Consider the following 446,361-nt stretch of genomic DNA (forward strand, 5'->3'; position numbering starts at 1 on the left):
CGGCGATGGCGGCGAAATAGCCTTTCTGCGCGTTGACCGACTCGGCACCGCGCGCGCGATCCAGCGAGAACGTGACGTCCGCCGAATCGGCGTCGCTGCCGTCGTGGAACTTCGCCCCCTTGCGCAGATGGAAGGTGTAGGTCAGCCCGTCCGCCGACACCTCCCACTTCTCGGCGAGGCCCGGCACCACCTTGCCTTCGGCGTCGATGCGGGTCAGCGGCTCGTACAGGTTGGCGTAGGTCACCTCGTCGATGGCCGCGGCCGCACCCGCAGTGGGGTCGAGGTGCGGCGGCTCCAGCCGCATCCCGACCACCAGATCCGTGCGGGGGGCCGTCTGCGCGAGGACCGGACCGGCGACCAGCGCGCCGGCCAGCCCGAGGACCGCTCCCATGGTGATGGCGAGCGCGGTGCGCCTCTGGCGGTTCGGCATGACGGCTGTTTCCCCCAATCGTTGTCTCGGCGCGGGATGATGCGGTGAAGCCCCGCCCGAGTTCAAGACCGCAGGCAGGCTTTTCCGCTCACGCCTCCGCCAGGAAGGCGCCGTACTGGCGGGAAATCGCCTCCACCGCCGTGTCGAACAGCCGCTTGCCGTGCTCCGGCGAGGCGAGGCCGGGGGCGGAGCCGATGCGCCCGTCCGGGTGGCGCCGCCGGAAGTCGCGGGCGTCGTAGAAGCCGCCGGGCGACGCGGTCTCCGGGTCCATCGCCGCCGTCTTGATCGACTCGGGATAGGCGTACTGGGTCAGCGACACCTCGCTGGGCGTGGCGTGCGAGCCTTCCTTGCCGCCGAACAGCTCCCGCGACAGGCGGCCGATCTCCTGGTTCTCCCACCAGTTGACCAGGGTGCAGCGCAGCTCCGGCGCCTGCCGGCCGCGCAGGGCGCGGTTCTCCGCGTAGATCTCGTAGAAGGCGGCGCGGACCGACGCGACGTTGCCGCCATGGCCGTTGACGAAGAAGAAGCGCTCGAACCCATGCTCGGCCAGCGACATCACATAGTCGCGCAGCAGAGCGATCAGGGTGGAGGGCTTCAGCGTCATCGAGCCGGCGAAGTCCATGTGGTGCACGGCCATGCCCACCGGGATGGTCGGCCCGACCATGGCCCCGGTGGCGTCGCCGACGCCGCGGGCCACCACCTCGGCGCAGATGGCGTCGGTGCCGATCAGGCCGTTCGGCCCATGCTGCTCGGTGGAGCCGATGGGCAGGATGATGCCTTTGGAGGTCTTCAGGTAAGCCTCGGCCTCGGCCCAGGTGCTGAGAAGAAGCTGCACGGTCTCTGACCCTTGCTGTGTGTTTTGCTCTGGGAAGAAGTGTAGGGCAGCACCGCCCGCCGCCCAAGGCCGCTTGGCCGCAGAACGGCCCTGCGCCGCCCGGCGCGCTGGCAATTCCCTTCGCCCGACCATACACTCGCGTGCATTTCCCAAAGCATGGCGTCTGGCATGGTTGCGCGGATCAACACGGTTGCGTTCCAGGGCATCGAGGTTCTGGACATCGACGTTCAGGTGCAGATGTCCGGCGGCATCGTCGCCTTCACCGTGGTCGGCCTGCCCGACAAGGCGGTGGGCGAAAGCCGAGAGCGGGTGCGGGCGGCGCTGCACGCGCTCGGTCTCGCCCTGCCGGCCAAGCGGATCACCGTCAACCTCGCCCCGGCGGACGTGCTGAAGGAGGGCAGCCATTTCGACCTGCCCATCGCGCTGGCCCTGCTGACCGTCATGGGCGTGCTGCCCGACCTGGAGATGAGCCGCTATTGCGCGCTGGGCGAGTTGGCGCTGGACGGGGCGCTGACTCCGGTGGCCGGGGTGCTGCCGGCGGCGATCAACGCGCTGGCCCACGACCGCGGGCTGATCTGCCCGGAGGCCTGCGGCGGGGAGGCCGCCTGGGCGGGCGAGGGGCTGGACGTGCTGGCACCCGCGACGCTGCTCGCGCTCATCAACCATTTCCGCGGCCAGCAGGTGCTGACCCGCCCCCGTCCGCGCATCCAGGAGAGCGCCGGGGCGCCGCTCGACCTGCGCGACGTCAAGGGCAACGAGACGGCCAAACGTGCGCTGGAGGTTGCCGCCGCCGGATCGCACAATCTGCTGATGATCGGGCCGCCCGGCTCCGGCAAGTCGATGCTGGCCGCAAGGCTGCCGGGCCTGCTGCCGCCGCTCGACCCGGCGGAAGCGCTGGAGGTGTCGATGATCCACAGCGTCGCCGGGCTGCTGGAGGGCGGCAAACTGCTGCGCCAGCGCCCCTATCGGTCGCCGCACCAGTCGGCCAGTCTGCCCGCCCTGGTCGGCGGCGGGTCGCGCGCCAAGCCGGGGGAAATCTCGCTCGCCCACAAGGGCGTGCTGTTCCTGGACGAATTGCCTGAATTCCCGCGCGGCACGCTGGAGGCTCTGCGCCAGCCGCTGGAGACCGGCAAGGCCGTGGTCAGCCGCGTGAACCACCATGTGACCTACCCGGCGCGGGTGCAGTTGATCGCCGCCATGAACCCCTGCCGTTGCGGCCATCTCGATGACCCGTCGCTGGCCTGCGCCCGCGCGCCGAAATGCGCGGCCGACTATCAGTCGAAGATCAGCGGGCCGCTGTTCGACCGCATCGACCTGCACATCGACGTGCCCGCCGTCAGCCCCGCCGACCTCAGCCTGCCGCCACCCGCCGAGGGCAGCGCCGACGTGGCCGCCCGCGTGGCGGTGGCCCGCGCCGTCCAGGCGGAGCGCTACGCCGGTTTCGGCCCCTTTCCCGAGGGCCGGGCGGTGCGCACCAACGCCGAGGCGGATGGCGAACTGCTGGAGAAGGCCGCCGCCCCCGACCAGCCGGGCCGAGCCCTGCTGACCGAAGCGGCGGAGCGGCTGAAGCTCTCGGCCCGCGGCTATCACCGGGTCATGCGCGTCGCCCGCACGCTGGCCGACTTGGATGGCGGGGGCGGCGTGCGCCGCCCGCACATCGCGGAGGCGCTCGGCTACCGCCGCATCGCCCCCGGACGATAAGCTTTTACTCCGCCGCCACGGCGTTGCCGTGGTTGGAATGATGGTTCCGGTCGTGCAGGCAGCGGCGCAGGCGGACGGCGGTGATGATGGCCAGCGCGCCATAGGCGATCAGATAGCTGCCCACACCCAGCGCCACGGCCAGCAAGCCCAGCGACGGCAGGACCCACATGCCGAAACCGAACAGCACCGACAGGGCGCCGGCCACGCCCCAGGCCCATTTGCCATGGGTGCGGTGCATGCGCCACGCCGTCATGATCTTGGCGAATCCGGTGATGACCGACCAGGCGGCGATCACGAAGATCAGCGCGAACAGGCTCGCCTCCGGCCACAGCAGGGCCACGGCGCCCGCCACCAGACTGACCACGCCGTCGAGAATGAAGGGCAGGCTGCGCTCCTGCGCCTGGGCGGCGCGGACGCCGCCGACGATGGCGAACAGCCCGTCCATCAGCAGGTAGGCCGCGAGCAGAACCGCCAGAGTGGCGACCGTCGCCCCTGGCAGAAGGAAAGCCAGCAGGCCGAGCATCACCGCCCCGGCACCGCGCAACGCCAGCGCCCACCAGTTGCGCGCCAGCAGATCGTTCATGCCCTGGACCCGCCGGGCTTCGTAGATCGCCTCCGTAGCCATGTCTCGTCTCCCCTCATCCGTTCGAGTGCACCGGGGGCGGGTGAGCGCGCCCGATACATCACGGCAACAGGATCAGGAGGACTTCGTTGCGGCGGCGGGTTGTCGCAGCGGCGGGATTCGCGCGACTTCCGTGCAAACCCGCCGGGGCGGATCAGTTGCTGCGGCCGTAGTCGCCCTTGCTGGGTTCAATGAAGTAGAAGAGCTTCGAGTCGAACTGCATGCCCTCGCGCGGGTTCATCAGCGCCACCTCGGTCGTCAGCCCCTGGGCGTCCAGCACCCGCCATTTGCGGAGTTGGAAGGGCCGATCCTCGAAGACCAGCGTCAGGGTGCCCTTGCCGGGGTCCTTGGTCTCGGTCAGGCTGATCTCCACCAGCCCCGGCGCCTGATAGACGCCGGTTACCGTCACGTCGCCGGACAGCCGGATGTTCTTGCGCAGGATGAAGTCGGCCAGCGTGCTGCCGATGGGGGCGCTGGACTGCTGCCGCATCTCCCCGTCCCAATAGAAGATGAAGGCGCCGTCGGCGACGACGAAGTCCTTCACCGGCGGGTCGTACTCCAGCCGCATCCGGCCAGGGCGCGCGAGGTAGAAGGTGCCGGCGGTCTGGTGCCCGTTCGGGGCGACCTGCACGAACTTCGATTGCAGCGTGCCGATGCCGTTCAGATAGCTTTCCGCCTGGGCCACCAGCGCCTGGTCCTGGGCGGACAGGGCGGCGGCGCGCGGCGCGGCCTGCGCGGGGTCGAGGACCGCTCCCGCCGTGGTGACGGACAGAGCGACGGCAGCGGCAGCCAGAATGCGGCGGAACGGGATCTTCATGATGCCTGCTAGGTAACCGGACGTTCCGGGCGGAAATGGGGCGCGGCGGTGGTGGTTCCAAGGATTAAAGCGAACTCTCGATGCCCCCACCCTAACCCTCCCCCGCTAACGCAGGGGAGGGGACTGCCGCCGCTTTGCGCTAAACTCCCTCCCCTGCGTTAGCGGGGGAGGACCGGGGTGGGGGCAAGCACCCGCTCACTCCTCGATGTTGCGGGCCAGGACCTCGCGCTTGCCGGCGTGGTTGGGCTTGCTGACCACGCCTTCGGTCTCCATCCGCTCGATCAGACGGGCGGCGGAGTTGTAGCCGATGCGGAGCTGGCGCTGGATGAAGCTGGTCGACGCCTTGCGCTCGCGGCAGACCACCGCCACCGCCTTGTCGTAGAGGTCGTCGCCCGATCCGCCGCCGGCACCCGACCCGTCGTCGAAGGAGCCGCCGTCCTCGTCGTCCTCCTCGGTGATGGCGTCGACGTAGCTCGGCTCGCCCTGGGTTTTCAGGAACTTCACCACCTGCTCGACCTCGCCGTCGGCGACGAAGGGGCCGTGGACGCGGGTGATGCGGCCGCCGCCGGCCATATAGAGCATGTCGCCCTGGCCGAGGAGCTGCTCCGCCCCCTGCTCGCCGAGGATGGTGCGGCTGTCGATCTTGGAGGTGACCTGGAAGCTGATGCGGGTCGGGAAGTTGGCTTTGATGGTGCCGGTGATGACGTCCACCGACGGGCGCTGCGTCGCCATGATCAGGTGGATGCCGGCGGCGCGGGCCATCTGGGCCAGCCGCTGGATCGCCGCCTCGATGTCCTTGCCGGCCACCAGCATCAGGTCGGCCATCTCGTCCACGATGACCACGATGTAGGGCAGTTCCTTCAGGTCGAGCGGCTGCTCCTCGAAGATCGGCTTGCCGGTGTCGGGATCGAAGCCGGTCTGGACGCGGCGGGTCAGCAGTTCGCCGTCGGCGCGGGCCTCGCGCAGGCGGGCGTTGTAGCCCTCGATGTTGCGCACGCCCAGCTTGGACATGTTGCGGTAGCGGTCCTCCATCTCCCGCACCGTCCATTTCAGGGCGACCACCGCCTTCTTGGGATCGGTGACGACCGGCGTCAGCAGATGGGGAATGCCCTCATAGACCGACAGCTCCAGCATCTTGGGGTCGATCATGATGAAGCGGCAGCGGTCGGGCGGCAGCCGGTAGAGCAGCGACAGGATCATCGTGTTGATCGCCACCGACTTGCCCGAGCCCGTCGTGCCGGCGACCAGCAGGTGCGGGAAGCGGGCGAGGTCGGCCACCACCGACTGGCCGCCGATGTCCTTGCCGAGCGCCAGCAACAGCTTGCCCGCCGTCTTGTCGAAGACGTCGCCGGCCAGCAATTCGCGCAGCAGCACCGTCTCGCGCTTGGCGTTGGGCAGCTCGATGCCGATGACGTTGCGGCCCGGCACCACGGCGACACGCACGGACACCGCGCTCATCGAGCGGGCGATGTCGTCGGCCAGACCGATGACGCGGGACGACTTGGTGCCGGGGGCCGGCTCCAGCTCATAGAGGGTGACGACCGGGCCGGGATGGACCTTCTGCACCTCGCCGCGCACACCGAAGTCGGACAGCACGCCTTCCAGCTTCACCGCGTTCTCGCGCAGCGCCGCCTCGTCCACCTTCTCGCCGCGCACGCTGGTCGGGACGATCTGGAGCAGGTCGAGCGGCGGCAGCTCGTAGCCGTCCGCCTCCTCCAGATTGAGGGCGGCCTGCTTGGACGGGCGTCCCTGGTCGGCGGCCTTCTTGCCGCCGGCGGGCGGGGTGACCACCGGAACGGCGCGGGTCTTGGCCTCCACGCGCGGCTCGACGCTGATGGAGTCGGACAGCCGGCCGCGCGGCGCGGCGCGCAGGGTGATGGCGCCGCCGTCCTCGTCCGGTGTGTCGTCGAGAGTCGGGGCAACCGCCTTCTTGTCCGCGGTGGCGAGGCTGGGCTCCCGCCGCAGCAGGCCACCGGTCTGGTGAACCGCATTGCGCACGGCCTCCGCGCCCTTGTCGCGCACGAAGGACACGCCGGCCCGCGCGCCCCGCCCGAGGCGGGCGAGGCCGGCGGCGGTCTCGCGCAGGCTGGCCGCCCATTCGCGGATCGACAGGCCCATGGCGACGAACAGGATCAACCCGCCGGCCACGCCGGCCACGGTGCCGACCAGCGGATTGCCGGGGCCGCCGAACAGCAGCTTGCTGACCCCGTCCAGCAGGACGATGCCGAAGCTGCCGCCGGGATGGCCGTTCAGCGGGTCCTCGCCCCCGCCGCCCATCCCGGCCAGGAACATGGCGACCAGAAGCACGCCCCACACCGCCAGCACGCTGCGGAACAGCGGGTGGCGGATGCTCTTCTGCAGGCTGAGCCGCCAGCCCCACATCATCGGGACCAGCGCCAGCAGATAGGCCGCCCAGCCCAGCGACTGGATCAGGACGTCCGCCAGATGGGCGCCGAAACGGCCGAACAGGTTGTGGATGTGGGTGTTCGCCGCCGGAACCGCGTTCCACGAGGGGTCGGCCGGGTTGTAGCTGCCCAGGATGACCATCAGCACCAGACCGACCACACCCAGCGCGAAGCCCGCCAGTTCGCGCGCCCGCGCCACCACGAAGGCGCGCGTGGCGGGCGAGAAGAAGGGCGGCTTCTCCGGCCGCGCACCGGCGGGCCGTGCTCCGGCGCTTTTGCCGCTTCCGCTGCGGGGGCCTGCGGGTCGTGCCATGGGCAGAAGGTCCTCAAGAACGTGCTGAACCGGACCCGTCCTTCGGGGGCGAAAGACCGGGGTGACGTGAGCCGAACCGGGCGGCTCTTATCCCAGGATACGGGCGATGGTGCTGCAGGCGTGGGCGACCGTCTCGGCGTCGTTCACCAGCGCGATGCGGATGAAGGGCGCGCCGGGGTTGGCCTCGCCGGGGTTGCAGCGGGTCAGGTAGGCGCCGGGCAGCACGCGGATGCCGCCCTCCGCCCACAGGCGGCGCGTCGCCTCCTCGCCGTCGCCGACCTCCAGCCACAGGAAGAAGCCGCCGTCAGGCCGGTAGTAGCCGTAACGCCCCTTCAGCGAAGCCTCCGCCGCGTCGAACTTGGCGCGGTAGAGCGCGCGGTTCTCCTCGACATGGGCCTCGTCCCGCCACAGGGCGGCGCTGGCGGCCAGCACCGGCAGCGGCATCCCGGCGTTGGAGTAGCTGCGCAAGCGGGTGAAGCGGGACATCAGTTCCGGATCGCCGGCCACGAAGCCCGAGCGCAGCCCGGCGGCGCTCGACCGCTTGGACAGGGAATGGAAGACCAGGATGTTCGCCCAAGGCTTCCCGCCGTGATCGAGACCCGACGCGACCTGGAGCGCGCCGACCGGCGGCTTGTCCAGGTAGATCTCGGCGTAGCACTCGTCCACCGCCAGGATGAAGCCGTAGCGCCGCGCCAGCCCGATCGCCCGCTCCAGATAGGCCGCGTCGGCGGCCGCCCCCTGCGGGTTGGCCGGGGTGCAGAGGTAGAACAGCGCCGTGCGCTCCAGCAGCTCCGGCGTCAGCGCGTCGAGGTCGGGCAGGAAGCCGGTCTCGCGGGTGGAGGGCAGGAACACCGGCTCGGCCCCGGCGAGCAGCGCCGCCCCCTCGTAGGGCGCGTAGAAGGGGTTGGGCATCAGCACCGCCGGCTGGCGGCCCGCCTTGCTCGGCGGCACGGCCAGCAGGGCGAGGAGGAACAGCGCCTCGCGCGTGCCGGACACCGGCAGGACCGACTTCTCGGCGTCGAACAGCCCGTCGGGCAGGGCGTAGCGGCGGGCCAGCCAAGCGCCCACCGCCTCGCGGAACTCCGGCGTGCCGCCGACCGGCGGGTATTTGCCCCACAGATGGGCGTTGGCGCGCAGCGTCTCGTCGATGATGGCCGGCGGCTGGTGCTGCGGCTCACCCACCGACATCATGATCGGTTCTGCGTTGGCGCGCGGCGTCACCCCGGACAGCAGGGCCGCCAGCCGGGTGAAGGGGTAGTCCGACAGCCGGTCGAGCCGGTCGTTGACGAGAGCGAAGGTGCCGAGGTCCGGGAGCGACATGCCGCCGAGAATCCTTTCCATGAGGACGGCCCGAGAAGGCCGGGCCGGCCCCGAGGGGCACGGCCCGTCAGGGGCCTCCGGGGGCCTCTGCCCGATACGAAACGGAAACGATCCTACCGGCGGTGGAGTCCCGGCACAAGGGCACAAAACCGGACGAAGCCCGGTCAAGGGAAAGCATACGCCGCCCGTTCCGGCGGCCTTGGCGCCACGGTGGAAAGACTGGCGTTCCCGGCCTCAAGTCACCGGGCAGATCATCGATGCCCCGCGGCAAGAAAAAGCGGACGCGCCTTCCCCCCTCGCGGGAGGGGCCGGGCCATGACGCCCCGCCCTGTCCGCTTCCTCCAGGACGCCTCAGAGAGCTTCGCTGTTGGTCTCGCCGGTGCGGATGCGCACGGCCTGGGCGATGTCCAGCACGAAGATCTTGCCGTCGCCGATGCGGCCGGTGTTGGCGGCCTTCTGGATCGCCTCGACCACCTGCTCGTACTGGTCGTCGGACACCGCGACCTCGACCTTCACCTTGGGCAGGAAGCTCACGGAATACTCGGCGCCGCGGTAGATCTCGGTCTGACCCTTCTGGCGTCCGAAGCCCTTGACCTCGCTCACCGTCAGGCCCTGGATCCCGAGCGACGTCAGCGCCTCGCGCACTTCGTCGAGCTTGAACGGCTTGATGATGGCCATAACCAGTTTCATGTGGCTTCCCCTTGGTATGCGTGTTTGCGGGCCCCTGCGGTCGCCCGGTCCCCCCTCGGCCGATCCCGCCGTGGCGGCGGGTTTTCCGAACGTGACTCGAGCGTGTTCGCCTCGACCATAAAAAGCAATGTCTTCAAAAATCGTGCCGGTTGCAGAATCGGCCCTTTTCAGCGGTTTTTGGCTGTTTCGCCGATCGATTGGGCAGGTCATGCCCAATAATTACGCAATTCGGGGGCCGCGACGCAGCGCCGCTGGACATCCGGACCAAGCGGAACGATTGTTCGTACCCGTCTACACTGATCGAAGGGCAGCGCCATCATGACCGAATCGGGCACCACCGCAGCGCAGGAGATCACGACCGACGTCGTCGTGTTGGGCGGCGGACTGGCCGGACTCAGCATGGCGGCGGCCCTGGCCACCGCGGGTGTTCCGGTCGTCTGCATCGACCGCGACAGCCCGGACCGGCAGGCGGGGGACGACTTCGACATCCGCACCACGGCGGTCGCCTACGCCTCGATGAAGGTGCTGGAGGGGGCGGGCGTGTGGAAGCACATGGAGCCCTACGCCGGCCCGATCCTGGACATCCGGGTTGCCGACCAGTTCTCGCCCCTGTTCGTCCATTACGACCACACGGAGCTGACCTGGGACGGCAAGAATCAGCCCTTCGGCTGGATTCTCGACAACAAGGACATGCGCCGCGCCCTGTTCGCCCGCGCCAAGGAACTGCCCGGCCTGCGCCATCTGGCCCCGGCCCAGGCGGTGTCGATCGAGCGCACCCGCGCCGGCGCCACGGTGACGCTGGCCGATGGCCGGGTGGTCAAGGCGCGGCTGGTGGTCGGAGCGGACGGGCGCCGCTCGCTGGCGCGGGAGAGCGCCGGGATCAAGCTGCGCACCTGGGCCTACGACCAGACCGCGATCATTTGCACGATCCGCCATTCGGAGCCGCACAACGGCGTGGCGGTGGAGCATTTTCTGCCCAACGGCCCCTTCGCCGTGCTGCCGATGACCGAAAACCGCTCCTCCATCGTGTGGAGCGAGAAGCGGTCGCTGGTCGACATGTATCTGAAGCTGCCCGAGGACCAGTTCATCGACGAGCTGACCCGCCGGTCGGGCGGCTATCTGGGCGACATCGAGCTGGTGACCCGGCGCGACGCCTGGCCGCTGTCGGTCCTGCTGGCCGAGCGCTTCATCGCGGAGCGCGTCGCCCTGATCGGCGAGGCGGCCCACGCCATCCACCCCATCGCCGGGCAGGGGCTGAACCTGGGCCTGCGCGACGTGGCCGCTCTGGCCGAGGTGATCGTGGACGCCCACCGGCTGGGGCTGGACGTCGGTTCGCCGGAGGTGCTGGCGCGCTTCCAGCGCTGGCGCCGCTTCGACACGGTGCTGCTGGCCGTGGTCTGCGACGGTCTGGTGCACCTGTTCTCGAACAACATCCCGCCGATCAAGCTGGCCCGCGACGTCGGCATGGCCGTCGTCAACCGCCTGCCGCCGCTGAAGCGCTTCTTCATGCGGCACGCGATGGGCGTGGTCGGCGAGCTGCCGCGGATGATCAAGGGCGTGCCGCTGTAAGGCGCCGCCCACCCGTCATCCCAACCCGTATTCCGACAGCGCCTCGTACACCGCGGCCCCCTTGCCCAGGTGGCTGCGGTAGAGCGTGAAGTGCTCCACCCGGATCGGACCGGCGCGGAACATACCGCGCTCCTCGACGAAGCGCCCGATCCGGTCCTTCGGCGCGTCCTTCAGCCGGGCGAGCGTGACGTGGGGCGAGAATTTGCGCTCCTCCGCCGGCAAGCCGCAGCGGACCAGAGCCGACTCGACCTTGGACTGGAGGTGCGACAAGGCGTCGCTGCGCTCCACCCCGGCCCAGAGGACGCGGGCGTTGCGGCCACTGCCGTAGACGCCCACGCCGTCCAGAACCAGATCGAAGGCCGGCGCCGCGATCTGCGCCAGCGACTCGTCGATCTCCGCCGCCTGATCCTCCGGCACCTCCCCGATGAAGCGGAGCGTCAGGTGCAGGTTGTCCGCGTCGGTCCAGCGGGCGCCGGGCACGCCGCCGCCCAGCCCCGCCAGACGCCGGCGCACATCCTCCGGAAAATCGAGGGCGACGAAGAGACGGATCATTGGCTTTCCGGAACGGTTACGGGCAGGGGTCGGGATAGCGGGCGTTGACCGCCTCGATGTCCTTCATCACCTCGTCCGACAGCGTGACGTCCACCGCCGCGATGTTGGACTTCAGGTCCTCCATGGTCGTCGCGCCGATCAGCGAGGACGCCACGAAGGGCTGCTGCAGGGTGAAGGCGATGGCCATCTGGGTCGGCGACAGGCCGTGGCGCCGGGCGACGTCCAGATACTCGCGGGTCGCCACGTCGGCGTTGACGGTGGCGTAGCGCGACTTGCGGTGATCCAGCGCGCGGCGGGTGCCGGCGGGAACGGCGCCGTCCAGATACTTGCCGGTCAGCGTGCCGGCGGCCAGCGGCGAGTAAGCCAGAAGCCCGACATCCTCGCGCAGCGACACCTCGGCCAGACCCTGCTCGAAGGTCCGGTTCAGCAGGTTGTAGGCGTTCTGGATCGAGGCGATGCGCGGCAGGCCCTTGTCCTCCGCCAGCTTGAGGAACTGCATCACCCCCCAGGGCGACTCGTTCGACACGCCGATGTGGCGGACCTTGCCGGACGTCACCAGCTCGTCGAGCGCCGACAGAGTCTCCTCGATGGGCGTGCCGTCCTTCTCCGGCCGGTGGACGTAGTTGCGCGCGCCGAAGCGGTTGGTCGCACGGTCGGGCCAATGGAGCTGGTACAGGTCGATGTAGTCGGTCTGGAGCCGGCGCAGGCTGGCCTCGACCGCCGCGAAGATGTTGGCGCGGTCCAGCTTCGCCTCGCCGTTGCGCACCCAGGCGAAGCCGCCGTCGCTGGCGCCGACGACCTTGCTCGCCAGGATCACCTGATCGCGCTTGCCGGTCGCCTTGAACCAGGTGCCGATCACCTCCTCCGTACGTCCGTACGTGTCGGCGGTCGGGGGGATGGCGTACATCTCCGCCGTGTCCCAGAAATTCACGCCCTCGCCGAGCGCGTAGTCCATCTGGGCGTGGCCCTCGGCCTCGCTGTTCTGGCGGCCCCAGGTCATGGTGCCCAGGCCGATGGCGCTGACCGACAGGCCGGTGCGGCCGAGCGGACGGTATTGCATTTGTCTATGATCCTTAAAGGAACAGGGTGAGCACGCCCGTGTATCCGTACAGGCGGGCGTTGGAGATCTCGCCGCTGGCGAAGAATCCGGCCAGCGGGATGTCGCCGAAGGTTTCGCGGATCAGCGCCAGCTCCTGGCTGCCCTCGCCGAACAGGCTGGGGCCGCGGGCGATGCAGCTGACGTAGAGGGCGCCCTTCGGGGTGGTCTTTACGCGCTTCTTCAGATTGGCCAGCATGCGGCGCATGTCGGCTTCGGCGCTCTGCTGGTCGCGGCGGGTGAACAGGATGGGCTGGCCGCTCTGCACATGGTGGGCGACGGCGATCCAGCCGGCGCGCGGGTCGATGGCGATCAGGTCGCGGACCAGATAGTCCGCCGTGTCGCTGCCGGCGATCGGCAGGCCGGCGAAGATGTAGCCGGACACCCGCTTGAGGTCGCGGGCCAGCAGTTCGCCGATGTCCTCCTTGAAGACCTCCAGCGCCGGGCGCCCGTCGATTTCCAGAACGACGTTGTCCTCCGCCGCGGTGATGGTGCGCACCGGCCCGATGGGCGTGCAGCCCTGGCTGAGCCCGGTGGCGACCGGCACCTGCGGCGCGAACAGCACGCCCGACACGCCGCCGTCGGCCACCGGCCCGCCGACCATCGTGGCGGTGTTGCCGGGGATGGTGAATTGCGGGAACTCCGACCGCGAGGCCGACAGGCCGCCGACCAGGAAGGCCCCGGTTGATTCCGCCAGCGAAACGACCAGCCCGGCCAGATCCTGGTGGCGCGGGTCGGCGTGGGCGAGCGCCAGCATGGCGCCGTGCTTGTCCAGCCAGCCGCCGGCCATGCGGCGCAACGGCTCCATGTCGCCCGACACCACCGGGAACAGGCGGAAGCCCTCCGGCGGCAGGCGGGCCACCATCACGGCGATGCCCGGCTTGTCGAAGATCTCCTCGTCGTTGGCGCAGACGCCGATGCCGACCGTGCCCACCCAGTCACGGATGCCGGTGACACCGCGCAGCAGGGTGACCATGCTCGTCGCGTGCTCGGCCAGCGCGTCGGTGATGTAGAGGAAGCCGAGGTTGCAGCCCTCCACCGCGCCGAGTTCGTCCAGGCACGCCTTGACGACGGCGCCCCATTCGGTGCCGGTGGCCGATGCGGCCTTGAAGCAGGTTTCGGTGGTGGCGGTGTCGCCGGCCAGGGTCGCCATGGGTCTCAGTCTCCGCTTTTGGCGATGCCGTCCAGAAGGCGGGCGACGTGGGGCGTGATGCGCTCCACGATCACCTTCACGCCGGCCGCGTTGGGATGGATGCCGTCGGGCTGGTTCAGCGCGGCGTCGGCCGCCACGCCGTCCAGGAAGAACGGGTAGAGCTGTACGTCGTACGCCTTCGCCAGATCCGGGTAGATGGCGTTGAAGCGCTCCATGTACGCGCGGCCCAGGCTGGGCGACGCGTACATGCCGGCCAGCAGCACGGGCAGCTTCTCGCCGGTCAGCCGCTTCAGGATGGCGTCGAGGTTGGCGCGCGCAGCGGTGGGGTCGAGCCCGCGCAGCATGTCGTTCGCCCCCAGTTCCACCAGCACGGCGTCCGGCTTGTCGGCCAGCGCCCAATCGAGCCGCGACAGACCGCCAGCCGTGGTGTCGCCCGACACGCCGGCGTTGACGACGGTGACGTCGTAGCCTTTCTCCCTCAGCGCCGCCTGCAACTGGGGAGTGAAGGACTGCGCTTCGGGAAGGCCGTAGCCGGCGGTCAGGCTGTCGCCGAGCGCCAGAAGGGTGTAGGGGCCTTTCCCCGCACCCGTCTGGGCGGACGCGGGCGCGGTCATGCCGATTCCCGCGCCGATTGCCGCAACGACGGCGAGAGCGGCCAGCCCCGACCGAAGGAGGGCCATGTTGAAATGGCGGCGCACCATGCCATATGGCGTGAGGTTTTCCCGCCCATTTCCCCGCCCGTTCCAGAGACGCATGCCAATGTCCCGACCCGATTCCGTTGAGTCCACCATCGTCGATCTCGACGAGGTGCATCTGAGATTGGACAGCGCGGCCGGACCCGTCAACATCCTGAGAGGCTTGAATCTCCGCATCCAGCCCGGTGAACGGGTCGGCGTGGTCGGCCCGTCGGGCTCCGGCAAATCGACCATGATGATGGTCATGGCCGGGCTGGAACGCCCCACGGGCGGGACCGTGCGCGTCGCCGGACAGGATCTGGGCCGGCTGGACGAGGACGGGCTTGCGCGCTTCCGCCGCGACCATGTGGGGATCGTCTTCCAGGCTTTCCACCTCGTGCCGACGATGACCGCGCTGGAGAACGTCGCCATCCCCCTGGAATTCGCCGGGGCCGCCGACGCCTTCGACCGCGCGCGCTCCGGGCTGGAGGCGGTCGGGCTGGGCCACCGGCTGAGCCACTATCCGGGCCAGCTGTCCGGCGGCGAGCAGCAGCGCGTCGCCCTGGCCCGCGCCTTCGTCGCCGAGCCGTCGCTGCTGCTGGCCGACGAGCCGACCGGCAACCTCGACATCGGCACCGGCGCCACCATCGTGGAACTGCTGTTCGACCTTGCCGAGCGGCGGGGCACGACGCTGGTGCTGATCACCCATGACCCGTCCCTGGCCGACCGCTGCGACCGGACCGTGCGTCTGATGGACGGGCGCATCGTCGACGACGGCACGGCCGCCCGCGCCGAGCGCGAGCGCGTGGCGGGGGACTGAGATGTCCGGGGACGTGGCTGAGCCGGGCCCCCACCCAACCCTCCCCCGCTGCGCAGGGGAGGGCTTTTTCCACCGCCCACACATCGTCATACCCCGCTGGACGCCCCCATGACCAACCTCGCCCTCGCCTTCCGTCTGGCCCGCCGCGAGCTGCGCGGGGGACTGAAGGGGTTCCGCATCTTCCTGGCCTGCCTGACGCTCGGCGTCGCGGCCATCGCCGCGGTCAATTCCGTGTCCGGCGGCGTGCTGTCGGGCCTGCAGGCGGACGGGCGGGCCATCCTGGGCGGCGACGTCGCGCTGCGGCAGATCTACGCACCGCCGACCGACGAGCAGCGCTCCTGGCTGGAACAGGCCGGGCGCCTGTCGCAGTCGGTGGAGATGCGCGCCATGGCCCGCTCCGCCGACGACCAGCGGTCCACGCTGGTCGAACTGAAGGCGGTGGACAGCGTCTACCCGCTCTACGGCTCCGTGGCCCTGGTGCCGGAGGGTGACCTGCGCACGGCGCTGGCCAACCGCGACGGGCGCTGGGGCGCGCTGGTCGAGGACGGGCTGCTCGACCGGCTGGGGCTGAAGACCGGCGACACGCTGCGCCTGGGCGAGGGCGAGTTCGCCGTGCGCGGTGTCCTGACGCGGGAGCCGGACCGGGCGTCCAACGGCGCCTTCTCGCTGGGGCCGCGGGTGATGATCGGGCTGCCGTCGCTGGAGGGCACCGGCCTGCTCCAGCCCGGCAGCATCGTCTATTGGACCGCCAAGCTGGCCCTGCCGCCGGGCACCGACGTGGCGGCGTGGCAGACGGCGCTGACGGCGCGCTTCCCCGACGCCGGCTGGCGGGTCCGCGACTTCACCAACGCCTCCCCGCAGATCGAGCGCTTCATCGACCGCATGACGCTGTTCCTGACGCTGGTCGGGCTGACCGCCCTGCTGGTCGGCGGGGTCGGGGTGGGCAACGCGGTGCGCAGCCATCTCGATTCGCGCGCCCGCACCATCGCCACGCTGAAATGCCTGGGCGCGCCGGGCGATCTGGTCTTCCAGGTCTATCTGCTGCAGATCCTCGCCTTGTCGGGCCTCGGCATCCTGCTGGGGCTGCTGCTCGGCGCGGTGGCGCCGCTGGGGCTGGGGTCGCTGCTCGACTCGGTGTTGCCGGTGCCCACCCGGATCGGCGTCTACCCGAGCGCCCTGGCGCTGGCCGCGCTCTATGGCCTGCTGACCGCGCTGACCTTCTCGCTGTGGCCGCTGGGCCGCGCGCGGGAGGTGCCGGCGGCAGCGCAGTTCCGCGACGTGGTCGCCCCCGCCGGGGGCCGCCCGCGCGCGGTCTATCTGGCGGCGATGGCGCTGACCGTGGCGGCTCTGGCCGGGCTGGCCGTCGCCACCGCGCACAACAAAATGTTCGCCGCCTGGTTCGTCGGCGGCTCCATCGCCACCTTCATCGCCTTCCGCGTGGCCGCCTGGCTGGTGGTGCGCGGGGCCGCGGCGGCGGGGCGCCCGCGCCGTCCGGGGCTGCGGCTGGCGCTCGCCAACCTGCACCGGCCGGGCAACCCGACCGGGGCGGTGGTGCTGTCGCTCGGCCTCGGCCTGACGGTTCTCGTCGCCATCGCGCTGATCGAGGGCAACTTCTCCCGCCGGGTCAACGAGACGATCCCGAAGGACGCGCCCAGCTTCTTCTTCGTGGACATCCAGCCCGACCAGTTCGAGCCGCTGAAACAGATGGTCAGCGCCCTGCCCGGCACCAGCGGGTTCGAGGCGGTGCCGTCCTTGCGCGGACGGATCGAGACGGTGAATGGCCAGCCGGCGGAAAGGGCGCTGGTCAACCCCGAGCAGTCCTGGGTGCTGTCCGGCGACCGCGGCATCACCTATTCCGCCAAGCTGCCCGAGCATTCGGAGATCGTCGCCGGCTCCTGGTGGCCGGAGGACTACAAGGGGGCGCCACTGATCTCCATCCACCAGAATGTGGCGAGCGCCTTCGGCATCGGTCCTGGTGCCACCATGGGGATCAACGTCCTGGGCCGCACCATCGAGGCGACGGTGGGCAACGTGCGCGCCGCCGACTTCTCGACGCTGGCCATCAACTTCGCCCTGGTCTTCGCGCCGGGCACGCTGGAGCGGGCGCCGCAAACCTGGATCGCCACCGTCCGCAGCACCCCGGCGGCGGAGCCGGAGGTCCAGCGCTCCGTCCTGCAGCGCTTCCCCAACGTGACGCTGGTGCGGGTGAAGGACGCGCTGGACACGGTGGGCACCATGCTGGGCCACATCGGCACGGCGGTGCGCATCACCGCGGGCATCACGCTGGCCGCCGGCACGCTGGTGCTGGCCGGCGCGGTCGCCGCCGGGCACCGCCGCCGGGTCTACGACGCGGTGGTGCTGAAGGTGCTGGGCGCCACGCGGGCCGACGTGCTGAAGGCGTTCCTGCTGGAATACGGGCTGCTCGGCATCCTGACCGCGGCCATCGCCGGGGTCATCGGCACCATCACGGCCTGGGCGGTGATGACCTTCCTGATGCGCTGGGACTGGACGTTCCTGCCGTCGGCGGTGCTGACCACGGCGCTGCTGAGCACCGCCATCACGCTGGCCTTCGGCTTCCTCGGGACGTGGCGGGCGCTCGGCCAGCCCTCCGCCCCGCTGCTGCGCAACGACTGACGGGAGCGGTCAGGCCGGTTCGGGGACGCAGTCGTCGGCGACGATGCGGTTCTTGCCGGACTGCTTGGCCGCGTACATGCGCTGGTCGGCCAGATCGACCAGCCTTTCCCAGTCCACCGGGCGGTCGTGGAGGTATTCGGCGACGCCGATGCTGGCGGTCTGCAGGGTGCCGTCCGGGCGCTTGCCCAGGCCCCGCTCGTGCAGCCGCTCCACCGCGGTCAGGGCGCCCTGACGGCCGGTGTTGGGCATGATGACCACGAACTCCTCCCCGCCCCAGCGGACCAGCACGTCGGACTGGCGCAGCATGGCGCGTATCGCCTCCGCCGACCGTCCGAGCTGCTTGTCGCCCTGGTCGTGGCCGAAGCGGTCGTTGATCGACTTGAAATTGTCCAGGTCGAAGAAGATCACCGACAGCGGATGGTCCGAGCGCTGGGCGTGGGCGAACTGCAGCCGCAGAAGCTCCTCCCCAATGCGGCGGGAGAAGGCGCCGGTCAACCCGTCGTGCGACGCCTGATCGACCAGGGCCATCATGAAGTGCAGCTGGCTCATCGCCGCCAGCGTCGCCACCACCATGATGAGCACCAGCAGCCACAGGGCGCCCAGATAGGAGGGGAAGGGGAAGACCAGCGAGCCGTAAACCCCGGCCAGCATGTGCGCCGCCAGCATCGGCGTCGCGAAGGCCAGCCCCTCCAGCGCGGTCAGCGGGAAGACGCTGAGCCCCGCCACCATCACGAAGGGCAGGAAGGCGTAACCGGCGGCCACCGCCAGCGCGCTTCCCGCGATCATGTCCTCGTTCAGCATGGGGTGCGAGGCGAGGAAGAAGATCGTCGGTACCGCCAGCAGCAGGGCCAGCCCCCGCCACGCGCTGCCCATGTCGTCGCAGATCCGGTAGCCGAGCGCCAGCGCGCCGAAGGCGAAGCTGGACACCAGCCGCAGGCCGGCCAGATAGCCCCACAGCGGCCATGGGAAGATGAAGACGTCGATGACGATCCACAGCGGCGTCAGCACCGCGAACACGGCCGCGACCATGCGGACGCGGGAATGAATCAGCACGGCCCGGCGACGCTGGATGATCGGGGTGTGTCCGCCCGGATGCATCAGGTCGCGCAACTGCTCGAAGGAGAGATCGCCGCTCACCGCCTGGAATGCCCTCTCCGCGAACCGTCTGAGGAGATTAAGCGCTTGTTGATACACGCGATGCCCCCCATCGGCAACGGCAATTGCTGTGATTTCCAGGGATACGTGCGTATGCGGCGCGGCCTGTGGCATCAACGCATTTGTACGTGATTTGCCGGGACAGTCTTCCCGCCGCCCGCCGCTGTCAACGCCGGAGTGGTCATACCACTGGGGCAAAAGAACGCGGCGCGCATAAAAAAGGCCCGGCTGGAGGCCGGGCCTTTTTCACAGGTCGGAACGAAGGGACGGCGCTCAGTCCTTCAGGTCTTCCCAAAGCTCCTTCACCTTGGCGAAGAAGCCTTCGGACTGCGGATGGGAGCCTTCCTTGCCGGCGGTGTCGAACTCGCGCAGAAGCTCCTGCTGCTTCTTGGTCAGGTTGACCGGAGTCTCGACGACGGCCTGGATGTACATGTCGCCGCGCTGCTGGCTGCGCAGCACCGACATGCCCTTGCCCTTGATGCGGAACTGATGGCCGGACTGGGTGCCCGGCGGGACCGTCACCTTGGTGCGGCTGCCCTCGATGGTCGGCACCTCCACCGTGCCGCCCAGCGCCGCGGTGGTCATCGGGATCGGCACCCGGCAGTGGATGTTGGCGCCGTCGCGCTGAAAGATCGGGTGCGGCGCGATGGCCAGGAAGATGTAGAGGTCGCCCGGCGGCGCGCCGCGCAACCCCGCCTCGCCCTCGCCGGCCAGACGGATGCGCGTGCCGTCCTCCACGCCCGCGGGGATGTTGACCTGGAGGGTCTTCTCCTTGCGCAGACGCCCGGCACCGCCGCAGCTCTTGCAGGGGTCCTTGATGACGCGGCCCTGGCCGTGGCAGGCCGGGCAGGTGCGCTCGATGGTGAAGAAGCCCTGCTGGGCGCGCACCTTGCCGTGCCCCTGGCAGGTCGGGCAGGTGACCGGCTGGGTCCCCGCCGCCGCGCCGGAGCCGCTGCAGGAATCGCAGGCAACGGTGGAGGGGACGCGGACGTTGGCCGTGGTGCCCTTGAAGGCCTCCTCAAGCCCGATCTCCAGATTGTAGCGCAGGTCCTGGCCGCGGCCCGACGCGCCGCCGCCGCCGCGGCGCCCACCCATGAACTCCCCGAACATCTCGTCGAAGATGTCGGCGAAGCCGCCGCCACCGCCGCCGAAATCGAAGCCGCCGAAGCCGCCGCCGCCACCGCGCCCGTTCTCGAAGGCGCCGTGGCCGAAGCGGTCGTAGGCCGCGCGCTTCTGCTCGTCCTTCAGGACGTCGTAGGCTTCGCTGATTTCCTTGAACTTGTGCTCGGCGTCCTTGTCACCCTGGTTGCGGTCCGGGTGATACTGCATCGCCATCTTGCGGTACGCTTTTTTGATCTCGTCCGCGCTGGCGCCCTTCGCCACCCCGAGCAGCTCGTAATAGTCCTGTTTCGCCATGGGCCCCGACCGCCTTCACATACAATAGACCAATCATATCTCCGGCCCGCCACCGCAGGACGGATGACGGGCCGGACGATACTGCATGGCGCCGGGTTCTCCCGGCTGTGACACCGGAGGCAACGGGCGGCTGCCCAACGATTGCCTCCGGTTCCGAACGCTTAGGCCGACTTCTTCTTGTCGTCGTCCACTTCCTCGAAGTCGGCGTCGACCACGCCCGGCTCGTTCGGGGCGGCGCCCGCCGCACCGGCGGCACCGGCGCCCGGGGCCTCGCCCTGGCCGGCCTTGTACATGGCCTCGCCCAGCTTCATCGACACCTGGGCCAGCGCCTCGGTCTTCGCCTTCACGGCCTCCAGATCCTCGCCGTCCAGCACCGACTTCAGCTCGGCCACGGCGGCCTCGGCGGCGGTCTTGTCGGCGGCGGGGATCTTGTCGCCGTTCTCCTTGATCGTCCGCTCGGTCGTGTGGATCAGCGCGTCCGCGTGGTTGCGGGCGTCCACCAGCTCACGCCGCTTCTTGTCGTCGGCGGCGTGGGCCTCGGCGTCCTTCACCATCTTGTTGATGTCGGCGTCCGACAGGCCGCCCGACGCCTGGATGCGGATCTGCTGCTCCTTGCCGGTGGCCTTGTCCTTCGCCGTGACGCTGACGATGCCGTTGGCGTCGATGTCGAAGGTCACTTCGACCTGCGGCACGCCGCGCGGGGCCGGCGGGATGCCGACGAGGTCGAACTGGCCGAGCAGCTTGTTGTCCGCGGCCATCTCGCGCTCGCCCTGGAAGACGCGGATGGTCACCGCGTTCTGGTTGTCCTCGGCGGTCGAGAAGGTCTGGGACTTCTTGGTCGGGATCGTCGTGTTGCGGTCGATCAGGCGGGTGAACACGCCGCCCAGCGTCTCGATGCCCAGCGACAGCGGGGTGACGTCGAGCAGCAGGACGTCCTTGACCTCGCCCTTCAGCACGCCGCCCTGGATGGCGGCGCCGATGGCGACCACCTCGTCCGGGTTCACGCCGCGGTGCGGCTCACGGCCGAAGAACTGCTTCACCGCCTCGATGACCTTGGGCATGCGGGTCATGCCGCCGACCAGGATCACCTCGTCGATCTCGTTGGCCTTCAGGCCGGCGTCGCGCAGAGCGGCCTTGCAGGGCTCGATCGTGCGGGCGACCAGCTCGTCCACCAGGGCTTCCAGCTTGGCGCGGGTCAGCTTGACGTTCAGGTGCTTCGGGCCGGACTGGTCGGCGGTGATGAAGGGCAGATTGACTTCGGTCTGCATGGCCGAGGACAGCTCGATCTTCGCCTTCTCGGCGGCTTCCTTCAGGCGCTGCAGGGCCAGACGGTCCTTGCGCAGGTCGATGCCCTGCTCCTTCTGGAACTCGTCGGCGAGATAGTCGATGATGCGGGCGTCGAAGTCCTCACCGCCGAGGAAGGTGTCGCCGTTGGTCGACTTCACCTCGAACACGCCGTCGCCGATCTCCAGCACGGAGACGTCGAAGGTGCCGCCGCCGAGGTCGTACACGGCGATGGTGCCGGCGCCCTTCTTCTCCATGCCGTAGGCCAGGGCGGCCGCCGTCGGCTCGTTGATGATGCGCAGCACTTCCAGGCCGGCGATCTTGCCGGCGTCCTTGGTCGCCTGGCGCTGGCTGTCGTTGAAGTAGGCCGGGACGGTGATGACCGCCTGGGTCACCTTCTCGCCCAGATAGTTCTCAGCCGTCTCCTTCATCTTCTGCAGGATGAAGGCGCTGATCTGCGACGGGCTGTACTTCTTGCCGACGGCTTCCACCCAGGCGTCGCCGTTGTCGCCGGGAATGATCTTGTAGGGGACGAGGCCCTGGTCCTTCTTGGTCAGCGGATCGTCGTAGCGGCGGCCGATCAGACGCTTGATCGCGAAGAGGGTGTTCTCGGGGTTCGTCACCGCCTGACGCTTGGCCGGCTGGCCGACCAGACGCTCCGCGTTCTGCGCGAAGGCGACCATGGACGGCGTGGTGCGCGTGCCTTCGGCGTTCTCGATCACCTTGGCGCTGGAGCCTTCCATGACGGCCACGCAGGAGTTCGTGGTGCCGAGGTCGATGCCAATGACTTTGCTCATGTTCAGCCTCTGTTGTTCGGCAGATGCGTGGCGGCCCGTTTGGTCCGGCACCGCCGCGATCCCCTTGGGGTCGGTGGAACGGTTGGGTGGATTCACGTCTGTCGCCGGAGATATAGGCAGGTGCGTTTCGGGCTGCAACGTCCTGGTCAATCCGCCAACCGTCAAAAGACCAAAAGGTGACGCGCACGCCGGGGCATATCGTCGCGCCTGCGGCTTCGCGCCGCAAGTGAATACTGGGGTATTCAGAAGCATAAGGCGTGCAGCCGCCTTCCTTTATCCCCTGACCGTGCCGGAAGCGGTCTGTTACAGGGCTTTAACACAAGCAAAACGGTCGCAACCCAGCCATGTTAACTTTTCATTAACAAGTAATGGTGTGCGTTACAGTGCACAATCAATTGCCGGTTGCCTTGTTTCTTTGTTGTCCGAAGATTCTAATAGTGGAGAATCGAAGGAAATATGATATATCCCTCACTGGTCAGGGGGCCGCTCTTGCCAGCAGATATGGCTTTCCGAAGCGGGACCGTGTGCAGCATTCCATAGGGGGATCAAGATGATGGACGAACGGCGCGACATGGCTCTGGCCATCAAGTCCTGCCTCGACAGCCTTATGGACGACGCGACGAAGTGCGACCTGGACGATCTGGCGCGCTTCATCAGCCTGGCCGCCCTGGCGGCGGAGGAGGCGGCCATGGCCTTCGATCCGAAGGCGGCGCAGTTGAAGGCCCTGATGTCCGGCGGCGCCGGCCACTGCTGACCGCCGGAATCTTGATTGCCGGAATCTTGACCGCCTGAGCGCTGAACGCCTGAATGCCTGAATGCCTGAACCGGCGCGGGAACGCCGGGATTTCGGGCTCGCACGACATCAGGCCGCAAAAGAACCGGAAAAGAAAAAGCCGCCCTCGACGGGGCGGCTTTCCTGCTTGCGGAGGCAATCCCTCAGCCTTTTACAGAATCTCCGCCGCGCGGATCGCCCCGTCGAGCAGGGCCAGCGTGCCGGCGCAGGACTCGTCCCCGTCCATGACCATGGGCAGGCGGTAGCTGAACATGGCCGCCGCCGCCTTGCCGTCCCGCTCCGCCCCGACCAGCCAGAGGTAATGGGCGTCGGTGCCGCCGTCCTCCTCCGTCATCATCACCGCCTGGGCCAAGACGCCGTCGTCCCCCCACGGCTCGACAATCCGGTCGCTGGCGCGCTGGTCGTCGGGGCGCACGAAGCGCAGCGCCATCTCGCGCAGCACCGCCACCGCACCGTCCGGCCCGTCCTTGGGCGCCACCCGGTCGGTGACCAGCCGCAGCACGCCCCCCGCCGGGGCCGGCGGGTGGAAGGCGGCCACGGCGTGGCCCTCATGCTCCTCCACCTCCGGGCGCCAGCCGTCCGGCAACCGGAACCGCACCACCCCTTCCCACTCCACGCTGTGGCCCGCACCGTTGCCGATGCTCTGACCGTCCTGTCCGCCCGTCACGGCATCCTCCCCTGATCCTGTGCCCCTGATCCTGTGCCGGCACTTTAGGCCGAAGCGCCGGCGAATCCAGCCTTGATCGCGGCCCGCCGAGCCACCATGGTCCGGCGATGATCATTTCCGCCAGCTACAAGACGGACATCCCCGCCTTCTACGGGCGCTGGTTCCTGAACCGGCTGGAGGCCGGGCACTGCCGCATGGTCAACCCCTACGGCGGCCAGACCTACCGCATCGGGCTGAGCCGCGCGGAGGTCGACGGCTTCGTCTTCTGGACCAAGAATCTCGGCCCCTTCCTGCCGGCGCTGGAGGAGGTGTCGGAGCGCGGCTTTGCCTTCGTCGTCCAGTACAGCATCACCGGCCTGCCCACTGCGCTGGAGCGCTCCGTCCCCGACGCGGAGCGTGCGGTGGAGCATATGGCCCGGCTGCGCGACCGCTGGGGGCCGCGCGCCGCCGTCTGGCGCTACGACCCCATCGTCACAGCAGACGCCATACCGCCGTCCTGGCACCGCGAGACCTTCGCCCGGCTGGCCGGCCGGATGCGCGGCCTGACCGACGAGGCGGTGGTGTCCTTCCTCCAGCCCTACCGCAAGACGGCGCGCAATCTGGACGCCGCCGGTGTGCCCTGGCGCGACCCGGACCCTGAGGAGAAGCGCGCCCTGCTGGCCGATCTGGCCGGCATCGCCGCGGATCACGGCATGACGCTGACGCTGTGCACCCAGCCGGAACTGGCCGGTGTTCCCGGCACGGCGCCGGCCCGCTGCGTCGACGCGCAACGGCTGTCCGACGTCGCCGGGCGGCCCGTCGCGGCCAGGGAGAAAGGCAACCGCCCCGGCTGCCTGTGCGCGGAAAGCCGCGACATCGGGGATTACGACACCTGCCCGCACGGCTGCGTCTACTGCTACGCCGTCGCCAACCGCGCCACGGCGCAACGGCGCTTTGCCGCCCACGACCCGACGGGGGAGTTTCTGTTCACGCGGGAACGGGCGGGGTAAGGCCCCCAGCCCGCCGTCTCGGCGCCCTCCGGGTTACGGGCAGACCTTCTTCACGGTCTCGACCAGCTTGTCCGGGTTGAAGGGCTTGACCAGCCAGCCGGTGGCCCCGGCCTCGCGGCCGGCGGTCTTCTTGGCGGGGTCGGCCTCGGTGGTCAGCAGCAGGACGGGGGTCGCGCGGTTGAGCGCGCTGCCGCGGATGGCCCGGGTCAGGGCCAGACCGTCCATGCCCGGCATGTTCAGGTCGGTGATGATGCAGTCGAACTTCTGACGGTTGACCTCCGCCAGACCGGCGGTGCCGTCCGCCGCCTCGGTGACGCCATAGCCGGCGTTGCGCAGCGTGAAGGCGACCATGTCGCGGATGGTCTTGGAATCGTCGACGGTCAGAATGGTCTTGGCCACGGGTCCGGTTCCCTGAATGAGCGGCCGCCCGGAACGGGCAATTCACGGGGCGCCGCGAGACTCCCCGACGCGGATCGGGGTTCCGATGCGAATAGGCGAAGGACCAGCCCGGCGCAAGCCCTTCGGTACGCAAAGGATCGCGGGTGGACACTCATTCGGAAACCGCCGGACGAAAAAAAAGCGGCGCGGCGGACCATGCCGCCGCGCCGCCGCAAGAGACGTGCCGCCTGCCATCCGGAGAGCGGCCGTTCCATCCCTCCAGAGGAGGGTCGGGCTATTCGTCCAAAGGACGGTCAGGCTTTCGTATCGACGTGCTGGCCGCCCATTTCGTGAGGACCGGCCTTGGCGACGCCCACCATGGCCTCGCGCAGCAGGCGGCCGTGGATGGTGTAGCCGGGCTGGAGCACCTGCACGACGGTCCCGGCGGGCTTGCCGGTGTTCTCGATCTCGAACATCACCTGATGGAAGTTCGGGTCGAACAGCTCGCCGGTCGGGTCGATCTTCTTGATGCCCGCACGCTCGAAGGCGGAGATGAGCTGGCGCTCCGTCGCCTCCACGCCCACGGAGAGGCCCTTCAGCACGTCGTCGTTCTCGCGGCCCTCGGCGGGGACGGCCTCCAGCGCGCGGCGGAGGTTGTCGGCCACCGTCACCAGCTCCTTGGCGAAGCTGGACACGGCGAACTTGCTGGCGTCCTCGCGGTCGCGCTGGGCGCGGCGGCGGGTGTTCTCCACCTCGGCCATCTGGCGCAGGAGCTGGTCCTTCAGGCCGGCAACCTCGGCCTCAAGCTGGGCCACGCGATCCCCGGCACCGGCGTCCGCAGCCTTGTCCTGGGCGGCCTTGTCCTGGGCAGCCTTGTCCTGGACGGCTTCGGTCTGCTCCACCTCGGCTTCGGCGGGCTTGTTCTGCTCTTCGCTCATGGCTCTCTCGTTGTCGTCTTGGGTCGTCGTCTGATGGGGGATGGGTGAAGCATTGCCAAGGTCGTCACACGACAGGTCGTCACCCGACAAGGCGGCTGATGACCTTGGCTGTATAATCCACAAGCGGGATGATCCGGGCATAATTGATGCGGGTCGGGCCGATCACGCCGATGGCGCCGATCACCTGCTCGCGGCTGTTCTGGAAGGGCGAGATGATCAGCGAACAGCCGGAATGGCCGAACAGCACATTCTCCGCGCCGATGAAGATCTGCACCCCGTCGCCCTTGCCGGTGGCGTCGAGCAGGCGCAGCATGGTCTCCTTGGTCTCCAGCGCCTCGAACAGGGCGCGCACGCGCTCCAGGTCCGACAGGGCAGTGACGTCCTCCAGCAGCTTCGCCTGGCCGCGCACGATGAGCTGGCCGCTGCTCTGCCCGCCGCTGCCCGCCCAGGTGGCAAGACCGGCGGAGACCACACGCTGCGACAATTCGTCCAGCTCGGTCTTCTGGTCCTCGATCTCGCGCAGCACGGCCTGCCGCGCCTCGTCCAGCGTGCGACCGACCAGCTTCGCGCTGAGGAAGTTCGACACCATCTGCAGCGTCGCGGCGGGCACGCCGACCGGAACTTCGATGACGCGGTTTTCGACCAGCCCGTCCTCGTTGACCAGCACGACCAGCGCCCGGCCGGGGGCCAGCGAGACAAACTCGATGTGCTTCAGCGGCCGGTCGGTCTTCGGCGCCACCACCAGCCCGGCGCAGTGCGACAGGCCGGACAGCAGGGTGGAGGCCTCGCCCAGCACGTCCTGCAGCGACCGCCCGGAGGAGGCGCATTTGGCCTCGATGGAGCCGCGCTCGTCCTCGCTCAGGCTGCCGATCTCCAGCAGGCCGTTGACGAACAGGCGCAGCCCGGCCTCGGTCGGAATGCGGCCGGCGGAGGTGTGGGGGGCGTAGAGCAGCCCCTGCTCCTCCAGGTCGGCCATGACGTTGCGGATGGTCGCGGGCGACAGGGCCATGCCGAGCCTCCGCGAGATCGTGCGCGAGCCCACCGGCTCGCCGGTCGCCACATAGGCGTCGACGATCAGCCGGAAGATCTCGCGGGACCGTTGGTTCAGCTCGGTGATCATGGCGGGGCGGGGACCGGACGATGCTGTTGGGGCACGGATAAGGGGCGTCCCGAATTTAGGCAGGTGTCCGCGCCGAATCAACGTGCGCCCCGGTTGCGCGCTGGACGGCGGGGGCGGCGGACGCTAGCTTGCCGCCGATTTCAACAGATTCGCGGATCATGCCCGATGCGTCCCTCCGGCCGCGCCCACGACCAGTTGCGCACCATTTCCCTTGAGCCCCATTTCAGCAAGCACGCCGAGGGGTCCTGCCTGGTGCGGTTCGGCGACACGCACGTCCTGTGCACCGCCAGCGTGGACGAGGGCGTTCCCCGCTTCCTGAAGAACACCGGCCTCGGCTGGGTCACCGCCGAATACGGCATGCTGCCGCGCTCCACCCACAGCCGCACCGACCGCGAGGCCGCCAAGGGCAAGCAGTCGGGTCGCACCCAGGAGATCCAGCGCCTGATCGGCCGCGCGCTGCGCGCCGTCACCGACCGCGCCGCCATGGGCGAGAAGCAGATCAAGATCGACTGCGACGTCATCCAGGCCGACGGCGGCACCCGCACCGCCGCCATCACCGGCAGCTTCGTCGCCCTGCATCTGGCCTTCCAGCATCTGATGCAGATCGGCGCGCTCAAGACCATGCCGCTGACCGACCATGTGGCCGCCGTCTCCTGCGGCATCTACAAGAACACCAGCGTCCTCGATCTCGACTACGCCGAGGATTCGACGGCCCAGGCCGACGCCAACTTCGTGCTGACCGGCAACGGCGGCATCGTCGAGGTGCAGGGCACCGCCGAGGAGCGCCCTTTCGCCGAGCCGCAGTTCATGGAGTTGCTGGCGCTGGCCCGCAAGGGCATCAACGAGCTGGTGGCCTTGCAGAAGGCGGCGATCGCGGTGAAGTAAAGGCGCGGTTGCGCTTGCCCCCACCCTGACCCTCCCCCGCTTTCGCAGGGGAGGGGAAATCGGCCCTCCCCTGCGAAGCGGGGGAGGGAGGGACCCGCGAAGCGGGAGGGTGGGCGCAACGGTTTGTGACAGAAGGAGCTCCCCATGACCACGCCTCCCCGCCGCTTCACGGGCGGCACGCTGGTGATCGCCAGCCACAACAAGGGCAAGGTCCGCGAGATCGCGGCGCTGCTCGGCCCCTACGCCGCCTCCTTCGTGTCCGCGGGCGAGCTTGGCCTGCCCGAGCCGGAGGAGACGGGGACCAGCTTCGTCGCGAACGCCGAGCTGAAGGCCCTGGCCGCCGCCAAGGCCGGCCATGTCGCCCTGGCCGACGACAGCGGGATGGTGGTGCCGGCGCTGAACGGCGACCCCGGCATCTACTCCGCCCGCTGGGCCGGTCCGGAAAAGGACTTCCAGATGGCCATGGGCAAGGTCGAGGACGGGTTGAAGGGCCAGACCGACCGCAGCGCCTGGTTCGTCTGCGCCCTGTCGCTCGCCTGGCCGGATGGCCATGTCGAGACGGTCGAGGGCCGCTGCCCCGGCACCCTGGTCTGGCCGCCGCGCGGCGAGCATGGTTTCGGTTACGATCCGATGTTCAGGCCGGACGGCTACGACATCACCTTCGGCGAGATGGACCCGGCCAGGAAGCATGAGATGAGCCACCGGGCCGACGCCTTCCGCCAGCTTGTGGAGCGATGCTTCAAGTGACTCCTGATCCTGGCTTCGGGATCTACATCCACTGGCCCTTCTGCAAGGCGAAGTGCCCGTACTGCGACTTCAACAGCCACGTCCGCGACCGGGTCGAGCATGACCGCTGGCGCGCCGCGCTGGTGCGGGAGCTGGATCATTACGCGGACGCAACGACCGGCCGCCGGGTCACCTCCGTCTTCTTCGGGGGCGGCACGCCGTCGCTGATGGAACCGGCGACGGTCGGCGCCGTGCTGGAGCGCATCGCCGCCCGCTGGACGGTGGGCAGCGATTTGGAAGTGTCGCTGGAGGCCAACCCGACCTCGGTCGAGGCCGACAAGTTCCGCGCCTTCCGCGCCGCCGGGGTCAACCGCCTGTCGATGGGCATCCAGGCGCTGGACGACACCGCGCTGAAGTTCCTCGGCCGCCAGCACAGCGCGGCCGAGGCGACCGGAGCCATCGCGCTGGCCGCCCGGACCTTCCCCCGCTTCAGCTTCGACCTGATCTACGCCCGCCCCGGCCAATCCGTCGCGGCCTGGGAGGCGGAGCTGACCCAAGCGCTCGACCACGCGGTCGGCCATCTGTCGGTCTACCAGCTGACCATCGAGGAGGGCACGGCCTTCTTCCCCCTGCACGCGCGGGGCGATCTGGTGCTGCCCGACGAGGATCTGGCCGGCGACCTCTACGAGGCGACGCAGAGCCTGCTCGACCGCGCCGGGCTGCCCGCCTACGAGATTTCCAACCACGCCCGCCCCGGCGAGGAGAGCCGCCACAACCTGACCTACTGGCGCTACGGCGATTACGTCGGCGTCGGTCCCGGCGCCCACGGCCGGCTGACGCTGGACGGCGAGAAATTCGCCACCCGCGCCCACCGCGCCCCGGAGATCTGGCTGGAGCGGGTCGAGCGCGACGGCCACGGCGCCGCCGCCCCCGAGCCGGTCGCCCGCGAGTCGCGCGGGTCGGAGCTGCTGATGATGGGACTGCGCCTGCGCGAGGGGGTGGCCCGCGCCCGGCTGGTCGAGGAGACCGGCCGCGACCTCGACGGGCTGGTCGATCCCGCCGCGCTGGAGCGTCTGGTGGCCGGCGGCTTCCTGGAGGTCGGCAAGGACACGTTGCGCGCCACCCATGAGGGGCGACAGCGGTTGAACGCCGTGCTGGGGGCCCTTCTGGCCTGACCGCAGGAATACCCGGAAACGTGGTGTGACAAAGGCGCCCAGTGCCCGGTGCGCCCCGCATTCTTATACATCCGTTTATAAGTTTCCTGTGACTGTCGGTCATCCTTGAAGTCCTGGCGAAGGACAAGGGCAAACAATCGCCGCTTGCCGGGACACAGGGCAGGGCAGACAGTTGCAGGCAGACATCCCATGACCCTCACGAAGCTTTCCATTCGGGCCAAGCTGTGGGCGCTCGTCGTCGCGGCTTCGGTCGCATCCTTCACCATCGCCGGTGCCGGCCTTTATCTCAATTACAGCCGAATGCACGCCGACCGTCTGGACACGCTGCACAGCATCGTGGAGACCGGGGTCACCCTGGCCACCACGCTGGAGGCGGACGCCGCCGCCGGCAAGATCACCCGCGACGAGGCGCAGGCGCGCTTCAAGGCGGCGGTGGCCGGCATCCGCTACGCCGGCGGCAAGGAGTATCTCTTCGCCCACACCATGGACGGCTACGGCTTCGCCCACGTCAACGCCAAGTTGATCGGCGCCGACGTCAAGCCGCTGAAGTCGGCCAACGGCGTCCACATGATCGTGGAGTTCATCCGCATGGTCCGCGCCACCGGCGACGGCCTGCTGGAATACGACTGGCCGCGCACGGTCGGCGGCAGCGACTTGGCGGTGAAGCTGGGCTATGTCCGCGGCTTCGAGCCGTGGAACATCTTCATCGGCACCGGCATCTTCATCGACGACATCCGGGCCGCCTTCCTGGACCAGCTCCGGACGCTGGCCTTCGTCATCCTGGCGCTGGCGGTGCCGGCCGTCGGCCTGATCGCCTGGGTCGGCACCGACATCAGCCGGGTGCTGCGCGGGCTGGGCGCCAAGATGCGCTCGCTGGCCGACGGCGACCTGAACACCCGCTTCCCCGAGGCGGAGCGCGGCGACGAGATCGGCGCCATGGCCAAGGCCGTGCTGGTCTTCCAGACCAACGCCCGCGACAAGCAGCGGCTGGAGGCCGAGCAGGCCGCGTCGGCCCAGCGCGCCGGGGAGGACAAGCGCCGCGCCATGCTGGCGCTGGCCGCCAGTTTCGAGCAGAGTATCGGCGCCGTCGTCCGCACCGTGTCCGACGCGGCGGCGACGATGGAGGAGCGCGCGGCCGAGATGAGCCGCGCCGCCGCCCAGACCGACGAGCTGGCGACCTCGGTCGCCGCGGCGACGGAGCAGACCTCCGCCAACGTGCAGACCGTGGCCGCGGCGTCGGAGGAGCTGGCCGGCTCGATCCAGGAGATCAGCCGTCAGGTCGCCGAGTCGTCGCGCATCGCCGGCGAGGCGGTGACCCTCAGCGGGCGGGCCAACGACAAGGTCGGCGGATTGGCCGAGGCGGTGCAGAAGATCGGCGCGGTGGTGCAGCTCATCAACGACATCGCCAGCCAGACCAACCTGCTGGCGCTCAACGCCACCATCGAGGCGGCGCGGGCGGGCGAGGCCGGCAAGGGCTTCGCCGTGGTGGCGAGCGAGGTCAAGGCGCTGGCCAACCAGACCGCCAAGGCGACCGAGGAGATCGCCGCCCAGGTTGCCAACATCCAGTCCGTGACTGGTGACGCGGTCGGCGAGATCCAGGGCGTGACCCAGGTCATCCTGCGGGTGAACGAGATCGCCACCTCCATCGCCTCCGCGGTCGAGGAGCAGGGGGCGGCGACCCGCGAGATCAGCCGCAACGTCCAGGAAGCGGCGGGCGGCACGCAGGAGGTGTCGGCCAACATCACCGGCGTCACCGATGCCGCGACCCGGAGCGGCGCCACCGCCCGCGACGTGCTAGAGATGTCGCGCCAGCTCGGCCACCAGCTCGACACGCTGCACCGCGAGGTCGGGGGCTTCCTTCAGCAACTCCGCGCGGCGTAAGGTGGGGTGAACGGTCCGGAAAAGGGGTTGGGATGCGCATCAGTCTGGTGGTGGCCGCGGCGCGCAACGGCGTGATCGGCCGCGACGGCACCCTGCCCTGGTCCCTGCCCGGCGACCTCAAGCGCTTCCGGGAGCTGACGATGGGCAAGCCGGTCCTGATGGGCCGGCGCACCTGGGAGTCGCTGCCCTGCAAGCCCCTACCCGGCCGCGACAACCTTGTGGTCAGCCGCAGCGTCCCGCCGGGCGAGCGGGACGGGGCGCGCTGGTTCGCCGGCCTCAACGCGGCGCTGGACTGGTGCCGCGGCCACGGCGTCCCGGACGTCGCCGTGATCGGCGGCGCCGAACTGTTCCGCGAAACCCTGCCGCTCGCCGACATCGTCCACCTGACCCGCGTCGAGCGGGATGTGGAGGGCGACACCGTCATGCCGCCGCTGGGGCCGGAGTGGGTGGAGGCGGAGCGCGGCCCGCTGCTGACCGAAAACGGGCTGGATTACCGGTACGTGGACCTCGTGCGGCGCCCCGTCAGCGCTGGGGCGTGAGCGCAACGATCGACAGCCCGCCCCACAGCAGCGCCAGTCCCATGCTCACAATGGCGTCGAATCGCAAATCCACCACCTCCAGATACAAGTGCATCTGGTTCATGCTCCCAAGCACCCCGAGCGAGGGCTGGTAGCCGTTCATCATCGGGAACGCCATGACCGGCATCATCACGCCCCACACGACCATCAGCCGGCCCAGCAGATAGAATGGATCGAATGGCAGCATGTCTGTCTCCTATGAAGTAAACTCTGCATTTCGATGATTAAAACGAATTCTCTTGCATGGTCAACCGTTCATACCCGGAGGAAAGTCCGGTTATGGATCGGAAACACGCATTTGGGCTGCGGCTTCGGGCAATCCGTAAGGCGCGCGCTTTGACCCAAGAACAATTTGCCGAATTGCTCGACCGCACGACCGAGGCCGTGTCCAACATGGAACGCGGCGTCAGCCTGCCGAGCGTGGAGACACTGATCCGGCTGAGTGAGAACCTCGGCATTCCATTGCGCGAATTGGCCGACGCGCTCGATCCAGCGGTCAATGCCAACAGCAAGCGTGTGGCTTTGGAATCGGCGCTTTCAGAGCGGGCACGCCAGCTTACGACCCGCGATCTGGAAATCGCTCTGAAACAGATCGAGGCGTTTCCGAAGGGCGATTAGCTTTTCGTCTGGAACCACCGTCAGGCCATTGCAACGGCCTTGATAACCCTCGCCCCTCTGGGGAGAGGGTGGCCCGCAGGGCCGGTGAGGGGGATGTGCGTGGTGGTGCGTCCGGCAGAAGCGCAACCCCCTCACCCTAACCCTCTCCCCAGAGGGGAGAGGGGATTTCCATTTTAAATGGAATAGCTTAAGCCCCCTTGTTCTCGCGGTGGCGGCGCTCGATGGCGTCCCACAGGGTGGCCTCCAGCGCCGAGCCGTCGAGCCGGTTGATCTCCTGGATGCCGGTGGGCGAGGTCACGTTGATCTCGGTCATATAGTCGCCGATCACGTCGATCCCGACGAAGACCAGACCCTTCGCGCGCAGCACCGGGCCGATGGCCTTGCAGATCTCCTGCTCACGCGGGGTCAGCTCGGTCTTCTTGGCGCTGCCGCCGGCGTGGAAGTTGGCGCGGGCCTCGCCCTCCTGGGGCATGCGGCTGACGGCGCCGGCGGGCTCGCCGTCGATCAGGATGATGCGCTTGTCGCCCTGGCGGATCTCCGGCAGGTACTTCTGCACGATCACCGGCTCGCGGTAGAGCTGGGTGAACAGCTCCAGCAGCGAGCCCAGATTCTCGTCGTCCGGCTTCAGGTGGAAGACGCCGGCCCCGCCGTTGCCGAACAGCGGCTTGACGATGATGTCCTTGTGCTGCGCCCGGAAGTCCAGGACGGCCTGCTTGTCGCTGGTGATCAGCGTCGGCGGCATCAGGTCGGGGAAATGGGTGACGAACAGCTTTTCCGGCGCGTTGCGCACCTCCGCCGGGTCGTTCAGCACCAGCACCTTGGGCTGGATGTGCTCCAGCATGTGGGTGGCGGTGATGTAGGCCATGTCGAAGGGCGGGTCCTGGCGCATCAGCACCACGTCCATGGTCGACAGGTCGACGATCCGCGGCTCGCCCAGCGTGTAGTGGGCGCCCTTCTGGCGGACCACGGTCATCTCGCGCACACGGGCGGTCAGGACGTTGCCGGTCAGGCTGAGGTCGCGCGGGTGGTAGTGGTAGAGCGTGTGCCCGCGCTTCTGCGCCTCAAGCGCCATCATGAAGCTCGAGTCGGTGTCGATGTTGATGGACTCGATGGGGTCCATCTGGAAGGCGACGGCGAGGCTCATCCTGCGGGTCTCCGGAACGGGCTTTTGAAATGGGGTCAGTTCAGTTGGTTCTTGAGCTGCTGGATCAGCGCGGCGACCTGATGGCGGTGCCGTTCGCTGGCGGTCAGCTCCAGGAAGGTTTCCAGCGCGGCGATGGCGGCGGCGAGGTTGCCGTTGTGGGCCTCCAGCAGGCCGGTCTCCCGCCACAGCGACGCCTCGGCCGGGGCGAACAGCCGCATCGCCTCCAGCACCTCCAGCGCGCGCGGCACGTCACGGGCGGAGAGGTGGCGCAGCTTGATGTTGTTCTGGAGCCTCAACAAAATCTCGCGGTTGGACACCGTCTGGTAATGGCCGGGCTCCAGCTCCGCGGCGCTGCCGGCGGTGGCCTTCAGCAGGTCGCGCAGGTCCACGGCGGTGCGCACCTGCCCCTCGTTGAAGGGGTCGAGGATGGCGCGGGCGCCGTCGGCCTCCAGCCGCACCAGGAAATGGCCGGGGAAGTTCAGCCCCAGCATCGTCCAGCCCTGCGAACGGGCGGCGTGCAGGTACAGGATGCCCAGTGCCACCGGCAGGCCGCGGCGGCGGTCGATGACGCGCAGCAGGTTGGCGTTCTGCAGGTCGTCGTAGGTGTCCTGGTCGCCGGCGTAGCCGTGCCGCTCCACGATGACCTCGTGCAGCCAGGAGATGCGGGCCTCCAGCCCGTCGAGGGTGGGCGAGACGCGCTCCGCCAGATCGTGGGCGATGTCGGCGAGGTGGCGGCGGTAGTCGGCCAGCGCGGCGCCCGGCACCTCCAGCGCGCCCAGCGCGAGGGCGGCTTCGGCCAGATCGATCTGCTCGTCCGGCTGCTGCCCCACGCGGCGCAGGATGTCACGGGCCTCGGCGCGGCTGGTCACGGGCGGCGTCCTTCCTCTTCTTCAGCCTTCGCGTCAGGCCCGCCACGCGTCCGGGACGTGGCGCGGCCACGACCAAGGGGTAACGAGCATGACGTCGAAGCGCAAGACATAGCCGGCATAGCGGGGGTTGGCCCCCAGATAGGCGTGGGCGGCGCGGGCGAGGCGGCCCCGCTGGCGGGCGTTGACCGCCTCGTTCGCGGTGTCCCAGTCGCCGCGGGCCTTGACTTCGACGATCGCCAGAGTGTCGCCCCGCCGGGCCACGATGTCGATCTCTCCCATGGGTGTGCGCAGGCGGCTTTCCAGGATGCGGTAACCCTTCAGCCGCAGCGCCAGCCGGCAGAGCTGCTCGGCGTAGCGGCCGTAATTCTCGGCCCGGCGGCGCAGGGCGCCCGGCGCGCTCATGGTTTCCCCTCCCGCGACAGCTCCAACGCGCGGGCGTAGACGGCGCGCTTGTTCTGGCCGGTGCGGGCGGCCACGTCGGCGGCGGCGTCGCGAACCGACAGGCGGGTCAGCGCCTCGCGCAGCAGGGCATCCACGTCGGCCTCGGACGGGGTGGCCTCCTCGCCGGGCGGGCCGATGACCAGCACGACCTCGCCCCTCGGCGGGCCGGCCTCGGCGTAGTGGGCGGCCAGCTCCGGCAGGGTGCCGCGCCGCACCTCCTCGTAGAGCTTGGTCAGCTCCCGCGCCACCGCGGCCTCCCGCGCGCCGAGGATGTCGGCGAGGTCGGCCAGCGACTCGGGCAGGCGCTGCGGCGACTCGAAGAAGACGAGCGTGGCGGGAACGGTCTTCAGTTCCCCGGCGGTGGCGCGCCGCGCGCTGCTCTTGTTGGGCAGGAAACCGGCGAACAGGAAGCGGTCGGTCGGCAGGCCGGACAGCACCAGCGCCACCAGCGGGGCGGAGGCGCCGGGCAGCGTGGTGACCGCCACTCCCTCCGCCACGCACTCGCGCACCAGCTTGTAGCCGGGGTCGGAGACCAGCGGCGTGCCGGCGTCGGTGACCAGCGCGATGGACTCGCCCGCTTTCATGCGGCCGATGAGGACCGGACGCATCTTTGCCGCGTTGTGTTCATGATAGGAGACGAAGGGCGTGTGGATGCCATGGATGCCCATCAGCTTCGCCGTCACCCGCGTGTCCTCGCAGGCGATGGCATCGGCGCGGCGCAGCGTGTCGAGCGCGCGCAGCGTGATGTCGGCGGCGTTGCCGATGGGTGTGGCGACCACATAAAGGCCGGCGCCGAGTTTACTTGCGGCCCTCGGCTCGCTACCTTCAGCGTCACCAGAGACGCCGGGCCCGGAAACGGGTTCGGGCGCCGGACCGGATGTGGAGATCGTTGGTGGCACGCTTGACGACACCTTTCTCGCGCGCTTGGGGGCAGCAGGCTGCCGCCGCCCTGTTGGTCGTTGGCACGCTTTCGGCCTGCTCGACTGTAAAGGCCCCGGCGCCGCCGACTCAAGCGCCGCAAGCGCCCGTCGCCGCCGTTCCGGCCGCCCCGCAGACCTTGAAGGTGGCGATCCTGCTGCCGCTGTCCGGGTCCAGCGCCGCCATCGGGCAGGCCATGCTGGAGTCGGCGCAGATGGCCCTGTTCGATCTGGCCGGCGACCGGTTCGAGCTGCTGCCCCGCGACACCAAGGGCACGCCCACCGGTGCCGCCGACGCGGCGCGGCAGGCCATCGCCGAGGGGGCGAGCCTGATCCTCGGCCCGCTGTTCGCCGCCGACGTGGCGGCGGTGAAGCCGGTCGCCCAGTCCGCGGGCGTGGACGTGCTGGCCTTCACCAACGACTGGACCCAGGCCGGCAACGGCACCTATGTGCTGGGCTTCGTGCCCGCCGATCAGGTGACCCGCGTGGTCGGCTTCGCCCGCTCGCGCGGTGTCACGCGCTACGTCGCGCTGGCCCCGCGCAACGCCTATGGCGACGCCGTGGTCAACGCCGTGCAGGCCGCCTCGCGCCAGTTCGGCGGGCAGGTGGCGCAGGTCGAGCGCTACGATCCGGCGGTGACCGACCTCGCCCAGCCGGCCCGGCAGGTGACCCAGGCCGGCGTGCAGCCGCAGGCGGTCATGCTGGCAGAAGGCGGGCCGCGCGCCCAGGGTCTGGCGTCCGCGCTGTCCGCCAACGGGCTGAACACCCAGCAGGTCAAGCTGCTCGGCACCGGCCTGTGGGACGAGCCCGGCCTGGGCCAGGAACCCGCCCTGGCCGGCGCCTGGTTCGCCGCCCCGTCCCCGCAGAGCCGCGCCGACTTCGAGGCGCGCTTCGAGAGGACTTACGGGCGCAAGCCGCCGCGCATCGCCACCCTGTCCTACGACGCCACGGCCATCGCCGCGGTGCTGGCCAAGATGCCCGACGCGTCGGGCCGCTTCGACCGCGCGGCGCTGAACAACCCCAACGGCTTCGAAGGCATGGACGGCGTCTTCCGCCTGCGCGCGGACGGCGTCGTGGAACGCGGTCTGGCCGTTCTGGAGGTCACCCCGAGCGGTCCCCGCGTGATCGATCCCGCCCCGTCCAGCTTCGAAGTGCTGGGGCAGTGACCGCAAGGCGCTGAAAAGAGTGTTCGACCGCGGCGGCGCAATGCACGAAAGAGATTGTGTCTTGGGCCGTCGCGGTGAACCGCGAACTTAACCGTGCTGCTTCGCCAGACGGCGGGCGTTGGCGCGGACGGTGCGGTAGGCGGGGGTCATGCCGGCCTGGGTCAGAGCCGTGGCCGACTCGACCATGTAGAGCGCGGCGTGGATGCCGGCCTCGACCGTCTCGGTGACGGTGCGGCGTTGCAGTTCCATCAGGTCGACGGGGTTGCGGCACTGGCCGAGGCCGGTCACCATCACCATGGCCGCCTGAAGCTGGCCCTGCATCAGGGTCATCCAGGCCTGCTGCATTTCTCCGATGCCCTTGGCGACGGCGTGGGTGGCCTCCACCATCGCCTCCACCTTCTCGGAGCCCATCCGGACGAACTCCGGGTTGGCGAGGTCGATGGGGTTGTTCATCGCCGCCGCCATCATCGCGGTTCGGTAGCCGATCGTCTGGGCCGCCGCCACCCCCATCTCGCCCGTCTTGACGCCGGTCCGGGTCAGATCGCCCGCCACCGTCAGAAAGCGCTGCGTCGGTTCGCCGTTGCCGGCCTTGCGTCTCGCCATTCGCTCCACCTCACCAAAGGACCCGACCGGACCGGAAGGCCCGGCCGGGCCGAAAAAACCGTGACCCGGACGCCAACGCTGCACTGCAGCATTTGGTTCCGGGTCCAGTCTTTACAGGGAAGCGAGCGCGCGGTCGAGGTCTTCGACGATGTCCTGGGCGTCCTCCAGCCCGACGGACAGGCGGAGCAGGTTCGGACGGATGTTCGCCGCCGCCTTCTCCTCGACCGTCAGCTTGGAGTGGGTGGTGGTGTCGGGGTGGGTGATCAGGCTCTTGGAGTCGCCCAGGTTGTTGGAGATCATCACCATCCGCAGGTCGTTCAGGGCGCGGAAGGCCTCTTCCTTGCCGCCCTTCAGGAAGATCGACAGCATGGTGCCGCCGCCGGTCATCTGGCTGCGGACGAGGTCGTGCTGCGGGTGGCTGGCCAGACCCGGATAGAGCACCCGCTCCACCTTCGCGTGGCCTTCCAGGAACTCCGCCACCGTCAGGGCCGCCGCGCTCTGCGCCGACACACGCAGCTCCAGCGTCTCCAGCCCCTTCAGCAGCAGCCAGGCGTTGAAGGGCGAAATGGTCGGGCCGGTGTGGCGCAGGTAGGGGTGGATCACGTCCGACCCGTACTGCTTGTCGTTGGTCAGGATGATGCCGCCCAGACAGCGGCCCTGGCCATCGATGTGCTTGGTCGCCGAATAGATGACGACGTCGGCGCCCATCTCGAACGGGCGCTGCAGCACCGGCGTGGCGAAGGCGTTGTCGACCACCACCTTGGCCCCGGCCTTGTGGGCGAGAGCGCTGACCGCGCGCAGGTCGACGACCTCAAGCCCCGGGTTGCTGGGCGTCTCCAGGAAGACGACCTTGGTCGGCTTGGCCAGCGCCTCTTCCCACTGGGACAGGTCGGTGCCGTCGACGAAGACCGCCTCGACCCCGAAGCGGGCCGACAGCTCCTTGATCACCCAATAGCAGGAGATGAACAGCGAGCGCGGCGCCACGATGCGGTCGCCGGTGCGCAGGTTCGACCACAGGGCGCCGTGCACCGCGGCCATGCCGCTGGTCGTGGCGTAGGCCCAGGCCGCCCCCTCATACTCGCACAGCCGGTCCTCGAACATCGCCGTGGTCGGGTTGCGGAAGCGGGAATAGACGTGGCGGGAGCCGTCGTTGACGAAGGCGCTCTCCGCCTCCTCCGCCGAGCCGTAGACGAAGCCGGAGGTCTGGTAGAGCGCCTCGCAGGTCTCGTCGAAGGACGAGCGGCGGACGCCGCCATGGACCAGACGGGAACGCGGGCGAAGCCCCGCGACGTTGGGATTGCGATGATCGGTGCGCGCCATGGCCGCTGTGTCTCCTCTGTCCGCCGGCGGGGCAGACCGGCACAACAAAAAACGCCCCGACCGATCGGGTCGAGGCGCGGACGCGGCTCGGACCTTTTTAGCGGGTTGTTTTACGTGGCCCGCAAGCCGGTCGACCAAATCACCACGTGTCTCCGCTTGTAGGACCGCGGCGGCGCGCCGTCAAGGGACAAGGACGCCGTGACAAAAAGGGGCTGCCCTGCGTCAACATCGCGCAGGACCGCAGGCCGCCGCCCGCTTGCCCGGCGAAGGCCCGGACCGGATCATGGCCGCGCGACGTCAGGAGGGGGTGCGGGCCGTGCAGTATCGCAAGGAGCAGGAGCGGCATTTCGCCCGTCTGGTGCTCACCGGGCGCTTCACCAGCCAGGACGCCGGCCCGGTGCGGCAGGCCATCGCCGACGTGAAGGACGGACCGGAGCGCCGCCACCTCCTCGACCTGACCGGGCTGGAGTTCGTCGACAGCGCCGGCATCGGCCTGCTGCTGGTGATGAACGGCGAGGCCCTGTCGGCGGGCAAGGCCCTGTCCCTGCTCTGCGCGTCCGGGCAGGTGCGCAAGGTGGTGGACCTGACCCGCATCGCCATGATCATCCCGGTGCACGAGACGGTGGCCGACTACATCGCCGCCAGCGTGCCCGAGGCCCTGCTGGCCGCCACCCATCCCTGCGCGCCGGGCGAGGACCCGATGGCTGTCGCCGCCCGCGCGCTGCACGCAAAGCCGCTCCTGCCACCCGCGAGCGCCCCGCCGGACGCTTCCGATCGGGACGGCACTTCCGGGTAAGGCGGCTCGCAGCGCGGGCGCGGGCTTCCCATCTGAAGCATCGGACAGAGTCCGTTCCGCGTTGGGGGAGGCACCGAATGGTTCATCTGCACAAGTCGCTGGAATCCGAAGCGTCGAAGGCCGCCGAGCGGGAGGGCCGCTCGCTCGACCAGTTCGTGAACGAGGCGGTGGAGGAGAAGCTGCGCCACGCGCAACGCCCCGCCACCCAACGCCACGTTACCCCCATCCATGACCGCGGCGCCCCGATGGACGAGGACGCCGTGGAACGGGCGTAGCACCCATGGGATGGGATTGCGGCGGCTGTGGTTCAGCGCTATATTTCCTGTACCAGTGGTCAATAGACGACACCTCCGGTACCGCGCGCTTCGGACGGTTTGGATGGCCGGACGGGCGTGCACACGAAAAGAGGGGCGGCGTTGCAGCGCCGCCCCTCCGTCGTCTGGGTTACAGCACGGCGACGAGCAGCGCGAGGATCGCGACGACCGTCTGAATGACCGTGCAGATCACCAGCACCTTACCAGGGGTCAATAAACACACCCCCTTCCCGCCGCTTGGATGACAGCACCCCTTGCCCATGGCACGGGACGCTGCGGCGGCGGATTTTCATACAATGGCGTGCATCCATTCGCAAATATTCCCGTTTAGGAGAGCAATCCCCGCAGACGGTACAACTCGTCGAGCGCCTGACGCGGCGTCAGGCTGTCCGGGTCGATGGACTTCAGCGCCTCCTCCACCCGCGACGGTTCCGGCGGGGCGGCGGGCGCCGACACCGCGGGAGCCGGCGGCGGGCGCTTCAGGGCGGCGCTGAACAGCGGCAGATCCTCGGCCAGACGGTGGATGGCCGCGTTCTGGTCGCCCGATTCCAGGATGGTCAGCACCTCCTCGGCGCGGCCCACCACGGCGCCGGGCAGGCCGGCCAGCTTCGCCACATGGATGCCGTAGCTGCGGTCCGCCGCCCCCGCCGTCACCTCGTGCAGGAACACCACGTCGCCCTGCCATTCCTTGATGCGCATGGTGTGGCAGGACAGGCCCGGCAGCTTGCCGGCCAGCATGGTCAGCTCGTGGTAATGGGTGGCGAACAGCGCGCGGCAGCGGTTGACGTCGTGCAGATGCTCCACGCAGGCCCAGGCGATCGACAGGCCGTCGAAGGTCGCGGTGCCGCGCCCGATCTCGTCCAGGATGACCAGCGCGCGGTCGCCGGACTGGTTCAGGATGGCCGCCGTCTCCACCATCTCCACCATGAAGGTCGAGCGGCCACGCGCCAGATCGTCGGCCGCACCCACGCGGCTGTAGAGCCGGTCCACCACCCCGATGTGCGCGCTCTCCGCCGGCACGAAGCCGCCCATCTGGGCGAGCACGGCGATCAGCGCGTTCTGGCGCAGAAAGGTCGATTTACCCGCCATGTTCGGACCGGTCAGCAGCCACAGCCGGTTGTCCGGGGCGAGGTCGCAGTCGTTGGCGACGAACGGCCCGGCGTTGCCGGCGTCGAGCACCGCCTCCACCACCGGGTGACGCCCGCCCTTGATCGAGAAGGCGAGGCTGCCGTCCACCACCGGCCGGCGGTAGCGCCGCTCCGCCGCCAGCTCGGCCAGCGAGGCGGCGACGTCCAGCGCGGCCAGCGCGTGGGCCGCCTGGGCGATGGCCTCGGCGCGGCTGGTCACCTCCTCCACGAGGTCGTTGAACAGCTCCAGCTCCACGGCCAGCGCCTTGTCGGCGGCCTCGGAGATGCGGCGCTCCAGGTCCGACAGCTCGACCGTGCCGAAGCGCACGGCGTTCGCCATGGTCTGGCGGTGCATGAAGACCTCGCGCCCCTTCTCGGACATCAGCTTGTCCGCGTGGGTCGCCGTCACCTCGATGTGATAGCCCAGCACATTGTTGTGCTTGATCTTCAGCGCCGGCACCCCGGCGATGCCGGCGTATTTGACCTGAAGCCCGGCGATCAGCCGCCGGCTTTCGTCGCGCAGGGTCACCAGCTCGTCCAGCGCGTAGGAATAGTCGCGCGCGATGAAACCGCCGTCGCGGGCGAGCAGCGGCAGCTCCGGCGCCAGCGCCTGGGTCAACTGATTGACCAGCTCGCTGTGCTCGCCCAGCCCCTTGGCCACGGCGCCCAGCCCGTCGGGCAGCGGTCCGCCGGGATGGCCGTTGAGCAGCAGGCGGATGGCCGAGGCCTGGGCGAGACCGTCGCGCACCGCGGCGAGGTCGCGCGGGCCGCCGCGCCCCAGGGTCAGGCGGGACAGCGCGCGCTCCAGGTCCGGGCAGCGGCGCAGCGCCTCGCGCAGGTCGCCGCGCAGCCGTTCCTCGTTCAGCGCGAATTCGACCATGTCCAGCCGCTTGGCGATGGCCGCGGGGTTGGTCAGCGGCGCCGAGAGCTGGGCGGCGAGCAGACGCGCCCCCGCCCCGGTCACCGTGCGGTCGATGGTGGCGAGCAGGCTGCCGCGCCGGTCGCCGGTCAGGGTGCGGGTCAGCTCCAGGTTGCGGCGGGTCGCCGCGTCGATCTCCATGACGGCGCCGGGGCCGAGCCGGCGCGGCGGCGACAGGCGCGGCACGCGGCCCTTCTGCGTCAGCTCCACATAGGCGACCAGCGCGCCGGCCGCCGCCACCTCGGCGCGGGAGAACTGGCCGTAGGCGTCCAGCGTGCCGACGCCGTAGAGGGTGAGCAGCCGCTGCCGCCCGTTCTCGCTGTCGAAGCGCGGGGTCGGCTGCACGGTCAGGCGGGACTTCCATTCGCCCCACAGCTCGTAGAGGTCCGGGCTCTGGCACAGCTTCTCGGAGACCAGAACCTCCTGCGGGTCGAGGCGGCCGAGCGCGGCGCCCAGCCCGGCGCGCTCCACCGGCTGCACGACCAGTTCGCCGGTGGACAGCTCCAGCCAGGCCAGCCCGAGGCCGCCCGCCGCCTCCGCCACCGCGGCCAGCCAGTTGGAGGCGCGGGAGTCGAGCAGGCTGTCCTCGGTCAGCGTGCCGGGGGTGACGATGCGGATGACCCCGCGCTTCACCACCGACTTGGAACCGCGCTTCTTGGCCTCCGCCGGGTCCTCCATCTGCTCGCAGATGGCGACGCGGAAGCCCTGACGGATCAGGCGCTGCAGGTAGGATTCGTGGCTGTGGACCGGGACACCGCACATCGGGATGTCCTCGCCCAGATGCTGGCCGCGCTTGGTCAGCGCGATGTCCAGCGTCCGGGCGGCGTTCACCGCGTCCTCGAAGAACATCTCGTAGAAATCGCCCATCCGGTAGAACAGCAGGCAGTCGGGATGGGCCTGCTTGATCTCCAGATACTGCGCCATCATCGGAGTGGCGTCGGGGGGAATGGTGATGGGCGACATGGTGGCGGGCGCGTCGGACACGGGTCTTCAACCGGTTGCGTTGTGTCGGGCAAGGTCGGGCCGGCACCCTAGCACGCCCGCGCTGGTGCCGCGATGACCGCTTCGTTAGACTGTTCGATGCCCGTAGAACGAGCAAGCAGAACGAGCAAGCCGAAGCTGAAGGAGACCGCCGTGACGCAAGCGCCCGACAACACTGATGGCCGGACCACGGACGGCCAGGACACCGTCCGGGAGGTGCGCGAGGTCGTCGCCCTGTTCAAGACCCGGGAGGCCTTCGACAAGGCCGTGGCCGCCCTTCTGGACGCCGGCTTCGACCGCGACGACCTGTCGGTGCTGGCCAGCCACACCTCGCTGGAGGCCGCCGACCAGCGCCCGCAGGCCCCGTCGGACGAGGCCCTGACCGGCTTGGTGGGCGAGCTGAAATACGCCTTCCCGCTGACCACCGCCGGGCTTCTCGCCATCGTCGGCGGACCGATCGCAGCACCGCTGGCGGCCATCGTCGCCGCCGGCCTGGGCGGCGTCGCCATCAAGGATTACCTGGACGAGCTGACCAGCCACCCCGACACCGACGAGTTCAGCCGCGCGCTGGAGGCCGGCGGCGTCATCCTGTGGGTGCGCACCGCCGAGGTGGAGGACGAGGTCGAGGCCGCCGAGATTCTCGAAGGCAACGGCGGCGCCAACATCCACCTGTCGGTGCGCGCGGAGTAGGCGGAGAAGGAAACGCCGTCCGTCAGGCGGCGCAGGCGCGCCAGTCGCCTCCGCCGCCGACCACGGTCAGCCCGCGCAGGCGGAACTGCGCCCGCACCACCGCGGCCCAGCCCTTGCGGATCTGGGCGACCTTGACGGCGTCGGACGCCCTGGCGTCGGTGGCGGTGCCGCAGATCTCGAACAGAAGCGCGTCGCCGATGGAGCCGGGGCACAGCGCCAGGGCGTGCACCAGCCAGGCCATCAGTTCGGCCGGGGTGTGGCGCGGCAGGCCGCGCTCCGCCAGGGTCAGGGCGTTCCCGAGGTTCGCCAGCTCCCGCCGAGCCGTTCCGGGGTTCGGGATCATCAATGGCCTCCCTCGCGCGTGTCTCACGGACGACTCCTTACCTCTTTGGAATGGAGCGCGTCAGTGACGGCCGTCACAGCACGGCCGTTCCAGCACAGCCGTCACAGCATTGCCGTCACAGCACTGCCGTCACAGCACTGCCGTCCCTGGGGCGCTCCGAATGGGATCATGCAGGAAACAGACGGCAGCCTCTTTTGGTGTGCCGCGTGCGAATTATCCTCTTTCCCGTTATAGTCGGGACGCCGCACGGTTCGTCGCACCCCTCGCATCCCTGGGAAGGCTCACGTTTTGTCGATGCTCTCCACCCGCGCCGCCTCCGCCGACGCGTCCGACGCCAAGGACGCCGGCACCGCCAACATCCCCAACAAGCGCGCGATCCTGTCCCGGCGCAAGCTGGCGGAGGACCTGGAGAAGCTGGTGGCGGAGCATGGGACCGGCGACAAGCTGCGCCCCGCCCTGATCGCCCGGCTGCGCGGCGCGCTGAACGACGGACGGGCGGAGGTGCGCGCCCGCTTCGAGGCCAAGGGGTCGGGCGAGGACTGCGTGCGGCAGAACTGCTACCTCGCCGACGGGGTGGTGCGTTCGCTGGCCGACCTGACGGTCACCCACATCTTCCCTTCGCCCAACCCGACCTCCGGCGAGGTGTTCGACATCGTCGCCACCGGCGGCTACGGCCGGGGCGAGTTGGCGCCCTTCTCCGACATCGACCTGCTGTTCCTGCTGCCCTACAAGCGCACCCCGCGGGTGGAGCAGGTGGTCGAGTACATGCTCTACATCCTGTGGGATCTCGGGCTGAAGGTCGGCCACGCGGTGCGCAGCGTCGACGACTGCATCCGCCAGTCCAAGGCCGACGTGACCATCCGCACCGCCATCCTGGAGTCCCGCTACCTCTGGGGTCCGCGCAAGCTGTTCACCGAGCTGCGCCGCCGCTTCGACCGCGAGGTGGTGGCCGGCACCGGGCCGGAGTTCGTCGAGGCCAAGCTGGCCGAGCGCGACAACCGCCACCTGAAGCTGGGCGACAGCCGCTACGTGCTGGAGCCCAACCTGAAGGACGGCAAGGGAGGCCTGCGCGACCTGCAGACCCTGTTCTGGATCGCCAAGTACCTGTACCGGGTCGAGGACGTCGACGATCTGGTCGGCAAGAAGGTGCTGCTGCCGGAGGAGGCGCAGCGCTTCGCCAAGGCGCAGAACTTCCTGTGGACCGCGCGCTGCCACCTGCACTACCTGACCGGGCGCATGGAGGACCGGCTGACCTTCGACGTGCAGACGTCGATCGGCAACCGCATGGGCTACACCGACCACGCCGGGACCAAGGGCGTGGAACGCTTCATGAAGCATTACTTCCTGGTCGCCAAGGACGTGGGCGACCTGACCCGCATCTTCTGCGCGGCGCTGGAGGCGGAATCGAAGCGCCCGCCGAAGTTCAACATCCTGCGGCTGGCCGCACTCTCCCGCCGCAAGGACGTGGACGGCTTCGTGGTGGACGGCGAGCGGCTGAACGTCCGCAGCGACCGCCAGTTCAAGGACGAGCCGCTGGACATGATCCGGCTGTTCCACACCGCCCAGCAGAACGACATCGACATCCACCCCAACGCGCTACGCGCCATCACGCGCTCGCTGTCGGTGGTCGGGCCGAAGCTGCGCGCCGACCTGGAGGCCAACCGGCTGTTCCTGGAGATCCTGACCGGCCGCAAGGACCCGGAGATCACGCTGCGCCGCATGAACGAGGCCGGGGTGCTGGCCCGCTTCATCCCCGACTTCGGCCGGGTCGTCGCGCAGATGCAGTACGACATGTACCACGTCTACACGGTGGACGAGCACACGCTGTTCGCGCTGGGCATCCTGCACAAGATCGAGATGGGCGAGCTGACCGACGAGCTGCCGCTGTCGTCGGAGGTGATCCACAAGGTGGTGTCGCGGCGCGCGCTCTACGTCGCGGTGCTGCTGCACGACATCGCCAAGGGCCGCGGCGGCGACCATTCCATCCTCGGCGCGCGGGTGGCGGAGAAGCTGTGCCCGCGGCTCGGCCTGACGGCGGAGGAGACGGAGACGGTCGCCTGGCTGGTGCGCTGGCACCTCGCCATGTCCTACACCGCCTTCAAGCGCGATCTGGAGGACGACAAGACGGTGCGCGACTTCGTCTCGCTCGTTCAGTCGCCGGAGCGGCTGCGCCTGCTTCTGGTGCTGACGGTGGCGGACATCCGGGCGGTCGGGCCGCAGCGCTGGAACAATTGGAAGGCCACGCTTCTGCGCGAGCTGTACAACCGCTCGGAGGAGGTGATGTCCGGCGGCCTGTCGGTCGAAGGGCGCGGGCGCCGCATCCAGGCCGCCCAGGCGGCGCTGCGGGCCGAACTGACGGACTTCGACGACGCCGATTTCGACCGGCATCTCGCGCTCGGCTACCCCGCCTACTGGCTGGCCTTCGACGCGGAGACGCTGGGCCGGCAGGCGCGGCTGGTCCGCGAGGCGCTGCGCGACGAGCGGCCGCTGACCGTCAACACGCGCATCGACCGCGGCCGGGCGATCACCGAGGTGACGATCTTTGCCACCGACCACCACGGCCTGTTCTCCCGCCTCGCCGGGGCGCTGGCGGCGGCGGGAGCGGATATCGTCGACGCCCGCATCTTCACCATGACCAACGGCATGGCGCTGGACGTCTTCACCGTGCAGGACGCGGCGGGCGGCGGCGCCTTCGAGAGCGGCGACAAGCTCGCCAAGCTGTCGGTGATGATCGAGAAGGTGCTGTCCGGCCAGTTGAAGCCGCTGCACGACCTGACCAAGCGCAAGGCCCCGCACGCCAGCCGCACCCGCGTCTTCCACGTCCCGCCGCGCGTGCTGATCGACAACAACGCCTCGACCACCCACACGGTGATCGAGGTCAACGGGCGCGACCGCCCCGGCCTGCTCTACGACCTGACCCGCGCGCTGACCAACCTGACGCTGCAGATCTCGTCGGCGAAGATCTCGACCTACGGGGAGAAGGCCATCGACGTCTTCTATGTGAAGGACGTCTTCGGCCTGAAGGTCACCCACGAGAGCAAGCTGGCCCAGATCCGCGAGCGGCTGCTGCACGCGCTCGCCGATCCGGCGGGCTGAGGACGGGGGCGACGCCCGCTTATCAGGACAGTTGGTCCTCCGCCCAGCCGTCCAGCGCCTTGGCGGCCAGACCGGCCAGAACGCCGGTCGCCATGCCGGCGGCGTAGTCGGACGCCCAATGCCGTTCGGTGGCGAGGCTCGACCAACCCACCGCCGCGGCGAAGCCCAGGCTGACCATGGTCGCCGGGGACAGGCCGCGGTTCAGCCCGACCGCCGTGGTCAGCGCCGACACGTTGATGGCGTGGCCGGAGGGGAAGGAGGCGTGCTTGCCGTCCGCCTTGCCCCAGCGGCTGGGGTCGCGGCCCTCGTTCGGGCGGGCGCGGCAGACGACGCGCTTGATCCCCTTGCCGGCCACCGTCCCCAGCGCGATGGCGAGCAGCCCCTGCCGGGCAAGGCGCGACCAGCCCGGCTTCTCCATGCCCAGCCCGGCCGCCCACAGCGCGCCCAGCGCCGGCATCAGCACCATGCGGGAGCTGGGCACCTGGAGCCCGTCGCGCAGGGCCGGCACCTCCGCGCCCAGGGCGACGGCCTTGCGGCGGGCGGTGCCGTCCAGCCCGTTCACGCCGTCCAGAACGCGGTCCGTGAAACCCTCGTCGCTCATCTCGCGGATCTCCCAAAGCACGCCCCCATCACCGCGGAGGCCAAGCGTAAACAGCCGCGCTGGCGTTTCGTGCCCGCATGGCCCCGCAAGGCAGGGGTGCCCGGCATGGGGGGCGCCATCCTGGGGGCACCGTCTTGGCAATCGCCGACCGTGCGGTGATGTCCCCTCTCCCCTCCGGGGAGAGGGTTAGGGTGAGGGGGTTGCGCATTGCGGTGTGTCCGGCAAAAGCGCATCCCCCTCACCGGCCCTTTGGGCCACCCTCTCCCCAGAGGGGAGAGGGTTTTAGATAAGGTTCTGGAGTCGGCGATTGCCAAGCCGGTTCGCCGCCACACCTTGGCAATCGCCGACCACCGGCCCGGACATCGGCCAGACATCACCAAGACCAGCCCATGACATCCCGAGTCGCGACTCGCCCGCTCCACCCCGCCTTGGCAATCGCCGACCAATGCCCGAGTCGCCTTAAGTCTGGGCCGAGTCATCGATGATTCCCACATGGTCCCTTGGCGAACGCCGACGAGTCTTCTGGCAATCGCCGACGCACCCCCGAGTCGTCCCCAGGCAATCGCCGACCTAGCAAATAGACTCCAGCAATTAGGTCTCAATTAGCCTCGTCGGTGATCGCCAAATGGACTCTCCCGGCGGTGCATGATCGACTGCAGGCAGAATGGACGGGGGGACCTATGGGCGACGTGCACCAACTCATCATGACGCATGGCCGGCGCGAGGCGCGGAACCTCGTGGACCCGAAGCGGGCCAGCGTCGTCGATGTCGCGGCGGCGGTGCTGGAGGACGAGTCCAACGCGCTGGGCATCACCTATTCCGGATTCTGCCTGACCAGCCTGCCCCACCGGAAGCTGGCGCCGGACGCCGAATGGCGCCGCGACCAGGGCCGCGTCACCCTGCTGGTCGAGCCGGGCAAGGAGCGCAAGCGCGACGGCAGCCTCATGCCGGTCGGTGTCCCCTACGGCGCCAAGGCGCGGCTGATCCTGCTCTATCTCCAGACCCGCGCCATCCAGGACAACAGCCGCGAGATCGAGCTTGGCCGCTCGATGAACGACTGGCTCGACCGCATGGGCGTGTCGGCCGGCGGCTCCACCTACAAGGCGGTGCAGGAGCAGGCAACCCGCATCAACCTGTGCCGGCTGACCTTCTTCTGGGACAAGGACGGGGCCGAGGGCTTCGCCAAGGAGAACATCGTCAACGGCGGCATCCGCCTGCGCGACGACGACGGCCAGGGCACGCTGTGGCGCGAGACGGTGCAGCTGTCGGAAACCTTCTTCGCCGCGCTGAAGCGCTCTCCCGTCCCGATCTGGGAGCCGGCGATCCGCCACATCGGCGGCTGTTCGATGGCGATCGACGTCTATGTCTGGCTGGCCTACCGGCTGCACGTGCTGCGCGACCCGATTCCGGTGACCTGGAAGGCGCTCTTCACCCAGTTCGGCGGCGGCTACAAGGAGCTGAAGCACTTCAAGCCGGAGTTCCGGGTGGCGCTCGACCTCGCGCTGGCCGTCTACGAGGCGGCGCGGGTGGAGTTCTCCGACACCGGCGTCCTGCTCTACCCGTCGCCCCCGCCGATTCCGGAGCGCAAGATTCTCCCCGCCGCGCGCGGGTGAGTCGGCGGCGGGTCAGTCGGCGATTGCCAAGCCACCCGGCCCCGGAATCGGAGTCGGCGATTGCCAGAGGATGGAGCGGCATCCTCCCAAGACGGACGAGCGGAGCTTCACCTATCCCGCCTTGAAGGCTTGCAGACTGCCGCCTTCCCGCGTGTAGATCTGCATCGGACGGCACGTCTCGTCCGTATTGACGATGAGAACACCGGGTTTGTCCTGCGCATACAGCCAGATTTCGTATTGCGACACCCGCCCACCCGGTCCGGTGCGCAATTCGCTGTAGACCGCGGCCCGGAACTGCCCCACCGGAATCCCCTCACCCGCCAGGACGGACGCGACCTGACGATTGCAGGTTCTCTGCACCAAGCCGTTCAGCGTCTCCACCGCTCCGGGGGCGGGCTCCGCGGTGCGCGGCGGAGCGAGACCGGCGCAGGCACCGAGGCCGAGAAGGCCGGCGCACAGGATGATCCCGGCGGTCCTGCGATTGCGCGAACGGCGTCCGGCGTGGCGATGCATCGCGGCCTCCCTGCCCAATGGCGGTGTTGGTTGGCGGTGTTTGGTTACCTCTGCCCAAACACAGGAACGGGGAAAAGGTTCTCACCCAGCCCTTGGCAATCGCCGACCATCCCGAATCCGCCAAGCAGAAGGGGCCGGGCAGAAGGGCTGGGCAGAAGGAAGGCGGACAGAAAAAAGGCGGGGCACGGCGGCCCCGCCTTCCTTCCTTTTCGAATCGGCCGGATGGCCTCAGTCCACCTGGACCTTCTCGCCGTTCCTCCAGGCCCAGAACACGTAGCCCGGCTGCTTCAGGTCGCCCTTGTCGTCGAAGGACAGCGAGCCGACCACCGTGTCGAAGGACGGGCCGGCGCGCAGGGCCTTCGCCACGGCGTCGGGCTTGGCGCTGTTGGCCTTCTGCACGGCTTCCGCGTAGGTCTGCACCGCGGCGTAGGCGAACAGGGTGAAGCCGTCGGTGCGGATGTTCTTGGCCTGCAGGGCCTCCACCACCGGCTTGGCGGCGGGGTTGCGCTGCGGATCGGGCGAGAAGGTGAACAGCGTGCCTTCCGCCGTGTCGCCGGCGATGTTCCAGTAGGACTGAGGCTGGATGCCGTCGGCGCCGATGATCTGCGGGCGGAACTGCTGGTCGGCCGCCTGGCGGGCGATCAGGCCCAGCTCCTGGTCGTAGCCGCCGTAGTAGAGCACGTCCACGCCGTCCGACTTCAGCCGGGTGATGAGCGCGGAATAGTCCTTCTCGCCGGCGGTGATGCTGGTGAAGGCGGCCTCGGTGATGCCGGCGGCGTTCAGGCGGCGCTTCACGTCGTCGGCGAGGCCCTGGCCGTAGGCCTGCTTGTCGTGGACGATGGCGACCTTCTTGCCCTTGTAGCGGTCGGCGATCAGCTTGGCCGCCACCTCGCCCTGCTGGTCGTCGCGGCCGCAGACGCGGAAGACGTTCTTCAGGCCGCGGTCGGTGAGCTGCGGGCTGGTCGCGGTGGGGGAGATCATCACGATCCCCTCCTCGCCGTAGACGTTGGAAGCGGCGATGGAGGCGCCGGAGCAGACATGGCCGATCACCGCGGCGACGTTCTGGCTCACCAGCTTGTTGGCGGCGGCGACCGCCTGCTTGGCGTCGCAGGCGTCGTCGGCGATGGTCAGGACCAGCTTCTGGCCGAGCAGCCCGCCCTTGGCGTTGATGTCGGCCACGGCGGCCTCGACGCCGGCGCGGGTCTGTTCGCCATAGGCGGCGGCGGCGCCGGTCATCGGGCCGGCCAGCGCGATGGTGATGTCGGCCTGGGCGGCCCCGGCCCACAGGCCGGCCCCCAGGGCGACGACGGCGGCGGTCACAGCCAGCTTCGCACGGATCATGGGTGGATTCCTCTCTCCGGGAACAGGTTCTTTTTATCGAACGCTTTCGGGTCGGAGACCGCGGACGCCGCCTCCGAAACAGGCAAACAAGCAAAGGGACGGGTTCGACGCAATGGGCAAACAGGCACGGGCTGCCGCACGTCCGGCGCATGACACGGCTTTCAGGATGGCGAAGGGCTGATTCAGTCGACCAATTCGCGCGGCGCCGCGCCGGACGGCGCGGACGGCGCCGGTGGGGCCAACGCGGCCGGGGCCAGGGCCAGCGCGATGGCCCGGCGCAGGTCGTCGGCCAGGACGGGCTTGTGCAGGATGCTGAACTTGCCGGCCTCGGCCTCGGCCAGACGCTCCGGGGCGGTGTCGCCGGTCACCAGGATGCCGGGGATCGGGCGCTTCGACCGCCGCCGCACCTCGCGGATGGTTTCGGTGCCAGAGTGCCCCTCGCCCAGCCGGTAGTCGGCGACGATCACGTCGGGATCGGGGTGGCGGCGCAACGCCTCAACCGCCTCGCCGAAGCTGGCGGCGGGAAACACCTCGTGTCCCCATTGCCGGATCATCGCGCACAGCCCCTCGCGCACGATGGGATCGTCCTCGACCACCAGCACGCGGGCGCCGGCCCGCATGCGCGCGGTCACGGGGAAGTCCTCCGCCAGCGTCTCGGCCGGGGCGGGGGGATCGGCGAGCGGCACCTCCACCCGGAAGACCGACCCCCGCCCCGGTTCGGAGCGCAGGGTGACCGGGTGGTTCAGCATGCCGGCCAGCCGGCGCACCACGGCGAGGCCGAGGCCGAGCCCCTGATCGCGGTCGCGGCTGGCGTTCCCGACCTGGACGAACTCCTGGAAGATGTCCTCCTGCCGGTCGGTGGGGATGCCGATGCCGGTGTCCCACACCTCGATCCGCAGCACCGCGCCGCGCCGTCGGCAGCCGACCAGGATGCGCCCGCGGTTGGTGTAGCGCAGAGCGTTCTCGACGAGGTTCTGCAGGATGCGGCCGAGCAGCATCGGGTCGCTGTCCACATGGGCGTCGCAGGGCATGATGTGCAGCAGCAACCCCTTGCGCACCGCCACCGGGCGGCTGTTGGCGGCGATGCGGTCCAGCAGCTCGGTCACCGGGAAGACCGCGCGCTTGGGCTCCACCGCTCCGGCCTCCAGCCGCGACACGTCGAGCAGCCCGTCGAGCAGCATCTTCAGGGCGCCCAGCGCGCGGTCCATGGTGGTCAGGATCTTGCGCATGGCGGGATCGGTGGCGCGGGCGGACAGCGCCTCCATCAGCAGCATCAGCGACTGCACGGGCTGGCGCAGGTCGTGGCTGGCCGCCGCCAGGAACTTCGACTTGCCGATGTTGGCGCGGTCGGCCTCCCGCCGCGCCTCGGCCAGCGCGGCCTGGGCGGTCTTGTGCTCGGTGATGTCGCGGACGGTGGCGATCACGCTGACCAGCCTCCCCCCGGCGCCGCGCACCGGCGAGGCGCGCAGCTCCAGCCAGACCTCCGACGCACCGCGTCCCGCGGCGCCCGGACGGGCGAACTCCGCGCGCGTGTCCCCGGCGTCCTCCGCGCCGTCGCACAGCGGACACAAGCCCTCCTCGTCCTCCATCGAACTGCCCAGCACGTCCCGCGTGGCACGCCCGTCGGCGGCGCCGGGAGCGATCCCCATCAGCCGGGAAAAGGCGGGGTTGGTGTAGACCACCGGCACACCCGGCCGGGTGGCGTCGGCGATCAGGATGCCGTCGCCGCTCCATTCCATCGCCCGGTTGCGGATGCGCAGCGCCCGGTCGCCGTGGCGCCGCCGCTGAAGCTCCACCAGGAAGGCGGTGGTGAACAGCAGGATCACCGCGGTGGTGGCGGCGGCCCAGATGATGGAATAGAAGCGGTTCTGCCGCCACGCGCCGAACACCGTCTCCACCGACTCACCGACCACCGTCATCAGCGGGTAGTCGGCGGAGGCGCGGAAGGCGTAGATGCGCTCCACCCCGTCCACCGGGCTGACGACGCGATGGTGCCGGACGGTTCCGCTGCCGGCCTCCGGCCACAGACCGGAGCCGCGGAAGCTGCGCCCGAACACCTGGTCCTGAAGGGCTTGGCGGGCCAGCAGGGGGCCGTCCGCGCGGGCGATGGCGACCGAGCTGTCGCGCGGCAGGTCCAGCCGCCCGTAGAAGCGGGAGAAGATCTCCGCCGGGACGTCGATCACGGCGACGCCGCGGAACGTCCCGTCCGTCCCCTCCAGCCGGCGCGACACCGGGATGAACACGTCCGACGTGCCAGGGCTGACGAAGGGCAGACCGATGACGAACCCCTTCTGGTTCCCCTTCCGGTGGGCGCCGGACTTGTGCCGGGCGAACTCCTCCCACTCCAGCACCGGGTTGCGGGTGGTGGTCCGCCCCAAGCCCATGGACAGCCAGCTGTTCGCGTCGTAAATCCGGATGGAGGCGGCCAATCCTTCCTCGAACGACCGGCGGGTGGGAATCAGGAGCGGAATGTCCTTTTCGACATGGGAGGCGACGTCGATCAGAAGATCGTCCAGCCGGCGGAAGGTGGCGATGGCCTGTTCCTCGACCAGCTGCGCCATCGCCGCCGTGTGCTGGCGGGTCGTCTGGTCGAGGAAGCGCTCCTCGCGGTCGATGCGGGTCAGCAGCGTCCACCACAGCGCCGCGATGGCGACGGCGACCGCAACGGCGGGAAGAACGAGACGAGCTTCCATCCCCCGCGGAAAAGCGATCCATCGTCGCACTGCCGACCTCAAACACTGCCCAACACGCATTATGCGCCAGCCGACTTCCCTCTTCAATGGACAACCCGGCGACCAATGATACAAAAAGTAGAGAATAATCAAACTTTTGCGGGTTGTTTGGCGACGCTGCCGCGGGGACTGGCCGCGAACCGGGCGACCGGCGGATGAGTTTCGCCCGCGCCATCGCCACCGTCGGCAGCCTGACGCTGCTGAGCCGGCTGGCCGGCTTCGCCCGCGACATCCTGACCGCGGCGGTGCTCGGCGCCGGGCCGGTGGCCGACGCCTTCTTCGTGGCGCTGAAACTGCCCAACTTCTTCCGCCGCCTGTTCGCGGAGGGGGCCTTCAGCGTCGCCTTCGTGCCGCTGTTCGCGGCGGAGCTTCAGCGCAACGGCCGCGCCGCCGCGGTGGCCTTCGCCGAGCAGGCGTTGGCGATCCTGCTGTCCGTTCTGCTGCCCTTCACCGCCCTGGCCATCCTGGCGATGCCCGCGCTGATGCACATCCTGGCGCCGGGCTTCGTGGACGAGCCGGCGAAGTTCGCGCTGGCCGTCGACATGGCACGGCTGACCTTCCCCTATCTGACGCTGATTTCCCTGGTGGCGCTGCTGGGCGGGATTCTGAACGCGCTGGACCGCTTCGGCCCCTTCGCCGCCGCCCCGATCGCCTTCAACCTGACGCTGATCGCCGCCTTGCTGACCGCGCCGCGGCTGGGGCTGGAGCCGGGGCGGGCGATGGCCGCGGCGGTGACCCTGTCGGGCGTCGTGCAACTCGTCTGGATGGGCTGGGCCTGCCGGGCGGCGGGGGTGACGCTGCGCCTGACCGCGCCGCGGCTGACCGAGGGGATGCGCCGCCTGTTCCGGCTGGTCGGACCCGGGGCCATCGGCGCCGGGGTCATGCAGATCAACCTGTTCCTGAACGTCGTCCTGGCCTCGCTGCTGCCGTCGGGCGCGGTGTCCTTCCTCTATTACGCCGACCGGCTGAACCAGATGCCGCTGGGCGTCATCGGCATCGCCATCGGAACCGCGCTGCTGCCCGTGCTCGCCCGCCACGCCGCGGCGGGGGACGAGCGGATGGTCCGCCACTATCTCAGCCGCGCCTTGGAGTTCAGCCTGCTGCTCGGCCTGCCGGCGGCGGTGGCGCTGGGGGTGGCCGGGGCGCCCATCGTCTCGGTGCTGTTCGAGCGCGGCGCCTTCGGCCCGGCGGAGGCGCAGGCGACCGCCTGGGCGCTGGCCGCCTACGCCATCGGCATCCCCGCCCATGTGATCGTCAAGGCGCTGAACGCCGCCTTCTTCGCCCGCCAGGACACGGCGACCCCGGTGCGCGTCGCCGTGGTGGTGACCCTGGCCAACCTGGCGCTGGGCATCGCGCTGATGCCGGTGCTGGGGCATGTCGGGATCGCGCTGGCCACCGGGCTGACCGCTTGGGCAAACCTCGCTTTGCTGGCCCACGCGCTGCGCCGCCGCGGCTTCCTGCAGCTCGACGGGCGCTTCCTCGGCCGCGCGCCGCGCATCGCCGCGGCGGCGCTGGGCATGGGGGCGGCGCTTCTGGTCGGCGCGTCGCTCCTGGCGCCGGGGCTGGAGGCGTCGTCCACCCTGGTCCGCTTCGGCGCGCTGGCGCTGCTGGTCGGCGGCGGCGTGGCGGTGTTCGGGGCGCTGGCGCAGCTGACCGGCGCCACCGATCTGGCCGACCTGAAGGGCTTCCTGCGCAAGGACACTCCGGAATTGGAGCCGCCCGTGTCTTGACCCCGCCCGGTTCCGGCGCGATAACAGCCGCCTTCCAGAAGTTTCGAGCGAGAGTCCTCCCGTGAACCGCATCTTCTCCGGCATGCAGCCGACCCGGCAGCTTCACCTCGGCAACTATCTGGGGGCGCTGCGCAACTGGGTCGAGCTGCAGAACAGCTACGAGTGCATCTTCTGCGTCGTCGACCTGCACGCGCTGACCATCGACCAGGACGCGGAGGTCCTGCGCAACAACATCCGCGAGGTCACCGCGGCCTACATCGCCGCCGGCATCGACCCGGAGAAGAACATCCTCTTCAACCAGTCCTTCGTCCCGGCCCATTCGGAACTGGCCTGGATCCTCTCCTGCCACACGCCGCTCGGCTGGCTGAACCGCATGACGCAGTTCAAGGAGAAGGCCGGCAAGCAGAAGGACATGGCGAACCTCGGCCTCTACTCCTACCCGGTGCTGATGGCCGCCGACATCCTGCTCTACAAGGCCACCCACGTCCCGGTGGGCGAGGACCAGAAGCAGCATCTGGAGCTGGCCCGCGACATCGCCGGCGCCTTCAACCGCCGCTACGACACCGAGTTCTTCCCGCTGCCCGAGCCGCAGATCCTGGGTGAGGCGACGCGCGTGATGTCCCTGCGCGACGGCACCAAGAAGATGAGCAAGTCGGACGAGTCCGAATATTCGCGCATCAACATGACCGACGACGCCGACACCATCGCGACGAAGGTCCGCAAGGCCAAGACCGATCCGGAGCCGCTGCCGGACAATCTGGCCGACTTGGAGAAGCGTCCGGAGGCCGACAACCTCGTGACCATCTACGCCGCCCTGTCCGGCCAGACGCGCGAGCAGACGGTGCAGCAGTTCGCGGGCGCCCAGTTCTCCGGCTTCAAGGCGGCGCTGGTCGACCTGTCGGTCGCCAAGCTGGCCCCGATGACCACCCGCATGAAGGAGCTGCTGGACGACAAGGCGGAAATCGACCGCCTGCTGCGCCGCGGCGGCGAGCGCGCGGCGGCCATCGCCGAGACGAACCTGAACGGCGTGAAGGACATCATCGGCCTTCTGCGTCCCTGAGCCAAAGTGATCGGGTTCAGCCTCCTTAGCCCTCTCCCCTCTGCTCACGCGCAAACGAAGTTTGCGCTGACGCGACAGGCGGACCTTCGGTCCGCCGAAAGCGGGGAGAGGGTGGCCCGAAGGGCCGGTGAGGGGGTTGCGCTTTTGCCGGACATATCGACACGCGCACCCCCCTCACCCTAACCCTCTCCCCAGAGGGGAGAGGGGACTTGGAATGCCATAGCCGCAGTTCTTGACCATCCCGACCGAAAGGCGTCCGCCGTGACAGCTCCCATTCTGCTCACCGGGTTCCAGCCCTTCGGGGATCACGCCGTCAACCCGACGGCGCTCCTCATGGAGCGGCTGACCGGCGAGCCGGGGATCGTCACCGCGGTCCTTCCCGTGGAATACGACGCCTGCGGCGCGGCCTTCGCCGCGCTGCTGGAGGAACACCGGCCCGCCGCCGCCCTGTGCTTCGGGCTGGCCGCCGGGTCCGAATACATCAAGATCGAGCGGCTGGCCTGGAATCGCGACGAGAGCGAGCAGGCCGACAACGCCGGGATGGTGCGCACCGACGACGCCATCGAACCGGACGGGCCGACCGCCTACGGCTCCACCCTGCCCGTCCCCACGCTGGTCCGCGAGCTGGCCATCGCCGGCCTGCCGGTGACCTTCAGCGACCATGCCGGCGGCTTCGTCTGCAACCACCTGTTCTACCGCGCCCGCCACCTGATCGAGACGGCGGACCTCGACGTTCCCATGGGCTTCGTCCACCTGCCGCCGCTGCCCGAGCAGGTCGCCGACCAGCCGGGCCGCTCCGGCCTGACGCTGGACCAGCAGGAACGGGCGCTGCGCGTGCTGGTCGGGCTGCTGCGCCAGGGGCTGGGGATCGCCGCCTGACCCGGCGGCGCCGCTGCGATCAGGGGGCCGCGATCAGGGGCGCTGCGCCAGCCGCTCCATCTCTTTCGCCCAGCCCGCGTAGTTCTTGTGGAAATCGGCCAGCGCCGGGTCGTTCCGGGTGCGCTCGGCCAGCGCCTGCATCAGCGGCGCCTGGGCCGCCGCCAGCTCCCGCGCGTCGGTCCGCCGGGTCGCCGTGAGGAAGGAGGACAGGCTGGTCACCAGCTTTCCCCCCGCCGGGGCCGCGGCCATCTTCGCCAGATCGTTGACGATCCACGGCATGTATTTCAGCACATAGTCGGCGTAGGTGCGCATGACCGGCGCCTGCTCCAGCAGCTCGGCGCGCTCCCGGTCGAAGTCCGCACGGTCGAGGATGGCGTGGTTGCGGTAGACGACCGGCGCCTCCGCCGAGACGTCGCACTCCCAGCCCTTGCGCGGAACCAGCAGATCGGCCTGATCCTTTTCCTCGCGGTAGGGGTAGAAGGGCATGGTCCGGCAGCGCGACGGCTTGTCGGCGTGGATGCCGCAAAGGTTGTCCGGCTGGAGCGCCGGGCAGGGAAAGTGGTTCGGCAGATAGGCACTGGGCTGGATCAGCACCGCCACTGTCTTGCGGTTGGGCAGGCGCACGGTGGTGCCCAGCCGGGTGGCGAGGTCGTAGGATTTGGCGTTCGACCGCATCACCGTCCAAACCAGCGCCAGCGGGAAGCGGACGGCGTGGGCCACCGCATCCGTGAGCGTCAGCGGCAGCAGCCCGTGGCAGCATTTTCCGCAGGCGGTGCAGGCGAAGCGCGGTTCCATGATCCGGGTCCGCCCTCAGCGGCCGCAGCAGGCCTTGAACTTCTTCCCCGACCCGCAGGGGCAGGGCTCGTTGCGGCCGACCTTGACGACCCGGCGTGGCTCGCCCTTCGGGTTCACTTCGCCGGCGCTGTAGAACCACTGGCCGTCGATGCGGCGGAAGGAGGCGCGCTCGTGGTGGCGCATGTCCTGGCCGTCGCGACGGAACTGGATGAGGAATTCGACGGTGCCCTCGTCACCCTCCTCCGTCGCGCGCAGCACGTCGAGCCGCTGCCAGTCGCACTCGTCGGCCACCCGCTCCGCCTCGGCGCGGTTGAAGTCCTCGCGGATCTCCGGCGCGTGGGTGCGCTCGACATGGTCGAGGTCGTGGCGCACGAAGGCGGTGTAGCGCGACCGCATCAGCGCCTCCGCCGTCGCGGCGGGCGCGCCGGCCAGGATCGGGCCGCAGCAGGTCTCGAAGGAAAGGCCCGAACAGCAGGGGCAGGCGGAGGAGGTCATGGCGCGCGGGTCCGTCGGTGGGTCCGGGGCTGGTGTGGCAGGATGGGCCCCCCCGGTCAAGCGCTGCTGACCGAACACAACGGATGGGCAGGGTAGTTCAGGCCGAACGGGCGCGGCGCGGTTCGGACGGGGTGTGGACCGCCGGCTTCACGATGGCGCGCAGCTCCTCGAGGAAGGCGCGGCCGGTGTCGGTGAGCGTGACGATCTTGCGGCGGCGTTCGCGCGGGTCTTCCTGGGCCTGGACGAGATCGAGCCCGGCCTTCCCGAAGCTGTGCCAGCGGCTGAGCGCGGCGACGTTGCGCGACGCGGAGGATTGGGCGATGCCCAGGCGTTCCGCAAGCTCGCCGATGGAAATCCCTTCGTTCTGCGCGATCGTCATGAAGGACAGCGCGTACTGGATCGGCAGGTCGGGATCGAGCTTGCGAAACGCCTCGAGCACATGGACGACGGTGGTCACCTCGTCAGGGCGAACGTGGGCCGGCATCAGCGACCCTCCCCGAGCGAGGACCCCATCGGGCCGGTGTGTAGATGATGTTCAGGCGTCCAAGCCATATCACGAATTCCCCGTTATCCCGCCGGGCGTCGAAAAAACGATCCGGAGAGGCCCAGTGGGCGTGCTCAACGAAGACCGAACGACCGCAAAACCCCAAAAAGACACACATGGCTTCCTCTCGATATCCGGAATTCGCGTTCCAATGCGCTGGGTTGAAGAAGGGAGCCGTTAGCTCGCTGGGTGGTATGGGCGGACCAATCGCCCTGTCGGCGATTCGGGGTGGTGGGTACGATGGCTTTCATCGTGGTCTCCGTGGGTTGAAGAAAGGCAGGGGTTGAAGGAAGGCGCGGCCCCGAAGGGAAACCGCAGGATCGGGTATCGCCTGTCAGCGATACGCTTGCAACGTCAAAAATGACCGGGCATCCGAAAGGTTCCGTTCCCGGATATGTTGGGCCGGGATATAGCCCGCTTCGGTTCCGTCCAGCCCGATGTCGCGCCGCAGATGGGCGCTCAGCGTCTCCACGCCGGCATCATCGCCGTCGCGGTCCAGCCACTGCCGCAGCAGGGCGTTCCACAAGGTCTGCATGACTCCTCTCCTTGGTGCAGAGGAGCAATTAATCCGCTATCGGATGATTTCCGTCAAGCCCGATTTCCGCGTGCCGGACCAAGCGGTTCGGCTGCTCCGCCTTCGCCCTTGGCGATCCGCTTTTTCCACGGTATGGATTCCCGTCATGAAGGCGACCCCAAGTACCACCGGCATCGTGCTCTGACGCGTCCGACGCGCGGAGCCTGAACGCGTGCGCCCCGGAAGGGGAGCCCGCGGTGTGTCCCTGCGCCCGCGCGCAGGCAAAAAGCCGCCGGATCGGCGGCTCACGAGCCATGAGTGGTTTGATGGAAAACGTCTTCGAAAGCCCGTTCAAGGGCATGGTTCTGGACAAGCAGGTCACCAACCCGAACATCGTCGTTGGCCGCTACAGCTATTATTCCGGCTATTATCATGGCCACAGCTTCGACGACTGCGCCCGGTTTCTTCTCCCGGACGAGGGCGTCGACCGGTTGGTGATCGGCAGCTTCTGCTCGATCGGGTCCGGTGCGGCCTTCATCATGGCGGGCAACCAAGGCCACCGGAACGACTGGATCAGCACCTTTCCCTTCTTCTGGATGCCCGAGGTGCCGTCGTTCGTCGGCGCGCGGAACGGCTATCGACCGGCCGGCGATACGGTGATCGGCAACGACGTCTGGATCGGGTCGGAAGCCATCGTCATGCCCGGCGTCACCATCGGTGACGGCGCTGTGATCGGCACGAGGGCGCTGGTGACGCGGGATGTCGAGCCCTACGCGATCGTGGGCGGCAACCCCGCCCGGGTGATCCGCAAGCGCTTCGACGATGATCTCATCGCGTTGCTGCTCGAGATGAGGTGGTGGGATTGGTCCGATGACCAGTTGCAGGGCGCCATGCCGATCCTGACCAGCGGCGACGTCGCGCTCCTGCACCGCCACTGGCAGGACGTGATTAAGCACACCTGACGGCAACCATGTCGGCTTCGCCTGTTCGCTTGCAGGCGAAGCCGACCCCCGTGAGCGACGCCGGACGCGTCCGGAACGCTCAGGGGGCCGGGCGGCGGCCGACGCGGGCGTCCCAGCCCAGCATGGCGACCTCGGCCACGGCCTCCAGTTCGGCGCGCTCCGCGCCGTCGCGGGCGAGGATCGACATGCCGGCCTGCACCGTCTGCACGAAGCGGGCGAGCGCGTGGAGATCGACCGAGGCCGGGATCTCGCCCTCGGCCACGGCGCGCGTCAGACGCTCCGTCAGGATGCCGACCGCCGAGGCGCGCGCCGACCGCACCACCTCGCCCAGCTCGGCGTGCCCCTCGCTGCCGACCGCGGAGAGCGTCACCATGCAGCCGCGCGGGATGTCGCCGCGACAGCCGGTGAGCGCCGCGGCCGAGTCCATCAGCAGCCCCATGGCCGCCTCGCGGGCGGTGCCGGCGGTGAAGAAGCGCCCCCAGACCAGCCCCTCGTAGCTTTTGCGGTAATGGTTCACCGCCTCGACGTAGAGCGCCTCCTTGGAGCCGAAGGCGGCGTAGAGGCTGGGCGAGCCGATCCCCATGGCCTCCGTCAGGTCGGCGATGGAGGTCGCCTCGTAGCCCTTGGTCCAGAACAGGCGGGTCGCCTGGGTCAGGGCGGCCTCGCGGTCGAAGGCGCGCGGCCGTCCGCGCCCGCGGACGGGCGGCGTGCCGGCCGTCTGAGCGGTCCTGTCGTCGGTGGGCGGGGTCGGGCGTGATTTCTGCATCGATCACTATTTAATCCCGCCGCCGCGTGTGGGCAATGGCCTCGGACAGCGGCGTTCTATTTTTGTGTCGATCAGTACAAAAACCATTGACCGATGCGCCGAGCGCCTCTAGCTATTTTTGTATCGAACGACACAGAAAGGCTGGATCATGGTTGAGCCGAGTGGTGAGTTGGTTGGCAAGCGCGCCCTGGTGACAGGCGGTTCGCGGGGCATCGGCGCCGCCATCGCGCTGGCGCTCGCCGACAAGGGTGCGGATGTGGCGATCTCCTACGAGCGGTCGGCCGAGCGCGCCGCCGAGGTCGTCCGGGCGATCGAGGCAAAGGGCCGGCGCGCGGTCGCCATCCAGGCCGACAGCGCCGATCCGTCGGCCATGGCGGCCCTGGTCGGCCGGACGGTGGAAGCGCTCGGCGGCCTCGACATCCTGGTCAACAACGCCGGCATCGCCCGCCAGGGCATGGTCGCAGAGATGAGCCTCGCCGACATCGACGCGCTTCTGAACGTCAACGTGCGCGCGGCGGTACTGGTGGCGCAGGCGGCCATCCCGCATCTCAAGGACGGGGGGCGCATCGTCTTCATCGGGTCGTGCCTCGCCGACCGCATCACCGCCCCGGGCGTCACCATCTATTCGATGACCAAGTCGGCGCAGACCGCCCTGACACACGGCCTTGCCCGCGAACTCGGCCCGCGCGACATCACGGTCAATCTGGTCCAGCCGGGAGCGACCAACACCGACATGAATCCCGCCGACGGCGCCCACGCCGAAATCCTGCGCTCGCAGACGCCGCTCGGCCGTTACGGCCAGCCGGAGGACGTGGCGGCGGCGGTGGCCTTCCTGGCCAGCCCGGCGGCCCGCCAGATCTCCGGGGCCACCCTGACGGTGGACGGCGGCCTGAACGCCTGAAGCCTGAATCCGGAACCGGTCCGGGGAAGCCTTTGTTCGAAAAGGCTCTCCCGGACGGCTTCGGCCAAGGATTAACGATCCGTTAACGACGAATATGGGGCGACCCGAGGAGCGCCAACACCAGCGACGGAGACGCGACAGATGCGCCACGCACCGATGAAAACGGCCGTTTCCCCCGCAACCCGGCCGCCGCGGCGGAGCGTCGCCCGATGAGCCGCTCCGCGACGCTCGACGGGCTGCGGGGCTATTTCCTCGTCTTCATGATGGTGAACCACGTGGTGCTGGCCGGCGGCGTGCTTCTGGCCAAGGTCAACCACGCCGAACTCGGCTATGTGCAGGACGCCCAGGGTTTCGTTCTGCTGTCGGGCATCGTCGCCGGGATGTACTACACCCGCGTCTGGACCCAGCGGTCGCCCGAGGCGGCCCGGCGGCGCCTGTTCGCCCGCGCCCGCGAGCTGTACGTCTCGACCATGCTGGTGATCGCGCTGGTCACCGCCATGGTGGTGTTGGTCCCCGGCGCGCGGGAGCCGCTGGGCGGCTTCCTCGGGCATCTGGCCTGGCTGGAGCCCGGCACCCTGCTGGCGAGCGCACTCCTTCTGCATTCCCCGACCTTCACGGATCTGCTGATCCAGTACATCCTCTACCTCGCGGCGACGCCGCTGCTGCTCCGCCTGATCCTCGACGGCCACGCCCGCAAGGTCGCGCTGGGCAGCGCCGCGCTGTGGGCCGCCGTGCAGATGGGCCTGCATGTGCCGGTGCTGAGCGCGCTCGACGACGGGCTGGGGCGGCTCAGCGACGGGCTGGCGGTGCGCGGGCCGTTCAACCCGCTCGCCTGGCAGGTGCTCTACGTCGCCGGGCTGCTGATCGGCAGCGCCGTGCAGCGGGGCCGCTTCGACACCGACCGCTGGTTCCCGGTCGAGCGGCCGCCCTGGCTGGTTCCGGCGCTGGTCACTGTGGTGGTCTGCGCGGCTTGGCACCTGTCCTTCGTCCATGAGCTGGTCAGCCCGATCGTCGGCGAGCGTTTCCTGCGCTACGTCGACCGCACGGAGTTCAGCCTCGTCTACCTCGCGAACTTCGCGGCGCTGGCCTATGCCGTGTCCTGGCTGCTCATCGCCGGGCCGCGGTCGTCCCACCCGGTCGCCGCCGGCACCGCCCGGCTGCTCACCGCGCTGTTCAACCTGCCCTTCCTCCGGCTGCTGGGGCGGCACTCGCTGCAGGTCTACCTGTTCCACGTCCTGGTCGCCTACGCGATCCTGCTGATCGACCTGTTCGGCGGCCCCTTCAACCAGCTCACCAAGGCGGTCCTGCTGCTCGCCAGCGTCGCCAGCCTCGCCATCCCCGCCCTGTGGCGGGAGCGGAGCCGCGCCAAGCCGGTGGAGCGGAGCGCCGTCCGGATGGGCTCGTCCCGAGGCTGAGGGTGCGAGGGCCTGGACGGACGGAATTCCTCTTGTCCTGGACAAGCCCGCCCCGCTGGGTCAAAGAGAAAGCATCAAAAGTGGTGGGACCGGTGGATGGACCATCGCCCGGCCGATCCCCGCCCGCCCTTTCGCTGCTGAGGACGATCGACCCGCGTGACGAGACGCGCCCATCATCGGTGGTTGGGGACTCTGGCCGCCGCCCTGCTGGCGGTGACGCTGGCGCCCGCGCTGGCCCCGGCGCCGGCCAAGGCCGACCCCCGCTTCGTGCCCGGCCCTTGCTGGTTCTCCGTGCCGGAGGGCGAGGCCGCGCTGTGCGGGACCGTCGGTGTGCCCGACCGGCGCGACCGGCCGGCGACGCGGGCCTTCCGCCTGCCGGTCGTCGTCCTGCTCTCCACCGCCAAGCAGCCGTCCCCCGACCCGGTCCTGTTCCTGGAGGGCGGCCCCGGCGCCTCCCCCTTCGGCAGCGGCGAGGCGGTGGAGGAGCGGATGGAGGTGTGGTGGTCGCTGACCGCCGGGTTCCGCCGGTCGCGCCACGTCGTGCTGTTCGACCCGCGCGGCGTCGGGCGGGCCGAGCCGGACACCGACTGCCCGGAGCTGGACGTGCTGGGCGCCTCGCCCCGCCTGCGTCCGGTGTCGCGGGACCGCCGCGCCACGCTGGAGCGGACGGCCATCGCCGCCTGCCGCGACCGCTTCACCGCCGCCGGGCTCGACGGCGCGATGTTCACCACCCCCATCGCCGCCGACGACGCCATGGACGTCGCCGCGGCGCTGGGGGCGCAGCGGGTCAACCTGTTCGCCGTGTCCTACGGCACGCGGGTGGGGCTGGAGATTTTACGGCGCCACGGCGGGCGGGTGCGCACAGCGGTGCTCGACTCCATCTACCCGCCCGACGTCAACGCGACGGAGGAGGCGCCCTGGCTGGCGCACCGCGCGTTCAAGCGGCTGTTCGACGATTGCGCGGCCAACCGCGTGTGCCGCGCCGCCTATCCGGACCTGGAACGCCATCTGCTGGAGCTGGTGGAGCGGCTGGGCAAGGCCCCGGTGGACGTGCCGGTGGGCGATCCGGAGATTCCGCGCTGGGCGCGGCTGGACAGCGGCGCCGCCCTGTCGGCCCTGCTGGAGGCGATGGCCGAGGGCGAGAGCGTGCCCCGCCTGCCCGCCCTGATCGAACGGGCGTGGCGTGGGCGGTACGACCGCCTGTCCGACTGGGTGCCCGCCCCCTGGCTGGGCGACCCCGACTCGGCGGAAGGCATGGCCTTCTCCATCGAATGCCGCGAGACGGTGAACCCCGCCGACCCGCTGCGGCTGGCCGACGCCGCGCGCCGCTTCGCTCCCTACGGCGCCGTCACCGCCGACGATCCCGGCCGGCGCGTCTGCGCCCAATGGCCCGCCGCCGCGCAGGAGGCGTCGGAGCGGCTGCCGGTGGCCAGCCCGGTGCCGGTGCTCCTGCTGTCCGGCGCCTACGACCCGCTGACCCCGCCGGAGTGGGCGGAGCGCGCCGCGACGACCCTGCCGAAAAGCCGGCATCTGGTCTTCCGCAGCGCCGGGCATCTGGTCACCGCGTCGGAGGACTGCGCCGTGGCTGTCGCCGCCCAGTTCGTGGATTCGGAAACCCTGCCCGCCAACGCCTGCCCGGCGGCGGCCAAGCCGCCGGGGTTCCAGCCGCCATAAACCCTACTTCAGCGCGTCCAGCATGAAGGCCGGCAGGGCGAAGCTGGCGACGTGGATGTCGGGCGTGTAGTAGCGGGTGGTCAGCCCCGCCGCCGCGAAGCGCGGGCGGATCGCCTCCGCCGTCTGGCGGCGCAGCGCCGCGTCGTCGGTGGCCCAGCCGAAGGCCATGAAGCCACCGTAATAGCTGGGCACCGGCGCCACGAAGAAGCCGGCGTCGCCGAACAGCCGGCCCAGCCGCCGGTGACTGTCCTTCAACTCGCCCGGCTGGAGGAACGGCACGCCGTTCTGGGTGACCAGCACGCCGCCGGGGGTCAGCCGCGCCTTGCAGTCGGCGTAGAAGTCCTCGGTGAAGAGGACGGCGCCCGGTCCGTGGGGGTCGGTGGAATCGACGATGACGACGTCGAACCGCTCCGTGGTCTCCTTGACGAAGGCGCAGCCGTCGGCGATCACCAGATCGGCGCGCGGGTTGTCGAAGGCGCCGGCGCTGATCGACGGCAGATGGGCGATGGACAGGTCGACCACGGAGCGGTCGATCTCCACCATCGTCACCCGTTCCACCGCCTTGTGCTCCAGGCAGCGGCGCAGCATGCCGCCGTCGCCGCCGCCGACGATCAGGACGCGGCGGACGCGCCCATGCGCCAGGATCGGCACATGGGTCAGCATCTCGTGGTAGACGAATTCGTCGCCTTCGGTGGTCTGGACGACGCCGTCGAGCGCCATCACGCGGCCCAGCACCGGGTTCTCGAAGATCACCAGGTCCTGGAGGCCGGTGCGGTCGCGGTGCAGGACGCGGCCCATGCGCAGGCGCTGGGCCACGTCCGTATGCAACGTCTCGTCGTACCAGCCGGAGCCGGAGTCGCTCATGACCCGGTTTCGCCGCGCAGCAGCTCGTCGCACTTCACGCCCGTGGGCTTGAAGGCGCGCTCCAGCACCGGGATGGCCTTCATGGGCTGGGCGTCGCCGCACATGAAGATGTCCAGCGCGGCGTAGCCGCGTTCCGGCCAGGTGTGGATGCTGATGTGCGACTCGGCGAGCACCGCCACGCCGGAGATGCCGCCGTTCGGCGTGAAATGGTGCAGGTGGATGTGCAGGAGCGTCGCCCCCGCCACCTCCACAGACTCGATCAGCGTGGAACGGACATGGTCCAGCTCGTCCAGACGTTCGGCACCCCACAGATCGACGATCAGATGGGTGCCGGCGCAGACCTTGCCATCGCGGACGATGAAATGGTCCTTGCGGTCGTCTTGAGATTCCCTCCAGGGACCAGAAGTCACGTTGGTCCGGTTGGAGATTTGACCTTCCGTTTGGGCTTTCCTTGGATCGCTTCCCAAGTCCATCCCCAATTGGAAGAGAGAAGCGGTCTTCGCCATCGTTCTCCCCCATCAGCAGATGTTCCGCGCAGGTGGCGCGGAGGAGGGGGGCATATGGGACAAATTCGCATGCGAATCAACACAATTCTGTCCCCGCATCCCCTTTGTGCTTGGCGGCGGGCCTCTGGCGCGGCGCGCGGCGGCGGCGCATAATCGCCTGTCCGCCGCCTTCCGGAGCGGTCCGGAATCCTGTCTGGAGGTCCTTCCCACCATGAACCGCAAGCCGCTGATCGGCGTTCCCGCCTGCGCCCGCATGATGGGCGAGCATCCCTTCCACGTCGTCGGCGACAAGTATGTGCGCGCGGTGTCGGACGGGGCCGGCGGCATGCCGCTGCTGATCCCGGCGCTGGGGACGGCGCTGGACATGGACGACGTGGCCGGACGGCTCGACGGGCTGCTGGTCACCGGAAGCCCGTCGAACGTCGAGCCGCACCGCTACGGCGGGTCACCCAGCGAGCCGGGCACCCTGCACGACCCGGAGCGCGACGACACCACCCTGCCGCTGATCCGCGCCGCGCTGGAGATGGGCGTGCCGCTGCTGGGCATCTGCCGCGGCTTCCAGGAGTTGAACGTGGCGCTGGGCGGCACGTTGCACCAGCGGGTGCACGAGGTGCCGGGCTACGCCAACCACCGCGAGGACAAGGAGGCGCCGCTGGCCGTGCAGTACGGGCCGTCGCACAGCGTGCGGCTGACCCCCGGCGGCGTGCTGGAAAGGCTGGCCGGCGGTGCCGCGGCGGTGACCGTCAACTCTCTGCACGGGCAGGGCGTCGACCGGCTGGCCGACGGGCTGATCGTGGAGGCGATGGCCGAGGACGGGCTGGTCGAGGCGGTGCGGGTGGCGGGGGCTCCGGCCTTCGCGCTGGCCGTGCAATGGCACCCGGAATGGCGGTTCTGGGAGAACCCGCTGTCAGCGGCGATCCTGCGCGCCTTCGGAAGCGCCGCCGCCGACCGGGCGCGACGGCGCCTTTCCTGAAAGATGGTTTCAGGACAATAGATTAGGTCAACAATTGGCGAGTGCCGCGTGCCCAGGATTTGGGCACGCCGCCCTTACCCCAACGGCTTCAGCCGGCCCGCGAGATGCGGCGGAGGAAGTCGATGAGCTGCGCCTGCTCCTCGGCCGAGAGATCCTTCACCATGGCCTTGTCATGGGCCTGGATGCGCGGAATCAGCTCGTCCAGCAGCTTCTCCCCTTCCGGGGACAGGCGGAGCGCGTAGGAGCGGCGGTCGTTGGGCGAGGGCGCCCGGATGACGAGGCCGCGCGACTCGAGCCGGTCGATGACCGCGACCATGGTCGAACGGTCGATGCCCACCGCCGAGCCCAGGTCGGACTGCGACAAGCCCTCGTTCTCCTTGATCATGATCAGGACGCCGAATTGCCCCGGCGTCATGTCGTGGGGCGCCACGGCGTTCTGGAAGCTCTGGAACACGGCCACCTGCGCCTTGCGCAGATTGTAGCCGACGAGCTCCGGCAGAGGGCCGAGGGCCATCTTTCCGGTCTTGCTCGGACGCTGGCGGGTGCGCCGGTCCGAGGGGGTGGGGCGGTCGATGTCGGTCAACGTGAAAGCCGTCGTTTATTGACTAGTCTATTGGTCGTGTAAAATGCAGGCAGGTGCCGATTTTGTCAGCAAGAACCACACAATCCGCCTCGTATGCATAGCACCCATTCCCGTTACGCATTGGTTCCGCCCGGAAGCGGCTCCACCTCTAGCCCTATGAAGTGATCGCGCTCCTGACCCCGGACCCCCCGGAAACAGGCATGCCGGCGCGGTTGCCCGCCGACGGTTCATTCCCCTGCCGCAGACGGGTTCCGAAAACGGAGCTTCCGACGCCCGGTCCCCCCCAGACCGGGCGTCTTCGCGCCAAAGCCCCGGCCCAACGGCTGGGGCTTTTTTCTGGTGCTCTTTCCGGTAGGGTGGTTGCCCGAACCGCACCCCTCCGAAAGAAAGGCGCGCCATGGCCTACGCCGTTCCCCTGTGGCCCCAGCCCACCGTTCCGGTCGCCGGCGGCGATCCGTTCCCGGTCCGCCGCATCTACTGCGTCGGCCGCAACTACGCCGCCCACGCGCGCGAGATGGGCGCCGATCCGGACCGCGAGCCGCCGTTCTTCTTCATGAAGCCCGCCGACGCCATCGTCGCCGACGGCACGGCCATCCTCTACCCGCCCCGGACCGCCAACCTGCACCATGAGATCGAGCTGGTCGTGGCCATCGGCACCGGCGGGCGCGACATCCCGGTGGAGCGCGCGCTGGACCATGTCTACGGTTATGGCGTGGGGCTGGACATGACCCGTCGCGACCTGCAGAACGCGGCGAAGAAGGAAGGCAAGCCCTGGGACATGGGCAAGGGCTTCGACCAGTCCGCCCCCTGCGGCACGCTGCGCCGCGCCGCCGACATCGGCCACCCCGACAAGGGCTCGGTGACGCTGTCGGTCAACGGGGAGCTGCGCCAGAAGGGCGATCTGGCCGACCTGATCTGGTCGGTGTCCGAAACGATTTCCTACCTGTCGGGTCTGGTCGAGCTTCAGCCGGGCGACCTGATCTACACCGGCACGCCGGAGGGCGTCGGCCCGGTGGTCGCCGGCGACCGGCTGGAAGGCGCGGTCGAGGGCGTCGGCTCCATCGCCGTCACCATCGCCTGACATCGGGAATACGGACAACCGGACGATGCGCATCGCCACCTGGAACATCAACTCCGTCCGCATGCGGATGGACCTGCTGCTGCGCCTCATCGACGAGGCGCAGCCGGACGTCATCTGCCTGCAGGAGACCAAGGTCGTCGACACCGACTTCCCGATGGCCCCCCTGGCCGAGAAGGGCTACGTCCACGCCCACATCCACGGGATGAAGAGCTACAACGGCGTCGCCATCCTGTCGAAGCTGCCCTTCGCGTCGCGCGACGTGCAGCACTGGTGCGGCAAGCAGGACTGCCGCCACGTCTTCGCCGAACTGCCCGGCGGGATCGAGCTGCACAGCGTCTACATCCCGGCGGGCGGGGACATTCCGGATCCGGAACAGAACGACAAGTTCGCCCACAAGCTTCAATTCGTGGACGAAATGACCGAGTGGTGGACGACCCGGCGCAGCCCGGACCGCCGCATGGTCATGGTCGGCGACCTGAACATCGCGCCGCTGGAGAACGACGTCTGGAGCCACAAGGAGCTTCTGAAGATCGTCTCCCACACCCCGGTGGAGGTGGCGAAGCTGACGGCGATGCAGGCGTCCATCGGCTGGGTCGACGCACTGCGCCATTTCGTTCCGCCCACGGAAAAGCTTTACACGTGGTGGAGCTACCGCGCGAAGGACTGGGCGGCCTCCGACCGCGGCCGGCGGCTGGACCACATCTGGGTCACCCCGCCGCTGAAGGACGCGCTGACCGGCCACCGCGTCCTGCGCGAGGCCCGCGGCTGGGAGCCCAAGCCCTCCGACCATGTTCCGGTGATGGTCGATCTCGCCGTGTGATTTCGCCGTGTGATCTCGCCATGTGATCTCAACGCGTGATCCGCTGACTCACCGCTCGGTCAGCGGCACGTTCATCGCCACGACCGACGGCGCCCCGTCCTCCGCCACCCGGAAGCGGTGGGCGCAGCCGTCGGTCAGGCGGTGGGCCGGCTTGCCCACCATGTCCCAGCCGGTGGCCAGCGCGTAGAGCGCCCGCATCACCCCGTTGTGGGCCACCGCCCCGGTCGGCACGCCCCCGGCGCCCACCTCGGCCAGCCAGGGGATCAGCCGGCTCTGCACGTCGCGCGGGCTTTCGCCACCCGGCGCCCGGAAGTCGAGGCCCATCCGCTCGCGGTCCGCGGTCAGGGCGCCGCTCGACCGCAGCTCCTCCAGCAGGCGGCCTTCCCATTCCCCCCAGCCCATCTCGACGAGGCGCGGTTCCGGCGCCGGGTCGAGGCCGAGCAGTCGCGCCGTCTCCCAGGCCCGCCGCTTCGGGCTGGCGACCCAGCGGTAGTCCAGGACGTCCGGCGGCAGCCTCCAGGTGGCGACTCGGGCGCGGCCTTCGTCGGACAGCGGCTCGTCGATGCCGCCCTGGAGACGGTGCGCGGCGTTCCAGGCGGTCGGCCCGTGGCGCAGGATGATGAGGTCGGTCATGGGCTCCCTTTCCGAGCGGCGCGCCGGACGACTCCGTCCAGAACCGCCACCGCGTTGCGCAGATCGTGCTCCGCTTCGGCGATGCGGCGCGCGGCCTCGCCGAAGCGGCGTCGCCTCCCAGGGTCGTCGAGCAGCGCCCGGATGGCGGCGGCGAAGGCCTCGGCGTCGCCCACCGGCGGCAACAGCCCGGTCACCCCGTCGCGCACCACGTCCGGCACCCCCCCGGTCCGCCCCGCCACCACCGGCAGACCGGCGGCCTGGGCCTCCAGCAGGGCCATGCCGTAAGCCTCGTTCACCGCCGGCCAGACCATCAGGTCGGCCGCGGCGTAGAGGGCGGTGAGGGCGTCCGAATCCTGCTGGCCGAGGATCAAGACTCCCTCCCCCGCCCAGCTCTCGCGCAAACCAAAGGTTTGCGCTGACGCGGCAGGCGGACCTTCGGTCCGCCGAGAGCGGGGGAGGGTTGGGGTGGGGGCAAGTGTGCCTCCCTCGAACAGTGCTTCGATCCGAGCGCGGGCGGGGCCGTCGCCGACGATGAGAAGGTGGTGGGGAGGCAAGGCACTTGCCCCCACCCCGCCCCTCCCCCGCTGGGCGGGGGAGGGAGAGAGGGCTTCCGCCAAAATCTCGTAGGAACGTTCCTTGTCGCCGCCGCGCATCATGCCGACCGTCAGCAGCCACGGAACGTCCGGGTTCAGACCGTAACGCTCGGCCAGCGCCGCCCGGTGCCGGTCGCGCTCCGCGGCGGCCGCGGCGAAGGGGCACGTGTCGAGGAAGGGGCGCAGCCGCACCAGCCGGTCGGGCGATTGCAGAAGCGGCAGCACCCCCTCGGCGTCGTGGCCGGCGAGGTTGACGACCGCGGCGGCCTGCCGGATCGCCGCCTCGGCGGCGCGGTGGCCAGCAGCGAAGGGACCGGCGGCCCGCTTGGCCGCGAAGGACGCCTCAGCCACCACATAGGGGATGCCGAAACGGCGGCAGACCGCCGGACCGATCCAGTCCGGCGCCTTGTGGTAGAGATGATAGGTGAACCAAAGGTCCGGCGGGTCGTCCCGCCAGCGCGCCGTCAGGCGGTCGGCGCAACGCGCGCCCAGCGCCGCCAGACGCTCCGCCCGGCCCGGACGGCGCCCGTCGTCCCAGCTGCGCAAGGTGCAGGCCAGCGTCACCCGATGCCCGGCCCCCTCCAAGGCGGCCATCAGCAGCCGAGCCATGCGCCGGTCGCCCGAGGGCACCGGGTGGGTCGGGGATTTCAGCGGGGCGTAGAAGGCGATGCGCATCGCGGCCCCGGCGTCAGGGTGGAAAAAACGCTCAGAACGGGGTCGGTTCCCGCGCGCAGACGACCCGGTTCCGTCCGGCGGCCTTGGCACGGTACAGCGCCTCGTCCGCGCTGGACAGCATGGCGTCCACGTCGCGCGTCCCGGCCGCGCAGCAGGCGACGCCGATCGACACGGTGAAGCGCACCGTCTCGTCCCCCGCCGGAACGGCGAGTTCGGCCGTGCGGCGGCGGATGCGCTCCGCCACCATGCGCGCCCCGGCGATGTCGGTCTCCGGCAGCAGGATGGCGAACTCCTCGCCGCCGGTGCGGCCCAGCAGGTCGTTCTCCCGCAGCAGGGCGCGGCAGGCGGCGGTGAAGGTCCGCAGCGCCTCGTCCCCCACGGCGTGGCCGTGGGTGTCGTTGATGCTCTTGAAATGGTCGAGGTCGAGCATCAGCAGGGTGACCGGCCGGCCATAGCGGCGGGCGCGGGCCAGTTCCTGCTCCGCCGCTTCGACGAAATGGCGGCGGTTGGACACGCCGGTCAGCGAGTCGGTGATCGAGAGCCGGCGCAGCCGCTCCTCCGACTCCTTCAGCGCCGTCACGTCGTTGATCAGCACGTAGATGACCGGCAAGCCGTCCCAGGGCAGGGGCGACATGCTGACCTGGACGCAGGTGCGCTGCCCGTCGGTGGACACCATCACCCCATCCTGGCACCGCACCAGCTCCCGCTGGCGCAGGCAGCGCAGGAAAGCGTCCCGCTGGTCGTCGATGCCCGACTCCTCGACGAAATCCAGGAAATGGCGCCCGACCAGGGCGTCGCCGCTCTGACCCAGGATGCGCGCCGCCTCCTGGTTGGCGAAGACGATGCCCATTTCCTGATGGATCAACAGCCCGGCGGGCAGCAGGTCGAGCATGTCGCCCAGCTTGCTGCGCGTCAGCGACAGCTCGTGGCTGGTGGCCACGGCATCGCTGTCGTCGTCGAAGTCGATAAAGGAAAGGATTTCCGGTTCGGGAAAGGCGGACAGAGTCGACATGACGTCGCAAAGGTGGAGCAAAGCCGCACTCTATCCCGTCATCAGCCGCCGTGCAATGCACAGCATCCCCCAAACGGCATAAAGGACGGTCGGCTGTTTCCGGTTGTGAAACGTTCGTGAAGCCGGTCGATGCCCGAGTCGCTGCCGAAGTCGCGGCGCACCCGCGCGGCACCCGCCGCACCCAGCGCCGCGCGGCGGGCCGGGCCGCGGAGCAGCGACTCGAGAGCGCCGGCCAGCGCGGCGGGGTCTTCGGGGTCCACCAGCGTGCCGGTGACCCCATCCTCGATCAGTTCGGCCACCGCGGCGGCGCGGGTGGACAGGCAGGCCAGCCCCTGGCTCTGCGCCTCCATCAGCACGTTGGGCAGGCCGTCGCGGTCGCCGTCGCGCGCGGTGCGGCAGGGCAGGACGAACAGGTCGGCGCGGCGGTACTGGGCGATCACCGCATCCTGGGCCTTCGCCCCCTGCCAGTCGATCCGCCCCTCCAGCCCCAGCGCCGCCGCCTGCGCCTTCAGCGCGGACAGCCGGTCGCCGCCGCCGATGTGGGTCCAGCGCCAGTGCAGCCCGGCGGGCAGGCGGGCCAGCGCGTCGAGCAGCAGGTCGAAGCCCTTCTTCTCCACCGCCCGCCCGACCGACAGCAGCCGCACCGGGTCGGCGGGGTCGGACCCGTCGCGCACCGGGCGCGCGTCCGGCGGGGCGGGGAAACGGCTGAAGTCCAGGCCGTGGTAGAGCAGGTCCACCCGCTCCGGCTCCGGCGCAAGTTCACGCAGGCGGGCGAGGCCGAGCGCGGTGCAGGTGACACCCCAGCGGGCCTCGGCCAGCTTGTCCCGCAGGTCCCAGTCCGGCGAGGTCCAGATGTCCTTGGCGTGGGCGGAAAAGCTCCAGGGCAGACCGGTCAGCAGCGCTGCGTAGCGCGCGACGCTGGCCGGGGTGTGCAGGAAATGGGTGTGCAGCCAGGTGACGTCCGCCGGCAGTTCCGCCGCCAGAACGCAGGCCTGGCCGAAGCGGCGCGCGCGGTTGCGGCTGGGGTCGCGCCGCAGGTCGGCCAGCCAGGCGGCCCGCGCCGCCGGCCAGCCGGGGCGCCGCCGCGCCGCGCCCAGCGCGCGCAGCACGCGGGCGGGCGCGTCGTGCAGATATTCGGGCAGATAGGTCACCGGGGCGGTGACGCGGCGGTTCAACTCGTGCACCGCCTTGTCGGTCGGTTGACGCAGGCTGACGATCAGTTGACGCAACCCCCGCCGTTCCAGCCCCAAAATCTCCTGCGCAATGAAGGTTTCCGACAGGCGGGGCCAGCCCTTCACGATGACGGCAACGGTCACGCGGCGTCCCCGGCGGCCAATTGGCGCTCCGAAACGCTGGGTCCGGAGGACGGTTCCGGCAGGTAGCGGGCCGACAGGCGGTTGACGCTCTCCAGCCCGCCGAGCAAGCCCGGCACCACGACCGAGGAGGGCGGCGCCTGCCAGGGCAGCCGGCGCAGCGCCGCCGCCATCGCCGCGGCGTCGCGCACCCCGTCGTCCATCAGGACGGAGACCAGGCCCAGTTCCTGCGCGCGGGCGGCGCGGATGGTCTGCTCGCGCCGCGGCACCTCGCGCGGGACGATCAGGGCTTTCTTGTCGAAGGACAGGATCTCGCAGAAGGTGTTGTAGCCGCCCATGGCGACCACCCCCACCGCCCCCTGCATCAGCCGCTCGATCCGCGCCTCGAAGGCGGTGGCCTCGACGTTGGGCAGGGCCTCGGCACGGGCCAGGAATTCGGCCTGGAGGTCCGGCTGCATGAAGGGGCCGAACACCAGCACCGCGCGGTAGGGGATGCCGGGATCGCTCTCGTAGGCGCGCAGCACCCAGTCGACGAGCGCCTCGCCGTCGCCGCCGCCGCCGGGGGTGACCAGGATGTAGGGCTCGTCCGGCAAGCCGGGTCCGTGCGGGACCGCCGGAGGCACGGTGCGGTGCAGGTAGCCGGTGTAGACCATCTTGTCGCGCACCGACTGCGGGACTTCGATCCCCTCCAGCGGGTCGCAGATCTGCGGCAGGCCGTAGGCCCAGATCTCGTCGTACAGGTTCTCCAGCGCCGGCAGGACCTTCTTGCGCTCCCACTCCGGGGCGAGCAGGGCCGGCTCGTCCATCACGTCGCGCAGACCGAGCACCAGCGGCACGCCGCGGCCCTTCAGAAGCTCCAGCGTCTCCCGCACCTCGCCGCGCAGTCCGAGCGGTTCCTTGTCCACGATGAACAGGTCGGGCTGATAGATCTCCGCCGTGTGGCGGATCAGCGAGGCCCGCATGGACAGGATCTCGTCGATGTCCAGATGCAGGTTCAGCGCCGTGTATTCCCCGTTGCGCAGCTTGATGACGCCGGGGATGCGCACGAAGTCCACCCGGGTGCGGAAGTCGAAGCTGCCGACGATGGGCGAGCCGGACAGGATCAGCACGGACAGGTTGCTGTAGCGTTCCACCAGCGCATGGGCGATGGCCCGGCAGCGGCGCAGATGGCCGAGGCCGAACGTGTCATGGCTGTAGATGAGCACGCGGCCCGAGGTCGGACGTTCGCTCATGAAGTTCCTACCTCTCCCGATTGGCCTCTTGTGTCCGGCCGCGGCTTGGTCGATGAACGGGTGTGCGTCATGCCGCCGTCACAATGGCGGCAGACCGCGTGCGGGCGAACCATATTCCCAACGGCCGAGCGGCAGAGGGAGTAAGGTTTCTGCCTGCTCCCGGCACCGGCGTCCCCTTGCGTAGAATGGCGCTATGGAATCCAGCATTTTCCGATTCATCCTTCGGCACAGCGTCCGTCAGCAGATCGTGCTGACCCTGATGACCCTGGCGTCCTTTCCCTTCCTCTACGCCTCGCTCGACCTTCCGAAGAGGATCGTCAACGAGGCGATCGCCGGAAAAAAGCTGCCTGAATCCTTCCTCGGCTTCCATCTCGATCAGGTGAGTTACCTGTTCGTCCTATGCGGGCTGTTCCTGACTTTGGTGCTGGTCAACGGCGCGTTCAAGTACGTCATCAACACCTACAAGGGCCGGCTGGGCGAACGGATGCTGCGCCGCCTGCGCTACGAGCTGTACGTGCGCGTCCTGCGCTTCCCCCTGCCCCGCTTCCGCAAGATGTCGTCCGGGGAGATCATCCCCATGATCACGGCGGAGGTGGAACCGCTGGGCGGCTTCATCGGGGACGCCATCGCGATCCCGGTGTTCCAGGGCGGCACCCTGCTGGTCTACATCGCCTTCATCTTCATCCAGGACCCGGTTCTGGGGGCAGCGGCGGTTTCGCTGTACCCGTTCCAAGGCTGGCTCATCCCACGGCTTCAGCGCAAGGTCAATCAACTTGGCAAACAGCGCGTACGTGCCATGCGCCAGATCGCCGACCGCATCGGCGAGACGGTGTCCGGCATCCAGGAGGTGCACACCCACAACACGGCGTCCTGGCATCTCGCCGATCTCAGCCACCGCTTGGGCGACGTGTACCGCATCCGTTTCGAGATTTACCAAAGAAAGTTTTTTGTCAAATTCCTGAACAATTTCATCAACCAGTTGACCCCGTTCTTTTTCTATTCGATCGGCGGTTATCTGGTGATCCACGGCCAGCTGTCCTTCGGCGCGCTGGTCGCGGTGCTGGCCGCCTACAAGGACTTGGCGGCTCCTTGGAAGGAACTCCTCGACTGGTACCAGCAGAAGGAGGACAACCGGATCAAGTACGAGCAGGTGGTGGAGCAGTTCCACGTCCCCGACCTGCTGGCCGAACGCCTGCTGCGCGAGGAGGAGGACGTCCCCTTCAAGGGCAGCCTGTCCTTCCGCAACGTGGGGTTCGGTGAGGACGGCGGGTCGCCCATCCTGGAGGGGGTGAGCTGCGACATCCCGCTGGACGGCCACACCGCGCTGATCGGCGTCGGTTCCGGGCGGGACGAGCTGGCGCAGCTCGCCGCCCGCGTGCTGCTGCCCTCGTCCGGCCAGATCCGGCTGGGCGAGCATGATTATGCGGAGCTGCCGGAGAGCGTGACGGGGCGGCGCGCCGCCTATGTCGGCGCCACCCCCTACCTGTTCTCGGCCTCGCTCTATGACAACCTCGTCTACGGGCTGCGCCACCGGCCGCTGCGTGAGAACGGCGATGATGATGGCGAGGGGGCCGAGGGGGCCGAGGAGCGGCGCAAGAGTCGGATGACCGAGTCGGTGCTGTCCGGCAACGCCACCGACGACATCCAAGCCGACTGGATCGACTACGCCGCCGCCGGCTGCGACGGGCCGGAGGATCTGAAGGCCCGCATCCTGCGCGTGGTGACGATGGTCTCGCTTCAGGACGATGTGTACGGCATGGGACTCAACCGCACCGTCGATCCGGAGCGGCGCCCCGAAGTCGCCGCCCGCGTGCTGGAAGCGCGCGACGCCATGCGCGCCATGATGCTGAACAACCCGGACCTGGGGCGGCTGGTCGAGCGCTTCGACCCCGACCGCTACACCGTGAACGCCACGCTGGCGGAGAATCTGCTGTTCGGCACGCCGGTCGGCCCGATCTTCCAGACCGACGCGCTGGCCTCCAACCCCTACATGCTGCATGTGCTGGACAAGGTGGGGCTGACCGACACCATCCTGGAAACCGGCCACAAGGTGGCGGAGACCATGGTCGAGCTGTTCGCCGGCCTGCCGCCCGGCCACGAGTTCTTCGAGCGCTTCTCCTTCATCGGCTTCGCCGAGCTGCCGGAGTATCAGGCCATCCTGGCGCGCACCGCGAAGGAAGGGCTGGGGGCGCTGCGGCCCGAGGAGCGGACGCGGCTGATGACCCTGCCCTTCAAGCTGATCGGCGCCCGCCACCGTCTGGGTCTGATGACCCCGGACCTGGAGAAGAAGCTCCTGCAGGCGCGGCACCTCTTCGCCAGCGACCTCCCGGCCGACCTGAAGCACGCCGTCGCCTTCTTCGATCCGGACGCCTACAACGCCGCGGCCAGCATCCAGGACAACATCCTGTTCGGCAAGATGGTCTATGGGCAGGCGCAGGTGCAATCCAAGGTGGGCCGCATCGTGGCGGATCTGGTGGACCAGCTTCACCTGCGCGACACCATCGTGGAGGTCGGGCTGGACCATCCCGTGGGGGTGGCCGGGTCGCGCCTGTCGGCGGCTCAGCGCCAGAAGGCGGCACTGGCCCGCGCCCTGCTGAAGCGACCGGACCTGCTGGTGCTGAGCGAGGCGACGAGCGGCCTGGACACCAGCAGCCAGACCAAGGTGCATTCGGCGATCCTGGGGGAACGCAAGGGATGTGGCCTTGTGTGGGTTCTGCACCGCGCCGGCTTGGCACGGGCGTTCGAGCGAGTCATTGTAATGAAGGACGGGCGAATCGCCGAACATGGGCGCTTCGACGAGTTGAACAGGCCCGGTACGTTGTTGCATGAATTGGTGTCCGCCGAATGAAGCCGGCGACGTTGAGGAGGCAGACGGCATGAGCATCGCCGAAGAAGTCAATTGCCTGCGCAGGATTCCCCTGTTCGCCAACATCGACACTTCCAAGCTCAAGCTTCTCGCCTTCACCAGCGAACGGCTGAGCTTCCGGTCGGGCGACATCCTGTTCGAGCAGGACGAGATGGGCACCTGCGCCTACATCCTGCTGCGCGGGGAAGCCGAGGTGATCGTGACCGGCCCCGGCGGGCCGCTGACCGTCGCGACGCTGGGGTCCAACGAAATCGTCGGCGAGATCGCCATCCTGTGCGACGTGCCGCGCACCGCCACCGTGCGCGCCAGCTCCGACCTGGAGGCGCTGTGCGTGCCGAAGGACCATTTCCTTCAGATGATCGCCGATTTTCCGCAGATGGGCCTGGAGATCATGCGTTCCCTGGCCCACCGCCTGGAGCAGACGACCACGCGCCTGCGCGAGGTGCTGGCCGCCCAGGCGATCTGACGCCTTCCGGCCGCCCCCCCATGCGTGTTCTTTTCCACGTCCAGCATCTGCTGGGCATCGGCCACGACCGGCGCGCCGCGCTGATCACGCGCGGACTGGCCGAGGCCGGGGTCGCCGTCACGGTGCTGCGCGGCGGGCATCCGGTGCCGGGGATCGATTACGGCCCGGCGGCGGAGATCGTCCAGCTCCCCCCCGCCCGCGCCGCCGACAGCAGCTTCAAGACCCTGTTGGACGAACACGACCGGCCCATCGACGACGCGTGGCGCGCCCGGCGCCGCGCCGCGGTTCTGGAAACCCATGACCGGGTGCGGCCCGACGCGCTGCTGGTCGAGTCCTTCCCCTTCGGGCGCCGCGCCTTCCGGTTCGAGCTTCTGCCGCTGCTGGAGACCGCCAAGGCCGGCGGGGCGGTCACCGCCGCGTCGGTGCGCGACATCCTGGTGACCAAGGCCAAGCCGGAGCGGCTGGAGGAAACCGTTTCGACGGTGGAACGGCTCTTCGACCATGTGCTGGTCCATGGCGACCCCGAGTTGATCCCCTTCGCGGCGACCTTCCCCGCCGCCGCGCGGATCGCCGACCGCATCCGCTACACCGGCTATGTCGCGGCCCCGCAGGGCGGCGACGGCAAGGGCGCCGATGGGAAAAACGCCGACGGCGACGGCGAGGTGATCGTGTCGGTGGGCGGCGGAGCGGTCGGCCTGCCGCTGCTGCGGGCGGCGCTGGCGGTGCGTGCGTCAACTCCCGCCGGACTTGACGCACCGTGGCGCCTGCTGGCCGGGCCGGACGTGCCGGAGGCGGATGTCCGCGCGCTCGCCGCCGCGGCCCCGCCGGGCACCGTCGTGGAACGGGCGCGGCCCGACTTCCCCGCCTTGCTCCGCCGCTGCCGCCTGTCGATCAGCCAGGCCGGCTACAACACCGTGCTCGACGTGCTCCAGGCCGGTTGCCGGGCGGTCGTCGTCCCCTTCGCCGCGGGCAGCGAGACGGAGCAGGCCACCCGCGCCCGCCTGCTGGAGAAGCGGGGCCGGCTGGCCGTGGTCGACGAAGCCACCCTGACCGCGGACACCCTGGCCGCAGGCGTTGCCAGGGCGCTCGCCCTGCCCCCGCCGCCGCCCATCCCGCTGCGCCTGGACGGCGCCGCCGCCACCGCCCGGCTGCTGTTGGACGCGGTGGCCTACCGCCAAGGCAACAGCCGCTAAACCAATCAAGACGCTTGGATTTTTCCGGGGCGGGGGCCATGCTGGGGCTGATCCCCTGCCTTGGCCCTGCCTTGCGATGACCATGACCGCCCCTTCCGACAGCCCGCCGCGCGCCGGTTGGGACGCGCTGACCGCCGAGTTGGACGCCTGGGCCGCCGCCGGGCGCACCGCCACCCTCTGGTGGCGCGACGACGACGCCGTCGAGCCGACGCCAGCGCTCGACCGGATGATCGCCCTGTCCGTCGAGACCGGCGCGCCGCTGGCCCTGGCGGTCATCCCGGCGGGCGTCACCGACTCCCTCGCCCCCGTGGTGGACGCGGCCCCCACCCTCACGGTGCTTCAGCACGGCTGGTCGCACACCAACCACGCCGCTCCCCCCGCGAAGAAGGCGGAGCTTGGCGCGGACCGGCCCGCCGCCGCCGTGCTGGCGGAACTGGCCGAGGGGCGGAGCGTGCTGGACCGCCGGTTCGGACCGCGCGCCCTGCCCGTTCTGGTACCGCCCTGGAACCGCATCGCGCCCGGCGTGACGGCGGGCCTGCCCGGCATGGGCTTCACTGGCCTGTCGGTTTTCGGGCCGCGACGTGTGTCAACCGTCAACATGAAGTGTGTCAATACACACATCGATCCGGTGGCCTGGAAGGACGGCAAGCGCTTCCTGGGCGACGCGGAGTCGCTGGGCATGGCCGTCGCCCATCTGCGCGCCCGGCGGCTGGGCGCGGTGGACGCGGCGGAGGCGACCGGCCTGCTGACGCATCATTTGGCGATGGACGGTGAAACCTGGGCCTTCACCGCGCGTTTCCTGACCGTGACGCGACGCCATCCGGCGGCCCGCTGGCTGTCCGCTGATACCCTGTTTGCCGCAGAAGGACTTCGCTGAGACATGGCCGAGCTGCCCATGGCCCGACCCTCGACCGGAGAGACGCCGACCGTCGCGGAGATGCGCTACCCCGCCGGGGCGCTCGCCGGCGACTACGCGCGGGCCGGGGCGGGGCTGGCGCTGACGGTGCTGCCGCTGGCCTTCCTGCCCGTCACCCCCTGGATCGCCGTGCCGCTGGCCGCCTGCGCGCTGCTGTTCGCCGTCTTCGCGGCGCGCACCCTGCAACGCCAGCTGACCCGCCTGACCATGGACGATGAGGGCCTGCGGGCCGACGGGCCGCTGGGCGGCGCCATCCGCTGGGACGCGCTGTCCGGGCTGAAGCTGCGCTACTACGCGACCAAGCGGGGGCGCGACGACGGCTGGATGCAGGCGGCGCTGAGCGGCGGCGGCACGACCCTGCGCTTCGACAGCAACCTGGAGGGCTTCGACGCGGTGATCGAACAGGCCGCCCTCGCCGCCGGGCGCAACGGCGTGGCGCTGACCCCGGTGACGGTGGACAACCTGATCGCCCTCGGCATCGAGCCGCCGGAGGACCCCAACGAAAAAAGCACCAACGAAACGAGGCCGGCGCCATGAGCCGCACGCTGCTCCGGGTGGAGGACCTGAAGGTCGATTTCCAGGTGCCGGGCGGCGTGGTCCATGCGGTGCGCGGCGTGTCCTTCCGGGTGCGGGCGGGGTCCACCGTCGCCCTGGTCGGCGAATCCGGCTCGGGCAAGTCGGTGGCGGCGCAGTCGATCCTGCGCATCCTGCCCCGCAACGCCACCATCGCGGACGGGCAAATCCTGTTCGACGATGGGATCATCAACGAAGGCGTCGGCCCCGTCGACATCGCCGGGCTGAAGGCCGACGGCACGGCGATGCGGGCGCTGCGCGGCGGCCGCATCTCGATCATCTTCCAGGAGCCGATGACCTCGCTGTCGCCCCTGCACACGGTGGGCGACCAGGTGGGCGAGGCGGTGCGGCTGCACCAGCGGGTGACCGCCCGGCAGGCCCGCGCCCAGGCCGAGGACATGCTGCGCCGGGTGCGCTTCCCCGACCCGAAGCGGGCGCTGGACACCTACCCGTTCGAACTGTCGGGCGGCCTGCGCCAGCGCGCGATGATCGCCATGGCGCTGGTCTGCCGCCCCGCCCTGCTGATCGCCGACGAGCCGACAACCGCGCTGGACGTCACCATCCAGGCGCAGATCCTGAAGCTGATCAAGGACCTCCAGGCCGATCTCGGGATGGCCGTCCTGCTCATCACCCACGACCTGGGGGTGGTCGCCAACCTCGCCGACGAGGTGGTGGTGATGCACCGCGGGCGGATCATGGAATCCGGCACCCGCGAGGACATCTTCGCCGATCCGCGCCACCCCTATCTGAAGGCGCTGCTGCGCGCCGTTCCGCGCTTCCACATGGCGCCGGGGGAACGGCTGGTGCCGATCCGCTCCATCTCAATCGGGGGCACGTCGCAGGGCGGCAGCCTGCTGGAGAAGGACCACCAGCCCTGGCCGCCCGGCGCCGATACGGCGGGACCGCTGCTGGCGGTGGAGGGGGTGCGCAAGCGCTACGGCGCGCGCAAGGCCGGCTGGTTCGGCGCCAAGGCCGGGGCGGGCACGCTGGCGGTGGACGATGTCAGCTTCGCCATCGCGCGCGGCGAATGCGTCGGGCTGGTCGGCGAGTCGGGCTGCGGCAAGACCACCCTGTCGAAGATCCTGATGCGCGCCCTGACTCCGGACGCCGGAGACGTGCGCTTCAACGACCATGGCCGGGTCGTCGACGTGCTGGGGCTGGAGGGTGCGGCCTTGACCGCCTTCCGCCGCAAGGTGCAGTTCGTCTTTCAGGACCCCTTCGGTTCCCTGAACCCGCGTATGACCGTCTTCGACATCATTGAAGAACCGCTGGTCATCCACGGCATCGGCGACGAGGCGGAGCGCGCCGCGCGGGTGAAGGAGCTGATGGGGCTGGTCGGGCTGGACGCGCGGCATCTGCGCCGCTACCCGCACAGCTTCTCCGGCGGCCAGCGCCAGCGCATCGGCATCGCCCGCGCGCTGGCCCTGCGGCCCGAGCTTCTGCTGCTCGACGAGCCGGTGTCGGCGCTCGACGTGTCGATCCAGGCGCAGGTGCTGAACCTGCTGAAGGACCTGAAGGAACGGCTCGGCCTGACTTATCTGTTCGTCAGCCACAATCTGGCCGTGGTGGACTACATGGCCGACCGCATCCTGGTGATGTGCCGCGGCCGGATCGTCGAGTCGGCCCCGCGCGAGGCGCTGTTCCGCAACCCGGTCCACCCCTACACCCGCGCCCTGCTGGCCGCCGTGCCGGAGCCGGACCCCAGCCGCCCGCTGTCGCTGACCGACCTGGAGGAAGGCCGTGCCTCCGACCCCGCGCGCTGGCCCGCCCCCTTCACCATCGACGACGACCACCAGCCCCATCTGGTCGATCTCGGCGGCGGCCATTGCGTGCGCGCCGACGCCGCCATCCGCGTGCGGGAGGTGGCGTGATGAGGCTGGCCCGCCCTGCCCTTCTGCTGCTCGCCTTCCTCGGGCTCAGCGCCTTCGACGCGGTCGAGACGCCGATGCTGGAGAACGCGGTCGGCGCCGGGTCGCTGCCGCCGGTGGAGAAGCGGCTGCCGCTCACCCCGCTGGTCGAGCCGATGGACCGGCCCTGGCAGTCGCCGGGGCGCCATGGCGGCGACCTGCGCCTGCTGATGGCGCGGACCAAGGACACGCGGCTGATCTACGTCTACAGCTACGCCCGGCTGGTCGCGCTGACCCCGAGCCTGCGCATCGTCCCCGACATCCTGGAGCGGGTGGATGTGGAGGAAGGGCGGATCTTCACCTTCACGCTGCGCCGCGGCCATCGCTGGTCGGACGGCCATCCCTTCACGGCGGAGGACTTCCGCTACTGGTGGGAGGACATGGCCAACAACGCCAAGCGCTCCCCCGGCGGGCCGCCGCCGGAGATGATGGTGGCCGGGGAAGCGCCCAGGTTCGAGGTGCTGGACGCCGCCGCGGTGCGCTACACATGGAACCGCCCCAACCCCTTCTTCCTGCCCATGCTGGCCGGGGCCAAGCCGGTGGAGATCTACGCCCCGGCCCATTACCTGCGGCGCTTCCACCCCCGCTTCACCGAGCCGCTGGAGCTGAAGCAGCGGGTGGAGGCGGAGCGGCAGAAAAGCTGGCAACAGCTTCACAACCGCAAGGACAATCTCACCGAGTTCGACAACCCGGACCTGCCGACCCTGCAGCCCTGGGTGCCGACGACCGCTCCGCCGGCGGACCGTTTCATCTTCGTAAGGAACCCCTATTTCCATCGGGTCGACCCGGCAGGGCGGCAGTTGCCCTACATCGACCGGGTCATCATGACGGTGGCCGACGCCAAGATCATCCCGGCCAAGACGGGGGCGGGCGAGAGCGACCTCCAGGCGCGCTACCTGCGGTTCGACAACTACACCTTCCTGAAGCAGGGGGCGAAGCGCAACGACTACCGGGTGACGCTGTGGCGCACCGGCATCGGGGCGCAGATGGCGCTGTTCCCCAACCTGAACTGCAACGACCCGGTGTGGCGCGCGCTGAACCGCGACGTGCGCTACCGCCGCGCCCTGTCGCTGGCCATCGACCGCGAGGAGATGAACCAGGTCATCTATTACGGCCTCGCCACCCCGACCAACAACACGCTGCTGGAGGTCTCGCCCCTGTGGGTGCCGGCCTACCGCGACCGCTGGGCGCAGTTCGACGTCCGGCAGGCCAACCGGCTGCTCGACGAGATCGGCCTGACCAAGCGCGACGTCAACGGTGTCCGCCTGCTGCCCGATGGCCGTCCGCTGGAGATCGTGGTGGAGACCGCCGGGGAGAGCACGGAGGAGACCGACGCGCTGGAGCTGATCGCCGACGGCTGGCGGCGCGTCGGGGCGCGGCTCTACATCCGCTCCTCCCAGCTCGACGTGTTCCGCAACCGCATCTTCGCCGGCGACACCTGCATGTCGATTTCGCGCGGGCTGGACAACGCCATCGCCACCGCCGACATGAGCCCCGCCGAGCTGGTGCCGGTCGATCAGGCCAAGTACCAGTGGCCGAAATGGGGCCAGTTCTTCCAGACCATGGGCAAGGACGGCGAACGCCCCGACATGCCCGAGGCGCGCGACCTGCTGGAGGCCTTCCGCGTTTGGCGCGACGCCCCGGACGAGGCGGGTCGGGCGGCGGCCTGGACGCGCATCCTGACGCTCAACGCCGAGCAGGTCTTCACCATCGGCACGGTGGCCGGGGTGCCGCAGCCGGTGGTGGCGCGCCGCACCCTGCGCAACGTGCCGGAGGAAGGTCTGTTCAACTACGACCCCGGCGCGCATTTCGGGCTGTACCGGCCCGACGGCTTCTGGTTCGACGAGAAGGGGTGAGGCCATGCTGGGCTACGTGATCCGCCGCATCCTCATCATGATCCCGACGCTGCTGGCGATCAGCGTCATCACCTTCGTCATCATCCAGCTTCCGCCCGGCGACTATCTGACCACGCTGGTCAACGAGATGCAGAGCCGGGGCGAGAGCATGGACCAGGGCCGGCTGGCCATGCTGCGCGAGACCTACGGGCTCGACCGGCCGATGTACGAACAGTACGCGCTGTGGCTGGCCGGGATGCTGCGCGGCGACTTCGGCTATTCCTTCGAATACAATCTGCCGGTGGCCGACGTGGTGGGCGACCGGCTGTCGCTGACCGCCATCGTGTCCTTCGCGACCATCCTGTTCATCTGGGTGGTCTCCTTCCCCATCGGCATCTATTCGGCGACACGGCAGTACAGCCTGGGCGACTACGTCCTGACCTTCCTCGGCTTCCTGGGGCTGGCGACGCCGAGCTTCCTGCTGGCGCTGGTGATGCTGTACTTCGCCAACGTGTGGTTCGGCACCTCCATCGGCGGGCTGATGGACCCGCGCTACATCGGCCAACCGTGGAGCTGGGGCAAGGCGATGAGCGTGTTCGAGCATATGTGGATTCCGGTGATCGTCATCGGCACCGCCGGCACCGCCGCGATGATCCGCCGCCTGCGAGCCAACCTGCTGGACGAGCTGCACAAGCCCTACGTCGTCACCGCGCGGGCCAAGGGCCTGCCGCCGGGCCGGGCGCTGGTGAAATACCCGCTGCGGGTGGCGCTGAACCCCTTCGTGTCCGACATCGGCAACCTGCTGCCACAGGTCGTCTCCGGCGCCGCCATCGTGTCGGTGGTGATGTCGCTGCCGACGACGGGGCCGATGCTGCTGCAGGCGCTGCGCAGCCAGGACATGTATCTGGCCGGCTCCTTCCTGATGTTCCTGGCGGTGCTGACGGTGATCGGGGTCTTCCTGTCCGATCTGGCGCTGGCCGCGCTCGACCCGCGCATCCGCCTGAGCGGGGGAGCCAGCCGATGAGCGCCTCCCTTCCGACCCAGACGCCCCTGCCCCACACCCCCCTGCCCCACAGCGTCGACACCGCCCCCTGGGACCCCGACGAGGTCGAGCGGCTGTCGCCGGAGCAGGAGCGCTTCACCACCGCCTCGCAATGGCGGATGGTCTGGTGGAAGCTGCGGCGGCACAAGCTGGCGGTGGCCTCGGGCGTCGTGCTGCTGCTGCTCTACGCCTCGACCCTGGTCAGCGAGGTCCTGGCCCCCTACGCGGTGGACAGCCGCAACTCCCACTTCATCCACGCCCCGCCGCAGACCGTGCATCTGTTCCACGAGGGTCGGTTCGTCGGCCCCTTCGTCTACGGCTACACCTACCGCCTGGACATGGAGATCCTGAAGCGCGACTACACGCCCGACCCGACGAAGGTGCAGCCGATCCGCTTTTTCTGCCGCGGCGACCGCTACGCGTTCTGGGGGCTGGTGGAGAGCGACTGGCACCTCGCCTGCCCGGCCGACGGCGGGACGCTCTTCCTCATGGGCACCGACCGGCTGGGGCGGGACCTGCTGTCGCGGATGATCTATGGGACGCGCATCTCGCTGACCATCGGGCTGATCGGCGTCGCGGTCAGCTTCGTGCTGGGCATCGTGATCGGCGGCATCGCCGGCTATTACGGCGGCTGGGTGGACAACCTGATCCAGCGGCTGATCGAGATCATCCGCTCCTTCCCCGAGCTGCCGCTGTGGATGGCCCTGTCCGCCGCCCTGCCCGTCACCTGGAACCCGATCTTCATCTATTTCGGGATCACGGTGATCCTCGGCCTTCTGGAATGGACGGGCCTCGCCCGCGCCGTGCGGTCCAAGCTGCTGGCCCTGCGCGAGGAGGACTTCACCACCGCCGCCCAGCTGATGGGGGCCAGCCCGGCCCGCATCATCGGCCGGCACCTGCTGCCCAGCTTCATGAGCCACCTGATCGCCTCGGCGACGCTGGCCATCCCCGGCATGATCCTGGGCGAGACGGCGCTGAGCTTCCTCGGCCTCGGTCTGCGCCCGCCGATCACCAGCTGGGGGGTGCTGCTGACCGAGGCGCAGAACATCAACGTGGTGGCGCTGTACCCCTGGCTGATGCTGCCGGTGCTGCCGGTGATCGTGACCGTGCTGAGCTTCAACTTCCTCGGCGACGGCCTGCGGGACGCCGCGGACCCGTATCGGTAACCCTCAGGGCTTCTTCTTCGCCGCAGGCTCCGGCTGCTCCTTGAGGGAGGCCAGCACCATGCGGACGCGGGCGAGGTCGGCGTCGTTGCCCTTCGCGGGGGTGGAGGCGGCCTTGGCCGGGGGACGTTTCGGCGGGGCGGGCTCGGCCGCCGCGACCTGAGTCCGGGGAGCGGGTGATGCCTTGGCGGCGACCGCCTTGCCCGACGCGGCCTTCGCGGGAGTCGCCCTGGCCTCCAGGATGCGGGGATCGCCGCCCTTCGGGCTCCAGGTGCGGACCGGGCCGGTGTCGACGTGGACGTGGCCGGTGTGGGGGTAGAGCGCGTAGCCGCCACGCTGGAGGGCCGCGGCCTCGTCGGCGAGGCGGCGGGGCGGGACGCCGGGGATGGAGATGTCGGCGGCCTGCCCGCGCAGGTGATAGCTGTTTTCCGCCACGTTCGGGTTGCTGCGCGCCAGCGTGACGTTGGTCAGCGGCGAGCGGTAGCCCGAGGTGATGTGGACCGGCGTGTCGGGGCCGGCGCCGCAACGGTCCCGCAGGTCGGCGAGAAGCTCCACCAGCGTGGGATCGACGGGCACCGTCTCGCCGGTGCGGCGGTCGCGGAACAGGGTGGCGATGCGGTCCAGGGCCTGCGGGTCATAGCCGTCGGCGCGGCGGTAGGTGACGCTGACCGTCTCGCCGCTGGCGGGATGGTGCAGGACGATCGAGCGGGGGCCGCCATCGAACGAGGCCTGGGGACCCGGAGTGGAGGCGCAGCCGGCGAGCGTTCCGCCGGCGAGCAGGCCCAGCAACGATAAGCGCAGAAGATGCCGCATGCGTCTCCCCAGAGTTCTCTCTGCGGTTGCAGGCGGTTTTCATACCATAATTGTCACACGATCCGGCAGTGACAACGGGCCACGGGGCGCGAACGGAGGCTTGGCCGTGTCATCGGCGCATCACTGTCCAAGGGGATAGTTGCCGATCAGAGGGGAAGCGCCATGCCCTCGCGGGCGACCAGCGTGCCGGGGCGCCGCGCCTCGGCGGCGGTGGCGATGACGTCCAGCTCGGCATCGCTGCGACGGGGATCGTGGTGGAAGATGACCGCGCGCTTCACATCGGCCTCGTCGGCGATGCGCAGGCACTCCTCCCAAGTCGAATGGCCCCAGCCGACGCGGGCGGCGTATTCGGCGTCGGTGTAGGTGCAGTCGTAGATCAGCAGGTCGCTGCCGCGCACCAGTTCCATCACGGCGGGGTCGCGGCCGGCTGCGGGGTGCTCGGTGTCGGTGACGTAGCACAGGCTGCGCCCGGCGAACTCCACGCGGTAGCCGGTGGCCCCGTCCGGGTGGTTCAGCGCGGTGGTGCGCACGATGACGCCCGGCTTGACCGTCAGCGTCTCGCCGCTGACGAAATCATGGAAGGTGCAGTCGGCCCGGAAGATCTCCACCGGGACCGGGAACAGCGGCGCCGACATCATGCATTCCAGGACGGAGCGCATTGTCCGCTCCCGCTCCAGATGGCCGGCTCTGATCCGCACGCGGCTGGCCGCGTCGAAGGCAGGCGCGAAGAAGGGCAGGCCGCAGATGTGGTCGAGATGGCTGTGGGTCAGCAGCAGGTCGACGTCCACCGGCTCCCCCTGGCGCATCAGCGCCTCGCCCAGCGGGCGCAGGCCGGTGCCGGCGTCGAGGACCAGGAGAGCGTCCCCGCAGCGCAGCTCGACGCAGGGGGTGTTGCCGCCGTAGCGGACCGTGTCCGGCCCCGGGGAGGCGATGCTGCCACGCACGCCCCAGAAGCGAACGGTGAAGTCCGGCGGGGTGTCAGGCGCACCGGAACAGGCGTCGGAAACGGTTCGTGCCGTCATGGTACCGACAATTTGGCGGTAGGACCCTCGCGAGTCGAGTGAAAAGGTTGCTTCACGAAACGACCCTCCGGCCCGTCCATAAGCCGGTCCGCCTCGATGGAAGGGGGGACGGCGCGAGACGGGGGTAGGAGGAAAAGGCGTGCCGCACCGCCGAGATGTGGAGATGCCCAATCCAATAAGATGTGGTAGTTTGCGCCCGTTCGCCCATCGACGCGAATAATCGCCTCCGGACCCCGACCCCTCGGATGGACCCAGACAAACTCGCCAAAGTCCTCGCCATGGCCGAGTCGGAGCATCAGGGCGAGGCCCAGTCCGCTCTGCGCGCCGCGCGAATCATGCTGTCGAGGGCCGGCCTGTCGTTCCGCGATCTTGCCCGCGGTGCCCGTCCGGTCTCCACCACCCCGGAACCGCCGCCCGCCGCCAGCGCCCCGCCGCCCGACCGTCCGCCGCCGCCCGACCAGCTCGTCCAGGGCTTGCGCCGTCAGGTGCGCGACCTGGAACTGGAGGTGGCCGGGCTGAAGCGGCAGCTTGAAAAAAGCAACGGCGACATGGAGCGCCAGCGCGAGGAGGCCGACCGCTGGCGCGGCCTCGCCCGCGAAACCGCCGAGAAGCTCTGGGACCTCGGCAAGGCGCTGGAGCGCAAGCACAGCCGCCACACCAGCCTGGACAAGCGCCGCGCCATCCTCGACCTGTTGCAGGACCCCAACAGCGCCCTGCTGGCCGACCACGAGATCGCGCGGCGGGTCGGCACCTCGCCCAAGCTGGTCGCCCATTGGCGCCGCCGGCTGGCCATCGTCGGGCGCAAGATCCGCCTGCTGCCCGTGGTGCCGCGCGGCCGCGGCCTGTGGGGCGGCGGGCGTCCGGCCGGTCCGGCGCGCGGCGGCGCGGCCCTGGAGAACAAGCGCCAGCGCTGGATGGGCTATCCGGTCGCCGTCACCATCTCGGACCGGTCAGGACCGCTCGGCAAGCGGTCCTGACACGGCGTTCCCGTTTCAGTTGGCCCGTTTCAGTTGGCCCGTTTCAGTTGGCCCGTTTCAGTTGGACGATCTGTTCCCATCGGTCGTTGCGCTGCCCAGATCCGCCGGCCCTTCCGCGCTGGGCGAGCGATCGGTCACCGCGACGCGCCAGACCGTGTTCGACAGGTCGTCGGCGACGATCAGCGCGCCTTTGGGGTCCACCGTGACGCCGACCGGCCGGCCGTAGGTGTGGCCGTCCTCGCCCATGAAGCCGGTCACCACCTCGATCGGATCGCCGGAGGGGGCGCCGTCGCGGAAGGGGACGAAGATCACCTTGTAGCCGCTGGGCACGCTACGGTTCCAACTGCCATGCTCGCCGACGAACACGCCGTCGGCGAAGCGCTCGCCCATCACCGGCGAGGAGAAGGCCACGCCGAGAGCGGCGACGTGCGAGCCCAGGCTGTAGTCCGGCTTGATCGCCGCGGCGACCATCTCGGGCTTCTGCGGCTGGGCGCGCGGGTCGACGTTCTGGCCCCAATAGCTGTAGGGCCAGCCGTAGAAGCCGCCCTCGCGGACCGAGGTCAGGTAATCGGGGACGAGGTTGGGGCCAAGCTCGTCGCGCTCGTTGACCACCGCCCACAGCGTGCCCGTTCCCGGCTGGATGGCCAGCGCGGTGGGGTTGCGCAAGCCTGTGGCGTAGGGCCGGCGCGCGCCCGTCTGCGCGTCGATCTCCCAGACCATCGCGCGGTCGGCCTCGGCGGGCATCCCACGTTCGGTGATGTTGCTGTTGGAGCCGATGCCGACGTAGAGGAACCGCCCGTCCGGGCTGGCGGCCAGCGACTTGGTCCAGTGATGGTTGATGTAGGAGGGCAGGTCGGCGACCTTCTCCGGTGGCCCCTCGGCGCGGGTCTGGCCCTCGCGGTAGGGGAAGCGCACCAGCGCGTCCTGGTTCGCGACGTAGATCTGGCCGTTCACGAAGGCCAGCCCGTAGGGCGCGTTCAGATGGTCGGCGAAGACCGTGCGCTCCTCGTACCGGCCGTCGCCGTCGGCGTCGCGCAGCAGGGTGATGCGGTTGCCGCTGGGGACCGAGGTGGTGCCCTTGGCCTTGATGATGCCCGCGATGAAGTCCTTGGGCCGCAGCGGCGGGGCCGAGCCGCCCCGGCCTTCGGCGACCAGGATGTCGCCGTTGGGAAGGACCAGGGTCTGGCGCGGGATGCCAAGGTCGGTGGCGATCGCCGTGACGGTGAAGCCCTCCGGCACGGTCGGTTTCCGGTCTCCCCAGGAGGCGGGGTTGGCGATCTTCATGCTGGGCAGCAGACCGTGCTGCTGCTCCGGCAGAGGCGGGTTGGCGCCGTACACGGGCTGCGACGGGTTGTCATTGTTGTCGCAGGCGGCCAGCAGGGCGACAAGCGCAACGGCGGCCAGCAGGCTGGAGCGTGTCATCGCGTCTCTCCCATCCGGCTCATGCCGAAGCTGGAGAAGCCGAACCAGGTCGCCAGGAGGGCGGTCACGGCGACGGCCGCCGACAGGATCAGGCCCTCCGGCATGATTCCCCACGCATCCCGCGCATGCACGAAGGCGTTGACAAGGCCAAGCGCGAAGGTGACGAGCAGCAGGACAAAGTAGACGAGTCCGCGACCGCGGCGCCGGCCGGCGCGGAACAGGTCGATGAAGGCCCAGAGGAGCGAGAAGCCGGCGAAGACCATGCCGCCGGCGATCAGCCAGGCGGCGAAGTTGCTCCACTGGATTTCGAAGCTCCTGGAATAGGCGATGTCGCAGAGCAGGCCCCCCAGGAACAGCGGAAGAGAGGCCGCGAGCAGCACCGCGTGCAAGGGATGGATGGCCCTTGCCGGTCTGCCGTGATCGACGATGGCTACCAAGACGTCATCTCCTTGCCCGACGGGGGTCCGTGCCGCGGCGGCCCGGAATTCAATCTTTTCAATGGGCAGGGATGAGGATGGTTCCGCGCTGCGGCGGGCCGGCGGCCGCCTGACCGGGGATCAGGGCACCAGCCGGTAGCCGCCGGGCTCCGTCACCAGGATTTCGGCGTTGGACGGGTCGCGCTCGATCTTCTGGCGCAGGCGGTAGACGTGGGTTTCCAGCGTGTGGGTGGTGACCCCGGCGTTGTAGCCCCACACCTCGCCCAGCAAGGTCTCGCGCCCGATCACCGCGCCGCCGGCCCGGTACAGGTATTTCAGGATCGCCGTTTCCTTCTCGGTCAGGCGGATCTTGCGGGCGCCGCCGTCGGCGAGGAGCAGCTTGCCCGCCGGGCGGAAGCTGTAGGGGCCGATGGCGAAGACGGCGTCCTCGCTCTGCTCGTGCACGCGGAGCTGGGCGCGCAGCCGGGCCAGCAGGACCCCCATGCGGAAGGGCTTGGTGACATAGTCGCTGGCCCCGGAATCGAGCCCCAGGATGGTGTCGGCGTCGGACGCCGCCGCGGTCAGCATGATGATCGGGCAGCGCACCCCCTCGCGCCGCAGCAGACGGCAGAGGTCGCGCCCGTCCATGTCCGGCAGCCCGACGTCGAGCAGGATGGCGGCGAAACCGCCCTCCCGCGCCACGGCCAGGGCCGAGGCGCCGTCCCCGGCCTCCACCGTCTCGAATTCCTCCAGAAGCTGGAGCTGCTCGGCGAGAGACTGCCGGAGGGCGGTGTCGTCGTCGATCAGAAGGATGCGTTTCGCAAGCGTCATGCAGGGGCGTTCACCGGTGGCTCCGGGCGCGGAACTTATCATGGCCCGCGCGGGATTGCCCTAGACTTATCGGAAGGTCTGAAGACAAGCGTCAGGCGCCAAACAGGTCATCCAGCCGATCCGCCGCGGCGGTGTCCGGAGCAAGGACGACCGCAGCCTCCGGGGCGAGGCCGAGGTCCGTCACCGCCTGCGCCGTTTCGGCGTCCGGCACGGCGACGGCGCGCATCAGCGCCAGCGCGCCCTGCTCCAGATGGCGGCGGGCGGCGGCGGCCTCCTCGGTCAGGCCGGGCTCCAACCAGAGAAGACGGTCCACCAGCGCAACAAACCTCAGGCGCCGGCTGTCCATCGCCAGGGCGGCGGCGAGGCCGGGCAGGGCGCCGCCATCCGCCAACACCCGCGCGCCGTCCGGCAGCCGCGACAGCGCGATGTCCGCCGCCAGCACCGCCGAGGGGTCGAGCCGCGGGTGGTCGCCGGGCAGGGCGTGCCGCGCCAGGCTGTGCCCCTGCGCCTCCAGCGCCAGCGCCACGCGGTCCGCGTAGCCGTCCGGCGCCCGGTTCGCGGGGAAGAGGACGTGCAGGGCCGGCTGGTCCGCCATGGCGATGGGTCTCGCGTGCAGGGGAGGGAAGGAGCAGGGCGGCGAGCATAGCGCAAGCCGGATTCGCCCGCACCGGCGGCGGTTTGCGCCATCGTTGCACCGCCGGCAACGGTGTGGCGCGCGGGATTTGCTGGACAGGGGGGCGCCACCTGCGCTTTGCTTCCCGCGCTCTCCGACCCATGTCGGGATCTTTCGCCCTTCGGGGCGCAGCACGCGAAGCCTCCGTTATGTACGCCGACGCCCCTTCCGACTCCGCCCCGCCCGAAGCCGTCCTGCCCATGGACGAAGCCGCCATGCGCGCGGTGGACCGGGCCACGGCCGCCCTGCGCCGGGGCGAGGCCGTCGCCATCGAGACCGCCGACGGCAGCGTCGGCGCCGCGGTGTCGGTGGAATCCGTGGCGATCGACGCCGTGCAGCGGCTGGTGCAGCTGACCGGCGCCGCGCCGGTCCTGGCCGTCACCCGCCGCCGCGCCACGGTGCTGAAGCTGATGGGCGAGGGGACGGGCGTCGTCGCCCTGTCGCTTCCCCGCTGCCTGACCGCGGACGAGGCCCACGCTCTGGCCGATCCCGAACACCGCCCGGACGGAGCGATGCCGGACGGCCTGACCGCCACGGCCATGGACCCCGGGTCGCGCGAGACCGCGGCGGTGGACCTCGCCCGGCTGGCGCGGCTGCTGCCGGCGGCCATCGTCGCCCCCGCTGCTGAACACACGGACACCGGCAGCGCCGCGGAATGGGCGGCGAAGCACGACCTTCTTCTGGTCCGCGCCCGCGACATCGCCGACTACCGCGTCCATGTGGTGCGCACGCTGCGCCGGGTGGCCGAGGCCCGCGTCCCGCTGTCCGGCGCCGAGAACACCAGCATCGCCGCCTTCCGCCCCATCGACGGCGGGCCGGAGCATCTGGCGATCATCGTCGGCAACCCGGTGGCGGGCGAGCCGGTGCTGGCCCGCCTGCATTCGGAATGCTTCACCGGCGACCTGCTGGGGTCTTTGCGCTGCGACTGCGGCCAGCAGCTGCGCGGCGCCATCGCCGAGATCGCCCGGCAGGGCAGCGGCGTCCTGCTCTATCTGGCGCAGGAGGGGCGGGGGATCGGCCTCGTCAACAAGCTGCGCGCCTACCGCATCCAGGACCGCGGCTTCGACACGGTGGACGCCAACGAGATCCTGGGATTCGAGGCGGACGAGCGGGTCTATCTACCAGCGGCGGAGATGCTGCGGCAGTTGGGCTTCACCGCCGTGCGGCTGATGACCAACAACCCGGAAAAGCTGCGCCAGCTCGCCCGCTGCGGGATCGAGGTGGTCGAGCGCGTTCCCCACATCTTCCCGTCCAACGGCCACAACGAAGGCTATCTGCGCACCAAGGCGGAGCGCAGCGGTCACATGTTCTGACACCGCATCTTCCGAGAATCGATTCTTCAGGGGGCAGGAAACGCCCCTTGCCCGGCAGCTCTTGCCGGGTCGCGGTCCGGTCTCCTGCCGAAAGCGCCCGAGACGACGGGATTCCAGCCCAGGGAACTGGCACACCGGTTGCTTAGGACAGGGCTGGACACCGCGACGGGAGACCGCCCATGGCCATCGACGCCACCACCATCGACGCAGCCGCCGCTTCGCGGCCGGTGCAGCGCGAGCGGTCGCCGGCCCAAGCGACGCCCGCCCTGACGGTCATGGAAAGCCGGGACAGCCCCGACCGGTACGAGGCCGAGGCCGAGATGTCCTTCGGCGACTTCCTGGACATCATCAACCCGCTCCAGCACATCCCCATCGTCAACACCGTTTACCGGGAGATCACCGGCGACACGATCAAGCCGTCGTCCAAGGTCATCGGCGGCATTCTGTTCGGCGGCCCGTTGGGCGGCATGGCGTCCATCGCCAACGCCGTGGTGGAGCAGGCCCAGGGCAAGGACATCGGCGGGCAGATCATGGCCTCGCTCGGCTTCGACGGGGACGCCGCCGCCGGCCATCCGCCCGCCGGCACATCCGGGGCCACAGCGGTCGCCGCCCTGCCGGACTCCGCCGCCGGCACCTCGGCACCGGCCATGGCCGCTGCGGCGCCGGCCGCCCAGCCGGCCCGCACCGTCACGGCGGAGTTGCCCGACGCCAAGCGGCCCGCAGCACCGCCCCATGGGGTGGGGGCGGCGGTAAGCGGGTCCGGGCGCGATGGCCTGACGGACACGCCGCATCCCTCGCGCATGCCGGCGCGCGACACCCCGCTGGCGAACAGCCTGATGGCCAAATACGCCGCCGCCAAGCCGCACCCCTCCACCGTCGGCTTCGCCGCCACCGCGGTTCCCTCCGGCGTCCGCAAACCCGCGGAGGCCCAGGCACCGGCGGCCCAACCGGACGCCGCGGCCGGAACCGGGGCGGCGAACGCGTCGGCGAATGTGCCAACGAACGCGCCGGCGCAGGCGAACGCCGCCCCGGCCGCCGCCAACAGCAACGCCTTTGCACCCGTGACACCCGACATGCTGTCTGAGACGATGATGCGCAATCTGGCCAAGTACGAGCAGGGCCGGCGGGCCGCACAGACCCAGGCGCCCAGCCTGCGGGTGTCCGGCTGAGCGCGGTGACCCCGGAAACGGGTGAGGGAAGGGCGATGGAGATCACGGTTCGTCTTGAGGACCCGCCATCCGACGGCCGTCTCGATTGGCCCGGCGGCTCGTTCCGCTGCGTGCTGGGCCGCGGCGGCATCCGCTCCGACAAGCGGGAGGGCGACGGCGCCACCCCGGTCGGCCGCTTCGCGCTGCGCCGCGTGCTGTGGCGCCCCGACCGTCTGGAGCGTCCCGGGACGGGCCTGCCGGCGTCGCCCATCGCGCCCGACGACGGCTGGTGCGACGACCCTGCGGATCCCGCCTACAACCGCCCGGTCAAGCGCCCCTACGCCGCCAGCCACGAGGAGCTGTGGCGCGACGACCATGTCTACGACGTCATCGTGGTGATGGGACACAACGACGACCCGGTGGTGCCGGGTCTGGGCAGCGCCGTGTTCATGCATGTGGCACGGCCCGACCGGGCGCCGACGGCGGGCTGCGTTGCGCTGCCCCTGCCGGACCTGCTGCGGCTTCTCAAGGATTGCGCGCCGGGCACCGCGCTGACCGTGGCGGGCCCGGCGGAATAGGCGGCGCTATCCGGCGGCGGGATAGGGGCGGGCGCCGAAGATCGCGGTGCCGACGCGCACATGGGTGGCGCCGAAGCGGATCGCCGTCTCGTAATCGCCGCTCATCCCCATGCTGACCTCGGGCAGGCCGGCGCGGCGCGCCATGTCGGCGAGCAGGGCGAAATGCATCGCCGGCTCCTCGTCCACCGGCGGGATGCACATCAGGCCGGTCACCGGCAGGTTCCAGCTGTCGCGGCAGGCGGCCAGGAAGGCGGCCAGCTCAGCCGGGGGAATGCCGGCCTTCTGCGGCTCCTCGCCGGTGTTGACCTCGATCAGGCAGCGCGGGCGGCGCCCGCTGCGCGCCATCTCCTCCGCAAGGGCCTCGGCCAGCTTGGGCCGGTCCACCGTCTGGATCACGTCGAACAGGGCCACCGCGTCCTTGACCTTGTTGGTCTGGAGCGGGCCGATCAGGTGCAGTTCCAGGTCCGGGAAGCGCTCGCGCAGCGCGGGGAACTTCGCCTTGGCCTCCTGCACGCGGTTCTCGCCGAAGACGCGCTGGCCGGCGGCCAGGGCCTCCTCGACCGCCTCCACCGGGTGGGTCTTGGAGACGGCGACCAGCGTCACCGCGCCGGGAGCGCGCCCGCCGGCGGCGCAGCCGTCCTGGATGGAGCGGCGGACGGCCTCGAGCCGGGCCGTGACGGTGGCGTCTGGTGTGTCGGTGTGCGAAGCGGACATGCCGGTCCTCCCCCTTTTATGGCGCCTGCCTGTACAGGAACCGGAGGGCGTGGTAACGGACGGACCGACGAAACGCAAGCACCCCGAGGAGAACACGGCATGCGTGGTTGGATGCGTCCCCTGATCCTGTCGGCGCTGATTCTGGGGGCCGCGCCGTTCACGGCCGGCAGCGCCCTTGCCCAAGGCACCGGGAACCCGAACGCCGGGAGTCAGAATGGCGGCAAGCCCGCCGCCGGCAAGGAAGCCCCGAAGGAGGCGCCCAAGGAAGCTCCCAAAACGGCGGCGGGATCGGCCATCGCCCAGGCGCCCTTCGCCGTGCAACCGTTCCCGCTGCAGGACGACGGCACCTACAAGGAATTCTTGGGCGCCGCCGCCGCTGACCTCAACCGGCGCTGCACCAAGCAGGAAAATTATGGTTGGGAGTTCAAGAAGGACGACGACGCCCGCCGTGACCAGATCCTTGAATCCACGCTGGGCGGCTTCCGCAAGGCTGGCTGGAAGCTGGGCGAGGTGAAGGTCCGTTCCATCCGCGATCCGGGAACCACCGCCTACACGGCGGAGAAGGCCAAGCAGCGCCTGCTGGCCGTCTGGACCCCGATGGAGAACGCGGCGATCCTGCTGCTCTGCGAGACCGAAGCGGCGCCAGCGACCAAAAAGTAAGAACCAGCGACAAAAGGAAAACGGCGGCGGATGGATATCCGCCGCCGTTTTTGTCAGACCTGCCGCAAGGCCGATCAGAAGGCCAGACGGGTGTCGATCATGATGATGTGCGCGCGGTCGTCGGGGCTGATGCCCCCGTTGTCGATCGTCGTCATCTTCGAGTCGAGGTCGAGGTAGCTGTACTCCAGGCCCGTGGTCAGGCCGGGCGCGATGGTGTAGGTCACGCCGGCCTGATACAGCTCGGCCTTGACCGGGGCCACGAAGCCGGTGTTCGGGCTGGTGCCGTTCGAACGCGACTGCGAGTAGTTGGCGGCCAGGATGAGCGGGCCGGTGGCGTACTGGGCGCCAACGATCCAGATGTCCTGCTTCTCCTTCACGGTCAGCGACTTGTCGTAGCCGCTGTCGCCGCTGTAGGCGTAGCTGCCGCCGATCTTGAAGTCGCCGTAGCCGACGTTCAGGCCGGCGTGGACCGAGCTGAGCTTCTCGAAGCGGGTGGCGCCGACGCCGACGCCGTCATCGACCGCATCGCCGAACTGGTAGAAGGCGCTGGCCGCGACGCTGAAGCCGCCGAACTCGTTGGTGTAGGTGCCGCCGGCCTCGACGACATCCTGGAACCCGCCGTTGTCCTGGCGACGGTTGATCGAGGTGTGCGAGTCGCCGGTGCGCGGCGTGTAGGAGACGCCGCCCTGGAAGCCGGCGATGGTCGGGGTCAGGTAGATGACCTTGGTACCGACGTCACCCGACGCGAAGGCGCGGAAGTTGTTGGTGGTGGTCGGCAGCAGCGAGTAGGTCTGCGAACCGCCCAGGAATTCCACCGTGTTGTTGTCCGGACCGCCGGCGATGCCCTCGACGTTCGGGCCGATGATGCCGAACTCGTCCGACAGGCCGTTGATCGTGCCGGCCTGCAGGGTGCCGAAGCCGCTGTTCACGAAGATGAACGCGCGATCGGCGTCCATCGTGCGGACGTTGCTGGCGCCGTTGGCGGCGCGCATGCGGACGCGGCCGCCGTACTCCAGACCGTTGTCGGCCGTGGCGACCGGCGTGACGGTCACGCGGAAGCGGTTGGCGAACTCCGTCGAGCGGGTGCCTTCATCACGGTCCTGTTCGACATAGGCGCCCTGGAAGAAAGCGTCGCCGCCGATCTTGACCTCGAACTTGGTCTGGGCGGAAGCCACGCCGCTGCAGGCGATGATCGCGATGGCTGCGCAGCCCGTAACAAGAGAACGCTTCATTGATGGTCCATCCTTCTAGCAGGCCCCCAAGGAGACTGGAGCCGTGCGGTTGTGCTTCCCATCAATGACTAAGCCACCCGTTCGCTCACCCGACAAGAGCGATTCGACAGGGGTAACGGTGCAACTGTAACACAGTTGCCATTCCGACACAGTCATAAGTGTTTGGAGTCTAATGGTTTTTCCCGTATGCCGTAAATATAGCACATTTCTTGTCCAGATTTTGGGCGTGATGAACAAACTTTACGCACCAAAAAACGCCATGGCGGACGGCGAACCGGAAGGTAAAGGCGCACGGAAAAGGCGCAGCGCGAACGGCAAAGAACGCGAACGGCAAGGAAGATGGACAAAGAAAAAGGGCGGTGGCCGAAGCCACCGCCCTTCTCCATCCACGGATGACCGCAGATTAGAACGCCAGGACCGTGCGGAGCAGGACGACGTGACCGTCGTTGTCCAGGTCCACAGCGGCCGTGCTCAGGTCGCTGTCGGCCTTGAAGTAGTCGTACTGAGCCTGCAGGGTCAGGCCCGGAGCGACGGTGTAGCCCGCGCCGAACTCGTAGACTTCCAGCTTGCGGCTGCCGGCGGTGTAGAGGCTGCCAGCGTCCTTGCCGTTCTTGTAGTTGGCGCCGACGACGATCGGGCCGGCGGTGTACTGAGCGCCGACAACCCAGAGGCGGCTCTTCTCGTTGTCCGAGGTCGCGGTCTGGATCTGGCCCGACTCACCGAAGTCGGTGTACGAACCGCCGAGCGAGAAGCCGGCGTAGCCAACCTGGGCGCCAACCTGCCAGGCGTTCAGGTCCTCGACGCTGGCGCCGACCGTGGTCGTGCCGGCGGCGTTGCCCCAGTAGTAACCGGCGCTCGCCTTCAGAGCGACACCACCGAAGGTGTTGCTGTAGTTGGCGCCGACTTCGACCAGATCCTCGAACGTGGTCGAGAAGCCACGGCCGGTGGCGGTGACCGGGGTCAGGTCAGCGCGGTTGACCGAGGCGTGCGAGTCGTCGTTGCGCGGGGTGTAGCTGGCGCCCACCTGCAGGCCGGCGAAGCGCGGCGAGAAGTACACGATCTTGGTCGCGTTGTTCTCGACGACCAGCGACTGGTTCAGGATCGAGCCGTTCAGACCGGCGAGGCCGCCGCCGATGTCCGAGGTCTGGCCGATCCAGGCGGTGACGCCGTCATAGATGGCCAGCGGCAGGTAATCCTGCGGGGCCGTGACGTAGGTGGCGTCGTTGAAGGAGTTGGTCACGCCCATCTGGACCTGACCGAACGCGCCCTGCGCGAAGATGTAGCCGCGGTCGGCGTCCATCGTGCGGGCGTTGTTGGCGCCCGAGTTGGCGCGCATACGGATGCGGCCGCCGTACTCCAGGCCGTTGTCGGCCTTGGCGGTCGGGGTCACGATGACGCGGAAGCGGTTGCGGAAGTCAACCGAACGGGCACCCTCGTCGCGGTCTTCGTTGACGTAGCCGCCTTCGAAGTAGGCGTCGCCGCCGACCTTGACTTCAAACTTGGCCTGAGCGTTGGCGGCGCCGGCACCCAGAGCCAGAGCGGCAGCGGCGCAGCCCGCGAGCAGATAACGGTTCATGATTGTTGCCTCCATCCTGGCAGCAGAATTTTCAGCCCGGTTAACGTCCTGGCTGGCTCTGTGGTACGCAGATGCGGGGACGCCAGCAAGCCGGAAATCGCAAAGTTGCAGCAATGAAGGAACAGTGTGTCCGACGGAACACACCTTCATTGTGCGCCGCCGTTGGAATTCCGCCGCCCGCGCCGTCCCGTCCGCAGGGCTCCGGCATCGCCCCGGACACAGCAAAGGCACAGGCTGCGCCCCGCATCGGCTGTTGCCGCGGGCGGGCTTTTATGGTCTTTTCACCGGCATCCGCCGCGGTATCGTGCGCGGTACCCCGAATTTATTGATCCAGGTTCCGACCATGCGCCGTTCCCGTGTCCTTCGCCTTGCCCCCGTCGTGCTCGCGGCGTCGCTCGCCGTGGCCGGTTGCTCCAGCTGGGGCGGCCAGACGGAAACCGTCGATGAGCAGATCAAGAAGGAATACAAGTTCGGCAGCCTTCTCGGCACCGACGGCGGCTTCAGCCTGTTCGGCAAGAACAAGCGCAACGGCGCCGAGCAGGGCGATCCCAACGGCATCGGCGTCAACAGCTTCCTGTGGCGCGCCTCGCTGGACACGCTGTCCTTCATGCCGATCGTCTCCGCCGACCCGTTCGGCGGAGTCATCCTGACCGACTGGTACACCCCGCCGGACACCCCGAACGAGCGCTTCAAGGTCAACCTGTACATCATGGACCGTCAGCTCCGCGCCGACGGCGTGCGGGTGTCGGTGTTCAAGCAGCAGCGCGCCGGGTCGGACTGGCGCGACAGCGCGGTCGGGCCGGAGACGGCGACGACGCTGGAGGACGCGGTGCTGACCCGCGCCCGCCAGATCCGCGTCGCCCAGCAGGCCGCGGCGCGCTGAACGGGGGCGCCGGGCGGGGTGGGGCGGCGGGCATCGGTCCGCCGCCTGTTGCCCCGCCATCGGCGCCTTATTTGTCTAGATCCACGAAATTCACGGAACGGCGTCTGCGGTCATGTCGCGTTACAATGTCAAGGAAACCGAAGCGAAGTGGCAGGGCGAGTGGGAGCGGCAGGGCTGCTTCACCGCGCGCGAGGACGCTTCCCGTGAGAAGTATTACGTGCTGGAGATGTTCCCCTACCCGTCGGGGCGCATCCACATGGGGCATGTCCGCAACTACACCATCGGCGATGTGATCGCGCGTTACAAGCGCGCCCGCGGCTTCAACGTGCTGCACCCGATGGGCTGGGACGCCTTCGGCCTGCCGGCGGAGAACGCCGCGCTGGAGAAGAAGACCCATCCGGCCAAATGGACGCGCGAGAACATCGCCGCCATGCGCGCCCAGCTGAAGACGATGGGTCTGTCCATCGATTGGGACCGCGAGATCGCCACCTGCGACGTGGAGTATTACCGCCACGAGCAGAAGATGTTCCTGGATTTCCTTAAGGAAGGCCTGGCCTACCGCAAGGAGTCCTGGGTCAACTGGGACCCGGTCGACAACACGGTCCTCGCCAACGAGCAGGTGATCGACGGCCGCGGCTGGCGCACCGGCGCGCTGGTCGAGAAGCGCAAGCTGTCGCAGTGGTTCCTCAAGATCACCGCCTACGCCGACGAGCTGCTGAAGGGGCTGGACACGCTGGACCGCTGGCCGGAACGCGTGCGCCTGATGCAGGAGAACTGGATCGGCAAGTCCACCGGCGTGCGCTTCCGCTTCGACCTCGTCGGACGGGCGGACAAGCTGGAGGTCTTCACGACCCGGCCCGACACGCTGTTCGGCGCCTCCTTTGCGGCGATCTCCGCCAACCACCCGCTGGCCGCCGAACTGGCCGCCGGCAACCCCGCGCTGGCCGAGTTCATCGCCGAGTGCAACCGTCTGGGCACCAGCGAGGAGGCGATCGAAACCGCCGAGAAGCGCGGCTTCGACACCGGGCTGCGGGTGGTGCATCCCTTCGACTCGTCCTGGGAACTGCCGGTCTACGTCGCCAACTTCGTGCTGATGGAATACGGCACGGGCGCCATCTTCGGCTGCCCGGCCCATGACCAGCGCGACCTGGACTTCGCCCGCAAGTACGGCCTGCCGGTCACGCCGGTGGTCGTTCCGGCGGACGCCGATCCCGCCACCTTCACGGTCGGCGACGAGGCCTACACCGGTCCCGGCCTGCTGCGCAATTCGCGCTTCCTCGACGGGCTGGAGGTCGAGCAGGCCAAGCAGGAGGTCGGCAAGCGGCTGGAAGAGCAGGGGCAGGGCGAGCGCACCACCCAGTACCGCCTGCGCGACTGGGGCGTTTCCCGCCAGCGTTACTGGGGCTGCCCGATCCCGGTCATCCACTGCGAGAGCTGCGGCATCGTCCCGGTTCCGCAGCAGGATCTGCCGGTCGTTCTGCCGGACGATGTGACCTTCGACAAGCCCGGCAACCCGCTGGACCACCACCCGACCTGGAAGCACACGAGCTGCCCGAGCTGCGGCAAGCCGGCGGTGCGCGAGACAGACACCTTCGACACCTTCATCGAGTCGAGCTGGTACTTCGCCCGCTTCTGCTCGCCCAAGGCCGAGGACGTCGCCTTCACGCGCGAGGCGGTGGACTACTGGCTGTCCGTGGACCAGTACATCGGCGGCATCGAGCATGCCGTGCTGCACCTGCTCTATTCCCGCTTCTGGACGCGGGCGATGAAGCAGTGCGGCTACCTGAACGTGGAGGAGCCCTTCGCCGGCCTCTTCACCCAGGGCATGGTGAACCACGAGACCTACAAGGACTCCGGCACCGGCGCCTGGCTGGCCCCGACCGACATCCGCAAGAATGATCTCGGCGACTACATCCGCAACGACAACGACGGTCCGGTGACGGTCGGCCGCGTCGAGAAGATGTCGAAGTCCAAGAAGAACGTGGTGGACCCGGCGCACATCATCGGCACCTACGGCGCCGACGCCGCCCGCCTGTTCATGCTGTCCGACAGCCCGCCGGAACGCGACCTGGAATGGACGGAAGCCGGCATTGACGGCGCCTGGCGCTACATCAACCGCCTGTGGCGGATGGTGACGGAATCGCCGGTCGCTCTGCCGCCCGCCGGAACGCCGAAGCCGGAGGCGTTCGGCGCCAAGGCCGAAGCCACCCGCCGTCTGGTCCACAAGGCCATCGCCGGCATCTCGGAAGACCTGGAGAAGTTCCGCTTCAACAAGGCGGTGGCCCGCGTGCGCGAGCTGTCCAATGCCCTGGCCGAGCTGGACGGCGCGGGCGAGGGCGAAGCCTGGGTCCTGCGCGAAGGCTTCGAGGCCACCGTCCGGCTGATCGGCCCGATGATGCCGCATCTGGCCGAGGAGCTGTGGGCGCAGCTCGGCCATGCCACGCTGCTGGTCAACCAGCCCTGGCCGCAGGCCGACGCCGCCCTGGTGGTCGAGGACTCGGTCACCATGGCGGTGCAGGTCAACGGCAAGCTGCGCGCCACGCTGGAGCTGCCGCGCGACATGGCGAAGGACGCCGCGGAGCAGGCCGCCCTGGCCGATCCGAACGTCCAGCGCGCCTTGGAGGGCAAGCCGGTGCGCAAGGTCATCGTCGTCCCGAACCGGGTGATCAATGTCGTCGTCTGACCTCCATAACGACAATAGCCGCAACGGCAAAGCCGGCGTCCGGCGGCGGGGACTTCTGACCCTCGCCCTGCTCGCGCCGGCGGTGCTTGCCACGGCGGCCTGCGGTTTCCAGCCCATGTATGGAAACCTCGGGGCGAACAGCATCGGCACCGCCGAGCTCCAGCAGGTCGAGATCGGCGGCATCAAGGACCGTTATGGCCAGAAGCTGCGCAACCTCCTGATCGACCGCTTCTACGCCGATGGCCGCCCCGCCGCCCCGCGCTACCGGCTGGAAACCGCGCTGACCGCGTCGGAGCAGAAGCTGTCCCTTCAAAAGGATGCGACCGCCACCCGCGCCCAGCTCGTCGTGAACGCCCCCTACCAGCTCATCGACGCGGCGACGGGCGCGATCCTGTTCCAGGCCAACGCGCGCTCCTACATCAGTTACAACGTGCTGGAGCAGCAGTACGGCGCCTTGGCCACGGTCGAGAACGCCTACGACCGCGCGATTCTGGAAATCTCCAACGAGATCACCACCCGCGTGGCCGCCCAGCTCGGCCGCAAGCTCTGATCCACACTGGACAACCGGAGGCCGGTCCTCCGCCACCGACGGTGCCTTCGTGAAGCTGCAAGCCCGGGCGATCGACGGCTTCCTGCGCAACCCCGATCCCAAGATCCGCGCGGTCCTGCTCTACGGCCCGGACACCGGCTTGGTGCGCGACCGCGCCATGGGGCTGGGCCGCACCGTGGCCGCCGACCTGTCCGACCCCTTCCGCGTGACCGAGATGCTGGGCCGCGCCGTCGCCGACGATCCGGCCCGCTTGGCCGACGAGGCCGCCGCCCTGTCCTTCACCGGGGGCCGCCGCCTGATCCGTGTGCGCGAGGCGGAGGACAACGTCACCCTCGCCTTCACCGCCTTCCTGGGCAACCTGCCGCCCGGCGACAGCCTCGTCCTCGTCGAAGCCGGCGATCTCGGCAACCGGTCGAAGCTGCGCACCCTGTTCGAAGGAGCCGACGGCGCCGTCGCCATTCCCTGCTATGTGGAGGAGGAGGCGGCGCTTGGCCGGGTCATCGCCGACATCCTGCATGGCCATGGCCTGACCGCCGATCCCGACGCCCTGACCTTCCTCGCCGGCAACCTGGTCGGCGATCGCATGGTGGCGCGCGGCGAGATGGAGAAGCTGGCGCTCTACATGGGCACGGAAACGCGCGTCCGGCTGGAGGACGCCCAGGCCTGCGTCGGCGACAGCGCGGCCCTGTCGCTCGACGAACCGATCTGGGCGGCGGCGGAGGGCGACTTCGCGACGCTCGACCGCTCGCTGGCCCGGCTGTTCGCCGAGGGCATGTCCCCGGTGCCGATCCTGCGCGCCGCCCAGCGCCATTTCCAGCGGCTGCAGCTGGTCGCCGGGCAGGTGGCGGCGGGCAAATCGGCGGACGCCGCGGTGGAAGCGCTGCGCCCGCCGGTGTTCTTTAAGATGAAGCCGCGGCTGACCGGTCAGGCCCGCCGCTGGCCGGCGCCGCTGGTCCGTCAGGCGCTGGAGCGGCTGGTCGAGGCCGAGGCGGACTGCAAGCGCACCAACATGCCCGACCAGACGCTCTGCGCCCGCGTCCTCTTCCAGCTCGCCTCGCTGGCGCGGCGCTGAACCTCCTTCTTACTTCGCGGCCAGGAACTGCGGCACGCGGAGCAGGATCAGCTCGTTGTGGTCCTGCTTGCCCAGCGCGCGGCCCGACGAGTAGGGCAGGTTGTTGTCGTTGCCGACGACGATGTGTTCGGCGTCCACCACATCGACATTCTCGATGGTGACAAAGGGGAAGGTGAACGTGCCCTTGTCGCCGCCGAGCCGGGCAACGCCCTTCGGATCGTCGATGTCCATCAAGTCGACATAGCCCACCTTCTTCACGAAGCCCTCCGCGTCGGCCTGGGCGAGGTCGATCTTGTAGACGCGCTTGAACTGGGCCGGGACGTTGAAGCAATCCGGGGTGGGTTGACCGGTGCAGCCCTGGGCCGGGTTGCCCTCGCCGTTGTCGCGCTCGATGATCAGGCCGGTGGCGGCGTCGATCATGTTGAAGTCGCCGATGTTGTTGCCGTTGGCCTCCAGAAGGTACTTGAAGCTGCGGCCCGTGAAGTCGCCCTTGGCGACGTCGAACTCGGCGATGCGCAGATACTCCCGCCCGTCCTTGGTCTCCCAGGCACCACCCGTCCCAAGCTGGGCGTTGAACAACGGCCCCTCGAACAGCGGGTAGAGGAACCGGCCGTCCTTCGACGCGGCCATCCCCTCGAAACCCCGCGAGCGGCGCACCTCGAAGCCGACGGCGCCCGGCACCGCCGGGGTGGACACTGCGTAATGGTCGGGGGAGCGCACGGGCTTGCCGTCCACCGTGCTCTCATGGAGGGACAGCAGCTTGCCGGTGCGATCGGTCACCAAGATGTAGGGGCCGAACTCGTCGCCGAAATACATCCGGTCGCCGATGATCTGCACGCTCTCGACGTCGAAGTCGGCACCCGTCAGGTAGCGTTCCGTGGTCGCCTCGGTGACGATGGGGAAGGGCACCTTGCGGTCGGGATCGCGCAGGAACAGCGTCTCGGCCACCGCCGCGGCACCGGTCTTCCAATCGATGGTCAGCCGGTGCACCGTCAGCATCGCGTCGGCGGAGTTGCCCTTGCTGCCGAAGCCATTGTCGGTCAGCACCAGGAAGCTGCCGTCGCCCAACGCCTTGATGCCGGAGAAGCCCTGGACCGGCTGGCCCTCGAAGGGCAGCGCCATGCCGGTGGCGCGCGGGGCGTTGGGGGCCGACAGGAAGGACGTGCCGTCGATGCTGCGGGGCTGGTCGACGCGCTTGCGGTCGGCGGCGGTGAATTTGCCGGAGGTGCGGAACAGGTCCGGCGCGTCGGCGGGCGGCGCCACGAAGGTCGCCGCGTCAATGACGCCGTGCCCGGCCAGCTCCGCCGGGAATTTCTGGTCCGCAAGAGCCGGCCCCGCAATCAGGGCCGCGGTAAGGCCGGCAAGGCACAGGCCGTGGATGGGCTTCATGAATTTCCCCCTCTGTGTCGGCTCCGGCCGCGTCGCTGCGGCCGGACGACCCTGTTTAGGGGGAGATCATGTTAGTGCCGTTTCACTAAAGTGACAGTTTGGTTCCGCGACTTCCTACGCCCGCATTCACTCTCCACCAAGGCGCCGCAGCACGTCGTCGAGCTGGTCGAGCGTCTGGTAATGGATGGTGATGGAGCCGCCCTTGCCCTGCGGCGTGATGGCGACCTTCAACCCGATGCGGGCCGAAATCTCTTCCTCCAGATTCACCAGATCAACGTCCTTGAGCGTCGGGTCGGTGGCGGCACCGCCACGTCCGCCAGCCTTCTTGGTCTTGACCGGCGCACTGCCACGCATCAGGTCTTCGGTCTGGCGGACGTTCAGCCCACGCTTGACCACCTCACGCGCCACCGACACCGGATCGGAGGAGGTGAGCAGCGCGCGGGCATGGCCGGCGCTGAGCGCCCCCTCCTGCACCATGCCCTTGACCGGGTCGGGCAGGGCGAGCAGGCGCATCATGTTGGCGACGTGGCTGCGGCTCTTGCCGACCGAGCGCGCCAGATCCTCCTGCGTGTGCTCGAACTCCTCCATCAGGCGCTTGTAGCCTTCTGCCTCTTCGAGCGGCGTCAGGTCCTGGCGCTGGATGTTCTCGATCAGCGCGATTTCCAGCGCCTCACGGTCCGACAGCTCGCGGATGACGACCGGCACTTCGTGCAGGCCGGCAATCTGCGCAGCGCGCCAGCGGCGTTCGCCGGCGATCAACTCATAGGAGTTGGTCGTCTCCGGATCCCGGCGGACGAGCAGGGGCTGGAGGATGCCCTTGTCGCGGATCGACTCGACCAACCCCTGCAGCGCCTCGTCGTCGAAAGTGCGGCGCGGCTGGTACTTGCCGGGATGGATGAACTCGATGGGCACCTGCTTGGACTGACGCACCTTGTCGAGCGCCGAATAGTCCTCCGCCGCCTCGCCGAACAGGGCGGAGAGGCCCCGGCCCAGGCTGGCGCGGCGGGCACCGCCGTCCGAACGTTTGGTATCCTCCATCACGCGCTCAGCCTCTTCTCACGGCGCAGCACCTCGCCCGCCAGATGGATGTATGCCTGCGACCCGGGGCAGCGCATGTCGTAGATCAGCACCGGCTTGCCGTGGGACGGTGCCTCCGACACCTTCACGTTCCGCGGAATGACGGTGTCGTAGACCTTCTCCCCAAAGAAGCCGCGCACGTCGGCGGCCACCATGTCGGACAGGTTGTTGCGCTTGTCGAACATGGTCAGCACGACGCCGTGGATGTCCAGCTCGGGGTTGAAGGCGCGCTTCACCCGCTCAATGGTGCGGACGAGGTGGCTGAGGCCCTCCAGCGCGTAGAATTCGCACTGCAGCGGCACCATCACGGCGTGGGAGGCGACCAGCGCGTTCAGAGTCAGCAGGCCGAGCGCCGGCGGGCAGTCGATCAGCACGTAGTCGTATTCCAGCGCGCTCTTGTCGACTGCCTCGCGCAGCCGGAACTCGCGCCGCTCGGAGGTGACCAGCTCGACCTCGGCGCCGGACAGATCGACGGAGGAGGTGATGATCGACAGGTTCGGCACCGTCGACACCGTCGCGGCGTCCTCCAACGGCATGCCGTCGAACAGCACGTCGTAGATGCCGACACGACGCTCGGCACGCGGGATGCCGAGACCGGTGGAGGCGTTGCCCTGGGGATCAAGATCGATCACCAGGACGCGCTTGCCGATGGCGGCCAGAGCGGTTGCCAGATTGATGGTGGTCGTGGTCTTGCCCACGCCGCCTTTCTGATTGGCAATCGATATGACGCGGGCGGAGGGAAGGGCGGAGGGCATGTCAGCCTCTCGGGAAGCCTCGGAGCGGGAATGCATCAGGGTCGCGGTCTTAGACACGGGCGATACCACTCACACGCAGGATGGTTCCGGTGGGGTCGGTGCGGCTGTCGAAGCGCTCGATCCGCATCTTCCAATATTTGGTGGTATCGGTCAATTCGTCCGCCACATTTTGCCCCTTGGGAAACAGTGCCGCACCCCGGTCTTGGAGGAAGGGGTGGGCCCAATTCAGCAGATCGTTCAGCGGCGCCAGGGCGCGGGCCGTCACCACGTCGGCGGCAATCGGCGGCACCGCCTCGATCCGCTTGTTGTGCACGGTGACCGACGCTCCGGCCACCCGCGCCGCCTCCCGCAGGAAGGCGCATTTGCGGGAGTCGCTCTCCACCAGATGCACCTCCGGCACGCCCATGATGGCGAGGACCAAGCCGGGAAAGCCGGCGCCGCTGCCCAGATCGACCAGGACCCGAGCGCCTTCGGGCAGCAACGGGAAAAGCTGGGCAGAGTCGAGGAAGTGCCGGCGCCAGGCGTCGGGCAGGGTAGAGGGGCCGACGAGGTTGATCTTCGGCTGCCACTTGCGCAGCGTCGCCTCGTAAGCGGCAAGGCGGTCCAGCGTTTCACGTGAAACACCGGTTTCCGCCTGGAAGGCCGCGGCATCGAACAGGCTCATCAGACGGCCACCTTCACGTCGCGCCGTTTCACGTGGCGGAGCAGGGCGACCAGCGCCGCCGGGGTCATGCCGGGAATGCGGGCCGCCGCCCCCAAGGTCGCCGGACGAGCCTGCCGCAGCTTCTGCCGGATCTCCGCCGACAGGCTGCCGATGCTGTCGGGATCGAGATCATCGGGAAGCTCCAACGCCTCGTCCTTGCGGAAGGCGCGGATGTCGGCCTCCTGCCGGTCGAGATAGCCAGCGTATTTCCCGTCGATCTCCAGCTGCTCGACAACATCGGAAGGTATTGCCGACAGCTCCGGCCACAGTCGGGTGAGGGTGGCAAGGTCGAGGTCCGGATAGCGCAGCAAATCGGCAGCAGTCCGCCGCACGCCGTCCTGGTTGACCGCGATGCCCTGCCGCTGCAGCTCCGCGGGGGTGGCCTGGAGCGCGCGCACCAGAGTGCGACCGGCGGACAGCGCCTCGGCCTTCGCCGTGAAGGCATCGCGCCGCGCCGACCCGACGCAGCCGATGGCCAACCCTTTGGGCGTCAGCCGCTGGTCGGCGTTGTCGGCGCGCAGGATCAACCGATACTCGGCGCGCGAGGTGAACATCCGGTAGGGCTCGTTGGTGCCCCGGGTGATCAGGTCATCGACCAAAACCCCGATGTAGGCGTCGGCGCGGTCGAGCACGAAGCCCTCCGCCGAGCCGCCGGCCAGCAATGCGGCGTTGATGCCGGCCATCAGGCCCTGCGCCGCCGCTTCCTCGTAGCCGGTGGTGCCGTTGATCTGGCCGGCGAAGAACAGGCCGGGGGTCCGGCGGGTTTCCAGCGTCGGCTTCAGCTCACGCGGGTCCACGAAGTCGTATTCGATGGCATAGCCGGGTCGGATCATCACCGCGCGCTCCAGCCCCGGCATCGTCTTCAGGAAGCCGAGCTGGACGTCACGGGGCAGGGAGGTCGAGATGCCGTTCGGGTAGACCGTGTCGTCGTCCAACCCTTCCGGCTCCAGGAAGATCTGGTGGCGCTCCTTGTCGGCAAAGCGGACCACCTTGTCCTCGATGGACGGGCAGTAGCGCGGGCCGGTGCTCTGGATCTGGCCGGAATACATCGGCGCGCGGTGGAGGTTGCCGCGGATCAGCGCGTGCATCTCCGGCGTCGTCCAGGTGATCGCGCAGTCGATCTGCGGCGTGTCGATGCGGTCGGTCAGGTAGGAGAAGGGCGGGGGCGGGGTGTCGCCGGGCTGCTTCTCCAGCGCATCCCAATCGATGGTCTTGCCGTCGAGCCGCGGCGGCGTGCCGGTCTTCAAGCGCCCGAGCGGAAAGCCCAAACGCGCCAGCGTGTCGGACAGGCCGATGGACGGCGCTTCGCCGACGCGGCCCGCCGGGGTGGTTTCCTCGCCAATGTGGATCAGGCCGCGCAGGAAGGTGCCAGTGGTCAGCACCACGCTTCTCGCTGCGAGGGTCTCGCCGGAACCGGTCACCACGCCCGTCACCCGCCCATCCTCGCCAATGGTCAGGTCCTCGGCGCCACCGGCCTCGATGGACAGATTCGGCTGCTCCGCGAGGATCGCCTGCACCGCCTGCCGGTACAGCTTGCGGTCGGCCTGGGCGCGCGGGCCGCGGACAGCCGGTCCCTTGCTGCGGTTGAGGATGCGGAACTGGATGCCGCCTCGGTCGATGGCGCGGGCCATGACACCGTCGAGCGCGTCGATCTCGCGCACCAGATGACCTTTCGCCAACCCGCCGATGGCCGGGTTGCAGGACATCTCGCCGATGGTGTCCAGCTTGTGGGTGAGCAGCAGGGTGCGCGCACCCATGCGCGCCGCAGCGGCGGCAGCCTCGCAACCGGCGTGGCCTCCGCCGACAACAATGACGTCGAACGTTCGCATGGTCGGACCATAGCCGAGTCAGTGCCGGACGCCAAGCGCGGCGACGCAGCAAAGCCCGTGTTTCACGTGAAACAGAGCGACGTGTCGCCTTTGTCACGCCCCACGCGGCTCACTTGCCGATGCAGAAATCCCGGAAGATCACGTCCAGCAGCTCTTCGACATCGACACGCCCGGTGATGCGGCCAAGGGCGCGGCTCGCCAGACGCACATCCTCGGCCATCAGCTCCGGCAGGGGAGCGGTCAAGGCACGGCGCAGGGCATCCCGGCACTCTTCCAAGGCGGAGCGGTGGCGGGCACGGGTGAGGGCTGGCGCACCGCTGCCGGCCAGCCGGTCGGCGGTAAACGCCGTCAAACGCCGCTCCAACTCCGGCAGGCCGGCACCGGTCCGGGCCGAGACCGCGACCGCCTCCCAGCCGCCGACCGTCGGCACAGCGGCATCGACGACGTCCGTCTTGTTCAGGACCACCACCGTGTCCCTGTCGAGCAGGGCAACCGTCGCCGGGTCGAGCGCGGGCAGGGCGGTGGCGTCGAACACGGCGACCTTCACGTCGGCGCGGGCCGCGCGGTCGAGCGCGCGGCGGATGCCTTCCTCCTCGACCTCGTCGGCGGCCGCCTCGCGCAGGCCCGCCGTGTCGGCCAGCACCACCGGGTAGCCGCCGAGGTCGAGATGGACTTCGATCACGTCGCGGGTGGTGCCGGCGCGGGCCGAGACGATGGCGGCCTCGCGGCGGGCGAGGGCGTTCAGCAGGCTCGACTTGCCGGCGTTGGGCGCGCCGACGATGGCGATGTGCAGACCCTCGCGCAGCCGTTCCCCACGGCCGCGGTCGTCGAGATGGGCGTCGATCTCGGCGGCCAGGGCGTCCAGCACGGGACGCGCAGCGTCCGACACGCCGGAGGGCAGGTCCTCGTCGGGGAAGTCGATGTCGGCCTCGATGTGGGCGAGCGACCGGGTCAGCCGCTCGCGCCAGCCGTCGTAGAGTGTGCCGAGCGCGCCTTCCATCTGGCGCAGGGCCTGACGGCGTTGGGCGGAGGTCTCAGCATCCACGAGGTCGGCGACCGCCTCGGCCTCGGTCAGGTCAAGTTTACCGTTCTCGAAGGCGCGGCGGGTGAACTCGCCAGGCTCGGCAACCCGTAGGCCGGGCAGAGTGGCCAACGCTTCCACCACGCCGGCCACCACGGCGCGCCCGCCATGCAGGTGCAGCTCGACCACGTCCTCGCCGGTAAAACTGCGGGGGGCGGTGAAGCGCAGGACCAGGGCGCCGTCCAGCGCCTCCCCGGTCTTGGGATCGCGCAACCGGACGAGGGTGGCCATGCGGGGTTCGGGAAGCGGCTTGCCAGTCAGGGCGGCGAGCGCGTCGCCGGAAGCCGGGCCCGAAACGCGAACCACCGCCACACCGGCGCGGCCGGGGGCGGTGGCGAGGGCGAAGATGGTCGGGATCATCGTGCCAACATTATCGTGCCGGTTCCGGAACGATCAGCCGACCTGTTCCGGCAGCAATTCCTTTTGTTCCGGCTTCAGCATGAGCCGCTCCACACGGCCACCACCGATCACATGCGTTTCCAGGATCGCGTCGACGTCGGCGAAAGAGCGGTAGGTGTACCAGACGCCCTCCGGATAGACGACCAGCACCGGACCCAGCTCGCAGCGGTCCAGGCAACCGGCGGCGTTGATCCGCACCCGGCCGTCCAGACCCAGCTCGCGGGCGCGGGCCTTCATGTAGTCGCGGAGCTTTTCGGAACCCCGGGCGGCGCAGGAGCCGCGCTTGTGTCCGTCGGGGCGGCGGTTGGTGCAGGAGAAAACATGGGCTTCGAAGTAGGGCTTCGGATCGGTCACTTGCGTCCATCCTGTCCCATGGCGGCGGCCATCTGGGACCAAAACATTTTCTGAAGCTGCTCCATGCCCTGAATTCCCGCCGGCAGCCACGTCTTCATCATCGTCTCGGGGTCCATGGCGAGCAGGGAGGCCTGCATCCGGTCCTGGATCTCCTGCATCATGGCGTCCTGCATGGGCTTCACGTCGGGAAGGCCCAGGAAGTGGCGCGCCTCCTCGGGTGTGCAGTCGATGTCGATGGTGATCTTCATGGCCCCATTTCCTTGGAAGGCGCGCGGTGCGCGGGAAATTAAGGGTTGAGCGCCGCTTCGGCTCATGCCCCACTATACAGATAGGAAGCCCTGGCGCAACGGCACCGCCGCGCCAGTTTATTCCCAACCACGCCACAGACCGGAAACGCCTGCGATGCCCGCGAACCTGCTTGGCCGGGAGACCAGCCCCTACCTGCTTCAGCACAAGGACAACCCCGTCCATTGGATGGCCTGGGGCCGCGACGCCTTCGAACGGGCCAAGCGCGAGAACAAGCCGGTGCTGCTGTCGGTCGGCTACGCCGCCTGCCACTGGTGCCACGTGATGGCGCACGAGAGCTTCGAGAACCCGGAGATCGCCGGGCTGATGAACGAGCTGTTCGTCAACATCAAGGTGGACCGGGAGGAGCGGCCCGACGTCGACCAGATCTACCAGTCGGCCCTGGCGATGCTGGGGCAGCAGGGCGGCTGGCCGCTGACCATGTTCCTGACGCCGGAGGCCGAGCCCTTCTGGGGCGGCACCTACTTCCCGCCGGCCTCGCGCTACGGGCGGCCCGGCTTTCCCGACGTGCTGCGCGGCGTGGCGGAGACCTACCGCAACAAGCCGGAGAACGTGACCCGCAACGTTGCCGCGCTGAAGGACGCGCTGGGCAAGCTGGCCGAGAACCGGGCGGCGGGGGAGGTCGACCTCGCCATGCTCGACCAGATCGCCGACCGGCTGGTCCGCGAGGTCGATCCCTTCCACGGCGGCATCGGCCACGCCCCGAAATTCCCCCAGGTGCCGATCTTCACCTTGCTGTGGCGGGCCTGGCTGCGGACCGGCAAGGAGCCCTACCGCGAGGCGGTCACCAACACGCTGGCCCATATGAGCCAGGGCGGCATCTACGACCATCTGGGCGGCGGCTTCGCCCGCTACTCGGTGGACGAGATGTGGCTGGTGCCGCATTTCGAGAAGATGCTCTACGACAACGCCCAGCTTCTCGACCTGATGACGCTGGTCTGGCAGGCGGAGCGGGAGCCGCTGTTCGAGACGCGCATCCGTGAAACGGTGGGCTGGGTGCTGCGCGAGATGATCGCCGAGGGCGGCGGCTTCGCCGCGACCCAGGACGCCGACAGCGAGGGCGAGGAGGGCCTCTTCTACATCTGGAACGAAGAGGAGATCGACCGTCTCCTCGGCCCCGGCGCGGAGGTCTTCAAGCGCGCCTACGGCGTCACGCCTCAGGGCAACTGGGAGGGAGCGACCATTCTCAACCGGCTGCACCGCATCGAGGCCCTGGACGCCGAGACCGAGGCGACGCTGGCCGAACAGCGGGCGATCCTCTGGCGGGAGCGCGAAAAGCGGATCAAGCCAGGCTGGGACGACAAGGTGCTGGCCGACTGGAACGGCCTGATGATCGCGGCCCTCGCCCAGGCCGGGATGGTCTTCGACGAGCCGGCGTGGATCGCCGCCGCGCAGAGCGCCTACGCCTTCGTCCGCGACCGCATGACCGAGGACGGGCGCCTGCTGCACAGCTGGCGGGCCGGGCAGCTCAAGCACCGGGCGACGCTGGATGACTACGCCCACATGGCGCGCGCGGCACTCGCCCTGCACGAGGCGACCGGCGACGCCGGAGCGCTGGAGCAGGCGCGGGCCTGGGTGCGGGTGCTCGACGCGCATTTCTGGGACGCCCAGGCCGGCGGGTATTTCTACACGGCGGACGACGCCGACGACCTGATCGTCCGCACCAAGTCGGCCGGCGACGCGGCGACGCCCAGCGGCAACGGCACCATGCTGGCCGTGCTGGCGACCCTGCACCACCGCACCGGCGAGGCCGCCTACCGGGAGCGGGCGGACGCATTGGCCGCCGCCTTCTCCGGCGAGCTGAGCCGCAATTTCTTCCCGCTGCCGACCTACCTGAACGCGGCGGAGCTTCTCCAGAAGGCCCTGCAGATCGTCATTGTCGGCGACCCGCAGGCGTCGGACACCGCGGCGCTGCGCCGGGCGGTGCTCGATCGTCCGCTTCCCGACCGCATCCTCAGCGTCCTGCCGCCGGGGACGGATCTGCCCGCCGGGCACCCGGCGCACGGCAAGGGCATGCAGGGCGGAGTGGCGACCGCCTATGTCTGCACCGGCATGACCTGCTCCCCCCCGGTGACCACGCCCGACGCGCTGGCCGCCGCTCTGACCCGGAGATGACCTCATGACGCAGACCCTCAAAAACCCGGCCACCGGCAGCCTGACCGTCGACAGCCCGCTGGGTCTGCTGACCCTGACCAGCGCCGCCGGCGCCATCGTCGCGCTCGACTGGGGCAGGCTGGGCGAGGACCGGCCGGACCCCGTGCTGGAGGAGGCCGCGCGCCAGCTCCGCGACTATTTCGCCGGGACGCGGTTGGATTTCGACCTGCCGCTGTCCCCCCGCGGGACGGCCTTCCGGCAGAAGGTCTGGGCGGCGATGCAGGCCATTCCCTACGGCGGCGTCCTGACCTACGGCGACGTCGCGCGGCGGCTGGACACGGCGCCGCGGGCCGTCGGCGGGGCGTGCGGCGCCAACCCGATCCCGGTGATCATCCCCTGCCACCGCATCGTCGGGGGCGGCGGGGCGCCCGGCGGCTATTCCGGCATGGGCGGCCTGCGGACCAAGGACTGGCTGCTCCGCCACGAGCGGCGGTACCGGGTGACAGCGGAACAGGCCGGCGATACGCTGGAGCTTCAGCTTCTATAAAAAGGGAAGGGACCAACCACCATGGTTCACGCGATCCGCATCCACGACTACGGCGGACCCGAAGCGCTGCGCTGGGACGAGATCGAGGTGGGCGACCCCGGCCCCGGTCAGGTGCGGCTGCGCCAGACCGCCGTCGGGCTGAACTACATCGACACCTACCACCGCTCCGGCGCCTACAAGCTGCCGCAGCTTCCCGCGATCATCGGGACCGAGGGCGCCGGCGTGGTCGAGGCCGTGGGGCCGGACGTGACGACGCTGAAGCCCGGCGACCGGGTGGGCTACGCGCCGCTGATCGGCGCCTACGCCGAATCCCGCCTCGCCCCCGCCGACCGGCTGATTCCGCTGCCGAGCTGGATCGAGGACCGGCAGGCCGCCGCCATGCTGCTCCAGGGCATGACCGCGCAGTTCCTCCTGCGCTCCACCTACACGGTGCAGCCGGGCGACACCATCCTGGTCCAGGCCGCCGCGGGCGGCGTCGGCCAGATCCTTTGCCAGTGGGCGAAGCATCTGGGCGCCACCGTGATCGGCACGGTCAGCAGCGACGAGAAGGCGGAGCTGGCCCGCGCCGCCGGCTGCGACCATCCCATCGTCTACACGCGCGAGAACTTCGTGAACCGCGTGAAGGACCTGACGGACGGGCAGGGCGTGCCGGTGGTCTATGACGGCGTCGGCAAGACGACCTTCATGGACAGCCTGGACTGCCTGCGGCCCCGTGGCTTTATGGTGCTGTTCGGTGCGGCGTCCGGGCCGGTCCCGCCACTGGACCTCCAGGTCCTGGCGGCCAAGGGCTCGCTCTACGTCACGCGCCCGACCCTGTTCAGCTACGTTTCCAAGCGCGACGACCTGATGGCCAGCGCCGCCGACCTGTTCGAGGTGGTGCATACCGGCGGGGTGACCATCAACGTCGGCCAGACCTTCGCGCTGCGCGACGCGGCGGAGGCCCACCGGGCGCTGGAGTCCCGCGCCACGACCGGGTCCACGGTGCTGCTGCCGTAAGGTTCAAAGCCCTCTCCCGGGACGGGAGAGGGAATGACAGCTCACTCGGCGGCCCAGAGCGGGTTCTTCAGTTTCTTGAGAAGCTCCGCATGGGCCGCCAACTCCTCCTCGCTCGGCGCGTGGGCGCGCGGGGCGCGGTAGGGGCGGTCGATGCGGATCGCCGCCGGGCCGCCCGTTGCCGGGCCGGAGGCCAGCGCCAGACCGGCCTGACGCCCGCCGCGCAGCTCCAGATACACCTCGGCCAGAAGCTGGGCGTCGAGAAGCGCGCCGTGGTAGGTGCGGCTGGAGTTGTCGACGCCGAAGCGCTTGCAGAGCGCGTCCAAGGTGGCCGGCGCGCCGGGGAACTTCTGCCGCGCCATCAGCAGCGTGTCGATGGCCCGGTCCTTCGGCATCACCGGATAGCCGGCGATCCGCAGCTCCCAGTTCAGGAAGTGCATGTCGAAGGCCGCGTTGTGGATCACCAGCGGCGCGTCGCCGATGAAGGCCACGAACTCCGCCACCACGTCGTTGAACAGTGGCTTGTCCGACAGGAACTCCGTCGTCAGCCCGTGCACCGCCACGGCGTCCGGCGGCACGTCGCGCTCCGGGTTGACGTAGCAATGGAAGGTCTTGCCGGTGGCGACGTGGTTGTGCAGCTCGACGCAGCCGATTTCGATCAGCCGGTGCCCTTCCTCGGGCTTGAAGCCGGTCGTTTCCGTATCGAGGACGATCTCACGCATGAACCACCTGTCCGGGCTGGTATCCCCGCGGCGGCCATTGCCGTCCGCGGCGCCGCTTCACGTCGGCGAGGATGTTGCGCAGCGCCCGCCGGGTGGCCCGCCGCCCGTCGCCGGTGTTGACGACGTGGTCGGCGCGCCGCCGCTTCTCCGCGTCGGGCATCTGCCGGGCCAGAATAGCGGCGAACTTGTCCGGCGTCATGCCCGGCCGCGCCAGCACCCGTGACTTCTGCACCAGGAAGGGGGCGGTGACCACCACGCTGCGGTCCACCTTGCGCTCCCCGCCGGTTTCGAACAGCAGGGGAATGTCCAGCACCGCCACGTGCACACGGCGGCGCGCCGCCTGCTTCAGGAAGCGCCTCTGTGCAGCCTGCACCGCCGGGTGGAGGATCGCCTCCAGCCGCTTCAGCGCCGCCGGGTTGCCGAAGACCGCGGCGCCCAGCGCCCGCCGGTCCACCGCACCATCCACCACGACGCCGGGAAAGGCCGCCGCGATGGCCGGCACCGCCGCGCCATGACGCCCCAGTAGGCCATGCACCACGGCGTCGCTGTCGCAGACCAGCGCGCCCATACGCTTCAGCATGCGCGCCGCCGTGCTCTTGCCCATGCCGATGGAGCCGGTCAGTCCCAAAACGATCATCGCGCGACCTCAGCCCTGGAGAACGGCGGCCTTCAGCCCCTCGGTCACCTCCGGTTCGCGGCCGAACCAAGCGGCGAAGCCAGGGCGGGCCTGGTGGAGCAGCATGCCGACGCCGTCCACCACGCGGTTGCCGCGGGCCTGCGCCGCGGTCAGCAGCGGGGTCATCAGGGGCGTGTAGACGATGTCGGTGACGACGGCCGAACCGGGCAGGGCGCGCAGGTTCAGCTCCAACGGCGGCTGGCCCGCCATGCCCTGGGTCGTCGTGTTCACCACCAGCGCCGCCCCTTCGAGAAGCGTTTCACGTGAAACCCAATCGGCGGTCTCGATGGCGCCTCCGATGTCGGCGGCCAGCTCGTCCGCCCGCGCCCGCGTGCGGTTGACCAGCCAGACGCGCGGCGCCCCTTCGTCGAGGAGGGAGGCGACGACGGCCCGCGCCGCGCCACCGGCCCCGATGACCAGCGCCGGCCCGTCCGCAGCCTTCCAGCCCGGTGCGCCGCTTCTCAGGTTCTCGATGAAACCGAAGCCGTCGGTGTTGCGGCCTTCGAGCGACCCGTTCTCGCCCACCACAATGGTGTTGACGGCGCCCATCCGCTTGGCGGTGGCGTCCAGCCGATCGACCGTGCGGCAAGCGGCTTCCTTGTGCGGCACCGTGACGTTGCAGCCACGGAAGCCGAGAGCGGGCAGGGCGCGGATGGCCTGCTCGATCCGGTCAGGCGGAACGGCCAGCGGCACATAGGCGCCGTCGATTCCGTATTGCTCCAGCCAATAGCCGTGCAGCCGGGGCGAACGCGAATGGCCGATCGGCCAGCCCATCACCCCGGCCAGCGTCGCCTTGCCGCTGATCGTCATTCCGCAATAACCCCATGCACCCGCAGGAACCCGAGCAGCGGCAGCAGCGGCAGCCCGAGGATCGTGAAGAAATCACCGTCCACCCGGTGGAAGAGCTGCGCGCCCAAGCCTTCGAGGTGATAGGCGCCGACCGACCCCAGCACGTCGTCGCCCGCCGCGTTCAGGTAGGAGTCCAGGAAGGCGTCGCTGAAGGGGCGCATGGTCAGGCGGGCGCGGTCCACATGGTGCCACAGCCGCTCGCCGTCGCGGATCACCACGGCGCAGCTCACCAGCCGGTGCGTCTTGCCGCGCAGATCCTGCAGCTGGGCCCGGGCGGCGTCACGGTCGGCCGGCTTGTCGAACCAGCGGCCCTCGCACTCCAGCATCTGGTCGGCGCCGATCACCAGGGCGCCGGGGTGCTTGCGGGTGACGCGCTGCGCCTTCAGCTCGGCCAGCGCCTCGGCCACATCCTCGACCGGGGCGCCCTCGGCGCGGGCGGCGAGCTTGATCTCCTCCTCGTCCACCGCGGCGGGGGCGAGCGTGACGCGCACCCCGGCGCGCTCCAGCATCTCCGCCCGCGTGCGGGAGCCCGAGGCGAGGACGACCGTGGGAACCGTTGCGCTCACGTGATCGATCCTTCGGACGGAAGGCCGGGCAGGCCGCCGGTCTGACGGCGGGCGAGCAGCATCATGATCTCCGCCGCCGTCTCCTCGATGGAGCGGCGCGACACGTCGATCACCGGCCAGCCGCGGCGGGTGAACATACGCCGGGCGTCAGTAACCTCGGCGCGCACCACCTCGGGGTCGACGTAGGTCGAGGACTCGTTCTGGTTCAGAAGCTTCAGCCGGTTGCGGCGGATCTGCACCAGACGGTCCGGGTCCTTGGTCAGGCCGACGACCAGCGGCCGGGTCAGCTTCTCGATCTCCGGGGGCATCGGGCATCCCGGGACGATCGGGATGTTCGCCGCCTTGATGCCGCGGTTCGCCAGATAGATGCAGGTCGGCGTCTTCGACGTGCGCGACACGCCCATCAGGATCACGTCGGCCTCGTGCAGGTCCCAGCTCGACTGGCCGTCGTCGTGCGCCAGCGCGAAGTCCATCGCGTCCATGCGCCCGAAATACTCGGCGTCCAAGGCGTGCTGACGGCCGGGCTGACGCTGCGATTCCACGCCGAGGAAGGCGGCCAGCGCGTTGATCAGCGGGTCGAGCACCGGGATGCAGGGGACCTGCACCTCGCGGCAGAAGTCCTGGAGGCGGCGGCGCAGCTTCTCGTCGACCAGCGTGAACATGACGAGGCCGCGATTCTCCTGGACGCCCTCCAGAACCATGTCGAGCTGACGCTCGGTCCGCACGAGATTCCAGAAATGCTCGACCGGGCGAACATCGTCGAACTGGATGACGCAGGCGCGGGCGACGCTGTTGATCGTCTCGCCGGTCGCGTCCGACACAAGATGCAGGTGGAACTGTCTCATCCGTCCCCAACGTGTTGTGGAGAACCCGTCCGAATCTGTGGACAACGGGGATCTCCTGGATTCTGTCCCTCCGGGCGGGACTCGTCGCCCCCGCTGGCGCCCCCTTCGGGACAATCCGCGCGCCCTCTCCGGAACATGGGTACAATGACTCCCGCGGACCATGTTATCCACGGGATTCCCAGGCTTCCCGGTATAGCATTTCCGCCGTTTCCGGCGAAAGCGTCCGGAGTCGTCCACAGAATCCGATTTTCGTCCACAGCGCGCCGTCCGGCCTGTGGACGATTCCGCGCAAAGCGGGGATTCCCGTTTTCCACAGGCACCCACCACCCCTTCTTCCTTTCTCTCTTTAAAAAGAATACTGAGTAGAGGGGAGACAACCCGCAGACCCGATTCACTCATAGGGGAACGATCCGCCGTGTCCGAGGCCGTGTCCAAGATTGCCAAGCCGATGCTCGCCGCCCTCGCCGGCGAGGTGCGTCCGCGCCCGCCCTTCTGGCTGATGCGCCAGGCCGGCCGTTACCTGCCGGAATATCGGGAATTGCGCGCCAAGGCCGGCAGCTTCCTGGACATGTGCTACAACCCCGACCATGCGGTGGAGGTGACCCTGCAGCCGCTGCGCCGCTACGACATGGACGCGGCGATTCTGTTCTCCGACATCCTGGTGGTGCCGCACGCCCTGGGCCAGCCCCTGGCCTTCCTGGAGGGCGAGGGGCCGAAGCTTGACCCTGTGAGAAGCGTGGAAGACCTGAAGCGCCTGTCGCGCGACCGCTTCCACGAGCGGCTGGAGCCGGTCTACGAGACCGTCCGTCGTCTCTCCAGCGCGATTCCGGCGCACACCACTCTGATCGGCTTTGCCGGGGCGCCCTGGACGATCGCCTGCTACATGGTCGAAGGGGCGGGGTCCAAGGAGTACGCGCACGTCAAGCGCTGGGCCTACGGCGATCCCGCCGGGTTCGGCGCGCTGATGGATCTGCTGGTCGAGGTGACCGCCGATTACCTGTGCACCCAGATCGAGGCCGGGGCCGAGGTCGTGCAGCTTTTCGACAGCTGGGCGGGCGTGCTGCCGGCCGGCGAATTCCGCCGTTGGGTGATCGAGCCGACGCGGCGGATCGTGGATCTGATCAAGGCGCGCCACCCCGCGATTCCGGTCATCGGTTTCCCGCGCGGTGCGGGCCTCTCCTATGAGGCCTACGTGTCGGACAGTGGGGTGGATGCCGTCGGGCTCGACACCACCGTCCCGGTGGCTTGGGCGGCCGGGAATCTGCAATCCAGAGTGCCGGTGCAGGGCAACCTCGACCCGATCATGCTCGCCGCCGGTGGCGATGCCCTGCGCACCGCCGCGTCGGAGATTCTGGAGACGCTCGCCGGCAAGCCCTTCGTCTTCAACCTGGGCCATGGGGTGATCCAGACCACGCCGCCGGACCACGTCGCCGAGCTGGCCCGTCTGATCAAGGACTGGCCGAACCGCGGCTGAGACACCGGACGGTAAAAAAACGCGCAACGGGAAGGGAAGGGGATTCCAGTGCTCTATCTCTGGGTCAAGGCTCTGCACGTCATCAGCATCATCGCCTGGATGGCTGGGCTGCTCTATCTGCCACGGCTGTTCGTCTACCACTGCGAGACGGTGCCGGGCTCCGAATCCTCGGAGCGGTTCAAGGTGATGGAGCGCCGCCTGCTGCGCGCCATCATGAATCCGGCGATGGGCGCCGCCTACCTGTTCGGAATCACGATGATCGTGATGGAGCCGGCCTGGATGAAGCAGGGCTGGCTGCACGCCAAGTTGCTGTTCGTGCTGGCGCTCACCGGCACGCACATGATGATGGCGCGCTGGCGCAAGGACTTCGAGGCGGACCGCAACACCCGCCCGCAGCGCTTCTTCCGCATGTGGAACGAGGCGCCGACCCTGCTGATGATCGGCATCGTCATCTTCGTGATCGTGAAGCCGTTCTGACGGAATAGGGCCGGGCGATGGTCGGCACGGGCCAGCCATCGCCCTTGACGTAATAACAAGCGTAATTACATTCTGTGCCGATCCCGCGCGGAGGTCGCCATGCACACCACCAAACTGACCAAGGTCGGCAATTCCACTGGGCTCACCCTGCCGCGCGACGTGCTGGCGGCGGCGGACCTTCAGCGGGGCGACGCGGTGTCCGTCGAGGTGCGCGACGGCCGGATCGAAATCTCCAAGACCGACGACAGCTACAACCGCGCCATGGACATCGGCCGCCGCTTCTCCGCGCGCTACCGCCGGACCATGGACATCCTGTCCAAGTAAGCCGGCGTGGACCAGCCGTCGATCCAGGGGCGCCCCTACGTCAACCCGCCGCTCCAGGCGGTGCTCGACCTGCACGGCGAGTTGCTGCTGGAGCATGGCGGCGCGCCCGGCATGCGCGATTTCGGGGCCTTGGAAGCGTCGCTGGCCCGTCCCTACCAGCTCATCGCGTACGGTGACGACCGGTTGACCATTTTCGATCTGGCCGCCGCGGTGTGCGTCAGTGTCTGCCGCAATCACCCCTTCGTGGATGGAAACAAGCGCGCGGCATTCGTGGCGCTGGGCCTGTGCCTAGGCCTGAACGGCTTCGAATTGGATGCGGCGGAGCGGGATGCGGCGGACACCATTCTGGCGCTCGCCGCCGGCACGCTGAGCGAAGAGGCGTTCCGCGACTGGGTCGCCGACCATTGCTACGACATCGGCTTCTGCGACATGGGCGACCCGGAATCGTAAAGGCGGTCAGCCCCGCCGCCCCATCACCCGGCGGGTGACCGCCTTCTCCGCCTCCACGGCCAGGAAGATCGCCAGACCGGCCGCCGTCATGGCCACCCACTGGGTCCAATGCACCGCCGCCGTGCCGAACAGGCTCTGCAGGGGCGGGGCGTAGGTGAAGGCGAGCTGGAAGACCAGCATCAGCCCGATGGAGATCCACACCGGGCGGCTGCCGAACAGCCCCCGCCGGTTCATCACCGAGGCGGTGATCGCCCGGGCGTTCAGCAGGAAGAAGATCTCCCCCATCACCAGCGCGTTGACGGCCATGGTGCGGGCGACCGGCGTCGGGTCGCCGTGGCCCTCGTGCAGCAGGAAGAATCCAAAGCTGGTGGCGACCAGGAGCGCCATCACCAGCACCATGCGCCCGATCAGGAAGCCGGGCAGGATCGGCTCGTCCTTCGGGCGGGGCGGGCGCGTCATCACCGCGGCCTCCGGCGGCTCGAAGGCCAGCGCCAGACCCAGCGTCACCGCCGTCACCATGTTGACCCAGAGAATCTGGACCGGGGTGATCGGCAGCGTGTAGCCGGCCAGCACCGCGACCAGGATCACCAGCGCCTGGGCGCCGTTGGTCGGCAGCATGAACAGGATCGTCTTGCGCAGATTGTCGTAGACGGTGCGCCCTTCCTCCACGGCGTGGGCGATGGAGGCGAAGTTGTCGTCGGCCAACACCATGCTGGCGGCTTCCTTCGCGGCCTCCGTCCCCTTGCAGCCCATGGCGACGCCGACGTCGGCGCGCTTCAGGGCAGGGGCGTCGTTCACCCCGTCGCCGGTCATGGCGACCGTGTGGCCCGCCGTCTGGAGCGCGCGGACGAGGCGCAGCTTGTGCTCCGGCGTGGTGCGGGCGAAGACGTCGGCGTCGCGCGCCACGGCGACCAGCGCCGCGTCGTCCAGCCGGTCCAGCTCGGTTCCCGACACCGCGTCGCCCGACAGGTTGAATTGCCGCCCGATGGCCTGAGCGGTGCCGGCGTGGTCGCCGGTGATCATCTTCACCCGGATTCCCGCCGCTTGGCACTCGGCCACCGCCGCCACCGCCTCCTCGCGGGCCGGGTCGATGAAGCCGCACAGGCCGAGCAGGGTAAGCCCCTCCCGCAGGTCGTCCATGTCGAGCACGGTCTGGGTGGGCAAAGCGGGGCGGGCGGCGAGCGCCAGGACGCGCTGGCCGCCCGCCGCCAGTTCCTCCACCCGCGCCAGCCAGTGGGCGGCGTCGAGCGGCGCGCTGCCGCCATCCGCGGCCCGTACGTGCGCGCACATGGACAGCACACGCTCCGGCGCGCCCTTGACGTACAGCAGCCCGTGCCCCTCATGGTCGTGGTGCAGGGTGGCCATGTACTTGTGTTCGGATTCGAAGGGGATGACGTCCGTACGTGGGCGACGGGCGGCCTCCTCCCGCGCGTCCAGCCCGGCCTTCATGCCGAGCGCCAGCAGGGCGCCGTCGGTCGGGTCGCCGGCCACCGTCCAGCCCTCCTCACCGCGCTGAAGCTCGGCGTCGTTGCACAGCAGGGCGGCGCGGGCCAGCTCGGTCAGCACGGGATCGGCGGCGGGGTCCAGGGCCTTGCCGTCGCGGCGGAACTCGCCCTCGGGGCGGTAGCCGGTGCCGGTCACCGCGCAATCGCCCGCCGTGGTCACCACGGTCTGCACGACCAGTTCGTTGCGGGTCAGCGTGCCGGTCTTGTCGGAGCAGATGATCCCGACCGAACCCAGCGTCTCCACCGCCGGCAGGCGGCGGATGATGGCGTTGCGCCGGGCCATGCGGGTGACGCCGATGGCCAGCGTGATCGTCATCACCGCCGGCAGCCCTTCCGGAATCGCCGCCACCGCCAGACCGACCGCGGCCATGACCATCTCCGGCCAGGGCTCCCCCTGGACCAGCGAACCGTAGAGGAAGGTCAGCGCGGTCAGCGCCAGGATGCCGATGGTCAGCCACCGCCCGAAGACCGCCATCTGGGCGAGCAGCGGCGTGGTCAGCTCCTCCACGCCCGCCAGGAGCGTGCCGATGCGGCCCAGTTCCGTCCGGTCCCCCGTGGCCACCACGACACCGTTGGCCTGTCCCTGGGCCACCAGCGTGCCGGAATAGGCCATGCCGCCGCGCTCCGCCAGGGGAGCGTCCACGGCCACCGCGTCGGCGCTCTTGGCGACCGGCACGGATTCCCCGGTCAGCGCCGCCTCCTGTATGCGCAAGCCCTTGACGCGGACCAACCGCAGGTCCGCTGGCACCTTGTCGCCCGAGGCCAGCAGCACCCGGTCGCCGGGCACCAGATCCTCCGCCGGGACGGCAACCTGATGGCCGCCGCGCAGAACCACTGCCTGCGGCGACAGCATGCTGCGGATGGCGTCCAGCGCCTGCTCCGCCTTGCCTTCCTGGACATAGCCGATGGCGGCGTTGATCAGCACGACGCCGGCGATCACCGCGGCGTCCACGAACTCGCCCAGCAGGACCGTGACGACCCCCGCGCCGATCAGCACATAGATCAGCAGGTTGTCGAACTGCGCCAGGAAGCGCATCAGCGCCGACCGGCGGGGCGGTGGGGTCAGCCGGTTGGGGCCGTACCGCCGCCGGCGCTCCGCCGCCTCGTCGGGCGTCAGCCCGTCGTCGGGGCTGTCCAGCGCGGCCACGGCCTGGTCCGGGGGCTGGGCGTGCCAGGGCAGGGGGGCGGTGGAGGCTTCGGGAGCAACGATGGTTCCGGGTCCGGAACGGTCATGCGGGCTCATGATGTCAACCAAACCGTTTCTGTCCTGAACGTCCAGGTCGTGGCCCGGTGGCCTGGATAACAGGGGATGCGGCATCGTGACCCGGACGAAGACGCGCAAGATTCCGCACCGTTTCCAAGAATTCGCTTTCATTTGACTTGCAGACGGCGTTCCGCTAACCATCTTTCCCACCACGGGGCGGCAAGCCTCGCGGGCACCCATCCCACATCCGCCGTTCCGTCCCTCCCCAACGATCTGGGCGCGACGTCCGACAGGCATTCCCAGCCTTCAGCGCCGTTCGACGCTCAACCGACGCACCCTGCGCCGGCCCGGGACCTCTGGCACTCCCCCTCGCATGACCGATTCCCTTAAGGCACCCCCATGCATCTCCAAGAGCTGAAGTGCAAGAGCCCCGCCGAACTGCTGGCGTTCGCGGAGGAACTGCAGATCGAGAACGCCAGCACGCTGCGCAAGCAGGACATGATGTTCGCCATCCTCAAGCAGCTGGCGGAAAACGATGTTCCGATCTACGGCGACGGCGTGCTCGAGGTTCTTCAGGACGGCTTCGGATTCCTGCGCTCGCCGGAGGCCAACTATCTTCCCGGCCCCGACGACATCTACGTCAGCCCCAGCCAAGTGCGCCGCTTCAGCCTGCGCACCGGCGATACGGTCGAGGGGCAGATCCGCGCGCCCAAGGACGGCGAGCGCTACTTCGCTCTTCTCAAGGTCAACACGATCAACTTCGATGCGCCGGACAAGGTCCGCCACCGCATCAACTTCGACAACCTGACCCCGCTCTATCCGGAAGAGCGGCTGCGCATGGAAGTCGACGACCCGACCAAGAAGAACTACACGGGCCGCATCATCGACCTCGTGGCGCCCCTGGGCAAGGGCCAGCGCGGGCTGATCGTCGCCCCGCCGCGCACGGGCAAGACCGTGATGCTGCAGAACATCGCCCATTCCATCGCGACCAACCATCCGGAAGCCTATCTGATCGTCCTGCTGATCGATGAGCGCCCGGAAGAGGTGACCGACATGGCCCGCTCCGTGCGGGGCGAGGTCATCAGCTCCACCTTCGACGAGCCGGCGACGCGCCACGTCCAGGTCGCCGAGATGGTCATCGAGAAGGCCAAGCGGCTGGTCGAGCACAAGCGCGACGTGGTCATCCTGCTGGACTCGATCACCCGTCTGGCCCGCGCCTACAACACCGTCGTTCCCTCCTCGGGCAAGGTGCTGACCGGCGGCGTGGACGCCAACGCGCTGCAGCGCCCGAAGCGCTTCTTCGGTGCGGCCCGCAACATCGAGGAGGGCGGCTCGCTGACCATCATCGCGACCGCGCTGATCGACACCGGCAGCCGCATGGACGAGGTGATCTTCGAAGAGTTCAAGGGCACCGGCAACTCGGAGATCGTGCTGGACCGCAAGCTCTCCGACAAGCGCACCTTCCCGGCCATCGACATCTCCAAGTCGGGCACCCGCAAGGAGGAGCTGCTGGTCGACAAGGGCACCATCTCCAAGATGTGGATCCTGCGCCGCATCCTGATGCCGATGGGCGTGACCGATGCGGTGGACTTCCTGGTCGACAAGCTGAAGCACACCAAGTCGAACTCGGAATTCTTCGAGTCCATGAACCAATAGTTCGGAACCGCGCCTCCCCCGTCCGGTCGAAGGGCGGGGGAGGGCACAAAAAAGGCGGGAGGCCCCAGTGGAGCCTCCCGCCTTTTTGTTTGTCCGAAACCGATGGCCCGGATCAGAACGCTGCCGTCACAACCGCCGTATCAGAACGGCGACTGCGGCGTCTCTTCGGCCTGGGTCTGCTGGCCGGCGGTCTGGCGGCGGTACAGGTCGACGAAGTCGATCGGATTGATCATCAGCGGCGGGAAGCCGCCGTCCTGGGTGCAGCCGGCCACGATGGCGCGGGCGAACGGGAACAGCATCCGCGGCGCCTCGATCAGCAGCACCGGGCGGTGATGCTCCTGCGGCAGGCCCGGAAGCTGGAACAGGCCGCCATAGGCGACCTCGACCAGGAAGGCGGTCGCCTCGGCCTGCTTGGCCTCGCAATGCAGCTTCAGCACGACCTCGTAGACGTCCTCGCCCATCGGCTGAACCTGCACGTCCACGCCGATGTTGACCTGCGGCTGCGGCTGGCCGGGCAGCAGGCTCTGCGGCGCGTTGGGGTTCTCGAAGGACAGGTCCTTCACATACTGCGCCAGCACATGCATCGGCAGCGACGAGGCGGCTTCCTGATCTTGACCGTTGATCTGCTGATCGGACATGGACAACTCCTGGCCGCGGGGCGGCATCACGATGGAAAGGTCTTCAAGACCCGCTGGCTAGCACGGAACCGCGGGCTCCACAAAGTGAAACCGGTGCGTTTCACCCGCGGTCGTTGCGGTGGGGCGAACCGGGCGGCGCCCAGCGGGAGTCACCGAGCTTCGGCATGTCGTCCGGACCGTCGCGGTCCGACGGACCGGCGCTTCCCGGGCGGCCGCCGTCGGGGTCGACCTCCTGGTATTCGACGTCGATCACGCCCGGCGGCGGGCGGTTGCGCGGCCCGCCGTGGGGGCCGTTCGGATTGCCGGCGTTCCAGCCTTGGCCGCCCGCCTGACCGCCCATGCGGCCATGCATCTGGAAGGAGGTAGCGCCTTTCATACGGTCGAACAGCCAGCGGCCCAGGGCGTTGCGGATCGGGCGCACGAACAGCAGGATTCCGACGATGTCGGTCAGGAAGCCGGGGATGATCAGCAGCAGACCGGCGACGACGACGCAGAATCCCTCGAACACGGCGCCGACCGGGCTTTCGCCGCGCTCCGCCGCCTGCTGCGCGCGCTTCAGCACGGACAGGCCCTGCCAGCGGATCAACACGGACCCGAGGATGGCGGACAGGATGACCAGCCCGACCGTCGGACCGGCGCCGATCCAGTCGCCGACCTCGATGAAGGTCGCGATTTCCGCAATCGGCAGCAGAAGGAACAACAGCAACAGTGGATTCATGGCCGTCCTTGCTCTTTCAACCCCAAGGGCCTATCTACACCAGGGTACGCACCCGATCTTTGGTTGGAAGAACAGCTCCGGCACGGGTCATCGGGTGGAATCCTCGGCGGAGAGAGCGAGCAGGGACTTGGTCCCGGCACCGTTCCGGTACACTTAATGCTCACCCGCCGGAGGGTCCAGTAGTGGATCAAGCGGGGCCGGTGATTTCGGGGCCGGCCTTCAGTCACCCGGAAGGATGGATGATGGGAGATGGGTTTGTGTTCGTCGAGATCCTGATCTTCGCGATGATCGCGGCGTTTCTCGTGTACCGGCTGCGCAGCGTGCTCGGCCGCCGCACCGGTGAGGAACGCCAGCGGCCGAACCCCTTCACGGCCCGCCCCAACAACCAGCCCGACAACGTGGTGGCGATGCCCAACCGCGAGCGGCCCGTGCCGAACGCCGCCCCGTCGCCCGACGAGCCGGTGTCGCTGGCCACCGCGCTGGAGCAGATCAAGGCCGCCGACCCCAGCTTCGACGAGAAGTATTTCCTGCAGGGCGCCCGCGGCGCCTTCCAGATGATCGTGGAGGCCTTCGCCAAGGGCGACACGGCCACCCTGCGCCCGCTGCTCTCGGACGAGGTCTACGACAACTTCGCCCGTGCGGTGCGCGAGCGCCAGTCGGCCGGCGAGACTCTGGAAACCCGCATCGAGACGATCACCGACGCCGACGTGGTGGAGGCCCGCATGGACGGCCGCACCGCCCTGGTCACCGTGAAGTTCGTGTCGGAGCAGATGAACGTCGTGCGCAACAGCGCCGGCGCCGTGGTGGACGGCGATCCGAACAGCGTGGTCGAGGCCGTGGACGTCTGGACCTTCGCCCGCAACACCCGCGCCGGCGATCCGAACTGGGCGCTCGTCGAGACCCGCACCCCTCAATGACCGATCGGTTCTGATGTTCTCTCTTCCGGTTGTTCGTCTCAGCGCCGCGGCAGTCCTTGCCGCGGCGTTTCTCATTGGCTGCGAGCGGAAGGAGGAGGAGGCCAAGGCGCCGCCGCCCCCGCCGCCCGAGAAGCTGGTCCTCACCCCGGTCGCCTTCACGGCGCTGCCCGGCTGGAGCGCCGACCGCGTGGCGGAGGCCGTCCCGGCTTTCCAGCGCTCCTGCGCGAAGGTCAGGGCGCTGGCCGCCGACCGCTCCATCGGCCCGGACGGTGTCGGTGGCAAGGCGGCCGACTGGCAGGCGCCTTGCGCCGAGCTGGCCAAGCTGCCGCCCGGCGACGACGCGGCGGCCCGCGCCTATTTCGAGACGTGGTTCACCCCCTATGTCGCGGCCAACAACGCGGAGCGGCGCGGCCTTTTCACCGGTTATTACGAGGTCGAGCTGAAGGGCAGCCGGACGCCGGACCCGGCCTTTCCGGTGCCGCTCTACAAGCGTCCCGCCGATCTGGTGATGGTCGATCTCGGTGAGTTCGCCGACCGCTGGAAGGGCGAGCGCATCGCCGGGCGCGTCACCGCCGGGCGGCTGAAGCCCTTCGAGGACCGCGCGGCCATCGAGGCCGGGGCGCTCAGCGGCAAGGGGCTGGAGCTGGTCTGGCTGCAGGACCCCATCGCCACCTTCTTCCTGCACATCCAGGGGTCGGGTCGGGTCAGCTTCCCCGACGGGACGGAGACGCGCGTCGGCTACGCCGCCCAGAACGGCCACAAATACGTCGCCATCGGGCGGGAGCTGATCGACCGCGGCGCCCTGAAGCGCGAGGAGGTGTCGCTCCAGACCATCCGCGCCTGGCTGCAGGCCAACCCCGGCGAGGCGGCGGCGCTGATGAACAAGAACCCCTCCTACGTCTTCTTCCAGGAGCTGAAGGGGGAGGGGCCGAACGGCGCCCAGAACGTCGCGCTGACGCCGGGGCGCAGCCTCGCCGTCGATTCCAAGTTCCTGCCCTACGGCGTGCCGGTCTGGCTGGACGCCGAGGACCCGCTGGACGCCCAGACGCGGCTGCGCCGCCTGCTGATCGCCCAGGACACCGGCGGGGCCATCCGCGGCCCGGTCCGCGGCGACGTCTTCTGGGGCCACGGTCCGGAGGCGGAGGCGAAGGCCGGCGTGATGAAGAGCGCCGGAGAGTATTACGTCCTGCTGCCGAAGACCGTCGCCCCGGCAAGCTGACCACCGCCTCTTTCCCCCGCCGAGGAACCGAAGCGCAGCGGCTTCGGTTGTGTCAACCATCGCCGATCCTGGTCGTTCTGGCCAACGGCGGCTCTGGTTGACACACGGGGGGAGGGGGCCATGACCCCGCTGCAACGGCAAATCGACAGGCTCAACGAAATCGAAGGGCTGGCGCGGCTCGGCTACGCCGCGCGCGGCCTCGTTTATCTGATCGTCGGCTGGTTCGCCGTCACGGCGGCCTATGGCAGCAACCGGCCGACCGACACCAAGGGCGCGCTGGTCGAGCTGTTCCAGAACCCCTTTGGTTCGGTCCTGCTCGCGCTGACCGCGCTCGGTCTGGCCGGCTACGCGCTGTGGCGGGTCATGCAGGCGGTGCTGGACGTCGACCATGTCGGGACCTCGCCCAAGGGGCTGGTGGTGCGCGCCGGTTTCGTCGTCGCCGGGGTGATCCACGCGGGTCTGGCGGTCTTCGCCATCAAGCTGCTGGCCGGGCAGGGCGGTGGGCGCGGCGACGGCGAAGCGGCCGCCCATGACTGGACGGCGTGGCTGCTCGCCCAGCCGATGGGGCGCGTCCTGGTCGCCGCGGTCGGGGCCGCCATCATCGGCACGGCCGTCGCCCACGCCATCAAGGCCTACAAGGCCAGCTTCCGCCGTGAGCTGGACGCCGACCCGGACACCATGAAGGTGATCTGCCCGATCGGCCGTTTCGGCTTCGCCGCCAAGGGCTTGGTCTTCGCGGTGGTCGGCAGCTTCTTCCTGGTGGCGGCGTGGCAGTCGGACTCGTCGGAGTCCGGCGGGCTGCTCAAGGCGCTGCAGTTCCTCCAGCAGCAGCCCTACGGCCCCTGGCTGCTCGGGGTGGTGGCCGCCGGGCTGTTCGCCTTCGGCGCCTTCAGCGTCGTCCAGGCCGTCTACTGCCGCATTGACGGCGAAGCGGCGGAGCGGCAGATCCGCGCCATGGTGTGAGCGCGGCACCGGAATCAAAAAAGAACCGGACCGAAAGAAAAGGGCGCCGAGGGTTTCCCCGGCGCCCTTTCCATTCGAGACGATGTTTCACGTGGATCGCCACGCCGAGGCCTTACCCTTTGGTGATCACCCCTTGGTAATCATCGGGCCCAGGCGGCGGCCGGCGAAGACGTGAATGTGCAGGTGCGGAACCTCCTGGTTCGCATCCTCGCCGCAGTTGGACAGGATGCGGTAACCGGGCTCGGCGGCGCCGGCGCCGCGCGCCACCTCGCCGACCGCGCGGAACAGGCCGGCGATCTCCGCCTCCGTCGCGCGGGCGCTGAAATCGTCCATGTCGACGTAGGCGCCCTTCGGGATCACCAGGATGTGCGTCGGGGCCTGCGGGTTGATGTCGTGGAAGGCCAGCGCGTGCTCGGTCTCCAGAACCTTCTTGCACGGGATTTCGCCGCGCAGGATGCGGGCGAAGACGTTGTTCGGATCGTAGGTCTTGGCCATCGCGTCGTTTCCCCTTCCGCCTTTATCGATTCAAGCCTTGCGCGCGTTCTTCTCAGCGATGCCGCTGGTGCCCTCGCGCTGGGCCAGCTTCTCCCACACCGCGGCGGGCTCCAGCCCGGCGTCGGCCCACAGCACCATCAGGTGATAGAGCAGGTCCGCCGATTCCGAGGCCACCGCCGCCTTGTCGCCACGCACCGCCTCGATGACCGTCTCCACCGCCTCCTCGCCGACCTTCTGGGCGATCTTGGCGGTGCCGCGGTGGAACAGCTTGGCGGTATAGGAGGTCTCCGGATCGGCGCCCTTGCGCGCCTGGACGGTGGCGTAGAGCCGGTCCAGTACCTCGGCGGTGGCGGCTGCCTTATCGTCAGACATGAGCGGCCTCCGCCGTGGAAGACACTGGCCGCGCCGGGCGCACCGGGATGCCGGCGTCGGCGAGCGCCGCCTTGGCCTGCCCGATGGTGTAGGTGCCGAAATGGAAGATGGAGGCCGCCAGCACCGCCGTGGCGTGGCCCTCGCGGATGCCCTCCACCAGATGGTCCAGCGTGCCGACGCCGCCCGACGCGATCACCGGAATGCGCAGCCCGTCGGCGACCTTGCGGGTCAGGGCGAGGTCAAAGCCGCTCTTGGTGCCGTCGCGGTCCATCGAGGTCAGCAGGATCTCGCCGGCCCCGTAGGACTCCATGCGCTTAGCCCACTCGATGGCGTCGATGCCCGTCGCCTTGCGCCCGCCATGGGTGAAGATCTCCCAGCGGCCCGGCTCGACCTGCTTGGCGTCGATGGCGACGACGATGCACTGGGCGCCGAACTTTTCCGCCGCCTCTTGCACGAACTCCGGACGGTGGATGGCCGCGGTGTTGATCGACACCTTGTCGGCGCCGGCCAGCAGCAGCTTGCGGATGTCCTCGACCGTGCGCACGCCGCCGCCGACGGTCAGCGGCATGAACACCTGCTCGGCGGTGCGGCGCACCACGTCGTAGATGGTGTCGCGGTTCTCGTGGCTGGCCGTGATGTCGAGGAAGGTCAGCTCGTCCGCCCCTTCCCGGTCATAGACGCGGGCCTGCTCCACGGGGTCGCCGGCGTCGATCAGATCGACGAAGTTGACCCCCTTGACGACCCGCCCGTCCTTGACGTCCAGGCAGGGGATGACGCGCATCTTGAGCATCAGCCGGCCTTTCCGGTGACGGGAGCGGGGGAGAGCAGGTCGAGCGCCGTCTTCGGATCGATGCGCCCGTCGTAGAGCGCGCGGCCGCAGATGACGCCCTCGATGCCGGTATCCTCCTCTTTCTTCAGCGCGATCAGATCGTCGATGGAGGAGACGCCGCCCGACGCGATCACCGGCGTGGTCAGGTGGAAGGCGAGGTCGGAGGTCGCCTCGACGTTCACGCCGCCCATGGCGCCGTCGCGGTTGATGTCGGTGTAGATGATTGCGGCCACACCGCTGTCCTCGAACTTCAGCGCCAGATCCAGCGCCTTGATGGTCGAGGTCTCGGCCCAGCCGGCGACGGCCACGTAACCCTCGCGCGCGTCGATGCCGACGGCGACCTTGCCGGGGAACTCGCGGCAGGCCTCGCGGACCAGCTCCGGCTCGCGCAGGGCGACGGTGCCGAGGATGACGCGGCTGACGCCCTTCTCAAGCCAGTGGGCGATGGTCTTCAAGTCGCGGATGCCGCCGCCCAGCTGCACCGGAATGGCCACGGCGCCCAGGATGCTCTCGACCGCCTTGCCGTTGACCGGCTTGCCCTCGAAGGCGCCGTTCAGATCGACCAGATGCAGCCATTCGAAGCCCTGGCTTTCAAACAGGCGGGCCTGGTCGGCGGGTTCGGTGTTGAAGACGGTCGCCTGGCTCATCTCGCCGCGCAGCAGCCGAACGCAGGCACCGTCTTTGAGGTCGATGGCGGGATAGATGATCATCGCGGTGTCTCGTCCTATGGCGTGTCGTTGAGCGTGTCGGGGGTGAGGTCTTTCACATAGAAATGTCCGGCCAGCCTTTTGCCGTCCACCAGCGCATAGAAGGGATGCGTGCCCCAGCGGCGGAAGCCCAGATCCTCGTACAGCGCGATGGCCGCGGTCTGGGTCTCGCGCACGTCGAGGTTCAGCACGCGGAAGCCGGACGCCCGCGCCTCCTCCTCGACCGCCACGGTCAGGCGGCGGGCGAGGCCATGGCCGCGCGCCCAGGGGGCGACGAAGCTGGTGGTCAGGGTGGCGGCGTGGGCCTGCGCCTCGTTGTTGCGGGCGGGCTTCACCAACTGGGCGGAGCCGGCGATGACGCCGTCCAGCCGGCCGACGAACAGGATGCGCTCCGGAACCACCAGAACGCCCTTCCAGTAGCGTTCCATGATCTCGCGGGCGGGCGGGGCGACCCAGCCGAAGCCGCCCCCGGCCTTGACGGCGTCGTCGGCGGCGTCGCACAGGTCGTGCAGGTCGCCCGTCTTCAGCGTGTCGATGCGTTCGACCGTGACGTCGGTCATGCTCAGACCCGCCAGGTCAGGAAGTTGGCGACCAGGGCGAGCCCGGTCTCCTGGCTCTTTTCCGGGTGGAACTGGGTGCCGACCAGATTGTCGCGCCCGACCACCGCGGCGAAGGGCCCGCCGTAATCGGCGCTGGCGATCACGTCCTCCGGCCGCTCCACGGCGAAGCGGTAGGAGTGGACGAAGTAGGCGTGCGCCCGCTCCGGCAGGCCGGCCAGCAGCGGGTGCTCCCGGCGGATGTCCAGCTCGTTCCAGCCCATGTGCGGGATCTTCAGCGTCGGGTCGGCCGGCTCCAGCTTCACCACCTCGCCCTTGATCCAGCCCAGCCCCTCGGTCACGCCGTATTCGCGCCCGCGCTCCGCCATCAGCTGCATGCCGACGCAAATGCCCAGGAAGGGGCGGCCCTTGCCGTGCACCACCTCGTCCAGCGCGTCGAGCATGCCGGGAACCTCCGACAGGCCGCGCTTGCAGTCGGCGAAGGCACCGACGCCCGGCAGGACGACGCGGTCGGCCTTGCGCACGGCGTCGGCGTCGGAGGTCACCAGGACCTGGAAGGAGGCGTGGCACCCCGCCGCCGCGCGCTCCAGTGCCTTGGCGGCGGAACGCAGGTTGCCGGAGCCGTAATCGATCAGCGCAACGGTTTCCATGAAACGAGGACCTTGTGACAGAGCGCCGGCCTTGTCGAAGCCGCCGGTTTTTTTAGAGGGAGCCGCCCAGCGTCCCCTTGGTGGAGGGCACGGCGTCGCGCTTGCGCGGGTCGATTTCGATCCCGGCCCGCAGCGCGCGGGCAAGCGCCTTGTAGCAGCTTTCCACGATGTGGTGGTTGTTCTCGCCATAGAGGCATTCGACGTGCAGCGTCACGCCCGCGGCCATGGCGAAGGCCTGGAACCACTCGCGGAACAGCTCGGTGTCCATGTCGCCGATCTTGTCGCGGCTGAAGGACACCTTCCAGATCAGGTAGGGCCGGTTGGAGAAGTCCAGCGCGACGCGGGTCAGCGTCTCGTCCATCGGGATGTAGGCGTGGCCGTAGCGCTGGATGCCCTTGCGGTCGCCCAGCGCCTTCGCCACGGCCTGACCGATGGCGATGCCGCTGTCCTCGGTCGTGTGGTGGGCGTCGATGTGCAGATCGCCCTCCGCCGCCACCGTCAGGTCCATCAGGCTGTGGCGCGACAGCTGCTCCAGCATGTGGTCGAGGAAACCGACGCCGGTCTTCACGTCATAGACGCCGGTGCCGTCCAGATTCACGGCGACCCGGATCCGGGTTTCGGTGGTGTTCCGCTCGATCGAGGCGCGGCGGACGCCATTGGCAAGGCTCTGGTCCATGAGTCCGGGTTTTATCAGGAAGCGCGCGGGCGCGCCAGAGGCGCAGCCTCCGAAAACGCCTATGACCGTCGGTCGGGATGCCGCATAATGCGTGTGTGTTCATGGCCGTGTACACGCCCAACGCGCATAATGGGATATGCCACCGGACATGCCGAAGCCCGGACGCCTCTTCTTGCCCCTCGCGGCCCTGCTGGCGCTGGCCGCCTGCATGGGCGGGGACCTGCCGCAGACCCGCAAATCCCCGCCTGTCGCCCGCGGTTCGACGGAGCCGATCCGCTTCGACGGCCTGTCACTCGGCTCGATGCGGCGGGGCATGGTGACGGGACGCTATGTCTGGGCGCTGGAGTGCTGGCCGCCCTACGAGGATGTCTATTGGACCAGCGGGCGCAGCCTGCACGAGAACTCCACCTTCCAGGAACGCTTCGCCGAGGTTCTGGCCGACGCCGGCTACGACGTGGCGGGTGTCCAGGGCAGCGACTACGAGGCGGAGTTCGACCGCAAGCGCGCCCGCTACATCCTGCGCGGCGACCTGCGCGCGGTGAACAGCGACCTGTGCCGACGCCGAAGCTGGCTGACCGGCCGCAGCGAGGGGGTGTCCGGCATCGGCAGCCTGCGGGTCGACTGGGCGGTCTACGACGCCGTGACGGGGCGGCTCGTCCACCGCGTCACCACCACGGGGGTGGCCCGCAAGGACAGCGGCGTGCCGCAGGGCGACGTTCTGCTGATCGAGGAGGCCTTCGCCACGGCGGTGGAGGCGCTGGGCGCCGACCCCGGCTTCCGCGCCGCGGTGTCGCGGGGCGGGGCGATAGCGTCAAGTGGTCCCGCCATAGTGTCAAGTGGCCGGGGAGGAGTGTCAACCGCTCCGCTGGGAGCGTCAAGTGCGTCCCCGGTAGTGTCAAGTGGGGTGGCAGGAGTGTCAAGTGTGCCCCCGGGTGCCTCAAGCGGCCCGGCCGGGGTGTCAACCGCGGCAGTCGAAACGGTGGTGGTCGATCCCGGCGGTGCCTCCGCCGGACCGGCTCCCTTCCTGGAGGAGGCCCGCTCCCCGACCCTGATTCTGCGCATCACCGACCCGCTCCAGGGCTACGCCGACGATCCCACCGCCCGCGTGTCCGCCGCGACCGTTCACGTCGGGCCGGCGGAGCGCAAGGGCCGAGGGATCGTGCTGGGAGAACTGGATGGCCAGTCGCTTCTGCTGACGCTCGACGCCGGGCTGGACGCGACCGTCACCGTCGCGCCGTCCCGTGGGGTGTCGCTGGACGGAACGGTGATGGCGCGCGACATTCCGGGCGGCATCGCCCTGGTCCGCGTGCCGGCCCGGCTGCGCGCGGCGCCGCTGCGTCTGGACGTTCCGGCGGTCAGCGAGCCGGTGATGGCGGTTCTGGAGCGGGGCGACGACACGGCGCCGGGAATCCTGGCGGCCCGGCGCGCCGATCCGCAAGCCGCGCCGGAGGTGGAGGCAACGCTGCTTCAGGCCGATTTGGCCGGGCCGGACCCGGCGCCGGGCGACCCGCTGGTGGACGAGGCGGGCAACCTGCTGGGCATCGCCCGTTCCGGTCCGCTGCCGGGTGGCGCGCATGGCCTGTCCGCTTTCGTCCCGGTGATGGAGGCGCTGGCCCGCCTGGGGGTGGAGGTGACGCAGCTCTCTCCCCGGTCAAATCCGTTCCGTGGGATACCGGCCCGTGACGGCAGACTTGACGGGACCCGCCGTCCCCCCACATAGACCCGTGTTCCGATGTGCCTATGTCGGCCGGCGTCGCGCCGGGCCGTTCGGGCACGGGCGCCTCTTCCTTAGACCACGGTCCCGATGACTTCCCACGATCCCATCCAGTGGCACGGCACCACCATCCTCTCGGTCCGCAAGAACGGGCAGGTGGTCATTGCCGGCGACGGCCAGGTGTCCGTCGGCCAGACGGTCATGAAATCGAACGCCCGCAAGGTGCGCTGGCTCGCCGGCGGCACGGTGATGGGCGGCTTCGCCGGCGCCACCGCCGACGCGCTGACCCTGTTCGAGCGGCTGGAGACCAAGCTGGAGAAGCACCCCGGCCAGCTGCTGCGCGCCTGCGTGGAGATGGCCAAGGACTGGCGCACCGACCGCTACCTGCGCCGGCTGGAGGCCATGATGGCCGTGGCCGACCGCAACGTCAGCCTGATCCTGACCGGCAACGGCGACGTGCTGGAGCCGGAGGACGGCCTCATCGGCATCGGCTCCGGCGGCGCCTACGCCCTGTCGGCGGCGCGCGCGCTGGTCGACGTCGATGGTCTGGACGCGGAGGCCGTGGCCCGCAAGGCGATGAAGATCGCCGCCGGCATCTGCGTCTACACCAACGAGAACGTCACGCTCGAAAAGCTCTAACCCTCAGACCGGGTCCGCCACCATGACTGCCCCCAGCATCGCCGCCGCCACCGCCGCCTTCAGTCCGCGCGAGATCGTCTCGGAACTCGACCGCTACATCGTCGGCCAGCACGAGGCCAAGCGCGCGGTCGCCATCGCGCTGCGCAACCGCTGGCGCCGCCAGCAGCTCCCCGAGGGGCTGCGCGAGGAGGTTCTGCCCAAGAACATCCTGATGATCGGCCCGACCGGTGTCGGCAAGACGGAGATCGCCCGCCGTCTGGCGAAGCTGGCCCAGGCGCCCTTCCTGAAGGTCGAGGCGACCAAGTTCACCGAGGTCGGCTATGTCGGCCGCGACGTCGAGCAGATCGTCCGCGATCTGGTGGAGGCCGCCATCGGCCTGACCAAGGAGCGGCTGCGCAAGGAGGTCGCCGCCAAGGCCGAGCTGCGCGCCGAGGAGCGCGTGGTCGACGCGCTGTGCGGCGAGAACGCCAGCCCGGAGACGCGGCAGAAGTTCCGCAAGATGCTGCGCGAGGGCACGCTGAACGACCGCGAGATCGAGATCCAGGTGGCCGACACCGCCGGCGGCCTGCCGACCTTCGACATTCCCGGCATGCCGGGCGCCCAGATGGGCATGCTCAACCTGAACGACATCTTCGGCAAGGCGATGGGCGGGCGCACCAAGTCCCGGCGCATGTCCGTCGCCGAGAGCTACACCGTTCTGATGGCGGAAGAGTCGGACAAGCTGCTCGACCAGGAAAAGGTCGTTTCGGAAGCGATCCAGGCGGTCGAGCAGAACGGCATCGTCTTCCTCGACGAGATCGACAAGATCTCCGCCCGTTCCGACTACAAGGGCGGCGCCGACGTCAGCCGCGAGGGCGTGCAGCGCGACCTGCTGCCGCTGATCGAGGGCACGACGGTCAGCACCAAGCATGGTGCTGTGAAGACCGACCACATCCTGTTCATCGCGTCGGGCGCCTTCCACCTGTCCAAGCCGTCGGACCTGCTGCCGGAGCTGCAGGGCCGCCTGCCGATCCGCGTCGAGCTGAAGGCGCTGGAGCAGGAGGATTTCCGCCGCATCCTGACCGAGCCGGAAGCCAGCCTGATCAAGCAGTACAAGGCGCTGCTGAAGACCGAGGAGGTCGATCTCGTCTTCACCGACGACGCCATCGACGAGCTGGCCCGCCTCGCCACCGAGATCAACGCCACGGTGGAGAACATCGGGGCACGGCGCCTGCACACCGTGCTGGAGCGGCTGCTGGAGGACATCAGCTTCACCGCCAGCGACAAGGCCGGCCAGACCGTCACCATCGACGCGGAGACCGTCCGCGCCCAGGTCGGCGGCCTCGCCAAGAACGCCGACCTGTCGAAGTTCATTCTGTAAGGCAACGCGCGGCTATTTCATCTGTGATTCCCTCTCCCTTCCGCTCACGCGCAAACGAAGTTTGCGCTGACGCGGCAGGCGGACCATTGGTCCGCCGAAAGCGGGGAGAGGGTTATGGGAGTCCACCCGCCTTGATCGGCTTTCTTGATCGGCGGCCCGGCTGGCCTTAGGATGGCCGGCGTCTCACCACGGCAGGATGCGCAGAACGATGGATTTCAACCCGACCGCAACGTCCGTTCGTTTCGTCTTCGGGGAAATCCGCGTCCATGCCTGCTTCCATCACACCGCCCGCCATCACCCTGGCGAACCTGTCCTGGTCCACGCCTGACGGGCGTTCCGTCCTTTCCGACATCAGCCTCGGGTTCGGCCTTGAACGGACCGGGCTCGTCGGACGCAACGGCACCGGGAAATCGACCCTTCTCAAGCTGATGACGGGCGCGCTGCGCCCGCAATCCGGGACGGTGTCCGTCCGCGGCAGCCTGGGAATCCTGAATCAGAACCTGTCGGTGAGACCGGACGACACGGTCGCCGGCCTGTTCGGCGCGACCGCCATGCTGGACCTGCTGCGCCGCGCCGAACAGGGCGACGCGGACGCCGACGCGCTGGCCGAGGTGGATTGGACGCTGGAAGGCCGCATCCGGTCGGCGCTCGGCCGGGTGGGTCTGGAGGCGGAGCCGGAGACGCCGCTGACATGCCTGTCGGGCGGGCAGCGCACGCGCGCCGCCCTGGCCGCGGCGATCTTTCCGGAGCCCGATGTCCTGCTGCTGGACGAGCCGACCAACGATCTCGACCGCGAGGGGCGGGAGGCGGTCGTCGGGTTGCTGGCCTCCTGGCGGGCCGGGGCGGTGGTGGTCAGCCACGACCGCGACCTGCTCGACCGCATGGACGCCATCGTCGAGCTGACCACCCTCGGCGCCACCCGCTACGGCGGAAACTGGAGCCATTACCGCGCCGCCCGGGCGCTGGCCCTCGACGCCGCCCGCCACGATCTGGCGGATGCCGAGAAACGCGTGGCGGAGGCGGCCCGGACGGCGCAGGCCACCGCCGAACGGAAGGCGCGCAAGGACCGGGCGGGGCAGCGGAAGGCGGCGAAAGGCGATCTGCCGCGCATCCTCCTCGGCGGACGGAAGGAGCGCAGCGAGGCCACCGGCGGCGACAACGCCCGCCGCGCCGCCCAGCAGAAGGCCGACGCGCTCGACGCCGTGGCCGGCGCCCGCGCGCGCATCGAAGTCCTTCAGCCGCTGTCGGTCGTGCTGCCGCCCACCGGTCTTCCGCCCGGCCGGACCGTGCTGACGCTCGACACCGTCACCGCTGGCTACGAAGCGGGAAGCCCGGTCGTCCACGACCTGTCCTTCACCATCACCGGGCCGGAGCGCGTCGCCGTCACCGGACCCAACGGGTCGGGCAAGACGACCCTGCTGGCGCTCGTCGCCGGCCATCGCGCCCCCTGGTCCGGAACGGTCCGCGTCGTTGCCGGCGCCGTCATGCTCGACCAGCGGGTGAGCCTGCTCGATCCGTCGGCAACGATCCTGGACAATTTCCGGCGCCTCAACCCGCGGGAAGGGGAGAACGCCTGCCGGGCGTCGCTGGCCCGCTTCATGTTCCGCGCCGACGCCGCGTTGCAGCGCGTGTCGAGCCTCAGCGGTGGGCAGACGCTGCGCGCCGGCCTCGCCTGCGTCCTCGGCGGCGCCGTCCCTCCGCCCCTGCTGATCCTGGACGAGCCGACCAACCACCTGGACATCGAGTCCATCGAAGCGGTGGAAGCCGGGCTGCGCGCCTATGACGGGGCGCTGCTGGTGGTCAGCCACGACGAGGCCTTCCTCGACGCCATCGGGATCACGCGCCGGCTGGACCTCACCAGTCCGTCAGGAAGCGCTCCTTAGGCAGGTGGATGACCACCGACGTGCCGGTCCCCTCCAGCGAGCGGATCTCCAGCCGGCCGCCGTGCCGTTCCACCAGGGACTTGGCGATGGACAGGCCGAGCCCGATCCCCTCGAACCGGCGAGCCAGCGAGGAATCGCCCTGGAAGAAGGGTTGGAAAACGGTTTCCAAGCGGTCCTCCGGGATGCCGACGCCGCTGTCGAACACCTCGGCCACCAGGGCGCCCGCGGAATCGACGCGGGCCGACACGCCGATGCGCCCGCCTTCCGGCGTGAACTTGATGGCGTTGGACAGGAGGTGCAGCAACACCTGCTTCAGCGCCCGCGGGTCGGCCAGCAGGGGCGGCAGCTCGCTGGCGATGTCGGCTTCGACGTGCAGCTTGCCGCGCTCCGCCCGCTTGGCGACCAGACGGACGCAGGACACCACCACGTCGCGGAAGTCGCAGAGCGCCTCCTCCAGGCCGACCTGACCGGCCTCGATGGTGGCCATCTCCAGCAGGTCGTTGATGTTGGCGAGCAGCAGCTCGCCCGACCGTTTGATCTCCGCCGCGAAGTTGACGTACATGGGGTTTTCCAGCGACCCCAGCATCTGCTGGTGGATCACGTCGGCGAAGCCCAGGATGCCGTTCAGCGGCGTGCGCAGCTCGTGGCTCATGTTGGCGAGGAAGGCGGTCTTGGCGCGGTTGGCCAGCTCCGCCGCCTCCTTGGCCTCGATCAGCGCCTGCTCGGCGGCCTTGAAGGCGCTGAGGTCGCGCAGCATCGCGACGAAGACGTGGAATCCCGGAAGATCGATCTCCGACAGGGACAGCCAGACGACCATGGCGGTGCCGTCGCGCCTGAGGGCGGTCACTTCCCGCCCGACGCCGATGACCTGCCGCACCCCCGTCTCGTTGTAACGGCGCATGTAGGCGCCGTGCTTCGCGGCTTCCTCCGGCGGCATCAGGATGGTGATGTGCCGGCCGGCCAGCTCATCCGGATCGTAGCCGAGAAGCTGTTCCGCCGCTTGGTTGGCGGCCAGGATGACGCCGCGGGCGTCCACGGTCAGGATGGTTTCGACCGCCTGTTCCACGATGGCGCGGTTGCGCGCCTCGCTGCGCTGAAGCTCCTCGTCGGCGGCGCGGACGGTCGTCACGTCCTCGATCACCATGGCCAGCGCCTGCGGCCGGCCGTCGGGGCCGTGCAGGCAGGACGGGCGCATGGCGGCGCGCATCACCCCGCCGTCGGCGCGCAGGAACCGCTTCTCGAAGGGGTCCGGCGCCGCTTCGCCCCCCATCACCCGGCCGAAGCGCAGGCTTTCCCAGGCCCAGTCCTCCGGGTGGGTGACGTCGGCCAGATGCCGGCCGGTCATGTCCTGCGGGCTGTATCCCAGGCTGTGGGCGAAGGCGGGGTTGGCGGCCAGAATGCGTCCGTCCGGCGCGGCCACGACCATGCCGACCGACGCGCTGTCGAAGATGGTGCGGAACAGGGCGTCCGTCACGCCATGCTGGGGCATCACGGACCCGACCTCGGCGGTCATACGATAATCCCGTCTGGTCAAGCCTGGCTTCGGGGCAACCCGGACGGGATGGTAAGGGATTCAGCGCGGCGAAAGCGAACGCGAAACGTCCGGTTGCCGACGCCGAAGGTGCGACCGATTAACCCACAAGGCAAATCAGGACGTTGCGACGCTTCCACCGACCATTCTACCGCCGCCGTGGAACCGCCCGCCGCCGCACCGCCGCACCGCCGCGGGCCGGCGCCTCGTCCAGCAGAAGGAGCAGCCGGTCCAGCGTTCCATCGTCCAGATCGTGGATGCGTTCGGCCAGCCGGTTCGCCAGTTTGGTCGCCTTCGGGTTGAGCCCGGCGGTGTCCACCGTCACCCGCGGGTGCGACAGGTCGGCCAGCCGCTCCAGCTCCTCCGCCTCGTCCCAGATGATGCCGAAATAGGCGCAGATCTGCCGGACGAGCTGGGCGGAGGGCTGGCCGCGCTTGCCATGCTCCAGCGCCGACAGATAGGCCGAGGAGATGTGCAGGTCGGCCGCCATCTGCTTGAGCGTCACGCTCTTGCCCTCGCGCAAGGCGCGGACCCGTTCGCCGAAGGGTGTCATGGCGGCCCCGTCCTACCGATGATGGTCGCGCCGCCGCTTGACGAGGACGTACAGCGCCCCGTCGCCGCCGTGCCGGGGCTGCGCTGGGCGCACCGCCAGCACCATCGGGCGCAGGGAGGTGTCGGCCAGCCAGCGCGGCACCGACTGGCGCAGCACGCCGACCCCGCCGGTGTAGGTCCCCTTGCCGGTGATGACCAGCACGCAGCGCCGCCCCTCGTGCCAGGCGCGGCGGACGAAGCCGGACAGCGCGCCGTGGGCCTGGTCCTGGCTCATCCCGTGCAGGTCGATCCGCCCGTCGATCTCCATCTCGCCGCGCGCGAAGCGGTCGGCGGTGCGGCGGTCGATGTTGTCGAAATTGCCGACCTTCAGCGGCGGCTGCGACGGGCGCCCGCCCTTCGGCACACCGCCGCGTGGCGGCAGGGTGGGGGGTGGGGAGGCGGTGGTGGCGACCGGTTCCGGCTCGCCCGCGGGGGCGGCGGGAGGATCGGGGTCCTCGACGGTCCGGCCCGGCATCGGCTCCGCGTCGCGCATGGCGATCCGCCACAACCGCCGTTCCTCGGTGGAGACCGAGCGGCGGCGGCTCATGACGGGGACCTCGGCGCGGCCCGTCCGGGCGCGCGGGTCGAAGGGCGAGGCAGATCAAACACGGTGAAACACGGGTTCCGGCGCGGACAACGCTCCGATAAACCCTTGAACGCTCAGCCGTGTCAATCCTCCACCAGCAGAATGTGAAGACGCCGCGGCCCGTGGGCGCCCAGCTCGATCCGCATCTCGATGTCGCCGGTCCGCGACGGCCCGGTGATGAAGTTGACGGTGCGGGGCAGGGCGCCCTTTCCGCCATCCGTCGCCCCGGCGGCGCGCAGCCGGTCCCAGGCGTCCTCCATGGTGCCGACGATCTGGCCGCGCCGCAGCACGACGATGTGGGTGTCGGGCAGGAAGTTCAGCGTGGTCGGCCGCTCGGCCCCGGACAGCAGCATCAGCGTGCCGGTTTCCGCCACCCCGGCGAAGGCGCCGGTCAGCGACGCGCCGTCGCTGTCGCGGGCGCGACCCTTGGTCACCGTCAGGGTCGCGCGCTGGTCCCAGGGGATGGGGTCCAGGGCGGCGTCCGGGGCGACGCGGACCTCGGCGGGCAGGTTCAGCCCGGCCAGATAGTCGGCCACCGCCCCCGGCACCTCGGCCATCCCGCCCAGAAGTTCGACGGTGGCGGACACCTCCGTCGCCATGGCGGCGAACAGCTCGACCTGCTCGTCGTGGGGACGCTGGGCGCGGGCCGGGATCAGGTTGCGCGGGTGGGTGGCGAGACGGCGGCGGGCCTCCTCCGACCCCTCGGCGGAGTTCAGCGCCTTGCGGATGCCGCCCAGGATCTGGGCGCGGGCGGAGCTGGTGTCGGCCATGGTCAGCGCGTCCCCTTCTTTTCGGCCGCTTTCCGTTCGGCCCACATCTGCTGGAAGGTCTTGCCCTCCGGCGCCGGCATGTCGCGGTGCCGGGTCCAGCCCTGGGCCAGCGGCAGGCTGGCGAAGCGTCCCTTGCCGCGGCCCAGCGCCCCCAGCGCCCGCACCGCCATGCGGGTGGCGGCGTGGTACAGCGCCGGGCGCCGGGCGAACCAGCCCCACAGGGCCAGCCCCCGGCGCATCGCGGCGGGCTGGAGATTCTGCTCGAACTCCTTCTCCCGCCAGTGGCGCATCATCTTGGGCAGGGGGATGCGCATCGGACAGACCGCCTCGCACCGCCCGCAGAAGGTCGAGGCGTTGGGCAGGTGCCCGGCCTCCTTCACCCCCAGCAGGGCGGGCTGCATCACCGACCCGATCGGCCCTGGATAGACCCAGCCGTAGGCGTGGCCGCCGACCGATCCGTAGACCGGGCAGTGGTTCATGCAGGCGCCGCAGCGGATGCAGCGCAGCACGTCCTGGAACTCGGTGCCCAGAAGCGCCGACCGCCCGTTGTCGAGCAGCACGACGTGGAACTCCTCCGGCCCGTCGAGGTCGCCGGGGCGGCGCGGCCCGGTGGAGAAGGTGGTGTAGGCCGACGCCTCTTGGCCCGTCGCGGAGCGCGCCAGCAGGCGCAGCACCAGCGCCGCGTCCTCCAGCGTCGGCACCACCTTGTCGATGGTGGCGATCACCACATGGACGCGCGGCAGGATCTGGGTCAGGTCGCCGTTGCCCTCGTTGGTGACGATGACGGTGGAGCCGGTCTCCGCCACCATGATGTTGGCGCCGGTGATGCCGACGTCGGCCTGCTGGAACTTGCGGCGCAGCACCTGCCGGGCCTCGGCGATCAGCACCTTGGGCTCGTCCAGAACGCGGTCCGCCGGCAGGTCGGTGTGGGCCTGGCGGAAGGTGCCCTCCACGTCCGCCTTGGACAGGTGGAAGGCCGGGGCGATGATGTGGCTGGGCGGCTCGCGGCGGAGCTGGATGATGTATTCGCCGAGATCCGTCTCGATGGGGGTCAGGCCGTTTGCCTCAAGGTAGTCGTTGATCCCGATCTCCTCGGAGATCATCGACTTGCCCTTGGTGACGGTCTTCGCCCCGACCTTGCGGCAGATGCCCAGGATGGCGTCGCGCGCCTCCTGGTCGGTGCGACACCAGTGCACATGGCCGCCCTGCTCGATGACCTTGCCCTCGAAGGCCTCCAGATAGGTGTCGAGGTTGGCCAGGACGTGGTTCTTCAGGTCGCGGCCCTGGTCGCGGAGATCCTCGAACTCCGGCAGCCGGTCGGCGGCCTGTTTGCGGCGGTTGACGAAACCGGCCGGCGCGATGGCCAGGACCTTCTGAAGCCGCTCGTCGCTCAGCGCCTTGCGGGCGTTCTCGGGGAAGGCGTGGGTGGTCGGTTGCATCCTCTTCACGCCCTCCCACTTTTTATGGGCTCGCCGATGGGAGGGGTGTCGGTGACGCCGGCCAGCACCTCCGCGACGTGGCGGACGCGGACGGCGGAGCCCTCGCGCTTCAGCTTGCCGGCCATGTTCAGCAGGCAGCCCATGTCGCCGGCCAGCAGCGTGTCGGCCTTGGTGCCCGCGATGTCGGCGGTCTTGGCCTCGACCATGCGGTTGGAGATGTCGGGGTACTTGACGCAGAAGGTGCCGCCGAAGCCGCAGCAGACCTCCGCCCCCGGAAGCTCGTTCAGCGTCAGCCCCTCGACCTTGGCCAGCAGGCGGCGCGGCTGCTCCTTGACGCCCAGCTCGCGCAGGCCGGAGCAGCTGTCGTGGTAGGTGATCGTACCGTCGTAGCGCGCGCCGGTGTCCGTCACCCCCAGCACGTCGGTCAGGAAGGACACCAGCTCGTGCGTGCGCGCCGACAGGTGCCGGGCGCGCGCCGCCCAGGCCGGATCGTCGGCCAGAAGCTCCGGGTAATGCTTGCGGATCTGCCCGGCGCAGGAGCCGGAGGGGACGACCACATGGTCGAACCCCTCGAAGGCGGCGATGGTGCTGCGGGCGAGATCGCGGGCGGTGGCGCGGTCGCCGGCGTTGAAGGCGGGCTGGCCGCAGCAGGTCTGGGAGGCCGGCACCTCGACCGTGCAGCCGGCGTCCTCCAGCAGCTTCACCGCGGCGAAGCCGACCGTCGGGCGGTAGACATCGACGAGGCAGGTGACGAACAGCCCCACTCGGGGGGCGGGGCGGGTGTCGGCCATGGTGTCCTGTTCTTCTTGTGTGCTTATCCCCTCACGCTGGCGACTGTAGGTCGTCCTGTTGGGGATGGCAACGGGCCGGCGGCGTCCGGTCGCGGTTGCGCCGCTGGTCGAAGGGTCTCCGCACAACCAAAAGTAAAAAGGTCGAACATACAGAAAGCGAAACAAACAATGGGGCAGGCACGCTTTCTGTTTCAAAAAGATGGAAAACCTTTTTACCAAAATGAAATCTAAATTCACATATCATCCGTATACGAAAACAGACCGGCCGATCAATTCGGTCATGGGGATCGTCTGGAAGTTGTAGCGATTATCGTGTGAGGGGAGGGGGCAAGTCGATGAGTCTGATGGGATTTTTCCGGGGTGGGTCCAATAGTGGCAACGGGCGCGGCGCTGAACTGGCCGAGCTGACCGAAGCGCTCGACCTCTACGGCAACCACGCCGGCGTCGGCCTGTGGGACGCGGTGTTCCACAACGGCGACCCGGCGCATCCGCAGAGCCGCTGGACCTGGTCCGGGCAGTTCCGCCGCCTGCTCGGCTTCGAGGGCGAACAGGATTTCCCGAACCTGATGACCTCCTGGTCGGACCGCCTGCACCCGGACGACAGCGCCCGCACCTTCGCCTCCTTCGGCGCCTTCCTGGCCGACGCCAGCGGCCGCACGCCCTTCAACGTGCGCTACCGCGTCAAGATGCGCGACGGCTCTTACCGCTGGTTCCGCGCCATCGGCGGCTGCCGGCGCAACGCGGCCGGCGTGGCGCTGCGCGCCTGCGGCTCGCTGATCGACGTCCAGGAGGAGGAGGAGATGCGCCAGCGCGCCGGCTCCCTCGCCGCCGACTTCGACGTGAAGGTCAAGAGCGTGGTGCAGGCGGTGTCCGGCAGCTCGGCCGACATGCAGGGCGTGTCCCGCCAGCTCGGTGCCCTGTCGGAACGGTCGACCCGCCAGAGCGCGGAAGCCGCGGCCGCCACCGCCCAAGCGGCGTCCAACGTCCAGGCGGTCGCCGCCGCCGCGGAGCAGCTTTCCGCCTCCATCGGGGAAATCGGCCAGCAGGTCGAGCGGTCGGTCGCCATCGCCCGCGAGGCGGTATCGCGCACCGAGCAGATCGGCGGCACCGCCGACAGCCTCGCCCAGTCGGCGCAGCTCATCGGCGACGTGGTGAAGCTGATCCAGGGCATCGCCGGCCAGACCAACCTGCTGGCGCTCAACGCCACCATCGAGGCGGCGCGGGCGGGCGAGGCGGGCAAGGGCTTCGCCGTGGTGGCGAGCGAGGTGAAGAGCCTCGCCAACCAGACCGCCAAGGCGACCGAGGACATCTCCGCCCAGATCGCCGGCATCCAGGCGGCGACCAACCAGACGATCGGGGCCATCCAGGGCATCGGCGAGACGATCCGGTCGATCAACGAGATCTCCACCACCATCGCCTCGGCCGTGCAGGAGCAGGCGGCGGCGACCCAGGAGATTTCCAACAACGTCGCCCAGGCCGCCCGCGGCACCGACGAGATCGCCCGCAGCATCGAGGCGGTGAGCGTGGCGGCGAACGAGACGGCGCAGGCCTCCACCCTCGTCATCCGCTCCTCCTCCGACCTCTCAGGCCAGTCCGACAGCCTGAAGCATCAGGTCGAGACCTTCCTGCAGGCGCTGAAGGCGTCCTGACGGCAAGACCGGCGCGGGGAAGGGGGATCTCCGCGCTGGTCCCCTACCGGCGTCCCGTCGCTCAGGCCACCAGACCCACCGCGATCGTGCACATGACGACGCCGATGCCGGTGTCGAGCGCCCGCCACGCGCCGGGCCGGGCGAAGACGGGCCGCAGCAGGCGCGCACCAAAACCAAGCGCGAAGAAGAACAGGAGGGACGCGGTCATCGCCCCCAGCGCGAAGGCGTTCTTGCCCTCGGCGAACTGGGTGGACACCGACCCGACCAGCACCACCGTGTCGAGATAGACGTGCGGGTTCAGCCAGGTCAGCGCCAGACAGGTCGCCAGTGTCGCGCCGAGCCCCGCCGGAACCGCCGCCGCCGGGTCCAGCGCGCCGCCCGCCCGCCAGGCCGAGTGGAAACTGCGCAGCCCGTAAACCAGCAGGAAGGCCGCCCCGGCGTAGCGGGTCGCCGTCTCCAGCCAGGGCAGCCATTGGGCGGCCTGGGCGAAGCCGCCGACCCCGGCCAGGATCAGCAGGGCGTCCGACACCGCGCAGGTCGCGCAGACGGCCAGAACATGCTCCCCGCGCAGGCCCTGGCGCAGCACGAAGGCGTTCTGCGCGCCGATGGCGACGATCAGGCTGAGACCCAGCAGAAGGCCGGGAAGAAAGGCGGAGAGCATGGCGGCCCCATTCGTTGGCGATATCGGTGGCGGAGGCCGTTCCCCTACCATCGCCGTCCGGATTAGAATAACTAAAGTCCCTTATCCTGATTAAGGAACGCTAATCCCATGCTGGACTACGCCCTGCTTGCCGCGCTGGCCGCGGTCGTCCGCACCGGCAGTTTCGAGCGGGCGGCGGCGCAGCTCCACGTCACCCCCTCCGCCGTGTCGCAGCGGGTGAAGCTGCTGGAGGAGCGGATGGGGACGATCCTGGTGGTGCGCGGATCGCCCTGCACCGGCACCCCCGCCGGCCTGCGGCTGAGCCAGCACGCGGAGCGGGTGGCCTTGTTGGAGAGCGAGTTGCGCGACGGGCTTCCCGGCGTGCCGCAGGACGGGCCGGCGGTCACCGTGCGGATGGCGGTCAACGCCGACAGCCTCGCCACATGGTTCGTCGCCGCGATGGCCGGGACGCCGGACGTGCTGTTCGACCTCGTCCTCGACGACCAGGAGCACAGCGCCGACTGGCTGCGCCGGGGGGAGGTGCTGGCGGCGGTGACGTCCGGTGCCCAGCCGGTGCAGGGCTGCGACAGCACCCCGCTGGGTGCCTTGCGCTACGTGGCGACGGCCAGCCCGGACTTCCTGCGCCGGCATTTCCCGGACGGGGTGGCGGCGGCGGCGCTGGCCCGCGCGCCGCGCCTGACCTACAACAGCAAGGACCGGCTTCAGACGCAGTGGACCCGGCAGGCCTTCGGGGTGGAGATCGCCTCGCCGACCCACTGGATGCCCTCCACCCACGCCTTCGTGGACGCGGCGCTGGCCGGTCTCGGCTGGGGCATGAATCCGGAGCCGCTGGTCGCCGACGCTTTGCGCGGCGGGCGGCTGGTGGCGCTGGTGCCGGACCAGCCGCTCGACGTGCCGCTGTTCTGGCAGCGCAGCCGCATTGCCAGCCGCACCCTGGCCGACATCACGCGCTCGGTGTTGACGACGGCGCGCGCCCAGTTGACGCAAGTCTGACGCTCACCGGTTCGCCGCCGGCACCATCAGGCTCGCCAGGAAGAGGGCGGCGGCGGCGACCACGATGCTCGGCCCGCCCGGCAGGTCCCAGTTCAGCGAGGAGAGCAGACCGCCCAGCACCGCGGCGATGCCGAAGACCGAGGCCAAGGCGGCCATCGCCTCCGGCGTGCGGGAGAAGCGGCGGGCCGCCGCCGCCGGGATGATGAGGAGCGAGGTGATCAGCAGGATGCCGACGATCTTCATCGCCGCCGCGATGACCAGAGCGATCAGCAGCATGAAGGCCAGCCGCAGCGCCTCCACCGGCATGCCCTCCACCCGCGCCAGATCCTCGTCCACCGTCACCGCCAGCAGCCGCCGCCACAGCAGCAGCAGCCCGCCCAGCGCCGCCGCCCCGCCGGTGTAGATCCAGGCCAGATCGGCCGTGGTGACGCTCAGGATATCGCCGAACAGGTAGGCGACCAGATCGACGCGCAGCGTCTCCAGGAAGGCGATGGCGACGAGGCCCAGCGACAGCGACGAATGCGACAGGATGCCCAGCACGGTGTCCGTGGCCAGCGCGCGGCGCCGCTGCAGCCCGACCAGCGCCAGCGCCAGCGCGACGCAGACCCCGACCACGCCGATCAGCGGGTTGACGCCCAGCAGGAAGCCCAGCGCCACCCCCAGCAGGGCGGAATGGGCCAGCGTGTCGCCGAAATAGGCCATGCGCCGCCACACCACGAACGACCCCAGCGGGCCGGCGACCAGCGCGATACCGCAGCCGGCGGCGAGCGCGCGCAGAACGAAATCATCCATGGCAGCAGTCCCCGTCATGGCCGGGCACCACGGCGCCGTCGCTGGCGTGCGCGTGGTCGTGATGGTGGACATAGACGGCCAGCGCGTCGGCGTGGCCGCCGAACAGGGCGCGGTATTCCGGGTGGCGCCGCACGTCCTCCGGCGCGCCCTGGCAGCAGACATGGCCGTTGAGGCAGAGCACGCGGTCGGTGCGGGCCATCACCGTGTGCAGGTCGTGGCTGACCAGCAGCACGCCGCAGCCGCGGGTGCGGCGCAGCGTCTCGATGCGGCCGAACAGCTCGGCCTGCCCATGGACGTCCACCGCTTGGTCGGGCTCGTCGAGCACGAGAAGCTCGGGATCGCCGAGCAGGGCGCGGGCCAGCAGCACCCGCTGCATCTCGCCGCCGGAGACGGTCTGGACCGGGCTGGCGGCGAGGTGGGAGACGCCGGCCTCCTCCAGCGCCGCGGTGATGCGGGCGTCGGTCACCGGGCGCCACAGCGCCAGGAAGCGGCGGACGGTCAGCGGCAGGGTCGCGTCGACGGTCAGGCGCTGCGGCATGTAGCCGATGCGCAGGCCCCGGCGGCGCTCCACCACCCCGGACGAGGCGCGGACGAGGCCCAGCACGGCGCGCACCAGCGTCGTCTTGCCCGCACCGTTGGGGCCGATCAGCGTGACGATCTCGCCGGGCCGCACCTCCAGATCCACGCGGTCGAGGATCGTCCGCCCGCCCAGCCGCACCGTCAGGCCCTTGGTGTCGACCAGGGGAGGGGCCAGGGCCGGGGACGAGACTGACGAACGCGCCGCGTGGGGGGCCGCGTGATGGGCCCCATGATGGATTGACATGTTATGTTATAACGTGACATTGCTGGAAACGAAGACAGCTATGCGCCGGAAAGACCCGGCTGTCCAGTCAGACGATGAGGAACCCACCCATGCGTGCCGCGATGCGCCCCCTGCCGCTCCTTGCCCTTGCTGCAACCCTCGCCGCCGCCCTTTCCGCCAGCCCGGCGCTGGCCGAAACGCCGAAGGTCGTCGCCTCGATCAAGCCGGTCCATTCCCTGGTCGCCGCGGTGATGGAGGGGGTGGCGGAGCCGACGCTGATCGTGCGTGGCGCGGCGTCCCCCCACACCTACGCCATGAAGCCGTCGGACGCGAAGGCGCTGGCCGCCGCCGACCTCGTCTTCTGGATCGGGCCGGAGCTGGAGGGCTTCCTTGACAAGCCGGTGACGGCGACCGCGAAGAAGGCCACGTCCGTCACGCTTCTGGAGGCGCCGGGCGTCACCCTGCTCGATGCCCGCGAGGGCGGCGCCTGGGAGGCCCACGACCACGGGCATGAGCACAAGCACGATCACGACCATAAGCATGAGGACAAGCACGCGCACGAGGACGGGCACGACCATGACGAGGTGAACACCCACATCTGGCTCTCTCCGGCCAACGCCCGCGCCATGGTCGCGGCCATCGCCGAGGCTCTGGCGGCCAAGGATCCGGCCAACGCCGCCGCCTACACCGCTAACGCCGAGCGCACCGCCCGCTCCATCGACGCGCTCGACGCGGAGCTGAAGGCGGCGCTGGCCCCGGTGGCCGGCAAGCCCTTCGTCGTCTTCCACGACGCCTACCAGTATTTCGAGGCCCACTACGGCCTGAACGGCGTCGGCGCCATCACCGTCAACCCGGAACGTCGCCCCTCGGCCAAGCGGCTGTCGGAGATCCGCGCCAAGATCGGCGGCCTCGGCGCCGCCTGCGTCTTCGCCGAACCGCAGTTCGAGCCGGCGCTGGTCAACACCATCGTCGAGGGCACTCCGGCGAAGAAGGGCGTGCTCGACCCCGAAGGGGCGGACCTGAAGGACGGTCCCGGCCTCTACCCCGCGCTGATGCGCAACATCGCCGCCTCGCTGAAGGATTGCCTGGGGTCCTGACCCTTCTCGGCGCTTAAGCCCGGCTCCCGGCTGTGCTAGACCCGTGTCGGAATTCTCCCAGGGAGGCAGGCATGAAGATCGGGGTCGTCGGGTGCGCGGGGCGCATGGGGCAGATGCTGGTGCGCGAGATCGCCGCCACGCCGGGCTGCACGCTGGCCGGCGGCACGGAGCGGGTGGGCGGCCCCGCGCTCGGCAAGGACATCGGCGTCCTCGCCGGCCTCGAACCGCTGGGCGTCGTCGCCATCGAGGACACGGCGGCGCTGTTCGCCGAGGCGGACGCGGTCATCGACTTCACCAGCCCCGACGCCAGCGTCCGGCACGCGGCGCTGGCCGCCCAGTCGGAAACGGTGCTGGTCATCGGCACGACCGGCATCGGCCCGGCCCAGCAGGAGGCCATCGCCCAGGCCGCCACCCACACTCCCATCGTCCAGTCGCCGAACATGTCGCTGGGCGTCAACCTGTTGCTGGCGCTGGTCGAGCAGGTCGGCCGGGCGCTGGGCGACGACTACGACATCGACATCCTGGAAATGCACCACCGCAACAAGGTGGACGCGCCCTCGGGCACCGCGCTCGGCCTCGGCCGGGCGGCGGCGGCGGGGCGCGGGGTGGCGCTGGAGGATGTCTGGCAGAAGGTCCGCGACGGCCACACCGGTGTCCGCCCGCGCGGCGAGATCGGCTTCGCCACGTTGCGCGGCGGCGACGTCATCGGCGACCACACCGTGGTCTTCGCCGCCGAGGGCGAGCGGGTCGAGCTGACCCACAAGGCGTCGGGCCGCCAGATCTACGCCAAGGGCGCGGTTCGCGCGGCGCTGTGGGCCAACGACAAGCAGCCGGGCCTCTACAGCATGAAGGACGTGCTGGGCCTCTGACCGGTCAGGCCGCGTTTCTCTACGCCGCGGCCTCGTCCTCCGGCATGGCGTGCCCCTGCTCCCAGGCGAGCAGGGCGCGCTTGCGAGGGACGCCGTAGCGGTAGTTGTGGATGATCCCCGACTTCTGAATCACCCGGTGGCAGGGGATCAGAACGCAGACCGGGTTGCGCCCCACCGCGGCCCCCACCGCCCGCATGGCGGTCGGCCGACCGATGGCGCGGGCCACGTCCTCGTAGGACACGACGGCGCCGGAGGGGATGCGCAGCAGCGCCTCCCACACCTTGATCTGGAAATTGGTGCCCTTCATCAGCAGGCGCAGCGGTTCACCCCCTGCCTCGCCTCCTGCGGAACCGTCCCAGCGGAAGGCGCGGGCGGCGACCGGGCGGGTGGCGTCGGCGTCCTCGACCAGACGGGCGGCCGGCCAAGCGGCGGCCATCTCGGCCAGCGCGTCGCGCCCGTCCTCCTCCTCGGCGAAGCTCAGCCAGCAGACGCCGCGCTCGGTGGCGGCGACCAGCGACGGGCCGAAGGGGGTGGGGTGCAGGCCCCAGCGGATGGTCAGCCCGCCGCCGAGCGCCTTGTACTCGCCCGGCGTCATCGCCTCGCAGGCGACGAACAGATCGTGCAGCCGCGACGGGCCGGACAGGCCGACGTCCAACGCCACGTCCAGCACGCTCTGGTTCGCGGCGAGCAGCCGCTTGGCGTTGTCCAGCGTCAGGAACTGCAGAAAGCGCTTCGGGCTGATCCCCGCCCATTGGGTGAACAGCCGCTGGAAATGGAAGGGGCTCATGCCGGCGACCGCGGCCAGCTCGTCCAGCCCCGGTTGGTCCTGCCAGTGGTCCACGAGATGGCGGATGGCGGAGGCGATGGCGCGATGGCGCCGCGCATCAACTGGGTCTTCGGCGGGGTTCAGGCACGGCATGGCGGTTCTCTCCCAGGCTCCACGTCCGGCGCAGGATGCGCCGCCGGAGCGGGCCGACCAACCCGTTTCTTGCGCAACGCGCCTCGCGGTCAGGGCACCGGTTCGGGGTGGCAGGGGGCACGGCGCCACAGGGCCAGCGCGCCGCGCAGCGCCTTGGCGAAGTCTGCCCGCTCGTCCGGCGTCAGGAAGGCGCCGACGGCCACCGACTGCCCATGCGAGGAGAGAGTGACTTGACCGCCGTGCCGGGGCGGGCCGTCCAGGGTGACACGCAGCCAGTTGGGCTGAAGGCTCCAGCGCCGCTCCGGCTTGTTCCAGGCGACGCGCTGGACGGTCAGGTCGGTGTCGGTCAGGCGCACCCGCTCGTACAGCCGGGCGGCGCGGTTGTTGACGCGGAAGGCCAGCCAGAGGATCAACACGTCCAGCCCGCAGAAGGGCACCACCGGCCACGCCCCGTTGGCGGCGAAGATGCCGGCGATCAGCAGGTTGGCGAGGATCACCACGCCCATCAGAACACGGAATCCGTGCCGCCCCAGGCTGCGGTGCGGGTGCAGGATCGCGTCGAAGAAGACGCGGGAAGCCGGGGGCAGATTATGACGGGCCATGGTCATGCACACAAACTGGTGTGGCTTGGGCGCGGGTTCCAGCCGTCCTGTTTGCATGGACGGCCAGGGTCCCGCTATGCTGCGCGCCATGAAGCCCGCCGCCGTCCAGGAATTCTTCCGCCGCCTCAGCGCCGCCAACCCGGAGCCGAAGAGCGAGCTGGAATACATCAATCCCTACACCCTGCTCGTCGCCGTCGTGCTGTCGGCGCAGGCCACCGATGTCGGTGTCAACAAGGCCACCGGCCCGCTGTTCCAAATCGTCACCACGCCGCAGCAGATGGTCGATCTGGGGGAGGAGCGGCTGCGCGGCTACATCAAGACCATCGGCCTGTTCAACACCAAGGCCAAGAACGTCATCCGGCTGTCGGAAATCCTGGTCGCCCAGTACGGCGGCGAGGTGCCGCGCGACCGCGAGGCGCTGGAAACCCTGCCCGGGGTCGGGCGCAAGACCGCCAACGTGGTGCTGAACGTCGCGTTCGGCGAGGAGACCATCGCGGTGGACACCCACATCTTCCGCGTCGGCAACCGCACCGGCCTCGCCCCCGGCAAGACGCCCGACGCGGTGGAGGCGAAGCTGCTGAAGGTGGTCCCCAAGGCCTACCGCCGGCACGCCCACCACTGGCTGATCCTGCATGGCCGCTACGTCTGCAAGGCCCGCAAGCCCGACTGCCTCGTCTGCCCGGTCAGCGACCTGTGCGGCTTCAAGGACAAGATCCTGCCGGCCGCCGTGGTGTGATGTTTCCCGTGAAACGCTGGAAACCCCTGGAAAAAGAAAAAGCCCGGCGAGGGGTCGATCCCCGCCGGGCTTGTTCGTGAAAGCGCGTTTAACGGCGTTTAGCCATCGACCACGATGGGATCGAGCGCAGCCGGCGCCGGCGCCGCTTCCGCCGGGACGGCGGGGGCCGCGGCCGGCTTGGCCGCCGGGGTGTATTTGCCGATCTCGCCGTTCAGCAGGGCGCCGGCCTCGACCGCCAGTTCGCCGTACTTGATCGAGCCGTTGATCTTGCCGGTGGAGCGCACGGTCAGGCGGCCGCGCACGATGATGTCGCCCTCGAAGCGGCCGCCGATGTCGGCCTCGTCGATCTCCACGGCGCCCTTGAACAGGCCGGTCTCGGCGATCTCGATGGACCGGCCGTCGCGCAGCTTGGCCTCCACCGTGCCTTCCACGACCAGCACGTCGCAGGACCCGATCTCACCGTTCAGGGAGATGTCGCGGCCGACGATCAGGCGGCGCTGGTCGCTGGCCAGTGGAGCGGCGGGCGCCGGGGCCGGCGCGACCGGCGCGGGGGTGGGGGCGGCCGAAGCCGGGGCGCCGTACCCATCGGGACGGCGCGGCGCGGCACCCGGCAGATCGACGGTGCGGCGCGGAATGTCCGTCGGCTTGTAGCTCGAACCGGGGATCGGGGCGCCGGCCGGCGGCTTCGGGGTGCTCGTGTTCATCTCGGGTCCCTTGGAGGAAATCGGCTCGGGTTGCGGCGTGCGGGCGGCCGGGGCGAGGGCGGCCGGCGGATTCGCCGCGGACGGGTTGCTCAGGGAGGCGAGCGGCGACACCGCCGCGGGTTCGGCGGCGCCCGCCTGCGGTGCGGCCGGGGTGGCCGGGTCGGCGCTTTGGGTCTTCGGCGCACCGACGGGCGGATTCTTTCGTCCGAACAGCATGAACGTTGATCCCCAGGTCAGTCAGGTCGTGAAGGTTGGCAGGTCGTCGAGGTCGGGTCATCGGAGGCGTCGTCGCATGACCGGGCCCGACCGACAGCAGCCAAAAGACCACCCCGCCGGGGTAACACGGTCATCCGGCCGGCCGCAAGTGGGCTTTGGTGCACGGTCGGGGCCGCGCCGCACCGCGGTCCGTCACGGCCCTTCCCGGCGGGAAAGGCCGGTCACGGACCCCGTCATGGAATGGTAGACATGGACCATGAAGGCGCTCGCGATCACCGGCACCAGCAGGTTGACGAAAGGAATTGTCGAAAGAAAGGCAATTACCGCGCCAGCCAAAAATGGTTTCAACGGATTGGAACGCCGCAGAAACCCCGCCTCCTTCCGTCCCATCCGCCGGATCGCCACCATCTCGAAGTATTCGCGGCCGAGAAGATAGCCGTTGGCGGTGTAGAAAATCAGCAGGTTCAACCCCGGCACCATCAGATACAGGGGCAGTGCGAACAGATTGACCAGCAGGACGATGGCGAAAAAGCGCAGCGCGGTCAGCAATTCTTCCCCAAGGCCGGTCTGGCGGGGCGGCGGCAACTGTGGATAGTGGCGCCGTTCCACCGCCTGCACCACCTCGTCGAGGAAGAAGCTGGACACCATGCCGACCGTGGCGGGAAACAGCACCCAGGCCAGCAGCAGGACGGCCAGCCCGCCCAGCACGTCCAGCACCCCGTCCACCCAGGCGTAGCCGGTCAGCGCCGTGTGGAACAGCGCCCACCACACGGCCCCGGCCAACAGGGCGAAGGCCGCGATGGCGGACAGCACGCCGATCCACACGACGCGGCGGGACGCCGGGTCGGAAAGCTGTCCGATGGCGAGAAGCAGGGCGCGGATCATACGGATTCTTTCTATGGGGCCGTTGCGGTCGGGCGACGCTTATCTACGACGGCGGGCCGTTCCATTCCAGGGGGCCTTGCGCCGCGCTTGAGAAGTGAAGGCGGGCCGCTATACTCGCGCCCGGTTTTGTTCAGCGGTCCAGACACCGCACTTCCCCAGCCTTTCCAAGGAGCGCCCATGGCCACGGCCGAATTCGACGTCACCGGCATCGGCAACGCCATCGTCGACGTGATCGCCCATGCCGACGACGCCTTCCTCACGGCCAACGGCATCGAGAAGGGCGCGATGACGCTGATCGACGCCGCCCGCGCCGAGGAGCTGTATGGTCGCATGGGTCCGGGCATCGAGGTTTCGGGCGGTTCCGCCGGCAACACCATGGCCGGCATCGCCTCGCTGGGCGGCCGGGGGGCCTACATCGGCAAGGTCCACGGCGACCAGCTCGGCCAGGTCTTCCGCCACGACATCCGCGCCGCCGGCGTGCATTTCGAGACGGCGGCCGGACACGGCGGCGCCCCGACCGCGCGCTGCCTGATCCTGGTGACGCCGGACGCCCAGCGCTCCATGAACACCTTCCTCGGCGCCTGCGTGGAGCTGGGGCCGGAGGACATCGACGAGGCGCTGATCGCCAACTCGCAGGTCACCTACCTGGAAGGCTATCTGTGGGACCCGCCCCGCGCCAAGGAGGCCTTCCGCAAGGCGGCGTCCACCGCCCACGGCGCCGGGCGCAAGGTCTCGCTCTCGCTGTCCGACAGCTTCTGCGTCCACCGCCATCACGCGGAGTTCCTGGATCTCGTCGAGGGCCATGTCGACATCCTGTTCGCCAACGAGCATGAGATCACCGCCCTCTACAAGACCGACCGCTTCGAGGATGCGCTGGAGGCGGTGAAGCGTCTCGGCAAGACCGCCGCCCTGACGCGCAGCGAGAAGGGCGCCGTCATCGTCTCCGGTGGCGAGGTGGTTGAGGTTCCCGCATCCCCGGTCGCCCGCGTGGTCGACACCACGGGGGCCGGCGACCTCTACGCCGCCGGCTTCCTCTACGGCTTCACCCGTGGCATGGCCCCGGCGGTGTGCGGCCGCATCGGCGCGCTGGCCGCGGCGGAGATCATCAGCCATGTCGGCGCCCGTCCGGACGTCGTGCTGGCCGATCTGCTTAAAGACGCGGGCGTTCCGGCCTAATTGCCGTAACAGCGCCTGTACGGTATAAGCTGGCGGACCTTCCTGTCCGCCGGCTCCGCCCCCATGCAAGTCTATCTGCCGATCGCCGAGATGTCGGTCAACGCCCTGCTCGTGCTCGGCATGGGGGGGCTCGTCGGCTTTCTGTCCGGCATGTTCGGGGTGGGCGGCGGCTTCCTGATGACGCCGCTGCTGATCTTCATCGGCGTTCCGCCCGCCATCGCGGTGGGCACCCAGGCCAACCAGCTCGTCGCCGCCAGCGTCTCGGGCGTGCTCGCCCACTGGCGGCGCGGCAACGTGGACGTCAAGCTCGGCGTCGTCATGCTGCTGGGCGGCATGGTGGGCACGGTGGTCGGCGTCTGGATCTTCTCCATATTGCAGCGGATCGGCCAGATCGACGCGGCGATCACGCTGTCCTACGTCTTCTTCCTCGGCACCATCGGCACGATGATGATGGTGGAGGCCAGCCGCGCGCTGATCCGCCGCCGCGCCCCCACCGCCAAGCGGGGAAAGCTGCACCGCCACATGTGGCTGCACGGCCTGCCGCTGAAGATGCGGTTCCAGCGCTCCAAGCTGTACATTTCCGCCCTGCTGCCGGCCGGGATCGGGGCGGTCGGCGGGATGCTGGTGGCGATCATGGGCATCGGCGGCGGCTTCATGCTGGTGCCGGCGATGATCTATCTGCTGAACATGCCGACCGGGCTGGTGGCCGGCACCTCGCTGTTCCAGATCATCTTCACCACGGCCATGGCGACGCTGCTCCAGGCGGCGACCAACCAGACGGTGGACGTGATGCTGGCGCTGCTGCTGCTGATCGGCGGGGTGGTCGGCGCGCAGTTCGGCACCAAGGCCGGCGGCCGGCTGCGCGGCGAGCAGGCGCGCCTTCTGCTGGCCTCGCTGGTCGTCGCGGTGGCGCTGAAGCTCGCCTTCGATCTGGTGGTTGAACCGAACGACGTCTTCACCATCTCGACGAGGATGTCGTGAGCGCTGTCCGCAGGGGCACCGGGCGGCTGTGGTCCGTCCGGGTCGCCGGCGGGGTGGTGGGGCTTCTGGCGGGGGTGTTCCTCGCCGCCACGGTGTGGGCGCAGCAGCTCGTCGCCGACCTGTCGAGCCACCTGATCGCCATCACCACCGGCTTCACCGGGACGGAGGTCGTGCTGTTCGGCACCACCGACGGGGCGGGCGACGTCGCCATCGTGGTGACCGGCCCGCGCACCCCGGTCACGGTGCGCCGCAAGGAGCGGATCGCCGGCATCTGGATCAACGCGCGCAGCGTGCGGTTCGAGCAGGTGCCCGGCTACTACATGGTCGCGACGAACCGCCCGCTGGACCAGTTCGTCGGCCGCCCGGTGCTGGAACGCCACCAGATCGGCCTGCCGAACCTCCAGCTCGGCCCGCGCGAGCAGCTGGCCCCGGACCAGCTCGCCCTGTTCCGCTCCGCCCTGATCCGCAACAAGCAGCGGGCCGGGCTCTACGGCATCACGCTGGGGCAGGTGGCCTTTCTCGGCGAGCGGCTGTTCCGGACCAACATCTATTTCCCGGCCAACGTGCCGACGGGGCTGTACAATGTGGAAGCGCTGCTGATCCGCGACGGCGAGGTGGTCAGCGCCCAGACCACGCCGCTGGTGGTGTCCAAGGTTGGCTTCAGCGCGGAAATCTACGACTTTGCGCGCAACCAGCCGATGATTTACGGTGTTGCCGCGGTGATTGGCGCCATCGCCGCCGGCTGGCTGGCCGGCGCCATCTTCCGGAGGGTGTGACCCATGTCCGATCCGATTGCGACCGATCCGATTGCGACCGATCCGAACGCCGGGGCGGACGTCACCCCGGAAGCCACGGCCAAGCCGCCGGTCCGCATCTTCCTGGTCGTGGTGGACGAGAGCCCGGAGCTTCAGCTTGCCCTTCGCTACGCCTGCCTGCGCGCCCGAAAGTCGGGGGGCAAGGTGGCGCTGCTTTACGTCATCGAGCCGGGCGAGGTGCAGCAGTGGCTGGCCCTGGAGAACCTGATGCGCGAGGAGCAGCGCGCGGAGGCGGAGCAGAAGCTGCAGAAGCTGGCCCGCGACGTCAACCGCCTGACCGGCACCCTGCCGGCCCTGTACGTCCGCGAAGGCAACCGCCGCGACGAGGTGCTGGCCCTGATCGACGAGGAGCCGAGCATCTCCATCCTCGTGCTGGCCGCCGGCGTCGAACCGGAGGGGCCGGGACCGCTGATCTCCTACTTCACCAACCGTGGTCTTGCGAAGATGCGCATTCCGCTGACCATCGTGCCGGGCGGCATCGGCATCGACGCGCTGGACGCCATCACCTAAGGCGTCTCAACCTGAGGCATCTCACCGGCCGTAGAGGGCGGTGAGGCTGCGCTGGTCGATGTCGGACCGGTCATCGGTCAGCACCGGGTGCCCGGCCAGTTCGGCGGGGGCCAGCGTCTCCAGGATGCGCGAGGCGGCGTACGCCGCACCCGGCGGAGCGGCGCGCAGGCGTACGCTCAGATCCTCGAGCGTACGCGCCTCCTTCGTGGCGATCAGCAGATAGTTCCCGCGCCCGGCGTCGGCGACGTACACCGATGGGAAGACCGCCCCCTGCGTCGCCGCCAGCGGCCCGACCAGAGCGTCGCGGTCCATGGAGGAGGCGACGTTCATGACCAGCACGCCGCCCGGCGCCACCCGCCGCTCCACCGCCGCGAAGAACTCCCTGGTCGCCGTGAAGAAGGGGATCAGCGCGGTCGAGTAGAGGTCGACGATCACCACGTCGTGCTGCTCCGGCGACCGCTCGACGTGGCGGCGGGCGTCCTCCACGGCGACGCGCACCTCGGGCCGCAGGCCGAACCTCTCGCGCGCCACCTCGACCACCGCGGGGTCCAGCTCCACCCCCAGGATGTCGGCGCCAGGCCAGCTGTCGAGGATCTCCTTGGCGGCGGCCCCGCCGGCCAGCCCCAGCACCAGGACGCGCGTGCCGTTTCCCAGGGCCGGGACGGCGGCGAACAGGTCGTAATAGAGGCCGGTCGGGCCGCCGTCCTTGCGCAGCCGCGACTGGGTGGCCCAGGCCACGTTCAGGTGCAGGCGGATTTGCTCGGCGTCCTCCTGCACCATGATGGTGTTGTGCGGCGTCTCGCGGTAGAGAGCGAAGCCCTGCCCCTCGCCGTGGCCGGCGGCCCAGGCCAGGGGAACCGCCAGGGCCGCGGCGGCGGCCACCCGTTTCCCACCTGGAACGAACAGGCAGGCGAGCGCCGGCAGCACCGCCGCCAGGGCGTAGCCCGCCGACACCCCGACCTGCGGGATCGCGTAGAAGGAGGCGAAGAAGGTGCCGCCGATGCTGCCCAGCGTGCCGACCGCGTAGATCCGTCCCGCCGCCGCAGCACCCGTCAGGCTGCTCAGCCCCGCGCAGATCGGTGACACCATGGCCAGCGCGAAGGACGGCAGGCCGAGGATCAGCGCCGCCCCGACGACCGACCCCTCCACCGCGTTGAAGCGGCCCGCGGCGTCGGCCAGCATCGGCTTGCCCAGCCAGGGCGTCAGCGCCGCCGCGGCGACCCCGGCCAGCAGGGCGGCGCGCAGCGCCGGCACCGCCTTCGGCCCGTCGCCGAGCTGCCCGCCGGTCCAGTAGCCGGCGGCCATGAAGGTCATCACCACGCCGATGACGGCGCCCCACTGATAGACCGAATAGCCGAAATGCGGCGCCATCAGCCGCCCGCCGAGGATTTCCATCATCATCAGCGACCAGCCCGCCGAGAAGGCGGCGGCGGCCAGCGCGAAGGAGCGGAGGGACGGGCGGGCGGGGGAGGGATCGCGACCGCTCAAGGCCGGCGACCGCGGGTTCGTGGCAGCGCCCTATTCATCGGTCCCTTCATTGGTCCCTGTCTTCTCCTTCAGCCCATAGACCTCGATCGGGTCGTTCAGCCCCTTCACCGGGTGCCAGCCGACCGAGACGAGACGGCTGGCGCAGGCCTCGGCCACCTCGGCGGAGGTCAGGACGTTGCGCTCCAGGCGGCTGCACAGCCCCTCGATCCGGCTGACCAGATTGACCGCCGGGCCGATGACGGTGAAGTCCAGCCGGTTGGCGGAGCCGATGTTGCCGTACATGACCTCGCCCATGTGGAGCGCGATGCCGCAGCGCAGGGTCGGCTGGCCCCAGGCGGCGCGCTCGGCGTTGCGGGCGGCCATGTCGGTCAGCGCCTCCTGCGCGGCGTCCAGCGCCTTGGTGCAGGCGGCGGCCCCGGTCGGGTCGCTCTCCTCCAGCGGGAAGATGGCCAGCATGGCGTCGCCGATGAACTTCATGATCTCGCCGCCGCGGCTTTCCACGGCGCCGCCCATGATCTCGAAATAGCCGTTCAGCAGGGCGATCAGCTCCTCGCGCGGCAGCCGGTCGGCCAGCGAGGTGAAGCCGCGCAGGTCGCAGTACCACAGCACGGCGCGGACGTTGGCGCCGGTGCCGCGGCGGATGTCGCCGGACAGGATGCGCGCGCCGGTGCGGTGGCCGACATAGGTGTCCAGCACCGTCGTCGCCAGCCGCCGCAGCGCCAGCGTCTCCAGCACCGCGCCCAGCGCCGGCAGCACCGCGTCGACCAGCGCCAGATCGGCGGTGGAGAAGCCGCCGGGCCGGTCGGTGGTGAAGCTCAGCACGTTGCGCCGCCCTCCGGCGAACAGCACGGTCATGGCGACATAGTCCGTCGCCCCCTGCGCCCGCAGCTCGGCGAAGACCGGATAGGGCCAGGGCGGCTCCATCTGCTCCAGCCGGTAGCGCAGGCCGTCGGCGCCGTCCTCGATCAGGGTGGCGAAGGGGCTGGTCAGATATTCGTCGCTGGTCTCGGTGCCGTGGGCGCGGGTGGCGATCTCCACCTGCTCGGCGTTGCGGCGCCAGAAGAAGGCGATTGTGCGGATCTGTGGGTGCAGCAGGGGCAGGGCGCAGACCGCGCGCAGCAGCGGGACGCCGGACGCCATCAGGCGCCGGCAGAAGCGGTCCATCATCTGCTCGAAGCCGGGCGCGTGCCGGCCTTCCAGAAGCAGCCATTCGACGACCTCCCGCGCGGCGTCGTCGACGGATGGGGCCGGTGCGGTGGCCGCGGGCGGTGCCATGCTCACGGATCGATAACCATAAAGATGCGATGCTTGATCTGTCGGTGGATTCTGCCCAAGTTTCGCCTACGCCGCCAGTGTTGTTCGGCGCCGATGGAGGATATCACCATGTTCATTCAGACCGAGCAGACGCCCAACCCGGCGACTCTCAAGTTCCTGCCGGGGCGTGACGTGCTCGGACGCGGCACCGCGGACTTCCCGTCCCGCGATGGTGCCGCCGCTTCGCCGCTGGCCCAGCGGCTGTTCGAGATCGATGGGGTCCAGGGGGTGTTCCTGGGCGCCGACTTCGTGACCATCACCAAGGCCGGCGACAAGGAGTGGTTCCTGCTGAAGCCGTCGATCCTCGGCGTCATCATGGAGCATTTCACCGCCAACCGCCCGGTGCTTCTGGAAGAGGCGGCCGGCGACGGCCACGCCGCCAGCGCGGACGACGACGAGATCGTCACCCAGATCAAGGAGCTGCTGGACACCCGCGTCCGCCCGGCGGTGGCCCAGGATGGCGGCGACATCACCTTCTACGGCTTCGAGGAAGGCGTGGTGTATCTGGAGATGAAGGGGGCCTGCTCCGGCTGCCCCAGCTCCACCGCCACGCTGAAGGCCGGCATCGAGAACATGCTGCGCCACTACATCCCCGAGGTGGTCGAGGTCCGCGCCGTCCGCTGACGGCATCCACCGGACGGGCGTGGCCGGCACAGGCCGCGCCCGCCGGTGTTTCTCCGCTTATTCCGGCTGTTTTATTCCGGAACGACGAACTGCATGCCCAGCCAGCGCCACCGTCCCTCGGGGGCGGGCAGGGTGCAGTTCACGCGCGTGCGGCCCGGCGGGAAGGGGTCGCGGATGCGCACCTCCACCCGGTCCTCCGTCACGCGCTCCAGCGCCGTCCGGCCCTGGCCGGCGGCGAAGCAGGCCAGCCGCGCGATGTCGCCGATCTCGTCCGACACGGTGAAGCCGATCGACGGCGGGTTGACGGTCAGCAGCGGATCGTCGGGCGTCAGGTCGGTCACCGGCAGCGGCAGCGCGTTGGCGGCCAGCCGAAAACGGTCGACGCTGCCGAAGCTCTCGTTCATCACGAAGCGGGGGAGGGTCGCCCGGTCGGCCTGCGGGTGCAGGACGCCCGACTGCTGGCCGAAGGCGGCGGCGAAGCCTTGCTCCGTCACGATGGTCCGCAGCGCCGACGACACCTCGCCCTGCGGGTAGGCGAACAGGGTGGGGCGCTGGCCGGTCTCCGCCTGCAGCCGGTCGGCCATGCGGCGCAGCTCCGCCTTCACCTCCTCGGCGGGGCGGGACACCAGCGACTGGGTGGAGGCGCCGAGCCCGCCGAGCGTGACCCCGGCGGCGGCGAGCTGCCGCACCTCCGCCCAGGTCATGTGGGCGGGCGACCCGCGGTCGATGGCGTCGGTCGCCACGAACAGGGTGAAGGGAAGACCCGCCGCCTTCAGCCGCGGCCACGCCTCGCGGTAGGCGGAGCGGCTGGCCTCGTCGATGGTGATCGCCACCGTCCGGTCGGGCAGCGGCGCGCCGCTGCGCAGCGCCTCCAGGATGCGGGGCAGGGGCAGGACCTGATAGTCGCCGTCCTGAAGCTCGTCCAGATGGGCTTCGAACTGGTCGATCCGGATGCTGATGGACGGGGTCTGGTCCTCGCCGAAGCGGTCGTAGGCGAAGACGACGGCGGTGTTCGTGGCTCCGTCTGCCGCAACGCCGGGGCTCCCCGCCAAGGCCTGGAAGGCCCAGGCGGCGGCCACGGCGAAGAGGGTGGCGGCGCGGCGGAACGGCATGGCGGCCTGTCGTGGGTCCGGAACGGTCGCGCGGCCGGACGAGGGTCCGGGCTGCGCCACGGCTGGTGTGGCACAGGCACGCCGCCGGGAACAAGTCCGCAACACATACTCTGTGCTTCGCGTGGTTTCGTGATGCAGCCTTGCAACAACCCCTCGGACATGAGGCCTTTTGATCAGCCCATCATCAGCCCGCCCAGGGCCGCGTCGGTCAGCAGGGGGTAGCGCTGCTCGTCCGGCAGTTGATAGTGCCACCACTCGCAGCTGTAATGCCGCCAGCCCGCCGCCGTCATGACGCCGAGAAGGGCGGCGCGGTTGCGCTGCTGCTCGATGGTCAGGTCGGTGCGGCCGTGGTGGGACTGTTCGGTCATGTCGTCGAAGCCGGTGCCCATGTCCAGCGGGCGCCCGGACCCGTCGGTCAGCGTCAGGTCCACCGCGACGCCGCGGGAATGGGTGGAGCCGCCCGACGGATCGGCGATGTAGGACGGATCGGGCAGCGCCCGCCACAAGGCCCATTGCGCCTCGACCGGGCGGAAGGCATCGTACAGCCGCAACCGGCAGCCGATGCCGCGGGCCAGCCGGATCGCCGCGCGCAGCGCCGCCGCCGCGTCGGGGTGCAGCAGGCAATGCGGGTGCCGGTAGATGGGGACCCCGGTCAGGTTGTCCGGCGTGGCGTACAGCAGCTCGATGTCGACGTCGAAGTCCGGTGGTGCGATGGGTGTGAGCATGATCCATGCCGTCAGGGAAGGTCGGGGCTGTCTATCACGCTCTTGACCCAGGCTTGAAGTGGGGCTTTGAAGATGGCGGATCTGACGACGCGTGTGAGGCGATGAGAGTTCTGGGACTGGACACGGCGACCTCCGGCTGTTCCGCCGCGCTGTGGGACGACGGCGCCGTCACCGTGCGGCGGCGCGAGCCGATGGCGCGTGGGCAGGCGGAAGCGCTGGTGCCTCTGGCGCAAGCGGTGATGACGGAGGCCGGCTGCGCCTTCGACGCGCTGGACCGCATCGCCGTGACCGTCGGGCCGGGCGCCTTCACCGGCCTGCGCATCGCGCTGGCGGCGGCGCGCGGCTTCGCCCTGGCCGCCGGGCTGCCGGTGGTCGGAATCACCAGCTTCGACGCGGTCGTTCATGGGTTGCCGGATGCCGAGCGGGACGGCCGCGCCGTGCTGGTCGCCGTGGACTCCCGCCGCACCGAGCCGTTCCTGCAACTCTTCCACCCGGACCTGACGCCGTTCGGCGAACCGGCGATGCTGGAGCCCGCCGCGGTGCCGGGCTGGCTGGACGGGCTGCTTGCCGGTGAAGCCGGTGCCGCGCCGTTGCTGATCGCCGGGGATGGCGCGGCCGCGCTGCGCCCGCTTCTGGAAGGGCGTGCCGACACCGCTTTCGCCGCCGGGCCGGGCACCCCCGACGCCGCCGTGGTCGCCGCCCTGGGCGCCCGGCGGGAGGTCGGTCTGCCGGCCCAGCCCTACTACCTGCGTCCGCCCGACGTCTCCCTGCCGCGGAAGACGGCATGACGGCGGCCCCGCCCGAGGTGTCCAGCCCCCGGACGTCCCATCCGGTGCGGCTTCAGGCCGCCGGCCTTGCCGACGCCGCGGTGATCGCGGCCTTGCAGCAGGTCTGCTTTCCCGACGATCCCTGGAGCGGCGAGGCGGTCGCCAGCCTGATCGGCCAGCCCGGCTTCTTCGCCGCGCTGGCCTTGCGGGAGGGCGCGGAGGGCGACGATCCGGTCGGCTTCCTGCTGGCGCGGGTGGCCGCGGAGGATGGCGAGATCATCGCCGTCGGCGTCCGGGCCGACGCGCGGGGGCAGGGCACCGGGCGGCGGCTGGTCGCGGCGGCGCTGGACGGCGCCCGGGCGCTGGGCGCCACGGCGCTGTTCCTTGAAGTCGCCGAAGACAATGGTATGGCGCAATCCCTGTATAAATCTTGTGGTTTCTTTGCCGTTGGCCGTCGTCCCGGCTATTACCGCAGGGCGGACGGAAGGGTTGCCGCCCTGGTGTTGCGGTATTCGTACACCGACAAATAAACCTTAACCTTTCTGAATCCACAAACGGTGCACCCCGTCCGGCTCATCCGGATTTTCGGGCGTTACGGCGAGAATGGAGTGACCCAGTTCGGCTAAGGATCGGGGTACATTCTCCAAGGGTTCGCCAGCGTTCAGCCGGACTTCAAGCGTCTGCCCGGCCGCCATGCGCTCCACCGACAACTTGGTCTTGACGAAGGTTAACGGGCACACCTCGCTGGTGATGTCCAAAAACAAATCCGGAGATTTTTTTTCGTACACTGCTTCCTCTTTAAGAGCAAAGGATGGATATTGCACGCGGCCACAAACCTCTTTATATGGAGAGGAACGCCAAGCTGCGGAGCAAGCTTACATGAGCAATGGTAACCCTTCCAACGCGCTGTTGTCTCTGACCACGGAGATCGTGGCGGCGCATGTCTCGAACAATACAGTCGCTCTCGGCGATCTTCCGACGCTGATTGAGCAGGTGTACAAGTCACTCGCGAATGTCGGGACCGAGCCGGTTGCGACTGAGGAGCGTCCGCAGCCCGCGGTGCCCATCAAGAAGTCCGTCACTCCCGACTACATTGTATGCCTGGAGGATGGCAAGAAGCTGAAGATGCTGAAGCGCCATCTGAAGACGGCCTACGACATGTCGCCGGAGGAATACCGCGACCGCTGGGGCCTGCCGGCCGACTATCCGATGGTCGCCCCGAACTACGCCCGCCAGCGCAGCTCGCTGGCCAAGCAGATCGGTCTCGGCACCCGCGCCCGCCGCGGCGCGGCCTAAGATCCATCGGGCTTGCGCGTTGGTGTCCGGCGGACCGCCGCTGTTCGGTCCGCCCCGGAACCCCATCGCCCGGATGTGATCTTTTCTTCCTTCCCGCGTGATCATTGCCGTCCCGCCTTGCCGCCGTCCCCGTTCGCCGGGGCCGGACCTTGTGGCTTGCCCGGAGTCCGGGCTTGCCGGGGACGGGTTCGTCACGTCGCGGTTGACCGGCAACCGGCCATTCGTGTTATCCCTGTTCCGTGCCCGACCGGGCTCCGGAAGGAGAACCGGCGGTTGCCGCGACCCGAACAACGCCAGCGAAGCGTCGAGTATGGCTGATACAGGCACGGACCAGGGCAGCTCTTCGGATCTGCGCATGGGCTCCCTCGAAGTGCGGCTGGCCGAAAGCGCCGCCGAGATCGATTGGGCGCAGGCGCTGCGCTACCGCGTCTTCTATGAGGAGATGTCGGCGGTGCCGTCGCCGGACATGGCCGCGCGCCATCGCGACTTCGACGATTTCGACACCATTTGCGACCATCTGCTGGTCATCGACCACGCCCGCGGCGACGGTCCGGACTCCGTGGTCGGCACCTACCGGCTGATCCGCCGCCCGGCGGCGGCGAAGGCCGGGCGCTTCTATTCCAGCGACGAATACGACATCGGGCGCCTGCTCAGCTATCCGGGGGAAATCCTGGAGCTGGGGCGGTCCTGCGTCGACGCGGCCTACCGCACGCGCGGCAGCAGCATGCAGCTGCTGTGGCGCGGCATCGCCGCCTACGTCTTCCACCACGACATCGCGGTGATGTTCGGCTGCGCCAGCCTGCCGGGCACCGACCCGGTGGCGATGGCCGAACCGCTCGCCTACCTGCATCACTTCCATCTGGCCCCGGAGGAGCTGCGCCCGGTGGCGCTGCCGGAACGCTATATCGGCATGGATCTGATGCCCCGCGAGCAGATCGACCCGAAGCGCGCGCTGACCGTTCTGCCGCCGCTGATCAAGGGCTATCTGCGGCTGGGCGGCTTCATCGGCGACGGCGCGGTGATCGATCATCAGTTCAACACCACCGACGTGTCGATCGTGGTGAAGACCGACCTGATCACCAACAAGTATTCCAAGCATTACGAGCGGCGCAGCCGCGACGCCCAGATCGCGTGATCCGCGATTGCATCAGGAGACGGGTGGCATGACGGCGGTGGATGCAACCGGTGCGCGCGCCCTGGGATCGCCGGTGCGCGGCGGCCTGCGTCTGGCGGTCTATCTGCTGTGGACACTCCTGCTGGTTCCGGTGCAGGCGCTGGCCGTCGCTGTGCGCTCGCCGCTGCGCTTCCGGATACCGCGCTTCTACCACCGGGTCTGCGCCGCCATCCTGGGCATCGGCGTCGTGGTGCGCGGCGAGCGCGCCACGGACGGGCCGGTGCTGTTCGTTTCCAACCATTCCTCCTACCTCGACATCACGGTGCTGGGGTCGGTCATTCCAGGCTCCTTCGTGGCGAAGAGCGAGGTCGCCGGCTGGCCCTTCTTCGGGGCGCTGGCGAAGCTGCAGCAGACCGTCTTCGTGGAGCGCAAGGCCCGCTCCGGGGTGGAGAAGCAGCGGGACGAATTGGGCGCCCGCCTGGACGCCGGCGACAGCCTGATCCTGTTCCCCGAGGGCACCTCCAGCGACGGCAACCGCACGCTCCCCTTCAAGACGGCGCTGTTCGCGGTGGCCGCCCGGCGCATCGGGGACCGGCCGCTGACCGTGCAGCCGGTCAGCATCGCGCCGACGCGGCTGGACGGCATCCCGATGGGGATCGCCTTCCGTCCCTGTTACGCGTGGTATGGCGACATGGATCTCGCCCCCCATCTGTGGACGGTCTTCACGCTGGGCCGCATGACGGTGGAGGTGGAGTTCCATCCCCCGGTGACCATCGACGGCTTCTCCAGCCGCAAGGCCCTGGCCGATCATTGCCAGCGCGCCGTGGCGCGGGGCGTGGAGCGCGCGGTGTCCGGAAAGCCGCCGCCCCCCGCCGCAGCGTGACGGAAACGTTCCACACCGCGAAATGGGCCGCGAAATGAATGATCGGCCTGCGGGCACGATTGACTCGTTTTCCCGCAGTCGTGCTACCATATCGGCAGGGTGCGATGCCGCGATGCGGCGGGTCGCGCGCCGGATTGCGCCGCTTGGCCGGCGCCGTCCAGGCGCGCGTTTTTGCATTGGTCGAGATCGCGGCTGGCCAAGACACACTTGGCCGCATTCGCGTTTGGTCCGGATCGTTCAGCGCTGTGGAAGGGATCGTTGAGTAAGAAGCTCTTCATCAAGACCTGGGGTTGCCAGATGAATGTCTACGACTCCGCCCGCATGGCGGATGTCCTGGCACCCCTGGGATACCGGCCGGTGGACGAGCCGGACGGCGCCGACATGGTGATCCTCAACACCTGCCACATCCGCGAAAAGGCCTCCGAGAAGGTGTTCTCGGAACTGGGCCGCCTGCGCCAGCTCAAGGACGTCAAGGCCGAGGTCGGCGACGGCCGGATGATCCTCGCCGTGGCCGGCTGCGTCGCCCAGGCCGAGGGCGAGGAGATCGTCGCCCGCGCGCCCTTCGTGGACATGGTGTTCGGGCCGCAGACCTATCACACCCTGCCGGAAATGGTGGCCAAGGCCAGCCGCAAGGCGGGCAGTGTGCTGAACACCGACTTCCCCGTGGAGTCCAAGTTCGACTTCCTGCCGGACGAGAGCGCCAGCCAGGGCGTCTCCGCCTTCCTGGCGGTGCAGGAGGGTTGCGACAAGTTCTGCACCTTCTGCGTGGTGCCCTACACCCGCGGCGCCGAGTTCTCGCGGCCCGGCGCCCAGATCGTGGCGGAGGCCCGGCGCCTCGTCGCCGGCGGCACGCGCGAGATCAACCTGCTCGGCCAGAACGTCAACGCCTGGCACGGGGAGGGGCCGGACGGCACCAGCTGGGGCCTCGGGCGGCTCGTCCGCGAACTGGCGGAGATCGACGGGCTGGAGCGCATCCGCTACACCACCTCGCACCCGCGCGACATGGAGGACGACCTCATCCGCGCCCACGCCGAGGTGCCGCAGCTCATGCCCTACCTGCATCTTCCGGTGCAGGCCGGGTCGGACCGCGTGCTGGCGGCGATGAACCGCAAGCACACGGCGGACGACTACCGCCGCATCGTCGACCGGCTGCGCGCCGCCAAGCCGGACCTGGCGCTGTCGGGCGACTTCATCGTCGGCTTCCCCGGCGAGAGCGACGCCGACTTCGCGGCGACCCTGCGCCTCGTCACCGACGTCGGCTACGCCCAGGCCTATTCCTTCAAGTACAGCGCGCGTCCCGGCACCCCGGCGGCGCTGGAGCACGGCCAGCTGCCGGAGGACGTCAAGGACGCCCGTCTCGCCGCGCTCCAGCAGTTGCTGAACGCGCAGCAGCAGGCCTTCAACCAGAGCTTTGTCGGACGCACCGTGCCGGTCCTGTTCGACCGCGTCGGCAAGCGCGCCGGCCAGCTCCTGGGCAAGAGCCCCTATCTGCAGTCGGTGCACGCCGACGCCAACGAGCGGCTGCTCGGCCGCATCGTCGAGGTGCGCGTCGACGCCGCCCATCCGAACAGCCTTGCCGGCAGCGTGGCGACCGGTGAATACCGCAGCTCCGCCACCGGCACGCAACCCGTGGAGGCGACCGTTTGAACGGCTTGCCCGATCAGCGCCCTGACCCGCGCTCCGATCAACGTCCCGATCAACGCATTGATCTGAACTTCGACGACAACCGGCTGCTGCCGATGCTGTACGGGGAGCATGACCGCCACCTCGCCCGCATCGAGAACCAGCTGGGCGTCTCCCTGATTTCCCGCGGCAACACGCTGACCATCGCCGGTCCGGCGGAATCGTCGGAAGCCGCCCGCTCGGCCATCGACGCCCTCTATGAGCGCCTCAAGCGCGGCATGACCGTCGGCACCGGCGAGGTGGACGCCGCCGTCCGCATGGCGACCGGCGTGGGCGGCGCGGTGCGCGACCAGAATCTGGCGACGCTCAGCCGTGGCGAGGTCGCGGTGCGCACCCGCCGCAAGGGCGCCATCACTCCGCGTTCCCCCATGCAGGCGGCCTATCTGCAGGCGCTGGCGGAAAGCGAGATGGTTTTCGGGCTCGGCCCGGCCGGCACCGGCAAGACCTACCTCGCCGTCGCGCAGGCGGTGGCGCTGCTGACCACCGGCCAGGTGGACCGCATCATCCTGTCGCGCCCCGCCGTCGAGGCGGGGGAGCGGCTGGGCTTCCTACCCGGCGACCTCAAGGAGAAGGTGGATCCTTATCTGCGCCCGCTCTACGACGCGCTGCACGACATGCTGCCGGCGGAGCAGGTGAAGAAGCGGCTGGAGTCCGGCGAGATCGAGATCGCTCCGCTCGCCTTCATGCGCGGCCGCACGCTCGCCAACGCCTTCGTCATCCTGGACGAGGCGCAGAACACCACGCCCATGCAGATGAAGATGTTCCTCACCCGCTTGGGCGAGGGGGGCCGCATGGCGGTCACCGGCGACATCTCCCAGACCGACCTGCCGGCCGGCACCAAGTCCGGCCTGCGCGAGGCGTTGGACATTCTGGAGGGGGTGGAAGGCATCCGCTTCGTCCATTTCACCGCCGCCGACGTGGTGCGCCACCCGCTGGTCGCCCGCATCATCCGCGCCTATGACCGTGCCGAGGGCGCCCGCGCCGAAAGCGACCGCACCGATGGCCGGCGCAAGCCCGCCCCCCGGCGGCCCGCCGTCGCGGACGACGAGCCGGACGCGGAGGGAACACCGTGATGGCCGTCGATGTCGTCGTTTCACGTGAAGCGGGCGATTGGGCGGACAATGCCGAATGGCTGTGCGAACGGGCGGCGCTCGCCGCGCTCTCCGTCACCTACGACGAGGACGAGGGGCCGGCGGAGCTGTCCGTCGTGCTGGCCGACGACGCGCTGGTGCACCGCCTGAACCGCGAATACCGTGGCAAGGACAAGCCGACCAACGTGCTGTCCTTCGCCCTGACCGAAGCGGAGGAGCCCGAACTGGGCGAGGACGCGCCAGTCATGCTGGGCGACGTGATCCTGGCCTGGGAGACCGTCGCCCGTGAAGCCGCCGAGCAGGGTAAAACACCTTCGGACCATATGACCCACCTTGTGGTGCATGGCGTTCTTCATTTGCTCGGGTATGATCACGAGACGGATGACGAGGCCGAGGAGATGGAGCAGCTCGAAACCGACGTGCTCGCGACCCTTGGCATCGCCGACCCGTACGCCGCCACGCGCTCTCCGCCCGGGGAGCCGAATTTGGACGAACAACCACCGGACCGATGAGCGAGATTTCCGACAGTCGAACGCCCCGTGAAGACGGGGCCGAAGATCAGCAATCCTTGGGCCACCTGTTTCGCGGGTGGATGAGGACCGTCCTGGGGGGGCGCGACGACGCCACCCTGCGCGCCACGATCGAAGACCTGATCGAGGATCAGGACAGCGGCGAGGGATCGCTGGGGGCGGGCGAGCGCGCTTTGCTCGCCAACATCCTGAAGCTGCGCGACCGCACCGTCGACGACGTGATGGTGCCCCGCGCGGACATCGTGGCGGTCGATGTGGACACCCCGTTCCCCGCCCTGGTCCAGCGCATGGCGGAGGAAGCCCATTCCCGCCTGCCGGTGTTCCGTGAAACGCTCGACGACGTCGTCGGCATGGTCCACATCAAGGACGTGCTCGTGGCGATGGCCAGCCGGACGCCGGTCGAGCTGAAGGACATCGTGCGCGATCTCAGCATCGTCGCGCCCAGCATGCCGGTGGTCGATCTGCTGGTGCAGATGCGCCAGAAGCGCCAGCACATGGCGCTGGTGGTCGACGAGTTCGGCGGCATCGACGGCCTCGTCACCATCGAGGATCTGGTCGAGGAGATCGTCGGCGAGATCGAGGACGAGCACGACGAGGAGGCGACCCCCCATTTCGTCGAACGTCCCGACGGCACGATCCTCGCCGACGCCCGTGTCTCCATCGAGGATTTCGAGGACCGCGTCGGCGCCTTCCTGACCGAGGAGGAGCGCGAGGAGGTCGACACGCTCGGCGGTCTCGTCGTCTCGCTGGCCGGACGCGTGCCCGGTCGCGGGGAAATGCTGACCCATCCCTCCGGCCTGGAGTTCGAGATCGTCGAGGCCGACCCCCGCCGCATCAAGCGGCTGCGCGTCCGCACCGCCCCCGCCGAGAACTCCGCCCTGGCCGAGGTCGGGTAAGCCCCGCGGGGTTTTTCACCACGAAGGCGCGAAGGACACAAAGACGGCACAAAGAGGCTCTACCGCATCCCCGGACCCACCGGCGAAGCGGGAGCCTCTCTGTGCCCCTCTTCGTGTCTTCGCGCCTTCGTGGTGACGTCGTTCCCAGCTTGGCACAATCCTCTCTCCAGCCCATCCGCATCCGGAGTGTCACCCCTTGACCGCCACCGACATGACGACCCCCCCGGCCCGGCTGGGCCGCCTGTCCGCGGGTCTGGCCGGGCTGACCGGTTGGCGCCGGCTGCTGGCGGCGGCGGGATTCGGCGGGCTGGCGACGCTGGCCCTGCCGCCGGCCGGCGCGGTGCCACTGCTGCTGATCGCCTTTCCCGGGCTGCTCTGGCTGCTCGACGGGGCCAGGACCAAGCGGCAGGCCTTCGCGGTGGGCTGGTTCTTCGGCTTCGGCCATCACCTGCTCGGCCTCTACTGGATCAGCGCGGCTCTGTTCACCGACATCGAGCGCTTCTGGTGGGCGCTGCCGCTGTCGGCGGCGGGGCTGCCCATCCTGCTGGCGATGTTCACCGGCTTCGCCACGCTGCTGGTCTGGGTGCTGCGGGGCAGGGGGATGGGGCAGGGGCTGGGGAAGGTGGTCCTGTTCGCCGCCTCCTGGGCGCTGTTCGAATGGCTGCGCGGCCACGTCTTCACCGGCTTCCCGTGGAACCTCGTCGGCTATGGCTGGACGGGCTTTCTGCCGGTTTTGCAAGGCGTCTCGCTGATCGGCATCTACGGCCTCAGCCTGCTGACCGTGCTGGTGGCGTCGCTGCCGGCGGGCTTGGCCGACGCCGCGGTGCCGCGCCGCCGCGCCTGGGGGGCGCTGGCCGCCGGGCTGGCGCTGTTCACGGCGCTTGGCGCCTGGGGCGGGCTGCGGCTGGCCGGCGCGTCGGACGCGGCGGTGCCCGGCGTGCGGTTGCGGCTCGTTCAGCCGGCCATCGACCAGCGGCTGAAATGGGCGGCGGGCGAGCGGGTGCGCAACGTCCAGCAGCAGATGGAACTCTCCGTGTCCTCATCCGGTGAGCCGGTCACCCATGTGATCTGGGCGGAGACCGCGGTGCCGCTGTTCCTCGACCAGGACGCCCGCCTGCGCCAGGCCCTGGGGTCGGTCACGCCGCCCGGCGGGCTGCTCATCACCGGGGTGCCGCGCATGGAGGCGGGACCGGAGGGCGAGCCGCTTTATTACAACAGTCTGGCGGCGGTCGACGGCAGCGGCGCGGTGACGGGGCGCTTCGACAAGTTCCACCTTGTGCCGTTCGGCGAGTACATGCCCCTGCGCCGCTGGCTGCCGGTCGGGGCGATCGCCGGCAACGGGGCGGAGTTCTCCGCCGGGCCGGGGCCGGTGTCGCTCGATCTCAAGGGCCTGCCGCCGGTCAGCCCGCTGATCTGCTACGAGGTGATCTTCCCCGGCGCCGTGCTGCCCGCCGCGCAGGATGGCGCCGGACGGCCGCGCTGGATGCTGAACCTGACCAACGACGCCTGGTACGGCAACACCGCCGGCCCGTACCAGCATTTCGCCATCGCCCGGACCCGCGCGGTGGAGGAGGGGATGCCGTTGGTCCGCGTTGCCAACACCGGCATCTCCGGCGTGGTGGACGCACACGGCCGCATCACAGCCATGCTGCCGCTTGGTCACAGGGGTGTGGTCGATGCGGCCTTGCCGGAAGCCCTGCCCGCCCCCACTCTCTACGGGCGTGTGGGCGACGGCGCGTTTGGGTTGCTTCTTTTGACCTGTTTCGCGGTGGGCCTGCGCGCACGACATCGCAGTTAGCGCAACCGAGACTCTTTTTTCAATCACGCGCATCGGGAGCGCTCGGGCGCGCTTGACTGCATACATGGATATGTCGTATCAAGGTTGCACAACTGTTTCAGGGAATTAGAGCAATGCAAGCAACGCCAGCGCGGGGCCGCCGGGCCACTGCCGGCCGTCCCAAGACGGGAAAGCCGAACCCGATCGACGTTCACGTCGGTTCCCGCGTCCGGTTGCGCCGGACCCTTCTGGGCATGAGCCAGGAAAAGCTGGGCGAGGCCATCGGCCTGACCTTCCAGCAGGTGCAGAAGTACGAGCGCGGCGCCAACCGCATCGGCGCGTCGCGTCTGTTCGACCTCAGCCGCGTCCTGGACGTGCCGGTGTCCTTCTTCTTCGACGACATGCCGGCGGAAGCCGCCGCGGCTCCGGTTGACGACGAGGAAGGCGGCGCGGCCGGCTTCGAGGAGCGTTCGGGCGGCTACGAGCCGGATCCGATGGCCAAGCGCGAGACGCTGGAACTGGTGCGCGCCTACTACCGCATCAACGACCCGTCGGTGCGCAAGCGCCTGTTCGAGCTGACCAAGGCCGTTGCCAATTCCGGCATGGTCGAAGCGGCCGAATAACACGGTTTAGAGACCTGAGCCGAACAACCGGAAGCAATCCGGACGGCAGGAAGATTGGGGAACGCGGCCCTCCGGCCCGTTCCCCGATGTCGTTTTAAAGCGAATTTCCGGCGGTCTCCCCCAACCCCGGGGAGATTGCTTGACCTGGAACGCAAACCTTGCCACATACGGAAAATGACTGGCTTTCCGTGGGTGCTGCGCCGGTCTCCCAATTTACTTTTGTTGAATAGCCCCCGCCCATTGCCGAGGTTCGTCGTGGCCAAGCTCAACTACGTGTTCACCAGCGAGTCCGTGTCCGAAGGCCATCCGGACAAGGTGTGCGACCGCATCTCCGACGCCATCGTCGATCTGTACCTGTCGCACGATCCCTACGCCCGCGTGGCGGTGGAAACGCTGGCGACCACCAACCAGATCGTGCTGGCTGGTGAGGTGCGCGGGCCGGAGAGCATCACCCCCGACATGCTGGTCCAGGTCGCCCGCGCCGCGGTGAAGGACATCGGCTACGAGCAGGACGGCTTCCATTGGGAGAAGATGGACGTCAAGTGCTTCGTCCATTCGCAGTCCGCCGACATCGCGGTCGGCGTCGACGCCGCGGGTGAGAAGGACGAGGGCGCCGGCGACCAGGGCATCATGTTCGGTTACGCCTGCAACGAGACCCCGGCCCTGATGCCGGCGCCGATCTACTACAGCCACGCCATCCTGAAGTCGCTGGCCGAGGCCCGCCATTCCGGCTCCGCCCCGCAGCTCGGCCCCGACGCCAAGAGCCAGGTGACGCTGCAGTACGAGAACGGCAAGCCGGTGCGCGCCACCGCGGTGGTCGTCTCCACCCAGCACGCCGACGGCCTGACCCAGGAGGAGGTGCGCGAGATCGTCCGTCCGCACGTCCTGAACGTCCTGCCCGCCGGCTGGATGTGCGACGAGGCGAACTTCTACGTCAACCCGACCGGCCGCTTCGTCATCGGCGGTCCGGACGGCGACGCCGGCCTGACCGGGCGCAAGATCATCGTCGACACCTACGGCGGTGCCGCGCCGCACGGCGGCGGCGCCTTCTCCGGCAAGGACCCGACCAAGGTCGACCGTTCCGCCGCCTACGCCGCGCGTTACCTAGCCAAGAACGTGGTCGCCGCCGGCCTGGCCGAGCGTTGCACGATCCAGCTCTCCTACGCCATCGGCGTGTCGAAGCCGCTGTCGGTCTATGTCGACACCCACGGCACCGGCACGGTCGACGAGGACCGGCTGTCGGAGGTCCTGCAGAAGCTGGTGGACCTGTCCCCGCGCGGCATCCGCACGCATCTCGGCCTGAACAAGCCGGTCTACGCCCGCACCGCCGCCTACGGCCATTTCGGCCGCGAGGCCGAGGCCGACGGCGGCTTCTCCTGGGAGAAGACCGACCTCGTCAACGACCTGCGCGCCGCCTTCTTCTAAGACAGGCTTCTTCTAAGACCGGACCCGTCCGTCCGGGATGCAGGGGCCATGCGGCCCCTGCATTCGTTTTGGGACCTTGCTGTCACGATGACCGACTCCTTCCTGGACTCGTCCAAAAGGCTCTACGGGCGGCGCAAGGGGCGCCCGCTCCGCAAGCGCAAGACCGAACTGCTCGACGGGCTTTTGCCGTCGCTGGAAATCCCGGTGCCTCAGCCGGGCGACCGGATCGACCCCCACGCCCTGTTCGCCAACCCCATGCGCGACGTCTGGCTGGAGGTCGGCTTCGGCAGCGGCCACCACATGGCGTGGCAGGCGGCGAACAACCGCGACGTCGGGGTGATCGGGGCGGAGCCCTTCATCAACGGCGTGGCCGGCCTGCTCAAGCTGGTGGACGACGAGGGCGTGCAGGACAATGTCCGCGTCCTTCCGGACGACGCCCGCCCGCTGCTCGACGCCCTGCCGGACGCCTCCATCGGGCGCGCCTTCGTGCTGTTCGCCGATCCCTGGCCGAAGAAACGCCACTGGGAGCGCCGCTTCATCGGTCCGGACAACCTGCCGCGCCTCGCGCGCGTGCTGAAGGACGGGGCGGAGCTGCGTCTGGCCAGCGACGACATGGGGCTGGTGCGCTGGATGCTGGAGCACACGGTCCGGCACCCCGATTTCGAATGGACCGCCCGCGGCCCGTCCGACTGGCGCCACCGCATCGCGGACTGGCCGCCCACCCGCTATGAGGAAAAGGCCATCGAGGCCGGGCGAAAGCCGGTCTTCCTGCGCTTCATCCGCAAGGCGCGCTTGCCGGGGTCGAACACCGCCCTTTGACGGGCTGGCCTGGGCGGCGTTTCATGGAATCGCGGCCCGTCGAAACGGAGTATGACGGAAGTCGGCTTTGACGCTGGTGGCGCGCCTATGCATAATGAAAGAATCGTTCTGTAAGGTGCTTGGCGCGCCTTCCGGCTTGACCATCAAGGGGCGCTCAGGCGCCCCTCGCGATTCTGGGGTTTGCCTTGAGGTCGGTGATGAGCGGCGAGCAGAGCCAGGTGCAGAACATCAAGGACGAAATCGCCGAACGCTATCCGGACGTGACCCTGTCCGACGCGACGGCAAGGCGATTCGCACGCGTTCTCGAGACGCTCGACGCCGACCTGACGCTTAAGCCGAAGAAAGTCGAAGCGGAGTTATCCGACGCCCTTGCCGCTATTCGAGCAAAGCGCTGACTTGCTGTTCGCGCCACTCGGCGCCACGAAGCGCGGTCTTCTGCGCTTCTTTAAGTTCCTGCGGATCGACGGGCGACCAAACCGATCGTTTCATCCGAACGAGCAACCGGCGCTGCTGTCCGATCGTCAGCCTCCGACCGGAGCCGGGCGTCCGTTCAGCCACGCCTTTTTCATCCACATGCGACATGAAACCATAGATATCATGAACGAGTCTGCGGATATCCCGTCCAAGCAGCCTGTAGCTGCGTGCCGTTCTTTTCTTTCTCATGAATTCAACCCTGAGGAATTGGAACGTGGCTGGACTTCACAATCAGCTTGGATTGAGGAAGAAATCCCTCGTCTTCTGGTCGGATAGAATCCGATCAATCTTTTGGATGTTTTCGGATATGTCATCCATGATAGCTTGGTCCTCCAAAAGCGCCCCGACCAGCCGCTTGTTCGCAATGTATTTGTAAGCTGTCCTCGCCTCGGATCTCCGTCCGCCGACGCAGACGTCTCGATAAGACAATGGATTTGGGTTTCCGGCTTTGGCCAGGAAGCGTGCCCATTTGCGATCGAACTTTCTTTTTTCTTTATACACTTCAAGAAGGCACACCGCATAGACAACAGCGCGAAGATGTTTTTCTTCGATGTTGTCCAGCGTTCGATAGCTTTTAAGTGAAAATTCTATCAAGTCCGGCAGGCTGAACACCGGATCGCTGCTTTCGAAGCCGAACTCACGGATGATCTTCGCAATTTCGTTACGCATGGCAACGCATGCCTTTTTAGCTGCATTTTCGTCGATTGTTGCGTGCTTTGAAGGTGTTGTCAACGAGCCTTCACCCGCGATGCATTGCCAATCCGGTGAATTCAATCACCCATGCGGGTGACCGGGCCACCGGTTTCCACCACCGGCTCGTCGTAATGCTCCACCACCGGGAACGGGTCATAGAAATGGTGGAGCAGGGCCTTCCAGCGGGCGTAGCGGTCGGACCCGCGGAATCTGGCGGTGTGGTCTTCCAGCCGCTCCCAGCGGACGAGCAGAAGGTAGCGGTCGGCCGCCTCCAGGCAGGGCCGCAGTTCCAGCCCGAGGAAGCCCGGAGTCGCCGCGATGAGAGGCTGAGCCTCGGCCATCGTCCGTTCGAAGGCCGGGCCTTCGCCGGGTTTGACCGTCAGGAGAGCCATTTCGAGAATCACGGTGAGCGGCCTCCACGGGCAGTTTTCCGCACGGCGCAAAGGCCGCCGGGGGCTTGACGTTACCCTGGCCGGACCCGCCCACCAAGCGCCGGGCATAGGACCTTGCGGAAAAGCGCTTGCGGCCTGCTCCGGAATGTCTATATTCACCGCATGAACCCATACGGATCGGCGGCTCGGGAAACCGGGCCGGCGGGACGCTTTGCGGGTGGGCCTTGGCCCACTTATTTTTTTATCAGCGTATGGAATCCCCGTGTTGGTCCCAGGGCGCTGTGCCAGGGGAGACCGCGGGGGCGGGTCAGGTGGAATGGAAGCAACCGGTCGTATCGAGCAGATCATCACGCCGTCGGTCGAAGCCATGGGCTACGAACTCGTGCGTGTGCAGTTGACCGGTGGGCAGCGCATGGTTCTGCAGGTCATGGCGGAACGCGCCGACGGCGCGCCCATGACGGTCGAAGACTGCGCCGACATCAGCCGCGCGATCTCCGCGGTGCTCGACGTTGAAGATCCGATCAAGAGCGCCTACACGCTGGAGGTCAGTTCGCCCGGCATCGACCGGCCGCTGACCCGTCTGAAGGATTTCGAGCGTTTCGCCGGTTTCGAGGCCAAGCTGGAGACCCGGCTCGCCGTCGATGGCCGCAAGCGCTTCAAGGGCATGCTGAAGGGCGTCGACGACGGCCTCGTGTGCATCGAATCGGAACAGGGAGCCGCCCGGCTGGAGTTCGACAACATCCTGCGCGCCAAGCTGGTCTTGACGGATGAACTGATCCGCGCCAGCCAGGGCCAGGGTTGACGGCCGCTCCGGGCTTCACTCGAAGAACAAACGCCAGTCCAGGAAGTGTGACGGATGGAACTGCTGCAAGTCGCTGACGCGGTTGCCCGCGAAAAGAACATCGACCGGGACGAGGTCCTGGAGGCGATGGAGCAGGCGATTCAGAAGGCCGGGCGCTCCAAGTACGGCCACGAGCACGACATCCGCGCCCGCATCGACCGCAAGACGGGCGACATCCACCTGACCCGCCACCTGGAGGTGGTCGAGGCGGTGGAGAACGAGGCGACCCAGGTGACCCTCGCCTACGCCCAGCGCCGCAAGCCCGGCGCCCAGGTCGGCGATTTCCTGGTCGATCCGCTGCCGCCCATCGACTTCGGCCGCATCGCCGCCCAGACGGCCAAGCAGGTCATCGTCCAGAAGGTCCGCGACGCGGAGCGCAAGCGCCAGTTCAACGAATACAAGGACCGCACCGGCGAGATCGTCAACGGTCTGGTCAAGCGCGTCGAGTACGGCAACGTCACCGTCGACCTGGGCCGCGCCGAAGCGATCCTCCGCCGCGACGAACTGCTGCCGCGCGAGCACTTCAAGAACGGCGACCGCGTGCGCGCCTACATCTTCGACGTGCGCGAGGAAGCGCGCGGTCCGCAGATCTTCCTGTCGCGCACCCATCCGATGTTCATGGCGAAGCTGTTCGCGCAGGAAGTGCCGGAAATCTACGACGGCATCATCGAGATCAAGGCGGTCGCCCGCGACCCGGGCTCGCGCGCCAAGATCGCGGTGATCAGCAACGACAGCTCCATCGACCCGGTCGGCGCCTGCGTCGGCATGCGCGGCAGCCGCGTCCAGGCGGTCGTCGGCGAGCTGCAGGGCGAGAAGATCGACATCATCCAGTGGAACCAGGAGCCGGCGACCTTCATCGTCAACGCCCTGGCCCCGGCCGAGGTCGCCAAGGTCGTGATGGACGAGGACAACAGCCGCATCGAGGTGGTGGTGCCCGACGACCAGCTGTCGCTGGCCATCGGCCGTCGCGGCCAGAACGTGCGGCTCGCCACCCAGCTCACCGGCTGGGACATCGACATCCTGACCGAGCAGGAGGAGTCGGAGCGCCGCTCGGACGAATTCCGCACCCGCTCGCAGCTCTTCATGGAAGCGCTGGACGTGGACGACGTGATCGCCCATCTCCTGGTCGCCGAGGGCTTCACCTCCGTGGAGGAGATCGCCTACGTCGAGACCGAGGAACTGGCCGAGATCGAAGGCTTCGACGAGGATGTGGCGGAGGAGCTGAAGCAGCGCGCCCTCAACTTCCTCGACGAGCAGGACGTCCGCATGACCGAGAAGCGCCAGGCGCTCGGCGTCGAGGACGCGGTGGCGGAAGTCACCGGCTTCAGCCCGACCCTGCTGGTGAAGCTGGGTGAGAACGGCGTGAAGACGATGGACGACCTCGCCGACCTCGCCGCGGACGAGCTGCGCGACATTCTCGGCAAGGAGGCCCCGACGGAAGACGAGGCCAACGAGATCATCATGGCCGCTCGTGCCCACTGGTTCGACGGCGAGGAAGGCGCGCCCACCGCGGCGCAACCCTCGGCCGACGACCAGGCGGCGCAGAGCTGAGCCGGGACTTAGGACGCACAAACGGTACGGATGGTTGGGCTGAGCGACAGGAACGAACAGACTCCGGCGGACGGTGAACCGGACGGCCTTGCGGCCGAAGGGGAGGCGCTGCTGCCGGCGGACCTGGAAAAGGGCCCGCTGCGCCGCTGCATCGCCACCGGAACCGTGCAGCCGAAGGACGGCATGATCCGTTTCGTGGTATCACCCGACGGCGAGATCGTGCCCGATCTGGAGGAACGGCTTCCGGGCCGCGGCCTCTGGCTGTCGGGGGACAAGACGGCCTTTGCGAAGGCATTGGCCAAGAACATGTTCGCCAAGGCGGCGCGGCGCGCGGTGCGCGTCCCGCCCGATCTGGCGGAGCGGCTGGAGAAGCTGCTGGAACGGCGGTGCCTGGATGCCTTCGGGCTGGCGCGCCGGGCCGGGCAGGCTCTGGCCGGATACGAAAAGGTGCGCGAGGCGCTGAAGACCAACCAGGTCGGACGCGCCGGACCGCCCTATCTGCTGGTCGAGGCCAGCGATGGTTCGCCCGACCAGCGGGGCAAGATCACAGCGCTGGCGCCGGATATGCCGGTTGTGGACCTGTTCGACGCCGCGGCGATGGCCGCGGCCCTGGGACGGGAAAACGCCGTGCATGCGGTGGTGGCGCGCGGGAAGCTGGCCAAGGGATTGGCACGCGACTCCGCGCGTCTCAAGGGTATCAAAGGCTTTGTCGCCGGCTCTGCGCCGGCCGGCCACGTAAGCAACGTCTGACCATTCGGGAACCGATGACCGACAGCAACGACCAGGACCAAAAGAAAGTCTTGCACCTCTCCGGCTCCGGCAAAGGGAAGCTGGAGCTGAAGAAGCCGGTCGAGACCCAGGTCCGGCAGAGCTTCTCCCATGGCCGGTCGAAGCCCGTGACCGTGGAGGTCAAGCGTAAGCGGGCCGTGGAGAAGGGCGCCCTGCCGGGCGTGGCCGATGGCGGCGCCGCCGCGCGTCAGGCCGCACAGGGCATCCCCGTCCGCGGCGTGCCGGGCCAGCGCCAGCGCGGCGGTGGTGGCGGCGCCGTCCGTCAACTGACCAACCAGGAACGCGAGGCGCGCATCCGCGCCCTGCAGGGGGCGGCTGAAGACAACCGCCGCCGCGCCGAGGAGGAGGCCGAGGCCGCCGTCCTGGCCGCCGAGGCCGCCGCCCGCGCCGCCGAGGAGGCGGCGTCCCAGCCGGCCCAGGTGGTCGAGGAGGAGCCGGAGATTCTCGACGCCGAGACTCTGCGCCAGCGCGAGCTGGCCGAGTTGCGCGGCATCGAGGAGGCGGAGCGCGCCAAGGCCCAGGAGGCCGAGCGCCGCCGCCAGGAAGAGGAAGCCAAGCGCAAGGAGGCCGAGGAGGCCAAGCGCAAGGACACCGAACAGACCCGCCCGCAGGGTGCCGGCGCCCGTCCCGCCGCCGGTGGCGCCGGTGCGCGCACCGCGGCCACCACCACGGAGGCTCCGGCCGCCCGTGGTCCGGGCGCTCCGGCCGCTCCGCGCTTCGGCGAGGAAGAGGACGACCGCCGCGGCAAGCCCGGGAACAAGAAGGCTCCGGCTCCGGCTCCGGTCCGCAAGGCCGCTCCGGGCGCCGACCGCCGCAAGGGCTCCAAGATGACCGTCTCGCAGGCGCTGAGCGACGAGGGTGGTGAGCGCACGCGCTCGCTGGCCGCCGTCCGCCGTGCCCGTGAGCGCGAGCGGCTCCGTCAGATGAGCCGTCAGGAGACGCAGAAAGTGACCCGCGACGTCGTGCTGCCCGAGGTCATCACCGTCCAGGAGCTGGCGAACCGCATGGCGGAACGCGGCGCCGACGTGATCAAGCAGCTCATGCGCATGGGCGTGATGGCCACCATCAACCAGACGATTGACGCCGACACGGCGGAGCTGATCATCGCCGAGTTCGGCCACCGCGTGCGCCGCGTGTCGGAGGCGGACGTCGAGGTCGGCCTGCGCCTCAACGACGATGCGGAAACGGCGCTGGTGCCGCGTCCCCCGGTCGTCACGATCATGGGCCACGTCGACCACGGCAAGACCTCGCTGCTCGACGCCCTGCGTCAGACCGACGTGGTCAGCCGCGAGGCCGGCGGCATCACCCAGCACATCGGCGCCTATCAGGTGCAGCTGGAGTCGGGTGCGAAGATCACCTTCATCGACACGCCGGGCCACGCCGCCTTCACCGAGATGCGCGCCCGCGGCGCCAACGTCACGGACGTGGTGGTGCTGGTCGTGGCGGCGAATGACGGCGTCATGCCGCAGACGATCGAGGCGATCCATCACGCCAAGGCCGCGAAGGTTCCGATCATCGTCGCCATCAACAAGATCGACCTGCCCGACGCCAAGCCGGACCGTGTCCGCCAGGAACTGCTCCAGCACGAGCTGGTCGTGGAAGAGCTGGGTGGCGACATCCAGACCGTGGAAGTGTCGGCCAAGGCCAAGCGCAACCTGGACAAGCTGGAGGAGGCCATCCTCCTGCAGGCGGAAATCCTCGAGCTGAAGGCCAACCCGGAGCGCACCGCCGAGGGCGTCGTGGTCGAGGCCAAGCTGGAGCGCGGCCGCGGTTCGGTCGCCACCGTGCTGGTCCAGCGCGGCACGCTGAAGGTCGGCGACGTGTTCGTCACCGGTTCGGAGTGGGGCCGCGTCCGCGCCCTGGTCAACGACCGCGGCCAGAGCGTCGAGCAGGCCGCCCCGGCCAGCCCGGTCGAGGTGCTCGGTCTCAACGGCACGCCGCTCGCCGGCGACGACTTCACCGTCGTCGAGTCGGAAGCCCGTGCCCGTGAGATCGCCGAGTTCCGCCAGCGCAAGAAGCGCGAAGCCGCCAACGCGGCGTCGGCCCGCGGCTCGCTGCAGGACATGTTCAGCCGCATCCAGGCCGGCGAGGCCAAGGAACTGCCGGTCGTCATCAAGGGCGACGTGCAGGGCTCCATCGAAGCGATCTCCAACGCCCTGGAGAAGCTCACGGCGGAGAACACCGAGGTCAAGGTCCGCGTGCTGCACGCGTCGGTGGGTGCGATCAACGAGTCCGACATCACGCTGGCGAACGCCTCCAACGCGATGGTCATCGGCTTCAACGTCCGCGCCAACCCGCAGGCCCGCGACATGGCCAAGCGCGACAGCGTCGAGATCCGCTACTACTCGATCATCTACAACGTGATCGACGACGTGAAGGCGGCCCTCACCGGCATGCTGTCGCCGACCCTGCGCGAGCGTTTCATCGGCTACGCCGAGATCCGCGAGGTGTTCAACATCACCAAGGTCGGCAAGGTCGCCGGTTGTATGGTCACGCAGGGCACCGTCAAGCGCGGCGCCGGCTGCCGCCTGCTGCGCGACAACGTCGTCATCCACGAGGGCACGCTCAAGACGCTCAAGCGCTTCAAGGACGAGGTCAAGGAAGTGCGCGAGGGTTACGAGTGCGGCATGGCCTTCGAGAATTACGACAACATCCTGGCCGGCGACATCATCGAAGCCTTCGAGATCGAGGAGGTGGCGCGCGAGCTGTAAGCCCGCCGCCGCATCCCGGCTCACGGGCCGGCGATTGATGACGTTATAGATGACAAGGGCGCCCGTGCGCCCTTGTCGCGTTTTCGCGGAGGGACAGACCCCTCCCGCACCGCATTCGGGATCGACAGCATGAGAAAGAAACACGATCTGGCCGGAAAGCCGCCGTCCCAGCGCCAGCTCCGCATCGGCGAGGAAATCCGCCATGCTCTGGCGGATCTGTTCCGGCGCGGCGACTTCCACGACCCCGAACTGGCGGAACTGAACGTCACGGTGACCGAGGTGCGGATCAGCCCGGATCTGCGCAACGCCACCGCCTTCGTCACGCCGCTGGGCGGCGGCCCGATGGACGAGACGCTGTCGGCCCTGCGCCGTGCCGCCCCCTTCCTGCGCGGCCAGGTCGCCCGCGCCATCAACCTGCGCCACGCCCCGACGCTGAGCTTCGAAGCCGACACCTCCTTCGACTATGCCGGGCGCATCGACGATATCCTGCACAGCCCGGCGGTCGCCCGCGACGTCGGCTACCGCACGCTGGCCGACCGCGTGAACGGCGACGACGACCATGACGACGAGGACGACGGCTGGGACGAGGAGGACGAGACCGAGACGGACGACCTCGACGGCGATGACGACCTCGACGACGAGGATGACGACGAAGACGAAGACGACGGGGATGAGGGCAACGGCGGCGAGGGCGAGGGGCGCCGTGGCTCGTAAGCGCAAGGGCGAGCCGATCCACGGCTGGGTCGTGCTGGACAAGCCGGCGGGGATGACCTCGACGCAGGCGCTGTCCAAGGTGCGGCGCCATCTGAACGCGGAGAAGGCCGGGCACGGCGGCACGCTGGACCCCATCGCCACGGGCATCCTGCCCATCGCGTTGGGCGAGGCGACCAAGACCGTGTCCTACGCCATGGACGGCGAGAAGACCTACCGCTTCACCGTGGCCTGGGGCACCCGCACGACCACAGACGACCGCGAGGGAACGGCGGTGGAGACGTCCGCGGCGCGTCCCGACGCCGAGGCGATCCGCGCCGCTCTGCCCGGCTTCCTCGGCTTCGTCGAGCAGATCCCGCCGCAATACTGCGCTCTGAAGATCAACGGCGAGCGCGCCTACGACATCGCCCGCGAGGGGGAGGTGGTGGACATCGCCCCGCGCACCGTGCGCATCGACCGGCTGGAGCTGATCGAGACTCCGGACGCCGACCACGCGGTGCTGGAGGTGGATTGCGGCAAGGGCACCTATGTCCGCTCCATCGCCCGCGACCTCGCCGAACGGTTGGGGACGCTGGGGCACATCCGCGATCTGCGACGCCTGCGCGTGGGGTCCTTCACGCTGGACGGGGCGATTTCCCTGGACGATCTGACCGCGATGGAGCAAGGTGCCGCGGTCGAAAGACTTCTGCTGCCGATCGAGACCGCGCTGGACGACATCCCGGCGCTGGCCCTGACGGACGCGGAAGCGCACCGACTGAAGCACGGCCAGACGGTGGCACTCCTCACCCGGCAGGACCGCGAACGCCTCACGGCGCTGCGCGGCGATGTTGGTGGGGATGGCACCGTCATTGCGCTTTTCGGCGGCAAGCCGGTGGCGCTGGCGCGCGTGGAGGGGGCGGAGGTCCGTCCGGTGCGCGTTCTCAACCTATGAACGATGGAGACCCCGATGTCGATCACGCCCGATCGCAAGCAGGAACTCATTAAGGACTATTCGCGCGGCACCAACGACACCGGTTCGCCCGAGGTCCAGGTCGCGATCCTGTCCGAGCGCATCCGGAACCTGACCGAGCACCTGCAGGGCCACAAGAAGGACTTCCACTCCCGCCGTGGTCTGCTGGTGATGGTCGGCCAGCGTCGCCGTCTTCTCGACTATCTCAAGAAGAAGGACAACAGCCGCTACGCCACGCTCATCGAGCGTCTGGGCCTGCGTCGCTGATTTTCAAAAGGCGTCCGTCCTGGTGACCGAACATCCGTCCCGATCCGCGCTCGATCCGCCGCACCGTCCTTCGGTGCACCGGGAAGTGTCGCGCCGGTCGGGGCGTTTGGTTGTTCGCGAAGGTATGTTCTAGTCAGACGGCCGGCCCGGACCTTCCGGGACCGGCCGTTTTGATGTTTTAGCCCTTTTCGGGTTTTAGCCCTTTGCTTGGGGTTTCACATGCGGGGTCCGACGACCGATGACCCCGGCTTAGGCCAGCAATCCGGCGGGCCTAGGTGTCGGATGGAAGGAAGAATCCATGTTCAAAGTTTTCCGCAAAGAAATCGAATGGGGTGGACGCAAGCTGACGTTCGAGACGGGCAAGATCGCTCGTCAGGCCGACGGCGCGGTGCTGGTCACCTATGGTGAGACCACGGTCCTCTGCACGGTCGTCGGCGCCAAGTCGCCGAAGCCGGGCGTCGATTTCTTTCCGCTGACGGTCAATTACCAGGAAAAGTCCTTCGCAGCCGGCAAGATTCCCGGCGGCTTCTTCAAGCGTGAAGGCCGCCCGACGGAGAAGGAGACGCTGGTCAGCCGCCTGATCGACCGTCCCATCCGTCCGCTGTTCGCCGATGGCTTCCGCAACGAGACGCAGGTCATCTGCACCGTGCTGAGCCACGATCTGGAGAACGATCCGGACATCGTCGCGATGGTCGGCACCTCGGCCGCGCTGACGATCTCCGGCATCCCGTTCCTCGGTCCGATCGGTGCTGCCCGCGTCGGCTACGTCGACGGCCAGTATGTGCTGAACCCGACCATGGACGCCGTTGACGGTTCCGCGCTCGACCTCGTGGTCGCCGGTACCCAGGAAGGCGTGCTGATGGTCGAATCGGAAGCCAAGGAGCTGTCCGAGGAGGTCATGCTGGGCGCCGTGATGTTCGGTCACAGCGGCTTCCAGCCGGTCATCAACGCCATCATCGATCTGGCCGAAGAGTGCGCCAAGGAGCCGTGGGACCTGCCGGAGCCGGCCTACGACCGCGCCGCCCTGAAGGCGAAGCTGCGCGCGACCGTCGGCGCCGACGTGGAGGCCGCCTACACCGAGACGGTCAAGCAGGTCCGCTACGAGAAGATCGGCGCCGCCAAGGCGAAGGCGCTGGAGGCTCTGGCCGAGGCCCACGAGACCCAGGCCATCGTGACCGAGTTCAAGGAGCTGGAGGCCGACATCCTGCGCGGCGCCGTCCTGAAGACCGGCCGCCGCATCGACGGCCGCGACACCAAGACGGTCCGCCCGATCGTGTCGGAGGTCGGCGTGCTGCCGCGCGCCCACGGTTCGGCGCTGTTCACCCGCGGCGAGACCCAGGCGCTGGTCGTCACCACGCTGGGCACCAGCCAGGACGAACAGATCATCGACGCGCTGCAGGGCGAGTACCGGGAGCACTTCATGCTCCACTACAACTTCCCTCCGTACTCGGTGGGCGAGGCCGGCCGCATGGGCTCGCCGGGCCGCCGCGAGATCGGCCACGGCAAGCTGGCGTGGCGCGCCATCCACCCGCTGCTGCCGAAGAAGGAAGACTTCCCCTACACGCTGCGCGTGGTGTCGGAAGTGACCGAGTCCAACGGCTCGTCGTCGATGGCGACGGTCTGCGGCACCTCGCTGTCGCTGATGGACGCCGGCGCCCCGCTGGCGCGTCCGGTGGCCGGCATCGCCATGGGCCTGATCAAGGAAGACGACGGCTTCGCGGTCCTGTCGGACATCCTGGGTGACGAGGATCACCTGGGCGACATGGACTTCAAGGTGGCCGGCACCGACGCGGGCATCACCGCGCTCCAGATGGACATCAAGATCACCTCGATCACCGAGGAGATCATGAAGATCGCCCTGGGCCAGGCCAAGGACGGCCGGCTGCACATCCTGGGCGAGATGTCCAAGGCGCTGACCGGCGCCCGCGAGGCGGTGAACGAGAACGCCCCGCGCATCACCGTGATCAACATCCCGAAGGAGAAGATCCGCGACGTGATCGGCTCCGGCGGCAAGGTGATCCGCGAGATCGTGGAGCAGACCGGCGCCAAGATCGACATCGAGGACGACGGCACGGTCAAGGTCGCCGCGGTGGACACCAAGGCCGCCCAGGCCGCCATTGACTGGATCAAGGGCATCGTCGCCGAGCCGGAAATGAACGTGGTCTACACCGGCAAGGTCGTGAAGGTCGTCGATTTCGGCGCCTTCGTGAACTTCCTGGGCTCGCGCGACGGCCTCGTCCATATTTCCGAGCTGGCGCAGCAGCGCGTCGGCAAGGTGTCGGACGTCGTGTCGCAGGGCGATTCGGTGAAGGTGAAGGTCATCGGCTTCGACGACCGCGGCAAGGTGAAGCTGTCGATGAAGCAGGTCGACCAGGCCACCGGCGAAGACCTGACCAAGAAGGACGGCCCCGCCGCCTGATAGCGGGGTCTTTTTCTCCCTCCCCTGCGATAGCGGGGGAGGGTCGGGGAGGGGCGGGACGCGTCCACCCCCAATCCTCTTTCGCTTTTTCATCGCTTCCGGCCTTCGGCTGCCCCCGTCCCCCGTGTTACAAGGTGGAACCACCACCATTGCGGGACGCGTGCCTGTCCATGCCCGACCAGCCCTCCGAAACCGCAGTCTTCCCGCCGGATGGACCGTCCTTCCGGATCGACTGGGGGCTGCAAGGTCTTCTCCGCCTCGTCGATTCCTACGAGTTCCGCACGGTGCTGGACGTCGGATCGGGCGGTGGCGACCACGCGCGCCTGCTGCGCCACATCGGGAAGGAGGTGGTGACGGTCGATCTGCACCGCAGCGCCGACATTCGCGCCGACTTCATGGATGCGGCCATCGACCGGACCTTCGATGTGGTCTGGTGCTCCCATGTGCTGGAACACCAGCGCAATCCCGGTGCTTTTCTCGAAAAGCTGCGTCGCTGCCTTGTTCCGGACGGCGTGCTGGCGATCAGCGTCCCGACCCACCCAGCCGACCGCATGGTTGCCGGCCATGTGACGAGCTGGAACGCTTGGCTTCTCTGCTACAATCTGGTGCTGGCCGGTTTCGACTGCGCGCAGGCGCGCTACGTCAACACGGTGGATCTCAGCCTGATCGTCCGCAACCGCCCGGCCCTGGCCGGCGACATCGGCACGGGGGCGGGCAGCGGGGCCGACCTCGACCCGGCGGACGGAGCCGATCCCTTCACCGCCGTCGCCCCTTTTTTTCCCTTCCAGGTCGGCCAAGGCGCCACGGCGCCGCTGGGAGAGATGAATTGGGGTGGTTTCGATTACCTTCTTCCCGCCGGCTTCCCGTCCTTCCGCCTGCACAGCCGCTTCCTGCCGCCGGAAGGGCTGTTCATCGGCGGAGGGATAGGATGATGGCCGGTGCCCCGTTTGTTCCACGATCGGTACTTCCCGCTCCACGGACCCGGTGACCAACAATGCCCGTTTCCATTCCTGCCGACGCCACCCGTTGCCTGCATTACGGCGACGGCATGCTCCTGACGAGCGCCTTGATGACGCTCGAGCAGCGGTTCCTTCTGAACTGGAACGCCTTGCAGAACCGGCTGCTCCATACGCCCGGCGTGCTGGAGGGGCTGTTGGTGACCCACGGCGGTGGCGACCGCGTGACGGTCGGGAGCGGTGCGGGCTTCGATGCCTTGGGGCGCTTCCTGGTGCTGCCCGGCGAGGGCGCGTCCCTGACCGTGCCCGGCGGTTCGTCCGCTTCCTGCTACGTCCACCTGCTCTTCCCCGACCCGGCGCCGGTCGGCGAGGATGGAACCATCATGGATCTGGCGGCCGCCCCGCGGGTCGGCGACACGGAGGAGGCGCCGGACAACGGCGTGCTTCTGGCCGAGATCCGGCGCGATGCGGCGGGGGCGGTCGCCGGCGTGATCGACCGGCGCCAGCCGGTGCGCTCCCGCCTGCCCGCGCAACTGACCGACGCCGGATGATTTGAGGAGGGCTACAGCCGCTCCGCCCCGAACGTGTCGCAGGCGTTCAACTCCCCCCGCTCCAGCCCCTTGCGGAACCATTGCACCCGTTGGGCGGAACTGCCGTGGGTGAAGCTGTCCGGCGTCACGGTGCCGCGCGACTGCTTCTGCAAACGGTCGTCGCCGATGGCGCTGGCGGCGGTCAGGGCCTCCTCGACGTCGCCGGGCTCGATGATCTGGCGCTCGCGGTTGGCGTGGTTGGCCCACAGCCCGGCGAAGCAGTCGGCCTGAAGCTCCAGCCGCACCGACAGCCCGTTGGCGTCGGCCTGGGAGCCGGCCTGCCGCTGGGCCTGCTGCACGCGGTCGGAGATGCCCAGCAGGTTCTGCACATGGTGGCCGACCTCGTGGGCGATCACATAGGCCTGGGCGAAGTCGCCCGGCGCGCGGAAGCGGTCGCGCAGATCGCGGTAGAAGCTGAGGTCGATGTACACCTTGCGGTCCTGCGGGCAGTAGAAGGGACCCATCGCCGCCTGGGCGAAGCCGCAGCCGGAATCCACCGTGCCGGAGAACAGCACCAGCGCCGGGTCCTGGTAGGTGCGGCCGATTTGCTGGAACTGGGCGGCCCAAGTGTCCTCCGTGTCGGCGAGCACGACCGAGACGAAGCGCTTCAGTTCGTCATCCCCACCGCCGCGCGGGGCGTCGGATTGCTCGTAACGGGCCTGATCCTGCGGCGCCGTGCCCTGCAGAAGGTCCAGCGGGTTGATGCCCAGCAGGAGCGACACCACCACGATCACCGCCAGCCCGCCGATGCCGATCCCGCCGCGCCCGATGGGGATGCCGATCCCGCCGGTGCGGAACCCGCCGCTTCCGGGCGCGCCGCGCCGGTCCTCGACATTCTCGCTCTCGCGACCGTCCTGCCACCGCATTGCCCGATCCTCCCCCGACGCATTGCGAGAGGAGAACCAGCGAGGGGGCGCGGCTGTTCCAACGCTCCGCCGGATGCGCCAACCACGCGCTTGACCGCAAGCGGGGCCGTGCCATTTCCTAATGGATGAACCACCGCTCCTTCGTCCCGACGGAACCCGCAACCGACACCGGCCCGCTGCCCTTCCGCGTGTACTGGTGGCAGGCTCTGGTCTTCTGGCTGCTCACCAACACCTATGGCGTGTTCGAGCGGGGCGGGGAGCCGTTTCCCGGCTATCAGCCCTCGCCGCTGCAGCCGCCGGGCTGGGCCTTCCCCGTCGTCTGGTTCAGCATCAGCCTGATCCAGCTCTGGGGTTGCGTGCGGCTGCTGAACGCGCCCTGGCCGATCCGCTGGCGCCCGGCGTTGATCGGGATGCAGGGGGCGCTGTGGCTGCTCTACGCCAGCTTCGGATTCGCCTATTTCACGATGGGCAGCCCGATCCTGGCGGCGGCCTGGACCATCGCCTACTTCATCATCGCCTCGACCTGCGTGCTGCTGGTCTGGCCGGACGACCGCGCCATCGCGGCGAGCTGGCTGCCGCTGGTGCTGTGGACCGGCTTCGCCTCCATCGTCGCCGTCCATGGCGTGGTTCTGAACCCGGACCCGCTGTTCGGGTTGGGGCCGGGGCTGGGGACGCGCTGATCAGCCGCGGTAGCGGTGCGTCGCCCCGGTGAAGTCCTCCGCGAGATAGCCGCCTTCGCCATCGGGCCGCACCCAGCCCGGCGCGGCGGGGGCCTTGCCGTGCCCGCCGGGGATGTCCAGCACATAGGTCGGCTGGCAGAGGCCGGAGACGCGCCCGCGCAGCCCCTTCACCAGCGCCTGCCCCTCGGCCAGGGTCGGGCGGAAATGGCTGGTGCCGGCGGCGAGGTCGGGATGGTGCAGGTAATAGGGTTTGATCCGGTTGCGCACCAATCCCCGGAACAGCGCCTCCAGCGCCGCCGCATCGTCGTTGATGCCCTTCAGCAGCACCGTCTGGCCCAGCAGGGGAATGCCGGCGTCGGCCAGCCGGGCGATGGCGCCGCGCGCCGGCTCCGTCAATTCGTCGGCGTGGTTGACGTGGATGGCCATCCAGGTCGCCAGATCCGGCGCCTTCAGCGCCTCGACCAGCTCTGGGGTGACGCGCGCCGGGTCGGCGACGGGGATGCGGGTGTGCAGCCGCACCACCCCGACATGGGGGATGTCCGACAGGCTGCGGACAATGTGGGAGAGGCGCCGCGGCGACAGCAGCAGCGGATCGCCGCCGGTTACCACCACCTCCCACACCTCGGGGCGCGCACGTACGTACGCCAGCGCGGCGTCCAGCTCCTCGGGCGCCAGGGCCTCGCCGCCCGGGCCGACCATTTCCCGCCGGAAGCAGAAGCGGCAATAAACCGCGCAGGCGTGCAGCGGCTTCAGCAGGACCCGGTCGGGGTAGCGGTGGACGATGCCCTTCACCGGGCTGCGCACCACGTCGCCGATGGGGTCCTCGCGCTCCTCGGGCGCGGTGTACGCCTCCTCCGGAGAGGGGACGTACTGCGCGTACAGGGGATCGCCGGGCGCGGCGTCCGCCAGCGCTTCCAGCAAGTACGGGGTCAGGGCGATGGCGTAGCGGTCGGCCACGGCGGCCACGGCCTCGCCCGCTGCGGGCGTCATCAGCCCGGCGGCCACCAGATCGGTCACGCTGTGGGCTGCCTTCATCGCTCGTTCCCGATCCGCCGCTTTGCGCCTAGTATGAGAGGCCCGCTCTTACTCCCGCAGGACCCATGCTGTCGACTCTTCCCCGCCTGATCGGCCACCGCGGCGCCAAGGAAAGCGCACCGGAAAACACGCTCGCCAGCCTGCGCGAGGCCGCCCGCCAGGGCGCCGCCTGGGTCGAGGTGGACGTGATGCTCACCCGCGACCGCGTGCCGGTGCTGATCCACGACGACACGCTGGAGCGCACCACCAACGGCGCCGGGCCGGTGCCGGACCTGACCCTGGCGGAGCTGAAGGCGCTGGACGCCGGTTCCTGGTTCGACACCCGTTTCGCCGGCGAAACGGTGCCGACCCTGGAGGAAGCGCTGGGCGTGATCCGCAAGTTGGGCCTGGGCCTGAATCTGGAGATCAAACCCTATCCCGGCCAGGAGGTGCCGACGGCGGACGTTGCGCTGGAGCTGCTGACGCGGCTGTGGCCCGGCGGCCTGCCCCTGCTGGTGTCCAGCTTCGAGGTGCCCTGCCTGGAGGTGGCGCGCGACCGGGCGCCGGAGATTCCGCGCGGTTACCTGCTGTGGGACCCGCCCGCCGACTGGGCGGCCATCGCCGACCGCATTGGCGCGGCCACGCTGAACGTCCATCAGGATCGTCAGACGGCGGAGAGCGTCGCCGCTTACCGCGCCACCGGGCGCCCGGTGCTGGCCTACACGGTCAACGACGCGGCGCGGGCGCGGACGCTGTTCAGCTGGGGTGTGGCCGGACTCTTCACCGACGCGCCGGGCCGGCTGGCGGCGGAACTGGCCGCCGGGACGCCCCCGTGAGACGGTTTCCCCTGGGACCACCGGTTGACGCTTGGGGACATGCCGCTGTGACAGATTTTTTTCTAACACCGCGAATCCGCTCGTCCGCACGGAAATTTCCTCATATATAGATCGCTCATGGCGGCATGGGCCGTCGGGGGCACGACTCCCGGCGGCGTTTTTCGTCGTCTTTCGGGTCGCGCTGTCCGGGTGCCCGCACGCGGGCGCTCTCATGGTCTTGGAGGTTTCGTTGAAGGCGCTTAAGCCGTTGCTGATGTCTGGCCGGGAGGTTCTGCCGCTCGTCGAGGGTGGCAAGGGAATTGCCGTCTCCAACGGGGAAAGCTCGGGCGCCTGGGCGGCGGCCGGGGGTATCGGAACATTCTCGGGCGTGAACGCCGACAGCTACGACGAGAACGGGAATCTCCTGCCGCAGGTCTATCACGGCAAAACCCGCCGCGAGCGTCACGACGAGCTGATCAAGTTCGGCATCCAGGGCGGCATCGCGCAGGCGCGCATCGCGCACGAGGCGTCGAACGGCCAGGGCCGCATCCACATGAACGTCCTGTGGGAGATGGGCGGCGCCGAGCACATCCTGCACGGCGTGCTGGAAGGCTCCCAGGGCCTGATCCACGGTGTCACCTGCGGCGCCGGCATGCCCTACCGCGTGGCGGAGATCGCCGTGCATTACGGCGTGCATTACTACCCCATCGTCTCCTCGGCCCGCGCCTTCCGCGCCCTGTGGCTGCGCGCCTATCACAAGTTCCGCGAGAACCTGGGCGGCGTGGTCTACGAGGACCCGTGGCTGGCCGGCGGCCACAACGGCCTGTCCAACTCCGAGGACCCGCTGAAGCCGGAGGATCCGTTCCCCCGCGTCCTGGCGCTGCGCCAGATGATGAACAGCTTCGGCCTGAACGACACCCCCATCGTCATGGCGGGCGGCGTCTGGTGGCTGTCGGACTGGGAAGACTGGATCGACAACCCCGACCTGGGCCCGGTGGCCTTCCAGTTCGGCACGCGCCCGCTGCTGACCCAGGAAAGCCCGATCTCCAACGCCTGGAAGCATCGCCTGCTGACGCTGAAGGAAGGCGACGTCTTCCTGAACCGCTTCTCGCCGACGGGCTTCTACTCCTCCGCCGTCAAGAACCCGTTCCTGATGGACCTGATGGCCCGCTCGGAGCGTCAGGTGGCCTATCTGCCCAAGCCGGTGGGCGAGCACTCCGCCGAGCTGCCGCTGGGTCCGCGCGGCCGCCCGGTCTATGTGACCGAGACGGACAAGGCCCGCGCCGAGGGCTGGCTGTCCCAGGGCTTCACCAGCGGCCTGAAGACGCCGGACAGCACGGTCATCTTCGTCACGCCGGAGCAGGCGGAGCGCATCCACCGCGATCAGGTGGACTGCATGGGCTGCCTGTCGGCCTGCAACTTCTCCAACTGGGCGCAGAACGAGGAAGGCACGAACGGCAAGCGCGCCGATCCGCGCTCCTACTGCATCCAGAAGACCCTGCAGGCGGTCAGCCACACCGACGACTGCGAAAACCAGCTCATGTTCGCCGGTCACAACGCCTTCCGCTTCGCGTCGGACCCCTACTACAAGGACGGGTTCATCCCGACCGTGAAGCAGCTGGTCGAGCGGATCGCCACCGGCTACTGACGCCGTCGGTCCGCAGCTTTGCGGGGGGCGCTTGCCCCCTGACCTGAAATCGTTCTAAAGTGAGCGGGCTGCGGCAGATCGCCGCGGTCCGTTTCGCGTTCCGACTTTGTGACCTGAACCACGGCGAACAGACGACGATGACCGGCACCCGACCCTTCAAGCGCGCCCTCGACCGCCTGCAGACGGCAGGCTTCCGCCCGACGCGCCAGCGTCTGGGGCTGGCCCGCCTGCTGTTTGAAGGGGAGCACCGCCACGTCACCGCCGAGCAACTCCACACCGAGGCCATGGGAGCGGACCTGCGCGTCTCGCTGGCCACGGTCTACAACACGCTGAACCAGTTCACCGCCGCCGGCCTGCTGCGCGAGGTGGTGGTGGAAGCGGGCAAGTCCTACTTCGACACCAACACCAGCGACCATCACCATTTCTTCCTGGAAGGGACGGGTCGGCTGGAGGACATCCCCGGCGACGACGTGGTGGTGCAGCATCTGCCGCCGGCCCCGCCGGGCACGCGCATCGCCCGGGTGGACGTGATCGTCCGGCTGAGCGCGGAGCAGGGCGAGGATCGCTGAGGGCAAGGACCGCTGAAGGACAGGCGGCCGATGGCCGTCCCCGGAAAAAATCCGTCTCCCGACCGGGTCTTCGGGGAATTTCCGGAACATTGACGCGTTTTGGGAGCAATGGCATAAGCCGTAGCCGAGGCTCGGCCGCCGGAGGCCCCACGCCCGCGCGCGGCCGGGCCGGACAGAACCCCGTCTGGAGAAGGCCGCCATGTCGCTGAAGGGCACGAAGACCGAGCAGAACCTCAAGGCGGCCTTCGCGGGTGAGAGCCAGGCCAACCGCCGCTATCTCTATTTCGCCCAGAAGGCCGACGTGGAAGGCCACAACGAGGTCGCCGCCGTCTTCCGCTCCACCGCGGAGGGCGAAACCGGCCATGCCCACGGCCATCTGGAATTCCTGGAGGAGGCCGGCGACCCGATCACCGGCCTGCCCATCGGCGACACGGTGAGCAACCTGAAGGCCGCCATCGCCGGCGAGACCCACGAATACACCGACATGTATCCGGGCATGGCCCGCACCGCCCGCGAGGAAGGCTTCGAGGAGGTCGCGGACTGGTTCGAGACGCTGGCCAAGGCCGAGCGGAGCCACGCCGGGCGGTTCCAGAGGATGCTGGACCAGCTGTCGTCATGACGGCACGCCGGACCGCGATCACCCGCGCCGACATCCTTCCCCTGGACCGCTACGCCCGCGAGCGCGCCGCCCGGCGCAGCGCGCTGGTCACCGTGAAGAGGAAGCGCCGCGTTGCGGTCGGCCCCTACGCCCTCGTCCATTTCGAGAATTACGAGACGATGTGGCAGCAGGTCCACGAGATGCTGTTCATCGAGCGGGGCGGCGAGGCGCAGATCGACGGCGAACTGCACGCCTACAACGGCCTGATTCCGCAAGGGACGGAACTGGTCGCCACGCTGATGTTCGAGATCGCCGACCCGGCGCGCCGCGCCGCCGAGCTTGGCCGGCTGGGCGGGGTGGAGCGGACGGTGACGCTGCGCTTCGCCGGCCACACGGTGACCGGCCGGCCGGAGGAGGACGTGGCGCGCACGAACGAGGCCGGCAAGGCCTCCGCCGTCCATTTCCTGCATTTCGACTTCACGCCGGAGCAGATCGCCGCCTTCCGCACCCCCGGCATGGAGGTGATCCTCGGCATGGGCCATCCCCGCTACGGCCACATGGCGGTGATGCCGGAGGCGGTGCGGGCGGAGCTTGTGGGGGATTTCGGGTAGGGGGAAGCCCTCCCCTGCGCAGCGGGGGAGGGAAGGGGCCCGCGGCGTCAGCCGTGGGAAGGGTGGGGGCAAGCCGCCCGCCGGTTACTCGAACGTCTCGTCCTTGTAGGCGCCCCAGAACTCCCCCCGGCTCATCCAGCCGCGATAGCCCTTCAGGTCCACCTCGCACCACTCGCCCTTGCATTTGCGCAGCCAGCCGATCACCCCCGGCTGGGCGCGGGCCACGACGGCGGCGTCGCCGTGCGGCTCCTTGCGGACGGTGCGGATGTCGCCGGTGATGACGATGCTGCGCTTGCCCGACAGCATGCTCTGGTGCACCCAGCCCTCGCTGCCTTCCCAGTCGCGGATGCGTCGCCAGGTGTCGAATTCCTGGGTGATCTCCACCGGCATTTCCTTGCGGGTGAACACCCATTCGATGGGGTAGCGCACGTTGGGGCCGGTGCGCGCGTTCACCTCGCCCGAGCGCAGCGACACGAAACGGGGGATCGGCAGGCCCGAGGCGTGGGTCGGGTCCTTCTCGCGCCGCCCGCCTTCCGACGCGTCGGCGGTGGATGGCGTGACCGGCGCCAGGGCTGCGACGGCCAGCACCAGAACGGCGAGAGCGCGGCGGATGGCAGACGTCGTCGGCAACGGCAACACCGGCAGCCCCGTGCTGTGGAGATCGGAAGGATTTGAGTCGGACGCACTATAATTAGGGGTAGCCGCTGGGAGCAAGCGCAAGGCGCGGGCGGGCGCACGGCATCGGTTCTTGTCACATGGCGGGGCGGCTCATCGGGCTGGCCGCCGCGCCGAATCGTCACTGCCATCTGGACAGCTTCCCAACCGCTTGATAGGACAAGCGTCGGCCCGGAATGGGGGAGGCACCGTCTATGACCGAAAAGAAGAAGCCGCTCGTCGTCGTCACCCGGAAGTTGCCCGACGTCATCGAGACGCGGATGATGGAGTTGTTCGACGCACGGCTGAACTCCGACGACGAACCCTTGACCCACGCGCAGCTCATCGACGTGGTGCAGACGGCCGACGTGCTGGTTCCCACCGTCACCGACCGGATCGACCGCGAGGTGATCGAGAAGGCCGGGCCGCAGCTTCGTCTCATCGCCTCCTTCGGGACGGGCGTCGACCACATCGATCTGAAGGCGGCGCGGGAGCGCGGCATCAGCGTCACCAACACGCCGGGTGTTCTGACCGAAGACACGGCGGACATGACCATGGCCCTGCTGCTGGCGGTCGGCCGCCGGGTGGCGGAAGGCGAGCGACTGGTCCGCTCCGGCCAGTGGAAGGGCTGGGGGCCGACGACGATGCTCGGCCACCGCATCCAGGGCAAGCGGCTGGGCATCCTGGGCATGGGCCGCATCGGGCAGGCGCTGGCGCGCCGCGCGCGGGCCTTCGGCATGTCGATCCACTACCACAACCGCCGCCGCGTCTATCCGGACGTCGAGCAGGAGCTCGAGGCGACCTATTGGGAGAGCCTGGACCAGATGCTGGCGCGCATGGACGTGGTGTCCATCAACTGCCCGCACACCCCGGCCACCTACCACCTGCTGTCGGAGCGCCGGCTGAAGCTGCTGCGCCCGCACTGCTTCATCGTCAACACCTCGCGCGGCGAGGTCATCGACGAGACGGCGCTGACCCGGATGCTGTCGAAGGGCGAGATCGCCGGGGCCGGCCTGGACGTGTTCGAGCACGAGCCGGCGGTGAACCCGAAGCTGCTGCGGCTCGACAACGTGGTCCTGCTGCCGCACATGGGCTCCGCCACCATCGAGGGCCGCATCGACATGGGCGAGAAGGTCATTATCAACATCAAGACCTTCGCGGACGGCCACGCCCCGCCCGACCGCGTCCTGGAAACACTGCTGTAAGGCTGAGTGCAGGAGAGGGCGTCTAGAGGACGCCCTCATACAGGGCGGCCATGGGAATCTCGACCCCGACCGAGGGGAAGCGCAGCGTCCCGCCCCCGATGACGTCGCGGCCTCTGATGTCACGAACAGCCCAGCTCTGCTCGTCCTCGCGGTGCCACAGTTCGGCAAAGCGCTTCGTCGAGTCGAGCAGCAGGATTTCCTGCACCGACGGGATTTCCCGGTAGATCGCCAGCTTCCGGCCGCGGTCGAATTGGGCGGTGGAGGGCGACAGGATCTCGATGATGATGGTCGGATCCGGCACCGGAACCATGCCGGGCTTCAAGGGCTGGCAAGTCACCGCGATGTCCGCCTGGAAATAGGTGTCCTCGTGGTCGGAAAGCCGGATGCCCGCTTCGGAAACGACACGGCATGGAGGCCGGAGCCGGGTTCCGATCTGAATGCCGATGGCCATCGCCAAGGCGCCATGGGTCGCGGCGGGCGGCGCCATGGCGACGGGTTGGCCGCCGTCCAGCTCATAGCGGGTGTCCGTTCCGTCGTTCCACACGAGGAACTCTTCCACGGTCATCGGGCGGGGTGCCGGATCGCTCATGCCCATGAGTATGGCCCTCTCCCTCGCCGCTTCCAAGTGGGCGCCGTCCAAGGGGCCGCCGCGGTTATTCCGCGGCCAGCCCGCCGCCCAGCTCGATGCGGACCTCGACCACGCCGGGCTCGTCGAGGTTCTCCTTGCGGATGAAGCCGAGCGCGCGGCACATGCCCAGCATGCTGGTGTTCTCGCGCAGGACCTCGCCGTAGACCTCCTTGATCCCGCGGGAGCGGGCGTAGTCCAGGATCTTGTTCATCAGCTGGTAGCCCAGCCCCTGGCCCTTCATGTCCGACCGCACCATCACGGCGTATTCGGCGCGCAGGTTGTCGGGGTCGGCGGTGATGCGCACCACGCCGTACATGATGGTCTCGCCGGTCTCCGGGTCCGGCCCGACGGCGACCAGACCCATCTCACGGTCGTAGTCCATCTGGGTCAAACGGGCGGCGGCCTGGTGCGACAGCCGCTTCAGCGGCGCGAAGAAGCGCAGCCGCAAGTCCTCCTGCGTCTGGTTGGCCACCATGTGGTGCACCAGCGGCTCATCCTCCGGCAGGATGGGGCGGACGAGGAACTGGCGGCCGTCCTTGATGGTGATCCGGTCCTCCAGACCCTTGGGGTAGGGGCGGATGGCCAGACGCTTGGCGCCGGGCAGGGCCGGGACGCCGACCTTGATGCGGGCGTCGAGCGCCAGCACGCCCTCCGCGTCGGCGAGCAGCGGGTTGACGTCCAGCTCGGCGACCTCCGGGAAATCGACGATGAGCTGGGAAATCTTGTTCAGCGTCAGCGCCACCGCCTCCAGATCGACCGCGGCGCGCGAGCGGTAGCCCTGCAGCTGGCGCCAGATGCGGGTGCGGCCCATCAGCTCGGTCGCCAGCTTCATGTTCAGCGGCGGCAGGGCGAGCGCGTAGTCCTCCACCACCTCCACCCCGATGCCGCCCTCGCCGAACAGCAGGACGGGGCCGAACAGCTCGTTCTCGGTCATGCCGACGATCAGCTCATAGGCGTCGGCGCGCACCGCCATCTCTTGGACGGTGAAGCCCTCGATGCGGGCGTCGGGCACGGCCTCGCGCACGCGGGCCAGCATGGCCTCGGCCTCGGCCTTGACCTCCGCCGGCTCGGTCAGGTGCAGGGCGACGCCGCCGACGTCCGACTTGTGGGTGATGTCCGGCGACAGGATCTTCAGCGCCAGCGGCCCGCCGATCATCTCGGCGCAGTGGGCGGCCTCCTCCGGCGTGTCGGCGCGGCGGGTGTCCACCACCGGGACGCCGTAGGCGGCGAGCACGCGCTTGGCCTCATACTCGCTCAGCCAGTCGCGCTTCTCGGCGATGGCGCGGGAGATGATCTTGCGCACCGTGATGCCGTCGGGCTGGAAATCCTCCGGCACCGACGGCGGCGTCTCCATCAGCAGCTCCTGGTTCCGGCGGTATTCCACCAGATGCAGGAAGGCGCGCACCGCGTGGCTGGGCGTGTCGTAGGTGGGGACGCGGTTGGCGGCGAACAGCTTGCGCGCCTCCGCCGCGGTGTTGTCGCCCAGCCAGCTCGTCAGCACCGGGTGCTTGCGCGTCTTGTTGGCGATCATGGTGTCGACCACGGCTTGCGCGGCGGCCAGCCCGTCGGTCACCGCGGTCGGGCAGTTCAGCACCAGCACGGCGTCGTTGTTGGGATCGGCCATCAGCGCGTGCAGCGCATCGGCGTAGCGCTTGGGCGGGGCGTCGCCGCCGATGCGCAGCGGGTTGCGGGCGCTGCCGGCGCCCAGCGCCTTCTCCAGCGCGTCCATCGTTTCCGGCGCGAACTGGGCCAGCCGCCCGCCGGACAGGATCAGGCTGTCGGTCGCCATCACGCCCATGCCGCCGCCGTTGGTCAGGATGGCCAGCCGGTCGCCGGTGATCGGCGACCCGGTGCCCAGCGTGCCCACCGCGTCGAACAGCTCGTCCAGGCCGCTGACGCGCAGGATGCCGGCGCGACGGAAGGCGGCGTCATAGACGGCGTCGGAGACCGCCAGCGCCCCGGTGTGGGAGGTTGAGGCCTCCAGCGCCTCGTCGGTGCGGCCGGATTTGATGACGATCACCGGCTTCTGGCGGGCGGCGGAGCGCGCCGCCGACATGAACTTCCGGGCGTCGCTGATGCTCTCGATGTAGAGCAGGATGGCCCGCACGTTGGCGTCGCCGGCCAGATAGTCCAGCAGGTCGCCGAAATCGACGTCCGCCTTGTCGCCCATCGAGATCAGGTGCGAGAAGCCGATCCCCCGCGCCGTCGCCCAGTCGGCGATCGACGTCACCACCATGGACGACTGCGCCACCAGGGCGACGTCGCCCTTCTTCGGGGTGACGTGGCCGAAGCTGGCGTTGAGCCCGCGGCCCGGCACCATGATGCCCAGGCTGTTGGGACCCAGGACGCGCATCAGGTGGGGCTTCGCCGCCTCGCGCAGGGTCTGGGTCTGCTCCTTGGAAAAGCCGCTGGAGATGACGATGGCCGCCTTGGTTCCGCGCTTGCCCAGCGCGTCGACGGTGGCCGGCACCGTGGCGGCCGGGGTGCAGATCACCGCCAGGTCCGGCGTGACCGGCAGATCGTCCACCGACTTGTAGGTCAGCACCCCCTCGACCGCGCGCTCGCCGGTCACCGGCATGATCGGGCCGTCGAACCCGGCGTTGAACAGGTTGCGGGCCACCACGGCGCCGATGGTGTTCGGCTTTCGGGTCGCCCCGATCAGGGCAATGGAGGCAGGCTTGAACAGGCGGTCGAGGTTGCGAACGGTCATGGCCGGGTTCCGGGGGTTCGTCTCACACAGCAAGGCTCGAACAGCCGCCATTCCGCTAAAGATCGGACCGGGGCCGTCGAGTTGCAATCAGCGGTAAGGAGGCAATCGCAGGACGGGAACGCGACCGATCGCCGCTCATGTTGCGGTGCAACATACACATTGGTCATACCTTTGTACAGGCGCCCTTTGTCGCGCCCCCCTCCGGAACGCATATCCCCGCCGCGCATCGGGGCTTGAGCGGGCGGGCGCGATGCTCCACCCTGTTGACCTTCAACGGAAAAAAACTGGGAGCGGGAGCCATGAAGGTCGGGATCGTCGGGGCTGGCGCGGTGGGCGCCACGGCGGGATTCGCCATGGTGATGAGCGGTGCGGCCAGCGAGGTCGTGCTGGTCGACATGAACGAGAAGCTGGCCGCGGCCCAGGCGCAGGACATCGCCCACGCCGTGCCCTTCGCCCGCGCCGCCCAAGTGCGCCACGGCGGCTACGCGGCGCTGGCCGGGGCCGGCGTGGTGGTGCTGGCCGCCGGCGTGGCGCAGCGGCCCGGCGAGACGCGCCTGCAGCTGCTGGAGCGCAACGCGGCGGTCTTCGGCGCCATCATCCCGGCGGTCCTGGCGGCGGCGCCCGACGCCATCCTGCTGGTGGCGACCAACCCGCTGGACGTGATGACGCAGATCGCCACCCGCATCTCCGGCCTGCCGCCGTCGCGGGTGATCGGTTCCGGCACGATCCTCGACACCGCGCGGTTCCGCGCGCTGCTGGCCGACCGTCTGGGGGTGACGCCGAAGTCGGTGCACGCCCATGTGGTGGGCGAGCATGGCGATTCGGAAGTCCTGCTGTGGTCCGGCGCCACCGTGGCCTGCCTGCCGGTGGACCGCGGCGCCGAGCGGCTGAAGCGTCCCCTGACCGCGGAGGACCGCGCCGCCATCGACGAGGGCGTGCGCCGCGCCGCCTATCACATCATCGACGGCAAGGGGCACACCGCCTTCGGCATTGGCGGCGGTCTGTCGCGCATCGTGGCGGCCATCGCCGGAGACGAGCGGGCGGTGCTGACCTGCTCCATCCTCAACGACGAAGTGCTGGGGGTGCCGGACGTGGCGCTGTCGCTGCCGCGGGTGATCGGGGCGGGCGGCGTCCTGGAGACGGTGATGCCCGACCTGTCGGAGGAGGAGGCGGCGGCGCTGAAGCGCAGCGCGGAAATCCTGAAGGAAGCGGTGACCTCGGTGGAGAAGTCGCTGCCCTGACCGGGTGAGGAAAAAAGCGGGGCCGGTCCGCGTTGCAGGACCGGCCCCGCGCTGCGGAGCCGGCCCTTGCAACCCGTCCAGTCGAGAGGCGCGTCAGACCACCGGGCCGAGCTGACCCTTGGTGGCGGCGGCGGCGCGCTCCATGCCTTCCTGGATCTTCTTGGCGGCTTCCTGCTCGTCGCCCCAGCGCAGGATCTTCACCCACTTGCCCTTTTCCAGATCCTTGTAATGCTGGAAGAAGTGGGCGATCTGCTCGGTGGTGATCTCCGGCAGGTCCTTGTAGGACTTCACGTTGCTGTAGAACGGGTGCAGCTTGTCGACCGGAACGGCCAGCAGCTTCTCGTCCTCGCCGCCCTCGTCCTCCATGAACAGCACGCCGATCGGGCGCGAGCGCAGGACGGCGCCCGGGATGACCGAATGGCGGCCGACCACGCAGACGTCCACCGGGTCGCCGTCACCCGACAGGGTGTGCGGGATGAAGCCGTAGTTGCAGGGGTAGTACATGGCGGTGTGCAGGAAGCGGTCGACGAACATCGCGCCCGACTCCTTGTCGATCTCGTACTTCACCGGCTCGCCGCGCAACGGGATCTCGATGACCACGTTCACGTCCCACGGGGCGTTCTTGCCGACCGGAACCTTGCTGAGATCCATGGAAAACCATCCTTCGACTGCAAAAGCGGGTTGCGCTTGGTTGTGGACGCGGGCCAAAGCTCCCGGCGCCGCGCGCGCGGAGTTTAGGCAGATGCGGGCATAAGTCAAAGCCACTTGCGCAGGTGCGGCAAAGGGACGAGCCTTCGCCATGCCCTGCATCCTCTTTGCGCTGCTCTGTCTCGCCTTTTTTCCCCTTGCGGCACGGGCCGACCCCCCCGCGAAGGCTGTCCACGCCATCGCCATGCATGGCGACCCCGCCTATCCGGCGGATTTCGCGCATTTCGCCTACGTCAATCCCGACGCGCCGAAGGGCGGCACGCTGCGCCAGGCGGTGACCGGCGGCTTCGACACGCTGAACCCCCATGTGGTCAAGGGCGTGCCCGCCCTGGGGCTTGGTTTGGTCTTCGAAACGATGCTGGCCCGCTCGTGGGATGAGCCCTTCTCGCTCTACGGCCTGCTGGCCGAGAGCCTGGAGGTGCCGGAGGACCGCGGCGCTGCCGTCTTCCACCTGAACCCCGCCGCGCGCTGGCACGACGGAACGCCGGTGACCGCCGCCGACGTGCTGTTCTCGCTGGAGGTCCAGCGCGCCCACGGCACGCCGAACCGCCGCCAGTTCTACGCCAAGGTGGCGAGCGCCGCGGCGCCGGACGAGCGCACCGTCCGCTTCATCTTCGCCACCGGCCCGGACGGTCGTTTCGACCGCGAGATGCCGCTGCTGATGGGGTTGATGCCGATTCACGCCAAGGCGTGGTGGGCGGGGCGGGACTTTGCCGCCACGACGCTCGACCCGCCGCTGGGCAGCGGCCCCTACCGGGTCAAACAGGTGGAGGCCGGACGGCGCATCGTCTACGAGCGGGTGACCAACTACTGGGGGCGGGACCTGCCGTCGCGGCGCGGGCTGTTCAACGCCGGCACGCTGGATTTCACCTATTACCGCGACGACTCGGTGGCTCTGGAGGCGTTCCTGGCCGGGCAGGGCGACGTGCGGCGCGAATCCGACCCCGCCAAATGGGCCACCGGCTACGACGGCCCGGCGCTCCGCACGGGGCGGATCGTGCTGGAGGAATTGCCGCACCGCCGCCCGGAGTTCGCCCGCGGCCTGATCTTCAACACGCGGCGTCCCCTGTTCCAGGACATCCGGGTGCGGCGGGCGCTCGGCCTCGCCACCGATTTCGCCTGGATCGGCAAGACGCTGTTCCACGGCGCGCTGGTCCGCACGGCGAGCTACTACCCAAACTCCGAGCTGGCGGCGGAGGGGGTGCCGGGGCCGGAGGAATTGGCGGTGCTGGAGCCCTTCCGCGACCGCCTGCCACTGGAGCTGTTCACCACGCCCTTCACCCTGCCGCGCACCGACGGCGGCGGACCGGCGGGGGCGCGGGATAACCTGCGCGAGGCACTGCGCCTGCTGGCCGAGGCCGGCTGGCGGGTGAGTGGTGGACGGCTGACCGACGGGGCGGGGCGTCCCTTCGCCTTCGAAATCCTGCTGGGCAACCCGGCGGACGAGCGGGTGGCGCTGGAATACGCCCGCTCGCTGGAGCGGCTGGGCATCGCCGTCACGGTGCGCACGGTGGACAACGCGCAGTATCAGGCGCGGTTGGATCGTTTCGATTTCGACATGACCCTGCGCTGGTGGATTTCCAGCCTCTCGCCGGGCAACGAGCAGCTTTACTATTACGGGTCGGAGGCGGCGGACCAGCCGGGCAGCCGCAATTATCCCGGCATCCGCGACCCGGTGGTGGACGCCATCGCCGCCTCCATCGCCGAGGCGCGGACCCGCGACGCCCTCGTAGCCCGCGTCCGCGCGCTCGACCGGGTGCTGCTGTGGGGCCATTACATGGTGCCGCTGTTCCACAGCCCGACCGACCGCATGGCCCGCTGGTCGCGGCTGAAGCACCCGGAAGCGACGCCCCTCTACGGCCCGCTGGTCGAGTCCTGGTGGATCGAAGAGGGCGGCTGAATCTCCGCGTGACCGCCATGGACCCGGTGGGCGTGCAGGATCAGGTCCGTGACGGCGTCCAGGTCGGTGAAACGGTCGGTGTTGACGATCAGGTCGTATTGCAGCGGATCGCCGTTGGAGACCTTGAAGAACTCCTTGAAATACTTGGCGCGGGCGGCGTTGACCCGCTGCACCTCGTGCAGCGCGTCGGCGACCTTGGCGGGATCGCCGCCGGCCAGCCGCGCGGCGCAGACCTCGTCCGATCCGACGATGCGGACGCGGAAGCGCGGCGCCCCGCGCAGCAGCAGATGCGCTCCGCGCCCGACGATCACCCCGCCGCGGAAGGCGATGCCGTTGACCACGCGGGTCAGCAGCTGCTGATACTCGGTCAGCGGGTCGTGCAGCCCCATCAGGCTGGCGTAGAGGAACATCCCCGCCCGCCCCGGTAGCTTCTCGTCGAGCTGGCGCATCAGCGTCGGGTCGGAGGTGGCGGTCGCCACCACGGCGTCGAGGATTTCCTTGTCGAAGCAGGGCACCCCCAGCGACCCGGCGAGCTTCGCCGCGATTGCCTCGCCGCCGGCGCCGTGGTCGCGGGCGATGGTGACGACAGGGGGCGGGGACTCCAGCGGGCCGAAGCGGGGCCGGTGCGGCTGGAACTGGTCGGTTCGGATGTAGGTCAGAAGCGCCTGGAAGTCGTCGCGGGCCATGGCTTCCCTCCGCGAACGGTTGCGACGGTTCCAGTGTCCGGCCGGGCGGTGGCGGGGTCAACGACGCCCAAGGGGGAGGGGCACGTCGCCGCACCCCTTCCGCGCGCCGCCGAAAAGGACCCTACAGCACCCGGACCGCGATCACCGTCAGCAGGACGACGATGATCCACAGGGCGACGCGCTCGCTGATCCGGCGTTCCACCCAGCGGTCGAGCATGTGCTTGATCGAGTGGGGGTGCAGGCGCAGGCCGCCGTCGGCCAGTTCGGCGGCGGCGCGTTCGGCCTGGTTCACCAGCCGGGGCAGGCGGCGCACCGTCGACACCACGGCCTCCAGATCGTCGAGAATCTGGGCTTCCGGCCCGCGGTTCTCGCGCATCCAGTCCTCGATCAGCGGGCGCGCCAGTTCCCACATGTTGATGTCGGGGTTCAGGATGCGGCCCACCCCTTCCGCCGTGAGCATGCTTTTCTGGAGCAGCAGGAGCTGCGGCTGGGTCTCCATCTCGAACTGCTCGGTCACCGCGAAGAGCTGGGCGAGCAGCCGGCCGACGGAAATCTCGCTCAGCGGCTTGTTCTGCAACGGCTCGCCGATGGCGCGGCAGGCCTGGGTGAACACTTCGATCGATTGGTGGCGGGGGACATAGCCCGCCTCGAAATGCACCACGGCGACGCGGCGGTAGTCGCCGGTCAGGAAGCCGATGAGCATGTCGGCGAGGTAGGTCCGCGTCGCCCGGTCCAGCCGGCCCATGATGCCGAAATCGACGGCGGTGATGTTGCCGTCCTGGGTGACGAACAGGTTGCCCGGATGCAGGTCGGCGTGGAAGAAGCCGTCGCGGAACACTTGGTTGAAGAAGCTGGCCGAGGCCTTCGCCAGGATCTCGTCGCGGTCGTAGCCGGCGGCGTCGAGCCTTTCCGACTCGTCCACCTTGAAGCCGCGGATGCGCTCCAGCGTCAGGACACGGCGCGCCGTGCGGTCCCAGTCGATGGCCGGCACGTTGAAGGTGGGGTCGTCCTTGAAGTTGTCGCCCAGCTCCGACGCCGCTGCGGCTTCCATCCGCAGCTCCATCTCCAGGCGGGAGGTGCGGGCGAAGGTGTCCACCACCTCGCGCGGGCGCAGCCGCTTCAGCTTGGGCATGACCATGACAGCCAGCTCGGCCAGCCAGTAGAACAGGTCAATGTCCCGCTCGAAGGCGTTCTCGATGCCCGGCCGCAGAACCTTCACCGCGACCTCCCGCCCCTCGGCGGTGACGGCGAAATGCACCTGCGCGATGGAGGCGGCGGCGACCGGCACCTCGTCGAAGCTGCGGAACAGCGTCCCGATGGGGGCGCCCAGCTCCTCCTCGACGATGGCGCGGGCCTGGGCGCCGGGGAAGGGCGGCAGCTTGTCCTGAAGCTCGGCCAGATCCAGCGCCATCCGCTCGCCGACGAGGTCGGAGCGGGTGGACAGCAGCTGCCCCAGCTTGATGTAGGTCGGCCCCAGGTCGGCCAGCGCGCGGGCCAGCCGCTGGCCGACGCGGCCCGGCTCCTTGGCGTTGCCGACCCAGCGCCAGAACAGCGCGAAGCCGGGGGCGGTCTGCGGCAGCGTTTCCGGCAGCGCGTTGTAGCGCGCCAGCGTGCGGCCGATCACGAAGAGGCGGCCAATGTTTCGGGCGGTCCGGAACAGCATCCGGTCAGATCCGCCAGCCGGAATGGATGGCGGCGATGCCACCGGTCAGGTTGCGCACGCGCACCGCGCCGAAGCCCGCCGCCTCGATGCGCTTGACCATGGCCTGCTGCTCGGGGAAGCGGCGGATGCTCTCCGCCAGATAGCGGTAGCTGTCCTCGTCCCCGGCCACCATGCGGCCGAGCCGCGGCAGGACCTGGAAGGAATAGACGTCGTAGATCTCGCGCAGGACCGGAAGGACCACGTGGCTGAACTCCAGGCAGAAGAACTTTCCGCCGGGCTTCAACACGCGGCGCGCCTCGGAAAGCGCGGCGTCGATGCGCGTGACGTTGCGAAGGCCGAACGCAATCGTATAGGCGTCCACCGAACGGGAGGCGATGGGCAGCCTTTCGGCGTCGCCGACCGTCCAGTTCACGCCGGTCAGCAGGTTGCGGTCGTAGGAACGGTCGCGCCCGACTCGGACCATCGACTCGGTGATGTCGCAGACCACGGCCCGGCCGCCGCCGCGCTCCAGGAAGCGGAAGGCGATGTCGCCGGTGCCGCCCGCCACGTCGAGCAGCGTCATGTCGGCGCGCGGCGCCACCATCTCCATCAGCGTGTCCTTCCACAGCCGGTGGATGCCGCCCGACATCAGGTCGTTCATCAGGTCGTAGCGCCCGGCCACGCTGTCGAAGACGGCGCGGACGAGGCCGGACTTGGCGTCGGGATCGACGGGGCGGTAGCCGAACCAGTTCCCTTCGGCCCCGGCGGACACGCCGGTGGCCTGGGCCGGAGCTGCGGGCTGGGACGGGGCGGAGGGGGTGCGCGGATCGGTCATGGCGCGCAACATAGCGCGCGGTCTGGGCTTGCGCCAGCCGGGGCGTTGCCGTGACGCACCCCCGGCGGGCGGTTTTTGCGGGCTTGACCCCGCGTCCCGGCTTCGCCACCGTGCCCGCCGGTGGACGATGGCGGACGGACGGGGGACCATGGCCACGCTGCAGGAAGCCCTGCTGATCGCCTTCGACCTCCAGCGGGAGGGGTGCTTCGCCGAGGCCGATTCGGTCTACGGCCAAATCCTCGACGCCGTTCCCGGCCACCCGCCGGCCCTGCATCTGCGTGGCCTTCTCCTCGCCCAGTGCGGGCGGCTGGAGGAGGGCTGCGCCCTGGTCGAACAGGCCGTCGCCGCCGTCGATGGCCAAGCCGAAGGCCAGCCCGATCTGCACGCCAACCACGCCAACCTGCTGGAGGCGCTGGGCCGCTTCGGCGCGGCGGCGGAGGCGCTGGCCCGCGCCGCCGCCCTCGATCCGGAGCGGGTGGCGCTTCTCAACAATTTCGCGCTGCGCCGGCTGGCCGCCGGCGATCCGGCCGCGGCGGAGCAGGCGCTGCGCGCGGCGGTGGACCTTCAGCCGGGGCTGGCCGATCCGCGCATCAACCGTGCCCAGGCGCTGGACGCGCTGGGACGGACGGACGAGGCGCTGACCCAGCGGCGGATCGCCGCGCTGCTGACGCCGGACGACGCCGGCCTGCTGGGGGCGCTGGCCCTGCGGCCCGATGTGGGCGAAGGGGAGCTGTGCCGTGCCCTGCGGCTCGACCCGGAGCGGGCGGCGCTGTGGAACCGGCTGGGCGCGTGGCGGAAGGACCGCGGCGCGCTGTCCTCCGCCCGCAACGCCTATGAGCGCGGTCTGGCGCTGGCCCCCGCCGACGCCGCGCTGTGGAACAACCGGGCCAATGTGCGGAAGGGGCAGGGTGATCCGGGCGGCGCACGGGACGCCCTGCGGCGGGCGGCGGCGCTCCAGCCGGAGTCGGCGGCCATCCGCAACAATCTCGCCGACGCCCACGCGCTCTGCGGCGACCCGGAGGCGGCGCTGGCCGAGGCGGAGGCGGCGCTCGCCCGCGACCCCGCCCTGGCCGACGCGCGGCTGGCGCGGGCCTCGGCGCTGCTGGCGCTCGGGCGCTTCGCGGAGGGCTGGGACGCCTGGGAGGACCGCTGGACCGCCGAACCCTGGTGCCGCACCGCCGGACGCTTCCCGCAGCCGCTGTGGAGCGGGCAGCCGCTGGGCGGCGGGCGGCTGCTCGTCTGGGGAGAGCAGGGGGTCGGCGACGAGCTGATGTTCGCCACGCTGCTCCCATTGTTGACGCAATCGTCAACGGAAGAGGCGCAATCATCAACAACCACTTTGGCCGGCTGCCTGCTGGAATGCGACGCCCGGCTGGCACCGCTGTTCGCCCGCGCGCTGCCGGGGGTGGAGGTGGTGCCGCGTGGCCCGCGGCCGGACCCGCGCTTGTCCGCCCCGGACATCGCTGCGCAGATCCCCTCGGGCAGCCTGCCGCGCCTGCTGCTGCGCAGCGAGGAGGATTTCCGCCGGCTTCGCCCGATCCTGTCCGCCGATCCGGCGCGGACGCCGGCGGTTCGGCGGAGGTGCGGGCGGCCTCTGGTCGGCATCGCCTGGCACACCACCAACCCGAAATGGGGACGCCTGCGCAACGTGCCGCCGGCCGATCTGGCGCGCGCGCTGCACGCCGCGGGCGCCGACATGGTGGTGCTGCAATACGGCGACTGCGCGGGGGAGGTGGCCGCGCTGGCGGCGGAGGGCATCGCCATCGCGCTGCCGCCCGGGCTGGACCGCAAGGACGACCTGGACGGGCTGGCCGCGCAGATCGCCGCCACCGACCTCGTGGTCACCATCGACAACGCCACCGCCCATCTGGCCGGCGCGCTGGGCCACCCGGTCTGGCTGCTGCTGTCCCATGCGCCGGACTGGCGCTGGCTGGTCGGCCGGGACGACTCCCCCTGGTACCCCTCGGCCCGCCTGTTCCGTCAGCCGGCGGCGGGGGACTGGCGGACGCCGCTGGACGCCGTGACCGACCGGCTGCGCGCGCTTTTCCCATAGCTCTGCTACCCTTCGCGTCCTCCCACCCCTTCACTCCCTCCCACGGCCCGGCACGGAAACATGGCGACAATCGCGGAAGCCCTGGCCATCGCCTTCGACCACCACGAGTCCGGCCGTCTGGCCGAGGCCGAAATCCTCTACGGCCGCATCCTCGACGCCGATCCCCATCAGGCGACCGCTCTGCATCTGCTGGGCGTGCTCTACGGCCAGACGGACCGGCCGAAACTGGCGGCGGCGCTGTTCGTCGGGGCGATCGGGCTGGTTCCCGACAATCCGGGCCTGCGCTACGACCTCGCCCGCGTCCGGCTGATCCTGGAGGACGGGCAGGGGGCGGTGGATGCCCTGCGGCGGACGCTGGCGCTCCAGCCCGACCACGCGGCGGCGCTGTTCCAGCTCGCCCTGGCCTGCCGCGGCGTCGGGCGGCACGACGAGTCGCTGCTGGTGCTGGAACGGCTCCTGACCCTCCAGCCGGACGGCCTGGAGGCGCGCTACCTCGCCGACCGGGCGGTGGAGCGGGAAGGGCGGGAGCTTCTTGATGGAGGGAAGGTCGGGCAGGCGGTGGCGCGGCTCACCCGCCCGGTGGCGGAGGCGGTGGGAGTGCCGCTCCTCTCCGCCCACGCCGCCGCGCTTTACCGCGATGGCCGGGTGGAGGAGGCCGCCCGACTGTTCCGCGGGCTGCTGGCCGCTCGTCCGGCGGAGGCCCTGGCGCTGTGGAACCTGTCGCTGTGCCGGCTCGAGGGGCGCGACGCGGCGGCGGCGGAGCGGCTGGCCCGCCGGGCGCGCGCCCTGGCCCCGCAGGAGGCGGAGGGCCACGCCAAGCTCGGGCTGGCGCTGACCGCCCAGGGGCGGCTGGAGGAGGCGATGACCGCCGGGCGCGCGGCGCTGGTCTGCGATCCGGCGCACGCGCCGTCCCTGTCCAACCTCGGCGCGCTGACCATCCGGATCGGGGAGGATGCGCAGGCCCTGCGGCTGGCCGAGCGGGCGTTGCGGCTGGCCCCGGATCTGGGCGAGGCCCAGGTCGTCCGTGGCGATGCCCTGGTGCATCTCGACCGCCCGCGGGACGCGGAGGAGGCCTTCCGCAGCGCCCTGCGGGTGGCGCCGCAACTGGTCGTCGCCCACTGGAATCTGTCCCATCTGCTGCTGCGGCTGGGCGATTACGCCGCCGGCTGGGCGGAGTACGAGTGGCGCTGGCGGAGCGAGGCCCTGGCCGGGCAGCGCCGCCCCTTCCGTCAGCCGCTCTGGGACGGCACCGATCTGGCGGGGCGGACCATCCTGGTCCATGCGGAGCAAGGGCTGGGCGACACCATCCAGTTCATCCGCTTCCTGGATCATGTGCTGCAGGCCGCCCCGGCGCATGTCCATCTGGAGGCGCACGGCCCTCTCCTGCCGCTGCTGGAGCGCAACACCGATCCGGCGCGGGTGACGGTGATCCCGCGGGCTCCCGACTTTCCGGGCGTAAGCGGCTTGCCCGACACCGACGTCCAGATTCCGCTGATGAGCCTCGCCGGTCTGTTCTGCCCGAGCCTGGAGGCGATCCCCGCCCGTGTGCCCTATCTGCGTCCTGATCCACGGCGCGCCGCCGCCTGGAGCGAGCGGCTGGAGGGCCGGCCGGGGCTGCGGGTCGGGCTGGTCTGGGCGGGCAACCCGTCCTTTCACGGCGATGCGCAGCGCTCGCCCCGGCTGGCCGGGCTGCGGCCAGTGCTGGGCGTGCCGGGCGTGCGCGTCTTCGGGCTTCAGAAGGGGCCGGGGCGGGACGATCTGGAGGGGATGGCCCTGCCACCATCCTTCACCGATCTGGGGCCGGACATCGTCGATTTCGCCGACACCGCGGCGATCATGAGCAACCTCGACCTCGTGATCTCCTCCTGCACCGGTCCGGCCCATCTGGCCGGGGCGCTGGGGGTGCCGGTGTGGGTCGTGCTGCCGCACTCGCCGGATTGGCGTTGGATGATGGGGCGGGAGGACAGCCCCTGGTATCCCACCGCCCGGCTGTTCCGCCAGACCCGGAGCGGCGACTGGTCCGGCCCGGCGGCGGCGATGGCGCGCGCCCTGCGGAGGCTGGTGGACGGTTTGGAGGGCTGAAGGCGCCCCTTGCGTCAACCCGCGCTTCCCACCATCCTCCTTGCCATCATGCCCGAACTTCCCGAAGTCGAAACCGTCTGCCGCGGCCTCGCCCCGCATCTGGAGGGGCGGACTCTGGTCCAGGTGCTCCAGCGCCGCGCCAACCTGCGCGTTCCCTTTCCGGACGGCTTCTGCGAGCGGCTGACCGGCCGCCGCGTCGAGTCGGTGCGCCGCCGCGCCAAGTACATCCTGGTCCATCTCGACGACGGGACGGTGCTGATCGCCCATCTCGGCATGTCGGGCCGCATGATCATCACGCCGGAACGGCCCGCCGCCTGGGGCGCCCACGACCATGTCGTGCTGGAGACCGACGCCGGGACGGTGGTGACCTTCAACGACGCCCGCCGCTTCGGCCTGATGGACCTCGCCATGGCGGAGACGCTCGCCGAGCACCCGCTGCTGCGCGCGCTGGGGCCGGAGCCGCTGGGCAACGCCTTCTCCGGACCGGTGCTGGCCGCGCGGCTGGCCGGGCGGATGACCAGCATCAAGGCCGCCCTGCTGGACCAGAGCGTGGTCGCCGGGCTCGGCAACATCTACGTGTCGGAGGCGCTGTTCCTCGCCCGCCTCAGCCCCACGCGCATCGCCGCCACGGTGAGCGGCGCCAAGGCGGAGCGGCTGGCCGCGGCGATCCGCGCGGTGCTGGAACGGGCCATCGCCGCGGGGGGATCCAGCTTGCGCGACTACCGGCAGGCGTCGGGGGAACTCGGCTATTTCCAGCACCAGTTCTCGGTCTACGACCGCGAGGGCGCGCCCTGTCCGGGCTGCAGCTGCGACGTGGCGAAGACGGGGGGCGTCCGCCGGATCGTCCAGGCGGGCCGTTCGACTTTCTATTGTCCGCAACGCCAGCGTTGATATAGGTGGAAGGTATGACGGCTCCATCGGCCACCGCGAGGGCGACGCTCGCCGCCCTCCTCCTCGCCGGCCCCGCCCTTGCGGGTCTGGCCGGGGTTCCTTTGCCCGCAACCTCGTCCGCCTGGGCGGCAGACCCCGCCCGTGCCGACTCCGCCCGTTACGTCGAAGGCATGGGGGACGTGCCGGTCATGCCGGGTCTCGCCCCCGCCGAGGAGGCGCCGCTGGTCTTCGACAAGCCCGCCGGACGCATTGCGCAGTCCGTCATGGCGGGCGCCATGGACCGCAACGCGGTCCTGTCCTTCTACAACCAGACCATGCCGCAGCTCGGCTGGAGCCGCGCCCCGCAACGGGCGGGCGGAAGCGCCAGTTTCCTGCGGGAGGGCGAGGAGCTGCGCCTGGAATTCGTCGAGCCGGCACCCACCACCGACGTGAGGGCCGCCACCGCGAGGGCCGCCGCCCAGAAGGCGACCCAGAAGGCGGCGGCCACGGTGGTCCGCTTCTCGCTGATTCCGCGCTGATCCTCCAAACGAGACCAAGAGCAAACCAGAAGCACCCCCGCCCGGAGCAAGGGGGCAAACCACGGGAGCCTGCTGCATCATGCCGTACGAAACCATTCTCGTCGAAACCCGCGGACCGGTCGGGCTCGTCACGCTGAACCGGCCCAAGGCGCTGAACGCGCTGTCCGACCTGCTGGTGACCGAGCTGGGCCAGGCGCTGGACGCGCTGGAGGCCGACGACTCCGTTGGCGCCATCGTGGTCACGGGTTCGGAGAAGGCCTTCGCCGCCGGCGCCGACATCAAGGAGATGCAGAACTTCTCCTACATGGACGTCTACAAGGCCAACTTCATCACCGCCAAGTGGGAACGGCTGGCCAAGTGCCGCAAGCCGACCATCGCCGCGGTCGCCGGCTACGCGCTGGGCGGCGGCTGCGAATTGGCGATGATGGCCGACTTCATCCTGGCCGCCGACACCGCCAAGTTCGGCCAGCCGGAGATCACCATCGGCACCATCCCCGGCGCCGGCGGCACGCAGCGCCTGACCCGCTTCGTCGGCAAGTCCAAGGCCATGGAGATGTGCCTGACCGGTCGTCTGATGGACGCCGCCGAGGCCGAGCGCGCCGGCCTCGTCAGCCGCGTCGTGCCTGCGGTGGATCTGGTGGACGAGGCGGTGCGGGTCGCCGAGAAGATCGCCAAGCTCTCGCGCCCGGTCGTCATGATGGCCAAGGACGCCGTCAACGCCGCCTATGAGACCACCATGTCGGAAGGCATCCGGGTCGAGCGCCGAATCTTCCACGCCACCTTCGCCGTCGAAGACCAGAAGGAAGGCATGGCCGCCTTCGCCGAGAAGCGTCAGCCGGATTGGAAGCATCGCTGACATCCCCCGACTCCTCCCCCGTATCTAGCGGGGGAGGACCAGAAATCCGTCAAGATCTCGTAATCTTTCCTTTGCCGAAAAACAGTGTTGGACGGTGCCTTGACTCTCATTCGGCTGGAGCGTATAAGGCCCCCTCGCACTGGGACAGGCGTGTCGTCCGGAGTAGGGTTTTCATGGCCAATCATAAGTCTGCTGAAAAGCGCATTCGTCAAACCGCGCGTCGTACGGAGATCAACCGTAACCGCGTCAGCCGTATCCGCACCTTCGTGAAGAAGGTCGAGACGGCGATCTCGTCCGGCAACAAGGCTGAAGCCGCTGAGGCTTTCAAGGCCGCGCAGCCGGAAATGATGCGTGGAGCCTCCAAGGGCGTTCTGCACAAGAACACCGTGTCGCGCAAGCTGTCGCGCCTGTCGGCCCGCATCAAGGCTCTCTGAGTTTACTCGGCGTTATAAAGCCGCGCACCAGGTCTGGGCGCGGCTTTTTGCGTTTTTGATAAGTACAGTCTCCGTTCTTCCCGAGTCCTCCGGCAGAACTCCGGTGGGACAGGGGATCGCGGTTGCTGGGTGGCGATTCGTTCCCGGCGGCCCTGATCTTTCGTGAGGGCAGGGAGGCGTTTCGGAGGGGTTGCGTGATTTTTGCCGCAGTCCGGACCGTTCGCATTCTGTCCTATTGCCACGGCGAGGGCGGCTGATTAGACTTTCGATCCGTTGGGAACGGCGCACCGATGTTGCCTTTAATGTCACGCGCCGTTTGCTAAAGGACGGAGACGTTCAAAGCGGCGGACAACGCTGCGGGACGCTCAAGAAGCTCGACTCAACCCGTTGCTCCTGGAGCGATGCTTTTCTTAAAACTCGACGTGGCTAAGGCGGAGTCCAACTTCGCCGAAGGGATAGTATTGCCGCCCAGTTGGGAGGCATCCACCGTTGGAGTCTTCAGGAGAGGAACGTTTTGAAGGCGCGGGACCTAAGTTAAGGGGTCTGGAGTTAAGGGGCCTAAGTTAAGTCGGGCGGGACGGTGCCCCCTGCGGCGCGGGGCCGTCCGGGGGGAAAGGAGCGGGGTAGGGGAAGCATGTCGGTCGGCGCGTCGTTGGATCAGCAGTGGGCCCGCATCCGGGGCCGCCTCAAGGACGAGGTGGGCGAGATCGCCTACCGCAGCTGGCTGCAGCCGCTTTCCTTCGCCGGCATCCGCGGGGGAGAGGTTCGCATCGTCGTGCCCACCCGCTTCATGCGCGACTGGGTGCTGACCCACTACGCCGACCGCATCCGCAACCTGTGGGCCGGCGAGAATCCGGACGTCCTGTCCATCGACGTCGTGGTCGCCTCCGCCAACGCCCCGTCCATGCTGATGCCGGAATTGACGTCGGATGGGGACGCGGGCGAGCCGTCGCGCGACTCCGATCCGGTCGATGGCGCCGCCGGCGGCGGTCCGGTTCCCCCGGCGCCCGCCCCGCGGGCCGCGGCGCTCAACCAGTCCGCGTCCTATGGGGCCGCCTCCTACGGCGCCAACTCCTACATCGGCTCCTCCTATTCGGCGGGGCCGCCCTCCTTCGCGTCGGACGAGTCGCCCACGGCGGTCGCCTCGGTGCTGGAGGACCGGACCGACATCTCCGCGCCGCTGGACCCCCGCTTCACCTTCGAGAATTTCGTGGTGGGCAAGCCGAACGAGCTGGCCCACGCCGCCGCCCGGCGCGTCGCCGACGCCACCTCGGTCACCTTCAACCCGCTGTTCCTCTACGGCGGGGTCGGGCTCGGCAAGACCCACCTGATGCACGCCATCGCCTGGCAGATCCGGCGGAACGATCCGAACCGCAAGGTGATCTACCTGTCGGCGGAAAAGTTCATGTACCAGTTCATCCGGGCGTTGCGCTTCAAGGACACCATGGCCTTCAAGCAGCAGTTCCGCTCGGTGGACGTGCTGATGATCGACGATGTGCAGTTCATCAGCGGCAAGGACAGCACCCAGGAAGAGTTCTTCCACACCTTCAACGCGCTGGTGGACCAGAACCGTCAGGTCATCATCTCCGCCGACAAGAGCCCGTCCGATCTGGAAGGCATGGAGGAGCGGCTGCGCTCCCGCCTCGGCTGGGGCCTCGTCGCGGACATCCACCCGACCACCTACGAGCTGCGTCTGGGCATCCTCCAGGCCAAGGCCGACGCGCTGAACGCGGCCATCCCGCTGAAGGTGCTGGAGTTCCTCGCCCACAAGATCACCTCCAACGTGCGCGAGCTGGAAGGGGCGCTGAACCGCATCGTCGCCCACGCCGAGCTGGTCGGCCGGGCCATCTCGCTGGAATCGACGCAGGAGGTGCTGCACGACCTGCTGCGCGCCAACGACCGCCGCGTCACCATCGACGAGATCCAGAAGCGGGTGGCGGAGCATTTCAACATCCGCGTCGCCGACATGCATTCGGCCCGCCGCGCCCGCGCCGTGGCCCGCCCGCGGCAGGTCGCCATGTACCTCGCCAAGCAGCTCACCGCCCGCTCCCTGCCGGAGATCGGCCGCAAGTTCGGCGGGCGCGACCACACCACCGTGATGCACGCGGTGAAGAAGGTGGAGGAGCTGCGCACCACCGACCCCGCCTTCGCCGAGGACGTCGAGCTTCTCCGCCGCATGCTGGAGAGCTGAGCGGGCCGTTACAGGTCGATGAAGTTTGCGCCCACTCCCGCTTGAGCCATGGACGGCGCCCGGATATCGCGGCACAGTTGCCGCTGCGGCGGAGTCCGGCTGGACCGGTCCCGCAGCCAGCCCCGCGATGGGCAAAGCCAGCATGAATTCGGGCCAATAAGAAAAGGGGAGAGCAGGTGCCATGACCAAGGTTCCGGAAACCACCAGCCTGGAACAGCGCTCCAGCGCCGAGACGCAGCGCGCCGCCAAGGGCTTCACCCGCCGCCTGCTGCTCCAGGGGACCGCCGCCGCCGCGGGCGTCGCCGCGGTCGGCCCCTTCATCCTGCGCGAGGGCCGCGCCGCGTCGGGCAGCGTCAAGATCTTCTCCTGGGCCGGCTACATCAGCCCGGACATGCTGGCCGACTTCGAGAAGAAGACCGGCATCAAGGCCACCCTGACCGAATACGGCACCAACGACGAGCTGCTGAACCAGCTCAAGGCCACCGGCGGCGCCGGCTTCGACATCATCCACCCCACGGTGGACCGCGTGCCGAACTATGTGGAGTTCGAGCTGGTCCAGCCGCTGGACGAGTCGAAGGTCAAGTGGGACGGCTGCCTGAAGTCGGCGGTCGAAGGTTCCGCCGCCATGGGCGGCGTGGTCGGCGGCAAGCGCTTCTTCGCGCCCGCCGACTGGGGGACCGAGGCCATCGCCTACGATCAGGCCAAGGCGCCGCTGACCTACGGCACCGCCAGCTACGGCGACCTGTGGAAGCCCGAGCACGCCGGCAAGGTGACGGTGCGCGGCCATTCCGGCCTGATCGGCATCGGCCTGTGGCTGGAAGGCCAGGGCAAGCTGCCCCACCCGATCCGCGAGCAGTTCAAGGACGAGGCGAAGGCGCGCGCCAACTTCGACGCGATCCTTCAGGTCGCCGCCGCCAACAAGAAGGCCATCGGCCAGTTCTGGTCGAACGAGAACGAGGCCCAGGGCGCCTTCCGCACCAACGGCTGCGTCATCGGCCAGACCTGGGATTCGTCCGCGGTCGCCCTGCGCAAGGAGGGGCTGCCGATCCGCTTCCTGGCGCCGAAGGAAGGGGCGCTGGCCTGGATGGAAGGCTTCGCGATTCCGGCCAAGGCGGCGAACCTGGAGCAGGCCTATGCCTGGATCAACTGGTTCTACACGCCGGAGGCGGGCGCCCTCTACACCAACCATTCCGGCATCTCCAGCACGGCGGTCGGGGCGGAGGCGCATCTGTCCGACCTGAACAAGCAGTTCTTCGCCGACGCCTATCCGGGTGACGCGCTGCAGAAGCTGTGGTGGTGGCCGATCCAGGAGGCTTGGTACGTCTCCATCCGCAACGAGTACCAGGACCGCTTCCTGGCCGCGTGAGCGCGACCCTCTCCCGTCCCCATTGTCCCCTCTCCCCTCCGGGGAGAGGGTTAGGGTGAGGGGGATGTTCTTTTGCCGGGCGTGCCGCCATGTGCAACCCCCTCACCGGCCCTCCGGGCCACCCTCTCCCCGGAGGGGAGAGGGTTAGGGTTGGCGGCAAGCGATCAAATCAGGTGCCTATGAGTCAGGACGTCCAGCTCGAGTCCGTCACCATGCGGTTCGGTTCCGTCACCGCCGTCCGCGACGTGTCGCTGACGGTCGGGGCGGGGGAATTCTTCAGCTTCCTCGGCCCCTCAGGCTGCGGCAAGACCACCATCCTGCGCATGGTCTCCGGCTTCATGGAGCCGACGGAGGGTGCCATCCGCATCGGCGGCCGGGACATGCGCGGCATCGGCCCGAACAAGCGCCCGACCGCGCTGATCTTCCAGAATCTCGCCTTGTTCCCGCTGATGACGGTGGCGGAGAACATCGGCTTCGGGCTGGAGGTGCGCGGCGTGCCCTCGGCGGAGCGCCAGGGGCGGGTGCGCAAGCTGCTCGACCTCGTGGCCCTGCCCGACGCCGCGGAGAAGAAGGTGACGGAGCTGTCGGGCGGCCAGCGCCAGCGCATCGCCATCGCCCGCGCTCTGGCCGTGGAGCCCGCCGTCCTGCTGCTCGACGAGCCGCTGTCGGCGCTGGACCTGAAGCTGCGCCAGCACATGCGCGCCGAGCTGCGCGACCTGCAGAAGCGGACCGGCGTGACCTTCATCTACATCACCCATGACCAGGGCGAGGCGCTGACCATGTCCGACCGGATCGGCGTGATGTCCAGGGGCGTGCTGGAGCAGGTGGGCGACGGCCGGGCCATCTACGACCATCCGGAAACCGCCTTCGTCGCCTCCTTCGTGGGGGAGAACAACCGCTTTGCCGGCACCGTCGCCGAGTCGGCGGGCGGGATGGCCGCTCTGGACACGCCCCGCGGCCGTCTGATCGGGCGCAACCCGCGCCGCCTGTCGCCCGGCGACCGCGCCACCCTGTTCGTCCGGCCGGAGCGCATGGCGGCGGGTGCGGGGGCGGAGAACGCGCTGGAGGCACGGGTCACCCACCGGGATTTCGAGGGGGCCTTCATCAACGCCTTCCTGGAGGGCGGCATCACCGTCCAGGTCCCGCATCTCGGCGACGAGCCGCCGCTGACCCCCGGCGAACCCGCCCGCATCGCTTTCCGGGCCGAGGACGCCGTGGTGCTGCCGGACACGCCGGCGTAACGCCGTTCAGCGACCCACGGGGACAACCGCGCGGAAGGGCACCTTCTCGAAGTCGCTGACCAGGGCGTCCAGCCGCACCGCCCAGGACCCGGCCACCGGCAGGGCCACCCCGTCCGCCGCGTAGACGCCGGGCGCCACCTTCGGCAGGGGGCGGGTGATGCCCTCGATCCCGGCGGTGGGCAGGGCCAGCTCCGCCGACACCTCCAGAGCGTCGAGCGGCGCGCCGTCCGGTCCCGTCAGGCGCATCTCGACGCGGTTCGCTCCCGGCGTCGCCGGGGTCACCGTCACGATGGCGGTGCGCCCGCGCGCCACGACCGCGGTGCTGAAACCGGCCGGCTTCTCGGCGAAGACCGGCAGGGTCTGGGTGCGCGGCGGCGGGGTGGTGCCCAGCCCGGCGGTGAACAGCACGACCAGCGCCGCCACCACCATCTCGGTGTGGACGCTGGCGCGCAGCCGGGCCGCGGCCATCCCGCCCATGGTCTCCAGCCGCAGCGTCAGCCGCCAGCGGTTGACGGCGGCCAGCGCCAGCAGGGCCAGCGCGCAGACGATCTTGCCGGTCCAGATCTGGCCGTAGGCGGTGGTCAGGATGGCGCGCGGGTCGGCGAGTTGCAGCGCGCTCAGCCCCGCCCCGGCGAGCAGCAGGACGGCCACCGCCAGAACTGCCCAGCCCGAGAAGCGGCGGACCAGCCGCAGCGACTCCGCCGGCGGCTCCGTCCGCAGCAGCACGGCCAGCGGCCAGAAGCTGCCGATCCAGAAGGCCACCGCCAGACCGTGCAAGGCGACCAGCGGCACGCTGAGCCAGCGCGGCTCCGCGGTCGCGGCGTGGCCGGTGGCGGCCAGCGCCAGCGCCGCCCCGACCGCCCCGACGATCAGCAACACGCGGCCCGTCGTCCCGCGGTCTTCCAGCGCCAGCCCCAGCGCGGTGGCGATCAGGCTGAGCAGGGCCAGAAGAGCGCTCGGCCCCGCCGTGCTGGTCAGGCCGGCGACCCAGGGCGAGGCGCTGGCCAGGGCGGACAGCGGCGCCCCTTCCAGAACCGCGCCGGCCAGCCCAGCGTTCAGCAGCGCCACCAGGGCGGCGACGCCGACACCCAGGCACAGGCCGGGGCGCAGGCGGCGGTTCAGCGGACTCCACCGCCCCGCCACCAGCACCAGGAACAGTCCGCCGCCGACCGCGGCGAGCAGGCTTCCATAATGGAGCGCCCGAACCGCGGCGGCGGCCAGCAGCGTGGCGGGTGGTGTCGCGCCGCCCAGCTCCGCCGGTCGTTCCGGTTCCGCACCGATCCCGAACAGGAGAGAGCCGGCGACCGGGTGACCGTCCGCCGAGCTGACGCGGTAGCTGAGGACATGGGTCCCCACCGCCAGCCCACCGGGCAGCGCGACGCGCAGCGCCCCGTCCCCGGCGGCAGGCGGGGAGGGCAGGGGAAGCGTCACCCCGCCGGGACCGATCAGCGTCACCGACACTGGCCGCACCGGCTCGTTGAAGCGCAGCATGGCCTCGGCGGGCGGACTGTCGAGCCGCGCCCCGTCCTCCGGGGTGCTCTCGACCAGCACGGCATGCGCCAGGGCCGGCGCGGACAGGGACAGCAGCATCAGGGCGGCGATCCACCCCACGACCAGCCGGCGCATGCGTTTTTCCTCCCCTTACGGCTTGGCGGTCAGGGTGACGCCGGGGGCCGGCTCCTTGTAATCGTGGTCGGTCTTGCCGGGCTCCGGGATCTCGATCCAGCGGTGCACGCCCGTCTCGCATTCCTGCACCACGGGGAAATAGACCACGGTGCCGGGGGCGGCGTCGGGCAGGCGGGCGCGGAAGACGAACTCGTCGTAATGGGCGTCGGGCAGCGAACCGCCGGTCCAGGCGATCTCGGTGACGCCCTTGCTCAGCGACTCGCCGTAGTAATCATAGGCCTTGGCGTATTCGCCCTCCTTGGTCGTCAGGGTCCAGCCGGGCTTGGGCATCGGCTTCACTGCGATGACCCCCTCCGGGATCTGCACGCGCAGGGCGACGGTGGGGGAGGCGCCGCAGCCATGGCCGACGCGCAGCACGCCCTTGTAGGTGCTGGCGGCGGGGGCCTGCTTGGTCTCCAGCGTGGTGTGGGCGAGGGCGGCGGACAGCGGCAGGCAGGTCAGGACGGCGGCGGCCAGCAGGGCGCCGCGGGTGTTGCGGATCATGGGAACTCTCCGGTGTGCGCGCAGGCGCCGGCTTTGGCCGCAGGGCCTGGTTCCGACCGACGGCGTCTCCGTTTCCGCAGCGGCCCCCACCCCAGCCCTCCCCCGCTTCGCAGGGGAGGGTGCCTATTGCGAAGCGGCGGCAGTCCCCTCCCCTGCGAAGCGGGGGAGGGTTAGGGAGGGGGCAACCGTCAGCGACGACGGGGAGACGGAAAGAGAAGCGGTCGCGTTCGAAAAAAGGCCGTTCAGCCGCAGGCCCGCGCCTGTGAATGCGTGTGTCTGCGAGGGAACTCGGTCAGACACCCACCGGAGGCGCCCGGGCGGAGAAGGCGCGCGGGGCGCGGCCGGCTCCGGCCTCGTCGTCCGCGGGCAGCGGAAGGGCGGCCAGCACGATCCCGGCCGGCGGCAGCGGGGCCGGCGCCACGGCCGGACCCAGCAGGGACCCGCTGCCCAGCGACAGGCAGATCGGGCAATAGGTGACGTGGCCCGGTGTGCCGTCGGGGACGGGGCCGTGGTCGGAGTGCGGCGCGGCGGAGGCGTCGGGCGCGGCGCCGGAATGGCAGATCGAGCCGGCCATGGCGAACTGGGCCGACTCCGCCAGCACCCTGGCCAGCGGCGCCGGGACGTGGGTGGCCATGACCAGGGCGTGGAAGACCAGCACCAGCGCGGCGACCCACGCTGTGGTTTCCCTCATCACCCCGGATGTCCGCCATGCACGCATGCCCCCACTATGGGCACAGTCCAAGTCTCGAAAAAAGGCAATAAAGTTGTGGTTATTGGACGGGGCATGGCCTCGCTTGCGCTCCGGACCTGGGTCATGAGAGGCTTTCGATCCTAGAATTTCGGCGGGTGGGGGAATGGTCATGGGCGGCGTGCTGCGCCGGTACGGTCCGGTTCTGACCGCGGCGATCCTGCTGGCGGTGGCCGTGTGGCTGCTGCTGCTGGTCGTGCTGCCGCAATTGCTGATGGTGGATTTCTCCTTCCGCCCGTCGCTGCCGCCCAGCAAGGCCGGCGGGCCGGAGGACGTCTACACGCTGCGCAACTACGCGACGCTGTGGACCAACCAGATCCATCTGGCGATTTTCCTCAAGACGATCTGGGCGAGCAGCCTCGTCACCGCGGTGACGCTGGCGGTCTGCTACCCCGTCGCTTTCTACATGGCGCAGGTGGCGTCGCGGCGGCGCCTGCCGCTGCTCGTGTTGATGCTCGTCGTGCCCTTCTGGATCAACGAGCTGCTGCGCACCTTCGCCTGGTACATCATCCTGGCCTTCAACGGGCCGCTGAACGCGCTGCTCGTCGGGCTCGGCCTTTTCTCGGAGCCGCAGCGGCTGCTCGGCGGCGACGCCGGGGTGATCATCGGGATGGTCTACGTCTACATCCTCTTCATGGTGTTCCCGATCATGAACGCCATGGAGTCGCTGGACCGCAACCAGATCGAGGCGGCGCGCGACCTGGGGGCGGGGTGGCTGCGCATCCACCGCCGCATCGTCATCCCCCACGCCAAGCCGGGCATCGCGGTCGGCTGCATCATGACCTTCATGCTGGCGGCGGGCAGCTACGCCGTGCCGGCCCTGCTGGGCGGACCGCAGAGCCGCTGGTTCACCGAGGTCATCTACAACTGGTTCTTCGAGGGCGGGAACTGGAACCAGGGGCGGCCTACGCCTTCATCCTGCTGATCCTGTGCGTCGCCTTCATCCTGCTGATGATGCGGCTGTTCCGCGTCGGCCTCACCGACATCGCCAAGTGACGGGTATCGCGCCATGACCGCCGCAACCTTCCGCCGCTGGGTCACCGGGGCCTATCTGGTCCTGTTCTTCGGCTATCTGTTCCTGCCGCTGGGGATCATGGCGGCGGCGACCTTCAACAGCAGCCGCTTCCCGACCGTCACCCCCTGGATGGGCTTCACGCTGCAATGGTTCGGCGCCCTGTGGGCCGACCAGCGCATGTGGCAGGCGCTGGGCACCAGCCTGCTGGTCGGGGCGGGGGTGATCGCCGTGGCGGTGCCGCTGGGGCTGGCGGCGGCGCTGCTGCTCGACCGGCTGCACAGCCGGGCGCGGACCTTCCTCTACGCCGTGATGGTGTCGCCGCTGCTGACGCCGGGGGTGATCGTCGGCATCTCCACGCTGGTCTTCTGGCGGGAGTGGTTCGGGGTGACCGGCGGCCTGTTCCTGACCATCCTGGCGCAGTCCAGCTTCATCGCGGCCTACGCGATGCTGCTGTTCCTGGCGCGGCTGCAACGGTTCGACCAGACGCTGGAGGAGGCGGCGCTGGATCTGGGCGCCACCCACGGGCAGGTGTTCCGGCGGATCACGCTGCCCTATCTGACGCCGGCCATCCTGTCGGCGTCCTTCCTGGCCTTCCTGCAGAGCTTCGAGAACTACAACACGACGCTGTTCGTCCGCGGGCTGGACACCACGCTGACGGTCTACATCGCCTCGAAGGTGCGCACGGGCCTGACGCCCGCGGTCAACGCGCTGTCGCTGATCCTGATCGCGCTGACCATCCTGGGCGCCGTCGTCTACGAAATCCTGCGCCGGCGCGAAGCGCGCCGGCAGCCGGACCCCGCGTGACGGCGGCAGTTGAAGCGGATGTTCATCCGCTTCGGACCGCGACGGCGGTCCCGGCCGCGCATGCGGCCGAAGCCCGCCGGCGAATGAGGCGTTAAAAACTAAAGCGAACGAAGTTCGCTTTATTCTTCGCTCTCGTCCGCGTCGGCTTCGATCTGGGCGGCCAGATCGCGCAGCATGTCGATGACGTCCTCGTGGCTGGTCTCGTCCACGGCGGTGTTCACGGCGGCCTCGATCATGGCGACGGCGATGTAGGGGCCGAGGACCCCGCCTTCCTTGATCGCCGCGTCGAGATGCTTCTCGGCGACCGACAGGGCCTTCTCGAAGAGGGCCTCGGCCGTCTGGTTGGTGCTGTCCTTGCTCATCTTGCGGTCCGTTGCGGGTGTTATGGTGCGACTCCTATAACACCGGCCCGCCCGGGTTGGCGCGGCAAATCGGGACGGTGCGGGGAATGACCGTCATGCCCGGGCTTGCCCCGGCCCGCCGCACCGGCCACATTCGGCCCGAACCACCATCCGACAGGCGACCATGACCGATCCGACCCGCCCCGACCTCTACCGTTTCTGGATCGCCGAGCATGTGCGCTTCGCCGACCTCGACGCGCTCGGCCACGTCAACAACAACGCCATCGGCGTGTATTTCGAGCAGAGCCGCGTGTCGCTGGTCCATGAGTGCGGCGGTTTCCGCGGCGAGTCCCCCTGGACCGTGGTGCTGGCGCGCAGCGTCATCGACTACAAGGCGGAGCTGCGGTTCCCGGCGGACATCCGCGTCGGCGCGCGGGTGGCCAAGGTCGGCAACACCTCCGTCATCCTGGGAGCGGCGATCTTCGACGGCGACCGCTGCATCGCCGTGCAGGAGGCCGTCTGCGTCATCGTCGACAAGGACAGCCACCGCCCGACCCCGGTGCCGGCCGACCTGCGCGACGCCCTGGCCCGCTACGTGTGAGGACGCCGTGCCGCCCTTTCTCCCGCTGACCCGCCGCGATCTGCTGACCGGCTCCGCCCTGCTGGCCGGGGCCGCTCTGCTGCCGCGCGTGGCCCGTGCGGCGGTGGGGGAGGGGACGGCGGTCAGCCTGTCCGCCGGTCCGGCCCGCGCCAATCTGGCGGGGACGGGCTTTCCCGACACGGCGGTCTGGGCCTATGACGGGCGGATTCCGGGGCCGGAGCTGCGCTTCCGCCAGGGCGACACGGCGCGCATCGCCTTCGCCAACGGCCTGCCGGAGGCGACGACCATCCACTGGCACGGCCTGCGCGTCCCCAACGCCATGGACGGGGTGCCCGGCCCGTCGCAGCCGCCGGTGCCGGCGGGCGGGCGGTTCGACTACGAGTTCCCGCTGAAGGACGCCGGCACCTTCTGGTACCACCCGCACGTCAACAGCGGGGTGCAGGTGGCCCACGGCCTGACCGGCGCCTTCATCGTGGAGGAGCGCGAGCCGATCCGCGTGGACCGCGACCTGCTCTGGCTGCTCGGCGACTGGCGCCTGACCAGGGAGGCGGAGCTGGCCGGCGGTTTCGGCCATCCCATGGACGCCACCCACGCCGGGCGCATCGGCAACACCGTCACCATCAACGGCGCCGTCCGGGACCGCGTGCCGGTCCGCGCCGGGGAGCGTGTCCGCCTGCGTCTGATCAACGCGGCGAACGCCCGCGTCTTCGCGCTCGACTTCCAGGGGCACGCGCCGCGCGTGATCGCGCTCGACGGTCAGCCGGTGACGCCGCACGCCCCGGCGGACGGCAAGGTGGTGCTGGGACCCGGCCAGCGCGCCGACCTCGTGATCGACATGGCCGGCAGGCCGGGCGAGGGGTTCGACGTGGTCGACGGCTTCTACCCGCGCATGGCCTACCGGTTGACCCGGCTGACCTACAGCGCCGAGGCGCCCTTGCGCGACTCGCCGCTGGACGCCCCGATCGCGCTGGCCGCCAACCCGCTGCCGGAGCCCGATCTCGCCGGCGCCGTCCGCCAGGACGTGGTGCTGGACGGTGGGATGCACGGCGCCATGCCGAAGAACGCCGGGCCGCGCGGCCCCTTCTGGGCGCTGAACGGCGTGGCCGCCATGAACCATCAATCCATGGGCCACCACCTGGACCCGCTCATCACCGTCAAACGCGGTCAAACGCAGGTGACGGCCTTCGTCAACGAGACCGGCTGGTGGCACCCCATGCACCTGCACGGCTTTCCCTTCCGCGTCCTCTCGCGCAACGGCCGGCCGGCCGAGCACCGCGAATGGCGCGACACCGTCCTGCTCGGCCCCCGTGAGACGGCCGAGATCGCCTTCGTGGCCGAAGAGGCCGGCGACTGGATGCTCCACTGCCATGTTCTGGAGCATCAGGAGACCGGCATGATGGCCGTCCTGAGAGTGACCGCGTGAAACGACCCGCCCCCAAACACCGCCCGTCCCCCCGCGGCAGCGAACCCCGCACCGCTACCCGCACCGCCGAGGTGACCGTCACCGAGGTCGGCGCCCGTGGCGACGGCATCGCCAGCTTCGACGATGCCAAGCTCTTCGTGCCGCTGACCGTTCCCGGCGACCGCGTGCGGGTGGCTGTGAAGGAGGCCGCCAACGCCAAGGGAGACGGCCTGCGCGCCGACCTGCTGGAGATCCTGGAGCCCGGCCCGGGACGCGCCGCGCCGCCCTGTTCCCATTTCGGAACCTGCGGCGGCTGCACGCTCCAGCATATGGAGGACGCCGCCTACGCCGCCTGGAAAGTCGGGCTGGTGCAGGGCGCGCTGGCCCGCGTCGGGCTGGGCGACACCCCCCTTGAGCCGCTGTCGCGGACGCCGCCGGCCGCGCGCCGCCGCGCCCGTTTCGCCGCGCTGAAGCGGGGGCGCCGCGTCTGGCTCGGCTTCAACGAGCGGATGAGCCACCGGCTGACCGACTTGGCGGAGTGTCCGGTGTTGCGGCCCGGCCTGTTCGCCTTGGTGGAGCCATTGCGCGGGCTGCTGCTGTCGGTTCTGCCGGACGGCGGCGGCTGCGACGTGATCGCCACCGACCTGGAGGGCGGGATCGACCTCGTGCTGGTCGGCCCGCGCAGCCTGGACCGCGCGGCGCGGGAACGGCTGGTGAGCTTTGGAGAGGAATTCGGAGTTGCCCGCATCTCCTGGCAGGCCGATGAACGGCAGCCGGATGGCCGTGGCACGCCGGAACCCATCGCCCACCGCCGCCCGCTGGCGGCGTCCTTCGCCGGACTGCCGGTGACTCCGCCACCCGGCGCCTTCCTCCAGGCGAGCGCCGAGGGGGAGGCCGCCCTGGTCGCCGCCGTCCTCGCCAACATCGGGGAGCCGAAGCGGGTGGCCGATCTGTTCGCCGGGCTGGGCACCTTCGCGGTCCCGCTGGCCCAGCGGGCAGCGGTCCATGCGGTGGAGGGGGACGCCGCGGCGCTGGCCGCGTTGAACAAGGCGGCCGGGGCGCTGCGTCTGACCACGGAGCGGCGCGACCTGTTCGAGAATCCGCTGACGGCGAAGGAACTGGCGCGGTTCGACGCGGTGGTCTTCGACCCGCCGCGCGCCGGCGCTGCGGCCCAGGCGCAGGTCCTGTCCGGGTCGAAGGTGCCGCGGGTGGTGGCGGTGTCCTGCAACCCCGCGACCTTTGCCCGCGACGCCCGGACACTGGTGGACGGCGGGTACGTGTTGAGCCGCGTTTATCCCGTGGACCAGTTCCTGTGGTCCGCCCACGTCGAGGTCGTCGGGGTGTTCAGCCGCCCGTAGCGGCCGCGAGGGGAAAGGGGAACCACGAGGGCACGACGATCATCACCATCCTCGTGCCTTCGTGGTGAGTCACCCTCAGTCCAACTGCATCACGATGGCCTTAAGATAGGCCGACTCCGGCAGATGCGGGTGCACCGGGTGGTCCGGCCCGGCCCCGGCGCTGCGCAGGATGCGCCCGGTCCGCCCGGCGTCGTGCAGCCCACGGGCGACCTGCTCGGCGAAGGTCGGCGGGTCGACGTTGTGGCTGCACGACGCGCAGAGCAGGAAGCCGCCCGGCGCGGTGATCTTCGCCGCCAGCCGGGTCATCTTGCGGTAGGCGCGGCAGCCGACGGCGAGGTCCTTCTTGGACTTCACGAAGGCCGGCGGGTCGGCGATGACGATCTCGAACGTCTCGCCCTCGGCGTTCAGCCGCTCCAGCTCGTTGAAGGCGTCGGCGCGGCGTGCCTCGAAGCGGTCGGCCACCCCGTTGGCCTCGGCGGCGCGGGTGGCGTTGTCCAGAGCCCCCTGCGAGCGGTCGACCGACACCACCGACGACGCGCCCTCGACGGCGCAGAGCACGCCGAAGCCGCCGTTGTAGCTGAAGAAGTCGATGGCCCGCTTGCCCTTCGCCAGCTTGGCGATGAAGGCGCGGTTGTCGCGCTGGTCGTAGAACCAGCCGGTCTTCTGCCCGCCCAGCGGGTCGGCGAAGAAGGTGGCGCCGTTCTCCTCCAGCCGGATCGGGCCGTCGATCTCGCCCTTCACCAGCCGGCTTTCCTCGGGCAGCCCCTCCAGCGCGCGCTGGGTGCTGTCGTTGCGCAGGATGACCGCGCGCGGGGCCAGCACCTCGTCGATGGCGGCGAGGATGGCGTCGATCCGCTGGTCCATGAAGACGCTGTTGGCCTGCACCGTCACCACGTCGCCATAGCGGTCCACGATCAGTCCCGGCAGCCCGTCGGCCTCCGCGTGCACGACGCGGTAGTAGGGCCGGTCGAACAGCGCCTCGCGCATCGCCACCGCGCTCCTCAGCCGCCCGGCGAGGAAGGCGTGGTCGACCACCGTCGCCGGATCGCCGGAGAGCATCCGCGCGGCGATCAGGGTGTGCGGGTTGAAGGTGGCGATGCCCAGCGGTTTCCCGCCGGGGTCCAGCAGGCGCACCGGGCTGCCCGGCGGGATGGCCTTGGCCGCCGTGTCCATCTGGACTTCGTTGGAATAGACCCAGGGGTGGCCGTGCAGGACGCGCCGCTGGCGGCCGGCCTGCAGATGGATCGCCCGGTACTTGACGGGGGTGGTGGGGGTGTCGGTCATGATGGCGCATCCTAGCCGCTCGCGCCCGCCGAGCAAACGGTCACATCGCCGGAGTCGCGGGAAACGGAGGGTGGAGTCGCGGGATGGGGCGGGGCGTCGGCCCGTTCCGGCGGGACTTACGGGATGCCGAGCGGGCTTTCCGCCTGCGACCGATGCGCGCGGTTGTCGTTGGCGCCGTCCATCGCCTTGCACAGCCGCAAGGTTTCCGTGCGGTGCCCGTCCTGGTGAAAGCAGGTCAGCAGGGACCCGCGCGACCCGGTCTCCCCGGCCAGCAATTCCGGCAGGGAGGTGTGGATCGCCGTGCATCCGTGGCTGCGCGCCAGACGATCCATGGAGTGCAGCAAAGTCTCCGCCGGGCCCGTCATGTCGAACAGGTCGAGCACGACGAAATTCTCCACGGCCAGAATTCGGCCGTGGCGAAGATGCTCCGCAATAGCGTATGAGAAAAGTCCATGGAGGTACCCCCGTGCATTCTGCACGGTCATGATGCCCGTCGGCGTCGCGGGGGTATCAACCGGCCCGATAAGTGCTGCGGCAAATGCGCGCCATTGCTCCACCGGCAGGTCCGGGAAGATGGCCCGCACCAGCGGATAGGCCTGGTCGATCTGACGCTGACCGAGAGGTTTCGCGATGAAGCTTTCGTCCATGCCCGTCCGACCGCGTGAAGGACGGTGAACGATGGCAGGCACCGGTAAGACCGGTCGTTGACGTAGATCAATGTTGCAAGGTCCACCCCTACACATATTGGGATTATTGGAGGCAGGCGCAACCGGCGTCCGCATAAGAAGTGCATCGTATGTGAACCTGCCCCCCTCCTTAACAGTACGTACCCAGCGGTGGTGCAACCTCAGGGGAAGCGGCCCGAGCCGCCCGGGGCAAACGGGAGAGATTGAATGACATCAGCGACTCTGACGCCAGGGGCCGCCCTGGGCAGCCAGCGGGTGTCGGAAAATGTGCGTTACTACGAAGACGCCGTCCGACTCTTCGTCATCGCTGCAGTGTTCTGGGGCGTCGTCGGCTTCCTGGCCGGCGTCTTCATCGCGCTGCAGCTCGCTTTTCCGGCGCTGAATCTCGGCCTTGAGTGGACGAGCTTCGGGCGCCTGCGGCCGGTCCACACGTCGGCCGTGATCTTCGCGTTCGGCGGCAACGTCCTGTTCGCCACCTCGCTCTACTCCGTGCAGCGCACCAGCCGCCAGTTCCTGTTCGGCGGCGAGGGCCTCACGAAGTTCGTCTTCTGGAACTACAACATCTTCATCGTCCTGGCGGCGCTCAGCTACGTGCTCGGCTACACCCAGGGCAAGGAGTATGCGGAGCCGGAGTGGATCCTCGACCTCTACCTGACGGTCATCTGGGTCCTCTACGCCATCCAGTTCGTCGGCACGGTGATGACCCGCAAGGAGTCGCACATCTACGTCGCCAACTGGTTCTTCATGGCGTTCATCCTGACCGTCGCGATCCTCCACATCGGCAACAACGTCAACGTCCCGGTGTCGCTGACCGGGATGAAGTCCTACCCGTTCGTCTCGGGCGTGCAGAGCGCCATGGTGCAGTGGTGGTACGGCCACAACGCGGTCGGCTTCTTCCTGACCGCCGGCTTCCTCGGCATCATGTACTACTTCGTTCCGAAGCGCGCGGAGCGGCCGGTCTATTCATACCGCCTGTCGATCGTGCACTTCTGGACGCTGATCTTCCTCTACATCTGGGCCGGCCCGCACCACCTGCACTACACGGCCCTGCCGGACTGGGCGCAGACGCTGGGCATGACCTTCTCGGTCATGCTGTGGATGCCGTCCTGGGGCGGCATGATCAACGGCATCATGACCCTGTCGGGTGCCTGGGACAAGCTGCGCACCGACCCGGTCCTGCGCTTCCTCGTGACGTCGGTGGCCTTCTACGGCATGTCGACCTTCGAGGGCCCGCTGATGTCGGTGAAGCCGGTCAACGCCCTGTCGCACTACACCGACTGGACGATCGGCCACGTGCACTCCGGTGCGCTCGGCTGGGTGGCCTTCATCTCCTTCGGCGCGATCTACTATCTGGTCCCGGTCCTGTGGAAGCGCTCGCAGCTCTACAGCCTGCGTCTGGTCAGCTATCACTTCTGGACCGCCACCATCGGCATCGTGCTCTACATCACCGCCATGTGGGTGTCGGGCATCATGCAGGGCCTGATGTGGCGCGCCTACGACAACCTCGGCTTCCTCCAGTACTCGTTCGTCGAGACGGTCGCGGCCATGCATCCCTTCTACGTGATCCGTGCTCTGGGCGGCGTCCTGTTCCTGGCTGGTGCCCTGATCATGGTCTACAACCTGTGGCGCACGGCCAAGGGTGACGTCCGCATCGAGAAGCCCTATGCCTCCGCCCCGCACAAGGCGGCGGTCGGTGCGGCCTGACGCCGGAGGAACTGAGAAAATGGCTGAGCAAAAAAAGGGCTTTAGTCACGACACGATCGAGCGGAACACGCTTCTGCTCATCGTTCTGATCCTGATCACTGTGTCGATCGGCGGCCTCGTCCAGATCGTCCCGCTGTTCACGATCGAGTCGACGATCGAGAAGGTGGATGGGGTCCGTCCCTACTCGCCGCTCGAACTGGCTGGCCAGAACATCTACTTCCGCGAAGGCTGCTACAACTGCCACAGCCAGCAGATCCGTCCGTTCCGCGATGAGGTGGAGCGTTACGGTCACTACTCGCTGGCCGCGGAAAGCATGTACGACCATCCCTTCCAGTGGGGCTCCAAGCGCACCGGTCCGGACCTGGCCCGCGTGGGTGGCAAGTACTCCAACGACTGGCAGGTGGCCCATCTGGTCGATCCGCGCGCCGTGGTGCCGGAGTCGATCATGCCGGGCTACGCCTGGATGAAGGACCGTCCGCTGAAGTACACCGACATCCAGGATCACATGAAGACCCTGCGCATCGTCGGCGTCCCCTACTCGGACGAGCAGATCGCCAGCGCCAAGGCCGACCTCGAAGCGCAGAAGAACCCGGACGCCGACACGGCCGGTCTGATGAAGCGCTACCCGAAGGCCGTCGTGGCCAACTTCACGGGCAACAAGGGCGTCACCGAAATGGACGCGCTGGTGGCCTACCTGCAGGTCCTGGGCACCATGGTGGACTTCACCAAGTACCAGTCGCCCAAGCAGCTCCAGCAGTAACCGGGAGGGATCCATGGACTTGGATTCGATCACTGTCGCCCTGCGGTCCTTCTGGACCGTCTGGCTGGCCCTGCTCTTCACCGGCATCGTGGTCTACGCCATGTGGCCAGGCAACCGGGGCAAGTTCGAAGACGCCTCCCGGATCCCGCTCAAGGAAGATGGTCAGGAGTTTTAGGCCATGGCACAGAAAGAAAAGGACGCCCTTTCCGGCGTCGAGACCACCGGCCACGAGTGGGACGGCCTGCGGGAGCTGAACAACCCCCTGCCCAAGTGGTGGCTGTACATCTTCTACGTCTGCATCGCGTGGTCCCTCGTCTACTACGTGCTCTACCCGGCCTGGCCGCTGGGCAAGAGCTACACGAAGGGCCTGCTCGGCTACTCGCAGCGCGAGGAGCTGGTGCAGAAGGTCGCCGACGGCAAGAAGGCTCAGGAAAAGTACCTGACGGCCATCGCGGCGACCTCGGTCGAGGACATCCAGAAGAACAAGGACCTCCTTGCCTTCGCGATGGCCGGCGGCCGCTCCTACTTCAACGAGAACTGCGCGGCCTGCCACGGCGCCGGCGGTCAGGGCGCCAAGGGCTTCCCGACGCTCGCCGACGACGTGTGGCTGTGGGGCGGCACTTCCGCCGACATCTACAAGACCATCCAGCACGGCATCCGTGCGGATGACGGCGACACCCGCGGGACGGTCGGCATCGGCATGACCGCCTTCGGCCGGGACGGCATCCTGAACCGCGAGCAGATCGGTCAGGTCGCCGAGTACGTCCTGTCGCTGAACAAGCGGTCGACCGACGCGGCGGCTGCCGAGAAGGGCAAGACCGTCTATGAAGAGAACTGCGCCGCCTGCCACGGCGACAGCGCGCAGGGCTCGGTCGCGGTCGGCATGGACGTCGGCGCTCCGCCGCTCGTCACGGCCAACTGGCTCTATGGCGGCGACAAGGCCACGCTGGTGGAGACCATCACGAACGGCCGCGCCGGCGTGATGCCCGCCTGGTCGAAGCGTCTGGACGACGCGACGATCAAGTCGCTGGCCGTCTACGTCCACAACCTGGGCGGCGGCAAGTAAGCCGTCCAGCCAGGAGGAATCGGCCGGGGTGGGGGACGCCCCCCTGGCGGGTCCGCCGGACTTCGGTGCCGGGGAGGCGACTCCCCGGCATTTTCTTTGTCCGGGCGGCTTGTCGTCCGGGTCTTGACGGGCGCGCGGGGGAGGGCGGAAGCCCCCGAATCCTTTGATCCAGCGCAATGCCCCTGTGACGTTCTGCCGCCATAGTCCCCCTCGCCACGGCCGAACCATGTCGGCATGGCCAAGCCGCCCGCGCGGCGGTCGCCAGAAGAAGAGGGCGAGGTCATGAGCACGACCACCGAACAGCAACCGCCTCGAAGCGACCGATTGGATAGCGATCGGTTGGACAGCGATCGGTTGGAACGCCCGGCCGCCGGGGACGCGCCCGTCGCCGCCCCGCCGAAGGCGCAGCGTCGCGCGTCGCGCTCCATGTACCAGAAGCACGCCAAGGTCTATCCCAAGGCGGTGCACGGACCCTTCCGCCGCATCAAATGGGCGGCGCTGGCGGTTCTCCTGGCGATCTACTACGTGCTGCCCTGGGTCCGCTGGGACCGCGGGCCGAACGCGCCCGACCAGGCGGTTCTGCTCGACCTCGCCAACCGCCGCTTCTACCTGTTCTTCGTGGAGCTGTGGCCGCAGCAGATCTACTACCTGACCGGCGCGCTGATCCTGGCGGCGCTGGGCCTCTTCCTGGCGACCTCGCTGGCCGGCCGCGTCTGGTGCGGCTACGCCTGCCCGCAGACGGTGTGGACCGACCTGTATGTCTGGGTCGAACGGCTGGTCGAGGGCGACCGCGGCGAGCGCATCCGCCTCGACCAGGGTCCCTGGACCGCCCGCAAGGCCGGGCGCAAGGTGTTGAAGAACCTGATCTGGCTGCTGATCGCCCTGGCGACCGGCGGCGCCTGGATATTCTACTTCACCGACGCCCCGACGCTGCTCGGCGAGATGCTGTGCTTCGAGGTGTCCTCGACCGCCCTCGGCTTCATCGGCCTGTTCACCGCCACCACCTATCTGCTGGCCGGTTTCGCGCGGGAGCAGGTCTGCACCTACATGTGCCCGTGGCCGCGCTTCCAGTCGGCGATGATCGACGAGGACAGCCTGATCGTCACCTACCAGGACTGGCGCGGCGAAGGCCGCAGCCTGATGCGCAAGTCGCAGAGTTGGGAGGAGCGCAGGGCCGAAGGTCTGGGCGACTGCATCGACTGCTTCAACTGCGTCCAGGTCTGCCCCGCCGGCATCGACATCCGCGACGGTCTGCAGATGCAGTGCATCGGCTGCGGCCTGTGCATCGACGCCTGCGACGAGATCATGACCAAGGTCGGGCGGCCGGCCGGCCTCATCAAATTCGACACCCAGACCAGCCAAGTGGCCATCGCCACCGGCGGGCAACCGGTGCCCTTCCGCCTGCTGCGCCCGCGCACGATCCTCTACACGCTGATGATGCTGGTCATCGCCGGCGGCATCGGGGTCGGGCTGCTGCTGAAGCCGGGGCTGGACATCAGCGTCCTGCGCGACCGCGCCCCGCTGTTCGTGGCGCTGTCCGACGGGTCTGTGCGCAACGCCTACACCTTCAAGATCTCCAACATGACCCGCGACCCGCGCGCCTACACGCTGGCGGTGTCCGGCGTGGCGGGGGCCAGCCTGTCGGTGGCCGGCGACGGTCAGGACGAGCAGGCCGGCACCCAGCGCCTGACCGCCGATCCGGACATGGTGGCGACCTACAGAATTTTCGTGACCGCGCCGCGCACCGGTTTGCAAGGCGCCTCCCAGCCCCTTACCTTCAGGCTTACCTCGGCCGATGGTGAGGTGGCGACCTATGACTCCGTCTTCATGGGGCCGGCCAACTGATCCCGACCGGCTCTTCGCGCTGCATTCACCAAAGGTCAAGACGACGATGACGCTGTCCACCGACGCCGGAACCCGCCGCACCCCGCCCCGCCGGAACGGCCGCCAGCCCGGCTGGTACATCCCCTGGATCTTCGTGGCCGGATTCGCCGTCGTGATCGCGGTCAACGGCGTGATGCTGCACTTCGCCCTGTCGAGCTGGACCGGCGTCCAGACCGAGCAGCATTTCATGAAGGGCCTGAAATACAACGAGGATCTGGCCGGCGCCCGCGCCCAGGCCGAGCGCGGCTGGAAGGTCGCCACCGACTTCACCAGCACCGAGGCGCAGAAGGGCATCCTGGCGCTGACGCTGCACGACAAGTACGGCAACCTGCTGAAGGACGCCGAGGTGAAGGTCGCCTTCATCCGCCCGACCAGCGAGGGCCACGACGTGCGCCTCGACCTGCCCTATCTGGGCGAGGGCCGCTTCGCCGCCCCGGTGACGCTGCCGCTGCCCGGCCAGTGGGACCTGCGCGTGGAAATCCACCACGCCACGGGCGACTACCAGGACGAACAGCGCCTCTTCGTCAAGTAAGCGTCCCCCAAGTAAGCGTCCCCCAAGTAAGCGCCCATCGAACGGGCGCACGGCACACCAGCACACGGGTTTCGTGACATGACCGTCTGCCTCCACTGCGGGCAGGAGCATCCCGAGGGCACCGGCACCACCGCCTCCGACGGCGCCGGCCCCTTCTGCTGCACCGGCTGCGCGGCGGCCTACGACCTCGTCCGCGGGCTCGGGCTGGAACGCTACTACGAGCGGCGTTGCGTCGATCCCGCCGCCCGGCCCCTGCGCCCCGACGGCGAGGCGCCGCCGCTCGACTACGCCCCCCACGCCAGGCCGGGAGCCGACGGCACCGCCTCGCTGCACCTGATGATCGACGGGCTGCAATGCGCGGCCTGCGTCTGGCTGATCGAGACGGCGCTGGCCCGCCAGCCGGGGGTGACGCACGCGCGGCTGAACATGACGACGCGCCGCCTCTCGGTGACGTGGCGCGCGGCCGAGACCGACGCCAACACGGTCGTCGACACCGTCGCCCGCATCGGCTACCGCGCCGTGCCCTTCGACCCGGAGCGGCTGGGCGACGCCCAGGCGAAGACGGAGAAGGAGCTTCTGCGCGCGCTGGCCGTCGCCGGATTCGGCGCCAGCAACGTCATGCTGCTGTCGGTGTCGGTCTGGGCCGGGCACGCGACGGGCATGGGCTCCGCCACCCGCGACCTGATGCACTGGCTGTCGGCGCTGGTCTGCATGCCGGCCATCGCCTACGCCCTGCGGCCCTTCGCGCGCTCCGCCTTCCAGGCGCTGCGCCGCGGGCGCACGAACATGGACGTGCCGATCACCATCGGCGTCCTGCTCGCCACCAGCATGAGCCTGTTCGAGACCATCAACAGCGGCCAGCACGCCTATTTCGACGGCGCGATGATGCTGCTGTTCTTCCTGCTGATCGGCCGCTACCTCGACCAGCGGGCGCGCGGCCGGGCGCGCTCGGCGGCGGAACAGCTTCTCGGCCTGCACGCCACCTCGGTGACCGTGCTCAACGAGGACGGGCGCAGCGCCATCGTCCCGCCGGATCAGGTCAGCCCCGGCTCCACCATCCTGGTGGCGGTGGGCGAGCGGGTCGCGGTCGACGGCACGGTGGCCGACGGCGTGTCCGACCTCGACACCGCCCTGATCACCGGCGAGACGGTGCCGGGCAGCGTGCGCCCCGGCGACCGCGTGTTCGCCGGCATGCTGAACCTCACCGCCCCGCTGCGCGTGACCGTCACCGCGGTGGGCGAGGGCACGCTGCTGGCCGAGATCGTCCGGCTGATGGAGGTGGCGGAGCAGGGCCGCGCCAAATACGTCGCCATCGCCGACCGGGTGTCGCGCCATTACGCCCCGGTCGTCCATGTGGCGGCGCTGGGCACCTTCCTGGGCTGGCTGCTGCTCGGCGGGCTGCCCTGGCAGGATTCGCTGATGAACGCCGTTGCCGTGCTGATCATCACCTGCCCCTGCGCGCTGGCGCTCGCCGTGCCGGTGGTGCAGGTGATCGCCAGCGGGCGGCTGATGAGGCAGGGCATCCTGCTGAAGACCGCCACGGCGCTGGAGCGGCTGGCCGTCATCGACACGGTGGTCTTCGACAAGACCGGCACGCTGACCGAGGGGCGGCCCGTTCCGCAGCTCGACGGCGTGGCCGAGGACGACCTGCGCCTCGCCGCGGCGCTCGCCGGGGCCAGCCGCCACCCGCTGGCCCGCGCCCTGACCCGCGCGCTGCCCAATGTTCCCGTCGCCGCCGGCGTGCGCGAGATTCCCGGCGCCGGCCTCGCCCTGGATGGCCCAGCCCTGAATGGCTTTGGGGGGGAGATCCGGCTGGGCAGCCGTGCCTTCACCGGCGCGCCGGACGCGGCGGAGGACGCCGCGGGACCGGAGCTGTGGCTGGCCCGCCCCGGCGCCGCGCCGGTCCGCATCACCTTCCTCGACGCGCCGCGCGCCGACGCCGCGGCGGTGGTGCGCGGGCTGAAGGCGCGGGGCCTGGACGTCCGGCTGCTGTCCGGCGACCGCCGCGGCGCCGTGGCCGCGGTGGCTGCGCAGCTGGGCATCGAGGACTGGCGGGCCGGCCAGACGCCCGCCGACAAGACCGCCGTTCTGGACGCGCTCGCCGCCGAGGGCCGCAAGGTGCTGATGGTCGGCGACGGGCTGAACGACGCCCCGGCTCTGGCCGCGGCCAGCGTGTCGATGTCGCCGTCCACCGCGGTGGACGTCAGCCAGACCGCCGCCGACGTGGTGTTCCAGGGCCGCCGCCTGCGCCCCATCCTGGAGGCGTTCGAGGTGTCCCGCCGCTCCGGACGGCTGGTGCGCCAGAATTTCGGCATCGCGCTGGTCTACAACCTGTTCGCGGTGCCCATCGCCATGGCGGGCATGCTGACGCCGCTGCTGGCGGCGCTGGCCATGTCCTCCTCCTCCCTGATCGTTATCGCCAACGCCCTGCGGCTCAGCCGCGGCGCGGTGACCAAGGACCTGACCGATGACCGAGCTTCTCTATCTGATCGCGATCGCGCTGAGCCTGGGGCTGATGGGCCTGGGGGCGTTCCTGTGGGCTCTCAAGTCCGGGCAGTTTGACGATCTGGACGGGGCCGCCCACCGCATCCTGTTCGACGACGAGCCGCCGCGCCCGAACGCCGAGCCGTCGGCCCCGCCCAAAGGGCGCTGATCGGCCGCTCCGGCGGGCCGCTCATAAGGCATTCGTATGGCAATTCGGCCACGGCCCCTGTGAGCACCGTTGCGAAACAGACCGAATATGACGATTATGGGGGGCGTTGTACGGCTAAGGGTTGGGTCATGCCATGCCACCCTTTGACATGGGGCGCGCCCGCGAAAAGGGCGCGGCGAGTGAAATGAATCCCTGTGGGGCCTGTCCCGTGCGCAGTCTGACCGTCTGCGCCGCTCTGGACCCCGAGGAACTGCGCCGTCTCGCCGACATCCTGCAGACATCCCGCGTCGAAGCCGGCCAAACCCTGTTCAGCGAAGGCGACGCGGCGGACGCGCTCTACAACGTCACCGCCGGCACCGTGAAGCTTTACAAGCTGTTGCCGGACGGGCGCCGCCAGATCACCGGCTTCCTCGTCACCGGCGACTTCCTGGGGCTGGCCGTCAACGAGAGCTACGCCTACACGGCGGAGACGGTCACGGCGGCGACGCTCTGCCGCTTCCCGCGCAAGAAGATCGACGCGCTGATGGACGAGTTCCCGAAGATGCAGCGCCGTCTCTTCTCCATGGCCTCGAACGAGCTGGCGGCGGCGCAGGACCAGATGCTCCTGCTCGGCCGCAAGACGGCGAAGGAGAAGATCTGCTCCTTCCTGCTGATGCTGTCCCAGCGCGCCGCCCGGCGCGGGCACAAGGAAAACCCCGTCTACGTGCCGATGAGCCGGGCCGACATCGCCGATTACCTGGGCCTGACCACCGAGACGGTCAGCCGCACCTTCACCCAGCTGAAGACCGCCGGCGTGATCTCGCTGCAGGAAGGCAACAAGGTCCTGATCAGCGACATGGACGCCATCTACGACATGGCCGAGGGCTGCTGAGCTTCCTTTCGGGCACGGAATGATCGCTTCGATCATCGTTCGTGATCTGATATGTCGTATTCCAGGAAAAATTCGCATCTTTCGTGCGATCCCGCTCTGGCGGGACGCGCCCGCGCGGGCTAACATCCGCCGCCCGACCGGCCGGAACCGAAAAACAACAACGACGGCCGGCCCAAAGAAGAACGGCTGCAACAGCCTACGCTCAGGAACCGAACCCCGATGACCGAACCCGATACAAAGCGCGTCACCGACGAAGAAGCCCTTCTGCTGCACTCCTCCGGGCGTCCGGGCAAGCTGGAGATCGCGCCCACCAAGCCGCTGACGACCCAGCGCGACCTGTCGCTGGCCTATTCGCCGGGCGTGGCCGTTCCCTGCCTGCGCATCGCCGAGGACCCCAGCACGGTCTACGACTACACGGCCAAGGGCAACATCGTCGCCGTCATCTCCAACGGCACGGCGGTGCTGGGCCTGGGCGACCTCGGCGCGCTCGCCTCCAAGCCGGTGATGGAAGGCAAGGCGGTGCTCTTCAAGCGCTTCGCCGACGTGGACGGCATCGATCTGGAGGTCGACACCAAGAACGTCGACGAGTTCGTCAACTGCGTCCGCTTCCTCGGGCCGAGTTTCGGCGGCATCAACCTGGAGGACATCAAGGCGCCGGACTGCTTCATCATCGAGGAGCGCCTGCGCGAACTGCTGGACATCCCCGTCTTCCACGACGACCAGCACGGCACCGCCATCATCGCCGCCGCCGGCCTGATCAACGCCTGCGACATCACCGGACGGAACCTCAAGGACGTGACGATGGTGGTCAACGGCGCCGGGGCGGCGGGCATCGCCTGCGCCGAGCTGTTCACGACCATGGGCGTGCCGCGCGAGAACATCATCCTGTGCGACACCAAGGGCGTCGTCTACCGCGGCCGCACCGACGGCATGAACCAGTGGAAGTCGTCCTTCGCGGTGGAGACGGACAAGCGCACGCTCCAGGAGGCGGTCGCCGGCTCCGACGTCTTCGTCGGCCTGTCGGCCAAGGGCGCGATGACGCCGGAGATGGTCAAGTCGATGGCGGCCAAGCCGATCATCTTCGCGCTGGCCAACCCCGACCCGGAAATCACCCCGGAGGAGGTGAAGGCCGTCCGCTCCGACGCCATCGTGGCGACCGGCCGCTCCGACTACCCGAACCAGGTCAACAACGTCCTGGGCTTCCCCTACCTGTTCCGTGGCGCGCTCGACGTGCGGGCGACCACCATCAACGAGGCGATGAAGGTCGCCGCCGCCAAGGCGCTGGCCGCCCTGGCCCGCGAGGACGTGCCGGACGAGGTGGACGCCGCCTACGCCGGGCGCCGCCTGCGCTACGGGCCGGAATACATCATCCCGGTGCCCTTCGACCCGCGGCTGATCGTGACGGTCCCCGCCGCGGTGGCTCAGGCCGCCATGGAGACCGGCGTGGCGCGCAAGCCCATCGTCGATCTGGCGGGCTACCGGAACGCGCTGCGCACCCGGCTCAACCCCACGGCGGACAGCCTCCAGCTCATCCTGGAGAAGGTGAAGGCCAACCCGCGCCGCGTCGTCTTCGCCGAGGGCGAGGAGGAGCGGACGATCCGCGCCGCGCTCGCCTACCGCGCCGCCGGCTTCGGCACGCCCGTGCTGATCGGGCGCGAGGAGGTCATCAAGGAGCAGCTGGCGGCGATGGGCCAGTCCGCTGTCTCGCTGGAGATCCACAACGCCCGCGTCTCCGACGCCAACCGCCGCTACAGCGACTATCTGTACCGCCGGATGCAGCGCAAGGGGGCCCTGCTGCGCGACTGCCAGCGCATGGTGAACCAGGACCGCAATGTCTTCGCCGCTCTGATGGTGGCGCAGGGCGACGCCCACGCCATGGTCACCGGCCTGACCCGCACCTTCGGCGTGGCCTTCGAGGAGATCCGCCGGGTCATCGACGCCAAGGCGAACGAGCCGGTCTTCGGCCTGCACGTCTTCCTGACGCGCAACCGCACGGTGCTGATCGCCGACACCACGGTGCATGTCCGCCCGAACGGCCAGACGCTGGCCGACATCGCCATCGGCGCCGCGGCCAAGGCGCGCCAGATGGGGCACGAGCCGCGGGTGGCGCTGCTGTCCTTCTCCGACTTCGGCCAGCATCCCCACCCGAACACCGACCCGCTGCGCGAGGCCATCGCCATCCTCGACAGCCGCCGTGTCGATTTCGAGTATGACGGGGAGATGTCGGCGGACGTGGCATTGGACTATCAGCTGATGAAGCGGGTCTACCCCTTCTGCCGGCTGTCCGGCCCGGCCAATGTGCTGATCATGCCCGGCCTGCATTCGGCCAACATCACGGCAAAGATGCTCCATAAGATGGCCGGCGGCCAGATGATCGGCCCGCTGCTGATCGGCTTGGACAAGCCGGCGCAGATCGTCACCATGGGCGCCTCGGTCAACGATCTGGTCACCGCGGCGGCGCTGGCGGCCCACGACTCGCTGCCCTGGTGAGCGAAGGGCGGGCCGGGCAACGCCTTAATGGAGGACGTGCCTGAAATCCCCTCTCCCCTCCGGGGAGAGGGTTAGGGTGAGGGGGGTGCGCTTTTGCCGGACGCTCCGCCACGCGCAACCCCCTCACCGGCTCTCAGCGGATGCCAGAGGCATCCGCCTGCCGCCGTCAGCGCTGGCCAGAGGCCAGCGCGAGAGGCCCTCCGGGCCACCCTCTCCCCGCTCTCGGCGGACCGAAGGTCCGCCTGTCGCGTCAGCGCAAACGAAGTTTGCGCGTGAGCGGAGGGGAGAGGGCTATGAAGGATGCCTTCGCTCGCTTCGGGCATGTCCCCGGCTCGCGCGTTAATCTTTTGTGACGCCCGCTCACCGGCTTGCGGGATGGTGTAAAAGCGGAGTTCCGTCTCCAAGACCGTCCGCGTGACGCACGAGAAGCGCCGTCCATGACTCCCAAGCCGATGCCGCCCCTCCGGTTGATCCTTGCCGCCGCGCTGGTGCTGGCGCCGCTGCTGCCGGCCCTGTGGGGGCTGTGGCGGCAGGGGACGATCGGGCCGCTGGTGGCGATGCTGGGCGGGCTGGCCGGGATCGGCGGGGTGGCGCTGATGGTCCAGCTCTATGTCCGCGACCTGCGGACGGTGGCCGCCCACGCGGCACAGCTCGCCGCTGGCCCGACGGAGGCGGTCCCGCCCTTGCCCGTCACCGCCTCCCGCCCGGTGCGGGCGGCGGCGGCGGCGGCGGTGCGGCTGCACCGGGTGATGAACGCCCGCACCGAACTGGCGCTGGCCCAGCTCGAAGCCAACGAATCCATCATCGAGGCGCTGCACGACCCTCTGGTGCTGGTCGGGGCGGAACGGCAGGTGGCGCGGGCCAACCAGGCGGCGCGCGCCCTGTTCGGCGACCGCATCCTCGACCGTGACCTTGCCGCCTCGCTGCGCAACCCGGCGGTTCTGGAGGCGGTGGACGCCGTGCTGAAGGGCGGCGCTTCGCGCATCCTGGAATTCAGCCTGCCGGTGCCGGTGGAGCGCATGTTCGAGGTGCGGGTCAAGCCCTTCCAGCGGCGCGTTCCCCGCCCGGCCCCCGGCGAGGACGGGGTGCCCGCCGGAACCGTGCCGGGGCGGATGGTCATCCTGACGCTGCACGACATCACCGCGCTGCGCCGGTCGGAGCAGATGCGCGCCGACTTCATCGCCAACGCCAGCCACGAGTTGCGCACGCCGCTGTCCTCCCTGCTCGGCTTCATCGAGACGCTGCGCGGCCCCGCCCGCGAGGATCTGGAGGCGCACGAGCGCTTCCTGTCGATCATGCAGGACCAGGCCAGCCGCATGGCCCGCCTCGTCAACGACCTGCTGTCGCTGTCGCGGATCGAGCTGGACGAGCACATGCCGCCCGCCGGCAAGGTCGACGTGCTGGATCGGCTGGACGGGGTGATGGCGGCGCTGGAGCTGAAGGCGGCCAGCCGCCGCATCCGCCTGACGCTGGAGGCGCCGGACGGCCTGCCCGCGGTGGTCGGCGACGAGGACCAGCTCACCCAGGTCTTCCAGAACCTCGTCAGCAACGCGATCAAATACACGCGCGAGAACACCGACGTGACCGTCGCCGTGTCGCTCGCCGACGGCGTGGCGGTCGGGGTGTCCGGCCCGGCGGGACGCGGCGGGCGGGGGATGCAAATGGTCGCCGTCGCCGTGCGCGACCAGGGGGAGGGCATCGCCCGCACCCACCTGCCGCGCCTGACCGAGCGCTTCTACCGCGTCGACGCCGCGCGGTCGCGGGCGATGGGCGGCACCGGGCTGGGGCTGGCCATCGTCAAGCACATCGTGAACCGCCACCGCGGCCGCCTGACCATCGAAAGCGCGGTCGGGGTGGGCAGCACCTTCACGGTCTATCTGCCCGCCGCGTCGGAGGAGTCGGGAGAGGGGCGCGCCGCGGAGCCGGTGCGGCGCCAAGCCTAGAGGTTGCGGTTACCCCCCATCGGCGTGACCGAAAGTGGGCGTCGTCATGAAACTGTCATAAAACCGTAATCAGCGCGTCGCGGACCCCGACTAGTGTCCGCCCCGCAAGCCGCCCGCCCCTGGGGGAAGCGGCACGGGGTTGAACCATCGCGTTCCCCGGCAAAGGGGCAACCGGACCATCGGAGGGATACCGTGAATTCCAAGAAGCTCGCCGTCACCGCCGCCGCGGTCGTCGCCATGACCGCCGCTTTCGCGGGTGCTGCGAACGCCCAGTCGCGCGACCAGATCCGCGCCGTCGGCTCCTCGACCGTGTTCCCGTTCACCACGGCGGTTGCCGAGGCCTTCGGCAAGGGCGGCAAGTTCAAGACCCCGGTTGTCGAGTCGACCGGCACCGGCGGCGGCCTGAAGCTGTTCTGCGCGGGCGTCGGCCCGCAGCACCCGGACGTCGCCAACGCCTCGCGCCGCATCAAGAAGTCCGAGGTCGAGCAGTGCGCCGCCAACGGCGTCGCCCAGATCACCGAGCTGAAGGTCGGCTTCGACGGGATCGCGCTCGCCTACTCCAAGCAGGCCCCGCACACCGACCTGACCACCCAGATCCTGTGGAAGGCGCTGGCCAAGGACGTGCCGGTCGACGGCAAGATGGTCGCCAACCCCTACAAGAAGTGGTCGGACATCGACCCGAAGCTCCCGAACAAGGAGATCGAGGTCCTCGGCCCGCCCCCGACGTCCGGCACCCGTGACACCTTCAACGAGCTGGTGATGCTCGAAGGCTGCAAGAAGGTCGCCGAGGTGAAGGCCGCGGTCGCCGACGAGAAGGCCCGCGAGAAGGCCTGCATGACCATCCGCGAGGACGGCGGTTACGTCGAGGCCGGCGAGAACGACAACCTGATCGTCCAGAAGCTGACCGCCAACCCGGACGCCTTCGGCGTGTTCGGCTACAGCTTCTACGACCAGAACCGCGACAAGCTGCAGACCGCCAAGATGGACGGCGTCGAGCTGTCGCCGGAAGCGGTCCAGGCCGGCAAGTACGAGCTGTCGCGCCCGCTGTACATCTACATCAAGAACGCCCACGCCGGCGTCATCCCGGGCATCCGCGAGTTCATCGCCGAGTACACCTCGGAGCGCGCGATGGGCGAGGACGGCTACCTGGGCGACAAGGGCCTGATCTCCATGCCGAAGGCGGAGCGCGACGCCGCCCGCACCTCGGCGACCAACCTGACCCCGCTCCAGCTCTGACCGGCTGACGGCACCGGCGGCTCTCCCTTGAGGGCGCGGCGATAGCGTTTGGTCACCTTAGCCCTCTCCCCTCCGGGGAGAGGGTGGCCCGGAGGGCCGGTGAGGGGGTTGCGCAAGGCGGCACGTCCGGCAAAAGCGCAACCCCCTCACCCTAACCCTCTCCCCAGAGGGGAGAGGGGACCTTGGATGCCTACGCCTGCACCCTGATGGGGCCGCCGGTTTCCCGTTTGTGCCAGGAGCCCGTTTTCAGCCCATTTCCGGCGGTTTCGCATGCAGCTCACGGTACTGCTCATCATTCTGGCCCTGCTCACAGTGATCGGTTACCAGATGGGCCGGTCGCGTGCCGTCGCCTCCGTCGGCGGCCGCATCGTCGAGCTTCATTCGGTGCCGTCCTACCACGGCTTCTACGTCGCCCTCTGGGCGGGGCTTCCGGCCCTGCTGCTCTTCGCCTTCTGGGGGGCGTCGGAAGGCTGGCTGGTCATGCAGATGGTCCTGTCCGGCCTGCCGGACCGGCTGGTCAACGGCGACGCCCAGTCGCTCGGCCTGCTGCGCGCCGACATCCTGAACCTCGCCCACGGCGTCACCACCGGCCGCGAGCCCGATCCGGAGGTGGTCGCCGCGGCGGAGCGCTATCTGCGGCTGCACGCGCTCGGCGACTGGAGCCTGCTGGTCATCGGCTGCTGCATCGCCATCGGCGGCCTGCTCTACGCCCGCGGCCGGATCGACCCCGACCTGCGCGCCCGCAACCGGGTGGAACGCACGGTCAACATCGCGCTGGTCATCTGCTCGCTGGTCGCCATCCTGACCACCATCGGCATCGTGCTGTCGCTTCTGTTCGAGGCGATCCGCTTCTTCGCGGTGGTCAACCCGCTGGACTTCCTGTTCGGGACGCACTGGAGCCCGCAGATGGCCATGCGCGCCGATCAGGTGGGCTCCAGCGGCTCCTTCGGCGCGATCCCGCTGTTCGCCGGCACGCTGCTGATCACCGGCATCGCCATGGCGGTGGCGGTTCCGGTCGGGCTGATGGCGGCCATCTTCATGTCGGAATACGCCAGCCCGGGCCTGCGCACCTGGCTGAAGCCGATCCTGGAGGTTCTGGCCGGCATCCCGACCGTGGTCTACGGCTTCTTCGCCGCCCTGACCATGGCGCCCTTCGTCCGCGACGTGGGCAACAGCCTGGGGCTGAGCGTCAGCTCGGAATCGGCGCTGGCCGCCGGCTTCGTGATGGGCGTGATGATCATCCCCTTCGTCAGCTCGCTGTCGGACGACGTCATCAACGCGGTGCCGCAATCCTTGCGCGACGGCTCCTACGGGCTGGGCGCCACCAAGTCGGAGACGATCCGGCTGGTCGTGCTGCCCGCCGCCCTGCCGGGCATCGTCGCCGCCGTCATGCTGGCGGTCAGCCGCGCCATCGGCGAGACGATGATCGTCACCATGGCCGCCGGCCTCACCGCCAACCTGACCGCCAACCCGCTGGACGCCGTGACCACGGTGACGACGCAGATCGCCACGCTGCTGGTCGGCGACCAGGAGTTCGACAGCCCCAAGACGCTGTCGGCCTTCGGGCTGGGCCTCGTCCTGTTCGTCGTGACGCTCACCCTCAACATGGTCGCCCTCCGGGTGGTCCAGAAGTATCGAGAGAAATATGACTGACCTCGTGGAACAGGATACGCGGGCCATGTCGGTCGCCGTCACCAAGTCGCGCTACCAGAGCGAGGAATTCTCCGCCCGCCTGCGCCGCCGCTACGCCGCGGAGCGCCGGTTCCGGATCGCCGGGATGCTCGCCGTCGGGGTCGCGTCCCTGATGCTGGTGATCCTGCTGGGCTCCATCGTCAGCAAGGGCTACACCGCCTTCTGGCAGGCGCAGATCCGGCTGGAGGTGACCCTGGACAAGCAGCAGGTCGAGGAGCGGAACTACACCGCCCTCGTCCGGCAGGCACTCTACGCCCAGGTCCCGGCGGCCACCGACCGCGCCACCCGCCGCTCGCTGAACGACCTGCTGTCCTCCGGCGCGCCGTACGAGCTGGAGGCGATGGTCAACGCCAACCCCTCCATCGTCGGCACCACGCAGACGGTCTGGGTCCGCGCCGACGACGAGATCGACCAGTTCATGAAGGGCTTCATCCGGCGCGACGTGCCGGAGAGCGAGCGCCGGCTGAACGACGTCAAGATCGCCGCCATCGACGCGCTGGTCGCCAACGGCTCCATCCGCAGCACCTTCAACACCACCCTGTTCACCGCCGGCGACAGCCGCGAGCCGGAACAGGCGGGCATCCTGGGGGCCGTCGTCGGCTCCGCCCTGACGCTGGTGGTGACCATGCTGCTGTCGGTGCCCATCGGCATCGCCGCCGCGGTCTATCTGGAGGAGTTCGCGCCGAAGAACCGCTGGACCGACCTGATCGAGGTGAACATCAACAACCTCGCCGCGGTGCCGTCGATCATCTTCGGCCTGCTCGGTCTGGCGGTGTTCCTCGGCTTCTTCGGGCTGCCGCGCTCCGCCCCGCTGGTCGGCGGCCTGGTGATGGCGCTGATGACCCTGCCGGTCATCATCATCGCCTCGCGCGTCGCGCTGAAGGCGGTGCCGCCGTCGATCCGCGAAGCGGCGCTGGGCGTCGGCGCCTCGCCGCTGCAGACGGTGACGCACCATGTCCTGCCGCTGGCCCTGCCGGGCATCCTGACCGGCACCATCATCGGCATGGCCCGCGCGCTGGGCGAGACGGCGCCGCTGCTGATGATCGGCATGGTCGCCTTCATCGTGGACATCCCGGGCGGCCTGACCGACAGCGCCACGGCCATCCCGGTGCAGATCTACATGTGGGCGGACAGCCCCGAGCGGGCCTTCACGGAGCGCACCTCCGCGGCGATCCTGATCCTGCTCGCCTTCCTCATCCTGATGAACGGCCTGGCCGTCTTCCTGCGCAAGAAATTCGAGAGGCGTTGGTAACCCCATGAGCGTCCAGACCCACATCCCGGCCACGGCCATGCCTTCGCGTCCCGCCGCCGGCATCCACGGCACCAAGATGGTCGCCCGCGACGTCAAGGTGTTCTACGGGGCCAAGCAGGCGCTCAAGGGCATCAACCTGGAAATCCAGGAAAACCGCGTGATGGCGCTGATCGGCCCGTCCGGCTGCGGCAAGTCGACGTTCCTGCGCTGCCTGAACCGCATGAACGACACCATCGAGAACTGCCGCGTCGAGGGGCTGATCGCGCTCGACGGCGAGGATGTCTACGGCAAGTCCATCGACGCCGTGCAGCTCCGCGCCCGCGTCGGCATGGTCTTCCAGAAGCCGAACCCGTTCCCGAAGTCGATCTACGACAACATCGCCTACGGCCCGCGCATCCACGGCATCGCCAGCCACCGCGACGAGATGGACGAGATCGTCCAGACCTCGCTGAAGCGCGCCGGCCTGTGGAACGAGGTGAAGGACCGCCTGCGCGAGCCGGGCACCGGCCTGTCCGGCGGCCAGCAGCAGCGCCTCTGCATTGCCCGCGCCATCGCCGTCAGCCCCGAGGTGATCCTGATGGACGAGCCCTGCTCGGCGCTCGACCCCATCGCGACGGCCCACATCGAGGAGTTGATCGACGAGCTGCGCGAGAACTACACGATCGTCATCGTCACCCACAACATGCAGCAGGCGGCCCGCGTCTCCCAGAAGACCGCCTTCTTCCATCTGGGCGACATGGTGGAGTGCGACGACACCGAAGAAATCTTCACCAACCCGCGGGACGAGCGCACCCAGGGCTACATCACCGGCCGCTACGGCTGATCTCCCGCCTCGCCGCGAATCCTCCATCAGCGAAGGACGTGAAGCATGAGCACCGAACACATCGTGCGCTCCTTCGCGCACGAACTTGAGCGCCTGTCCAACCTGATCACCCAGATGGGTGGCGTCGCCGAGGCGCAGGTGGACGCCGCCGTGAAGGCGGTGGCCCGCCGGGACGTCGCGCTGGCCGCCCAGGTCATGCAGGCCGACCAGCGCATCGACGCCTACGAGCGCGACATCGACGCCGAGGCCGTGCGCCTGCTCGCCCTGCGCCAGCCGCTGGCCCAGGACCTGCGCGAGATCGTGTCGGCGCTGAAGATCGCGTCGGACCTGGAGCGGATCGGCGACTACGCCTCCAACATCGCCAAGCGCTCGCTGGCGCTGGCCCAGGTGCCGGTGGTGCGCCCGGCGGTGGCCATCCCGCGCATGGGGCGGCTGGTCGAGTCGATCATGAAGGACGTGCTGGACGCCTACATCGAGCGCGACGTCCAGCGCGCCATCGCCGCCTGGGAGCGCGACGAGGAGCTGGACGACCTCTACACCAGCCTGTTCCGCGAAGTCCTGACCTACATGATGGAGGACCCGCGCAACATCACGCCCTGCACGCACCTGCTGTTCATGGCGAAGAACCTGGAGCGGATCGGCGACCACGCCACCAACATCGCCGAGACCATCCATTATCTGGTGGTCGGGACGACGCTGCGCGCGGCGCGTCCGAAGAACGACGGCAGCAGCTTCGCCGTGGTCGAGCCGGGCGGTTCGGTCATGGATGCGGCCACGGAGGCTGTGGAACGGGGATTGCCGCGGGACGGCGGCCCGGATAACGATGGAGCGGGACATGCCGCGTGACGGCGAGACGCGCAGTGGGAGCGGGACAAGCATGAATTCGGCGCTGAAGCCGCTCGTTCTCATCGTCGAGGACGAAGCCGACATCGTGACGCTGCTGAAGTACAATCTGGAGAAGGAAGGCTTCCGCGTGAACGCCGCAACCGACGGCGAGGAGGCCCTTCTGCTGGCCGGCGAGCAGACGCCGAACATCGTCCTGCTCGACTGGATGCTGCCGCTGATGTCGGGCCTGGAGGTCTGCCGCCAGATGCGCCGCAACAGCAAGATGCGCGACATCCCGATCATCATGCTGACCGCCCGCGGCGAGGAGGCGGACCGCGTGCGCGGCCTGAATTCCGGCGCCGACGACTACATCACCAAGCCCTTCTCCCCGACCGAGCTGGTCGCCCGCATGCGCGCCGTGCTGCGCCGCTCAGCCCCTGGCATGACCGACGAGACTCTGCAGTTCGCCGATGTGACCATGGATCTGGCCGCCCACCGGGTGCGCCGGAACGGGCGCGACGTGCATCTGGGGCCGACCGAGTTCCGCCTGCTGCGCCATTTCATGCAGCACCCCGGCCGTGTCTTCTCGCGCGAGCAGCTTCTCGACGTGGTGTGGGGCCATGACGTCTATGTCGAGCCGCGCACCGTTGACGTGCACATCCGCCGCCTGCGCAAGGCGATGAACGAGGAGACGGAGATGGACCTGATCCGCACCGTCCGCTCGGCCGGCTACGCGCTGGACAGCAAGTCCATCTGAACGAAATGCCCAAGCGCTGACCTTGCCCCCACCCTAACCCTCCCCCGCTTCGCAGGGGAGGGGACAGCCGCCGCTTCGCGACCATCTCCCTCCCCTGCGAAGCGGGGGAGGGCCGGGGTGGGGGCTCGTTGCGAAAGCTACCCCTCCAGCAGCCCCACCGCCTCCCGCAAAATCGCCACCTTCGGGCCGAAGCGCTTCGCCGGGTCGCTGTCCTCGATGAAGCCGATCATCATGCGCAGGGCGTGCGCCACCCGCGGGGCGAGATCGGGATGCGCCGTCACATGCTGCGCCAGATGGACCAGCGCGTCCCGGTAGGGCCGGCCCTCGAAGCCCTCCGCGGCGATCGCCTCGAAGCGGTTCGCGTGTTCGATCACCAGGCTGTGGTCCACCGGGCTGTGGTCGTCGGTCATGGTGCTCACACGAACAGGATCGCGCCGGTCTTCGGCGCGTCGTTCAGGAAGGTGACGACACCGCCGGTCTTCACCGGCACGTCGGGGCGCAGCGGCACACCGGCAGGCAGGCCGAGCGCGCGCAGGCCCATCTCGCAGGCCATGACCGTGACCTTGAGCATCACGCAGGCTTCCAGCAACTCCTCGAACCCGGCCAGCCCGTTGGCGGTGAAGGCGGCGTCGCGTTCCGCCGGGCGGCGGCCGTCGTCGGCGGGATCCAGCCGGTGCCAGCCCGGCGCGCCGTCGGAGTCCCCGGCCAGCAGCGTGTTCAGCGCGCGGCCGGTGAAGAACAGCGTGACCTTGCGGTTGGTCGCCGCCGCCGCGCTGGCCATCACCAGGGCGTAGTGCACCCGGTCGAAGCCGCCCGCAAACAGGACGATGGACAGGTTTTCAGGACCTTCCATGGGGAGAACCTCTCAGCCGCCGCTCAGTGGGCGGACAGGTCGTGGATGGTCGGGTGGGTGCCGCACAGGGGGCAGTCCGGGTCGCGGCGCACGGTGATGCGCTGGAAGGAGGCGTGCAGCGTGTCCAGCATCATCAGGCTGCCCGACAGGCCTTCGCCGATGCCCATGATTTCCTTCAGCACCTCGGTCGTCTGGAGCGAACCGACGAAGCCGGCCAGCGCTCCCAGCACGCCGCCCTCGGAGCAGGACGGCACCAGACCGCGCGGCGGCGGCTCCGGGAACAGGCAGCGGTAGCAGGGGTGCGGATCGCCGAGATGCGCCTTGAAGGTGGACACCTGACCGTCGAAGCGCAGGATCGCCGCCGACACCAGCGTCTTCTTCGCGAAGTAGCAGGCGTCGTTCAGCAGGAAGCGCGTGGCGAAATTGTCCGACCCGTCGGCCACGATGTCGTAGCGGCCGATCAGGTCCAGCGCGTTGTCCTTCGTCAGGCGCGTCTTGTGCACCTCCACCGCCACGTCGGGGTTCAGCGCGCGGATGCGGGCGGCGGCGCTCTCCACCTTCGGAACGCCGAGCGACGACTCGTCGTGGATCACCTGCCGTTGCAGGTTGGACAGGTCCACCGTGTCGTCGTCGATGACGCCGATGGTCCCCACCCCCGCCGCGGCGAGGTAGAGCAGGAGCGGTGCGCCCAGCCCGCCGGCCCCGACGACCAGGACGCGGGCGCGCAGAAGCGCCTCCTGCCCGATGCCGCCGACCTCCGGCAGGATGATGTGGCGGGAATAGCGGTGAAGCTGAGTGTCGGTGAAATCCATGATCCGCAGAATAGCGCGGAACGCCCCATGCCGCGCAAGCCCCTCGGTCGGGCTCCTGCGGCGGGCTGCGTCAGGCGAGCAGGCTCATCTTGTAGGGGGTGGTCTTCGACGTGCTGGACGATTTGTTCGCGTCCTCCGCCGCCCACTGCTTCAGCCGCGCCTCGCGCTCCCGCATGATCTTGTCGAACGGCCGTTCCTCGGTCGACTCGGGCGTCTTGGCGACCTTCTGGACGAAGTTCAGCTGATAGGGGATTTCGCCGACCACGTTCTTCGGCGGGACGATCACCAGCTCGTACTGGCCGGGGTCGATCTTGAAGCTGGGCTTCTTCAGCATGTCCTCACCCGACTTGGCCGGGTCCATCGTGTCGCCGGAGGCCACGACCTTGCCCTCCTTGCTCATGAGGGCCCAGCGCGTCAAGGGAAGGGACATGTTGCCGACGAACTCGCCGCCCTGCGCGACGGTCAGCGTGTGCTTCTGGACGCCTGGATCTTTGCCAAGGACGGCGCGGGCGGTGCCCTTCATCTGGGCGCCGGTCCCCACCATCATGATGTTCTGGCGTTCGGTGATGTCCAGCGTGTATTCGCGTTCATTCACGCCGCGGACGGCCTGGGAGATGACCGCCGTATAGGTGCCGGGGCCGAGCTTCGCGCTGGCCTCCGCCGCCTCGTTCTTCGCCTTGGCCTCGGCGACGACCTTGTTGTTCTGGTCGACGATCTTGATGTTGGTGTTGATGTCGGCGATTCGGAAATTGAATTCGCCGGCTTTCGACACCGTGAACTGGCGGTAGTCGGTGGACGCGAGGTTGGAATCCAATTCGTTGGTGATGCCGCGGAACTGGAACCAGTTCATCGTCGAGGCATTCGGAATCGCGACGCCCATGGTGGCCTCCCCCGCTGGTCCTGTGCCGTCAGCTCCGCATCGTCGGGCGCCCGTGGCGCAAGCCGGGCCGTCGCCTGAAACGGCGGAGCCGCGCCGGCCGAAACTCCCGGCGCAGACAGGTTAGATTAATAAAATCCAATCTTTTTGTCAAAGCGCCGCCCGATGCCAGGGGCGGGCACAAAGACCGGACGGATCCCACTCTACAGCAGGATGCGCGGCGGCGCAATATTCGCCGTCCGGTTGCGCAGGAACATGTACCGGAGATCCCTCTCCCACAGCCGCAGGCGGATGTGGGAGAGGGGAGCCGGTTTACTCCAGCCCTTCGAACAGGGCGGTGGAAAGGTAGCGTTCGGCGAAGGACGGCAGGATCACGACGATCAGCTTGCCCTCGTTCTCCGGACGGGAGCCGATCTCCAGCGCCGCGGCCAGCGCGGCACCCGAGGAGATGCCGACCGGAATGCCTTCCAGCTTCGCCACCTTGCGGGCCGTCTCGAAGGCGCGCTGGTTGGAGATGCGGACGACCTCGTCGATCAGGTCCTTGTTCAGGACGTCCGGCACGAAGCCGGCGCCGATGCCCTGGATCTTGTGCGGGCCGGGCATGCCGCCGGACAGGACGGGGCTGTCCTCAGGCTCCACCGCGATGGTGCGGAAACCGGGCTTGCGGGCCTTCAGGACCTCCGACACGCCGGTCAGCGTGCCGCCGGTGCCGACGCCGGAAATCAGGAAGTCGGCCTTGCCGTCGGTGTCCTTCCAGATCTCCTCCGCCGTGGTGTTGCGGTGGATCTCCGGGTTGGCGGCGTTCTTGAACTGCTGGAGCATGTAGGCGTTCGGATCGGTGGCGACGATCTCGTCGGCCCGCCGGATGGCGCCCTTCATGCCCTCCGCCGCCGGGGTCAGCACCAGCTCGGCGCCCAGCAGCTTCAGCATCTTGCGGCGCTCGACCGACATGCTCTCCGGCATGGTCAGGATCAGGCGGTAGCCCTTGGCGGCGGCGACGAAGGCCAGCGCGATGCCGGTGTTGCCCGACGTCGGCTCGACCAGGGTGGTGCGGCCCGGCTCGATGGTGCCGGCGCGCTCCGCCGCGTCGATCATGGCGAAGCCGATGCGGTCCTTCACGCTGGCCAGCGGGTTGAAGAACTCCAGCTTGCCGACGATCTGGGCCTTGGCCCCGGCGTCCTCGGCCAGCCGGTTGACGCGCACCAGCGGCGTGGCGCCGACGGTGTCGAGAATGCTGTCGTAGATCTTACCGCGAAACTCGGAACCCGGCATTTTTCACTCCTCCGGTGTGTGGTATTTTCCCACTTTCTACATCATGCGTAGAATTTAACCGTTTTCCGTGTGGGATCAAATCGTAAAATCTATGCGATCTTCGGTCTCGCTCTCGACGCCGGCGGTGCGGGCGCGCAGGCAGAGATCCTCGATGGTGATGTCGTCGAGCTTCTTCATGCACTCCTCCTGAAGCTCGTTCCACAGCGGGCGCACCACCTTGTGCCCCAGGATGGAGCCGGCCGGCTCCTCGATGGGGTCGGTGGCGGTCTCCATGGAGCGGACGACCTTCACGATCTCGCCCAGAGTGATCCGCCGGCGCTCGCGGGCCAGCCGGTAGCCGCCGCGCGGCCCGCGCACGCCGGCCAGGACGCCGTCGCGGACGAGCTGCTGGAGAACCTGCTCCAGGTAGCGCTTGGGAATGCCCTGGCGGCGGGTGATCTCGCCGGACTGAACGGGTTCGGTGCCGGCGTTGTAGGCGATGTCCAGCACCGCCTCGATCGCGAACATCAGCTTCTTGGAGATGCGGAGCATCAGTGCGACTCCTGCGCGGGGGAGGTCGAGATGAACTGGCCGGTGGAGCCGAAGCCCCCGGTGCCGCGGGCGCTGTCGGGCAGAACGGCCGACTCGGACCAGGCGGCGCGCTCGTAGCGGGCGATCACCAGCTGGGCGATGCGCTGCCCGCGCTCCACCGTGAAGGGCTGGTCGCCGTGGTTGATCAGGATCACCCCGACCTCGCCGCGGTAATCGGCGTCGATGGTGCCCGGGCTGTTCAGCACCGTGATCCCGTGCTTCAGCGCCAGGCCGGAGCGCGGCCGCACCTGCGCCTCGTAGCCGTCGGGCAGGGCGAAGGCGACGCCGGTGGGGATCAGCGCGCGGCGGCCCGGCTCCAGGACGACCGGCTCCGCCAGAGCGGCCAGCAGGTCCATGCCCGCCGCGTGTTCGGTCGCGTAGGCCGGCAGGTCCAGCCCCGCGGCGTGGGCGAGCCGGACGATGGGAACGGGAATGGCGGATGCCGTTGCGCTCACGGAATGGTCTCCTGGGGGGCGGGTGTGGAGGGCGGATTGAAATGCCGGGCGATGGCCTCGGCCAGGCGGGCGGCCACGGCGTCCTTGCCCATGGTGGGCCAGTCCTCGGCACCGTCGGCGCGGATCAGATGAACGGTGTTGTCGGCCCCGCCGAAGGTGGTGGTGCCCGGCGACACGTCGTTGGCGACGATCCAGTCGCAGCCCTTGCGCGCGCGCTTGGCGGTCGCGTAGTCCACCACGTTGCCGGTCTCCGCGGCGAAGCCGACGACCAGCGCCGGACGGCGCGGCCCGGCCTGGGACAGGGTGGCCAGGATGTCGGGGTTCTCGGTCAGGGTCAGGCTCGGCGGGCCGCCGCCGTCCTTCTTCAGCTTGCGGTCCGACTCGCCGGCCACGCGCCAGTCGGCGACGGCGGCGGCGCAGACCGCGATGTCCGCGGGCAGGGCCGACTCGCAGGCCGCCAGCATCTCCCGCGCCGTCTCGATGGGGCGCACGGTGCAGCCGGGCGGGTCGGGCAGGCGGGTCGGGCCGGTGACCAGCGTCACCTCCGCCCCCAGCCGGCGCAGCGCCTCGGCGATGGCGTGGCCCTGCTTGCCGGAGGAGCGGTTGGCGATGTAGCGCACCGGATCGATGGGCTCCACCGTCGGGCCGCTGGTGACCAGCGCGCGCTTGCCGGCCAGCGGCTTGGGCGCCTCCAGCTCCTCGAAATGGGTGGCGATGGCCTGGACGATCTCCATCGGCTCGGCCATGCGCCCGAACCCGTACTCGCCGCAGGCCATCTCGCCCTTGTTCGGGCCGATCCGGCGCACGCCACGCTTTTCCAAAAGGGCCAGATTGTCCCGGGTCGCCGGATGCTCCCACATGCGGACGTTCATCGCCGGGGCGACGAGCACCGGCTTGTCGGTGGCCAGCAGAACGGTGGCGGCCAGATCGTCGGCCATGCCCGCGGCCATGCGGGCCAGCAGGTTGGCGGTGGCCGGGGCGACGACCAGCAGATCGGCGTCGCGCGACAGCTGAATGTGGCCCATCTCCGATTCGTCGGTCAGGGACCACAGATCCTGGTAGACGGTGTCCTCGGTCAGCGCCTGCACGGACAGGGGCGTGACGAACTGCGCCCCCGCCCGGGTCAGGACCGCGCGCACGCGCACGCCCCGTTCCTTCAGGCGGCGGATCAGCTCCAGGCTCTTGTAGGCCGCGATGCCGCCCGCGATGACGAGCAGGATGCGCTTGCCGGACAGCACGGATGTTTCGGCCACGGGGGTCCGCCGTTCCTTGCTATGGATTTTGTAGAATTCAGATATTCCATCACGGCGTCCGGTACAAGCGTCCTTCGCTCATCCACACAGCGAATCCGGTGTGAAATGCACATCCATGACCGGAATGTGAAACCATGGATGGGATATTTCCTTGCGCGGACGCATTCCAGGTCTTTCGTCAACGGCCCGTCATCGCGTAGAGTGCATTTTTAAGGATTTGCTGATAGCCAGGGCAGTCCGAATGCCCTTTTCCGTATTTTCCATTTGAATTCAAACGGTCCATGCCCCGCGCTCCACGCCAATCCTTCTCGTCGAAGACACGCCGTCGCTGGCCCGCGTCTATGCGGAGTTCCTGAAGAAGGACTGCACCTCCGTCACCACGGTGGAGACGGGGGCCGAGGCGCTGGAGCAATTGGCCGACGGCGCGCCGCGGATCGTGCTGCTGGACCTCCAGCTTCCCGACATGCATGGGATGGAGGTGCTGAAGCGGATCAGCGCCCAGGCGCTGCCCTGCGCGGTCATCATCATCACCGCCCACGGGTCGGTCGGGGTGGCGGTGGAGGCGATGCGCTACGGCGCCTATGATTTCCTGGTGAAGCCCTTCTCGGCGGAGCGGCTGACCGTCACCGTGCGCAACGCCATGGAGCGGCTGCGCCTCGCCCAGCTCGTCGACAGCTTCGAGAAGGACCTGGGGCGCAGCCGTTACCACGGCTTCCTCGGCTCGTCGCTGGCGATGCAGGCGGTCTACCGGATCATCGACAGCGCCGCCTCCTCCCGCGCGACGGTCTTCATCACCGGCGAGTCGGGGACCGGCAAGGAGGTCTGCGCCGAGGCCATCCACCGTCAGAGCCCGCGGGCCGACCGGCCCTTCATCGCCATCAACTGCGGGGCCATCCCCAAGGACCTGATGGAGAGCGAGATCTTCGGCCACATGAAGGGCTCTTTCACCGGGGCGGTGGTCGACCGCGAGGGCGCTGCGGCGCGGGCCAACGGCGGCACCCTGTTCCTCGATGAGATCTGCGAGCTGGCGCCCGACCTTCAGACCAAGCTGTTGCGCTTCATCCAGACCGGCACCTTCACGCCGGTCGGCGGCAGCCGGTTGGAGAAGGTCGATCTGCGCATCATCTGCGCGACCAACCGCGATCCCCTGCGCGAGGTCGAGGAGGGGCGCTTCCGCGAGGACCTCTATTACCGGCTGCACGTCATCCCCATCCACCTGCCGCCGCTGCGCGAGCGCGAGGACGACGTGCTGGAGATCTGCCGCCAGTTCCTGGCCGATTACACGCGGGAGGAGGGCAAGGGCTTCGTCCGCTTCTCCCCGGCGGCGGAGCAGGCGCTGCGCACCTACCACTGGCCGGGCAACGTGCGGCAGGTGCAGAACGTGGTGCGCAACATCGTGGTTCTGCACGACGGCGACACCGTGACGCCGGCCATGCTGCCGGCCCCGCTCGGCACCCCGGCGGGCGCCGCCGTGGCGTCCCCTGCGGTCGGCGTCGGGAACGGCCAAGGCGGCGGGCACGCTGCCGGCCATGGACCCGTGGCCCACACGCCGTCGCCGAAGACGGTGAAGCCGCTGTGGGAGGTGGAGCGCGACGCCATCGAGGAGGCCATCGCCGCCTGCGACGGCAACATTCCCCGCGCTGCGGCCCTGCTGGAGATCAGCGCCTCCACCATCTACCGCAAGCGTCTCGCCTGGCAGGCCGAAGGAAAACTCTGATTTCCGGCCGCTCCGGGAGTCCCAACCCCCGGTTCCAGCCTCACGCCCCTGGTCCTGCCGAAGCATAGGCTTCGTGTGCGTTCAATTCACGCAAGACCATCGAAAGTCTTGCCGTGCCGGGACCTGCCGCCATCGGCTTATTTCCAAATGACCGGTCTGGCCACATTGGGCATATGCCGTGAAGCCGCCTTGCCGGTTCCGGTGCCATCCGGCTAGCCTCCCCTCGCGTTGCTTTGCTTGCGCTTCCGCGTGGCGCCACACACGACCGCCGCACCGTCCATCGTCCTTCGCCGGTCCCTTTCGCCCCGCGGCGCGGATCGGCGGCGGACCCCGACCGAGGAGCAGGAGTTCGCCTTATGACCACCGGCACCGTCAAATGGTTCAACACCACCAAGGGATATGGCTTCATCGCGCCGGAGGCCGGCGCCAAGGACGTGTTCGTGCACATCACGGCCGTGCAGAAGTCGGGTCTTCACGCCCTGTCCGAGGGTCAGCGCGTCGAGTTCGAGGTCGCGCGCGGCAACAACGGCAAGGACGCCGCGGTCAACATCAGCGTCATGGAGTGAAGCCGCGTCATGACGTGACGTAGCCGCGGAGCCGGTAGGCCTCCACGGCTTCCCGGGTGAGGCGGGGGATGTCGCGGCACAGCGACGTCACCTCTCCCACCGCGTTGCTCCGGCAGGCCAGCTCCAGCGCCCGGGCGGCCGCCGACAGGTCGCGGGCGCCGAAGGTCCCCGCGGTGCTCTTCAGCGTGTGGGCCTCCTTCGCCAGTCCGGCGAGATCGGCCGGGCCTCCTCCCGCCGCTTCCGCGCCGCCGCGGGCGATCCTCTCGGCCCGCTCCAGCGTTTCCTCCACGAACTGGCGGATGACGTCGGCCAGAAGCTCCGCGTCGAGATCCTGGGCGAGCTGTTGCAGGACCTCCATGTCCAGAACGCCTTTCTCCGGCGCGCCCATATTCCCGAGACCCGCTGGGGCCGGGGCGGGGCTGTCCCAGAGCGTCGCGGGGTCGGCGGACTCCAACGGGGCGGACTCCACCGTGGCGGCGTCCAGCCAGCGGGCCACGGTCTCCAGCAGATGCGGACGGTCGATGGGCTTGGCGACGTGCCCGTTCATCCCGGCGGCCAGACAGCGTTCGCGGTCGCTGTCCATGGCGTCGGCGGTCATGGCGATGATCGGGACGGTGCCGGCCGGCGGCGGCAGGGCGCGCAGCCGGCGGGTGGCGGTCAGCCCGTCCATCTCCGGCATGGCGAGGTCCATCAGGACCAGCCCGTAGGGCGACGGGCCGGCCGCCGCGGCCGCCATCGCCTCCAGCGCTTCCCGTCCGTTGTTGGCGATGTCGACGCGATAGCCGGCGCCCCGCAGCAGCAGGGCGGCGACCATCTGGTTCGTCGGGCTGTCCTCGACCAGGAGAATCCGCTGGCCCGTTCCGGCGGCTGACGGGGCGGCGTGGCTTTGCACAGGCGACGGCGCGGCGGGCGGCGCGGCGGGCGGCGCTTCCGCCACGCTCCGCCCGGTGACGGCGGCGAGCAGGCGGGAGGGCCGGGCCGGCTTCGTCACCGTGGCGTCGGCGCCATTGCCGTCCCCGCCCGCGGTCCGGTGCGGCAGGGCGAGACGGACGATCCGCTGCACGCCCCGCGCGCGCAGCCGGTCGGTCAGAGAGCCGGCGACCGGGGTCTCCACGTTGCCGATCACCGCGATGCCGGCGGCGGGCAGAGTGCCGGCGTCCAGCCCGGCCACCATCGCCACGACGTCCGGCGCGCTGACCGTGGCCCCCCAGGAATGGAGTTGTTCGGCCAGAGCCCGCCGGGCGACGGGGTTCGATTCCAGAAGCAGAACCGTTTCCCCGGCCAGCGGCGGTTCCGCGACGGCGGCCCGCGTCCTCCTGGGCTCCACTAGTCCGGACTCCGGCGGCCCGGATTGCAGCGGCCCGGATTGCAGCGGCAGGGTGAACCAGAAGCGGCTGCCCTGGTCGGGGGTGCTGTCGAAACCGATGCTTCCCCCCATCATCTCCACCAGCCGCTTGGAAATCGCCAGCCCCAGCCCGGCGCCGTCGTGGCGCCGCGACAGGCGGGGATGCACCTGGGAGAATTCGGTGAAGAGGTCGGCCTGCGCGTCCCGCGGAATGCCGATCCCGGTGTCGGTCACCTCGAAGCGCAGGCGCGGCGGCATCTGGCCGTCGCCGTCCAGCTTCGACAGGGTGACGGCGACGCCGCCGCGGTCGGTGAACTTCACGGCGTTGCCGACGAGGTTCAGCAGGACCTGTCTGACCCGCCCCGAGTCGCCGCGCAGCGCCGCCGGCAGGCCGCCGGTGATGCAGACGGCCAGCTCGATCCCCTTGGCGAAGGCGCGGGCGGCCTGCAGCTCGACCACGCTCTCCACCACCTCGGCGGGGGAGAAGCGGCCCGACTCCAGGGTCAGCTTCCCGGCCTCCATCTTGGAGATGTCCAGGATGTCGTTCAGCATGAACAGCAGCGCCTCCGCCGACTCGCGGGCGGTGCGGGCGTAGGCGCGCTGTTCGTCGCCCAGCGGGCCGTCGAGAAGCAGCCCCAGCATGCCCAGGACGCCGTTCATCGGCGTGCGGATCTCGTGGCTGATGGTGCGCAGGAACTCCGACTTGGCGCGGCTCGCCAGCTCCGCCTGCTCCTTGGCGAGGCGGAGCTGCGCCTCCGCAAGGCGATGGGCGGTGATGTCGCGGAAGGACACCATCGCCATCGTCCGCCCGCGGTAGGGCACGTAGCGGGTCTCCCCCTGCACCGTCAGCCGTTCGCCGTTGCGGCGCAGGCAGATGGCTTCAAAAGGGGTTTCGTCGCGGGCGCGGATGCGCAGCCAGTTGAGTTCACGGTCCTCCGGCACCATCAGCGCGGTGATGGACAGTCCCGTCAGCTCGTCCGGCGCATAGCCCAGGATGGCGGCGGCGGCCCGGTTGGCGTCGGCGATCACCCCCTGCTCGTGCACCAGGATGCCGTCCATGGCGGCGTCCGACAGTTTGCGGAAACGGTCCTCGCTCTCGCGCAGGGCCTGCTCCGCCCGGCGGTGGTCGGTGATGTCGGTGTAGGTCATCAGGACCGAGCGGTCGGGAAGGAAGCCGGCGGTGATCTCCAACACCCGGCCATCGGGGCGCGTGCGCTCGATGCGGCTGACGCCCTCGGGGCGCAGGTTGGTCAGGTGGCGGGCGACGATCTCCGCCGTATCGCCGGGGCCGAACTCGCCGCGTTCGGCCATGAAGCGCAGAAAGCCGGGCATGGTGAGGCCGGGATGGAGCGCGTCGTCCGGCAGGTCGAGCATCTCGCGCAGGCGGCGGTTGCAGGTCAGGAAATGGCCGTCCGCGCTCCACACCACGAGACCCTGCGACATGGCGCTGAAGGTGGCCTCCAGCAGGTCAGACTTGTGGGCCAGCTCCTGCTCGCGCCGCTTCAGCTCGCTGATGTCGGTGCGCAGCCCGACATAGCCGCCGTCGCTGGTCCGCCGCTCCTCGATCTTGAACCAGCGCCCGTCACCGATCCGCAGCACTTGCGGCCCCTGTGGGTTGCGGTGCCGCTCCATCTCCCGCTCGACCCAGCGGTCGATGTCGCCGGGGCCGCAGTCGGGGTAATGGCCGGTGGCGGCGGCGCGGCGAATCAGCGATTCGAAGGGGATGCCGGGCTCCAGAGGCCCCAGCAGGGCGTAGATTTCGCGGAAGCGGGCGTTGCACTGGACCAGCCGGTCGTCGGCGTCGAACAGGGCGAAGCCCTCGTTGACCACCTCGATGGCCTCGGACAGGCGGCGGTGGGCGTCCGCCGCCCGGCTGTCGGCGGCGCGGGCCTCCGCCTGGGCGCGCCGGGTGGCCTCCCGCTCGCGCAGCACCGCCAGGGCCATCACCGCGCCGGCTAGCCCGATCCCGAAGAAGGGCCAGATCAGCTCGTCGGTCCCATGCTCCAGAAGATGCTGCAGCGTGTGCAGCGCGCTCGCCATCAGAAGGAGGAACGCGACCAGGGTGAGCCAGCTCCAACGGCGCAGCCGGCGGTGGAGGAACGACATTCGGCGCTCCGCATAGGACGAGGCGAAAACGTTACGGCTTTTGCGCCTCCGGAGCAATGAGTCCAGGGGCGGCGCGCAGCCGGCCGACGGCGCGGCGCCGGCCCAGCAGGCCGTGGCGCGGCCCGAACAGGACGGCCAGCGCCAGGATCAGGCCGGACGCCACCGCGATCATCCCCGCCGCGTTCAGCGAGTGGGAGGCCCCGAGCAGCATCGGCCCGAAGGCCGCGGTGCCATAGCCGGCCAGCGCCGCCAGCACCCCCAACGCGACGCTGAGCAGGATCTGCGCGGCCAGCCGGTCGGTCAGCAGGCGGGCGGCGGCGGGCGGGGCGATGAGCATGGCGATGACCAGGATGGAGCCCACCGCCTCGAAGGCGGCGATGGCGGTGGCCGCCACCAGAAGCACCACCCCGTAATGGAACAGCCCCGCCGGGATGCCCAGCGTCGAGGCCAGCGCCGGGTCGAAGGTGGTGATCTTCAGCTCCTTGTAGAACAGCCCGACCAGGGCGACGCAGAGCGCGAAGACCGCGGCCAGCGTCAGCACCTCCCGCGGCAGGGCCGCCCACACCGCCGGGTCGGTCAGCGAGGCCCAGCCCTTGGGGGCCAGCCACAGGATGGTCTCCAACTGGCCGTAGAGCACGCAGTCGGCATCCAGATCGACTCCGCCGACCGACGCCTGCTCGATCATCACCACGCCGGCGGCGAACATCACGGTGAAGACGACGCCCATGGCGGCGCCGGACTCCAGCCGGCCCAGCCGCCGCACCGCCTCGATCAGCAGGCCGGCCAGCGCCGCGGCGGCCAGCGCGCCGAGCATCATCGGCAGGGTCTCCCTCGTGCCGGCGACCAGGAAGCCGCCGACGATGCCGGGCAGGATGGCGTGGCTGACCGCGTCGCCCATCATCCCCTGGCGCCGCAGCACCAGGAAATTGCCGACCAGCGCGCAGGCGGCGCAGGCCAGCACCGCGGCGAGCAGGGCGGGGGCGTCGATCTGAAGGAATTCCTGGACGTCGGGCATCATGACGGGGCGCTCCGCTCCTCCAGCAGCCGGACCATGTCGCCGGGCAGGACCGAGTCGATGGGGTCGACGCCCCAATTGGCGTGGGCGGGCAGCAGCGCCGGGTAGTCGGCCAGGAACCGCTCCCACAGCCGGCGGTCGCGCGCCGCCGCACGGGCGGCGGTCTGCCCGGCGGGAGTCAGGGCGCCGTCCCGGATGTAGCCGCGCAGGCGCAGCCAGAGCGCCACGGAGCCCTCCACCGGCCGGCCGTCCAGCAGGTCGGCCAGGGCGCGCCGCTCCGCGAAGGTCAGGCGCAGCCGCCCCTGGCGCAGCGCGGCGGCGACCAGCCCGCGCGCCGGGGCGAACAGGAAGCTGAGCAGGAAGAAGCCCCCGGCGACCAGGACGATCACCGCCCCCGCCGGCAGCTTGGGCAGCAGGGCCGACAGGGCGGCGCCGAGCCAGCCGGACAGCGCGCCGATCACCGCCGCGGCGACGGTCAGGGCGGGCAGCCGGTCGGTCCAGAAGCGGGCGGCGGCGGGTGGGATGATGAGGAGCGCGACCACCAGGATCAGCCCCACGGTCTGGAGCCCGATCACCGTCACCAGCGTCGCCAGCCCCATCAGCACGAGGTCGAGCGCCCCCACCGGCCAGCCCTGCACGGCGGCGAAGCCGGGGTCGAAGGCCAGCACCCGCAGCTCCTTGAACAGCAGGGCGACGGCCAGCGCCGCCCCGGCGGCCAGCAGGCCGATGGCGATGGCCTCGCCCTGGGCCATGGCGGCGGTCTGGCCCAGGATGAAGGTCTTCAGCCCGGCCTGCCCGCCCAACTCCAAATTCTGGATGACGCTGAGCAGCACGACGCCCAGCCCGAAGAAGACCGACAGCACCGCCCCGATCGCCGAATCCTCGGTCAGCCGGGTGAAGCGGGACAGCGCCTGCACGGTCAGCAGCCCGACCACCCCGCTGGCCACCGCCCCGGCCAGCAGCAGGGGCAGCGACCGCTCTGGCAGGCCGAGCGCCGCCCCGACCAGGAAGGCGATGGCGATGCCGGGCAGGGTGGCGTGGCTCAGCGCGTCGCTGACCAGGGCGCGGCGGCGCAGCAGCAGGAAGGTGCCGACCGTCCCGCCGGCCAACCCCAGCGCGGCGGTCCCGGCAACCACCACGGCGCTGTTGAAGCCGGACTGGAAGGTCAGGATGCGCAACGCCTCGTCGAACACGGAGTCGATCATGACGCTTCCGCTCCCAATGCCGCGGGCGTCGGCATGGGCCGTCCACCGTAGGTGCGGGACAGCAGGTCGGGCGTCATCACCCGTGCGACCGGCCCTTGGGCGACCACGCGGGTGTTGAGCAGCAGGGCGTGGTCGAAATAGTCGCTGACCGTCTGCAGGTCGTGGTGGACGCAGATCACCGTCCGCCCGGCGGCGTCGAGGTCGCGCAGCACCTGGAGCACCGCGCGCTCCGTCGCCGCGTCCACCCCGGCGAAGGGCTCGTCCATGAAGTAGAGCTGCGCCTCCTGGGCCAGCGCGCGGGCCAGGAAGACGCGCTGCTGCTGCCCGCCGGAGAGCTGGCCGATCTGGCGCTTGGCGAAGTCGGCCATGCCCACCCGCTCCAGCGCGTGCAGCGCCGCCTCCCTGTGGGAGCGGGTGACCGGGCGGAACCAGCCGATCTTCCCGTAACGGCCCATCGCCACCACGTCGAGCGCCGAGACGGGGAAGTCCCAGTCCACGCTTTCGCGCTGCGGCACATAGCCGATCAGGCGGCGCTGCCTGGCGATCGGGCGCCCGAACACCTCGACCGCTCCCGACACCCGCGGCACCAGCCCGAGACACGCCTTGATGAGGGTCGACTTGCCCGCGCCGTTCGGCCCGACCACGGCGATCAGCCCGCCCGGCGGGGCGGCGTAGTCGACGTTCCACAGCACCGGCCGGCGGTGGTAGGCGACGGTCAGGCCGCGGATATCCAGAGGCGGCGGCCCGATGGGCGAGGCCTCTTCGGGGGCGGTGCGGCTGCCGGGGGTGCGCCAGAGATACTGCATGGTCCGTTTCTCCTCCGCCGTGTCAGCGCTGCGCCAGGGCGAGCTTGCCCTGGAAGCCGTCGGCCGGCGCCTCGCCGCCCAGCGCGCGGGCGATGGTCGTCACATTGTGGTCGATCATGCCGATGTAGGTGCCTTCGTAGCTGCCCGGCGCGCCCATGGCGTCGGAGAACAGGGCGCCGCCCAGCGTCACCCGATGTCCCCGCGCCCCCGCCCCTTCGACCAGAGCGCGGACGTTGCGGTCGGACACGCTGGTTTCCGGGAAGACCGCCGGCACGCCGCGGTCCGCCAGCAGCGCGGCCAGTTCCTCGATGATCCGCAGCCCGGCCTCGGATTCCGTGCTGATCCCCTGGATGCCGCGCACCTCGATCCCGTAGGCGCGGCCCAGATAGTTGAAGGCGTCGTGGGCGGTGACCAGCACGCGGGCCTTGCCGGGGATGGAGGACAGGACGCGCCGGGCGTACGCGTCGAGCCGCGCCAGCTCCGCCCCGTACGCGTCGGCGTTGCGGGCGTACGCCTCGGCGCCCGCGGGGTCGAGCCGGGCCAGCCCGTCGCGGATGGACGGCAGGGTGCTCGCCCAGATCCCCACATCCATCCAGATGTGCGGGTCGTGGGCGCCCTCGAACTCGGGCGGGCTGAGCAGCCGCTCCTTGGGCACCGCGTCGCCCAGCGCCACCACCGGCTTGCCGGACTCGCGCAGCCGGTCGAAGGCGGCGGTCATCTTGCCTTCGAGATGCAGGCCGCTGATGAACACCGCGTCGGCCCGCAGCAGCTTCACCGTGTCGGAGCGGGTGGGCTTGAACAGGTGCGGATCGACGCCTTCGCCCATCAGCGCCTCCACCACTGCCCGGTCGCCGGCCACCGCCCGCACGAGGTCGGCGACCATGCCGGTGGTGGCGACGATCTTCGGGCGCTCGCCTTGGGGCCGTTCACCCTCGGCCATCGCGGCTCCCGGCAGCAGCAGGGCGGCGGCCAAGCCCATGATGGCAATAAACTTCGTCAGGCTCTTCGTTGCGAAGGTTTTTGAACATATGTTCATATTCATTGGTCCCGACAAAGATCGGCAAGGTTAGGGCAGGCGGACCAAGTAAACGGGGCGGAGTGCATTTGCGTTCCATGAATATATGAACCGCCTCTCTGGCCTTGCAAGGCGGCTCGTGACGATCCGTGTCTTACCGAACGGGGTGAAGTGCGCTACAGTGGCGGGATGATCGTGCTCTTTACGGATTTCGGGTTGTCCGGCCCCTACACCGGGCAGATGAAGGCGGTGCTGGCGCGGATGGCGCCGGGCCTGCCGGTCATCGACCTGTTCGCCGACGCGCCCGCCTTCGACCCGCAGCTCTCGGCCTATCTGCTGGCCGCCTACGCTCCGGAATTCCCGGCGGACAGCGTCTTCCTCTGCGTCGTCGACCCCGGCGTCGGGACCGACCGCCGCCCGCTGGTGTTCGAGGCTGACGGGCGCCGCTTCGTCGGGCCGGACAACGGCCTGTTCGAGTTGCTGCGGCGGCGGGCCGAGTCGGTGCGCGCCTGGAGCATCGGCTGGCGGCCCGAGCGGCTGTCGGCCAGCTTCCACGGGCGGGACCTGTTCGCCCCGGTGGCGGCCAGCCTCGCCATGGGGAACCCGGTCGCGCTGGAACCCGTCGATCCGGCCGGCCTCGCGCGGCCCGACTGGCCGGACGATCTGGCGCGGATCGTCTATGTGGACGTCTACGGCAACGCCATGACCGGCCTGCGCGCCGACCGGCTGCCGGAGGACGCGGTGCTGCGGGCCGGCGGGCGCACGGTGCGCCGGGGCCGGACCTTCGCCGACGTCCCGGTGGGGGAGGCGCTGTGGTACGCGAACTCCAGCGGTCTGGCGGAGATCGCCGTCAACCGGGGCCGCGCCGACCATGACGCCGGGCTGGCGGTGGGCACGCCGGTGGAGGTCGTCCTATAGCCCGTCCAGGCAGCGGTCGAGCAGCGCCAGATCCACGGGGCGGGCCAGCACGGTGACCGGGCTGTTGCCCGGCTCAGCGTCCAACTGGGCGTCCGGCGCGCCGGCGGTCAGGATGATCCGGGTGTGCGGGTAGAGCATGCAGGCCAGCGCCGCGGCCCGGTCCCCCTCGTCCTTCAGCCGGTGGCGGCGGAGCAGGGCGACGGCCGGACCCTCGGCCCCGATGAGGCTCAGCGCCTCGAAGCCGCCGGACACCGTGGACACAGCGAAGCCGCGGTCGGCCAGATGACGGGCCAGCGCGTCCCGCTGGCCGGGATCGTCGTCGGCAACGACGGCGCTGCGGCCCCCCTGACCGGGCAGGCGGATGTCGACGTCGATGGAAAAGCCGGTCGTCATGCGGGTCTCACCACGGGCTTTCCTGGAATCTGACAGGTTTTCTACGCCACGCGGATGCCGGTTGCAAATCCCCATGGGCGGCACGCGCCGTCCGGTCAGCGGATCTCGACGTCAGCAGATCTCGACGTCAGCGGATCTTGACGACGGTGGGGCGATCGACGATCGACAGCATCGGCAGGTCGCTGGGCCGGTTGCCGTAGCCCCAGGTCTCGCCGAAGGGGCCGTTGGCGGCGATCCAGCCGCGCACCCGCTCCAGCTTGTCCAGCCGGACGCAGTTGCCGGTGCACAGCCGCCCGGTCAGGGCGTTGTCCTCGACCTCCATCCCGGTGGCGAGCAGGTCGTCGACGTTCAACCCGCGCAGCAGGGCCGGCATGTAGATGTCGAGCGCCCCGGTGGCGACGACCACCCGGCGCCCCTCGCGCCGGTGCATCTTCAGGGTTTCGACCAGCGGGGCGTGCCAGCGGATGCGGTGGACCAGCCGCTCGGCCGCGGCCAGCGCGTCGGCCACCGGAACGCCGCGCAGCGTCCGGCGCAGCAGGATGGCCTTGACCGATCCCGGAAAATCCACCCCCGGCCCGCGCCCGCGCGCGTGGCGGTGCAGGCCGGAGCGCAGGGCGTCCAGGAAGGCCAGCCGGGCGCGGTTGCGCCCGATGACCTCGCCGATGAACATCAGCAGGCTGTCGCCGTGGATCAGCGTCCCGTCGAAGTCGAAGAAGGCCACCCCCGGCGCGATGGAGGCCAGGGGATTGGTGCCTGCGGTGGAGGGACCGGAGGCGATGGCGTCGAAAAAGGGAGCGGCGCTGGTCTGCATGCGCCCTTATCCGGCGGAACGCGCCGCGTCACAAGTCAAATGCGTTGCGGCGGGCCGTCGGCGGCAGCTTTAGTGCAGCGACGGGCTGGGGGAATCGTCCGCGTCCTCCGCCTCGATGAGCATCTCGCCCACGGCGATTTCTCCGGCGCATTCCTCCAGCCCGGCCTTCACGGCGATCAGGAGGTTGATGATCTCGCCGTTGTCCTGCTCCAGGATGCGCAGGCGCTCCTCCAGCTTGTCCAGACGGCGGGTGACGCTGTCGGTCAGCCGGTCGAGGCGGGCGAGAACCGGGTCGTTGTTCGTGTCGTCCATGGCGGCGGTTGGTCCGTCGATGATTCGTGTGCGTTCCTGAAGCTAGGACCACGCATCGCCTCTGGACAGACCCGCGCCCGGCGCAACCCGCAATTGATGGGATTATCGTCCGGATGGTGCCCGGCGAGTCCCAAAGGACTCAAGGCCGGGCACGCCCGGGCGTTACTCCCCCTCCGACGTGGTGGTGCGGCGGCGCAACGGAACACCATACAGTTCAAGCCTATGGCCGAGCAGTTCATAGCCCAATTCGCGGGCTATGACTTCCTTCAGCCGTTCGAGATCTTCATTCTGGAACTCCACCACCTTTCCGGATTCGAGATCGATCAGGTGATGATGGTGCTCCGACCCGGCTTCCTCGTAGCGGGCGCGGCCATCGCCGAAGTCCAGCCGGTCGATCACGTTCGCATCCTCGAACAGGCGCATCGTGCGGTAGACGGTGGCGATGGAAATGCGCGGGTCGATGGAGGAGGCCCGGCGGTGAACCTCCTCCACGTCGGGGTGGTCGGCGGCCTCCGACAGCACGCGCGAGATCACGCGGCGCTGGTCGGTCATCTTCAGCCCTTTCTCGATGCAGAGCTGTTCGAGGCGCGAAGGCATGGAAGTCCCCTTGTTGTCGTCTCATTGGCGCGCGCGGTTCGGCCCCGTATGGCTTGGCGCCTGTGGCCCTGGCCGCGCGTTGGCCGCCGTCCCTCCCCGGCACGGCCACCCAAAAGCCCGAGCACCATACTGTGATTCGGAACCATTCACAAACGCCGACGTTTGGTGTCGGCTTACGGAAAGGGCGCGCGCCATGATGACCCTGGACATCCACCACACCACCACATACCGCTACGCCAACCCGGTAACCTTCGGCGACCACCGCCTGATGTTCCGGCCTCGCGACAGCCACGATCTGCGGTTGATCGAGACGGGTCTGGTGATCAGCCCGCCGCCGGCCTCCGTCCGCTGGCTCCATGACGTCTTCGGCAACTCCATCGCGGTGGCGAGCTTCGACCAGCCGGCGACGGAGCTGCGCTTCGAAAGCCACATCCGGGTCGATCACTACCCGATGGGCGAGCTGGAATTCCCCATCGAGGACTACGCGCGTTCCTATCCCTTCAGCTATTCCGCGGAGGAGGTGCCGGATCTGGCGCTGACCACCCAGCGGCATTATCCGGACCCCGAGCATCTGGTGGACGAATGGGCCCGGCAGTTCGTGACGCTGGGCGAGGGCGGGCCGCCCGACACGCAGGACATGCTGGTGTCGATGACCCGCGCCATCAAGGAGACCTTCACCTATCAGGCCCGCGACCTGGAAGGCACCCAGAGCCCGGTGGACACCCTGACGTGGAAGAGCGGCTCCTGCCGCGACTTCGCGCTTCTGATGATGGAGGCCGTGCGCTCGCTGGGCTTCGCGGCGCGCTTCGTGTCCGGTTACCTCTACGATCCCGCGCGGGACGGGCAGGAGGGCGCGATGACCGGCGGCGGGGCGACCCACGCCTGGGTGGAGATCTACCTGCCGGGCTGCGGCTGGGTGGAGTTCGATCCGACCAACGGCATCATCGGCGGCAAGAACCTGATCCGCGTCGCCGTCGCCCGCGACCCCTCGCAGGCGGTGCCGCTCGGCGGTTCCTGGACCGGGGCGCCGGCGGATTTCCTCGGCATGACGGTGGATGTGCAGGTCACCGCAACCGGCGGGACGGGTGCCGGCAACGCTCCGCAAAACCCGGTGCCGGCGGCCGGAGCCGCCTGACACGGCAACCAATTGCAAACGAACGTCTGCCAGAATGGAGGGTCCGGGGCCGTTTCGGTGCCGGACCGACCGTCCCATCCGACAGACGAGGCTGCGTCATCCCGTGCTCGATCCCGATCCGACCAGTCCCGCCCCCGGCGGCACGCCGGAAACGGAGGCCGCCCCTGTCCTGACGGCGGCGCTGCTGGCCCTCCCTGAGCCGTCCGTCGGGCCGGATGTGCCCTGCCGCATCCTGCGGGACCGTCTGGCCGCCCAGCCCGGCCTGCCGGCGCTCGCCGTGGCGGCGGAGGACGGGCGCGTTCTGGGGCTGGTGGACCGTCTGGCGCTGGCGGGGCTGGCCGACCCGGAGGCGCCGGCGCGGACGGCGATGGACCCGGCGCCGCTGCTGGTCGAGGCGGACCTTCCGCTCTGCGAGGTCGCGCGGCGGATCATGCAGGACAATCCCGGCGCGCTGGCTTCCGGCTTCGCCGTGCTGGAGAACGGGCGGTACCTCGGCATCGGGTCGGGGGTGGCCCTGCTGGCGCGGACCGACGAGCAGATCATCCAGCGGACCCGCCAGCTCGACGAGGCCCGCCGCGCCGCGGAGCGCGCCAACCGCGCCAAGACCGCCTTCTTCGCCTGCATGAGCCATGAGATCCGCACCCCGCTCAACGCCATGATGGGCTTCGCGGAACTGCTGGAGCAGGAGGTCCTGGGGCCGATCGCCAACCCGCTCTACCGCGACTACGCCCGCGACATCGCGGAAAGCGGGCGCCATCTGATGGACCTGATCAACGACCTGCTCGACCTGTCGAAGGCCGAGGCCGGGCGGCTGGAACTGGCCGAATCCGCGGTGGACGTGCCGCGCGTCGCCATGGGCAGCGCCCGCCTGCTGTCCGACCGCGCCGGGCGGGCCGGGGTCGGGATCGAGACGGACCTGCCGCCCGACCTGCCGCCGCTGCGCGCCGACGAGCGCAAGCTGCGGCAGATGCTGCTGAACCTGCTGTCCAACGCGGTGAAGTTCACGCCGCCCGACGGGGTGGTCACCTTGAACGGCCGCATGGCGGCGGACGGGACGCTGTGTCTGTCGGTGCACGACACCGGCATCGGCATGACCGCCGACGAACTGGAAAAGGCGCTGGAGCCCTGGGGCCAGATCGACAGCGCGCTGGGCCGCAACCACATCGGCACCGGCCTGGGCCTGCCCCTGACCAAGCGGCTGGTGGAGCTTCACGGGGGGCGGCTGGACATCGACACCGCCCCCGACCGCGGCACCACCATGACGCTGGTCTTCCCGGCGGAGCGGGCGGGCGGGTAGCGTTGCCCCCACCCCGGCCCTCCCCCGCTTCGCAAGGGAGGGAGAACGGTCCCCTCCCCTGCGAGAGCGGGGAAGGGCTAGGGAGGGGGCAACGGGAAGCCTTACGCCAGCCCCTTCTCCATTGCGCTCGCCAGACGGCGGGCGAAGGCGGCGGGGTCGGGCAGGGCTTCGCCTTCCACGATGCGCGCCTGGTCGAGCAGCAGCCACGCCGCGTCGTCCAGCGTGGTCGCGGCACCGCTCGCCTTGGCGCGCTCGGCGAGGCGCTTGATCAGCGGGTGGGCGGGGTTGACCTCCAGGATGCGCTTGGCCGCCGGGGCGTCCATGCCGAGCTGCTTGTGCTGCTTCAGCAGGCGTTCCAGATGCATGTCCATGTCGTTCTCGTCGGCGACGAGGCAGACGGCGCTGTCGGTCAGGCGCTCCGACGGGCGGACGTCCTTCACCACGTCCTGGAGGGTCAGCTTCAGCAGAACCAGCAGGTCGGTCAGCTCGCCTTCGGACGCCTTCTCCTCGGCTGGCTTCTCCTCGCCGCCCTGGATCTTGCCGAGATCGGCGCCGCCGCGGGTCACCGACTTGAAGGGCTTGTCCTGGAAGCTGCCGACCGACGGCACCCAGAACTCGTCCACCGGGTCGGTCAGCAACAGCACCTCGACGCCCTTGGCCTTGAAGCCTTCGAGCTGCGGGCTGCGCTTCAGCGTCTCGATGTCGTCGCCGCTGATGGTGAAGATGGCCTCCTGGCCCTCCTTCATGCGGCCCAGATACTCCTCCAGCGAGACCAGACCGTCACCGGCGGTGCTGCGGAAGCGCATCAGCTTCAGCAGGTCGTCCCGGTGCTCGTAGTCGTCGTAGAGGCCCTCCTTGAGGACGGCGCCGAAATTCTCCCAGAAGGCCGCGTATTCCTCCGCCTTCTCGGTGTCGCGGGCCTTCTTGCCCAGCTCCGACAGGACGCGGCGGGTGATGCCGGCGCGGATCTTGGCCAGCATCGGGTTGTGCTGGAGCATCTCGCGGCTGATGTTCAGCGGCAGATCCTCGCTGTCCACCACGCCGCGCAGGAAGCGCAGGTAGGGCGGCAGCAGGCCTTCCGCCGAATCGGTGATGAAGACGCGCTTGACGTACAGCTTCACCCGGTGGGCGCGCTTGGGGTCGAACAGGTCGAACGGCTTGGAGGACGGCACGAACAGCAGGTTCGTGTATTCGATCGCGCCTTCCGCCCGCCAGTGCAGGGTCAGCCACGGATCGTCGAAGGCGTGCCCGACATGGTGGTAGAACTCCGTGTACTGTTCCGCCGTGATCTCGTTCTTGGAGCGCATCCACAGGGCCGAGGCGCTGTTCAGCGACTTGGCGTCCTCGCCCTCGCCGAAGAGGATCGGGATGGCGATGTGGTCGGAGTATTTGCGGACGATGCCGGAGAGGCGGTGCTCCTCCAGATACTCGTCGTCGCCCTCGCGCAGGTGCAGCTTGATCTGCGTGCCGCGCGGCAGGTCGGCGACGTCGGAGATGGTGAACTCGCCCTTGCCGTCCGACAGCCAGCGCCAGCCCTGCGTGTCCCCGGCCTTGCGGGTCAGAACCTCCACCCGGTCGGCGACCATGAAGGCGGAGTAGAAGCCGACGCCGAACTGGCCGATCAGGTTGACGTCCTTCTTGGCATCCCCGTCTTTCGCGCTGTCCTTCAGGTTGCGCATGAAGGCGGCGGTGCCGGAGCGCGCGATGGTGCCGAGGTTCTCGACCAGATCCTCGCGGTTCATGCCGATGCCGTTGTCGGCCACGGTGAGGGTCCGCGCCTCCTTGTCCACGACCAGCCGGACCTTCAGGTTCGGGTTGTCGGCGGACAGTTCGGGCTGCGTCAGCGCGGCGTAGCGCAGCCGGTCGCAGGCGTCGGAGGCGTTGGAGACCAGCTCGCGCAGGAAGACTTCCTTCTCGCTGTAGAGCGAGTGCGCGACGATGTCGAGCAGGCGGCTGACCTCGGCCTGGAAGCTGAGCCGTTCCTCGGTCATGGTGTCATCCTTGATCGTTCTTGTTGGTAAGTTTGCCGATGGGTCCGGAGGACGGCGCAGATATGTGCGAGCGCGCCGCCCCATGCAAGAGCGATCGGCTGGCGTTGCGCTGGAGTTTCGCAACCGGAGTGGGTGTGTTCTGAGGTGGAGGCGTTTGCCCCCTCCCTAACCCTCCCCCGCTTCGCAGGGGAGGGGACTAAGATTCCCTCTCCTGCGAAGCGGGGGAGGGAAGGGGCCCGCGGCGTCAGCCGTGGGAAGGGTGGGGGCAAGAACCTCCCCAAGCCTCAGCGCTTCTTGCCCTGGATCGGCTCCGGCTCCGGCGCCGGCTGGCCCATGCCCATCAGCGCACTCATGTCCGCCCCGTTCAGCAGGAACTGGCCGGTCTCGGTGACGTCGATCTTGTAGCTGCGCACGTCGTTGCCGGCATCGTCCTTGGACGCCTGCCCGAAGGCCTGGAGCATGGCGATCACGCCCAGCGCGTTCTGGGTGCTCTCGTCGGCCTTCTTGCCCGGCTTGGGCTGCATCGCCTTGGTGGCGGCGTCCAGGCCGCGCAGCAGAACGGTGCTGCTGCCCACCGCGCCGAAGGCGGAGCTGGCGGCCATGCGCAGGGCACCGGTCATGGTGCCGGATGCCGCCGGGGTGTTGACGACGAAGCGGTCGATGCGCAGCTCCGTCCCGACCTCCGCCATGGCACCCATCAGCCGGTTGCCGATGGCGGCCATCGCCGCCTCATCGGTCCCAACATCGGCGCCATCGTCCGGCAGGGCGGCTTCCTCCTCGCCCTCGCCCTCTTCCTCATCCTCCTCGCCCGCGGCGGCCTGGGATTCGGCCAGGGTGGCGAGGTCGGCGAAGGCCCGCCACAGCGAGGAGGTCGGCAGCTTCGCGGTGCTGATCTGGATGTCCAGCTTGTCCGGCATGAAGGCCTTCGGCGCCACCTCCGGCTCCAGCGTCAGGCCGCTGGATTCGATCCCGAAGGTGGTGGAGGCCATCGGCTTGTCCAGATCCTCGGCGCTGCCGCGCAGGACGAGCTGGCCGAGGGCGAGGCGGGTGCCGTCCTCCGGGTTCAGGGCGGTCAGGCCGGACAGGCGGAGGCGCCCGCTGGCCCCGCCCATCAGGTTCTGCATCAGCGGGATCAGCTCCGCCGCCGGGGGCTGGGTGCCGGCCAGGGCGTGGGTCTGGGTCAGCCGCTGCATGGCGTCGGCGCGGGCGAGGTCGACGCGGGTGTAGGTGCCCTCCATCGTCAGGCCGCCGAGATTCAGCACCTCCTTCTTCGTCTCGTCGAGGAAGCGCAGGTTGCTGACGGACAGGGCGCCGGGACCGCTCCACAGCGGGGTGCCGGCGGCGGCGGTGCCGTCCGGCTTCAGCTCCCCGGCGACGGTGATGGCGCCGACGGTCAGGGCGCTCTCGTCCTTCTTGCCCTTCTTGCCCTTGCGGTCGCTGGTGACCGACAGGTCGCCAAGCTCCGCGTCCATGGACAGCGCCGTCTCGTAGGCGCCGGACCACAGGGCGCTGATGCGCTGGCGGCCCAGCTTGACGGTGGCCGACGGCTTGCCGTTGTCCAGGATGGCGACGCGGTCGGGCAGGGTGGCGGTGACGGCGTGGGTGTTGCCGTCCTGCGGCTTCACCGTCAGGCGGATGGTGCCGATGTCGGCGGTGGTGCCGTCGTCCGACACCGCGGTCAGGGCGGGCAGGGCCACCTCGTAATGGTCGCCGGCCGGGGTCGCCACCGGCTCGCCGGTCCAGCGCAGCTCGGTCTCGTCGCCCTCGCTCTTGGGGAACCAGCGGGCCAGCCCGTCCTTCAGCGCGGCGGCGAGCGCCCTGGCCCCGTCCTCGGTCACCGGGGGCGCCTCCGCGCGGGCGGCGGCGGGCGGCAGCGCCAGGGTTGCGAGCATCAGCGCGGCGGCGAGCGGACGGGCGGGAAGACGGCGCATGGTGTGGCGCATGAGGAATCCCTTAGGGTGGAGCGCGCCAGGGTAGACGGGATAACCGGTGCCCGTCCATCGGCCCGAGGTTTTATACCATTCCCGGAAGAGTTCGGCCCCGGATGGTCCTTGCAGCATGGCACGGCCGCCCTGACGCTTGCATTGCCGGTCCCCAGGCCCAAAACTTACGCTTATGACCTCTGTCCTTTCTTCGTCCGGGGGCGGTCTGGGTGCGGGTGGCCGGGTGGTCGCCGTGCTGGGGCCGACCAACACCGGGAAAACCCATCTCGCCATCGAGCGCATGCTCGGCCACCGGACGGGGATGATCGGCTTTCCGCTGCGCCTGCTGGCCCGCGAGAATTACGACCGCATCGTGTCGATCAAGGGCAAGAACGCCGTGGCCCTGGTGACGGGGGAGGAGAAGATCCTGCCGCCCAGCCCGTCCTATTGGGTGTGCACGGTGGAATCCATGCCGCTCGACCGGGCGGTGGACTTCCTGGCGGTGGACGAGGTGCAGCTCTGCGCCGATCCGGAGCGCGGGCACATCTTCACCGACCGGCTGCTCAACGCGCGCGGGCTGGTGGAGACGATGTTCCTCGGCTCCGACACGGTGCAGCCGCTGATCCGCCGGCTGGTGCCGCGGGCCGAGTTCATCAGCCGGCCGCGTTTCTCGCAGCTGACCTACGCCGGCTACCGCAAGCTGACCCGCCTGCCGCCGCGCTCCTGCGTCGTCGCCTTCTCGGCGACCGACGTCTACGCGCTGGCCGAGATGATCCGGCGCCAGCGCGGCGGCACCGCGGTGGTGCTGGGGGCGCTGTCCCCGCGCACCCGCAACGCCCAGGTCGGGCTCTATCAGGCGGGGGAGGTCGATTATCTGGTGGCGACCGACGCCATCGGCATGGGGCTGAACATGGACGTCGACCATGTGGCCTTCGCCCGCATCGTGAAGTTCGACGGCTTCGCCCCGCGCCGCCTGCGCGCGCCGGAGGTGGCGCAGATCGCCGGGCGCGCCGGGCGGCACATGCGCGACGGCACCTTCGGCACCACCGACGAGGTGGGGGAGCTGGAGGCCGACGTGGTCGACCGCGTCGAGAACCACCAGTTCGAGACGATCAAGACGCTGATGTGGCGCAACAGCAAGCTGCGCTTCGACACGCCGGGATTCCTGCTGAAGTCGCTGGAGGAGCGCCCGCCGATCCCGGAGCTGCTGCGCGCCCGCGACGCCGACGACCATCTGGCGCTCCAGGCGCTGGTCCGCGACCATGAGGTGATGGACCTCGCCAAGGGCCGCGACAACGTGCGCCTGCTCTGGGAGGTCTGCCAGGTCCCCGACTTCCGCAAGGTGCTGTCGGACGCCCACACTCGGCTGCTCGGGCAGATCTTCCGGCAGCTGCGCACCGGCATCGGGCGGCTGGACGAGGACTGGGCGGCCAAGCAGATCGCCCGGCTCGACCGCACCGAGGGCGACATCGACGCGCTTGTCGCCCGCATCGCCCACATCCGCACCTGGACCTACATCTCCAACCGGCCGTCCTGGCTGACCGATCCCGTGCACTGGCAGGCGCGCACCCGCGCCATCGAGGACAAGCTGTCCGACGCCCTGCACGAGCGGCTGACGCAGCGCTTCATCGACCGCCGCTCGGCCACGCTGGCCCGCACGCTGAAGGACGGGCGGGAGCTGATCGGCGGCGTGCGCGCCGACGGCGAGGTGGTGGTGGAGGGCCATCCGGTGGGCCGGCTGGAGGGCTTCCGCTTCGTCCCCGACGCCCCGGAACGCTCGGAGGAGGCCAAGTCCCTGCTGACCGCCGCGCGCCGCGCGCTCCGCGAGGAGGTGGCGTCCCGCCTGCGCGCCTTCGAGCAGGAGCCGGACGACGTGTTCGCCCTCGGTCCGGATGGGGTGCTGACGGCGGACGCTTTGCCGGTGGCCCGGCTCGGTCCCGGCCCGTCGGTGCTGACCCCGGCGGTTCTGCCCTTCGACGAGGGGCTGCTCGACCAGGGGCAGCTCGACCGCGTCCGCGTCCGGCTGGAGCGCTGGCTGAAGGACCGCGCCGCCGCCCGGCTGCGCCCCCTGCTGGCGCTGCGCGATGCGGCCGACAAAAACGATGGGGATCTCACCGGCGCGGCGCGGGGGTTGGCCTTCCAGCTCGTCGAGAACATGGGGGCGCTGCCCCGCGCGCCGGTCGCCCCGATGGTCGAGGGGCTGGAGAAGGCCGACCGCAAGGCGCTGTCCCGCCATGGGGTGCGGCTCGGCGTGTCGCATCTCTACCTGACGGCGCTCGCCAAGCCGGGTGCGGTGGAACTGCGCGGGCTGCTGTGGGCGGTGAAGCACCGGCTGCCCCTGCCGGTGCCGATCCCGCCGCCGGGCCGCGTTTCGGTGGAAGCCACCGGCGCGCCGCCCGCCTTCTGGGAGGCCATCGGTTATCCGGCGGCCGGGCCGCGGGCGCTGCGCGTGGACATGCTCGACCGGCTGGAGACCGAGCTGCTGACGGCCGCCAAGGAGGGCCGGGCGGTGGCCGAGCCGGCGCTGGCCCAGATGATCGGCGCCAAGCCGGACGAGTTGGGCGCCGTGATGAAGGGGCTTGGCTACACCCGTTCGGTGGCGGAGGATGGGGCGGTCTCCTGGCGCCGCCGCCGCAACCCGCGCCACAAGCCCCGCCGCGAGGCCCCCGTCAACGCCGACCACCCCTTCGCCAAGCTGCGCCAGCTTTCGGGAACGTGATGAACGGATACGTTATTGCCCCCACCCTGACCCTCCCCCGCTTCGCAGGGGAGGGGATTGACTCCCTCCCTTGCCGAAGGCGGGGGAGGGAAGGGGCCCGCGGCGTCAGCCGTGGGAAGGGTGGGGGCACCGCATGACTGACCTCGACGACGATGACGATCTCCCCGACTCCGGCTCCGACCCCACCCCGGCGGGCCGCTTGCGGATCGACAAGTGGCTGTGGTTCGCGCGCTTCTTCAAGACGCGCAGCCTCGCGGCGAAGCTGTGCAACGGCGGCGGCGTGCGGGTGTCCGGCACGGTGGTCGGCAAGGCGCATTACGCGGTGAAGCCCGGCGACGTGCTGACCTTCGCGCAGGGGCGGCACATCCGCGTCATCAAGGTGGTCGCGCTCGGCAGCCGGCGCGGCCCGGCGCCGGAGGCGCAGGCTCTCTACGAGGATCTCGCCCCGCCGGTGCGCGAGGAGGCGATCCAGGACCCCTACCGCGCGCCGCCGGCCCCGCGGGAGCCCGGCGCCGGGCGTCCGACCAAGCGCGACCGCCGGGCGCTCGACCAGCTGTACGGAGAGGAGTAAGCCGGAACAGCCGGGAAAAGCGGCGGGCGAGCGCGGGCCGGGCCATTGCCATTCCGGGGCCGCAACCTCATCTGCGCAAAATAATCCCGCAACGGCCGACTTTTTCGGAGCCCGCCGCCCTCATGCTCGAACTGTTCTCCGACCCGCAGGTCTGGGCCAGCCTCCTGACGCTCACCGCGTTGGAGATCGTGCTCGGCATCGACAACATCATCTTCATTTCGATCATGGCGGCCAAGCTGCCGGTCCACCAGCAGCAGAAGGCCCGGCAGCTCGGTCTGGCGCTGGCGCTGATCATGCGGCTCGCGCTGCTCGCCTCCATCTCCTGGGTGGCGACCCTGACGGAACCGCTGATCACCGTGCTCGGCATGGGCTTCTCGGGCCGCGACCTGATCCTGCTCGGCGGCGGCCTGTTCCTGCTGGCCAAGGGCACCATCGAGATCCACAACACCGTGGAAGGCCACGAGGAGGACAGCGCCGCCCCCAAGCTCGCCAGCTTCGGCGCGGTGGTCGGGCAGATCATCGTGCTCGACATCGTCTTCTCGCTGGACAGCGTGATCACCGCGGTCGGCATGTCCAACGACCTGCCGGTGATGGTCACCGCCGTCGTCATCGCCATGGCGGTGATGCTGTTCGCCGCCCGCCCGGTGGGCGACTTCGTGAACCGCCATGTCACCGTGAAGATGCTGGCCCTGTCCTTCCTGCTGCTGGTCGGCGTTGCGCTGATCGCCGACGGCTTCGGCTTCCACATCCCGAAGGGCTACCTGTACTTCGCCATCGCCTTCTCGACGCTGGTCGAGGCGCTGAACCTGATGGCCGCCGCCCGCCGCAAACGGAAGAAGGCCGAAGCGCACTGACGCTCCGGCCTCCCGGAAGACGTGCTCGACGGGCCGCCCCTTCGCGGGGGCGGCCCGCTCGCTTTCCGGAGATCAGGTCCGCATCAGACTGTCGCGGAACTCCACCTCCTCCACCAGATGCTCGTAGGCGAGCTTGAACAGGTCGCGGATCGAGACGATGCCGACCGCGCGCTTGCCCTGGGTGATCGGCAGGTGGCGGTAGTGCTTCGACTGCATCAGGGTCAGCGCCTCGATGGCGTCCGCGTCCGGCGGCAGGGTGTCCGGGTTGCGGGTCATGATCGCCGACACCTCGGTCTCGAAGGCGTCGATCTGGGTGGAGAGCACCTTGTTGTTCAGGTCGCGCTCGGTGACGATGCCGACGAGGTCGCCGTGGTTCACCACCAGAACGGCGCCGATGTTCTTCTCCGCCATCAGCTTCGACACGGTCAGGACGGAGGTGTCCTCCGTCACCAGGATGAGTTCCTGCGACTTCACCACGTCCGGAACCAGCTTCCGCTTCATCATTTCCCCCAATTTGTAATTTGTTTACAAACTCAAGCGCTGCAGGGAAACAATAGCAAATCTCGCGGGTGCGAAACTGCGGCAGAAGACCGCACCTCGGATGGGGTGGTCCGGATGGAGGATCGGTCGGGGGTCAGTTGCGCCGGAGGACGACGGTCAGGTTGTTGGCGGGCATCTCCACCAGCTCGGCGAGGGTGAAGCCGGTGGCGGCACGCTCCACCGCGTCGAGGTCGCGCACGCCCCAGGCGGGGTTGCGGGCCTTCAGGTCGGCGTCGAAGGCCGCGTTGCTGGGCGCGCTGTGCCGCCCGCCGCGCGTGAAGGGGCCGTAAAGCAGCAGCGGCCCGCCCACCGGCAGAAGGCGGGCGGCCCCGGCGAACAGGCCGAGCGCCGCCTCCCACGGGGCGATGTGGATCATGTTGATGCAGACCACCGCGTCGGCGCTGCGGACCGGCCAGTCGGGCGCGGCGGCGTCGAGGTCCAGCGGGTCCCGCAGATTGGGCAGCGCCGCCGCGGCAGCCCAAGAGCGGACGCTGTCCCGCAGGTCCGGATCGGGGTCGCTCGGCTGCCACGTCACGCCGGGCAGCGCCTCGGCGAAGGCGACGGCGTGCTGGCCGGTGCCGCTCGCGATCTCCAGCACCAGGCCTTGCGTCGGCAGGACGCGGCGCAGCACCTCCAGGATGGGGGCGCGGTTGCGCTCCGTCGCGGGGGCGTGGCGGCGGGAGTCCTCGGGGTGCAGCGGATCGAACATGGGGGCAGGCTACCCGCGCCCGGCGCCCAGGGCAACCGCGGCGGGGTCGCGGCGCCCGGCCATCCAGGCCCCGGCGGCGAGGAGGAGCGCGCCGGCCAGCACCGCCGCGGCGGCCCCCAGCAGGGCGGAATCGAAGCTGCCGGTGCGCGCCACCACCAGCCCGGCCGGCACCGGCCCGATGATCTGCCCCAACCCGTAGACCGCGGTCAGCGCGCCGATGACGCGGGCAGACGCTCCGCCCGACAGGTGGCGCCCCAGCGTGAAGGACAGGGTGACGATGCCGACGAAGGTCCCGCCGAACAGCACCGCCGACAGCAGGGCCGCCGCGGGGGACCCGGTGATCGGCAGCAGGATGCCCACCGTCTGCACGACATGGGCGAGGATCAGCGCCCGCCAGAGGCCGAGCCGCCGCCCCGCCGCCGCCCAGACGATGCCCGACGGCATGGCTGCCAAGCCGGTGACCATCCAGGCCGCGGCGCCGAGCGGCGCCGTCTCCGGCATGGTCTTCAGGATGGCGACCAGGAAGGTGCCGGTGACGATGTAGCCGGCGCCTTCCAGGAAATAGGCCAGCGTCAGCAGGACCATGGGGGCGGAGGGACGGAGGGAGGGCGCGGGTGTGGGCCGCGCGGCGGCCATGTGGCCGGGCGCGCGCGGCGCATCGCTCACCCACAGCCAGGACAGGGTGCCGAAGCCCAGGCAGGCCAGCCCCAGCCACAGCCAGTCGCCGCGCCAGCCCAGCCGGTCGCCCATCACGGCGACGAACAGGCCGCTCGACGCGATGCCGAGGCCGACGCCGGTGTAGAGCCAGCCGGTCCAGGACTCGCGCCCGGCGCGGGCCAGCGCGTCCAGCGTCATGGCGATGCCCAGGATGAACAGGCCGGCGCTGGCCAGCCCGGAGACGAAGCGCAGCACGGCCCACGCCGCCATGCCCTCGGTGAAGCCCATGCCGGCGGTGGAGGTGACGCTGGCGATCAGCGCGGTGCGGAAGACGGCGGTGCGCGCCGCGCCCTGCGGCACCAGCCCGACGCCCAGCGCCCCCAGGAAATAGCCGAGATAGTTCAGCGAGGCGAGCAGCCCCGCGGCGTCGGTGCCCAGCCCGGTCGCCGCCTGCATCGCCGGCAGGATCGGCGTGAAGGCGAAGCGCCCCACCCCCATGGAGATGACCAGCACCAGCACGCCGCCGATCAGCACCCGGACCATGGCTTCCTCCCGCAGGTTCTTTTTTCGTGTGGGTCCATCCTCGCGCGACGGAACCCTCATTTCTAATGATTTGTTTCGATGCTATGCTTCACTGTGAGTGATGGGAAGCGTGCGGATCGGGGAGGGTGGCGATGGACCTCGCGGGCCTGCGGGTGGTGAAGGCGGTGGCGGACACCGGCAGCGTCAGCCGGGCGGCGGAGACGCTGAACTGCGTCCAGTCCAACGTGACGGCCCGGCTGAAGCGGCTGGAGGAGGATCTCGGCGTGCCGCTGTTCCTCCGGCTCAGCCGCGGCATGGCGCCGACGCCGGCCGGGCGGGTGCTGGCCGACTACGCCGACCGCGTGCTCCGCCTCGTCGCCCAGGCGCGCGACGCCGTGGCCGACGCGGCCGGGCGGGGCGGGCGGCTATCCGTGGGCACCATGGAGACCACCGCCGCCGTGCGGCTGCCGCCGATCCTCGCCCGCTTCCACGCGGAGAATCCGGACGTCGACCTGACCATCGTCCCCGGCCCCACCGAAACCATGCTGGGGGAGGTGCTGGCCGGACGCATCGACGGCGCCTTCGTCTCCGGGGCGGTGGAGCACCCCGAACTGGTCAGCCAGCCCGTCTTCGAGGAGGAGCTGGTGCTGGTCGAACCGGCCAGCGGCATCACCAGCGAGTCCGGGCGGAACACCCTGCTGGCCTTCCGGCGCGGCTGCGCCTACCGGGCGCGGGCCGAGACGGCGATGCGCGAGGCCGGGCGGGTTCCCTACCGGGTGATGGAGTTCGGGGCGCTGGAGGCCATCCTGGGCTGCGTCGGCGCCGGCATGGGCGTCACCGTCCTGCCCCGCGTCGTGGTGGAGCGGGAGCCCTGGCGCGGCCTGTTCACCGCCCGCCCGCTGCCGCCGGAACTGGCCCGCATGCCCACCCGTTTCGTCCGGCGGGTGGATTCCATGGAGACGGTGGCCCTGCGCACCTTCCTGGAGGCGGTCGCGGAGGGGAATATGGAGGGTGGGGCTGCGTCGCTTGCGCCCACACAACCGGCGGGGTTGATCCCGTCTCGGGCGGCGTGCTAGGCAAGCGCCGCGGTCGGGCCATGGTCCATTCATGCCCTCGGCCGCGCCCACGCGCGAGCACGTCAGTCGAAGCGTCCATCGATGCGACTCGAACCCCGGCGCGTGAACACCGCCGGAACTGGCGAGAACAGCGGAGAACGAATCATGCCCTACGTCGTGACGGAAGACTGCATCAAGTGCAAGTACACCGATTGCGTCGAGGTCTGCCCCGTGGACTGCTTCTACGAGGGCGAGAACATGCTGGTCATCCACCCGGATGAGTGCATCGACTGCGGCGTGTGCGAGCCGGAATGCCCGGCCGAGGCCATCGTGCCGGACACCGACGGCCGCGCGGAGAAGTGGATGGAGCTGAACCGCGACTACGCGGCGCAGTGGCCCAACCTGACCCGCAAGAAGGACGCGCTGCCCGACGCCGACGCCATGAAGGGCGTGGACGGCAAGTTCGACAAGTTCTTCTCTCCGAAGGCCGGCGGCTAAGCGGAGTCGGGACTATTGCGGCGCATGGCATTCTTTTGCCGCCATGCAAAAACGACAGGTCGGCCATCGGCGGGCAACGTCAGAATCCGGACGGCTGCCCGCGCGTAGCCTTTGTAACCCGGCCGTAACATCGCTATAATACGCGCCCGGAGCCGGCCTCAGCGTCATTGCCGGAATTCCCATCGACCAAGGGCTCAGTGCAACAGTGCGCGGCGTGGAGGACCCCATCCCCACGGTGTGTCGTTGTCACCGGGCCTTTTTCGCCCCCTCCACCGGGGCGGCAAAATGGCGCGATCGCGAGAAGTGAGAGCCAACCCAAATGTCGAACAAGCTTGACTTCGAGGCCGGTGACTTCGTCGTCTACCCGGCCCATGGCGTCGGTCGGGTCGAGGGAATCGAGACCCACAGCATCGCTGGCATGGATGTTCAGCTCTACGCGATCACGTTCGAAAAAGAGCGCATGACGCTCAAGGTTCCGGTCGGCAAGGCCAAGGCCGCCGGCCTGCGCCGCCTCAGCACGAAGGACCGCATCAAGGTCGCCCTGGAGACGCTGCAGGGCCGTTCGCGCGTCCGCCGCACGATGTGGAGCCGCCGCGCCCAGGAGTATGAGGCCAAGATCAACTCGGGCGACCCGGTGGCCATCGCGGAGGTCGTGCGCGACCTGTACCGCGGCGCCGACCAGTCCGACCAGTCCTACAGCGAGCGCCAGATCTATCAGGCCGCCCTGGAGCGTCTGGCCCGCGAGCTGGCCGCCGTCGAGAAGATCGACGAGACCAAGGCCACCGAGCGGCTGGAACTGGTCCTCAAGAAGGCCGCCTGACTTTATGAAAACCCTCTCCCGCCCCGGGAGAGGGTGCCTGCGAAGCAGGCGGGTGAGGGGCGCACGAGGATCGGGGTGCTTATCCTTGGCGGTACCCTCACCCTCCCACCGCTTCGCGGCGGGTCCCTCCCTCTCCCGGGACGGGAGAGGGAACTGTTTTCCGGACAGTGATGTTGACGATGAAGGCGCGGCGCTTTGGCCGCGCCTTTGTCTTAAGTTTTCGTCTTTCGCCGGGCCTGCGCGGCGCCTACACTCCCGCCCCCGGCCTGTTCTGGGCCGGTCCGTGACCGCTGGATGGGGTGAGCGTCTCCGGCATGTCTGAAGCGCAGAAATTCATCGATCTCCGAAACCCGCGGCGCATCTGGGCCGTCGGCTCGATCCACGCGCAGACGGACCATCTCCACGCCGTGCACGAGGTGATCGCGGCGCGCTTCCTGCCCGGCGACCGGCTCGTCTATCTCGGCAACATGGTCGGCTGGGGCGAACGGGTGCTGGAGACGGTGGACGCGCTGCTGGCCTTCCGCACCTGGCTGCTGAGCTGGCGGGGCATGGAGGCCGGCGACATCGTCTATCTGCGCGGCGCGCAGGAGGAGATGTGGCACAAGCTGCTCCAGCTCCAGTTCGCGCCCGACCCGCAGCAGGTGCTCGACTGGATGACCCGCCACGGCGCCGGTGCCACGCTGGCCGCCTATGGCGGCACGGTGGAGCAGGGCATGGCGGCGGCCCGCGGCGGCACCATGACGCTCGGCCGCTGGACCCAGGGGCTGCGTCAGGCGATGCACGCTCAGCCCGGTCACGAAAATGTGTTCAACACCCTGCGCCGCGCCGCCTACTGCACCGGTCCGGAGAGCGGGGAGGGCGGCGTGCTGCTGGTCAGCGCCGGCGTGGACATCCGCCGCCCGCTGAACCACCAGGGCGACGCCTTCTGGTGGGGCGCGCCCGGTTTCGCCCAGATGTCAGAGCCTTACGGCGGTTTCGCCCGCGTCGTGCGGGGCTACGATCCGGCCCGCAAGGGCGTCGCGGTGACCGACCGCGTGGCGACCCTGGACGGCAATTGCGGGTTGGGTGGGCACCTCGTTTGTGGATGCCTGTCGCCTTCGGGTGAGATCCTGGACCTGTTCCAGGTCTGACCCATCTCCCTTTTTCCTAACCGTCTTACCCATCCCCTCGGCCTCCGCCACCGAATCCCTTCCGGTGCGGATGATCCGAAACGTCTTGTGCTGCGTATGACGTGCAACAGGGCGAGGGGAACGGCTGTTGTCCCAACCGTCGGCATCCCACGGCGAACCGGCCGTGACGGACCGACGGATCATTGGACCTGAGGGGGCCTGTCCCTTCGGACTCCGCAGCACAGGGCACGAGCAGCCTGAAACGCGGCCGCCCAGACGGGAAGGAAGGGACGTATGGCCTACATCGACGATCCCGAGACTCAGCGCGCGAATCTGAGTTTCATCAAGGCTTCCATGCGTGAGCCTCTGCTGACGCGCGATCACGAATTCGATCTCGCCCGCAAATGGCGCGAGGGCGGTGACGAACGGGCCCTTCATGAACTGGTCCGCGCCTACACCCGGCTGGTGGTGGCGACCGCCGCGCGGTTCCGCAACTACGGCCTGCCCATGGGCGACCTCGTTCAGGAGGGCAATGTCGGGCTGATGCAGGCGGCCAGCCGCTTCGAACCGGACCGCGAGGTGCGCTTTTCCACCTACGCGGCTTGGTGGATCCGCTCGGCCATGCAGGACTACATCCTGCGCAACTGGTCCATCGTCCGCACCGGCACCACCGCCGCGCAGAAGTCGCTGTTCTTCAACCTGCGCCGCCTGCGCGCCCGCATCGAGAGCATCACCCAGGGCGGCACCGGCTCCGGCAACGGCCTGACCAAGGAAGGGCGGGAGTGGATCGCCGGCGAACTCCAGGTCGACGTAACCGAGGTGGAGGCGATGGAGATGCGGCTGTCCGCCTCCGATCAGTCGCTGAATTCCCCGGTCGCCGACGGCTCCGACGAGGACTGGCAGGATTTCCTGGCCGACCAGCGTCCGTCGCCGGAGGAGGTGGTGATCGGCATGCGCGACAGCCGGACCCGCTCGCAATGGCTGGCCGAGGCGCTGGGCGAACTCAGCCCGCGCGAACGCACCATCATCCAGGAACGCCGCCTGCGCGAGGAGGGCGCGACCCTGGAACAGCTGGGCCGCGAACTGGGGGTGAGCAAGGAGCGGGTGCGCCAGCTCGAACACCGCGCCCTGCTGAAGCTGCGCCAGTCGATGCTGAAGCGGGTGGAAGGGTTCGGGGATCTGCTGGCGGACGCGTAGACGCCGCTTGCCCCCACCCTAACCCTCCCCCGCTGGGCGGGGGAGGGGACGACCGCCGCTTCGCGATCATCTCCCTCCCCTGCGAAGCGGGGGAGGGCCGGGGTGGGGGCAAGCCCGCCTACGCCTTCTCTTCCTCCCGCACCGCCCCCGCGCCATCGCCCCCGCCATCGCCATCCAAAGTGACCCGCCACACCTCGGTGGTGCCGGTGCGGCCGCGCAGCGTTCGGTCGCCGACGCAGTCCAGCGGGGCGGCGCCGTCGCCCTGGAAGGCGGTGGCGGCGCTCGACAGGACGATGACCTCCTCGTCCCCCTGCAGGGCGGAGGCCAGCTCCTCGATGCGGGCGGCGACGTTCACGGTGTCGCCGACGATCGTGTAGTTGATCCGGCTTGCCGATCCGATGTTGCCCACCACCACCGGCCCGGAATGCAGGCCGATGCGCACGCGGATCGCCGGCAGCCCTTCCGCCGCGCGGCGGCGGTTGCCTTCGCGCACGGCGCGGGTGATGGCGTGGGCGGCGCGCAGCGCGCGGGCGGCGTGGTCCGGCTGTTCCTCCGGCGCCCCCCAGAAGGCCATGATGGCGTCGCCGATGAACTTGTCCACGGTGCCGCCCTCCGCCTCGATGCAGTTGGCGAGCAGAGTGAAATGCTCGTTGAGCAGGGCGGCGGTGTCGGCGGCGCCCATATGCTCGGCCATGCGGGAGAAGCCACGGATGTCGGTGAACATCACCGTCACCTCCCGCTCCTCCGACTGGAAGCTGGTCAGGCCGCCGCGGCGGTGCATCAGCCGCAGCACCAGGGCCTTCGGCACATAGGTCTCGAACCAGCGCAGGCCGGCGACCATGGCGTTGAAGGCGCTGTTTGCGCGGGCCAGTTCGCGCAGGCGCGAATCGGGAAGCTCCTCGATCGCGCGGAAGTCGAAGGTCCGGACATGGTCGGCCGCTTCGGCCAGATGGGCCACCTGGGTGCTGATGCGCCGCCCGACGATCAGCGCCACCGCCACCGAGATCAGCAGGATGCCCAGCCCGGCGAGGCCGGTGGTGTAGAGGCGGCGGACCTCGGCGCTGGCCTCGTTGGCGCGGAAGCTGATGCCGATGGTCCAGTCCTGCTGGCCGTAGCCGGCCATGCTGCGCATCAGGAACAGGTAATCCTCGTCCAGCACGTTGACCATCCGGCCCTCCACCCGCTTCTTCAGGGCGTCCACCGGCTGGCCGGTCTGCCAGAGCGCCGCCAGCGCCGGGTCGGCCACCTGATCGATGCGCGGCAGGGGCGGGCCGTCGGTCTTGGTGGAGAAGTCGAACTTCATGCCGGCCAGCGACGGGTGGGCCAGAACGTGCTGCCGGTCGAACAGGACGAAGGCGTTCAGCCCCTGCTCCACATAGAGCGTGGACAGGAAGCGCGACAGGTCGCCCAGCGACACCCCGACGACCACCTGCCCCAGATAGGTGCCGTTGCGCCGCACCGGCTGGAACAGGGTGACGAAGCTGGTCCCCGCCTCCTTCGACCACAGCGGGTCGGCCCAGACGGCGGTGGTGCGGTCGGCGCCGTTGCGCAGCTCCGGCCCCAGCTCCGGCTCGTGGCGCAGATCCTCCCGCCCGATGTGGAGCTGGTTGCCCAGCCGGTCGGCGCGCAGGCCGGTGCGGTCGGGGTGGAAGAAGGCGATGCCCGTCACGTCCGGCGCTCCGGCCAGCGCGCCGCGCAGCGTGTCCTGGAGAGAGCGGGAATCGGCCGGGTCCAGCTCCCCCCGCTCCATCAGTCCGGCCACGAAACGGGCCATGTCCCGCGCGGGGTTGAGCTGGTTGCGGATGCGCACCTCCACCCCCGACAAAGCGAGGTCGGCGCGGTCGTTCAGCAGGGCGAAGGTGTTGCGGCTGGCGCTGACGAGGCCGAGGACCAGAACGCTGGCCACCGCCAGCAGCATCAGCGACCCGAAGCCGGCCACCAGCACCGCCGCGATGGGCAGGCGCAGGCGCGGGCGTCCCAGCGCGGGCGGGCGCGTCCGGCGCGGACCACCCTTCTTGCGCACGGCCTCCTTTGGTCCGGAGACGCGCAAGCCGGTTCGCAGAAAACGCCGTTTGGTGGGGTGGTCAGCCATGGCGCGGAGCCTACAGGACGCACGCGTCCATCGGCAATCGGCCATCGCGCCGCGTCCTGTAACGGTCACCCCGCCGTCAACCGGGGGGTCGTCAGCCGGTGATGATCTTCACCGGATGTCCGGGCTGGATGGGAGTGCCCGGCGGAAGATCGTTGATGATCCGGAACAACTCCTCCGCGTAGGGTTCCCGCGGCATCTGGCGGACGAAGCTCTCCACGCTGTCGCCGGGGCGGGCGGTCTGCACGCGGATGCGCCGGGGCTGGTAGGACGCGCCCTCCTGCTGGGTCAGCCGGCGGAAGCTGACGGCGGTCTGGCGGAAATCGGCGTCGAAGCGCGACAGCGCGCCGCCGGGAGCCAGGAAGGTGAAGCGGTACAGCGTGCCGGAGTCGGCGCGTATGGCGACCAGCCGCACGTCCACCGCCCCGGCGTCGGTCTTGCCCTGGGTCAGCGCGGTGGCCGCAGGCATGCCGTTGACGGTGAAGGATTGCAGGTCGCGCAACGGCGCCCCCTGCGCCCAGGTTCCGGTCAGATAGGCGGCGGGGTCGCGCGCCCCCGGCGCCTTGCCGCCGTCGAAGACGATGGCCCCGCCGTTGGGACCCTTGGCGATCACCTGCTGCGCCCCGTTGAGCAAGCTGTAGCCTTGTGGCACGTCGAAGGCGATGCCCAACTGCGGGTGGGCGAAGGTCCGGCCGCGGACGAAGCCGTTCTCCGGGCTGTCGCCGTAGATCACCCCATCCATCGCCGTCATGTAGGGGTCGACGGGCCGCGCCCCGCGGGGCAGCTCGCGGGCGATGGCCGCCGCCTCGTCGACGCGCGACGCGGTCTGCGGGTGGGTGGCGAAGAAGTCGAAGCCGCCCTCCCCGGCACCCTTGCCGGAGCGCAGGCCGGAATATTGGGTGTCGCGGCGCATGGTCTCCAGGAAGGTCGCCATGGCGAAGGGGTCGTAGCCGGCGCGGTGGAGATACTCGATGCCCAGCCGGTCGGCCTCCGACTCCTGGCCGCGCGAGTAGCGGGCGAGCAGGGCGGTGCCGCCGATGTTGGCGATCTGCGCCAGCTCCGGGCTGCCCAGCACGAGGCCGATGCCGGCGGCGAGCAGCCCGGCGATGGTCTGGTTGGTCTGCCGTTCCTGGCCATGGTGGGCGATGACGTGGCCGATCTCGTGCCCCAGCACGCTCGCCACCTCCGCCTCGTCCTTGGCGAGGGCCAGCAGACCGCGGGTGATGTAGACGTAGCCGCCCGGCAGGGCGAAGGCGTTGACCACGTCGCTGTCCAGCACGGTGAAGGTCCAGGGGCCGGAGCGGTCGGTCTGGGCGGCCAGCCGGTTGCCGATGCCGGTGATGTAGGCCTGCAGCCGCTGGTCGGGGTAGGCCCCGCCATACTGGGCGAGGATCTTGGGATGCTCCTGCGCGCCGATCGACTCCTCGCTGCCGCCGAGGAGCTGGGCGTTGGCCGGGGCACAGGCCGAGGTGAGCAGCAGGACGGCCAGCCCCGCGGCGGCGATCCGGCGCAGCGGGGACGGGGAGGGTGATTGCGTTCGAAATCCCCTCTCCCCTCTGGGGAGAGGGTTAGGGTGAGGGGGTTGCGCTTTTGCCGGACCTACCGCCATGCGCAACCCCCTCACCGGCCCTCCGGGCCACCCTCTCCCCAGAGGGGAGAGGGCTGGATCGGCCGATTGCCTTGGCGGAAACAGGGAAGACGGCTTGCGTTCGGTCGTCGGTTCGGGCGTCATGAGTCGTCATATCGGATGGGGGCTTGCAGAGATCAAACTCCCCGTCCGGCCCGCCTGTTCCACGGCTCCATCCCTACGCCCGCCATGCCGCGCCGCATTCTCTCGCTGATGCTGTCCGCCCTGCTGCTGCTGGCGAACACCGCCGGGCCGCCGGAGCTGCGCGTCGCCGCGGTGACCGACGGCGCCACCTTGCTGCTGGAGGACGGGCGCAGCCTGCGTCTGGCCGGCATCGAGCCCGCCGCCCCGCCCATGGGGGCGGAGCCGGGCCAGAGCTGGCCGCTGGCCGAAGCGGCGCGGCAGGCGCTGGCGGAACTGGCCGTCGGGCAGCGCCTGAGCGTGCGGGGGGAGGCGCGGACCGACCGGCACGGGCGCCTGCTGGCCCAACTGGTGCGCGGCGATGGGCTGTGGCTCCAGGGCGAGCTGCTGGCGCGCGGCCTCGCCCGCGTGCACACCCGGCCCGACGCCCGCGCCCTGGCCCGCGAGATGCTGGCGGCGGAGGCCGGCGCGCGGGCGGCCGAGCGCGGCATCTGGCGGACCCGCGCCTACGCCGTGCGGCCCGCCGACCCCGACGCGCTGCGCCGGGACCGCGACAGCTTCCAGATCGTCGAGGGGCGGGTGCTGCGGGTGAGCAAGGCCGGCGGCGACGCTTATCTGGATTTCGGCGAGGACTGGCGGACCGACGTCACGGTGCACATCGGGCGGGCTGTGCTGCGCGAGTTCGTGGCCGCCGGCATCGACCCGCTGTCCTACGAAGGCCGGGTCGTCCGGGTGCGCGGCTGGGTGGGCCTGCGCGCCGGCCCGCTGATCGAGGCGACCCACCCCGAGCAGATCGAGCGGCTGGACGGGGCGGCATCGTCCCTCCGGGAGACGCCCCACCCGTCCACTCCGCCGCCGGACCTTTCCGACGACGAGGAGGAGTGAGCCTGTGGCGGACGGCGGACGGGCGTCCTACACTTGCTCCCATTCGGCCCGGACTGACAGGACCTCTTCATGCCCCGCAGCGAGCTTTTCCCGCCCATCGACCCCTACCAGACCGGCTTCCTGCCCGTGGACGAGATCCACACGCTCTATTGGGAGCAGTCGGGAAACCCGCGCGGCGTGCCGGTGCTGTTCCTGCACGGGGGGCCGGGGGCGGGCGCCTCGCCGACGCACCGGCGCTTCTTCGATCCCGGCCATTACCGCATTGTCGTGATGGACCAGCGCGGGGCGGGCCGCTCCACCCCGCTGGGCGAGGTCCGGCGCAACACGACCGAGCTGCTGGTGGAGGACGCCGAACGGCTGCGCCGCCATCTGGGGATCGAGCGCTGGCTGCTGTTCGGCGGAAGCTGGGGATCGACGCTGGCGCTGGCCTACGGGCAGACCCATCCGGAGCGCTGCCTGGGGCTGATCCTGCGCGGCATCTTCCTGATGCGGAAGACGGAGATCGACTGGTTCCTCTACTCCATGCGCACGATCTTCCCGGAGGCCTGGGCCACCTTCGCCGGCCACATCCCGCCGGAGGAGCGCGGCGACCTGCTGGAGGCCTATTGGCGGCGGCTCAACGCGCCGGACGCGGCGACCCGCATGGCGGCGGCGCGGGTGTGGAGCCTGTATGAGGGGTCCTGCTCCTCGCTGCTGCCCTCTCCGGAGCTGATCGCGACGAGCGCGGAGGACACCCACGCTCTGGGCCTCGCCCGCATTGAGGCGCATTACTTCCGCTCCAACCGCTTCACCCCGGAGGACAGGCTGCTGCGCGACGTGCACCGCATCCGGCATCTGCCGGGGGCGATCGTCCAGGGCCGCTACGACATCGTCTGCCCCATCACCAGCGCCGACGAGCTGCGCCGCGCCTGGCCGGAAGCCGATTACCGCGTGGTGCCCGACGCCGGCCATTCCGCCATGGAGCCGGGCATCCGCGCCGCCCTGGTCCAGGCGACGGAGCGGTTCAAGGAGTATCGGTAGGAAGTACCGGCAGGGGAGGGGGCACGCCGGCCCCCCTCATGCCTCTCCCGCATTCGCTCCCCCTTGCGTTGCGGCGTGGCCGCGCGTATAACCCTGCGCTCCAACGGGCGGCGAGGCCGGGTCCGAGACCCAGGGCATGCCCAACCGTCAGTCGGGAACATCCAACGCAAGGATTGAAAATGCCCAAGCTGAAGACGAAGAGCGGCGCCAAGAAGCGCTTCAAGGTGACCGCGTCCGGTAAGGTGCGCGCCCAGGCGGCCTTCAAGCGCCACTGCCTGGAGCAGAAGAGCCCGAATATGAAGCGCAATGCGCGCGGCATGATGACCCTGGCCGAGCCGGACCAGAAGATCGTGCTGAAGAACTGGCTGCGCAACGCTTGATATCGTAAGGGAATCTGAACCATGGCTCGTGTTAAGCGCGGCGTCACCACGCACGCCCGTCACCGCAAGATCCTGAAGCTCGCCAAGGGCTACCGGGGTCGCAACTCCAAGAACTTCCGCATCGCGATCGAGAAGGTCGAAAAGGCCCTTCAATACGCGTATCGCGACCGCCGCAACAAGAAGCGCGATTTCCGCGGCCTGTGGATCCAGCGCATCAACGCCGGTGTCCGCCAGTACGGCCTGACCTACTCGCGCTTCATCAACGGCATCAAGCTGGCCGGCATCGAGATCGACCGCAAGGTCCTGTCGGATCTGGCCGCCCGTGAGCCGGAGGCCTTCAAGGCCATCGTCGATCAGGCCCAGGCCGCTCTCGCCTCCAAGGCCGCCGCCTAAAGGGTTCGCCGCGCAAGCGGAAACCCCGGTCCGGCGCCGGACACGAAAGAAGGGAGCCGTGCCTCTGGGCCGGCTCCCTTTTTCTTTACGCTCGCACTTCCTTATGGCTCGCGGGAAATGACATGCTCGATGCGCTGAAAGACGAACTCCTGTCGCAGGTCAACGCCGCTGGCGACCTCGCGGCCCTCGAAGAGGTGCGGGTCACCGCGCTCGGCAAGAAGGGGCGCATCACCGGCTTCATGAAGGAGCTGGGCGGGCTGTCGCCCGACGAACGGCGCGAGCGCGGCCAGCAGCTCAACGCGCTGAAGGACGAGATCGCCGCCGCCATCGACGGCCGCAAGGCCGACCTCGCCCGCGCCCATCTGGAGGCCCGCCTCCAGGCCGAGCGCATCGACGTCACCCTGCCGGTCCGTCCGGAGACCGAGGGGCGCATCCACCCGATCAGCCAGACCATCGACGAGATGGTGGCGATCTTCGCCGAGATGGGCTTCAGCGTCGCCGAGGGGCCGGACGTCGAGGACGACTTCCACAACTTCACCGCCCTGAACTTCCCGCCGGGCCACCCCGCCCGCGACATGCACGACACCTTCTATCTGCCGGATGCCGGCGACAAGAAGATGCTGCTGCGCACCCACACCAGCCCGGTGCAGGTCCGCACCATGCTGAACAAGAAGCCGCCGATCCGCATCATCGCGCCGGGCCGCACCTACCGGTCCGACTACGACATGACCCACACCCCGATGTTCCACCAGATCGAGGGGCTGGTCATCGACGAGGCGACCCACATGGGGCACCTGAAGGGCTGCCTGATCGAGTTCTGCCGCGCCTTCTTCGACGTGGACGACCTGCCGCTGCGCTTCCGCCCCAGCTTCTTCCCCTTCACCGAACCGTCGGCGGAGGTGGACATCGGCTGCTCCCGCAAGGGCGGCGAGCTGAAGCTCGGCAACTACGGCGACTGGCTGGAGATCCTGGGCTGCGGCATGGTGCACCCCAACGTGCTGGAGGCCTGCGGCATCGACAGCACCAAGTACCAGGGCTTTGCCTTCGGCATGGGGATCGAGCGCGTGGCGATGCTGAAGTACGGCATCCCCGACCTGCGCACCTTCTTCGAAGCCGACCTCCGCTGGCTGAAGCATTACGGCTTCGTGCCGCTCGACGTTCCCAGCATGGCCCAGGGCCTGACGCGCTAAAGGAGCCGGACCCATGAAGTTCACGCTGTCCTGGCTGAAGGACCATCTGGAGACCGACGCCACGCTCGACCAGATCGTGGAGAAGCTGACCGCCCTCGGCCTGGAGGTCGAAGGGGTGGAGGACCGCTCGAAAGAGCTGAAGCCCTTCCGCGTCGCCCACGTCGTCTCCGCCGAGAAGCACCCGGACGCCGACAAGCTGCGCGTCCTGGTCGTCGACACCGGCACCGAGAAGCTCCAGGTCGTCTGCGGCGCGCCCAACGCGCGCGCCGGCCTGAAGGGCGTCTTCGCGCCGGAGGGAGCCTACATCCCCGGCTCCGACATCACGCTGAAGAAGGGCGTCATCCGCGGCGTCGAGTCGAACGGCATGATGTGCTCCGAGCGCGAGCTGAAGCTGTCGGAGGAGCACAACGGCATCATCGAGCTGCCGGACGACGCGCCGGTCGGCGTCGCCTACGCCGACTATGCCGGCCTGGGCGACCCGGTCATCGACATCAGCCTGACGCCCGACCGCGCCGACTGCGCCGGGGTGCGCGGCATCGCCCGCGACCTCGCCGCCGCCGGGCTGGGCACGCTGAAGCCGCTGGCGGCGGAGCCGGTGAAGGGCGCCTTCCCGAGTCCGCTCGGCGTGACCATCGAGGCGCCGGACGCCTGCCCGATGTATGTCGGCCGCTATTTCCGCGGCGTGAAGAACGGCCCGTCGCCCAAGTGGCTGCACGACAAGCTGGTCGCCATCGGCCTGCGCCCGATCTCGGCGCTGGTCGACATCACCAACTTCATCACCTTCGACCTGTCGCGCCCGCTGCACGCCTTCGACGCCGACAAGGTGAAGGGTGGCATCGTCGTCCGCATGGCCCGCGAGGGCGAGACGCTGGCGGCGCTGAACGGCAAGGAATACCCGCTCGACCCGGGCATGACGGTCATCGCCGATCATGAGCGGGCCGAGGCGCTGGGCGGCATCATCGGCGGCGAGGCGTCGGGCTGCACCGAGACGACGGTCAACGTCTTCCTGGAAGCGGCGATCTTCGACACCGTGCGCACGGCGCAGACCGGCCGCAAGCTGGGCATCGAGTCGGACGCCCGCTACCGGCTGGAGCGCGGCGTCGATCCGGCGGTGGTCGTCTCGGGGATGGAGCGCGCCACCCGCCTGATCCTGGAGATCTGCGGCGGCGAGGCCTCCGACCTCGTGATCGCCGGTGAGGAGCCGCAGTGGCGCCGCACCCTGACGCTGCGTCCGGGCCGAGTGGCCGCCCTGGGCGGCGTTGAGGTGCCGCGCGACGAGCAGACCCGCATCCTGATCGACCTCGGCTGCGAGATCGTCGGCGAGGATGTGGACGGCACCCTGCGCGTCGTTCCGCCCTCCTGGCGCGCCGACATCCACGGCGAGGCCGATCTGGTGGAGGAGGTGCTGCGCATCCACGGCTTCGACGCCATCCCGGCAACCCCGCTGCCGCGCGACAGCGTGCTGACCCGTCCGGCCCTGACTACCAAACAGCGCCGCGTCGGGCTGACCAAGCGCACGCTGGCCGTCCGCGGCCTGTCCGAAGCCGTCACCTGGTCCTTCATGGCCGGTCCGGTGGCCGAGCTGTTCGGCGGGGTTGGCGAGGGGCTGACGCTGGTCAACCCGATCAGCGCCGACCTCGACGTGATGCGCCCGTCCATTCTCGGCAACCTGATCCAGGCCGCCGGGCGCAACGCCGACCGCGGCTACGCCGACGTCGGCCTGTTCGAGGTCGGCCCGGCTTTCCGCAAGCCGTCGCCGGACGGGCAGGACATCGTGGCCGCCGGCATCCGCGCCGGCAACGCGGTGCCGCGCCACTGGGCGGAGAAGGCCCGCGGCGTCGATGCCTACGACGCCAAGGCCGACGCCATGGCCGTCCTGGAGGCCGCCGGCGCGCCGGTGACCAACCTGCAGGTCACCACCGACGCGCCGGGCTGGTACCATCCCGGCCGCTCGGGCGTGCTGCGCCTCGGCCCGACGGTGATGGCCCGCTTCGGCGAAATCCACCCGACCGTGCTCGGCACGCTGGGCGTCAAGGGTCCGGTGGTCGGCTTCGAGGTGTTCCTGGACGCCGTCCCGCTGCCCAAGAAGAAGGGCGGCACGGCGCGTCCGCTGGTCCAGCTCTCGCCCTTCCAGCCGCTGGAGCGCGACTTCGCCTTCGTCGTCGGCAAGGACGTGGAGGCCGACAAGCTGATCCGCGCCGCCAAGGGCGCCGACAAGGCGCTGGTCAAGGACGTGACCGTCTTCGACGTCTACCAGGGCACCAACCTGGAGGAGGGCAAGAAGTCCGTCGCGCTCTCCGTCACGCTCCAGCCGACCGAGCGGACCCTGACCGAGCCGGAGATCGAGGCCATCGGCCAGAAGATCGTCGCCGCGGTCGCCAAGGCCACGGGCGGCAGCCTGCGCAGCTGACGTTCGCGCTCCTGACGCGGGCGCATCCAATGGCTGCGGATCCGGCAAAGGGTTCAATTTCGTAAGACAAAGTTCGGGCCTCCGCCGCAAGGCGGGGGCCCATTGTTTTTCCATGTCCGGATGGAACGGCTCCCAATCCGGACAGTTCAAAGGATTGTTCCGGAGGCGTCACGTCTGGATTCGCAGAACATGCCGCGGTCCGTTGTTTGAAGCACGTTTCGGCATGGCATCCGGGTGTGCCTCATATGCGCTTTTTCAGAGTTGAATAGAGTTGGTCCATCAGATAAAGCGAATGAACATAAGTTTGCAAAACATGCATCCGTATTGTCTCGATGCTGCGCATCGCTGCCTATAAATTTCAGAAATGGAATGTTTTCTTTCCACGATACATGGCAGACATTCCAAAAATTCGTCAGGCTGATATTTCGATTTTTTTAATATTTTTCGTTCTTTTTTGAATCGGTCATGTGGAACACGGCGCGGGGTGCCCTGGCTCCGCCGCCCTCAGCCCTGGTGAAGAATCCGATGGTGAGCTTAACGAACGACCACGCCAAAACCGCTTCCGTCCTCGCCACGACCGGGGATGCCGGCAATGGCTCGGTGGATGGCGGCGGCGCGGTCCGCCGCGAGGATGGCGAAGAAGGAGCGCCGGCCGAAGCCAGCCGGCTGGTCATCGTGGTGGACGACGACCGGTCGATCGTGGAAGGGCTGGCGCTGCTTCTCGAAGCCTGGGGATACGACGTGCTGACCGCCCTGTCGCTGAACGAACTGGCGCAGCGGCTGCCGCAGGCGCCCGGCCGTCCCGGGCTGGTCCTGGCCGATCACTTCCTGCCGGCTGGCGGCACGGGCGCCCAGGCGGTGGAGATGGTGCGCGCCCATGTCGGCGCCCCGGTGCCCGCCCTGATCCTGACCGGCGATACGATGCCGGAGCGTCAGGCCGAAGCCGCCGCCCTGGGCTGCCGCCTGCTGCACAAGCCGGTGCAGATCGGTCCGCTGAAGGACATGGTGGACACGCTGATGAGCGGCGCCGGCTGATCCCGCGTCCGCCTCCTTCTCCGAAGGGCGTCACCCCCGGCGCAGGCTGCCGGACACCGCCAGGAAGGCGTCGACCACCGCCGGATCGAACCGGCTGCCCGACAGGCGCCGGATCTCCGCCACCGCCACGTCATGGTCCAGCGCCTTGCGGTAGGGGCGGTCGCGGGTCATGGCGTCGAAGCTGTCGGCCACCGCGACGATGCGGGCGCTCAGCGGGATGGCGTCGCCCTTCAGGCGGTCTGGATAGCCGGTGCCGTCCCAATTCTCATGATGCGCCCGGGCGATCTCCGCCCCCAGATGCAGATGCGTCCGTCCCTCGGACCGCTGGCTCGCGCGGTCCAGCAAATCCCAGCCCGTGGTCGTGTGGGCCTGCATGACGGCCCGCTCCTCCGGGGTCAGCGGCCCGGTCTTGCCGAGGATGGCGGGGTCCAGCGTGGCGTTGCCGACGTCGTGGAGGATGGCGGCCAGACCGACCGACTCCAGGAACACCGTGTCGAGGATGGCGGGGTAGCACCCCTCTTCGGCCAGACGGCGGGCGATGCGGTCGGTCACCATGGCGATGCGCGGGCCGGCCTCGGCCTCCGCGCTGGGATGACCGGCGCGCTCCGCCAGATCGGCCATGGCGATGACCGTGTGCTCCTGGCTGCGCCGCAGCTGTTCGTACAGGTGCAGATTGTCGAATCCGACCGAGATCTTGCGGCAGAACACCTCGATCAGGTTGCGGTCGAGGTCGGACAGCGGCCGGTCGGAACTCAGATAGACCACGTTCTCCCGGTCGTTCGGGGTGCGGATGTAGAGCGTGCAATGATCGGCGGCGTAGCGGTTGCTGCGCGACTCCAGGCAGCGCTTCACCTCCGCCAGCACGGCGGGCTCGACATGGTTGGCCGCCGGCTCGTCGATCAGCGTCTCGAACCGGCCCGAGCCGGCCAGGACATACAGCCCGTCCGCCGCGCCGCTGATGACCGGGCCGCGCTGCACGCACAGGATGGCGTCCGGTCCGACGCCGAGGATGCCGGAGAGCTGCGTCAGCACCCCGGCGGCGAACAGCTTCATCGAGCGCGCCTGGAACAGCGACGACGACGCCTCGATGATCTTCTCCAGCCCGCGCCGGTTCATCTCGATCGCCATGATGTCCTCGTAGGAGCGCAGGGCGGCGACCGTGGTGGTGAACAGCTGCTGGGCGGTGAGCTGAGTCTTGGCCTTGTAGTCGTTGATGTCGTAGTCGAGGATCACCGCGCGCTCCGGCGCCTGCCCGGGCTGGCCGGTGCGCAGGATGATGCGGACGTGGCGGTTCTTCAATTCCTCGCGGATGTGGTGGACGAGTTGCAGCCCGGCGTCGTCGGTCTCCATCACCACGTCCAGCAGGATGATGGCGATGTCCTCCTCGCGCTCCAGGATCGTCCGCGCCTCCGCGGCGGAATAGGCCGAGATGAACTGGGCGGAGCGGCCCTTGTAGGCGAAATCGGCCAGGACGAGCTTGGTGATGGAGTGCACCTCCGGCTCGTCGTCCACGATCATCATCTTCCACCGGTTTCCGGTGGCCGGCGACCCGGTTTCGCCGTTTCCGTCGCCGTCCTGGTCGTCCAGAAAGAGGAACTCGTCGTCGGAGTCGGTCATGGGTAAAGCCTGGGGCGGAGCGGGCGGGGGTAAGAAAGATTAACACGGCACGACGGCACCCGCCTACCGCCACGATCGATGCATTTTCGACGAAAAAGCTCAATAATTTAACGGAGGCGACGCGCTGCTGCCGCTTGGCGGAGGGCGGCGCCGGGGGCAGGCCAGGGGCAGGCCAGCGTCAGCCCCGGGGTCAGAAGGTCTCCAGCTCGATCACCCAGCAGTCCATGGAGCGCTGCGCCAGAGCGCCGCAGACGTTGTCCACCTGCGTCCGGGTGAAGGGGCCGACGCCCATCTGGTAGGTGGTGCGGGCGCCGCGGAAGACCGGCCAGACCATCGGCGGCAGGTCGCGGTAGGCCGTTCCGGGACCGTAGGTGAATTCCTGCCATGCCCGCAGCCCCTCGGCGTGGCTGACATACTCGCCGAGCCGCGCGGCGAACAGCGCCCCCGGCTCGATGGGCGGCATGCCCGGCAGCGGGTAGGGGGCGACCACCCCGATCAGCCCCTCGGCCGTGGCGACCGCGCGAGTCCGGCCGGGCATGCCCAGCGTCACCCGCCCGTTCGCGGAGTCGATCAGGCTGACCACGTCGCCCTTGCGCAGGGTGAAACTGCGCCGCTTCTTGTTGTCGAGGATCTCCGTCGCCTTGATGGCGTCCGCCGCGACGACATAGCCCTGGGCCGGCACCTGGGCGGCGATCTCCCAGGCGCTGCGCGGCACCACGGCGGCGCTGCGGTGGATGACCGGCGGCTTGCCGGTCGCGGGGGGCGATCCGCCGGCGTTGGCCCCGGTGGCGGTGGCGCCCATGGCGGCGGTGATCGAGCGCGACACCATCAGCGCCGGGTCCAGCGAGTCGGAGGGGACGTAGCCGATGGGCTGGCCGCCGATGGCGACCTCCGTCCAGCTGGTGCCGCGGGGCGTGCCCAGCGCGTTCAGCGCCTTGCCGCGCGGCAGGGTCTGGATGATCCGGGCGTCGGCGTTGGGGCCGATGCGCACCTCGATGTCGCGGTTGAGGACCACCTCGCCGGTCAGTGGCGCGCCGATGGCGACGGGGCTCTGCGCCAGGGCGGCGTCCGGGGCGAACCACATCGTCGCCGCGGCCAGGATCAGCCGCAGCGCCAGGGCGCGGAGGGCGGTGGTGGAACGCGTGCGCACGGCGGTTTGCCCCTTTGGAGGAGGGGCCATTTTGCATCGGTCCGGCCCGCCGGGGCAACCCGGCGCGTGCGCGCCGGGACGGATGTCACGGAGCGGCACGGTCGGTCAGGCCGCCCGATTCCCGCCCACCAGATCGTGGATGGCCTCGGCCAGCAGGCGGACCGGCTTGGCGGCCATGCCGGGGGCGCGGTGCAGCGCGATGTCGATGTCCGGCAGGTCGGGGAAGCCGTCCGCCGCGGTCAGCCGGCGCAGGCTGGGCGGAACGGTGCATTCCTCCATGGCGGTGACGCCCAGCCCGCCCAGCACGGCGCCGTGCACCGCCACCACGCTCTTGCTGATGAAGGCGACGCGCCAGCCGCGCCCGATGCCCTCCAGCGCCGCGACGGCGAGGTCGCGCACCACGCAGCCCTTGGGGAACAGGGCCAGCGGCAGCGGGTCCTCGCGCTCGATGGGGGTGGAATCGACGGCGGTGGAGCGCGGCGGGGCGACCCAGGCCACCGGCTCCCGCCGCACCAGTTCGCCGCTGCGGCTGTCGGGGTGGCGGGTGACCAGGGCGAGGTCGTAGCGGCCCTTGTCGATCTCCGCCACCAGATCGGGGCTGTTGTCGCAGATCACCTCCACCGGCACGTCGGGGTAGGCGGCGGCGAAGCGGGCGAGCACGCCGGGCAGCAGCATGGTGGCGTAATCGTCCGGAGTGCCGATGCGCACGCTGGCCACCGTGGCGGGGCGGTGCATCAGGGCCAGAATCTCGTCGTTCAGGGTCAGCATCCGCCGGGCGTAGGTCAGCAGAAGCTCGCCCTGCTGGGTCAGGTGGACGCTCTTGGTGTCGCGCTGGAAGACGCGGGTGCCAACGACCTCCTCCAGCCGGCGGACCTGCTGGCTGACGGCGGCCTGGGTGCGGCCCAGCGTGTCGCCGGCACGGGTGAAACTGCGCGCGTCGGCGACGGCGACGAAGGCGCGCAGAAGGTCGGTGTCGAGGTTGGCCGGCATGGTCACGCATTCAAGCAGAGGGGGCGCGCGGGTTCAACGCGCGGAAGGACCATCACGATCTGTGATGAACCTCATAAAGCCTATTCGTTTCCAAGATTTTTCGCGCGGGCGCAGGGTGCCCTCCGATTTTGGGAGGACGGAGCGATGGGTGTGTTCGACGCGATGACGACGGTGGTGCTGGAGGCCGGACGGCTGGACCGCGAGGAGGAGCGCCGCCGGATGACGGTGACGGTGGCAGCGCCGTCGCCGTGGCGCTTCCGGCTGCCGCGGATGCCGGCTCTGCCGGTGCTGCTGCTGACGATCCTGGTGGCGTGAGGGCCGGGTCAGGTGGCGGGCGTGCCGTCGGCGGGCTTGTCCGCCGGGGCCTCGGCCGCCGGCACCGGCTCGGGGGCCGGCGTAACAGGCGGGGTGAGGCGGATGGGCGCCGGCCCGCCGCTGTCGGGAGTCGAAGCCGCCGGAGCTTCCACGGGGACCTCCGCAGGGATCTCCGCGGGGGGCGGGGCGGGAAGCTCCTTCGCCTCGATCGTCTCGGCGGGCCTAGAGTCCTTAGGTGCGTCCTTTTGGGCGTCCTTCGCCGCTTCCTTCAGGGCGGGAGCCGGCTCGGGGTCCGTGGAATAGTCGGCGACGATGCGGGCCTGGCTGCCGGCGATGACCAGCACCTTCTGCCCGATCTCGATGGGCTTCTCTTCCCGCTGGGTGACCGACAGCAGCTCGCCGTCCGGCTTGCGGACGATGTATTCCCAGCCCGTGGTGTCGCCGGTCACATGCTCGATCGACGTGCCGATCAGCCCGCCGATGGCGGTGCCGCCGACCGCACCCAGCGCCGAGTTGATGCCGAAGGTGCCGGACTGCGACCCCAGCACGCCGCCCGCGGCCCCGCCGGTGACGGCGCCGACGGTGCCGCTGGTGCTGATCTTGACCTGACGGAATCCGATGACGACCGCCCGCTCCACCTTGTTCGCCTGCTGGGTCGCGGTGGCGGCGTAGGTGTTGGGCGAGTAGTTCGGGGTGCAGCCTGCGAGGATGCCGACGACCAGGGCGGCGGCTGGCAGGCCAAACATGACAGTGCGCGTCACGGGACATCATCCGTTTGGAAGCCTGTCCGGGTGATAGGCGATTCCATGCGGGGAGTCATTCGACTTTTTGTGGGCTCTGGGCTGCTGCGCCGGGCGGACAAAAAGAAAGCGGGCCTCGCCGGACCCGCTTTCCGTCATTCCACCAAGAGGCCGGCGCTTATTCGTCGCCCATCTTGAGGGCGGCGATGAAGGCGCTCTGCGGGATTTCGACCTGGCCGAACTGCCGCATGCGCTTCTTGCCTTCCTTCTGCTTGTCGAGCAGCTTGCGCTTGCGGCTGATGTCGCCGCCGTAGCACTTGGCCGTCACGTCCTTGCGCAGCGCGCCGATGCTTTCGCGGGCGATGATCTTGCCGCCGATGGCCGCCTGCACGGCGATCTTGAAGAGCTGGCGCGGGATCAGTTCCTTCAGCCGCTCGCAGAGCTGGCGGCCGCGCCGCTCCGACTGGGAGCGGTGGACGATCATCGACAGGGCGTCCACCGGCTCGGCGTTCACCAGGATCGACATCTTCACGAGGTCGCCTTCCTCGTAGCTGTCCATCTGGTAGTCGAAGCTGGCGTAGCCGCGGCTGATCGACTTCAGACGGTCGTAGAAGTCGAAGACCACCTCGTTCAGCGGCAGCCGGTAGACCAGCATGGCGCGGGCACCGGCGTAGGTCAGCTCGATCTGCTGGCCGCGCCGCTCGGTGCAGAGCTGGAGGATGCCGCCCAGATACTCGTCGGGCAGCATGATGGTGGCCTTGATCCACGGCTCGTCGATGCGGTCGATCTTCATCACGTCCGGCATGTCCGCCGGGTTGTGCAGATCCATCACCGTGCCGTCGGTCATGTACAGCTTGTAGACCACCGACGGCGCCGTGGTGATCAGGTCGAGGTTGAACTCGCGCTCCAGCCGCTCCTGGATGATTTCCAGATGCAGCAGGCCGAGGAAGCCGCAGCGGAAGCCGAAGCCCAGCGCCGCCGACGTCTCGGCCTCGTAATGGAAGCTGGAGTCGTTCAGCTTCAGCTTGCCCAGGCTGTCACGCAGCCGCTCGAAGTCGGCGGCGTCCACCGGGAACAGGCCGCACCACACCACGGGGATGGAGGGCTTGAAGCCGGCCAGCGGCTCGGCCGCCGGGCGGCGGTCCTCGGTGATGGTGTCGCCGACCTTGGTCAGCGTGATGTCCTTGATGGCGGCGGTGATGAAGCCCATCTCGCCCGGCCCCAGCTCGCCGGTCAGCAGCGCCTTCGGGGTGAAGACGCCGACGCGGTCGACCTCGTGGGCGCTGCCGGCGGCCATGAAACGGACCTTCTGGTTCACCTTCAGCCGCCCGTCCACCACGCGCACCAGGATGACCACGCCGAGATACGGGTCGTACCAGGAATCGACCAGCAGGGCCTTCAGCTCGCCGTCGGCGTTGCCCTTGGGCGCGGGCAGGCGCTGCACCACGGCTTCCAGCACGGCGTCGATGTTCAGGCCGGTTTTGGCCGAGATCTCCACGGCGTCGGTGGCGTCCAGGCCGATCACGTCCTCGATCTGCTGCTTCACGCGGTCGGGCTCCGCCGCCGGCAGGTCGATCTTGTTGAGGACCGGGATGATCTCGTGGTTGTTGTCGATCGCCTGATAGACGTTGGCGAGCGTCTGCGCCTCCACACCTTGGCTCGCGTCCACCACCAGGATCGAGCCCTCGCAGGCGGCGAGGCTGCGGCTGACCTCGTAGGCGAAGTCGACGTGGCCCGGCGTGTCCATCAGGTTCAGCGTGTACTGCTGCCCGTCCTTGGCCTTGTAGAGCAGGCGGACGGTCTGCGCCTTGATGGTGATGCCGCGCTCGCGCTCGATGTCCATGCTGTCGAGCACCTGTTCGCGCATCTCGCGCGAATCGAGGCCGCCGCACTGCTGGATCAGACGGTCGGCAAGGGTCGACTTGCCGTGGTCGATGTGCGCGATGATCGAGAAATTGCGGATGTGCGAAAGGTCAGTCATCGGTGCCCGGAGCCCTGGTTTGGGGCGGAACATAGGGCGGACGGACGATGCGCGCAATGGCGGCGTGGACAGGCCCTATGGAAAGGCCCCATCCCCGTTCCACTCCTTTCGCGGGAAACGCGGGGGTCGGCCCCGCGCTCTCCTACGCCACCAGAACCGGCGCCACCGCCCGGTAAAGCTCCATGTACTCCTCCGCCGGGCCATGCCAGCCGAAGTCACGGGTCATCGCGTGCTGCTGCAGGACGTGCCAGCGCTCGGGCTTGCGGTAGAGGGCGGCGGCGCGGCGCAGCGCCCAGGTCAGCTCCTGGACGTTGGCGTTGACGAACTGGAAGCCGGTGGCGCTGGCGTCGTTCACCGCCGCCGGGTTGGCGTCCACGATGGTGTCGGCGAGGCCTCCGGTGCGGCGGACCAGCGGCAGGGTGCCGTACTTCAGGGCGTACATCTGGGTCAGGCCGCAGGGCTCCGACCGCGAGGGGACCAGGAACAGGTCGGCGCCGGCCTGGATGCGGTGGGACAGCGCCTCGTCGTAGCCGATGCGCACGCCGACCGACTTCGGGTACCAGGTGGCGAGGTGGCGGAAGCCGGCCTCCAGCGCCGGTTCGCCGCTGCCGAGAACGGCGAGCTGGCCGCCCCAGGCGATCCACTGCGACGCCGCCTCCAGAACCAGATCCAGCCCCTTGTGACCGGTCAGGCGGCTGACCACCGCGGCCAGCGGGGCGTCCGCCCGGCGGTCCAGGCCGAAGGTCGCCTGGAGGTCGGCCTTGCACAGGTCCTTGCCGCCGAGGTCCGCAGCGCCGTAGCGGGCGGCGATGTGCGGGTCGATGGCGGGGTCCCAGATGTCATAGTCCACACCGTTGAGGATGCCGGTCAGCGCCTCGGCCCGCGTGGCGAGCAGCCCTTCCAGGCCCGAACCGTGCTCCGCCGTCTGGACTTCGTGGGCGTAGGTCGGGCTGACCGTGGTCAGGCGGTCGGAGTAGAAGCAGCCGGCCTTGAGGAAGCCGACGCCGCCGTAATATTCCACCCCGTCGATCCGGAAGGCGGCGGACGGCAGGCCGAGGTCGCTCATCATCCAGGCGCCGAACAGCCCCTGGTAGGCGATGTTGTGGATCGTCGTCACCGTGCCCGGCCGGAACGGCCCGGCGAAGCGGTCGGGGCGCAGTTCCAGATAGGCCGGGATCAGGCCGGTCTGCCAGTCGTGCCCGTGCAGCACGTCGGGACGCCACCACGGGTCGAGGCCGTCCTCCGCCGCGAAGCCCGCCGCGCACCAGGACAGGGCGGCGAAGCGTTCCGCGTTGTCCGGCCAGTCCTTGCCGTCCGGCCCCAGATAGGGGTTGCCGGGCCGGTCGTAGAGCGCCGGCGCGTCCAGCACATAGGCCAGCACCCCGTCCGGCATGCGGCCGATCCGCAGCGTCGCCGGGGCGCCGCCGGGCAGATCGGTGAGCGGTCCGCCGACCGGCTGCAGGTCGGTCAGCCCGTTCAGCACCGCCGGATAGCCGGGCAGCAGCAGGCGGACCTCGGCTCCGGCGCGATTCAGGGCGGGGGGCAGGGCGGCGGACACATCGGCCAGCCCGCCGGTCTTCACCAGGGGGTAGCATTCCGGCGTGACGAACAGGACGCGCATGGAGGCGGGGTCTTTCGGTTTCTTCTTGGTCTTGCTCACCGCCCCCTCGCCCCGGGGGGGGGCGAAGGGGGATGGGAAGGGTCAGTCCTTGGGCAGGCGGTCGATCATGTCCTGGGTGATCAGGCAGACGCCGCCCTCGCTGCGGTGGAAGCGCTTGGCGTCCAACTCCGGGTCCTCGCCGACGACCAGCCCCTCGGGGATCACCACGCCGCGGTCGATCACCACCTTGGTCAGGCGGCAGTGGCGGCCGATGTCGACGTCCGGCAGGACCACGGCCTGATGCAGCTCGCTGAAGGAGTTGACGCGCACCTCGCTGAACAGCAGCGAATTCTTCACCAGCGAGCCGGAGATGATGCAGCCGCCCGACACCAGGCTGTCCACCGCCATGCCGCGCCGGTTCTCGTCGTCGAAGACGAACTTCGCCGGGGGCAGCTGCTCCTGGTAGGTGAAGATCGGCCACTCGCGGTCGTACATGTTGAGCTGCGGCGTGACGTGGCAGAGGTCGAGGTTGGCCTCCCAATAGGCGTCGATGGTGCCGACGTCGCGCCAGTAGGGCTCCGACTCATGGCCGTTCAGGATGGCCGACTCGGCGAAGTCGTGGGCCATCACCCGCGCCCCGCTGGTCACCAGATGGGGGATGATGTCCTTGCCGAAGTCGCGCGACGAGCCGGGATCGTTGAAGTCGCGCTCCAGCTGGTCGTAGAGGAACTGCGCGTTGAAGACGTAGATGCCCATGCTGGCCAGCGACTTGTCCGGGTTTCCCGGCATCGGCGGCGGGTCGGCGGGCTTCTCGACGAAGTCGATGACGCGCTGCGTCTCGTCCACATGCATGACGCCGAAGCCGGTGGCCTGGGGGCGCGGCACCTGGATGCAGGGGATCGTCACATCGGCCTTCTTGGCGATGTGGTCGAGCAGAAGCGCGCCGTAATCCATCTTGTAGATGTGGTCGCCGGCCAGGATCAGGATGTATTCCGGCTCGTGGTCGCGCAGGATGTCCAGGTTCTGGTACACCGCGTCGGCGGTGCCCTGGTACCAGGCGGTCTCGCTGATGCGCTGCTGCGCCGGCAGCAGGTCGCAGAACTCGTTCATCTCGCCGCGGAAGAAGTTCCAGCCGCGCTGCAGGTGGCGCAGCAGGCTGTGCGACTTGTACTGCGTCAGCACGCCGATGCGGCGGAAGCCCGAATTGATGCAGTTCGACAGGGCGAAGTCGATGATCCGGAACTTGCCCCCGAAATAGGTGGCCGGCTTGGCGCGACGGTCGGTCAGCTGCTTCAGCCGGCTGCCCCGGCCGCCAGCCAGGACAAGTGCCACGGCGCGGCGCGGCGCCAGCCGCAGATCCCGTTTGTCGAGCATGTGTCTCCCCTTTCGGTTCTCTTTTTTGCTGTCGGCCATCCGGAAGCGTCCGGCGGACCCGTATGGGCGGAGGCCGCTTGTCCCCAGCCCCGTCCGGCTCCGCCGGTTGAGAGGGTGACCGTGCCACATTTCCCGGGGGCGGGCCAATAGGCCGAGGGGAACAGGCCGGAAATAGAGGGGGGCTGCCCAACGGTTGTGCGGAATTCAGACGCATCATTGTGCATAAAAAACAGGCAAGCGCGCGGGAAACGGGCGCGCGACGCCTCAACAGGGGGCAGGCAACCTGCAATCCATGGGCGAATCACGCTGCGGTGCAAGGCTTTGGGTGGTGTGATTTTCTGCTCAATTTCTGAGCAAGCCCGTCCGGCGACTCGGGTCCTATGCTGCTTTGCGGTCATCCGAAAGGCCGCAACCACCGCGATTCCTAGCCCTTTTGGGTTGGCACGCTTCTTGAAAAGAAATCGGCGTACACGGTCCCCTCCCGCCGCCCCGTCTGTACCGGGGACGGGGCGAAACGGGCCAGAAGCATTCGAATAAAGAGGAGCCTCGATGAGCCGTCTCTTCACCCTCGCCGCGCCGACGATGGCGGCGATTCTGGGCTTGGCCGGTCTGCCTGCCGCCGCCCTCGCCCAGGAAGCGGCCGCCGCCGCGGCCGAGCCCACCCTGAGCAGCGGCGACACGGCTTGGATGCTGGTCGCCACGGCGCTGGTTCTGTTCATGACCATCCCGGGTCTGGCCCTGTTCTACGGCGGCATGGTCCGCAAGATGAACGTGCTGTCGGTCGTGATGCAGAGCTTCGCGATCTGCTGCCTGGTCAGCATCCTGTGGTTCTTCGCCGGTTACAGCATCGCCTTCACCGAAGGCACCCCGTATTTCGGCAGCCTTTCGAAGTTCATGCTGGCCGGCATCACCAAGGACAGCCTGACGGGCGTCATTCCGGAGACGATCTTCGTCGTCTTCCAGATGACCTTCGCCATCATCACGCCGGCCCTGATCACCGGCGCCTTCGCCGACCGCATGAAGTTCTCCTCGATGCTGGTCTTCACGGGCCTGTGGTCGCTGATCGTCTACGCGCCGATCACCCACTGGGTCTGGGGTCCGGGCGGCTATCTGGCGGGTGACGGCGTGCTCGATTACGCCGGCGGCACCGTGGTGCACATCAACGCGGGCGTGGCCGGTCTCGTCGCCGCCATCGTGCTGGGCAAGCGCAAGGGCTACCCGAACGAGAACTTCGCCCCGCACAACCTGGTGCTCAGCCTGATCGGCGCCTCGATGCTGTGGGTCGGCTGGTTCGGCTTCAACGCGGGTTCCGCCGTGGCCGCCGACGGCCGTGCGGGCATGGCCATGCTGGTCACGCAGATCGCCGCCGCCACCGCCGCCATGTCCTGGCTGCTGGTCGAGTGGGCCACCAAGGGCAAGCCCTCGGTCCTCGGCATCATCTCCGGCGCCATCGCCGGTCTGGTCGCCATCACCCCGGCCTCGGGCTTCGTCGGTCCGACCGGCGCCCTGGTCATCGGTCTGGCCGCCGGCGTGATCTGCTACTGGGGCGCCACCGGCCTGAAGCGCGCCCTCGGCTATGACGACTCGCTGGACGCCTTCGGCGTGCACGGCGTGGGCGGCATCGTCGGCGCCATCCTGACCGGCGTCTTCGCCCAGGAAGCCATCGGCGGTACCGCCGGCGCCCTGGAAGGCAACGTCGGCCAGATCTGGACGCAGGTCTACGGCATCCTGGCCACCATCGCCTACTCGGCGGTCGGCTCCTTCATCATCCTGAAGGTCATCGACGTGGTGATGGGCCTTCGTGTCGACGAGGACGTCGAGCGCGACGGCCTGGACCTCGCCCTGCACGGCGAGACCATCCACTAAGCACCCTTTGCAGCCTGGTTGTTTCCTCCATGAACTTCCGCCGCCGGGGCCTCCCGGCGGCGGATTTTTCATTTTGGAAGCGGTGACGCGCTCAGCGGCGCAGATACATCTTGCCGACGCCGTTCAGCGCCGTGAAAAGCTGCGCGAACTGCGTCAGGAAGGCGTCCCAGGCCAGCGGCCCGGCCTTCTCCGCCACCGCCTGGTGGATGGCGCCCAGGCTGGCCCGCCCGTCCACCCGCGCCAGGATCGGCCCGGCCAGACGGGGCAGGGGCAAGGGGATGACCGCGCCCATCAGCTCCGCCTCCAGCACGCCGCCGGGGGGCAGGCCCTTGGCAACCGCGGCGCCGTCGAGGTCGCGCAGCACCGGCACCACCTCCGGCCCGTCGGGGCGGGCGACGGCACCCTCGGCGTCCTCGGGACGGATGAGATAGGCGATGTGCTTGGTCATGCTGCCGGTGACCTGCTCGGCCCAGGCGGCGCGCTCCAGCCGGGACAGCCCGTCGAGCCGCTTCAGCAGGCGGGGGTCCTTCACCCAGACGGCGGGGTCGTAGCGGTACGGGTCCACCAGCGCGGCGATGGCCAGACCGCCCGCCGCGGCCAGCTCCGCCAGCTCCGGCACGGTGAAGGGCCGGTCGCAGGAATGCAGCAGCAGGTCGTAGAGGTCGGCGTCGGCCTGTTTGTGGTCGTTGATGAAGGGGTTGCGCAGCAGCCAGTTGGACGTCGGCAGCCGCTCGATCAGCCGGCGGGCCAGCGCCACCTGTTCCTTCGGCGGCAGGTCCGCCGCGATGGTGCGCAGCGCCGCCTGCATGGGATAGACGCCGGTGCGTCCGTATGGCGCGTAGACCATCAGCCCGATCCCGCCGCCCGGCTTCAGCGCCCCGGCCAGCGAGCGGATGCCCGCCGCCGGCTCGTCCAGATGGTGCAGCACGCCGCAGCAGTCGATGTAATCGAACGGCCCCCCCTCTTCCAACAGCCCGCCGAGGTCGAGCAGGGAGCCGCGGCGGAAGTCGATGTTGGTCAGTCCGCGCGCCTTGGCCCGCGCTTCGGCGATGTCCCGCGCGGCGTCGGAGAGGTCGAGATAGATGACGCGCCCCGGATTGCCGGTGTCGGCCAGTTGCTGGGCGATCATGATCGTCCCGTCGCCGGTCCCGCCGCCGGCCACCAGCACCCTGAGGGGCTTGGCGTGGTCGAGGCGCCCGCCGAAGACGTTGTGGTTCACCTCGTCCAGATGGCTGGGCGATCCGGTGATCAGGCGCTTTTTCTCGTCGGCGGGGTTGCGCGCGGGATAGGGGAAGGCTTCGTACTGGGCGCGCAGGGTGTCGATGCTCATGGATCGGGCAACCGGTCAGGTGGACGGGTGCCGGACCATAGCATCAATGGAGCGGGCTTGGGGGATGGGGAGGGGAGGAACGCCTCCCCTCCGCCTCCTCTCACGCCAAAGGCAACCGGATCTCCGTCAGCCACTCCTCGGGGGGAAGGGTGCGGGGATTGTTCAGATATTCCTCGACGCAGGGGCGGTCGGCCGGCGTGTGGCCGCTCGATGGCAGCCAGTCGCGGTAGAGCCAGCGGTAGGGGCGTTCCAACTCCGCGTAGGGACCCTTGTGGATCAGAACGGCGTGCCGGCCGCCGGCGATCTCCAGGGGATGGACGGCGCCGTCTTCGGGGATCGGTCCGTCGAGCAGCAAGGCCGCTTCGGAGCGGAGCTGGTCCGCCGGAACCGATTCCGGGTCGTCGTAATAAAGGGCGAAGGACCGCGTCTCCGGTCCCACAAGGCCGCGGCCCGCGGCCCAGGCGTACAGCCGCTCGAAGGTCGTGCCGATGTTCATATAGGGGCCTTGGTGAGCCATGGCGGCCACGCGCAGCGGCGGCAGATCGCGGATGGTGACGTCGTGCATGCTTCGCTCCTCGTCCGGTGGTTGGTCGGATGGAGGAACCAGACGGCCTTGCCGCCGGTAGGCACCGGGGCTCAGCCCATAGACCTGCCCGAAGGCGCGGGTGAACGCCTCCACGCTGCCGTAGCCGGCGCGCCGTGCGACCTGCACCATGCCGTCTCCGCCCTTCACGAGGTCGCCTGCGGCACGGTGCAGACGCAGCCGACGCAACGTGTCCGCCGCCGTTTCCCCCGCCATGGCGCGGTAGATGCGGTGGAAATGGTAGGGCGAGAAGCAGGCGACGGCGGCCAGCCGTTCCAGCTCCAGCGTCTCGTCCAGATGGGCGGCGATGTGGTCGATGACACGCTCGATGCGGCGGCCGTAGTCCAGCAGGGTGTCGGGCTTGGTCATGGGTCCTCCATGCCCGACACCCTAGCCGAGGGCCGCTTGATCGCGCTTGCGGACCTTCAGCCCTCCGCCGGGCGGACCACGCCGACCTCCAGGCCGTTGCGGTTGGTCACCGGCTGGTGGATGAGCTGGCCGGCCCGCGCCCACTGCTCGTCGGACAGAACCTTGGTGGCGCGGATCAGGGCGGCCAGGGCGACCTCGCGGGCGCGCGGGGTGCCGTCGTCGATCTTCAGGGCGATGCCCAGCCCCTGCTTGGGCAGGACGGCGCAGCCCACGCCCTCGGCCCCGCCCTTGACCAGCACCAGACCGCCCGCCGCCTGCATCATGCCGGTGTCGAAGCTGTCCTTGCCGGCGATCAGGTGCGGGTGCGACCGCCAGGCGCGGCGGATGCGGGCCACCGCCTCGGCGCGGGAGTCGGGCAGATCCTTGGGGTCGCCGATGCGGGCCATGGCGTAGGCGATGGCGCCCAGCGGGATGCCGATGGTCGGGATGGCGCAGCCGTCGACGCCCCAGGGGGCCTGCGACAGGTCCTGGCCGGTCATCTGCTCCATCACCCCCAGGATGCGCTGCTGCACCGGGTGGTCGAAGCGGACGTAGCCCTTGGTCGGCTCGCCCTTGTGCAGGGCGGTGGTCAGGAAGCCGGCGTGCTTGCCGGAGCAGTTGTTGTGGAAGGCGGTCGGCGTCTCGCCGTGGCGGATCATCTCGTGGGCGGTCTCGGTGTCGGTCGGCAGATGCGCCCCGCACTCGTAATCGCCCACGGTCAGGCCGATGCGTTTGATCCAGGCCTCCGCGATGCGGGTGTGGCGGATCTCGCCATGATGTGAGGAGCAGGCCAGCGCCAGCTCCTGGTCGCCCAGCTCGTAGGCGTCCAGCGCGCCCGTCTCGACCAACGGGATCGCCTGGATGGCCTTGATGGCGGAGCGCGGGTAGACCGGCGCCTGGATGTCGCCCCACTGGGCCAGCACACGACCGTCGGAGTCGACGATGCAGGCGCGCCCGCGATGGACGGATTCCACCATGCCGCCGCGCGTCACCTCGACGAGGATCGGCGCCTCCGGCGGTCCGGAGAGGTCGGCGTGCCCCTCGGCGGGGGTGTGAGGGTCGGCGTGGCCGTGGTGGTCACCGTGGCCGCCGCAGCAGGAGGAATGGTCGTGGCTCATGGGTGGAGAGCTTGCCTCTGTCCGGGTCGCGAGGCAAGGTGTCGCACCGTCGGACCCGCCGGATCATGGCTGATTCGCGGCCGATCCGCGGTATGTGCGGGCCGAAACTACGAGTGATTGTGCAGCCATGCGTGGATATTTCGCCATCGGGGTGGAGCGGATCAGCAAGCCGGGCAACGTCGGCAACCTGATGCGCTCCGCCCACGCCTTCGGCGCCTCCTTCTTCTTCGCCATCGATCCGGAGCCCGACCTGCACGAGGCGCACATCGTCGACACCTCGGGTGCCGCGGAGCATCTGCCGCTCTACGTCTACGACCGGGTGGCCGATCTGGCCTTGCCCAAGGACTGCCAGCTCGTCGGGGTGGAACTGACCGAGGATGCGGTGGAACTGCCCAGCTTCCGCCACCCGACGCGCGCCGCCTATGTGCTGGGGCCGGAGCGCGGCAGCCTGTCCGAACCGCTGCTGGAGCGCTGCGACTTCACGGTGAAGATCCCCATGAAGTTCTGCATCAACGTCGGGGTGGCCGGCGCCCTGGTGATGTACGACCGGATGATCAGCCTGGGCCGTTTCGCCGAACGCCCGGTCCGCGTCGGCGGTCCGACCGAGCCGCTGCGCGATCACCAGCACGGCCGCCAGATCATGCGCAACCCGGAGCGCCGCCGCCGCATGCGCGGCATCCAGAAGCCGGTGATCGTCCAAGACGACGAGTGATCCGGAGAGCCTCCACAGTCCAGGAACCGCCACGCCGCGAAGGAGACGTTCGATGTCCGACCCGCTCTACGACGACCGCTTCTACGACATCCAGGAGGAAGGGTCGCTCCGCTCCGCGCGGGTCATCGCGCCGCTGGTGCTGGGCTGGGTGGGGGCGGACTCGGTGCTGGACGTCGGGTGCGGGGTCGGCACCTTCCTGCGGGCCTTTGCGGAAACGGGGATCGCGGACATCCAGGGGGTGGACGGCGACTATGTGCGCCGCGACCGTCTGCGCATCGATCCGTCCCTCTTCCGCGCCCAGGACCTGTCGCAGCCTTTCGAGCTGGCGCGGCGGTTCGGCCTCGTCCTGTCGCTGGAGGTGGCCGAGCATCTGCCGGAGGAGCGTGCCGAAGGCTTCGTCGACGATCTCTGCCGCCACGGCGACGTCGTGCTGTTCGGGGCCGCCATCCCCGGCCAGGGGGCAAGGGCCACATCAACGAGCAGTGGCAGAGCCATTGGGCCGGGAAGTTCCTCTCCCGCGGCTATGAGGCCTTCGACATTCTGCGGCCAATCCTGTGGGCCGATCCGTCCGTCGATTTCTGGTACCGCCAGAACACGGTGATCTTCGCCAGTCCGGATGGCATCGCCGCCAACCCGGGTCTGGCCGCCATGCGGGGGAAAGGGCTGCCGCTGTCCTGCATGGGGTTGGTCCATCCCGAGCTGCTGGCCCTTCACGCCCATCAGGCGGCCCGGTCGCGGCGGGTGGTGGACGTCTTCAACCAGATGGCCGCGCAGGGCGGCAGCTACCGCTTCGACAAGGGAGCGGACGGGTCGGTCAACATCGTGCGCATCGAGTGACGCGGTTGGACGATGATCGCTTCCTTCGCCCTTCAGCCATGAACCTTCAGCCGTGAGCCCTGCCCCCGGGGCTCAGAACGTCACGAAGGGGTTGAGGAGCAGCCCCAGCGCGCCGGTGAAATGAAGCGGCGCGTCGGTCACCGCCAGACACAGGCAACCCTCCTCGTCGGCCACCGGACGGTGGCGCACGGAGTCGTCGGCGACGGACAGGTCGCCGCGGGCGAATTGGCCGAGATCGTCGGTGAAGCCGCCGTCCAGCACCAGGGTCAGCTCGATCCCGCGGTGGGTGTGGTGGGGCGGCCCGACGCCGCTGGCCAGCCGCATCAGCCGGGCCTTGCCGCGGCGTTCAGGGCCGGACCCCAGCGGGGAGCCCAGCGGGATGTCGTAGCAGTCCATGCCGCGCATCAGCCGCTTCCAGGGCAGGCGCGACAGGTCGTTGCCGACGTAGCGGCGCAGCGGTTCGGGCAGCAGCGGCACCTCGGCCGGCTGGCAGACCAGCTTCGGCCGGGGCGCGCGGGGCAGGGGCGGCAGGTCGTCCAGCCGGGCGAGAACCGTCTCCAGGCAGGCGGGGTCGACCTCCTCCGGCTCGATGCTCTCCAGCAGGGCGCCGCCGACCGCCTCCATCTCGGCGACGTTCAGGCGGCAGCAGGGGCACAGCGCCAGATGGGTCGCCACGATCAGCGAGGCCGCCTCGCCCAGAGCGCCGCCGGCATAGTCGATCAGCAGGGTGTCGCCGGGATGGTGGGTGGGCACGGTCATCGGGAGTCCCTCATGGCCTTGCGCAGCCGTTCCATGGCCAGCCGCAGGCGCGACTTGACGGTGCCCAGCGGAATGCCCTGTTCGGCGGAGATCAGGCTGTGCGGCTTGTCCTCGAAATAGGCCAGACGCAGCAGATCGGCCTGTTCCGGCGGCAGGGTCCTCAGCGCGGCCCGCAGCCGTCCCGCGGTCTCCCGCGCCGCCACCCCGTCGTCGGCGCTCTCCATCGGGTCGGGCACCAGCGTGGGGTCGGCGGGGTCGATCTCGGGCCGCTGTTCCCGCCGCAGCGCGTCGATCCGCCGGTTGCGGGCGATGGTGAACACCCAGGTGGCGGCGGATGCCTGGGTCGGGTCATAGGTTTCCGCGCGGCGCCACACCAACAGCATCACGTCCTGCACCAACTCCTCCGCACCGCCCGCGTCGCAGCCCTGGCGGCGCAGATAGGCCTTCAACCGCGGGGCGAAATGCCCGAACAGGGCCGCGAAGGCCGTGCGGTCGCGGTCCCGCCCGACCGCGGTCAGCAGTTCTTCGAAGGTCCGGTCGGCGCCGGCGGCTGGGGAACCAAGATCCTGCATCCACGTCTTCGGGCACGTCTTCGGGAGCGCCGTCTCTGCGCGCAAGGGCTTTGCGCACAGGGGCAAGCCCCGCATCACATGGTGCGCGGGGCGCCCCGCTGCAAAGCGTGTTTGGCGCTCCCCCGCATCATGTTCACCGTCATGTGGTCGGGCGGCCAGTCGTGTCATGGGTGGGCTGCGGCGTTCCATCGGGCGTTCGATGGACCTTCTACGCGTCCCTCCGGCCATCGGATCACCGGCTTTCGATACGAAATCGAGCGATCGATTGCAGGACCGGCCGTTGGAACAACCCGTGACTTCGCCGCCGGGACGGGGCGGCGGCCCTGGAAAGCCTCACCGAATTGGGGTAGGGTCCGACCCACTCCCGAACCCGTCCGCGAAACCATTCGAGCCTTCGCCAACCGATGTTGCCCATTCGCACCATCCGTCGCACCGCCGGCGCCGCTCTGCTTCTGGCCGGTCCGATCCTCGCCGCAACCGTCGCCACGGCCAGCGCCGCCGACCCGCGCCTGCTGGGAACCTTCAAGGACTGGAACGCCTTCGCCTTCGACGAGGGCGGGCACAAGGTCTGCTACCTGTCCAGCCAGCCCAAGAAGAAGGAACCCGCCGCGGCCAAGCGCGGGGACATCTATGTGCTGGTGACCCACCGCCCGGCGGAGAAGGCGCTGGACGTCGTCAGCGTCGTCGTCGGCTATCCCCTGAAGAAGGACAGCGAGTCCACGCTGGACGTGGCCGGCAAGTCCTTCAAGCTGTTCACCGACGGCGAGACCGCCTGGGCGCGCGACGCCGACACCGACAAGGCCGTCACCGCCGCGATGCGCGACGCCAAGGGCAAGTCCATGGTGGTGAAGGGTGTTTCGGGCCGCGGCACGAAGACAACCGACACCTACAGCACCGACGGCTTCGCCCAGGCTTACGACGCGATCAACCAAGCCTGCGGCGTGAAGCGCTGAGCAGCGCTGCTCTTTTCACTTGGTCGCTCCTCGTTTCGTCTTTTGACTCCGGACGCTCGTGGCCCTATTTAGGGGGCCATGAGCGCCTCCAACCATGCTGCTGCCTTTGCCCTGCCGGCTGTTGACGCCGATGGGCGCAAGAACCTTGTCGGCCTGTCCCGCGACGAGCTGGAAGCCGAAATGCTGTCCGTCGGCCTGGAGAAATTCCGGGCCCGCCAGCTCTGGCACTGGATCTACCACCGCGGAGCCACCGACTTCGCGGTGATGACCACGCTCGCCAAGCCGGTGCGCGAGAAGCTGGCGGAGAGCTACGCCGTGGCCCGCCCGACGGTCGTCCGCGACCTGAAGTCGGTGGACGGCACGCGCAAGTGGCTGCTGCGCATGCCCGACGGGCAGGAGGTGGAGAGCGTCCACATTCCCGAGGAGGACCGCGGCACGCTCTGCGTCTCCTCGCAGGTCGGCTGCACGCTGACCTGCCGCTTCTGCCACACCGGCACGCAGCGTCTGGTGCGCAACCTCGACGCCTCGGAGATCGTGGCGCAGGTCATGCTGGCCCGCGACGCGCTCGGCGAATGGCCGGCGCCGCCGGACGGGCGGATGATCTCCAACATCGTCATGATGGGCATGGGGGAGCCGCTCTTTAACTACGAGAACGTCGCCAAGGCGCTGAAGATCGTCATGGACGGCGACGGGATCTCGATCTCGAAGCGCCGCATCACGCTCTCCACCTCCGGCGTCGTCCCGGCCATGAAGCGCTGCGGCGAGGAGCTGAACGTCAACCTCGCGGTCAGCCTGCACGCCGTGACCGACGAGCTGCGCGACATCATCATGCCCATCAACCGGAAATATCCGCTGAAGGAGCTGATGGACGCCTGCCGCAATTACCCCGGCCTGAACAACGCGCGGCGCATCACCTTCGAATACGTGATGCTGAAAGGCATCAACGACAGCCCGGCGGACGCCCGCGCCCTGGTCAAGTTGCTGGAGGGCATCCCGTCGAAGATCAACCTGATCCCCTTCAACCCCTGGCCGGGCGCCCCCTACGAGCGTTCGACCGACCGGGCGATCCAGGTCTTCGGCGACATCGTCAACAACGCCGGCTACGCCAGCCCCGTCCGCACCACCCGCGGCGAGGACATCATGGCCGCCTGCGGCCAGTTGAAGAGCGCGTCCGTCCGCCTGTCCGCCGCCGACCGCGCCGCCATCGAGAAGGTGCTGGCCGAGAAGGACGCGGCGCTGGCCGGATAAGGCCGGACCTATCCCTGGGAGTGCTCCGTGCCTGAGTTCGCCGTCGATCCCGGCCTGATCCTGTTCCTGTTCAACGCCGCGGCGGTCTGGCCGCTGATGCGCATCTTCCGCCGGGCGGGCTTCTCGCCCTGGTGGGCGTTGGTGATCTTCGTGCCGGTGATCGGGCTGGTCGGCGTGCTGGGGCTGCTGACGGTGCGGCGCTGGCCGGCGCGGGTGCTGGTCGACGGGCCGGCGCGTCCGCGCAAGGCGCGGAGGGCCGCGTGATGGAGATGCTCGAGTCCGTCGTCGCCCTGCTGAACGCCGTCTACTGGCAACCCTGGGCGGCGATCATGTCCACCGACCCGTGGACCGCGAACCTCGTCATGGCGATCCTGCTGATGCTGAAGCTGATCTTCGGCGGCTGGGTGCTGGCCAAGGGCGGGCGCAGCCCGCTGTGGGCGCTGGTTCTGCTGATCAACGGGGCGGACATCCTGGCGATGTGGCTCTACGCCTACATCCGCTGGCCTTTCGTGGACCGGGCGCCCGCCCGCCCCGCCGCGGAGAGCGCTGTTGCGGCCGACGCCGGGACGGATTGAAGCCCCTTAACCCTCTCCCCTCTGGGGAGAGGGTGGCCCGAAGGGCCTCTCGCGCTGGCCAGAGGCCAGCGCTGACGGCGGCAGGCGGATGCCTCTGGCATCCGCTGAGAGCCGGTGAGGGGGATGTGCGTTTCGGTACGTTCGGCAAAAGCGCAACCCCCTCACCCTAACCCTCTCCCCAGAGGGGAGAGGGTACTTATGAGCGGGACCGATTGATTCGCATCGGTCGTAGGGCTACTGTCCGGCACCGATATTTTTCCCCACCCGCGTGAGTAGTCCCATGAGCGGTGCGTCCGGCAAACAGATCAAGAAAGTGGTGCTCGCCTATTCGGGCGGCCTCGACACCTCGGTGATCCTGAAGTGGCTCCAGGAAACCTATCAATGCGAGGTGGTGACCTTCACCGCCGACCTCGGCCAGGGCGAGGAGCTGGAGCCGGCGCGCAAGAAGGCCGAGCTTCTGGGCATCAAGCCGGAAAACATCTTCATCGACGACCTGCGCGAGGAATTCGTGCGGGACTTCGTGTTCCCGATGTTCCGCGCCAACACCCTCTATGAGGGCACCTACCTGCTCGGCACCTCGATCGCCCGGCCGTTGATCGCCAAGCGCCAGATCGAGATCGCCAACCAGGTCGGCGCCGACGCCGTGGCCCACGGCGCCACCGGCAAGGGCAACGACCAAGTCCGCTTCGAGCTGGGCTACTACGCGCTCCGCCCGGACATCAAGATCATCGCCCCATGGCGCGAGTGGGATCTGAGCAGCCGCACCCGGCTGATCGACTACGCCGAGAAGAACCAGATTCCGATCGCCAAGGACAAGCGCGGCGAGGCCCCGTACTCCACCGACGCCAACCTCCTGCACATCTCCTACGAGGGGAAGGCGCTGGAGGACCCGTGGGTCGAGCCGTTCGAGGACATGTACACCCGCTCCGTCGCCCCGGAGAAGGCCCCGGACACCCCGACCTACGTTGAGGTCGAGTTCAAGCGCGGCGACGCCGTGGCGATCGACGGCAAGGCCCTGTCCCCGGCGGCCCTGCTGACCGAGCTGAACCGTCTGGGCGGCGAGAACGGCATCGGCCGCCTCGACCTCGTCGAGAACCGCTATGTCGGCATGAAGTCGCGCGGCGTGTACGAGACGCCGGGCGGCACCATCCTGCTGGCCGCCCACCGCGCGATGGAGAGCATCACGCTCGACCGCGGCGCCGGCCATTTGAAGGATGAACTGATGCCGCGCTACGCCGAGCTGATCTACTGCGGCTACTGGTTCAGCCCGGAGCGTCTGGCGCTCCAGGCCCTGATCGACCAGACCCAGGAGCCGGTGAACGGCGTGGTCCGCCTGAAGCTGTTCAAGGGCAACGTCACGGTCGTCGGCCGCAAGTCGCCGAACAGCCTCTACCGCATGGACTATGTGACGTTCGAGGAAGACAGCGTCTACAACCAGAAGGACGCCGAAGGCTTCATCAAGCTGAACGCGCTTCGCCTGCGTCTGGGCGCCATGGCCCGCGCGAACGTCAAGTAAGCGCGAGACCGTTGTGAACGTGGAACGAGGGGGCTTCGGCCCCCTCGTTTCGTTTCGGGCGATGGCTGCGTGGTGCGGGACGCCCGCTCACGCCGCCCGGATGTTGACGAGGAAGCGCTCGACCTCCAGGCGGAGCGTTTCCGCCTGCCGGCTCAGCTCCTCGGCCGACGACAGCACCTGGGAAGCCGCCGACCCGGTCTCCACCGCGGCCTGATGGACCTGGACGATGCTGCCCGACACCTCCGTCGTGCCGTGGGCGGCCTGCTGGACGTTGCGGGCGATCTCGCCGGTGGCAGCACCCTGCTCCTCCACCGCGGCGGCGATGGTGGTGGCGATGCCGTTGATCTCACCGATCGTCCCGCCGATGGTCTTGATGGCGCGGACGGTTTCGGTGGTCACCCCCTGGATCGTCTGGATTTGGGTGGCGATCTCCTCGGTCGCCCTGGCCGTCTGGTTGGCCAGCGACTTGACCTCCGAGGCCACCACGGCGAAGCCCTTGCCGGCCTCCCCGGCGCGCGCGGCCTCGATGGTGGCGTTGAGCGCCAGCAGGTTGGTCTGGTCGGCGATGGCCTTGATGAGCCCGACCACCTCGCCGATCTTCTGACCGGCCTCCGCCAGCCCTTGGACCGTCCGGTCGGTGCGGGCCGCCTCATCCACGGCGTTGCCGGCGATGGTGGTGGAGGTCGCGACGTGGCGCCCGATCTCGGTGATGGAGGCGGACAGCTCCTCGGTGGCCCCGGCGACCGCCTGGACGTTGGTGGTCGCCTGTTCCGACGCGGCGGCGACCGTGGACGCCTGCCGGCTGGTCTCCTCCGCGGTGGACGACATCGACTCCGCGGTGGCGCGCATCTCGGTGGCGGCGGAGGCCAGCATCTTCAGCGTCGCGTGCACCGTGCTGTCGAAGCCGACGATGTATGTTTCCACGAGCGCCTGCCGGGCTTCCTTGCGGGCCTGCTCCTGGCGCTGCTCCTCCTCCATCCGGCGGTTCGCGACGGCGGAGTCCTTGAACACCGCCAGCGAGCGGGCGAGCGTGCCGACCTCGTCCATCCGGTCGGTGCCGTCGACGGTGATGCCGAGGTCACCCTTGGCGAGGCGCTGCATCAGTTCGGCCATGGCGCGCAGCGGGGCGACCACGCGGAACAGAGTCGTCGTCACCGCAAAGGCGGCGGCCAGCACGCCGAGCAGCACCGCGATCCCCAGGATCCAGCGGGAGGTGTCGTAAGCGGCGTTGGTTCGCTCATACACCGCCTCGGCCTCCTTCAACTGCAGGTCGACCAGCTTGCCGACGGCCGCCGCCACCGGGTCGATGCTGGGGTAGAGCGTGGACACCGCGAAGGCGTCCAGCGCGGCCTGATCCTTGGCCTGCATCAGCGCGCGGGCGGTGGTCGCGGCGGCGCGCGCCTTGCCCATGTGGCGTTCGGCTTCGTTCGCCAGCTCCTTTTCGCGGGCGTTCATCGAGGTGGCCGTGAAGGCCGACCAGCGCGTCGCGATCTCGCCGAGCGCGGCATCGATGGATTTGAGACCGCCTTCCCACGTCTCGGCGCCGCCGCGCACCTTGTGCGTGGTGTCGACGATGTTGACGGCGAACATGTCGGAGACGACCTTCAGGTCGCGCAGCGGGACGACGCGGTCCTTGAACACCGTCTCCATGCCCTGGTGCGACTGCCCAAGGGCCAGCCAGCCGGTGGCCGCAATCGCGAAAAGAAAGAAGCACAGAACAGAGAGGGCAACCAAAAGGCGTGCTTTGACCGTAGACATCGGCTCGTTCCACGATGCGTTGACGTTGCAGGTCATGGCATCGTGAATGAAACATATTAACATTAAGCTACATTTTAACGAAAATATATTACGTCTAAAGGTTACAACTCTCGTGTCCGAGCGACACCGCCATGGATGTCATGACGGTGTCCTGCTCTGGACGGCGTCAAATGCCTTCACCACATCTTCGAGCAAGGATTGCAAGAGGGTGATGCCCCGATCATCCCTCCAGCTTGAAACTTCCGTCCTCGCCCAGCGCGGCGAAGGGGTTCCAGGCGACCTCCCAGGGGTGGCCGTCCGGGTCGGCGAAATAGCCGCTGTAGCCGCCCCAGAAGACGTCCTGCGCCGGCTTCAGGATCCGCCCGCCGGCCCGCTCGGCCTGGGCCATCACCGCGTCCACCTCCGCTTTGCTGCGCAGGTTGTGGGCCAGCGTGATGCCGCCGAAGCCCGAGGTCGGGCCGGACTCCGCCAGATGCGCGTCCTCGGCCAGCGCCTCCCGACCGTAGAGAGCCAGCGCGATGCCGCCCAACTGGTAGAAGGTGATGGCGTCCTGGCTGACCGGGGAGGGGGTCCAGCCCAGCCCCTCCTCGTAGAAGCGGCGGCTGCGCGCGAGGTCGGCGACGCCGAGCGTGATCAGGCTGACTCTCTGTTCCATTCAGCTGCCCTTCCGTTCCATGGCGGGCGGCATGGCGACGGGCAGCCCGGCCTCCTTCCAGCCCTTGAAGCCGCCGTCGAGGTGGCAGACGTTCTCCAGCCCCATCGACTGCACGGTGTCGGTGGCGAGCGCCGAGCGCCAGCCGCTGGCGCAGTAGAAGACGAAGCGCTTGCCCGACGCGAAGACCGGCTTGTGATAGGGGCTGTCCGGATCCACCCAGAATTCCAGCATGCCGCGGGTGGCCGGGAAGGCGCCGGGTATCATGCCGTCGCGCGTCAGCTCGCGCGGGTCGCGGATGTCCACGAACACCACGTCGGGGTCGCCGTGCAGGGACAGCGCCTCCTGCGGCGTGATCGCCTGGATGCGGGCGTTTGCCTCGGCCAGCAACTCCTTGTAGCCGTTCTTCATCGGCATGGCGGTTTCCTCCTTTTGACGCTTTGGCCGTAGTCGAACCCTTGGCGGGACCGTTGGCGCGTCTGCGCTGTTGTCACTCCACGCAACTGTGCAACAGGCCGCCCCGCCCGGTCCACCGGGAAGGGCGGCCGGTGCAGGGGGAGCCCAGGGAAAGCCATGCCGATCGCCACCGACGGACCCACCGAAGCCGCCGCCGCTTTGCCCACCGTCATCGACCCGGTCCGCGTGGAGCGGAACGAGCGCTACGTCCGCCGCCGCTTCTGGAACACGCTGCGCGCCAACCTGCACCGCGTTCCTTTCCTGGAGCAGGCGCTGGCCGCCTTCTTCTGCGCGACCGACCCGCAGACGCCCTTTAAGGCGAAGGCGATCCTGATGGCGGCGCTGGCCTACTTCGTGCTGCCCGCGGACTCGATCCCGGACTGGCTGATCGCGGTCGGTTTCGTGGACGATGCGGCGGTGCTGGCCACCGCCGTCCATGCGGTGCGCAGCAATCTGAAGCCGGAGCATGAGGAGCGTGCCCGCGCCGCCCTGCGCAAGGAGCAGCAGATGAAGCCTGCCGCGGGTGACGCTTCCGGGATGAAGCCCGCCGGGAACGGCTGACGGCTCACGCCTTGGCCGCACGCCGCTCGGCGCGGGACTGCGCGGCGTCGCGATGCGCGGTGTAGAGGGCGGAGGCGGCGATCACCCCGGCCCCGACCCAGCCCCAGACGTCCATGGCCTCGCCGAACAGCGGCCAGGCGAGCAGGGCGGTGAAGGGCAGGCGGGCGTAGTCGTAGGGCATCATCGCCGAGGCCGGCGCCAGCTTGAAGGCGCGGGTCATCGCCAACTGCCCCAGGGTCAGGATGCCGCCCAGCAGGACGAGCCAGCCGAGCGCCGTCCAGCTCGGCCATTCCCACACGAACAGCGCCGGCACCAGCGCCATCGGGGTCAGGAACAGCCCCATGTAGGCGACCACCACCATCACCCCGTCGGAGGTCGCCAGCGCCCGCACCTGGAGCGTGGTTATGGCGGCGGCGACGCAATGCAGGAGCATGACCAGGATCGTCGGGTCCAGGGTGGCGTCGTCGGGGCGGATGACGATCATCACCCCGGCCAGCCCGACCAGAACGGCGGCCCAGCGCCGCGCCCGCACCGTCTCGTGCAGGAACAGCGCGGCCCCGGCGGTGACGAAGAGGGGGATGGTGAAGCTGAGCGCCGTGGCGTCCGGCAGCGGCATGTGGGTGACGCTGTAGAACCAGCACAGCATCGCCACCAAGCTGGTCGCCGAGCGCGAGGCGTAGAGCCCTGCCCGCCCGGTGCGCAGCCGTCCCAGCCCGACCGCCGCGATCCAGGGCAGCATGAACATCAGGCTGAACAGGTTGCGGAAGAAGACGATCTCGAAGGGGTGAAGCTCGCCGCTGACGTGGCGGATCATCGCGTTGCCGATGGCGATGAACAGGGCGGCCCCCAGCATCCAGAAGGCCGCCTCCAGCGGCTTTCCCGCCATGCCGGGGCCGGAGGCGGGACCTTTGGCGGTGAGCGCGTGGGTGGGCAATCGGTCGCGTCCCTGGCGGATCGGCTTGCGGGTGGCGCGTTCCGTTCGGGCGCGCCACCCCAGCGTGCAACGCCATCCTGCTCTTCAGGCGCGCCGGGTTGCAAGGGACATTCGGAAGACGCTCAGCCGCCGGCCTTCAGGGAGTCGAGGCGGGCGCGAATCAGCGTGTATTCCGGCTCCTCCGGCTTGAACTGGGCCAGCAGGCGGGTCCACAGATCGGTGGCCTCCGCGGTCTGGCCGACGCCCGCGGCGTTCAGGCCGAGCAGCCAGAGCGCGTCGCGGTTGTCGGGCTCGGCCGCCAGCGCCTGACGGAGCGAGGCGACGGCCTCCTCCGGCATCGGGCCGGGCTTGCTGCTCCGCGGCTCCGCCGACAGCAGGGCGGAGGCGTAGGCGACCAGCACGTCGGGCCGCTGGGGCGCCCGCTCCCGCGCCTTGCGGGCGGCGTCGATGGCCTTCGCCGACTCGCCCATCACGCCGTAGGAACGCGACAGCCGCAGCCAGCCGTCCACGTCGTCCGGGTTGGCCTCCAGCCGGGCGGCCAGCCCGTCGACCATGCCGCGGATCATCTGCTGCTGGTCCTCGCCCTCGGTCTGGCCCTGCGCTTGGCCCTGGCCCTGGTTCTGGCCCTGGTTCTGGGCGACCGGCGGCTGTTGCTGGGCAGGCAGGGGCTCCGGCGTCACCTTGGCCGGGTCGAGGTTCAGCGCCTTGGCGGCCTCCGCGATCTGCGTCCGGACGATCGGCACCCAGGGCGCGTCGGCGTGGGACTCGGCGAGCAGGGCGCTCCAGCGCTCCAGCGCGTCCTTGGTGTCGCCGGCCTGGAAACGGGCCAGCGCGGCGTAGAAGCGGGCGCGCGGCTCCTTGGGGTCCTTCGCCAGCACGCGGTCGAAGGTCTTGCGGGCCTCGTCCGGCACGGTGCCGCCGTTGGCCGAGATCAGGACCTCGCCGTAGCTGCCGAGAAGCTCCAGATCGTCGCCGGCCAGGGCCACCGCCTTGCCCAGCGCGTCGGCGGCCTCGGGCAGGCGGCCCATCTTGGCGTAGGCCTGGCCGAGGATGGCCCAGCCCTGCGGGTCGTCGGGGGTCTCGGCGAGCTGGGCCTTCAGCTTGTCCATCGCCGCCAGCACGTTCTTCGGAGGCCCGCCGCGCTCATGGTCGAGATTGCGCGAGGCCAGCGGCTGGGCCGGCAGCTCGGGACGGCCGAGCTTGCCGTAGACGGCCAGCGTGCCGAGCGGCAGCAGGACGGCCAGCAGGGCGGCCAGCGCCATCGCGCTGCGCGGAGCGCGGGCGGCGGGCGCCTTGCCCTTCGCACCATCCTTTGCAGACCCCTTGCCGCGGTCGGCGATGGCCAGCATGCGGCGGCCGATCTCGGCGCGGGCGGCGGCGGCCTGCGCCTCGCTGATCAGGCCGCGGCCCTGGTCGCGCTCCAGCTCGCCCAGCTGGTCGCGGTAGACCTCCAGGTCGTAGGCGGCGCGCTCCTCGGCGGCGCCCTCGGGCTTCCTCAGCAGCGGCGGCACGATCAGCAGCACCACGGCCGCCGTCAGGGCGGCGGCGACGATCCAGAACAGCATCAGGCTTTGTCCTTGCGGAGCAGGGCGTCCAGGCGCCGCCGCTCGTCCTCGGTCAGCGGGGCGGTGTCGCCGCCAGCGGCAACAGCGGCACCCTTACGCCCGCGCAGGTACAGGGCCGTGGCGACGCCGCCGATGGCCAGGATCACGAAGGGGCCGATCCACAGGAACAGCGTCGTCGCCTTGAAGGGCGGGCGCAGCAGCACATAGTCGCCGTAGCGGTCGGTGACGAAGCTCAGCACCTGTTGGTTGCTGTCGCCGGCGGTCAGCCGTTCGCGGACCAGCACGCGCAGGTCGCGGGCGAGCGGCGCGTTGGAGTCGTCGATCGACTGGTTCTGGCAGACGAGGCAGCGCAGATCCTTGCTGATCTCCCGGGCGCGACCCTCCAGCGCCGGGTCCTTCAGCACCTCGTCGGGCTGGACGGCGGAGGCGGCGACCGGGGTCAGCGCCAGCAGGACAGCGAGAAGGAGGGCTCTCACGACGCGCTCCGCAGATGCTTGACCATGGGCAGGATCTGTTCCTCGACCACCTGCGGGGTCAGGGGGCCGACATGCTTGAAGCGGATGCGGCCCTGGCGGTCGAGCAGGAAGGTCTCCGGCACGCCGTAGACGCCCCAGTCGATGGACACGCGGCCGTCCAGATCGACGCCGATGCTGGCGTAGGGATCGCCGTTGCGGTTCAGCCAGGCGATGGCGTCCTCCGCCTTGTCCTTGTGGTTGATGCCGCGCACCGTCACGCCCTGCTCGCGGGCCAGCCGGGTGATGATCGGGTGCTCGGCCTTGCAGGGGATGCACCAGGAGGCGAAGACGTTCACCAGCGTGACGTCGCCCTTCAGCGTCGCGTTGGACAGTCCTTCCTTGTGGCCCGGCAGCGGCGGCAGGGAGAATTCCGGCGCCGGCTTGTCGATCAGGGCGGACGGGATGTCGCGCGGGTCGCGGTCGAACCCGCGCAGGAAGGCCACGCCGACACCGACGAACAGCAGCAGCGGCAACAGATAGATCAGGCGGCGCATCGGAAGCGTGTCCTTACTCGGCGGGCTGAAGATTGCCCTTGGCGGCGCGGCGGCGCTCCGGGGCGCCGACACGGAAGCGGCGGTCGGACAGGCTGACCAGCCCGCCCAGCATCATCCCCAGCGAACCGATCCAGATCCACGGCACCAGCGGGTGATGGTACAGCCGCACGGTCCAGGCCGTGCCGTTCTGCGTCGGGTCGCCCAGCGCCACATAGACGTCGGACAGCCAGGTGGTGTGGATCGCCGCCTCGGTCGTCGTCATGCGGGTGACCGGGTAGCTGCGGCGCTGCGGCGTCAGGGTGGCGATGGTCCTGCCGTCGCGGGTGACGGTGAAGACGCCTTGCTCGGCGCTGTAGTTCGGGCCCTGCACCGTGCCGACGCGATCGAAGTGAACGGCGTAGGCGCCGACCGTGGCGTTGTCGCCCGGCTTCATCGCCTTGATCGTCTCGCTCTGCCAGGCCGAGGTGCCGGTCATGCCGGCGATGGCGATGCCCATGGAGGCGTGGGCGATGGTCATGCCCCAGGCGCTGCGCGGCAGGTTGACGGCGCGGTTCCAGCTGTCCTTCGCCGGGATGCGGAACAGGCGGATGCGCTCGGCGAACTCGGCGATCGAGCCGAAGAAGGCCCAGGCGGCGAGCGCGACGCCGACCAGCGCCAGCAGCGGGCCGCCGCCGTTGGTGACGTAGGCGGCGATGGCGACGCAGGCCACGGTCGCCACGCCGGCCGTCCACAGCCGGGTCAGGGCGCCCAGCAGGTCGGCGCGCTTCCAGGCCAGGAAGGGGCCGACCACCATGGCGATCACCATCGGGATGGCGACCGGGATGAAGGTGGCGTTGAAGAAGGGCGGGCCGACCGACACCTTGCCGAGGTCGAGCACGTCGAGGAACAGCGGGTAGAGCGTGCCGATGAAGACCGTCGCCGTCGCGGTGGACAGCAGCAGGTTGTTCAGCACCAGCGAGCCCTCGCGGCTGACCGGGGCGAACAGGCCGCCGGTCTTCAGGCTGGGCGCCCGCACGGAGTAGAGCAGCAGCGAGCCGCCGGTGGCGATCGCCAGCAGGACCAGGATGAAGACGCCGCGCGCCGGGTCCACCGCGAAGGCGTGGACCGAGGTCAGGATACCCGACCGCACCAGGAAGGTGCCCATCAGCGACAGCGAGAAGGTGATGATCGCCAGCAGGATGGTCCAGGTCTTCAGCGCGTCGCGCTTCTCCACCACGATGGCGGAGTGCAGCAGCGCGGTGCCGGCCAGCCAGGGCATGAAGGAGGCGTTCTCGACCGGGTCCCAGTACCACCAGCCGCCCCAGCCCAGCTCGTAATAGGCCCACCAGGAGCCGAGCGCGATGCCGGCGGTCAGGGTCGACCAGGCGGCCAGCGTCCAGGGACGCACCCAGCGCGCCCAGGCCGGGTCGACGCGCCCTTCGATCAGGGCCGCGACCGCGAAGGAGAAGGCGACGGAGAAGCCGACATAGCCCGCGTAGAGGAAGGGCGGGTGGAAGGCGAGTCCGGGGTCCTGGAGCAGCGGGTTCAGGTCGTTGCCGTCGAGCGGCGCCGGAACCACGCGCAGGAAGGGGTTCGACGTGATCAGGATGAACAGCAGGAAGCCGACGCCGATCATGCCCTGGACGGAGATGACGCGGGCCTTCAGCGAGGGCGGCAGGTTGCGCCCGAAGATGCCGACCGCCGCGCCGAACACCGTCAGCATGACGATCCACAGCATCATCGAGCCTTCGTGGTTCCCCCACACGCCCGACACCTTGTAGAGCATCGGCTTCATCGAGTGGCTGTTGGCGACCACGTTCGACACGCTGAAGTCCGACACCACATGGGCCCAGGTCAGGGCGCCGTAGGCGACCAGGACCAGCAGCATCTGGGCGATGGCGGCGGGGCGGGCGACGCCCATCCAGGCGGCGTTGCCGGTGGCGGCGCCCACCAGGGGGACGCCGGACTGCACCAGCGCCACGAACAGCGCCAGCACCAGCGCGTAATGGCCGAGTTCGGGAATCACGGGCCCGATGCTCCCTAAAAGAACGGAATGAGGAGGAGTGGAGAAGCCGCCAGCGTCACGAGCTGGGCTTCTGCTCCTTCGAGTTCGCCTTGAAGTGCTCCGCTTCCTTCAGCGCGGCGGCGACTTCCGGCGGCATGTAGTTCTCGTCGTGCTTGGCCAGCACCTCGCGCGCCTGGAAGACGCCGTTGATCATGCGGCCTTCCGTGATGACGCCCTGGCCCTCGCGGAACAGGTCGGGAAGCTGGCCGCGGTAGCTGACCGCGACGGTGTGCACCGTGTCGGTGACGCGGAACTGCGTCGTCACCCCGTCGGGCATCTTGCTGACGCTGCCTTCCTCGACGAGGCCGCCCAGGCGGAAGTTGCGGTCGCCGATGTCCTGGGTCTGCAACTGCGTCGGGCTGAAGAAGAAGACGATGTTGTCCTCGAACGCCGTCAGCGTCAGGGCGGTGGCTGCGCCAAGGCCCAGCAGGGCGAGGCCCAGCATGTAGAGGCGCCGTTTCTTGCGGGTCATCCTTCACCAACCTCCGCCGCGGGCGACGCCGCGGCTCCGTTGCGCGCCCGGCGCCGCCGCGGTGGGCGGCTGCCTTCCAGCGCCTTCAGAGTCGTCTCGGCGCCGCGCAGCGCCTTCAGCGTGGCGGCCAGCAGGCCGACCATCACCAGCGCCGCCAGCGCGTAGGACGACCAGACATACGCGGCGTAGCCGCCCATCGCGAAAAACTCTGCCATCCTTGCCTCCGGCCCAGCCTGTTCCCGTGCCTCAGCCCTGCGCCTCGGTCAGGCGCATCGTCTGGATCTTGCGTTGCACGATCTCCGCCCGCAGGCGCAGCAGGACCACCGTGATGAAGTAGGCGGTGAAGCCCAGCGCCATGACCAGCAGCGGGACCAGCATGGACCCGTCGATGGTCGGTCCGCCCATGCGGATGACGCTGGCCGGCTGGTGCAGGGTGTTCCACCAGTCCACCGAGAATTTGATGATCGGCACGTTCACGATGCCGACGAGAAGCAGCACGTTGCCCGCCCGCGTCCCGCGCTGCGGGTCGTCGAAGGCGTTCACCAGCGCCATGTAGCCGAGATAGAGGAAGAACAGGATCAGCACGCTGGTCAGCCGCGCGTCCCACACCCACCACGTTCCCCACATCGGCGCGCCCCACAGCGAGCCGGTGACGAGGCAGATGAAGGTGAAGCCGGCGCCGACCGGGGCGGCGGCCTTGGCGAACAGGTCGGCCAGCGGGTGCTTCCACACCAGCCCGCAGGCGGCGGCGATGGCCATGTTGACGTAGACGAACAGGCTCATCCAGGCGGCGGGGACATGGATGTACATGATCCGCACGGTGTCGCCCTGCTGATAGTCGCGGGGCGAGCCGATCAGCGCGACGTAGAGCCCGACGATCAGCAGGATCACGGTCGCCCCCGCCGTCCAGGGCAGGATCGCCGCCGACAGGCGCTGGAAGCGGGCAGGATTTGCAAATCGATGCATAGGACCTATGGGCCTCTGGTCGTGCTGCGGACGATATAAGCTCAGTGATGCCCCAGCGCGAGGGGTTTCGCCTTGATCTTGGTCAGGAAACATGGCCGCACACCGTGGTGTTTTCAGGACGGTGCGGCGGCCTGTCGCACTGACGGTACGACGGGTTGACGCGGCCTTTCCATGCTACGTTGGTGTGGGATGGGCAAAAAAGTCCGAGGGGCTGCCATGGGCATGATCACCGTGCGCGACATCGACGATTCGGTTCTGAAGGCGCTGACCGACCGCGCCAGTGCCGCCGGCCGGTCTTTGGAAGAGGAGGTGCGCGAAACGCTTGCCCAGTCCGTCCGCCGGAGCCATGAGGATTTCTGGGAGCGCGCGGACCGGCTTCGGGCCGGCTTCGGGGGGAGCGTCGTTTCCGACAGCGGTGTGATTTCCGCCGAGATGCGGGAAGAGCGGTCGCAGCGGATCGGCGAGCCATGAAGCGCCTGACATCGTCCATCGTCGCCGATGCCAGCTTGGTGGTGAAATGGGTCGTCGCGGAAGAGGACAGTGACAAGGCGAAGGTGGTTGGGCTGGGACGCACATTGCTTGCCCCCGATCTGCTGCTCGTCGAATGCGCCAACATTCTCTAGAGGCATCAGAGGCGCGGGGAGATCGGCCAGGACACCGCTATGGCGGCACTGACCGTTTTGCAAGCCGGGCCTTTCACGTGGACGAGGGACTCCGAACTGGTCGGCGACGCCTGCCGTCTGTCCACCGAGTTGAATCACCCGGTGTACGATTGCCTTTATCTTGCGCTCGCGCGGCAAACCGGTGTGCCGGTGGTGACGGCTGACCTCCGCTTCGCCGGTATTGTCCAACGATTTCCGGCTTTTTCGGGCAGCATCCTCGCTCTGAACGCTCTTGAGTGATGCCTACTCCACCGCCTGACGCAGGGCGGCGGCGCTGGCCCAGGGGGCGAGCGGCAGGGCGCCGGCCAGAAGGCCGCCCAGCAGCAGCAGATGCGGGCGCGGGGTCAGGCCGTTCAGGGCGGCGTCGATGGCCCCGGCGCCGAAGATCAGCACGGGGATGTAGAGCGGCAGGATCAGCAGCGACAGCAGCACGCCGCCGCGCCGGGCGCCCAGAGTCAGCGCGGCGCCGATGCTGCCGATCAGGCTGAGGATCGGCGTGCCGACCAGCAGAGTCAGCACCAGCACCCCGAACCCCTCCGCGTCCATGTTCAGCAGCAGCGCCAGCAGCGGGGCGGCGGCGATCAGCGGCAGGCCGGTCACCAGCCAGTGGGCCAGCGTCTTGGCCAGCACCACCGCCTCCATCGGCAGGGTGGACAGCGACAGCAGCTCCAGCGAGCCGTCCTCGTAGTCGTTCTGGAACAGCCGCTCCAGCGACAGCAGCGAGGCGAGCAGGGCCGCCACCCAGATCACCCCGGCGGCGATTCGGGCGAGGATGTTCGGCTCCGGCCCGACGCCGAAGGGGAAGAGCACCACGCAGAGAACGAAGAACATCACGGCGATGCTGGCGTCCGACCCCTGGCGCAGCGCCAGCCGCAGGTCGCGCCCGATCAGGCGCAGGAAGCGGGTCACGCCGCGTCCTCCTCTTCCAAAACGTCGTCGTCCCCGCCCCCGTCGTCCCCGTCGTGGGGGACGGGGGTGAACTCGTCGAGGTGCAACTCGCCGGCGCCGGGCATGGCGATGTCCACATGGGTGGAGACGGCGACCATGCCGCCGCCGGCCCGGTGCTCCGCGATGATCTCCTCGAACAGGGCGATGGCCGCGCGGTCGAGCGCCACGGTCGGTTCGTCGAGCAGCCACAGGGCGGCGGGGGCGGCGATGATGCGGGCGAGGTTCAGGCGCCGCTTCTGCCCCGCCGACAGGTAGCGCCCCGGCACGTTGGCGATGTGCGGCACGCCCAGCCGCTCCAGCGCCTTCAGCGCGTTGCCCCGCGGGTCGGCGGCGCCGCCCAGCGTGGCCCAGAAGGACAGATTCTCCACCGCGCTCAGCACCGGCTTCACCGCGTCGAGATGGCCGACGTAATGGATGCGGCCGCGGTGGGCGTCGGGATCGTCGGTCACCGGCACGCCGTCCCAGGAGAGCTGGCCGCGGATCGGCTTGAGCAGTCCGGCCATGACGCGCAGCAGGCTGGACTTGCCGCTGCCGTTGGGGCCGAGCAGGAACAGCGCCTCCCCCGGCGCGATCCGGAAGTCCAGCCCGGTGAAGACCAGCCGGTCGCCACGGAGACAGGTCAGCGCGGAACCGGCGAAAACGGGCATGGCGGCGGGCAGGGCTCTTGCGGTGGACGGGGCGGGGGGAGCTATAGCACAGCCTGTCCGGGTGCCAAAAAGAAACGGCCTCACAAAAGGTCGGGCCAAACAGAAACGGCTCCAAAAAGAAACGGCCATCGCAAGGGGGTTCTTGCGATGGCCGCCGATCCAGCCGGGGCCTGGCTGGGGGCGCCGGAAAACCGGAGCCCTGATCGTCGCTTAGGGGCCGGGCCGCAGGGGTTCACGGGTCCGGCCAGCCACTTCATGCCGTAAGGCTCCGTCCGGTTTAGGGCCAGAAAGTGGCGAAATTTTGATCCGATGAATGTCCCTTACCATTCCAGGGCATTGCCCGGGTGAAGCGGAGCGGGCATTCATAGGCGCCTTCGCCCCCTCGCTGCTCAACCGGACCGGGTGCCTGCCATGACCCTGCTGATCGACCTGTTCAACGGCCTTCCCGACATCGCCCGCATCATGCTGATGCTCAGCGTGGTGGCGGCGTCGGGGCTGGCGCTGGGACAGATCAAGGTGCGCGGCGTGGGGCTGGGCATCGGCGGGGTGCTGTTCGCCGGCATCGCCGCGGGGCACGTCGCCAAGGCGCTGGGCCTGACCTTCGACCATCACGTCCTGCATTTCATGCGGGAGTTCGGGCTGATCCTGTTCGTCTACACCATCGGCGTGCAGGTCGGCCCCGGCTTCTTCGCCGCCCTGAAGAAGTCCGGCCTGACGCTGAATCTGCTGGCCGCCTCGCTGGTCGGGCTGGGGGTGCTGGTGGCGGTGGCGATCCACGAAATCGGCGGGGTGCCGCTGCCGGCGGTGCTGGGCATCTTCTCCGGCGCCGTCACCAACACGCCGTCGCTGGGTGCCGCGCAGGAGATGCTGCGCGAGGTCGGGGCCTCGGCGGCGGAGATCAACACGCCGAGCCTCGGCTACGCCGTCGCCTACCCCTTCGGCATCGTCGGCATCCTCATCACCATGGGGCTGATCCGCGTCGTCTTCCGCATCGACCCGGCGGCGGAGGCCGAGGCCTTCGAACGCAAGCGCCGCGCCCAGGTGGAAACCTTGGAGACGCTGGACGTCGCCGTGCGCAACCGGTCGGCCATGGGGCTGCCGCTGCGCGACATGGCGCTGTTCGGCGACCAGGGGGTGATGATCTCCCGCCTGCTGCGCGAGGGGCGGCTTCAGGTGCCGCACCCGGACACCTGCCTGCGCGCCGGCGACGTCGTGCATCTGGTCGGGCCGCGGGTCAAGCTGGAGGCGACGAAGCGGCTGCTCGGCGAGGCGGCGGAGGTGACGCTGACCACCAAGGGCACCGACATGCGCTGGGACCGGCTGGTCGTCACCAACGAGCATGTGCTGGGCAAGGCCATCGGCCAGCTCGACCTCGCCGACGCCTACGACGTGGTGGTCAGCCGCGTCAACCGGGCGGGCGTGGAGCTGGTGCCGAGCCCCGCCCTGCACCTCCAGTTCGGCGACATCCTGACCGCCATCGGCAAGCCGTCGGACCTCCAGCGGGTGGCGGCGCTGATGGGCAACTCGGCGCGGCGGCTCCAGCAGGTGGAGTTCGTGCCGGTCTTCATCGGCATCCTGCTGGGCGTGCTGCTCGGCTCCATCCCCTTCTACATTCCGGGGATGCCGGCGCCGCTGAAGCTGGGTCTGGCCGGCGGGCCGCTGGTGGCGGCGATCCTTCTGGCGCGCATCGGGCACATCGGGCCGCTGGTCTGGTTCATGCCGCCCGCCGCCAACATGGCCCTGCGCGAGATCGGCATCGTCCTGTTCCTGGCGGTGGTCGGGCTGATGTCCGGCGACCGCTTCGTCGAGACGCTGGTGCACGGCGACGGGCTGCTGTGGATCGGCTGCGGCATGCTGGTGACGCTGATCCCGCTGCTGGTCGTCGGCGTCATCGCGCGGGCCTTCGCCCGGCAGAACTACCTGACGATCTGCGGGCTGCTGTCCGGCAGCATGACGGACCCGCCCGCGCTCGCCTTTGCAAACGCAATGAGCGCATCGGAGGCTCCCGCTCTCGCCTATGCCACTGTTTACCCTATGGTTATGTTTCTGCGTATCCTTGCGCCGCAGTTGATCGTCCTGTTCCTCTGGTAGGAGGGCAACCCGGCGGGAGTCCCTCCCGCGGGATCGGCAGGCGGTCTGTCCTCGCGTGAGGAGACGCGGCCATGCACGCGCTCATCGAACTCTTCCTGGCCATGCCGCCGATCGCGCGCGTGGTGTTCATGCTGGGCATCACCTCGGCCCTCGGGCTGGCGCTCGGCCACATACGGCTGCGCGGCGTGGGGCTGGGCATCGGCGGCGTGCTGTTCGCGGGCATCGCGGTCGGCCACTTCGCCAAGCAGGCCGGGGTGACGCTGAACGCCGAGATGATGGAGTTCATCCGCGACTTCGGCCTGATCCTGTTCGTCTACACCATCGGCATCCAGGTCGGCCCCGGCTTCTTCGCGGCGCTGAAGAAGTCCGGGCTGGCGCTGAACGGGCTGGCGCTGCTGATGGTCGGGTCGAGCATCCTGCTGACCGCGATCCTGGTGTTGTTCGACCTCGTGCCGCTGGGCTCCGGCCTTGGCGTCTTCGCGGGCGGGGTGACCAACGCCCCGGCGCTGGCCGCCTCGCAGCAGGTGCTGAAAGAGGTCGGGGCCGACGCCGCGGTGATGGCCCTGCCGGGGCTGGCCTTCGCCGTCACCTATCCCTTCGGCATCGCTGGCAACCTGCTGGCCATGGCGGCGGTACGGATCGTTTTCCGCATCGACCCGCAGGAGGAGGCCAGGGCCTTCGAGGCCGCCCGGCGCGCCGAGGTCGCGGCGCTCGACACCATGGACATCGCCGTCACCAACCCGGCCCTGCGCGGGGTGCGGTTGGGCGACCTGACCCTGCTGCCGAGCCTGGGGGTCTGCGCGTCGCGGCTGCTGCGCGGCGGCCAGCTCCGCGTGCCCGGCGAGGACACGCGGCTGGAGGAGGGCGACGTGCTGCATGTGGTCGGCCCACGCCCGAAGCTGGAGCAGGTCCGCCTGCTGATGGGGCGGGAGGCCGACGTCCGGCTGACCACCAAGGGCAGCGACCTGCGGTGGGAGCGCATCGTCGTCACCGCCAACCCGGTGCTGGGCAAGTCCATCGCCGCGCTGAACCTCAAGGGGGCGTGCGACGTGGTGGTCAGCCGGGTCAACCGCGCCGGGGTGGAGCTGGTGCCCAACGCCGCGCTGAAGCTGCAGTTCGGCGACATCCTGACGGTGATCGGCAAGCCCGACGACCTCAAGGCGGCCGGCTGCATCATCGGCAACTCCGAACGGCGGCTGCAGACGGTGGAGATGATCCCGGTCTTCGTCGGCATCACGCTGGGGGCGCTGCTCGGCGCCATCCCGCTGTTCCTGCCGGGCATGCCGGCGCCGCTGCGGCTGGGCATGGCCGGCGGGCCGCTGATCGTCGCCATCGTTCTGGCGCGCATCGGCCACATCGGGCCGCTGGTCTGGTTCATGCCGCCCGCCGCCAACCTCGCCCTGCGCGAGATCGGCATCGTCCTGTTCCTCGCCGTGCTGGGCATCGCGTCGGGCGACCGCTTCGTCGAGACGATGGCGAGCGGCGCCGGGCTGCCCTGGATGGCCTGGGGCGTCCTGGTCACGCTGGTGCCGCTGCTGCTGACCGGGCTGCTGGCGCGCGGGGTGATGAAGCTGAACTTCCTCAGCATCTGCGGCGTTCTGGCCGGGGCGCAGACCAACCCGCCGGGCCTCGCCTACGCCAACGCGGTGGTCGCGTCGGAAGCGCCGGCGTTGGCCTACGCCACCGTCTACCCGCTGGCCATGTGCCTGCGCATCCTGGCGCCGCAGCTTCTGGTGCTGATGCTGTGGTGAAAAACCCGCCGGCTTCCCCCATCGCGCGGTTGCCCCAGGGCCCGCAAAATCCGCGTTGCGGGAGTTTGTCCGGCGGTCTAGCCTAGCGGCACCGTCCAGGGTTGGGCGGTCCAGACCGCTCCCCGCCCCCGCTCGCCGCCGACAAGCCCCGCATGCACCGACACCCGCCCACGAATCCCAACGCCCCCGAAGCCGTCCTCGTCGAGAATGTCCACAAGCGCTTCGGTCCGCTGGAGGTGCTGAAGGGCGTCTCCCTGACCGCGCGCGAGGGCGACGTCATCACGCTGATCGGCTCCTCCGGCTCCGGCAAGAGCACGCTTCTGCGCTGCATCAACATGCTGGAGGTGCCGGACGAGGGGCGGATCGTCATCGGCGGCGAGGCCATCGGCCTGAAGAAGGCGCGCGGCGGCCAGACCGTTCCCGCCGATTCCCGGCAGGTGGACCGCATCCGCACCCGGTTGGGCATGGTGTTCCAGAGCTTCAACCTCTGGACCCACATGACCATCCTGGAGAACGTCATCGAGGCGCCGGTCCATGTGCTGGGCGTCCCGAAGGCGGAGGCGGTGGACCGCGCCCGCAAGCTGCTGGACAAGGTGGGCATCCTGGCCAAGGCCGAGTCCTACCCGGTGCAGCTCTCCGGCGGGCAGCAGCAGCGCGCCGCCATCGCCCGCGCGCTGGCCATGCAGCCCAAGGTGATGCTGTTCGACGAGCCGACCTCCGCGCTCGACCCCGAGCTGGTGGGCGAGGTGCTGCTGGTCATCCGCCAGCTCGCCGAGGAGGGCAACACCATGATTCTGGTGACGCACGAGATGGGCTTCGCCCGCGAGGTCGCGTCGGAGGTGGTGTTCCTCCACCAGGGCCGGATCGAGGAGCGGGGGCCGCCCGACCGGGTTCTGGTCAATCCGGAATCGGACCGCGTGCGACAGTTCCTGTCGCGCCACCTGTCCGGCGGCGGCTGAATCGATCGCGCGAGGACGGCCCGCTCAATTCCCTTGACTGGCGCTGTAAAACCGTAAACCTCAGAGCCTGCCCGAGCATAAGAGCCATCCATAAGGGCATCAGAACAGAGGAGGTTTTCCCGTGAAGAAGATCGTTGCGGCCCTGGCGCTCGGCGCCATCGTGGCGGTTGCCGGCACCGCCGCCGAAGCCAAGGACTGGAAGAAGATCCGCATCGCCACCGAGGGGGCCTACGCCCCCTGGAACGCGACGGACCCGTCGGGCAAGCTGATCGGCTTCGAGCCGGACCTCGCCCTGGAACTCTGCAAGCGGATCAAGGCCGAGTGCGAGATCGTCGCCCAGGATTGGGACGGCATGATCCCGGCCATCCAGCAGGGCAAGTACGACGCCATCATGGCGGCGATGTCGATCACCGACGAGCGTGAGAAGGTCATCGCCTTCGCCGGCCCCTACGGCACCGAGCCGTCGATGTTCGGGACCATGAAAAATTCGCCGCTCGCCAAGGCGACCTTCCCCGGCGAGCGCTACGACCTGTCGAAGGACGACCCGAAGGCCGCCATCGCCGCCCTGGCCGACGCGCTGAAGGGCAAGACGGTCGGCGTGCAGACCTCGACCATCCAGGCGAACTTCATGGAGAAGCTGCTGCCGCAGGTAGCCGTCCGCACCTACGACAAGCTGGACAACGCCGGCATCGACATGGCCGCCGGCCGCGTCGACGCCATCTTCGGCGACCGTTCGGCGGTGGACGCCATCCTCAAGGCCGACGCCGGCAACGGCATGACCCTGTTCGGTCCGGCCTTCGCGCGCGGCGTGCTGGGCAAGGGCGTGGGCGTGGGCCTGCGCAAGGCCGACGGCGACCTGAAGGAGCTGTTCAACAAGGCCATCGCCGAGGCCAACCAGGACGGCACCATCACGAAGCTGAGCACCCAGCACTTCGGCTACGACATCTCGATCAAGTAACTGGTCGATCAAGTAACCGGTCGATCAAGTAACCGGCCATCATGTGAAGGGATGCCCCTCTCCCCCGTCGCGGGGGAGGGGAACCCGGTTCGGAGCCCTTTCGGAGCCCATTTCGGAGCGCATGTTCGAACTTCTCTCCTTCGGCCCGAACGGGTGGGGCGGCCAGCTTCTCGGCGGGGCCGCGATGACGGTCGCCGTGTCGGTGTCGGCCTTCGTCCTCGGCCTCGTCTTCGGCTCGCTCGGCGCGTCGGCGAAGCTCAGCCGCAACCTCGCCCTCACCGGCGTGGCGGAGGTCTACACCACCGTCGTCCGCGGCGTTCCCGAACTGCTGGTCATCTACCTGCTGTTCTTCGGTGGCAGCGGCGCGGTCATGGCCGTCGGCCGGGTCTTCGGCTACGAGGGCTACATCGAGCTGAACGCCTTCTCCATCGGCGTGCTGGCGGTCGGTCTGATCTCCGGCGCCTATTCGACGGAGGTGATCCGCGGCGCGGTCCAGGCGGTGCCCCACGGCCAGATCGAGGCGGCGCGCGCCTGCGGCATGTCGCGCTGGCTGATCCTGCGCCGCATCCTGGTGCCGCAGACCCTGCGCTACGCCCTGCCGGGGCTGGGCAACGTCTGGCAGCTCACCCTGAAGGACACGGCGCTGATCTCCGTGACGGCGCTGGCCGAGATCATGCGCGTGTCGCATGTGGCGGCGGGGTCGACCCGCCAGCCGTTCCTGTTCTACACCACCGCGGCGGTGCTCTACCTCCTGCTCACCACCGTTTCCACGGTGGCGTTCGAGCGGGCGGAACGCTACGCCAATCGCGGCGTGCGGAGGGCCTGACCCATGAACTGGGACCTGATGTGGGACAGCGTGCCCACCCTCCTGCGCGGCGTTCCGGTGACCCTGCAGCTGGTCGGGCTGGCGCTGCTGTTCGGCGCGGGCGTGGCCTTCGCGGTGGCTCTGCTGCGGCTGTACGGCAACCGAGTCACCGAGCGGCTGATGGCCGCCTACGTCTTCGTGTTCCGCGGCACGCCGCTGCTCGTGCAGATCTTCCTGATCTATTACGGCATGGGCCAGTTCGAGCTGGTGCGCAGCAGCTTCCTCTGGGTCTATCTGCGCGAGCCCTTCTGGTGTGCGATCCTGGCGCTGACGCTGAACACCGGCGCCTACACCAGCGAGATCCTGCGCGGCGCCATCCTGTCGGTGCCGCAGGGCCAGATCGAGGCGGCGCGGGCCTGCGGCATGTCGCGCACGCTGCTGTTCCGCCGGATCATGATGCCGGTGGCGATCCGCCAGATGCTGCCGGCCTACGGCAACGAGGTGATTTTGATGGTCAAGGCCAGCTCGCTCGCCAGCACCATCACGCTTCTGGAGATCACCGGCATCGCCCGCAAGATCATCGCGCAGAGCTTCGCGGTGTTCGAGGTGTTCATCGTGGCGGGCAGCATCTATCTGCTGCTGAACTTCATCGCCTCGCGCCTGATCCGTTATGCGGAGTGGCGCATGACCCCCTACCTGCGGGCGCGGGGGTAGGCGGCTGCCCCCACCCCGACCCTCCCCCGCTTGCGCAGGGGAGGGAGTTGGCGTCCGTCCCCTCCCCTGCGAAGCGGGGGAGGGTTAGGGTGGGGGCGACACTTCCCTCACTCAACAGGCGAGCAAGACGCTCATGCCCCGAACCGGCGCGACGACCGCTATCCTGGCCGCGGTCCTTTTCGGCCTCAGCACGCCGCTGGCGAAGCTGCTGGTCCATGACCTGTCCCCCTGGATGCTGGCGGGCCTGCTGTATCTCGGCTCCGGGATCGGGCTGGGGCTGGTCCGGCTGCTCCGTCTGCTGACAGGGTCGCGAAAACGCAGCGAACGCGGCCTCCGCGGCGCCGAATGGTTCTGGCTGCTGACCGCTGTCGCTGCCGGGGGCATCGCCGGGCCGGTTCTGCTGATGTTCGGCCTGACGGCGACGCCGGCATCCACCGCCTCGCTGCTGCTCAATCTGGAAGGGGTGTTCACCGCCCTGCTGGCGTGGTTCGTCTTTCGGGAGGGCGTCGACCGGCGCCTCATCGCCGGCATGATCGCCATCGTGGCGGGAGCGGTCGTGCTGTCCTGGGGCAGAGCGGTCAGCCTGGACGGCGGTTGGGGACCGGCCGCGGTCGCCGCCGCCTGCCTGATGTGGGCGGCGGACAACAACCTGACCCGCAAGGTGTCCCTGGCCGACCCGGCGGACATCGCCACGATCAAGGGGCTGGTGGCCGGCACCGTCAATGTCGGGATCGCCCTGGCGCTCGGTGACGGCCTGCCCGCGGTGCCGACCGCGGCGGCGGCGATGCTGGTCGGGTTGCTGGGCTACGGCGTCAGCCTCGTGCTGTTCGTGGTCGCCCTGCGCCACATCGGCGCCGCCCGCACCGGGGCCTATTTCTCGACGGCCCCCTTCGTCGGCGGCATCGCCTCCCTGGCGATCTTCGGGGAGCCGCTGACGGTTGGGCTGGCCGCGGCGGCGGCCCTGATGGGACTCGGCGTCTGGCTGCACCTGACCGAGGATCACGACCATGAGCATGACCACGAGGAGATGGAGCACGACCATCCGCATGTCCATGACGAGCACCACCGGCACCATCACGATGGCCCAGTGACCGAGCCGCACACCCACCGGCATCGTCACGTGCGCCTGCGGCACCGGCACGCCCACTTTCCGGATGCCCACCACGCGCACAGGCACTGAGGCTTGGGCCGGATCGGCGAACGTTTTAAAAAGAATGGGAAGATTTGGCCGACGCCGCGTGCGACAGGGCGGTGTCGCACCGCAGGGAATTCCGCCGCTTCCGGGCGAATTCCTGTGTCGCATCACTGTCTTGGGGGGATTGGTGGAGCCGAGGAGGATCGAACTCCCGACCTACGCATTGCGAACGCGTCGCTCTCCCAGCTGAGCTACGGCCCCACACACCGTTACCGGCGTGCGGCGGATAATGGTGATGCGGAGGGTGCCTGTCAAGCCCTCTGAACGCGCCTGATTGCGGGCATCGGCGGTTCACGGAAGGGGATGGCGAAGGGGATGATGGCGGCCCGCCGCGCGGCACTGGACAGCACTCGCCGCTTGTGCTTAGGGTGCCCCGCAAAATCGGACAATAAAGGGACGGGCCGGGCATGATTGCGCTCTACCTGCTGATCGACACCGTTCTCAGCCTCTATGTGTGGCTGCTCATCGCTTCGGCGGTGCTGAGCTGGCTGGTGGCCTTCAACGTCGTCAACACCCGCAACCGCGCGGTCTATGTCATCGGCGACTTCCTCTACCGCATCACGGAACCGGTCCTGCGCCCGATCCGCCGCGTCCTGCCGAACATGGGCGGCCTGGACCTGTCGCCGATCGCGCTGATCCTGCTGATCTTCTTCATCCGCAACCTGATGGCGGAATACTGGCCGCGCTTCTGATGACGGGGCCTTTGGAAGCCGTTCCCTTCGAAGCCGTCGCGGACGGTGTCCGGCTGGCGCTGCGGGTGACGCCCAAGGCGTCGCGCAACGCCATCGCCGGGCTGGCCGCCACGGCGTCCGGAGGAACGGCCCTGAAGGTGACCGTCACCGCCGTGCCGGAGAACGGCAAGGCGAACGAGGCGGTGGTGAAGCTGCTGGCCAAGGCGTGGAAACTGCCCAAGACCAGCCTGACGGTGGTGGCCGGCGCCACCGACCGGAACAAGATTGTCCATGTGGCCGGCGACCCGGCCGACCTGATGCGCCGGCTGACGGCGCTGGTGGAAACAGCAAAGCCTGATACGGGGAAGAGCGATGGCTGAGGCGAGGATCATCGACGGCAAGGCGTTCGCCGCGGGGCTGCGCGCCCGCGTGGCGGAGGGTGTGGCCGCGCTCAAGGCCAGCCACGGCGTCACCCCCGGCCTCGCCGTCGTGCTGGTGGGCGAGGACCCGGCGAGCCAGGTCTATGTCCGGTCCAAGGAAAAGGCCCTGGCCGACCTCGGCATGAACAGCTTCGACCACCACATGCCGGCCGATCTCGGCGAGGCGGAGCTGCTGGCCCTGATCGACCGGCTGAACGCCGATCCGGCGGTGCACGGCATCCTGGTCCAGCTTCCACTGCCCAAGCACATCGACACCCAAAAGATTCTGGCCCGCATCGTCCCGGAAAAGGACGCCGACGGCTTCCACGTCGTCAACGCCGGCCTGCTGGCGACCGGCAGCCCTGGCGCCATCGTGCCCTGCACCCCGCTGGGCAGCCTGCTGCTGCTCCGCGACACGCTGGGCAACGACCTGAAGGGCAAGCGGGCGCTGGTGCTCGGCCGCTCCAACATCGTCGGCAAGCCGATGGCGCAGCTTCTGCTCCAGCAGGACTGCACGGTCACCGTCGCCCATTCCCGCACCCAGGACCTGCCCGGCGAATGCCGGCGCGCCGACATCCTGGTCGCCGCGGTGGGCCGGCCGGAGATGGTGCGCGGCGACTGGATCAAGCCGGGCGCCGTGGTCATCGACGTCGGCATCAACCGCGTGCCGCACCCGACCGAGCCGGGCAAGACCAAGCTGGTCGGCGACGTCGCCTACGACGAGGCGGTCAAGGTCGCCGGCGCCATCACCCCGGTGCCGGGCGGCGTCGGGCCGATGACCATCGCCTGCCTGATGCTGAACACGCTGGCCGCCGCCTGCCGCGCCGCCGGCGCCCCGGTCCCCGCCGAGGCCCTTGCATGATCACGGTCCACGCCCGGGTGGGCGGCCGCGTGGTCGAGCAGCCGCTCGCCCTCGGCGAGTCGCTGCCGCCCAACACGGTGTGGATCGATCTTCTCCGCCCCGACGAGGCGGAACGCGCTCATGTCGGCGCCGTCACCGGCTGCGACCTGCCGACGCGCGAGGAAATGAAGGAAATCGAGGCGTCGAGCCAGCTCTACACCGAGGGGGAGGCCGTCTACCTCACCTCCTCGGTGATCGCGCGGGCCGATTCGCCGATGCCGGAGCAGGGCGAGGTCACCTTCGTCCTGACCCCCCGGCACATGATCACGGTGCGCTTCACCGAGCCGCGCTCCGTCGCCACCTTCGCCGTGCGGACCAGCCGTCAGCCGGAGCTTCTGGCCAGCGCGGAGGACGCGCTGCTGGGCATCCTGGACGCGGTGATCGACCGGGTGGCCGATGTGCTGGAACTGATCGGTGCCCGCATCGACGGGCTGTCCACGCGCATCTTCACCGACTCGCTGAACAGCAAGGGGGTCGGAAGCTCCAAGAAGCCGGACGAACTGCAGGACGTGCTGCGCGGCATCGGGCGGGCCGGCGACCTGACGCACAAGGTGCGCGACAGCCTCGCCGGGCTGGACCGGCTGGTCGCCTTCCTCTCCTCCGTCGCCGCCGGGCGGCTGACCAAGGAGCAGAAGGCCGCGCTGAAGACCCTGACGCGCGACCTGCGGTCCCTGAACGAGCACGCCGGCTTCCTGGCGCACGAGGCGAACTTCCTGCTCGACGCCACGCTCGGCCTGATCAACATCGAGCAGAACGCGATCATCAAGATCTTCTCGGTCGTCTCCGTGGCGCTGATGCCGCCGACCCTGATCGCGTCGGCCTACGGCATGAACTTCCACCACATGCCCGAGCTGGACTGGGACTTCGGCTATCCCATGGCCATCGTGATGATGGTGCTCTCCGCCGTCGTGCCGCTCTGGTACTTCCGCCGCCGCGGGTGGCTTTAACACGAAGAAGGGAACCGCCGATGATCGTCCTGTCCGATGCCGCGCTCGACGCGCTTCTCGCCCAGGACGTTCCCTACGGCGACCTGACCACCGACTCGCTGGGCATCGCCGCCGCCCCGGCGCGCATCCGGTTCACGGCGCGCGGCGCCATGGTGCTGGCCGGGACGGAGGAAGCCGCCCGCCTGATCGGGAAGGCCGGCGGTACGGTGACGTCCGTCCGGCCCAGCGGCACGGCGTTGGAGGCCGGGGCGCCCTTCCTGGAGGGGCATGGCCCGGCGGGCGCCCTGCACCGCGGCTGGAAGGTGGCGCAGACTCTGGTCGAATACGCCTCCGGCATCGCCTCCCGCGCCCGCCGCATCGTCGAGGCCGCGCCTGGGGTGACCGTCGCCTGCACCCGCAAGAACTTTCCCGGCGCCAAGGACCTGTCGGTCAAGGCGGTGCTGGCCGGCGGGGCGGTGATGCACCGGCTGGGCCTGTCGGAAACGATCCTGGTCTTTCCCGAACACCGCGCCTTCCTGTCCGGGTCGCCGGAGGCGTGGATCGCCGATCTGCGCCGCCGGGCGCCGGAAAAGAAGATCGTGGTCGAGGTCGACACGGTGGCGGACGCCATCGCCTTTGCCCGGGCCGGGGCCGACGTGCTGCAGCTGGAGAAGCGCCCGCCCGAGGAGGCCCGCGCCGTGGTCGAGGCGACGCGCGGCCTGCCGCGCCCACCGGTCGTCGCGGCGGCGGGCGGCGTGACGGAGGACAACGCGGCGGCCTACGCCGCCGCCGGCTGCCCGCTGCTGGTCACCACCGCCCCCTTCTTCGGGCGCCCGGCGGATGTGAAGGTGGTTCTGGAACCGGCGTGACGCTCCAGTCCCTCTCCCGTCCCGGGAGAGGGTGCCCGCGCAGCGGGCGGGTGAGGGTCGCGCGAGGATCAAGGCGCTGATTCTTGGCTATACCCTCACCCTCCCGCCGCTCTGCGGCGGGTCCCTCCCTCTCCCGGGACGGGAAAGGAGATTCTTCAGCGGTCGCGGTTCGGGGCGATCTGGTCCACGCGGTGGGCGAAATCGACGTCGGCCTGGGTCAGGCCGTCGGCGCTGCGGGTGCACAGGATGATCTCCACCCGGCCCATGTCGTTGAACCATTCCGGATGGTGGTTCGTCCGCTCCGCCAGCAGGGCGACCTGGCTCATGAAGCCCCAGGCGGCGGGGAAGTCGGGGAAATGGTAGGTCTTGCGGATCGCGTCGCGCTCCAGCACCTCCGCCCAGCCATGCAGTTCCTTCAGCGCGGTCTGCCGCTTGGCACCCACCAGCTTGTCCGACATTCCTTCCCCCTTTGTTGGTTGGCCTGTGCAGGCGTAACGGACACGGATCGATTGTGGATCAAATCGGTGTTCCGGTCCGCCTTCCGGTTTAGCGCCGCTTGGCCTGGGCGGCAAGCAACGCTACCTTCCCCCGTATGATGCGCAAACCGGCACACACCCACAGCGTTCCCCCCTCCACCCCCGACCTCGAGCGGATGGCCGAGGACGCGCTGGAGACGATTCCGCGGGAACTCCTGGCCCCGATCGCCAATCTGTCGATCCATGTCGAGGATTTCCCCGACGAGGAGACCGAGCGTGAGATGGAGCTGGAAAGCCCCTTCGACCTTCTCGGCCTCTACCGGGGCGTCGATATGACGCGGCAGAGCGTCGCCGACCTGCGCAGCGGGCCGGACATGATCTTCCTCTACCGCCGCCCGATCCTGGACTACTGGTGCGAGACGGGCGAGGACCTGTTCGCCATCGTCCGCCACGTCCTGATCCATGAGATCGGCCACCATTTCGGCCTGTCGGACGAGGACATGGAGCGCATCGAGGCCATGGAGGGGTGAGTCAACCGTCCAGGGCGCCCAGGGTGTCCGCCACGCGGCGGCGCAGCGCCGGCACCAGCTCCGCGTCGAACCAGGGGTTCTTCTTCAGCCAGGCGGTGTTGCGCCAGCTCGGGTGGGGCAGGGGCAGGAACTCCGGCAGGTAGTCCCGCCACGCCGCCACCGTGTCGGTCATCGTCCGTTGGCGGCGGTTTCCCAGATAGTGGGCCTGGGCGTAGCTGCCGACCAGCAGGGTCAGCCGCACCCCGGTCAGGGCGGCGCGCAGCGGCGGGTGCCAGAGCGGGGCGCATTCCGGGCGCGGCGGGTAGTCGCCGCCCTTCGGCGCCGTGCCGGGGTAGCAGAGCCCCATGGGGACGATGGCGATCCGGCTCTCGTCGTAGAAGGCGTCACGGTCCATGGCCAGCCACTGGCGCAGCCGGTCGCCGGACGGGTCGTTCCAGGGAATGCCGCTGGCGTGCACCCGCGCGCCCGGTGCCTGCCCGACGATCAGCAGGCGGGCGGACGGGCTGCCGCGCAGCACCGGGCGGCAGCCGTGCGGCAACACCCCCGCGCACAGCCGGCAGGCGCGGGCCTGCTCGAACAGGTCCTCCAGGTCGGCGCTCAAAGGCTCAGCAGCTCGCTCACGAAGGCTGGGACCAGCTCGGTCGCCGGGCCGTTGACGGAGTCCGCGAACAGGCTGGCGCCCGCCGACGGCTCCAGGTTCAGCTCCACCGTCAGGGCGCCGGCGTTGCGCGCCTCGGCCACGAAGCCGGCGGCGGGATAGACGTTGCCGGAGGTGCCGATGGAGACGAACAGGTCGCAGGCGCCCAGCGCGCGGTAGATCCGCTCCATCTGGTAGGGCATCTCGCCGAACCACACCACGTCGGGGCGCATGCCGCCCTTGCGGGCGCAGGACGGGCAGACGTCCTCCATCGACAGGTCGCCGGTCCAGTGTTCCACCTTGTTGTGACAGTGGCGGCAGAAGACCGCGTTCAGCTCCCCATGCATGTGGATCAGCGTCTGCGATCCGCCGCGCTCGTGCAAATCGTCAATGTTCTGGGTGACCAGCAGCAGGTCGCCTTTCCAGCGCCGCTCCAGCTCGGCCAATGCCAGATGGGCGGCGTTCGGCTGCACCGCGGGGTCGCGCAGGCCGCGCCGCCGGTCGTTGTAGAAGCGGTGGACCAGCGCCGGGTCGCGGGCGAAGCCCTCCGGCGTGGCGACGTCCTCCAGATCGACCTTGGCCCAGATGCCATCGGCGCAGCGGAAGGTGTCCAGGCCGGATTCCTTGGAAATGCCGGCCCCGGTCAGGATGACGATGGAGTCGGTCGGCTTCAGATGATTGGCGATGGTCGTGATGGCGGCGATCATAGTGGCGGCGGTCATATTGGCGATGGTCATGGCGCCCTGGCGGGTTCGGGGAACGGCTGCTAGATCTCGGATGCGGAGAGCAGAGAGGAGGAGGCCGGGATGGTCAAGGTCCTGTTCGTGTGCACGGGCAACATCTGCCGGTCGCCCACCGCGGAAGGTGTGTTCCGCGACCGGGTTCGGCAAGCCGGTTTGGCGGGCCGCATCGGCACCGATTCGGCGGGCACCCACAGCTATCATGTGGGGGAGGCGCCCGACCCGCGCAGCCAGCGCGCGGCCAAGGCCCGCGGGGTGGACCTGTCGGACCTGCGCGCCCGCAAGGTGACCGCGGCGGACTTCGCCGACTTCGATTATATTCTGGCGATGGACGGTGGGCATCTGGCGCAGTTGCGGCGCATGGCCCCGCCGGACAGCCGGGCGACGGTCGCCCTGTTCCTCGACTACGCCTCCGACGCGCCGAAGCGCGAGGTGCCCGATCCCTATTACGGCGAGGGGCTGCACTTCACCGAGGTTCTGGACCTCTGCGAGGCCGGGGCCGTGGGGCTGCTGGAGGCGATCCGGCGGGACCGGCTGTAAACCGCGGCCTTCACCGCCAGAGCGGTTTGCGCGCCTCGGTGACGGCGTCGTAGCGGCTGATGCCGATGTCCCGCAACTCGTGGTCGGACAGGGACAGCAGTTCGTCGCGCTGGCGGCTCTGTTCGCGGAGATGGGCGATCCAGGCCAACAGCCTGCGAAGGCGGCGGGCCGGTGGCGGCGCGGTGCGGGGGAGGACGTGCAGCGTCATGGTGGCCTCCGGCGGGTGCGATGAACACCAGCATCCGGCCGTCCCCATCGCTCCGGCAAACGGGACCTTTTCATCGTCGGGTGAGCGGATTTCACCCGAAGCGGGTCACCGCCATATCACCGTCCCTGGGCGAACTCCGCCCGCATCCAGGAGCGGAAGGCGGCGACCTCAGGGCGGCGCAGGCTGTCTTGGGCGGTGACCAGCCAATAGGCGCTTTTCGCGCGCAGACGCGGCCCCATCACCTCGACCAGCTGGCCGGACGCCAGCTCCGGGTCGATGGTCGGGCGCCGTCCGATGATGACGCCCAGCCCGCGCACCGCGGCGTCCACCGCCATGTGGATGGCGTCCAGCCGCAACCCGCGCTTCAGCCCGTCGTCCAGCGCCGACGGCGGCAGGCCCGCGGCCTCCGCCCAGGCGGTCCAATCCTCCGACACGTCGGCGACGTGGAGCAGCGGGACGGTGGCGAGGTCGGCGGGGCAGGCGATGCGCGCCGCCAGGGCGGGGGCGGCCACCGGGACGAGGTCCTCCTCCATCAGCTTCAGCGCGGCCAGACCGGGCCAGTCGCCGCGGCCCAGCCGGATGCCGACGTCGATGCCGTCGCGGGGGAACTCGACCACCCGATGGGCGGTGTCCAGCGCCACCGTGATCGCCGGGTGACGCTCCTGGAAGGCGGGCAGGCGGGGGATCAGCCAGCGCAGGGCGAAGGTCGGGGCGGCGCTGACCGACAGCCGCCCGCTGGGCGCGCGGCCCGGCACGCTTTCCGTCGCCAGCGCCAACGACTGCAGCGCGTCGCGCACGCGGGGCAGGTAGGTTTGGCCGGCGGGGGTCAGCGACAGGCTGCGGTTGCCGCGCAGGAACAGCTCCACCCCCAACCAGTCCTCCAGCGTCTGGATGCCGTGGCTGACCGCGCTGGGGGTCAGGTGCAGCTCTTCCGCCGCCGCCTTGAAGCTCTGGTGGCGGCCGGCGGCCTCGAACAGGCGCAGGGTGTTGAGGGGCGGCAGTCGGTAGGCCATGGCCCGCGCAGTCTCCGACAGGCCGCAAGGCCGCGCAAACAAAAAGCCCCGCCGTGCTTTACCCCTCTCCCGCCCCGGGAGAGGGAAGGGGCCCGCGCGAAGCGTGGGAAGGGTGAGGGTGCTATCGAGGATCGATGCCTTGATCCTCGTGCGACCCTCACCCGCCCGCTGCGCGGGCACCCTCTCCCGGGGCGGGAGAGGGATTGGACGCTACAGGCGACCGCGCAAACAAAAAGCCCCGCCGGAGGGGCGGGGCTTTTCGATCGTCCGGGGACCGCTTGGCTCAGAGAGCCTCGTCGACCCACGTGAACAGGGCGGTCTTCGGCAGGGCGCCGATCTTGGTGGCGGCGACGTTGCCGTTCTTGAACAGCATCAGCGTCGGGATGCCGCGCACGCCGTACTTGGTCGGGGTGCCGGGGTTGTCGTCGATGTTCAGCTTGGCGACGGTGACCTTGCCGCCATACTCCTTGGCGAGGTCGTCGAGCGCGGGAGCAATCATCTTGCAGGGGCCGCACCACTCCGCCCAGAAATCGACCAGGACCGGACCGTCGGCCTTCAGCACGTCCTGCTCGAAGCTGTCGTCGGTGACCTTGATGGGATCGCTCATGTGACCTCTATGCCTGGGTTCAGGGGCACCGCCGCGCCGATTTTCCACCGGCGGCGGACCCATCCCTCATCGGTGGAATTTGCCAAAATGTATGACCGAGCCCCCTCACTGGTCAAGCCGGGGCGCGAATGCGGTCTCGTCAACCCAATCCGCCGCCCCGTGCAACGCGGCCGGGGGTGAAAAGTTCCCACGGCGGACTATCGCGCGCGCCTCACTCCGGAAGTTCCATCAAAGCGGGGGTATCGGTCCACAGCAGGACGCAGCGCACCGCCTTGTCTGGGTAGATGGCGCGCAGCGCCGCGCGGTAGGCCTCCATCTGGCGGACATAGACGGGCGGCACGTCCTCCGCGCGGACGGGCGGCGGGCGGTTGGTCTTGTAGTCGACGATCCACACCGCGTCGTCCTCGATCACCAAACGGTCGACCCGGCCCGACAGGGCGCGCCCGGTCACCAGACCGACCACCTCCACCTCGGCGCGGGAGTTGGGGCCGAACAGGCGGGCGAAGCGCGGGTCGGTCAGGACACGCATCGTTTCGGATGCGATTTCATCCTGGCGCTCGGCCGTCAGCTCATGCCCGGGACGAGCAAGGTAACGTCGGGCGGCGGCTTCCCGCGCGTCGGGCGGCAGGTCCGGCAGGGTCTGCATCAGCCGGTGGATCAGCAGGCCGCGCTTGAAACGCGCCCCGTCGTCCTCGCCCAGCGGGGAGCGCATCGCCGGCTCGTCCCCGTCCGGACGGGAGGGGGTGAGGGGGCGCGACGGTTCCGGCTCCTCCGGCGCGGCGGCGGTCAGCCAGGGCGGGGCCTCCTGCGCCGTCAGCACGCGGCCGGCCCCGGCGCCGTCCGGCTTGGGAACGGCGGTCTGCGGGTCGGCCAGCCGCCACCCCTCGCCGCTCCAGCCGTCCGGGCAGAGGGCGGAGAAGTCGAAGGGGTGCGGCACGCCGATCTCGCCCATCGCGGCCTCGACCAGCTTGTACCAGCAGGCGTCGGACGGCTCCTTCCTGCCCTGATAGCCGCAGACGTACAGCCGGTCCTCCGCGCGGGTCAGGGCGACGTACAGCAGGCGCCTGTACTCCTGGTCGCGGCGGCGGTTGGCGCGGGCGCGCGCCTCGGCGCACAGCGCGTCCTCCTGCGAGCGGCGAGCAGCGAAGAGCGGCACGGCGCAGCCCTCGTCGGGCCAGAGAATCGGCGGGCTCTGGGTCGGCGTGCCCAGCGTGTCGGGCAGGAAGACGATGGGCGCCTGGAGCCCCTTGGAGCCATGCACCGTCATGATGCGTACGCGTCCGCCGCCCTGCTCCAACTCGCGCTTGATTTCCGCCTCGCTGGCCGCCAGCCAGGCCAGGAAGTTCTGCAGGGAGGGCGGCTCGGTCTTCTCGAAGGCCAGGCATACGGCCAGGAACTCGTCCAGCGGGTCCTGCGCGTCGGGGCCGAGCCGCTTCAGGAGGGCGCGGCGGCCCGAGCCGTCCGGATCGGCGGGGCAGGGGGCGGCCAGCAGCCCGGCGAACAGCTCGTAGGGCGCCAGGAAGTCGGTGCGGGCGAGCTGGGCGCCCAGATAGCGGCGGGCCGGGCGGTAGGCCGGGTCGTCCTCCGCCTTCGCCACCAGCGCCCGCCACAGCGTGCCGCGCCGCCCGTGGGCGAGGTCGAACAGCTGGTCCTCGGTCAGCCCAATCAGCGGCCCCTTGAGGACGGTGGCCAGCGTCAGGTCGTCTTCCGGCAGCAGCAGGAACTCGCACAGCGCCATCAGGTCCATGACCGCGAGCTGTTCGGTCAGCACCATGCGGTCGACGCCGGCCACCGGCACGGCACGGTCCTTGAGGGCGCGCACCAGCTCCGTCACGAAGGCGGTGCGGCGGCGGACCAGCACCATGACGTCGCCGGGCTGGATCGGGCGGCCCCGCGACTCGAGCGACTCGCCGCGCTGGGTCCAGTCGCGGATGGTGTCGGCGATGACCGCGGCCAGCCGGGCCGACGGCGAATCGGCGGCCTCGCGCTCCACCGGGGGCGCCCAGGCGGGCGGGTCGGCGGCCTCCGCCGGCTTCACCGGGGGCCACAGCTCGACCAGCCCGGAATGGCCGCGGCGGAAGGCGCGGTGGCGGATCACCGGGCTCGTTTCGGAAGCGACACCATCCTTGGCGCCGTCCAGCCGGAACACCGCGTCCACGGTTTGCAGCACCGTGGCGGTGGAGCGGAAGGAGATGTCCAGTTCGACCGCGTGCCAGTCGCGCTCGGCGGCCTTGGCACGGGTCTGGAAATGGCGGCGCATCCGGGCGAATTCGGCGGGGTCGGCGCGCTGGAAGCTGAAGATCGACTGCTTCTCGTCGCCCACGGCGAAAACGGTGCGGGTCGTTTCGCCCCCGTCACGGGCGCTGAGGCCGGCGAAGAACTCCTCGGCGATGGAGCCAACGACCTGCCACTGCTCCGGGTTGGTGTCCTGCGCCTCGTCGATCAGGATGTGGTCGAGGCCGCCGTCGAGCTTGAACAGCACCCAGGGCACGGCGGGCACGCCGTCCTTGCCGCGCAGCAGGGCGTTGGCCGACAGGATCAGGTCGTCGTAGTCGAGCAGCGCCTTGGCCTTCTTCTTCGCCTCATAGGCGCTCAGAAGCGACTCGGCCAAGGTCAGCAGGGCGGTGGTGGAGGCGGCGACTCCGGCCGAGCGAACCCGTTTCATCAGCGAAACGAGCCGCTCCGCCTCACGCTCCAGCGCCGTCAGGGCGGCGGGGAAGGATGTCGCCGGCTTCTTGGTGATCAGGGTCTTGCGCGCGCCGCCCTCTGCGGTCAGGAAATGGCGGGCGTAGATCTGGAAGGCGCGCACCCGGCTGTCCGCGGCGTCGAGCCAGCCCTGGATGCCGAGCCCGCGCTCCTCGTCGGTCTTGCTGCCGGTGGACAGCGCGCGGCAGGCGTCGCGCAGCCCCGGAACGTCGAAGGCGTGGTCGGCGCAGGCCTCGCGCAGGATGGCGGCCTCGGTGATGCCGGGCGGCACGCCCAGCGCCTCGTGGACGGCGTCCACCGCGCCCTCCAGCCCATGGACGCTCTCGAACAGACGCTGGATGCGCCCGCGCTCGCTGGCCAGCTCGGCCAGGATGTCGGCGAACTCCTCGGCGTTCAGCTCGGCGGTCAGGCGGGCCATCGCCTTGCCGAGCGGGCTGTCGGGGGCGGCGCGGCCGGCGTGCAGCACCTCGTCCCGCGCCTCGGTCAGCAGGCCGGCGGCGGTGCGCTCGTCCATCACCTCGAAATGCGGGGCGAGTCCGGCTTCCAGCGGGAAGCGGCGCAGCAGCGATTGGCAGAAGGCGTGGATGGTCTGGATCTTCATGCCGCCCGGGCAATCCACCACCTGGGCGAACAGACGCCGGGCGATGGTCCGGGTCTCGGCGCTCGGCCGCTCGCCGCAGAGGTCGGCGAGCCGGTCCTCCAGCCCCTCGTCGGGCAGGGTCGCCCAGATGCCCAGCGTGCGGTTGATGCGGATGGACATCTCCGCCGCCGCCGCCTTGGTGAAGGTCAGGCAGAGGATGCGCGCCGGCGCGGTGCCGGACAGCATCAGCCGCAGCACGCGGTCGGTCAGCACCTTCGTCTTGCCGGACCCGGCGGAGGCGCCCACCCACACCGACGACAGCGGGTCGGAGGCGAGCCGCTGCGCGACGTTGGGGTCCAGCGGAAGCTCGCGGATGGGGAAGTCGAGGACGGTCATGGGCGGGTCGTCTTGTGTGAGGCGTTGCCCCCACCCTCCCCATGCGGCGCATGGGTCCCCTCCCTCCCCCGCTGCACAGGGGAGGGCCTTGATTCCCTCCCCTGCGAAAGCGGGGGAGGGTTAGGGTGGGGGCAAGAACGCCGGTCCATCACCCCTCACCCCCATCGCCACCGGCCGACCATTCCTGCACCCGCGCGAGGTGGGCGTAGTCGGTGTAGCGCGGCGCCATGGCCGGGCGGGGGCAGGAGCGGTAGGGGGTGGCGGGGTCGTCGAAATGGCGGATCAGCTCCTCCAGACCGGCGCGGGCCTCGGCGGCCAGAGTCGCCGGGTCGCCCTTCACCGCCTTCTCCTCGCCCGGCGGGTCGCCGCCGGACAGGCGCCAGAAAGCCAGCTCGGCCACCCGGTTCTTCGCAACCCCGGCGAAGCCGCCGGCCTCGGCCATGGCGGCCTCCAGCGGCAGCTGCGGGGCGAAGCCCAGCTCGATCTCGCGGGTCGAGGGCGGGGTGCCGGTCTTGTAGTCGATCAGGACCAGCCCCTCGCCGCCCGAATCGATGCGGTCGGCCTTGGCGGTCAGCAGGAAGGGGCCGGCGGGACCGCTCAGCGTCAATTCGCCCGACACCTCGGTGGCGAGGGGCTTCAGGGTGCGGCGGCGGTCGCGCTCCAGCCCGACGAACCACTCGGCGATGCGCTCGAAGCGCGGCCACCAGAAGGCCCAGACGTCGGGATGGCTGTGCAGCAGCGGGCCGAAGGACTCGCGGCCCATCGCCAGCAGCCGGTGCGGCGCGTCGTCGGGCAACTGGCTTGGATAGGCCTTCACGAAGGCATCCAGCGCGGCGTGGATGAACTGGCCGCGGTCGGCGGCGCCGGGATCGGCGGCGATGGGGTCGAGCTTGCGCAGGCGCAGCACATGCTCGGCGTAGATGGCGTAGGGGTCGCGCATCCACTTCTCGATCTTGGTGACCGACAGCTTGCGCGGGCGGGCGGACACCGGCGGGCGCGGCTCCGGCGGGGCGACGGGGCGCACGGCGTCGGGCTCGTCCAGCCCGCGCGCCCAGGCCAGCCAGGGCTCCCCGGCCAGCTCGATCCGCCCGTCCAGACCCAGCGCGCGCAGCACCGTCTCCAGCCGCAGCAGCCAGCGCGACGGGACGGTCGGCGTGCCGTCCACCCGCTCCGCGCGGGTCAGCACGACCTCCTCGGCGCCGCAGGCGTGGGTGAAGTCGTGGGCGGACAGGCCGACCATGCGCTCCGGGCTGGGCAGGCCGAAGTCGCGGCGCATCGGGCGCGACATCCAGGGATCGGCGTCGGGGTCGGGCGGCCAAGTCCCCTCGTTCAGCCCGCCGAGGACCAGCAGGTCGAAATGCTGAAGGCGGGCTTCCATGGGGCCGAGGATGTAGAGGCGCGGGTGTAGGCCGAAGCGCGGGCGCACCGGGCGCATCGCCATCAGCGCGTCGAGCAGCGCCGGATAGTCCTTGCCGGGAACGGCGGGGAAGCCGTCCACCGCCTCCAGAAGCTCATGGACGAAGGTCGCGGCCTCCTCGCCGTCGTCCTGCCGCCACAGGAATTCCGACCCCGGCGCGTCGGTGCGCGAGGCCAGCGCCTCCGCGAAGGCGACGTGCGCGCGGACGAGGTCGCCGAGCGGGGCGTCGCTGAACAGCACCTCCATGAAGGGGGCGGCGAGCGTTTCCAGATTTTCCAGCCAGCCGAGCAGGGCGGCCTGCTGGTCCGGGTGGTCGAAGCGGTCGGCGGCCTTCAGGGCGGCGATCAGCCCGGCGAAGCCCTCCGCCGGGCGGGGGCCGCGCAGTACGGTGCGCTCCAGCGCGCGGGCAGAGCGGCGGAACTCCGCCGGGTCGTGCCCGCCGGCGGCCAGCGGGTGCTTGGCGAGCGCCAGCAGGGCCAGCGGGTGGGCGCGGCTGGCGGCCAGCTCGGCGCTCAGCCGCAGATAGGTGCCAACCGCGGTGTGGACCAGCGGCTGGCCCGCCGAGTCGTTGACCGCGATGCCCCAGCGGGTCAGCGCCATGGCGACCCGGCGCGCGAGGTTGCGGTCGGGGGAGACCAGCGCCGCCGTCTTGCCCGGCGTCTCCAGCGCGTGACGGAGCAGGAGGGCGATGACCGACGCCTCCTCTTCCGCGGTCGGGGCGTCGATGCGGGTCAGCCCCTCCAGGGCCGCGGCGTCCAGCCCGTCCAGCTCCCGCCAGCTTTCCGTGGTGGCGGCGGGGCGCATGGCCTCGGCCAGCAGGCGGGCGCGGGCGGCCCGCGGCTCCTCCGCGTCGTTCCAGCGGCGGACGGCGGCGCGGCCGACCGACAGCCGGTCGAGCAGATGGGCGAGGCCGTGTTGCGGGTGCGCCTCGTCGGCGCGGATGGCGTCCCAGCTCGCCTCGTCGGCCTCCAGGTCGAGGCCGGGCAGGACGACGGCGCCCTGCGGCAGGGCGGCGACCACCGCCAGCAGGTCGGCGGAGGCCGGGATAGAGCCGGTGGAGCCGGCGGCGATCACCAGCCCCTGCGGCGGCTCCGCCCGCCAGAGCGCGGCCTGGGTCTGGAGCACGAGGTTGCGGCGCTGTGCGGGATCGGTCAGCGCGCTGGCGCCGAGGATGGCCGGCCAGTGCTCCGTGACGATCTTCAGGAACTCCAGCGTCACCTGCCAGTGCTGGGCGTAATCCTCCGGCACCAGCGAGGCCAGCCGGTCGAAGGCGACATCCTCCGTCCACACCGCGTCGATCAGCCGCCCCAGATCGGCGCCCAGCCGCACCGCCTGCGCGGTGGTGGCCGACACGCCGGTCGCCTGGAGGATCAGCCGGGCCAGCATCATCTGGCGCTTCAGCCCGCTGATCGGGTCCGGCAGCTCCAGCGGCACGCCGGGCAGCTCCTCCGCCGAGGTCAAGCTGAGGGAGGCGGCGTCCAGCTCGCCCAGCGGGCTCATCCGCGGCAGCAGCATCGGCTGCCCGCCGGAGCGGCGCAGGAAGGCCTCGCGCAGCGAGCGGCAGGAGCGGCGCGTCGGCAGCAGGACGGTCACCCCGGCCAGCGCCAGCGGGTCGTTCCCCACACGGTCCAGGATGCCCACGGCGAGCTGGTCCACGAAGGACACGCCGGTGGGAATCGAATAGACCTTGGGCTCCGCCCTGCCGCTCATGCCTGCCCCGGAAGCTGTATCGTCAGACGCGCGAGGATACTAGATGTGGGGCAATGACACCACAAAGCGTCAAGGAATACAAAAATTCTCACAAAGGGGCGGCCAAGCGGTCGGTCCGGTGGCCGGTCAGGTGGTGACCACCGACACGTCGCTCATCGACAGCATCTCCTCCGTCTCTGCCAGCGCGTCGGGGGTGCCGATGTGGAACCACAGCCCGTCATGGGCGAGGCCGAAGAGGCGCCCGGCCTCCTGCGCGCGGTCCCAGACGCGGTTGGTGGAAAAGGCGCCGTCGGGGGTGTCCTGCCCGAACAGTTCCGGCTTCACGATCTGGACGCCGGCGTAGACGAAGGGGGCGATCTCCTGCTCGCTGCGCCGGGTCAGCCGGCCCAGCGGGTCCATGTGGTAATCGCCACGCCCCTCGTAGCCCACCGCCTTGGTGGTCGCCATCAGCAGCAGAAGCGCGTCCATCTCGTCCGGGTTCCAGTGGCGGGCCAGCCGCGCCAGCGTGGGGGAGGGGCCGTCGAGCCACAGGATGTCGGCGTTGACCACATAGACCGGGTCGGTGCCGAGCAGCGGCAGGGCCTTCTTTACGCCGCCGCCGGTCTCCAGCAGCGTGTCCTCCGGCGACAGGGTGATGGCCGGGCTGGTCCGTCCCGCCAGATGGGCGGCGATCATCTCGCCCTTGTAATGGCTGTTCACCACGGCGGAGGCCACGCCGGCCTCCTCCAGCCGGTCGAGCGCGTGGTCGAGCATCGGCTTGCCCATCACCGGGATCAGGGGCTTCGGGCGCTCCAGGGTCAGCGGGCGCATCCGCAGGCCCAGCCCGGCGGCCATCACCATGGCCTTGGCGGGGGCGGTGGTCACAGGCGGCGTCTTGGTACGGGTCTTCTTCGAGACAGGCGACATAATCAATCCGGCTCCGGAACAACAAGCTCCGCGCGGGTACCCGGCGGCAGATGACGGGCAAACCAGTCGGCGACCGGGGCCAGTTCGGGCTTGGCGAGCTGGCCTTCCAGAAGCCGCCAGACGCGCGGCAGGTGAAGGAGATAGCCGCGTCGGCGCTGCAACGCCAGACGCACGAAGATGGCGACGATGCGGGTGTGCCGGATCGCGCCCAGCACCGCGTAGGAGCGGCGGAAGGCGCCCCAGTCCCGATCCGGGAAGGCGGCGCGGTAGCGGTCCAGCAGAACGCCCTCCAGCCCGGCGGGCAGGTCGCGGCGGGCGTCCTCCAGCAGCGACACCAGATCGTAGGCGACGGGGCCGAGCCCGGCGCTCTGGTAATCGATCAGCCCAGCCGCCCGCGGGCCGGGTCGGGGCAGCCGCATCACGTTGTCCACATGGTAATCGCGCAGCAGCAGCGACTGCGGCCCGGCGCAGGCTCCCGGCACCACCGCGTTCCACGCCGCGTCGAAGTCGGACCGCGCCTTGTCGGACAGCGGTTTTCCGGTCGCCGCGGGCATGTAGACGTCGGCGAACAGCGCCACCTGCTGCGTGAACAGCGCCGCGTCGTAGAGCGGCAGGTTCAGGCGGACCGCCTCCTCCACGGGGAAGCGGCGGTGCAACTCGATCAGAACGTCGGTCGCCAGTTCGTAGAGCGGGCGCGACTCCTCCCCGGCGTTCAGCAGGCGGGTCAGGGTGCCGTCACCGAAATCCTCCTGGATGGCCAGCCCCGCCTCGACCTCCGCCGCCAGGATGGCGGGGACGGAGAAGCCCAGCCGGTCCAGGGTGGCTCCGATGGCGATGAAGGGCACCAGATCCTCCGCCGGGACGGGGGTGTCGACGAGGATCAGCCTCCCGCCGTCCGGAGTCGTCAGGCGCTCGTAGCGACGTGCCGAGGCGTCGCCGGCCAGCGGCTCCCGCTTGGCCCCCTCTAGCCCGTGGCGGGCGAGGAAGGCGGCGATCTGTGACGCGCGGTCGATCACGGCCGCTCCAGTCCTGTGAGGTCGAGGGCGTGCAAGCGCGCTTCCCAGGCGCCATGGCCGGTCAGGGTGGCGCGGCGCTCGGCCGGCCCGGCGAAGCTCATCGCGACGTCGAGACGGTCGGCGGGCAGCAGCGGACCCAGCCGGTCCGGCCATTCCACCAGCAGGACGGCCTCGGCGCGGGCCTCGTCCCAGCCCAGCTCGGTCACCTCGTCGGGGCCGGACAGGCGGTAGAGATCGAAATGCCAGACCGGGCCGATGTCGGTGTCGTAGGTCTGCACCAGCGTGAAGGTGGGGGACGGCACCTCCGCGTCCTCCTCCGTCACGGCGCGGATCAGGGCGCGGCACAGGGCGGATTTGCCGGCGCCCAGGTCGCCGCGCAGGGCCACGAGGTCGCCGGGCGCCAGCGCCGCGGCCAAGCGGCGGGCCAGCGCGGCGGTCGCCTCCTCGCTCGGCAGCGAGACGGCGCGCGCGTTGGGGGGGGATTCGGTTTGGGTCATCGTGTCAAACAGGGTCGGATCAACGTCGCGAGGCGGCCTTGCGCGGCACCGGGCCGGGGGCAGGGGCGGGGGCGGGCTCCGCCGCCTCGCCGCGCTCTTCCACCAGACGCGGCGGCTTCTTGAAGTTCATGGTGATCATCAGCGTCAGGGCGCCGTTGATCAGGTGGATCATCTTGTCGGATTCGACGGGCAGGGGGATCTTGCGCCCCATGCAATAGGACACCAGCGCCGCCGCGACCTCGGACTCGTGCAGCGGCATGCTGCGGTCGTCGCCCTCGTCCCCGGTGACCTGGATCAGCGTCTCCACCCCGCCGCCGCCGGGCTGGCCGGGGCGGTAGGTGACCTTGCCGACCGTGCCGCTGGGCAGCGGCTCCTTCATCCGGCGGCGGCGGTCGAGCACGGCCTTCACGACCTCCTGGTCGGTGAACACGAGGCAGCGCAGCTCCTTCATCGCCAGTCCTTCATCGCGGCCGCTCCGGCACGGGGGGAAACGGGCAAATCCTACCCCACCGAGACCGCACGCCCAGAAGGAAATCGGCGGGACCGCACCCATTTTGCGCGCACCGTTCGCCCTGCCCGTGCAGGGTACTGGTGACGGCGGGGTTGACCGGGGGCGCGAAACCGGACAATTGAAGGCGTCATCGTTCCCCCGTTTGCACAAGGCAGCGCGTCCCATGTCGCACACCGTCCATCGCACCGACGTCGTCATCGTCGGCGCCGGCCCCGTCGGTCTCTTCGCCGTGTTCGAATGCGGCATGCTGAAGATGCGATGCCATGTGGTGGACGCGCTGGACATGGTGGGCGGGCAGTGCACCGCGCTGTACCCGGAAAAGCCCATCTACGACATCCCGGCCCACCCGGCCATCGAGGCCGCCGACCTGATCGACAAGCTGGCGGAGCAGGCCGCCCCCTTCAGCCCGACCTATCACCTGGGCCAGCAGGTCGAGAAGCTGACCCGGACGGACGAGGGGCGCTGGCTGGTGGAGACCAGCATCGGCACGCGCATCGACACCCAGGCGGTGATCATTGCCGCCGGCTGCGGCGCCTTCGGTCCCAACCGCCCGCCGCTGGACGGGCTGGAGCAGTATGAGGGCACGTCGGTCTTCTACATGGTCCGCCGCAAGCAGGACTTCGCCGGCAAGCGCGTGGTGATCGCCGGCGGCGGCGATTCCGCCGTGGACTGGACGCTGTCGCTGGCCGACGTGGCGGAGAAGGTCTACGTCGTCCACCGCCGGCCCAAGTTCCGCGCCGCCCCGGAAAGCGTCGCCCGCATGGACGTCCTGGTCCGCGAGGGCAAGGTGGAGATGGTGGTGCCCTATCAGCTCTCCGGTCTGGTGGGGGAGAACGGCCAGCTCTCCGCCGTGCGCGTCGCCACGCTGGACGGCGAAGAGAAGGACCTGCCGGCCGACGCGCTGCTCGCCTTCTTCGGCCTGTCGATGAATCTGGGGCCGATCGCCGAGTGGGGCCTGAACCTGGAGCGCAGCCACATCGGCGTTAGCCTGCCCGGCTGCGCCACCAGCGCCCCCGGCGTCTACGCCATCGGCGACATCGCGACCTATCCCGGCAAGCTGAAGCTGATCCTCTGCGGCTTCTCCGAGGCGGCGCAGGCGGCCCACGCCATCCACCCGCTGGTCCATCCGGGCGAGGCGCTGCACTTCGAATATTCGACCTCCAAGGGCGTTCCCGGCGCCGAGTAAGAACGGAAACGGGCCGCCGGGGGTACCGGCGGCCCGCTCCGTCAACGGCTGACGGGAGGCATGACAGGGGGTCTGCATTCGAAGTTTCCCTCTCCCCTCTGGGGAGAGGGTTAGGGTGAGGGGGGTGCGCTTTTGCCGGACGTCCCGACACGCACAACCCCCTCACCGGCCCTCCGGGCCACCCTCTCCCCGGAGGGGAGAGGGTTCATAAAGTCCGAATGCGACAGCCTTGGGGGGCAAGGGATCAGCCGCCGCGGGGGCCCTTGTCGGGACCCGGGCCGGGTCCGGGGCCGTGATGGCGCATGCCCGGACCGCCCATGCCACCGCCCATCATGCCGTGCCCGGCGCGGTCGAGGAAGCGGTCGGCCTGCTTCTGCTGGTCCGGGGTGAGCTGGGCGTAGAGGTCGGTCGCCGCCGGGCGCACCTGCTGAAGCTGGGCGAGGCGGGCCGACATCATGGCCTCCATCCGCTCAAGCCGGGCCGGGGCCGCGGCGGGCATCGGCTGGTCCTTGTACTTGGCGCAGAGGTCCTGGGTGGGCTTCTGGCTCGCCTTCGCGGCGTCGGCGAACTTGGTCCAGGCGGCGCGCTGCTGGTCGGTGATGTTCAGCTTCTTCTCGGCGTAGGCCAGCATGCCGGCCAGCCGGGCGTCCTGATCCTCGCACATCCGGGAGAAATGCCGGCCGCCGTCCGGACCGGGGCCAGGGCCGGCGCCGGGACCCGGCTGCTGCTGGGCGAAGACCGGCACGGCGAGGCCGAGGCCGAGAACCAGCGCGGCGGTGGTCATCATAGCGCGTTTCATGGGGATGCTCCTTGTTATCGACGGGGTCTTGCGTTCCCGATGACCCCGATGATGGGCCGGCAACGTATCCGGTTGATGTCCGGCCTTCCGTGAATTGGTAACGCTGTGTAACAGCCGGCCTCCCCGTAACGTGGCGTTACACATTTCTTCTTCACCCCGGCGCCCGTGCGTCGGATCATGCGTTCCATGGACCGCACACCTCACCTGCTGGTGGTCGACGACGACCGCGAAATCCGCACCCTCCTGTCGCAGTTCCTGACGCGGCACGGCTTCCGCGTGACCGGGGCCAAGGACGGGGTGGAGATGATGCGCACGCTGGACAGCGCGCGCGTGGACCTGATCGTGCTCGACCTGATGATGCCGGGGGAGGACGGGCTGAGCCTGTGCCGCCGCCTGCGCGCCGCCCCCGAGACGGCGCAGACGCCGGTCATCATGCTGACCGCGATGGGCGAGGAGACGGACCGCATCGTCGGGCTGGAGATGGGCGCCGACGACTATCTGGCGAAGCCCTTCAGCCCGCGCGAGCTTCTGGCCCGCGTCAAGGCCGTGCTGCGCCGCGCCTCCGGCCCGCCGGTGTCCGGTGGTGCGGCGGGCAAGACGCTGGGCTTCGAGGGCTGGACGCTCGACCTCGCCAAGCGGGAGCTGCGCTCGCCCGACGGGGTGCTGGTGCAGCTCTCCGCCGGGGAATACGACCTGCTGGTCGCCTTCGTGGAGCATCCGCAGCGGGTGCTGACCCGCGACCAGCTTCTCGATCTGGCGCGCGGGCGCTCGGCGGTGCCCTTCGACCGCTCCATCGACGTGCAGGTCAGCCGCCTGCGCCGCAAGATCGAGCCCGACCCCGCCGACCCCACCATGATCAAGACGGTGCGCGGCGGCGGCTATCTGTTCACCCCGGCGGTGACGGGGGCCTGAGATGGAGACTGCCCGCAAGAGCCGCCTGCTGGTGGCCCGGCGCTGGCTGCCGGATAGCATCGCCTCCCGGCTGGTGCTGACGGTGGTGCTGGCGCTGCTGCTGACCCAGGCGGTCAGCGCGCTGGTCTATCTCACCGACCGTCCTCCGGGACCGCCGGCCCACAGCATGCGCGTCCTCGTCCAGCGCGTGACGGCCATCGTCCAGCTCGTGGAGAGCACCCCGCCGCCGGAGCGGCGGCGGCTGGTCAAGGCGATCGACGACCCCGTGCTGCGGGTGGATTGGAATCCCGAGACGCCGCGCTTCGCCAACCAGCGCGAGGGCTTTCCCTTCGACCGGCTGCGCCGGGCCATCCGCGGCGAGCTGGACGATCCCGACCGCGCCGTGGTGGTCGAGGTCCGGCGGGAGCGCCCCATGCCCGGCCCCTTCCCGGTGGACGAGCATCGCTGGGGCGCCGACGTCCGGCTGTCGGTGGGGCTGAAGGACGGGTCCTGGCTGACCTTCGTCGGCGGCGACCCGCTGGAGGGGCCGTTCCGGCTGCTGCGCTTCGCGCTGTGGATGGCCGGCATCGTCGGGGCGGTGGCCCTGGTCTCGGTCTGGACGGCGCGCCGCATGACCGCCCCCATCGCGCGCTTCGCCGACGCGGCGGAGCGGCTGGGCGTGGACGGCGAAGCGCCGCCCCTGCCGGAGGCCGGCCCCCAGGAGCTGCGCGCCGCCACCCGCGCCTTCAACCGGATGCAGGCGCGTCTGGCCCGCTTCGTCGCCGACCGCACGCAGATGGTGGCGGCGATGAGCCACGACCTGCGCACGCCGCTGACCCGCCTGCGCCTGCGCGCCGAGCTGGTCGAGGACCCGGAGATGCAACGCAAGATGCTCGCCGACCTCGACGAGATGGCGGCGATGATCAACGCCACGCTGGCCTTCGCCCGCGACGACGCCAAGCACGAGCCGCGCGGCCCGCTCGACCTCGCCGACCTGCTGCAGAGCCTGTGCGACGACCGTGTGGACGCCGGTCACGAGGCGGCCTACGAGGGGCCGGCGCACGCGACGGTGGACGGCCGCCCGGTGGCCTTGCGCCGCGCCTTCGCCAACCTGATGGACAACGCCATCGCCTATGGCGGCGGCTTCACCGTGCGCTTGCGGCCCGCGGACGGGGAGCTGCGGGTGGAGATCGAGGACGGCGGTCCCGGCATCCCGGAGGAGGAGTTCGAGAAGGTCTTCGCCCCCTTCTACCGGCTGGAACGCTCGCGCTCCCGCGACACCGGCGGGGTGGGGCTGGGTCTGGCCACCGCCCGCACGGTGGTGCGCGGCCACGGCGGCGACATCGCGCTGGCGAACCGCCCGGAAGGCGGGCTGCGGGTGACGGTGACCCTGCCGCGGTGAGCTTTATGGACTTCGCCGAGGCATCAATCTCGGAAGCTTTGCCCCCACCCTAACCCTCCCCCGCTTCGCAGGGGAGGGGATAAGCTCCCTCTCCTGCGAAGCGGGGGAGGGAAGGGGCCCATGCGCAGCATGGGAAGGGTGGGGGCAACCGTGGCCTCTGTTCAGGTTCCGGAATGCACCGCAACATCGGCGGCGCATCGGCGTTTAACGGTGCAGGATCAACGTCACCGGAGGTTGCCGCCGTGCCGCAGATCGACCGCACCCCCGCGCCCGTGGACAGCCGCCCCCATGTCGTGATCGTCGGGGCGGGGTTCGGCGGGCTGGCCTGCGCGGAGGCCCTGGGCGGGACGAACATCCGCGTCACCATCATCGACCGGAACAACTATCACCTGTTCGTGCCGCTGCTCTATCAGGTGGCGACCGCCGCCCTGTCGCCCGCCGACATCGCCGAACCGATCCGCCGCATCGTCAGCCGCCACCCCAACATCGACGTGGTGATGGGCGAGGTGACCGGGATCGACCGTACGGCCAAGCGGGTGGAACTGGCCGACGGCAGCTTCGTCCCCTACGACCGGCTGGTGCTGGCGACCGGCTCCTCCTACAGCTATTTCGGGCACGACGACTGGGCGGAGATCGCCCCCGGCCTGAAGACCATCGAGAACGCCCGGCGGATCCGCGCCCGGCTGCTGATGAATTTCGAGCAGGCCGAGATGTGCGAGGACCCGGCCCGGCAGAAGGCGCTGATGACCACCATCGTGGTCGGCGGCGGCCCCACCGGGGTCGAGATGGCCGGGGCGGTGGCCGAGCTGGCCCGCTTCACGCTGGCCCGCGACTTCCGCCGCATCGACCCGCGCACCGCCCGCGTCCTGCTGGTCGAGGCCGGGCCGCGCATTCTGTCCACCTTTCCGGACGACCTCGGCCAGTACGCCCGCCGCAAGCTGGAGGAGCTGGGCGTCGTCGTGCTGACCGGGCAGGCGGTGGAGAGCATCACGCCGGAGGGCGCGACGGTCGGCGGGCGCTTCATCCCGGCGGGGGCCATCGTGTGGGGTGCCGGGGTCAAGGCGTCGCCCGCCGGCTCCTGGCTGGGGGTGGAGACCGACCGCAGCGGGCGCATCCCGGTCGACGCCGACATGGCGGTGCCGGGCGTGCCCGACGTCTACGCGCTGGGCGACACGGCGGCGCTGGCCGGCGACGACGGCAAGCCGCTGCCCGGTCTGGCCCAGGTCGCCAAGCAGCAGGGCGAGCATCTGGGCGGCGGGCTGGAGGCCAGCCTGCTGCGCGGCCAGCCGCTGGAGCCCTTCCGCTTCCGCAACCGCGGCAACACCGCTATCGTCGGGCGCAGCGCCGCCGTCTTCGATTTCGGGACGCGCAAGCTGAAGGGCTGGTTCGCCTGGGTGCTGTGGGCGATCGTCCACGTCTATCTGCTGGTGAACTTCCACAAGCGGATGCTGGTCACCATGCAGTGGCTGTGGCGCTGGGCCACCTACCAGCGCGGCGCGCGGCTCATCACCACCGACCGTCCGGTGTCGGCGTCCGAGTCCGTCACCTCGCCGCATGGCGGGAGCGCCGAGCCCTTCCGCGACGCGCGGCGCGGCCAGGGCTGACCGGACAGGTCAGGAAGCGGGCGGCAGCGGCAGGACGCAGCGGAAGCGGGTGCCGTTGCCCGGCCATTCCTCGACCTCCAGCCGCCCGCCGTGCAGCTCCATGACGTTGCGGACCAGCGACAGGCCGAGCGCCGCGGCGCCGCGCGGGTCGTTGCGGTCGTAGCGCGAGGGCAGGGCGGCCTCGCCCGGCCCGGCTCCGCTGCCCACGGTCAGCACGAGAGTCCCGGCGGTCCGCTCCCCCGACAGCAGGATGCGGCGGTCCGTCGGCGGGTGGCGGATGGCGCCGACGACCAGGGTGAACAGCGCCTGCTTCAGCCGCCGCTCGTCGCCCTCCATCTCGCCCAGCGAGGACGGGGCGGTCAGGTCGAGGCGCAGCCCCTCGCGCCGCGCCCACTCGCGGGTCAGCTCGCCCACCGTCTCCAGCAGGTCGGGCACGTCCACGGTGCCGCGGTCCAGCGTGGTCACCCCGGCCCCCAGGCTGGTCATGTCGACCACGTCGTCGATCAGCTCCAGCAGCCGCTCGCCCGCGTTCAGGACGCCCTTCACATACTCGATCTGGCGCGGGTTCAGCTCCCCGAAATACTGGTTCGCCAGGACCTCGGCGAAGCCGATGATGCCGTTCAGCGGGTTGCGCAGATGGTGCGAGACGTTGGCGATGAACTCGCTTTTCAGCTGGTCGGCGGCCTCCAGCGCGGCGTTGGAGGCGCGCAGCGCCTGCTCCAGCCGGGCGCTGTCGGTGACGTCGAGATAGCTGTTCAGCACCGCCCCGTCGGGCAGCGGCAGGGTGGAGAACTCCACCACCGACCCGTCCGCCCGCTCCAGCCGGCCCGAGCGCACGGCGCGCTCCAGCGTCGCGCCGATCATCTCGTCCTTCAGGCTGTCCCAGTCGCCGCCATTCTCCAGGAAGGGCCGCATCCGCTCGAACAGGCTGGAGATGTGCGGCTCGCCCAGCAGGTCGTCGTCGTCGAGGTCCCAGACGCGCGCGAAGGCCGGGTTGGACAGCTTCAGCCGGCCGTCGCCGCCGAACACGGCGATGCCCTCGGCCAGATTGTCCAGCGTCTCCTGCTGCACGGCGATCAGCGTGTTGTAGGAGGATTCCAGGGCCAGCGTGTTGGTCACGTCCTCCAGGATCTGCATCAGCCCGCCCAGCGGGTGGGGGGCGGCGAGGCTGCGCAGCGTCGTGCCGTCCGGCAGGTGCATCAGTTCCTCGACCGGCTCCAGCAGGCGGGTGTAGCGGCTCAGCCGCTCGCGCTTGTAGCTCTGGTAGTCGGCGTATTCGGGCAGGCGGCGGCGGGTGCGCAGCTCCTCCAGGATTTCGCCGTGGGTGGGCTGGCTGCGCAGCCAGGACTCCTCCAGGTCCCACAGCCGGGCGTAGGCCTGGTTGAAGAAGGTCAGCCGCGTGTCGGCGCCGAAGATGGCGATGGCCGCGCCCAGCCGCTCCAGCACCTCGCCATGGGCGGCGAGGTGGCGGCTCAACTCGCCGCGCATCTCCTCCACCGCCGTGACGTCCAGCGCGTAGCCGACGACCAGCGTGCCGCCGCCGTCGGGGGCGGGCAGGGGGGCCTCGGTGACCTCCAGCAGGCGCCGCTCGGTGCCGATGACGGCGGAGACCCGCTCCGACTGGGCGACCCCGCTGCGAAGCGCGCGTTGCGCCAGGGAGCGCCCGGCGTCGCTCAGCTCCTTGCCGCTTTCCGGCACGGCGGCGGGGTCGGAATCCACGGCACGGGCGTAGGCGCGGTTGCACCAGGACAGCGTCTGTCCGGCACCGCGCAGCCACACCGGCAACGGCAGGGCATCCACCGCCGCGCGCAGCTCGGCCAGCGCCGATTCGGCGTCGCGCTGTTCGCGGGTGAGCGTCTCCCGCTCGGTGCAACGGTCGGTGATGTCCTCCAGCCAGACGACGTTCTGGTGTCCGGCGTCCCGGTGCCCGGCGCCTTCCGTTCCTTCGGACAGCCCGCCGGCCCGCCGCCCGCTCAGCAGCAGGCGCCGCCCGCTGCGGGTCGTCGCCTCGATTCGGAAGCCTTCCCCCGCGGCGCGCAGGCGACTGACGGCCTCGGCGACCCGGGGGGCGTCGGTGTCGGCGAAGGCGCCCGCGATGTCCTGGCCGGGCACGACGCCGAGCAGCCCGGCGCAGCCCGGCGCCGCGCTGACGGCGCCATCGGCGCTCCAGGCGCACCAGGGGTGGGGGGAGGCGGCCAGCAAGGCCTCCAGACGCGCCACGTCGGCCGCCAACCGGTCGCTGCGGCGGCGCTCCCTGCCGGTCCAGAACAGTCCGCCGAAACCGGCGGCGCCGAGGACGCCGGCAAAGCCCAGCACGGCGGGCGAGCCGGAGGGCCCGGCCATCAGGCCGACTCCCACCGCCAACCCCAGCGCGGCGAAGGCGTATGATCGGGTCAGAACATTCACGCGGGTGAGACTAGTCCACGCCTCCCGGCGGGGCAAGGCGGGCCGGCGGTGGTGCCACTTTCGGGGTGGTGCGGCTCTTTCTCCCGGTTAAACCGCTTCTCCGATCCGCAGGGCGCGGATCGCCGCTTCGACCGCCGGGTAGGCGGCGCGCACCGCCGCCAGGGCCTGTTCGGCTCCGTCCGGGTCGCCGCGATGGGCGGCGAGTTCCAGGGCGGACGCGGCGCGGCCCAGCCGGTTGGCCCCCGCCGTGCGCGCCGCGCCGGCCAGCGTGTGGGCGGTGCCGCGGACGGCCTCCAGGTCGCACCGTTGCAGGGCGACGGTGGCCTCGTCCAGCAGCGGGCGGGTGGTTTCCAGGAAGAAATCCAGCATGTCCAGCGACGCCGCGTCGAAACCGCCGAAGGTGGTGCGGACATGGTCGAGGTCCAGCGTCTGCTCGGCCGTCGCGGCGGGTTCCGCCGCGGGCGGCTCGTCGGGGGGGGCGGCGCTGCCCTCGCCCAGCGCCCGGTTCAGGGCGGTGGCGAGCTGCTTCAGGGTCACCGGCTTGGCGATGTAGTCGTCCATCCCCGCGGCGGTGCAGCGCTCCATCTCGCCGGCCAGGGCGTTGGCGGTCATGGCGATGATGGCGGTGCGCCGGCGGGAACCGGCCACCGAACCGGCCACCGGACCAGATGCCGATTCGGTGTCGGGGGCCGCCGCCTCGGCGCTGCGGATCTGGCGCGACAGTTCGTAGCCGTCCATGCGCGGCATGTGGCAGTCGGTGATCAGCAGCCGGTAGGGCCGTGCCCGCCAGGCGGTCAGCGCCTCCAGCCCATCGCCGCTCAGATCGGCCTCGAAGCCGAGCTGGCGGAGCTGGCGCAGGATCACCTGCTGGTTCGTCGGATGGTCCTCCGCCACCAGGATCATCGGCGGGGCCGCGGTCGGAATGAGGGCGGCCGTCTCGAAGGCCGCCTTGTCGAGGGCCGCCGGACCGCCATTCGTCGCGGCAAGCGGGGAATCGGCCTGGCGGTCCGGGGGAACGGCGCGCCCGGCGAGGGCGGCCAGACGGCGGAACAGGGCGTCGCGGCGGATCGGGCGGCCGAGATGGTCGTGGCGCGGCGGCTGTCCGGCGGATGGGGCGCCGTCCCCGCCGGTTTCCGGCGGGCAGTCGCCGGCCTGCTCCCGCCCGTCCACCAGATGCAGCGTGGGCGGCGGGCGGACTCCGGCGGCGGCGATACGGGCCAGCACCGCCGGCGCCGACAGCCGCGGGTTGGGCGCGCCGGGCGCGTCGTCGGGATGATGCTCCAGCAGGCCATCGGAGAGCAGCAGCAGATCGGCGTCGGCCATCGTCAGCAGTTCCACCGCCTCGTCCGCCGTCGTGGCGTCGGCGACGGCGGCGCGTTTGTCCTCCAGCGCGCGGATCAGAACGGCGCGCTGCACCGGGTCCGGCTCGGCCACGATGATCGACAGGCCAGTCAGGTCGGTGTCGTCGCCGGGCACCGTACGCGGGTCCCCCGGGGCCAGATCGACCGTGAACCAGAAGGTGGCGCCGCAGCCCGGCGCCGACTCCACACCGATGCGCCCGCCCATCATCTCCACCAGACGGGCGCAGATGGCCAGCCCCAGCCCGGTGCCGCCGAAGCGGCGGGTGGTCGAGCTGTCGGCCTGGCTGAAGGGCTGGAACAGGCGGGCCTGGCCGGCGCTGCTGATCCCGATGCCGGTGTCCTCGACCGAGAAGCGCAGGCGCAGCCGGTCCGACCCGGCGTCGGACGGCTCCAGCCGGGTGCGCAGGACGACCCGGCCGGCGTCGGTGAACTTGATGGCGTTGCCCGTCAGGTTGAACAGGATCTGGCGCAGCCGTCCGGGATCGCCGCGCACCGCCGCGGGCACCTTGCGGTCGAGGTCGCAGACGAGAAGCAGCGCCTTCTGGTGGGCCTGCGGGGCCAGCAGCTCCGCCACCCCCTCCACCAGTTCGCGCGGGTCGAGGTCCATCTCGTCGAGATCGAGCTTGCCCGCCTCGATCTTGGACAGGTCCAGGATGTCGTCGATGATCCGCAGAAGCGCCGTCGCGCTGTCGCGCACGGTGGTGACGAGTTCGGTCTGCTCCGCGTCCAGCTGGGTCAGGGCGATCAGCTCCAGCATGCCCAGCACGCCGTTCATCGGGGTGCGGATCTCGTGGCTCATGGTCGCCAGGAATTCCGACTTGGAGCGGGCGGCGACCTCCGCCTGGTCCTTGGCGTGGCGCAGATCCTCCTCGGCGCGCTTGCGGCCGGTGATGTCGTAGCTCCAGGCGAGGATCGCCGGCTCCCCCTCGAACTCCGTGCGCTGCAGCGTCTGCAGTGCCCAGACGCGGCTGCCGTCGGGCCGGTCCACCGCCACCTCGACGTCGCGGGCAACCAGCCCGGGGCCGTCCTGCGGAAGGGCGCGCCCCTGCAGGGTGGCGCCGGGCAGGGCCAGCGCGTGGCGGCGCCCGACGAAGGCGTCCAGCGGCAGCCCGGCCAGCTCCGCCGCGCGGGCGTTGGCGAAGGCCACGGAGCCGTCAGGCCGCCCGATGGACACGCCGACCGGGCTCTGCTCCAGGATCGCGCGCAGGCGGCGCTCGCTGTCCGACAGGGCGTGCTCGCGCGAGCGGATGGTGGCGACGAAATAGTTCAGGGCGCGCGCCATGTCGGCGATCTCGTCCTGCCCGTGGGTGGGGATGGCGACGGACCGCCCGGCTGCCGACGCGGCCATGGCCGTCTGCAGGCCGCGCAGCCGCCGCACCACGTTGCGGTGGATGTAGAGGAAGATGCCGAGAGCCCCGAGGATGGAGACCACGGCCATCGCCAGGATGGCGTTCTTGCCGTCGCGGATCACCCGCTCGAACTCGCCGGAGCGGGCGGCGATGTCCTGCTCGATGGCCAGGAAATGGTCGGACACCGCGCCGACCAGCCGGTCGGAGACGTTCTGGTTGCGCGCGATGGAGCCCTTGATGGCGCGGGCCAGCCCGATTTCCGTCAGCCGGCTGTTGAACAGGTTGTGTTCCCCGAGCCCCAGCGCCTCCAGCTCCCGGTACAGCGGCTCCAGGTCGAAGGCGGCGCCGGAGGGCAGGGCGGCCACGACCTCCGCTGCGCGGTCCATCGCGGCGCGGTAGTCCTGCCGCAACCGGTCCACCCGCGCCTCGTGGTCGGCGCGGGAGGCGGCGAGCATCAGCAGGACGGCGTGCTGCGCCTCCGCCGTCCACAGGTCGATCCGCCGTTCGACGCCCCGGGCCTCCTCCCACTCCTCCAGGGTGCGGGGGGTGGTGGCCTTGTCCCGCAGCGCTTCCTCGGCGTTGCGGATGCGTTCGGCCAGATGCATCAGGCGGCCGACCAGCCCGCCCGTCTCCGCGGCGGCGGCGAGCTGGCGCTCCACCTGGGTGTTCAGGGTCATCAGGTTGGCGATCAGCTCGTTCTTGCGGCGCTGCAACTCGGCCACGTCGGCCATGTCGGCGCCGCGGTCGCGCAGCCGGGTCATCAGGTCTTCCAGCAGGGCGACCTGATCGCTCAGCCGGGCCATCACCGATTCGCGCACCGACTGGCTCTGCACCGCCACCAGGGCCGGGGCGTTGGCGGCCAGCGTGCCGCTCTGCTGGGCCAGCTGCGAGGCGTTGACGAGGCCCGGCACCTTGGCCGTGGCGATCTGCTCGAACCCCTCATGGAAGCGGCCGAAGAGGGAGACGGCGACCACGCCGGTGGCGGCGGTCAGGCCGGCGATCACGGTCAGACCCGCCAGGATGCGAAACGCCACGCCCAGCCGGGGAAGCCGCATGCCCGTCCCTCGATTCTTGTCGTCCGCTTGAGATAACACGGGCAATCGACCGGGCGCAATTCACACCCCCGCGCCGCAATCGCACGCTGCGCATTCGGGCACGGGGCAAGGGGGCGCCGGGCAAAAGGGCGCCGGGCAAGGGAGCGCCAAGCGGGCTTGACCCGCGCCGGTTGCCGGACCAAAGCTGATCCGTGGGCGGCAAAGAGGGATGGTCGATGGGCTTGGTCCGGTCTTTCGCGCGCGCCGCGGTGGTCGCCGCGGTTCTGGCGGCGGCGGTGTCCGCGCCATCCGGCGGTCCGCGGGCCGAAACCATGGAGGATGTCCGGGAACGCGGGCTGCTGCGCTGCGGCGTCTCGTCTAGCGGAGCCGGTCTGGCGGCGGTGGACGACAGCGGGAACTGGCGCGGCTTCTTCGTGGACATGTGCCGGGCGCTGGCCGCCGCCGTCGCCGGCAAGGCCGACCGGGTGGAGTTCGTCGAGACCAACTCCGAGAACCGCTTCGCCATCCTGCGCAACGGCGAGGTGGACGTGGTGATGGAGGGGACCACCTGGACCCTTCAGCGCGACGCCACCTTCGGCATCGATTTCCCGGCGGTCTACCTGTTCGACGGCCAGGGATTCATCGCGCACCGCGCCCATGGCGTGGCCCGCCTGTCCGATCTGCCGCCCGGCGCTTCCGTCTGCGTGATCGAGCAGACCACCACCCTGCGCAACCTGGAGGACTGGATGGCCCGCACCGGCGTGCGCTTCCGCTTGAAGCGGGTGCGCTCGACCGAGGGGGCGCTGTCGGCCTTCTTCAACCACCACTGCGACCTCTACACCAGCGACCGCATCGGCCTGCACGCCCAGCGCCTGCTGAAGGCCCCCGAGCGCGACGACTACGTCATCCTGCCGGAGGCGATCTCCAAGGAACCGCTGGGCCCGATGGTCCGCCCGGACGAGCGGCGGTGGTTCGACATCGTGCGCTGGGTGTTCCTGGCCACCGTCCTGGCCGAGGAGAAGGGGATCACCGCCGCCAACGCGCCGCGCCTGAAGGAGGAGGCCCAGGACCCGGAGGTGCGCCGCCTCCTCGGGGCCACCACCGGGGTCGGCTGGGGGCTGGGGCTCGACGACGACTGGGCCTTCCGCGTGATCACGCAGGTCGGCAATTACGGCGAGATCTTCGACCGCCATCTGGGCGCCGCCTCGCCGCTGGGCATCGACCGCGGGATGAACGGGCTGTGGATGAACGGCGGCCTGCATTACGCCCCGCCGCTGGGCGGATGACGGCGGGTGAGGGCGGGCCTGAGGGTGGCGGCGCTCCGCCATGCCGCTCGACCGGCCATGCCGCATTGCCGGATTGCCTTTGCCCCGGCTTTTCCCATGTTGTGGGCATGTTCGGCGAAAGGTTCGGCGAACGCTTCAAATCCGGGCGAACCGCCGCTATGGTGGCGCCTTCCGGGCGCCGCGCGGCCCGCTTCAGGCAGTTTCCCAGGCCATGACCAGACCCAACACCTACCGTTCCGGTCCCGACGAGCGCGGGCATTTCGGCATCTATGGCGGACGCTTCGTCGCCGAGACGCTGATGCCCCTGATCCTTGAGGTTGAGAAAGCCTACCGCGAGGCCCGGGCCGATCCCGCCTTCGAGGGCGCGATCCGCGAGCAGCTCAAGCAGTATGTCGGCCGCCCGAACCCGCTCTACTACGCCGAACGCCTGACGGAGAAGCTCGGCGGCGCGAAGATCTACTTCAAGCGCGAGGAGCTGAACCACACCGGCGCGCACAAGATCAACAACTGCATCGGCCAGATCCTGCTCGCCCGCCGCATGGGCAAGAAGCGGATCATCGCCGAGACGGGCGCCGGCCAGCACGGTGTGGCGACCGCCACGGTCTGCGCGCTGTTCGACATGCCCTGCGTCATCTACATGGGCGAGACCGACATCGCCCGCCAGCAGCCCAACGTCTTCCGCATGAAGCTGCTGGGGGCGGAGGTGGTTCCGGTGACCTCCGGCGCGCGGACGCTGAAGGACGCGATGAACGAGGCGCTGCGCGACTGGGTCACCAACGTCGCCGACACCTACTACCTGATCGGCACCGCCGCCGGCCCGCACCCGTACCCCGCCATGGTCCGCGACTTCCAGTCGGTGATCGGCGACGAGGTGCGCGTGCAGATGCAGGAGCTGGAGGGCCGCCTGCCCGACAGCCTCGTCGCCTGCGTCGGCGGCGGCTCCAACGCCATCGGCCTGTTCCATCCCTTCCTCGACGATCCGTCGGTGCAGATGGTCGCGGTCGAGGCCGCCGGCCACGGCATCGACAAGGGGCCGCTGGCCCACGCCGCCTCGATCACCGGCGGGCGCCCCGGCGTCCTGCACGGCAACCGTACCTACCTGCTCCAGGACGAGGACGGGCAGATCCTGGAGGGCCACTCCATCTCCGCCGGCCTCGACTATCCGGGCGTCGGGCCGGAGCATTCCTGGCTGCACGACATCGGGCGCGTCGAGTATGTCTCGGCCACCGACCAGGAGACGCTGGACGCCTTCCAGCTCTGCGCCCGCACCGAGGGCATCATCCCCGCGCTGGAATCGGCGCACGCGCTGGCGGAGATCGTGAAGCGCGCCCCGAAACTGCCCAAGGACCACCTGATGGTGCTCTGCCTGTCGGGCCGCGGCGACAAGGACATCTTCTCCGTCGCCCAGCATCTGGGAGTGAAGCTGTGAGCGCCCTCAACGACAAGGCCGTTGACAATGGCCGCATCGCCCGGCGGTTCGCCGCGCTGAAGGCGGAGGGCCGCGCCGGCCTCGTCACCTTCATCACCGCCGGCGACCCGGACCTGGAGACCTGCCGCGCCGTCCTGCACGGCCTGCCCGCGGCGGGCGCCGACCTGATCGAGCTGGGGCTGCCCTTCTCCGACCCGATGGCCGACGGCCCGGCGATCCAGGCGGCCAGCCTGCGCGCGCTCCACGCCGGGACGACGGCGCGCAAGACGCTGGACCTCGTGCGCGGCTTCCGCGAAACGGACGCCGACACGCCGGTGATCCTGATGGGCTATTACAACCCGATCCACGCCTATGGGGTGGACCGCTTCCTGGCCGACGCCATCGAGGCCGGGGTGGACGGGCTGATCGTCGTCGACCTGCCGCCCGAAGAGGACGAGGAGCTGTGCATCCCGGCGCTGAAGGCCGGGGTGAACTTCATCCGCTTGGCGACGCCGACCACCGACGACAAGCGCCTGCCGGCGGTTCTCCAGAACACCTCGGGCTTCGTCTATTACGTGTCGATCGCCGGCATCACCGGTGCTGCCAGCGCCGACAACGCGGCGGTGGGCGCCGCGGTGGAACGTCTGAAGCGCCACACCGACCTGCCGGTGGCGGTCGGCTTCGGCATCAAGACGCCGGAGCAGGCGGCCGATGTCGCCCGCGTCGCCGACGCGGCGGTGGTCGGCTCGGCCATCGTCACGCGGCTGGCCGGCGGCCTGGACGGGGGCGGCAAGGCCCCTTCGGGTCTGGCCGAGGATGTGCTGGGCTTCGTCCGGGAACTGGCCGACGGCGTGCGCGGCGCGCGCGGTTGAGTGCGCCGGCCTAGATCGCCGGGCTGCGAGCGCCGGCTGAGCGGGATATCAGGAAGAATTCGATGAACTGGCTTACCAACTACGTCCGCCCCAAGATCCGCGCCCTCTATGCCCGCAAGGAGGTTCCCGACAACCTCTGGCACAAGTGCCCGAGCTGCGAGGCGATGCTCTTCCACCGCGATCTGGAGGAGAACCTCAACGTCTGCCAGCATTGCGGCTTCCACATGCGGCTGGACCCGATCAAGCGGCTGGCCTCGATGTTCGACGAGGGCGACTACCAGTCGGTGGAACTGCCGAAGTCGGTGGTCGATCCGCTGAAGTTCCGCGACCAGAAGCGCTACACCGACCGCCTGAAGGAAGCCCAGACCAAGACGGGCCGGCATGACGCCATCGTCGTCGGCTCCGGCCTGATCGGCGGGCAGCCGGCGGTCGTCGCGGCCTTCGATTTCGGCTTCATGGGCGGCTCGATGGGCATCGCGGTGGGCGAGGGCATCCTGGCCGCCGCCCGCACCGCCATCGCCCAGAAGGCGGCGCTGATCGTCGTCCCGGCCTCGGGCGGGGCGCGCATGCAGGAAGGCATCCTGTCGCTGATGCAGATGCCGCGCACCACCATCGCGGTGGAGATGGTCAAGGAAGCCGGCCTGCCCTACATCGTGGTGCTGACCGACCCGACGACCGGCGGCGTGACCGCCTCCTTCGCGATGATCGGCGATATCCACATCGCCGAGAAGGGTGCGCAGATCGGCTTCGCCGGTGCCCGCGTGATCGAGAGCACGATCCGCGAGACCCTGCCGGAGGGCTTCCAGCGCTCCGAGTATCTCCAGGAGCACGGCATGGTGGACATGGTCGTCCATCGCCGCGACCTGCGCCCGACCCTGTCGCGCGTCCTGACCCTGCTGATGCAGCCGGTCCTGGCCGTGGCGACGGAGGCGCTGCCGGCCGCGCCGGCCGCCGTCCAGACGGAGGAGCCGCGCAACCAGGCCGAGGCCGCCGACGAGACGCCGGCCCAGGCGGGCGCCGAGAGGACCGGCTCCGAGCAGCCGGCCTGATCCCGCCATGCCGCTCGCTGAGTCGCTCGCCGATCCGGTTCTCGACCGGCTGAAGGGGCTGCACCCCAAGGTCATCGACCTGTCGCTGGACCGCGTGCACCGGCTGCTCGCCGCGCTGGGCCATCCGGAGCGGCGCCTGCCGCCGGTGGTCCATGTGGCGGGCACCAACGGCAAGGGCTCCACGCTCGCCTTCCTGCGGGCGATGCTGGAGGCCGCGGGGCTGCGGGTGCATGTCTACACCTCGCCCCACCTCGTGCGCTTCCACGAGCGCATCCGGCTGGCCGGCACGCTGATCGACGACGACCGGCTGGCCGCCCTGCTGGAGGAGTGCGAGGCCGCCAACGGCGGCGGGCCGATCACCTTCTTCGAGGTGACGACGGTCGCCGCCTTGCTCGCCTTCGCGCGGGAGCCGGCGGACGTGGTCCTCTTGGAAACCGGGCTGGGCGGGCGGCTGGACGCCACCAACGTGGTGGACCGCCCGGCGGTCACCGCCATCACGCGCATCTCCTACGATCACCGCCAGTTCCTCGGCGACACGCTGGAGGCCATCGCGGGCGAGAAGGCCGGCATCTTCAAGCCGGGAGTCCCCGCGGTGATCTACCCGCAGCCCGTGGAGGAGGCCGCCCGCACCCTGGCCATCCGGGCCGAGACGGTGGGCGCGCCGGTTCCCGGCTGGTCGGTCACCCCGACTGAGGGCGGTTTCCGCTTCGAAAGCGCCCGCCGCCGCATCGAGCTGCCGCTGCCGGGGCTGGCCGGGGCGCACCAGATCGTCAACGCCGGGGTGGCGCTGGCCTGCCTGGACCATCTGCCGGTCAAGGTCGACGACGCGGCGGTGCGCCGCGGCCTCGCCGCCGTGGAGTGGCCCGCCCGCCTGCAACGGCTGACCCGCGGCCCGCTGGCCGAGGCCCTGCCCGCCGGCTGGGACCTGTGGCTGGATGGCGGCCACAACGATTCGGCGGGCGAGGTCCTGGCGATCCAGGCCGCGCGCTGGGCGGAGGAGGAGCCGAAACGGCCGCTGCTGCTGGTCTACGGCATGCTGGCGAGCAAGGAGCCGCGGGAATTCCTGGGCCCGCTGGCGCCCTTCGTCACCGCCGCCCGCACCGTCGCCATCCCCGGCGAGGAGGCATCGCTGCCGGCGGAGGACACCGCCGCGGCCACCCGCGCCTGCGGCATCGCCGACAGCGCGGCGGCGGCGGATGTCGGCGGTGCCTTGGACGATCTGAAGGGACGGGTTGAAGGGCCCGCCCGCGTGCTGATCTGCGGCTCGCTCTATCTGGCGGGCACGGTCCTGGCGGAAAACGGCTGATTTGATGGGACGGGCAAGCGGGGCCTCAGCGCCCCTGCTTGCCGTCCAGTTCCAGCATGTTGCGCAGCGCGGCGAGGGTCTTGCCGAGCGTGCCCGAATCGTCCTTGGCGGTTTTCTTTCCGGACTCGTTGCCTTCCGCCCGCCTGATGGCGTCGGGCTTGGGCTTTTCCGGCGCGTTCACGGGGACCGGCTCAACGAGGTCCAGAGGCTCGTCGGCATCGTCCGCTTCCGCTTCCGGCTCCGCCGCGCGGCGCGGCAGCGGCTTGAAGCCGGGCAAGGCGTCCGCGTCGGAGCGGGTGGGCGCTTCGCTTTTCCAGGCCGGGTGGGGCGGGTCGTCCAGATCGCTTTCCGCCTCGACGAGCGCGCGCAGGGCGCGCAACGCCTCTTCCATCTCCTGTTCCTGGGCGGACTTGCGCAGCACGGGGGCGCCGTCCTCGTCCGGTTCGTCGTTCCTATCCGCGTCCTTGCAGTCCCAGAAGGCGTCGTCGGCGCCGGCTTTCCGATCCTCCGCGTCCTCCTCCAGGTCGTCGTCCTCAACATCGACATCGTCGGTCGGCTTGCGCGACCGGCCGAACAGCGGAGTCACCACGCCGCCGTCGCGGTCGTCCGTGCTTTTGTCCTCGTCCTCGTCGCGGTCGGCGGCGGCCTTCTGGACCATGCTGCGCAGGGCGGCGATGGTACGGTCCAGCGGTTCGCTGCCGGTGGGCGCGGGGTCGCGCTCCCGGGGGCGCTCCCATGGCGGGGGGGGCTTGTCCGGATCGCGGATGGCGAAGCCCAGGATGTCCTCGTTGGACGGTTCCGCCTCGTCGGAGTTGTCGTCGGAGTCGTCTTCGCCCGGCTGATCGATAGCGTCGTTGATCGAAAAGGCCGGCGGCGGGGGAGGCGACGGAGACGCAGCCTCCTCCGCGCGGTTGCCGTCGCCACGGCCGTCCAGGATGCTGCGCAGCGCCGCGATGGTGCGGTCGAAGGAGCGGGAGGCGTCGTCGTCCGGATCGTCGGCAACCGTCGGGTGGCTCGACCGGGTGGGCGGTGCCGGCGGGGCCACAGCCTCGACCCGGTCCGCTTCGTCGTCCCCGCCGTCATCCTGATCGGCGTCCCGGTCCAGAAGAGTCCAGCGGCGCGGGCTCCAGTCCTCGTCGTCGTCGAAATCCGTCCCGCCGTCGTTCCGCTCCGCGTCGTCCACCGGGTCATCGTCATGGCCGGCGAGATCGGCGAGCGACACCGGCTCCCACAGCGGGCGACGGCCCGATTCGGGAGCGGCGGCGCCGTCCGCGGCCAGCCGCTCCAGCTCCAGTTCCAGATCCAAGTCCGGATCCAGCGCGGCGGGTTCGACCCGGACGGTCGAGGATGGAGGGGCGGGCGCCAGCATGGCCGGGGCCGAGTCCTCCCCGTCCGGCTCGTCCATCGCGTCGCCGCGGGTCCGCACCGCGTCGAGCAGCCCTTGCAGGGCGGCCAGCGGCCCGGCGAAGGACGGGGCGTCCTCCTCCATGGTCATCGCCGTCACCGGCGTCGCGAAGGGCGGAGGTGCCGGGCGGCTTTCGGTGTCGCGGGAATTGCAGCGCGAGCAGCGGTAATGGGGGGCGATGGACAGGACCGGGTAGTTGGGTCCGAAGCGCCGGTTCATGTCCGCGCGCGGCAACACGCCCTCGTGGCCGCAGGCGCGGCAACGGACGTGCACATCGACCTCGATGTCGCGCAGGTAAAGCATGCGTGCCATGGGCGCAGTATACGCAGCGGCGTGCCCAAGCCCAGCGGATTCGCCGCCCGTGCCGCGTGCCGCGCCGGTGCCGGCGGTGACCTTTTCGGTCGGCCGTGCCGATGGGCCATCCCGGCGGGCCGTCCCGAGACGGATGGTTGGCAAGTCGTGGCGGAGCCGCTATGTTCAGCGCCGTGGCCCCGTAGCTCATCTGGATAGAGCGACGGTTTCCTAAACCGTAGGCAGCTGGTTCGAGTCCAGCCGGGGTCACCACCTCATTTCCGCGACCAAGTCCGTCGTCCGCCAGCCGGCCACCTGCCGAAGGGCTTTCCTATGACCGCATCCCTGTTGCAGGACGCCGTTCTCGTCACCGGCGCGGGCCGCCGCGTCGGTTTGCATCTGGCCGAGCGGATGATGGCGCTGGGGCACCCCGTCATCGCCCATTACCGCACGCCCACCGACGGTGTGGAACGGCTGCGCGCCGCCGGGGCGGTCTGTCTGCAAGGCGATCTGGCCGATCCGGACGGCGGGCCGCGGCTGGCCGAGGCGGTGCGGGCCGTGGCGGGAAGCCTGCGGGCGGTGATCCACAACGCCTCGGCCTTCGAGGTGACGGCGCCGGACACCGCGGACGCGCTGCGGCAGCTCGACGTCTTCCACGCCGTTCATGTGCGCGCGCCCTTCGCGCTGAACCGCGAACTGGCGCCGCTGCTGGACGCTTGCTCGGCGCGGCGGGCCGACATCGTCCACATCACCGACATCTACGCCGACAACCCCAACCCGGCCTTCGACGCCTATTGCGCCAGCAAGGCCGGGCTCCAAAACCTCGCGCTGTCCTTCGCCAAGCGGCTGGCGCCCAAGGTGAAGGTCAACGTCGTCCAGCCGGGGCCGATCCTGTTCAAGGAGTGGCACGGCCCAGAGGCGCGGGCGCGTGTGCTGTCAGAGACGCTGCTCGGCGAAGAGGGCGGGGTGGAGGCCATCGGCATGGCGGTGGAGGCCATCCTCCGCAACCACTATCAGACCGGCGCCGTCGTCGCGGTGGACGGTGGCCGGCGTCTCGCCTAACCGGGGCGAGCCGACGCGGCAACCTGGCAGGGCGGCGGCGCACAGATCGCCCTGCGGTGGCGGAACGGGGCGCCCGGCGAGCAGAGCGGCGATCTCCGCGAAGGGGGCGGCCAGATAGGCGTCCGGGCGCAGGGCCGTCAAGCTGTCCACCGGGAAGGAGCGGTTCACCCGTCCGATGAGGTCGATGTCGGCGGGGCGGTCGCGCGTCTTGCAGCAGGGGTGCGCGCGGTCGCGGCCCAGCGCCAGCTCGACCCCCACGCACAGCCCCTTGCAGCAGGAGGGGTCCAGCGCGCTCGGCACATAGGCGCAGTAGTTGACGAAGGGGTGGGCGCTCGTCATGCCGACCGGAGCCGTGCGGTAGAAGCGGCTGACCAGGACGGAACCGAACAGGTCGGCCAGACGGGCGGCGATCCGTGCCGCGTTCCGATCGGGTTCCACGTTCGTTCCGATTCCCAGAATGTAGCCGTCCAGCGGCAGCGGGGCGGCCGAAACCGGAATCAATGCGTCCATAAGCGTTCCGTCGGGCGGGATGTGCATGGAAAAGATGTGAAAATCCGGGCGGAAGCGATGATGCCGGATCGTTGCGGGTTGGTCATTTCACGGGACAAATATGAACGAATTTCGATACACCTTTCCGTATGTGAAAATTCGGCGGCTGATTTTTACAGAATTTTCGTTGGATCGTTCGTAGAATGCAATCATGATAAAGGTTGCATGGCCGAATAGCGGACGGTTAGCCGATATGGTGGATAGAGTTGTTTGCCGTCTTGTCGCCCTGACGTTGTTTGTACTTGCCGGCGCGGCCAGCGCCGGGACGCTGCCGGAACCGACGGAAAAGCCGATTCTGGTCGTGTCGGGGCAGATCGGGGCGACCAACCGCGACGGTGCGGCGGTCTTCGACCGTCCCATGCTGGAAGCGCTGGGCATGGTCTCCTTCACCACCGCCACCCCCTGGTACAAGGAGCCGGTGACCTTCGAAGGCGTGCCGCTCGCCCGCCTGATGGAGCGTGTGGAGGCGCGCGGCGAAACGCTGACCGCGACGGCGCTGAACGACTACACCGGCGAAATCCCCATGGACGACGTGCGGAACCGCAAGGTGATCCTGGCGCTGAAGCGTGACGGGGCCTACATGCCGGTCAGCGACAAGGGGCCGCTGTTCATCGTCTATGATTTCGACCATGATCCGGAAGCGAACCGGCAGAAATATTTCGCACGCTCGGTCTGGCAGGTCGCCCGGCTGACCGTGAAGTGAAGGCAGCCCTTGTGAGTCCGCCGACCGAGACCGCGCCGAAGGGAAGCTCGCGGCTGTCCCGCCTGCTGGGCTGGGCGTCGGAGGACCGTACGCGCCGCATTGGGCTCTGGCTGGCGATCCTGACCGGCGCGTTCGGCCTGGCGGCCGCCTATCTGTCGCTGCTGGTGGTGAATTACGGCGAGGCGCTGCGCGGGGCCGCGCCCTACAACTTCGCCTGGGCCGCCAGCCAGACGGTGGGGGAGGTGACGCGGCTGGAGCAGCGCATCCTGGCCAGTGCGCTTCCCGGGGCCAAGGTCGACGCGGACGAGGTGCAGCTCCGGCTGGACATCGTGCGCAACCGCATCGCCGTGCTGGGGCGGGGGCAGGCCTCCCTCTTCATGGACCGCTACCCGCAGCATCGCCGAACGGTGGCCCGGCTGGAGGAGGCGCTGAACAGCGTCGGCACGATCCTGGCCGGTCCGCTGCCGCAGGCGGACAAGGCGCTGGCCGCCCTGGCGGTTCTGGAGCCCGTCGACCGCGAACTGAACGCCTTCGCCTCCGTCGCCTCCCAGTTCGGCGGGGAGCTGGTGGACGAGGGGCACGACCATCTGCTCTATCTGCATGGGCTGTTCTCCATGCTGTCGGCCGGTCTGGCGGTCTGCGGCGTTCTGTTCATCACGGTGCTGCTGATCCAGAACCGGGCCATCCGGAAGGCGCATGACCGGATGGAGGCGATGGCCGGCGCCCTGCGGACGGCCATCGCCCAGGCGGAGGAGGCCAGCCAGGCCAAGACCCGCTTCCTGGCGACCATGAGCCACGAGCTGCGCACCCCGCTGAACGCGATCATCGGCTTTTCGGAGCTGATCCGCGAAGACGGCGACATCGGCGGCGGCCGCTCCGCCGCCGTCCCGTCCGGCAGCACGAAGGAAACCACCCGCCGGGAGAACGCCCAGCGGGAGCACGCCCAGTATGCGGGCTACATCCTGACCAGCGCCCGGCACATGCTGGGTCTGGTCATCGACATCCTGACGGTCGCCCAGATGGAGGCGGGCCACGCCAATCTGACCTTCGATTCGGTGGACCCGCGCAAGGTGGTCGGCACCGCCATCGCCACGGTGCTTGGCACCCAGGCCGGGCGGGGCCGGACGATCCGGACGGCGGCGGGGGCGGTCTGGCCGGTGCTTCAGGCCGACGAGCGGGCGGTGCGGCAGATGATGCTGAACCTGCTGTCCAACGCGGTGAAGTTCAGCACCGCCCCGTCGGTGATCGAGGTGGAGGCGTGGCTGGACCCGCAGGGCGGCTTCGTCATCGCCGTGCAGGACCAGGGCATCGGCATGACGCCGGAGCAGATTGAAAAGGCCGCGCAGCCGTTCTATCAGGCGGAGGACGGCGCGACCCGCCGTTTCCAGGGATCGGGGCTGGGGCTCAGCATCGTGAAGAGCCTGATGGAGGCCCATGGCGGCCGGCTGCTGCTGGAAGGCGCGGCGGGGGCCGGCCTGCGGGCCTCCCTCCATTTTCCGGCGGAACGGGTCGGCGGGCCGGCGCCGCGTCCGGACCCGGCAAGTCAGGTTTGAGCAAGCTAGGTTTGAGCAAGGCAGGTTTGGGCAGGCCAAGTTTGAGATCGAGCGGCGTCGGCCTTGCCGAAAATAAGCAAAGCAAAGAAGGGATCGGGTTTTATGACGGTGCAGGCAAATGTTCTCGCCCTCGTGCAGGAGGCGATGGAGGCGCGCCGCTCGAACGAGGCGCTCGACACGCCGCTGGACGCCGCGGGCGAGGCGGCCATGATCGACGCCGCGGCGCGGAAGGTCGAGGAACTGCTCGACGTGCTGCGGATCGACCATCGCAACGACCACAACACCCGCGACACGCCGCGTCGCGTCGCCAAGATGCTGGTGCGCGAGCTTCTCAAGGGCCGCTTCACGGCGGCGCCCGAGCTGACCGAGTTCCGGAACGCCGAGGAATTCGACCATCTGATCGTTACCGGCCCGATCGCCGTGCGATCGACCTGCGCGCACCATCTGATGCCGATCTACGGCACGGCCTTCATCGGCATCCTGCCGGCCAAGGGCGGCAACATCCTGGGCCTGTCCAAGTACGACCGGATCGTCGACCATTTCGCCGCCCGCTTCCAGATCCAGGAGGAGCTGGTCAAGCAGATCGGCAATTTCATCGTCGAGGCCACCCGGCCGCGCGGGCTGGCCGTGCGCATCAGCGCCGTTCACATGTGCAAGACCCACCGCGGCGTGCGTGCCGGCCATGACAGCCGCATGGTCAACAGCTCCTTCCATGGCGAGATGCTGGAATCGCGCGATCTGCGCGAGGAGTTCCTGAGGGAGTGCGCGACGCTTGAGCGTTCCGCCCGCTGAGCGGACCGTTCTGCCCGTCCCGACGGGCGCGAAGCGCCTGACCGTTTCCGAGGGCGCGGAAAGGCGGTCCGGCATCGCGGGGGCGGCGCTGTTGATGGCGGCGTCGCTCGCCCTGGTGCTGACCGCCGGGGCGCTGGCCCGCGAACTGGGCGCCCGCTACGGAGCGGCGGAGGTTCTCTTCCTGCGCTTCCTGCTGTCGCTGCCGGTGGTCGCCGCGGCGGCTTTTGCGATGGCCGGGCGGCGCGCCCTGTCCGTCACCCGGCCCGGCGGCCACGCGGTGCGGGCGCTGAGCGGCGTCGGGGCGGCGCTGATCTTCTACGCGGCGGCCCAGCATCTGCCTTTTGCCGATCTGGTCGCCCTGTCCTACGCGGCGCCCCTGTTCGTGGTGCTTCTGTCAGGCCCGGCCATCGGGGAACGGGCGGGGGCGGCCTCCGCCGTCTGCGTCGCGCTGGGGATGGCCGGGGTCTTTCTGATCGCTCCGCCGACGCGGCTGGAGCCGTGGAGCCTCGCCATGCTCGCCATGGCCTTCCTCAACGCGGTCTGCATCCTGGCGACCCGGCGGACGGCCCAAGCCGACGGGCCGGCGGCCACCGGGCTGGTCTTCGTGCTGGCTGGGTGCCTGCTGACCGCCCCGGCGGCCCTGCTGACCGACTTCCAAATGCCCGAGCCGGCGGATCTGCCGGTCTTCCTGCTGCTGGGTTTCGCCGCGGGGGCGGCCATTCTGCTGAACGCCGCCGCCTTCCGCCGAGCGCCGGCGGCGGTGCTGGCGCCCATCGATTATCTGGGGATCGCGGCCTCAGCGGCCATCGGCTTCCTATGGTGGGGCGAAAGCCCGTCGCCCGCGGTGCTGCTGGGCGGGGGGCTGATCGCCGCCGCCGGGCTGGGCACCCTGTGGGCGGGCGCGCGGCGCTGACGGCTTCCGCCCGTTTCGCCTACTGCACCACGATCCGCCGCACCACGGCCTTGGTGGCGCGGGCCAGATCCGCCGGGGCCAGGGCGATCTGCAGGCCGCGCCGCCCGCCGTTGACGACCATTTCCGGCAGGGTCTCGGCGCTGGAATCGATGAAGGTGGGCAGGGCCTTGCGCTGGCCCAGCGGGCTGATGCCACCGACCATGTAGCCGGTGGTGCGCTCCGCCAGGGTGGGGTCGGCGAGATCGGCCTTCTTGGCCCCGGCGGCGGCGGCCAGCGCCTTCAGGTCCAGCTTCGCCGCGACGGGGATGACGACGCAGGCCAGCGCCTTCGGCTCCAGCTGGACGATCAGCGTCTTGTAGACCACCGCCGGGTCCAGCCCCATCGCCGCCGCGGCGTGCAGGCCGATGGCGTCCGCCGAGGGGTCGTACTCATACTCCATCAGGCGGTGGGGCATCCCCGCCGCCTTCGCCGCGTTCACCGCCGGTGTGACCTTCGCCGCCATCTCGACCTTGCTCCCCAGGCGCGGATTCGCCCTTTCATGCCGGGAGCTTAGCAGACCGCCCCAGCGAGGGGGAGAGGGGGACGGAGGGGAGGGCGCAACGCCGCGGTGCACCCCTTTCGACGACGCAATTTTGCCCAAATTGCGCCGGTGTTCATGCCAACGCGCCTTGGACAGACGGGCCGCCTGCCGCGATTCTGACCGCCGGCCCGTTCCCCGGTCGGAGAGTTGGAGAATCATGGTCCCACGCACGCTGCTTGTCGTCGATGACGATCCCACCCTGGAAGGCCGGGTCCAGGACGCCCTGCCGGTGTGCCGGATCGTCGCCGCGGGCGGCGTGGCGGACGCGCTGGAGGCGGTGCGGGCGCACCGGCCCCCGGTGGTGGCCCTGTCGGTCGATCTGGTCCAACTGGCGGAATCGCCGAACGGCGGCGGCGACGGCCTGGACGCCCTGTCGCTGATCCTGGGCGAGGCGCCGTCGATCAAGGTCATCGCGCTCGCCCCGCACGACCAGAGGGTGCTGGCGGTGCGCGCGGTGGCCCGCGGCGCCCATGAGGTGTGCGGCAAGCCGATCGACGCGCAGGAGCTGGCCGGGGTGGTGCAGCGCGCCTTCCAGCGCGCCGACCTGGAGCTGGAAGGGCGCCGGCTGGCCACCGGCGACGCCCCGCCGACCCTGCGCGTCCTGCGCGACGAGACGGAACGGCGCGCCCTGCTCGATTCGCTGGCCCGCTCCGGTGGCAACCTGTCGGCGACGGCGCGCCTGCTCGGGGTCAGCCGTCCGACGCTCTACAGCCTGCTGCGCCAGCACGGCATCCGCGCCGATTGACGCGGGATCGGCTCACTCCGCGCGTGAACCGGGATTGCCGATCATCGACAGGAACTCGCGCCGGGTGGACGGATCGCTGCGGAAGGCGCCGAGCATCCGGCTGGTCACCATGGTGACGCCGGTCTTGTGCACGCCGCGGGTGGTCATGCACTGGTGCTGCGCCTCGATCACCACGGCGACGCCTTCGGGCTGGAGCACCTGATCGATGGCGTTGGCGATCTGCGCCGTCATCTTCTCCTGGATTTGCAGGCGCTTGGCGTAGGCCTCGACAAGCCGCGCCAGCTTGGAGATGCCGACGACGCGCTGGCGGGGCAGGTAGGCAACGTGCGCCTTGCCGATGATCGGCACCATATGGTGCTCGCAGTAGGACTCCAGACGGATGTCGCGCAGCACGACCATCTCGTCGTAGCCGTCGGTCTCCTCGAAGGTGCGTGCGAGGATTTCCTCCGGGTCGATGGCGTAACCGGCGAAGAACTCCTCGTAGGAGCGGACCACCCGGTCCGGTGTGCCGACCAGACCCTCACGCGCCGGATCGTCGCCAGCCCAGCGGATCAGTGTGCGGACGGCGTCCTCGGCCTCGGCACGGGTGGGGCGCGCGATCTCGCCATGGCCGGTGCCGGCGGGGTGGCCGGGGCCGCGGAGGACATTGTCGGCGTGCGGAGTCTTGGAAGCCGTCACGGGGCGAAGCCTTTCGATTCCTGGTCAAACAGGTTCTGATCACATGCGGGCCGTCGCCGCGGCACACAATGCCGGAGCCGGCAAGTCAGGTATGAATACGGCCCACTGCTCGCCCGGATCACCGGGATTTTCGAGAAAGCCGGCAGGCCGCAGGGCGGAGTATGGCGCAAGTGGGTTCGATGGCCCCACAGTCAAGGCGCCGGGCGCGGCCTTTCAGCGCGTGCTGCGGCGATTGGTTGCACGCGCCCGGTGGTTTTTCAGCGGCGGCCGTCGAGCGCCTGTCATGCGCCCGTCACGCGCTCGTCGTCAGTTCAGTTGGCGGGGCTGATGCGGGCTGTCCAGCGAGAAGGCGGGGACCGCCACGTCGAAGGCCTCGCCGCCGCCCGTTTCGAAGCGGTAGGAGCCGACCATGATGCCGGAGGGCGTGGGTAGCGGCGTTCCGCTGGTGTATTCGAAGCTGCCGCCGGGTTCCAGCACCGGCTGTTCGCCCACCACGCCCGGCCCGCGGACCTCCTGCACGCGCCCCAGCGCGTCGGTGATGTGCCAATAGCGTGTGCGCAGCCGGACGGTTTCCTGGCCTTCGTTCTCGATCCGGACGTGATAGGCCCAGACATAGCGGCTTTCGGCGGGCATGGACTGCTCGTCGAGAAAGACCGGCTGGACGGTGACGCGGATCGCGCGGGTGACTTTCGTGTACATGGCGGCACTCCCGGTTCTGAGAATAGGGGTGGGGGAAAGCGCCTGTCCAGTGGTGGAGCGGGGGACACCCCCTCCGGATGCTCCGAAACGGCGGGGTGGGGGCGCGGCGATGCATGCAGGACACACCGGGAAGCCATGCGCAACGGGCCGGTTCCGGCCCTTTCACGATCGCTTGAACCCCCTGTCCGCTGGTGTTATATGCGAGGTCCCTGCAACGGCCGAAGAGCCTTGCCCATGTCTCGTCCGCACAGCATCAGCATCCGACGACGACGCCACGCCGCGCTGCGCGCGGTTGCGGCCGTCCTTGGGTCGCGTGCGGACGCTTCGGGTCTCCGCCGGCACTGATCCGGCGCTCCCCCGGCGCGGCGGCGCGATCCGCCTCCGACTACAGTCTTTCTGCCGGGAAGCCCTTTGACATGATGATCTCCCTGGAAGAGCCGCGGCACGACGCGGCGATCGAAGCCCTGCTCGACCGGTCCTTCGGCCCGGATCGTTTCAAGAAGACCGCCTACAAGCTGCGGGAGGGCGTGGCCCCGATCCCGGAGCTCGGCTTCGTCGCCATCGAGCATGACGAGTTGGGCAACGAGATTCTGGAGGGCACGATCCGCTACTGGCCGGTGACCATCGGCGGCACGGTGCCGGCGCTCCTGCTCGGCCCGATCGCGGTGTCGGACCGGCTGCAGGGCGGCGGGCTCGGCAGCAAGCTGATCCGGATGAGCCTGAACAAGGCGGCGGCGTTGGGACACCGGGCGGTGATCCTGGTGGGCGATGCGCCCTACTACGCGCGGTTCGGCTTCACGCGGGACCTGACGCTGGACATGGCCCTGCCGGGACCGGTGGATCTCGACCGCTTCCTCGGCCTGGAACTGGCGCCCGGCGCCTTGGCCGGCGCCGCCGGCATGGTCACCGTCCCGGCGGTGGACGAGGGATACGGCGTGCCCGCGAACGAGGACGTTCGGCAGGAGGCTGGCGGCACCGCCTTGTTTCCGCGACTGATCTCGCCGCTGGTGTCGGTTTTCGCCGCCTCCCCGCGGGAACTTGCCGAATCCCGCCTGTGGCATGCTCGAACCGCTTGAAAGCGGCGAAAGCGTCGCCTATAAACATGCGGCGCGCGGGTGTAGCTCAATGGTAGAGCAGAAGCTTCCCAAGCTTACGACGAGGGTTCGATTCCCTTCACCCGCTCCAACATCTCCTTGAAAATCAGACGTCTGCTGGAGCCCTGACATTCAGGGCGCACAGATGTGCGGGGTGGCCGCGGACACTGGTCCGGCGGCCTGATCCCCGTTGTGAAACCGGTGTTTACCGGTGCTTGCCGTTGTTGGAGGTCAGAGCACCCACCGCGGCGCCGGCCGCGCCGCCGATCACACCGCCCATAACGGCGCTGCCCCCCGTCAGGGCACCGACCGCGGCTCCGCCCGCGGCGCCGATGGCGCCACCCGACAGCGTGCGCTGTTCGCGGTGGCTGAGGTTCGAGCAGCCCGTCAGAACAAGGCCGCCAACCACGATCACTGCCAGTTTCTTCACCATGATCCTACCCGTTCTCTTCCCTGCATTCTTGGGTGTCGCCGGCTTCGGAAGCCAGCGGCCAAGCCTGCGCTTGTGTCGCATGCTTACGGAATGAACACGCATCTGCGTGTGACTATTCCGGGGCAGAAAACCTTCCGTTTCATCCCTAAGAGAGTGGGGGCGGTTTCCCGCCCTCCCTCGAAATAGGGATTCGGGAACGCCCTGCAATGCCAGGAGGGCAATGCTTGGCTAACGGCCGATAACTATAGAAATAATCTGGTTATTGCTTTTTTACCATTTTCCCGCGTCGAAAGGTTGCACGGATTCGGGGGCGTTTCCTCTTTACTTCATTCAGGGCGCGTGGAACGTTCAGTGTCCTAACGACCTGCGCGACATCGAGGACGCAGGCTCACCGGAAACGTCCCAGGATGCCCACCATGCTGCATCTTTCCAGACCGCAGGCGCTTGCCACTCTCCCGGCGAGTTGCCCGAGTGACCGCCGTGAACGGCACCCGTTGCAGCCGGTCAGCGCCCATCCCTGCACGCCGGCCTTCGAGCGCTCGGATGCGGCGATCCATCCGGCGGTTCCGGCGGCCGTCCCGGCGGCTGCCCAACCCATGTCTCCGCTTCGTCCGGGCTTCAGCGGGGAACCGCTGGCCCGTGTCATCCGCTTGGCGACCACCGGCGTGTGGGTGGTGAAGCGCCATGGCCGGATGCTTGAAATCGACGGACGGCTGCACTGGAGCTGCCCGCGCACGCTCGCGTCGGACGCCGAGCGCGCCGGCGTCATCCTGTCCGATCTGGTCGTGAACACCGGTCACCAGCTCTGATCCGGTGGTGGAAAAAGAAAGGAGCGGCGCCCGCCGGCGCCGCTCCCTCACATTCTCGGGGCCGGTTGGGAACGCCGGTCAGCGTTCCATCGTCACGGCCTTGATGGTCTCGACACGGATCTCCTCGGTCAGCCGCTCCTTGTAGGCGGCGAACTCCGGGGTGGTCTTGACCTTGTAGGACCGGGGGTGCGGCAGGTCGATGGGGATGTCGCACTTGATGCGGCCGGGGCGGGCCGACATCACCACGACGCGGCTGGCCATGAAGATGGCTTCGTCGATGTCGTGGGTGACGAACATCACCGTCTTGCGGTCGGCCTCCCAGATGCCCAGCAGCAGCTCCTGCATCAGCTCGCGCGTCTGGTGGTCCAGCGCGCCGAAGGGCTCGTCGAGCAGCAGCATCTTCGGGTCGTTGGCCAGCGCGCGGGCCAGCGCCGTGCGCTGCTGCATGCCGCCGGACAGCTGGGCGGGGTGGTGGTTCTCGAAGCCCTTCAGACCGACCTGGGCTAGGAAGCGGTCGGCGATCGCCAGCTGCTCCGCCCGCGGCAGGCCGCGCTCGCGCAGGCCGAAGCAGACGTTGTCGCGCACGGTCAGCCAGGGGAATAGGGTGTAGGACTGGAAGACCATGCCGCGGTCGGGACCGGGGCCCGACACCGCCTTGCCCTCCAGCAGCACCTCGCCGGCGGTGGGGGTTTCCAGACCGGCGACGATGCGCAGCAGCGTGGACTTGCCGCAGCCCGACGGCCCCAGGATGGTGATGAAGTCGTTGTCGGCGACCTCCAGGCTCGTCGGCACCAGTGCGCGGGTCGGCGCCGTGCTGTTGCGGCCGGGGAAGGTCTTCTCGACGTTGCGGATGGACAGCTTGCTCATGGCCGGCGCTTATCGTCCTTTGGCCCACGGGAAGAGACGGGCGTTGAGCGCCCGGAACAGCAGGTCGGTGATCAGGCCGATCACGCCGATGATGAAGATGCCGAAGATCATCTGCCCGGTGTCGAGGAAGCGCTGGGCGTCGATGATCATGTGGCCGATGCCGCGCGACGCGCCCACCAGCTCCGCCACGATCACGTAGGTCCAGGCCCAGCCGAGCACGAGGCGCAGCGCCTCGAAGATCTGCGGCGAGGCGGCGGGCAGCAGGACGCGCAGCACCACGCCGTCGCGCTTGGCGCCCAGGGTGTAGGCGGCCTCCACCAGATCGCTGCGGATGCCCGACACGATGACCGTCACCATGATGATGAGCTGGAAGACCGAGCCGATGAAGATGACGAGGATCTTCTGCAGCTCGCCCACGCCCGCCCACAGGATCAGCAGCGGGATGAAGGCCGAGGCCGGCAGGTAGCGGGCGAAGGACACGAAGGCCTCGAAGAAGGCCTCCACCGGCTTGAAGGCCCCCATCAGGATGCCCAGCGGCACCGCCAGGGCGGCGGCCATGGCGAAGCCGGCAAAGACGCGCCAGACCGTGACGGCGATGTCCTCGGCGAAGCCGAACTCCCGGAACAGCGCGATGCCCGCCGTCAGCGTGTCGCCGGGCGAGGCCAGGAACAGCGGCTTCACGAAGCCGCCGTAGGTGGCGATGCCCCAGCCCAGGAAGAACAGCACGAAACAGGCGATGCCCAGCACCGTGCGCAGCGCCGGAGCGACCGGCTTCAGCGGAGTGAAGAGGGGGGACATGGGATTGGTGGACCGTTGTCGGAATCTTATGAAAACACGGGCCCCCACCCTAACCCTCCCCCGCTGCGCAGGGGAGGGGATAGCTCCCTCCCTTGCCGAAGGCGGGGGAGGGCTGGGGAGGGGGCAAGACTTTACTTCACGAAGGACGCGTCGGTCATGCTGTCCAGGCTCGGCGGGGCCTTGCGGATCAGCTTGGCCTCCAGCATCACGTCCTGGACCTCCTTGATGAAGGTCGGCATGGTCTTGGTCAGATACTCGACGTTGCCGGCCTTGTCGTACCAGAGCACGGTCTTGGCGGAGGTGGCGAACTGTTCCGGCGTCTGGTTGACGTCGCGGGCCATGATCTCGAAGGCCTTCTTCTCGTCCTTCTTGATCTCGTCCAGCGCTTCGAACCAGCTGTCGACGAAGGCCTTCACGACCTTCGGGTTCTTCTGGATGTAGTCGGGCTGGAAGGCCAGCGTGTCGATGATGACACCCGGCGTCTGGTCCGACGTGACGATGATCTTGCCGTTGGCCTCGCGCACCTTGGACAGGTACGGCTCATAGGTCACGGCAGCGTCGAACTGGCCGGCGACGAAGGCGTTGGCGGCGTCGGACGGCTGGAGGTTGACGGTCTGCACCTCGCCGATCGACAGGCCGTTCTTCTTCAGCACATAGGCCAGCCAGAACTGCGGCACGCCGCCATACTGCACGGCCACCTGCTTGCCCTTCAGGTCGGCGAGGCTGTTGACCGCGTCGCGCACGACGATGCCGTCGCCGCCGTGCGAGCTGTCGAGCACCAGAACCTGCGTCACGTCCACGCCGGAGGAGGCGTAGAGCAGGTGCGTGTCCACCGTGGTGGTGATCGCCTGCACCTCGCCCGCCGCCATCGCCTGGTGGCGGTTGGAGGTCGGCATCTTCTTGATCTCGACCTCGATGCCGTTCTTCTTGAAGATGCCGGTTTCCTTGGCCAGCGTGATCGGCGCGAAGCCGGTCCAGCCGCTCATCGCCACGGTCACCTTGGTCTGCGCCGAGGCCGAAACCGCGCACAACCCGGCGACGGCCGCCGCCAGGGCTCCGGCCATCCACGACGTCTTCCTCATGATCCCCCGCTCCCGGTTCTGAAGGTGTCTTTTGATCGCGCCCGGCGGCGGCCCGCCGCCCACGCATCCGTGTGCCGCATTGTGCACGCCCGCGGGGCGGGTGGGAAGGGACCGGCGGCCGCGGCCGCGCAAGCCTGACCTTCGTTGGAAGGGCTGGAGGGAAGCTCTTGCAACCAAAGGCTTATTGGGATGCTTGCGTGCCCAATCCATATACCAACTGAACAAACCGCGACGGGTGTATGCCGTTCTTTTGGGCACCACAGAGGGGAGGCTGGACAGGATGCGCTCCATGGACCCGACGAACCCGCCGATGAACGCGATGGACCGCCAACGGGCGCTGGACTATTTCGAACGACTCGGCCGGGACAAGGTGCGGCTGTACAGCGCCATCGACTGCGACCGTTACCTGGGTGGCTGGCAGGTGCGGGAACTGGCGGACCAGTGGCTGGCCGAGAAGGCCGCGGAGGAGCGCCCGGTGCCGCTGTGGCGCCGGATCGTCCGGCGGCGCTGACGCCGCCGGACGCTTTCCTGCCGTTTACGCCGCCCCGGCGTTCGCCATCATCTTGCGCAGGTCGTTGGGGAAGACCGGCTTGTGCAGGATGCTGAAGCCGTTGCGGCGGGCCTCGTCCAGCCGTTCCGGGGCGGTGTCGCCGGTCAGGATGATGCCCGGCACATCCTTGCCGACCAGCCCCTGCACCGCGGCCAGAGCCTCCGGTCCGGTCCGCCCCTGCTGGAGCTGATAATCGGCCAGCACGATCTGCGGGCGGCGTCCGTCGGCGCGCAGCCGTTCCAGCGCCTGGTCGCCCGAGCGCGCGGTCAGCACGCTGTAGCCCCAGCCCTCCAGCATCGCCTTCAGGCCGAGCAGGATGATCGCCTCGTCGTCGATGACCAGCACCATCCCCTTGGTCGCGCAGTCGTTGGCGGCCTGCCGGAAGAGGTCCATGGCGGGCTGCGAGACGGCGGCGGCGCGGGGCTTTTCCACCACGACGCGCGGCATCTCCACCGAGAAGACGGAGCCGATGCCCTCCTTCGAGCGCACGCGCACGCGGTGGTCGAGCAGCTTCGACAGGCGCTTGACGATGGCGAGGCCGAGGCCCAGCCCGCGGTCGCCGCTGCCCTGGATCTGGGTGAACTCCTCGAAGATGTCCTCCAGCCGGTCGGCGGGGATGCCGACGCCGCTGTCCCACACCTCGACGCGCAGACGGTCGGGGCCGCTGCGGCGGCAGCCGATCAGGATGCGGCCCTGGCGGGTGTAGCGCAGCGCGTTCTCGATCAGGTTGCGCAGGATGCGTTCCAGATGCGACGGGTCGGTGCGCACCCAGGCCCGCGTCGGGACGGCGCGCAGCTCCAACCCCTTCTGGGCGGCGCGCGGCGCGTATTCGGCGACCAGCCGGCCCAGCACCTGACCCAGCCGGACCTCCGCCGGGTTGGCGGCGATCTTGCCGGATTCCAGCCGCGACATGTCGAGCAGCCCGTCCAGCAGGCCCTTCAGCGTGTCCAGCGCCTGACGCATGTTGTCGAGCAGCGGCAGGCTGGGGTGGCCCTGCAGGCGGTCGCCCAGCGCGGCGGCGAAGAGGTAGAGCGACTGCACGGGCTGGCGCAGGTCGTGGCTGGCGACGGCCAGGAACTTGGACTTGCCGGCGGCGGCGTGCTCCGCCTCCTCCCGCGCGCGGCGCAGGTCGGCCTCGGCCTGCTTGCGGCCGGTCACATCCACGGCGGCGCAGGTGATTCCGGCCAGCGCGCCGTCCGGGCCGCGCAACGGGTCGATGGTCATGTCGTAGAAAAGGTCCTGCCCGGCGTGGCGGATGCGGACCTCCTCGCGCACGCCCTCGCCGGTGTCCAGCGCGCGCCGCTTGATGGCGGTCACGACCTCGGCGTCGGCGGCGTCCTCGAACACCTCGAAGTCGGTCTTGCCGACGACGTGTTCCGCCGTGTAGCCGAGCGCCGGGTTGTGCATCCAGGTGTAGCGCAGGGCGCAATCCTGGTTGAACACCACGACGCCGGAGTTGCGCAGCGCCGTGCGGAAGCGCTCGTTGGCGACGCGCAGCGCCTCCTCGGTGGACTTGCGCTCGGTGATGTCGATGCCCGAGACGATCAGGTGGGTGATCCGTCCGTCAGCTCCGCGCATCGGGGTGACCCGCATCTCCATGATCGCCGCGCGGTCCCCGGCGATGCGCACCGGCGCGTCGAAGCGCGCGGAGTCGCCGTGGGCGGCGCGCTCAACCGCCGTGCGCAGGCGGTCGCCCGCGGCTCCGGCGAAGGCGTGCCCGCAGGCCTCGTGGAAGGGGTGGCCGACGATCTGCTCGACCGGCAGGCCGGAGGCCTGGACGGCGGTCTGGTTGACCTGAAGCACGTCGCCCGTCGGGCTCAGCACCCCGATGAAGGTCGGCAGGGCGTCCAGGACGGCGCGCAGATGCTCCTCGGAACCGCGCAGCGCGCGCTCGCGGGCCTCCAGCGTCTCGGCCATGGCATCGAAGGCGCGGCCGAGCTGGCCGATCTCCGACTTGCGGTCCACCAGACCGGCCCGCGCGCTGGAATTGCCGGCGCTCCACCCCTGGGTGGCGCGGATCAGCGCCTCGACCGGACGGCGGATGAACAGGGTGCCGCCGATCCAGGCGGCCAGGATGGCGACCACCAGCCCGGTCAGCGTCATCAGCAGGCCCTGGCGGGTGGCGCGGTCGATGGTGCCGGCCACGGCGGTGTGGTCGAGCCCGACGCTGATGAACAGGTCGCGCGCGCCCTGGCGGGACGGCGAATAGGCGAGCACCCGCGCCACCCCGTCCATTCCCGGCAGGGTGATGACGCCGCCGCGCGGTTCGCCCAGCAGGTTCAGATAGGGCTGCGGCACGCGCTCGCCGCGCTGGGCGATGCCGTTGGGCAGCTTGACCAGGATGGTGCCGTTGCGGTCGGTGACCAGCAGGCTGGCGTTCTCGGGCAGGGGACGCGCCGCGAAGTTGGTGGCCAGCCAGGGCAGGTCGAGGCCGAGCGTCACCACACCGGCGACCGTGCCCGCCTCGTCGCGGAAGGGAACGGCGAAGGGCAGCATGGCGGTGCCGGGCTCCGCCGCCGGGCCGGGAGTCGTCCATTCGCCGACGACGAAGCGGCCTTCCTTCAACGCGCGGCGGACGTAGGGAAGGTCGACGGCGGCGGGGGCGTTGCTGGGGATGGCGCTGCACAGAACGGCACCGTCGCGGTCCAGGACGGTCAGGTTGCGGTATTCGGGGGCGCGTTGGGCCAACCGGATCAGATGGGCTTGGCACTGGGCATAATCGCCGGACCGCAGAGCGGCCGATTCCGCGATGGAGGTGACCATCAGCCGTGCGCCGTCGACGATCCGCGCCTGCTCTCCCTCGACCAGATGCAGCAGCCGTTGGGCCTGGGCCGCAACTTCCTCGGCGCGTTCCGCACGGAACTGGAACACGCTGTAGGCCTGGATGCCCAGGGCCGGCAGAACGGCCAGAAGCACCAGGAGGAAAAGGCGGGCCAGCAAGGTCATCGTGTCACAGGCTCCCATCGGGCGGGAAAGCAGCCGGAACCAAAAGTCCGCTATCGTTTCGCCTGTGTTCCGAATAGCCTTTGCATGGTTAAATCGCAGTTAATGGGCGGGATTTATTTTCTTTCAGGCCGGGAGCTTGCTGGATTTCCGCAGGCAATAAAGGGGTAGTTTGGATGGATATGCTGAAGATTTACTTTCGCATTTCTCCTGAAATTTTTGGAATTCTGTTATCGAAGGAGGTAATCACCAATCCTTTCGATGGGAGAGCCGACGCAGGTCGGCACCGGGTGCCTCCAGGACAAGGCGCCCGGTGCGCCGTGGCGGATCAGGCCAGCGTGTCCACGCCCTGCGAACCGCGTGGCGCCAGGGATGAAAAAGCCTTCTGTGCGCCCGACAGATCACCCGACTGAAGCGCGCCGCTCATGCTTTCCAGGGCCGTCTTGAACAGGTCGGCCACCGATCCTTCGACTGATGCGTGCCGTCGCGGATGTCCTTGCCCGGTCCGGCGGCCCGCTGCTGGGCGATGCCGGACGTGGCCGATGAGGTCACGCTTGGGATGGACACGCCGTTCTCCTTCGTCCTGTGCCGTCCTCCGCCTTGCGGACGGAGTTCGGTCTGGACGGGACGGGTTGCGGACGCTGGATTGGACGCATGCTGTCCGCGACTCCCGCGCGGCGTTCAGGAAATATTTCTCCGCAATTCTTTGGTGAAGCGCGGCCCCGGGGGGGTGGGCGCGTCTTCCACAACCCATGGTGAATGCGGGAAGCATGGCGCCGTTGAACCGGATCGCCCGCTTCCAGAGGAGCAGGGGCGTGCTACAGTGCACGCCCCGCCGCTCCGGAAGACCCGCTTGCCGTCGAAGTCCCATCATCGTCCACTGGTTCTTCTGGTGCTGGCTGCTCTGCTGCCGCTGGTTGTCCTGTCCGCGGTTCTCGGCGGCGCTTGGCTGCGCGGGCAGCAGAGCGCGATGGAAGCCAACGCCGTTGCCCTTGTGGACCGCCTGTCCGCCCTTGTGGACCGCGAGCTGTCCGCGCAGACGGACGCGCTGAAGGCGGTGGCGGCGTCGCCCCTGCTGGACAGCCTGGCTGCGGGCCGCGAACTCGACGCCGTGACCTTCTTCGAATACGCCGAGCGGGTGCAGGGCGCGCTTCCCCTGTGGACGACGATCGTCCTCAGCGACGTCGAGGGGAACCGGCTGGTCGACGCCCCTTTCCTGGTGGGCGGTGTCCGGGGCAGGGTGCTGGACATGGACAGCCATCGGCGCGTGGTGGAGACGGGCCAACCGGCGGTCGGCACGATCCTGCGCGGCCCGCGCGGCGGCTACGCCTTTCCCATCCGCGTTCCGGTGACGCGCAACGGCGCGCCGGTCGCTGTCCTGTCGGCGGTGGTGATGCCGGAGGGCTTCCAGAGCCTGCTGTTCGGCAACCGCCTGCCGCCGGGCTGGATCGCCGCGGTCATCGACGCCGAAGGGCGTGTGGTGGCACGGGCCGGCGGTGAACCGGACATGATCGGGCGTCACGCCAGCGAAAACGCGCTCCGCGCCCGCCGCGCCGCCGGCAGCGGCGTCTATGACGGAATGAGCCTGGAGGGCGCGCCGACGGTGGTCGCCTTCCGCACCCTGCCCAACTACGGGTGGTCGGTTCACTTCGCCATCCCGCAGGACGCCTATCGGGCGCCGGTCTCCAACGCGGTCTGGCTGGCCGGGGCGGGGGCCTTGGCCAGCCTGTTGATGGCCGGCGCCTTCCTGTGGCTCCTCGCCCGCGAGTTGCGGCTGCGCCGCCGCCAGGAGGCGGCGCGGGAGGAAAGCCTGAGGCTGGAGGCCCTGGGCCGCATGACCGGCGGCGTCGCCCACGACATCGCCAATCTGCTGACCGTGGTGATGAGCGGCATCGCCGCCATCCGCAGCCGTCCCAACGATCCGGAGCGCATCACCCGCGTGCTTCCCGAGATCGAGGGTGCCGTGGCGCGCGGGCAGGCGCTGATGCGGCAGATGGCCGCCTTCGGCCGGCGCAGCGTCTACGAACCGGTGCCCTTCCGCCTCCAGGACCGCAAGGCGGCGCTGGAGGCCCTGCTGGCGCGCTCCGCCGGCAGCGGGGTGGACACCGCCCTGATCGTTCCGGACGACCTCTGGCCGATCATCGCCGATCCGGACGCCATGGAGGTGGCGCTGCTCAATCTGGCGGTGAACGCCCGCGACGCCATGCCGGACGGTGGTGCGCTGACCATCATGGCGGAAAACCGCGCCCTGCCGGAGCGGCGGGGCGATGACACCGGGCTGAGCGGCGACTTCGTGGCGCTGGCCGTCCGCGACACCGGAACCGGCATCCCGCCGGAGCATCTGCGCCGCATCTTCGAACCCTTCTTCACCACCAAGCCGGATGGCAAGGGGACCGGGCTGGGGCTCAGCCAGGTTTTCGGCTTCGCCCGGCAATCGGGCGGGACGGTCACGGTGACCAGCACGGCCGGGGCCGGCACCACCGTGACGCTCTATCTGCCGCGGGCGGCGACGGACGAGGGTTCCGCCTGACCCGGCCCGCGGCCGGAAGGGTGACGAGAGCGCTGGGGAACCGCCGTGCCGCGCGCCGTGTTGAACGGGCGCCATGGACACCTCATTCCGCACGCCCCCCCATTCCACCACGACGGACGGCGCCCCGCGCACGGTCGGCGTGGAGGTCGAATTTGCCAATCTTGACGCCCCGTCGGCGGCGGCGGTGGTGCGCAGCCTGTACGGGGGCGCTCTGGAACCGGAGAGTCCGCACCGCTGCCGGGTGACCGGCACGCGGCTGGGTGATTTCGCGGTGGAGCTGGACATGCGCTCCGCGCATCCGGGCAAGTCGGAGGAGGGCGACGCCGGTCCGCTGGGAAAAGCAGTGGGCAAGGCGGTGGATGGCGTGGTGGAGGCGCTGCGGCCCTGGTGGGGCAACATCGGCAGCCTCGTCATGCCGTTCGAGATCGCCGCCCCGCCCATCCCCATCGACCGGCTGGCCGAGCTGGAACCCCTGTTCGCCGCATTGAGCGCCCAGGGGGCCGCCGGCACGGACGCCAGCCCGCTGTTCGCCTTCGGCCTGCACCTGAATCCGCAGGTGGCGCGCACCGACGGCGCCTATGTGCTGGACCATCTGAAGGCCTTCCTGCTGCTGGCTCCCTGGCTGCGCCGCGAGATCCGCGTGGACCCGACCCGGCGCCTGACCGGATTCATCGCCGCCTTCCCGACGGACTACGCGGTGAAGGTGGTCGATCCCGCCTACCGTCCCGATCTCGACGGGCTGATCGGCGACTATCTGGAGGCCAACCCGACCCGCAACCGCGAGTTGGACCTGTTCCCGCTGTTCGCCCATCTCGCCCCGGAGACGATGGCGGCCAAGCTGAGCGATCCGCATGTGCGGCCCCGCCCGACCTTCCACTACCGCCTGCCGAACGCCCGGCTGGGCGACCCGGACTGGAGCCTGGCCCAGGACTGGAACCGCTGGGTCGCGGTGGAGGATCTGGCGGCGGACCGCGACCGGCTCGACGCGCTGGGGGCCGACTTCCGCGCCTTCGCCGCGCGCAAGGCGCTGGACGGCTGGGCCGCCGAGGCGGGCCGCCGGCTTGCCGTCTGAACGGGGGCGACATGGCCGCCTTCATCGCAAGGGGACGCCCCCTGATCGGAGTCACCGCGTCGGTTCACGGCAGCCGCATCGCCTGGTGGGCGAACCGTCTGGCGCTGCGCCGCGCCGGGGCGCGGGCGGTGCGCATCACGGCGCGCGACCCCTTCCCCATCGAGCGGCTGGACGGTCTGGTGGTCGGCGGCGGCGACGACATCGACGCCGCCCTCTATGGCGAAACCGCCCTCCCGAAGATGCGCATCGACCCGGAGCGCGACCGGCTGGAATTGTGCGCGCTGGATGGCGCGGCGGCGCGGCGGCTTCCCGTTCTGGGCATCTGCCGGGGCTCGCAGATGATCAACGTGCACCGCGGCGGCTCGCTGCTCACCGACATCCACGAGGTCTACGAGGAGGCGCCGCGCCTGCGCACCGTCCTGCCGCGCAAGCGCATCCGCATCGACCCGCGCAGCCATCTCTACCGCATCCTGGGCATCGCCGAATGCCGGGTGAACGCACTGCACCATCAGGCGGTGGACCGGCTGGGCGACGGTCTGCGCGTGGTGGCGCGCGAGACGGTGGGGATCGTCCAGGGCATCGAGGCGGTCCACCACCCCTTCCTGATCGGGGTGCAGTGGCATCCCGAATATCTGGTCGCCGACCAACGCCAGCAGGCGCTGTTCCGCACCCTGGCCGCCACCGCCGCCGGAACCGCCAGCCTGGAGGACGCCACGGCCTTGTGATCGCCCCTCACCTGTGTGATCGCTCCCTAACTGTTCGTTGTGCCACCATTTCCCTCGCGCGCGGAAGCGGTTATCCTAACGATCGGGCCGAATGATCGGGGCTTGGCGATCGGGCCGCCGCAACGGCGGAGGGGCAAGGGCGTGACGGAGAAACAGGCGGGCCGGCGGCTTCGGCTGCACACGGTGACGATGATCACCGCGCTGGCCACGGCGTTTCTGATGGCCGGGCTGACGCTCGGGGTGGGCGGTGCCTTCGTCCGGGTGCTCGACCTCGCGGAGGAGGCGGACCGCGCCATCGTTCCCCAGATCGCCCGCCAGCACCAGTACGCCGTCTTTGCTGCCCGCATGGGTCAGCTCGCCGAGGCCGTCCTGCGCTCCCGCTCGCCGGAGGAGCGCGCCGGCGCCCTGGCCGAGGTGGAGGGGGTGTCGCAGCGCTTCGCGGCGGACGCGGCGGCCCCGGAGCTGCTGCAACGGCTCGAACAGGCCATCCAGGCGGTGCGCCGCACGGCCGAGCGGGCCGACGCCATCGACGCCCTGGCGGCCCAGGCCATCACTCTGCAGCGAAAGGGGGACGAGGCGTTTCTGAGCCTGCTGCGCTCCGGCGCCCCCCTGGCGGTGCAGGAACCCTACCACCGTGCGCTGGGGGCGCTGGCCGCCGGCCTGATCGCGACGGACACGGAACAACTCGCCGTCGAGGTCGCCCGCTTCCACGAGCACGCCGCCGCGGTGGTGAACGCGCTGATCCCGCTGGAGGCGGGGGAGCGGGCGCCGCTGGCCCGCACGGCGCGCGACCTCGACGGGCTGGGCGCGCTGTTCACCCTGCGCCGGACCATCCTGTCGGAAGCGGGGTTGATGGGGCTGGAGACGGAGATCGCCCACGGCGTGCTGAACGACCTCAGCGGCAGCCTGACCGACGCCGCCGCGACCAACACCCGGCGCATCGCCGACACCTTGACCGATCAGGCGCGCAGCGGCCTGTGGATCGTGCTGGTCGGGCTGGGAATCGCCTCGGCCGTGCAGACGCTGCTCTACGTGCTGCTGCGCGTCCATGTGGTCCGCCCGATCCGCCGGGCCTCGCAGGCGCTGGGCATGGTGCAGAAGGAGCGCCGGACCGTCCGCCTGCCGCCCGCCCTCTTCGCCGAGCTGCAGGCCATCTCCACCAGCGTGGAGCGGTTCGGCACGGCGCTGGTGGAGACCCACGCCTACGCCGAGGCGCTGAAGGCGGGGGAGGAGCGGATGCGCGCGATCCTGGCGGCCTCGCCCTTTCCCATCGTGATCGCGCGGCGGTCGGACGACGCCGTCCTGTTCGCCAACCCGCAGGCCGAGGGCCTGTTCGGGACCGAGGGCGAGCGGTTGGTGCTGACGCGCAACGCGCGCTTCTTCGTGCACCCGTCCGACGCCGCCCGGCTGTCCCGTCTGGTGGCCGAGCAGGGGGCGGCGAGCGATCTGGAGATGGAGATGCGCACCGCCGGGGGGCGGCCCTTCTGGGCGATGATCTCCGCGGTGGAGATCCACGACGTGGACGAGCCGGCCATCCTCATCGCCGTCAACGACATCACCCTGCGCAAGCGGTCGGAGGAGGAGACGGAGGCCGCCAAGGAGCGCGCCGAGAGCGCCCTGGCCGACCTGCGCGACACCCAGGCCCACCTGATCCAGGCGGAGAAGATGGCCTCGCTCGGCGGGATGGTGGCGGGGGTGGCGCACGAGGTGAACACGCCGGTGGGCATCGCCCTGACCGGCATCACCCACTTGGCCGACCAGACCCGCAAGGTGGTCCGCGGGGTCGAGGCCAACACGCTGCGCCGCGCCGACTTCACCGGTTATCTGACCACCGCCGGGGAGGCCTGCCGGCTGATCGAAACCAACCTGAACCGAGCCGCCGAGCTGATCCAGAGCTTCAAGCAGACGGCCGTGGACCAGACCAGCGAGGAACGGCGTCGCGTCGATCTGGCCGCCTATCTGGACGACGTGCTGACCAGCCTGCGCCCGCGGCTGAAACAGACCCCCCACCGCGTGGTGATCGACTGTCCGGCGGGACTGTGGGTGGACAGCTATCCCGGCGCGCTGTTCCAGGTCCTGACCAACCTGACCATGAACGCGGTGGTCCACGCCTATCCGGACGGAAGGGCCGGCACGCTGACCGTCGCGGTGACCCGCCCCAACCCGCAGGAGGTCGAACTGCGCTTCTGCGACGACGGTTGCGGCATTCCCACCGCCCATCTGGGGCGCGTCTTCGACCCCTTCTTCACGACGCGGCGCGGCGAGGGGGGCAGCGGGCTCGGCCTGCACATCGTCTACAACATCGTGACCACCCGCCTGCGCGGCAGCATCCGGGTCGAAAGCCGGGTGGAGGACCGGGAGCGCGGTCAAGAGGGTGGAGGCACCTGCTTCGTCCTGCGCTTCCCCGCCGAGGCTCCCCCCGCGGTGGACTCCGGTGAACCGGCGGCGGTCAGGGCGGAGCCGGTGAGCTGAAACGGAAAAGGGCGCGCCGGAGGTCCCGGCGCGCCCTTCGCTGCAAAGCTTGAAGGCCGTTACTTGCTGCCGTCCGGGCCGCAGTTCGGGGTGCCCGGCGGGCAGTGGGTGCCGGTCGCGGTCTGGTTGTCGCGGGCCGGGTTGCTGCTGGTGGCGCTGCCCATACCCGACGGTACCGTGGTCTGGCCCTGCCAGGTGCCGCCCGACGAGCCGCTGCCCATGGTGTCATTGCCCATGGTGCTGCCCGACGAACCGGGCACGGTGGTCCCCGGGGTGTTCATGGTGCCGGTCGAGCCGGCGGTGCCCGGGGTGGTGACGCTGCCCGGGGTGGAGCCCGGGCCGGAGGTGCTCAGGCCGGTGGACGGCGATGTGGTGGTGCTGGGAACGGTCGGGCTCACGGCGGTACCGCCCGACTGGGCGACGGCGGAGCCGGCCATCAGGGCGAGGGCCGACGCGGCGGCGATCAACAGGGTACGCATCCTCATCTCTCCATCTGGTGGCGGCGCCCTTTGGCCGGGCGCCCTCCTGGCGGGGGTTCGGGCGGAGATTCAGTCCGGCGCCCTGCGGCGCGCCCGTCCCCCATTCGCCACTTCCAACAGGACGCCCGGCGCATCGTTGCGGCAAAACCGGAGACCCATTCCGATCTTTTGGCGATCCGCCCGCCGTCCAGGCCTTCCATCCGCTCCCATCCAGATGCGGGCTTCGGGCGATTCCGGAGCAGCCGGGCGCCTTGCGGAACAGGCTGCCGCCGCAAGAGTTGACGCAAGCACCGCTACGGCACGTCGAGGCAGGAATGAGCGAACATAAGGATGCGGCGGATCTGGCCGGGGCGCGGCCCATCCTGCGCCCCGGCGCCACCTGCTGGCGGACCGAGCGCGCGGACCGGGTGGCGGTGCTGGTCGATGGCGCCGCCTTCTTCGCGGCGGTGCGCGCCGCCCTGCTGCGGGCGCGGCGGTCGGTGATCCTGCTCGGCTGGGACATCGATCCGCGGATGCGCCTCGACCCCCACGACCCGGAGACGCTGGGCGATTTCCTCGCCCGCCTGATCCGCCACCGCCCGTCGCTGCAGATCCACGCGCTGAAATGGGACATGCCGTTCCCGATCTCGCTGGAGCACCCGCACGGACCGCTGGAGCGGCTGAACCGCCGCACCGGCCCGCGGCTGACGCTGGAGCTGGACGACGCCCTGCCGGTGGGCGCGGCGCAGCACCAGAAGCTGGTGGTGGTTGACGACGCGCTGGCCTTCTGCGGCGGCATCGATCTGGCCGGCGACCGCTGGGACACGCCGGAGCATCGCGACAACGACCCGCGCCGCCGCTGGCCGACCGGGGAGCTTCACGCCCCGCGCCACGACGTGATGATGGCGGTGGACGGACCCGCCGCCCGCGCGCTGGGGCTGATGGCGCGCGAGCGCTGGAGCCACGCCACCGGGCAGGCGCTGCCGCCCCCGCCGCCGGAGGGCTTTCTCGCGGTCGGCGCCGATCCCTGGCCGGAGGGGCTGCACCCGCTGATCACCGACGCGGATGTGGGCATCGCCCGCACGCTTCCCGACTGTCTGGTCGGCCGTCCGGTCCGCGAGAACGAGGCGCTGACCTTCGCCGCCATCGCCGAGGCGCGCCACAGCATCTATCTGGAGAACCAGTATTTCGCCTCCTTCCGCGTGGCCGAGGCGCTGGCCCGGCGGCTGCGCGAGCCGGACGGGCCGGAGGTGGTCGTCGTCGTCCCCATGGAGAGTCCGAGCTGGTTCGACCGCATGGCCATGGACACGCCGCGCGGCGTGGTGCTTCAGGAGCTGCGCGCCGCCGACCGCCACGGGCGCCTGCGCGCCATGACCCCGCTGACCGAGGGCGGCAACGGCATCGTCGTGCATTCCAAGCTGATGGTGGTGGACGACCGGCTGCTGCGCATCGGGTCGAGCAACCTGAACAACCGCTCCATGGGCTACGACACCGAATGCGATCTGGCGGTGGAGGCGCCGCCCGGCGACCGCAGCACCGCCAGCGCCATCGGCGCCGTGCGCAACCGCCTGCTGGCCGAGCATATGGGCGTCGACCCGTCGGAGATGACCGCCGCCGTCCGCGCCACGGGCAGCCTTGTGGCCGCCATCGACCGGCTGAACAAGCCATCCGGTCGCCGCTTGGCGCCGCTGCCCGACACCGATCCCGGCCTGACCGAGCAGGCCTTTGCCGCCCTGCGCATCGCCGATCCCGACCGCCCGGAAGAGGCCTGGGCCGTGTGGAAGCGCATGCCGCCGGCCCCGGCGCCGGCCCGCTCCCTGACCCGCGCGGTGGGGGCGGCGCTGTTCACCGCCGGGGCGATCGCCGGGGTCTACGCCGTCGCCCTGGCGATCGTCGAGACGGACCGCGGCGGCCGCTGAGCGGCGCGGCGCGCAGGTCGGTCAGGCGGCGCGCTTCCGGATGCCGGACAGGCCGCGCAGATCCTCCTCCAGACCGTTCAGCCGGGCCAGCCCGCCGCTGATCGCGTCCAGCTCCCGTCGCAGCCCTTCGGGAACGCGCAGGTCCCCGGCGAAACCGGCCAGCGTGTCGGCCAGGGAGTCGCCCAGCCGGTCCAACTCGCCCATCAAGTGCCGCTCGTGCCCGGCGACGTCCTGCTGGCCGGCGCTGAGGCTTTGCAGGCGGTCGGCCAGATCGGACAGCAGCGCGTGCTCGGCGGCCACCTTGGCCTGGGCGTCCTGCCCGGCGATCTGCTGGGCGATCGCCTGCTGCATGCGGTCGATGCCCTTCTGGATCACCTGGATGGCTTCGTTCGACTGGCGGGCCAGATCGCGCACCTCGTTGGCGACCACGCGGAAGCCGTGGCCGTATTCCCCGGCCCGCGTCGCCTCGATGGCGGCGTTCAGCGCCAGCATGTTGGTGGCGGACATGATGCGGGTGATGGCGTTGACCGAATCCTCCAGCGCGCGGGATTCCGCGACGATCTGCTCGAACCGCGTCAGGTCGGAGGTCGCCTCCGCCCGGCGGCGGTCCAGATGCTCCTGGAGGCTGGCGAGGAGCGCGTGGTTCTCCGTGGCGCAGCGCTGGGCGTCGTCGTGGCGGCCGGCGATCTGCACCCCGCTGTCGCGGATGAAGCCGACCAGGGCGGCCACCGCGTCCTGCGTGTCGGACAGGCGGGCGCGCAGGGCCTGCACCTCCCGCTCCGCCTGATCGAGCGCCCCGCCGACGCGGGCCTTGGCCAGTTCCACCGCCTGCGGCACCTCGGCGATGGCGCGCTCCGCCTCCGGCGGGATATCCTGGGGGCGGCGCGCGAAGGCCAGCCGGGCGGCGCACAGGCTGCCGAACTCGTCCAGCGGGCCGTCCATGCCGTTGTCGCGCAGCAGGCGGCGCCACTCCTCCGAGTCCCGGTGCAGGGTGACGAACAGGCGGTTGGCCTCGTCCGTCGTCAGCGTCTCGCCGTCGAAGGTCAGATGCTCGTGCGGGATGAAGTTGAACAGCGAGCTGACCATGGTCCGCCGCGTTTCCAGAACCCAGTACTGGACGACCATCACCACCATGATGGTGACGATCATGCCGAGCGCCGCCGCCGGCCCCTCCGGCACGCCGAAACGGTGCAGCGTGGCGTTCCACAGCGGGTTGAGGAGAACCACCACCACGATCACCGGCAGGCCGATGATGAGGAGAAGCAGAGCCTGCGCCTTCAAAAATCCCCTGCTGAGCATCGCTCCCTCGTCACCCTGTCCAGTGGTCATTCCGAATCCCCGCGCAATCAAAAGGACGCCGTGGTCACTCATGTTCGCGCATCGTAAAACCACACACCGTAAAAGGTAAAGAAGCATTGATTTTGCCCTGCATTCGAGACAATTTTTCCGAATGACCGCGCGTCCGGCGCGGTGGCGGAGCGGGACGGACAAGTCGGAGCGGGAAAAACGGCTGGAAATCGGGCCGGAATCGACGCGGGCGAGCCGTTTCCGGCCCGCCCGTTCTTGTTCAAGCGCAATGTGCGTCAAATGGCAGCATGGCCCGTCAGGAGCGCGTCTCCGCCACCGAGCCCGGCTCGGAGATCACGATGTCGACGCGGCGGTTCTGCTGGCGTCCCGACTCCGTGCTGTTGGAGGCGACCGGCTGGGCCGACCCCAGGCCCTGGGCGGCGATGCGGCTGGGGTTGACACCACGCGCGGTCAGCGCGTCGCGCACCGCCATGGCCCGCTCCTCGGACAGGCGCAGGTTGGTGGCCGACGAGCCGGTGGTGTCGGTGTAGCCCTCGATCCGCACGGTCCGTTCCGGATTGCGCTGGAGGAAGTTGGCGAGTTCGCTCAGACGCGCGTCGGCGCCCGGAGTCAGGCGGGCGCTGCCGGTGGCGAACAGCACGTCGCCCAGCGACATCACCAGCCCGCGCTCCGTCCGCTCCGCCTGGAGGGCGCGGATCTGGTCCTGGAGGCGGTAGGTCTCGGCGTTGGCGACGACCTGCTGCGCGCCCTTCATCGCCGCCACGTCCTGGGCGATCTGGAGCTGCCGGTTGGCGAGATAGGCCTGATGGTCCATCTCCGCCGTGTTGCCGTCGCTGCGCGCCCGCTCGCCGCGCTGCAGCGCCTCTTCGGCGCGGCGCAGCTCCAGCGTGGCGTTGCTGGCCAGCTGCGGGTTGGCGGCGGCGCTGGAATAGGACTGGCGTGCCTGGGCCAGGGCCGGGGTGTCGTCCGGGGTGGCGCAGGCGCCGAGCGACAGGGCGACGACGCCGAGCGACGCCAGGGCCAGACTTTTCCGCACCGTTTGGGATTTCTTTGTGGTGTGCATCACGGCGTGCCCTCCAGCGTGCGCGGGGAATCCCAGGTCGAGGTCCCGCTCATGCCCGACGGGGCCAGGGGAGCGGCCGCGGAGGCGGCGGGCGCCCGGCCCGGCACACCGCTGTTGGGATTCGCGAGCGTGCGCACGGCGCTGGCGGCCTGCTGCGCCGTCGCGCGCTGCGAGCGCACGGTGGCGAGTTCGGCGTCGGCCTGCGCCTGCTCGGCGAGGCGGCGGGCCTTGGTCCGCTCGTCCTCGCGCATCGCTGCGTCGGCGGCGGCCAGCTTCTCGCGGGCGGACTGGAACTCCGCGGGGGCGTGTTCGAGGGCGCCGGCCCGTTCGGCCTGCTGGATGGCCTGCGCCGACGCGCCGAGCTGGGCGGTCGGCGGCGGCACGCTGCCGGCGCAGGCGGCCAGCCCGAGCGACGCCGACAGGATGGTCGCGGCCCTCCATCCCACCCTGGGCCATCCCACTGTCGAAATGCTGTTGCGGTTCATGCTGCGGCTTCCCGAATGACCGCGGCGCGCGGCCGCGGGAGAGTGTTCGCCGCTCCAACGCGCCGCCGGGTGGAAGGTTCCTTGTCCGCACATCCGCGCCGGGAAACGCCCCGCTTGCGCGCAAAAAAACGGCCGGGGGAGTGCCCCGGCCGCAAGGTCTGCCTGGATGGGAGGGTGGATCAGGAGGGGGTTACTTCTGGATGCCGATGACCTGCTGCTGCGCCTTGTTGCCGATGCCGGCGGAGAGGTTGGAGACGGTGCCGAGGTTCTGGTTGAACAGGGCGCCCGGCGCGCCGAACTGCATGGCCTTGACCTGCTGCTGGGCGGTGTTGCCGATGCCGACCGCGCTGTTGCTGACGGTGCCGGCGTTGCTGTTGAAGCCGCCCAGAGCGAAGGGCGTCTTCGCCCCGCCGCCCATCCCGCCACCGGTCTGCAGGCCGAAGACCTGCTGCTTGGCGGTGTTGCCGACGCCGGCGGCGAGGTTGGAGACGTTGCCCAGGTTGGAGGCGGTGCCGAAGGGCCCGGCCAGCCCGCCGCCGGCCTGCACGCCCATCACCTGCTGCTGCGCCTTGTTCTGGATGCCCGCGGCGGTGTTGGAGATGACCCCCAGGTTGCTGGCGTTGCCGAGCGGGATGCCGCCGGTCATCAGGTCGCCGGCGAAGGCCGGGGCGGAGCACAGGACGGCGACGGCGGCGGCGATCAGGGTGGTGCGGCGCATGGTGTGGTTTCCTTCCGGTGTCTGGGGGAGTTGGTGTCTGGGGGAGTTGGCTGCCGGTTCCGTCTGCGTCGGGGCCCGGCCTGTCCGATGACCAGACACTACGCCCCGCCGCCCATCCCCGCTGTGGCCTGCGCCACACCCGGACGCGGTTTGCCTTCACGGCTCCAAGTTTGACGTTCATCAAGACTCCGCCCGGCAAAGCGGTGTTTCCTCGCATCCCATGACCACCGATCTTCTTCTCGCCGCCCTGTTCCTGTTCGCCACCCACGCCGTGCCGTCCTGGCCGGGGGTGCGGCCGTGGCTGATCGCCCGGCTTGGGCGGGGCGGGTTCGTCGCCCTGCATTCGCTGGGTTCGCTGCTGGCGCTCGGGCTGTTCGTCTGGGCCTACCGCGAGGCCGGGGGCGGGGAGCCGCTGTTCGTTCCCGCCGGCTGGGCGGCGCCGCTGGTCGTCGCGCTGATGCCGCTGTCCTTCCTGCTGATCGCCGCCCGCGTCACCAGCAAGGCCGGCGAGCCGGACGCGCCCAACCCGCCGCGGGGCGTCTACCGGATCACCCGCTTTCCCGGCAGCATGGGGCTGCTGCTGTGGGCGCTGCTGCACCTGCAAGCCACCGGGGACGGGCGGCGGGTCGTGCTGTTCGTCGCGATGGCGGCCATCGCCCTGTTCGCCATGGCCAAGAACGACTGGCTGCTGCGCCGCGGTGCGGCCGGGCGGGCCTACCGGGTGGAGACCTCCGCGCTGCCCTTCGCCGCCATCCTGGCCGGACGCCAGAGCTTCCGTCCTGGAGAGATCGGCTGGGGCCGTGTGCTGGGCGCGCTGGCCGCCTACGCCGCGATGATCGCGGTGCATCCCTGGCTGTTCGGAGTCAGCCCGCTCTATTGGCTGTAGCGGAAAGGTCTGCGGCACGCCGGTGCGGTCCGCCTGTTGACGGTCATGACAACAGACCGCCGAGGAGGGACAGCGCCATGGAGCATCACACCGGCCCCGACGACCCCCGCGTCCGCGAGCGCGCCCACGCCATCTGGGAGCGGGAGGGCCGTCCCGAGGGGCGCCACATCGAGCATTGGCAGCAGGCCGCCCGCGAGATCGCCGAGGAGGACGCCGTCCCCGGTCCGGAGGCCGGGCTGCAAACCCCCGACAGCGCCAGCGAGCGCGCTCTGCACGAGGCCGCCGAGCATCTGCGCGGCGTGGACGCGCACAGCCACCACCGCCAATCGTCGCCGGCGGAAGGCTGATCGTCAGTCCTCGTCGTCCAAGGACAGCTGACGGACCTCAAGCCGGGGGTCAGGCTGCGGCAGCGGGCGCGGCTCCGCCGCCCGGCCCGCGGCGGCTGGCGGGGCGGCGCGCGGCGGGCGCAGCGGCTTGTTCACCGTCCCGCGCGGCCCGATGCTCGGCTCGTCGCCGAAGTCGGGCAGGGGCGGGCAGCGGTCCATCACCGCGCGCATCAGGACGGCGACGCGGTCCGTCTGCTTGCGCAGGCCCTGCCCGCGCTCCCCGTCGTAGAGCGGGTCGTCGAGGAACTTGCGGATCTCCATCAGCGCGCGGAACTCGACCCCCACCGTTTCGTGGGTGCCGATGGGCAGCGCCTTGACCCGCGCGAAGGTGTTGAAGAAGCCCAGGCTCTCCTCCACGAACAGGATCACCATGCGAGCGTGCAGGCGTTCCAGCGCGGTGGTCATCGGGCCGATCAGCTCCTCCATCTCCGACGGGGCGGCGTCCAGCCGTTCCTGGGTCACCGCCGCCAGCGAGAAGAAGTCGCGCACCTTGCGGGAGAATTTGCGGTAGCGGCCCATCCCGCCGACCGACACGCGCTCCCGCGCCGCCGCCGCCAGATCCGCGCACTTCTTCAGCATGTCGTCGAGCCGCATCAGCATGCGGGCGACCTCGCGCTGGCGCTGGGCCGCGCTGACCATGGGGGCGGGCGGTGCCTGCCGGCGGGGAGGGGAGGGGCGGCCGATCATCAGGGATTGGTTATCATGATCCGGTTCGCCGGGTCTAATTCCCCGTGCGGACGTTCAGCACCCGTTCGCTGCCGCCGCGCAGAACGGTTACCTGCAGGGGCGTGCCGACCCGCACCAGACCCATGCGGTTGCGGAAGTCGGTGGCGCTGCGCACCGGGCGCCCGTTCACCGCGGTCACCACGTCGCCGCTGCGGAAGCCGGCGCGGTCGGCGGCGGACCCGCGCTCGACCTGGGCGATGACCGCCCCGGCGTCGCCGGCCAGATTCATGCTGTCGGCCAGATCGGGGGTCAGGTCCTGGATGGAGACCCCCAGCCGGCCCCGCCGCACCTCGCCATACTCGACCAGCTGCTCCATCACCGAGCGGACGATGCTGACCGGGACGGCGAAGCCGATGCCGACCGACCCGCCCGCCGGGCCGATGATGGCGGTGTTGATGCCGACCAGCTCCCCATTGAAGTTCACCAGCGCGCCGCCGGAGTTGCCGGGGTTGATGGAGGCGTCGGTCTGGATGAAGTCCTCGTACCCCTCGATCTTCAGACCGCTGCGGCCGAGCGCCGAGACGATGCCGGAGGTCACCGTCTGGCCCAGCCCGAAGGGGTTGCCGATGGCGACCAGGAAGTCGCCGACCTTGAGCTGGTCCGAATCGCCCCAGGGCAGGGCGGTCAGCTTCTCCGCCTCGATCTTCAGCAGCGCGATGTCGGTCGCCGCGTCCCGCCCGACCAGCTTGGCGCGCAGGCGGCGGCGGTCCTTCAGGGTGACGGCGATCTCCTGCGCGTTCTCCACCACATGGGCGTTGGTGATGACGTAGCCGCGCCGCGCGTCCACGATCACGCCCGACCCGGCGCTGACCTGCGGGCGGGCCTGCTGCTCGGGGACGTTGAAGAAACGGCGGAAGAAGGGGTCGCGAAGCAGTGGGTTCTCGGCCTGCGGCGCCCGCGACAGGACGGCGATGTTGACGACGGCGGGGGTCACCTGCTCCAGCATCGGCGCGATGGTCGTCACCCCGGTGACCCCGGCGGGCAGGGCCGCGGCGGCGGGGGCCAGACCCGCGCCCGGAACGCCGATCCCCAAAAGCCCGGCCACGCACGCCGCTCCCGCAAACCGAAGCGCCGCGAACCGAAGCGTCGTCGTCATCGGCATCTTGTCCCCGTTCCTGTTGTTCCGTACCGCGTTGGCGCGGCTGATGTGGGCGAACGGCGCCCTTGGGTCAAGCCTGTGCGCCCTTTGCGCCGCCGCGCGGCGCGCCGGAGTATAGGGCGGCGGCAGCGACGGGAGCATCCTCCATACCGCAGCCCGCCGTCTTTCCGGGCTCCGCCCCGGTGATCAGCTTCCATGATTGGTTGCATGACGAGGGGGTGCGTCATCGCGCACCGCCCATGACTTCATTAAGACTTTGTTCAGCGGGATCTGCGAGGCAGAGATGTGCAGGATTTGTCTGAAATCCAGGCCATGTCTGGTGTAACCTCAGTTTTCCTAAGACGTGCTTTCCTCCATGGCGGATTCTCAACAGCGGCCCGCCGACGGTGACGACGATGAGCGACGTTCCTCTGATGGAACTGACCGAGCATGACTACCTCCAGATGGAGGAGGCGCTGTCGCAGACCGCGCGCGGCCGCGCGTTCCTGCGCATGCGCGACCGACGATCCCGCGTGGTCGCGGTGGACGAGTTCCACCGGCTGACCGGCGCGCTGGAGCAGCAGGTCAACCGGCTGCGCGGGGTGGACACCGGCGCCTTGCCCCGTCCGGTGCCGGGGGGCGGGATGGGGCAAGGCTTGGGAGATGGCCTGCAGCTTCAGCAGGAGCTGATGTCGATCACCCAGGTGGTGCGCGAGACGCGCAGCGACATCGCAGCACTGCGCCCCGCCGACACCGGGTCGAACCGCATCGAGGCGGCGACCGGCGAGCTGGATGAGATCGTCGCGGCGACGGAGCGGGCGACCACCGACATCCTGAACGCCACCGAGAAGATCCAGGAGATCACCCAGGGCATCCCGCGCACCGATCCCGACATCGCGGAGATGGTCGACGCCATCGATGCCTGGAGCATCGAGATCATGACCGCCTGCGCCTTCCAGGACATCACCGGTCAGCGCACCACCAAGGTGGTCAACACGCTGCGCTACATCGAGCAGCGCGTGAACACGATGATCGAGATCTGGGGCGTCGACCGCATCGCCTCCGCCTCGGAAACCGCGTCCATGGGCGAAGGGGCGTCCCACCGCAAGCTGGGCGACACCCGGCCCGACGCGCATCTGCTGAACGGCCCGCAGCTCGGCGGGCCGGAGGTCAGCCAGGACGACATCGACGCCCTGTTCGACACGCTGGCCACGCAGATCCCCCAGGTGCTGGAACGGGCGGAGCCGGCCGAGGCACCCGCACCGCCCCCTCCGCCTCCGTCTCCGCCTCCCGCCGCTGCGAAGCCGGCCCCGCGACCCGCCGCCCCGGCGCCCGAACCGTCGGGCGGCGGCAGCGAGATTTCGCAGGCCGACATCGACGCGCTGTTCGCCTGAGGCGCCGATGGCGAACGACGGCTCCCACAAGTCCCGGATACGCTTGAGCCAGGAGCAGCTGGACCGGGTGTGCGAGCGCCATGTCCGCTTCACCGAGGGGCGGCCCAACGGCGCCCGCGCCAACCTTCCCTTCTTCGACCTGACCGGGCTCGATCTGTCGGGCCGCAACCTGACCGGTGCGCATCTGTCCGGCGCCATCCTGCGCGATGCCCGGATGCAGGGAACCATCCTCGACCACGCCGACCTCTACGGCGCTGACCTGCGCGGCGCCGACCTGTCGGAGGCGCGGCTCTACCGCACCGACATGCGCGGCGCCAACGTGCGCGGCGCCATCCTGGACGGCGCGGTGATGGTGGAGGTCGATCTGCGCGACGGCAGCGTCGCCAACCGCAGCGCATCCGGCGAGCTGAAGGTGGTCGGCTTCGAACCGGGGCCGGCGGACATGGCCTCGGCCAAGCTGACCAACGCCGACATGGCGCGGGCCAAGCTGTCGGGCAGCTTCGCGCGGGCGGCCGACTTCACCAACTCCCGCCTGTCGGGGGCGCGGCTCCAGCGCACCGACCTGCGCGACTGTAACTTTTCCGGCGCCGACCTCCAGGGGGCGGACCTGAACGGCGCCGACCTGCGCGGCGCCATCCTGGACGGCGCCAAGGTGTCGGAGCTGGACCTCGTCACCTCCATCCGCACCGACGAGGAGGCCGTGGCCGCCGCCCAGGCGCCCGCTCCCATCCCGGAGCCGGACGAGGACCCGGCGGCGGAGCCCGCCCGCCCGGCGATCGCGGCGGCGGACATCGAGGTTCTGCTGCACCAGCATCTGCTGTGGCTCGGCACCAGCGGCCAAAAGGGGCGCCAGCTCGACCTGACCGGCCTGAACCTGGACGGAGCGGACCTGTCGGGCAAGGTGCTGACGCTCGCCAAGGGCTCCGGCGTGCGGCTGCGCCACGCCCGGCTGAACGGTGCGCAGCTCCAGGCGGCCCAGTTCGACGGTGCCGATCTGCGCTCCGCCGACCTGCGCGGCGCCGACCTGCGCGGCGCGAAGCTGGACCGCGCGATCCTCATCGACGGGTGTCTGGACGGGGCCAATCTGGGGATGCTGCTGATCAGCGCCGGGGCGAAGGTGATGCGCGCCTCGCTGGTGCGCGCCCGCATGGCCGGCGCCTCGCTCAGCGCCACGAACATGAAGGGCTGCGACCTGACGCTGGCCGATCTGACCGGCTGCGACCGCAGCGGCGCGATCTTCGACGAGGCTATTCTGGACGGCGCCCGGCTGGGCAACGCGTAGGGTTCGGCGCCGCTTCACCGCAAAGGCGCGGAGGACCCATCTTATGGTCCCTCGCGCCTTCGTGTCTTCGCGGTGAAAAAGACGACGCCCCTCAGCGTCCCTCTTCGCGGAACGGCCGCGACAGAAGCCCGTCGATCGTCCCGTCCAGCCCGGCGCCGCGGTTCAGGATGGCGTCCACGGCGGCGCAGAGCGGCATGTCCACGCCTTTCCTCCCGGCCAGCCCGACCACCGCGGCGGCGGTGTAGACGCCCTCGGCGACGGAGCGGCGCTCGGCCAGGATTTCGGCGAGCGTCCGGCCGGCGCCCAGGGCGGCGCCCAGCGACATGTTGCGCGATTGCAGGCTGGAGCAGGTCAGCGTCAGGTCGCCCAGCCCCGACAGCCCCATCAGCGTCTCCGGCCGTCCGCCGAGCGCCAGGGCCAGCCGCGTGATCTCCGCCAGCCCGCGCGTGATCAGCGCCGCCCTTGCGTTGTCGCCCAGCTTGCGGCCCTCCACCACGCCGCAGGCGATGGCCAGCACGTTCTTCACCGCCCCGCCGATCTGCGAGCCCACCACGTCGTCGGACAGGTAGGGGCGGAAGGTGCGGCTGCCCAGCGCCTCGACCAGCCGGGCGCCCAGCGCGGCGTCGGCGCAGGCGAGCGTCACCGCGGTCGGCAGGCCGCGCGCCACTTCCGCCGCGAAGGTCGGACCGGACAGCACGGCCAGCGGGGTCCCCGCCGGCAGGGCGGCCGCGGCCGCCTCGCTCATCAGGGCGTGGCTGTCCAGCTCGATCCCCTTGGCGCAGATGACCAGCGGGGTGCCCGTCCGCAGATGCGCGGCGAGGCCGGCGCAGGCGCTGCGCAGATGCTGGGCCGGGGTCACCAGAAGGATGGCGTCGCAGGCGGCGGCCTCGGCCAGATCGCCGGTCGCGCGCAATGCCGCGGGCAAGGTCACGCCCGGCAGATAGTCGCGGTTCTCCCGCGCGGTGTTGACCGACTCGACCACCGCCGGCTCGCGCGCCCACAGCAGGGCCTCCCGCCCGGCGCGCAGGGCGGCCAGCGCCAGCGCCGTGCCCCAGGCCCCGCCGCCGATCACGCCGATGCGCCGGAAGTCCGTTGCCGCCATGGATGCCCCCCGTTCCACTGTTCTCGCTTGAAGGATTTGCCCGACTGTTTAGGCGGAGCGTCCCCCGTCCGCAACCCGCACGGTCAAGCCTCCGGTGCCAGCAGAAGCTTCATCCCGACATGGCTCGCCCGGAAGCCCAGCCGCTCGTAGAAGCGGTGGGCGTCGGTGCGCCGGGTCTGGCTGGTCAGCTGCACCATCACGCAGCCCTCGGCGCGGGCCAGCGCGATGGCGTGCCGCATCATGGCGCTGCCGATCCCCTGGCCGCGCAGCGCGCTGTCCACCTTCACCGCCTCCACCGTCGCCCGCGCCGCGCCCCGGCGGGCCAGCCCGTGGGTGACGGTGAACTGGAAGCAGCCGACGATCCGCCCGTCCCGCTCCGCCAGCACGATGGAATTGCCCGGCTGCGCCGCCATGCGGTCGAAGGCGTCCCAGTAGAGCGGGTCCAGCGGCTCAGCATAGACGTCGCCGGCCGTGGACAGGGCGTCGTCGGCGGTCAGCCGGACGATCTCCGGCACATCGTCGCGCCCGGCGGCGCGGAAGGTCAGAGCCATGGAGCGCGCGCCCTCACGCCTTCACGCCGGAGCCGACCCCGGCCTTGCCGATGGCCGGCTTCGCGGTTGGATCGAGCGGCCAGCGCGGGCGCGGCGCGAAGTCCAGCGGGTCGGTCTGGCCCAGCCGCAAGCGCTCGATTCCCGCCCAGGCGATCATCGCCGCGTTGTCGGTGCACAGCCGCAGCGGCGGCGCCACGAAGGGCATGCCCTCGCGGTCGGCCAGCGTCTGCAGGCGGGCGCGCAGCGTCTTGTTGGCCGCCACGCCGCCGGCCACCACCAGGGCGCCGCCCTGCGGATGCATCTCCTTGAACCGGCGCATGGCGCGGGCGCAGCGGTCGGCCATCACCTCGGCCACCGTGGTCTGGAAGGCGGCGGCGAGGTCGGCCTGGTCCTCCCCTGACAGCGGCGTCCCCAGCTCCTCGACATGGCGCCGCACCGCGGTCTTCAGGCCGGAGAAGGAGAAATCGCAGCCGGGGCGCCCGACCATCGGGCGCGGCAGGTCGAAGCGGCCCGGATTCGTCGCCAGCGCCGCCGCCTTCTCCAGCAGCGGCCCGCCGGGATAGCCGAGGCCGAGCAGCTTGGCCGTCTTGTCGAACGCCTCGCCCACCGCGTCGTCGATGGTGGTGCCGAGCCGCCGGTAGCGGCCCACCCCCTCGACCACCAGAAGCTGGCAATGCCCGCCGGACACCAGAAGCAGCAGGTAGGGGAAGGGCACGTCGTTGGTCAGCCGGGCGGTCAGCGCGTGGCCTTCCAGATGGTTCACCGCGACGAAGGGCAGCCCGCGCGCCGCGGCGATGGCCTTGGCGGTCATCACCCCGACGATCACCCCGCCGATCAGCCCCGGCCCGCCGGTCGCCGCCACGGCGTCGATGTCGGCGAAGCCCAGGCCGGAGTCGGCCATGGCGCGGCGGATCAGCCCGTCCAGATGCTCCAGATGGGCGCGCGCGGCGATTTCCGGCACCACCCCGCCATAGGGCGTGTGGTCGTCCAGCTGCGACAGCACCACGTCGGCGCGGATCTCCCGCGCGTCGGTCACGATGGCCGCCGCCGTCTCGTCGCAGCTCGTTTCGATTCCAAGAACGATCATGATGGCCGTCAAACTAGCCGTCTCCACCGCTCTGGTATAGGGTCTTGACCCGGATTCTTCAGGGTTTCGCCCTCCATGAACAAAGACGTCCCCGACGACGACGCCAGCATCGTCTATTACGACGGCGACTATCCGTCGCTGGAGATCGGGGAGGCGCGGGCGGATCACGCCGCGACGCTGGCCCGCCTCGGCATGCTGGGCGACGTGCCCTTCTACAAGGAGCGCGCGGCGGAGGCCGGGGGCCCGGTCCTTGAGATCGGCTGTGGCACCGGGCGCCTGACCATCCCGCTGGCCCGCGCCGGGCACGAGGTGTGGGCGGTGGACGTTTCCGCCGCCATGCTCGACCAGCTCCGCGCCAAGCTGGCGCGCGAGGCGCCGGAGGTCCAGGCCCGCGTCCATCCGGTGCGCCAGGATGCCACGGCGCTCGATCTGCCGGTGCGGGACTTCCGGCTCGCCGTCATTCCTTTCAACGTGCTGATGCTGATCCCGGAACTGGCGGCGGAGCGCCGCGCGCTGGCCGCCGCCGCCGCCCATCTGGCGCCGGGCGGCACGCTGGCGCTGGACGTGATGAATCCGCTGACGCTGCCGATGGACGCCGAGACGAAGCCCAGCCCGTCGGAACCGCGGCGCAGCCCGCACAACGGCAACAGCTACATCCGCAACACGATGGCCTCCCGTCTCGACGAGGGGCAGTGCCAGCGCATCCACGGCTGGTACGACGAGCTGTTGCCGGATGGCAAGATCGTGGTGACCGAATACGGTTTCACCTGGCGGATGATCTTCCGTTACGAGCTGGAGCTGATGCTGGAAAGCGCCGGATTCGCGATCGAACGGCTGGCCGGCGATTTCGAGGACGCGGCCTGGACGGTGGACAGCCGCCGCATGATCGTCACGGCGCGGCGCGCATCCTGAGACGCGCCGCGAAGTGTTTCACCGCCGCGAAGTGTTTCACCAAAGAGTAGCACGCCCGTCACCAAGGCTTGCAAACCGCGGTGGATCGCCTAGAACACTGGCCTCATGACCCAACCGCTCCGCATCGGCACGCGCGGCAGCCCGCTGGCGCTGGCGCAGGCCCACGAGACCCGCGACCGGCTGATCGCGGCGCACCCGCATCTGGCCGCCCCCGGCGCCATCGAGATCGTCGTCTTCAAGACGACCGGCGACCGCATCCTGGACCGCACGCTGGCCGAGGCCGGCGGCAAGGGCCTGTTCACCAAGGAGCTTGAGGACGCGCTGCTCGACGGCCGCGCCGACCTCGCCGTCCATTCGATGAAGGACGTGCCGACCTGGATGCCGGACGGGCTGGAGATTTCCACGCTCCTGCCGCGCGAGGACACGCGCGACGCCTTCTTCTCGCGCGGCGGCCACACGGTGGACACGCTGCCCGCCGGCTCCGTCGTCGGCACCGCCGGATTGCGCCGTCAGGCCCAGATCCTGGAGCGGCGGCCCGACCTCACGGTCGTGCCCTTCCGCGGCAACGTGCAGAGCCGCCTCGCCAAGCTGGAGGCCGGGGAGGTGGACGCCACCCTTCTGGCGCTCGCCGGGCTGCGCCGCCTCGGCCTGACCGACCGCATCACCGCCGTGCTGGAGCATGAGGAGATGCTGCCCGCCGTCGCCCAGGGCGCCATCGGCATCGAGATCCGCAGCGCCGACGACTCCACCCGCGCGCTGCTGGCCCCGCTGAACTGCGCCGCCACCACGGCCCGCGTGACGGCGGAGCGCGCGCTGCTCGCCATGCTCGACGGCTCCTGCCGCACCCCCATCGCCGGGCTGGCCACGCTGGACGGCGACCGGCTGCATTTGAAGGCCAAGGTGCTGTCCAACGACGGCCGGCAGGTCTTCCGGGCCGAGCGCAGCGGCAGCGCAAGCGATGCTGCCGCCATCGGCGCCGACGCCGGGGCGGAGATCAAGGCGGTCCTGCCGCCCGACTTCTTCAAGAGCTGACGGCGGCCGGCGATGGCGGCCCCTCACCTCCTGGTCACCCGTCCGGCGGAGGATTCCGAGCCTCTGGCGGCCCGTCTGCGCGCGCAGGGCTTCATCGTGTCGGCGGAGCCGATGCTGGAGATCCGCTGGCTGGACGGGCCGGAGCCGGACGTCGGGAACGTACAGGCCCTCCTCTTCACCAGCGCAAACGGCGTACGGGGCTACACCAGACGTACGAGCCGGCTTGACCGTCCGGTCTATGCGGTCGGCGACGCCACCGCGACCGCCGCCCGCGCGGCCGGTTTCACGCGGGTGGAAAGCGCGTCCGGCGACGTGTACGCGCTGGCCGATCTGGTGCGCCGACGCTGCACCGCAGCGGCGGGTCCGCTACTTCATGTCGCAGGAACCAAGCTCGCCGGCGACCTCTCGGCCATGCTGGGCGAGTCCGGATTTTCCATCCTGCGGGAAACGCTGTACGACGCCGTTCCGAGCGCGCGGCTGTCGGATGGCACGGCGGCGCTGTTGCGTACGGGAACACTGGACGCCGTGTTGTTTTTCTCTCCCCGTACCGCCCGTTCGTTTGTTAGGCTTGTCGCCGAGGCCGGGCTCATCGACCGCTGTCGTACAGTGGACGCGCTCTGCCTCAGCCCCGCGGTCGCGGAGGCTGCCCGCGCGTACGGTGAGCTGGGAGTGACACCGTGGCAGAACGTACGGGTGGCGCCACGGCCGGAGCAGGACTCTCTGCTCGGCCTGCTGCCGGAACCATCCGGCGGCACGGGCCGGGCTTGAGTGCATCCGCTTGGGGGTTTGTGTGGCGTTCGTTGAGAACAACTGCGACCAGAAGGCACCCAATGACCTCTCGCCCAGGCTCCGAACACGAGGCTGACCCGAACGGCCACACGCCGTCCGACCAGAACCAGACGCCCCAGAACCAGATGGCCGACCAGAACCAAGTGTCCGGCGGCCCCGCCGTCGAACGCATCATCGAACGCTTCGGCGGCATCCGCCCCATGGCCCACAAGCTGGACATCCCGGTCACCACGGTGCAGGGCTGGAAGAAGCGCGGCGCCATTCCGCTGGCCCGCCACGCCGACCTCCGCGCCTCCGCCGCCAAGCACCGGATCAAGCTGAGCGAAGCCGACCTGGAAGCCGCCACACCGAACGAGGACCGCAACGCTCCCGACGCCGCCGGCTCGGTGATGCCGCTGCCGCCGGACGCCGCGGTCATCGCGCCGCCAGCCACCCTCCCCGGGAGCAGCGAGCCGTTCAAGACCGAGTCCGTAAAAACCGAGTCCAACAGGACTGAGGATACCCTTCCGGGCGCCGACACGCTGCCGGGCGGTGGCCCGGTGCCGGCCACCGACCTGCCGCCCTCCATCCTGCCGCCCGTCGCGGACACCCTGCCGGGCGCCGCCGACACGCTGCCCGGCGGCGACGTGAAGGCCGAGACGATCAGGGGCGAGGAGATCCGCTCCGAAGAGGTCAAGGCCGAGGAAACCCGGATCGAGGAGGCCAAGGCCGACTCGGTCGCTGCCGATTCCTTCAAGGCCGACCCCTTCAAGACCGATACGATCAAGAGCGAGACGCCGCCGCCGGTGGAGCCCCCCGCCTACACCGCCTCCTCCTATGAGCCGCCGCGCTACGAGGCGCCGCGCGAGGAGCGCAAGTCCGGCGCCGGTTTCGCCACCGCCGTCTCGCTGATCGCCCTGCTGGTCGGCGCCGCCGCCCTGTCGCAGCCCTGGTGGGGCCCGCGCGTTCCCGGCTGGCCCACCGCCGGCGGTCCCGCGACCGGTCCGGCCGCCACGGCGCCCGCGCCGCAGCCCGACCCGGCCCTGCGCAACCAGATCCAGCAGCTGTCCGAGCGCCTTGCCAAGCTGGAGCAGCGCCCCGCCGCCCCGGCCGAGGGCAACGCCGCCGCCGCCGGCATCGACCAGCAGACGCTGGACAACGCCGTCGGCCAGCTCACCGCCCGCATCCAGCAGCTTGAGGAGCGTCCGCAGGCCGCCGCCTCCGCCGCCCCGGCCGAGCCCGACCCGCGCATCGCCCAACTGACCGAGCAGCTCGGTCAGGTCCAGCAGCGCGTCGACGCGGTGGGCAGCGAGGCCCAGGCCGCCGGGCAGATCCGCCAGGATGTGGACGCGCTGAAGCAGGAGCTGGCCGCCGTCAACCAAGTGGTGGAGACCCGCCGCGACGCCGCCACCGCCGCCCAGACGCTGGTGCTCGCCGCCGGGCAGCTCCGCTCCGCCCTGGCCGCCGGGCAGCCGTTCCAGCAGGAACTCCAGGCCGTCCGCGCCGTGGCGTCGGGCGACGCCCAGGTGACGCAGCCGCTGGAGGCCGTGGCCGGCTACGCCGCCAAGGGCGTGCCGACGCAGCCGCAGCTCACCGACCGCTTCTCCGCCATGGCGTCCGACATCGTGCGCGCCGACAACCAGGGCGAGGGCAACGACTGGGTGGAGCAGGTCACCGGCAAGATCGCCACGCTGGTCACCGTCCGCCGCTCGGGCGGCGACGCGGTCGGCGACGGCGCCTCGGCGGTGGTCGCCCGCGCCGAGGCCGCGCTGCAGGCCGGCAATCTCGGCGGCGCGGTCAACGAGCTGGCCGCCCTGAAGGGCCCGGCGGCGCAGGTCGCCGCCCCGTGGATCGCCGACGCCAAGGCCCGTCTGGCCGCCAACGAGGCCGGCCAGCAGCTCACCAACCGCGCCATCGGCCTGCTGTCGCAGTCCGCCGGGGTCAAGGGAGCGGCCCAATGACACGCGCCATCTGGTTCATCATCAAGGTCGCCATCGTCGTCGCGATCGCGGTCTGGCTGGCCAACCATCCCGGCACCCTCGCCATCAACTGGCAGGGCTACGTCGTCGAGACCGGCATCGGCATCGCCATCCTGATCGGCGTGGCGGCCCTGGCGGCGGGCATCGTCCTGTACCGGCTGGCCCGCGCCATCCTGGGCGCGCCGCGCAACTTCGGCCGTTACCGCCGGTCGCGCCGGCGCGAGCGCGGCTATCAGGCGCTGACCCGCGGCATGGTCGCCGTCGCCGCCGGCGACGCGACGACGGCCCGCAAGATGGCGCGCAAGGCCGACGGGCTGCTCAACGAGCCGCCGCTGACCATGCTGCTGTCGGCCCAGGCCGCCCAGCTCCAGGGCGACGACCGTGCGGCGAAGGAATACTTCACCGCCATGCTCGACCGGCCGGAGACCGCCTTCCTCGGCCTGCGCGGCCTGCTGACGCAGTCGCTGAAGGCCGGTGACCGGGTGGAGGCGCTGCAACTCGCCCGCCGCGCCCAGTCGCTTCAGCCCAACACGCCCTGGCTGCTCGGCACGCTGTACGACCTGGAAGCCCGTTCGGGCGAATGGGCGGCGGCGGAAGGCACGCTGCAGCAGGCCGTCCAGGCCGGCGCCATCAACCCCGACGACGGCCGCCGCCACCGCGCCACCCTGCTTCTGGAGCGCAGCTTCGAGGCGGAGCGCCGCGGCCGGTCCGACTCGGCCCTCTCGCACGCCCAGGCGGCGCACGACCTGCTGTCCGGCTTCGTCCCGGCGGCGGCCCGTGCGGCCCGGCTGCAGATGGCCATCGGCAAGCACAAGAACGCCGCCAAGACCATCGAGCGCTGCTGGCGCGTCAACCCGCACCCGGACCTGACCTCGGCCTACCGCGAGGTGGTCTCCAGCTACGACCCGATGACCCGGGTCAAGCTGTTCGAGAAGCTGCGCAACCACGCCCCCAACGACGTCGAGTCGCTGCTCGCCGTGGCCCGCGCCGCCCTCGACGCCCAGCTGTGGGGCGAGGCCCGCGCCCATCTGACCAAGGCGCTGGAAATGCGGCCCTCCCGCCGCGTCTTCCAGCTCCTGGCCGAGCTGGAGCGGGCGGAGCGGCAGGACGAGGAGGCGGCCCGCGCCTGGCTGGCCCAGGCGGCCAACGCCCCGGCGGACGCGGCCTGGACCTGCACCGCCTGCAACGCGGTCAGCCCGAGCTGGGGCGGCCTGTGCGGCCATTGCGGCGCCTTCGACAGTCTGGAATGGAAGACCCCGACCGTCAGCATGTCGCTGATGAGCCCGGAGTCCGCTCCGACGGCCATCGCCCATCATGCGACGGAGCCGGTCACCGGCCAGCCGGGCGTCGCGCCGGGAGGCCAGATCGCTCCCCAGGGAGCGACCTGAAGCGGGTCGTGCTTCGCTTCGGACCGCGACGGCGGTCCCGGTCGCATCAGCGGAAAGCCTCCTCCCGGTCCGCCGGGAAGGGGCTTTTTCTTTGCCGGGACGGTGAGCCACGGAGACGCACGCACGGGGAGCCGCCCGGTGGCGCTGCGTGCTCCCTCCTCTGGCTGCATCGCTGACACTACCGCCTGCGGAAAGGCCGCGCGTCGCGGCACCTTCCGCGGCGGTCGCGGCTGCGCTAGGCTCCCGCCCAACCGAACGGGAGACCCAAGCCATGCTCTACATGTTCCATTGCACCGACAAGGCCGGCGCCGCCCAGGTGCGGACCGACAACCGCCCCGCCCATCTGGCCTATCTGGAAGCGCACGCCGACCGCCTGTTCGCCGCCGGCCCGCTGCTGTCCGACGACGGCCAGGGCATGGCCGGCAGCCTGCTGATCGTGGAGTGCGCCGACGAGGCCGCGGCGAAGGACTTTGCCGCCAACGACCCCTACGCCCAGGCCGGGCTGTTCGAGAGCGTGGAGATCCGGGCGTGGCGCCGGGTCTACCCGAAGTCCTGACCGGGGGCGGACGGCAATGGCCCGCTGGCTTCTGAAGTCGGAGCCCTTCAAATATTCGTGGGAGCGCATGATCGCCGACGGCACCACCCATTGGGACGGCGTGCGCAACCATCAGGCGTCGAACAACCTGAAGGCCATGAAGATCGGCGACCGCGCCTTCTTCTACCACTCGAACGAGGGGCTGGAGGTGGTCGGCGTCGTCGAGATCGCGCGGGAGTACTACCCGGACCCGAGCGACGAGGCGGGGCGCTTCGGCATGGTCGACGTGCGGGCGCTGCTGCCCGTGAAGACACCGGTCACGCTGAAGACGATGAAGGCCGACCCGCTGCTTCAGGGCATGGCCCTGGTCAAGCAGTCGCGCCTGTCGGTCTGTCCGGTGTCGGACGCCGAATGGGCGCATGTCTGCGCGCTGGCCGGGATCGAGGCGTGACGGTTCTTCGGACGTGTTGAGAGTGCGGCCGTCCGCGGCGGCGGATCAGTCCGCCGGTTCGCAGATGGCCGCCTGGAAATCCTGCGTGGCCTGAAGCATCCGGCGGGCCAGCGCCTGCATCTCCGCCGCGGCTCCGGCGAAGCCCGCGTCTTCCCCGAACGGCGACAGGGCGGCGGAACCGGACGCCTCCAGCTCGGCCAGAGCCGCCGTGCGCAGGGCCGCGTCGATCACCATCAGGCTGGTGCGGCTGCCCATCTCCGACAGGCGCCCGGCCAGTTCCATGCCCGGTTCCATGCCTTGTCCGGCGCCGCCACCAGTCGTGCCGTTTCCGGTGGTGCCGTCCGCGTTGGTCGTGCTGGCCATGCCGGTGCCCTGCTGTTGGGTGAACAGCATGCACGCTAACGATGCGGCGGTTAAGACCGGGTTAAGCGGCCCTCCGCGGGGCGTTCTCATGCTTTCGTGCTATGCGCGACAAATAGTCGCGCTGTCGTGTTGCCGCGGATGCCGGTGAAATCAAAAGAACGGGCGGTGCGCTGCAACAAAGTGGAGCGGAAAGCCCCGATGGAGGGGGCGGACAATCAGCCGTTCTGCTTGTGGTGACGGGAACTTGTGTGGATAATGTCCCGCAACAGGAGCGGCCGGAAACCGCTCCCCAACAGCCCTTCAGGGCGTAACCAGAAGCACTACGGGGGAATCGCGAGCCAATGTCCGACAATTCGTTTTTTCCTGTTAAGCAGGAAATCGCCAAGACCGCTTACGTGGACGAAGCCGCCTACGCCCGCCTTTACGAGCAATCCATCAACGATCCGGAAGCCTTCTGGGGCGAGCAGGGCAAGCGCATCGACTGGATCAAGCCCTACAGCAAGGTGAAGGACGTCAGCTACACCGGCGATGTCCACATCAAGTGGTTCTACGACGGCACGCTGAACGTGTCCGCCAACTGCGTCGACCGCCACCTCGCGACGCGCGGCGACCAGACCGCCATCATCTTCGAAGGCGACGATCCGGGCGTTTCCAAGCACATCACCTACAAGGAACTGCACGAGCAGGTCTGCCGCCTCGCCAACGTCCTGAAGAAGAACGGCGTCAAGAAGGGCGACCGGGTCACCATCTACCTGCCGATGATCCCCGAGGCCGCCTACGCCATGCTGGCCTGCGCGCGCGTCGGCGCCATCCACTCCATCGTGTTCGGCGGCTTCTCGCCGGACAGCCTGAAGGACCGTATCGTCGACTGCGACAGCCACTTCGTCATCACCTCCGACGAGGGTCTGCGCGGCGGCCGCAAGGTTCCGCTGAAGGCGAACGCCGACAAGGCCGTCGCCGCGGCGCCGGGCGTCAAACATGTGCTGGTCGTCAAGCACACCGGCGGCAACGTCGCCTGGACCGAGGGCCGCGACCTCTGGTACCACGAGGAGATCGCGTCGGTGTCCGCCGACTGCCCGCCGGAGGAGATGAGCGCGGAGGACCCGTTGTTCATCCTCTACACCTCGGGTTCGACCGGCAAGCCGAAGGGCGTGCTGCACACCACCGGCGGCTATCTCGTCTACGCGTCGATGACCCACCAGTACGTCTTCGACTACAAGGACGGCGAGGTCTACTGGTGCACGGCGGACGTGGGCTGGGTCACCGGCCACAGCTACATCGTCTACGGCCCGCTGGCCAACGGCGCGACCACGCTGATGTTCGAAGGCGTGCCGACCTATCCGGACATCTCCCGCTTCTGGCAGGTGGTGGACAAGCACAAGGTCAACATCTTCTACACCGCCCCGACCGCCATCCGCTCGCTGATGCGCGAGGGTGAGGGTCCGGTGAAGAAGACCTCCCGCTCCTCGCTGCGCATCCTGGGTTCGGTGGGCGAGCCGATCAACCCGGAAGCCTGGCTGTGGTACTACAACGTCGTCGGCGACGGCCGTTGCCCGATCGTGGACACCTGGTGGCAGACCGAGACCGGCGGCATCCTGATCACCCCGCTGCCGGGTGCCATCGGCCAGAAGCCGGGTTCGGCGACCAAGCCCTTCTTCGGCGTCAAGCCGGTTGTCGTGGACAACGACGGCAAGGAGCTGGAGGGCGAGACGGAAGGCAACCTGTGCATCGCCGACAGCTGGCCGGGCCAGATGCGCACGGTGTTCGGCGACCACGAGCGCTTCGTCCAGACCTACTTCTCGACCTTCGCGGGCTACTACTTCACCGGTGACGGCTGCCGCCGCGACGCGGACGGCTATTACTGGATCACCGGCCGCGTGGACGACGTGATCAACGTGTCCGGCCACCGCATGGGCACGGCGGAAGTGGAAAGCGCGCTGGTCGCCCACCCGAAGGTCGCCGAGGCCGCCGTCGTCGGCTACCCGCACGACCTCAAGGGCCAGGGCATCTACGCCTACGTCACGCTCAACGCCGGGGAAAGCCCGACCGAGGAGCTGCGCAAGGAGCTGGTGGCCTGGGTGCGCAAGGAGATCGGCCCGATCGCCTCGCCGGACCTGATCCAGTGGTCGCCGGGCCTGCCGAAGACCCGTTCGGGCAAGATCATGCGCCGCATCCTGCGCAAGATCGCCGCGAACGAGCACGACAGCCTGGGCGACACCTCGACGCTGGCCGATCCGACCGTCGTGACCGACCTGATCGAGAACCGCATGAACAACGCCTGATCGCGGCGTTCAGCGGAGCCTGTCTACGGACCGGGGGCCTTCGTGGCCCCCGGTTTCGTTTTGGCCGGTTTCGTTTTGGGGTCGTTATTTGGGAGCGGTGTCCGATCCGCCGGAGGCGCCGCTGCCGGATTGGGTCTTCACGGACTCGGCGGTGCCGGGCTTCAGGCCGGACTCGCCGCTCGCCGCGTCGGGGACGGAGCCGATGCGCCCCTGCGCGCGGGTCTCCGCCGCGTTCTTCTGCTTCTCGGTGCGGCGCTCGCCCAAAGTCGGGTCCTGGGCGCCGGTCGATTCCATCCAGGCTTCGCCCTGGGACGGCGGGGCGGCGCCGAGACCGCCCTCCATCGTCTTGGCGTCCTGCGCCACGGCGGCTCCGGACAGAGCGAGGCTGGCGGCCAGCAAGGCGATGGCGCCGGGGACGTAAGACGAGGCCTGGGTCGTCATGGTTCGCTCTCCTCCTTGGTGGGAGGGGCAACAGCGGAGCGAGACGGCGGGTTCCCAACTCACCCGTTGGTGGAGCCGGGTTAGCCCATGCCCGTCCCGTCGCACCAGGGCTGGCGCCGTTCGCCGTGATAGGGGCGGCCGAGTCCCGCTTCGATCAGCGCGGCCGACAGGTCGGCGCCTCCGCCGGTCAGCACGCGGGCGCGCACCCGCCCGCCATATTTGTCGGGCTGGACGTCGAGCAGCCGCACCGGGGCGGCCCCGATCAGACGGCGCGCGTGGTCACGGGCGGTCTCCGCCAGTTCCCGCTCCCGGGGGCAGCGGGCCCGCATCTCCGGCGCGTCCAGCCCGTCGACGCGGACATGGGTTTCCACCACCTGCCCCAGCCAGATGGTGGCGCGCACCAGCAGCGTGTCGCCGTCCAGAACCTCCAGCACCTCCGCCGGGATCGGGCCGGGCAGGGCGGGCGGAGCGGCCTGGACGGTGCCGGCCAGCAATGTGGAGAGAAGTGCCAGCCATATCCCGGCGGAGCGGGGCGGGCATGGGGTGATGGACTTGAGCGATCCCATGGCGCGACCTCTCCGGGCACCGGTTCGCGAAGGGGCGAACCGGTCAAAGAGTAACGCGCGAACAGGAACGCATCAAGCACAACCTAGGTATTCTATCCTGGTTGCGTATGTATTCAATGTCGGAGCAGTGGTGTTCAGGCAATTGGTCCTAGCGGCGCCGGCTTAGAAGTCCGAGCAGCGGCCCTTGAACTCCCAATCGCCAAAGCGGGTCGGCTCCGGTCCCTGCGGACCGCCGATCTCGCCGGGCATCTGCTCGGGTCCCTTCGCCCCCTCTCCGGCCTTGGCGTCCGGGGTTCGGGCCTCGTCCGCTTTCGTCGCCGGGGAGGCGGGGTTCACGGCGTCTTCCGGTGCCGGTCCGGTGGTCTTCGTCTCGGTCATGGCCGTCCTCTGGGGTCGGGTGCGGTGCCGGGCCATCTTGAACGATGCCTTCCGCCAAGCCCATATCACCAGACAGGTCCGGCGGAAAGCCCCGCCGGCGCCGTCTCGTCCAACCAACAGTGAAACCGTCCAGAAGATTGCCCGGAAACACCGCCATGACCAGCTATGTGAAGACCACCATCCTTCTCGCCGGCCTGACCGCCCTGTTCATGGGCATCGGCTATCTGATCGGCGGCAAGGGCGGCATGATGATCGCCTTCGTCATGGCACTGGGCATGAACCTGTTCAGCTACTGGAACTCCGGCGACATGGTGCTGTCCATGTACGGCGCGCGGGAGGTCGACGCCTACACCGCCCCCGAATATTACGGCATCGTCCAGCAGCTGGCCGAGCGCGCCGGCCTGCCGATGCCGCGCGTCTACATCATGGAGAACGACCAGCCCAACGCCTTCGCCACCGGGCGCAACCCGGAGAACGCCGCGGTCGCCGCCACCACCGGCCTGCTGCGCCTGCTGAGCCCGGAGGAGATCGCCGGCGTCATGGCCCATGAGCTGGCCCATGTGAAGAACCGCGACACGCTGATCATGACGATCACCGCGACCATCGCGGGCGCCATCTCCATGCTCGCCAACTTCGGCATGTTCTTCGGCGCGTCGCAGGGCAACAGCCAGAACGGGCAGGGCGGCAACCCTCTGGGGCTGATCGGCGGCATCCTGGTTGCCGTCCTGGCCCCCTTCGCCGCGATGATCGTCCAGATGGCGATCAGCCGCACCCGCGAGTACGAGGCCGACCGCATCGGCGCGGAGATCTGCGGGCGCCCGCTGTGGCTGGCCGACGCGCTGACCCGCATCCACAACTACGCCCACCAGATCCCCAATTACGCGGCGGAATCCAACCCGGCCACGGCGCATCTGTTCATCGCCAACCCGCTGCACGGGCGCAGCCTCGACAGCCTGTTCTCCACCCATCCGAACATGGAGGAACGGGTCCGCCGCCTGCGCGGCATGGCCGGCCCCTCCTTCATGCCGCGCAGCCCCTGGGGGTGAGCGGAGACGGCTCGGTTCGCGGTTGCACGCCGAAAGACGTACGTCTACCTTCCCTCCGCTTGCCGATTGTGGGGCGCTCAGGGGGAAAACCGCATGTCCGACGTCACGAAATACCGCCTCGTCACCCGGTCCGATTTCGACGGGCTGGTCTGCGCCGTGCTCCTGAAGGAGCTGGGCATCCTCGACGAGATCAAGTTCGTGCATCCCAAGGACATGCAGGACGGCAAGGTCGAGATTTCCGACCGCGACATCACCACCAATCTGCCCTATGTGCCCGGCGTCCATCTCGCCTTCGACCACCATCTGTCGGAGACGATCCGCGTCGGCAAGCGCGACAACCACATCATCGAGGCCGACGCCCCCTCCGCCGCCCGCGTCGTCTACAATTACTACGGCGGCAAGGAGCGCTTCCCGACCATCTCCGACGCGATGATGGCCGCGGTCGATCAGGCCGACTCCGCCCAGTACGGCATTGAGGACATCCTGAAGCCGCAGGGTTGGGCGCTGCTGAACTTCATCATGGACGCGCGGACCGGCCTCGGCCGCTTCCGCGATTTCCGCATCTCCAACTATCAGCTGATGATGGAGCTGATCGACTATTGCCGCAGCCACGGCATCGACGAGATCCTCGCCCTGCCCGACGTGAAGGAGCGGGTGGACCTCTACACCGAGCATGAGGCGAAGTTCTCCGACCAGCTCGCCCGCTGCAGCACGATCCGCGGCAACGTCGTGGTCATCGACCTGCGGCGGGAGGAAACCATCTACGCCGGCAACCGCTTCATGATCTACGCGATGTATCCGGAAGCGAACGTGTCGATCCACGTCCTGTGGGGTCTGAAGCAGCAGAACACGGTGCTGGCCTGCGGCAAGTCGATCATCAACCGCAGCTCCAAGACCAACATCGGCCCGCTGATGCTGGAATACGGCGGTGGCGGGCACGAGGCGGCGGGCACCTGCCAAGTGGACAACGACAAGGCCGAAGCGGTGCTGGAGGAGATCGTCGGGCGCATGCGCGCCGACGGCTGACGGGAATCGTGCCGGACCTGTTTCTCGACAAGACCCCGCTGTTCGAGGCGCGGTGGCTGAGCGTTTCCACCGCCACCAGCCGGGATGACGTGCTCCTCCGCATCGCCGAGGCCGAACGCCGCGCCGAGGCGGCGCTGGAGCAACTTGGGCGGACGCTGAGGCAGGGCGGAATTCCGGCATCCGGTGCGGTGGACCGCGACCGGCGCATCGACGCCCTGCTGGCGCTGGAGACGCGCGGCATCCCGGCGTCCGGCACCGCGGCGGACGGGGCGGTGGAGCGAGTCATGATGGAGGTCGGCTTCCGCAAGCGCGACCTGATGCCCCGCTTCCACGAGCTGGCCGAGCGGTGCCGCGCTATCCACCGCCGCGCGCTGGCCGTTGCGCGGGACGCCCGCTGGGCGCTGATGCTGGAGCGCGCCGCCGCCGACCCCGGCGGGCCGTCCAGCCCCATCCAGGGAACCGGGACCCGCTACGTCAAGAGCGACCGCTATGACGCCCGCGCCGCGCGCAGCCTGCCGCCGGACGACCGCGTCCGCGCCGACCGTTTCCTCAAGCGGCTGGGCGAGGACCCGGTGCCGCCGGAGCTGGAGCTGAGCCCGCTGGAGGGGACGGCGCTGTGGGGGATGAAGGCCGGCAACGGCAACCGTTTCATCCTGCGCCGGGGCGAGTTGCGCGGCGTCGCCTGCTTCTTCGTCGAGGACGTCGGTCCCTATCCCGACCACGAGGGCGGACGGCGCGGCGCCCTGGCCCGCTGAGGGGCCCTGCTGAACAGCGTCCGATTCCGCTCGGCCGCGTGCAGCGGCTACTCGACACCCGCCGTCCGGCGCGCTACATCCAGCGGCATGTCCGACGCCTCCCTTGCCGCGCGCTCCGCCGCGCTCGACCTGCTGCGCGATGTGCTGCGCAAGTCCATTCCCTTCGACGATGCGTTCGACGCGCATCCGGAGTTGCGCGCGCTCGACCCGCGCGACCGCGGCTTCGTGCGGCTGCTGACCGCCACGGTGCTGCGCCGGCTCGGCCAGATCGACGCGCTGATCCAGGGCAGCCTCGCCAAGCCGGGCCTGCCCAAGGCCACCGTGCACGACATCCTGCGGCTGGGCGCGGCCCAGCTCGTCTTCCTCGGCACGCCCGCCCACGCCGCCGTCGACACGGCGGTGGAGCTGGCCGCGGCCAGGGGGGCTGAACCCTACAAGGGCCTGATCAACGCCGTCCTGCGCCGCATCGGCCGCGAGGGGGCGGAGCTGGCCGCCCAGCAGGACGCCGGGCGCCTGAACACGCCGGACTGGCTGTGGCTCGCCTGGCGGCAGGCCTACGGCATCGGCCGCACCCGCGGCATCGTCGAGGCGCATCTGCACGAGGCGCCGCTGGACATCACCGTCAAGGCCGATCCCGCGGTGTGGGCCGAGCGGCTGGAGGCCAAGCTGCTGCCCACCGGCACGCTGCGCCGCGCCGCCGGCGGCAACCTGACGGAGCTGCCGGGCTTCGCCGAGGGCGCCTGGTGGGTGCAGGACCTCGCCGCCTCGCTGCCGGCCAAGCTGTTCGGTGATCTGGCGGGCAAGCGCGTCTACGACCTGTGCGCGGCGCCCGGCGGCAAGACCGCGCAGCTCGTCGCGCAGGGCGCTGAGGTGACGGCGGTCGACCGCTCCGCCAAGCGGCTGGAGCGGGTGCGGGAGAATCTGGCCCGCCTCAACCTGTCGGCGGAGGTGCTGGCGACCGACGCCGCCACCTGGACCCCCGACCAGCCCGCCGACGCGGTGCTGCTCGACGCCCCCTGCTCGGCCACCGGGGCGATCCGCCGCCATCCCGACATCCTGCGCGTCAAGACGCCGGAGGACATCGGCAAGCTGGCCAAGGCGCAGAGCCGTCTGCTGGCCCATGCCGTCGAACTGGTGAAGCCGGGCGGAACGCTGGTCTACTGCACCTGCTCCATCCAGCCGGAGGAGGGCGAGGCGCAGATCGACCGCATCCTGGCCCGCGACAAGCGGGTCGAACGCCTGCCCATCACACCGGTTGATCTGGGTGGCGGCCATGCGGGGGATGGCAATTTGGCCGAGTTGATCAACGAGCGTGGTGAGGTACGATCCCTGCCGGGCATGCTCGGGGACCTCGGCGGCATCGACGGGTTCTTCGTGGCACGGCTGCGACGGTTGCACGATTAGGGCACCACCGGCTTGCGGGGGTCGAGGCGAATTTGATACGACAACAGGATGCATCCCCCCGATCGCCCGAATGCCTTCAGCGAAGCGCCGGCCATCGCCTTCCCCTGCCGTGTGACGGGGTGAGCCGATGAGCGCCGGGCGTGGGAAAATGGGCCGCTTGCGGGACGGCGTCGCACAGATCGCCTTCGGCAACCCGATCTACAAGCTGACCTTGGGCGGCCGCGCGCCGACCGCCCTGTCCGCCGTGCCGCCGGACCCCTGGCCGGGCGACGCCGGGGACGGCTCGGCGATCCTGGCCGGCGTCTTCCGCTTCGGCGGGCAGGCGGCGGCGGCCGACGCCCACGGCGCGCCGAACTGGCGGGCCGGCAGCGCCGTCTGGCAGGACGCCCTGCACGGCTTCGAATGGCTGCGCGACCTGCGGGCGGTCGGCGGCGACACCGCGCGGCGGCGGGCCCGCGCGCTGGTGCTGTCCTGGCTGGGCAACAACGGGAGCTGGAACGCCCAGACCTGGGCGCCGGAGGTGCTGGGCGCCCGCATTGCCGCCTGGATCGGCCTGCACGACTTCTATTGCGCCTCCGCCGACGACGAGTTCCGCGCCGCGGTCTTCGACAGCCTCGCCCGGCAGGTCAAGCATCTGACCCGCGTGGTGCCCGGCGCGCTGGACGGCAAGGCGCTGGTCACCGCGGCCAAGGGCCTCGTCTATGGCGGCTTCTGCCTGCCGGAGCATGAGCGGATCGGCCAGGACGCGCTGAAGCTGCTGGAGCGGGAACTGCCGCGCCAGATCCTGCCGGACGGCGGCCATGTCGAGCGCTGCCCCTCGGTGCAGCTGCGCATCCTGCGCGACCTGATCGACATGCGGTCGGTCCTGCGCACCGCCCGCGCCGACGTGCCGGAGGCGCTGCAGCACGCCATCGACCGCATGACGCCGGCCCTGCGCTTCTTCCGCCACGGCGACGGCGGCCTCGCCCTGTTCAACGGCGGGCGGGAGGAGGACGCGGCGCTGGTCGACACGGTGCTGGCCCAGGCCGACGCCCGCGGGCGTCCGTTGAAGAGCGCGCCGCACACCGGCTTCGAGCGGCTGATCGCCGGGCGGACCATGGTGCTGATGGACACCGGCGTGCCGCCGGTCACCGGGCTGGACGCCACCGCCCACGCCGGCACCCTGTCGCTGGAGATGTCGGTCGGCAAGGAGCGGCTGATCGTCAATTGCGGTGCCCACCCGGTGAAGACCGGCCCCTGGCGCGCCGCGCTGGCCGGCACCGCCGCCCATTCCACCGTCGTGCTGGCCGAGACCAACTCGTCGGAGGTGATCGAGGCGGGCGGTCTGGGCCGCCGCCCCTCCCATGTCGGCTGCGAGCGGCAGGAGAACGACGGGGCGGTGCTGGTCGTCGCCACCCACAACGGCTACAGCCGCAACTTCGGCTATCTGCACCGCCGCCGCGTCTATCTGGCGGAGAACGGCGAGGACCTGCGCGGCGAGGACATGCTGGAGCCGGTGATCGGCGCCACGCCGGAGCCGCGGCCCTTCACCATCCGCTTCCACCTGCATCCCGCGGTCCAGGCGAGCCTCGTCCAGGGCGGGCAGGTGCAGCTGAAGCTGCCGAGCGGCGCCGCCTGGCGGCTGCGCGCGTCGGGCGCCACGCTGGAGCTGGAGGAGAGCATTTATCTGGGCAGCGGCGACGAGCCGCGGCGGACCACCCAGATCGCCGTCTCCGGACATACCGGCCCCGCCATCAAGACGGTGAAATGGGCCTTGCGCCGCGAGCGCAAGGGGGGGTAAACCGCGCGCATCCGCGGCGGACAGGCCGTGGGAATACGGATCGGTGCCTGTTTCGAGAGTCTGTGGAGTGTTCGCCCTGCGACCGTGATCCCCGCCCGGGCGGGGGTGACGAAGCGGGGTGTTTCGCTTTTCCGGATCGGTCAGGCAACCGACGGCTCAGGTCCCGTCTTCCCATGCGCCGTCTTCCCAAGCCCTGCCCGCCGCAGCCGGTTCCATGACAGCCAGGATGCCCCGATGAGCCCGCCGAACGTCGCCCACTCGCCCGCCCCCGATCTCGTCCGCATCACGCGCGCGCTGATCTCCGTGTCCGACAAGACGGGCCTCGTCGCGCTCGGTCAGGCGCTGGCGGCCAAGGGCGTGGAGATCCTGTCCACCGGCGGCTCCGCCCAGCGGCTGGCCGAGGCCGGCATCCCGGTGAAGGAGGTCTCCGACCACACCGGCTTCCCGGAGATCATGGACGGGCGCGTCAAGACGCTGCACCCGCGCGTGCACGGCGGCATCCTGGCCCGCCGCGATATCCACGCCGAGGCGATGACCACCCACGACATTCCGCCGATCGACCTCGTGGTGGTGAACCTCTACCCGTTCGAGGCGACGGTGTCGAAGGGCGCCGACTACGCCAACTGCGTGGAGAACATCGACATCGGCGGCCCGGCGATGATCCGCGCTGCGGCCAAGAACCATGACTTCGTCACCGTCGTCACCGACCCCGAGGATTACGAGGCGGTTCTGGACGAGCTGGCGACCCATGACGGCGCCGTCACGCTGACGCTCCGCCGCACGCTGGCCCAGCGCGCCTACGCCCGCACGGCGTCCTACGACGCAGCCATCTCCTCCTGGCTGGCCGGCCAGCTCGGTGAGACCTTCCCGCCGCGCACCACCCTGTCGGGCAAGCTCAGCCAGACCCTGCGCTACGGCGAGAACCCGCACCAGCAGGCGGCCTTCTACGTCACCGGCGAGCAGCGTCCGGGTGTGGCGACGGCGATCCAGCTTCAGGGCAAGGAGCTGTCCTACAACAACCTGAACGACACCGACGCCGCCTTCGAGCTGGTCGCCGAGTTCGAGCGTCCGGCCGTCGCCATCATCAAGCACGCCAACCCCTGCGGCGTGGCCGAGGGGGCGAACCTGCTCGACGCCTACAAGCAGGCCCTGCTGTGCGACCCGGTCAGCGCCTTCGGTGGCATCATCGCCGTCAACCGCCCGCTGGACGCCGCCACCGCGGAGGAGATCGCCAAGCTGTTCGCCGAGGTGGTGATCGCCCCGGACGCCGACGACGCGGCCCGCGCCCTGCTCGCCACCAAGAAGAACCTGCGCGTCCTGCTGACCAAGGACGTGCCGAACCCGGCCGAGCCGGGGATGATGGTGAAGCAGCTCTCCGGCGGCTTCCTGCTGCAGAACCGCGACAACGGCCGCATCACGCTTGACGACCTGAAGGTGGTGACCAAGCGCGCCCCGACGGAGCAGGAGCTGGCCGACCTGCTCTTCGCCTTCCGCGTCGCCAAGCATGTGAAGTCGAACGCCATCGTCTACGCCAAGAACGGCGCCACGGTGGGCGTCGGCGCCGGCCAGATGAGCCGCGTCGACTCGGCGCGCATCGCCGCCATCAAGTCGGCGGAGGCCGCCAAGGCCGCCGGCCTGTCGGAGCCGCTGACCAAGGGCTCGGTGGTCGCCTCGGACGCCTTCTTCCCCTTCGCGGACGGCCTGCTGGCCGCGGCGGAAGCCGGCGTGACGGCGGTGATCCAGCCCGGCGGCTCGATCCGCGACAACGACGTCATCGCCGCCGCCGATGAGAAGGGTCTGGCGATGGTGCTGACCGGGATGCGCCACTTCCGGCACTGAGGACTCACTTGCCCCCTCCCTGACCCTCCCCCGCTAACGCAGGGGAGGGGACCATTCTCCCTCTCCTGCGAAGCGGGGGAGGGAAGGGGCCCGCGGCGAAGCCGTGGGAAGGGTGGGGGCTTTACTCCCGCCGCGCCCCCAACATTCGCGCCAGCAAAGCGGCGGCTTCGGCCTGCGGCGTTTTTCCGTCCGCACCGTCTTCCGGCTTCAGGCGCCCGGTCGCCGCCATGGCGATCAGCATCGCCGGATGCATCGCGGGATGATGCCCCGGCTGGTGTCCCACCGAATCGTTTTCCCCACGCGCCGCGGCGTGGTCGCGGGCCAGCGCCTCGTTGATGTGCGCGAAGGCCTCGATGTCCTTGATGTGCAACATGTCCGTTCCGCCCTCCGCGCAAAATTCGTTGTGCGTCGCAGCAAAAGGCAAGTTAGCAGCTTCCGCTGGGTGAATCCGCCGTCATGCCGCGGCGGACTGTCGCACCGTATTCGCATCGCCCGGTGCCGGCTCCCGAACCGCCAGCATAAGCCCAAAACCGATGACGAAGAAAGCCACAACGCTCGCCATGCCGGCCCGCTGGCTCTCGAACAGCGCGGTTGCCAGCCCGAAGGCGAGCGGCCCGACGAAGCCGGCCATGCGGCCGGTCAGGCTGTAAAGCCCGAACATCTCGCCCACCATGCCCGGCGGGGCCAGCCGCGCCATCATCGACCGCCCGGCCGCCTGCGCCGGCCCGAAGAAGGCGCCCAGCCCCAGGGCCAGCACCCAGAACCACGCCTTCTCCGTCGCCAGCAGCAGCGGCACACCGAAGGCGGTCAGGCCGATCAAACTGACCAGGATGGTCGGCTTGGCCCCCATCCGGTCGTCCACCCAGGCGAAGCCGATGGCCCCGACGCCGGCCACCACGTTCAGCGCGATGGCGAAGAGCAGGATCTCCTCGAAACTCATGCCGAAGGCGTGGGCGGCGAAGATGCCGCCGAAGGCGGTGATGGTGTTGATGCCGTCGCGGTAGATCGCGCTGGCGATCAGGAAGCGCAACGTGTTGCGGTACTTGCGCGTCTCCGCCAGCGTCCGGCGCAGCGTCGCCATGCCCTCCCGCGCCGCCTGCCGGATGCCGAGGCCGGTTGCCGGCACGTCCGGCACGAACAGGAAGAAGGGCAGGGCGAACAGCCCGTACCAGGCGGCGGCGAGCAGGGTGGTGGCGCGCACCGGCGCCTGCTCCGCCGTGTCGAGCAGGCCGAACAGCGGGGCGGGCGACTTCACGAAGACGAACAACGCGACCACCAGACAGGCCAGCCCGCCGAAATAGCCGATGCCCCAGCCCCAGCCGGAAATCCGCCCGAGCATCCGCGGCGGCGCCAGCGCGGTCAGGCTGGCGTTGTAGAAGACGTTCGCCAATTCGAAGGCGACGGTGCCGATGACCACGCAGACCAAGGCGAACAGCGCGTGGGACGGGTCGGGCTTCACCCACCAGAGCGCGGCGCAGAAGACCACGGTCAGGGCGGTGAACAGCGCCATCCACGGCTTGCGCCGCCCCGTCCGGTCGGCCACCGCGCCCAGCACGGGGCTGAGCAGGGCGATCAGCAGCCCGGCGACGGTCAGCGCCGCGCTCCAGCGCGAGGCGCCCGCCACCTCGTCCCCGACCACGCCGCGGGCGAAATAGACGGAGAAGATGAAGGTCGTGATGATGGTGTTGTACGACGAGTTCGCCCAGTCGTAGAGGCACCAGGACGCGATGGCACGGCGGCTCGGCGCCTCGGCGGTGTGGGGCATGCTGAAGGATCGGCCGTCTGTTGTCCGGGATGACCCACTCTAGGCAAAGCGGCCGGGAATGCCAACCCGGGGGCGGAGCTACACCGGTTTGGCGGAGTCCGCCGTCGGCGTGGTGGCTTTCGCCAACGCGATGCTCTGGGCGATGCCTTGCGCCACGTTCCGGGCGGCGGTGGCGTCCAGTTGGGACTCGAAGCCCTTGAACCACGCCTGTGTCTTCAACTCGTCCGGTGTCTTGGGGATGTGCCGCAGCGGGTCGGACTGCGACCGGTCCATCGCCTGCTTGATCAGGGTCGCGAGCGGGTTGTCGCTGTCGAGCTTTTCCGGTTCATCGCCCTTCTCCCTCGTGTGGATTTCGTAGGACACCTGCGCCGACGCCCGGCGTGTCGCCCATTCGGTCGAGGTCTTCTCTTCGGGGCCGACGGCGTCCAGGAAGGTGAGGTTCGCCTTCATCCTTGCGGCCTCGTCGCCGCGGAACGGATCGGTGAAGCTGGCCTCCTGGCTGATCGGGCCGTTGTAGAGGCCCATGGCCAGCCCCTCCTGCTGCGCCATGATCGATTGGGCGATGTCCTGTTCCTGCTTGGAGAATTGGCCGCCGGCGTTGCTGCGCACCGCCTCCAGCGAGCGGCGGTCGAGATCGCCCATCAGGGAGTACCAGTCGCGGCCCTCGAAGCTGTCGAAGTCGAAGGGCTTGCCGCTCGCCTTCATGGCGTCGTACTGCGCGTCCATGCGGGCGCGGGCGTCCTTGGCGATGTCCGGCCCGCTCAGGCCCGCCGAGCTGGACACCGCCCCCGGATCGGACACCGCCTTGGCCAGCGCCGTGGCGGGTTTGCCGTCGCGCGTCGGGAAATAGGCGGTGTAGGGCCCGGCCGCACCGCTTGCGGTCTTGCCGGCCTTGGACGCGGTGGTGGTGGCCATGAAGGCCTGGGCTTCGACGGACAGGGTGACGAAGACGGCCGAGCCGCCGGAGGCCGATGCCGCCTGACCGGCGGCGGTCTGCGACGGGGCTCCCTTGTCGGCGCCCAGCACGGTCAGAGCCGCCTTGAGGCTGAAACCGAGGCTGAGACCGGAGGTTGGCGCGTTCGACGGGTTGATCGACATGAGGCCCTCCCGACCATCCAGGCGGGCGCTTCGGTCGCTGCCGCCATTCGTTGACAGCAGCGTAGCGCGTTCAGGCGGAAGTTGTCAAAAGAGCGGCTTACTGTTCCGTATGGCGAATGGCCGCGGGCGAGTTGGGCGGCGCGGGTTCGTCGAGGTGAACCGGAACGACGTCGATGGTGGGGCGGCGCTCGTCCAGGCGCGTGTCGATCCGCGCGCGCATTTCCATCATCTGCGCCTGGATCGCCTCGATCTCCGCCTTCTGCCGCTCCAGGTCGGACAGGTCGGGCGGCGGGACGACGATGTCGGTGGCGATGCGGTCGGAAGACTCATCGGTGCTCATGGGATCTCTCCGGTTCGTCGTCGGTCGGCTGGCGTCGGCCTGCGGGGAAACCCCGAAGACTCGCGTCCGCTCAGCCGCCCACGCCGAACGAAATCTGGTTGTTGTCGTAGCGGGCGACGATGGTCAGCCGATCGCCGGGGCGCACGCGGATCGGCGTCTCCAGATAGGTCATCGCCTGCTTCCAGTGGTTCGTCCGCGCCCGGCTTTCGGAGCGGTAGGTGACCTCCTCGTCCATATGCAGGTCGAACCAGAAGGCCACGCCGTG

General features: G+C 69.7%; 429 protein-coding genes, 3 tRNA genes, 1 pseudogene and 1 riboswitch (2 of these 434 only partly in view). Of the genes and pseudogenes, 226 read left to right on the top strand and 207 right to left on the bottom strand.

What is annotated here, in order from left to right; genetic code table 11:
• Together Sp245p_RS00560 and Sp245p_RS00565 are read right to left on the bottom strand one after the other, a co-directional pair.
• Positions 1–430 carry the 5' end (the start) of an ABC transporter substrate-binding protein gene (locus tag Sp245p_RS00560; protein WP_014239045.1) on the bottom strand. It extends 1,082 nt beyond the left edge of the window, so 430 of the gene's 1,512 nt are visible here — the first part of the coding sequence; it begins with the start codon at positions 428–430; its stop codon lies off the left edge, out of view.
• A gap of 88 nt (positions 431–518) precedes the next feature.
• Positions 519–1,265 (bottom strand): creatininase family protein, encoded by a 747-nt coding sequence (locus Sp245p_RS00565; protein WP_014239044.1) that lies wholly within the window; start codon positions 1,263–1,265, stop codon positions 519–521.
• A 168-nt stretch (positions 1,266–1,433) separates the two neighbouring features.
• On the opposite strand from Sp245p_RS00565, the gene Sp245p_RS00570 reads away from it, so the two are divergent.
• Entirely contained in the window at positions 1,434–2,966 is a 1,533-nt protein-coding gene (locus Sp245p_RS00570; RefSeq protein ID WP_014239043.1) for a YifB family Mg chelatase-like AAA ATPase, read from the top strand.
• Positions 2,967–2,970: 4 nt separating this feature from the next.
• On the opposite strand, the gene Sp245p_RS00575 is transcribed toward Sp245p_RS00570, so the two are convergent.
• From Sp245p_RS00575 to glnK, 5 genes are all read right to left on the bottom strand, one after another.
• Entirely contained in the window at positions 2,971–3,591 is a 621-nt protein-coding gene (locus Sp245p_RS00575; protein ID WP_014239042.1) for an HdeD family acid-resistance protein, read from the bottom strand.
• A gap of 151 nt (positions 3,592–3,742) precedes the next feature.
• Positions 3,743–4,405 (bottom strand): LolA family protein, encoded by a 663-nt coding sequence (locus tag Sp245p_RS00580; RefSeq protein WP_014239041.1) that lies wholly within the window; start codon positions 4,403–4,405, stop codon positions 3,743–3,745.
• Positions 4,406–4,600: 195 nt separating this feature from the next.
• Positions 4,601–7,123, bottom strand: coding sequence for a DNA translocase FtsK (locus tag Sp245p_RS00585; protein WP_014239040.1), 2,523 nt, complete (start codon positions 7,121–7,123; stop codon positions 4,601–4,603).
• A gap of 87 nt (positions 7,124–7,210) precedes the next feature.
• A complete protein-coding gene (locus Sp245p_RS00590; protein ID WP_041810848.1) occupies positions 7,211–8,443 on the bottom strand; it encodes an aminotransferase class I/II-fold pyridoxal phosphate-dependent enzyme in 1,233 nt (410 codons plus the stop codon).
• A gap of 351 nt (positions 8,444–8,794) precedes the next feature.
• A complete protein-coding gene (gene glnK, locus Sp245p_RS00595) occupies positions 8,795–9,133 on the bottom strand; it encodes a P-II family nitrogen regulator (RefSeq protein ID WP_014239038.1) in 339 nt (112 codons plus the stop codon).
• A gap of 318 nt (positions 9,134–9,451) precedes the next feature.
• Between glnK and Sp245p_RS00600 the strand changes: the two genes are divergently transcribed.
• Positions 9,452–10,702 (top strand): UbiH/UbiF/VisC/COQ6 family ubiquinone biosynthesis hydroxylase, encoded by a 1,251-nt coding sequence (locus Sp245p_RS00600; protein ID WP_014239037.1) that lies wholly within the window; start codon positions 9,452–9,454, stop codon positions 10,700–10,702.
• A gap of 15 nt (positions 10,703–10,717) precedes the next feature.
• On the opposite strand, the gene thpR is transcribed toward Sp245p_RS00600, so the two are convergent.
• The 4 genes from thpR to Sp245p_RS00620 are packed head-to-tail and all read right to left on the bottom strand — an operon-like array spanning position 10,718 to position 14,117.
• Positions 10,718–11,254 (bottom strand): RNA 2',3'-cyclic phosphodiesterase, encoded by a 537-nt coding sequence (gene thpR / locus Sp245p_RS00605; RefSeq protein ID WP_014239036.1) that lies wholly within the window; start codon positions 11,252–11,254, stop codon positions 10,718–10,720.
• A 16-nt stretch (positions 11,255–11,270) separates the two neighbouring features.
• Entirely contained in the window at positions 11,271–12,314 is a 1,044-nt protein-coding gene (locus Sp245p_RS00610; RefSeq protein ID WP_014239035.1) for an NADP(H)-dependent aldo-keto reductase, read from the bottom strand.
• 13 nt (positions 12,315–12,327) lie between these two features.
• Positions 12,328–13,503, bottom strand: coding sequence for an FIST signal transduction protein (locus Sp245p_RS00615; protein ID WP_014239034.1), 1,176 nt, complete (start codon positions 13,501–13,503; stop codon positions 12,328–12,330).
• A gap of 5 nt (positions 13,504–13,508) precedes the next feature.
• A complete protein-coding gene (locus Sp245p_RS00620; RefSeq protein ID WP_186466543.1) occupies positions 13,509–14,117 on the bottom strand; it encodes an arylesterase in 609 nt (202 codons plus the stop codon).
• 145 nt (positions 14,118–14,262) lie between these two features.
• Between Sp245p_RS00620 and Sp245p_RS00625 the strand changes: the two genes are divergently transcribed.
• Both Sp245p_RS00625 and Sp245p_RS00630 read left to right on the top strand, forming a co-directional pair.
• Entirely contained in the window at positions 14,263–14,997 is a 735-nt protein-coding gene (locus Sp245p_RS00625) for an ABC transporter ATP-binding protein (RefSeq protein ID WP_014239032.1), read from the top strand.
• Between the two features lie 108 nt (positions 14,998–15,105).
• Entirely contained in the window at positions 15,106–17,631 is a 2,526-nt protein-coding gene (locus Sp245p_RS00630; RefSeq protein WP_014239031.1) for an ABC transporter permease, read from the top strand.
• A 9-nt stretch (positions 17,632–17,640) separates the two neighbouring features.
• On the opposite strand, the gene Sp245p_RS00635 is transcribed toward Sp245p_RS00630, so the two are convergent.
• The 3 genes from Sp245p_RS00635 to dnaK all read right to left on the bottom strand — a co-directional run bounded on the left by Sp245p_RS00635 (position 17,641) and on the right by dnaK (position 22,535).
• Positions 17,641–18,768 carry a diguanylate cyclase gene (locus tag Sp245p_RS00635; protein ID WP_014239030.1) on the bottom strand — a complete coding sequence of 376 codons (1,128 nt, stop codon included), beginning with the start codon at positions 18,766–18,768 and terminating at the stop codon, positions 17,641–17,643.
• Between the two features lie 291 nt (positions 18,769–19,059).
• Positions 19,060–20,202, bottom strand: a complete 1,143-nt coding sequence (gene dnaJ, locus Sp245p_RS00640) for a molecular chaperone DnaJ (protein WP_014239029.1) — start codon at positions 20,200–20,202, stop codon at positions 19,060–19,062.
• A gap of 161 nt (positions 20,203–20,363) precedes the next feature.
• The gene (gene dnaK, locus Sp245p_RS00645) at positions 20,364–22,535 is read right to left on the bottom strand and encodes a molecular chaperone DnaK (protein ID WP_275042717.1); all 2,172 of its coding nucleotides are present in this window, start codon (positions 22,533–22,535) and stop codon (positions 20,364–20,366) included.
• Between the two features lie 298 nt (positions 22,536–22,833).
• Here dnaK and Sp245p_RS00650 point away from each other — a divergent pair, with 298 nt between their 5' ends.
• Positions 22,834–23,037, top strand: a complete 204-nt coding sequence (locus tag Sp245p_RS00650; RefSeq protein ID WP_014239027.1) for a hypothetical protein — start codon at positions 22,834–22,836, stop codon at positions 23,035–23,037.
• Between the two features lie 190 nt (positions 23,038–23,227).
• Here the strand turns inward: Sp245p_RS00650 and Sp245p_RS00655 are convergent, their stop codons facing one another.
• Positions 23,228–23,743, bottom strand: a complete 516-nt coding sequence (locus Sp245p_RS00655; protein WP_014239026.1) for a hypothetical protein — start codon at positions 23,741–23,743, stop codon at positions 23,228–23,230.
• A gap of 107 nt (positions 23,744–23,850) precedes the next feature.
• Between Sp245p_RS00655 and Sp245p_RS00660 the strand changes: the two genes are divergently transcribed.
• A complete protein-coding gene (locus tag Sp245p_RS00660) occupies positions 23,851–24,732 on the top strand; it encodes a DUF1848 domain-containing protein (protein WP_014239025.1) in 882 nt (293 codons plus the stop codon).
• Between the two features lie 33 nt (positions 24,733–24,765).
• Here the strand turns inward: Sp245p_RS00660 and Sp245p_RS00665 are convergent, their stop codons facing one another.
• From Sp245p_RS00665 to hrcA, 3 genes are all read right to left on the bottom strand, one after another.
• Entirely contained in the window at positions 24,766–25,131 is a 366-nt protein-coding gene (locus Sp245p_RS00665) for a response regulator (RefSeq protein ID WP_014239024.1), read from the bottom strand.
• Between the two features lie 293 nt (positions 25,132–25,424).
• Positions 25,425–26,048 carry a nucleotide exchange factor GrpE gene (gene grpE / locus Sp245p_RS00670; RefSeq protein ID WP_014239023.1) on the bottom strand — a complete coding sequence of 208 codons (624 nt, stop codon included), beginning with the start codon at positions 26,046–26,048 and terminating at the stop codon, positions 25,425–25,427.
• A 79-nt stretch (positions 26,049–26,127) separates the two neighbouring features.
• On the bottom strand, positions 26,128–27,168 hold the full coding sequence (gene hrcA / locus Sp245p_RS00675) for a heat-inducible transcriptional repressor HrcA (protein ID WP_014239022.1): 1,041 nt from the start codon (positions 27,166–27,168) through the stop codon (positions 26,128–26,130).
• 165 nt (positions 27,169–27,333) lie between these two features.
• Between hrcA and rph the strand changes: the two genes are divergently transcribed.
• The 5 genes from rph (at position 27,334) to Sp245p_RS00700 (ending at position 32,374) form a co-directional block, all read left to right on the top strand.
• Entirely contained in the window at positions 27,334–28,053 is a 720-nt protein-coding gene (gene rph / locus Sp245p_RS00680; RefSeq protein WP_014239021.1) for a ribonuclease PH, read from the top strand.
• 144 nt (positions 28,054–28,197) lie between these two features.
• Positions 28,198–28,800 carry an RdgB/HAM1 family non-canonical purine NTP pyrophosphatase gene (rdgB, locus tag Sp245p_RS00685; RefSeq protein ID WP_014239020.1) on the top strand — a complete coding sequence of 201 codons (603 nt, stop codon included), beginning with the start codon at positions 28,198–28,200 and terminating at the stop codon, positions 28,798–28,800.
• Positions 28,788–29,954 carry a radical SAM family heme chaperone HemW gene (gene hemW, locus Sp245p_RS00690; protein ID WP_041810847.1) on the top strand — a complete coding sequence of 389 codons (1,167 nt, stop codon included), beginning with the start codon at positions 28,788–28,790 and terminating at the stop codon, positions 29,952–29,954. The genes rdgB and hemW overlap by 13 nt, the downstream gene beginning before the upstream one ends.
• 189 nt (positions 29,955–30,143) lie before the next feature.
• Positions 30,144–31,835 (top strand): methyl-accepting chemotaxis protein, encoded by a 1,692-nt coding sequence (locus Sp245p_RS00695; protein WP_014239018.1) that lies wholly within the window; start codon positions 30,144–30,146, stop codon positions 31,833–31,835.
• A gap of 32 nt (positions 31,836–31,867) precedes the next feature.
• Positions 31,868–32,374: a dihydrofolate reductase gene (locus Sp245p_RS00700; protein ID WP_014239017.1), complete on the top strand. Its 507-nt coding sequence runs from the start codon at positions 31,868–31,870 to the stop codon at positions 32,372–32,374.
• Here Sp245p_RS00700 and Sp245p_RS00705 read toward each other — a convergent pair.
• On the bottom strand, positions 32,358–32,600 hold the full coding sequence (locus Sp245p_RS00705; protein ID WP_014239016.1) for a hypothetical protein: 243 nt from the start codon (positions 32,598–32,600) through the stop codon (positions 32,358–32,360). The genes Sp245p_RS00700 and Sp245p_RS00705 overlap by 17 nt on opposite strands.
• A 92-nt stretch (positions 32,601–32,692) precedes the next feature.
• On the opposite strand from Sp245p_RS00705, the gene Sp245p_RS00710 reads away from it, so the two are divergent.
• The gene (locus Sp245p_RS00710) at positions 32,693–33,031 is read left to right on the top strand and encodes a helix-turn-helix domain-containing protein (RefSeq protein ID WP_038530068.1); all 339 of its coding nucleotides are present in this window, start codon (positions 32,693–32,695) and stop codon (positions 33,029–33,031) included.
• A gap of 187 nt (positions 33,032–33,218) precedes the next feature.
• On the opposite strand, the gene gshB is transcribed toward Sp245p_RS00710, so the two are convergent.
• Genes gshB through rsmI form a run of 4 tightly spaced genes read right to left on the bottom strand, consistent with a single transcriptional unit; the run spans position 33,219 to position 36,384 of the window.
• Positions 33,219–34,175 (bottom strand): glutathione synthase, encoded by a 957-nt coding sequence (gshB, locus tag Sp245p_RS00715; protein WP_014239014.1) that lies wholly within the window; start codon positions 34,173–34,175, stop codon positions 33,219–33,221.
• Between the two features lie 35 nt (positions 34,176–34,210).
• Positions 34,211–35,044, bottom strand: a complete 834-nt coding sequence (locus Sp245p_RS00720) for a SirB1 family protein (protein WP_014239013.1) — start codon at positions 35,042–35,044, stop codon at positions 34,211–34,213.
• A gap of 33 nt (positions 35,045–35,077) precedes the next feature.
• Entirely contained in the window at positions 35,078–35,446 is a 369-nt protein-coding gene (locus tag Sp245p_RS00725; RefSeq protein WP_014239012.1) for a YraN family protein, read from the bottom strand.
• Positions 35,443–36,384 (bottom strand): 16S rRNA (cytidine(1402)-2'-O)-methyltransferase, encoded by a 942-nt coding sequence (rsmI, locus tag Sp245p_RS00730; RefSeq protein WP_420867234.1) that lies wholly within the window; start codon positions 36,382–36,384, stop codon positions 35,443–35,445. The genes Sp245p_RS00725 and rsmI overlap by 4 nt, the downstream gene beginning before the upstream one ends.
• Between rsmI and Sp245p_RS00735 the strand changes: the two genes are divergently transcribed.
• A complete protein-coding gene (locus Sp245p_RS00735; RefSeq protein WP_014239010.1) occupies positions 36,378–37,568 on the top strand; it encodes a penicillin-binding protein activator in 1,191 nt (396 codons plus the stop codon). The genes rsmI and Sp245p_RS00735 overlap by 7 nt on opposite strands.
• Before the next feature lie 87 nt (positions 37,569–37,655).
• Here Sp245p_RS00735 and Sp245p_RS00740 read toward each other — a convergent pair whose 3' ends face one another.
• Positions 37,656–38,171 (bottom strand): phasin family protein, encoded by a 516-nt coding sequence (locus Sp245p_RS00740; protein WP_014239009.1) that lies wholly within the window; start codon positions 38,169–38,171, stop codon positions 37,656–37,658.
• A gap of 111 nt (positions 38,172–38,282) precedes the next feature.
• Positions 38,283–39,491: an O-succinylhomoserine sulfhydrylase gene (metZ, locus tag Sp245p_RS00745; RefSeq protein WP_014239008.1), complete on the bottom strand. Its 1,209-nt coding sequence runs from the start codon at positions 39,489–39,491 to the stop codon at positions 38,283–38,285.
• 76 nt (positions 39,492–39,567) lie between these two features.
• Positions 39,568–39,647, bottom strand: a riboswitch (SAM riboswitch).
• A gap of 127 nt (positions 39,648–39,774) precedes the next feature.
• Between metZ and Sp245p_RS00750 the strand changes: the two genes are divergently transcribed.
• Positions 39,775–40,287 carry an STAS domain-containing protein gene (locus tag Sp245p_RS00750; RefSeq protein WP_041810844.1) on the top strand — a complete coding sequence of 171 codons (513 nt, stop codon included), beginning with the start codon at positions 39,775–39,777 and terminating at the stop codon, positions 40,285–40,287.
• A 77-nt stretch (positions 40,288–40,364) separates the two neighbouring features.
• Positions 40,365–40,562: a hypothetical protein gene (locus tag Sp245p_RS00755; RefSeq protein ID WP_014239005.1), complete on the top strand. Its 198-nt coding sequence runs from the start codon at positions 40,365–40,367 to the stop codon at positions 40,560–40,562.
• Positions 40,563–40,928: 366 nt separating this feature from the next.
• Here Sp245p_RS00755 and mutS read toward each other — a convergent pair whose 3' ends face one another.
• Entirely contained in the window at positions 40,929–43,610 is a 2,682-nt protein-coding gene (gene mutS / locus Sp245p_RS00760) for a DNA mismatch repair protein MutS (protein WP_052584317.1), read from the bottom strand.
• A 171-nt stretch (positions 43,611–43,781) separates the two neighbouring features.
• Between mutS and Sp245p_RS00765 the strand changes: the two genes are divergently transcribed.
• Positions 43,782–44,318: a hypothetical protein gene (locus tag Sp245p_RS00765; RefSeq protein ID WP_014239003.1), complete on the top strand. Its 537-nt coding sequence runs from the start codon at positions 43,782–43,784 to the stop codon at positions 44,316–44,318.
• A gap of 22 nt (positions 44,319–44,340) precedes the next feature.
• Here the strand turns inward: Sp245p_RS00765 and Sp245p_RS00770 are convergent, their stop codons facing one another.
• Complete coding sequence (locus tag Sp245p_RS00770) at positions 44,341–44,661, bottom strand: hypothetical protein (protein ID WP_014239002.1); 321 nt, start codon at positions 44,659–44,661, stop codon at positions 44,341–44,343.
• A 294-nt stretch (positions 44,662–44,955) separates the two neighbouring features.
• Here Sp245p_RS00770 and Sp245p_RS00775 point away from each other — a divergent pair, with 294 nt between their 5' ends.
• The gene (locus Sp245p_RS00775) at positions 44,956–47,757 is read left to right on the top strand and encodes a [protein-PII] uridylyltransferase (protein WP_041810843.1); all 2,802 of its coding nucleotides are present in this window, start codon (positions 44,956–44,958) and stop codon (positions 47,755–47,757) included.
• 22 nt (positions 47,758–47,779) lie between these two features.
• On the opposite strand, the gene Sp245p_RS00780 is transcribed toward Sp245p_RS00775, so the two are convergent.
• Positions 47,780–48,358, bottom strand: a complete 579-nt coding sequence (locus Sp245p_RS00780; protein ID WP_041810840.1) for a phosphatase PAP2 family protein — start codon at positions 48,356–48,358, stop codon at positions 47,780–47,782.
• Between the two features lie 680 nt (positions 48,359–49,038).
• Between Sp245p_RS00780 and Sp245p_RS00785 the strand changes: the two genes are divergently transcribed.
• On the top strand, positions 49,039–49,971 hold the full coding sequence (locus Sp245p_RS00785) for a replication protein RepA (protein ID WP_014238998.1): 933 nt from the start codon (positions 49,039–49,041) through the stop codon (positions 49,969–49,971).
• Positions 49,972–50,082: 111 nt separating this feature from the next.
• Here Sp245p_RS00785 and Sp245p_RS00790 read toward each other — a convergent pair whose 3' ends face one another.
• From Sp245p_RS00790 to Sp245p_RS00800, 3 genes are all read right to left on the bottom strand, one after another.
• Complete coding sequence (locus Sp245p_RS00790) at positions 50,083–50,484, bottom strand: hypothetical protein (protein ID WP_014238997.1); 402 nt, start codon at positions 50,482–50,484, stop codon at positions 50,083–50,085.
• 228 nt (positions 50,485–50,712) lie between these two features.
• The gene (locus tag Sp245p_RS00795) at positions 50,713–51,825 is read right to left on the bottom strand and encodes an ABC transporter substrate-binding protein (RefSeq protein ID WP_109138322.1); all 1,113 of its coding nucleotides are present in this window, start codon (positions 51,823–51,825) and stop codon (positions 50,713–50,715) included.
• Positions 51,826–52,007: 182 nt separating this feature from the next.
• Positions 52,008–54,518: an ATP-binding protein gene (locus Sp245p_RS00800; protein WP_014238995.1), complete on the bottom strand. Its 2,511-nt coding sequence runs from the start codon at positions 54,516–54,518 to the stop codon at positions 52,008–52,010.
• 194 nt (positions 54,519–54,712) lie between these two features.
• On the opposite strand from Sp245p_RS00800, the gene murJ reads away from it, so the two are divergent.
• From murJ to Sp245p_RS00815, 3 genes are all read left to right on the top strand, one after another.
• The gene (murJ, locus tag Sp245p_RS00805; RefSeq protein ID WP_014238994.1) at positions 54,713–56,287 is read left to right on the top strand and encodes a murein biosynthesis integral membrane protein MurJ; all 1,575 of its coding nucleotides are present in this window, start codon (positions 54,713–54,715) and stop codon (positions 56,285–56,287) included.
• A 61-nt stretch (positions 56,288–56,348) separates the two neighbouring features.
• Complete coding sequence (trpS, locus tag Sp245p_RS00810) at positions 56,349–57,347, top strand: tryptophan--tRNA ligase (protein ID WP_014238993.1); 999 nt, start codon at positions 56,349–56,351, stop codon at positions 57,345–57,347.
• Between the two features lie 261 nt (positions 57,348–57,608).
• Entirely contained in the window at positions 57,609–58,226 is a 618-nt protein-coding gene (locus tag Sp245p_RS00815) for a pyroglutamyl-peptidase I (protein ID WP_014238992.1), read from the top strand.
• Between the two features lie 33 nt (positions 58,227–58,259).
• Here Sp245p_RS00815 and Sp245p_RS00820 read toward each other — a convergent pair whose 3' ends face one another.
• From Sp245p_RS00820 to Sp245p_RS00835, 4 genes are all read right to left on the bottom strand, one after another.
• Positions 58,260–59,021 carry a YkgJ family cysteine cluster protein gene (locus tag Sp245p_RS00820; RefSeq protein ID WP_014238991.1) on the bottom strand — a complete coding sequence of 254 codons (762 nt, stop codon included), beginning with the start codon at positions 59,019–59,021 and terminating at the stop codon, positions 58,260–58,262.
• A 15-nt stretch (positions 59,022–59,036) separates the two neighbouring features.
• Positions 59,037–59,516 carry a YchJ family protein gene (locus Sp245p_RS00825; protein ID WP_014238990.1) on the bottom strand — a complete coding sequence of 160 codons (480 nt, stop codon included), beginning with the start codon at positions 59,514–59,516 and terminating at the stop codon, positions 59,037–59,039.
• Between the two features lie 97 nt (positions 59,517–59,613).
• Positions 59,614–60,000, bottom strand: a complete 387-nt coding sequence (locus tag Sp245p_RS00830; RefSeq protein ID WP_014238989.1) for a MarR family winged helix-turn-helix transcriptional regulator — start codon at positions 59,998–60,000, stop codon at positions 59,614–59,616.
• Positions 60,001–60,394: 394 nt separating this feature from the next.
• The gene (locus Sp245p_RS00835; RefSeq protein ID WP_014238988.1) at positions 60,395–60,595 is read right to left on the bottom strand and encodes a hypothetical protein; all 201 of its coding nucleotides are present in this window, start codon (positions 60,593–60,595) and stop codon (positions 60,395–60,397) included.
• 305 nt (positions 60,596–60,900) lie between these two features.
• On the opposite strand from Sp245p_RS00835, the gene catB reads away from it, so the two are divergent.
• Positions 60,901–61,536 (top strand): type B chloramphenicol O-acetyltransferase, encoded by a 636-nt coding sequence (catB, locus tag Sp245p_RS00840; RefSeq protein ID WP_014238987.1) that lies wholly within the window; start codon positions 60,901–60,903, stop codon positions 61,534–61,536.
• Positions 61,537–61,615: 79 nt separating this feature from the next.
• On the opposite strand, the gene Sp245p_RS00845 is transcribed toward catB, so the two are convergent.
• Entirely contained in the window at positions 61,616–62,302 is a 687-nt protein-coding gene (locus Sp245p_RS00845) for a TetR/AcrR family transcriptional regulator (RefSeq protein WP_014238986.1), read from the bottom strand.
• A gap of 148 nt (positions 62,303–62,450) precedes the next feature.
• Here Sp245p_RS00845 and Sp245p_RS00850 point away from each other — a divergent pair, with 148 nt between their 5' ends.
• The 3 genes from Sp245p_RS00850 (at position 62,451) to Sp245p_RS00860 (ending at position 66,292) form a co-directional block, all read left to right on the top strand.
• Positions 62,451–63,203, top strand: coding sequence for an SDR family NAD(P)-dependent oxidoreductase (locus Sp245p_RS00850; RefSeq protein ID WP_014238985.1), 753 nt, complete (start codon positions 62,451–62,453; stop codon positions 63,201–63,203).
• A gap of 209 nt (positions 63,204–63,412) precedes the next feature.
• Positions 63,413–64,618, top strand: a complete 1,206-nt coding sequence (locus tag Sp245p_RS00855) for an OpgC family protein (protein WP_014238984.1) — start codon at positions 63,413–63,415, stop codon at positions 64,616–64,618.
• A 156-nt stretch (positions 64,619–64,774) separates the two neighbouring features.
• Positions 64,775–66,292, top strand: coding sequence for an alpha/beta hydrolase (locus Sp245p_RS00860; RefSeq protein ID WP_244947728.1), 1,518 nt, complete (start codon positions 64,775–64,777; stop codon positions 66,290–66,292).
• A gap of 3 nt (positions 66,293–66,295) precedes the next feature.
• Here Sp245p_RS00860 and speE read toward each other — a convergent pair whose 3' ends face one another.
• Together speE and speD are read right to left on the bottom strand one after the other, a co-directional pair.
• Positions 66,296–67,156 carry a polyamine aminopropyltransferase gene (speE, locus tag Sp245p_RS00865; protein ID WP_014238982.1) on the bottom strand — a complete coding sequence of 287 codons (861 nt, stop codon included), beginning with the start codon at positions 67,154–67,156 and terminating at the stop codon, positions 66,296–66,298.
• Positions 67,153–67,566, bottom strand: a complete 414-nt coding sequence (gene speD, locus Sp245p_RS00870; protein ID WP_236778146.1) for an adenosylmethionine decarboxylase — start codon at positions 67,564–67,566, stop codon at positions 67,153–67,155. The genes speE and speD overlap by 4 nt, the downstream gene beginning before the upstream one ends.
• 307 nt (positions 67,567–67,873) lie before the next feature.
• Here speD and Sp245p_RS00875 point away from each other — a divergent pair, with 307 nt between their 5' ends.
• The gene (locus Sp245p_RS00875; protein ID WP_014238980.1) at positions 67,874–68,635 is read left to right on the top strand and encodes a gamma-glutamyl-gamma-aminobutyrate hydrolase family protein; all 762 of its coding nucleotides are present in this window, start codon (positions 67,874–67,876) and stop codon (positions 68,633–68,635) included.
• A gap of 88 nt (positions 68,636–68,723) precedes the next feature.
• Here Sp245p_RS00875 and Sp245p_RS00880 read toward each other — a convergent pair whose 3' ends face one another.
• Complete coding sequence (locus tag Sp245p_RS00880) at positions 68,724–69,218, bottom strand: MarR family winged helix-turn-helix transcriptional regulator (protein ID WP_014238979.1); 495 nt, start codon at positions 69,216–69,218, stop codon at positions 68,724–68,726.
• A 397-nt stretch (positions 69,219–69,615) separates the two neighbouring features.
• On the opposite strand from Sp245p_RS00880, the gene Sp245p_RS00885 reads away from it, so the two are divergent.
• Together Sp245p_RS00885 and xth are read left to right on the top strand one after the other, a co-directional pair.
• Entirely contained in the window at positions 69,616–70,299 is a 684-nt protein-coding gene (locus Sp245p_RS00885; RefSeq protein WP_014238977.1) for a fumarylacetoacetate hydrolase family protein, read from the top strand.
• A gap of 25 nt (positions 70,300–70,324) precedes the next feature.
• Positions 70,325–71,119 (top strand): exodeoxyribonuclease III, encoded by a 795-nt coding sequence (gene xth / locus Sp245p_RS00890; protein WP_014238976.1) that lies wholly within the window; start codon positions 70,325–70,327, stop codon positions 71,117–71,119.
• A gap of 48 nt (positions 71,120–71,167) precedes the next feature.
• On the opposite strand, the gene Sp245p_RS00895 is transcribed toward xth, so the two are convergent.
• The 5 genes from Sp245p_RS00895 to Sp245p_RS00915 are packed head-to-tail and all read right to left on the bottom strand — an operon-like array spanning position 71,168 to position 76,577.
• On the bottom strand, positions 71,168–71,752 hold the full coding sequence (locus Sp245p_RS00895) for a histidine phosphatase family protein (RefSeq protein WP_014238975.1): 585 nt from the start codon (positions 71,750–71,752) through the stop codon (positions 71,168–71,170).
• Complete coding sequence (locus tag Sp245p_RS00900; RefSeq protein WP_014238974.1) at positions 71,749–73,020, bottom strand: glycosyltransferase family 4 protein; 1,272 nt, start codon at positions 73,018–73,020, stop codon at positions 71,749–71,751. Before Sp245p_RS00900 ends, Sp245p_RS00895 begins: the two co-directional genes overlap by 4 nt.
• Positions 73,021–73,051: 31 nt before the next feature.
• Positions 73,052–74,032, bottom strand: a complete 981-nt coding sequence (locus tag Sp245p_RS00905) for a sensor domain-containing diguanylate cyclase (protein ID WP_014238973.1) — start codon at positions 74,030–74,032, stop codon at positions 73,052–73,054.
• A 41-nt stretch (positions 74,033–74,073) separates the two neighbouring features.
• Positions 74,074–75,348 carry a glycosyltransferase gene (locus Sp245p_RS00910; protein WP_014238972.1) on the bottom strand — a complete coding sequence of 425 codons (1,275 nt, stop codon included), beginning with the start codon at positions 75,346–75,348 and terminating at the stop codon, positions 74,074–74,076.
• Positions 75,345–76,577 carry a glycosyltransferase family protein gene (locus Sp245p_RS00915; RefSeq protein ID WP_014238971.1) on the bottom strand — a complete coding sequence of 411 codons (1,233 nt, stop codon included), beginning with the start codon at positions 76,575–76,577 and terminating at the stop codon, positions 75,345–75,347. The genes Sp245p_RS00910 and Sp245p_RS00915 overlap by 4 nt, the downstream gene beginning before the upstream one ends.
• Positions 76,578–76,770: 193 nt before the next feature.
• On the opposite strand from Sp245p_RS00915, the gene Sp245p_RS00920 reads away from it, so the two are divergent.
• The 9 genes from Sp245p_RS00920 to Sp245p_RS00960 all read left to right on the top strand — a co-directional run bounded on the left by Sp245p_RS00920 (position 76,771) and on the right by Sp245p_RS00960 (position 88,541).
• Positions 76,771–79,425 carry an ABC transporter ATP-binding protein gene (locus Sp245p_RS00920; protein WP_014238970.1) on the top strand — a complete coding sequence of 885 codons (2,655 nt, stop codon included), beginning with the start codon at positions 76,771–76,773 and terminating at the stop codon, positions 79,423–79,425.
• 28 nt (positions 79,426–79,453) lie between these two features.
• Positions 79,454–79,909 carry a cyclic nucleotide-binding domain-containing protein gene (locus tag Sp245p_RS00925; RefSeq protein ID WP_014238969.1) on the top strand — a complete coding sequence of 152 codons (456 nt, stop codon included), beginning with the start codon at positions 79,454–79,456 and terminating at the stop codon, positions 79,907–79,909.
• Between the two features lie 20 nt (positions 79,910–79,929).
• Positions 79,930–81,102 carry a glycosyltransferase family protein gene (locus tag Sp245p_RS00930; protein WP_014238968.1) on the top strand — a complete coding sequence of 391 codons (1,173 nt, stop codon included), beginning with the start codon at positions 79,930–79,932 and terminating at the stop codon, positions 81,100–81,102.
• An 82-nt stretch (positions 81,103–81,184) separates the two neighbouring features.
• Positions 81,185–81,979 (top strand): polysaccharide deacetylase family protein, encoded by a 795-nt coding sequence (locus Sp245p_RS00935; protein WP_109138568.1) that lies wholly within the window; start codon positions 81,185–81,187, stop codon positions 81,977–81,979.
• 3 nt (positions 81,980–81,982) lie between these two features.
• On the top strand, positions 81,983–82,555 hold the full coding sequence (locus Sp245p_RS00940; protein WP_014238966.1) for a hypothetical protein: 573 nt from the start codon (positions 81,983–81,985) through the stop codon (positions 82,553–82,555).
• A complete protein-coding gene (locus Sp245p_RS00945) occupies positions 82,552–84,462 on the top strand; it encodes an ABC transporter ATP-binding protein (protein ID WP_014238965.1) in 1,911 nt (636 codons plus the stop codon). Before Sp245p_RS00940 ends, Sp245p_RS00945 begins: the two co-directional genes overlap by 4 nt.
• On the top strand, positions 84,462–86,354 hold the full coding sequence (locus tag Sp245p_RS00950; RefSeq protein WP_041810839.1) for an ABC transporter substrate-binding protein: 1,893 nt from the start codon (positions 84,462–84,464) through the stop codon (positions 86,352–86,354). The genes Sp245p_RS00945 and Sp245p_RS00950 overlap by 1 nt, the downstream gene beginning before the upstream one ends.
• Positions 86,355–86,358: 4 nt before the next feature.
• Positions 86,359–87,357 carry an ABC transporter permease gene (locus tag Sp245p_RS00955; protein WP_014238963.1) on the top strand — a complete coding sequence of 333 codons (999 nt, stop codon included), beginning with the start codon at positions 86,359–86,361 and terminating at the stop codon, positions 87,355–87,357.
• Positions 87,354–88,541: an ABC transporter permease gene (locus tag Sp245p_RS00960; RefSeq protein WP_014238962.1), complete on the top strand. Its 1,188-nt coding sequence runs from the start codon at positions 87,354–87,356 to the stop codon at positions 88,539–88,541. The genes Sp245p_RS00955 and Sp245p_RS00960 overlap by 4 nt, the downstream gene beginning before the upstream one ends.
• Positions 88,542–88,544: 3 nt before the next feature.
• Here the strand turns inward: Sp245p_RS00960 and Sp245p_RS00965 are convergent, their stop codons facing one another.
• Positions 88,545–89,351 carry a YcbK family protein gene (locus Sp245p_RS00965; RefSeq protein WP_014238961.1) on the bottom strand — a complete coding sequence of 269 codons (807 nt, stop codon included), beginning with the start codon at positions 89,349–89,351 and terminating at the stop codon, positions 88,545–88,547.
• 146 nt (positions 89,352–89,497) lie between these two features.
• Positions 89,498–90,373: an MBL fold metallo-hydrolase gene (locus Sp245p_RS00970; RefSeq protein WP_014238960.1), complete on the bottom strand. Its 876-nt coding sequence runs from the start codon at positions 90,371–90,373 to the stop codon at positions 89,498–89,500.
• Positions 90,374–90,618: 245 nt separating this feature from the next.
• On the opposite strand from Sp245p_RS00970, the gene Sp245p_RS00975 reads away from it, so the two are divergent.
• Positions 90,619–91,350 (top strand): hypothetical protein, encoded by a 732-nt coding sequence (locus Sp245p_RS00975; RefSeq protein ID WP_109138325.1) that lies wholly within the window; start codon positions 90,619–90,621, stop codon positions 91,348–91,350.
• A 57-nt stretch (positions 91,351–91,407) separates the two neighbouring features.
• Here Sp245p_RS00975 and Sp245p_RS00980 read toward each other — a convergent pair whose 3' ends face one another.
• The 4 genes from Sp245p_RS00980 to Sp245p_RS00995 all read right to left on the bottom strand — a co-directional run bounded on the left by Sp245p_RS00980 (position 91,408) and on the right by Sp245p_RS00995 (position 94,614).
• Positions 91,408–92,772 (bottom strand): PQQ-dependent sugar dehydrogenase, encoded by a 1,365-nt coding sequence (locus Sp245p_RS00980; RefSeq protein WP_014238957.1) that lies wholly within the window; start codon positions 92,770–92,772, stop codon positions 91,408–91,410.
• Complete coding sequence (locus Sp245p_RS00985) at positions 92,769–93,209, bottom strand: DUF2231 domain-containing protein (RefSeq protein ID WP_014238956.1); 441 nt, start codon at positions 93,207–93,209, stop codon at positions 92,769–92,771. Before Sp245p_RS00985 ends, Sp245p_RS00980 begins: the two co-directional genes overlap by 4 nt.
• A 120-nt stretch (positions 93,210–93,329) precedes the next feature.
• Positions 93,330–94,019 carry a response regulator transcription factor gene (locus tag Sp245p_RS00990; RefSeq protein WP_014238955.1) on the bottom strand — a complete coding sequence of 230 codons (690 nt, stop codon included), beginning with the start codon at positions 94,017–94,019 and terminating at the stop codon, positions 93,330–93,332.
• 91 nt (positions 94,020–94,110) lie between these two features.
• On the bottom strand, positions 94,111–94,614 hold the full coding sequence (locus Sp245p_RS00995; RefSeq protein WP_014238954.1) for a hypothetical protein: 504 nt from the start codon (positions 94,612–94,614) through the stop codon (positions 94,111–94,113).
• Between the two features lie 227 nt (positions 94,615–94,841).
• On the opposite strand from Sp245p_RS00995, the gene ribA reads away from it, so the two are divergent.
• From ribA to Sp245p_RS01010, 3 genes are all read left to right on the top strand, one after another.
• Positions 94,842–96,005, top strand: a complete 1,164-nt coding sequence (ribA, locus tag Sp245p_RS01000) for a GTP cyclohydrolase II (protein WP_014238953.1) — start codon at positions 94,842–94,844, stop codon at positions 96,003–96,005.
• Between the two features lie 179 nt (positions 96,006–96,184).
• Positions 96,185–97,174, top strand: coding sequence for a hypothetical protein (locus tag Sp245p_RS01005; RefSeq protein ID WP_014238952.1), 990 nt, complete (start codon positions 96,185–96,187; stop codon positions 97,172–97,174).
• Positions 97,175–97,209: 35 nt separating this feature from the next.
• Entirely contained in the window at positions 97,210–97,731 is a 522-nt protein-coding gene (locus Sp245p_RS01010) for a L,D-transpeptidase family protein (RefSeq protein ID WP_014238951.1), read from the top strand.
• A 6-nt stretch (positions 97,732–97,737) separates the two neighbouring features.
• Here the strand turns inward: Sp245p_RS01010 and Sp245p_RS01015 are convergent, their stop codons facing one another.
• Positions 97,738–98,445, bottom strand: a complete 708-nt coding sequence (locus Sp245p_RS01015) for a YggS family pyridoxal phosphate-dependent enzyme (RefSeq protein WP_014238950.1) — start codon at positions 98,443–98,445, stop codon at positions 97,738–97,740.
• Between the two features lie 99 nt (positions 98,446–98,544).
• On the opposite strand from Sp245p_RS01015, the gene Sp245p_RS01020 reads away from it, so the two are divergent.
• Positions 98,545–99,105, top strand: coding sequence for a hypothetical protein (locus Sp245p_RS01020; RefSeq protein WP_014238949.1), 561 nt, complete (start codon positions 98,545–98,547; stop codon positions 99,103–99,105).
• Positions 99,106–99,179: 74 nt separating this feature from the next.
• On the opposite strand, the gene Sp245p_RS01025 is transcribed toward Sp245p_RS01020, so the two are convergent.
• Positions 99,180–100,337: a porin gene (locus Sp245p_RS01025; RefSeq protein ID WP_014238948.1), complete on the bottom strand. Its 1,158-nt coding sequence runs from the start codon at positions 100,335–100,337 to the stop codon at positions 99,180–99,182.
• Positions 100,338–100,740: 403 nt separating this feature from the next.
• Positions 100,741–101,913: a porin gene (locus Sp245p_RS01030; RefSeq protein WP_014238945.1), complete on the bottom strand. Its 1,173-nt coding sequence runs from the start codon at positions 101,911–101,913 to the stop codon at positions 100,741–100,743.
• Positions 101,914–102,256: 343 nt separating this feature from the next.
• Here Sp245p_RS01030 and Sp245p_RS01035 point away from each other — a divergent pair, with 343 nt between their 5' ends.
• The 4 genes from Sp245p_RS01035 to holA all read left to right on the top strand — a co-directional run bounded on the left by Sp245p_RS01035 (position 102,257) and on the right by holA (position 107,101).
• The gene (locus Sp245p_RS01035) at positions 102,257–102,796 is read left to right on the top strand and encodes a DUF3576 domain-containing protein (protein ID WP_014238944.1); all 540 of its coding nucleotides are present in this window, start codon (positions 102,257–102,259) and stop codon (positions 102,794–102,796) included.
• A 112-nt stretch (positions 102,797–102,908) separates the two neighbouring features.
• The gene (gene leuS, locus Sp245p_RS01040) at positions 102,909–105,479 is read left to right on the top strand and encodes a leucine--tRNA ligase (protein WP_014238943.1); all 2,571 of its coding nucleotides are present in this window, start codon (positions 102,909–102,911) and stop codon (positions 105,477–105,479) included.
• On the top strand, positions 105,466–106,029 hold the full coding sequence (gene lptE, locus Sp245p_RS01045) for an LPS assembly lipoprotein LptE (protein WP_014238942.1): 564 nt from the start codon (positions 105,466–105,468) through the stop codon (positions 106,027–106,029). Before leuS ends, lptE begins: the two co-directional genes overlap by 14 nt.
• A 49-nt stretch (positions 106,030–106,078) precedes the next feature.
• Positions 106,079–107,101 (top strand): DNA polymerase III subunit delta, encoded by a 1,023-nt coding sequence (gene holA, locus Sp245p_RS01050; protein ID WP_014238941.1) that lies wholly within the window; start codon positions 106,079–106,081, stop codon positions 107,099–107,101.
• 9 nt (positions 107,102–107,110) lie between these two features.
• On the opposite strand, the gene Sp245p_RS01055 is transcribed toward holA, so the two are convergent.
• The 8 genes from Sp245p_RS01055 to Sp245p_RS01090 form a co-directional block, all read right to left on the bottom strand.
• Complete coding sequence (locus Sp245p_RS01055; RefSeq protein WP_014238940.1) at positions 107,111–108,490, bottom strand: esterase-like activity of phytase family protein; 1,380 nt, start codon at positions 108,488–108,490, stop codon at positions 107,111–107,113.
• A 126-nt stretch (positions 108,491–108,616) separates the two neighbouring features.
• Entirely contained in the window at positions 108,617–109,528 is a 912-nt protein-coding gene (locus Sp245p_RS01060) for a ParB/RepB/Spo0J family partition protein (RefSeq protein WP_014238939.1), read from the bottom strand.
• Positions 109,528–110,322, bottom strand: a complete 795-nt coding sequence (locus tag Sp245p_RS01065) for a ParA family protein (protein ID WP_014238938.1) — start codon at positions 110,320–110,322, stop codon at positions 109,528–109,530. The genes Sp245p_RS01060 and Sp245p_RS01065 overlap by 1 nt, the downstream gene beginning before the upstream one ends.
• 49 nt (positions 110,323–110,371) lie before the next feature.
• Positions 110,372–110,986, bottom strand: coding sequence for a 16S rRNA (guanine(527)-N(7))-methyltransferase RsmG (gene rsmG / locus Sp245p_RS01070; RefSeq protein ID WP_014238937.1), 615 nt, complete (start codon positions 110,984–110,986; stop codon positions 110,372–110,374).
• Positions 110,986–112,854, bottom strand: coding sequence for a tRNA uridine-5-carboxymethylaminomethyl(34) synthesis enzyme MnmG (mnmG, locus tag Sp245p_RS01075; RefSeq protein ID WP_014238936.1), 1,869 nt, complete (start codon positions 112,852–112,854; stop codon positions 110,986–110,988). Before mnmG ends, rsmG begins: the two co-directional genes overlap by 1 nt.
• A 109-nt stretch (positions 112,855–112,963) precedes the next feature.
• Complete coding sequence (mnmE, locus tag Sp245p_RS01080; RefSeq protein ID WP_014238935.1) at positions 112,964–114,295, bottom strand: tRNA uridine-5-carboxymethylaminomethyl(34) synthesis GTPase MnmE; 1,332 nt, start codon at positions 114,293–114,295, stop codon at positions 112,964–112,966.
• 33 nt (positions 114,296–114,328) lie between these two features.
• Positions 114,329–114,688: a (2Fe-2S) ferredoxin domain-containing protein gene (locus tag Sp245p_RS01085; RefSeq protein ID WP_014238934.1), complete on the bottom strand. Its 360-nt coding sequence runs from the start codon at positions 114,686–114,688 to the stop codon at positions 114,329–114,331.
• Positions 114,685–114,936, bottom strand: coding sequence for a DUF6489 family protein (locus Sp245p_RS01090; RefSeq protein ID WP_014238933.1), 252 nt, complete (start codon positions 114,934–114,936; stop codon positions 114,685–114,687). Before Sp245p_RS01090 ends, Sp245p_RS01085 begins: the two co-directional genes overlap by 4 nt.
• 154 nt (positions 114,937–115,090) lie before the next feature.
• Between Sp245p_RS01090 and Sp245p_RS01095 the strand changes: the two genes are divergently transcribed.
• The 3 genes from Sp245p_RS01095 to Sp245p_RS01105 are packed head-to-tail and all read left to right on the top strand — an operon-like array spanning position 115,091 to position 118,631.
• Entirely contained in the window at positions 115,091–117,109 is a 2,019-nt protein-coding gene (locus tag Sp245p_RS01095; protein WP_014238932.1) for a thioredoxin domain-containing protein, read from the top strand.
• A gap of 4 nt (positions 117,110–117,113) precedes the next feature.
• A complete protein-coding gene (locus Sp245p_RS01100) occupies positions 117,114–117,635 on the top strand; it encodes a methylated-DNA--[protein]-cysteine S-methyltransferase (protein ID WP_014238931.1) in 522 nt (173 codons plus the stop codon).
• A gap of 21 nt (positions 117,636–117,656) precedes the next feature.
• Positions 117,657–118,631: a quinone oxidoreductase family protein gene (locus Sp245p_RS01105; RefSeq protein ID WP_014238930.1), complete on the top strand. Its 975-nt coding sequence runs from the start codon at positions 117,657–117,659 to the stop codon at positions 118,629–118,631.
• Positions 118,632–118,672: 41 nt separating this feature from the next.
• Here the strand turns inward: Sp245p_RS01105 and dnaQ are convergent, their stop codons facing one another.
• From dnaQ to Sp245p_RS01130, 5 genes are read right to left on the bottom strand one after another with little or no spacing between them, the layout of a single operon-like run.
• On the bottom strand, positions 118,673–119,350 hold the full coding sequence (gene dnaQ, locus Sp245p_RS01110) for a DNA polymerase III subunit epsilon (RefSeq protein ID WP_014238929.1): 678 nt from the start codon (positions 119,348–119,350) through the stop codon (positions 118,673–118,675).
• Positions 119,343–119,987, bottom strand: a complete 645-nt coding sequence (gene coaE / locus Sp245p_RS01115) for a dephospho-CoA kinase (RefSeq protein WP_014238928.1) — start codon at positions 119,985–119,987, stop codon at positions 119,343–119,345. The genes dnaQ and coaE overlap by 8 nt, the downstream gene beginning before the upstream one ends.
• A gap of 9 nt (positions 119,988–119,996) precedes the next feature.
• Positions 119,997–120,836, bottom strand: a complete 840-nt coding sequence (locus Sp245p_RS01120) for a shikimate dehydrogenase (RefSeq protein WP_014238927.1) — start codon at positions 120,834–120,836, stop codon at positions 119,997–119,999.
• Entirely contained in the window at positions 120,833–121,441 is a 609-nt protein-coding gene (locus tag Sp245p_RS01125) for a Maf family protein (RefSeq protein ID WP_014238926.1), read from the bottom strand. The genes Sp245p_RS01120 and Sp245p_RS01125 overlap by 4 nt, the downstream gene beginning before the upstream one ends.
• Positions 121,438–122,286 carry a pyruvate, water dikinase regulatory protein gene (locus Sp245p_RS01130; RefSeq protein WP_014238925.1) on the bottom strand — a complete coding sequence of 283 codons (849 nt, stop codon included), beginning with the start codon at positions 122,284–122,286 and terminating at the stop codon, positions 121,438–121,440. Before Sp245p_RS01130 ends, Sp245p_RS01125 begins: the two co-directional genes overlap by 4 nt.
• A 448-nt stretch (positions 122,287–122,734) precedes the next feature.
• Between Sp245p_RS01130 and hemE the strand changes: the two genes are divergently transcribed.
• From hemE to Sp245p_RS01150, 4 genes are all read left to right on the top strand, one after another.
• Positions 122,735–123,760 carry a uroporphyrinogen decarboxylase gene (gene hemE, locus Sp245p_RS01135; RefSeq protein WP_088123926.1) on the top strand — a complete coding sequence of 342 codons (1,026 nt, stop codon included), beginning with the start codon at positions 122,735–122,737 and terminating at the stop codon, positions 123,758–123,760.
• 48 nt (positions 123,761–123,808) lie between these two features.
• Positions 123,809–124,237 (top strand): protoporphyrinogen oxidase HemJ, encoded by a 429-nt coding sequence (gene hemJ, locus Sp245p_RS01140; RefSeq protein WP_014238922.1) that lies wholly within the window; start codon positions 123,809–123,811, stop codon positions 124,235–124,237.
• Positions 124,238–124,336: 99 nt separating this feature from the next.
• Complete coding sequence (locus tag Sp245p_RS01145) at positions 124,337–124,561, top strand: AbrB/MazE/SpoVT family DNA-binding domain-containing protein (protein ID WP_014238921.1); 225 nt, start codon at positions 124,337–124,339, stop codon at positions 124,559–124,561.
• A gap of 6 nt (positions 124,562–124,567) precedes the next feature.
• Complete coding sequence (locus Sp245p_RS01150; protein ID WP_014238920.1) at positions 124,568–125,011, top strand: type II toxin-antitoxin system death-on-curing family toxin; 444 nt, start codon at positions 124,568–124,570, stop codon at positions 125,009–125,011.
• Between the two features lie 6 nt (positions 125,012–125,017).
• Here Sp245p_RS01150 and Sp245p_RS01155 read toward each other — a convergent pair whose 3' ends face one another.
• A complete protein-coding gene (locus Sp245p_RS01155) occupies positions 125,018–127,759 on the bottom strand; it encodes a cation-transporting P-type ATPase (protein WP_109138569.1) in 2,742 nt (913 codons plus the stop codon).
• A gap of 360 nt (positions 127,760–128,119) precedes the next feature.
• Between Sp245p_RS01155 and rho the strand changes: the two genes are divergently transcribed.
• Positions 128,120–129,376: a transcription termination factor Rho gene (gene rho / locus Sp245p_RS01160; RefSeq protein ID WP_014238917.1), complete on the top strand. Its 1,257-nt coding sequence runs from the start codon at positions 128,120–128,122 to the stop codon at positions 129,374–129,376.
• Positions 129,377–129,516: 140 nt separating this feature from the next.
• Here the strand turns inward: rho and secB are convergent, their stop codons facing one another.
• Together secB and Sp245p_RS01170 are read right to left on the bottom strand one after the other, a co-directional pair.
• Positions 129,517–130,014 (bottom strand): protein-export chaperone SecB, encoded by a 498-nt coding sequence (gene secB, locus Sp245p_RS01165; protein WP_014238916.1) that lies wholly within the window; start codon positions 130,012–130,014, stop codon positions 129,517–129,519.
• A 100-nt stretch (positions 130,015–130,114) separates the two neighbouring features.
• Positions 130,115–130,732, bottom strand: a complete 618-nt coding sequence (locus tag Sp245p_RS01170; RefSeq protein ID WP_014238915.1) for an FxsA family protein — start codon at positions 130,730–130,732, stop codon at positions 130,115–130,117.
• 242 nt (positions 130,733–130,974) lie between these two features.
• Here Sp245p_RS01170 and Sp245p_RS01175 point away from each other — a divergent pair, with 242 nt between their 5' ends.
• The 3 genes from Sp245p_RS01175 (at position 130,975) to Sp245p_RS01185 (ending at position 133,831) form a co-directional block, all read left to right on the top strand.
• Complete coding sequence (locus tag Sp245p_RS01175) at positions 130,975–131,649, top strand: Tim44/TimA family putative adaptor protein (RefSeq protein ID WP_035670305.1); 675 nt, start codon at positions 130,975–130,977, stop codon at positions 131,647–131,649.
• Between the two features lie 13 nt (positions 131,650–131,662).
• On the top strand, positions 131,663–132,868 hold the full coding sequence (mltA, locus tag Sp245p_RS01180) for a murein transglycosylase A (RefSeq protein ID WP_014238912.1): 1,206 nt from the start codon (positions 131,663–131,665) through the stop codon (positions 132,866–132,868).
• Between the two features lie 120 nt (positions 132,869–132,988).
• On the top strand, positions 132,989–133,831 hold the full coding sequence (locus tag Sp245p_RS01185) for a DUF1206 domain-containing protein (protein WP_014238911.1): 843 nt from the start codon (positions 132,989–132,991) through the stop codon (positions 133,829–133,831).
• A gap of 126 nt (positions 133,832–133,957) precedes the next feature.
• Here Sp245p_RS01185 and Sp245p_RS01190 read toward each other — a convergent pair whose 3' ends face one another.
• The 7 genes from Sp245p_RS01190 to hisB are packed head-to-tail and all read right to left on the bottom strand — an operon-like array spanning position 133,958 to position 138,117.
• Entirely contained in the window at positions 133,958–134,326 is a 369-nt protein-coding gene (locus Sp245p_RS01190; protein ID WP_014238910.1) for a histidine triad nucleotide-binding protein, read from the bottom strand.
• 30 nt (positions 134,327–134,356) lie between these two features.
• Complete coding sequence (locus Sp245p_RS01195) at positions 134,357–134,698, bottom strand: phosphoribosyl-ATP diphosphatase (protein ID WP_014238909.1); 342 nt, start codon at positions 134,696–134,698, stop codon at positions 134,357–134,359.
• Positions 134,691–135,488: an imidazole glycerol phosphate synthase subunit HisF gene (gene hisF / locus Sp245p_RS01200; protein ID WP_014238908.1), complete on the bottom strand. Its 798-nt coding sequence runs from the start codon at positions 135,486–135,488 to the stop codon at positions 134,691–134,693. The genes Sp245p_RS01195 and hisF overlap by 8 nt, the downstream gene beginning before the upstream one ends.
• Positions 135,488–136,237, bottom strand: a complete 750-nt coding sequence (gene hisA / locus Sp245p_RS01205) for a 1-(5-phosphoribosyl)-5-[(5-phosphoribosylamino)methylideneamino]imidazole-4-carboxamide isomerase (RefSeq protein WP_014238907.1) — start codon at positions 136,235–136,237, stop codon at positions 135,488–135,490. The genes hisF and hisA overlap by 1 nt, the downstream gene beginning before the upstream one ends.
• 14 nt (positions 136,238–136,251) lie before the next feature.
• The gene (locus Sp245p_RS01210) at positions 136,252–136,794 is read right to left on the bottom strand and encodes a GNAT family N-acetyltransferase (RefSeq protein WP_014238906.1); all 543 of its coding nucleotides are present in this window, start codon (positions 136,792–136,794) and stop codon (positions 136,252–136,254) included.
• A gap of 2 nt (positions 136,795–136,796) precedes the next feature.
• Positions 136,797–137,441, bottom strand: a complete 645-nt coding sequence (gene hisH, locus Sp245p_RS01215) for an imidazole glycerol phosphate synthase subunit HisH (RefSeq protein WP_014238905.1) — start codon at positions 137,439–137,441, stop codon at positions 136,797–136,799.
• 52 nt (positions 137,442–137,493) lie between these two features.
• Positions 137,494–138,117: an imidazoleglycerol-phosphate dehydratase HisB gene (gene hisB, locus Sp245p_RS01220; RefSeq protein WP_014238904.1), complete on the bottom strand. Its 624-nt coding sequence runs from the start codon at positions 138,115–138,117 to the stop codon at positions 137,494–137,496.
• Positions 138,118–138,289: 172 nt separating this feature from the next.
• On the opposite strand from hisB, the gene Sp245p_RS01225 reads away from it, so the two are divergent.
• The 4 genes from Sp245p_RS01225 to Sp245p_RS01240 all read left to right on the top strand — a co-directional run bounded on the left by Sp245p_RS01225 (position 138,290) and on the right by Sp245p_RS01240 (position 143,713).
• Complete coding sequence (locus Sp245p_RS01225; protein WP_129557138.1) at positions 138,290–139,837, top strand: S1C family serine protease; 1,548 nt, start codon at positions 138,290–138,292, stop codon at positions 139,835–139,837.
• Positions 139,838–139,921: 84 nt separating this feature from the next.
• Positions 139,922–140,470 (top strand): ATP-dependent protease subunit HslV, encoded by a 549-nt coding sequence (gene hslV, locus Sp245p_RS01230; RefSeq protein WP_014238902.1) that lies wholly within the window; start codon positions 139,922–139,924, stop codon positions 140,468–140,470.
• A gap of 22 nt (positions 140,471–140,492) precedes the next feature.
• The gene (hslU, locus tag Sp245p_RS01235) at positions 140,493–141,830 is read left to right on the top strand and encodes an ATP-dependent protease ATPase subunit HslU (protein WP_014238901.1); all 1,338 of its coding nucleotides are present in this window, start codon (positions 140,493–140,495) and stop codon (positions 141,828–141,830) included.
• Between the two features lie 266 nt (positions 141,831–142,096).
• A complete protein-coding gene (locus Sp245p_RS01240; protein ID WP_014238899.1) occupies positions 142,097–143,713 on the top strand; it encodes an ABC-F family ATP-binding cassette domain-containing protein in 1,617 nt (538 codons plus the stop codon).
• Here the strand turns inward: Sp245p_RS01240 and Sp245p_RS01245 are convergent.
• The 6 genes from Sp245p_RS01245 to Sp245p_RS01270 form a co-directional block, all read right to left on the bottom strand.
• The gene (locus Sp245p_RS01245) at positions 143,685–145,226 is read right to left on the bottom strand and encodes a PAS domain S-box protein (protein ID WP_014238898.1); all 1,542 of its coding nucleotides are present in this window, start codon (positions 145,224–145,226) and stop codon (positions 143,685–143,687) included. The two genes, Sp245p_RS01240 and Sp245p_RS01245, sit on opposite strands and share 29 nt — an antisense overlap.
• 166 nt (positions 145,227–145,392) lie before the next feature.
• Positions 145,393–145,797, bottom strand: coding sequence for a helix-turn-helix domain-containing protein (locus tag Sp245p_RS01250; protein WP_014238897.1), 405 nt, complete (start codon positions 145,795–145,797; stop codon positions 145,393–145,395).
• 12 nt (positions 145,798–145,809) lie between these two features.
• Positions 145,810–146,382 (bottom strand): Smr/MutS family protein, encoded by a 573-nt coding sequence (locus Sp245p_RS01255; RefSeq protein WP_014238896.1) that lies wholly within the window; start codon positions 146,380–146,382, stop codon positions 145,810–145,812.
• Positions 146,383–146,504: 122 nt separating this feature from the next.
• A complete protein-coding gene (locus Sp245p_RS01260) occupies positions 146,505–147,191 on the bottom strand; it encodes a LutC/YkgG family protein (protein WP_014238894.1) in 687 nt (228 codons plus the stop codon).
• Between the two features lie 2 nt (positions 147,192–147,193).
• Entirely contained in the window at positions 147,194–148,630 is a 1,437-nt protein-coding gene (locus Sp245p_RS01265; protein WP_014238893.1) for a LutB/LldF family L-lactate oxidation iron-sulfur protein, read from the bottom strand.
• A 5-nt stretch (positions 148,631–148,635) separates the two neighbouring features.
• Positions 148,636–149,421 carry a (Fe-S)-binding protein gene (locus Sp245p_RS01270; RefSeq protein ID WP_014238892.1) on the bottom strand — a complete coding sequence of 262 codons (786 nt, stop codon included), beginning with the start codon at positions 149,419–149,421 and terminating at the stop codon, positions 148,636–148,638.
• A gap of 335 nt (positions 149,422–149,756) precedes the next feature.
• Here Sp245p_RS01270 and Sp245p_RS36200 point away from each other — a divergent pair, with 335 nt between their 5' ends.
• Positions 149,757–151,070 carry a methyl-accepting chemotaxis protein gene (locus tag Sp245p_RS36200; protein WP_014238891.1) on the top strand — a complete coding sequence of 438 codons (1,314 nt, stop codon included), beginning with the start codon at positions 149,757–149,759 and terminating at the stop codon, positions 151,068–151,070.
• Between the two features lie 61 nt (positions 151,071–151,131).
• On the opposite strand, the gene Sp245p_RS01280 is transcribed toward Sp245p_RS36200, so the two are convergent.
• Positions 151,132–151,731: a LysE/ArgO family amino acid transporter gene (locus Sp245p_RS01280; protein WP_014238890.1), complete on the bottom strand. Its 600-nt coding sequence runs from the start codon at positions 151,729–151,731 to the stop codon at positions 151,132–151,134.
• A 108-nt stretch (positions 151,732–151,839) separates the two neighbouring features.
• On the opposite strand from Sp245p_RS01280, the gene Sp245p_RS01285 reads away from it, so the two are divergent.
• A complete protein-coding gene (locus Sp245p_RS01285; RefSeq protein ID WP_014238889.1) occupies positions 151,840–152,724 on the top strand; it encodes a LysR family transcriptional regulator ArgP in 885 nt (294 codons plus the stop codon).
• Between the two features lie 3 nt (positions 152,725–152,727).
• On the opposite strand, the gene znuB is transcribed toward Sp245p_RS01285, so the two are convergent.
• Entirely contained in the window at positions 152,728–153,516 is a 789-nt protein-coding gene (znuB, locus tag Sp245p_RS01290) for a zinc ABC transporter permease subunit ZnuB (RefSeq protein WP_014238888.1), read from the bottom strand.
• Positions 153,509–154,339: a zinc ABC transporter ATP-binding protein ZnuC gene (znuC, locus tag Sp245p_RS01295; RefSeq protein WP_014238887.1), complete on the bottom strand. Its 831-nt coding sequence runs from the start codon at positions 154,337–154,339 to the stop codon at positions 153,509–153,511. The genes znuB and znuC overlap by 8 nt, the downstream gene beginning before the upstream one ends.
• A gap of 89 nt (positions 154,340–154,428) precedes the next feature.
• Here znuC and znuA point away from each other — a divergent pair, with 89 nt between their 5' ends.
• Positions 154,429–155,415: a zinc ABC transporter substrate-binding protein ZnuA gene (gene znuA, locus Sp245p_RS01300; RefSeq protein WP_014238886.1), complete on the top strand. Its 987-nt coding sequence runs from the start codon at positions 154,429–154,431 to the stop codon at positions 155,413–155,415.
• 71 nt (positions 155,416–155,486) lie between these two features.
• Positions 155,487–156,284: a 4-hydroxy-tetrahydrodipicolinate reductase gene (gene dapB / locus Sp245p_RS01305; protein ID WP_014238885.1), complete on the top strand. Its 798-nt coding sequence runs from the start codon at positions 155,487–155,489 to the stop codon at positions 156,282–156,284.
• Between the two features lie 19 nt (positions 156,285–156,303).
• Here the strand turns inward: dapB and Sp245p_RS01310 are convergent, their stop codons facing one another.
• Positions 156,304–157,203, bottom strand: coding sequence for a bifunctional transcriptional activator/DNA repair enzyme AdaA (locus Sp245p_RS01310; RefSeq protein WP_014238884.1), 900 nt, complete (start codon positions 157,201–157,203; stop codon positions 156,304–156,306).
• Between the two features lie 89 nt (positions 157,204–157,292).
• Positions 157,293–157,805: a DUF2244 domain-containing protein gene (locus Sp245p_RS01315; RefSeq protein WP_246119765.1), complete on the bottom strand. Its 513-nt coding sequence runs from the start codon at positions 157,803–157,805 to the stop codon at positions 157,293–157,295.
• A 76-nt stretch (positions 157,806–157,881) separates the two neighbouring features.
• Between Sp245p_RS01315 and nth the strand changes: the two genes are divergently transcribed.
• Entirely contained in the window at positions 157,882–158,541 is a 660-nt protein-coding gene (nth, locus tag Sp245p_RS01320) for an endonuclease III (RefSeq protein WP_014238882.1), read from the top strand.
• 98 nt (positions 158,542–158,639) lie between these two features.
• Here nth and Sp245p_RS01325 read toward each other — a convergent pair whose 3' ends face one another.
• Together Sp245p_RS01325 and Sp245p_RS01330 are read right to left on the bottom strand one after the other, a co-directional pair.
• The gene (locus tag Sp245p_RS01325) at positions 158,640–159,461 is read right to left on the bottom strand and encodes a bactofilin family protein (RefSeq protein WP_014238881.1); all 822 of its coding nucleotides are present in this window, start codon (positions 159,459–159,461) and stop codon (positions 158,640–158,642) included.
• A gap of 192 nt (positions 159,462–159,653) precedes the next feature.
• Positions 159,654–160,346 carry an EI24 domain-containing protein gene (locus tag Sp245p_RS01330; RefSeq protein WP_014238880.1) on the bottom strand — a complete coding sequence of 231 codons (693 nt, stop codon included), beginning with the start codon at positions 160,344–160,346 and terminating at the stop codon, positions 159,654–159,656.
• 177 nt (positions 160,347–160,523) lie between these two features.
• Here Sp245p_RS01330 and Sp245p_RS01335 point away from each other — a divergent pair, with 177 nt between their 5' ends.
• The 4 genes from Sp245p_RS01335 (at position 160,524) to Sp245p_RS01350 (ending at position 163,828) form a co-directional block, all read left to right on the top strand.
• Positions 160,524–161,522 carry an adenosine kinase gene (locus Sp245p_RS01335; RefSeq protein ID WP_014238879.1) on the top strand — a complete coding sequence of 333 codons (999 nt, stop codon included), beginning with the start codon at positions 160,524–160,526 and terminating at the stop codon, positions 161,520–161,522.
• Positions 161,523–161,585: 63 nt separating this feature from the next.
• Positions 161,586–162,503: a sulfite exporter TauE/SafE family protein gene (locus Sp245p_RS01340; RefSeq protein WP_014238878.1), complete on the top strand. Its 918-nt coding sequence runs from the start codon at positions 161,586–161,588 to the stop codon at positions 162,501–162,503.
• Positions 162,500–163,279, top strand: coding sequence for a TIGR02186 family protein (locus tag Sp245p_RS01345; protein ID WP_014238877.1), 780 nt, complete (start codon positions 162,500–162,502; stop codon positions 163,277–163,279). Before Sp245p_RS01340 ends, Sp245p_RS01345 begins: the two co-directional genes overlap by 4 nt.
• Before the next feature lie 3 nt (positions 163,280–163,282).
• Positions 163,283–163,828 carry a universal stress protein gene (locus Sp245p_RS01350; protein ID WP_014238876.1) on the top strand — a complete coding sequence of 182 codons (546 nt, stop codon included), beginning with the start codon at positions 163,283–163,285 and terminating at the stop codon, positions 163,826–163,828.
• Between the two features lie 21 nt (positions 163,829–163,849).
• Here Sp245p_RS01350 and Sp245p_RS01355 read toward each other — a convergent pair whose 3' ends face one another.
• Both Sp245p_RS01355 and Sp245p_RS01360 read right to left on the bottom strand, forming a co-directional pair.
• Positions 163,850–165,316 (bottom strand): fused MFS/spermidine synthase, encoded by a 1,467-nt coding sequence (locus Sp245p_RS01355; protein ID WP_014238875.1) that lies wholly within the window; start codon positions 165,314–165,316, stop codon positions 163,850–163,852.
• A gap of 30 nt (positions 165,317–165,346) precedes the next feature.
• The gene (locus Sp245p_RS01360) at positions 165,347–166,591 is read right to left on the bottom strand and encodes an adenylate/guanylate cyclase domain-containing protein (RefSeq protein WP_014238874.1); all 1,245 of its coding nucleotides are present in this window, start codon (positions 166,589–166,591) and stop codon (positions 165,347–165,349) included.
• Between the two features lie 108 nt (positions 166,592–166,699).
• Here Sp245p_RS01360 and Sp245p_RS01365 point away from each other — a divergent pair, with 108 nt between their 5' ends.
• Positions 166,700–167,254, top strand: a complete 555-nt coding sequence (locus Sp245p_RS01365) for a NifU family protein (protein ID WP_014238873.1) — start codon at positions 166,700–166,702, stop codon at positions 167,252–167,254.
• Positions 167,255–167,325: 71 nt separating this feature from the next.
• On the opposite strand, the gene Sp245p_RS01370 is transcribed toward Sp245p_RS01365, so the two are convergent.
• On the bottom strand, positions 167,326–168,366 hold the full coding sequence (locus Sp245p_RS01370) for a polysaccharide deacetylase family protein (protein WP_014238872.1): 1,041 nt from the start codon (positions 168,364–168,366) through the stop codon (positions 167,326–167,328).
• 173 nt (positions 168,367–168,539) lie between these two features.
• Positions 168,540–169,091 (bottom strand): D-alanyl-D-alanine dipeptidase, encoded by a 552-nt coding sequence (ddpX, locus tag Sp245p_RS01375; RefSeq protein ID WP_014238871.1) that lies wholly within the window; start codon positions 169,089–169,091, stop codon positions 168,540–168,542.
• Between the two features lie 101 nt (positions 169,092–169,192).
• Here ddpX and tsaB point away from each other — a divergent pair, with 101 nt between their 5' ends.
• Together tsaB and Sp245p_RS01385 are read left to right on the top strand one after the other, a co-directional pair.
• Positions 169,193–169,879, top strand: a complete 687-nt coding sequence (tsaB, locus tag Sp245p_RS01380) for a tRNA (adenosine(37)-N6)-threonylcarbamoyltransferase complex dimerization subunit type 1 TsaB (RefSeq protein ID WP_014238870.1) — start codon at positions 169,193–169,195, stop codon at positions 169,877–169,879.
• Positions 169,876–170,388, top strand: a complete 513-nt coding sequence (locus Sp245p_RS01385; RefSeq protein WP_014238869.1) for a GNAT family N-acetyltransferase — start codon at positions 169,876–169,878, stop codon at positions 170,386–170,388. Before tsaB ends, Sp245p_RS01385 begins: the two co-directional genes overlap by 4 nt.
• Positions 170,389–170,391: 3 nt before the next feature.
• Here Sp245p_RS01385 and Sp245p_RS01390 read toward each other — a convergent pair whose 3' ends face one another.
• Positions 170,392–170,682 (bottom strand): sulfurtransferase TusA family protein, encoded by a 291-nt coding sequence (locus Sp245p_RS01390; RefSeq protein WP_014238868.1) that lies wholly within the window; start codon positions 170,680–170,682, stop codon positions 170,392–170,394.
• Between the two features lie 55 nt (positions 170,683–170,737).
• On the opposite strand from Sp245p_RS01390, the gene Sp245p_RS01395 reads away from it, so the two are divergent.
• The 12 genes from Sp245p_RS01395 (at position 170,738) to Sp245p_RS01450 (ending at position 182,390) form a co-directional block, all read left to right on the top strand.
• Positions 170,738–171,154: a Ros/MucR family transcriptional regulator gene (locus Sp245p_RS01395; protein WP_014238866.1), complete on the top strand. Its 417-nt coding sequence runs from the start codon at positions 170,738–170,740 to the stop codon at positions 171,152–171,154.
• Positions 171,155–171,464: 310 nt separating this feature from the next.
• Positions 171,465–172,289, top strand: a complete 825-nt coding sequence (locus Sp245p_RS01400; RefSeq protein WP_014238865.1) for a GNAT family N-acetyltransferase — start codon at positions 171,465–171,467, stop codon at positions 172,287–172,289.
• Between the two features lie 28 nt (positions 172,290–172,317).
• Complete coding sequence (locus tag Sp245p_RS01405) at positions 172,318–173,151, top strand: lysophospholipid acyltransferase family protein (protein WP_014238864.1); 834 nt, start codon at positions 172,318–172,320, stop codon at positions 173,149–173,151.
• Between the two features lie 258 nt (positions 173,152–173,409).
• A complete protein-coding gene (gene miaB / locus Sp245p_RS01410) occupies positions 173,410–174,798 on the top strand; it encodes a tRNA (N6-isopentenyl adenosine(37)-C2)-methylthiotransferase MiaB (protein WP_041810836.1) in 1,389 nt (462 codons plus the stop codon).
• 5 nt (positions 174,799–174,803) lie between these two features.
• Positions 174,804–175,907 carry a PhoH family protein gene (locus tag Sp245p_RS01415; RefSeq protein WP_014238861.1) on the top strand — a complete coding sequence of 368 codons (1,104 nt, stop codon included), beginning with the start codon at positions 174,804–174,806 and terminating at the stop codon, positions 175,905–175,907.
• Positions 175,907–176,437: an rRNA maturation RNase YbeY gene (gene ybeY / locus Sp245p_RS01420; protein ID WP_014238860.1), complete on the top strand. Its 531-nt coding sequence runs from the start codon at positions 175,907–175,909 to the stop codon at positions 176,435–176,437. Before Sp245p_RS01415 ends, ybeY begins: the two co-directional genes overlap by 1 nt.
• Entirely contained in the window at positions 176,434–177,351 is a 918-nt protein-coding gene (locus tag Sp245p_RS01425) for a hemolysin family protein (protein ID WP_038530302.1), read from the top strand. Before ybeY ends, Sp245p_RS01425 begins: the two co-directional genes overlap by 4 nt.
• 196 nt (positions 177,352–177,547) lie before the next feature.
• Positions 177,548–179,149, top strand: coding sequence for an apolipoprotein N-acyltransferase (gene lnt, locus Sp245p_RS01430; protein WP_014238858.1), 1,602 nt, complete (start codon positions 177,548–177,550; stop codon positions 179,147–179,149).
• Positions 179,150–179,262: 113 nt separating this feature from the next.
• Complete coding sequence (locus tag Sp245p_RS01435) at positions 179,263–179,751, top strand: helix-turn-helix domain-containing protein (RefSeq protein ID WP_014238857.1); 489 nt, start codon at positions 179,263–179,265, stop codon at positions 179,749–179,751.
• A gap of 255 nt (positions 179,752–180,006) precedes the next feature.
• The gene (metK, locus tag Sp245p_RS01440; RefSeq protein ID WP_014238855.1) at positions 180,007–181,176 is read left to right on the top strand and encodes a methionine adenosyltransferase; all 1,170 of its coding nucleotides are present in this window, start codon (positions 180,007–180,009) and stop codon (positions 181,174–181,176) included.
• A gap of 87 nt (positions 181,177–181,263) precedes the next feature.
• Positions 181,264–181,995 (top strand): tRNA (guanine(46)-N(7))-methyltransferase TrmB, encoded by a 732-nt coding sequence (gene trmB, locus Sp245p_RS01445; RefSeq protein WP_014238854.1) that lies wholly within the window; start codon positions 181,264–181,266, stop codon positions 181,993–181,995.
• A gap of 197 nt (positions 181,996–182,192) precedes the next feature.
• On the top strand, positions 182,193–182,390 hold the full coding sequence (locus tag Sp245p_RS01450) for a hypothetical protein (RefSeq protein WP_014238853.1): 198 nt from the start codon (positions 182,193–182,195) through the stop codon (positions 182,388–182,390).
• On the opposite strand, the gene Sp245p_RS01455 is transcribed toward Sp245p_RS01450, so the two are convergent.
• Genes Sp245p_RS01455 through Sp245p_RS01465 form a run of 3 tightly spaced genes read right to left on the bottom strand, consistent with a single transcriptional unit; the run spans position 182,371 to position 183,566 of the window.
• Entirely contained in the window at positions 182,371–182,658 is a 288-nt protein-coding gene (locus tag Sp245p_RS01455) for a hypothetical protein (protein WP_129557139.1), read from the bottom strand. The genes Sp245p_RS01450 and Sp245p_RS01455 overlap by 20 nt on opposite strands.
• Positions 182,659–182,700: 42 nt before the next feature.
• Positions 182,701–183,243 (bottom strand): hypothetical protein, encoded by a 543-nt coding sequence (locus Sp245p_RS01460; protein ID WP_014238851.1) that lies wholly within the window; start codon positions 183,241–183,243, stop codon positions 182,701–182,703.
• Entirely contained in the window at positions 183,240–183,566 is a 327-nt protein-coding gene (locus Sp245p_RS01465) for an antibiotic biosynthesis monooxygenase family protein (RefSeq protein ID WP_014238850.1), read from the bottom strand. The genes Sp245p_RS01460 and Sp245p_RS01465 overlap by 4 nt, the downstream gene beginning before the upstream one ends.
• Positions 183,567–183,870: 304 nt before the next feature.
• On the opposite strand from Sp245p_RS01465, the gene rimP reads away from it, so the two are divergent.
• The 10 genes from rimP (at position 183,871) to Sp245p_RS01515 (ending at position 195,299) form a co-directional block, all read left to right on the top strand.
• On the top strand, positions 183,871–184,356 hold the full coding sequence (rimP, locus tag Sp245p_RS01470) for a ribosome maturation factor RimP (RefSeq protein ID WP_014238849.1): 486 nt from the start codon (positions 183,871–183,873) through the stop codon (positions 184,354–184,356).
• A 54-nt stretch (positions 184,357–184,410) separates the two neighbouring features.
• Positions 184,411–185,946 carry a transcription termination factor NusA gene (gene nusA / locus Sp245p_RS01475; RefSeq protein WP_014238848.1) on the top strand — a complete coding sequence of 512 codons (1,536 nt, stop codon included), beginning with the start codon at positions 184,411–184,413 and terminating at the stop codon, positions 185,944–185,946.
• Between the two features lie 30 nt (positions 185,947–185,976).
• Positions 185,977–186,696, top strand: coding sequence for an RNA-binding protein (locus tag Sp245p_RS01480; RefSeq protein ID WP_014238847.1), 720 nt, complete (start codon positions 185,977–185,979; stop codon positions 186,694–186,696).
• A gap of 14 nt (positions 186,697–186,710) precedes the next feature.
• Positions 186,711–189,446: a translation initiation factor IF-2 gene (gene infB, locus Sp245p_RS01485; RefSeq protein WP_014238846.1), complete on the top strand. Its 2,736-nt coding sequence runs from the start codon at positions 186,711–186,713 to the stop codon at positions 189,444–189,446.
• A gap of 129 nt (positions 189,447–189,575) precedes the next feature.
• Positions 189,576–190,160: a 30S ribosome-binding factor RbfA gene (gene rbfA / locus Sp245p_RS01490; RefSeq protein WP_014238845.1), complete on the top strand. Its 585-nt coding sequence runs from the start codon at positions 189,576–189,578 to the stop codon at positions 190,158–190,160.
• Positions 190,150–191,088, top strand: a complete 939-nt coding sequence (gene truB / locus Sp245p_RS01495; protein WP_109138327.1) for a tRNA pseudouridine(55) synthase TruB — start codon at positions 190,150–190,152, stop codon at positions 191,086–191,088. The genes rbfA and truB overlap by 11 nt, the downstream gene beginning before the upstream one ends.
• A gap of 15 nt (positions 191,089–191,103) precedes the next feature.
• A complete protein-coding gene (gene rpsO / locus Sp245p_RS01500) occupies positions 191,104–191,373 on the top strand; it encodes a 30S ribosomal protein S15 (protein WP_035670129.1) in 270 nt (89 codons plus the stop codon).
• 298 nt (positions 191,374–191,671) lie between these two features.
• Entirely contained in the window at positions 191,672–193,792 is a 2,121-nt protein-coding gene (pnp, locus tag Sp245p_RS01505; protein WP_014238841.1) for a polyribonucleotide nucleotidyltransferase, read from the top strand.
• 170 nt (positions 193,793–193,962) lie between these two features.
• Positions 193,963–194,724 (top strand): class I SAM-dependent methyltransferase, encoded by a 762-nt coding sequence (locus Sp245p_RS01510; protein WP_052584208.1) that lies wholly within the window; start codon positions 193,963–193,965, stop codon positions 194,722–194,724.
• Between the two features lie 62 nt (positions 194,725–194,786).
• Positions 194,787–195,299, top strand: a complete 513-nt coding sequence (locus Sp245p_RS01515; RefSeq protein WP_014238839.1) for a hypothetical protein — start codon at positions 194,787–194,789, stop codon at positions 195,297–195,299.
• Positions 195,300–195,310: 11 nt separating this feature from the next.
• On the opposite strand, the gene ypfJ is transcribed toward Sp245p_RS01515, so the two are convergent.
• On the bottom strand, positions 195,311–196,204 hold the full coding sequence (gene ypfJ, locus Sp245p_RS01520) for a KPN_02809 family neutral zinc metallopeptidase (protein WP_014238838.1): 894 nt from the start codon (positions 196,202–196,204) through the stop codon (positions 195,311–195,313).
• Between the two features lie 125 nt (positions 196,205–196,329).
• Between ypfJ and Sp245p_RS01525 the strand changes: the two genes are divergently transcribed.
• A complete protein-coding gene (locus Sp245p_RS01525; RefSeq protein ID WP_014238837.1) occupies positions 196,330–196,884 on the top strand; it encodes a TspO/MBR family protein in 555 nt (184 codons plus the stop codon).
• Here the strand turns inward: Sp245p_RS01525 and Sp245p_RS01530 are convergent, their stop codons facing one another.
• A complete protein-coding gene (locus tag Sp245p_RS01530) occupies positions 196,885–197,919 on the bottom strand; it encodes a lysine-2,3-aminomutase-like protein (protein WP_014238836.1) in 1,035 nt (344 codons plus the stop codon). It lies immediately after the preceding gene.
• Between the two features lie 65 nt (positions 197,920–197,984).
• Here Sp245p_RS01530 and Sp245p_RS01535 point away from each other — a divergent pair, with 65 nt between their 5' ends.
• From Sp245p_RS01535 to Sp245p_RS01555, 5 genes are all read left to right on the top strand, one after another.
• A complete protein-coding gene (locus Sp245p_RS01535) occupies positions 197,985–198,734 on the top strand; it encodes a glycerophosphoryl diester phosphodiesterase (protein WP_014238835.1) in 750 nt (249 codons plus the stop codon).
• A 229-nt stretch (positions 198,735–198,963) separates the two neighbouring features.
• On the top strand, positions 198,964–200,361 hold the full coding sequence (locus Sp245p_RS01540; RefSeq protein WP_038531606.1) for an NAD(P)H-dependent flavin oxidoreductase: 1,398 nt from the start codon (positions 198,964–198,966) through the stop codon (positions 200,359–200,361).
• Between the two features lie 137 nt (positions 200,362–200,498).
• Complete coding sequence (irrA, locus tag Sp245p_RS01545; RefSeq protein ID WP_014238832.1) at positions 200,499–200,930, top strand: iron response transcriptional regulator IrrA; 432 nt, start codon at positions 200,499–200,501, stop codon at positions 200,928–200,930.
• Between the two features lie 199 nt (positions 200,931–201,129).
• Positions 201,130–201,549, top strand: a complete 420-nt coding sequence (locus Sp245p_RS01550; protein ID WP_014238831.1) for a rubrerythrin family protein — start codon at positions 201,130–201,132, stop codon at positions 201,547–201,549.
• A complete protein-coding gene (locus tag Sp245p_RS01555; RefSeq protein ID WP_014238830.1) occupies positions 201,546–202,139 on the top strand; it encodes a DUF3501 family protein in 594 nt (197 codons plus the stop codon). Before Sp245p_RS01550 ends, Sp245p_RS01555 begins: the two co-directional genes overlap by 4 nt.
• An 84-nt stretch (positions 202,140–202,223) precedes the next feature.
• On the opposite strand, the gene Sp245p_RS01560 is transcribed toward Sp245p_RS01555, so the two are convergent.
• A complete protein-coding gene (locus Sp245p_RS01560; protein ID WP_014238829.1) occupies positions 202,224–202,778 on the bottom strand; it encodes an SH3 domain-containing protein in 555 nt (184 codons plus the stop codon).
• Positions 202,779–203,008: 230 nt separating this feature from the next.
• Between Sp245p_RS01560 and Sp245p_RS01565 the strand changes: the two genes are divergently transcribed.
• On the top strand, positions 203,009–203,998 hold the full coding sequence (locus Sp245p_RS01565; RefSeq protein ID WP_014238828.1) for a 2-hydroxyacid dehydrogenase: 990 nt from the start codon (positions 203,009–203,011) through the stop codon (positions 203,996–203,998).
• Between the two features lie 22 nt (positions 203,999–204,020).
• Here Sp245p_RS01565 and Sp245p_RS01570 read toward each other — a convergent pair whose 3' ends face one another.
• Together Sp245p_RS01570 and Sp245p_RS01575 are read right to left on the bottom strand one after the other, a co-directional pair.
• Positions 204,021–204,593 carry a Uma2 family endonuclease gene (locus Sp245p_RS01570; RefSeq protein ID WP_014238827.1) on the bottom strand — a complete coding sequence of 191 codons (573 nt, stop codon included), beginning with the start codon at positions 204,591–204,593 and terminating at the stop codon, positions 204,021–204,023.
• Between the two features lie 58 nt (positions 204,594–204,651).
• Positions 204,652–207,336: a bifunctional acetate--CoA ligase family protein/GNAT family N-acetyltransferase gene (locus tag Sp245p_RS01575; protein WP_014238826.1), complete on the bottom strand. Its 2,685-nt coding sequence runs from the start codon at positions 207,334–207,336 to the stop codon at positions 204,652–204,654.
• Positions 207,337–207,635: 299 nt separating this feature from the next.
• Between Sp245p_RS01575 and Sp245p_RS01580 the strand changes: the two genes are divergently transcribed.
• Entirely contained in the window at positions 207,636–208,577 is a 942-nt protein-coding gene (locus Sp245p_RS01580) for an L-lactate dehydrogenase (protein ID WP_014238825.1), read from the top strand.
• Between the two features lie 93 nt (positions 208,578–208,670).
• Here the strand turns inward: Sp245p_RS01580 and ppa are convergent, their stop codons facing one another.
• Positions 208,671–209,228: an inorganic diphosphatase gene (gene ppa / locus Sp245p_RS01585; protein WP_014238824.1), complete on the bottom strand. Its 558-nt coding sequence runs from the start codon at positions 209,226–209,228 to the stop codon at positions 208,671–208,673.
• A 148-nt stretch (positions 209,229–209,376) separates the two neighbouring features.
• Between ppa and Sp245p_RS01590 the strand changes: the two genes are divergently transcribed.
• Complete coding sequence (locus Sp245p_RS01590) at positions 209,377–211,185, top strand: extracellular solute-binding protein (protein WP_014238823.1); 1,809 nt, start codon at positions 209,377–209,379, stop codon at positions 211,183–211,185.
• On the opposite strand, the gene Sp245p_RS01595 is transcribed toward Sp245p_RS01590, so the two are convergent.
• The 3 genes from Sp245p_RS01595 to Sp245p_RS01605 form a co-directional block, all read right to left on the bottom strand.
• Positions 211,140–211,871: a cytidylate kinase-like family protein gene (locus Sp245p_RS01595; RefSeq protein ID WP_014238822.1), complete on the bottom strand. Its 732-nt coding sequence runs from the start codon at positions 211,869–211,871 to the stop codon at positions 211,140–211,142. The genes Sp245p_RS01590 and Sp245p_RS01595 overlap by 46 nt on opposite strands.
• A gap of 121 nt (positions 211,872–211,992) precedes the next feature.
• Entirely contained in the window at positions 211,993–213,534 is a 1,542-nt protein-coding gene (ubiB, locus tag Sp245p_RS01600) for a 2-polyprenylphenol 6-hydroxylase (protein ID WP_014238821.1), read from the bottom strand.
• A 4-nt stretch (positions 213,535–213,538) separates the two neighbouring features.
• Complete coding sequence (locus tag Sp245p_RS01605; protein ID WP_079285102.1) at positions 213,539–214,348, bottom strand: class I SAM-dependent methyltransferase; 810 nt, start codon at positions 214,346–214,348, stop codon at positions 213,539–213,541.
• Positions 214,349–214,496: 148 nt separating this feature from the next.
• Between Sp245p_RS01605 and Sp245p_RS01610 the strand changes: the two genes are divergently transcribed.
• From Sp245p_RS01610 to Sp245p_RS01650, 9 genes are all read left to right on the top strand, one after another.
• On the top strand, positions 214,497–216,401 hold the full coding sequence (locus Sp245p_RS01610) for a tetratricopeptide repeat protein (protein ID WP_014238819.1): 1,905 nt from the start codon (positions 214,497–214,499) through the stop codon (positions 216,399–216,401).
• A 60-nt stretch (positions 216,402–216,461) separates the two neighbouring features.
• Entirely contained in the window at positions 216,462–218,483 is a 2,022-nt protein-coding gene (locus Sp245p_RS01615; protein WP_014238818.1) for a tetratricopeptide repeat protein, read from the top strand.
• Positions 218,484–218,531: 48 nt separating this feature from the next.
• Positions 218,532–219,374: a bifunctional DNA-formamidopyrimidine glycosylase/DNA-(apurinic or apyrimidinic site) lyase gene (gene mutM / locus Sp245p_RS01620; RefSeq protein WP_041811329.1), complete on the top strand. Its 843-nt coding sequence runs from the start codon at positions 218,532–218,534 to the stop codon at positions 219,372–219,374.
• Between the two features lie 14 nt (positions 219,375–219,388).
• A complete protein-coding gene (locus Sp245p_RS01625; RefSeq protein ID WP_014238816.1) occupies positions 219,389–219,892 on the top strand; it encodes a hypothetical protein in 504 nt (167 codons plus the stop codon).
• Positions 219,893–219,971: 79 nt separating this feature from the next.
• Complete coding sequence (locus Sp245p_RS01630) at positions 219,972–220,748, top strand: enoyl-CoA hydratase (RefSeq protein ID WP_014238815.1); 777 nt, start codon at positions 219,972–219,974, stop codon at positions 220,746–220,748.
• Positions 220,749–220,921: 173 nt separating this feature from the next.
• Entirely contained in the window at positions 220,922–221,182 is a 261-nt protein-coding gene (rpsT, locus tag Sp245p_RS01635; protein ID WP_014238814.1) for a 30S ribosomal protein S20, read from the top strand.
• 634 nt (positions 221,183–221,816) lie between these two features.
• A complete protein-coding gene (dnaA, locus tag Sp245p_RS01640) occupies positions 221,817–223,373 on the top strand; it encodes a chromosomal replication initiator protein DnaA (RefSeq protein WP_014238812.1) in 1,557 nt (518 codons plus the stop codon).
• Positions 223,374–223,554: 181 nt separating this feature from the next.
• On the top strand, positions 223,555–224,739 hold the full coding sequence (locus Sp245p_RS01645; RefSeq protein ID WP_014238811.1) for an extracellular solute-binding protein: 1,185 nt from the start codon (positions 223,555–223,557) through the stop codon (positions 224,737–224,739).
• A gap of 179 nt (positions 224,740–224,918) precedes the next feature.
• A complete protein-coding gene (locus tag Sp245p_RS01650) occupies positions 224,919–225,980 on the top strand; it encodes an ABC transporter ATP-binding protein (RefSeq protein WP_014238810.1) in 1,062 nt (353 codons plus the stop codon).
• A gap of 6 nt (positions 225,981–225,986) precedes the next feature.
• Here Sp245p_RS01650 and Sp245p_RS01655 read toward each other — a convergent pair whose 3' ends face one another.
• The 3 genes from Sp245p_RS01655 to Sp245p_RS01665 form a co-directional block, all read right to left on the bottom strand.
• Positions 225,987–227,606, bottom strand: coding sequence for a copper resistance CopC/CopD family protein (locus tag Sp245p_RS01655; protein WP_014238809.1), 1,620 nt, complete (start codon positions 227,604–227,606; stop codon positions 225,987–225,989).
• A gap of 15 nt (positions 227,607–227,621) precedes the next feature.
• A complete protein-coding gene (locus Sp245p_RS01660) occupies positions 227,622–228,149 on the bottom strand; it encodes a YcnI family copper-binding membrane protein (protein WP_014238808.1) in 528 nt (175 codons plus the stop codon).
• Positions 228,150–228,441: 292 nt separating this feature from the next.
• Positions 228,442–228,840, bottom strand: coding sequence for a DUF2946 family protein (locus Sp245p_RS01665; RefSeq protein ID WP_165359961.1), 399 nt, complete (start codon positions 228,838–228,840; stop codon positions 228,442–228,444).
• 169 nt (positions 228,841–229,009) lie between these two features.
• On the opposite strand from Sp245p_RS01665, the gene Sp245p_RS01670 reads away from it, so the two are divergent.
• Entirely contained in the window at positions 229,010–229,822 is an 813-nt protein-coding gene (locus Sp245p_RS01670) for an ABC transporter permease (RefSeq protein ID WP_246119766.1), read from the top strand.
• Between the two features lie 84 nt (positions 229,823–229,906).
• The gene (locus tag Sp245p_RS01675; protein WP_014238804.1) at positions 229,907–230,716 is read left to right on the top strand and encodes an ABC transporter permease; all 810 of its coding nucleotides are present in this window, start codon (positions 229,907–229,909) and stop codon (positions 230,714–230,716) included.
• 119 nt (positions 230,717–230,835) lie between these two features.
• Here the strand turns inward: Sp245p_RS01675 and Sp245p_RS01680 are convergent, their stop codons facing one another.
• Positions 230,836–231,078, bottom strand: a complete 243-nt coding sequence (locus Sp245p_RS01680; RefSeq protein WP_014238802.1) for a hypothetical protein — start codon at positions 231,076–231,078, stop codon at positions 230,836–230,838.
• A 163-nt stretch (positions 231,079–231,241) separates the two neighbouring features.
• Here Sp245p_RS01680 and Sp245p_RS01685 point away from each other — a divergent pair, with 163 nt between their 5' ends.
• From Sp245p_RS01685 to Sp245p_RS01695, 3 genes are read left to right on the top strand one after another with little or no spacing between them, the layout of a single operon-like run.
• Positions 231,242–231,658 (top strand): acyl-CoA thioesterase, encoded by a 417-nt coding sequence (locus Sp245p_RS01685; RefSeq protein ID WP_014238801.1) that lies wholly within the window; start codon positions 231,242–231,244, stop codon positions 231,656–231,658.
• A 7-nt stretch (positions 231,659–231,665) separates the two neighbouring features.
• Positions 231,666–233,081: a multicopper oxidase family protein gene (locus tag Sp245p_RS01690; protein ID WP_109138329.1), complete on the top strand. Its 1,416-nt coding sequence runs from the start codon at positions 231,666–231,668 to the stop codon at positions 233,079–233,081.
• Positions 233,078–234,418 (top strand): class I SAM-dependent RNA methyltransferase, encoded by a 1,341-nt coding sequence (locus Sp245p_RS01695; RefSeq protein WP_014238798.1) that lies wholly within the window; start codon positions 233,078–233,080, stop codon positions 234,416–234,418. Before Sp245p_RS01690 ends, Sp245p_RS01695 begins: the two co-directional genes overlap by 4 nt.
• A gap of 75 nt (positions 234,419–234,493) precedes the next feature.
• Here the strand turns inward: Sp245p_RS01695 and Sp245p_RS01700 are convergent, their stop codons facing one another.
• Both Sp245p_RS01700 and Sp245p_RS01705 read right to left on the bottom strand, forming a co-directional pair.
• Positions 234,494–235,702: a class I SAM-dependent rRNA methyltransferase gene (locus Sp245p_RS01700; protein ID WP_014238797.1), complete on the bottom strand. Its 1,209-nt coding sequence runs from the start codon at positions 235,700–235,702 to the stop codon at positions 234,494–234,496.
• Positions 235,703–235,818: 116 nt separating this feature from the next.
• On the bottom strand, positions 235,819–236,349 hold the full coding sequence (locus Sp245p_RS01705; RefSeq protein ID WP_014238796.1) for a hypothetical protein: 531 nt from the start codon (positions 236,347–236,349) through the stop codon (positions 235,819–235,821).
• A 246-nt stretch (positions 236,350–236,595) separates the two neighbouring features.
• Between Sp245p_RS01705 and ccoN the strand changes: the two genes are divergently transcribed.
• The 17 genes from ccoN (at position 236,596) to phoB (ending at position 256,876) form a co-directional block, all read left to right on the top strand.
• Positions 236,596–238,092, top strand: coding sequence for a cytochrome-c oxidase, cbb3-type subunit I (gene ccoN / locus Sp245p_RS01710; RefSeq protein ID WP_014238794.1), 1,497 nt, complete (start codon positions 236,596–236,598; stop codon positions 238,090–238,092).
• 19 nt (positions 238,093–238,111) lie between these two features.
• Positions 238,112–238,852, top strand: a complete 741-nt coding sequence (ccoO, locus tag Sp245p_RS01715; protein ID WP_014238793.1) for a cytochrome-c oxidase, cbb3-type subunit II — start codon at positions 238,112–238,114, stop codon at positions 238,850–238,852.
• 13 nt (positions 238,853–238,865) lie between these two features.
• Positions 238,866–239,027, top strand: a complete 162-nt coding sequence (locus tag Sp245p_RS01720) for a cbb3-type cytochrome c oxidase subunit 3 (protein WP_014238792.1) — start codon at positions 238,866–238,868, stop codon at positions 239,025–239,027.
• A 3-nt stretch (positions 239,028–239,030) separates the two neighbouring features.
• Positions 239,031–239,918: a cytochrome-c oxidase, cbb3-type subunit III gene (ccoP, locus tag Sp245p_RS01725; RefSeq protein ID WP_014238791.1), complete on the top strand. Its 888-nt coding sequence runs from the start codon at positions 239,031–239,033 to the stop codon at positions 239,916–239,918.
• Between the two features lie 282 nt (positions 239,919–240,200).
• Positions 240,201–241,763: a cytochrome c oxidase accessory protein CcoG gene (ccoG, locus tag Sp245p_RS01730; protein ID WP_014238790.1), complete on the top strand. Its 1,563-nt coding sequence runs from the start codon at positions 240,201–240,203 to the stop codon at positions 241,761–241,763.
• Positions 241,764–241,809: 46 nt separating this feature from the next.
• Positions 241,810–242,334 carry a FixH family protein gene (locus tag Sp245p_RS01735; RefSeq protein WP_014238789.1) on the top strand — a complete coding sequence of 175 codons (525 nt, stop codon included), beginning with the start codon at positions 241,810–241,812 and terminating at the stop codon, positions 242,332–242,334.
• Positions 242,335–242,412: 78 nt separating this feature from the next.
• Positions 242,413–244,896 carry a heavy metal translocating P-type ATPase gene (locus Sp245p_RS01740; protein WP_014238788.1) on the top strand — a complete coding sequence of 828 codons (2,484 nt, stop codon included), beginning with the start codon at positions 242,413–242,415 and terminating at the stop codon, positions 244,894–244,896.
• On the top strand, positions 244,850–244,987 hold the full coding sequence (gene ccoS / locus Sp245p_RS35560) for a cbb3-type cytochrome oxidase assembly protein CcoS (protein ID WP_244439416.1): 138 nt from the start codon (positions 244,850–244,852) through the stop codon (positions 244,985–244,987). Before Sp245p_RS01740 ends, ccoS begins: the two co-directional genes overlap by 47 nt.
• Positions 244,988–245,195: 208 nt before the next feature.
• Positions 245,196–245,858, top strand: a complete 663-nt coding sequence (locus tag Sp245p_RS01750; RefSeq protein ID WP_014238786.1) for a Crp/Fnr family transcriptional regulator — start codon at positions 245,196–245,198, stop codon at positions 245,856–245,858.
• 219 nt (positions 245,859–246,077) lie between these two features.
• Positions 246,078–248,348 (top strand): NADP-dependent malic enzyme, encoded by a 2,271-nt coding sequence (locus tag Sp245p_RS01755; protein ID WP_014238784.1) that lies wholly within the window; start codon positions 246,078–246,080, stop codon positions 248,346–248,348.
• Between the two features lie 437 nt (positions 248,349–248,785).
• On the top strand, positions 248,786–250,291 hold the full coding sequence (locus tag Sp245p_RS01765; RefSeq protein WP_014238782.1) for an ATP-binding protein: 1,506 nt from the start codon (positions 248,786–248,788) through the stop codon (positions 250,289–250,291).
• A 192-nt stretch (positions 250,292–250,483) separates the two neighbouring features.
• Positions 250,484–251,527 carry a PstS family phosphate ABC transporter substrate-binding protein gene (locus tag Sp245p_RS01770; RefSeq protein WP_014238781.1) on the top strand — a complete coding sequence of 348 codons (1,044 nt, stop codon included), beginning with the start codon at positions 250,484–250,486 and terminating at the stop codon, positions 251,525–251,527.
• Positions 251,528–251,797: 270 nt separating this feature from the next.
• Positions 251,798–253,180 carry a phosphate ABC transporter permease subunit PstC gene (gene pstC, locus Sp245p_RS01775; protein ID WP_014238780.1) on the top strand — a complete coding sequence of 461 codons (1,383 nt, stop codon included), beginning with the start codon at positions 251,798–251,800 and terminating at the stop codon, positions 253,178–253,180.
• A complete protein-coding gene (gene pstA, locus Sp245p_RS01780) occupies positions 253,173–254,471 on the top strand; it encodes a phosphate ABC transporter permease PstA (protein ID WP_082188108.1) in 1,299 nt (432 codons plus the stop codon). The genes pstC and pstA overlap by 8 nt, the downstream gene beginning before the upstream one ends.
• A 37-nt stretch (positions 254,472–254,508) precedes the next feature.
• Complete coding sequence (gene pstB, locus Sp245p_RS01785; RefSeq protein ID WP_173400345.1) at positions 254,509–255,294, top strand: phosphate ABC transporter ATP-binding protein PstB; 786 nt, start codon at positions 254,509–254,511, stop codon at positions 255,292–255,294.
• Positions 255,295–255,339: 45 nt separating this feature from the next.
• Entirely contained in the window at positions 255,340–256,140 is an 801-nt protein-coding gene (phoU, locus tag Sp245p_RS01790) for a phosphate signaling complex protein PhoU (protein ID WP_014238777.1), read from the top strand.
• 31 nt (positions 256,141–256,171) lie between these two features.
• A complete protein-coding gene (gene phoB / locus Sp245p_RS01795; protein ID WP_014238776.1) occupies positions 256,172–256,876 on the top strand; it encodes a phosphate regulon transcriptional regulator PhoB in 705 nt (234 codons plus the stop codon).
• Between the two features lie 137 nt (positions 256,877–257,013).
• Here phoB and Sp245p_RS01805 read toward each other — a convergent pair whose 3' ends face one another.
• The 8 genes from Sp245p_RS01805 to coaBC all read right to left on the bottom strand — a co-directional run bounded on the left by Sp245p_RS01805 (position 257,014) and on the right by coaBC (position 262,968).
• Entirely contained in the window at positions 257,014–257,286 is a 273-nt protein-coding gene (locus tag Sp245p_RS01805) for a hypothetical protein (RefSeq protein WP_014238775.1), read from the bottom strand.
• A gap of 5 nt (positions 257,287–257,291) precedes the next feature.
• Complete coding sequence (locus Sp245p_RS01810) at positions 257,292–257,729, bottom strand: DsrE family protein (RefSeq protein WP_014238774.1); 438 nt, start codon at positions 257,727–257,729, stop codon at positions 257,292–257,294.
• A 23-nt stretch (positions 257,730–257,752) separates the two neighbouring features.
• Positions 257,753–258,541: a HesA/MoeB/ThiF family protein gene (locus tag Sp245p_RS01815; protein ID WP_014238773.1), complete on the bottom strand. Its 789-nt coding sequence runs from the start codon at positions 258,539–258,541 to the stop codon at positions 257,753–257,755.
• Between the two features lie 70 nt (positions 258,542–258,611).
• The gene (locus Sp245p_RS01820; RefSeq protein ID WP_014238772.1) at positions 258,612–259,421 is read right to left on the bottom strand and encodes a hypothetical protein; all 810 of its coding nucleotides are present in this window, start codon (positions 259,419–259,421) and stop codon (positions 258,612–258,614) included.
• Positions 259,422–259,730: 309 nt separating this feature from the next.
• Positions 259,731–260,690, bottom strand: coding sequence for a cysteine synthase A (gene cysK, locus Sp245p_RS01825; RefSeq protein ID WP_014238771.1), 960 nt, complete (start codon positions 260,688–260,690; stop codon positions 259,731–259,733).
• 75 nt (positions 260,691–260,765) lie between these two features.
• Positions 260,766–261,221 carry an RrF2 family transcriptional regulator gene (locus Sp245p_RS01830; RefSeq protein WP_014238770.1) on the bottom strand — a complete coding sequence of 152 codons (456 nt, stop codon included), beginning with the start codon at positions 261,219–261,221 and terminating at the stop codon, positions 260,766–260,768.
• Positions 261,221–261,715 carry a dUTP diphosphatase gene (gene dut, locus Sp245p_RS01835; protein WP_014238769.1) on the bottom strand — a complete coding sequence of 165 codons (495 nt, stop codon included), beginning with the start codon at positions 261,713–261,715 and terminating at the stop codon, positions 261,221–261,223. Before dut ends, Sp245p_RS01830 begins: the two co-directional genes overlap by 1 nt.
• On the bottom strand, positions 261,712–262,968 hold the full coding sequence (coaBC, locus tag Sp245p_RS01840; RefSeq protein ID WP_014238768.1) for a bifunctional phosphopantothenoylcysteine decarboxylase/phosphopantothenate--cysteine ligase CoaBC: 1,257 nt from the start codon (positions 262,966–262,968) through the stop codon (positions 261,712–261,714). Before coaBC ends, dut begins: the two co-directional genes overlap by 4 nt.
• Positions 262,969–263,236: 268 nt before the next feature.
• Here coaBC and Sp245p_RS01845 point away from each other — a divergent pair, with 268 nt between their 5' ends.
• Positions 263,237–264,685 carry a sigma-54-dependent transcriptional regulator gene (locus Sp245p_RS01845; RefSeq protein WP_109138330.1) on the top strand — a complete coding sequence of 483 codons (1,449 nt, stop codon included), beginning with the start codon at positions 263,237–263,239 and terminating at the stop codon, positions 264,683–264,685.
• A 356-nt stretch (positions 264,686–265,041) separates the two neighbouring features.
• The gene (locus Sp245p_RS01850) at positions 265,042–265,251 is read left to right on the top strand and encodes a cold-shock protein (RefSeq protein WP_014238764.1); all 210 of its coding nucleotides are present in this window, start codon (positions 265,042–265,044) and stop codon (positions 265,249–265,251) included.
• Positions 265,252–265,258: 7 nt separating this feature from the next.
• Here the strand turns inward: Sp245p_RS01850 and Sp245p_RS01855 are convergent, their stop codons facing one another.
• Genes Sp245p_RS01855 through Sp245p_RS01875 form a run of 5 tightly spaced genes read right to left on the bottom strand, consistent with a single transcriptional unit; the run spans position 265,259 to position 272,707 of the window.
• Positions 265,259–268,702 (bottom strand): PAS-domain containing protein, encoded by a 3,444-nt coding sequence (locus Sp245p_RS01855; RefSeq protein WP_014238763.1) that lies wholly within the window; start codon positions 268,700–268,702, stop codon positions 265,259–265,261.
• Between the two features lie 31 nt (positions 268,703–268,733).
• A complete protein-coding gene (locus Sp245p_RS01860) occupies positions 268,734–269,720 on the bottom strand; it encodes a metal ABC transporter permease (protein ID WP_014238762.1) in 987 nt (328 codons plus the stop codon).
• Complete coding sequence (locus tag Sp245p_RS01865) at positions 269,717–270,922, bottom strand: metal ABC transporter permease (protein WP_014238761.1); 1,206 nt, start codon at positions 270,920–270,922, stop codon at positions 269,717–269,719. The genes Sp245p_RS01860 and Sp245p_RS01865 overlap by 4 nt, the downstream gene beginning before the upstream one ends.
• Positions 270,919–271,728, bottom strand: a complete 810-nt coding sequence (locus tag Sp245p_RS01870) for a metal ABC transporter ATP-binding protein (protein WP_014238760.1) — start codon at positions 271,726–271,728, stop codon at positions 270,919–270,921. The genes Sp245p_RS01865 and Sp245p_RS01870 overlap by 4 nt, the downstream gene beginning before the upstream one ends.
• Positions 271,729–271,750: 22 nt before the next feature.
• A complete protein-coding gene (locus Sp245p_RS01875) occupies positions 271,751–272,707 on the bottom strand; it encodes a metal ABC transporter solute-binding protein, Zn/Mn family (protein ID WP_014238759.1) in 957 nt (318 codons plus the stop codon).
• Positions 272,708–272,932: 225 nt separating this feature from the next.
• Here Sp245p_RS01875 and Sp245p_RS01880 point away from each other — a divergent pair, with 225 nt between their 5' ends.
• On the top strand, positions 272,933–273,661 hold the full coding sequence (locus tag Sp245p_RS01880) for an SAM hydrolase/SAM-dependent halogenase family protein (protein ID WP_014238758.1): 729 nt from the start codon (positions 272,933–272,935) through the stop codon (positions 273,659–273,661).
• On the opposite strand, the gene Sp245p_RS01885 is transcribed toward Sp245p_RS01880, so the two are convergent.
• The 4 genes from Sp245p_RS01885 to Sp245p_RS01900 all read right to left on the bottom strand — a co-directional run bounded on the left by Sp245p_RS01885 (position 273,656) and on the right by Sp245p_RS01900 (position 275,774).
• Entirely contained in the window at positions 273,656–274,054 is a 399-nt protein-coding gene (locus tag Sp245p_RS01885) for a response regulator (protein WP_014238757.1), read from the bottom strand. The two genes, Sp245p_RS01880 and Sp245p_RS01885, sit on opposite strands and share 6 nt — an antisense overlap.
• A 127-nt stretch (positions 274,055–274,181) precedes the next feature.
• A complete protein-coding gene (locus tag Sp245p_RS01890) occupies positions 274,182–274,865 on the bottom strand; it encodes an HAD family hydrolase (RefSeq protein ID WP_109138331.1) in 684 nt (227 codons plus the stop codon).
• Positions 274,866–274,934: 69 nt separating this feature from the next.
• Positions 274,935–275,177 (bottom strand): hypothetical protein, encoded by a 243-nt coding sequence (locus tag Sp245p_RS01895; RefSeq protein WP_014238755.1) that lies wholly within the window; start codon positions 275,175–275,177, stop codon positions 274,935–274,937.
• Positions 275,178–275,339: 162 nt separating this feature from the next.
• Positions 275,340–275,774, bottom strand: a complete 435-nt coding sequence (locus tag Sp245p_RS01900; protein ID WP_014238753.1) for a Fur family transcriptional regulator — start codon at positions 275,772–275,774, stop codon at positions 275,340–275,342.
• A 193-nt stretch (positions 275,775–275,967) separates the two neighbouring features.
• Here Sp245p_RS01900 and Sp245p_RS01905 point away from each other — a divergent pair, with 193 nt between their 5' ends.
• Positions 275,968–276,909, top strand: coding sequence for a transglutaminase family protein (locus tag Sp245p_RS01905; protein WP_014238752.1), 942 nt, complete (start codon positions 275,968–275,970; stop codon positions 276,907–276,909).
• Positions 276,910–277,012: 103 nt separating this feature from the next.
• Positions 277,013–278,206 carry a sensor histidine kinase gene (locus Sp245p_RS01910; protein ID WP_014238751.1) on the top strand — a complete coding sequence of 398 codons (1,194 nt, stop codon included), beginning with the start codon at positions 277,013–277,015 and terminating at the stop codon, positions 278,204–278,206.
• Positions 278,207–278,307: 101 nt separating this feature from the next.
• Here Sp245p_RS01910 and htpG read toward each other — a convergent pair whose 3' ends face one another.
• Both htpG and Sp245p_RS01920 read right to left on the bottom strand, forming a co-directional pair.
• The gene (gene htpG / locus Sp245p_RS01915; RefSeq protein WP_014238750.1) at positions 278,308–280,197 is read right to left on the bottom strand and encodes a molecular chaperone HtpG; all 1,890 of its coding nucleotides are present in this window, start codon (positions 280,195–280,197) and stop codon (positions 278,308–278,310) included.
• 284 nt (positions 280,198–280,481) lie between these two features.
• Entirely contained in the window at positions 280,482–282,140 is a 1,659-nt protein-coding gene (locus tag Sp245p_RS01920) for a hypothetical protein (RefSeq protein ID WP_109138333.1), read from the bottom strand.
• Between the two features lie 172 nt (positions 282,141–282,312).
• On the opposite strand from Sp245p_RS01920, the gene Sp245p_RS01925 reads away from it, so the two are divergent.
• The 3 genes from Sp245p_RS01925 (at position 282,313) to Sp245p_RS01935 (ending at position 286,263) form a co-directional block, all read left to right on the top strand.
• Positions 282,313–284,838 (top strand): helicase-related protein, encoded by a 2,526-nt coding sequence (locus tag Sp245p_RS01925; protein WP_052584207.1) that lies wholly within the window; start codon positions 282,313–282,315, stop codon positions 284,836–284,838.
• A gap of 133 nt (positions 284,839–284,971) precedes the next feature.
• Complete coding sequence (locus Sp245p_RS01930) at positions 284,972–285,409, top strand: RNA-binding S4 domain-containing protein (RefSeq protein ID WP_014238746.1); 438 nt, start codon at positions 284,972–284,974, stop codon at positions 285,407–285,409.
• A gap of 122 nt (positions 285,410–285,531) precedes the next feature.
• On the top strand, positions 285,532–286,263 hold the full coding sequence (locus tag Sp245p_RS01935) for a TerC family protein (protein WP_014238745.1): 732 nt from the start codon (positions 285,532–285,534) through the stop codon (positions 286,261–286,263).
• 72 nt (positions 286,264–286,335) lie between these two features.
• Here Sp245p_RS01935 and Sp245p_RS01940 read toward each other — a convergent pair whose 3' ends face one another.
• From Sp245p_RS01940 to Sp245p_RS01950, 3 genes are all read right to left on the bottom strand, one after another.
• Positions 286,336–286,767, bottom strand: coding sequence for a CBS domain-containing protein (locus Sp245p_RS01940; RefSeq protein ID WP_103039917.1), 432 nt, complete (start codon positions 286,765–286,767; stop codon positions 286,336–286,338).
• A gap of 130 nt (positions 286,768–286,897) precedes the next feature.
• Positions 286,898–287,512 carry a DUF938 domain-containing protein gene (locus tag Sp245p_RS01945; RefSeq protein WP_014238743.1) on the bottom strand — a complete coding sequence of 205 codons (615 nt, stop codon included), beginning with the start codon at positions 287,510–287,512 and terminating at the stop codon, positions 286,898–286,900.
• A 9-nt stretch (positions 287,513–287,521) separates the two neighbouring features.
• A complete protein-coding gene (locus tag Sp245p_RS01950; protein WP_014238742.1) occupies positions 287,522–288,712 on the bottom strand; it encodes a YbfB/YjiJ family MFS transporter in 1,191 nt (396 codons plus the stop codon).
• Between the two features lie 131 nt (positions 288,713–288,843).
• Between Sp245p_RS01950 and Sp245p_RS01955 the strand changes: the two genes are divergently transcribed.
• The 5 genes from Sp245p_RS01955 to Sp245p_RS01975 all read left to right on the top strand — a co-directional run bounded on the left by Sp245p_RS01955 (position 288,844) and on the right by Sp245p_RS01975 (position 293,370).
• Positions 288,844–289,767 (top strand): LysR family transcriptional regulator, encoded by a 924-nt coding sequence (locus Sp245p_RS01955; protein WP_038530383.1) that lies wholly within the window; start codon positions 288,844–288,846, stop codon positions 289,765–289,767.
• 144 nt (positions 289,768–289,911) lie between these two features.
• Positions 289,912–290,244, top strand: a complete 333-nt coding sequence (gene fdxA, locus Sp245p_RS01960) for a ferredoxin FdxA (RefSeq protein WP_014238741.1) — start codon at positions 289,912–289,914, stop codon at positions 290,242–290,244.
• 319 nt (positions 290,245–290,563) lie between these two features.
• Positions 290,564–291,064, top strand: a complete 501-nt coding sequence (locus Sp245p_RS01965; protein WP_014238739.1) for a CarD family transcriptional regulator — start codon at positions 290,564–290,566, stop codon at positions 291,062–291,064.
• 314 nt (positions 291,065–291,378) lie between these two features.
• Positions 291,379–292,194, top strand: coding sequence for a hypothetical protein (locus Sp245p_RS01970; RefSeq protein ID WP_014238738.1), 816 nt, complete (start codon positions 291,379–291,381; stop codon positions 292,192–292,194).
• A gap of 273 nt (positions 292,195–292,467) precedes the next feature.
• Positions 292,468–293,370, top strand: a complete 903-nt coding sequence (locus tag Sp245p_RS01975) for an RNA polymerase factor sigma-32 (RefSeq protein WP_014238735.1) — start codon at positions 292,468–292,470, stop codon at positions 293,368–293,370.
• 118 nt (positions 293,371–293,488) lie between these two features.
• On the opposite strand, the gene Sp245p_RS01980 is transcribed toward Sp245p_RS01975, so the two are convergent.
• Both Sp245p_RS01980 and Sp245p_RS01985 read right to left on the bottom strand, forming a co-directional pair.
• Complete coding sequence (locus tag Sp245p_RS01980; protein ID WP_244439333.1) at positions 293,489–295,393, bottom strand: adenylate/guanylate cyclase domain-containing protein; 1,905 nt, start codon at positions 295,391–295,393, stop codon at positions 293,489–293,491.
• A 160-nt stretch (positions 295,394–295,553) separates the two neighbouring features.
• The gene (locus Sp245p_RS01985) at positions 295,554–297,068 is read right to left on the bottom strand and encodes a M48 family metalloprotease (protein ID WP_014238733.1); all 1,515 of its coding nucleotides are present in this window, start codon (positions 297,066–297,068) and stop codon (positions 295,554–295,556) included.
• A 207-nt stretch (positions 297,069–297,275) separates the two neighbouring features.
• On the opposite strand from Sp245p_RS01985, the gene Sp245p_RS01990 reads away from it, so the two are divergent.
• The 7 genes from Sp245p_RS01990 (at position 297,276) to Sp245p_RS02020 (ending at position 304,540) form a co-directional block, all read left to right on the top strand.
• Positions 297,276–298,112 carry a thermonuclease family protein gene (locus Sp245p_RS01990; protein ID WP_014238732.1) on the top strand — a complete coding sequence of 279 codons (837 nt, stop codon included), beginning with the start codon at positions 297,276–297,278 and terminating at the stop codon, positions 298,110–298,112.
• 69 nt (positions 298,113–298,181) lie between these two features.
• A complete protein-coding gene (gene pip, locus Sp245p_RS01995; protein ID WP_014238731.1) occupies positions 298,182–299,132 on the top strand; it encodes a prolyl aminopeptidase in 951 nt (316 codons plus the stop codon).
• Between the two features lie 179 nt (positions 299,133–299,311).
• Positions 299,312–299,512: a 50S ribosomal protein L35 gene (gene rpmI / locus Sp245p_RS02000; protein ID WP_014238730.1), complete on the top strand. Its 201-nt coding sequence runs from the start codon at positions 299,312–299,314 to the stop codon at positions 299,510–299,512.
• Between the two features lie 21 nt (positions 299,513–299,533).
• Positions 299,534–299,905: a 50S ribosomal protein L20 gene (rplT, locus tag Sp245p_RS02005; RefSeq protein ID WP_014238729.1), complete on the top strand. Its 372-nt coding sequence runs from the start codon at positions 299,534–299,536 to the stop codon at positions 299,903–299,905.
• A 122-nt stretch (positions 299,906–300,027) separates the two neighbouring features.
• Positions 300,028–301,095 carry a phenylalanine--tRNA ligase subunit alpha gene (pheS, locus tag Sp245p_RS02010; protein ID WP_014238728.1) on the top strand — a complete coding sequence of 356 codons (1,068 nt, stop codon included), beginning with the start codon at positions 300,028–300,030 and terminating at the stop codon, positions 301,093–301,095.
• A 13-nt stretch (positions 301,096–301,108) separates the two neighbouring features.
• Positions 301,109–303,505, top strand: coding sequence for a phenylalanine--tRNA ligase subunit beta (gene pheT, locus Sp245p_RS02015; RefSeq protein ID WP_109138334.1), 2,397 nt, complete (start codon positions 301,109–301,111; stop codon positions 303,503–303,505).
• 525 nt (positions 303,506–304,030) lie between these two features.
• Positions 304,031–304,540 (top strand): response regulator, encoded by a 510-nt coding sequence (locus Sp245p_RS02020; protein WP_207198059.1) that lies wholly within the window; start codon positions 304,031–304,033, stop codon positions 304,538–304,540.
• Positions 304,541–304,570: 30 nt separating this feature from the next.
• Here Sp245p_RS02020 and Sp245p_RS02025 read toward each other — a convergent pair whose 3' ends face one another.
• The 3 genes from Sp245p_RS02025 to Sp245p_RS02035 form a co-directional block, all read right to left on the bottom strand.
• Complete coding sequence (locus Sp245p_RS02025; RefSeq protein WP_014238724.1) at positions 304,571–306,157, bottom strand: DUF3369 domain-containing protein; 1,587 nt, start codon at positions 306,155–306,157, stop codon at positions 304,571–304,573.
• A 190-nt stretch (positions 306,158–306,347) separates the two neighbouring features.
• Positions 306,348–307,307, bottom strand: coding sequence for an SH3 domain-containing protein (locus Sp245p_RS02030; protein WP_014238723.1), 960 nt, complete (start codon positions 307,305–307,307; stop codon positions 306,348–306,350).
• A gap of 105 nt (positions 307,308–307,412) precedes the next feature.
• Positions 307,413–308,297, bottom strand: a complete 885-nt coding sequence (locus Sp245p_RS02035) for a LysR substrate-binding domain-containing protein (RefSeq protein ID WP_014238722.1) — start codon at positions 308,295–308,297, stop codon at positions 307,413–307,415.
• A gap of 144 nt (positions 308,298–308,441) precedes the next feature.
• Between Sp245p_RS02035 and Sp245p_RS34740 the strand changes: the two genes are divergently transcribed.
• Positions 308,442–308,612 carry a hypothetical protein gene (locus tag Sp245p_RS34740; RefSeq protein ID WP_014238721.1) on the top strand — a complete coding sequence of 57 codons (171 nt, stop codon included), beginning with the start codon at positions 308,442–308,444 and terminating at the stop codon, positions 308,610–308,612.
• 8 nt (positions 308,613–308,620) lie between these two features.
• On the opposite strand, the gene Sp245p_RS02040 is transcribed toward Sp245p_RS34740, so the two are convergent.
• The 4 genes from Sp245p_RS02040 to glgC form a co-directional block, all read right to left on the bottom strand.
• Positions 308,621–309,373, bottom strand: a complete 753-nt coding sequence (locus Sp245p_RS02040) for an outer membrane lipoprotein (protein ID WP_244439420.1) — start codon at positions 309,371–309,373, stop codon at positions 308,621–308,623.
• Positions 309,374–309,530: 157 nt separating this feature from the next.
• Positions 309,531–311,333: a translation elongation factor 4 gene (lepA, locus tag Sp245p_RS02045; RefSeq protein ID WP_014238719.1), complete on the bottom strand. Its 1,803-nt coding sequence runs from the start codon at positions 311,331–311,333 to the stop codon at positions 309,531–309,533.
• Between the two features lie 142 nt (positions 311,334–311,475).
• Entirely contained in the window at positions 311,476–312,954 is a 1,479-nt protein-coding gene (gene glgA / locus Sp245p_RS02050) for a glycogen synthase GlgA (protein WP_041811315.1), read from the bottom strand.
• Between the two features lie 81 nt (positions 312,955–313,035).
• Complete coding sequence (glgC, locus tag Sp245p_RS02055; protein ID WP_014238717.1) at positions 313,036–314,307, bottom strand: glucose-1-phosphate adenylyltransferase; 1,272 nt, start codon at positions 314,305–314,307, stop codon at positions 313,036–313,038.
• A gap of 549 nt (positions 314,308–314,856) precedes the next feature.
• On the opposite strand from glgC, the gene Sp245p_RS02060 reads away from it, so the two are divergent.
• Positions 314,857–316,173 carry an ammonium transporter gene (locus Sp245p_RS02060; protein ID WP_014238715.1) on the top strand — a complete coding sequence of 439 codons (1,317 nt, stop codon included), beginning with the start codon at positions 314,857–314,859 and terminating at the stop codon, positions 316,171–316,173.
• 91 nt (positions 316,174–316,264) lie between these two features.
• Here the strand turns inward: Sp245p_RS02060 and Sp245p_RS02065 are convergent, their stop codons facing one another.
• From Sp245p_RS02065 to Sp245p_RS02075, 3 genes are all read right to left on the bottom strand, one after another.
• Entirely contained in the window at positions 316,265–317,503 is a 1,239-nt protein-coding gene (locus Sp245p_RS02065) for a class I SAM-dependent methyltransferase (RefSeq protein WP_014238714.1), read from the bottom strand.
• 100 nt (positions 317,504–317,603) lie between these two features.
• Positions 317,604–318,455, bottom strand: a complete 852-nt coding sequence (locus Sp245p_RS02070; protein WP_014238713.1) for an AraC family transcriptional regulator — start codon at positions 318,453–318,455, stop codon at positions 317,604–317,606.
• Positions 318,456–318,511: 56 nt separating this feature from the next.
• Positions 318,512–319,612 carry an asparaginase gene (locus Sp245p_RS02075; protein WP_014238712.1) on the bottom strand — a complete coding sequence of 367 codons (1,101 nt, stop codon included), beginning with the start codon at positions 319,610–319,612 and terminating at the stop codon, positions 318,512–318,514.
• A 127-nt stretch (positions 319,613–319,739) separates the two neighbouring features.
• Here Sp245p_RS02075 and Sp245p_RS02080 point away from each other — a divergent pair, with 127 nt between their 5' ends.
• From Sp245p_RS02080 to Sp245p_RS02090, 3 genes are read left to right on the top strand one after another with little or no spacing between them, the layout of a single operon-like run.
• Positions 319,740–320,324, top strand: coding sequence for an RNA methyltransferase (locus tag Sp245p_RS02080; protein WP_014238711.1), 585 nt, complete (start codon positions 319,740–319,742; stop codon positions 320,322–320,324).
• 52 nt (positions 320,325–320,376) lie between these two features.
• A complete protein-coding gene (locus Sp245p_RS02085; protein ID WP_014238710.1) occupies positions 320,377–320,925 on the top strand; it encodes a class I SAM-dependent methyltransferase in 549 nt (182 codons plus the stop codon).
• On the top strand, positions 320,922–321,161 hold the full coding sequence (locus Sp245p_RS02090) for a hypothetical protein (protein WP_014238709.1): 240 nt from the start codon (positions 320,922–320,924) through the stop codon (positions 321,159–321,161). Before Sp245p_RS02085 ends, Sp245p_RS02090 begins: the two co-directional genes overlap by 4 nt.
• A gap of 72 nt (positions 321,162–321,233) precedes the next feature.
• On the opposite strand, the gene Sp245p_RS02095 is transcribed toward Sp245p_RS02090, so the two are convergent.
• Together Sp245p_RS02095 and Sp245p_RS02100 are read right to left on the bottom strand one after the other, a co-directional pair.
• A complete protein-coding gene (locus tag Sp245p_RS02095) occupies positions 321,234–321,920 on the bottom strand; it encodes a ChrR family anti-sigma-E factor (protein WP_014238708.1) in 687 nt (228 codons plus the stop codon).
• Positions 321,917–322,492 (bottom strand): sigma-70 family RNA polymerase sigma factor, encoded by a 576-nt coding sequence (locus Sp245p_RS02100; protein ID WP_014238707.1) that lies wholly within the window; start codon positions 322,490–322,492, stop codon positions 321,917–321,919. The genes Sp245p_RS02095 and Sp245p_RS02100 overlap by 4 nt, the downstream gene beginning before the upstream one ends.
• Positions 322,493–322,896: 404 nt before the next feature.
• Here Sp245p_RS02100 and Sp245p_RS02105 point away from each other — a divergent pair, with 404 nt between their 5' ends.
• The 5 genes from Sp245p_RS02105 (at position 322,897) to Sp245p_RS02130 (ending at position 326,784) form a co-directional block, all read left to right on the top strand.
• Positions 322,897–323,445: an invasion associated locus B family protein gene (locus Sp245p_RS02105; protein WP_014238706.1), complete on the top strand. Its 549-nt coding sequence runs from the start codon at positions 322,897–322,899 to the stop codon at positions 323,443–323,445.
• A gap of 78 nt (positions 323,446–323,523) precedes the next feature.
• Positions 323,524–324,693, top strand: coding sequence for a dual-specificity RNA methyltransferase RlmN (gene rlmN / locus Sp245p_RS02110; protein WP_014238705.1), 1,170 nt, complete (start codon positions 323,524–323,526; stop codon positions 324,691–324,693).
• Positions 324,694–324,720: 27 nt separating this feature from the next.
• On the top strand, positions 324,721–324,957 hold the full coding sequence (locus Sp245p_RS02115) for a hypothetical protein (protein WP_014238704.1): 237 nt from the start codon (positions 324,721–324,723) through the stop codon (positions 324,955–324,957).
• Complete coding sequence (locus Sp245p_RS02120) at positions 324,957–325,268, top strand: hypothetical protein (RefSeq protein ID WP_014238703.1); 312 nt, start codon at positions 324,957–324,959, stop codon at positions 325,266–325,268. The genes Sp245p_RS02115 and Sp245p_RS02120 overlap by 1 nt, the downstream gene beginning before the upstream one ends.
• A 280-nt stretch (positions 325,269–325,548) precedes the next feature.
• Positions 325,549–326,784, top strand: coding sequence for an argininosuccinate synthase (locus Sp245p_RS02130; RefSeq protein ID WP_014238702.1), 1,236 nt, complete (start codon positions 325,549–325,551; stop codon positions 326,782–326,784).
• 87 nt (positions 326,785–326,871) lie between these two features.
• Here the strand turns inward: Sp245p_RS02130 and Sp245p_RS02135 are convergent, their stop codons facing one another.
• The 3 genes from Sp245p_RS02135 to Sp245p_RS02145 all read right to left on the bottom strand — a co-directional run bounded on the left by Sp245p_RS02135 (position 326,872) and on the right by Sp245p_RS02145 (position 329,611).
• Positions 326,872–328,542 carry a methyl-accepting chemotaxis protein gene (locus Sp245p_RS02135; protein WP_014238701.1) on the bottom strand — a complete coding sequence of 557 codons (1,671 nt, stop codon included), beginning with the start codon at positions 328,540–328,542 and terminating at the stop codon, positions 326,872–326,874.
• 220 nt (positions 328,543–328,762) lie between these two features.
• Positions 328,763–329,197, bottom strand: coding sequence for a VOC family protein (locus Sp245p_RS02140; protein WP_014238700.1), 435 nt, complete (start codon positions 329,195–329,197; stop codon positions 328,763–328,765).
• Complete coding sequence (locus tag Sp245p_RS02145; protein WP_014238699.1) at positions 329,198–329,611, bottom strand: rhodanese-like domain-containing protein; 414 nt, start codon at positions 329,609–329,611, stop codon at positions 329,198–329,200.
• A 156-nt stretch (positions 329,612–329,767) separates the two neighbouring features.
• On the opposite strand from Sp245p_RS02145, the gene Sp245p_RS02150 reads away from it, so the two are divergent.
• A complete protein-coding gene (locus Sp245p_RS02150; protein ID WP_014238698.1) occupies positions 329,768–330,211 on the top strand; it encodes a YkvA family protein in 444 nt (147 codons plus the stop codon).
• A gap of 4 nt (positions 330,212–330,215) precedes the next feature.
• Here the strand turns inward: Sp245p_RS02150 and Sp245p_RS02155 are convergent, their stop codons facing one another.
• The 8 genes from Sp245p_RS02155 to Sp245p_RS02190 all read right to left on the bottom strand — a co-directional run bounded on the left by Sp245p_RS02155 (position 330,216) and on the right by Sp245p_RS02190 (position 337,201).
• On the bottom strand, positions 330,216–331,145 hold the full coding sequence (locus Sp245p_RS02155) for a DMT family transporter (protein WP_014238697.1): 930 nt from the start codon (positions 331,143–331,145) through the stop codon (positions 330,216–330,218).
• Between the two features lie 122 nt (positions 331,146–331,267).
• Positions 331,268–332,710 carry a c-type cytochrome biogenesis protein CcmI gene (gene ccmI / locus Sp245p_RS02160; protein ID WP_014238696.1) on the bottom strand — a complete coding sequence of 481 codons (1,443 nt, stop codon included), beginning with the start codon at positions 332,708–332,710 and terminating at the stop codon, positions 331,268–331,270.
• The gene (locus Sp245p_RS02165) at positions 332,710–333,186 is read right to left on the bottom strand and encodes a cytochrome c-type biogenesis protein (RefSeq protein WP_014238695.1); all 477 of its coding nucleotides are present in this window, start codon (positions 333,184–333,186) and stop codon (positions 332,710–332,712) included. The genes ccmI and Sp245p_RS02165 overlap by 1 nt, the downstream gene beginning before the upstream one ends.
• The gene (locus Sp245p_RS02170; protein ID WP_014238694.1) at positions 333,183–333,719 is read right to left on the bottom strand and encodes a DsbE family thiol:disulfide interchange protein; all 537 of its coding nucleotides are present in this window, start codon (positions 333,717–333,719) and stop codon (positions 333,183–333,185) included. The genes Sp245p_RS02165 and Sp245p_RS02170 overlap by 4 nt, the downstream gene beginning before the upstream one ends.
• A 13-nt stretch (positions 333,720–333,732) precedes the next feature.
• Entirely contained in the window at positions 333,733–335,724 is a 1,992-nt protein-coding gene (locus Sp245p_RS02175; protein WP_014238693.1) for a heme lyase CcmF/NrfE family subunit, read from the bottom strand.
• Between the two features lie 55 nt (positions 335,725–335,779).
• Entirely contained in the window at positions 335,780–336,235 is a 456-nt protein-coding gene (gene ccmE, locus Sp245p_RS02180; RefSeq protein ID WP_038525715.1) for a cytochrome c maturation protein CcmE, read from the bottom strand.
• Entirely contained in the window at positions 336,232–336,450 is a 219-nt protein-coding gene (gene ccmD / locus Sp245p_RS02185; protein ID WP_014238691.1) for a heme exporter protein CcmD, read from the bottom strand. Before ccmD ends, ccmE begins: the two co-directional genes overlap by 4 nt.
• A gap of 31 nt (positions 336,451–336,481) precedes the next feature.
• Positions 336,482–337,201: a heme ABC transporter permease gene (locus Sp245p_RS02190; RefSeq protein ID WP_014238690.1), complete on the bottom strand. Its 720-nt coding sequence runs from the start codon at positions 337,199–337,201 to the stop codon at positions 336,482–336,484.
• Positions 337,202–337,423: 222 nt separating this feature from the next.
• On the opposite strand from Sp245p_RS02190, the gene Sp245p_RS02195 reads away from it, so the two are divergent.
• The 3 genes from Sp245p_RS02195 to Sp245p_RS02200 are packed head-to-tail and all read left to right on the top strand — an operon-like array spanning position 337,424 to position 338,103.
• Positions 337,424–337,672: a FitA-like ribbon-helix-helix domain-containing protein gene (locus tag Sp245p_RS02195; protein WP_129557140.1), complete on the top strand. Its 249-nt coding sequence runs from the start codon at positions 337,424–337,426 to the stop codon at positions 337,670–337,672.
• Positions 337,669–337,824, top strand: a complete 156-nt coding sequence (locus Sp245p_RS34745) for a type II toxin-antitoxin system VapC family toxin (RefSeq protein ID WP_144019070.1) — start codon at positions 337,669–337,671, stop codon at positions 337,822–337,824. The genes Sp245p_RS02195 and Sp245p_RS34745 overlap by 4 nt, the downstream gene beginning before the upstream one ends.
• Before the next feature lie 39 nt (positions 337,825–337,863).
• Positions 337,864–338,103, top strand: coding sequence for a type II toxin-antitoxin system VapC family toxin (locus Sp245p_RS02200; RefSeq protein ID WP_014238687.1), 240 nt, complete (start codon positions 337,864–337,866; stop codon positions 338,101–338,103).
• Positions 338,104–338,106: 3 nt separating this feature from the next.
• Here Sp245p_RS02200 and ccmB read toward each other — a convergent pair whose 3' ends face one another.
• Positions 338,107–338,772 (bottom strand): heme exporter protein CcmB, encoded by a 666-nt coding sequence (gene ccmB, locus Sp245p_RS02205; protein WP_014238686.1) that lies wholly within the window; start codon positions 338,770–338,772, stop codon positions 338,107–338,109.
• On the bottom strand, positions 338,769–339,458 hold the full coding sequence (gene ccmA, locus Sp245p_RS02210; protein WP_014238685.1) for a heme ABC exporter ATP-binding protein CcmA: 690 nt from the start codon (positions 339,456–339,458) through the stop codon (positions 338,769–338,771). The genes ccmB and ccmA overlap by 4 nt, the downstream gene beginning before the upstream one ends.
• 411 nt (positions 339,459–339,869) lie before the next feature.
• Between ccmA and Sp245p_RS02215 the strand changes: the two genes are divergently transcribed.
• The 7 genes from Sp245p_RS02215 to Sp245p_RS02245 all read left to right on the top strand — a co-directional run bounded on the left by Sp245p_RS02215 (position 339,870) and on the right by Sp245p_RS02245 (position 347,916).
• A complete protein-coding gene (locus Sp245p_RS02215) occupies positions 339,870–341,549 on the top strand; it encodes a putative transporter (protein WP_014238683.1) in 1,680 nt (559 codons plus the stop codon).
• A 71-nt stretch (positions 341,550–341,620) separates the two neighbouring features.
• Positions 341,621–343,300 carry a putative transporter gene (locus Sp245p_RS02220; protein WP_014238682.1) on the top strand — a complete coding sequence of 560 codons (1,680 nt, stop codon included), beginning with the start codon at positions 341,621–341,623 and terminating at the stop codon, positions 343,298–343,300.
• Between the two features lie 152 nt (positions 343,301–343,452).
• A complete protein-coding gene (locus Sp245p_RS02225; RefSeq protein WP_014238681.1) occupies positions 343,453–344,259 on the top strand; it encodes an ABC transporter ATP-binding protein in 807 nt (268 codons plus the stop codon).
• Positions 344,260–344,380: 121 nt separating this feature from the next.
• A complete protein-coding gene (locus Sp245p_RS02230) occupies positions 344,381–345,217 on the top strand; it encodes a transporter substrate-binding domain-containing protein (RefSeq protein WP_014238680.1) in 837 nt (278 codons plus the stop codon).
• A gap of 121 nt (positions 345,218–345,338) precedes the next feature.
• On the top strand, positions 345,339–346,043 hold the full coding sequence (locus tag Sp245p_RS02235; protein ID WP_014238679.1) for an ABC transporter permease: 705 nt from the start codon (positions 345,339–345,341) through the stop codon (positions 346,041–346,043).
• Positions 346,044–346,046: 3 nt separating this feature from the next.
• Positions 346,047–346,736: an ABC transporter permease gene (locus Sp245p_RS02240; protein WP_014238678.1), complete on the top strand. Its 690-nt coding sequence runs from the start codon at positions 346,047–346,049 to the stop codon at positions 346,734–346,736.
• Positions 346,737–346,869: 133 nt separating this feature from the next.
• Complete coding sequence (locus tag Sp245p_RS02245; RefSeq protein ID WP_014238677.1) at positions 346,870–347,916, top strand: DMT family transporter; 1,047 nt, start codon at positions 346,870–346,872, stop codon at positions 347,914–347,916.
• A 140-nt stretch (positions 347,917–348,056) separates the two neighbouring features.
• Here Sp245p_RS02245 and Sp245p_RS02250 read toward each other — a convergent pair.
• Positions 348,057–348,132: transfer RNA gene (locus tag Sp245p_RS02250), tRNA-Ala, on the bottom strand.
• 206 nt (positions 348,133–348,338) lie between these two features.
• Between Sp245p_RS02250 and Sp245p_RS02255 the strand changes: the two genes are divergently transcribed.
• Genes Sp245p_RS02255 through modD form a run of 5 tightly spaced genes read left to right on the top strand, consistent with a single transcriptional unit; the run spans position 348,339 to position 351,717 of the window.
• Positions 348,339–348,623 (top strand): YggT family protein, encoded by a 285-nt coding sequence (locus tag Sp245p_RS02255; RefSeq protein WP_014238675.1) that lies wholly within the window; start codon positions 348,339–348,341, stop codon positions 348,621–348,623.
• Complete coding sequence (locus Sp245p_RS02260) at positions 348,623–348,982, top strand: DUF167 family protein (RefSeq protein WP_014238674.1); 360 nt, start codon at positions 348,623–348,625, stop codon at positions 348,980–348,982. The genes Sp245p_RS02255 and Sp245p_RS02260 overlap by 1 nt, the downstream gene beginning before the upstream one ends.
• The gene (gene folD, locus Sp245p_RS02265; protein ID WP_014238673.1) at positions 348,975–349,883 is read left to right on the top strand and encodes a bifunctional methylenetetrahydrofolate dehydrogenase/methenyltetrahydrofolate cyclohydrolase FolD; all 909 of its coding nucleotides are present in this window, start codon (positions 348,975–348,977) and stop codon (positions 349,881–349,883) included. Before Sp245p_RS02260 ends, folD begins: the two co-directional genes overlap by 8 nt.
• Positions 349,880–350,869: a magnesium transporter CorA family protein gene (locus Sp245p_RS02270; protein WP_014238672.1), complete on the top strand. Its 990-nt coding sequence runs from the start codon at positions 349,880–349,882 to the stop codon at positions 350,867–350,869. Before folD ends, Sp245p_RS02270 begins: the two co-directional genes overlap by 4 nt.
• A 20-nt stretch (positions 350,870–350,889) precedes the next feature.
• The gene (modD, locus tag Sp245p_RS02275) at positions 350,890–351,717 is read left to right on the top strand and encodes a ModD protein (RefSeq protein ID WP_014238671.1); all 828 of its coding nucleotides are present in this window, start codon (positions 350,890–350,892) and stop codon (positions 351,715–351,717) included.
• A gap of 155 nt (positions 351,718–351,872) precedes the next feature.
• Here the strand turns inward: modD and Sp245p_RS02280 are convergent, their stop codons facing one another.
• Positions 351,873–352,175, bottom strand: a complete 303-nt coding sequence (locus tag Sp245p_RS02280) for a 4a-hydroxytetrahydrobiopterin dehydratase (RefSeq protein ID WP_014238670.1) — start codon at positions 352,173–352,175, stop codon at positions 351,873–351,875.
• A gap of 134 nt (positions 352,176–352,309) precedes the next feature.
• On the opposite strand from Sp245p_RS02280, the gene Sp245p_RS02285 reads away from it, so the two are divergent.
• Entirely contained in the window at positions 352,310–352,723 is a 414-nt protein-coding gene (locus tag Sp245p_RS02285) for a metallopeptidase family protein (RefSeq protein ID WP_041810830.1), read from the top strand.
• 1 nt (position 352,724) lies between these two features.
• Here Sp245p_RS02285 and Sp245p_RS02290 read toward each other — a convergent pair whose 3' ends face one another.
• Positions 352,725–353,324, bottom strand: a complete 600-nt coding sequence (locus Sp245p_RS02290; RefSeq protein ID WP_014238668.1) for a uracil-DNA glycosylase family protein — start codon at positions 353,322–353,324, stop codon at positions 352,725–352,727.
• Entirely contained in the window at positions 353,321–354,067 is a 747-nt protein-coding gene (gene cobB, locus Sp245p_RS02295; protein ID WP_052584310.1) for a Sir2 family NAD+-dependent deacetylase, read from the bottom strand. The genes Sp245p_RS02290 and cobB overlap by 4 nt, the downstream gene beginning before the upstream one ends.
• 99 nt (positions 354,068–354,166) lie before the next feature.
• Between cobB and Sp245p_RS02300 the strand changes: the two genes are divergently transcribed.
• Positions 354,167–354,640 (top strand): low molecular weight protein-tyrosine-phosphatase, encoded by a 474-nt coding sequence (locus Sp245p_RS02300; RefSeq protein ID WP_014238666.1) that lies wholly within the window; start codon positions 354,167–354,169, stop codon positions 354,638–354,640.
• A 10-nt stretch (positions 354,641–354,650) separates the two neighbouring features.
• Here the strand turns inward: Sp245p_RS02300 and Sp245p_RS02305 are convergent, their stop codons facing one another.
• The 9 genes from Sp245p_RS02305 to Sp245p_RS02350 all read right to left on the bottom strand — a co-directional run bounded on the left by Sp245p_RS02305 (position 354,651) and on the right by Sp245p_RS02350 (position 366,147).
• Positions 354,651–354,848 (bottom strand): DUF1127 domain-containing protein, encoded by a 198-nt coding sequence (locus Sp245p_RS02305; RefSeq protein ID WP_014238665.1) that lies wholly within the window; start codon positions 354,846–354,848, stop codon positions 354,651–354,653.
• 116 nt (positions 354,849–354,964) lie between these two features.
• A complete protein-coding gene (gene gcvA / locus Sp245p_RS02310) occupies positions 354,965–355,861 on the bottom strand; it encodes a transcriptional regulator GcvA (RefSeq protein WP_014238664.1) in 897 nt (298 codons plus the stop codon).
• A 283-nt stretch (positions 355,862–356,144) separates the two neighbouring features.
• The gene (gene trxA / locus Sp245p_RS02320) at positions 356,145–356,468 is read right to left on the bottom strand and encodes a thioredoxin TrxA (RefSeq protein WP_014238663.1); all 324 of its coding nucleotides are present in this window, start codon (positions 356,466–356,468) and stop codon (positions 356,145–356,147) included.
• 211 nt (positions 356,469–356,679) lie between these two features.
• Positions 356,680–360,150 carry a double-strand break repair helicase AddA gene (addA, locus tag Sp245p_RS02325; RefSeq protein WP_109138335.1) on the bottom strand — a complete coding sequence of 1,157 codons (3,471 nt, stop codon included), beginning with the start codon at positions 360,148–360,150 and terminating at the stop codon, positions 356,680–356,682.
• A 148-nt stretch (positions 360,151–360,298) separates the two neighbouring features.
• A complete protein-coding gene (gene addB, locus Sp245p_RS02330; protein ID WP_109138336.1) occupies positions 360,299–363,277 on the bottom strand; it encodes a double-strand break repair protein AddB in 2,979 nt (992 codons plus the stop codon).
• A gap of 126 nt (positions 363,278–363,403) precedes the next feature.
• A complete protein-coding gene (locus tag Sp245p_RS02335) occupies positions 363,404–364,183 on the bottom strand; it encodes a nucleotidyltransferase family protein (RefSeq protein ID WP_014238661.1) in 780 nt (259 codons plus the stop codon).
• Positions 364,184–364,185: 2 nt separating this feature from the next.
• Entirely contained in the window at positions 364,186–365,199 is a 1,014-nt protein-coding gene (locus Sp245p_RS02340; RefSeq protein ID WP_041810829.1) for an aminoglycoside phosphotransferase family protein, read from the bottom strand.
• On the bottom strand, positions 365,196–365,696 hold the full coding sequence (gene tsaE / locus Sp245p_RS02345) for a tRNA (adenosine(37)-N6)-threonylcarbamoyltransferase complex ATPase subunit type 1 TsaE (protein WP_052584205.1): 501 nt from the start codon (positions 365,694–365,696) through the stop codon (positions 365,196–365,198). The genes Sp245p_RS02340 and tsaE overlap by 4 nt, the downstream gene beginning before the upstream one ends.
• A 19-nt stretch (positions 365,697–365,715) precedes the next feature.
• Positions 365,716–366,147: a hypothetical protein gene (locus tag Sp245p_RS02350; protein ID WP_014238660.1), complete on the bottom strand. Its 432-nt coding sequence runs from the start codon at positions 366,145–366,147 to the stop codon at positions 365,716–365,718.
• Positions 366,148–366,370: 223 nt separating this feature from the next.
• On the opposite strand from Sp245p_RS02350, the gene Sp245p_RS02355 reads away from it, so the two are divergent.
• Positions 366,371–367,393 carry an NAD(P)/FAD-dependent oxidoreductase gene (locus Sp245p_RS02355; protein WP_014238659.1) on the top strand — a complete coding sequence of 341 codons (1,023 nt, stop codon included), beginning with the start codon at positions 366,371–366,373 and terminating at the stop codon, positions 367,391–367,393.
• Positions 367,394–367,637: 244 nt separating this feature from the next.
• On the opposite strand, the gene Sp245p_RS02360 is transcribed toward Sp245p_RS02355, so the two are convergent.
• Entirely contained in the window at positions 367,638–368,192 is a 555-nt protein-coding gene (locus Sp245p_RS02360; RefSeq protein WP_014238658.1) for a Spy/CpxP family protein refolding chaperone, read from the bottom strand.
• A 186-nt stretch (positions 368,193–368,378) separates the two neighbouring features.
• Here Sp245p_RS02360 and Sp245p_RS02365 point away from each other — a divergent pair, with 186 nt between their 5' ends.
• The 3 genes from Sp245p_RS02365 (at position 368,379) to Sp245p_RS02375 (ending at position 372,089) form a co-directional block, all read left to right on the top strand.
• Positions 368,379–369,104, top strand: coding sequence for a response regulator (locus Sp245p_RS02365; RefSeq protein ID WP_014238657.1), 726 nt, complete (start codon positions 368,379–368,381; stop codon positions 369,102–369,104).
• Position 369,105: 1 nt separating this feature from the next.
• The gene (locus tag Sp245p_RS02370) at positions 369,106–370,485 is read left to right on the top strand and encodes an ATP-binding protein (protein WP_014238656.1); all 1,380 of its coding nucleotides are present in this window, start codon (positions 369,106–369,108) and stop codon (positions 370,483–370,485) included.
• A gap of 242 nt (positions 370,486–370,727) precedes the next feature.
• A complete protein-coding gene (locus Sp245p_RS02375) occupies positions 370,728–372,089 on the top strand; it encodes an NAD(P)/FAD-dependent oxidoreductase (protein ID WP_014238655.1) in 1,362 nt (453 codons plus the stop codon).
• A gap of 9 nt (positions 372,090–372,098) precedes the next feature.
• On the opposite strand, the gene Sp245p_RS02380 is transcribed toward Sp245p_RS02375, so the two are convergent.
• Together Sp245p_RS02380 and Sp245p_RS02385 are read right to left on the bottom strand one after the other, a co-directional pair.
• Positions 372,099–374,495 carry a sensor histidine kinase gene (locus Sp245p_RS02380; RefSeq protein WP_014238654.1) on the bottom strand — a complete coding sequence of 799 codons (2,397 nt, stop codon included), beginning with the start codon at positions 374,493–374,495 and terminating at the stop codon, positions 372,099–372,101.
• A gap of 87 nt (positions 374,496–374,582) precedes the next feature.
• Positions 374,583–378,260, bottom strand: coding sequence for an ATP-binding protein (locus Sp245p_RS02385; protein WP_109138339.1), 3,678 nt, complete (start codon positions 378,258–378,260; stop codon positions 374,583–374,585).
• A 215-nt stretch (positions 378,261–378,475) separates the two neighbouring features.
• On the opposite strand from Sp245p_RS02385, the gene Sp245p_RS02390 reads away from it, so the two are divergent.
• The 5 genes from Sp245p_RS02390 to Sp245p_RS02410 all read left to right on the top strand — a co-directional run bounded on the left by Sp245p_RS02390 (position 378,476) and on the right by Sp245p_RS02410 (position 384,160).
• Positions 378,476–379,525: an amino acid ABC transporter substrate-binding protein gene (locus Sp245p_RS02390; RefSeq protein ID WP_014238653.1), complete on the top strand. Its 1,050-nt coding sequence runs from the start codon at positions 378,476–378,478 to the stop codon at positions 379,523–379,525.
• 211 nt (positions 379,526–379,736) lie between these two features.
• A complete protein-coding gene (gene trpB, locus Sp245p_RS02395) occupies positions 379,737–380,954 on the top strand; it encodes a tryptophan synthase subunit beta (protein WP_014238652.1) in 1,218 nt (405 codons plus the stop codon).
• Positions 380,951–381,805, top strand: a complete 855-nt coding sequence (gene trpA / locus Sp245p_RS02400) for a tryptophan synthase subunit alpha (protein ID WP_014238651.1) — start codon at positions 380,951–380,953, stop codon at positions 381,803–381,805. Before trpB ends, trpA begins: the two co-directional genes overlap by 4 nt.
• Positions 381,806–381,867: 62 nt before the next feature.
• Positions 381,868–382,854 carry an acetyl-CoA carboxylase, carboxyltransferase subunit beta gene (accD, locus tag Sp245p_RS02405; protein WP_014238650.1) on the top strand — a complete coding sequence of 329 codons (987 nt, stop codon included), beginning with the start codon at positions 381,868–381,870 and terminating at the stop codon, positions 382,852–382,854.
• Positions 382,855–382,861: 7 nt separating this feature from the next.
• Entirely contained in the window at positions 382,862–384,160 is a 1,299-nt protein-coding gene (locus Sp245p_RS02410; protein WP_109138340.1) for a bifunctional folylpolyglutamate synthase/dihydrofolate synthase, read from the top strand.
• A 25-nt stretch (positions 384,161–384,185) separates the two neighbouring features.
• On the opposite strand, the gene Sp245p_RS02415 is transcribed toward Sp245p_RS02410, so the two are convergent.
• Positions 384,186–385,877, bottom strand: coding sequence for a hypothetical protein (locus Sp245p_RS02415; RefSeq protein ID WP_014238648.1), 1,692 nt, complete (start codon positions 385,875–385,877; stop codon positions 384,186–384,188).
• 175 nt (positions 385,878–386,052) lie between these two features.
• Here Sp245p_RS02415 and Sp245p_RS02420 point away from each other — a divergent pair.
• Positions 386,053–386,129: transfer RNA gene (locus Sp245p_RS02420), tRNA-Arg, on the top strand.
• Positions 386,130–386,189: 60 nt separating this feature from the next.
• A complete protein-coding gene (locus Sp245p_RS02425) occupies positions 386,190–386,918 on the top strand; it encodes an SDR family NAD(P)-dependent oxidoreductase (RefSeq protein WP_014238647.1) in 729 nt (242 codons plus the stop codon).
• A 183-nt stretch (positions 386,919–387,101) separates the two neighbouring features.
• Here Sp245p_RS02425 and Sp245p_RS35565 read toward each other — a convergent pair.
• Positions 387,102–387,455: pseudogene (locus tag Sp245p_RS35565) on the bottom strand (2-amino-4-hydroxy-6-hydroxymethyldihydropteridine diphosphokinase); the annotation flags it as partial.
• 244 nt (positions 387,456–387,699) lie between these two features.
• Between Sp245p_RS35565 and Sp245p_RS02435 the strand changes: the two are divergent.
• From Sp245p_RS02435 to Sp245p_RS02450, 4 genes are all read left to right on the top strand, one after another.
• Positions 387,700–388,170 carry a putative pterin-binding protein gene (locus Sp245p_RS02435; RefSeq protein WP_237904758.1) on the top strand — a complete coding sequence of 157 codons (471 nt, stop codon included), beginning with the start codon at positions 387,700–387,702 and terminating at the stop codon, positions 388,168–388,170.
• An 11-nt stretch (positions 388,171–388,181) separates the two neighbouring features.
• A complete protein-coding gene (locus tag Sp245p_RS02440; RefSeq protein WP_052584204.1) occupies positions 388,182–389,723 on the top strand; it encodes a sensor histidine kinase in 1,542 nt (513 codons plus the stop codon).
• A gap of 102 nt (positions 389,724–389,825) precedes the next feature.
• Positions 389,826–390,515, top strand: coding sequence for a GTP cyclohydrolase I (folE, locus tag Sp245p_RS02445; RefSeq protein ID WP_014238642.1), 690 nt, complete (start codon positions 389,826–389,828; stop codon positions 390,513–390,515).
• On the top strand, positions 390,496–391,428 hold the full coding sequence (locus Sp245p_RS02450) for a DMT family transporter (protein WP_014238641.1): 933 nt from the start codon (positions 390,496–390,498) through the stop codon (positions 391,426–391,428). The genes folE (Sp245p_RS02445) and Sp245p_RS02450 overlap by 20 nt, the downstream gene beginning before the upstream one ends.
• A gap of 19 nt (positions 391,429–391,447) precedes the next feature.
• On the opposite strand, the gene ybaK is transcribed toward Sp245p_RS02450, so the two are convergent.
• Positions 391,448–391,930 carry a Cys-tRNA(Pro) deacylase gene (ybaK, locus tag Sp245p_RS02455; protein WP_014238640.1) on the bottom strand — a complete coding sequence of 161 codons (483 nt, stop codon included), beginning with the start codon at positions 391,928–391,930 and terminating at the stop codon, positions 391,448–391,450.
• A 235-nt stretch (positions 391,931–392,165) separates the two neighbouring features.
• On the opposite strand from ybaK, the gene Sp245p_RS35570 reads away from it, so the two are divergent.
• Positions 392,166–392,753, top strand: coding sequence for a response regulator (locus Sp245p_RS35570; RefSeq protein ID WP_014238638.1), 588 nt, complete (start codon positions 392,166–392,168; stop codon positions 392,751–392,753).
• A gap of 12 nt (positions 392,754–392,765) precedes the next feature.
• On the opposite strand, the gene folE (Sp245p_RS02465) is transcribed toward Sp245p_RS35570, so the two are convergent.
• Both folE (Sp245p_RS02465) and apaG read right to left on the bottom strand, forming a co-directional pair.
• The gene (folE, locus tag Sp245p_RS02465) at positions 392,766–393,431 is read right to left on the bottom strand and encodes a GTP cyclohydrolase I FolE (protein WP_014238637.1); all 666 of its coding nucleotides are present in this window, start codon (positions 393,429–393,431) and stop codon (positions 392,766–392,768) included.
• 306 nt (positions 393,432–393,737) lie between these two features.
• A complete protein-coding gene (apaG, locus tag Sp245p_RS02470; RefSeq protein ID WP_014238636.1) occupies positions 393,738–394,130 on the bottom strand; it encodes a Co2+/Mg2+ efflux protein ApaG in 393 nt (130 codons plus the stop codon).
• A 416-nt stretch (positions 394,131–394,546) separates the two neighbouring features.
• Between apaG and Sp245p_RS02475 the strand changes: the two genes are divergently transcribed.
• Entirely contained in the window at positions 394,547–395,206 is a 660-nt protein-coding gene (locus Sp245p_RS02475; protein ID WP_014238635.1) for a GNAT family N-acetyltransferase, read from the top strand.
• A 35-nt stretch (positions 395,207–395,241) separates the two neighbouring features.
• Positions 395,242–395,315, top strand: a tRNA-Gly gene (locus tag Sp245p_RS02480).
• 114 nt (positions 395,316–395,429) lie between these two features.
• Here Sp245p_RS02480 and Sp245p_RS02485 read toward each other — a convergent pair.
• A complete protein-coding gene (locus Sp245p_RS02485) occupies positions 395,430–395,657 on the bottom strand; it encodes a YMGG-like glycine zipper-containing protein (RefSeq protein WP_014238634.1) in 228 nt (75 codons plus the stop codon).
• A gap of 416 nt (positions 395,658–396,073) precedes the next feature.
• Here Sp245p_RS02485 and Sp245p_RS02490 point away from each other — a divergent pair, with 416 nt between their 5' ends.
• Positions 396,074–396,466 carry a hypothetical protein gene (locus Sp245p_RS02490; protein ID WP_014238631.1) on the top strand — a complete coding sequence of 131 codons (393 nt, stop codon included), beginning with the start codon at positions 396,074–396,076 and terminating at the stop codon, positions 396,464–396,466.
• Positions 396,467–396,544: 78 nt separating this feature from the next.
• On the opposite strand, the gene Sp245p_RS02495 is transcribed toward Sp245p_RS02490, so the two are convergent.
• The 3 genes from Sp245p_RS02495 to Sp245p_RS02505 form a co-directional block, all read right to left on the bottom strand.
• Positions 396,545–397,333 (bottom strand): ABC transporter ATP-binding protein, encoded by a 789-nt coding sequence (locus Sp245p_RS02495; protein ID WP_014238630.1) that lies wholly within the window; start codon positions 397,331–397,333, stop codon positions 396,545–396,547.
• A 9-nt stretch (positions 397,334–397,342) separates the two neighbouring features.
• Positions 397,343–398,131 carry an ABC transporter permease gene (locus Sp245p_RS02500; protein WP_014238629.1) on the bottom strand — a complete coding sequence of 263 codons (789 nt, stop codon included), beginning with the start codon at positions 398,129–398,131 and terminating at the stop codon, positions 397,343–397,345.
• 131 nt (positions 398,132–398,262) lie between these two features.
• On the bottom strand, positions 398,263–399,213 hold the full coding sequence (locus Sp245p_RS02505) for an ABC transporter substrate-binding protein (RefSeq protein WP_041810826.1): 951 nt from the start codon (positions 399,211–399,213) through the stop codon (positions 398,263–398,265).
• A 289-nt stretch (positions 399,214–399,502) separates the two neighbouring features.
• Between Sp245p_RS02505 and Sp245p_RS02510 the strand changes: the two genes are divergently transcribed.
• The gene (locus tag Sp245p_RS02510; protein ID WP_129557142.1) at positions 399,503–399,724 is read left to right on the top strand and encodes a hypothetical protein; all 222 of its coding nucleotides are present in this window, start codon (positions 399,503–399,505) and stop codon (positions 399,722–399,724) included.
• A 24-nt stretch (positions 399,725–399,748) separates the two neighbouring features.
• Here Sp245p_RS02510 and Sp245p_RS02515 read toward each other — a convergent pair whose 3' ends face one another.
• Positions 399,749–402,709: a PAS domain-containing protein gene (locus tag Sp245p_RS02515; protein ID WP_014238626.1), complete on the bottom strand. Its 2,961-nt coding sequence runs from the start codon at positions 402,707–402,709 to the stop codon at positions 399,749–399,751.
• Between the two features lie 325 nt (positions 402,710–403,034).
• Positions 403,035–403,166: a hypothetical protein gene (locus Sp245p_RS36205; RefSeq protein WP_275042716.1), complete on the bottom strand. Its 132-nt coding sequence runs from the start codon at positions 403,164–403,166 to the stop codon at positions 403,035–403,037.
• Between the two features lie 393 nt (positions 403,167–403,559).
• On the opposite strand from Sp245p_RS36205, the gene Sp245p_RS02520 reads away from it, so the two are divergent.
• The 4 genes from Sp245p_RS02520 (at position 403,560) to Sp245p_RS02535 (ending at position 409,505) form a co-directional block, all read left to right on the top strand.
• Positions 403,560–405,236 (top strand): sensor histidine kinase, encoded by a 1,677-nt coding sequence (locus tag Sp245p_RS02520; protein WP_052584203.1) that lies wholly within the window; start codon positions 403,560–403,562, stop codon positions 405,234–405,236.
• Between the two features lie 73 nt (positions 405,237–405,309).
• On the top strand, positions 405,310–406,308 hold the full coding sequence (locus tag Sp245p_RS02525; protein ID WP_014238623.1) for an amidoligase family protein: 999 nt from the start codon (positions 405,310–405,312) through the stop codon (positions 406,306–406,308).
• A gap of 11 nt (positions 406,309–406,319) precedes the next feature.
• Positions 406,320–407,033 carry a gamma-glutamyl-gamma-aminobutyrate hydrolase family protein gene (locus Sp245p_RS02530; RefSeq protein WP_014238622.1) on the top strand — a complete coding sequence of 238 codons (714 nt, stop codon included), beginning with the start codon at positions 406,320–406,322 and terminating at the stop codon, positions 407,031–407,033.
• Positions 407,034–407,174: 141 nt separating this feature from the next.
• Entirely contained in the window at positions 407,175–409,505 is a 2,331-nt protein-coding gene (locus Sp245p_RS02535; RefSeq protein WP_014238621.1) for a sensor histidine kinase, read from the top strand.
• Between the two features lie 59 nt (positions 409,506–409,564).
• On the opposite strand, the gene Sp245p_RS02540 is transcribed toward Sp245p_RS02535, so the two are convergent.
• A complete protein-coding gene (locus Sp245p_RS02540; protein WP_014238620.1) occupies positions 409,565–409,984 on the bottom strand; it encodes a hypothetical protein in 420 nt (139 codons plus the stop codon).
• A 314-nt stretch (positions 409,985–410,298) separates the two neighbouring features.
• On the opposite strand from Sp245p_RS02540, the gene Sp245p_RS02545 reads away from it, so the two are divergent.
• On the top strand, positions 410,299–411,882 hold the full coding sequence (locus tag Sp245p_RS02545) for a phospholipase D-like domain-containing protein (RefSeq protein WP_014238619.1): 1,584 nt from the start codon (positions 410,299–410,301) through the stop codon (positions 411,880–411,882).
• A 21-nt stretch (positions 411,883–411,903) separates the two neighbouring features.
• Here the strand turns inward: Sp245p_RS02545 and Sp245p_RS35575 are convergent, their stop codons facing one another.
• The 4 genes from Sp245p_RS35575 to Sp245p_RS02565 all read right to left on the bottom strand — a co-directional run bounded on the left by Sp245p_RS35575 (position 411,904) and on the right by Sp245p_RS02565 (position 415,456).
• Positions 411,904–413,211, bottom strand: a complete 1,308-nt coding sequence (locus tag Sp245p_RS35575; RefSeq protein ID WP_244439331.1) for a methyl-accepting chemotaxis protein — start codon at positions 413,209–413,211, stop codon at positions 411,904–411,906.
• A gap of 274 nt (positions 413,212–413,485) precedes the next feature.
• Complete coding sequence (locus Sp245p_RS02555; RefSeq protein WP_014238617.1) at positions 413,486–414,253, bottom strand: OmpA family protein; 768 nt, start codon at positions 414,251–414,253, stop codon at positions 413,486–413,488.
• Positions 414,253–414,699, bottom strand: coding sequence for a DUF4398 domain-containing protein (locus tag Sp245p_RS02560; RefSeq protein ID WP_014238616.1), 447 nt, complete (start codon positions 414,697–414,699; stop codon positions 414,253–414,255). The genes Sp245p_RS02555 and Sp245p_RS02560 overlap by 1 nt, the downstream gene beginning before the upstream one ends.
• Before the next feature lie 229 nt (positions 414,700–414,928).
• Positions 414,929–415,456: a hypothetical protein gene (locus tag Sp245p_RS02565; RefSeq protein WP_014238615.1), complete on the bottom strand. Its 528-nt coding sequence runs from the start codon at positions 415,454–415,456 to the stop codon at positions 414,929–414,931.
• A gap of 220 nt (positions 415,457–415,676) precedes the next feature.
• On the opposite strand from Sp245p_RS02565, the gene Sp245p_RS02570 reads away from it, so the two are divergent.
• Both Sp245p_RS02570 and Sp245p_RS02575 read left to right on the top strand, forming a co-directional pair.
• Positions 415,677–416,342 (top strand): NnrU family protein, encoded by a 666-nt coding sequence (locus Sp245p_RS02570; RefSeq protein ID WP_014238613.1) that lies wholly within the window; start codon positions 415,677–415,679, stop codon positions 416,340–416,342.
• 77 nt (positions 416,343–416,419) lie between these two features.
• Positions 416,420–416,689, top strand: coding sequence for a DUF2934 domain-containing protein (locus Sp245p_RS02575; RefSeq protein ID WP_014238612.1), 270 nt, complete (start codon positions 416,420–416,422; stop codon positions 416,687–416,689).
• A gap of 3 nt (positions 416,690–416,692) precedes the next feature.
• On the opposite strand, the gene Sp245p_RS02580 is transcribed toward Sp245p_RS02575, so the two are convergent.
• Together Sp245p_RS02580 and Sp245p_RS02585 are read right to left on the bottom strand one after the other, a co-directional pair.
• The gene (locus Sp245p_RS02580) at positions 416,693–417,415 is read right to left on the bottom strand and encodes a hypothetical protein (RefSeq protein WP_041810824.1); all 723 of its coding nucleotides are present in this window, start codon (positions 417,413–417,415) and stop codon (positions 416,693–416,695) included.
• Between the two features lie 34 nt (positions 417,416–417,449).
• Positions 417,450–418,499, bottom strand: coding sequence for a Do family serine endopeptidase (locus Sp245p_RS02585; RefSeq protein ID WP_237904783.1), 1,050 nt, complete (start codon positions 418,497–418,499; stop codon positions 417,450–417,452).
• A 449-nt stretch (positions 418,500–418,948) separates the two neighbouring features.
• On the opposite strand from Sp245p_RS02585, the gene Sp245p_RS02590 reads away from it, so the two are divergent.
• Both Sp245p_RS02590 and Sp245p_RS02595 read left to right on the top strand, forming a co-directional pair.
• Positions 418,949–419,926 carry a hypothetical protein gene (locus Sp245p_RS02590; RefSeq protein WP_014238609.1) on the top strand — a complete coding sequence of 326 codons (978 nt, stop codon included), beginning with the start codon at positions 418,949–418,951 and terminating at the stop codon, positions 419,924–419,926.
• A gap of 43 nt (positions 419,927–419,969) precedes the next feature.
• The gene (locus Sp245p_RS02595) at positions 419,970–421,208 is read left to right on the top strand and encodes a pentapeptide repeat-containing protein (protein ID WP_244439330.1); all 1,239 of its coding nucleotides are present in this window, start codon (positions 419,970–419,972) and stop codon (positions 421,206–421,208) included.
• 91 nt (positions 421,209–421,299) lie between these two features.
• Here Sp245p_RS02595 and Sp245p_RS02600 read toward each other — a convergent pair whose 3' ends face one another.
• The 3 genes from Sp245p_RS02600 to tsaD all read right to left on the bottom strand — a co-directional run bounded on the left by Sp245p_RS02600 (position 421,300) and on the right by tsaD (position 423,948).
• Entirely contained in the window at positions 421,300–422,310 is a 1,011-nt protein-coding gene (locus Sp245p_RS02600) for an NAD(P)H-dependent glycerol-3-phosphate dehydrogenase (protein WP_014238607.1), read from the bottom strand.
• Between the two features lie 83 nt (positions 422,311–422,393).
• Entirely contained in the window at positions 422,394–422,861 is a 468-nt protein-coding gene (locus Sp245p_RS02605; RefSeq protein ID WP_014238606.1) for a GNAT family N-acetyltransferase, read from the bottom strand.
• Positions 422,862–422,874: 13 nt separating this feature from the next.
• Positions 422,875–423,948: a tRNA (adenosine(37)-N6)-threonylcarbamoyltransferase complex transferase subunit TsaD gene (gene tsaD, locus Sp245p_RS02610; protein ID WP_014238605.1), complete on the bottom strand. Its 1,074-nt coding sequence runs from the start codon at positions 423,946–423,948 to the stop codon at positions 422,875–422,877.
• A 75-nt stretch (positions 423,949–424,023) separates the two neighbouring features.
• On the opposite strand from tsaD, the gene Sp245p_RS02615 reads away from it, so the two are divergent.
• The 7 genes from Sp245p_RS02615 to Sp245p_RS02645 all read left to right on the top strand — a co-directional run bounded on the left by Sp245p_RS02615 (position 424,024) and on the right by Sp245p_RS02645 (position 431,013).
• Complete coding sequence (locus tag Sp245p_RS02615) at positions 424,024–424,860, top strand: class I SAM-dependent methyltransferase (RefSeq protein WP_014238604.1); 837 nt, start codon at positions 424,024–424,026, stop codon at positions 424,858–424,860.
• A gap of 105 nt (positions 424,861–424,965) precedes the next feature.
• Entirely contained in the window at positions 424,966–425,892 is a 927-nt protein-coding gene (hemC, locus tag Sp245p_RS02620; RefSeq protein ID WP_014238603.1) for a hydroxymethylbilane synthase, read from the top strand.
• A 12-nt stretch (positions 425,893–425,904) separates the two neighbouring features.
• A complete protein-coding gene (locus Sp245p_RS02625; RefSeq protein ID WP_014238602.1) occupies positions 425,905–426,660 on the top strand; it encodes a uroporphyrinogen-III synthase in 756 nt (251 codons plus the stop codon).
• Positions 426,661–426,722: 62 nt separating this feature from the next.
• Positions 426,723–428,621: a mitofilin family membrane protein gene (locus Sp245p_RS02630; RefSeq protein WP_014238601.1), complete on the top strand. Its 1,899-nt coding sequence runs from the start codon at positions 426,723–426,725 to the stop codon at positions 428,619–428,621.
• The gene (locus Sp245p_RS02635) at positions 428,618–430,027 is read left to right on the top strand and encodes a heme biosynthesis protein HemY (protein ID WP_014238600.1); all 1,410 of its coding nucleotides are present in this window, start codon (positions 428,618–428,620) and stop codon (positions 430,025–430,027) included. The genes Sp245p_RS02630 and Sp245p_RS02635 overlap by 4 nt, the downstream gene beginning before the upstream one ends.
• A 271-nt stretch (positions 430,028–430,298) precedes the next feature.
• Positions 430,299–430,583, top strand: a complete 285-nt coding sequence (locus Sp245p_RS02640; protein ID WP_014238599.1) for a YciI family protein — start codon at positions 430,299–430,301, stop codon at positions 430,581–430,583.
• A gap of 16 nt (positions 430,584–430,599) precedes the next feature.
• A complete protein-coding gene (locus tag Sp245p_RS02645; RefSeq protein WP_014238598.1) occupies positions 430,600–431,013 on the top strand; it encodes an EVE domain-containing protein in 414 nt (137 codons plus the stop codon).
• Positions 431,014–431,058: 45 nt separating this feature from the next.
• Here the strand turns inward: Sp245p_RS02645 and Sp245p_RS02650 are convergent, their stop codons facing one another.
• Entirely contained in the window at positions 431,059–431,406 is a 348-nt protein-coding gene (locus Sp245p_RS02650; protein ID WP_014238597.1) for a hypothetical protein, read from the bottom strand.
• 311 nt (positions 431,407–431,717) lie between these two features.
• Here Sp245p_RS02650 and acs point away from each other — a divergent pair, with 311 nt between their 5' ends.
• Positions 431,718–433,658, top strand: a complete 1,941-nt coding sequence (gene acs / locus Sp245p_RS02655) for an acetate--CoA ligase (RefSeq protein ID WP_014238596.1) — start codon at positions 431,718–431,720, stop codon at positions 433,656–433,658.
• Between the two features lie 84 nt (positions 433,659–433,742).
• On the opposite strand, the gene Sp245p_RS02660 is transcribed toward acs, so the two are convergent.
• From Sp245p_RS02660 to Sp245p_RS35580, 3 genes are all read right to left on the bottom strand, one after another.
• On the bottom strand, positions 433,743–434,099 hold the full coding sequence (locus Sp245p_RS02660) for a hypothetical protein (protein WP_041810823.1): 357 nt from the start codon (positions 434,097–434,099) through the stop codon (positions 433,743–433,745).
• Positions 434,100–434,179: 80 nt separating this feature from the next.
• Positions 434,180–434,665: a thermonuclease family protein gene (locus tag Sp245p_RS02665; RefSeq protein ID WP_109138341.1), complete on the bottom strand. Its 486-nt coding sequence runs from the start codon at positions 434,663–434,665 to the stop codon at positions 434,180–434,182.
• 162 nt (positions 434,666–434,827) lie between these two features.
• Positions 434,828–435,043: a succinate dehydrogenase assembly factor 4 gene (locus Sp245p_RS35580; RefSeq protein ID WP_014238594.1), complete on the bottom strand. Its 216-nt coding sequence runs from the start codon at positions 435,041–435,043 to the stop codon at positions 434,828–434,830.
• 155 nt (positions 435,044–435,198) lie between these two features.
• On the opposite strand from Sp245p_RS35580, the gene htpX reads away from it, so the two are divergent.
• From htpX to purH, 6 genes are all read left to right on the top strand, one after another.
• Positions 435,199–436,089: a zinc metalloprotease HtpX gene (gene htpX, locus Sp245p_RS02675; protein WP_014238593.1), complete on the top strand. Its 891-nt coding sequence runs from the start codon at positions 435,199–435,201 to the stop codon at positions 436,087–436,089.
• Between the two features lie 93 nt (positions 436,090–436,182).
• On the top strand, positions 436,183–437,115 hold the full coding sequence (locus Sp245p_RS02680; RefSeq protein WP_014238592.1) for an exopolyphosphatase: 933 nt from the start codon (positions 436,183–436,185) through the stop codon (positions 437,113–437,115).
• Between the two features lie 8 nt (positions 437,116–437,123).
• Positions 437,124–437,870: a hypothetical protein gene (locus Sp245p_RS02685; RefSeq protein ID WP_014238591.1), complete on the top strand. Its 747-nt coding sequence runs from the start codon at positions 437,124–437,126 to the stop codon at positions 437,868–437,870.
• Positions 437,871–437,957: 87 nt separating this feature from the next.
• Positions 437,958–439,274, top strand: coding sequence for an RsmB/NOP family class I SAM-dependent RNA methyltransferase (locus Sp245p_RS02690; protein WP_014238590.1), 1,317 nt, complete (start codon positions 437,958–437,960; stop codon positions 439,272–439,274).
• 148 nt (positions 439,275–439,422) lie between these two features.
• Positions 439,423–441,054 (top strand): heparinase II/III family protein, encoded by a 1,632-nt coding sequence (locus Sp245p_RS02695; protein WP_014238588.1) that lies wholly within the window; start codon positions 439,423–439,425, stop codon positions 441,052–441,054.
• Between the two features lie 234 nt (positions 441,055–441,288).
• Positions 441,289–442,893: a bifunctional phosphoribosylaminoimidazolecarboxamide formyltransferase/IMP cyclohydrolase gene (purH, locus tag Sp245p_RS02700; RefSeq protein WP_014238587.1), complete on the top strand. Its 1,605-nt coding sequence runs from the start codon at positions 441,289–441,291 to the stop codon at positions 442,891–442,893.
• 121 nt (positions 442,894–443,014) lie between these two features.
• Here purH and Sp245p_RS02705 read toward each other — a convergent pair whose 3' ends face one another.
• From Sp245p_RS02705 to Sp245p_RS02725, 5 genes are all read right to left on the bottom strand, one after another.
• Positions 443,015–443,266, bottom strand: a complete 252-nt coding sequence (locus Sp245p_RS02705; protein ID WP_014238586.1) for a hypothetical protein — start codon at positions 443,264–443,266, stop codon at positions 443,015–443,017.
• 81 nt (positions 443,267–443,347) lie between these two features.
• A complete protein-coding gene (locus Sp245p_RS02710; protein WP_014238585.1) occupies positions 443,348–444,658 on the bottom strand; it encodes an MFS transporter in 1,311 nt (436 codons plus the stop codon).
• A 78-nt stretch (positions 444,659–444,736) separates the two neighbouring features.
• Positions 444,737–445,756: a hypothetical protein gene (locus tag Sp245p_RS02715; protein ID WP_014238584.1), complete on the bottom strand. Its 1,020-nt coding sequence runs from the start codon at positions 445,754–445,756 to the stop codon at positions 444,737–444,739.
• 97 nt (positions 445,757–445,853) lie between these two features.
• Entirely contained in the window at positions 445,854–446,096 is a 243-nt protein-coding gene (locus tag Sp245p_RS02720; RefSeq protein ID WP_014238583.1) for a hypothetical protein, read from the bottom strand.
• A 70-nt stretch (positions 446,097–446,166) separates the two neighbouring features.
• Positions 446,167–446,361 carry the 3' end of a tetratricopeptide repeat protein gene (locus tag Sp245p_RS02725; protein ID WP_014238582.1) on the bottom strand. Its footprint extends 1,440 nt past the window's final position, so the window shows 195 of its 1,635 coding nt (coding positions 1,441–1,635); its start codon lies beyond the right edge, outside the window; its stop codon occupies positions 446,167–446,169.

The organism is Azospirillum baldaniorum, assembly GCF_003119195.2.
GTDB classification, from domain to species: domain Bacteria; phylum Pseudomonadota; class Alphaproteobacteria; order Azospirillales; family Azospirillaceae; genus Azospirillum; species Azospirillum baldaniorum.

Coding starts and splice junctions, on each gene's coding strand:
- Sp245p_RS00835 (WP_014238988.1), bottom strand. CDS start 60,595: ATGCAGACCTTGTGGAACGCCCTGCTGCGGCAGTGGCTGGACCGCGAC.
- Sp245p_RS01885 (WP_014238757.1), bottom strand. CDS start 274,054: ATGACGACCGGCTTTTCCATCGACGTCGACATCCGCCTGCCCGGTCAG.
- Sp245p_RS01930 (WP_014238746.1), top strand. CDS start 284,972: ATGACTGACCTCGACGACGATGACGATCTCCCCGACTCCGGCTCCGAC.
- Sp245p_RS00600 (WP_014239037.1), top strand. CDS start 9,452: ATGACCGAATCGGGCACCACCGCAGCGCAGGAGATCACGACCGACGTC.
- Sp245p_RS01395 (WP_014238866.1), top strand. CDS start 170,738: ATGAGCAATGGTAACCCTTCCAACGCGCTGTTGTCTCTGACCACGGAG.
- Sp245p_RS02235 (WP_014238679.1), top strand. CDS start 345,339: ATGTTCGAACTTCTCTCCTTCGGCCCGAACGGGTGGGGCGGCCAGCTT.
- Sp245p_RS01265 (WP_014238893.1), bottom strand. CDS start 148,630: ATGCAACCGACCACCCACGCCTTCCCCGAGAACGCCCGCAAGGCGCTG.
- Sp245p_RS01365 (WP_014238873.1), top strand. CDS start 166,700: ATGTTCATTCAGACCGAGCAGACGCCCAACCCGGCGACTCTCAAGTTC.
- Sp245p_RS00955 (WP_014238963.1), top strand. CDS start 86,359: ATGCTGGGCTACGTGATCCGCCGCATCCTCATCATGATCCCGACGCTG.
- Sp245p_RS01680 (WP_014238802.1), bottom strand. CDS start 231,078: ATGAGCAAGGACAGCACCAACCAGACGGCCGAGGCCCTCTTCGAGAAG.
- Sp245p_RS02225 (WP_014238681.1), top strand. CDS start 343,453: ATGCACCGACACCCGCCCACGAATCCCAACGCCCCCGAAGCCGTCCTC.
- Sp245p_RS01195 (WP_014238909.1), bottom strand. CDS start 134,698: ATGTCTGACGATAAGGCAGCCGCCACCGCCGAGGTACTGGACCGGCTC.
- folE (WP_014238642.1), top strand. CDS start 389,826: ATGACGGTGCAGGCAAATGTTCTCGCCCTCGTGCAGGAGGCGATGGAG.
- Sp245p_RS01655 (WP_014238809.1), bottom strand. CDS start 227,606: ATGCGCCGGCTGGTCGTGGGGTGGATCGCCGCCCTGATGCTGCTGTCC.
- Sp245p_RS01310 (WP_014238884.1), bottom strand. CDS start 157,203: ATGCCGTGCCTGAACCCCGCCGAAGACCCAGTTGATGCGCGGCGCCAT.
- Sp245p_RS01945 (WP_014238743.1), bottom strand. CDS start 287,512: ATGTTCGATCCGCTGCACCCCGAGGACTCCCGCCGCCACGCCCCCGCG.
- hemC (WP_014238603.1), top strand. CDS start 424,966: ATGACCCAACCGCTCCGCATCGGCACGCGCGGCAGCCCGCTGGCGCTG.
- Sp245p_RS00920 (WP_014238970.1), top strand. CDS start 76,771: ATGGAATCCAGCATTTTCCGATTCATCCTTCGGCACAGCGTCCGTCAG.
- Sp245p_RS02260 (WP_014238674.1), top strand. CDS start 348,623: ATGACGGGGCCTTTGGAAGCCGTTCCCTTCGAAGCCGTCGCGGACGGT.
- Sp245p_RS01510 (WP_052584208.1), top strand. CDS start 193,963: ATGCCCGACCAGCCCTCCGAAACCGCAGTCTTCCCGCCGGATGGACCG.
- Sp245p_RS00705 (WP_014239016.1), bottom strand. CDS start 32,600: ATGCTGCCATTCGATCCATTCTATCTGCTGGGCCGGCTGATGGTCGTG.
- Sp245p_RS00945 (WP_014238965.1), top strand. CDS start 82,552: ATGAGCCGCACGCTGCTCCGGGTGGAGGACCTGAAGGTCGATTTCCAG.
- gcvA (WP_014238664.1), bottom strand. CDS start 355,861: ATGGCCTACCGACTGCCGCCCCTCAACACCCTGCGCCTGTTCGAGGCC.
- leuS (WP_014238943.1), top strand. CDS start 102,909: ATGTCGCGTTACAATGTCAAGGAAACCGAAGCGAAGTGGCAGGGCGAG.
- Sp245p_RS02565 (WP_014238615.1), bottom strand. CDS start 415,456: ATGCGCCGCACCACCCTGATCGCCGCCGCCGTCGCCGTCCTGTGCTCC.
- Sp245p_RS01385 (WP_014238869.1), top strand. CDS start 169,876: ATGACGGCGGCCCCGCCCGAGGTGTCCAGCCCCCGGACGTCCCATCCG.
- Sp245p_RS02625 (WP_014238602.1), top strand. CDS start 425,905: ATGGCGGCCCCTCACCTCCTGGTCACCCGTCCGGCGGAGGATTCCGAG.
- lepA (WP_014238719.1), bottom strand. CDS start 311,333: ATGACTGACCTTTCGCACATCCGCAATTTCTCGATCATCGCGCACATC.
- Sp245p_RS02605 (WP_014238606.1), bottom strand. CDS start 422,861: ATGGCTCTGACCTTCCGCGCCGCCGGGCGCGACGATGTGCCGGAGATC.
- Sp245p_RS00610 (WP_014239035.1), bottom strand. CDS start 12,314: ATGCAATACCGTCCGCTCGGCCGCACCGGCCTGTCGGTCAGCGCCATC.
- Sp245p_RS01935 (WP_014238745.1), top strand. CDS start 285,532: ATGCTCGAACTGTTCTCCGACCCGCAGGTCTGGGCCAGCCTCCTGACG.
- Sp245p_RS00960 (WP_014238962.1), top strand. CDS start 87,354: ATGAGCGCCTCCCTTCCGACCCAGACGCCCCTGCCCCACACCCCCCTG.
- Sp245p_RS01035 (WP_014238944.1), top strand. CDS start 102,257: ATGCGCCGTTCCCGTGTCCTTCGCCTTGCCCCCGTCGTGCTCGCGGCG.
- accD (WP_014238650.1), top strand. CDS start 381,868: ATGAACTGGCTTACCAACTACGTCCGCCCCAAGATCCGCGCCCTCTAT.
- Sp245p_RS02635 (WP_014238600.1), top strand. CDS start 428,618: ATGACACGCGCCATCTGGTTCATCATCAAGGTCGCCATCGTCGTCGCG.
- mutS (WP_052584317.1), bottom strand. CDS start 43,610: ATGTCGCCCATCACCATTCCCCCCGACGCCACTCCGATGATGGCGCAG.
- Sp245p_RS00820 (WP_014238991.1), bottom strand. CDS start 59,021: ATGGAACCGCGCTTCGCCTGCACCGCCTGCGGAAAATGCTGCCACGGG.
- pip (WP_014238731.1), top strand. CDS start 298,182: ATGCCCCGCAGCGAGCTTTTCCCGCCCATCGACCCCTACCAGACCGGC.
- ccoS (WP_244439416.1), top strand. CDS start 244,850: ATGGGCCTGGGGGCGTTCCTGTGGGCTCTCAAGTCCGGGCAGTTTGAC.
- Sp245p_RS01255 (WP_014238896.1), bottom strand. CDS start 146,382: ATGAGCCGCCGCCGCTCGGTCTCCACCGAGGAACGGCGGTTGTGGCGG.
- Sp245p_RS00970 (WP_014238960.1), bottom strand. CDS start 90,373: ATGACGGCACGAACCGTTTCCGACGCCTGTTCCGGTGCGCCTGACACC.
- Sp245p_RS02305 (WP_014238665.1), bottom strand. CDS start 354,848: ATGACGCTGCACGTCCTCCCCCGCACCGCGCCGCCACCGGCCCGCCGC.
- hisH (WP_014238905.1), bottom strand. CDS start 137,441: ATGGAAACCGTTGCGCTGATCGATTACGGCTCCGGCAACCTGCGTTCC.
- Sp245p_RS01360 (WP_014238874.1), bottom strand. CDS start 166,591: ATGGCACCGCCCGCGGCCACCGCACCGGCCCCATCCGTCGACGACGCC.
- hemE (WP_088123926.1), top strand. CDS start 122,735: ATGCTCGCCGCCCTCGCCGGCGAGGTGCGTCCGCGCCCGCCCTTCTGG.
- Sp245p_RS35575 (WP_244439331.1), bottom strand. CDS start 413,211: ATGACCACTGGACAGGGTGACGAGGGAGCGATGCTCAGCAGGGGATTT.
- Sp245p_RS02500 (WP_014238629.1), bottom strand. CDS start 398,131: ATGTCCCCCCTCTTCACTCCGCTGAAGCCGGTCGCTCCGGCGCTGCGC.
- Sp245p_RS02195 (WP_129557140.1), top strand. CDS start 337,424: ATGATCACCGTGCGCGACATCGACGATTCGGTTCTGAAGGCGCTGACC.
- ppa (WP_014238824.1), bottom strand. CDS start 209,228: ATGGATCTCAGCAAGGTTCCGGTCGGCAAGAACGCCCCGTGGGACGTG.
- Sp245p_RS01735 (WP_014238789.1), top strand. CDS start 241,810: ATGACGCTGTCCACCGACGCCGGAACCCGCCGCACCCCGCCCCGCCGG.
- gshB (WP_014239014.1), bottom strand. CDS start 34,175: ATGAGCCTCGCCGTCGCCTTCCAGATGGACCCCATCGAGTCCATCAAC.
- pheT (WP_109138334.1), top strand. CDS start 301,109: ATGAAGTTCACGCTGTCCTGGCTGAAGGACCATCTGGAGACCGACGCC.
- speE (WP_014238982.1), bottom strand. CDS start 67,156: ATGAGCGACTCCGGCTCCGGCTGGTACGACGAGACGTTGCATACGGAC.
- Sp245p_RS00580 (WP_014239041.1), bottom strand. CDS start 4,405: ATGAAGATCCCGTTCCGCCGCATTCTGGCTGCCGCTGCCGTCGCTCTG.
- hisA (WP_014238907.1), bottom strand. CDS start 136,237: ATGATCATCTATCCCGCCATCGACCTCAAAGACGGTGCCTGCGTTCGG.
- ccoN (WP_014238794.1), top strand. CDS start 236,596: ATGACATCAGCGACTCTGACGCCAGGGGCCGCCCTGGGCAGCCAGCGG.
- Sp245p_RS02385 (WP_109138339.1), bottom strand. CDS start 378,260: ATGCGGCTTCCCCGGCTGGGCGTGGCGTTTCGCATCCTGGCGGGTCTG.
- Sp245p_RS00980 (WP_014238957.1), bottom strand. CDS start 92,772: ATGACACGCTCCAGCCTGCTGGCCGCCGTTGCGCTTGTCGCCCTGCTG.
- Sp245p_RS36200 (WP_014238891.1), top strand. CDS start 149,757: ATGAGTCTGATGGGATTTTTCCGGGGTGGGTCCAATAGTGGCAACGGG.
- Sp245p_RS01250 (WP_014238897.1), bottom strand. CDS start 145,797: ATGACACCCTTCGGCGAACGGGTCCGCGCCTTGCGCGAGGGCAAGAGC.
- Sp245p_RS02660 (WP_041810823.1), bottom strand. CDS start 434,099: ATGACGACCCAGGCCTCGTCTTACGTCCCCGGCGCCATCGCCTTGCTG.
- Sp245p_RS00905 (WP_014238973.1), bottom strand. CDS start 74,032: ATGTCGACTCTGTCCGCCTTTCCCGAACCGGAAATCCTTTCCTTTATC.
- Sp245p_RS01615 (WP_014238818.1), top strand. CDS start 216,462: ATGGCGACAATCGCGGAAGCCCTGGCCATCGCCTTCGACCACCACGAG.
- mnmE (WP_014238935.1), bottom strand. CDS start 114,295: ATGATCCCGACCATCTTCGCCCTCGCCACCGCCCCCGGCCGCGCCGGT.
- Sp245p_RS02100 (WP_014238707.1), bottom strand. CDS start 322,492: ATGCAGGATCTTGGTTCCCCAGCCGCCGGCGCCGACCGGACCTTCGAA.
- Sp245p_RS01055 (WP_014238940.1), bottom strand. CDS start 108,490: ATGAAGCCCATCCACGGCCTGTGCCTTGCCGGCCTTACCGCGGCCCTG.
- Sp245p_RS01580 (WP_014238825.1), top strand. CDS start 207,636: ATGAAGGTCGGGATCGTCGGGGCTGGCGCGGTGGGCGCCACGGCGGGA.
- Sp245p_RS00650 (WP_014239027.1), top strand. CDS start 22,834: ATGATGGACGAACGGCGCGACATGGCTCTGGCCATCAAGTCCTGCCTC.
- dapB (WP_014238885.1), top strand. CDS start 155,487: ATGAAGATCGGGGTCGTCGGGTGCGCGGGGCGCATGGGGCAGATGCTG.
- addB (WP_109138336.1), bottom strand. CDS start 363,277: ATGAGCGGCAGGGCGGAGCCCAAGGTCTATTCGATTCCCACCGGCGTG.
- hisF (WP_014238908.1), bottom strand. CDS start 135,488: ATGCTCAAGATGCGCGTCATCCCCTGCCTGGACGTCAAGGACGGGCGG.
- Sp245p_RS01890 (WP_109138331.1), bottom strand. CDS start 274,865: ATGCAGACCAGCGCCGCTCCCTTTTTCGACGCCATCGCCTCCGGTCCC.
- nusA (WP_014238848.1), top strand. CDS start 184,411: ATGGAACTGCTGCAAGTCGCTGACGCGGTTGCCCGCGAAAAGAACATC.
- Sp245p_RS01660 (WP_014238808.1), bottom strand. CDS start 228,149: ATGATCCGCAACACCCGCGGCGCCCTGCTGGCCGCCGCCGTCCTGACC.
- Sp245p_RS00845 (WP_014238986.1), bottom strand. CDS start 62,302: ATGCAGAAATCACGCCCGACCCCGCCCACCGACGACAGGACCGCTCAG.
- Sp245p_RS02350 (WP_014238660.1), bottom strand. CDS start 366,147: ATGAAGGAGCTGCGCTGCCTCGTGTTCACCGACCAGGAGGTCGTGAAG.
- Sp245p_RS01575 (WP_014238826.1), bottom strand. CDS start 207,336: ATGACCGTTCGCAACCTCGACCGCCTGTTCAAGCCTGCCTCCATTGCC.
- Sp245p_RS02150 (WP_014238698.1), top strand. CDS start 329,768: ATGCCGATCGCCACCGACGGACCCACCGAAGCCGCCGCCGCTTTGCCC.
- Sp245p_RS02025 (WP_014238724.1), bottom strand. CDS start 306,157: ATGACCGACTCCGACGACGAGTTCCTCTTTCTGGACGACCAGGACGGC.
- Sp245p_RS00885 (WP_014238977.1), top strand. CDS start 69,616: ATGGCCTACGCCGTTCCCCTGTGGCCCCAGCCCACCGTTCCGGTCGCC.
- Sp245p_RS01630 (WP_014238815.1), top strand. CDS start 219,972: ATGCCGTACGAAACCATTCTCGTCGAAACCCGCGGACCGGTCGGGCTC.
- rpmI (WP_014238730.1), top strand. CDS start 299,312: ATGCCCAAGCTGAAGACGAAGAGCGGCGCCAAGAAGCGCTTCAAGGTG.
- Sp245p_RS00570 (WP_014239043.1), top strand. CDS start 1,434: ATGGTTGCGCGGATCAACACGGTTGCGTTCCAGGGCATCGAGGTTCTG.
- hisB (WP_014238904.1), bottom strand. CDS start 138,117: ATGGACCAGAGCCTTGCCAATGGCGTCCGCCGCGCCTCGATCGAGCGG.
- Sp245p_RS02645 (WP_014238598.1), top strand. CDS start 430,600: ATGGCCCGCTGGCTTCTGAAGTCGGAGCCCTTCAAATATTCGTGGGAG.
- Sp245p_RS00950 (WP_041810839.1), top strand. CDS start 84,462: ATGAGGCTGGCCCGCCCTGCCCTTCTGCTGCTCGCCTTCCTCGGGCTC.
- Sp245p_RS01985 (WP_014238733.1), bottom strand. CDS start 297,068: ATGGCGGTAGGTCCGGCAAAAGCGCAACCCCCTCACCCTAACCCTCTC.
- Sp245p_RS02190 (WP_014238690.1), bottom strand. CDS start 337,201: ATGCATCGATTTGCAAATCCTGCCCGCTTCCAGCGCCTGTCGGCGGCG.
- Sp245p_RS01805 (WP_014238775.1), bottom strand. CDS start 257,286: ATGACCGACGACCACAGCCCGGTGGACCACAGCCTGGTGATCGAACAC.
- Sp245p_RS00750 (WP_041810844.1), top strand. CDS start 39,775: ATGGCCGCGCGACGTCAGGAGGGGGTGCGGGCCGTGCAGTATCGCAAG.
- Sp245p_RS01990 (WP_014238732.1), top strand. CDS start 297,276: ATGCCGCGCCGCATTCTCTCGCTGATGCTGTCCGCCCTGCTGCTGCTG.
- ccmI (WP_014238696.1), bottom strand. CDS start 332,710: ATGCTGTTCTGGATCGTCGCCGCCGCCCTGACGGCGGCCGTGGTGCTG.
- Sp245p_RS02215 (WP_014238683.1), top strand. CDS start 339,870: ATGACCCTGCTGATCGACCTGTTCAACGGCCTTCCCGACATCGCCCGC.
- Sp245p_RS00930 (WP_014238968.1), top strand. CDS start 79,930: ATGCGTGTTCTTTTCCACGTCCAGCATCTGCTGGGCATCGGCCACGAC.
- Sp245p_RS01565 (WP_014238828.1), top strand. CDS start 203,009: ATGACCGAAAAGAAGAAGCCGCTCGTCGTCGTCACCCGGAAGTTGCCC.
- Sp245p_RS02530 (WP_014238622.1), top strand. CDS start 406,320: ATGGCCGCCTTCATCGCAAGGGGACGCCCCCTGATCGGAGTCACCGCG.
- Sp245p_RS02705 (WP_014238586.1), bottom strand. CDS start 443,266: ATGTTGCACATCAAGGACATCGAGGCCTTCGCGCACATCAACGAGGCG.
- Sp245p_RS02495 (WP_014238630.1), bottom strand. CDS start 397,333: ATGAGCAAGCTGTCCATCCGCAACGTCGAGAAGACCTTCCCCGGCCGC.
- trmB (WP_014238854.1), top strand. CDS start 181,264: ATGACCGACTCCTTCCTGGACTCGTCCAAAAGGCTCTACGGGCGGCGC.
- modD (WP_014238671.1), top strand. CDS start 350,890: ATGATCGTCCTGTCCGATGCCGCGCTCGACGCGCTTCTCGCCCAGGAC.
- Sp245p_RS01330 (WP_014238880.1), bottom strand. CDS start 160,346: ATGATCCGCGCCCTGCTTCTCGCCATCGGACAGCTTTCCGACCCGGCG.
- Sp245p_RS01210 (WP_014238906.1), bottom strand. CDS start 136,794: ATGACCGACGTCACGGTCGAACGCATCGACACGCTGAAGACGGGCGAC.
- Sp245p_RS35580 (WP_014238594.1), bottom strand. CDS start 435,043: ATGACCGAGACGAAGACCACCGGACCGGCACCGGAAGACGCCGTGAAC.
- Sp245p_RS02065 (WP_014238714.1), bottom strand. CDS start 317,503: ATGAGCATCGACACCCTGCGCGCCCAGTACGAAGCCTTCCCCTATCCC.
- cysK (WP_014238771.1), bottom strand. CDS start 260,690: ATGCCGGGTTCCGAGTTTCGCGGTAAGATCTACGACAGCATTCTCGAC.
- Sp245p_RS01285 (WP_014238889.1), top strand. CDS start 151,840: ATGCTGGACTACGCCCTGCTTGCCGCGCTGGCCGCGGTCGTCCGCACC.
- Sp245p_RS01025 (WP_014238948.1), bottom strand. CDS start 100,337: ATGAAGCGTTCTCTTGTTACGGGCTGCGCAGCCATCGCGATCATCGCC.
- coaE (WP_014238928.1), bottom strand. CDS start 119,987: ATGATCGTTTTGGGACTGACCGGCTCCATCGGCATGGGCAAGAGCACG.
- ddpX (WP_014238871.1), bottom strand. CDS start 169,091: ATGCTCACACCCATCGCACCACCGGACTTCGACGTCGACATCGAGCTG.
- Sp245p_RS02060 (WP_014238715.1), top strand. CDS start 314,857: ATGAGCCGTCTCTTCACCCTCGCCGCGCCGACGATGGCGGCGATTCTG.
- Sp245p_RS02475 (WP_014238635.1), top strand. CDS start 394,547: ATGATGATCTCCCTGGAAGAGCCGCGGCACGACGCGGCGATCGAAGCC.
- Sp245p_RS00975 (WP_109138325.1), top strand. CDS start 90,619: ATGGACCCAGACAAACTCGCCAAAGTCCTCGCCATGGCCGAGTCGGAG.
- Sp245p_RS01100 (WP_014238931.1), top strand. CDS start 117,114: ATGACGCAGACCCTCAAAAACCCGGCCACCGGCAGCCTGACCGTCGAC.
- Sp245p_RS00630 (WP_014239031.1), top strand. CDS start 15,106: ATGACCAACCTCGCCCTCGCCTTCCGTCTGGCCCGCCGCGAGCTGCGC.
- Sp245p_RS01315 (WP_246119765.1), bottom strand. CDS start 157,805: ATGGCCCGTCATAATCTGCCCCCGGCTTCCCGCGTCTTCTTCGACGCG.
- ccoP (WP_014238791.1), top strand. CDS start 239,031: ATGGCACAGAAAGAAAAGGACGCCCTTTCCGGCGTCGAGACCACCGGC.
- Sp245p_RS02145 (WP_014238699.1), bottom strand. CDS start 329,611: ATGCCGATGAAGAACGGCTACAAGGAGTTGCTGGCCGAGGCAAACGCC.
- Sp245p_RS01245 (WP_014238898.1), bottom strand. CDS start 145,226: ATGACCGCCGAGGTCGGGTCCGTGATGCCCCAGCATGGCGTGACGGAC.
- Sp245p_RS01970 (WP_014238738.1), top strand. CDS start 291,379: ATGTCTGAAGCGCAGAAATTCATCGATCTCCGAAACCCGCGGCGCATC.
- Sp245p_RS02710 (WP_014238585.1), bottom strand. CDS start 444,658: ATGCCCCACACCGCCGAGGCGCCGAGCCGCCGTGCCATCGCGTCCTGG.
- Sp245p_RS01325 (WP_014238881.1), bottom strand. CDS start 159,461: ATGCTGTTCGGACGAAAGAATCCGCCCGTCGGTGCGCCGAAGACCCAA.
- Sp245p_RS02020 (WP_207198059.1), top strand. CDS start 304,031: ATGGTGAGCTTAACGAACGACCACGCCAAAACCGCTTCCGTCCTCGCC.
- Sp245p_RS01855 (WP_014238763.1), bottom strand. CDS start 268,702: ATGTCGTTCCTCCACCGCCGGCTGCGCCGTTGGAGCTGGCTCACCCTG.
- Sp245p_RS00995 (WP_014238954.1), bottom strand. CDS start 94,614: ATGGCGGACCAGCCGGCCCTGCACGTCCTCTTCCCCGCGAACCGGGCG.
- Sp245p_RS01335 (WP_014238879.1), top strand. CDS start 160,524: ATGGCCACGGCCGAATTCGACGTCACCGGCATCGGCAACGCCATCGTC.
- Sp245p_RS01120 (WP_014238927.1), bottom strand. CDS start 120,836: ATGACGATCAGCGGCAAGGCGACGCTGGCCGGGGTGATGGGCTGGCCG.
- secB (WP_014238916.1), bottom strand. CDS start 130,014: ATGTCCGATCAGCAGATCAACGGTCAAGATCAGGAAGCCGCCTCGTCG.
- Sp245p_RS02300 (WP_014238666.1), top strand. CDS start 354,167: ATGGTCAAGGTCCTGTTCGTGTGCACGGGCAACATCTGCCGGTCGCCC.
- Sp245p_RS01755 (WP_014238784.1), top strand. CDS start 246,078: ATGACCGAACCCGATACAAAGCGCGTCACCGACGAAGAAGCCCTTCTG.
- Sp245p_RS01155 (WP_109138569.1), bottom strand. CDS start 127,759: ATGAGCCCGCATGACCGTTCCGGACCCGGAACCATCGTTGCTCCCGAA.
- Sp245p_RS01610 (WP_014238819.1), top strand. CDS start 214,497: ATGGCCACGCTGCAGGAAGCCCTGCTGATCGCCTTCGACCTCCAGCGG.
- Sp245p_RS02370 (WP_014238656.1), top strand. CDS start 369,106: ATGGAGACTGCCCGCAAGAGCCGCCTGCTGGTGGCCCGGCGCTGGCTG.
- ccoO (WP_014238793.1), top strand. CDS start 238,112: ATGGCTGAGCAAAAAAAGGGCTTTAGTCACGACACGATCGAGCGGAAC.
- Sp245p_RS01605 (WP_079285102.1), bottom strand. CDS start 214,348: ATGACCGATCCGCGCACCCCCTCCGCCCCGTCCCAGCCCGCAGCTCCG.
- Sp245p_RS01830 (WP_014238770.1), bottom strand. CDS start 261,221: ATGCTCCGCATCTCCAAGAAGCTGATGTTCGCGATCGAGGCGGTGCTG.
- Sp245p_RS01685 (WP_014238801.1), top strand. CDS start 231,242: ATGACCGATCCGACCCGCCCCGACCTCTACCGTTTCTGGATCGCCGAG.
- Sp245p_RS01880 (WP_014238758.1), top strand. CDS start 272,933: ATGATCGTGCTCTTTACGGATTTCGGGTTGTCCGGCCCCTACACCGGG.
- Sp245p_RS02580 (WP_041810824.1), bottom strand. CDS start 417,415: ATGATCGGCCGCCCCTCCCCTCCCCGCCGGCAGGCACCGCCCGCCCCC.
- catB (WP_014238987.1), top strand. CDS start 60,901: ATGGAAAACGTCTTCGAAAGCCCGTTCAAGGGCATGGTTCTGGACAAG.
- Sp245p_RS01645 (WP_014238811.1), top strand. CDS start 223,555: ATGACCAAGGTTCCGGAAACCACCAGCCTGGAACAGCGCTCCAGCGCC.
- Sp245p_RS01895 (WP_014238755.1), bottom strand. CDS start 275,177: ATGGACGACACGAACAACGACCCGGTTCTCGCCCGCCTCGACCGGCTG.
- rsmG (WP_014238937.1), bottom strand. CDS start 110,986: ATGAGCCTGTTCGATGCCGCGGCCTTCCAGGCGGAAACCGGTGTTTCA.
- Sp245p_RS02365 (WP_014238657.1), top strand. CDS start 368,379: ATGGACCGCACACCTCACCTGCTGGTGGTCGACGACGACCGCGAAATC.
- Sp245p_RS01570 (WP_014238827.1), bottom strand. CDS start 204,593: ATGGGCATGAGCGATCCGGCACCCCGCCCGATGACCGTGGAAGAGTTC.
- hemW (WP_041810847.1), top strand. CDS start 28,788: ATGCTTCAAGTGACTCCTGATCCTGGCTTCGGGATCTACATCCACTGG.
- Sp245p_RS00775 (WP_041810843.1), top strand. CDS start 44,956: ATGCTCTCCACCCGCGCCGCCTCCGCCGACGCGTCCGACGCCAAGGAC.
- Sp245p_RS02360 (WP_014238658.1), bottom strand. CDS start 368,192: ATGAAACGCGCTATGATGACCACCGCCGCGCTGGTTCTCGGCCTCGGC.
- rph (WP_014239021.1), top strand. CDS start 27,334: ATGCGTCCCTCCGGCCGCGCCCACGACCAGTTGCGCACCATTTCCCTT.
- Sp245p_RS00895 (WP_014238975.1), bottom strand. CDS start 71,752: ATGACCGACCTCATCATCCTGCGCCACGGGCCGACCGCCTGGAACGCC.
- Sp245p_RS02720 (WP_014238583.1), bottom strand. CDS start 446,096: ATGAGCACCGATGAGTCTTCCGACCGCATCGCCACCGACATCGTCGTC.
- Sp245p_RS01550 (WP_014238831.1), top strand. CDS start 201,130: ATGTCGCTGAAGGGCACGAAGACCGAGCAGAACCTCAAGGCGGCCTTC.
- Sp245p_RS01820 (WP_014238772.1), bottom strand. CDS start 259,421: ATGGGCGTCGCGATTCCGAATGCCTCGACGATGAACTGGTTCCAGTTC.
- tsaD (WP_014238605.1), bottom strand. CDS start 423,948: ATGATCGTTCTTGGAATCGAAACGAGCTGCGACGAGACGGCGGCGGCC.
- Sp245p_RS01555 (WP_014238830.1), top strand. CDS start 201,546: ATGACGGCACGCCGGACCGCGATCACCCGCGCCGACATCCTTCCCCTG.
- Sp245p_RS01525 (WP_014238837.1), top strand. CDS start 196,330: ATGAACCACCGCTCCTTCGTCCCGACGGAACCCGCAACCGACACCGGC.
- Sp245p_RS02105 (WP_014238706.1), top strand. CDS start 322,897: ATGTTGCCCATTCGCACCATCCGTCGCACCGCCGGCGCCGCTCTGCTT.
- Sp245p_RS01270 (WP_014238892.1), bottom strand. CDS start 149,421: ATGGCCGACACCCGCCCCGCCCCCCGAGTGGGGCTGTTCGTCACCTGC.
- Sp245p_RS02355 (WP_014238659.1), top strand. CDS start 366,371: ATGTCGCACACCGTCCATCGCACCGACGTCGTCATCGTCGGCGCCGGC.
- Sp245p_RS00755 (WP_014239005.1), top strand. CDS start 40,365: ATGGTTCATCTGCACAAGTCGCTGGAATCCGAAGCGTCGAAGGCCGCC.
- pstB (WP_173400345.1), top strand. CDS start 254,509: ATGCCTTCGCGTCCCGCCGCCGGCATCCACGGCACCAAGATGGTCGCC.
- lptE (WP_014238942.1), top strand. CDS start 105,466: ATGTCGTCGTCTGACCTCCATAACGACAATAGCCGCAACGGCAAAGCC.
- ccmD (WP_014238691.1), bottom strand. CDS start 336,450: ATGGCAGAGTTTTTCGCGATGGGCGGCTACGCCGCGTATGTCTGGTCG.
- addA (WP_109138335.1), bottom strand. CDS start 360,150: ATGACCGTCCTCGACTTCCCCATCCGCGAGCTTCCGCTGGACCCCAAC.
- glnK (WP_014239038.1), bottom strand. CDS start 9,133: ATGAAACTGGTTATGGCCATCATCAAGCCGTTCAAGCTCGACGAAGTG.
- Sp245p_RS02615 (WP_014238604.1), top strand. CDS start 424,024: ATGAACAAAGACGTCCCCGACGACGACGCCAGCATCGTCTATTACGAC.
- Sp245p_RS01530 (WP_014238836.1), bottom strand. CDS start 197,919: ATGAAGGCAGCCCACAGCGTGACCGATCTGGTGGCCGCCGGGCTGATG.
- Sp245p_RS01965 (WP_014238739.1), top strand. CDS start 290,564: ATGTCGAACAAGCTTGACTTCGAGGCCGGTGACTTCGTCGTCTACCCG.
- Sp245p_RS01670 (WP_246119766.1), top strand. CDS start 229,010: ATGGGCGGCGTGCTGCGCCGGTACGGTCCGGTTCTGACCGCGGCGATC.
- Sp245p_RS01010 (WP_014238951.1), top strand. CDS start 97,210: ATGGAGATCACGGTTCGTCTTGAGGACCCGCCATCCGACGGCCGTCTC.
- Sp245p_RS02690 (WP_014238590.1), top strand. CDS start 437,958: ATGTCCGACGCCTCCCTTGCCGCGCGCTCCGCCGCGCTCGACCTGCTG.
- folD (WP_014238673.1), top strand. CDS start 348,975: ATGGCTGAGGCGAGGATCATCGACGGCAAGGCGTTCGCCGCGGGGCTG.
- Sp245p_RS02600 (WP_014238607.1), bottom strand. CDS start 422,310: ATGGCGGCAACGGACTTCCGGCGCATCGGCGTGATCGGCGGCGGGGCC.
- hslV (WP_014238902.1), top strand. CDS start 139,922: ATGACTTCCCACGATCCCATCCAGTGGCACGGCACCACCATCCTCTCG.
- Sp245p_RS00695 (WP_014239018.1), top strand. CDS start 30,144: ATGACCCTCACGAAGCTTTCCATTCGGGCCAAGCTGTGGGCGCTCGTC.
- Sp245p_RS00900 (WP_014238974.1), bottom strand. CDS start 73,020: ATGCGCATCGCCTTCTACGCCCCGCTGAAATCCCCGACCCACCCGGTG.
- Sp245p_RS00700 (WP_014239017.1), top strand. CDS start 31,868: ATGCGCATCAGTCTGGTGGTGGCCGCGGCGCGCAACGGCGTGATCGGC.
- infB (WP_014238846.1), top strand. CDS start 186,711: ATGACCGACAGCAACGACCAGGACCAAAAGAAAGTCTTGCACCTCTCC.
- Sp245p_RS02545 (WP_014238619.1), top strand. CDS start 410,299: ATGAGCGAACATAAGGATGCGGCGGATCTGGCCGGGGCGCGGCCCATC.
- Sp245p_RS01190 (WP_014238910.1), bottom strand. CDS start 134,326: ATGGCCAAGACCTACGATCCGAACAACGTCTTCGCCCGCATCCTGCGC.
- Sp245p_RS01350 (WP_014238876.1), top strand. CDS start 163,283: ATGTCCGATCCGATTGCGACCGATCCGATTGCGACCGATCCGAACGCC.
- Sp245p_RS01095 (WP_014238932.1), top strand. CDS start 115,091: ATGCCCGCGAACCTGCTTGGCCGGGAGACCAGCCCCTACCTGCTTCAG.
- Sp245p_RS02080 (WP_014238711.1), top strand. CDS start 319,740: ATGCGTGGATATTTCGCCATCGGGGTGGAGCGGATCAGCAAGCCGGGC.
- Sp245p_RS00785 (WP_014238998.1), top strand. CDS start 49,039: ATGGGCGACGTGCACCAACTCATCATGACGCATGGCCGGCGCGAGGCG.
- Sp245p_RS02240 (WP_014238678.1), top strand. CDS start 346,047: ATGAACTGGGACCTGATGTGGGACAGCGTGCCCACCCTCCTGCGCGGC.
- Sp245p_RS00725 (WP_014239012.1), bottom strand. CDS start 35,446: ATGAGCGCGCCGGGCGCCCTGCGCCGCCGGGCCGAGAATTACGGCCGC.
- Sp245p_RS00620 (WP_186466543.1), bottom strand. CDS start 14,117: ATGACCGCGCCCGCGTCCGCCCAGACGGGTGCGGGGAAAGGCCCCTAC.
- Sp245p_RS00925 (WP_014238969.1), top strand. CDS start 79,454: ATGAGCATCGCCGAAGAAGTCAATTGCCTGCGCAGGATTCCCCTGTTC.
- Sp245p_RS00780 (WP_041810840.1), bottom strand. CDS start 48,358: ATGAGCGACGAGGGTTTCACGGACCGCGTTCTGGACGGCGTGAACGGG.
- Sp245p_RS01900 (WP_014238753.1), bottom strand. CDS start 275,774: ATGCCTTCGCGCCTCGAACAGCTCTGCATCGAGAAAGGGCTGAAGATG.
- thpR (WP_014239036.1), bottom strand. CDS start 11,254: ATGATCCGTCTCTTCGTCGCCCTCGATTTTCCGGAGGATGTGCGCCGG.
- Sp245p_RS01130 (WP_014238925.1), bottom strand. CDS start 122,286: ATGAGACAGTTCCACCTGCATCTTGTGTCGGACGCGACCGGCGAGACG.
- rpsT (WP_014238814.1), top strand. CDS start 220,922: ATGGCCAATCATAAGTCTGCTGAAAAGCGCATTCGTCAAACCGCGCGT.
- Sp245p_RS02390 (WP_014238653.1), top strand. CDS start 378,476: ATGGGCTTGGTCCGGTCTTTCGCGCGCGCCGCGGTGGTCGCCGCGGTT.
- htpX (WP_014238593.1), top strand. CDS start 435,199: ATGACCAGCTATGTGAAGACCACCATCCTTCTCGCCGGCCTGACCGCC.
- Sp245p_RS01280 (WP_014238890.1), bottom strand. CDS start 151,731: ATGCTCTCCGCCTTTCTTCCCGGCCTTCTGCTGGGTCTCAGCCTGATC.
- Sp245p_RS01870 (WP_014238760.1), bottom strand. CDS start 271,728: ATGCAGTATCTCTGGCGCACCCCCGGCAGCCGCACCGCCCCCGAAGAG.
- dnaA (WP_014238812.1), top strand. CDS start 221,817: ATGTCGGTCGGCGCGTCGTTGGATCAGCAGTGGGCCCGCATCCGGGGC.
- Sp245p_RS01815 (WP_014238773.1), bottom strand. CDS start 258,541: ATGGATTTCACCGACACTCAGCTTCACCGCTATTCCCGCCACATCATC.
- pstA (WP_082188108.1), top strand. CDS start 253,173: ATGACTGACCTCGTGGAACAGGATACGCGGGCCATGTCGGTCGCCGTC.
- Sp245p_RS01865 (WP_014238761.1), bottom strand. CDS start 270,922: ATGATCGACTCCGTGTTCGACGAGGCGTTGCGCATCCTGACCTTCCAG.
- Sp245p_RS01340 (WP_014238878.1), top strand. CDS start 161,586: ATGCAAGTCTATCTGCCGATCGCCGAGATGTCGGTCAACGCCCTGCTC.
- ccmA (WP_014238685.1), bottom strand. CDS start 339,458: ATGCCCGTTTTCGCCGGTTCCGCGCTGACCTGTCTCCGTGGCGACCGG.
- pnp (WP_014238841.1), top strand. CDS start 191,672: ATGTTCAAAGTTTTCCGCAAAGAAATCGAATGGGGTGGACGCAAGCTG.
- rplT (WP_014238729.1), top strand. CDS start 299,534: ATGGCTCGTGTTAAGCGCGGCGTCACCACGCACGCCCGTCACCGCAAG.
- Sp245p_RS02070 (WP_014238713.1), bottom strand. CDS start 318,455: ATGACCAAGCCCGACACCCTGCTGGACTACGGCCGCCGCATCGAGCGT.
- Sp245p_RS02695 (WP_014238588.1), top strand. CDS start 439,423: ATGGGCCGCTTGCGGGACGGCGTCGCACAGATCGCCTTCGGCAACCCG.
- Sp245p_RS00830 (WP_014238989.1), bottom strand. CDS start 60,000: ATGCCGGCCCACGTTCGCCCTGACGAGGTGACCACCGTCGTCCATGTG.
- Sp245p_RS02665 (WP_109138341.1), bottom strand. CDS start 434,665: ATGGGATCGCTCAAGTCCATCACCCCATGCCCGCCCCGCTCCGCCGGG.
- purH (WP_014238587.1), top strand. CDS start 441,289: ATGAGCCCGCCGAACGTCGCCCACTCGCCCGCCCCCGATCTCGTCCGC.
- Sp245p_RS01860 (WP_014238762.1), bottom strand. CDS start 269,720: ATGATGCCCGACGTCCAGGAATTCCTTCAGATCGACGCCCCCGCCCTG.
- Sp245p_RS01590 (WP_014238823.1), top strand. CDS start 209,377: ATGCCCTGCATCCTCTTTGCGCTGCTCTGTCTCGCCTTTTTTCCCCTT.
- murJ (WP_014238994.1), top strand. CDS start 54,713: ATGAGTTTCGCCCGCGCCATCGCCACCGTCGGCAGCCTGACGCTGCTG.
- Sp245p_RS00625 (WP_014239032.1), top strand. CDS start 14,263: ATGTCCCGACCCGATTCCGTTGAGTCCACCATCGTCGATCTCGACGAG.
- znuA (WP_014238886.1), top strand. CDS start 154,429: ATGCGTGCCGCGATGCGCCCCCTGCCGCTCCTTGCCCTTGCTGCAACC.
- Sp245p_RS01065 (WP_014238938.1), bottom strand. CDS start 110,322: ATGCCCTCCGCCCTTCCCTCCGCCCGCGTCATATCGATTGCCAATCAG.
- Sp245p_RS00855 (WP_014238984.1), top strand. CDS start 63,413: ATGAGCCGCTCCGCGACGCTCGACGGGCTGCGGGGCTATTTCCTCGTC.
- Sp245p_RS01090 (WP_014238933.1), bottom strand. CDS start 114,936: ATGAAGATCACCATCGACATCGACTGCACACCCGAGGAGGCGCGCCAC.
- rlmN (WP_014238705.1), top strand. CDS start 323,524: ATGAGCGCCTCCAACCATGCTGCTGCCTTTGCCCTGCCGGCTGTTGAC.
- glgC (WP_014238717.1), bottom strand. CDS start 314,307: ATGCTCGACAAACGGGATCTGCGGCTGGCGCCGCGCCGCGCCGTGGCA.
- Sp245p_RS02570 (WP_014238613.1), top strand. CDS start 415,677: ATGACCACCGATCTTCTTCTCGCCGCCCTGTTCCTGTTCGCCACCCAC.
- Sp245p_RS01175 (WP_035670305.1), top strand. CDS start 130,975: ATGGGAGATGGGTTTGTGTTCGTCGAGATCCTGATCTTCGCGATGATC.
- Sp245p_RS02490 (WP_014238631.1), top strand. CDS start 396,074: ATGCTGCATCTTTCCAGACCGCAGGCGCTTGCCACTCTCCCGGCGAGT.
- fdxA (WP_014238741.1), top strand. CDS start 289,912: ATGCCCTACGTCGTGACGGAAGACTGCATCAAGTGCAAGTACACCGAT.
- Sp245p_RS02220 (WP_014238682.1), top strand. CDS start 341,621: ATGCACGCGCTCATCGAACTCTTCCTGGCCATGCCGCCGATCGCGCGC.
- Sp245p_RS00850 (WP_014238985.1), top strand. CDS start 62,451: ATGGTTGAGCCGAGTGGTGAGTTGGTTGGCAAGCGCGCCCTGGTGACA.
- Sp245p_RS02245 (WP_014238677.1), top strand. CDS start 346,870: ATGCCCCGAACCGGCGCGACGACCGCTATCCTGGCCGCGGTCCTTTTC.
- Sp245p_RS02270 (WP_014238672.1), top strand. CDS start 349,880: ATGATCACGGTCCACGCCCGGGTGGGCGGCCGCGTGGTCGAGCAGCCG.
- Sp245p_RS02135 (WP_014238701.1), bottom strand. CDS start 328,542: ATGTCTACGGTCAAAGCACGCCTTTTGGTTGCCCTCTCTGTTCTGTGC.
- Sp245p_RS01005 (WP_014238952.1), top strand. CDS start 96,185: ATGGCCATCGACGCCACCACCATCGACGCAGCCGCCGCTTCGCGGCCG.
- Sp245p_RS01625 (WP_014238816.1), top strand. CDS start 219,389: ATGACGGCTCCATCGGCCACCGCGAGGGCGACGCTCGCCGCCCTCCTC.
- Sp245p_RS01650 (WP_014238810.1), top strand. CDS start 224,919: ATGAGTCAGGACGTCCAGCTCGAGTCCGTCACCATGCGGTTCGGTTCC.
- ubiB (WP_014238821.1), bottom strand. CDS start 213,534: ATGCTGTTCCGGACCGCCCGAAACATTGGCCGCCTCTTCGTGATCGGC.
- Sp245p_RS02555 (WP_014238617.1), bottom strand. CDS start 414,253: ATGCACACCACAAAGAAATCCCAAACGGTGCGGAAAAGTCTGGCCCTG.
- Sp245p_RS01535 (WP_014238835.1), top strand. CDS start 197,985: ATGCTGTCGACTCTTCCCCGCCTGATCGGCCACCGCGGCGCCAAGGAA.
- Sp245p_RS01405 (WP_014238864.1), top strand. CDS start 172,318: ATGACGGCGGTGGATGCAACCGGTGCGCGCGCCCTGGGATCGCCGGTG.
- Sp245p_RS01975 (WP_014238735.1), top strand. CDS start 292,468: ATGGCCTACATCGACGATCCCGAGACTCAGCGCGCGAATCTGAGTTTC.
- Sp245p_RS02505 (WP_041810826.1), bottom strand. CDS start 399,213: ATGAGGAAGACGTCGTGGATGGCCGGAGCCCTGGCGGCGGCCGTCGCC.
- Sp245p_RS01400 (WP_014238865.1), top strand. CDS start 171,465: ATGGCTGATACAGGCACGGACCAGGGCAGCTCTTCGGATCTGCGCATG.
- Sp245p_RS01905 (WP_014238752.1), top strand. CDS start 275,968: ATGATGACCCTGGACATCCACCACACCACCACATACCGCTACGCCAAC.
- Sp245p_RS00915 (WP_014238971.1), bottom strand. CDS start 76,577: ATGAGCGAACGTCCGACCTCGGGCCGCGTGCTCATCTACAGCCATGAC.
- Sp245p_RS01370 (WP_014238872.1), bottom strand. CDS start 168,366: ATGCCGTTCCGCCGCGCCGCCACCCTCTTCGCCGTGGCCGCCGCCTGG.
- tsaB (WP_014238870.1), top strand. CDS start 169,193: ATGAGAGTTCTGGGACTGGACACGGCGACCTCCGGCTGTTCCGCCGCG.
- Sp245p_RS00615 (WP_014239034.1), bottom strand. CDS start 13,503: ATGGCGACCCTGGCCGGCGACACCGCCACCACCGAAACCTGCTTCAAG.
- Sp245p_RS01185 (WP_014238911.1), top strand. CDS start 132,989: ATGACCCCGCTGCAACGGCAAATCGACAGGCTCAACGAAATCGAAGGG.
- Sp245p_RS02140 (WP_014238700.1), bottom strand. CDS start 329,197: ATGGAACAGAGAGTCAGCCTGATCACGCTCGGCGTCGCCGACCTCGCG.
- Sp245p_RS01170 (WP_014238915.1), bottom strand. CDS start 130,732: ATGAATCCACTGTTGCTGTTGTTCCTTCTGCTGCCGATTGCGGAAATC.
- Sp245p_RS01940 (WP_103039917.1), bottom strand. CDS start 286,767: ATGATGAAGCGGAAGCTGGTTCCGGACGTGGTGAAGTCGCAGGAACTC.
- Sp245p_RS34740 (WP_014238721.1), top strand. CDS start 308,442: ATGGGTGTGTTCGACGCGATGACGACGGTGGTGCTGGAGGCCGGACGG.
- glgA (WP_041811315.1), bottom strand. CDS start 312,954: ATGCGCGTCCTGTTCGTCACGCCGGAATGCTACCCCCTGGTGAAGACC.
- dnaK (WP_275042717.1), bottom strand. CDS start 22,535: ATGCTTCTGAATACCCCAGTATTCACTTGCGGCGCGAAGCCGCAGGCG.
- Sp245p_RS01425 (WP_038530302.1), top strand. CDS start 176,434: ATGAGCGAGATTTCCGACAGTCGAACGCCCCGTGAAGACGGGGCCGAA.
- Sp245p_RS02715 (WP_014238584.1), bottom strand. CDS start 445,756: ATGTCGATCAACCCGTCGAACGCGCCAACCTCCGGTCTCAGCCTCGGT.
- nth (WP_014238882.1), top strand. CDS start 157,882: ATGCTGCGCGCCATGAAGCCCGCCGCCGTCCAGGAATTCTTCCGCCGC.
- htpG (WP_014238750.1), bottom strand. CDS start 280,197: ATGACCGAGGAACGGCTCAGCTTCCAGGCCGAGGTCAGCCGCCTGCTC.
- Sp245p_RS02280 (WP_014238670.1), bottom strand. CDS start 352,175: ATGTCGGACAAGCTGGTGGGTGCCAAGCGGCAGACCGCGCTGAAGGAA.
- phoU (WP_014238777.1), top strand. CDS start 255,340: ATGAGCACCGAACACATCGTGCGCTCCTTCGCGCACGAACTTGAGCGC.
- rdgB (WP_014239020.1), top strand. CDS start 28,198: ATGACCACGCCTCCCCGCCGCTTCACGGGCGGCACGCTGGTGATCGCC.
- Sp245p_RS02120 (WP_014238703.1), top strand. CDS start 324,957: ATGGAGATGCTCGAGTCCGTCGTCGCCCTGCTGAACGCCGTCTACTGG.
- rbfA (WP_014238845.1), top strand. CDS start 189,576: ATGAGAAAGAAACACGATCTGGCCGGAAAGCCGCCGTCCCAGCGCCAG.
- Sp245p_RS00965 (WP_014238961.1), bottom strand. CDS start 89,351: ATGCGGCATCTTCTGCGCTTATCGTTGCTGGGCCTGCTCGCCGGCGGA.
- mnmG (WP_014238936.1), bottom strand. CDS start 112,854: ATGCGAACGTTCGACGTCATTGTTGTCGGCGGAGGCCACGCCGGTTGC.
- Sp245p_RS02515 (WP_014238626.1), bottom strand. CDS start 402,709: ATGACCTTGCTGGCCCGCCTTTTCCTCCTGGTGCTTCTGGCCGTTCTG.
- rimP (WP_014238849.1), top strand. CDS start 183,871: ATGGAAGCAACCGGTCGTATCGAGCAGATCATCACGCCGTCGGTCGAA.
- Sp245p_RS02510 (WP_129557142.1), top strand. CDS start 399,503: ATGGACCCGACGAACCCGCCGATGAACGCGATGGACCGCCAACGGGCG.
- Sp245p_RS01060 (WP_014238939.1), bottom strand. CDS start 109,528: ATGGAGGATACCAAACGTTCGGACGGCGGTGCCCGCCGCGCCAGCCTG.
- Sp245p_RS02075 (WP_014238712.1), bottom strand. CDS start 319,612: ATGAGCCACGACCATTCCTCCTGCTGCGGCGGCCACGGTGACCACCAC.
- Sp245p_RS01950 (WP_014238742.1), bottom strand. CDS start 288,712: ATGGTCCGGGTGCTGATCGGCGGCGTGCTGGTGCTGGTCATCTCCATG.
- Sp245p_RS00875 (WP_014238980.1), top strand. CDS start 67,874: ATGAACCGCAAGCCGCTGATCGGCGTTCCCGCCTGCGCCCGCATGATG.
- Sp245p_RS01260 (WP_014238894.1), bottom strand. CDS start 147,191: ATGGCCGACACCAGCTCCGCCCGCGCCCAGATCCTGGGCGGCATCCGC.
- Sp245p_RS02170 (WP_014238694.1), bottom strand. CDS start 333,719: ATGCGCCGCCTGATCTATCTGTTGCCGCTGCTGCTGTTCGTCGGTGTC.
- ribA (WP_014238953.1), top strand. CDS start 94,842: ATGTACGCCGACGCCCCTTCCGACTCCGCCCCGCCCGAAGCCGTCCTG.
- hrcA (WP_014239022.1), bottom strand. CDS start 27,168: ATGATCACCGAGCTGAACCAACGGTCCCGCGAGATCTTCCGGCTGATC.
- trpB (WP_014238652.1), top strand. CDS start 379,737: ATGACCAGACCCAACACCTACCGTTCCGGTCCCGACGAGCGCGGGCAT.
- Sp245p_RS00790 (WP_014238997.1), bottom strand. CDS start 50,484: ATGCATCGCCACGCCGGACGCCGTTCGCGCAATCGCAGGACCGCCGGG.
- Sp245p_RS02525 (WP_014238623.1), top strand. CDS start 405,310: ATGGACACCTCATTCCGCACGCCCCCCCATTCCACCACGACGGACGGC.
- znuB (WP_014238888.1), bottom strand. CDS start 153,516: ATGGATGATTTCGTTCTGCGCGCGCTCGCCGCCGGCTGCGGTATCGCG.
- Sp245p_RS01925 (WP_052584207.1), top strand. CDS start 282,313: ATGACCTCTGTCCTTTCTTCGTCCGGGGGCGGTCTGGGTGCGGGTGGC.
- Sp245p_RS02335 (WP_014238661.1), bottom strand. CDS start 364,183: ATGTCGCCTGTCTCGAAGAAGACCCGTACCAAGACGCCGCCTGTGACC.
- mutM (WP_041811329.1), top strand. CDS start 218,532: ATGCCCGAACTTCCCGAAGTCGAAACCGTCTGCCGCGGCCTCGCCCCG.
- Sp245p_RS01015 (WP_014238950.1), bottom strand. CDS start 98,445: ATGTCCGCTTCGCACACCGACACACCAGACGCCACCGTCACGGCCCGG.
- tsaE (WP_052584205.1), bottom strand. CDS start 365,696: ATGACCCAAACCGAATCCCCCCCCAACGCGCGCGCCGTCTCGCTGCCG.
- ccmE (WP_038525715.1), bottom strand. CDS start 336,235: ATGACCCGCAAGAAACGGCGCCTCTACATGCTGGGCCTCGCCCTGCTG.
- Sp245p_RS01595 (WP_014238822.1), bottom strand. CDS start 211,871: ATGGCCCGCGACGACTTCCAGGCGCTTCTGACCTACATCCGAACCGAC.
- ybaK (WP_014238640.1), bottom strand. CDS start 391,930: ATGGCGGCGAAGGTCACACCGGCGGTGAACGCGGCGAAGGCGGCGGGG.
- Sp245p_RS02630 (WP_014238601.1), top strand. CDS start 426,723: ATGACCTCTCGCCCAGGCTCCGAACACGAGGCTGACCCGAACGGCCAC.
- Sp245p_RS02485 (WP_014238634.1), bottom strand. CDS start 395,657: ATGGTGAAGAAACTGGCAGTGATCGTGGTTGGCGGCCTTGTTCTGACG.
- dnaJ (WP_014239029.1), bottom strand. CDS start 20,202: ATGGCGAAACAGGACTATTACGAGCTGCTCGGGGTGGCGAAGGGCGCC.
- Sp245p_RS01105 (WP_014238930.1), top strand. CDS start 117,657: ATGGTTCACGCGATCCGCATCCACGACTACGGCGGACCCGAAGCGCTG.
- Sp245p_RS00740 (WP_014239009.1), bottom strand. CDS start 38,171: ATGGCGAGACGCAAGGCCGGCAACGGCGAACCGACGCAGCGCTTTCTG.
- Sp245p_RS01740 (WP_014238788.1), top strand. CDS start 242,413: ATGACCGTCTGCCTCCACTGCGGGCAGGAGCATCCCGAGGGCACCGGC.
- Sp245p_RS02410 (WP_109138340.1), top strand. CDS start 382,862: ATGCCGCTCGCTGAGTCGCTCGCCGATCCGGTTCTCGACCGGCTGAAG.
- phoB (WP_014238776.1), top strand. CDS start 256,172: ATGAATTCGGCGCTGAAGCCGCTCGTTCTCATCGTCGAGGACGAAGCC.
- Sp245p_RS01920 (WP_109138333.1), bottom strand. CDS start 282,140: ATGCGCCACACCATGCGCCGTCTTCCCGCCCGTCCGCTCGCCGCCGCG.
- Sp245p_RS00710 (WP_038530068.1), top strand. CDS start 32,693: ATGGATCGGAAACACGCATTTGGGCTGCGGCTTCGGGCAATCCGTAAG.
- Sp245p_RS01435 (WP_014238857.1), top strand. CDS start 179,263: ATGCAAGCAACGCCAGCGCGGGGCCGCCGGGCCACTGCCGGCCGTCCC.
- Sp245p_RS00990 (WP_014238955.1), bottom strand. CDS start 94,019: ATGACGCTTGCGAAACGCATCCTTCTGATCGACGACGACACCGCCCTC.
- mltA (WP_014238912.1), top strand. CDS start 131,663: ATGTTCTCTCTTCCGGTTGTTCGTCTCAGCGCCGCGGCAGTCCTTGCC.
- Sp245p_RS00585 (WP_014239040.1), bottom strand. CDS start 7,123: ATGGCACGACCCGCAGGCCCCCGCAGCGGAAGCGGCAAAAGCGCCGGA.
- Sp245p_RS02425 (WP_014238647.1), top strand. CDS start 386,190: ATGACCGCATCCCTGTTGCAGGACGCCGTTCTCGTCACCGGCGCGGGC.
- Sp245p_RS01665 (WP_165359961.1), bottom strand. CDS start 228,840: ATGAGGGAAACCACAGCGTGGGTCGCCGCGCTGGTGCTGGTCTTCCAC.
- metZ (WP_014239008.1), bottom strand. CDS start 39,491: ATGGCGCGCACCGATCATCGCAATCCCAACGTCGCGGGGCTTCGCCCG.
- Sp245p_RS00575 (WP_014239042.1), bottom strand. CDS start 3,591: ATGGCTACGGAGGCGATCTACGAAGCCCGGCGGGTCCAGGGCATGAAC.
- grpE (WP_014239023.1), bottom strand. CDS start 26,048: ATGAGCGAAGAGCAGAACAAGCCCGCCGAAGCCGAGGTGGAGCAGACC.
- Sp245p_RS01240 (WP_014238899.1), top strand. CDS start 142,097: ATGCCTGCTTCCATCACACCGCCCGCCATCACCCTGGCGAACCTGTCC.
- irrA (WP_014238832.1), top strand. CDS start 200,499: ATGACCGGCACCCGACCCTTCAAGCGCGCCCTCGACCGCCTGCAGACG.
- rpsO (WP_035670129.1), top strand. CDS start 191,104: ATGTCGATCACGCCCGATCGCAAGCAGGAACTCATTAAGGACTATTCG.
- Sp245p_RS02095 (WP_014238708.1), bottom strand. CDS start 321,920: ATGACCGTGCCCACCCACCATCCCGGCGACACCCTGCTGATCGACTAT.
- Sp245p_RS02085 (WP_014238710.1), top strand. CDS start 320,377: ATGTCCGACCCGCTCTACGACGACCGCTTCTACGACATCCAGGAGGAA.
- ybeY (WP_014238860.1), top strand. CDS start 175,907: ATGGCCGTCGATGTCGTCGTTTCACGTGAAGCGGGCGATTGGGCGGAC.
- Sp245p_RS01875 (WP_014238759.1), bottom strand. CDS start 272,707: ATGGGCTTGGCCGCCGCCCTGCTGCTGCCGGGAGCCGCGATGGCCGAG.
- Sp245p_RS01850 (WP_014238764.1), top strand. CDS start 265,042: ATGACCACCGGCACCGTCAAATGGTTCAACACCACCAAGGGATATGGC.
- cobB (WP_052584310.1), bottom strand. CDS start 354,067: ATGATCGCCGCCATCACGACCATCGCCAATCATCTGAAGCCGACCGAC.
- pstC (WP_014238780.1), top strand. CDS start 251,798: ATGCAGCTCACGGTACTGCTCATCATTCTGGCCCTGCTCACAGTGATC.
- Sp245p_RS01675 (WP_014238804.1), top strand. CDS start 229,907: ATGACCGCCGCAACCTTCCGCCGCTGGGTCACCGGGGCCTATCTGGTC.
- acs (WP_014238596.1), top strand. CDS start 431,718: ATGTCCGACAATTCGTTTTTTCCTGTTAAGCAGGAAATCGCCAAGACC.
- Sp245p_RS01955 (WP_038530383.1), top strand. CDS start 288,844: ATGGACCTCGCGGGCCTGCGGGTGGTGAAGGCGGTGGCGGACACCGGC.
- Sp245p_RS00935 (WP_109138568.1), top strand. CDS start 81,185: ATGACCGCCCCTTCCGACAGCCCGCCGCGCGCCGGTTGGGACGCGCTG.
- Sp245p_RS01020 (WP_014238949.1), top strand. CDS start 98,545: ATGCGTGGTTGGATGCGTCCCCTGATCCTGTCGGCGCTGATTCTGGGG.
- Sp245p_RS02680 (WP_014238592.1), top strand. CDS start 436,183: ATGTCCGACGTCACGAAATACCGCCTCGTCACCCGGTCCGATTTCGAC.
- ccoG (WP_014238790.1), top strand. CDS start 240,201: ATGAGCACGACCACCGAACAGCAACCGCCTCGAAGCGACCGATTGGAT.
- znuC (WP_014238887.1), bottom strand. CDS start 154,339: ATGTCAATCCATCATGGGGCCCATCACGCGGCCCCCCACGCGGCGCGT.
- dnaQ (WP_014238929.1), bottom strand. CDS start 119,350: ATGCGTGAGATCGTCCTCGATACGGAAACGACCGGCTTCAAGCCCGAG.
- Sp245p_RS01720 (WP_014238792.1), top strand. CDS start 238,866: ATGGACTTGGATTCGATCACTGTCGCCCTGCGGTCCTTCTGGACCGTC.
- Sp245p_RS00825 (WP_014238990.1), bottom strand. CDS start 59,516: ATGACCTCCTCCGCCTGCCCCTGCTGTTCGGGCCTTTCCTTCGAGACC.
- Sp245p_RS02255 (WP_014238675.1), top strand. CDS start 348,339: ATGATTGCGCTCTACCTGCTGATCGACACCGTTCTCAGCCTCTATGTG.
- ypfJ (WP_014238838.1), bottom strand. CDS start 196,204: ATGCGGTGGCAGGACGGTCGCGAGAGCGAGAATGTCGAGGACCGGCGC.
- Sp245p_RS02575 (WP_014238612.1), top strand. CDS start 416,420: ATGGAGCATCACACCGGCCCCGACGACCCCCGCGTCCGCGAGCGCGCC.
- Sp245p_RS01515 (WP_014238839.1), top strand. CDS start 194,787: ATGCCCGTTTCCATTCCTGCCGACGCCACCCGTTGCCTGCATTACGGC.
- apaG (WP_014238636.1), bottom strand. CDS start 394,130: ATGTACACGAAAGTCACCCGCGCGATCCGCGTCACCGTCCAGCCGGTC.
- Sp245p_RS00590 (WP_041810848.1), bottom strand. CDS start 8,443: ATGTCGCTCCCGGACCTCGGCACCTTCGCTCTCGTCAACGACCGGCTC.
- rho (WP_014238917.1), top strand. CDS start 128,120: ATGCATCTCCAAGAGCTGAAGTGCAAGAGCCCCGCCGAACTGCTGGCG.
- pheS (WP_014238728.1), top strand. CDS start 300,028: ATGCTCGATGCGCTGAAAGACGAACTCCTGTCGCAGGTCAACGCCGCT.
- Sp245p_RS02285 (WP_041810830.1), top strand. CDS start 352,310: ATGATGCGCAAACCGGCACACACCCACAGCGTTCCCCCCTCCACCCCC.
- Sp245p_RS01450 (WP_014238853.1), top strand. CDS start 182,193: ATGAGCGGCGAGCAGAGCCAGGTGCAGAACATCAAGGACGAAATCGCC.
- hslU (WP_014238901.1), top strand. CDS start 140,493: ATGACTGCCCCCAGCATCGCCGCCGCCACCGCCGCCTTCAGTCCGCGC.
- Sp245p_RS02415 (WP_014238648.1), bottom strand. CDS start 385,877: ATGGCACGCATGCTTTACCTGCGCGACATCGAGGTCGATGTGCACGTC.
- xth (WP_014238976.1), top strand. CDS start 70,325: ATGCGCATCGCCACCTGGAACATCAACTCCGTCCGCATGCGGATGGAC.
- Sp245p_RS02590 (WP_014238609.1), top strand. CDS start 418,949: ATGAGCGACGTTCCTCTGATGGAACTGACCGAGCATGACTACCTCCAG.
- Sp245p_RS00770 (WP_014239002.1), bottom strand. CDS start 44,661: ATGATCCCGAACCCCGGAACGGCTCGGCGGGAGCTGGCGAACCTCGGG.
- Sp245p_RS02130 (WP_014238702.1), top strand. CDS start 325,549: ATGAGCGGTGCGTCCGGCAAACAGATCAAGAAAGTGGTGCTCGCCTAT.
- Sp245p_RS02540 (WP_014238620.1), bottom strand. CDS start 409,984: ATGCGTACCCTGTTGATCGCCGCCGCGTCGGCCCTCGCCCTGATGGCC.
- Sp245p_RS02200 (WP_014238687.1), top strand. CDS start 337,864: ATGGCGGCACTGACCGTTTTGCAAGCCGGGCCTTTCACGTGGACGAGG.
- Sp245p_RS01705 (WP_014238796.1), bottom strand. CDS start 236,349: ATGGACGAAAGCTTCATCGCGAAACCTCTCGGTCAGCGTCAGATCGAC.
- Sp245p_RS02650 (WP_014238597.1), bottom strand. CDS start 431,406: ATGCTGTTCACCCAACAGCAGGGCACCGGCATGGCCAGCACGACCAAC.
- Sp245p_RS00660 (WP_014239025.1), top strand. CDS start 23,851: ATGATCATTTCCGCCAGCTACAAGACGGACATCCCCGCCTTCTACGGG.
- trxA (WP_014238663.1), bottom strand. CDS start 356,468: ATGAGCGATCCCATCAAGGTCACCGACGACAGCTTCGAGCAGGACGTG.
- Sp245p_RS01480 (WP_014238847.1), top strand. CDS start 185,977: ATGGTTGGGCTGAGCGACAGGAACGAACAGACTCCGGCGGACGGTGAA.
- Sp245p_RS02035 (WP_014238722.1), bottom strand. CDS start 308,297: ATGCCGGCCAACCTCGACACCGACCTTCTGCGCGCCTTCGTCGCCGTC.
- Sp245p_RS00795 (WP_109138322.1), bottom strand. CDS start 51,825: ATGATCCGTGCGAAGCTGGCTGTGACCGCCGCCGTCGTCGCCCTGGGG.
- Sp245p_RS01810 (WP_014238774.1), bottom strand. CDS start 257,729: ATGGAAGGTCCTGAAAACCTGTCCATCGTCCTGTTTGCGGGCGGCTTC.
- Sp245p_RS01765 (WP_014238782.1), top strand. CDS start 248,786: ATGACTCCCAAGCCGATGCCGCCCCTCCGGTTGATCCTTGCCGCCGCG.
- Sp245p_RS01700 (WP_014238797.1), bottom strand. CDS start 235,702: ATGACCGACACCCCCACCACCCCCGTCAAGTACCGGGCGATCCATCTG.
- Sp245p_RS01145 (WP_014238921.1), top strand. CDS start 124,337: ATGCACACCACCAAACTGACCAAGGTCGGCAATTCCACTGGGCTCACC.
- Sp245p_RS01455 (WP_129557139.1), bottom strand. CDS start 182,658: ATGAGAAAGAAAAGAACGGCACGCAGCTACAGGCTGCTTGGACGGGAT.
- Sp245p_RS35570 (WP_014238638.1), top strand. CDS start 392,166: ATGGTCCCACGCACGCTGCTTGTCGTCGATGACGATCCCACCCTGGAA.
- Sp245p_RS34745 (WP_144019070.1), top strand. CDS start 337,669: ATGAAGCGCCTGACATCGTCCATCGTCGCCGATGCCAGCTTGGTGGTG.
- Sp245p_RS00940 (WP_014238966.1), top strand. CDS start 81,983: ATGGCCGAGCTGCCCATGGCCCGACCCTCGACCGGAGAGACGCCGACC.
- Sp245p_RS00800 (WP_014238995.1), bottom strand. CDS start 54,518: ATGGAAGCTCGTCTCGTTCTTCCCGCCGTTGCGGTCGCCGTCGCCATC.
- Sp245p_RS01030 (WP_014238945.1), bottom strand. CDS start 101,913: ATGAACCGTTATCTGCTCGCGGGCTGCGCCGCTGCCGCTCTGGCTCTG.
- Sp245p_RS02640 (WP_014238599.1), top strand. CDS start 430,299: ATGCTCTACATGTTCCATTGCACCGACAAGGCCGGCGCCGCCCAGGTG.